This is a genomic window from Intestinibacillus sp. Marseille-P6563 (assembly GCF_900604335.1).
Classification (GTDB): domain Bacteria; phylum Bacillota; class Clostridia; order Oscillospirales; family Butyricicoccaceae; genus Butyricicoccus_B.
In genome coordinates this window covers 397,499-858,871 of sequence record NZ_UWOD01000002.1, presented here as the reverse complement: position 1 = coordinate 858,871, position 461,373 = coordinate 397,499, and the positions used below count along the sequence as shown (strand labels likewise).

The window sequence follows — 461,373 nt, the reverse complement described above, 5'->3', positions numbered from 1 at the left end:
CGTGAGCGGGAGACCGAGCGCGTCATCCAGATTTTAAATCGCCGGCAGAAGAACAATCCCTGCCTGATCGGCGAACCGGGCGTCGGTAAGACGGCCGTGGCCGAAGGCCTGGCGCTGCGCATTGCACAGGGCAAAGTGCCGTATAAGCTGCGCGATAAGGAAATCCATCTGCTGGACCTGACCGCCCTGGTGGCAGGCACCCAGTTCCGCGGTCAGTTTGAAAGCCGCATGAAGGGCCTGATTGATGAAGTCAAGCGACTGGGCAACATCATCCTGGTCATCGACGAGGTACACAACATCGTGGGCGCCGGCGATTCGGAAGGCTCGATGAATGCCGCCAACATTTTGAAGCCCGCCCTGTCGCGCGGTGAGATTCAGGTCATCGGTGCGACCACCTTCAACGAATATCGCAAGTATATCGAAAAGGATTCGGCGCTCGAACGCCGCTTCCAGCCGGTTTCGGTCGAAGAGCCGTCGCTGGCCGATGCTACCGACATCCTCCAGGGTGTCAAAAGCTATTATGAGGATTTCCACTTTGTCACCATCCCGGATGAGATGTGCCGACAGGCGGTGCAGCTGTCCGAACGGTATATCACCGACCGCTTTTTGCCCGATAAGGCCATTGACCTGATCGACGAAGCGTGCTCGGATTTGAACCTCAAAAACGAGATGCTGTCGTTGGCAGCCGACCTTAAGGACGAACTGAAAACGGTCACACAGGAGCGGGAAAACCTCATGTCGGCCGATGCGCCCGAGGGGGAGACCCTAACCAGCGAACAGCTTGACCAGCGGTATGCCCGCATTGCCGAACTGCGTTCGCAGGAGATTCAGCTGGAAAACCGCCTGCACGAAGCCGAATCCACCCCGCGTCCGGTGCTCGATTTGGAAAATCTGGCGTCGGTCATTGAGCTGTGGACCAATATCCCGGCCAGCAAGATTCAGGCACAGGAGATGGAGCGCCTGACCGGTATGGAAGACCGGCTCAAGCAGCGCGTCATCGGGCAGGATGAAGCCATCCACGCAATCGCGGATGCCATCCGCCGCAGCCGGGCCGGCATCAGCCCCAAGAAAAAGCCGGTATCCTTCCTGTTCGTGGGCCCCACCGGCGTGGGAAAGACCGAGCTGGTCAAGACGCTCGCGACCGACCTGTTCGACACCCCGGAATCGCTCATCCGGCTGGATATGTCCGAATACATGGAAAAGCACACCGTGGCGCGCCTGATCGGTTCGCCTCCGGGCTATGTTGGGTACGATGAGGCCGGACAGCTCACCGAAAAGATCCGCCGCCGTCCATATTCGGTCATCCTCATGGACGAGATCGAAAAGGCCCATCCTGATGTGCTCAACATCCTGCTGCAAATTTTGGACGACGGCCGCCTGACCGACGCCCATGGCCGTATGGTCAACTTTGAAAATACGGTCATCATCATGACCTCCAACGCGGGCAGCGGCAGCAAGACCACCTCGCTCGGCTTTGGCAAGACTGCCAGCGAGCAGGGCAAGGACAAGGCGATGAAGGCGCTCGAAGATTTGATGCGGCCGGAGTTCCTCAACCGCATCGACGAGATCATTGCCTTCAACCAGCTGACCGAGGACGATTTTGCCCGTATTGCAGGCATCCTGCTGGGCGATCTGGCAGGCAACCTCGCCGAGCGGAACATCCGCCTGACCTGGGACGACAGCCTGACCAAGTACCTGGTCGACAAGTCGTATTCGATCAAGTTTGGTGCGCGCAACCTGCGCCGCCTGATCGAAAAGGAAGTGGAAAATGCGCTGGCTGCCAAGCTGATCGAATCGTACGATCATGCGATCGTCGGCGCGCATGTATCGGTGCAGGATGGGGCACTGCACGTGGAAACCATCTAAAACAAAAAGCGGAGAGGCAAAACCTCTCCGCTTTTTTTGCAGGAATCCTACGATTCGAGTCATTGTGTATAGAAAAGAAACCGAAAGTTTGGCGATATTTGGCCTGCGAAAAGCCTTATCCTTTCCACAAAAATGCAGTATAATAAAAATAAGGAATTGAGACAAGGGAAGGAACGGGATTGTTATGAAAAAATGGTCAAAATATCAGACTTCGGGGTTGCTTTTGGTCGTATTAGTGTTATGTGTGGCCATGCTCTGTTTTTCATCCGCATTGTAAATGCTCAATTTTCTCAAAAAAGGCGCGCCGTATAAGGCGCGCCTTTTGCGGTCAAGCGCCCAGTGGACGCAGAAGCTGCCTAAGCAGCGGTTCAAACAAAACGCCGCGCATGGGGTCGGCATTTCGGGATACGGTAAACGCGATGCAGGATCGCACAAAGGCAGCCGCCCGTGCCGCGCTGTCGGTCAGCGCCCTGCCGCCCAGCAAGTCGCCCAGCAGGACCGAGGCAAAGATATCGCCCGTGCCGGGGAAGAAGCCGTCGATGCAGTCGTGCTCGACAAATTCGGTCTTGTCGCCCGCGCAGCAGGCGACCGTGAGTTTGCCCGGATGCAGATTGAGCCCGGTAAGCACCACTTGCGCCTGATACCGGCCACCCAGTTCGAGTGCCCAGGCTTCGGCTTCGGCGCGGTCGCGTACAATGGTATCCGGCTGCTTGCCCAGCAGGATGGCCGCTTCGGTCACATTGGGGGTAATAAGATCGGCCAGCGCACACAGTTCGCTCATCCGCGCGGTCATCTCCGGGGTATAGGTCGTATAGACAGCGCCATTGTCGCCCATGACCGGGTCGACCAGAAACAGACCGTCCGGCGTTTTCAGCGAAGCCGCTTCGGCCACCCGATCGATCTGATCGGCAGACCCCAGAAAGCCCGAATACACCGATTCAAAACGCAGGTCCAGCGAGCCGAAATGCGCGAGCATGGGATGCAGGGAATCGGTCAGGTCCCGGCAGACCCAGCCGGGGATGGCGGTATGGGTAGAAAACACAGCGGTCGGCAGCGGCACGCATTGGTGGCCCAGTACGCTGAGGATGGCGGTGATGGGCACCAGCGAGGAGCGGCCGAAACAGGAAAGATCATGGAGCGCCAACACCTTTTTTTGCACGGCAGGCGCGGTATTTTCTGCGAAATCATACATAAGAATCAAAAACCTCCGAACAAAACCATGATACCTTCTTTCTGGAACAGCGTCAATACCCCTTGTCAAGACACAGACAAAATGGTAGGATAAAAAGAAAGGCAAACGATAGTTTGCCCGACGTTTTCCATTTTAACCGAACCGTAGAAAGGGAACCTTATGAAAAAACTTCGCAACATTGTAGCTGCGGCTCTCTCTTTGGCGCTTTTGCTGCCTGCCACTGCCCAGGCTGCGGATACCGAAGAACGGATGCGCGGCGTGTGGGTCTCTTCGGTGTATAATCTGGACTACCCCAGCAAAACCACCACTTCGGCCGACACCCTCAAGCAGGAAGCCGACACCATTCTGGACAATACCGTCAAGGCGGGACTCAATACCGTGTTTTTGCAGGTGCGTCCCACCTCAGACGCCTTGTATGACTCGGACATCTTCCCCTGGAGCCACTGGCTGACCGGCAAACAGGGCACTGCTCCGGAAAACGACTTCGATCCGCTTGAGTATTGGGTCGAAGCCGCACACGAGCGCGGACTGGAACTGCACGCCTGGATCAACCCTTACCGCGTCACACGGGATAAGAACTGGGACGAACTCGACCCGTCCAACCCGGCCAAGGTCCATACCGATTGGACGGTCAAATACTCGGACGGCAACTATTATTATGACCCCGGCATCCCGGAAGTACGCGAACTGGTTGTGGACGGCGCAGCCGAGATCGTAGAAAACTACGATGTCGACGGCATCCACCTGGACGACTATTTCTATCCGGGCACCGACTTCAACGATGCAGCGACCTATCAGAAATACGGCGCAGATTTTGACAACATCGATGACTGGCGCCGTGATAACGTCAATACGCTGGTTGCGATGCTGGATGAAGAACTGCACGACATCGACCCGGACATTGAATTCGGCATCAGCCCGGCGGGCGTCTGGGCCAACCAGTCGACCGACCCGCGCGGCTCTGCGACCAACGGCGGCAACGAAAGCTATGTAAAGGCCTATGCCGACAGCCTGGCCTGGATTGAGGCTGGCACAGTCGATTATATCATCCCGCAGATCTATTGGGAGATCGGTCACCCGTCGGCAAACTTCGCTACTCTGACCGATTGGTGGATCGAGCAGACCAAGGACACCGATGTCAAGCTGTATATCGGTCTGGCGGCATACAAATGCCATGACGCCAATCCGCCGACCTGGCCCACCACCGAACCCATCTTTGAATCGCTGGAATATCTGGCCGCACGGTCCGATGTTGCAGGTGAAGTCTTTTTCCGATATGGCTCGCTGACAACCGTGGATGGCCTGTTGAATGATCTGACCGAGTGGTACAGTCAGGACCATACCCCGGAGAACGCATTCCCCACCCACGAAGAAGTACTCACCTTCGCCGGGGCGTTTACCCTGTTTCTCAATGCCTTGATCCGCTAAGGGAGGCGAACCGGATCATGATTCAGTTTTTAGAAAAGGATTATCCGCTGACATTTGGCCACATCGATAACCACGGCATTGCGCGGCCATCGGCGCTGTTCGACATCATGCAGGACGCGGCGACCGTGCATGCCGATGCGCTGCACCTGGGCCGGGACGATTTGCAGGCGCTTTGGGTGCTCTCGCGCCTGCACTGCCAGATGGCCCGGCCGGTCGATGTACATGAGACCATTCAGGTCAAGACCTGGTGCGCGGGCATCAAGGGCGCGACCTGGCTGCGTGCGTTTGAACTGCGGGTCGATGGTGTGTGCATCGGCCAGGCGCTGTCCAGTTGGGTGGTGCTCGACCCGGTGCATCATCACATCCTGCGGCCTACCCAGATCCCGGCGGCTCAAAATTATCTGGCCCTGGTACCCGGCCAGTGCCCGGCCGTGCCGGGCAAGCTGGCCTGCGGCGTGCTGCATGAGCATCACGTCCACACGGTGCGGTATTCCGATTTGGACATCAACGGCCATATGAACAACGTCAAGATCGTAGACGTGGTATGCGACGGTCTGGAACTTGACCGCCGGGAGAATACGTTTGTAGCCGAGATACAGGTCAATTATACGGCCGAATGTATGCCGGGCGAGGCGATCACGCTGTCGGTCGGCGAACAGGAAGGCGGGCTGACCTGCGTCTTTGGCACGGTCGACGGCAAGAGCCGCTTTGAAGCCGCCGCACGGCTGGCTTCTTTCGCATAAGACACAAAGGAGGGAACGACGATGGACGACAAGGAAAAAAACGAACTGCTCCACGGGCTTTTGGAACTGTGCAGCCCGGAAAAGGTCATTTTGCATGGCGCCAAGCGGGGCTTATCCAGCGGACGGCTCAAAGCCGCTAGCTTGTGCATCGTGGTGCCCGACTGTGATAAATCCGAAGTGCTCCGGCGGCTGTATCTGCATATGCCGCTCGATGTACAGATCAACATCAATCTGTATACCCATGCGGAATGGCAGGAGCTGAGCGAAGACCCGGACAGTTATGCGGCATGGATCGCCGAGAAAGGTACGGTGCTGTATGAGTCGTAGCCGCAAGGGCGGACGGGACAGCATGTACTATTACAAGTGGCTGGACAAAGCACTGTGTGATTTGCAGGCAGCGCGCATCCTGCTGACTTGGGGCGGGGACCCGTCCAATATCGCATTCCATTGCCAGCAGGCCATCGAAAAGGCGCTCAAAGGCTATCTGCTCTTTCGGACGGGCCGCCATTTCGATGGACACAATCTGACATACCTCTGCCGCCAAGCTGTGCAGGCCGATGAACGGTTCACCGAATGGCTGGATGAAAGCGCGGCCCTCAACAATCTGTACATCGAAACGCGGTACCCGACCGACCTGCCGCTCGACCTAAGTGAACGGCAAGTACGGCGCTATCTGCGCATGGCCGAAGATATGTTTGCAGCCATTCGCAAAGAGCTGTACGAAGGCGGGCAGCCGCACCGCATCAAGCGATAAAAAATCCGGACCCATGGGTCCGGATTTTTTTCATTCTTTGAGCGCGGCCTGATAGAGCGCATTCTTTTTGACGCCCAGGTCGGCCGATACCATTTTGACTGCGTCCTTGAGCGTTTCCCCGGCTTCCAGCCGTGCTTGTACGGCGGCCAGCGCGCGTTCCATGCGGTCATCCTCCTGAGGCGGCAGGTCGGGCGCGCCTTCGAGGATGAGCACAAATTCGCCGCGCGGCGCGTTTTCGGCAAAGTAGTCGACCGCTTCGGCCAGCGTCAACCGCAGGGTCTCTTCGTGCAGCTTGGTGATCTCGCGCGAAAGCGAGATGCGGCGCGCATCGCCAAAGGCGGCGCGCAGGTCGTCAAGCGTCTGGCGTAGCTTGTGCGGCGCTTCATAAAAGATCATGGTGCGCTTTTCGTCCTTGAGGGCGTCCAGATGCTCGCGCCGGGCCTTTTTGTTGACCGACAGGAAGCCTTCAAAGCACCAGCGGCCCGTGGGCAGGCCGGAGGCCGCCAGCGCGCACACGGCGGCACAGCAGCCAGGCACTGGGATGACCGGCACATCGTGCTGGGCGCATAGAGCCACCAGGTCTTCGCCGGGATCGGACACCGCCGGGGTGCCGGCATCGGTGACCAGCGCACACGATTCCCCGGCGAGCAGCCGGGCCAGGATCTCTTCGCCGCGTTGGCGGCGGTTGTGTTCAAAATAGCTGACCAGCGGCTTGGATGGAAGCTGCAAAGCGGACAGCAGTTTTTTGGTCACGCGGGTATCTTCCGCGGCGATGAAGTCGACTTCCTCCATCGTCTGGCGGGCACGCGGAGAAAAATCGCCCAGATTGCCGATGGGCGTTGCAACCAGATAAAGTGTGCCAAGCGTCATGATTGGATCTCCTCCCAAGCAAAATAAAAAAAGAACCGCACAGGCGGCTGGTGGGGAAATCCCCTTCTCTTTCCATTATAGGGCCGGGGACACATTTGTCAAGGAAAAAACGCCCTCTGCGGCATGGCAGCAGAGGGCGGAAGGTTAGCTGTGTTCGGCTGTGGATACCAGATAGCGATAGATCTGGGGCTTGAACGGCTCATATAAACCGATGTCGGTATACAGCTGCTTGTAGTAGGGGAAAAGGCTGGTCTTGACCTTGACGGCATTGAGAAAATTGACTTTGGTGGCCGTGATGCTCTTGTTGTTTTTGCGGTAATAGTAGATGGGGGTCTCCAGCGCACAAAACGAGTTCGCATAGCGGATGTATTCCAGATTAAATAGGAAATCTTCGCTCCAGGTCATTTCTTCGTTGCAGCGGATGTGATGGTTTTCGATGATGCTGCGGCGGTAGAGTTTGTTCCACATTACGCCATAATAGAAGCTGGCCGGTTCCTCGAGCAGATAGCGTGCCAAATCTCGCTGGGACAGGCACGGACCTTCGTTGAGAAAACCGTGTACGGTTTGTTTTTCACCGTCTACCCGGCAGTAGCGGGCAATGACCATGTCGCAGTCGGTCTCCAGCGCGCGCTCGACCAGCAGACGGGTCGCGTTGCGGTCCAGCCAGTCGTCGCTGTCGACAAATTGCAGATAGTCGCCATGGGCGTGTTCGATGGCATAATTGCGGGTGGCAGAAACACCGCTGTTGGGACGGTTGATGACTGTGATGCGCGGGTCGATACGAGCATACATGTCGCAGATGGGCAGGCTGACATCTTCGCTGCCGTCGTTGACGAGCAGGATTTCCAGATTTTCATACCGCTGTTTGCGGATGCTCTGGATGCAGCCGGCCAAATTGGGCGCCGCATTGTAGATGGGGACCACGATACTGACAAGCGGTGTGGACATGAATGGACTTCCTCCCTAAAAAAGCAGTTTCCTCCATCTTACTCGGGATATGGCATCGCTGTCAAGGCCTTTTCTGACGGGAAAGGCTTGACAGATGCCAGACCGGACAGTAAGATATTATCTGGCTTTTCAGGCCAGCCGGAAAGGAAGAAAGCCCATGAAGAAGAATCTGCATTTTGAGATCATTCGCGCGGTGTCCTGTATCTTGGTCATTGCCATCCATGTGAGCAATATCTACAACCGCAGTTTCCCCGATTTATCCCAGTTCAGCTATTGGACCGCGTTGCTGGTCAATGCCGTGGCCCGGATTTCGGTGCCGCTCTTTTTTATGATCAGTGGTGCGCTGCTGGCCGGAAGGGAACCGGAACTGAAAAAAAGCCTGTACCGCGTGCGAAAATATTTGCTGGTCACAGCCGTTTGGTTTTTGTTCTATCTGGTGTGGACGACCACCTATTTGCAGACCCCGTATTCGTTCCGCAAGGTGCTGGCTACGCCGCCGAGCACCCATCTGTGGTTTTTATATGCGATTTTGGCCATCTATATGGCGCTGCCGCTGATTCAGGCGCTGGTGCGGCAGCTGACCCCGGCGTTGACTGTCTGGCTGCTTGTGCTGCTGGGCATCGCGGTAGGCGGGGAATACATCCTGTCGTTTACACCGCTGGACGCCAAATACGGCATCCCGCTGGTCAGCGAAGGCCGGTATTTTGCCTCCTTCTTTTTGGGCTATGTGCTGTTCCAGTATCGCGATAAAATCAAACTGCGCACCCGCACCTTGGCAGCCGTGTTGGTCGCCTCGTGCCTGGCCTGCGTATTGCTCACCGGGGGCGCGACGCTGCTCGAAGGCACGCACAACGAACACTTTTTTGAATACCGCAATCCGCTCATTTTTGTGGAATCCGCGGCCGCTTTTTTGCTTTTCCTGCGCATCCCACGCCTGTCCGAAACGCTGACCCGGGTGGTGACACACATTTCGGGCAATTCCTTTGGCATTTACCTGCTGCATGCCGTGTTCCTCAACATCCTGCACAGGGAGTTCCAAATGACCGCCTGGCCGGCTGTTCTGGGCATTCCAGCGTATACGCTTGCGATCTTTCTGGTTACCGATGTCCTCGTCACGCTGCTGCGCAAGGTCAAAGGCGTGCGATATTTCTTTTAAAACACAAAAAGACAGATGCAACAAAATGCATCTGTCTTTTTTTCGATTAGTAGAGCGAAACCCAGGTGTTGCCGTTGCGGTCGGATTCCAGGCAGGCCTGGACAAACCGGATGCCCGCCAGCCCATCGTCCAGGGTGGGATACCGGTAATCGCCCGCGTCGGTGCCTTCCATCTTGGCAATGAGCGTTTTGCAGAAGCTCTTATATACATTGGCAAACGCTTCGTAGAATCCTTCCGGATGACCGGCCGGCAGACGGCACAGCTCGGTGCAGGCATCGTACGAATAGATGCGGTTGGCGGTCAGGGTCTGTACCGGCTGGTTGAGCCGCGCATAGCGGATTTCCATGGGGTTGGTGTGGTTCCATTCGATCGAGCCCTGTTCGCCCAGAACACGGATTTTGACCGCGCAGTCGTAACCGGCTGCGATCTGGGAGGCCCACAGCATACCCGGAATGTGGTTTTCATATTCCAGCAAAATTTGCACATCGTGGTCGAGCGGGGAACCCTTGTAATGGTTCAGGCGCGCCAGGACGCGTTCCAGCTTCAAACCGGTCATCGTATGAATGAGTGCTTCCAGATGGGTGCCGATGTCCGAGCAGCAGGCCGAACCGCCTGCCCGTGCCGGGTTCATGCGCCATTGACCATTGATGCCCGTGCTGTCGAGCGCACTGAGCATGACCCAGTCCTGCGGATATTCGGCAATGATGTTGATGACCGGGCCAATGGCACCCGCTTCGATCATCTCCCGCGCCTGCCGGATGATGGCATACGAAGCATAGGTATAGGTCAGGCCGACCAGCAGACCGCGGCTGTCGGCCAGCTTTTTGAGTTCTTCGCCCTCTTCCAAGGTGTAGCACAACGGCTTGTCACAGACGACGTGAATGTTGTGCTCGAGAAAACATTTTACAATATCGTAATGGGTGTCGGTGGGCGTCACGATAATCACAAAATCAATGCCGTCCTCGCGTTGGGATTCCTTTTCCGCCATCTCGCGGAAGTCGGCATACACGCGCGTCGGGTCGGTGACATCCCACGCCCAGGCAGCCGCGCGGTTCTTTTCCGGATTGCGCGTGAAACAGCCCGCGCACAGGACGGCCATTTCATCCATGGTCGCACCCCGCCGGTGGACGTTGCCGATAAACGCCCCATTGCCGCCGCCGACCATACCAAATCGAAGCTTTCTTTCCATGTCCATTCCTGCCTTTCTGATGCATCAAACGATTTGTGATTTTATTAAAACATGTTCGAATCAAGCTGTCAATACGATCGAACACAAATCAAACAGGATCTGCCGCATTTTCCAGCGAAACCGGCTGGGTCGATTCCCGTTCGATCAGGGAAACCGCAAGGGTGGATTTGACCACCACGTCGTTCGGAATCGTGTGGAGTGCCACCAGACGTTCCACAGCGAGCTCGCCCGAGCGGGCGCGGTTGATGCGCATGGTCGTCAGCGGCGGGGAAACAAAAGTGCTCATGGCGCCGTCATCAAATCCCATGATGGACACATCGCCCGGCACCTGATAGCCCGCCTGCTGCAAGGCGCGCACACAACCGGCTGCAATGATGTCATTGGCAGCCAAAAACGCCGTGGGCAAGGAAGGTTTATCCTGCAAATAGGCCTGCATCTGCCCAACTGCGACCTCATACCGAGGGTCAATGCGCAAGATGTGCTCTTCGGGAACCTTCAGGCCAAAGGCCTGCATTCGGCTGCGGTAGGCAACATAGCGGCTGTACAGACCGCCGATCTCGGTTTCCGCCCGCAGGAAACCGATCGACCGGTGTCCCTGGGCATACAGGTGTTCCAGCGCACGGAAAACGCCGCCCGAGTTGTCGGTATTGATGCCGTTGAGCGGATAATGTTCGAGCAGCAGCGGCATATCCAGCGTCACGATCGGCCGGGAAAAGGCCAACAAATGGGGCATTTGTTCGTCCGAAAGTTCACTCGCCAAAAAAACCACACCCAGCAGGTCGGACTGGGTTTCCAGCGCCTGCAGCAGGCCGGGAAGCTGCTCCGGGGTGGCACTGCTCAGGCTGAATTTGTAGCCCAGTTGGTGGGTGCGCTGCTCGGCGCCATTGAGCAGACCGACAAAGAAATCTTCATTGCGCTCTCGGCTGTGGTTGATGGCAAGATAGCGGATAAATTTAATTTCCCCGTGAGTCAGCGGTTTGCCTGCATTCTCCCGGATGGTATACCCGTTTTCCAGAAGCAGAGCCAGGATTTTTTCCCGGGTCTCTTTGCGTACTCCGGGTTTGTTATTCAGAACCAGCGAAACCGTAGAGGCGGCTACGCCCGCATGCTTTGCAATTTCGCGTACTGTCATCCAATCACCTCGTGGCAAAAAGCCAAAGTCTTTATACCGTTAATGATACTGGAAAGGTGGAAAAATGTCCAGCGCACAACGGCATACGAATACGATTCGTAAAAATCGAACAAATCGAACACATTCTTCTGGGAATATTCCCGAAAAAACGATAAAGAACTAGATATATTTACTATATATAGCCAAAAATGTTTGAATAATTTAACGATATTGACAAGAAAGAACTTCCATGGTTTAATAAGTGCATAAAATTATTCGAACAATTCGAATAAAACAGAAAGGCGAGGAGGAGAAAAAGATGAAACTCTGGAAAAGAATCGCGGCCATGGTATTGGCATCCCTGTTGGCGCTGGGAACGCTGGTAGGCTGCGGCGGAAAAACCGGGGACAACAGTGCTGCATCCGAGGGGGGCAAATACAAAATCGGTGTGGTTCTGAAATCGCTGGCAAACCCGTTTTATGTGACCATGGCAGATGCGATCGAGGCCAAGGGGGAGGAACTTGGCGTAGAGATCGTGTTGCAGGCCCCTGAAAAAGAGACCGATGCCGAAAAACAAATGCAGATCATCGAAAACCTCATCACCCAGCAGGTCGATGCCATTCTTCTGACACCAAACGGATCGACTGAAATGGCACCGGCGGCTAAAAAGTGCAACGACGCCGGTATCCCGATCGTCATCGTCGATACCCGGCTGGACGCTGCTGCTTTGGAAGAAAACGGAGCGACCACAGCGTCGTTCATTGGTTCGGATAACTATTTCGGCGGTCAGCTGGCTGCCGAGGAAATGAAGAAGGCCATTGGCGAAGGAAAGGTCGCTATTCTGGAAGGCATTGGCGGCCAGGAATCGTCGGTCAACCGCGTCAGCGGATTTACCGATAAGGCCGAGGAACTGGGCGGTTTGGACATCGTGGCTTCCCAGCCGGCTGACTGGGACCAGGAAAAGGGCTATACCGTATTCCAGAATATCTTACAGGCCAATCCGGACATCAATGGTCTGTTTGCTGCCAATGATATGATGGCGCTCGGCGCCGTTAAGGCCATTGAGGATGCGGGTCTGGAAGGCAAGATCACGGTCATTGGCTTTGATGCGACCGATGACGCCAAGGAAGCAATCAAGGCGGGCAAGATGCTCGGCTCGATTGCGCAGTCGCCTGCCGATATGGGCACAACCGCGCTGACAACGGCGCTGGATTTCCTGGAAAAGGGTTCGTGTGAGGAGGATATTGCGGTCGAAGTATACATGCTGGCTGCAGATGCGATCGAATAAAGGGCAGAGACAGCCGGGACAAGATCTTGTCCCGGCTGTCATGAAAAAGGAGGGAAGTGCATGGCACCAATCGTGCAAATGGAGCATATCACGGTGGAATTTCCGGGCGTAAAGGCGCTCGATGATGTATCGTTTTCGCTGGAGCCGGGCGAAGTGCACATCCTGCTGGGCGAGAACGGCGCCGGCAAGTCCACCCTGATGAAAGTGCTCTCGGGCGTGTACAAACGCAACGCCGGGACCGTTTGGGTGGACGGACAGGAAGTCCAGTTTTCTGGCACCAAGGACGCCAAAGCCGCAGGTGTCAACATCGTCCACCAGGAACTCAATCTCATTCCCTATTTAACCGTGGCCGAAAATATTTTTTTGGGCCGTGAACCCAAACAGGCGGGGATGATCGCCTGGAAACAGATGTATCAGCAAGCACAGGCTGTGCTCGACCAGTTGGGCGTCGACCTTCCCGCCAAGACGGTTTTGCGCAATCTCAGTGTTGCTCAGCAGCAGATGGTCGAAATCGCCAAGTGTGTTAGTCAAAACTCCAAAGTGATTATTTTCGACGAACCAACTTCGTCGCTGACTGATAAAGAAATCGATGCCCTGTTCCGCATCATCGGCGACTTAAAGGCACATGGTGTGGGAATTGTGTATATTTCGCATCGATTTGAAGAGATCAAGCGCATCGGCGACCGAGCGACCATCATGCGTGATGGCCGCTATATCGATACGGTTGACGTGGCGCAAACGCCGGTCGAGACCATGATTCAGATGATGGTTGGCCGAGAACTCAACGAGATGTTCCCTAAAATAGACGTCCCCATTGGGGAGGTCGTTCTGGAAGCGCGGGACTTTTCCACCAAGGACAAACTGTCCCATTGCTCGCTTTCGGTGCGTCGGGGTGAAATCCTGGGGCTGGCAGGCCTGATGGGGGCTGGACGGACCGAACTGGCGCGCGCGATCATCGGCGCAGACCCCATTACTTCGGGAGAAGTTTACTTAAACGGTGAAAAACTGCGTATTCATTCCCCGCAGGATGCGGTGCGGCAGGGCATCGGCCTGCTGCCCGAGGACCGTAAAAACCATGGCTTGGTGCTGGGGATGAGTGTAGAGGAAAACATCACGCTGGCCAGCCTCAAAAAGACCATGCAAAATGGCATTTTAAATGCGAAAAACGAAAACAAAGCGGCCGAAAAATACCGGGAAGCTTTGAAAATCAAAACGCCGCATTTAAAACAGAAGGTCAAGTTCCTATCGGGCGGCAACCAGCAAAAAGTGGTCATCGGCAAATGGCTCATGACCAGCGGCAAAGTTCTGATCTTTGACGAACCCACACGCGGTATCGATGTCGCCGCCAAGGCCGAAATTTACCGCATTATGGGCGAACTGGCGCGCGACGGCATGGCGATCATCATGATTTCCTCCGAGCTTCCCGAGGTTTTGGGGATGAGCGACCGCATCGCTGTGATGTATGGCGGCACGGTCGTCGGAGAAATGGACCGGGCCGAAGCAACCCAGGAAAAAATCATGCATTTGGCAACAGGGGGATCGTAAGATGAAAAAACTCAGCATCAAAAGCATGTCCAATACCATCGTGGTTCTGGCGGCGCTGGTCGTTTTGTGCATTGCGCTTTCCCTTGCCTCGCCGTATTTTGCCACGAAAAACAATCTTATCAACATTGTATTACAGGCTGCGATCAACGCAACACTGGCCTGCGGCATGACGTTCGTCATTCTAACCGGTGGTATTGACTTGTCGGTCGGTTCCATTGTAGCGTTTGCCGGCATCCTGCTCGGCGTGATGCTCAAAGCCGAAATCCCCTTGGCCATGGCGCTGCTCGGCTGTGTACTTATTGGTGGTATCTGCGGTCTGGTCAATGGTCTGCTCGTCACGCGCATCAATCTGCCGCCCTTTATTTCAACGCTTGGCATGATGTCCATTGCCCGCGGCGGCGCACTTTATATTGCAGACGGCCGCGCGATTTCCGGCTTTTCCGGTAAACTCAATTATATCGGCAGCGGCACGATTTTAGGCATTCCGGTAATGATTCTGATTATGGCGCTGACCTTTTTGATTGGGTTGTTTGTGCTCAAATTCACCCGCGCCGGGCGGTATATTTATGCCATTGGCGGCAATGTGGAAGCAACCCGTTTGTCGGGCATCAACACCAACCGGTATACCACACTCGTTTATGTGATCTGTGGTCTGACGGCTGGTCTGGCGGCCGTGCTGCTCACCTCCCGTCTGGACTCGGCGCAGCCGGTTGCGGGCGAAGGCTATGAACTGGACGCCATTGCGGCAACCGTCATCGGCGGCACCAGCTTGTCGGGTGGCGAAGGCAAACTCTCGGGCACGATCATTGGTGCGCTCATCATCGCTGTGCTCAACAATGGTCTGAACCTGCTCAATGTATCGTCTTATATCCAGCAGATCGTCATTGGTCTGGTCATCATTTTGGCGGTCACGTTTGACCGCATCCGCAGTAAGTAAAAGGAGGAAAGCGTATGAAACAGCCGATTCGTGTAGGCATTCTCGGTTTGGGGCGCATCGGGAAGATGCATGCTGCAAACATTTTGACCATGAAAGAATTTGAAGTGGTCTGCGGGGCTGACCCGTTTTTGACCGAAGAGACCGAGCGCGAGATGCAGGAACTCGGCATCCCCAAATGCACCAAAGACCCCGAAGACGTGTTTGCCGACCCGACGATCGACGCCGTAATTATCTGCTCGATCACCGAAACCCATTCGGATTTCATCATCCGGGCAGCAAAGGCTGGAAAAGATATTTTCTGTGAAAAACCGATCGACCATGATGTAGGGCGTATTCTGGATGCCCTGCGCGCGGTCAAACAGGCGGATGTGATTTTGCAAGTTGGCTTTATGCACCGTTTTGACCGGCATCACAGCGCGCTGCAGCACAAAATTGCCGACGGCACGATCGGTGACATCGAAGTGCTCAAAATCACTTCGCGCGACCCGGCCCCCCCGTCCATGGATTATATCCGGTCGTCGGGCGGCATTTATGTCGACTTTATGATTCACGACTTTGATATGGCTCGCTTCCTGACCGGTAGCGAAGTCACCGAGGTATTTGCCACTGGCACATCGGTCTGTGATCCGGAGATTGCCGCGTGTGGTGACGTGGGCAGCGGCCATGCGGTGTTGCGCTTTGCCAATGGGGCCATCGGAATTTTGGAAACCAGCCGTCGGTCCAGCTTTGGTCACGACCAGCGCATTGAGGCATTGGGTTCCAAAGGTTGCGTCATGAACGACAACGAATACGAAAACAATGTCCGTTTCTTTACCCAGGACGGTTTCCACGGGGCCAAAGTACCCTACCACTTCCCGGAACGGTACAAGGATGCCTATTTTGTCGAACTGCGTGACTTTGCACAGGCCGTGCGTGAACACACAGCGCCGCCTGTCACGGGCTTTGACGGCTTGCAGGCGGTTTTGATCGCTGAAGCGGCAGCCCGTTCGGCGAAGAGCGGTAAGCTGGAAGCGGTGGAAACAATAGAAGTTTGACCTCCTCTGCATGATACACCCTCTTCTCAAAAAAGATCAGCGTTTTTAACGCTGATCTTTTTTTTCTGCACTCATTTTATCCAAAACATCATAAATGGACGCAGTATCGTCCTCGGCATGCCCACAAGCCATCGCTGCCGTATAAATCGGCAGGGTCGAGAAAAAGAGGGGGGCCGGCGTGCCCGAATCCCGCAGGGCATCTCCGATGAGACGCAAATCCTTTTGAAACAGCCGGTTGGTAATGGTCACGGCCTCCCATTTCTGGTCAGCCATCAGCGGGGCGCGTACCTCAAACATGCGCGAAGTCCCGGAACCATGCCCAATCACATCCACAATTTGATGGGCATCCAAACCGCAATGCACGCCCAGTAAAATCGCCTCGGCTGCCGCCAGATTGTGAATGGCCACCAGATGGTTGGCGACAAATTTCATATATGTCCCTTTGCCAAATTCGCCTAAGTCATAATGCAGCCGGGCAAATCCTTCAAAAATCGGCACACAGGCGGCAATCGCAGCCGAGTCGCCGCTGGCATAAACGACAACATCTTTATAGACCGCCTGGGCGCCGGTGCCTGACAGCGGACAATCCAGCAAAACAATGTCCCGCTCAGCCAGCCGGTCCCGGGCTTTTTTCTTGGCGTCCACCGACATGGTACTGCATTCCATGACAATGGTTCCCGCGGCACAAGAGTCATAGAAAGCCTCGATGGTTTCCTGCAGCGCAGGTTCAGAGGGCAGCAGCGTGATAATCGCCCGGCAGCGCTGTCCGACCTCCTGTGCGCTGGCCGCTACGGTACCACCGGCACCGCGTAGCCGCTCCTGTTTCTCCGGCAGAGGGTCAAACCCCACAACCGAAAAGCCTGCCTGCATGAGATTTTGCGAAACAGGAAATCCCATGTTGCCCAGCCCGATAACACCCACGGTTTTACAATTGGTTTCGCTCATTTTGACCGCCTTCTTTCGATGTTTCTTTTATTATACAATATGGCAGACAAGAAAGAAAGCGAAGCACATTTTACGAGGTCAGTTTCGCCGAAAAATCGGCCATTGCATCGGCGATTTTCAGCTGCTGCGGGCAGACGGCTTCGCAGCTGCGGCAGCCGATGCAGGCAGACGGTTGTTTGTCCGCCGGGACGGCGGCAAGCGCCATGGGAGCGATGAATCCGCCGCCGGTAAAGCAGTGCTCGTTATACAGTGCAAGCAGACCGGGAATGTCCAGCCCCTGCGGACAGTGGGACACGCAGTAATGACAAGCCGTGCAGGGCAAGGCGGTTTTCTGCACCATGTCGCGCGCCAGCGCCAGCAAGGTGTCCATCTCCTGTGGCTGCAAGGGCGTGCAGGTTTCAAAGGTGGCAAGATTGTCCTTGAGCTGGTCCAGATTGGACATGCCGGACAAGATCATGGTCACGCTGGGAATGCTTTGTAGGAAGCGGAACGCCCAGGCCGGGATGGATTCCTCTGGCCGCAGCGCACGCAGTGGGGCGGCTTCCTGCTCGGAGAGGTTTGCCAGACGACCGCCGCGCAGCGGCTCCATGACCCAGACCGGGATGTTGTATTTCTGCAAAAGCTCAACCTTGGCGCGGGCGTCCTGGAATTCCCAGTCGATGTAGTTGATCTGAAGCTGGCAGAACTCCATCGCGTCGCCGTAGGCTTCCAAAAAGCGGGTCAGCACCGGCATTCCGCCGTGGCAGGAAAAGCCCAGATGGCGGATGCGGCCCTGCTTCTTCTGCTCCATTAAGTAATCGTAAATGCCGTACGCCGGGTCGAGATAGGCATCAATGTTCATCTCGCAGACATTGTGGAACAGGTAAAAGTCAAAATAATCCACCTGGCACCGCTTAAGTTGCTCTTCAAAAATCTCCTGTATCCGGGTCATATTAGACAGGTCATAGCCCGGGAACTTGGTCGCCAGATAGAACTGGTCGCGCGGATAGGCGTGCAGCGCCTGTCCCAGAGCCGATTCCGAATGGCCATCGTGATAGCCCCAAGCGGTATCGTAATAGTTGATGCCATGCTCCATGGCATACGCGACCATTTCAGTGGTCGCGGCCTGGTCGATGATGGCATCGTTGCCGCCCACAGTGGGCAGGCGCATCGCGCCCAGCCCCAGCGCAGACAGTTTCAAATCCTGAAATTCCCGATAAATCATCCATGTTCCTCCTTCGTTGGTGGGGGTTACGGAAGCTGGTTGTATTGTTCGTCACTCACCGGCTCACACCATTCGTTTTGCGTGTTTTCGCCCGGCACTTCGATGGCCAGATGCACAAACAGACTGTCTTTGGCTGCGCCATGCCAATGCTTGACGCCGGCCGGAATATTGACCACATCGCCAGCATGCAGCGCACGCGCCGGCTTACCTTCCTCCTGATACCAGCCGCGGCCAGCGGTGCACAGGAGAATCTGTCCGCCGCCCTGGGTGGCATGATGTATGTGCCAGTGGTTGCGGCAGCCAGGTTCAAAGGTAACGTTGCCGATGACAACGCCTTGGGTGGACAGCATGTTAAGATAGCTTTGTCCGGTGAAATAAGCCGCATAGGCGGTGTTTTCCGGGCCACGTTCAAAAATTTCGATGATATCCGACATGAAAAACATCCTTTCGAGGTTACTGGGCGCTTTCGGCTGCTTTGCGGATGCAGGAAAGCGTATTCAGGCTGCGGGGATAGCCGATGTAGGGCAGGCACTGGGATACGACCTGGATGAGAAAATCGACGTCATTTCCCAGCCGCAGATTGGCGGATGCGTGGCTGGTCAGCTGCGGCTCACAACCGCCCTGCGCCGCCAGCAGGCAGAAGGTGACCATTTCGCGCTGGGCGTAGTCCAGTCCGTGGCGGGTATAATAATCGCCAAAGCAGTTAGCCGAGAGCCAGCGGTTGATGTGCCGGCTGTCCTCCGGGCCAGACTGGGAAAAGCCGCGCATGCCTTCACCGAAAATATCCACCTGTGCCTGTTCGCCTGCGGTCAGGCGGGTGGAGGCGTCGGTCGTTGCCTGGGGCGCCAGCGGCAGAGCGGCGCCGTTTGCCGCGAGCAGGCGGTTGGTTTCCCGCAGGAAGGGCAAAACCCGGCCAAAGCCGATGTAGGCGGTCGCCTGATAGACGATTTCCTTGACTTCGATTTCGGTCACGCCTTCGGCGAGCGCGGCGGGCAGCAGCATGGCAAAGGCATCCACGCCCTGGCAGCCGAGCAGGGCAGACAAAATCGCCAAGTATCGGGTATGGGCGGAAAGAGCCCCCTGCGCGGGGACTTCTTCCAAAGCAAAGGCAGCAAACCGCTCCATATATTCGGGGTCGGTGTGTTCCAATTCAGTCCAGGCGAGCAGGGCGGTCAAAACCGCCCGCGCACGGTCGGAAAGTTCCATAAAGCAAGCCTCCTCATTTGGTAACAAGTATACCGTATCACTTGGAGCGCGCTCCAAGTCAAGCAGTTTCTGCAATTTCCAAGTGTACTTCGACATTGCCGGCGCCCAGTGCCTGAGCCAGACCTTGCGGGTCATCGACCTTGCCCAGCGGGGTGTAGGAATACGAGGTGGGGAAGTCCTCATAAAACAGCACCAGACAATCCGAGCCATACAGCATCAAATCGCCGGTTTGGATCTGGCCGGGCCGCTCGGCATCGGTCGGCAGGTCCTGGGGCAGGACAGCGTATTTTTCGTTGCCGTTGAGCTCCTGCATATCGAGTGTCAGGGGGAGCAGGTCGAGCAGGGCTTCGGTGGCCGGGATGTCCAGGAGCGTAGCTGAAAACGTGGCATCCGCGACCTGGATCTGCAAAACATACGCCGCCAGGGTGTCGGTGGTTGGGGGTGTGGTCGAACAGGCGGGGACCGAAAGGGAAAAACAAAGCGACCAAAGAATCCAAAACGGCTTGAACACAGGCATTTCCCTCCTTTATTCGGTTGGAACAGTCTTCATCACGCGGGCGGGCACGCCGCCGACGACTGTATTGGCCGGTACATCGCGGGTGACAATCGCGCCTGCGGCGATGATCGCGCCGTCGCCGATGGTCACGCCGGGCACAATGGTGGCATTGGCGCCAATCCAGACATTTTTGCCGATGTGGATGGGCGAGGGCACCAGGATATGCCGCTTTTTCGGGTTTTCTTCATGGTTGAGGGTAGCCAGTACGACATTGTGGCCGATCAAAACGCCGTCTTCGATGGTGATGCCGCCCTGGTCCTGGAAGCGGCAGCCGGTGTTGATGAACACGTTTTTACCGATGCGGATGTTTTGACCGTAATCGGTGTAAAAGGGCGGGAACAGGCAGAAGGTATCGTCCTCCGGCTGGTCGATCAGTTCAAAAAAGAGCTTGCGCACCATGGCAGGTTCGTGATATTGGTTGTTCAGCGCCATGGTTAGTTTCAGCGCACGCTGGCTGGCGGCGCGCATGGCCTGCGGGTCTTCAAAAATCGTCGGGTCGTTCATGGGAAATGCTCCTTGTATTATAGAGTAGTAGTTATTAGAGCCCCTCTCCAAGGGCTGTGCTACACTGTAAGGGATGCTGTGGATTGGTTGGCGGCTCCTACCACAAGATGGTTCACGAAAGGTTCCAACCACAGCCCCTTACAATTTTGTTAATCAGTTAAATACCGCCAGACGGTTTATGTGGAACAAGGCTACAAAAGTAAGGTGTACTGTGGATACAGCATCACATATTTTCTCTGGAGGTATTTGTTATGGTAGTTTCTGTTGGCATTGATGTCTCAAAAAACAAGCATGATTGCTTCATTGTAAGCTCAGAGGGTGAAGTCCTGGCGGATGTTTTTACTATCCCTAACAACATGGACGGTTTTGATGCTCTACTGGAAAAAATTCGAGCTTGTACTACACCGCAGGACAAAATAAAAGTAGGGCTTGAGGCAACCGGGCATTACAGCTACAACATTCTTGGGTTTCTTCTGGACAACGGTCTGGCCACCTATGTCTTGAATCCCCTACGCACGAACCTCTACCGGAAAAGTCTCAGCCTGCGAAAGACCAAGACCGACCGTGTAGATGCTCGAACCATTGCTGCTATGCTGTTATCCGATGTGGGCCTCAAACCCTACACGAATACAGCATATCACAACGAGGAACTAAAGTCACTCACCAGATACCGTTTTGACAAGGTGAAAGAACGAGCAAAGCTGAAAAGCTCAATTTCCAGACTGGTTTGCATTCTCTTCCCTGAACTGGAGAAGCTGGTGTCCTCTCTCCATTTGGCGACTGTCTACGCTCTGCTGGAAGAGTTTCCAGGTTCCAAACAGATTGCCAAGGCACACCTGACAAGGCTCAAAACCCTTTTGGGAAACGCCTCCAAAGGTCGGTACGGTCGGGATATGGCTGTTACTATCCGGAGCGCTGCTCAGAATTCTGTTGGGTCCTGTATGCCTGCCAAATCCCTGGAATTGCAACATACCATCCGGCTTATCCGTGAATTGGATGCTGAGATCGCTGAAATCGAGGCTGAAATTGAGACAATGATGGACAAGATACAGTCTCCCATTATAACTATCCCTGGCATGGGCTTTCGTATGGCTGCCATGATTCTTGCTGAAATCGGCGACTTCTCTCGGTTTGAGTCGCCGGACAAATTATTGGCCTACGCCGGAATGTCGCCTTCTACTTACCAGTCCGGGCAGCTCAAAAATTGCTATCCCCACATGGAGAAGCGTGGCTCTCGATACTTACGCTACGCTCTTTACAACGCAGCCAAGTATGTCTGTCACTGGGACCCAACCTTTGCTGCTTACCTTGCTAAGAAAAGAGATGAAGGCAAACACTACAATGTCGCACTTTCTCATGCCACCAAAAAGTTAGTTCGTCTGCTGTTTGCCCTGGAAAGATCCAGACAGCCTTATTGCAGCTTGGCGGCCTAATTCCATCTTGTTAGCCTACGCCGGGGTCCCTACGGACCTCTGCTTTGCTATACCTTTCTTGAACTATCTCTTTTCACCACCACCATTCATTTTTGGGGTTGACTTTTAATAGTTAATCTTTCGTATTGCTTCTTAACTTTATTATATCGGTCGTCAGTAGGAATATCAAATACCTATCCAGAATGCTTTACTATGCTTGACAAGCATAAATGAACGTGTTATCCTCAAGGAAAAGGAGGTGCCGCGGATGGAACTGCGTGTACTGCGCTATTTTTTGGCGGTGGCACAGGAGGAAAGCATTTCCGGGGCCGCCGAATATCTGCACTTGACCCAGCCCACGCTGTCGCGCCAGCTGATGGATTTGGAGCAGGAAATCGGCAAAAAGCTGTTCCTACGCGGCAAGCGCAAGGTCACCCTGACCGAAGAAGGCATTTTGCTGCGCAAACGGGCCACTGAAATTCTGGAACTGCTCGAAAAGACCGAGCGGGAACTGCACGCGGAAAACAGCGTGTCGGGGGATATCTACATCGGCGGCGGGGAAACCGACGCCATGCGCCTGATCGCGCAGGTCGCCCGGCAGATGCAGCAGGAGCATCCCCGCACCCGCTATCACCTGTACAGCGGCAATGCCGACGATGTGACCGAGCGGCTGGACAAGGGCTTACTCGACTTTGGGGTGCTGATTGAACCGGCCAACATCCAGAAGTATGAGTATCTGAAATTGCCCGCCGTGGATACCTGGGGGGTCTTGATGCGCTCTGACAGCCCCTTGGCGGCGCAGGAGGCCGTCCACCCCGAAGATTTGTGGGATTTGCCGCTGCTCATCTCCCGCCAGTCGCTGGCCAAGGAATCGCTTTCCAAATGGCTGCGTCGCGATTTGGAAAGCCTGAATATCGTTGCCACCTACAATCTGGTCTATAATGCGTCCCTGCTCGTGGAGGAAGGGCTGGGATACGCGCTGTGCCTGGACAAACTGGTCAACACTACCGGTTCCAGTCGACTGTGTTTCCGGCCGCTGACGCCCCGGCTGGAAGTCGGGATGGACATTGTTTGGAAAAAGTATCCGGTCTTTTCCAAGGCAGCCGAACGGTTTTTGCATCACCTCCAGCAAACATTTTGCTGAAAAGGGCTTGACTTGGAGTGCGCTCCAAATGATATGCTGCAAGAAACATTTGATGTCTGCGCCAAAATCTGATAAAATGAAAAAGAACTTTGCGAAAGGATGGTGGGTGCGATGCGCAAACAGCGTGTGCTGGTGCTCGATGGACAGGGCGGCGGCGTAGGCGGCCGGCTGGTCAAGATGCTCAGCGAAAAGCTGCCGGACACGTGGGAGCTCATCGCCGTGGGGACCAATGCACTGGCCACCAGCACCATGCTCAAAGCAGGCGCCAAACAGGGCGCCACCGGGGAAAATGCCGTCATCTACAACGCCGGACGGGCTGATTTGATTTTGGGCCCCATCGGTGTCGTGGTGGCCAACGGCATTTTGGGCGAAGTATCGCCCCAAATGGCAGCTGCGGTATCGGGTGCAGAGGCAGCGAAGATCCTCATTCCGTCGGCGAGCTGCGGCGTGATCGTCGCCGGTGCGGCCAGCCTGCGGCTGGAAGATCTGCTGCAAAATGCAGTCGATTTGGCGCTGCGCCACATGAACCCTTAACTCCCGGATCCGGCAAGAAGCCGGAGCGCTGGCAAGAAGCCGGACGGGATACGTTTTGCCGCTTTTGGGCGGCTTTTTGCAGACCCTAAAAATGATGCCAGGAAGGCGTCCGCTTTCAGAAGAAAGCAGACGTCTTCTTTTTTGTGGAAAGGATGGTTTTTACGACACTCGAAGCATTTTTCAAAGCACATCCCAAGGCTGCTGTGGCTTTTTCTGGTGGGGTGGATTCGGCCTTTTTGCTGTGGGCCGCCCGGCAGTATGGAGCCGATGTGCATGCCTATTATGTCAGCACGGCCTTTCAGCCGGCATTTGAGCACGAAGATGCCAAGCGCCTGGCCGAAGAACTGGGCGTACCCATGACGGTGGTTCATACGCAGATTTTGGCCAATGCGCAGGTGGTGACCAATGGGCCCGACCGCTGCTATCATTGCAAGCGGGCACTGTTTCACCAGCTTTGCCAGCACGCCCGGGCGGACGGCTATGCGCTGCTGCTCGACGGCACCAATGCATCAGACGATGCCGGCGACCGGCCGGGCATGCGCGCGCTGCGCGAACTTGGGGTGCGGTCGCCGCTGCGCGAATGCGGGCTCACCAAGGCCGAAGTGCGTGCCCGTTCCAAGGAAGCCGGATTGTTTACCTGGGAAAAACCGGCCTATGCCTGTCTGGCGACCCGCATTCCGACCGGAATGTCGATCACAGCCGACCTGCTCGAGCGGGTCGAACAGGCTGAAACCGCCCTGCATGGGCTGGGCTTTTACGATTTTCGGGTGCGCGTGACCCAAGAGGGACTGGCCCGTCTGCAAGTGACCGAGCCGCAGATGGCGCGCGCCTTTGCCGAGCGTCAGGCCATCGAACAGGCACTCAAACCGGCCTTTCCGGCGGTGTTACTCGACCTGACCGCCCGGAAAGCGTCCGAATAAGGGGGAAAACAGACTTGGATAACAAACACGATATTTTGGCGCTTTTGCGTCAGGTCGCCGGGGGCGAAGCCACGCCCGAACAGGCGCTGACCGAACTCAAACGCGCGCCCTTTGAGGATTTGGGCTATGCCAAGGTGGATTTTCATCGCAGCGTGCGCCAGGGCACAGCTGAAGTAGTCTATGGCGCGGGTAAAACGCCCGAGCAGATCATCGGCATCGTGAGTGCCATGGGCGCGCGCGGCTGCCGCAACATCATGGTCACCCGTATCGGGGAGGAAGCAGCCCAAGAGGTTGCCCAAGCCGCGCCGCTCGAGTATCACCCCGAAGCACGGTTTGCCCTGGCCTTTCCGGGGGAACAGAAGCGGCTGGGAAAGATCGTGGTCGCCACCGGCGGCACCAGCGACATTCCGGTCGCCGAAGAAGCCGCCCTGACCGCCGAAGCCATGGGCAACCGGGTTGTGCGGCTGTACGATGTGGGAGTAGCTGGGCTGCACCGGCTGCTTTCCCGTCTGGATGAACTGATGGACGCCCGGTGCGTGGTTGCCGTGGCCGGGATGGAGGGCGCGCTCGCGTCGGTCATCGGCGGTCTGGTCGATTGTCCGGTGGTCGCGGTGCCCACCAGCGTGGGCTATGGCGCGAATTTCGGCGGCTTGTCCGCCCTGCTGGCCATGCTCAATTCGTGCGCTTCGGGGTGCAGCGTGGTCAATATCGACAATGGCTTTGGCGCAGGCTATCTGGCCAGCCGCATCAATCAAATGGAAGGGATAAAAGAATGAAAACATTGTATATCGAATGCCATATGGGCGCTGCGGGCGATATGCTCATGGCGGCGCTGTATGAATTATTGGACAACAAAGAAGAATTTCTGCATACCATGAACCGCCTGGGCCTGCCTGGCGTACACGTCGCCGCCGAAGCGGCCAAGACCTGCGGCATCGCGGGCACTCACATGCGTGTGACCGTGCACGGTGAGGAGGAGCACGAGCACCATCATTCTGACCATGAGCACCACGAGCATCATCATCACCATCATCACGCCATCCCCAGTCATATCGCGTCGATTATCGACGAACTGGATTTGCCGGATGCGGTCAAGACACACGCCCGCGCGGTCTATGACGCGATTGCCCAGGCCGAAGCCAAGGCGCACGGCTGCCCGGTAGGCGATGTGCATTACCATGAAGTGGGGGCGCTGGACGCGGTAGCCGATGTGACCGGCGTATGCTATGCGCTGCATCTGCTGAACCCCGACCAGATCGTCGTATCGCCCATCCATGTGGGCAGCGGCACGGTGCGCTGCTCGCACGGTGTGATGCCCGTGCCCGCCCCGGCGACCGCCAACTTGCTGGCTGGTGTGCCGGTGTATGGCGGCGCGGTGCGTGGCGAGCTGTGCACCCCGACCGGGGCCGCGCTGCTGACCCATTTTGCCGGGACATTCGGCGACATGCCGGTGATGTGTACCCGGCAGGTCGGCGTGGGCATTGGCACCAAGGATTTTGGGCAGGCCAACTGTGTGCGCGCCTTTTGGGGCGAGAGTGCCAGTGCTGCAAACGGACAAATCGCCGAACTGGTGTGCAACATCGACGATATGACGCCCGAAGCGCTGGCCTTTGCCTGCGAACAGCTGCTCAAGGTGGGCGCGCTGGACGCCTACACCACGCCGGGCACCATGAAAAAAGGCCGGGCCGGTCAGGTGTTGACCGTGTTGTGCCCGGTCGGCCGCGAAGGGGAGGTTGCTCAGCAGATTCTGGCGCAGACCACGACCAATGGGCTGCGAGTGCGCCATTGTGATAAGTATTTCCTGACCCCGGGCAGCCGGACGGTTTCCACACCCTGGGGTACAGTGCGGGTCAAGACGGCCGAAGGCTACGGTGTGACCCATGAGAAGCCGGAATATGCCGACGTGGCCGCGCTCGCGCAGGAAAACGGCCTGCCGTATCGTACGGTCGAGCGGGAGGTGATTCGCCGCCTGGAGGAGGAACGAGCATGAGAAAACACCGCATTGTAGCCATCTTTACCGCCCTGTGTCTGCTCGCGGGCTGCGGCAGCAGTCCGGCGGCGCAAACGACCCAAACCGACGTGGTTGTCATCGCCCTGGACCCCAACTCCGAACCCGCCGCCGGGTTTGACCCGGCCTATGGCTGGGGCGCGGGTGAGCATGTGCATGAGCCGCTCATCCAAAGCACGCTGACGGTCACCAATCCCGACCTGACCATCGGCTATGACCTTGCGACCGGCTACACAGTCAGCGACGACGGCCTGACCTGGACGGTCACCATCCGGGATGATGTATCCTTTACCGATGGCGAACCGCTCACGGCTTCCGATGTGGCCTTTACCTACAACACGGTCAAACAGGCCAGCTCGGTCAGCGACTTTACCATGCTGGACAATGCCGTGGCTGTGGACGATACGACGGTCGAATTCCATATGACCCGGCCGTTTTCCATTTGGCCGTATACCATGGCGGTGGTGGGCATTGTGCCCGAACATGCCTATGACAGCGCGACCTATGGTCATAACCCCATCGGCTCGGGCCGGTATATCCTCAAGCAGTGGGACCAGGGGCAGCAGGTCATTTTGGAGGCCAACCCGGATTACTATGGCGAAGCACCGAAAATGAAGCAGGTGACCATCCTGTTTTTGGAGGAGGACGCTGCTTTCCTGGCAGCCAAGGCCGGGCAGGTGGATGTCGCCTACACCTCGGCGACCTATTCCGACCAGCAGGTGGATGGCTATGCCCTGACTGCCTATCAGAGCGTGGACAACCGCGGTATCAATCTGCCGTTTATCCCGGCCGGGGTAGACGCGGACGGCAACCCGATCGGCAACGACCTGACCGCCGATGTCTTGGTGCGCCGCGCCATCAATATGGGCATTGACCGGCAGGAGATGATCGACAACGTCTTAAACGGCCACGGCACCCCGGCTTACAGCATTTGTGACCAGATGCCCTGGTACAATCCGGCGTCCGAGGTCGCGTACGACCCCGAAGGCGCAGCCGCGCTGCTTGATCAGGCCGGTTGGACTATGGGCGCAGACGGTGTGCGGGAGAAGGACGGCGTACGTGCCGAACTGAACATATTGTACTCCAGCGACGACTCGGTGCGGCAGGCGCTGGCCGCCGATCTGGCCGGACAGCTGAAAGAACTGGGGATTGACGCTTCCATCGAGGGCGTGGGCTGGGATACCGCCTATGACCGCGCGCAGTCTGACCCGCTGGTCTGGGGATGGGGCGCGCATACGCCGATGGAGCTGTATAACATCTATCATACGACCGCGGGCCAGGATATGGCGCAGTATTCGCCGTATGCCAATCAGACGGTGGATGCCTATATGGACGCCGCGCTTGCCAGCACCGATTTGGAAGCCTCCTATGCCCTGTGGCAGCAGGCCCAGTGGGACGGCACGACTGGCGTGACCCAGGAGGGTGATATTCCATGGGTGTGGCTGGTCAATGTGGACCATCTTTATTGGGTGCGCGATGGCTTGCAGGTCGCCGAACAGAAAATCCATCCGCATGGCCACGGCTGGTCGCTGGTGAACAATGTCGACCAGTGGAGCTGGAACTGATGCACAAAAACCGAAAGGAGGGACGCGCATGAAACATCGCCTGCAATTTGCTGCACGCAAACTGGTGCGCATGGCGCTGCTGCTGCTCGGGGTGAGTCTGGTTGCCTTTTTGCTCATGTCAGCGTCCCCGCTCGACCCGCTGCAAACCAACATCGGACAGACCGCGCTCGGCTCCATGAGCGCCGAACAGATCGAGCGGCTGCAAGCCTACTGGGGTATGGATACGCCCCCGGCCGAACGGTATGGCAATTGGCTTTTGGGCGCGCTGCATGGCGACTTGGGCGATTCGCTGCTGTACCGGCAGCCGGTTCTCACGGTCATCGGGCAGCGGCTGGCCAGTTCGGCCGGACTGATGGCCGTGGCATGGTTGTTGTCCGGCATTCTGGGCGTGATACTCGGCGTGGTAGCGGGCGTATTCCGTGGCCGGTGGCCTGACCGGCTCATCCGCGGGTATTGCCTGCTGTTATCCAGCACGCCGACGTTTTGGGTGGCCATTTTGCTGCTGCTCGTGTTTTCGGTGTGGCTGGGCTGGCTGCCGATTGGGCTGTCCATCCCGATTGGGATGGACTTGGCCGACGTAACGCTGGCCGACCGGTTCCAGCACGCCCTGCTGCCCGCGCTGACGCTCAGCATCACCGGGGTGGCCAACATCGCCCTGCATACGCGCGAAAAGATGGTGGATGCGCTGGCATCCGACGCGATTTTGTTCGCTCGTGCCCGGGGGGAGAGCACCCGTTCCATCGTGCTGCGCCATGGGCTGCGGCAAGTGGCGCTGCCCGCCATGACCCTGCAATTTGCGTCCATCAGTGAAATCATCGGCGGTTCGGTGCTGGTCGAGCAGGTGTTTTCCTATCCCGGTTTGGGACAGGCCGCCGTTCAGGCCGGACTGGGCAGTGACTTGCCGCTGCTGCTCGGCATTACGGTCATCACGGCGGCGTTGGTGTTTGCCGGCAATCTAGCGGCCGACCTGCTGTACGGCGTGATCGACCCGCGCATTCGAAGGGGGGCGGCACGCGGCACATGAAAACCTGGAACAACCGGCAGAAGATCTGCCTTTGGCTCGTTGTAGCCGTCCTGGTGTTGGGGGCGGTGACCGTAGCCGGGATGGCGCTGGCCGACCGGGCGGTCGCGACCAACCTGACCCGGAAAAATGCCGCGCCCTGCGCGGCCTTCCCCTTTGGCACCGACTGGCTGGGACGGGATATGCTGGCGCGTACCCTATGCGGCCTGTCGCTGAGCATCCGCATCGGACTGCTGACCGCCGCGGTCAGCGCGGTCTGCGCCTTGGGACTGGGCGCCGCCGCGGCCACCATGGGGCGGCGGGTGGATGCCGTCATCTCCTGGCTGACCGATCTGGTGCTGGGCATCCCGCATATCCTGCTCGTGCTGCTCATCTCGCTGGCCTGCGGCAAGGGCTTTTGGGGCGTCGTAGCCGGGGTATCGCTCAGCCATTGGCCCAGCTTGGCGCGTGTGCTGCGCGGGGAGATCTTGCAGCTCAAACAGGCGCCGTATGTGCTGGTCGCTGGAAAACTGGGCGCTTCGCGCGGCCAGATCGTGCGGCGGCATATGCTGCCCCATGTGCTGCCGCAATTTGGGGTCGGGCTTATCCTGCAATTCCCCCATGCGATTTTGCACGAGGCGAGCATCACCTTTTTGGGCTTCGGTCTGCCGCCCGAGCAGCCAGCCATTGGCGTCATTTTGTCCGAAAGCATGCGGTATCTGACCACCGGCAAATGGTGGCTGGCCTTGTTTCCGGGGCTGGCGCTCGTGCTGGTCGTGCTGCTGTTTGCGGGCATCGGCGACCGCCTAGCGCGGCTGCTGAACCCGACGGATGCCCAGCAATAGGAGGAAATCATGGAACCGATTTTAACGGTGGATGGCTTGTCCATCTCCTTTACGCAATACGACGGCCTGCTGCACCAGCGCCGCCTGCCGGTTATCCGGGATTTGTCGCTGACCGTGGCCCCGGGGCAGGTCGTGGCCGTGCTGGGGGCGAGCGGGTCGGGCAAAAGCCTGCTGGCGCATGGCATTCTGGGTCTGCTGCCTGCAAACAGCCACCTGGAAGGACAAATTTTGTACGATGGCGAGCCGCTGACACCCGCACGGGCCGCAGCTTTGCGCGGGCATGAGATCAGTCTGGTGCCGCAGGGTGCGGGCTATCTGGACCCGCTGATGCAGGTCGGGCCGCAGCTTTGCAAGGGGCAGCGTACACTGCGGGACAAATGCCGCCGCGTGCTGGCCCGCTATGGCTTGGGGTCGGAAACCGAAAGCCTGTATCCGTTTGAACTGTCGGGCGGTATGAGCCGGCGGGTGATGATTGCCACGGCGGTGCTGGACACGCCGCGCCTGATCGTGGCGGACGAACCCACGCCCGGCCTGGACCGGGCGGCCGCCCAGCGGATTTTGGGACACTTCCGCGCCCTGGCCGAGGAAGGGACAGCGATTTTGTTCATTACGCACGACTTGGATTTGGCGCTGGAAGCGGCCGACCGCATTGTGGTGCTGTATGCCGGGGAAACAGTGGAAGAAGCGGCAGCCGAGGATTTTCAGGAGGTCGGCCGTCTGCGGCATCCCTATACCCGCGCGCTGTGGCACGCCATGCCGCAGCATGGGTTTGTGCCCCTCGCGGGCACGCAGCCCTATCCGGGGGATGGAACGAAGGGGTGCCGGTTTGCGCCGCGCTGTCCCCATGCCCGGCCTGCCTGCCGGGAAAGCATCCCATACCGCACGGTGCGCGGTGGACGGGTGCGCTGTTTGGAGGATTTGCCCGAAGGAGGAAACGTATGACCCTGGAAGCCAAAGACCTGCGGTTTGCCTATCGCCGCAAGGGCAAACCGGTGCTGCAACAGGTCAATTTCTGCATCGAAAGCGGGGAGCGGGCCGGTTTGGCCGCCCCGAGCGGCTTTGGAAAGACCACGCTCTGCAAATTGTTGGCCGGGTATATGCGGCCCGACCAGGGCCAAGTTCTGCTGGACGGACAACCGCTGTCGACTGGCCGGGGCATTTGCCCGGTACAGATGATCTGGCAGCACCCTGAACTGGCGCTCGATCCGCGTTTGCGTCTGCGGGCCTCCCTAGAGGAAGCCGGGGCCGCCGAACCCGAACTGCTGGAAGCTTTGCACATTGAACCCGGTTGGCTGGACCGCTTCCCGACCGAATTGTCGGGCGGGGAATTGCAGCGCTTTTGCCTGATGCGGGCGCTGCGGCCATCGGTTCGGTTTTTGCTGTGCGATGAGATTTCGGCTATGCTCGATCTGGTCACCCAAGCGCAGATTTGGGATTTTCTATTGCGCGAAGCCGACCGGCGCGGGCTGGGACTGCTCATCGTCAGCCACCAGAGTGAGCTGCTCAAACGGATTTGTACCCGGATGCTCGAACTGCCAGGACAATAAAAAAACGCTTGACGAAAGTCAAGCGTTTTTTTATTATACCCGCCGGGGCGGGGCCGATGGTGAAAGTTTGCGTCCCGTATAGGGCGCGACCGACTGCCGTTTGATCAGTTCGGTACCGACGGTGGACTTGATAATGGTGCTTGCCGAATCCGGGTTTTCAATCATTTCGATCAACCGGGCGGTGGCCAGTTTGGCCATGCCGTTGAAGTTCGCTTTCACCGTGGTCAGATACGGTGTCAAAATGGTGCAGATGGTGGAATCATCAAAGCCGATGATGGAAACGTCATCCGGTACCCGGAAGCCCATTTGCTGCAAAGACTGAATGGCCGATACCGCAATGATGTCGTTATCGGCGATAAAAGCCGACGGAATGGTAGGGCAGGATTTTAAGAAATCTTCGACTTCGTGGCGGATGGATTCCGATTCCTGACTGACTTCGATGACAAACTCCGGACGGGGCGGCAGGCCGAGCCGAGCAAGCGAAGAGTAAATGCAGCTGGTGCGGTCGCGTAGGCAGCCAAATTCGATCGAACTTTTGATATAGCCGATTTTAGGGTGACCATTTTCTGCCAGAAGGCAAAGCGCCTGATGCACACCATAGCTGTTGTCAATGTTGATGGTATTGAGCGGATACTCCGGGAAGAAGCCATCGAGCACCACCAGTGGAACCGAAAGCTCAAAAAAGGCCGGTGTGGGTTCCTGATAATACTCAGTGCCTAGTAGAATGACCCCACTATGCGAATCGGCAGAAGCCGACCGCAGGATCTCATCGAGCGTCGCAGGCGAAGCGTGGGTGACCGAAAACGTGAAGCGCTTTTCCGAGCAGACCTCTTCGATGCCGCTTAAAATGGAAGAAACAGTGTCATCTTTTCGCGCTGCCAGATAATCGGTACTTTTATAGTACACAAAGAGCAGATTGCCCTGCTGCGGTTTGGTTTCGCGGATTTGGTATCCGTTTTCGACAAGGACCTGTTGGATCTTTTGACGCAGTTCGCTGCGAACACCGGGGCGGTTATTCAGTACGACTGACACAGTGGACGGTGCTACACCAAAAGATTCTGCGATTTGCCGAATGGTCATAAGGAATCCCCCCTAGATTCAAGGTTTCAAAAATGTGCAGGGATAGAAGCGATACGCGTTGTTTTCATTATAATACAAATTCTCGGTTCAGACAAACTGTAAAATTACATGCAAAATCAGGTGGTTTTGATATTCGCGGAAAAAGAAATCAAAACAAAAACAAAATAAAAACAGAAAACGTTTTTATTTATGTTTTTGATGCAAAAATGTGTCATTCGACAAAATTGCATCAAAAAATTCATGGAATATGCATATTGATTTAGATATATCGACAAAATATAATAGACTTACAAAAACAAATGGCGGAAATATAGAAAACAAATAAAAAATATTTTGCAAATATTTTGCAAATGAAAAGGAGCGAAGAATTATGAAATTGTCGGGGAAAGTTGCCATCGTCACAGGCGCAGCCCAGGGAATCGGCAAAGGCATCGCTTTGGAGTATGCCAAAAACGGCGCCGATCTTGCGGTGATGGACATCAACCGGGATAAGCTGGCAGATACGGTCAAGGAAATCCAGGCCATGGGCCGCAACTGCATCCAGGCCGTCGGGGATGTTTCCGACTCGGACGCAGTGCAGTCCTTTGTACAGGCAACCATTGAGACCTATCAGAAAATCGACATTCTGACCCATGCAGCCGGTATTCTGCGCTCCTGTGCGATTGTCGATCAGGAAGAAAAGGATTGGGATGCTGTCATTGCCGTCAATCTGCGCAGCTCGTTCCTGTTCAGCAAGTATGTAGGCCGCCAGATGAAGAAGCAGGGCAGCGGCGCCATCGTTCTGATTGATTCGTGCGCCTCTAAAACCGCCGAAGCGTTCAATGCCGTCTATTGTGCGTCCAAAGCCGGCGTCCGGCTGCTGGCTCAGTCGCTGGCACTCGAACTGGCCGAATATGGTGTGCGCGTCAACAGCATTGCACCGGGCACCATCAATACCGATATGATTCAGCGCTGCCTGCACGATCGTGCGCCGCTGTATGGGCTGACTTTTGAGCAGTACTTAAAAGAATTTAACGAAGCGACCCCACTCAAGCGTATGGGTGAACCCGAGGAAATAGGCAAGCTTTGTGTCTTCCTGGTCAGCGAGGATTCTGCATTTATTACCGGTTCTTCGTTCAACATCTCGGGCGGCCGCGAATGCCACTGATGCGCCCCGCAGAAAGGAGCGCGGATTATGGACTATAAAATCGGCATTGTCGAATGGGCCTTCCCATTTCCGGGGCCCTATGGTCTGAAAATTGCAGCGGAACTGGGGCTGCAAGGTATGGAACTGGATTTCGGCGAATATGAAACCGGCTACCAACTCTATCAGCCCCGCATCCAGCAAGCATATTTGGAATGCGGCAAGGAATACGGCATCGAATTCCCAGCGATTGCGCTCAATGCCCTCAATACACATGGCATGTCCAAAGATCGCGATACCGCAGACGGAATGATTGCCGTGGAAACCATCCAAAAAGGCATTGAAACGGCGCAGAATATGGGCATTCCCGTCGTACAGCTTCCCAGCTTTGGAAATGGCGACATCCAGACCGAGCAGGATTTCTACAATACCTGTGAAAAGGTACGGTTTGCCTGCGATCTGGTCAAAGGGACCGACATGACCATTGCCGTGGAAAACGTACTGGACGCCGAACAGACCAAGCGCATGTTTCAGGAAGTCGGCAGCCCGCAGCTGAAAGTTTTTTACGACACGCAAAACTATCACCTGGACCGCGGCTATTCCCAGCCAGCGATTTTGGAAGCTATTGCGGAAGATGTCGCACAGATCCATGTCAAAGACGGATACAACAAAACCATCAGTTCGGCGCTGCTCGGCTGCGGGGATGTTTCCTTCTTTAAGACAGCCGAAGTCATCCGGCGCACGCAATGCACCAAATGGCTGTTTTTGGAGAACTATTATAACCGCAAACCGCTCAGTTTGCTGCACCGGGATGCATTTGAACTCATCCGGCGGGATATTCAGACGCTGCGTACCGTCTTTTCTTGAGCCGCCACACGGGTAAGGAGGTCACGATGATCGAAAATCAAAAACAACCCCTACTTGAAATGACCGGCATCAACAAGATCTATCCGGGCGTCCATGCACTCAAAGATGTAGACTTTTCCTTACAGCCCGGCGAAGTGTGTGCGATTTTGGGAGAAAACGGCGCCGGAAAATCCACGCTGATGAATGTGCTCGGCGGCGTTGTGCCGCTCGACACCGGCACCATCAAACTGGAAGGCAAACCGGTCTCGCTGCGCGGAGCCAAAGACGCCGAACGCCTGGGCATTTCCTTTATCCATCAGGAGTTGTCGCTGTTTCCCAAAATGGACATCGCCTCCAATATCTTTGTGCAGGACCTTCCCTCAAAAATGGGGTTTCTTCGCACCAAAAAGATGTTTCAAAGCACCCGGGAGATCCTCAAACGGGTGAAGTTGGAGCATTGCCGCCCCGACCAGCTCGTGGGCGATTTGAAGATCGGCGAGCAGCAGCTGGTCGAGATTGGGCGCACCCTGACACGAGGCATCAAAATCCTGATTTTGGACGAGCCGACCTCATCGCTGACATCGTCCGAAGTCGATATCCTGTTCCAAATCGTGCGCGAACTAAAAGAGCAGGGTACGGCGGTGATTTTCATCACTCACCACATGGATGAGATCTATGAAATCTGCGATACACTCATGATCATGCGTGACGGCGAACGGATCCTCAAATGCGGTACGCAGGATATTTCCCGTGCCGAAGTGGTCAACACCATGCTCGGCCATACGGCCGAAGAGCAATACAGTCACCCCAAGCGCACCTATGGAAAAGAAGTACTGGCGGTGCGCGGCCTGACTCGGAAAGGCAAGCTGGAAAATATCAGTTTCCAGGTGCGCGGGGGTGAAATGGTCGGTCTGTATGGCCTGCTGGGCTCGGGCCGCACCGAAGTGCTGCGCAGCATTTTTGGGCTGGACAAGTACGATGCAGGGGAAATGGAGTATCTGGGGGAAAAGGTCACCATCCGCAATCCACAGGACGCCATTGGCCGGGGCATCGCCATGGTCACCGAGGACCGCCACAAAGAAGGTCTGGTGCTCGATGAATCGGTACGGTTTAATATGACCCTCGCCAATCTGAAAGCGATTAAGGGCAAATTGTTTGTCCGGCCGGGCAAGGAGGCGGAGATCAGCAAAGACAGCGTGAGCAGCCTCAATGTCAAGACCCCGTCCATCCAGCGGGCGGTCAAATATCTGTCGGGCGGCAACCAGCAAAAAGTTGTATTGGCAAAATGGCTCAATACCCATCCCAAACTGCTTTTGCTGGACGAACCCACACGAGGGATCGACATTGGCGCCAAGCAGGAGATCTATGGCATCGTAGAAAACTTGCTGCAGCAAGGCGTTGCAGTCATTATGGTATCGTCCGAAGTGCCCGAGGTGCTGGGCGTGTGCGACCGGGTGGTTGTGCTGCAAAATGGGCGACAGGTATGTGAATTGGAGAATGACGGCCATCTTCAGGCCGGCACGCTTCTCAAAGCCGCGATGGGAGGAGAATAATATGCAGAAACAAACCAAATTTTCCAATTTGAATGGCCGAAGTCTCATGCAAATCGGCATGAAGTACGGCATCTACATTCTGTTTCTGTTTATCGTTTTGGTGCTGGCGATCACCAGCCCCAGCTTCCGCACCGTGGCCAACGCATCCAACGTCCTGCTCCAGGTGACGACCAATGCGGTTTTGGGCATTGGCATGACATTCGTCATCATGACCGGCGGCATTGACGTCTCCATCGGCGGCATTATGGTCTGCTGCGGCAGCGTTTATTCGATTATGGCCCAGTCGGGCGTATCCGAAGGCCCGGCGATTGCCGCCATGTTCCTGGTGGCGCTTCTGGTCGGCACCATTAACGGTGTGTCGGTTGCCTATCTGGGCATGCCTGCCTTCCTGGCAACGCTCGCCACGCAATGTATGTGCCGCGGCCTGTCGCTGGTGCTCACCGGCGGCGCATCCTTCCGCGATTTAGGCGAAAGCTTTACCTTTTTCGGAAAGACCAACTTTTTGACCATCTCCATCCAGATTTGGGTGGTTGCCATCCTGTTTGTGATCGGCTATCTCATTTTACATAAGACCATCTATGGCCGCAAGCTGACGGCCGTAGGCGGCAACCTGAACGCGGCGCGCGTGTCGGGTATTAACGATAAGCTCATCACATGCAGCGCATATATCATGCTGGGCGTTATCAGCGGCATTGCCGGGTATCTCAATATGGCGCGTCTGGGCAGCTACTATGCCGCCATGGGCGACGGTATTGAGTTCATGGTCATCGCAGCGGTCGTCATCGGCGGCACGAGCATGATCGGCGGCGCCGGCAGCATGATCGGTACCTTAGTCGGCACCCTGCTCATTGGTGTCATCAACAATGCACTCAATCTGTTCCGCGTGGACGCGGAATGGCAGGATGTGGCCAAAGGTTTCATTATTTTCCTTGCCGTTTTGTTCGATGCGATCAAGAACCGCATGAAACGAGCAGAATAGGATTACTCCCGCGCAAAAAACCAGAATGGAAAACGAAGGAGGACTCCCCATGAAAAAGCAGGTATCCCGTATTCTAAGCGCATGTCTGGCCGCCACGCTGGCGGGCGCCATGTTTTCCGGTTGCAGCACGACCGACACCACGGGCGGACAGTCGGCCGCTTCGGGCGGTTCGGATGACGGCGAGCGCACCATGGCGATCATGATGCACTCGGTCGCCGATGAATTCATCTATGCGGTGGGCGAGAAGGCGCAGGAATATGCCAAAGAGCAGGGCTATTCGGTCACCTTCTACAACGCAGACAACGTAGCTGACACGCAGGCCTCCCAGATCAATGACGTGCTGGCGACGGGCGTAGATGCCATCGTCTTGGCACCGGTCGACGCGGATGCGTTGGCGAACTCGGTGCTGGCCATCAACGAAGCCAATGTCCCGGTCACGCTGATCGACCGCACCATTGCCGAAGGCAATTTTGTTTCGGTCAACCAGGCGGATAATGTCCAGTGCGGTTATCAGGGTGCAGTGACCCTGGTCGAGCAGGCCAAGGAGCAGGGCATCGATGTCGCAGACCTGAAGGTTTTGGAACTGATGGGCGACCTGTCCAGTACGTCGGGTCTGGAACGTTCGCAGGGCTTCCGGCAGGCAGCTGAAGAATTGGGCTTTGAGATCGTTTCCTCGCTGCCGACCTATTGGCAGTCGGATACCGCCTATAATGCAACTCTGGACGCCTTCCAGGCTTCGCCGGACATCAATGCAATCTACTGTGCATCCGATGGCGTTATGGCAGACTCGGTCATCAATGCGCTCGATCAGATGCAGCTTCTGAAAAAGAAGGGCGAAGATGGCCATATCATCATCACGACCGTAGACGGGACACCGGGTGTCATCCAGTACATCAAGGACGGTTACATTGACGCAGCTTGCTCGCAGCCGGCCTTCCAGATGGCAACCGATGCTGTCGATTATCTGACCAAGGCACTCGATGGCGAAGAAAAGCAGGACGCCTGCATCAACAATGCACTGGCGCCGGTCATCATCACGACAGAGAACGCCGACAGTGCAGATCTGTGGGGCAATAACGTATAAATAGGGAAATGAGGTGCACATATGCCAACGATGCAAGCGGCCGTTTTCAAGGGCAATGGAGTCTTGGAACTGGAGCAGGTCGAGATTCCAAAGATCGAACATCCGGACCAGGTGCTGCTCCAGGTGCGTGCCGCCAGCATTTGCGGCAGTGATATCCATGCGCTGCATGTGCCGCCCGGACAGGTCATCACACCGGGCGTCATCATGGGGCATGAATTCTTTGGCACCATCGTTGAAATGGGCAGCGCAGTCCACGGCTTTTCGGTAGGGGACTGTGTGGTTGTCAATCCGTGCCTGCCGTGTGGGGAATGCTGGGAATGCAAACATGGCATGGGCAATCTGTGTCCAAACCCGCGGCACTATGGCCAGACCTGCGATGGTGGGTTTGCGCAGTATGCCTTGGTAGAAGCCAGCCAGCTTTATCGCTTGCCGGCGGATATCAATCCAGATACCGCGGCGCAGACCGAACCACTGGCCTGTATTTTGAGCGGGATGGGCATGATCCAGCCCGCCCCGTCCGAACATGTTCTGCTCTATGGAGCAGGGCCGATCGGCCTCACATTTATCCAGGTGCTGAAGATTTTTGGAGTGCGGCATCTGGCGGTCGTGGCAAAGGGACAAGCCCGCATCGAGCAGGCCAAAAAGTGCGGGGCCGATCTGGTGATCGACATGCAGCAGGAAAATTTGCAGGATGTGCTGCAAAATGCCTGGGGATGCCTGGCGGACGTGGTCATCGATGCGGTCGGAACCGGTGCTATTTTGACACAGGCAGTGCATCTGGTCAATAGCCATGGACGGCTGTTGCTGTTTGGTCTCAACCACAATGCCATGGCACAGGTTCCACCGGCGATTTTTACCCAAAAGGAATTAAAATTGATGGGTGTTTTGGGCAAGGCATTTTTACCGGCCATTGATATGCAGTCGGATGAACGGTTGCATCTGGATGCGTTGGTCACCCACCGGTTTGGTCTGGATGGCATCCATGAAGCCCTAACGCTTTTGCGGGAAAAGAAGGCCTCTCGGGTGATTTTGTATCCCAACGGCGGCCTCCCGCAATCCGATTGATTTTTTTCCTCTCTTCTTCTCAAGCAGGCGGCGGACAGCCCTTCGGTTGTCCGCCGCTTGGTCGTGCTGGTTGGAATGCCTGAGGAAATATGCTAGAATAAAAATAGAAAATTTTCGCTGCACGAAAAAAATTTTTTTATTTTGTGAATGGATTTGCCGTGTCCAATCGTATACAGAGTGAAGTCGAAAACGACTACCAAAACATACGGGAGGATATGAAGATGAAAAAAGTAATGACTGGGATTTTGGCGGCAGCGTTGGTTTTGACCGTGGGTACGACGAGTGCCTTTGCAGTAGGCCGCAGAGCAAACTATGTAGATGCAAATGGCGACGGCGTTTGCGACAACTACGGCACGGGCCGTGGCCAGGGCATGTACTACGTGGATGCCAACGGCGACGGTGTTTGCGACAACTACGGTACCGGTCGCGGTCAGGGCATGAACTACGTGGATGCCAACGGTGACGGTGTTTGTGACAACTACGGCACGGGTCGTGGCGCCGGCTTTCGGGGAGGACGCGGCCGTTAACGAATGAGGGGATTCCATGCGGAGCGAGCAAGAGGTAAATGCAGCCATCGAACGGTATTCCGATACCGTTCGGCGGCTGTGTATGATCCATTTGAAAAATCATGCCGATACCGAGGACATATTTCAAACTGTGTTTTTGAAATATGTCCTTAGTTCGGTTTGTTTTGAAAGTGAAGAGCATGAAAAGGCATGGTTCATCCGGGTGACACTCAATGCCTGCAAAGATTTACTCAAAAGCTTTTTTCGTAGCCATACCGTATCGATCGAGGAAGTCTTAGAGCAGCCTGCCGCCTTGCCGGAAGACAACCGGGAGGTTTTGCAGGCCGTACTTTCCTTGCCACAAAAGTATAAAGACGTGATTTATCTGCATTACTATGAGGGATATACGGCCCCGCAGATGAGCAAATTGCTTGGGAAGAATGTCAATACGATCTATACGCTTTTAACACGAGCCAGACAGATGCTCAAAGAAAAGCTGGGAGGTGAGGACGATGCGTGACCGGCTTCAACAGGCATTCGATCAAATCCATGCGGAAGAAGAACTCAAGGACAAAACCTGGGAATTTGTAAAGCAGAACATGCAGCACCCAGCACGTCCCCGGGCGGTGACGCACGCCCTTCGTGCGGTGGCCTGTCTGGTTGTCGTCCTGCTCGGCTTTGGCGGCTATCGGTTGTATTTTACCCCGACTTCGGTCATCAGCATTGACATCAATCCATCGGTCGAACTGGGCGTGAACCGGTTTGATAAAGTTGTTTCGGTGGAAGGGTATAACGACGATGGCGATGCCCTGGCACAATCACTCGATGTACGATTTTTAGACTATACCCAGGCGTTGGATGAGATTTTAGCGGCGCCGGTCATTGTCGACTGTCTGGCACAGGACGGCGCCATGTCCATTGCCGTGGTGGGTGAAGAAGAACAGAGCGGACGGCTGCTGACCAACATCCAGGCCTGCACCGCGGGACAAAACAACATTACGTGCTATGCCGCAACGGCACAGGAAGTGCAAGATGCGCACGCAGTTGGACTGTCCTATGGCAAGTACCGTGCCTATTTGGAACTGCAAGCGCTGGACCCGAGCGTAACACCCGATGACATCCGCGATTTGTCCATGCGGGAGATTCGGGATCGAATCGCAGCTTTGTCCGGGGAAGAAGAACAAACCACAACGCCGTCCGGCGGCAACCATGCCGGCGGCCAGGGACAAAGAAACGGTTATCGTGGCGGCCGTGGCAAAGGAAATCCATAAAATAGAGACCCGTCTGCGGTTGGTTTTTGCCGGACTGCGGGCGGGTCTTGTGTTTGGCAGGAAAAATCCAAGCGCTAAAAAAATTACAAAAGAAATCAACAAAAAGGATGGAAATTTTGAATAGATATAGTAAAATAAAAGAAAGAATACTTCGCTCTTTATGTGTGCCCCAAAGGCAATGGGATTGTATTTTTCAAGCATCCAAGACAGGGCTCTAAACTACGGAAGTCTCTGGACGATATACAGATTAGAGTGGTTCTGTAAAACCTAACGTGTTTTTCCAGATGTTTCAAAAAAGAGTGGGTGGCTTGAATGGCATTTACAAATAAATTTTTTTCTTTGTTTCGGGGACAGGATAAAGAGCAGCCAACAGCAGAAGAAGTAGAGCCGGTGCAAGAGCCGGAAAAGGCACCAGAAGTACGGATACCGTCCCCTTTTGATGTGGTGTTTCCGAGCGATCACGCCTTGTGCAAACTGCGAACGCTTTGGTCTGGCGATGCAATGGACGAGGAGCTGTGTGTGAATCTTTTGCCCGAAGAACGAAAGGCATTTCCGATCTCGGTAGAAAAGATCACATTCGAAACCGCGTTGTTCAAAATGGCGCTGACCCGTATCTGTGAACAGCGGTTGCGGCAAGGCCAGGCCAATGCGGCAAGCATTCTGCCGTCCAATTTGGATGCGCTGCCGTTTGTGTATCTGTCTTGTGACCATATGGTTGCATGGTTGATGTTGTTGCCGCCCATCGGACAGGGACGGGAGATCACAACCGAGCAGATTCGGATGGCACTGGAACATTATAGCGTATCCTGCGGTATCAACGAAACCTTGCTCGGTCAGCTGGCGACCCATCCGAAGCGGTATTTTCGGCTGTTTCCCATTGCCTATGGGACCGCGCCGGTACCCGGACGGGATGGTTATATCATCGACCATTTCCCTCGGGTGCAGGAACAACCGCCTGCTCCGGTGAGTGAATTGAGTCAGGCCGACTATATAACACTCAACCTGGTACAGGATGTGGACAAAGGCGATGTCATTTGTGATATTGTGCCGCCAACGCGTGGCATGGCCGGCAAGACGGTGATGGGGAAACCGATTCCGGCCCAGGATGGCAGCGAGGCAACGGTGCCCAAAGGGCGTCATACCAAAATATCGGACGATGGGCAGCATCTGATTGCCACCCATCCAGGCCATGTGGAATTTTCCGGTCGGAATTTCCAGGTCAAACCGGTGTTGGAGATTCAGGAGAATGTAGATGCTTCCACCGGCAGCATCAATTTCCTGGGGGACGTGCATATCCATGGCGATGTGTGCAAAGGGTTTACCGTGCGTGCCATCGGCAATATCCAGATCGATGGCGTAATCGAAGCCTGTACCGTGGAAGCCGGGGAAAATCTCGTGGTGTCCAGCGGCGTGCAGGGACAGGATTGCGCGGTGATTCGTGCCCACAAGAATATTTATGCCAAGTATTTGGAGCATTGCAGCGCCTATGCGCGGGAGAGCGTGCAGGCAGACTGCATCATTGGCTGTAATGTGTTCAGCGATGGGGATGTGCGGGCACGTACCGGCCGGGGGATCATCATTGGTGGGACCATCCGGGCCGCGCGGGAAGTGACTGCCACCACAGTGGGCTCCAAGGCGGAAGCGCTGACTTCGATCATCTTGGGCGGTCTGCCCTGCGAAGGGGAAGAACGCATGCAGATTCAGGAAGATTTGCAGCAGACCGAACAGGAAATCGCCCGGCTGGAGGTACAGCCGGAGGACGCAGCGACGCAGGCGCAGTTATCCAAACTGCGGCTGAATGTATGCGTTGCAAAAATGAAATTGGAAAAAATGGATAAAGAATTCGAAGCCCAGATGCCGGAACAGGCCGACATGGATAAGCTGCGCATGTTTTGCGACGACGCCTATCCGGGCACAGTAGTAACGATTGGTCATGAGGGTTTTCGGATAGACAAAGTAGAACACAACTGCATCATTGGTCTGGTACACGGTTCTCCGAACCGAATCTAATGGAGAAAGGAGATTGCGTTTTGAACTCGCTTACCCCGGAAGAGATCCAAGATGTCTTAGATCAGGTTGTACAAGATATGACCGATCGAATTGCGGGCATTCGGCTTTGCAAACAGGATAAGATTCTTTCGGATGATATTTGTACGGTGCATACAACATTCGAAGGAAATTATCATGCCAGCCTAATATTATGTGTCGAAACGCCCTTGCTAACCCGTTTGACACAACATGTTATGCAGGAAGAAACGGTCAATTCCCAAGACCTTGAGGATTTTGCAAAGGAATACTTTAATGTCATCTGCGGCCAAATCGTTGCCGGATTATTCCGGGCTGCACATATCACATCCCGCTTCCGCATCCCCAGATTCTGCATGGGGCGGTATGTTCCGCAAGACACTTGTGGAACGCGGTATGTGCTCAATTATATCAGCGATTGCAATGAAGGCGCTCAGTTGATACATCAGTTCTGTCAATAAAATTTAGTTTTCGAAAGTAAAAGGAGAGATGTCATATGTCAAAAAGGATTATGGTGGTGGATGACTCCCGTATCGTTCAGTTACAACTGCAAAAGATTTTGTCCGATACCGATTACCAGGTCGTTGCCTGCTGCCAAAATGGCGAAGACGCCCTCGAAATGTATGATAAAATCACACCAGATTTGGTAACCATGGATATTCTGATGCCTGGTATGGATGGGTTGGAAACCGCCCGCCTGCTGCTGCAGGCGCATCCTGATGCTCGTGTGCTTATGGTGTCCTCTCTGGCTTATGATGATACGATCAACGAAGCGAACGACATTGGCGCAAAAGGCTTTGTCTATAAACCCTTTGACCGAGACCAGATCCTCCAATCGATGCAGAAGGCTTTTGCTGACGCTTGAATGTGAGCAATAGTAAGAGTGCGAAGCGTAGATGAATGGGTATCCCATTTTTGCAACAAGCGGCGTGGCCTGCCAGCCACGCCGCTTGTTTTTTTATATGGTTTTAGTCCAGATGCTTGGAGTTTGAAAATCTCGTTATTTGGTGGGGCGATAATCGTTTCGCCAGGAGACCGACGACACCTTGTAAGGAATGGCCTGATAGGAAGAATCGGTAATCGTGCGGGTATCCAGATCAAAGGTGTAATTCTGGCGGAAAATCAGACAATTTTTATCCGAAGGGTTGCGATTGCCGCCAAACACCAGATTACCAAGCGAATAGACGATTGGTTTGCCCTGGTAGACTTCGACTTCCTGCACTACATGCGGGTGGTGGCCGATGACCAGATCGGCGCCCTGCTCGATGCAGTAGTGGGCGATGGCACGCTGGGTGGCGTTGCTGCGGTAGGATTTTTCGGTGCCCCAGTGATAATTGAACACAATCAAATCGGCGCCGCGCGCCCGCAGATTTTGGATGGCCGTGGTGATGAACTGCTTTTGCAGCGCGTCAAACGACCAGCCAACATTGGACACAAAGCCGATGCGTACGCCCTTAACCGTGACGATTGGCTGGAGCCCATAGGCGGAAACATCTACATAAGGGGACAGATACTGCAACGTATCGTCATATCCGCGCTGCAGATAGTCCATGGAGTGATTGTTTGCCAGCGTGACCACATCGATGCTGCCTGCCTCCAGAATCTTGGCGTATACCGGATTGCCTTTGAAAACAAACGTCTTATCTGCGCCAACGTTGGAGGTGGTCAGGGTGCCTTCAAAATTGACCATCGTGAGGTCATCGTTTGCAAACTCGGGGATGCCAGAGAAAAAATAGTCCGGGCCTTTCTGGTCATACATTTGGTCAAAGGAGTTGCTATATGCAGAGCCACGGTTGCGGCCAAAGGTACAATCCCCGCCAAAAGTCAGGGCCAGCTGTACACTGTTGTAACCCGGGGTATCCCGCCAGCCAGGATATACTTCATGGACCGTAAGCGAAGATTGCATCCGCAGGATCGAAAGGATGGACTGCTCCACGGTATACGATTCAAGCGGATGGAACCCATCATTCCAGCCGCCCATGATGGACAGCCCGTTTGCATCGGTACGGCCCGAGATGTATTTGACCGAGGTCACTGCCCAGCACGGGATTTCATAGCTGTCGGAAAATTGTTGCGGCATCTGGTTGGCTTCGGAAAATCCCAGGGTCCCCATGCACCGTTCCATCATCGCAGCAGCTTCCGCACGGGTGACCGGATCGTTGGGACGGAAAAGACCATCCGATCCGCTGACGATTCCAAGCTGCGCCGCGATTTCGATATATACACTTTTGGTATCCGCAAAACTGCCGGAGGCAACAAAGGGCAAACCATTGTCAAGCGGATCGCCCCAGTCAGTCTCTTCCGGTACAGGGGTTTCATCGGGCGGTGTATCTGTGTCGGGAATGTCTTCCGTGGGCAGCGCATCGGAGCTATCTTCGGCGGGTGGCTGTTCCGTGGTTTCTTCTGCGGGTGGCGTATCGGTGGCAGAGTCTTGTTCTTCGGATTCTACCGGCTGCGCCGGTGTCAGCGGTACCGCCTGCAACGGGATGCCAAACTGCGCGGCAAGATCGGTGATCGAAACCTGCCATTGCTGGGCGATCAAATCAACTGTCAGCCGTGCCAATTCCCCGCGGGTGATGGGGCGCGTGTAATCGTTTCCTAAATCGAAATCTGCCGAGACGGCACCGCTTTCATAAGCGGCCTGTATCTGAGTTTCGGCCCAGGCACTCATGTGAACATCGGAGCCATCCCAGGCAGCGTTTGCTGGGACACAAAATAATGTAGCGAAAAGAATTGCGCTCCAAAATCGTTTTTTCATGTGGTTTCCCCCTCTTTTTCCCTCATCGGCAGACCGTGCTTTCCCAGTCGATTTGGATAGGATTGCGCTTCCCCCTGCGCGATCCTGTGGCGCGGTCCTGCACTTTCTTTTATTGTATCATTGGATGCCAGGATTGTACAAGTGCAAGCGTAAAAACGACAAAATCCTAGGAGAAAAGCCGGGAAGTGTGCTTGCGGGAATAGCCGGGGTATCGTATAATATGAGGCAGAAAACGACCCGATGAAGGAGGATGCAATATGTTGGAAGTTGGAACCAAAGCCCCGGATTTTGCGCTCTTGAACCAGGATGGAGAAACCGTTCGCCTGTCCGATTTTCTGGGAAAGCGCGTGGTATTATATTTTTATCCGCGGGACAACACGCCGGGCTGCACCCGGCAAGCCCATGCCTTTGCGGAAAGCTATGAACAGTTCCAGGCATTGGATGTGGTGGTCATCGGCATCAGCAAAGATTCGGTGGCTTCGCACGTGAAATTTGCACAGAAACATGCGTTGCCCTTTGTGCTTCTATCCGACCCGGAATTGCAGGCCATCCAGGCCTATGGGGTTTGGCAGGAGAAAAAACTGTATGGGAAAGTCAGCATGGGAGTCGTGCGGTCGACCTACATCATCGATCCGGAAGGCAAGATTGAGCGCGTCATGCCTAAGGTAAAACCGGACACCAACGCAGCCGAGATTCTCCAATACCTGACGGAGTGAGGGAAAGAAATTCATGCGAATCATCATTTCTCCGGCAAAAAAGATGAGGGAAGATCCAGACAGTCTGGCGTGGCTGGATTTGCCTGCCTTCCTGCCACAGGCCGAGGAACTTTGTAACGCATTGCGGAGCATGTCCGCTGCGGATTTGAAAAAGCTCTGGAAGTGCAGCGACCAAATTGCCAATCAAAACATCGAACGGCTGCAAAGGATGGACTTGCAGCGTCGTCTGACGCCGGCACTTTTGGCATATGAAGGCATCCAGTATCAATATATGGCGCCAGGTGTGTTTTCTAACCAGGAATGGGACTATATTCAGGAGCATTTACGGATTTTATCCGGATTTTATGGCCTGCTGCGTCCCTTGGATGGGGTCACTCCTTACCGGCTGGAAATGCAGGCAAAACTCCGCATGGGAGAAGCGAAAGACCTGTATGCCTACTGGGGCGATCGTCTGGCGCAGGCGTTGCTCCAAGAGGACGATTGCATCTTGAATTTGGCTTCCAAAGAATATAGCGTAAGCATTTCCAAACATCTTCCCTCTACCGTACGGTTTGTCACCTGTGTCTTTGGCGAGGAAAAAGATGGCCGCGTCGTGGAAAAAGGAACGATGTGTAAGATGGCCCGTGGAGAAATGGTACGCTTTCTGGCCGAACAGCAGGCAGATGATCCCGAGCAGGCCAAAGCCTTTGACCGGCTCCATTACCGATGGGACCCGAGCCGGTCGGACCAAAATACGTTGGTGTTTTTGCGAAATCCTGCCCAAGACAAGGGAAGGACAGACGCCTGGTAAATGAATGGACAAAAGGGACAGCAAGGAAAAATCCTTGCTGTCCCTTTGCCGTTGAGTGCTTACCGGACAAAATTTTGGTCTTCATTTTGTGAGCGCATGGAGTCATCCATGACCAAATGATGGAAGCAGCATTGCCCTTTGCCGTTTCGCTTGGCTTGATATAACATACGGTCGGTTTCCATATATACCGTATCATAGGAGACACATGAGGTACAAGCACAGGCCCCCACACTGCAACACACATGAATCGGGTGATCGGCCCAGCAAATGCGGGACAGTTCTTGAATTATCTGCGTACCCAAAGCTAATGATGTTTCTTGCGTAAGGGCTCGGTTGAAAATCACAGCAAATTCATCCCCGCCAATGCGGCCAATTCCAACCGCTTGGGAAAAGACCAGACGCAATCGTTCTGCCGTTTCGACCAGCACCCAGTCTCCACAGGGGTGGCCATATTGATCGTTTACCGATTTAAAATCGTCCAAATCAACAATGAACAAGGTAAAGCCTTTGTTCGGTGCACATTGTAAATATTGCTCCGCATAGAACTCCAGAGTGATCTTATTTAAAAGACCGGTCAAACGATCGGTTTTGGCCAGTTCCTGCAGTTTGACATTGATCTGGCTGATTTGGTTTTGCTGCTGCAAGTTCACAGAGGCATGATGCGCCCGCGTCAGCGATACGGCAAGCGACACAGCAAAGGTAATGGTCAAATTCAGTTCCTGCCCGGAAGAAAGGAACGATGCCACCAACAGCTGATACACAACATATCCAAAACCAAAGCAAATCAGGCTGAACAAGCTGGACATCTGAATAAAGGCAGCGATTCCCAACAGTGCCGTGGTAAAAACAGTCGTCCCTGCGTTGGCATTGCGGTGGAGATCATAGGCGTTTAAACACATATTCCAAAGGAAAATGAGCATAATCACCGTATATTGTGCGCCCCATTGTTTTGAAACCTTCATCTTGCGTAACGGTTTTCGAAGGAGCAGCCATATCACTACAATCGCAAGCAAGGTGCAGTACATCCCGAAATAAATCCGGTTGTTGAGGGTACCAAGCTTGGATTTGGACCACAGAAGCACGCGTGCAATGTTGTATAGTTCGCTTGCTGCAACCACCAGACAGATGACCAGCAAGGAAACGTCGTTCTTTCGGACCGAGTCGTTCAAAAAATCCGAACGGATTGAAGCGGGGATTCGTAGAAAAGCAAGTAATTTGGATTTCATGGCATATCCTCCTGCAACGTGGATTTCTTAACCCAGCTCTTCGGTTTCGACTTTTCGATACTCAAAAAAGGTAAGTGTAACCGTTCCTTTGACGGTTCCGTCGTCTTGTTCGCTCAGTTGTACATCGGTCAGCAAGCTGCGCAGCGGATTGTCGTGCAGCCGCTGCACCAGGGTACGTGCCTGCTCATAATTGGCATAGGTAAAGGGGATGGTGACCTGCCGGTTTAAAACAGAATCATCCGTTTGATTTTCCTGAAAAGACAGGGAATATTCCGGACAGTCCGACAAAACCGTATGCAGTTCGATCATAACCGCCGGCAGGTTATCATACTCCGGCATGGCAGGAAGGGCTTCGGGTGAATCGAGCAGTTGTTTCATTTGCTGCAGATCGGTGAGCTGGGTTTGCAGCTGCTGATACTGTTCTTGACTTTGGGCGATTTGGGCTTGCAGGGACGTGATGCGCTGGGACAAAGGCAGATAGAAGAAAAGCACATACCCACTGACAACAGCAATCACGGCCAGGAAAACCAACAGCACGCGTTCCCGGATGGATAGTTTTCTCATGATTGATTTTCCTCCTCCTGGGCAACTTCAAAATAAACATGAATTTCTACTAAGCCATACGGGTCTTCGGTGGAAGCCGCCGTATCGACACTGGCGTTGGCCACCAGGGGAGATTGCTCCAATTGGGTGACCAGATGGGCCGATTGTTCTAGCGTCACACCGGTGAAGGTCAGCAAAACTTTGTTTTCGGAAATGGAAACCTGTAAAATCCGAGCGGGCGTCTGGATGGTCTGGTCGATCAGGTTTAAAATCTCCAGACAATCCACTTGCGCCTGTTCTTCTGGGGTTGGGTGGATGCGGATATACTGCTTTTGGATTTCCGCATAATCCTGAAGCTGTTCCAGTGCGGATGCGGTTTGTTCCTCCAGCGCAAGGGCCTGGGCTTTTAACTGGTTTGCTGTGCTCCAAGGGTCATAAACCAGCACTTTGGACAGACCAAGAAGAATGGCCAGCACGAACAGGAGATAGAGCGCAACCGTGGCAGGAGCCGAGGTGCGGTCCATCTTGAAATATAGGTTCATCGACCGTTTGGTCGGATAGACCGGTTTTTTGCCCTTCACAAGGTCGCGAATGTCGGTATTGAGCTTCATGGTTTATCCTTCCTTTCCGGTGTCAGTCAGCAATCCCGCAGCGCAAACACAGGCATTCCATGCAGCTTCCCCGGTTGTGTTGGCAAGCAGTTCCTGCACCGAAAGGGCAGGAAGACTGGTGGCCTCCTCCAAAATCCGGCATAACGGTTTGATTTCAGCACCGCCCCCAATCAGATAAATCCCGTTCAGTTGATTCTGCCGATAGGTGAAATGATAAAAATTGACCAGCTTCAAAACTTCCACGGCAATGTGTTCATAAATTTCAATGCAGCGATCGGCTTCCAGAATATTTTGATGGTTGCCGCGCTTGTACGAATCGGCCAAAAAACGATCGACGTTTAAAAGGTCAGCGATGACCTGGTCCAGTTCCCGGCAGCCGGTCGGGATGCGCCGCGTGGCCTGGATGCGGTCGTGATGTACAATAAAAATGCGGGTGGACAGATAGCCCAAGTCGATAAAACAGAATTCTTTCGGAGCATCGGGATGTAGCTGACAATAGGTTTTCACCAGATTGATGAGCGCCATTTCCTGCGGCAAGATCAGGCGGAGGGGAAACCCGCCCGCGGCAAACATCCGGCCATATTCAATCACCTGCTGCTTTTCCACAACGGCCGCCATCATGGTCATTTCCGCATATTCGGGTTCTTCTTCCTGTGGAGGTTCTTCGCACAGGGCATAGTCACAATGATATTGATGTGGCTCGCCGTGGATGAAATCACTGAATTCATGGGGCAAATTGAGCATCAGCTGGTCGATCGACATGCGGGGCATGGTGACCAAACGGCAGATGACCTGACTGGAAGGCAGAAGCAGTCCGGCTGTGCCGCTGGGCAGGCGAAGGTCTTTTTTGACCTTTTTCAAAAAAGAGGAAAAGGCATGCGGCATCGTGACGGTATCCTCTTCGATCAGGTTTTCCGGCAGAGGGCATTCGTGAAACTCCAGACTGCCTCGTCGGTTGGCCGCAATTTTCAGGCTGTTATTGCCGAGATCAAATCCGATTTTGATAGGTTTCAATATATATACACTCCCTTTTATCCCAGTAATGCCAGATACCACTGGACCCATGGTGTTCCGAACAGCGTGACGAGCAGCCACGCCGCCGACAGGAACGGGCCCAGAGCAATCGCTGCATGCGGGCGTTTTTTGCCTGGTCCCAAAGCCCAGACCAGAGCCAGCACGCAGCCAACAAACAGCAGCAATATCATTTCCAGCCAGTTCAGGTATAGGCCCAGCACAAACAGCAGTTTGATGTCTCCGCCGCCCAGGGTATCTTTTTGCAGCAGATGGTCCATCACCAGTGACAGCACCAGCAGCGGCAGCGAAACACTGAACGCGCCCAGCGCCATGTGCGCCAGCGTCGCGCCCAGCGGCTGCCGCAGCAAAAAGACAAACAACAGCCGGTTGAGCGCTGCCGCCAGCAGCAGCTGATCCGGCAGGGTATGGGTGCGCCAGTCGATCAGGCTGAGCAGCAGAAGAAGGCTGCCAAAAATGAGCTGCATCACCAGTTCCAATTGCAAGCCAAAGTGCAGCCCCAGTGCGGCAAATAAGACCGCTCCGGCCAGTTCGAAAACCAGACACCGGGCTGAGATGCGCTCTTTACAGTAGCGGCAGCGGCCGCGACACCGCAGATAACTCACCACGGGCACGAGGTCGCGCGCAGTAAGCACATGCCCGCAGTGGTCGCAGCGCGACCGTCCGGTCGGCAGGCCGCCGCGGTCGGCAGCACAGTTCAGGAAGCTGCCCAGGGCGGCGCCGAGGACGGCCAGCCATACGGCAAGATACAGTTGTAGAATCGGGTCTGTGTCCATGTGCGGCATACTCCTTTTGAGGCGTTGCAAACGGCCTTGGGACGGCGCCGGAAGTTCCGGTACTGTCCCAAAGTCGTTTAGGGGTTTTCCACCGAAGAGGCCATCCCCCTCTTCGGTGGAAAACGGCAGGGAATTTATGCTTTAACCCATTTTGTCTTATCCTTATCAACGATGCCGTCCTTAGTTATAACAACCTGAACATACCCTTTCTTATTGGCCTCACTCTGGCCATAGTCATAGCCCGGGTCACCAGCAGTTTGGGTACCTTCTACAGCGGTACCGTCACTATTATACGAATAAGTTGTTTCTGTGGTTTTTTCGCTTGTCATAAACTGAATCATGGCTGCAGCTTTCGCAGCACGGAAGTTTGCATCATCGGTAGCCTTCTTGGCCTTGTCAAGACTGGAGCTTACCATGGGGATCGAAACGACCACCAAAATCGCGATGATTGCGACCACAATCAGCATTTCGATCAGCGTAAAGCCGCCGGTCTTTTTCATTTTTTTGGATAGCTTTTGTTTCAGATTCATAACATTTCCTCCTTTTATTGCATGTACCTGATGGTATTTTTTGTTCTATGGCATTCAGGAAGCAGGGGTGGCCGCTCCTGAAACACGCAGCTAGATGGCGCCATACATACTGAACATGGGCATATAGATGGATAACAAAATCATCACCACAAAGATCGCCATCACGCAGATAATGATGGGTTCAAGCAGCGACAGCGCACGGGCGGTCAGCGTATCCACTTCGTTGTCATAATATTCCGCCTGGATCTGCAAGGTGGATTCCAGCGAACCAGTCGCTTCGCCCATGGCGGTCATCTGCACCAGCATGGGCGGCAAATCGTGACAGGTGCGCATACACTCGCCCAACGGCTGACCGCTTTCCACGCCCGGAATGACGCTGCGAATCTGTTCGGATAAATGGGCATTGCTGACCGAACGCGAAGCGGTGTCCAGAGCTTTTAAGATGGGCATTCCGGCGGACAGCATCGCGGACATGGTATGTGCAAATTGGCTGGCCGAGGTCATCACGGCAATTTTTCCGAGGATGGGCAGCGCCAGACGCCCCTTGGACATGCGGATGCGTCCACCCGCCGTGCGGCTGTACAGCCGCAGCAAAAACAGCAATGCGGCTGCAATGCCCAGCATCACCCAGATATACCGGCTAAAAAAGTTGGACAACGCAATCACCATGCGGGTGGGGAGCGGCAACTCCATATTCATAGACAGGAACGTCGCGGCAAAGGTCGGCACCGCATAGGTCATAATCACGATGATGACCACCACCGCCACTGCGGTAAGAAATGCGGGGTAAACCAGCGCGCTGGTTGCTTTGGCACGGGTCTTGGTCATGCGGTCATAATAGGTGCTCATACGCTCAAAGGAACGGACCAAGTCACCCGATTCCTCACCAGCCCGGATGGTCTCAATGAAGGCGGCGGGCAACCGCCCTTCGCCGCGCTGCGAAAAGCTGTAAGACAGGCTCCAGCCGTTGGCAATGTCTTCGGATACCTGTGTCAGGATTTTCTTGAGCATTTTATCCGACAGCTGAGAGGACACCAAATCGACCGTCTGCACCAAAGGCAGGCCTGCCTTGAGAATGATGGAGAATTGCTTGCACATCAGGGCAAAGACCTTGAGATTCAGCTTTTGGAATCTTTCCAGAGGGTCGACCCGGGGCGGCGCAATTTCCTCCAAGCGGAGGACGACATCATAGCGCTGACGGATTTGGGCAACCGCTTGCGACCGGTCGGCCGCTTCTACGACCCCTTCGGCCGGCTGTCCGCCGTTGCCTGTCGCCTCATAACGATAGGTTGGCATCGTGTATTTCCTCCTTTATCGGCCAAACCCGCGGGAACGGTTCAGGCCAAGCGAAGAACCGGCAGGAGCCGATGGGGAAAGGGAAGGGGCTCCGCGCAGGGCTTCGTTCAGGGTCTCCTGCGAAATGGCTCCGCTGCGATAGAGGGCTTGCAGGGCACGGTCCATCAGGATATTACCAATTGCGCCGCTGGTCTGGATGGCGTTTTGAATCTGCGGGGTTTTGCCTTCCCGAATCAGATTGCGGATGGCGTCGTCAGTTTTCATGACCTCACAGGCCAGCACCCGTCCTTCCTGCTTGGCGCGCGGGAGCAGTTGCTGCGACAGGACCGCCTTGAGCGTCATGGACAGCTGCAAGCGGATTTGCTGCTGCCGTTCGGCTGGGAAGACATCCACAATACGGTCGATGGAATCGGCCGCGGAATTGGTGTGCACGGTGCCGAACACCAAGTGTCCGGTTTCGGAAGCGGTCAGCGCGGTCTGGATGGTGTCCAGGTCACGCATTTCGCCCACCAGAATGACATCCGGGTCCTCACGCAGCGCGGCGCGCAGCCCGGCAGAAAAGCTCAAGGTATCCCGCCCGATTTCGCGCTGGTTGATGAGGCATTGATCGGGGGTGTAAATGTATTCCACCGGGTCCTCCAAGGTGAGGATGTGCAGCCGCTTGGTGTGATTGATGCGGTTGAGCAGCGCGGCCAGCGTGGTGGATTTGCCCGAACCGGTTTCCCCGGTGACGAGCACCAGACCTTGACTGTAACCGGCAAATTCCTGCACGACTGCGGGCAGTCCCAGGTCTTCCAGTTCGGGGATATGGTCGTTGAGTAGACGGATGGCCGCAGAATAAACGCCCTGCTGCCGGAACAGATTGAGGCGGCAGCGCACGCCGCAAAGCGTGAGCGCCAAATCGAGTTCTCCCACGATTTCCAGATCAGAAAATTGCTCTCCGGCCAGTCCGCGGGCAAAGGTGTCGCATTGCTCCTCGGTCAGAGGTACATCATCCAGATCACGGATTTCTCCGTCTACGCGATATTTGGGCGGCAGGCCGCAAACCAGATGCAGGTCGGACGCTCGGTCCGCCTTGGCTTTTTCAATACAATCGGTGATGTTCATTCCACGTTCCTCCCTAAAATGCGGAGCACTTCATCCAAAGTCGTTACCCCGTCACATACCAGCTGCGCACAGTTTTCCAAAATGGGATGGAAGGTGGACTGCTGGACAGCTTCATGCAATTCTTTTCGGTTCTGCCGGTGAATGGCCCGGCGAATCGCCGGGGTCATGGTCAAAATTTCAAACACCGCCGTTCGGCCGCGATATCCGGTCTGGAAGCAGTCTGAACAGCCCTCGCCCCGATAGAATCGATGGTTGGAACCAGCGGGCAGCCCAAGCAGGGCCACTTCCTCTTCGGTCGGCGTATAGGCCTTGCGGCAGTTGGGACAGATGCACCGCACCAGACGTTGGGAAATGATGCCCCGCACCGCGCCGGCGATCAGGTACGGCTCGACGCCGATGTCCATCAGACGGTCGATGGACGAAAGTGCATCGTTGGTGTGAATGGTGGTAAGAACCAGATGGCCGGTCAAAGCCGAACGCATCGCGATTTCGGCTGTTTCGCCGTCGCGGATTTCGCCCACCGCAATAATATCCGGGTCCTGGCGCAGCACCGCCCGCAGGGCATTGGCAAAGGTCAGGTCGGTCCGGTCGTTGATCTGCACCTGGCAGGCCCCATCGATGTGGTATTCCACCGGGTCTTCGAGGGAAATGAGATTGACCTCTTCGCTCTTTTTATGATCAATCATGGTATACAGCGTCGAAGTTTTGCCCGAACCGGTGGGACCGACCACCAGCAGGACGCCTTCTGTGCTACTGTCGAGCAGCTCCAGAAATTTTCGCTTATTGTCACCGTGCAGACCGATGCCATCGACGGTGACCAGTTTGGCATCCTTGCGCAGCAGACGGATAACGATTTTTTCACCATGGATGGTGGGCAGCGTGGAAACACGCAAATCCAGATTTTCCTGCTGCACGGTCACATTGATGCGGCCATCCTGAGGCAGGTTTTTCTGCGCAATATCCATCTGCGCCATGATTTTGATGCGGGAGATGACCGAGCGTTGCAGCTCACGCGGCACGGTGATGATGTTGCGCAGTGCACCGTCGATGCGCATGCGGATGGATAACTTGGACCCCAGAGGTTCCAGATGGATGTCGCTGGCGTTTTCGGTATAGGCGCGCTGGATGATCGAGTTGACCAGACGGATGGTCGGGGCAGCGGTTTCGTCCCCTTCGTCGGCCGCCAACTGAAGTTCATCGCCGATGTGCACCGCGGCGCCATATTGACTCGTGTCCAAATCCCGGCGCATATCCTCAATGGCTTTCATGGTACCTTGATTGCTGTACAGGTTTTGCAGCGCACGCTCGAGCCCGGCCTCGGTGGAGATGAGCGGGATGACCTGCCGGCGGGTAGCGGCGCTGACCTCTTCAATGGCGGCAAAGTTCAGCGGGTCGGACATCCCCAGATAAAGCTCGGTTCGCGTCGCGCGCACCGGCACGACATGATGCTTTTTGGCGATGCTTTTGGGCAGCAGCTGCGCCATATCCGATGAAATCGAGCAGGCATTCAAATCAATGAATTCCAGGCCGAGCTGGGTCATCAGGGCTTCGATGACCTGGTTTTCGGTGATGATATGGTTATCGCGCAGGACATCGCCCAAGCGTTTGCCGTTTTTCTTTTGAATGGCCAGGGCTTCGGTGAGCTGCTGCTGTGTAATGGTTCCATTGCCCACCAGCAGATCGCCCAGTCTGGTATATTTCATATGGATCCTCCTTAAGCGGCTGCATTCAGGCAGCGGACGGAAAACTCGGTTTGATTGGAAATGTCATGGCCTCCGGCAATGTCCAGCGTGACCGTGAAAAGACCATCCTGATACACGATGCTCCAGGACTGGATTTGGTACGCTCCATTGCCGTAGGCGCCAGAGGACAGCATCAGACGGCTGTTGGCTTCCAACTGCCCTTCGGCATTGAGCGCAAGCGAGGTGTTGCGGCCGTAATTGGCGCTGGTATAACGGACCAGTTCGCCGTCTGCATTGACCTCCACATCGCGGGCGTACCGCAGTTCATTGGAAAGCAAATCGGTCAATGTCGATACCAGCAGCTGACTTTCCGCTTCGCCGGTCATCGTATAATAGCTGTTTTGCGCCATGAGCAGGCCGGTGTTTAAAATCAGGGACAAAAGCGCCAGTACACCAGCGGCTGCTACCATTTCCACCAACGTCAGGCCCTGCCGGTTTTTCAGCTTGTGGATGATACGCTTCATGGCGTCTCACCATCCGTTTTCCGCGCATAGGCATACAGGCCTTCGTCCCCATATACCTGAACCGGCAGGGAAACCAAAGAGCCGCCCTCTGTGACCTGTATTATACCATCCGTGAGTGGGGTCTGCCGGTCTTCCGCGGCTGTCAGGGTTTGATAGAAATACGTGTCCGACTGGTCGGCCTGACGCCCCAGCTGAAAGGAGGCCGTGACACAGCCGATGAGCAGCGCCACAGAGAGAGTGGCAATCAGAACCGAAGCCAGCAGTTCCACCAGCGTTTCGCCCTGGTTGGAGCGCAGTTTGGCTTTGCATCGCTTCATGGTTCTTCCTCCTCTCCGCCTGTGGTGATCCAGCCGATTTTCCATGTCATGGGGGCGGTACTTTGTTTTGTTTCAGACCCTTGATCGACCAGCGATGCTGGCAGCGTGGGCTTGCTGCTTGCCGGGGTCAGTTCGGCCTCGATGGTGTAATCATCCAGCGTGGCGGTCAGCTCCATGGCGTAGGACTCCGGGATGACTTGCAAAGCAATGCGAACCGCACGGTCATCGAGCGCCGTACCCGTCTGCGGCTGAAGCGTTAAGCTGTGATTCCAGGAGACGGTCTGCGGCTGAGTCTGAAAAGTGGAAAAATCCATAGCATCCAGTGTCCGATTGATTTCCGCGGCAAAGATCGCGTCAAAGTTATCCAGCAATATGGAACTCAAATCGCTGGAGTAGGCGCCATCCTCCTGAACAAAATGATAAGAATAGGATGTTTCGCCCGTCTTAGAATCGGTATGTTCCTCGACCCAATACCGATATTGCCCGGTGTATTGGGCTGCGTTCAGCTCGTCACACAACAGGCTGACCGCAGAGGAAAGCGCCAGATAGGTCTGATGTTCTTCCAGATTGCTGCGGTGTTTGCCCGCGTTGGACGCTGCCGCCATCAGGATAGATGCCCCCACCATGGAGCAGATGAGCAGCAACAGCAGCGCCAGTAAGAGGGAGGCGCCTCGCTGGCTTTGCAGCTTGCGCTGGAGTGTACGCCTCATGGCTGGCCACCTCCCGTCTGCTGGATATGAACCACAAGGGTCTGCCATGTGGTGTGCGTGCTGCCCGCATAGTCAAACTGGAACTGCACCTGGACCCAAGTGATGGTCGGATATGGCTGCGGATACGCGGTAACAAGCAGAGTGCCGGGGATTTCATTCCCGTCCGCGTCTTGCGCCCACTTGGCCCAGACGAAATTCTTCTGGCCGTCATCGACCGCAAAATCGACCAGACGCAGGTTGGTCACAGGCTGTTCCACACCCGCGAGCCGCAGGACAAATCCGCTGTTTTGGGCAGCATATTCGACCGTTTCCTCGATCTGTGTGCCAGGGTCAAAGACGAAAGTGAGCGGTGCAATCTCGAATTCGGGCTGCACGACCTGAAAACTCAGCGCACTGGTGGCATGATAGGTCTTTCCCAAATAGGTGAAGTCATAGCCGACCGTCATTTGGGTGGGGCCAGTCGCCGTGCGGCTGGTCGCCGTCAGGCGCAGCGCGTCCTGCTCCGCAATCGACGCCTGGGAGAAATAAGAGGGGTCAAACTCGACCGTGCAGCTCGACAGACGAATATCGTCTTGCAGCGCGGTCAATACGGTTCCGTTGCGGTCGCGTAGTTCCAAATTGGTGTACAGAGTTTCCTCGGTAAAGGTCTGGACCGGGGAGGCCGCATGGGTCGCTAAGCGCAGCTCTGCGGTCACGTTGACCGCAATCGACAGGAAATAGGTCTTTCCGTCTACAGCATAGGAAACCGTCACGACCGTGCTGCCTACCGTCTTGGCGGTGATGGTCAGCGTGCCAGCCTGGTCGATGCCTACCGCGGCAACAGCCGGGTCGGTGCTTTCGGCTTTCCAAGTGCCGTTGCTGCTCACCTGCGAAGTGGAAAGCGTTTCGGTGTATACCGCCCCGCCATTTTCTGCTTTGTAGTCGGCAAACAGGTCGAGATTCACCGGCAAGGCGCCGCTGGGCCGGCGGATGCCTTCCAGTGGCCAGTCGCCATAGTGGACATTGGCCACGCCGCCCTCGGCGACATCGCTCGACTGGGTGAGAATCGTCGGGAATGGATAATCCCGGCCCAGCAAACTGGGGTCAATACCGAAACTGTACCGGCCATCGAGGGAGTCGCCTCCTGCCGTCTCGGTGGTCACGGTGGAAAATTTGGCAGTATCGTCTTCGATGTTCGCGTTGAGTTTTTCCGGCAGACCATTTTCGCCGGTATCTGCCATCTGCGCATAGGTCTGCGCGTGGACATTTTTGTTCCCAATGTCGGTTCGGCCTAAGGAAATGGTCCCGTTATTGTTTTGCAGCACAACAGACGCCAGATAATAGTTGTTGTTGTAATACGTTCCGCCATGGTCGGCGAGACTGCCGCCCGACCAATCCAGTTCACCGCTGCCGCCCACGGCATACAGGCCTTTCAGGAAGCGATTGCTGGACGATGCAGGCAGTTCGGTGTAGGTGTAGCAGTTGTTCAGGGTATTGGTCAAGGCGTCTCCGGCTTGGCCGACCTTGTAGATGTCGCTGCCGCCTACCCGTAGCGGTTTCATATAGATACCGCCCACGATACCGCCAATATAGATGCCATTGGGGGTGGAAGTGGAAGAGGTGATTTGGATGCTGCCGCCGGTATAGCAGCTGTTGATGCTGCCCTGACAGCTGCCTGCCAGACCGCCCACGCGGACATTATCCTGATTGTAGGAATTGAGTTTCACATCCGTCACAGCCGCGCAGCCCACCAAATCCATGTCACATATTCCGATGAGACCGCCGACACCGGTACCGCCCCAACCAATCTGGGAAGCCCCGGATGTGTGATAATCTTGAATGGTATAACCGGCCACCGTGCAGTTGACCACCGCGCTGCCGGTGGAAGAGCCCGCCAGACCTGCCAGACCCCCGATGACATACCACTGGCTGGTTCCGCTGTTGTTGCCAGTTACCGTAGCGATACCATCTTCTGAATAAAGCACGATGTTTTTCAAGGTACCGTTGTATACCGCGCCGAACAGTCCCACACAGGAGGTCGCATAGTCCTCACTCGAAGAGTAGGGGGCGATGTTCACATCGGCGATCATATAGTCATTGCCGTCGTAGGTGCCGCCGAACCAGCCAAACAGGTCGCCGCCTTGCCGTTCGGTATAGCTGGCATCGTAGACGCCGGCGATGGGGGTGTAGGTTTTGCCTTTCTCGCCTGCAAGGTCATGGGTCTGTTCCCAGTAGAAAGGTCGCAGGGTCCAGTTGCCGTAGGTGCCATAACACAAGTAAGGGAATTTATCCATGTTCCAGATATCCATCCGGCGAATGGTGTTCAGAGCATTGCTGTTCCAGTTGATAAATTGCAGCTGGTCGATGGACCGGACCTGATACGGGTTCTTTTCAGTGCCTGGCAGCTCGGTGGGAACGCCTTCCAGCGAGGGCCAGGACAGATAAGCCATCGAATCGGCAAAGAAGGGATTGAGCCGGACCGAGAAAGTCCCATTAAGGGTCCAGGTGCCGTAGGGCGGCTGTTCGTCTTTGCCCGCAGCGGAGAGATACAGACCCTGGTTTTTTGCTCCCCACGTATCATAACAGTGGAAGGTATACTGTCCGTTCATCAAATCGGAAAGCGCGGTATTGGCTTGCGGATTTTCGGTTGCCGTCTGCGTGGAGAACGCCATATCTTTTTGGAATCCAATGCCGCTGCCCGTCAGAATGGGAGCTGAGGTGCCATTGGCATGGAAATAGCCATATCCGTATGCGGTGACCACCCCGCCGTCGCCATGCGCGGTAGACAGGGTGGAGCTTTTATAAATCCCGCCAGCTCCATCCGTCGAAATGACACTAAAATGATAGGAGTCTAACGTGCCGATGGTCAGCTTTTCCCAGTAATAGATGCCCATTTGTCCCAGAGGCATCTGGTCCGGCCATTGGCCGTAATGCACGGCAGTATCTTCTGCGTTGGTCACCACACCAGGATAGGGATATGCTTCCGCAGAATCGGCTGCCACGACAGGACGCGACATGCCAAGGCGGGTGACCGCCGCGCTTGTTTCCTGCCCGGTCAGCTGCGGCCAGGTCACCGAAGTGGCGGACGGGTCATCATATTGGGCAGCATAATTGGTGTTGCGATAGGTAAAGTTGCCTTCATTTAAGTACACGCAATTGGTCGACGCGTCAGCGCTGAAGCCATAGCTGCTGGCACCGCCTTCGCTCGACAGATGGACGGCTGCATAGCTGCGGCGCAGGGTGGCCTCATTCTGGCCGGCAAAACCGCAGGCATATACTGTGCCATGTCGGGCACGGGACGCCGAAACCTTCCCAACGGCATAGCACTGGTCGATCGTACCGCTTGCGGCATTGCGGCCAATAAATCCGCCTGCATAGAGATTGGACATGGAAGCAGAGGCCTCAATCTGTGCGGCTTCGGCCGAGCAGGCGTGAATGGTACCGTGGTTCAGCCCAACCAGACCGCCGACATAGATGGTGCTGTATGAATAGCCGTTGGCTTGGAGCCGTACCCCGGAAACGGCACAATTCTCCACGGTGCCGCCGTTGTATCCCGTCAGACCGCCGGTATACAGAATGGCCGAGTCGCTGCCCGACTGGGTGACCGGCACGGTTTCGGTCATGGCATATACAACGTCGCGCAGCACACCAGTCGTGTAGCCAAACAATCCGATATAAGGATAGTTGTTTTCCTTCTCATCTTGCGCAGAAACCGTTACCCCTCGGATGGTATGATGATTACCATAATAATTGCAGCGGAAGGGGCGGTCCGCATCCAGGCCGATGGGCGATTGTCTCCAATGCTCCCCAAACAGGTCATAGCCGGTATAGGTGGAATAATCCAAATCGAGCTGCTGCAAGAAACGGTACTGATGACCGCTGGTGTAATAGGCCGAGAAGCGGCTGAGTATATACAGATGCCGCGGAGAACGGACTTCCACCTGCCGCTCGTTGGCGAGCTGATTGAGGTCCAACCCCTCTTCATACGGTAGGATGGCGTTGGCAAAGTGCGGATTGTAGTAGTAACTTCGCACAGCATGGTTGCCCGTATCCTCGATGGTGATTTTTTGATACAAATGCGTTGCGGCATAATCGGTATTGACCACCTGCCCCGGTAGGGGAAGCAGATAATAGGTGCTGATTTCGCCGGTCGTGTCCTCAATGCCACCAATTTCATAGTACGAACCTTCCTGCCCATAGAGGAAAGTTTCGGTCTGCTGCCCCTCGCTGGTGCGATAGGTCACATTCAATTTGGCGCCAATGCCGGACGTGAAGGCCGTGCCGCGATACGCCACCGCATAGCCGTCCAAGGTTACCAGATGATCTTCCGACAGATGGCTGACGTCGCCGCCGCTGAACCCATAACTGCCGTCATCGTATTGCTCATAATACACCAGACTGCCGTCCTGGAACTGGGCTCCCCAGTCGCCCCACTGCTCCAAATTCTCCAATCCCGGATAAATGAAGGTGGTCAGCGAAAGGGTGGTCTGCAAATTGTACGGGTGGGACTGCGCGGTGCCCTTGGCGGTAAATGTGCCATCCCCAAAAAGGGCATCCCACTGTGTGGAGTCGGTCAGGTCGGTATACGCTTTGGCGTAGCGCTTATATTGTGGATCAAAACCAAACCGGTCGGAGTCCAAATAGTAGGTCTTGTCGTAGGTCCCAGATGGACAAAGCGGGACATTATGCGCTCCCTGTGTGAACAGCATGGCGCTGTAAGAACGTGCAACGCCGACGTTATCCGTGCCCAGACACAGCCCGGCCGCTTGCGCTCCGGTACCGGTGCTGTAAAGGAACCCGACCGCGTAACAGGCAGAAAGCGTAACCGCGTCGCCGGCATTGCCGATCAGTCCGGCGGCCCAAGGACCTTGCAGGTAGGAAGCCGCATACGAACCCTGAACGGTCAGACCGGAACCCTGTCCCACCAGACCGCCCACAGTACCTGCCGACACCAGCGTGGAAGCCGAACAGTCTGTGATATTGGAATGGGTCAGTGTGCCTGCCAGACCACCGGCGACACCGCGTCCTGTAATTTGATACTGGAATCCTTGCACACTGTCGCCGAGTACCTCCCGCAGGTTGGTGGTTTGCTCGGAGCGGTTCTCCCAGTAAACCTGGCAGTTTGACAGCTGAAGATCCGCGCCTTGCCCCACCAATGCACCCACCGGGCCGGTTTCGGCCGATGCCGTTGTATTGACCAGATGGATATTTTCCAGCGTTTTTTCGTGGGTTGTGGTACCGGAAAACGCACCAAACAGGCCGGAAGGGCTGCTGTCCGTGGCAGCAATATGCAGGCCGTAAATCGCGAAAATATCCCCATCATAGGACTGCAATTGCTCATTTTCAATGGGTTGGAACGAATACCCTTCTACCTCGGGGATATCGCCCTGCTGCACAGCGGCCGTCTTGCCGTCCACGCCGGAAAACTCGCTATCCAGGTTTTGCAAATGGCGCAGGCAGGCAATATAAGCGGTATCCTCGCCGCTGTCCTTGGCAAACAGGCTGTTGTCCGTGGCGGTTTTGCGGGAACCGTTGACCTTTAACTCGCCGGTATAGGACACTTCGGCAAGAAGCGTAAAGTCTTCGCCGTAGGTCAGGCCAGCCACCGAAAACAGATCTTGAAATTTTCGTCCGGTCAAAGAGTCCAGGGTCCACGTATAGCGATAGCCCAGATAGGCAACACTGTGGTCGTCTTCCAGGTCCGCGTCATTTTGCAGTAAGGTGATTTCCTGCTCCTGATAACGCAGTTTGACTTCCAGCGTTACATCATCGGCATCGCCGCTCATCGCCAGTGTGCGGGGGACCCAATAGGTGACCTCGGCCCGCAGGGTATTTTCGTTGTAAATGTTGATGACCGGGGTGCGCAGGGAAAGCGTGGTGCCGCTTTGGGCCGCTTCTCCGCCATAATAGCCGATCATGGGGTCGCTGTTCCGGCGCTCCTTGACAGGGGCCGCACGCCAGGTCTCATAAAAAGCAGGAAAATCCCCATGGACCGGCAGATCACCGTCATCGGTGAAGAACACGTCGGCGACGCTGCCGCTTTCGGGCTCATATACAATGTAGAAATCCCCATCCCATAGCGACGGGTCAATGGTTTCCTCCGGCAGCAGTTCGTGGATGTTTACGTCATCCGAATGGATGTAGTAGACCGTCATCTGGGTGGTTTCGGTCGAGCCCGGAATCACATCGATGTGGTCCATGCGGTTGCTGTCATCTGTGTGAATCACATAGGATTTCAGCTGCTGGTTGCCGCTGAGCAAAATGGCACGATTTTGAGCAGATAGAAAGATCTCTTTGGCTGCGTTGTCAAGTTCAGCCAGTTGCAGCTGCCGCATATAGCTGACGATGCCGACGATGGATACCGACAGAAAGGTGATGGAAATCGCGATCACCAGCAGCAATTCTGGGACCGTAAAGCCACCTTGTCTGGATTTTTTGCGACACTGCATATGATTTCCCCCTACATGCTATCGCGAATGATCGCGCTCGATTATGCCTGCGGACCGTTCGGACCAAGCGGATGCTGATTTCCCACATGCTTCTGCTCGCTGATGAGTTGATACAGGTCACGAACTTCCATGGGCCGATAGTAATAATATCCCTGAATCATATCGCACCCGGTGTTGCGGATGATTTCATTTTGATCGGCATGCTCCACGCCTTCCATGCAAACCGTTTTGCCAAACTGATGGCAGGCAAAAACAATGCTTCGAATGAAATTCATCTTCGCTTCCGATTCGGTGACCTCATGCACCAGCGAGCGGTCCAGCTTGATGATGCTGGATGGATATTGCAGCAGCATGCGCAGCGAAGAATAGCCGCTGCCAAAATCATCGAGTGCAATATAAATCCCCATCTTTTGACACTCTTCGGCAAAGCAGTCCAGCTGTTCGGGTTGCTCATCCAGAGAACTTTCGGTCAGTTCCGCGACCAGATGGAAACCGTTCAGCCGGTATTTTTCCAGCGTTTCTTTCATGAACGGCAAAAGCAGCGGGTCGGACAACTGGTGCAGGCTGACATTAAACGTCAAATAAAAGGTCGGTTTGTACGCATGCAGGCGTGTGCAGGTACATACCGCCTGTTCAAAGACCCACCGGCCAACCGTTTGGATCAAGCCGTCCTTTTCCAAAATGGGAATGAACTGCGCAGGTGAGATGGCTTTCCCTTCAAAGGTCCACCGCAGCAGCACTTCGCCGCCAATGATCGAGCCATCAGCAGCCGATACGACCGGCTGAATCACGATTCGAAAATGCTCCATATTGTTTTCAACATCCTGGCTTAGAGCCAACACCATGTTGGACATTTGCTTGATGCGCTGGATGTTTTGCGTCGAATAATCCACATAGGCAAGCTTGGGTTCTTGCTTGGCGACCCGGATGAGCGAAACCAGTGTTTCCACCAGATCTTCTGGGCCCATGTTTTCGTTCGGATATTCGATCAGTCCAAAGGAGCAAGGCTTTTTGACCAGCACATCCATGCTGGAATAGCATGTTTTTACAATCGTCTGGATTTGCTCGACCAGATGCTCCGGCCCTTCTTCCACGCAGACCGGATGCACGATCGCCATGCAGCGGACGCCTTCCAGACGGTAAAAGGACATTTTCCAAGAGAAGTTTTCCATCAGGGCGTTGGCCATCTTTTTCAAAAGCCGGTCGCCATACTCCCGGCCGTTGGTGCTGTTGACCTCGGTCATGCCGTTGAGACCAAAACCGATCACCCACGTTTTTTCGCCTGTGGTTCGCAGTTGCTCCAGCGATTGGAAAGACGCATGTTCCCGTGGGAATCCGGTGATGGGGTCGACCACAAAATTGGCGTCCTGATGGGTGACACGGCCGGAAAAGAAAATCGGCTTGGTCCGTTCTTGATTCCATTTCAAGATGCCATAGCAGCGGACCCAATGATTGTTTCCCAGAACATCCCGCACCCGATACCGTAAATCGTGGAGCGTGCGTTTTTCACGCAGCATGCCGGAAATGTCCTGCCAATAGATATCCTGAAACTCCGGGGTGCTGATGCGGTCTGCCCATAATCGAAGCAGACCATACACCAGATTGCTTTGAAAGCCAAAATCGTCCCGCATATTATCTGATATGTAGAACAGGTCATTTTGCATATCCCCTAAATAGAAATAGCTGGAGTCATTATCTTGCGAAACCGATTGGAATAAGGCTTCGGTATCACAGTTGGACAACGCCAAAAAGGTTTGAAACGGCGTGTCGGCTTGGGTGTGGGGTTTGGTGTCCGGTGTTTCTTCCAAGCGGGGATGCGGTACCCCAGAAAGGCAGCGGTTTGTATGATAATACTCGCGTTTATCCTGATACATGCCCTGGTCGGCCTGTGCGATGAGTTTTTCCAGGTTGAGTGGCTGGGTATCCGACCAGGCAGAACCAACGGCAATGTGGAATTCATCCTCCCGGATGCGCCGTTGGAGTCCGCGGAGGGTGTTGCGAAAATCCGCCTGTGTCCGGTTGGGGAAGAGGACCACGAACTCATCCCCGCCGGTGCGGTACACCAGGTCGGTATCGGCAGTCTCTTGCAGGAGCTCATAACAGTGGCAGATGAGCTGATCGCCGGCTTCGTGTCCCTGTGTGTCATTGATTTTTTTCAAACCGGAAATGTCACAGTAGAACACACCAAGCGATTCCATCGGCAGATCGCCATAGAGTTCGGTCAGGGCGTGACGATTCAGCGCGCCGGTCAGCTGGTCGTGATAGCTGAGATTGTTCAGATGGAGCAGCAAATCGCGCCGCTGCAAAAGAGTGCAGGTAAAATAGCCAATGACATTTAAAAGCGACTCGATCATGGGCATACTGTTCTTATCCGGATTGTCGACCCCGATAAACCCAATGATTTTGTCTTCTGCCATGATGGGACCAGCTGCTAAACAGTGGATATCCTGCGGCTTTAAGATGGCATAGGATTCTGGATAGGTCATGCGGATGTCTTCCAGATCGGAAATCACCGTGACTTTGTTATCGCTGAAAAGCGAGAGCCACCAGTCGATCGCCGACATTGGGACATTTTGCAGGCAGTCTTTTTGGGGCATCACATTCTCGGCGCACCATTCATAGGTGTTGGTGGCCAGTTTTGTATCCGTGAGTTCAAAGATATACGACCGGTCGCAGGAGAAAGCTTTGCCGAGATAGGCCAGCATTTTATGGATGGATTCTTCGGCGTTGGCCGTCGAAAAAATCTGCTGGATGCATTCATTGAGTAGGGTTTCACTGCGGGCATAGTAGTAGGTGGCTTTGCAGGCCACTTCGGAATCGGCATCAATGGCGATCTCCAGACGGTAATGCCGCCCATTTTCGCAAATCAACGTATCTTTCAGCAGCATACGCTTGTTGAGCACCGGGTTTTTATGTGTCCACGAGACGAATTTCCCCTCTTGCAGTTGGCAGTTCGTACAGAAATGGCAGGGCCGCGAGGAACCTTGCAGAACGGTATAGCACATTTTCCCGACATACTCTTCCGGGGTCTGGTATCCCAAAGATTCCCGCAGATGCCGGTTCATATAAACCAGTTCATGGGTCTCAATATCAGACACATATACCATTTCATCTAAATTTTCAAAAAAACTCCACATCCTACTCACAGATAGGTCTCTCCTTTGATGGCAGCAATGATGAATATATTATAGCGGACATTAAACTATAAAAGCAAGTTAAACTATTAGTTTATTTCAAGCGGCAATCAACCTTGTTAAAGTGTTTGGGGAGGGATGATATTGTGATCGACTATAAGCTGATAGGCGATAGAATTAAAGCGCTGAGACTAGAGCGGGGATTGACGCAGGACCAACTGGCTGAGATGGTTGATATTACCACAATTTATCTGTCTCGCATTGAAAATGGACATGCAAAACCGACATTAGATATTTATGCCTTGCTTTGTGACAAGCTGCAATGTGATTTGGGACATATCTTTTGCGCCGCCTCAACAGAGTCTCCCAATTATCAATGCGACAAAGTGTTGGAACTGTTTCAGTCTTGTGCACCGCATGTCAAGCCGATTGCCCTGAGCATACTGGAACAGTTGATTAAAATTCGATAAATACAGGATTTACGGTTTCCAGTTTAAAGATTTTGATGGATGTTTTCCAGAAGAGGTGCAAATTTTGCGTTTGTCTGTGCAAAATCTGCTTTGGATTGCGTGTCAAAAGAGCAAAAAAATAAAAGAACGCCCCCTCCATAAATGGAGAGAGCGTTCTTTTTGTTTGTATATCGGTCTGTTATAAAACCAGCATCAATCGGAACCAGCCATCTGTTAGTTTAAACTGACAAACGGCGCCGTGCTTGCGGCAAAAGGCCGAGATCGATTGCATTCCAAGGCCGTGGCCTTCCTGGTGGGAAATCGGGAAACCCTCATGATCCAGAGCAATCTCTCCAACATAAGGATTGGAAATGTTCAGCAGCAGCGTGGGGGTTCCGACCATCTTACAACAAATCTGACGTTGCTTGTCGGGCAATTTCATATTGGCGTGAATGGCATTTTCCAAGGCATTTGCCAATACGACGGCCAATTCTGCTTCATCCACCGGCAACGTATCCGGTAGGGAGAGAGTGGCTTCCACACGGATGTTTTGCAGCTGGGCCTGTTCGAAGTAGGACGAAAATACCGCGTCCAGTATCGGCGGACGGCACCAGCGGATTTCTTTCTGTTCATCCAGCCGCCTTTGAGAGGAATCCAGAAAATCGAGTGCGAGGTCTTTCTCCCCGCGGGCAATCAGTTCGGATACGGTTTGCAGCCGATGGCGCAGGTCGTGTCGTTCGGTACGGATGGCGTTTTCGGCGACGTGTACGGCCTCCATCCGGCTTTGCAGAGCAGACAATTGCAGGCCGGACAGCTGGGCGTTGTGCCGGGCTTCGGACTCCTTTTGGATGCTGGAAAATAGAAACATCAAAATCGAGTAAAAGCCTACCATCAGCAACGAAATAGCGGGTTTGAGAATGGTACTGCTCCGAGTAGATCCCACATAGCCGGGGATGAGATAGATGATGATGACATAATACGCCGCCAGCACCAGACACATGAGCCACCAGCCCCGTTGCAATTCCAGTAGTGCCTGAAAAAACAGGGGCCGCAGAAAGCGAGGCAGAAACCAAATCACTGCGGCGGTAAGGCCGACATAGGCCAGAATACATATCCAGACGTTGCCTCCGGACAGATAATAGACCAACCCGGTACCGTGCTGGATCAGTGCACAAAACAGGATGATCGAGAACAGTTGAAAGATCAGCCGCCATCCTCGAAAACGGCTTAGTTTCAAGAGAAGCAGAAAGGCTGGAGTATGGACAATCAAGGGATAGATTCGCACAATGGTTTCCATACCGGCTTCCCAGTATATGATGGCAACTGCTACCATGGCCACAATCATCGTGCCATAGACTGCCGGGATGGTGCGGTGTCGAGGATACTGGCTATCCAAAAAGAGCAGCACCATGGTCATACCGAGTGCTGTCATGTACTCCATGACAAACAGTTCGATCATACGTTTTCATCCTTCAGCCAGTAGTTCCCCCAGGCTTTCTTGAAGTCTGTTGCAACCGTCCGGGGCAGGGCGATGGTCTGCCCGTTGTCTAGCAGGGCGGTCCGCCCATTTACGCCAATTACGTGTTGAAAATTCAGGACAAAACTGGCTCCGCATAGATAAAAGCGCGGGTCTGCCAGAAGGGGAGCGGCCATTTCCCGAAAGGGAACCCGAATGCTCTGAGAATCCACTGTACCGTCGGTGCAGGAATAGTGCATGCAGCGTCCTACCCGCTCCACATACCGGATTTGCTCAAGCAGGATACGCCGGGAGCCGTCTGCTGTACTGACTACAATGGCGCTGTTTCGCCGACGGTTCAGTTTTTCCACCGCTCCATCGAGGATCTGAAATAGCTTGGCTTCCTCCATCGGTTTGAGCAGATAGAAAAAGGCGCGGACATCGTAGCTGTCAGCGGCAAAGTCGTTGGAACTGGTCAGATAGACAATCTCCCCGCCATCCCCCAGGGCCCGCAACTGGCGGCCGGTATCAATGCCGTTGAGTTCGGGCATTAGGATATCCAGGATATACAAATCAAAGCCGCCCTGTTCTTCGGCCTGCGCTAACAGGGCATCACCACTGCAAAAGGTCATCACCTGACCTTGCAGGTCGGAGTGGCTGTCGAGATAGTTTTTTAACAGCGCTGCGATCTGCCTGCATTGATCTTCCTCATCGTCGCATACTGCAAAACGAAGCATGGTGATTCCTCCTCGAAATTTCCGGTAAATTTTGCGCAAATAATAACCGATTTGGTATGATTTTTGATGCTATAAAAAGAACCAGCATATTGAAAATATCATGAAACCGAAAGGGCGTCAAGGGGAAGCGGCAAGCCGCTGGGATAAAAAATGAGCAGCTATCGCATCTAAGCATCCTCTGCGCACAACGCAGAGGATGCTGGATTACGCGGAAATTTATCTCCCAATTCTCTGGAAGAGTGCTATACTAAAAAGAGATATTGTTGTACAGACCGACAGGCTTTTCTCTCTGGTATCGAGAATCCCAACAGGCACTCATCTGAATGAAAAACGCACGTGAAGGAGGAATATCATGGCGATCCATAAAGCAATGCGTGCAGCTTTACAGGCACTTTCGTATCCCGCCAATATTGATGTGGAAAAAACCTATAAGGTGTCCCGTGCATTGGGGAACTTACGGGCGCCCCTGTCACCGCTCTATCATTTTTGGGATCAGCAGATCGAGCGGGATGGCCATCCGGTGCGCGTTCGTTTATATCGGCCGCATAAGCAGCAGCGCAATCGCGTGCTTCTGTTTTTCCATGGCGGCGGATGGGTTTTGGAAAACATCGATACATACAATGCCGTGTGCCGGAATCTGGCAAATCAAACGGGCTGCCTGGTCGCTTCGGTCGAATATGGCCTTGCCCCGGAGCATACATTTCCAGAAGGCTTGGAGGACTGTTATGCCGCGGCCAAAGCACTCCATCAGCATCCGGAACAGCTGGGCATCTCGGCGCAGGAAATCACGTTGGTCGGTGACTCGGCGGGCGGCAATCTGGCGGCAGCGGTTTCGCTACTGGCGCGGGACCGCGGGGAATTTTCCATTACAGAACAAATCTTGCTCTATCCGGCAACGTATAACGATCACAGTCCGACTTCGCGCTTTGCTTCCGTCCATGAAAATGGCCAGGACTATTTGTTGACCTCCAAGCGAGTCAGCGATTATATGCGGCTATATGCCGGAGAGAACGAAAAAAACTGGAATAGTCCTTATTTTGCACCGCTTCTGGCAGAGGACCTGACCCATCAGCCGCGCACTTTGGTGATTACAGCCGAATATGACCCCTTGCGGGACGAGGGCGAGGCATATGCAGAAGCTTTGCGCGCAGCAGGGAATCCGGTCGAGGTCCACCGTATGCCGGATACGCTGCATGGGTATTTCTCTCTGCCGGCACGGTTCCGTGCTGTACGCGATACCTTTACGCTCATCAATCAATTTTTGAATGGAGTGGCATCCCATGACGAAAACACCAAAGAAACTCCTGAAATGGAGTAGGCTGGACAATGCCGCTAAGATTTTCCCGGCGACTTCCCACGGCGCCAATACCGGTGTGTTCCGGCTTTCCTGTGAGTTACAGCAAGCCGTTGACCCAGCTTTGCTGCAGCAGGCATTGGACGAGATTTTGCCCTATTATCCTCATATGTGTACGGTCATGCGGCACGGTATCTTCTGGTATTACTTAGAGCAAACCGACAAGCGTCCCCTGGTAGAGCCCGAACGCTTTCCGCCCTGTGCGGCTTTGTATCGAAACAGTCAGTCACTTTTGTTCCGCGTGAGTTATTGGCGGCATAAAATCAGTTTGGATGTATTCCATGTCTTGGCCGATGGCTCGGGGGCGATCGCGTTTTTTGAAGCACTCATCACACGGTATCTTCTGCTGTGTCATCCAGATTGCGGCATGCAGGAGGTGCCGCAAGTGATGGTCTCCGAACGCAGTTCGGATGGATTTCAGAAATATTATAAGGCCATGAAAGGTGCGCCAAAAGATGACCGCAAAGCGATTTGCCGGGCATATCATCTGCGAGGTTCCAAGCGGCTGGATGGTGGGCTCACCATTTTAGAAGGGGTAGCAGATGTGCGGCAGGTGCTCGACGTGGCGCATCGATACCATACCACGTTGACTGTTTACCTGACAGCTGTTCTGTTTTCGGTCATCCATGAACAGATGTATGTGCGCGACCAAAAGCGTCCGGTCGTGCTGACCATTCCTGTGGATTTACGCAGCTATTTTCCCAGCAAAACCAACCGAAACTTTTTTGGCACCATTCGCATCGTCTATGATTTTCACACGTCCAGTGGGACCTTTGAAGATATTTTGCAGACCACAGCCCAAAGTTTCCGGACCGAGCTGACCCCGGAGCGGCTAGCCAGACGGATGAACCAGCTGGCCGCACTGGAACATAACTTGTTGTTGCGTCCCATCCCGTTATTCTTAAAAAATCTGGTCCTGCGGTTTTCGGGAGATATTTCACATTACGGAGAAACCTCGGCACTCTCCAACATTGGCAAATTCCATCTCCCAGAGCCGTTGCAGCCGTATGTCAAAGGGTTTGGTGTCTTTATGTCCACGCCCGCGACACAGTTATGCACCTGTACCTTTGGAAACAGTTTGCATCTTGGTTTTACCTCTGCGTTGGAAAATACCGAAATACAGCAACGGTTTTTCGCATATTTAGCGCAGGAAGGAATCGACATCGAGATCCGCAGCAACGAATATCATAAGGAGGATGCCCTATGCAACGATGTCCCCATTGCAAAGTGACGATCGCCGGGCATAAAACATGTTGCCCCTTGTGCGGCGGCACATTGATTGGCACCCCGGAACCGGAAACCGAAGTCTTCCCGGTTTTGGAAAAACCTCCGGTGTCCGGCGGGTTTGTGCTGCGGATTTTGGCTCTGCTGGCGATCGTCGTCAGTGTCACCTGCCTATTCATCAATTTTGAACTGTATCCCGAAGTCTGGTGGTCGTTTTTTGTTGTGATGGGTGCAGGCTGTGTTTGGCTTACGGTTGCCATTGGTGTCAAACACCGCCGCGACCCCATGCAGAGCATCGGCTGGCAGGTCGTCGTGATTCCTATTCTGTCCATTTTGTGGGACCATTTGACCGGATGGAACCGGTGGTCGTTGGATTTTGTCCTGCCGTGTGTGTGCGTTGTCGGTATGCTGATGGTTTTGGCACTGGCGCTTTGTATGCGGATGCCGGTGCATGCTTTTGCCGGCGTGTTTGTCGGAGTCTGCCTGGTTGGTCTGGTGCCGTTTCTGTTGCTGGTGTTGGGACAAATGGATTTCCGCATCCCGTCGCTAATTAGCAGCGGTGTCGCGATCATTCTTTTGGCCGGGCTGCTGCTCCTACAATGGAGGACCGTTCGATCCGAAATCAGCCGTCGGCTGCATTTATAGTTTGAAAAGGGAAGCGCCCTGCAAGCCTGCATAGCAGGTCTGCGGGGCGCCGTTTTTCTTTTGCATTTTGTGCGGGGAAGCTGTATTGCATAAAACGAAAAAGCCGTCATTTCTTTCGAAATAACGGCTTAATCTGGTACGCCAGAAGGGACTCGAACCCCCGACCTTTTGGTTCGTAGCCAAACACTCTATCCAGCTGAGCTACTGGCGCGTTTTGCAGTTCTTTTGTTAGCGCCTCAGCGCTGACTGCCTATATATAATATCATGCAAAATCGCGAGTGTCAACACTTTTTCGCAAAAAGTTTTAATTTTTTTTTGGAGGCCTTTTATTGCAGCAAACCAGCATAATAAGCGGGGGATTCGGTCTGTCCAACCGCGCAAAGAGAGATCTGCGAAAAATCAAATAACTGCTGTGCCAAAGCCAAGACCTGGTCGGCAGTCACGGCATCATAGCTGGCAATCAATTCATCGGCTCCAATGGCGCGGCCAAAATACAATTCCCCGCGCCCCAGCTGATGCATCCGGGCGCTGGTGTTCTCCAGGCCCATCAGTACATTGGCTTTCAGCTGTTCCCGGCAGCGGTTCAGTTCATCTCCGACCGGGCCTTGGGCACAGAATTCATGCAGCACCTTGCAGATGAGACCAATGGCCTTTTCTTCGGTGTTTTTGCCAAGCGCAGTATAAATGGACAGCATGCCCGTGTCGTGATGGCTGGCACAAAAAGAATAAATGGCATAACAAAGACCATTCTGTTCACGAACCGTTTGGAACAGGCGGGAAGACATGCCGCCGCCCACAATGGCGCAAAGGATTTGCAGGACATAGCGCTGCTCCGCATGGACCGGCAGGCCGGGGAAACCGATGCAAATGTGATTTTGTTCGATCTCTTTGGGGCGGACAATGGTCTGCGGCCGGTAGATGGCCGGGGTAAGACTGTTTTGGCCTTGCCCGTGCATGGGTTCAAACAGCGAACAAATGTAATCCAGATCGGATTGGTCAAAGCTGCCGGAGATCGCAATCACGGTATCCGCCGGGCGATAGAAATTCTGCATATATTCATGCAGGGTTTCGGTGGTGAATGTGGAAAGGGTTTCTTCGGTCCCCAGAATCGGGCGGCCAAGCGAACTGTCTGCAAAGCAGCTTTCAAACAGCTTCTCGGTGGCGACATCTTCGGGGGTATCCTCATACATATCGATTTCTTCCAAAACAACACCGCGTTCCAGTTCAATATCATTGGCATCGAACCGGGAGTTTAAAAACATGTCGGCTAAAATGGAAATACCGGTTTTGATATGCGTATCCAGGACTTTCATATAGTAACAGGTGCATTCCTTGGTCGTGAATGCATTGAACTGACCGCCTAAGGCATCCATCGCAATGGCGATATGCTGGGCGGAACGTTTTTCAGTGCCCTTAAAGATCATATGCTCGATAAAATGGGAAATGCCATTGAGCGCAGCCGGTTCGTGACGGCTGCCATTGCCGACCCAGATACCGACCGATGCAGACCGTACCGAATCGACCGGCTCGGTTACAATGCGGACACCGTTGGAAAGTGTAATTTTCATGGTTTGATTCCACCATTCTGTTCGTCGATTTCAAAAGGGATTGCCTTCATTATAACACAATCAAACGCCTGTGGAAAGGTTGGAATCTATGGAAGGACACTTACCAGGGCTGCTTGCCGCCAAAGGCTTCGGACAGTTTGTGCAGCGCTTTCTTTTCAATGCGGGATACATAGGACCGTGAAATGCCATGTTTGGCGGCGATCTCCCGTTGCGTCAGCGGCTCGTTTCCGCCCAGGCCATAGCGGAGTTGCAAGATTTGGCGCTCGCGGTCATCCAAGCAGGTGTCCATGTACGCATACATTTGCTGATACCGGTCGCTCAGTTCGACCCGGTGCAGCTGCTCATCTTCACAACTGATGACATCCATCAGCGCCAGGGAATTACCGTCGCCATCGCTGTCCAGTGTTTCGGACAGCGAAATTTCACTCGCGGTCCGCCGCCCGGCGCGAAAGTGCATTAAGATCTCATTTTCAATGCAGCGCGCTGCATAGGTCGCAAGTTTCACATTTTTGTCGGGGCGGTATGTATTAACGGCTTTGATCAGACCAATCGTACCGATGGAAATGAGGTCATCCTGATCGGCCGGATCGGCATAATATTTTTTCACGATATGAGCTACCAAACGCAGGTTGTGCTCAATGAGTAGGGAACGGGCCTGTTCATCCCCTTCCAGCATGCGCTGGACAGCATCCTGTTCTTCTTCGGCCGTCAAGGGACGGGGAAAACAACCGCCCGCGCCCTGTACCCGTAAAATCAAATAAATCGCACTCATCAGCAGCGCAGAGGCACCCGTGAATAACATGCAGACACCAGCCTTTCGCAAAGAATAAAACAAAATTGGAATAAAATATCGTATGCGTTCGGACAAGGAACGTATGTAAAAAAGAATGTTGGAAAACCGCACGGAAAGGACTTGTAATTTGCCGGGAAAACCGATATAATAAATGGTACTATGTGAAAATTTATAAGGAGGTGTATGTAGATGGTGTTGCTTACGCAGATGCCGAGCGCGTCCGATTATGGCTCCATTCTGACCAGTTTTGCGCCACTCATCCTGCTTTTCGTTGTATTCTGGTTTTTCCTGATTCGTCCGCAGCGGAAGCGTGACAAGGCGGAGAAGGAAATGCGTAATTCCATCCAGGTCGGCGACGAGATTTCGACGATCGGTGGTTTTATCGGTAAGGTCGTTAGCATCAAGGATGATGTGATTGTCATTGAATCCTCGGCCGACCGCACCAAGCTCAAGCTGTATCGCTGGGCGATCCGTGGCAAGGAAGCTGCTCCGGTGGAAAAGGTCGAAGAGCCGAAACAGTAATATCATCCCGGACTGCCGAATACTTTGTTTTAGAACATCTTGGGTTTTGGCAGGAGGGAATCTATGAAAAAAGTAGAAAACGCCCCCATCGGCCAGATCTTGGGCTTTCCAGTCCTGTTTGGCCTGGGCGCTACCTTGATCCTCATGGCGGTCGGATCGTTCGCGGTTTTAAGCGGAAAAGCAGAAGCGGGACAGGTGCCCATGCTGACGCTCGTCTGCTTGGCGATCGGTGATCTGTGCGCGTCCATGTTGGCAGCCCGCCGGGCTGCGCGGAGCCGCCTGCTTTGGGGCATGGCGGCAGGCCTTGTGCTCTTTGCCTGCTTGGTTGTACTGAGTTTGGTCTGGCTGGGCCAGGCGATCAGTGTGCCGCGGGTGGGCATCAATTTCGCTGTCACAGCGGTTTCTTCCCTGTGCGGCGGCATGCTCGGCGCGAGCATGAAACGCAAAAAACATCGGAAATCTTAAAATGGGAGGAATGTTCCATGAAACACATTAAGACTTTGACTTCCGCAACTCTGAAGCAGACTGCTATGCACGGCGGCTGCGGCGAATGCCAGACTTCTTGCCAGTCGGCTTGCAAGACCTCCTGCACGGTTGCAAACCAGAAGTGCGAGCACAACAAGTAATCGCAAATCAACTTTGGAATGACTGCGAGGCGTGCCCCGGGCGCGCCTCGCTGTTTTCTGTATAAGGCTTACCTGATTATCTTATGACGGAGAGGATACTTATGATCCATCGATATTCAAAAAAAGGGATTAACTTTCTGCTGGATGTCAACAGCGGTTCGGTCCATGTGCTGGACGATGTGACTTATGCCTTGTCCGGCCTGGTGGACGCCTCCATGGGAGAAACCTGTCCTGCGGAATATGTGGACAAGCTGTCCCAGTTCCCGGCCGATGAGGTCCGCGCCGCCTATGCGGAGCTGTATGAACTGAAAAAAGCCGGCCAGCTGTTTGCCGACGACGATTATATCGACGTCAGCCGCTATATTCCGACCGATGCGCCGGTCAAGGCGCTGTGTCTGCATGTGGCGCACGACTGCAATCTGCGCTGCAAATACTGCTTTGCTTCGACGGGCGACTTCGGCACAGGTCGCAAGATCATGCCAGTCGAAGTCGCGAAGAAGGCAATCGATTTTGTCATTGCCCGTTCGGGTGCACGGCGCAACATCGAACTGGACTTCTTTGGCGGCGAGCCGCTCATGGCCTGGGACACCGTGACCCAGACGGTCGATTATGCCCGTTCGCGCGAAGCGGAAACCGGTAAGAAGTTCCGCTTTACCATCACGACCAACGGCATTCTGCTCGATGCCGACAAGATCGATTACATCAACAAGAACATGGACAATGTGGTCCTGTCGCTTGACGGCCGCGCCGAAGTGAATGACCATTTCCGCAAGACGGTCAATGGCGGCGGCAGCTATGACATCATCGTGCCCAAGTTCCAGAAGCTTGTCGAAGGACGCGGCGATAAGGACTACTATGCCCGCGGTACCTTTACCGGCAAAAACCTGGACTTTGCAAACGATGTATTGTCCATTGCGGACGCCGGTTTCCCGAGCCTGTCGGTTGAGCCGGTTTCGGCCGAGGACGGCTGCGGGTATGAAATCACCGAAAAAGACCTGCCCGCCATCTTTGCCGAGTATGACCGCCTGGCCGATATCATGGAGGAACGCAAGAAGCAGGGCAAGCCGTTTACCTTCTTCCACTTCATGGTCGATCTCAACCAGGGGCCGTGTGTGGTCAAGCGTCTGCGCGGCTGCGGCGCCGGATATGAGTACGTCGCGGTAACACCGGATGGCGACATTTATCCGTGCCACCAGTTTGTCGGCAAGGAAGAATTCAAGCAGGGCAATGTGCTCGAGGGCACGTTCGATCTGGACATCGCGCAGCGTTTTGCGTCCATGAATATTTACACGCGCGAGAAGTGCCGTGACTGCTGGGCGAAGTTCTATTGCAGCGGCGGATGCAGCGCGGCCAATTACAATATGAACGGAGATATGAACATCCCGTACGAATTGGGCTGCGAAATGGAGCGGAAACGCTTAGAATGTGCAATCTATCTCAAAGCTGCGGAGCAGATGGAGGAAGATTTGTAAGACCCAACGAATCTTGGAAAATGCATGAAATAGCGTTGCAAATTTCACTTTTTCGGTCTTATAATAAAACACGGGTAATAATTTCATGATGTAGAGAGGGTGATTTTTGTGGCACATAAGATTCGTGTGGCCTTCCTGGGCGAGGGTGACCTGTTGCCAGCCGCAGTGATCGCTGTTTTGGATAAAAATATCATTCCGCCGGAAAATATCTTTCTGTCCGAAAAAGATAAGAAAGTACATGAAGTGGTCGCTGACCGTGGCGTCGTGTTCTGTTCGGACGATATGAACACGGTCGTCAAGGGCGAAGTGGTGGTCGTGTGCGCTTCGAAGAAAATCGAGCTGAGCTCGGCGCTGGCCCCCATCAGCGGATGCACCGGCGGCCGAATTGTCATTTCGCTTTGTCCGGGCGCGGATTGCGCCTATGTACAGGAGCGCGTTGCCCGCGGCACCACCGTGCTGGCGGCGCAGCCGACCGAGAGCGAAGACGGCGTCCTGATGGCGTCGCTAGAGTTCTCCAATGGCTTCCCGACGTACATGCGTGGACCGTGCACCGACATCGTCGGCAGTGTGTGCGAACTGCTGTAACTCGTTTACCAAGGCATAAAAAGTAAAGACCGGGAATATCTTGTTTTCAGAAAGGCTGTCCATCGGCCCCCTTGCGGGTCCGGAGAAGGAGGAAGCAATGAAAAACAAGAAGATTCCCGGTTCTTTTTTATTTTCGGAATTGTGGGGCGCACCGGCATTCGTGATGCTGGCGGCGCTGTTTGTGTGCGGAGCCATTGCTGGATGTTTCACCGGCCAGATGGCAGCCGGCAGCGGACTGGCGCCCATCGAGCGGCTGGCGGACATGCTGGAAACCGAAGCCCGGCAGACTCCGGGCGCGCGCGAAGCGCTGCTCGCCGCGCTGGGTGCCTTCGGCTGGCAGATGGCCGCTTTGGCAGCCGGTTGGCTGCGCCCGGCCAGTCTTTTTTTGTCTCTGCTCACCTTGGTGCGCGGGTTTTCGCTGTCGTTTTCTGCGTCGGCCCTGCTGCATGCCTTTGGCACCGAGGGCATTTGGCTGAGTTTGGCTTCAGGCGGGGTGACGGCGGTCATCACCGTGCCGTGTCTGCTGGTGACCGCGGCTGCCTGTTTTCTGGCGGCGCAGGACGCCCCACGTGGACGGCGGGGCGGATATTTTTATGCCCTGGGGCGTTACCGTGGGGCGGTGTTTTGCTGCACCGTGGCCGCTATGTGGGCTGGAGCGCTGCGTCTGCCGTTCGCCTGGATGATTGAGCGGTGGGTTTTGTAGAAAATCCCGCCGGAGCGGGCTTATAGTACCACAAGCGTGATGCCGTTGTTGTGGCGGTCGAGGGCCGGGGCGCCGCGCAGTTCGCCGTAGTAGGCCATGGCCTGACGGGTGTCCTCGTCAAAAATGGACAGCTTTTCGCCCGGGATGATGGCCTTGACATAGCCGCGCTTTTGCAGACTTTCCAGCTCGCGGCGGGCGGCCAGACGGATTTTGCCGCCCCGGCCGGTCGAGCCGAAACCGTGGATGCACTTGACCAGGCGGATGCCGTGCCGCTTGGCCAGCCGGATTTCGGTCGTCAACCGGGCCGCTGCGTCCCGCGCGGCGGGCATGTTTTCTTCCAGATTGATGGTACGATATGCTTTCATGGTCCTTCCTTTTTCACTTGAGATTGCAGCCAGGCAAACAGAGCGGTGTGGTCGGCGTCAGTGTCCATACACAGGCCGCGCACCATGCGTTCGGGATGCCATTGAACACCCAGAATGGGCAGAGTATCGTGTTCGACGGCTTCGATGGTTCCATCGGCTGCACGTGCCGTGGTGCGCAGGCCGGCCCCTAAGCGGCCGATGGCCTGATGGTGGTAGCTGTTCACCATGCAGGTTTCTCCGCACAGATGGGAAAGGGCGCTGTCCGGCATGATTTGAACGGAATGGCACGTGCCGTCGTGGCCGTCCATGTGCTGGATGAGGTCGCCGCCAAAGTAGACGTTTAACACTTGGATGCCCCGGCAGATGCCCAAAATGGGTTTGCGCTGTGCACAAAAGGCCGCACACAGGCCAAGCTCCTCCTGGTCGCGTCTGCGGTCGGGTTTGTCGGCGCGCGGGTCGGGCTCCTGGGCAAATAGGAGCGGGGACAAATCGCCGCCGCCCGAAAGCAGCAGGCCGTCGAACTGCGACGCCAGCTGCCCGGCATCGCCGCCAAGCATGGCGGCGGCGAGCAGTCCGGCCTGATGCAGGGCGTCGCCGTACAGCTCGGATACCGTGCGCCGTGTGGACATCGGATGGTCACTTCGTCCGGTACTTACCAGTATAACAGGTTTTTTCACGTTTTTCATCACCCCTTGGTTCATTCTATGACCAGGCGGCCCCGATGCGAGAAAAAAAGGTTTTCTTTTACAAGATACAGTGATAAAATAAAAGAAAAAGCGAAAGGACTGTTCCTCTGTATGCTCAACCAGACCGTGCTCGCGCTGGGCAAGAAACGCTCGACCATCCGCGAGATTTTTGAATATGGCAACCGCCGTGCCGCCGAAGTCGGCCGGGAAAATATTTTTGATTTTTCGCTCGGCAACCCCAATGTGCCCGCGCCCGACGCGGTCCGGCAGGCGATTTTGGACATCGCCGGACAAGACCCGGTCGCCGTGCATGGCTACACCTCGGCGCAGGGCGCACCCGCCTGCCGAAAGGCCATTGCCGACAACTTGAACGTCCGCTTTGGTACCCACTACACGGCCGACCAGCTTTATCTGACCGTGGGTGCGGCCGCATCCATCTCGATCTGCTTCAAGGCGCTGACCGAAACGCCCGACGATGAATTCATCGTCTTTGCGCCCTTTTTCCCCGAATACACGGTGTTTATCGAGCAGGGGGCCGGGGCAAAGTGCGTGATCGTGCCGCCGCAGCCCAAGGACTTCCAGATCGACTTCGCCGCCCTGGAAGAACGCCTGAACGAACACACCAAGGCCGTGGTTATCAACTCCCCGAACAACCCCTGCGGTGTGGTTTATTCGGATGAGACCATCGCCCGGCTGGCCGGCCTGCTCAACAGCAAATCGGCCGAATATGGCCGCCCGATCTATTTGATTTCGGACGAGCCGTACCGTGAGATCGTGTACGATGGCCGCCCGGCACCCTTCATCGCCCGTGCGTATCCGCATACGCTGGTGTGCTATTCGTACTCCAAGTCGCTGTCGCTGCCCGGCGAGCGCATCGGCTATGTACTCGTGCCCGATGTGCCCGGTTTTGATGATCTGTATGCTGCTATCTGCGGTGCCGGACGGGTGCTGGGCTATGTCTGTGCGCCCAGCCTGTTCCAACAGGTGGCCGCCCGCTGCGCTGGGGAAACCGCCGATCTGTCGGTCTATGCCGAAAACCGCAAGCTTTTGTTCGAGGGTCTGATCGCGATGGGCTACTCGTGCGTCAAGCCGGACGGAGCGTTTTATCTGTTCCCACGCACACTCGAGCCGGACGACCGCGCATTCTGCGAGCGGGCTAAGAAATACGACCTGCTTCTGGTGCCGGGCACCGATTTCGGCGCTCCCGGACATATGCGCATTTCCTACTGTGTGCAGACCGACACCATTCGCCGGGCGCTGCCGCTGTTTGAAAAGCTGGCCGCCGAATACAAGTAAAGACCAAAGCCGTCCGCCGTCCGGTGGGCGGCTTTTTTGTAACCAAAATGAGATTGACAAAATTGGGTTACAGATGTAAACTCAAGATACAGACTACAAGTGTAACCTGAAAGGAGGGGAACGCAATGCAGGGACCCTGTGGGAAGATTACCGAATCCGAACTGGAGGTCATGCGCCTGCTGTGGCAGGCCGGGCAACCGCTGCCGCTGAGCGACATCCGGGCGCGGCTGGAGCCTGCGACTGGATGGGAAAGCTCGACCATCAAAACGCTGCTGCGCCGGCTGTGCGAAAAAGGCGCGGTCGAAGCGCGCAAAGACAAGGTATTTTACTATACGCCGCGGGTCAGCGAACAGGAATACGAACGCTACACCGCCGAAAGTCTGGTCGACCGTGTCTTTGGCGGGAGCGCCAAAAACCTAATGGCATCGCTGGCACGCGGCGGCAAGCTGACCGAGCGCGACGTGGCCGAGCTGCTGGAAATGCTGGAACGGGGGGAGTTCGATGGCTGATTGGGCAAAGGTGCTGCTGACCCTCAGTGTGTCAGGCGGCGTGCTGACCTTGCTGCTGCTGGCGTTGCGGCCACTGCTGCGCCGCACCCCGACACTCCGGTATTATCTGTGTCTGGTCGTGCTGCTGCGGCTGATACTGCCGTTTTCGCCCGAGGGGAGCCTGATGCAGCGGCTGTTCGACCGGGAACCCGAAACCGTGCAGACGGCGGCTGTGCCGCTCGACCGCAACCCGGTCGTGGATATGCCCGAGGCCAATCTTCCGGCAACTACACCGGTACAGACCACACAGACGCAAGAGGACATCGGCACTATGACCCCATCCGAGCCGCAAATGCCCGTCGCCGAACCGGCGGTGCCGTTTGCCTGGGTGCGGGAGCATGGTTTGCTGATTTTGGGTATTATCTGGGCGGCAGGGACACTTGGGGTGCTGCTGTCCGCCTGGGTGGGGCTTGGTGCCTTTGCTCGGCGCATGAAGCGCACCGCTCATCCGGCGCGGGAGAGTGAACAGGCCCGTCTGGTTGCCTTATGCGGCAAGCGGCGCATGCCGCGTCTGCGGCGCAGTAGCGCGGTGACTGCACCGGTCACGATGGGACTATTTCGGCCCTGTATCGTGCTGCCCGAGCGGGAGTATGACGCCGCCGAACTGGATTGCATCCTCGCGCATGAGTATACCCATATTCGTCGCCGGGACATTGCCTACAAATGGCTGGCACTGCTGGTGGGAGCGGTGCACTGGTTTAACCCGCTGGTCTGGCTGCTGCGGCGCGAAATCGACCGCGTCTGCGAGCTGTCCTGCGACGCGGCGGTCGCCCGGCGGATGGACCCCGAACAACGCACCGCATATTGCCGTACACTGCTGCGTGCAGCGGTTCCGCAGGCGTTTTCGCTGCCCCGTGTGGGGCTGGGCGGCGGAAAACAGGATATGAAAGAAAGGATGGCGAACATCATGACACAGGGAAAGGCATCCAAATGGAAACGTGCCCTTGGCGGCTTGTGTGCGATGGCAGTCTGCACGGCAGCCGTTGTACTGGGAGCAGCCAGCCTGCCCAAGCAGGCAGAAGCCGAGGAGCAGACATTGGAAAACGCGATCTCGCTTGACATGGCACAGGCCGACCAGAACGAAGTACGGAAAATCTTAGAAGACTGGGTGGAAGCCTATCAGAAGAACACGCCGGAAACCCAGCTGGACCGGATGACCGACCGCATCCGCGAGGAGAACCCGCAGGGCGGCGCGCTGATTGGCGCGCTCCTGGGACAGGACTATACACTTGAACGCTGCTATATCGCGGGCAACGGCACGGTCGAAGGCGGCGTGGAAGTGGTGCTGCATTATCAGCTCAGCGACCCCGAGCCCAGCCTGTTCTATGCGACCGAGCATCTGGGCCTAACCAAGGAGTTGGGCGAGTGGAAGGTCAGCTTGGACACTTGCCTGGACTACACGTCGGTAACTGGTTCGGAGGATCTGCAATCGGCGCTTGCGGGCTTTGGCGAAGATGAAACGGACGGCGCCATCACAGTGCCCCAGATGGATGAAACCCAGATGGACGCGGCGCGCAAGCAGGCCGAGGCAGGCGATACCTGCTACACCGACCGACTGACAGCTGGCGCAAATTTCCTGCACTTGACCGGCGGCGAAGCGTTTGAATTTGGCGGTGAGGTCTATTATATCTGGCCGGCTGGCGGCATGGTGCGGCTGGACATGGCGCAGGTAGGCGACATCTGGATGGTGGAGCGCGTCGCCATCAACCCGCTGCCGTTCAGCCCCCAGGATGCGCAGACGCTGGTCGCCGAAGGCGCACCTTGGGAAGCTGAGATCACCTACGAAGGACTGTGTCCGGACGCGGACGATATCTGGTATTTGTTCTCGGTGAACGACGGCGAGCAGCGGTATGAGGTTTGCGCAGCCAATGGCATGCTGCGTAGCTATCGAGAGGAACGGTGGGTCTATCCGGTGACCAAAGAACGGAAAATAAAACATCAGCACACCGACCAGCCGGTTGCGGGCACCTATGCCTGGGAAGGGTTATATTATGTCAGCCAGTATGAGGCAGCCCCCATTCCGGTGATGCTCGTGCGCGACGAGAGCGACCCGACCCGGCTGTGGTACCAATACGGTGAAGAAGGGACCTTGTATCCGGCGCAGATCTCGGGCAATATAGCGTATGACGAGCAAAATGACATCACGATTTTGTATTATCAGCATGCGCCCGCCATCTGGATTCAGAAAAATTCCGGGGAAAGGGATGCACAGTTTGCTTATCCAGCCTGGACCGAATATTACACCAAGACCGACGATATGTGGAGCCCGCAGATGCAGGATGTCAAGAAGCTGCTGGAAGCCAAGCTGCAAACCCAGCACCAAAATGACGATACCTTCCGCCTGTCGGACGGTGATATCATCGACATCGATGGGATTTCGTACTATCGCATTCAGGAAACCTCGAACTCGACCAACAACACCTATGCGTACAGCCGCGTGAGCGGTGTGTTCTTCCGGTTATCGGATGGCGTACTGCTGTACAATGCGGACGGTGCCGGTTATCGACCTGCCTGATTTCCCAAAACCCCTGCGCGAAAACGACTGCGCAGGGGTTTTTCTTTTGTACAAATTGGGGAAACTGTGCAGGGAAAAGCGAAGGCTCTTTACAGCGCGGGACAATTTGGCTATAATAGAAGGGAACTGCAATCTTACGGAAAAGGAGCATTTTCATGCTGCAATTTGAAGAATATAAGGTCAAACTGAACAATATGAAACCGGCGCTCGAAGAGCTGCGCGGCAACCTGAACCTCGATCAGGCCGCACGCGAAGTCGATGAGCTGGAGATGAAATCGTCCCAGCCCGGTTTCTGGGACAAGCCGGAAGAAAGCCAGAAGGTCGTGTCCCGTCTGGGTGCGCTCAAGGGTAAGATCGAAGGCTTTAACGATCTATACAGCCAGTGGGAAGACCTGCTGACCCTGTGCGAAATGGCCATTGAAGAAAACGACGAATCCATGCTCGAAGAGCTGGAAACCGGCTATGCGCACGTCGAAGAGGAAATGGAAAAGCAGAAGATGAGCACCCTGCTGACCGGGGAATATGACCGCAACAGCGCGCTTGTATCCTTCCATGCCGGTGCAGGCGGCACCGAAGCACAGGACTGGTGCTCGATGCTGTACCGTATGTACACCCGCTGGGCCGAGCGCCACGGCTATACCTATAAGATCATGGACTATCAGGACGGCGAAGAAGCTGGCCTGAAGTCGGCTGATATTGTTATTGAAGGCGAAAATGCGTACGGCTTCCTCAAGGGCGAGTCGGGCGTGCATCGTCTGGTGCGTATCTCGCCGTTTGATGCCTCCGGTCGCCGCCATACCTCGTTCTCGGCCGTGGAAGTCATCCCGGACATCCCGGACGACTCCAACGACATCGAAATCCGTCCCGAGGATTACGAAATGCAGGTATTCCGCTCTTCGGGTGCTGGCGGTCAGCACATCAACAAGACTTCGTCTGCGGTGCGCCTGATTCATAAGGCGACCGGCATCGTCGTTTCCTGCCAGACCGAACGCAGCCAGTTCCAGAACAAGGACAACTGTTTGCGTATGCTGCGCGCCAAGCTGGTGGAAATCAAGGAGCGCGAGCATCTGGACAAGATCTCCGACATCAAGGGTGTACAGAAGAAGATCGAATGGGGCAGCCAGATCCGCTCCTACGTCTTTATGCCCTACACTCTGGCCAAGGACACTCGCACGGCCTATGAAAACACCAACATCAACGCCGTGATGGACGGCGATCTGGATGGGTTCATCAATGCCTATCTGACCGCGCTGGCGACCGGCGAGTGGGCAAGCAAAACCTGATAAAAAAAGCTGTGAAGCATTGCTTCACAGCTTTTTTCTTATTTTAGGAAGGATGCGCAGCACTCTGCGCCCATTTTGATGACTTCTTCGGCGTCCATATCCCAGTACTCAGGGCGGAACAGTTCGAGGCAGGCCGGGCCGTCATAACCCGCGTCCATGACCGCCTTGCTGATTTCGGCAACCGGGATGCAGCCCTTACCGGGCATGATACGGTGGCAGTGATCGAGCACGCCAAACGGCAGATCTTCACAGTCGTTGATGTGATAGACGAACAGCTTTTCTTTGGGTACCTTGCGAATGAAGTCCACGTCGGCGCACTTGTCGTGCATGTAGAAGTTGATACAGTCGACCGTCAGACCTACGCTGTCGCGGTTCACCGCCTGCACGATTTCCAGACCCTGCCGCAGCGAATTGCAGCACCAGCGGCGGTCGCCGATGGGCTCAAACGAGCAGCAGACACCGTAGTCCTCCGCGATGTCGGCCAGGGCATTGAGCACATCGACCGAGTCGTCGAACACTTCCTTTTCGGTCTTGGTGCAGTATTCGTCCGTCATGGTAGGCACCACAATCATGTATTTGTTGCCGATGGCCTGCGCCACTTCGCAGCCGAAGGTGAACAGGTCAACGAGTTCCTTCCACTGCTCGGGCGTGCGGAAGTTGATGTCCTCGATCGAGTTAAAAGCAAAGGGCTTTAAGTGACTCTTTGCAAAAAACGCCTTGAGGTCCTCGATGGTGTGGGTTTTGAAGTATTCCTTGAGCATGTCGAGCCGCAGCTCGATGTAGTCATAGCCATATTTTTCGCAAAGCTCGAGGTCTTTTTCGACCGAGGAATTTTCCTTGCAGGTCGCTTCGTTGAATCCGAGTTTTAACATATGCGTAACCTCCTATGAAATTGAAAACGGCCGGACGGCCTAGTGCCGTCCGGCCGTTCTCTTTGAGATTTGGAGAAGAAAAGATCGATTTAATAGGTCAGTTGAATCGGACGATTTTCGCGGAACGACTGGGTCGCGGTGAGCGCCAGCTTAATGCCCATCATGCCGTCATAAGCGGTAACGGGCGAGGGCTTGCCGGACAGGACATTCTCAACAAAGGCGGCCATTTCCAGTTCATAGGCATCCTTGAAACGTCCCAGGCACCAGTTGGCCATATCAAAGGTGATTTCCTGGCCTCCAACCGTCTTAAACGGCGTGAGCTGTTCCTGGCCAACAAATACACTCTTGGTCAGACCGATGACTTCGGTGCGGGTATCGTAAACATCGTTGGCGTTGCGGCTGATTTCGATCATGCCTAGTCCGCCGTTCTGGAACTTGAGCAGCATCTGGCCGTCGTCGACGTCGTTGAGTTCCTTGAGGAATTCATGCTTGAGCACAGCACCCTGCGCATAGATCTCGGTGATCTCGCAGCCCATCATCCAGCGGGCAACGTCCAGGTCATGGATGCCCATGTCCACAAACAGACCGCCCGACTGCGGAACATAGGCCGGGGGAGGACCATTGGGGTCGCGCTGGCAGTCATGAATATAAATCGGCTTGCCGCAGGCGCCCGATTCGATCATCTTCTTGGCAGCAACATGGCCGGGGTCAAAACGGCGCATGAAGCCGACCTGTAAGTACAGACCTGCTTTTTCCACAGCCTCCATGATCTTTTCGGCTTCTTCCACCGTGAAGGTGATCGGTTTTTCGACAAAGATCGGCTTGCCGGCTGCAATGACATCCATCAGAACATCATAATGGGTCTGGGTAGGTGTTGCAACGACAACGGCTTCCACAGCCGGGTCTTTCAGCATTTCCTTATAATCGGCATAGCCGGTTGCGCCAAAGTCCTCGACCGCGCGGTCCAGTGCGGCCGGTACCGGGTCGGATACGGCGACAAGCCGTGCACCCATGGTGCGGGTAACGTTCATCGTGTGCTGGTAGCCCAGGCGGCCCAGGCCGATCACGCCGATGCCCAGAGTCTTTTTCATAAAAACGACCTCCATAACTTTTGAAGATTACCCGGAAGGCCGGCGCCGCCGGCACCTCGCGGAGCGTGATGTGCTTGTTGAGATAATCGTAACACATAATATTAAAAAGTCAATGTTATTAATATTACAAATATGAAAAAAGAAAATTGTGCAAACCGGCAAAAGGAACGGAAACGGCAAAGTAAATGAAAAAGTTATGAAAATATGAAAAATCGGGGATGAGGGGGGAAATTTTGAATAAAAAGTTATAAAATAAAGATTTTGCGCCTGTTAAACGGCAAATATTCGCACAAAATAAGCTGAAATTACAAAATGGTATTCGTGCAAGTTGCATATTATTTTTAATGATTTATTGGTGGATTTATCGTGATTAATATTATTGACATATGATAAATCGTGAAATATACTAAGGATAACAACTCCGCGGCGCGTTGTTAGAGCAAAATGGCCGACGGGCCATGCTGAAGGAAGAGAGCAAGGAGGAGTGAAGATGTCGGAAAGCAAGCGGTCCGCCCCCGCACAGACCCCGCTGCTGGAAATGCGCGATATTACCAAGATGTTTCCGGGCGTTGTTGCATTGAGTCATGTGAATCTAACCATCAACCAGGGCGAAGTTCATCTGCTGCTCGGCGAGAACGGCGCTGGAAAATCCACCATGATCAAGACCATCATCGGGATCAACAAGCCCGAAGGCGGCGATATGCTGTGGCTGGGCCAGCCGGTCAAGCTGCGTAGCGTTCAGGATGCCTATGACCTCGGGATCGCGGTCATTTATCAGGAGCTGAGCAATATCCCGTGCCTGAGCGTGGTAGAAAATATGTATGTCGGCTGCGAAAAGAAAAAAGGCGGCTTCATCGATTGGAAGGAACAAAAACGCTGCGCCAGAAAAGCACTCGAACGCGTAGGTCTGGCCGACATCGACCTGGATATGCCGATGGAAAAGCTCGGCATGGGCCAGCGGCAGCTCGTCGAGATCGCCCGTGCGATCGACCGCAACGCCAAACTCCTCATCATGGATGAGCCGACTTCCTCGCTCAGCCGCAAAGAGATCGACTTTTTGCTCGATCTGATGCTGGAACTGAACCAGAAGGATGGGGTATCCATCCTCTTTATCACCCACAAGCTGGACGAAGCTAAGAAAGTTGGACAAAAGGTCACGGTACTGCGCAACGGCCAAAACTCCGGGCCGACGATGGATGTCGCAGATGTGACCGAAGACCAGATCATTAAAATGATGGTTGGTCGCTCGCTGGAGGAAAAATTCCCGGCACGGGATGTACCGATCGGCGAGGAGATCTTCCGCTGTGAAGGTCTCAGCTCGGATAAATTTGACGATATTTCTTTTTCGGTGAAAAAAGGCGAAATGCTGGGCGTTTTCGGCCTGGTCGGCGCCGGACGCACCGAAACCATGCGCGCGATCTTTGGCGCAGACCCGCTGGCTGCCGGCGAGATCTACATCGAAGGCCAGCAGGTACATATTAAAAATGCGCGCGACGCCATCAAAAAAGGCGTGGTGCTCATTACCGAAAACCGCAAGGAAGAGGGCCTCATCCTCATCCATGACGTGATCGAAAACGGAACCATTGTCACAATGAAGCAGTTCCGCAACAAATTCGGCCTGATCGACAACAAAAAGCGCCGTAAGATGGTCGAAGAATACGGCAACTACTTAAACCTCCGCCCCATGCAGCCGGAAAAGCAGGCCGTGAATTTTTCGGGCGGCAACCAGCAGAAGATCGTCATTCTGAAATGGCTGTTGTCGGGCGCCAAGGTGTTTATCTTTGACGAACCCACCAAGGGCGTTGACGTAGGCGCCAAGGTCGAAATTTACAATATCATGAACCAACTGCTCGAACAGGGCGCGGCAATTATTATGGTATCTTCGGAAATGGAGGAGATTCTTGGGATGAGCGACCGGGTCATGGTCATGTACGAAGGCCGACAGACCGGTATTGTCCCCAACGATGGAACATATGGCCAGGAAGAAATCCTGACGCTGGCAACGGGAGGTAAACTGGAATGAATAAAACGGCAGCAAAAACAAAAGAACTGATCGGCAAGGCAGGCCCTCTGGTGGCGCTGATCTTGTTGTGTATCTTTCTTGCCTTTAAAAACGAAAATTTCTTTACTGCAACCAACCTGCTGAATGTTGCACGCCAGGCGGCACTCAATGGCTTCCTGTCGCTGGGCATGATGGTTTGCATCCTGACAGCTGGTATCGACCTGTCGATTGGCTACACCATGACGCTGTCCACGATCATCATGGCAAAATGCGCGGTGGAAATGGAACTCAACCCTGTGCTCTGCCTGATCATCTGCATTCTCAGCGGTGCGGTGCTGGGCCTCATCAACGGCCTGCTGCTGACCAAGTGCAAGCTGCCGCATCCCTTTATTTCTACCCTGGGTACGCAGAACATTTATAAGGGCATCGGCCTGGTCATCACAGGTGCGACCCCGATTGCTGGCATGCCGCTGGCCATCAAATGGGCGGGCTCGTCCTTCCTCAGCAGCAACAGCGATTCCATTCTGGGCAAAATCCCGGTATCCTTTGTGCTGATGCTCATCTTCTATGTGCTGTTCAGCGTTTTCCTCAACTACACCACCCTGGGACGTCACATTTACGCGGTTGGTGGCAACATCAATACCGCTGGCCTTTCGGGCATCAATGTAGATTTTGTTCGCACAAGCGTCTATGTGATTTCGGGCGTGATGGCAGCCTTGGGCGGCATCATGCTCACTGGCCGTACCGACTCGGCGTATCCGTTGTCTGGTAACCTGCTGGAAAACGACGCCATCGCAGCCGTTATCATTGGCGGCACCAGCTTCTTTGGCGGCAAAGGTAACGTTTTGGGCACCTTCACCGGCGTTCTGCTGATCGCCGTGCTCCGCAACGGTTTGAACCTGCTCAACGTATCGTCCGATATGCAGACCATTTTCCTGGGCGCGATCATCATCGTGGCCGTATTCATCGACGTCGTTCGTGGCGGCGGCTTCAAGCGCGTTAAGCGCATGAAGAAGGAAGAGCAGCAGGCTGCATGATTTTTCCTGGTAGCGATCCCTCGTAAGGAGGATATTGATACACCCCATTTATAAGGAGGAAGAGAAAATGACACGGAAAAAGAGAATGTTAGCATTGGCGCTGAGTGGTATGATGCTCACCGGCCTGTTTGCAGGCTGCGGCGGCAACGGTGGTGACAGTGCAGGCAGCGGCGCTGCATCGAGCGGTGCGGCGGCTTCGGGCGGCGCAGGCGACGGCAAGTATTCGATTTCGGTCATCTGCATGGCGCTCAACAGCGACTATTGGCATATGGTCGAAGCAGGCGCGAAGCTGGCCGGTAAGGAACTGGGCATCGAAGTCAACGTTGTTGGCCCGAATGCAGAATCCGACTCGGCAACCCAGATCAACATGGTAGAAGACGCTGTCAACAATAAGGCTGATGCAATCGTTTTGGCGCCCAATGAGCCGACTTCTCTGGTATCGGCAGCCCAGACGGTCAAGACGGCTGGCATTCCGCTGGTTGTCATTGACGCAATGCTGAACACCGACGACGAAAGCCTATATTCCTGCTTCATCGGCACCGGTAACGAGGCCGCTGGCCAGCAGGGCGGCGAATTCATCGCCAGCAAGCTGCAAAAGGGCGATAAGGTTGCAATCATCCGTGGTCTGGTTGGCCAGACCCAGCATGACCAGCGCGCAGACGGCGCACAGAAGGCCATGGAAGAAGCGGGTCTGGAAGTTGTTGCGGTACAGCCGGCAGACTCTGACCGCGGCAAGGCTGTAAGCGTTGCGGAAAATATCATCCAGTCCAACCCGGACATCAAGGCATTCTATTGCACCAACGATGATATGGCACTGGGTACCTATCAGGCAGTTGCCGCAGCAGGCCTGAGTGATGTTGTCATCGTCGGTTTTGACGGCACCTTCAACGCAATGGATTCGATCGCCAACGGTGAAATGACCGGTTCGGTCGCCCAGCTGCCCGTAGAAGAAGGTTACCAGGGTGTTATGAACGCGTATAAGATCCTGGAAGGCGAAACGGTAGAAAAGCAGCAGCCGCTGGATGTCGTTGTTCTGAATAAAGATAATGTTGCAGACTTCCGTAAGGATCTGGAAGCGCAGATCGCCGAATCGGGTGTTAAGCTCGGTTAAGCGAGTCCAAGCTCCATGGCGGCAAACGGCGCTGGCAAACGTCAGCGCCGTTTTTTTTCAAAGATAAAGAATGTAAGAAAATCCTAGGATTTTATCAAAGTTGTGCATCATTTATTCTGATTTGAACAATTGATTTTAACGGATAAATGGGTTATGATTTAAGATAGGATTTTTTTATAGAGCTTTGAGAAATTTCCTGCATGGAGGTGTGGGTATGAAGGTCACATTAAAAGATATTGCGCAGCGGTCCGGCGTATCGGTCAATACCGTATCTTTGGCTCTGCGAGATATGCCCAGCGTCAAGCAGGAAACCAAGGAAAACATCATCCGCATCGCCGAAGAATTGGGCTATTTTGGTCAGCGCGGCAAAGTGGAAATGCGCAACATCGGCTTGGTATCCACCGGAGAACGTTTGCGTGACTCTTACTTTTATATGAGTTTCCACCAGTACATCCTCAGCACGGCCCATGACTACAACTACAATCTCATGGTGTTCAAAGGGTCGACCTGTGACATCCCGTTGGAAGAACTGCGGCTCAAGTTTGAAAGCAACTCCATTGCAGGCATCATCATCCTGGGCGATATGGAAGAGCGCATTGCAGCCAAGGTAGCGCAGTGCGGCATCCCGGTCGTGGCGACAGGCACCCGGTATGAAAATTTGCGGGTATGCACCATCATTGAGGATAACCTGGGCGGAGCATTGATGGCGGTCAAATATTTATATGAAAAGGGCTATCGCAAGCTGGGGTTTGTAGGCAATCCCAAGCACAGCACCGGCTTTATGGAGCGGTATCAGGGCTTCCTGGGGGCGCTGGCTGCGTTCGATCTGCCTTTGGAGCCGCGGTATCTCGTGACCGAAATGGATGCTGTCAATGTCTATAATTACAACCAGATCTATGAAGCGTTGCAGGCACGTGACTCGCTGCCCGAAGCCTTTCTGTGTGATAATGACAATGTGGCCATGATCACCACCAAGGCGTTGCTTGCGCTGGGGGTACGGGTCCCGCAGGATGTGGCGCTGGTCGCATTTGACAATACGGTGGTCGGAAAAATGGCCATCCCATCCATCACTTCGGTGGATGTGCATTGCGAAGCGCAGGCGCAGGCCTGTGTCAAGAAGCTGATTTCCTTCATCCAAAGCGGGGAAACCAGCGAGGAACGAATCGTGTTGCCGGTTTCTCTGGCGGTAGGAGAATCGGTGCGGGATTTGCGCGCGTAAAAAACAAAAGAGAGCGTATCTGTCAAGGGATGCGCTTTTTTTGGACCCAAAATACGAAAAATTTCAAGAAAAACAACAAAAAATCTGGAAAATAGTTTTGATAAAAGGAGGCAATCGACATGGTAAAGATCGGTGTCATTGGCGCTGGCGATATTGGATTTTCTCATATCTGCCGCATTACCGACGACCTGTACGGCGGGCAAATCGTGGCGGTGACTGACATCCAAGCAGAGAATGCTGCGCGTGCAGCCGACTACTGCGGGGCAGAGATTTTCCCGGATGGGGAAAGCCTGATCGCGTCTCCCAACGTGGATGCGGTCATTGTTTCGTCGTGGGATGCCACCCATGAACAATATGTTCTGGCTTGCATTGCAGCCGGAAAGCCGGTCTTGTGCGAAAAGCCGCTATCTATTAGTTTGGAGAGCTGTCAGCACATTGTGGACGCCGAGATGGAAGCCGGCCGCCGTCTGGTCAAGGTGGGCTTTATGCGCCGCTATGACGAAGGATACCGTGCCATCCACGATGCCATGTTTGGCGCCATTGGCCAGCCGCTGATCGTACACTGTGCGCACCGCAACAAGTGCGGCTATGCGCAGCACAGCACGGAAAACTCGGTCAAAAATTCCACGGTGCATGAAATCGACCTGATGCGCTGGATGTTGGGCGAGGATTTCCGGACGGCGCAGGTCTTTGCCGGACGGGCCAGCCGCCACGGCGGCGAAGGGCTGAAAGACCCGCTGACCGTGCTGCTGGAAAGCCAAAGCGGCGTACGTATTGACGTCGAAGTGTTTATCAACAGCGGCATTGGGTATGAGGTGCATTGTACGGCCGTGGGCGAAGACGGCGTTGCCGACATGCCCGAACCAGCGCGGCTTTGTGTGCGTCAAAACAACCAAAAATCGGAATTTATCAGCGACGACTGGAAAGTGCGGTTCTATCATGCCTATAACCGCCTGTTCCAGGAATTTATCGACGAAGTGGCCGTCGGACAGTTGACGGCGCCGTCGGCTTGGGATGGATTGATGGCAACCTATACGGCAGAAAACTGTGTCAAAGCGCTGTATAGCGGCGGGATTGAGCCGATTCTGCCCTTGACGCGTCCCTCGTTTTACGAAGCGCCCCGCCATACATAAAACCATGCGCGCTGCGGAAAACTATCCACAAAACGCAAAGGAGGTTTTCTGTGATGCACGACAAAGGCCATCCGCGCTATGATGATTCTGCCCACATCGATTCGGCAGCCATCGACCACACCCGCAAACCGGGGGAGGATTACACGGTACAGTACCTCGCGCCGCTGAACGGCAAAGACGGGGTGCGGCCTAGCCCGAAAAAACCATGAAAAAAGCTCCGCTTAAAAAGCGGAGCTTTTTTATCTTACTTGGTGCCAAAGATGCGGTCGCCAGCATCGCCCAGGCCGGGCACGATGTAGCCGTGCTCATTGAGGCCTTCGTCAATGGCTGCGACAAAGATATCCACATCCGGATGTGCCTTCTGCACAACTTCCAGACCTGTGGGGGTGGACAGCAGGCACATGAGCTTGATGTTCTTAACGCCCTTGTCCTTCAAAATCTGGAGCGCAGCAGCGGCCGAACCGCCCGTTGCAACCATAGGATCGATGACGATGACATCGCGATCTGCGATATCCACCGGCAGCTTGCAGTAATATTCCACCGGCTGGAGGGTTTCCGGGTCGCGGTACAGGCCCAGATGACCAACCTTTGCCGCCGGAATCAGTTCCAGCATGCCGTCTACCATGCCCAGGCCGGCACGCAGGATGGGTACAAATGCGATCTTCTTGCCCGAGATGACACGTGCCTTGGCGTGTGCCAGCGGGGTTTCGATCTGGATGGTCTTGAGCGGCAGATCGCGGGTTGCTTCGTAACACATCAGCATCGCGATCTCGCGGGTCGCCTCACGGAATTCCTTTACGCCGGTCTGGCTATCGCGCATCAAGCTGAGTTTGTGCAGGATGAGCGGGTGATCCATAACATGAACATTTGCCATAATGCATGCTCCTTTTTCTCTTGCTTACTTTTTTTTCGGCTGCGACACATAGGGAGGCCGCAGGTACTGAGCGTCCAAATCTTGCGCGCAAACACCCTGGCCGCTTTCCAAACGGGGCAGGGCAGCCATCGCAACGCCATAGGCCGATGGATACCGCAAATGCGGCGGCGCCAGGCGCAGACCGGGACAAGTTGTGGTAAGTTTAGTATAGCACAGATTGGCCCCATCTCCAACCAAAATTTGCGTGCTTTCTCCGATTTCCGCGGCGAGCTCTTCCAGCCGGATGGCGCGATCTTCGCACAGACGCTCCAGGACGCCATTTTTCCAGCAGAAGAGGGCATTATAGACTTGGCCGCCGCGTGCATCCATAACGCAGCAGACAGGGCCTGACAGCCCTTCCAGGCCGCGTGCCATGGCTTCCAGCGTCGACACCCCGGCGCAGGGCTTACCGGACGGATAGGCAAGGCCCTTGACCGTTGCCACGCCAATGCGCAGGCCGGTGAACGAGCCCGGACCGGCCGCCACGGCAAAGGCATCCACGTCCTGCAAACCGTGTCCGCAGCCCGCCAGAAGCGATTCGGCCATGGGAAGCAGCGTGCGGCTGTGGGTCAGGCCGCAGTTTTGGAACGATTGGGCAATCAGCCGCACGCCATCGGTGAGGGCCACCGAGGCCGACACGGCCGAGGATTCAAAACTTAGGATTTTCACAAAGTCCCCTCCGTAATGATGATGATGCGGTCGTCGGGCTGTTCGCCGTAGCGGATGGAAACCTGTTTGTGCGGCGGCAGCGCGTCCGCAATGTTTTCGCTCCACTCGATCAGCAGGATACGGCGGCCGTCCAGATATTCGTCAAACCCGAGTTCCCAAAGCGCTTCCGGGTCCAAAATGCGGTACATATCAAAATGCGCCACATCGGCCTTGGGGGTATGGTATTCGTTTGCAATGGCAAATGTCGGGCTGGTCACCCGGCCAGTATAGCCCAGGCCACGCAGCACACCGCGGGAAAAAGCCGTCTTCCCCGCGCCCAGATCGCCGGTAAAGGCAACCACATCGCCCGGCCGCAGGGTGGCGGCAAAACGGGCGCCCAGGGATTCGGTATCCTCCGGCCCATGAGAAACATAGCGTATCATACGATTCGATCCTTTGCATCAATTCTCTGTCTATCATACCATGCAGGCCGGAAAATGGCAAGAAAGCGGAAGTATAGCTTTTGTTCGGATGGACATGCTGAAAGGGAGGACCTATCAAAGGAGGAAGACGATGGAACAGCGTTTTTGGTGTGCCGCCTGGCCTGATCTCAAGATGACCGAAAAACGGTTGGCCGATGTGCATGGCGTAGGGGCGGTCGAAGTGGATGCAGACGGACGGGGACTGACCATACACACATACAGCACCGCCAGCGCCGCCGAAGCGGCGGTGCGGCTGCGGGAACTGGGCTGGCGGCCGATCTTTTAGAAAAGGCGGCTCTGCATCACGAAATATTATGCAAAAGATTGTTGAAATCAAACAAATCCTGCAAATAGACCGCGAAAATGTTTGCTTTTCCGAGGATTCTACGGTATTATGGAAATACGACTATGGACAACCAGGTCGGGGAAATGAAAAGAAAGAAGGGAATCCATGGAGGCAATCAACCGTATGATCGACCAAATCAATAATTTGGTCTTGACCCCACTGAATAATTTTATGTATAGCAAACTGCTGATCTTTTTACTGATTCTGGCAGGTGTCTATTTCACCATCCGTACCGGTGCGGTACAGATTCGCCGCATTGGGGATGTACGCAAGATTCTGCGGGAACGCGCCGAGAAAAAAGACGGTCAACGTCAAGTATCGTCTTTTCAGGCTTTGATGATCTCCACCGCATCGCGCGTCGGCACCGGCAATATCGCCGGTATTGCGGCAGCCATTGCCGCCGGTGGTCCGGGTGCTGTTTTCTGGATGTGGCTGATGGCGGTTATTGGCGGTGCATCGGCATTCATCGAATCCACCCTGGCACAGATCTATAAGATTAAGGATGGCAACTCGTTCCGCGGCGGTCCGGCGTATTACATTCAGCGTGGTCTGGGCAAGCGCTGGCTGGGCTGCATCTTCTCGGTGCTGCTGATTTTGTGCTTTGCTTATGGCTTCAATGGCCTGCAATCGTTTAATATCTCGTCTGCGATTAAATATTATGTCCCGCATTATGATCAAACCGCGCTGCCGATGCTGGTCGGCCTACTGCTGGCCGTGCTGACTGGCCTAGTCATTTTTGGCGGCGTACACCGCATCAGTACTATCACATCGGTGATCGTACCGGTGATGGCAGGCGGTTATATCCTGATCGGCCTGGTGATGTTCTTCACCCACCTGTCGGCCGTACCGGGTGTATTTGCGACCATCTTCCGTGAAGCATTTAACATGCAGGCCATCTTTGGCGGCTTTGCCGGCAGCGCTGTCGTCATCGGCATCAAGCGCGGCCTGTTCTCCAACGAAGCTGGTATGGGTTCGGCGCCCAATGCTGCGGCAACCGCGGTGGTATCCCACCCGGTTAAGCAGGGCCTCATCCAGACGCTGTCGGTCTTTTTGGATACATTGGTCATCTGCTCGACAACGGCAATGATCCTGCTGGTATCCGGCGTACCGGCAAGCGAGGATATTTCGTATGTGCAGCGCGCCGTACACACGACCTTCGGGGAACTGGGCATTCATTTTATCACCCTTGCAATTTTCTTCTTTGCCTTTTCCAGCTTGGTGGGCAACTACTATTATACGGAATCCAATCTGCGTTTTATCAAGGATAACAAAGTCCTTCTTAACGCATTCCGTATCACCTGCCTGATTGCGATTTTCCTGGGCGCACAGGCCGACTTCTCGACGGTATGGAACCTGGCGGATATCCTGATGGGCTTTATGTCGATCGTGAATATCTTTGCCATCGTTCTGCTGGGCAATATCGCGCTGCGGGCGCTCCACGATTACGATTTGCAGCGTAAGCGGGGACAAGACCCGGTATTCCGCGCAAAAGATATTGGACTTTACAACACCGACGAATGGAAATAAGAGAAAACGTCCCGCTTGTTTGCGGGACGTTTTTTTGTTTCAGCTTACGGGAAAGCATCCCGCTTGCAAACCCCGAAGGATAATGATAAGATATCCTTGATATCAATTCGGCATGGATACCATGGGAGGAACCACAGTGGCCAGCGATATGAAAGAAGTGATTGCCACCGCGGCAAAAAAACTTTTGATAGAAAAAGGTGTAAAAAAGCTGACGGTAACCGATCTGGTTGATGCGTGTCAGATTACCCGGCAAGCCTTTTATTATCATTTTGAAGATATTCCGGCGTTGTTCCGCTGGATTTTTGAGCAGGATATTGAGCGCACGGTGTTAGAAGCCAAAGCGCTGGACAGCGGAGAGGCAAAATTGCGATGCCTGTTTGTCCTGGGGATCAACTCCATGCCGTATATGAAAAAGGGGATGGAAAGCAATTACCGGGACGAGTTGGAACGCTATTTTACCCAGTATATCCAGCGCCTTTTTGAGCGGGTCTGCGATGAAGAAGGCCTTTATCCGAACTGTACCCGTGCGGAGGTGGGGCTCATCCTGCGCTATCACAGCCAGGCCATTTTAGGGCTGATGAGAAATTGGACAGAGGCAGATACCAAAAATCTGGATCAAATTGTACATATCGCGTATTGCCTGATGACAGAAGGGATCTCGCCCTTGCAATAAAACCGAAAGGATTGGTTTGACAAAAAAACCGGAGTGTAAAGTTTTTTTACACTCCGGTTTTTTTGTCTATACAGCGCCAGATTTGTGATAATTGAGCGCTTCCATGCGGCTGCTTATAATAACAAGTAGGGAGGAGGTGCAGACATGTCCCATGAAATTCTTTCTATGAAATTGTGTCAGCTGGATGAACGGCTGACCAAACTGCACAACCGTGTTCACATCAGCCAGACGGCCGATCACAACCAGTTGCAGCAGCAAATAGAAGCGATGCAACGGGAATATGCTGCGTACGAAGCCACGTTGCGAGAAAACTTATGGCGTTCCAAAGCCGGTTTGGTTTCCGTCTTGAATCGGGGATACCGGCAGATCGAACAGATCATACAGGACACACAGGCGCAAATTCAGACGATTGAAACGGATAGTCCAGAAACAATTGTGGAACAAAAAATCCTGCTGGCAGAGTATGCGTTGGATTTCGCATACCAGGCCGCAGACAGAGCGCTGCTGCTTTCCATGGATGCGATGGATGCGCAGAGGCAAACAGAAGAAAGGAGAACAACATGAAAGAAGTTCAATCCCCCAAAAAGCCCTTAATTTACTATTACTGTATTGTAATGCTGATCATTCTGCTCTTTAACGCGCTGGTCACACCTATGTTGTATCAGAAACAAGCGGTGGAAGTGGACTACGGCACATTTATGGATATGATCGATGAAAAGGATATCGGCACCGTGCAGGTCGAGGATACTCAAATTATCTTCACCGACAAGGAAGAAAACACCGTTTATACAACCGGCCCCATGGAGGACCCCACTCTGACCGAGCGTCTGCATGCTTCGGGCGCCAAGTTTGACCGGGTCATGGAAGAACCCATTTCTCCGATTTGGAGTTTTGTGCTGACGTTTGTGTTGCCGATCCTGATTTTTGTCGGACTGGGGCAGTACATGCGCAAAAAATTGATGGAACAGGCTGGCGGCAAGAACTCCCTTTCTTTTGGAATGGGAAAGAGCAATGCCAAAGTCTATGTACAATCTACCAAGGGCATCCGGTTTGCCGATGTTGCCGGGGAAGATGAAGCAAAAGAAAGCCTCGCAGAAATCGTGGATTATTTGCACAATCCCAACAAATATACCGAAGCAGGCGCTTCCATGCCCAAGGGCATTTTGCTGGTAGGCCCTCCGGGTACCGGTAAAACCATGCTGGCCAAAGCCGTGGCCGGCGAAGCAAACGTCCCCTTTTTCTCGATCTCGGGCTCGGAATTTGTCGAGATGTTTGTTGGCATGGGCGCTTCGAAGGTACGCGACCTGTTCAAGCAGGCCAAGGAAAAAGCGCCGTGTATTGTATTCATCGACGAGATCGATGCCATTGGTCAGAAGCGAAATTCGGGCGGTTATGGCGGTAACGATGAACGCGAGCAGACGCTCAATCAGCTTCTCACCGAGATGGACGGTTTCGAAGAAAACACCGGCGTGATCATCCTGGCAGCGACCAACCGTCCGGAGTCTTTGGATCCGGCGCTGACCCGTCCGGGCCGCTTTGATCGACGAGTCCCGGTAGAATTGCCGGATTTACAGGGCCGAGAAGCGATTTTGAAAGTGCATGCCAAAAAAATCAAGACAGCAGAAGATGTGGATTTTCATACCATCGCCCGCATGGCCTCGGGCGCCTCGGGCGCAGAACTGGCGAATATCATCAATGAAGCAGCGCTGCGGGCCGTACGCAGCGGGCGCACGATGGTAGAGCAAGCCGATTTGGAAGAAAGCATCGAAGTCGTCATTGCTGGGTATCAAAAGAAAAACGCGGTCCTGTCCGACCAGGAAAAGAAATTGGTCGCCTATCATGAAATCGGGCATGCTCTGGTTGCAGCCAAACAGACCAATTCGGCTCCAGTGCAGAAGATTACGATCATTCCCCGCACATCTGGGGCGCTTGGATATACCATGCAGGTGGAGACCGGCGATAAATATCTGATGACGAAACAGGAACTAGAAAACAAAATTGCCGTTTATACCGGCGGACGAGCAGCCGAAGAGATTGTGTTCGGTTCTGTGACGACCGGCGCGTCCAACGATATTGAACAGGCTACCAAATTGGCACGGGCCATGATCAGCCGGTATGGCATGAGCGATACCTTTGATATGGTGGCAATGGAAACGGTAAATAATCAGTATTTGGGTGGCGATGCGTCTTTGAACTGTTCGCCGGATACCCAAAAGGAAATAGATCAGAAGGTCGTCGAATTGGTAAAAACGCAGCATGAAAAGGCCAAAAAGATTTTGCAGGAAAATCGAGCGATGCTGGATGAACTAGCCAGCTTCCTTTATGAGAAAGAAACCATCACCGGCGAAGAGTTTATGCAAATTTTAAAAAGAGGAGAGGATGAACAATGAAAAAGCTTTCCGGCTTTGGATGGCTCGAACTGATTGCCGGTATTGCGTTCGTCGTTTTGGGCATATGGGCATTTATGCATCCTCAAGTTGCGATGACAGGCATGGTTTTGGCCTATGGTATGGCTGCGGTGATCATGGGGATTGCGGATATTATCATGTATATCCAAATTGAGCGCTATACTGGTTTGAGTCCGGTGATTTCCCTGATCTCTGGCATCCTCAGCGTCATGTCTGGCATCATGCTGCTGGTCTATCCTGCGGCAGGAGCGCTGGTGCTGACCTTGCTGTTCCCCATTTGGTTTATTGCGCATTGCATTTCCAAATTGACACATTTGCCCCATATCCGCAGGGTTGCAGGCAATGGGATGTATACCTTCACGCTGGTGATTAGTATAGCCGGTCTGATTTTAGGTTTTATGATGTTGTTCAGTCCATGGCTTACTTTATCCACACTGCGATATTTTGCCAGTGCATATCTCGTTTTGCTGGGAATGGACGGCATTGTGATGGCCATCAGCCCCATCGGAAGGAGACCCTGAGAAATCAGATGAGAGAAAAAGAGGAAACCAACCGGTTTCCTCTTTTTGCTTTACGATGGGAAATTTGCAAGGTAAAACAGATACCAAAGGACGATACAGAATATGAACGCAACAAATCCACTTACGCGCTGCATGAAAAAATAGCCAGGGGAAGGCGTTATACGTGCCTTCCATGCGTCGAATGGTTTCCATAATTTGCTAGGGAATAACAGATTGCCTAGTGCAAGAATCGTAATGAAAACAAGGAAAGCACCCCAGAGAAATGAGAGAAGATATACCATGATAGGACCTCCATATGAAGGTGGATGAATTTACCTACTTTAAATATATCATAAGTTGAAAATATTGGGAAGATTTAGAGCATTAAAAAAAGCCTTCCCTTTTCAGGGAAGGCTTTTGTATTTTTATTAGTCGTCGAAGGTGAGCATAACCTTGCGAGCAACTGCCTTGTTCTGAGCCATCTTCATGGCTTCGTCGAGGTCCTCAAACTTGTAGTAGTGAGAAACCAGAGCCTTGAAGTCATACTTGTCCTTGATCTTGGACATGAAGCGGATGGTGCGCGGGAACCAGTTGGTCGTGCCGCCGGAACCTGCGATGTGCAGAGTCTTCCAGATGGTCTTGCCGATTTCAACCGGAACCTTACGGCCGATGGAGTGGCCAACCACACCAACGCGAGCCGAGTGGCCAGCGATGTCGAACAGCGAAGCGATACCATTGTCGTTACCCGAGCATTCGATGATAACAGACGGGCCACGGCCGCCAGTCAGACGCTTCAGTTCTGCTTCCAGAGCGCCGGGCTCGGTGAACTTGGACGAGTCAACCGTTACATTTGCACCATACTTGAGTGCATTTTCACGACGGGATTCTACCGGGTCGATAACGATTACATTTGCACCAGAGGTTGCGCAAACCATAGCAGCCGAGCAGCCGATCGGGCCGCCGCCGATGATGGCGCAGTCGTCCGAAGCGTCCGGATTGCAGCCATTGCCCCATACGCCCCAGTAACCTACGTTGAAGTTCTCAACGAAGATACCGATTTCATCCGACCAGTCGTCCGGGATGACATGGGTGTAAGCTTCTTCCAGAATCATGTATTCGCCGAAGCCGCCAGGAGAGTCCGGACGGAAACCAACTTCACGCATGTTCAGGCAAGCCGAGGACATTTTGCCGTCCTTGCAGTTTGCACACTGATGGCAGGGCAGTACGCAGTCGCCTACAACCTTGTTGCCAACCTTAACCGAGGTGCAGTCGCTGCCGACTTCTACCGCAGTACCAACCCATTCATGACCCGGGGTGTAGGGGCCCAGGTCGTAACGGCCTTCTGCCGACAGACCTTCGAAGCATTCTACGTCAGACTGGCAGATACCGCAAGCACGGAGCTTAATCAGAACCTGATTGGGCTTGAGCGGCGGCAGTTCGAGTTCTTCAATGCGCAGGTCGAACGGACCATGCATAAATGCAGCTTTGCACTTGGTAGGACGATTGGTCATAACGAGTATCTCCTTTCAAATTTCACAGGTATGTTTTGCCCCGCTTTTCGAAAAAGCGGGCGGGGTGCAGGGGCAGCGCCCCTGCATCCGCCGGAGGCAATATAAAGTCAATCTTAGTAAGCCAGGGTGTAAATATGACGGCCGCCCGGTTCGTTCGGCCCCTTGATGACTGCTTCGATGTCGGCGCGGTCGCGCTGAGTCATCATATCGATCGGCGGCAGCGTGCCAGCCGGATACTTCTCGAGGATGTCGTTGACCAGCTTCTCGAGGTAATCGAGCGTACGCTCTACGCCAGCTTCCGCCTTCTTGCCGTCTGCCATGCGTGCGTCACCGATAACGCCCTGCGGCTGGCAGATGCATTCCATACCACAAGAACCAAATGCATTGTACCACTTGATCGGGCCTGCGCCGTCTTCTGCCGAGGTGTTGATGTGGCCTGCCGGCAGCAGCGGAGCCTTGTCGACCTTGATTGCATCTTCCATGTGGATGAATTCCGGGAACAGTTCCAGGCACCAGGACTGCTCAACTTCATCTGCATGTACAAACGGAGTGTCGTAGGGGCCACCCTTGTCCTTGGTGTACATTTCGTCGCCTGCGCAGTTCCAGAAGTGGGTGTACAGGATGATGCCCGGTACCTGCCACTTCTTACCGAAGGTGTGGATTGCCAGCGGGATAACGTAGTCCTGGCCATGGCCATTGACAACGATCATCTTGCGGAAGCCGGTGTTCCAGAAGCCTGCGAATACGTAAGCCAGGTAGTCAGCCAGGATCTTTTCCGGGATCATGATGGTGCCCTTCTGGCCCAAGTGATGGTACGGATGCGAGCCATACCAAATCGGCATTGCTACGGTGCAGCCGGTCTTTTCGGCAACCAGTTCGCACAGGCGGGTGTCGAGGTATGTATCTTCGCCGTACGGAGCGGACGGACCATGGTTCTCGGTCGAACCAACCGGGATCAGGATAACGTCATTCTTCTTCAGGCGTTCTTCCACCATCTTGGTGGTCATATTCTGGTAGTAAATACCGTCCTGGGCTTCCATGTGGCCGCCCTTTGCAGGCAGATTCCATTTGCTCATTGTTGTTTCCTCCTTTATAAGGTGTGTCGGTTGGGGTTGCTTGAGAGTTCTTTCAAAATACGCGGGATGCGTACGGTCTTACTTATTCAGACGGGGGTAGCTGGTGGATACCAGAACCTTGCCAGCGGTGATCTTCATGCCTTCTTCGATGTCCTCGAGGTTGAAGCGGCCGGTAACCATCTTGCGCATATCGATGCGGCCCGAAGCCATCAGCGCGATAACGTCCGGATAGATGCCCTGACCAGACTGGCCGTTGGAGCCCGAAATCGTGGCTGCGTTCCACTGCCAGTTGAAGATGTCAACTGGGGTGATGCCGACCGTATGGCCAATCTGCACGGTCTTGCCGCCGATCGCCAGTGCCTTGCCCATAACCGGGTAGGTGAACTTGGTAGCGCCTGCGCATTCAGCGAACAGCGAGATGCCAGCGCCGTTGGTCAGGTCCATCAGCAGTTCAGCCTGCTCGTCGGGAGACTTGAAGGACGTGGGATCGTAAACATAGTCAGCACCGCACTTCTTGGCCAGTTCGACGCGCTCTGGAACGCTTTCAAAAGCGATCAACTTAGCAGCGCCGGCGGTCTTCATCAGCGAGATGGCTGCCAGACCGATCGGGCCTGCGCCGAATACGGCAACATGGCCGCCCGGGCGGATACCGCCGCCGCGAACAAACAGACCGTTGTAGGCAACGCCGGTGGGCTCGATCATTGCGCCCAGTTCGAATGCGGTCATCTTGTCGCCGCCGTAGTAATTCATGATATCGTTGAGCGGATAGCAGTACTTGGCATGCACGGTTGCATACTCCGCAAAGCCACCGTCATAGGTCAGGCCGGGTTCTTCCAGGTCTTTGCACTGGTTGAACATGCCGCGGCGGCAAGCATCGCATTCGCCGCACCAGTGCATGGATTCTACCGATACCAAGTCGCCGACTTTTAGCTTCTTAACCTTGGAGCCGACTTCGACGATCTCGCCCGAAAATTCATGGCCGGTGATGATCGGATATTTGGAATGGCCATCGTACATCGAGTAGCCATCAGCGTCTTTCTTCAAAAGGTGAGCGTCGGTGCCGCAGATGCCGGCAGCGCCTACTTTAATAAGGACCTGCTCTTCGCCACATACCGGAATCGGACGATCGGTGACCGATCCGCGGATGTTCCGCCAGATCTGATTGCCGCGCAGTGCACGACCGGTCGTTAATTCGCGTTCGCTCATCTTATAGCCCGGGCGCGGTTCGTGGTCGGCTTCGACATAGAATGCTCGCATGGTATTTGCCATGGCTCGTTCCTCCCTTTTCAGCTTCCATGTATTTATGTTAGTGTCAATTACATTGCTTTCGAAAATTTTCGAAGCAGAAGCATTTGTTTATCATTTCCTACAAATCTCCTTGCTTCGTCTTGCTTGCCTTTGTTCATTTTCGATGGTTTTATTATACGGCACTCCTTTTTTTCTCGCCATACCTTTCTTGTGCTGTCTTTCGCAAAATTCCCCGGATTTTTGCGGCATTTCAAAAAAACATTTCACATTCTTGCGATTTGCACAAGAATGCGAATTTAGCAAGACTGTAATTTCCAAAATTTATCTGGGAAGTTATAGCTATATACGCAAGTTTTCAATATAGCAAAAACTTGCGTATATAGGGGAAACCTTGGCGCAACATCCGTGAAACACCTTATGGAAAGCTGTTTTACAAAGCAGATTCGCAGATTGGATATAAGCGAAATGCATAAAAAACGAGATAAAAATTTGACATATATAAGGATAATGGTTGAAAATTGACCGAAAATTTCGGATTCTTGCGCCAAAACCCTGGGTTTCGCAAGAAGACCAAAGAAAACCACTAAATTCTTGCGGAGAACGAAGAAGAGGAACAAGATGCGCAATAATTGACAAGTCGTTGCAGACATGCTATCAATATAAGTAGGAATAACATTCCGATTGCTACCGCAGGAAAAGGGAAGGAGGGGAAGGCATGCCGCCCACCGAACTTGCAATGTCCTTAGGCAAGAAAATTCGTGCCATTCGTACCGCAAAAGATATGAAAATCACCGAAATGGCCCGTCTGTCCGGGCTGACCACCAGCATGATTAGCCAGATGGAACGCGGCCTGATCTCCCCATCGATCGAAACGCTGAAGAAAATAGGGAATGTTTTGGATGTTCCCTTGAGTTTTCTGTTTGAAACCGAAGGGGAGCGACCGAACTCTGCGCTATCCGCTGAAACGCAATCGACCGTGCAGCTGTTTGGGGCATCGCCGGTAGTACACGCCAGTGAGCGCAAAAAGCTATCGCCCGGAGATGGGATCGAGTTGCAGCTGCTCAATCCCAACCTCAATGGACCGATTGAATTTATTTATAACATTTATCAGCCGCATAGTGGAACAGGCCGGGAACAATACAGCCATCCAGGCAATGAATGTGGTCTGGTGCTGACCGGAGAACTTGTTGTGGAAATAGAAGAAGAAACTTATGTACTGCGCGCCGGGGACAGCATCACATTTGATTCGACCAAGCCCCATGCCAAGCGGAATTTGTCCGACCAGGTTTGTACCTGCGTTTGGGCCAATGTCCCACCTTGGTTTTAAGCCGTAGTTCAGGAAAGGAGCCGTTGTTATGATCCAGTGTTTTGCGTCGTCCCATTTTGAATCCAGTTTTGAACGCGGCAAGCCACCACACCTGCTGTCTGCCAGCAAAATTGATTCCTCGTATTCGATTCATCCGCGTATTCTGCACAAGCATCCGGATTTTTTGGAACTTCTGTATGTACGCAGCGGGTCAGGGGTGTATATCGTCGATGAGCAGCGATACAACATTTCCAAGGGAGATGTTATTATCTGCAATGCAGGCGTGCTGCACGATGAAGACCCTTCGCAGTCCAAAGACCTCAATACCTATTCGCTGGCGATGTCCGAAGTTGCGGTCAAGGGATTGCCTGCTAACTGTCTGATCGCTGCTGAATATTCGCCGGTCTTTCCGGCCGGAGAATGTGCGGACACGATTTCCCAGCTGATGGGCACCATTCACAGTCTGTTGGCAACTGACGCCAAGGGTACGACCGAAACCTGCAACTACTTAGCGGCTGCCCTGGTATCCGAACTGCTGCTGGTCATCCGCAAATACTGCGAAAGCGAAGGCAATACGGTACGCAGCCGGACCGACATCATCGCCGGACAGGTCAAAAGTTATATCGATACCCATTTCGATGAACAGTTCACCTTGCAGGACATCAGCGATGCTATCCGCGTCAGCCCCTATCACCTGGCGCATATGTTCAAGGAAACGACCGGATATTCGCCCATGCAGTATACCGTGCGCCGCCGTTTGGGCGAGGCACAGAGCCTTTTGATTACCACCAACATGTCAGTTACCGAGATCGCGGTATCGGTCGGATTCGGCAACCCCTGTCATTTCAATACCATGTTTTCCAAGTACATCGGCATGTCACCTAGCCGGTATCGCAGCTCCTATGTCGCCCGCGACGAGGAGGGGAGCGAACACCGTACCTCCCGGCGCATTCGCAAACAATCGTAAACAAAAAGAGCCTCCGAAGGTGCCTCCCGATAAGAAAACATCGTGGGGCAAGAGAGAACGGTATAGCTTCGGCTATGCCGTTTTTCTCATTCTTGCCTTGATGAAGTGACTTTGGATACTTCCAGGGCTCCAATGCCCTTATAGTAGATGTCAATTTCCTGGGTGCGGTTCTTGCCCTTCGGATCGCTGGCTGCATGAACAACAATCTTCTCGATAAATTCATGCAAGATACATGGGGTCAATTCGGGGATTTCCGTATACCGTTCTACAACGGAGAGAAACCTTTCCACATTGGCGCTTTTGCGTTCCTCTGCCTCGATTTCATCCCGGAGGGTAATCACTACATCTTGAAGCTGATGCTGCTCTTTCTCATAGTCAGTGGAGAGCTTTTGAAAACGCTCGTCAGAAAGTTTTCCCGAAATGGTATCTTCATAGAGCCGCTTAAAAATGGTGTCCAGTTCGGCAATCCGCTTTTCAGCATCAGCTAATGTTTTCTTCCGCTTTGCCAAACCTCGGTTACGTTGGCGCAAATCCGCATCCATAACCATCTTTACAAAATCGTCTTTGCGCTGTGATGCAAAGGAAACGATCTCACGCAGATTTTGCAGAACCAATTCCTCCAGGATAACAGTTCGAATGGAATGTGTCTGCCCGCATACATCACGGCTTTTCCGATAGCCCGAACACAGGTAATATTCCTGATCGCGCCGGAAATTGGTTGCCCTGCATTGATACATGATGGAGCCGCAGTCGGCGCAGAACATCATGCCGGAGAACATCCCCATTTCTCCCATCTTTGTGGGTCGGCGCCGCGTCTGCCTTGCAAGCCTTGCTGCATCGGCAATCGCCTCCGTCCAGATGGCTTCATGGGTATTCTCAAAAATCTTCCACTCCGTTTCTGGATTGAGAAGGGTCTTTTTACTCTTGTAGGATTTTTTGCGGGTTTTGAAATTAACCGTGTGCCCCAGGTATTCACGCCAGCGGTCCATGATGTCGGCAATCGTAGAAGAATCCCAGGCATAAGGAGAACCTTTCTTTGTGACATTGGTCGTCCTGCCTTTACTCTCATAGTAAGCAGCCGGAGTAAGGATTTTTCTTTCCGTCAGCTTTCTTGCGATCTGCGAGGGTCCCAATCCGTCCATGATATAAAGACCGATTTCATAAACCACCTGGGCTGCTTCTTCATCCTTCACCCATTGCTTTTTATCATCAGACGATTTCATGTATCCATACGGAGGCATGGTAGCCAAATGCTCCCCCGCATTGCCTTTCACTTTCATAACGGCACGGATTTTTTTGCTGGTGTCTTTGGCGTACCATTCATTGATGATATTGCGGAAGGGCGTAAACTCGTTGTCGCCCTGAGTGCTGTCTACACCATCATTCACCGCAATAAAGTGAATATCATGTTCGGGAAACATGATCTCCGTATACATGCCGACTTGCAGATAATCACGTCCGAAACGTGACATATCCTTTAGGCACAAATATTCCACATTACCTGCCTCGACTTCCTTCATCAGAGCCATAAAGCCGGGGCGATCAAAACGGGTTCCGCTGATACCATCGTCTCCTAATGTCAAGATGAAACTAAAAAAATTAAGGGATTATTTACACTTTTCGCTACCTTTCACCCTTAAAGCCCGCTTGTAATCAGCGTTGCGGTTTCAAACACTCCTATATCTGAACGGTTCAGGTCATCAAGGAATCTTCCAACTTGGATGTAATCCCTGCCCAGCCGGGACAGGTCTTTTACCAAAAGTGCATCTACCTTTCTTGCCCTTACGGAATCAAGAAACTGCATGATCCCAGGCCGGTCAAAGGTCAGGCCACTTTGTTCATCCTGCGACTGGCCGACAACATTCAGCTTCCGCTTTTCTGCAAAACGGCGCAGGCTCTCCATCTGGATTTCTAAAGCATGGCTGTCCGGCGAAGCAACGCAGCCATACAGCCAGAAACACTTACGATTCATTCGTCGTGTCCGCCTTCGATTTCAGTTCTGCCAGCAACCGTTTGTACTCATCCTGAAATTTCCAAACGATCTCAATAGAGGTGTCACTGTAAATGTAAATATGCTGAATCAGCAAATCCACCAGTTCTCGTGTCAGTGTTCTTACATTGGTATATGGCAGAACACTTTCGGCCGGGGATTTTTCGTCCAGCAACAGGCGCTTTTCATTCTGCAATTCTCTGATTTTCTGTTCAAGGCGCCGGATATGTTCATCGCACTGATTACATCTGCGTTTGTATTCTGGTTCATCACATAAGCTGGATACCATATTTTCAAACGCACTCATTTTCTCCTGCTGGCGCATTTTAATGGAGTTTTCATGTGCCAGGATTTTTTGCTCAATCCTTTGATTGTACCGATCAGCTTTATCAGATTGCCGCTGCCGTGCTTTCTCTGCTTTTCGGACAAACTGTGCCATCGCACGAATGGAAGCAAGCACGGCCTGTTCCAACTCCTTTTCGCTCATTTTATCCTGCGGACATCCAATGTCCGGTTTCCTTCGGTAAGTCTGGCAGATATAATATGGATTTGTTCCCTCCATGCGTGTCATTGCCAACCGGCAATGACCACAGCGGACCTTTCGGTAAAATATTCGGCTGCTTACTTTAGGCGACGCTGAATGAGATGTGACGGATAGTTCCTTGGCTGTTTCAAAAAGTTCTTTTGAGATAATCGCAGGGATGGCTCCATCAACAACCGTCCACTGGCTTTCCATCACACGCTTTATGTCATGGGACCCTACCTTTTTCCGCATGGTCTTTCCATAGACAGTCTTTCCGGTATACCGTTCATCATTGAGGATTTTCCGTACTGTTCCAGAAGTCCAATAGTTACTGTTCTGATCGACACAATTCCATTTCCGTGTTACAGATTGCATCCGTTTGGTCTGTAAGGGCGTCAGAACCCCTTCCACATTAAACTTCCGGGCAATCTCATGGGTAGACAAACCACTGATGAATAGGGCGAATATCCGCCGGACTGTGGTTGCCGCAGCTTCATCCACAAGCAGGGTGTGCTTATCTTCCGGCGATTTTTGATAGCCAAAGAAAGCAAATGGAGCAAGGTAGTAGCCTTTCTCCGCAAGCTGCTTCTTTGTGGAGCGAACCTTTTCCGAGAGTTCCTTGCTATACAGATCATAAATCACATTGCGGAACGACACATCAATCAACCCTGCGGCGCCGTATTTGTGATCCTTGCTGTCGTAGCCATCATTGATTGCGATAAAGCGGACATCCAGGAAGGGGAAAATCTGTTCCAGATAGTCGCCTACCACGATGTAGTCACGCCCAAAACGGGACATATCCTTGACGATGATGCAGTTGATTTTCCGATCCCTGACCTGCCGCAAAAGGCGCTTGACTGCGGGGCGCTCCATGTTCGTTCCAGAATAGCCATCATCACAAAATTCCAGAATCCGCGCTCCTGAAAATTCGGGGTGCTGTGCGATATACTGATGGATGTATGCCCGCTGGTTGACCACACTGTTGCTCTCATTTTTTTCATCCGACAAGTCGCCATCCTCTGCGGAAAGCCTGATGTAGACAGCAATTACCAATTCCATAGCAGGCTTAAAATCCCTCTCCATATTCACACCCCCTATACAGTAGTTTTTTCATTTCGTCCTGATATTTCAGGATAATATGTACCTGCTTGTCCTCATTCACATAAATTTTCTCAACCAATGCCAGAAGCATTTCCCGGCTCAGTTCCTTTTCCTCTTGGAACCTCGAAAATGCAGCGAACCACTTGTTCTGCTTTGGGTTTGTTTCCGGCAGTTGAGCCTTTTCATCCGCAAGCTGTTCCAAACGGCGTTCGATTAAAGCATACTCATCATCATACCGGCTTTTCCCGAACAGATAGTCAGCCTGTGACACAATACCACTCGCATAGCTCTCAAAAAGATTCTGACGCAGGGTGTCGATCCGCTTTCGGCGGTCTTGGGCAGAACTGATTTCATTATCAATCGACGCTCTGCGGGTTCGGACGGCTGCCGATTTCTCTACCTTTTTGATGATTGACTCCACATCCGCCAGCAGGGAGATTTGCAGCCGGATCACATGGAACACCGCAGCTTTCAGGTCATCCTCCGAAAGCCCTCCGGCATTGGGACAGCCAATATCCAAAAGCGCCGCATGGCGCGGACAGATGAAGTTGAACGAAACATCTCGTCCCTTGTTATAAACACTCTTATAGCGGGTCATGTTACGCTTACAGCAGGCGCAGACAACAAGCCCTTCAAAAATGTTCTCACTGCTGAAATGGGCATATTTCCCCAGACGGCTGTGATATTCGTCCCGTCGTGCCTTCATAATCTCCTGTACGGCATCGAACAATTCCTGTGAGATGATGGCTTTATGCGTATTGGGAACGATGACCCATTCAGACGAAGGGAAACTCTTTTGGCGCTGGCCTGCGTACAGTTTGGAGATCTTCTTGCCCTGTGCCATGTGACCCAGATATACCGGATTTTGAAGGATATTTTTTACCGCCTGCGTCTGCCAGGGGTCATTTTGCGCATACCGCGCCGTGTATATAATTCCCTGTAAATAGCGGTGGTGGTTGGGGTTTGGGATCTGTTCTTCACTCAATATTCGGGCAATCCCTGCATTGCTCATCCCATCCTTTTTCATCTGGAATATCCGCTGGACCACAGGCGCCGCTATCGGATCGACAATCAGCTTGTGCTTATCTTCGGGGGACTTCATATAGCCGTAGGCTGCGTAGTTCCCGATAAATTCGCCGTTCCGTTTCTTGATGTCCAATGCGGAAAAGACCTTATGAGAAATGTCCTTCGCACAAATGTCATTCATCAAATTTTTCAGAGCGACACTCATTGCATCCCCGCTGTCTGCCCGAATGCTGTCGTAGTTGTCATTGATGGAGATAAACCGAACTCCCATGAACGGCAGGACCTTTTCCAAAAAGTTTCCGGTTTCCAGGAAGTCACGGCCAAACCGTGACAGGTCTTTTACGATGATACAGTCCACCCGGCCAGCTTTTACATCATCCATCATCCGTTGAAATCCTGCCCGTTCAAAATTGGTTCCGGTTTCGCCGTTGTCACGGTAACAGTCGTACAATTCAAGGTCAGGATGCCTTGCGATATACTCACACAGATAGTCAATCTGCGTCTGAAGGCTCTCGCTGTCCTTCCGGTCACGAGTGTCCATAATGGACAGCCGCACATAGACAGCGACACGGTATATCCGCAGCGATTTTTTCATTTGGGCGGCCATAGGGGACGGCAGTTGGCCGGTCTGCGCCGCAGCAATTTTGTTTCTCCGGCTCACTCTTGCCATTCATACCGCCTCCTTTTTACCCGGCACATCCCGATTCTTCATGTGCTGTTCGATATAAAGAACCGCTGCCCGGTATTCGTTCTGATGCTTAAAGATAACTTCAATGCGATTTCCTTCATGGACATAAATGCGTTCAATAATCTTCACCAGACTTTTGCGCTCCATCACATCCACATTGCGGAATGATTTGAAATGGGCGATCCATTCGTTTTGCGCAGTCCCGGCATTGTTGATGGCATCCAATTCCTGCTGGCGTCTTGTGATAGCAGCCGCAATCGCTTCGCATTTTTCTGTGTAGACCCGCTGATACTGCTTAAACTCCGCCTCACTCAACAGGTGATCCACAAAGTTCTCGTAAGCCGACATTTTGAAACGCATAGTCTGCTCATAATCTGCTTTCAGCTTATCAAGCTGGCGGTCGATCTTTTGGGCCTCCACATTCTCGGCCGGAAGGGCTGCGATAAACTGCAAGGTTTTCTCAATGCTCAAAACCGTTTCAAGATACGCATGGATGCTGTCCCGAACAGTATCCATCAGCAGTGCCTCACTGATGCTGTGGGTACTGCACATCCTGCGGTCGGCACGGTTTGTGGAACAGGTATAATAGAAATACTTCTTCCCGTTGGCGGGAACCGTTTTGCGAACCATGTTCTGCTTACAGTCTGCACAGAACAATAGGCCCGCAAATGGGTAGACGGTTTTTTGCTGCGTAGCAATTCTGGTATCTGCTTGCAGCAGGCCGTTGACAGTCTTGAAATCCATCTCGCTGATGATCGGCTCATGGGTATCCGTAACGCTGATCCATTCTTCCGGCGGCTTATCCAGTAGCTTTTTGATTTTATAGTTGGGGCGTCCAGTTTTACCTTGCACCATCACCCCAATATACAGGGGATTTTTCAGGATGCGCCCTACGGCCACCGCCGACCATTTCGACTGTGGGTTACGCTTAAATCCAGACACATATTTCATGCCCAGGGAGCGTTTGTATTCCGCAGGGCAGAGAACACCATCAGTATTCAGCTGGTCAGCGATCCCTTGCTGGCTCATTCCGTCCAGCTTCCACCGAAAAATATCCTGCACAACAGCGGCAGCATATTCGTCAATAATTAGCTTATTCTTATTATCCGAGGACTTCAAATAGCCGTAGGCTGCAAACGCGCCCACAAACTCACCTTTGCGTTTCTTGACTTCCAAGTGGCTTCGGATTTTCACCGAAATATCGCGGCTATATGAATCGTTCATCAGATTCTTGATTGGCAGGAGAATCGTGCTGGCCTGCCCTTGTAAATTGGCGGTATCATAGCCGTCGTTGATTGCGATAAAACGCACACCGTGGTCGGCAAACTCCTGTAAGACTTTCCCGGTTTCAATATAGTTTCTGCCCAAACGGGAGAGGTCTTTCACAACTACGCAGTTGACAGCGGCGGAGCGCACATCCTGCAATACTTCCTGAATCCCAGGACGAAAAAAATCAACACCACTAAACCCGTCATCCTTCCTCTCGGCATGGATGCGGATTTCTGGCATTGATTTCAAAAATTCCGTTATGAACTCGCGCTGGTTCTTAATGCTGTTGCTCTCCATCTTATCCCCATCATCATCGGAAAGGCGGAGATAGATGTCAGCAGTATAAACAGCTTCACCGGCGATTTTTTTCATAGCAATACCTCCAATCGTATTCTTGGATTAGACCCAACAACGATTGGAGTGCAAATTTAGTCCGCTTCTATTATACCGCAGGATTGAACCGGCGTCCAGGTACTTTTGCGGTTCCATTCGTGTCGAAGCCCTAAAGGGAACGCAGATAGCTTTCAAACTGTTCTTCCAGAGTGGTATGCTCCGCCGATTCCGAAAAGCCAATTTTGACTACGATCTTCCCGTGACGGAAGCAATACGGGTTATGGACCTGCCGGATAAAGTCAAGAATCCTTTCCTCTTTCGGCAAATCTGTATTGACGGCTACCTCCCGAATATCCACAAGCTGTGCCGGATCAACCGTTTTGATGTCCACCTGAGAAAATGTGTCCAGTTCTGACAAAGTTGGTATCTTCAAACAGGCCCCTCCTTTCTGCCTTTACCATCCTATTCAGAAGGGAACCCGTCCTATGCCTATGGGTTCAAGCCAATGCTGATCGCCAGCGCTGTATCTACCTCCTGCATTTTCTCCTTGCTGATTCGTCCGATATAGCCACGAAGCCGCTTTCGGTCGATTGTCCGTAGCTGCTCCAACAGCAATAGCGAGGTAGGGGCGAGTCCCGACACATTCTCCAGCAGAATATGTGTCGGCAGGCTGCTCTTGGCTTTCCTACTGGTGATGGCCGCCGCAACAATAGTAGGGCTAAAATGGTTCCCCACATCATTCTGGATAATAAGGACAGGACGAATGCCACCCTGTTCGGAGCCGACCACCGGATTCAGGTCTGCATAGAACAGATCGCCGCGCCGGATAGCCTTTCGCATATTTTGACCTCCTGAATATAAGTAAGCCGGAAACAGGGCAGGCCAAAAGACCTGCCCTGTTTCCGGCGAAATACTAAATCCGATTTGTTTTCTTGCTATGTGCCATTTGTCCTTGACACCCCGCACATATTGGGAAGTCATCAGCGACCGGCAGCGAACCGGCCCACGGGAATCTCACCCCTCCGAGGATCTCTCCGAGCTGCCCCCATTGCGTGATCCTGCGGTCAGGCAGGGCTGTGGCTGGACAGGAGTACCATTGTACCCCTTGCCGGTCATGGCCGCACCGGGTGCTGCCCGGTTTTTACAGACTGCCGTTACTCGCTCATACGGGACAGGATTGTACGCAAGACCAATTATGATAATCAGGTGGGATCTGCTCATCTTGTCCGTATATCATGGCGCGGCCCCTGAGTCGGCTTTTGCTCCTCGCACTGACAAGGGGGAAGTTACTGATGAATGAGTATGCGGTTGTCAAGGTCCAGGCGAAAGGAGAACTCTCAAAAAGAATGCCTTTCACCTATCGTCCTGAAAACCGGGGGGTGTCACCCCTGTTCCGCAAAAAATTTTTTTAATTTTCGGATTGCCAGGTTCAGCGATTTTGCAACCACCTGATGACTCCTTCCTTCCAGCCTGCCAATCTGCCGGATGGATAAGCCCTTAAAAACATACAGACAGAACCGCCGCTTTTGAATTTCTGTAAGTACATCTGCCTCAAAGAGTTTTTCAAACGCTCTCCGAGCATACAGACGGTTTTGAAACTCGGTCAGCTTTTCCTCCCATTCCTCGTCCAAAGGGCGGGTGGCGCAAACCTGCGTTTCCTCCAAGCCAGTAAGGGAGTCATCTTTTCGGGTCTGGGCGCTCTCAGCCCGATCCTGCTCATAGTAGATTTGATCGGACAGCGCCTTCAGTTCCGCAAAGTCTTTTTCTGTTTTGTCAGGATTCTCCTTCAGATAATCTTCCAAAGTAATTTCCAAGATCTCATTATGAAAGCGATAAACGATGTTTGGGCTGTTTTTGTTTATCGCATAGTCGCTTTTGCGATAATCATACATTTTCCTACCTCCGATTTGTTTTGCGAAAACAAATCGGAGATGGCGGCCCCCTGTTCCGTTGTTCAGGAAGCCTGAAAAGAAAGCGGCCGACTTTGTACTGGAATACAAAATCAGCCGCTTTCTGGATATGTGCATTGAGAAGTCCAACAGGGTAGGCAGCACCGGCAGGCGGAGGCTTATCCCCGCTGGGGGCAAACTCCCGCGCACAAAAACGCCGACCAACACCTATTGAAATTTGTCCATTGAAAGCCGTGTGTCGTTTGAGTGGGACAAAAAGTAACTTCCCAATGCTGTGGATGGCATCGTCCATAGCACCGCTACTCCTTGCCCGCCATTATGCGGACGGCACACAGGCGGCTGGCATCATCCCCTTTCTTTTCTTTGTGTAGCAGCATCTTGCTGCCGCCTTTGCTGATATTTAGTTATAACTGCGAAAAAATTCGTGTTTTGTCGCTTCCAAATAAAACAGCGGTCTTTATCTAACATTAGACAAAGACCGCTGTTCTATGGACCACTGTTCATCTGCGCTGCGATAGATCATAGGCCTCACCTCACTCAATCTGCTTAACAGGGATATGAGATAAACTGCCACATTATCAATGTATCAGACAAGTTTCTTCCTGATTTCATCAGGAAATGTAAAGTTTCCCATGACGCTCACAGTAGTCACACTGGTTCATCAACAGCCACTATACTTTTAATGTTCGGTTGGTTCGATTTTATATCCCACCCGAAACACAGTCTTGATATAGGTGGGGTGCTTCGGGTCAGGCTCCAGCTTGCTCCGCAGACGCCAGATCGTGTTGTCCACGGTATTGGTGCCTAATTCATAGTCCTCGCCCCAGGCCGCATTGTAAAGCACGCCCAGGGCAGCGGGCCATGCAGTAAAGGATAGAGAACTCTCCATAGTTCAGACAGATCTCCACACCGGCCTTCGTAACTCGCCGCTGCTCCGGGAATATCTCAATATCGCCCAAAATTAGGTGTGAGGGTTCGAGGTTAGCAGCATGAAGGACTTGGATGTTCCTTTCTTGTAAGATGTCTATAATAGCTCGGTAGATACTTTCATCAGGATCAGAAGTTCGTATTACTATGATCTCTCCCATGCTGCTCACCTCCAGAGGGAATAGCGTTTTCGTATTCACATTTTAGAACTGCAAGCGGATCACAATAGACCGTACAATATCTCTTTCATTCTGCCAGCCTAAACCCAGCTACGGAATTATCCTCAAAAAAACTTGCTGTAAAGGTTAGTTTTCCTTTTTCATAATTTGCAATTTGAATAACTCGTACAAATTCGATCCCATCATCGGTCTTGTCAGCTACATACGACACATCGCCATAGCTTTCAAAAGTACCATAGGTTTCAATTATTTCACCGCTTGCTTCAAAGGTCGATGCGTCTACTGTTGGATTGTTATAGATTTCAGCAACGCCGTCATAGTCAAAAGCATTTAGCGTATCAATCATTGTCTGTGCTTTTTGGGTTAGTACATCTGTATCTGCCCATGCTGGAAGATTGTTATTTCCACAAGCGGTTAATGTTGAGATTGCAATAAAGCAGCAACCTAAAAGACTAATTATTTTTTTCATTGGACTGGATACCTCTAACACCTTTTAATGTAAAAAGTAATAAAATTGCAGAGAATAGAAAAAGCCCGATTTCAAATACAAACGGTGAAATGCCATAATCAAGCAGTATGAGAGGAAAATCGTACACAGTATGAAGGCAGATTGCCAATATTAAATAGCGATAAGTTTTTTTCTGATAACTGCAAAAAACAATATAGGAAAATGCAATTTGAGCAAGCAATGTGGAAATCCGTTCTACACCTGCCAAAGCAACATCTGCGCCCATATTGATAAGGGTGTAAGGCGAGCATACGAGCAATATTACACTATTTACCCCAACAGATAGTGCCTCAATGCCTCCGTGCCCTAAACCGAAATATAATGGCGTATTTTGTGCTGGCTGACCTTTTACGAAAAAGCGAAATGCGATATATCGTCCTATTTCTTCTGCAATCGCCGCCGAACCTGCTAAAATTGCGATATGGGCAACTCGGTTTGTCGTTATCAAAATCCTATATGAATCAATGCTTTGTAATAAGGCAAGAAAGGGTTGGCGGAAAAGTATTTGTGCAACTAAATATGTGCATACACCCACAAGAAACACTTTCAGTTCTGCCTTTGCGTTTTTTGATCTGATTAAAATGATTAGTAATATAGCTATCGGAAATACGACACTTACAGTGACATTAAATAGCGCACTCAGCAAACCTACCATGTGATACTCCTTGGCTAAAGGCCTTGATATAACTGCTCTGCTTCGTTGTCAATCCATATCATCATTCCTAAAACGAGCAAAAGATTGGCGCCACAGGCAATCCAACTCCCCATAAATAAAGCACTTGCGAAAAATCTCAACAGCAGATATGCCGTCCCACAGGTAACTACAACCCCGATCAAGGCTGTCAAAATCGCTGGTAGACTTTGCTTGATAATATGGGTGACATTCTCCCATTCAAAATTGGGGAAAATGAGATTTAAGATGTAACCCATCATTCCGATCAGCACCGAACACAGCAAAGGAAAAGCATACCCCAGCATAACTTTGGGGAAAGGCCATTGCAAATACAATGCCATGATGGTATTCAAAACCAAAATGGTCGGTACAGACATTGAGAGATGATGCAGCAGCTTTACTCGAAAGAGGCTCTTTGCCGCAATGGGTAAGGATTTCAGTATTTCAATCTGTTTTCCCTCGATGGAAATGCCGACATAGGTTGTGCAGGAGATTGTTGTCAAGATAGAAAATGCATATATGAACAGCACATCATAATCAGCAAAAGGCACCTGAAAATATGCGGCCAACTGATAAATGTATGGTGTGATCTTATCCGACATTAAAACAACCAGCAGAACAAAGACCGCAGCAAAAAGCAATCCGCAGGCAGTATTGGTCAGATATACCGGAAGCGAAAAATAACGTGTGCGCTCTCTTTCTAAAAGAGCAGATACCGGGCTGTGCTGTTTCGTGGTTTGTTTGTTCCAATCGACGGGCTGACTTTTTGAGCCTTGTATCGCGTCATTGCTATACCAGTTACGAAATATTTTGATTAGACCATAGAGCAGAGTAACGCCTATCAGGAATACCCCACCGAAGTATATGCCTATCAACAGATAGTCCCCGTTAAGCAATCGGTGAATATACTGGCCTACATAGAGTGTAAAAGTCGAGGTAGAAATAACATCCCCAAAATTTCCGGCAGCTATATCTGGGAATTTGCAGAACATGAAAATCATAAACGCAAACAAAATCAGGATAGCCGCCGCTGCCTTTAGTCGGGCAATACGAGCAGAGGAACTTTTCAAGACGCGGTAAATCTGTGTTCCGATCATTGTTCCCAAAAGGACGGGAATGGCAGGAAAGAGGATGGTTATTCCAAGCACAATTAGATAAAACGGAAATTCCATATCTGCGGTCAGGCCAAACAGCACCATCATAGGAAGCAGCAGCGCCACAGTAAGGGCGACCTCTACCATAAACAGGACAGTCAATTTGGAGAGTATCAATGTACGCAACGGAATTGGAAGTGCAAGCACACTGTCAATATTAGTATCGCTAAGGAGCAGGCCACTTCCCCAAAAAATACTAATCGCAATATTAAGGATCGCGCAGATCAGAACCATAGGAACAACCAGTTCTGTCACTACTTCCTCCAACGACCACGCAATAGAGTAAATGATTTTCAAGGAGTAAATCAGGTATGCAAGCAATCCCATTAGGATCGCGGCTATCAGCAGATACAACGTGATCGTTTTTGTGCGGTTCTTTGTATCTGCATATCGAAGCTGATTGGCATGAGATAGCTGCAAAAGATTATTCCTTAGTAGGGGTAACAGAAATTTCATCGCCATTCATCTCCATAAATACTTCTTCCAAACCCTTTGTCCCAACGATTTCTGTCGTCCTGCCGGAATACAGCAATTGTCCATGCTTAATAACGGACACTTTATTGCACACCTTTTCTACCACATCAAGAATATGGCTTGAAAACAGAACGGAATTTCCACTTGCACAGAGTTCTTTCATCTGCTCTTTCAGGATCACAAATGCCTCCGGGTCTAATCCGACGAAAGGTTCATCCAATATCAGCAGTTTAGGCGTGTGTGAAAAGGCGGCAATCAGCGCAAGTTTCTGTTTCATGCCGTGGGAGTAAGCGGAAATCAAGTTATTCAAATGCGGCCCCATCTGAAAAGCTGAGGCCAATTTCTCGAAGTTTTGTTTCCGCATCTTGGACGGTACTTCGTAAATATCACAGATAAAGTTGAGATACTGCAATCCAGTCATATACTCGTCAAGCTGGGGATTATCTGGCACATACGCCATCTTCCGCTTACAAGCCATCGGTTCTTTGAGGACAGAAGTTCCATCCAAAAGGATTTCTCCCTCGTCGATGCCGATGATACCTAAACAGGCTTTCAATGTTGTGGTTTTGCCAGCTCCATTCTTTCCGATGAAGCCCATTATGTCGCCATCTTCCACGACAAAACTAAGGTTGCTTACAGCCTTTTTCGCACCGTAGCTTTTGGATAAGTTCTTGATTTGTAACATAGCATTCCTTGCCTTTATTTAGAAAAATTTCAAAATGACATTCAAAAAAAATAACCGTTCCGCCACCAAAGTTCTTGTTGGGGCAATTCACTTCATCCCCAAATAGATCATGATGCCCGTTGCTACGAATGCAACAACAGCCATGATATAGTACATATACGGCTTTGCATTCTCTTTCTGGCTGACGGTAAAGCCAGAAATGAGGTTCAGCAGGACACAGGCCACGGGAACGCCGAACACTACAACATTGCGGGGCCAGAAAGAATTTGCTACTCCGGCAGAATCAAAATGGATGGGGATAGACTCCGGCAGGCGATTATAGAAAGCGAGAAAGACTACCAGCGTCAACGCACACAAAACGGTGCTGATAACAATATGCTTCGTTGCAGATTTCATAAGTATTACCTCCTTTAGTTGCTTTGTTTCCTCTTAAAAAAGAGGACAAGTGAATAGACCAACGGGACAACGCCAACCAGAAAAATGATTAGCGGAACGGTTACAAAAATAAGATTGTGCAGTGGATGCAGAATGCTGACAATACCAGCCAGTATCCATGTATAACTGCCCAGCCGATGCGTCTTGTACCAGCCTTCTTCATCATTGAATAGCCACGGAAACTTTAGTCCGACATAGGGATTGATGTGGTTTTTGGGAAAATAATTGCCACTGACAATAAACAAAATACCAATAAAAACATACCAATAAGTATCTTGCATGGTCTTGGCAGGAAACAGTACGGAATATACCTGCGGGATCAAATATACAACTCCCGCAATCGGCATAATCCATTTGCCCAAAGACACTAACGCCTTGGCTCCGTTTGTCGAAGCAATTTTGATATTAAGCGCAAGGTTCAGAACAATATTCAGCAAAACGGCAATCACATAGAGCAGAATATAGTTTTCGTTACTGGCCCCGCCCATGTGGGACAGCGCGAATGCTACGATGGACAAAATAATGCAAATTGTACTTGTCAGAAACAAGGTTCGTTTATTTTTGGGGTTCATCTTTATCCTCCTGAAATTGCATAAGCCACATAACAACACTTTCAAATACCGATGTATTGATTTCATAATAGATGTATTTCTGATAGCGCGTTTCAAAAATCAAATCAGCCTTTTTTAGAGTAGAAAGGTGGTATGAAATAGTGGCATTAGTCAAGTCAAATTCTGCGGCAATTTCACCGGCTGACATCTTCCGTTTTTGTTTTAGTTTCAGTAATATCTCCCGTCGGACGGGATCGCTTAATGCTTTGAAAATATTAGGTAAACTCACAGTGCTTTCACCTTTGCCTCTGTTATTTTGAAGAATCTCTAAATGATATTTTCATTGTAGCACAATAGGAAAAAAAGTCAATGTTCATTTTGAAAATTTTCTAAATGGTGCCATCGAATGAAAGAACGCCAAATGTAGTATCGACCTGAGCCGCTACATTTGGCGTTCCCCGTATATTATCGTTCAATTTTATATCCCACCCGGAAAACAGTCTTGATATAGGTGGGGTGCTTCGGGTCAGGCTCCAACTTGCTCCGTAGCCGCCAGATCGTGTTGTCCACAGTGTTGGTGCCTAATTCATAGTCCTCACCCCAGGCCGCATTGTAAAGCTGCTCCCGGCTGAATACACGCCCAGGGCAGCGGGCCATGCAGTAAAGGATCGAGAACTCTCCGTAGTTCAGGCAGATCTCCACACCGGCCTTTGTGACTCGCCGCCGCTCTGGAAATATCTCTATATCGCCCAAAATTAGGCGTGAGGGTTCGAGGCTGGCAGCATGAAGAAATTGGACATCCTTTTCTTGTAGGGCATCTATAATAGCTCGGTAGATACTTTCATCAGGATCAGAAGTTCGTATTACTATGATTTCTCCCATGCTGCTCACCTCCAATGGGAATAAGTTGGGAAAACACTGATTCCTGCTTCACTTGATAAACATACAGGCACAGGTTATAAAAGATGTTATCTGCTACCGCAAAGGGGCATAAAATCCATTCTATCTTTATGTTATCTTCCTCTGTGCTTGGCTTTCTTCTTTTCCTGTCGTATGGCAAACTGGCGGTCTTTCTCCGCTTCTTTCTGCTCACGGCTCTTGGTTTTGCGTTCCAGCTTACATTGCTCATGCTGGAGTTTCAACGCCTGCTGCGCCTTTGTTCCAATACCTTTATCTTGCAGTTGGCTTTGAATTTCGCGCTGCATACGTTTGGGATTGATTTTTCGCTCTATGGCTACTTCGGCTTGGATTGGGGGACTGAATTTCAGCCTGTGCCAATTCTTCAGCAAAAACTCATAGACCTCGTAATCTTTAGGCTCTGAGCCAAAAGTGATTTTGCATACCTCGTACTTGCCATTATCCGTTCTTTCATACAGACCGATCCAAAATGGAGCTTCAAACAGGATGGTCAAACTGCTTTGGGGGCCTGTACTCATTCTTCTAAGAACTGCCCTTCAAAATGATCCAGCCATTCCAGAAGGGTGCGATAGAGAAGCTGCTGCTGCTCAAAAATCGTTCTCCCAACCAAGGGAATGTCTGCAAATTCCCGCTCATAGCCCTCGTTCGATTCAGCCGAGGACTGTATGCTCCGGCGCAAAGTCGAAACCAGCTCCAACGCTTCGGCTTTGTCCATCTTGTTCAAATTGGTAATGACCACATTGAAATCGAATAGCAAGGGTACTGGGCCAGCGGCGCAAGAGGCCATCAATTCCTTGAAATACGCTTTGCCTTGATTGGTAATAGAATAGATGGCCTTATCCGCAAACCTATCACCCTTGACAATATCGCTTTGCAAATAACCCTTCTCACTCAACTGGAGAACCTTACGATAAATAGAAGGTACGCTTATTTTAGTCCAGCGAGAAAAATGGTGGTACTCCACATCCTTCTGAATGTCATAGGCGCTTCGTGGTTTCTCCAATACAATACCAAGTATGACTAAGTCGATTGATGACATAACGACACCTCCAAGGTTTGCTATTAACAATAATACTATTATTGATAGTAAAAGTCAAGAAGGTTCTCTCGAATAAGGTGTCTTTTGAAGTGCAATCAACTATTGTGGCATTATATGAGGAAGTCTCCTTGCGTTTAATATCCATTGTCTTATGTTTGATTGCCGGACGCAGGGCCAGCAGGCCGCCGCGTCCGGCGCTTTCTCATAGGCTGTTCAGGATAACCCGGATCAGCTTATTTTGCAAACGACACTTCATGTACTCGTCCACCCGCACATGGGGCATACCGTCCAGATCGTAGAGCGTCCGGGTACACAGCTTGTTTATATAGTTGTCAAGCGACTCGGTGCTTACAATAAGCCCGAATTGCCAAAAACAAGAACAGCGGAATTTCTAATGCTGCGGAAATCAGGATAATATATGGCGTCCAAAAACTCATATCTCCGATATATAAAAAGTTAAAGCCATAAAGCTGATAAAGAAAATTGTTTTGCAAGCCAATACCAGCAGAGGGCAAAATTGTAGAAACCCAAACAGAGCTGCCCAATGCAGTATAAACAATAGTCGGTAAGAGCATAACAGCAAGTGAAATCAACAGGGCGCTCAATGAATCCTTGCATTTTGCAGATAAGAACAGCGTACAGCTAATACTTGCCAACAAGGATAAAAGGCCCGATAATACTAAAATAATTTGAAGTTGTCCCAAATTGATGTTAGGCAGGTTTATAATTGAGAACAACATCTGGAAAGATGTTTTCAAGCACTCTGTTCCAAAGGCAAGATTGATGATAGATAAATGGATCACCATTCCCACTATGAATACGACTGTAAAAATAGCACCGGCGGCCAGTATCTTAATTACACTAAATTTCACACGGCCATTTTTGGTGCAGCGCATAATGCTATCGCTTCCAGTCTGATATTCATTAGCAAATGTTGGCGCTACCATTGCAATGCACAAAATGGAGAGTATAAAAATATACAGCTCGATATAATCAAACGCATCCCGGCTCAAACCAGAATAAAGCTGGTAAGGCTTATCTACCTCGTCATACTTTTCTGATGCAAATGCTCTGGCTGATGGATGTTCTTTCTGTTCAAGGTTCATTATGTCATTCAAGTGAGATGCAAATTGTCCGTAAAGGTTTTGTTCTACCATATCTGGATCAATCTCCATTAGATCAGCCCCTATGCCCGTTTGAGGGTCAGCAAAGGCTTCCGGCAAGCGATCAAGAAGCGGTCGAATAGCCATTACATTTTCTGTATAAACGTCCAATGGCATATCTTCTACTGTGCCATATTGCTGAACATATTTCTGGTATATTCGTAAAGCATCTGCAATTTTTTGCGGTGTAACATCTCCATAGGTATCTTGTCGATACTCTCGCTTAAATTGAATTGCTTCCATTCCGTTCAGTTCAACAACAGAACCATTGTCACCGGGACGATTGATGGATTCAAAACTAATCGGGAGATATGCCATGATTACCGCCAGAAGCAATGCAGCGGTAAGTAAAATGATGGTGCGCCGGGATTTCATAATTCTTTTTACTTCCAAACAGAATAACCGCATATCAATTTCCCTCCTTTTCATGTTCGGCTTGCGGGAACAGCCAGAGATACAAGTCCTCAAGCCGCGGCGATATTGGAGCAGAGCCTTCGATCTCAGATTTTTCAGACAGATACCGAATGGATACTTGGTTATTATCTTCTCCGCGCTGATTGATAATCCGTAAGTGCATCTCATACTGGCCCAAATCTCTGGCCGGTATCGTACAAGTCCAGACCTTCCCCTCAATTTGCTTTACAAGCTCGTCTGTTGTCCCGACATCAACAATCTTTCCGGCTTTCATAATTGCATTTTGTGTTGCAATATACTCAATGTCAGAAACAATGTGGGTAGAAATGAGTACAATGCGATCATGGGAAAATTCCGAAATAAAATTACGGAAACGCACGCGCTCTCCGGGATCAAGCCCAGCAGTTGGTTCGTCCATGACCAAAATCTTCGGGTCGTTCAGCATAGCTTGGGCAATACCTACACGCCGTTTCATTCCTCCCGATAATTGAGCAATCTTTTTGCGCTTTACATCTGAAAGGGTAAGTATGTCCAGCAGATAATTGATTTTTCTGCTGGTTTCCCTTGTAGGGACGTCCTTTAACGCAGCCACATATTCGAGATAATCCTTAACAGTAAAATCACGGCTATACCCAAAATCTTGCGGTAAAAAGCCAAACAGATCCCGGTAGTCTTTCCCCATTTTGCGAATATCCGTACCATCATAGTAAATGGTTCCGCTGGTCGGTGCCATGATGTCGGCAATCATCCTCATAAGGGTTGTTTTGCCTGCTCCATTTGCACCGAGAAGTCCCCATACGCCATTTGTCAGGGTCAAGCTAACATCATCGACAGCGGTTTTATCTTTGAACTGCTTGCTTAGATGTTCAATTTTTAATTCCATCATCATCACTCCTTTTCCATTTTCAAACAAAAGTAAAGCCTCTGCTCACTACTTATTGTAGCGAACAGAGGCTTTACAATCTCTAATTTTGGTGTGGAATACTCCTAAGAAAATCCTAAGATTTTTAATCTGCAAGTGGTATTGTAACCGTAAATGTTATCATCTCGTTTTGGCTTTGTGCGGTTATTTCTCCACCATGTAGATTTACAATTTCTTTTGCAATCGAAAGACCTAAACCAGCCCCACCTGTATTGGATGTTCTGGCCTCGTCTAAACGGTTGAATTTATCAAAAATTGAATTTAGCTGCTCTGCTGGGATGGTTGGCCCGCAATTCTGAAAAATCACAACAGCATAACGATTTTTCTTTTTTGCAGATATACATATTTTAGTATTGGCATAACAGTATGATACTGCATTTTTCAACAGATTATTAAATACTCTGGCAAGTTTTTCGGGATCGCCCATAACAGTTAAGCCATCGTCCATAGATACTTCCGTTGTATTTCCTTTTGCGGAAAGAGTAGGGTAGAAATCATCAATGACTTGGGAAAGCAAAGCATATAAATCAACTGATTGCTTCTCTATTTGAACGGTATTGGTATGGTAGCGCGTAATCTCAAACAATTCGTTGATTAGGGTTTCCAGTCGCTCTGACTTATCCAGCGCAATGCCAATATATTTGGCTTTTTGCTCTGCTGGCATATCGGTTGCTTCGTTAAGTAGGCTCAAATATCCTATCACTGTTGTCAAAGGTGTACGAATATCGTGTGCCAGATACATTACCATTTCATTTTTCTTTATTTCAGCTTCCTTTGCAGCCTGTTGGCTTAAAAGTACGGACATTTTAATCTGGTTCATCTGGCTTTCAACTGCCCGAAGCGGTTCTGATAATTCGATAGCATGGTTGTTCTGCTCATAGATAATTTCTGTGGCATTTATAACCTCATTCAAATATCTCCACGGTTTTTTCCAGTAAAAATAGAAAATGCCGCAAAAGCCAATGATTAAATACAACGCAAAGAATATATCTAACCGTTGAGAAATCCATGTGCAGATCGGGGACGGGAACAATTCCAAAACATAATTTGACAGCAATAATCCAGCAAAGCCAATCATTGCATATAAGGCCAAAAACAAAAATAGATGCGAACAAAGCCTTTTCTCGATGGCATAACAACTATTCTTCAAAACTTTCACCCCCATTAGTTTACGGCAAGCAAGAATAGCAATCCTCCGCCAACAATTACAGTTACAATAGTGGCAGAAATAATAATTATTTGATCTACTCTTTTCTGATTATGAAACAGCCGGACAATGGTGTTATAGAGAAAGACTCCAATCAAACCGCCTGAAACATTTGTAATAAGGTCTGTAACATCAGATCTTCCTACTGCCAAAACATATTGGCAAAGTTCCAGCAGCACGCTCATTCCAGCAATCAGAAATAGTTTGCCACTAAAACGGAGTTTCTTGAAAATCAGGCAAAGATATATTCCAAACGGTACAAAAATCAATACATTCTCCAAAACTTCTGTCGCATGAAAACTGACTTCTTCTTTGTAGTAGAAAGGAATTAGGTTGATTTCTCGCATCCGATCCAAGTCTGCAATGGAGAATTGCAGCTTAAATAGAATAATCCATACCAATAGTACCAAATACAATAAAAATAGAACTGGTGTAATAAAGTGCGATTTTTTCCTCATATCAATCTCCAACCATAGTTATTTATATCTTATACCCAATACCCCACACTGTTTTTATATATTGCGGCTTCTCTGCGGTGTCCTGCAATTTTTCTCTTAAATGCCGAACATGAACAGTAATTGTGCTGCTGTTTTTACTATAATATTCGTCTTTCCATACCATGTGGAATAAATCTTCAAGGCTTACAACCACACCTTGCTTTTCAAGTAGAATACGCAGGATAGAAAACTCTGTTGGAGTTAGAGAGATAGGAACGCCATTCAACGTACATTCATAAGTCTGCGTGTTAAGTGCCAGTCTCTTATAAGTCAGAATGGAGGCAACACGATTTTCGGTTTGAACCGAACTATATTTCTTATATCTTCGCAACTGTGCCTTTACCCTTGCAATCAATTCAAGGGGACGAAAAGGCTTTGTCACATAATCGTCTGCCCCTAATGTTAGTCCTGTTATCTTGTCTGTTTCTTCATCCTTTGCAGTCAGCATAATTATAGGGTAGGTGTACTTTTCCCGAATCTTCTGGCAAATTGAGAATCCATTTACATCCGGCAACATTATATCAAGTATAGCGAGATCAATTTCTTGTTTTTCAATACAATCTAATGCTTCTCTTGCGGAATAAAACTTGTATACAGTATAATTTTCATTTTGCAAATATACTTCCAGCAAATCTGCTATATCCTGTTCATCGTCAACAACTAAGATTTTTTCTGGCATCTAACCCCTCCATCTATATAACAACACCATTTATTTATAGCATATCAATTTTTGCTAAGCTAATCTCAACGAATTGCATGAAATTTGATTAAGAATTTCCTAAGCTCGTAAATATAACTGTTGGCATCCAGTCCTGATTATCTAACTCCCGTCTTTTTCACAGCCGTGGGTTCTGATAGACTTATTATACTTTGTTCCGTGATGATAGAACAAGCCAGGAAATATAAATTATAGGGTGTAGTAGCGCCACAATTTATATGCTGAACACGAGATATGACGCAGCACTTGATTATGAAGCTGCTGGAAGAATTGCCAAACTTCCCGATAGAACAGGAATAAAAAGAGCGCCGGACGCAGAGGCATACAGCCCCCACGCCAAGCGCAGAGCCAGTAGATCATCATGCTCAATGCTTTTGGCATACTATTTTTCAATTTTGTATCCCACTCGAAATACAGTCTTGATGTAGGTGGGGTGCCTGGGATCAGACTCCAGCTTGTTCCGTAGGCGCCAGATCGTGTTGTCCACGGTATTGGTGCCTAATTCATAGTCCTCGCCCTAGGCCGCATTGTAGAGCTGTTCCCGACTGAACACATGACCAGTGCGGCGAGCCATGCAATAAAGGATACAAGGCACAAAATATGAATTATTGCATAAGTGCTGGTGTGTTAATGCTTGTATTTACAATATAAAAGGCGCCAAATGCAAGCCCAAAGAAGGTCACGCCCGGCGCTCTTGGGTAGCTTACATTGGGTAGGTTATATTGGCTGTGTCTGGGTGAATCAGAACTACCGGAACATTGTTCTTCCTTGCATACCCGACACATTGCATGGTTCCCGAACGCAAATTTCGCTTATCATCATAAACCGCTACCAGGTAGTCAGCCTGATCCACCATGTAGCAATTCCTTTTGATATAACTCTCCCGGCAGTCCTCGTCCCCAATCACTTCTTTTTGGCTGCAATGCCGCAGGATAAACTCCATCCGGCGCTTGCTTCGTTCATCCCACTTGGAATCATGGCCGACAAACGGCAGGGCTACGATCAACTCAATGTCACCATATCCAGGCTGCTCCTTCAAGCGGAGAATTTCTTCCGCCGCCCACATATCCACGCCCAAAGCGCCGCCCACATAAAAGCGCCGGACAGATTCTTCATCATGCAGTTTCTGAAAAACCTCCCGCATGGTTTTTTTAATTTTTTTGCAGAGGGAGTAATCCTCCGCATACTTGAATTTGAAGCGGCTTGGACGATGCCCGGTAACGGCGCAGCTATAAGTGTTTTTCACCAATCTCACCTCGTTCTGCACTTTCACGCATATAAACAGAAAATAACGCAATTAAAACGGCGTAAAGCAGTATATAAACAATATTATAACACATACTATGTTCATTATCCAAGCGTTTCATCTGCTATCCTTGTATGTAGCGAGGTGAGGATATGGATGAAGAATTTATCCGCAATCGGATCACCGAATTGCGTTTGAAAAAGGGTGAGTCAGAGTATCAAATGAGTTTGGCTTTAGGGCAGAACCGGAGTTATATCCAGGGGATTTCATCCGGGCGTTCCCTCCCGTCAATGGCTCAATTCCTGAAAATCTGCGATTACTTTGAGATCACCCCGTTGCAGTTTTTTGATACCGAGGCAGTCAATCCCCAACTGATCCGAAAAGCAATGGACGGAATGAGAAAACTCAAGGACGAAGATCTGATTATGCTGATCGGCTTTATCAACCGGCTGCAATCCGATGACTGACGGCAAGGGGTTACGGCCCCTGTCCGTCTTATTTTTTGCAATTTTGGGCCAGCTATTACTTTTTTCTTCATCCGTAAGTATCTGTTCACCTGTACGGTTCAAGGGGGTATAAAAATGGACTGCCCCCCAGTCCACATACGAATCGGGCGGCAATTCTGCCGCCCGATTTTTGTTTCAAAGCCATCCGCAAAGGAGTAGGAATCCGCTGTCGGCAAAGTGGCAGACTGCTCCCCAGGTGTGGGATCGGGGGCGTTACAGGCATCCGCAGGGGCGCTTTCCGGCTGCACTGCCGGGGATTCATCAGACGCATCATCTTCCAGCACAGGGGCGTTTTCCGGCTCGTCAGGGCAGAGTAAGTCAGAGCATAAAGTATAGAGGTTGCTGGTCTGGCCGCCGTTCTTACGCTCGTCAAACCGGGCCTGCTTGACGATATACCCCGCTTTCACCAACTCATCCAGCGCCCGCTTTACAGTGGACACCCCATAGCCGCACTTGGCGGCTATCATCATCCAGAATGAAAAGGGTGTAGGGCGCCATTGTCGCTGTCATCGGCATATCGCTTCACCTCCTTCCAGACAGGTCGGTTTGCTTAGTTGGCGCCGTGGCGGTTACGATACCAGCCAAAATAGAAAAGGCCGCCAATCATGGCGGCGGCAGCGGATACGCTCAAAATTGCTTTTTTCATATTGGCTCCTTGTATTATAGAGTAGTAGTTATTAGAGCCCCTCTCCAAGGGCTGTGCTACACTGTAAGGGATGCTGTGGATTGGTTGGCGGCTCCTACCACAAGATGGTTCACGAAAGGTTCCAACCACAGCCCCTTACAATTTTGTTAATCAGTTAAATACCGCCAGACGGTTTATGTGGAACAAGGCTACAAAAGTAAGGTGTACTGTGGATACAGCATCACATATTTTCTCTGGAGGTATTTGTTATGGTAGTTTCTGTTGGCATTGATGTCTCAAAAAACAAGCATGATTGCTTCATTGTAAGCTCAGAGGGTGAAGTCCTGGCGGATGTTTTTACTATCCCTAACAACATGGACGGTTTTGATGCTCTACTGGAAAAAATTCGAGCTTGTACTACACCGCAGGACAAAATAAAAGTAGGGCTTGAGGCAACCGGGCATTACAGCTACAACATTCTTGGGTTTCTTCTGGACAACGGTCTGGCCACCTATGTCTTGAATCCCCTACGCACGAACCTCTACCGGAAAAGTCTCAGCCTGCGAAAGACCAAGACCGACCGTGTAGATGCTCGAACCATTGCTGCTATGCTGTTATCCGATGTGGGCCTCAAACCCTACACGAATACAGCATATCACAACGAGGAACTAAAGTCACTCACCAGATACCGTTTTGACAAGGTGAAAGAACGAGCAAAGCTGAAAAGCTCAATTTCCAGACTGGTTTGCATTCTCTTCCCTGAACTGGAGAAGCTGGTGTCCTCTCTCCATTTGGCGACTGTCTACGCTCTGCTGGAAGAGTTTCCAGGTTCCAAACAGATTGCCAAGGCACACCTGACAAGGCTCAAAACCCTTTTGGGAAACGCCTCCAAAGGTCGCTACGGTCGGGATATGGCTGTTACTATCCGGAGCGCTGCTCAGAATTCTGTTGGGTCCTGTATGCCTGCCAAATCCCTGGAATTGCAACATACCATCCGGCTTATCCGTGAATTGGATGCTGAGATCGCTGAAATCGAGGCTGAAATTGAGACAATGATGGACAAGATACAGTCTCCCATTATAACTATCCCTGGCATGGGCTTTCGTATGGCTGCCATGATTCTTGCTGAAATCGGCGACTTCTCTCGGTTTGAGTCGCCGGACAAATTATTGGCCTACGCCGGAATGTCGCCTTCTACTTACCAGTCCGGGCAGCTCAAAAATTGCTATCCCCACATGGAGAAGCGTGGCTCTCGATACTTACGCTACGCTCTTTACAACGCAGCCAAGTATGTCTGTCACTGGGACCCAACCTTTGCTGCTTACCTTGCTAAGAAAAGAGATGAAGGCAAACACTACAATGTCGCACTTTCTCATGCCACCAAAAAGTTAGTTCGTCTGCTGTTTGCCCTGGAAAGATCCAGACAGCCTTATTGCAGCTTGGCGGCCTAATTCCATCTTGTTAGCCTACGCCGGGGTCCCTACGGACCTCTGCTTTGCTATACCTTTCTTGAACTATCTCTTTTCACCACCACCATTCATTTTTGGGGTTGACTTTTAATAGTTAATCTTTCAAAAACCAGATTTATAGTTCCATATCCTGTTCTTCCTCACAGTCCAACACAGGGGTGTCCGGCGGGGATTCCCCGTGTTCTTCAAACTGCTGTCGGGTCTGAATCGCAGCGGACAGTTTGGCAAGCAGGTCAAACATTTTGGTGCTGTCCCGGCTGCCTTTGAAATAGCGGTAGTTCCATTCTCCAATTTGGGGATCGTACCGGATACTGTGAAGCGAATTGATGATCCAGCCCTGTGTTTTGAGAGGAACAGGAATTTCATGCTCACGAAAGAGCTGCATAATGAGAGATTTGCCGTTGATCTCCCGGTTTATCACCTCCTTTCCCGCCATAATATTTCCTTCGGCCTCACGGATGGCGGAATCGTAACGGGCCTGTCGTTCTTGTGCCAACTGCTGTTCACGGGCGTCTTGCTGCGCCCGTCTTTCATCAGCTTGCCGTTGCCGCTCCGCAGCAATGGGGGCATTGTGGGCTTTTGCTTCCTCATACCGTCCAAGCAGATTGGCAAATCCCAGATCAGCCCACCGGTCCGGGGCTTCCATAACCTTGTGTTCCAAAGCAAGCTGTTCATTGCTCCACGCACCCCGCAGGATTTTCAATTCCGTGACCCGGTTTTCCAATTCCATCTTCTGTGCGACCATCGGATTGTCGGTAGCAGCCGCCTTGAACTGTGCGGCAGACAGGACGGTTTCATCCACATCCTCACAAGAGCGGGCAATGTGTTTTCCGGTGAGAATCTGCGTGATATAGCGCAATTTCTGCTCCTGAATCTGCCAGAGATACGCATCAAATGTTCCTTTGGCTACGAATTGCTTTATCATAATTTCCGGGTTTTCGTTGCCCTGCCGTACCCCACGTCCATTTCGCTGTGTAATGTCAGAGGGCTTCCACGGACAGTCCAGATGGTCAATGGAGATTACCTTATTCTGAACATTCACGCCGGTTCCCAGCTTGCTGGTGCTGCCGATTAAGATACGGACTTTTCCTTGGCGGGTACGCTCGAACAGTTCCTGCCGCTGTGCTTCAGAAGTGGCGTCGTGAACAAAGGCTATCTCCGATTCCGGCACACCCTTTGCCAGCAGCACATTTCTTATTTCATCATATACATTGAATTTCCCGGCTTTGGGAGTGCCAACATCACAAAAGACAAGCTGCGTGGAAGCAGAGGCGGCGGTGTCCTTCCAAACCTGATAAACATCCTCAATGCAGACACTCAACTTACTTCCTGTACCATCCGCATCCGGTCGAATCAGGCGCGGGTCAATCGCCATCAGGCGGGCCTCACCGGTCAGCTTCAGCATATTATCTTCTTCCGGCTTCACTCGGCCGGTTCGGATTGCTTCCGCCCGCAGAATAAAATCGGCCATGATCGCCTGCTGTGCGGGTGTGGCTTCCACCGAAACAATCTCCGCTTTACCAGTGCGAACAGTCGGGAGTCCGGGAATATCCAACATATCCGCTGTTTTGATGTCAGCGACCTCACGAAAGACAGCCATCAGTTCAGGGAGATTGTAGAAACGGACGAAGCGATCACGCATCCGATAGCCGCCGCCCTCCGGCTTCAATTCCAGCACAGAGGCTTTCTTTGCAAAATGGGCGATCCAGGTATCGAAGTAGGACCAGCCGAAGCGTTCCAACTCCTGCGGCTGCAAATACCGCTGCATGACGAACAGTTCGGAAATCGAGTTACTGATTGGCGTTCCGGTCGCAAATACTACGCCGCGCCCCTGATTCGTTTCCTGTAAATACTGGCATTTGAGCAGCATATCAAAGGCGCGTTGACTGCTTGAGGTTGTAATACCAGCCACATTCCGCAGCTTCGTAAAGACAAAGCAGTTTTTGAAAAAGTGCGCCTCGTCCACCATCATCATATCTACGCCGAGCTGCTCAAAGGTCAGCAGATCGTCTTTCTTTTCCTCGGCAGACAGCTTTTTCAGCCGCTCATCCAGATTTTTGCGGAAAATGACCATCTGCTTGACAGACCAATTCTCGCCATTTTCGCTCTTGATTTCATGGATTGCATTTTCAATATCGTTGATCTGCCGTTCCAGCATAGCAATCTGCCGCTCTGTGGAGATTGGGATTTTCTCAAATTGGCTGTGCGCCAGAATCACTGCGTCATATTCTCCGGTGGCGATTTTAGAAATGTAGCGGTTGCGGTTTTTGGGAGTAAAATCCTCTGCGGTGGATACCAAAAGGTTTGCGTTGGGGAAAAAGCGGTAGAATTCTGTTGCCCACTGGCCCACCAGGGGATTGGGAACCACAAACACCGCCTTGTGGATCGCTCCCAGGTTTTTGAGGTACATCCCGGCGGCAATTAAAGCAGCGGTCTTTCCGGCGCCTACCTCATGTGCGGCAAGCCCCGTCCCGGTATAGATGACACGGGCAGCAAAATCAAGCTGGTGCTTCCGCAGTTTCATCTCCGTGTTCATGCCGGGAAATACGAGATGGCTCCCATCAAACTCACGGGGGCGAACTGTGTTGAAGGTTTCATTGTAGATGCGCAGAAGCCTATCCCGGCGCTCCGGTTCTTTCCAAACCCAGGACGCAAATGCTTCCTGAATCTGTTGCTGCTTGGCACGGGCAATCATGGTTTCCTGTGCGTTGACTACATATTTAACCGACTTGTTGCCCTTTTCGTTGATGTATTCCTGCCGGTCACGGACAGTAGTGGACTGCATATTAAGGCAATCCTCAAAAATCTCATAAGCATTTTTCCGTTTGGTTCCGAAAGTCTGGTTGACCATTACGGAATCCGGTTCCGCATTTTTATTGGTGACACGCCAGGTCGTGGTATAGGAGAAATACTCAATGTCAATGCGGTGTCGGTTGTCGCCGCCCTCGATGACCTTTTCATATCCGCTGGTCTGGAAGGTTTCATACATGAATTGGCGGTAATACTCAATGGGAACCCAGATGGCACCCATATTCACTTCGATGTCAGCAGGAGTCAGCGGCTCCGGCTGTACTTCCTCCAAAGCCTCTACATTCCGGGCAAAGAGTTCCGGTTCTTCTGCTGCCTTCTGACGTGCGTAGAGCAGTTTATCCCGCACATGACCACTGAGATATTCTTCTGCAAGTTCCCATCCTTCCAGCGGATTACCGTAGTATTTCTGGGGATTGAGATAGATGCGAGTATCCAGCTCTTGCACCAACTCCTGTGGGGCTTTTCCTGTCAGGAAGGACATATAGGGCAGATCCACCCGCAGCTTGTGATTCAGGCAGATTTGAAGGGCGTCCTCGGCGGTGTCTGCATGGTTGACCTGACGGAAAGGACGGATGGTGGCTTTGGTGAAGATCGCTGATTTATCCCAACCGGTCTTGTCTTTCCGCTCATCCTCGATAGAGCGCAGCAAGGGGAATTGGTCATCATCAGAAAAAGCGAGGATGTTTCCTTTGCTGTTGATGGCTCCATACTTTGCAACGAAGCGGTCATATACCTGATTGAGTGTGTCCTGTACTTTCTGGAGATCAACCGGGTCATACTCATGGGACTGGATGTTGATATCGTCTACCACCTAAACGACCACGGCATTCCCAGCCCGACAAGCTACCGAAAAAATAAAGGTCTGCCATATTCGTGCGCTGTATCTGACAATCCCATGTGGGGGGATCGGGTGCTTACAAACATTCTTACCAACCCTATTTATACCGGGGATTTGGTACAGGGCCGCCGCCGTGTGAAAAGCTATAAGGTACATGAAATTGAGGCTGTGCCGGAGGATGAATGGGTGCGGGTGGCCGATACCCACGAGGCGATTATAGACCGGGAAACCTTTGAAAAGGTGCAAGCCCTATTGAAGCGGGATACCCGGACGGCCCCACGGAAAAAGGAGCTACATCTGTTTAGCGGTTTTCTCCGCTGTGCAGATTGCGGAAAATCCATTACACGGAGCCAGAGCGGGAAAAATGTGTATTACGCCTGCTCTACCTACAAATACCGCTCCCGGGCCGCCTGCTCCATGCACTCAATCAAGCATGAGCGGCTGGAGGCCGCCGTCCTGTTTGCCGTCCGTCAACAGGTACATTTGGCTGTTTCCTAATATGAAACATTCATATGTTTGATGCATGCTTTTGGCAGTATATGGCCACAGCACTTTGGCACACACACCCGTTCTTTATGTTTTACCTTTGCAGGGAATACGGTATAAAAGATTCTGTCATACTACTTTTATATCATCAAGTTAGCAGAGGTGAAGCACAATGGACTACAATTACAATGAAATCCTGCGGGAATACCGCACATATTTGGCCGAACATGAAAAATCTCACGCAACTATACAGAAGTATGTCCGTGAGACGGTTTGGTTTCTTCAATTTTTAGAGGGCGAGGAAGTTACCAAAGCAAAGGTGCTGGAATATCGGGAGCAAATGCAACAACGGCACCAGGCTCGTACCGTCAACGTCAAGCTAGTGGTTTGCCACATCCGCCCATGCAGCCCGCCACAAAACAAGCTGCTCGTCGCTGTTCCAGCGTTCCGTGATGGGATTTTACCTGCCATATTTGGTGCTTTTAGGATATTTGGATACCCGTTCATAGCCCTGCGCCTGCGCTGCGGATGGGGCCATATACACCTTCTTTTTGCCCACTTTGTACTGGTACTGTTTCTCCCAACCGTCGGCCTGCGCCTGTTTGAACTCGGCGGCGGTAAAGCCCCGTTCCTCGCCGTCTTTGACGCAGAGATATTCTTTCTCAGTTTTGTACTGCCATTTTCCCTTTTCATCCAGTGGGCGCACCGTCAACAGGATATGGGCATGGGGATTGTGTCCGGGAGGATACGGGTCGTGGATGGCAGCATCGGCGCACATTCCGTCTGCCACGAACTGCTCCTTGATGAAATCTTGCAGGAGCTGGATTTGTTCCTCCCGGCTCAGTTCTATGGGCAGCGCCGCCACAAATTCACGGGCAAGGCGGCTGTCCTTTGCGGTTTCGGTTTCCTCCACGGCGTTCCACAGGGTTTCCCGATCCTGCCACTCTGCGGGGGCGGTGGCTGGCAGAAAAACCTGCCGCCACCCAAGGCCCTGTTTACGGGTGTAGTCGTGCTGCACCCCGTCATACTCATTGAGCATCCGGGAACAGCTCAGATAGGCCGCAGCAGCCACGGCAGAGCGCCCGGCTCCACGGCTGACCATCTTGGCCTCCAAATGATAAATCGCCATTGTCTACCGTCCTTTCCGAAGGGCTCGATTACAACAGGTACGTCGTGAAATGCGACGTACCACCAGCAGGGGTGGAACGATTTGTTCCACCCCTGTATCTGTGTCAAGCTGCCGGTGGCAGGTTGACGCAGGCAGGCGGCGGGATGGGGTGGCAATATACCACCCCATGAACAGGGGCTTCCAAAACGGAAAGCCCTGCGCCGACTGCATGGGCAAGGCTGGCAGTTTGGCAGAAATGCAGCCTTGTCCAGCGGCTCCCGCAGGAGCCGCAATCCTCCTCGGAGAGCGCACGTGTCCGACCAACGGGAGGGCTACCACCGCCTGCTTTAGCAGGTAGTGAGTAAGTGCGCCCTTCGGGCCCTTCGGGATAAAAAGAGGGAGGCCCCCGGTTTCCCGGAGACCTCCCAGCCGTTTTCAATCGTGTCCTGCCAGCTGTCGCCGCAGGCACTCTTCCAGATTATCAAGCCCTACCGCCTGTACTTCCGGCAGCACTTTTTCCAGTACAGCGCCCTCCTGAATGAGCCCCCTTGTCCGGGCTTTTCGCTCCTTCACCCGGTCCCGTGCCTGGGCTTCCTCCAAGCGGTGCTTTGCCTGCAACAGTTTCTTTTCTTCACTTGTCATGGGATTACCTCCGTTTCTGCCTCGTCGTCGCAAGCTGTGCATCCTTCGCTTCCGCACAGGTGCGAAAGCTCACTCGCTCCGCTACTCCTCCTCTCCCCACAAAGGCGTCGCCTTTGCGGGGACCCCAATAAATGTCATATCCCAGCACGTCGGCCAGCTCCACAACCTCCTTGTAGCGGATGGATTCCCGCTGGAGCTTGGCCGACAGGTTGGAAACGCTGTCCGACCAGTCGTATTCCTCGTGGAGCCGGTCAACTACCTCCTGCATGGTGTATCCCGCCCGGACGATCTGTGCCTTAATCTCATTGCGTACCGTCATCATCAAAAATCCTCCTAAATTTACTTGATAAAAAAGCGAAGCCGGTACGCCTTCTGGCATAACCGCTTCGCTGTGTGGTGAAAAATCTCCTTGTCACCAAATCCGTTCAGAATTGCCGGTGTGATGTCCTGCCCATAGGTCGCACCTTCCGACTTTTTCGTTACGTGTGACTTGGCTTGAAACCGTGCATTTCCCCATAATTCCATGCACCCGGTTCACCGGGACGAGAAGCACAGTTTCGTAAAATGATTTCTTCCAACCGTCAACTACTTTTCGATTCTCACTTGCCTTGATTTAGCATGGGGATTTGACCGGTGATTCTGGCTGCCATAGCCGCCGAATTGCTATAAAAGGGAGAACAAGGGTCAATCAAAGCGTACGTACGTACAGCGTCCTCACAAACTCCACATCCTTCGCTTCCGGCTAAAGCCGAAAGCTCACTCGTTCCGCTGCTCGTCCTTTCCCCAACGGAACCGCTTTACAGGGTTCCGCTGGGGGCCCCAGTATTAACGCCGCCATTCCTCCGGCACATCTTCCGGTACGTACGTACGCATCGAATCACCGGAAAACACTGATATATGATTTCTCACCAGTACCTCAATCCCCAAAAAGCCACGAACCCGCCGTCCGGCGGCATTGGTCACATTATTGCAGTATTCCAGATTGTAGCGGCTCTGGCAGGCAATCAGGGCTTCGCTGAAGCTGCGGGGTTTCAGGGCGGGTAGGTTGTTTTCGGTGCAGTAAATCTGGTATGCCTCATACAGCTCTTTGGAGCTGGCAGATAGATCGGCTTTCAGGCGAACATACCCGTCAGAATCCAGAAAATCATATACATTGTTGTTGTCCCGTTTGACTGCCTCCCGGTTTTCTCTGGTGCGGTCACTTTCGGTAAACTTGAAGTTGTTGGCGGCCAGCCGCTGCAATCCCTCAAAAGCCCACAACAGGATGCCCTCCACCTCGGCTTTCATCTTCTCGGCCAGGTCGGGATCATCCACACGGCCAGCCGGTTTTTCTTTCGTGGTTAGCACCAGCTGTCGGCGATAAAATCCATCGCTCCGGTCAAACAGGGCCTGCAAATCTCCATTGGAGAAGGCCAGCAGCCGGGCGCACATCCATCCCTGATAACTCTGCTTGCCCTTGCGCTCCAAATCCATCTTGCCCTGGGCGGTGACGATGGATTTCACATAGTTGGTCTGGCGCAGGGCCTCCATTCGCATATCGTCATCCACGCACAGGAGGATATGTTCCAAATCGGCACGGGCAAACCGGTTCTCGGATATTTTCCCGATGCTGCCATCCTTCATGTTGGAACCGAACAAAGTTCCCAGCACAGCGCCGATCTGCGACTTTCCTTCGCCGCCGTTGCCTTTAATCACCATCATCCGCTGTCCCTTGTTGCTGGGAATCAGACAGTAGCCTATATATTCCTGCAAGGTGGGGATGTCCTCCGGATAGAGCAGGCCATCCAGAAATTGCAGCCAAAGGACAGGCTTCGGAGCGTTAGGGTTATAGTCCACAGGGAAACGGTTGCGGACGATTTTCGGCTTTCCCTCTGCAAAGGTTCCGTCCAGAAAAAGTGTCCCGTTGGAAAGATGAATCCGGTCCGGCTCTGAGGGAAATTCCTCCACCAGCGCCGCCAGCTTCATCAGCTCCACAATGTTGCTGATTTTGCGGGGAATGTTGCTGACCGCACAGCATTTCAGCTCCTCAAAAATTTCTCCCCGCAGGGGCAGTTCATCGGTCACACGGCCTGCGGGCGTGAAAAAAGCCCCGTTTGTGAAGATGATCTTGTGCGTCTGCAAGAACTCCTCACAAAACAGGGCTTCGTTTATGCTTTTGCCATCGAACCAGACGGGCATCCCGTCAAGCTGCGCTTTGCTTTTCATGGGCGCTATCCTCCTTTTTCAGCCTGTCCAGCCGTTCCTCCAAACCGGCGATCAGGCCATCCTTGTTCAGCATTTCCACGAGTTTCACCCGCTGTTCCAGCTCGGCGGCAATCAGCAAATCCGCCAGATACTCCACATAGTCCAGCATCTGGCAGGCTTCCACAAACCGGTCATCCTCGTCCTCACAAGCTGCATATCCCTCGCTCCCGCCTTGCGGCGAGAGCTCGCTCATTCCGCTGCTCGTCCTCTCCCCAACGGAACCGCTTTGCTGGGTTCCGTTGGGGACCCCAGTTTCATCTGGATGGGATGGGGCATAGTTCTGTTTCCAACCTTCCAGAAGATGCAGATAATCGCACAATACCCGCAGACAGCGCACTTCCTCCTGCCGGTATGCTTTCAGCAGAGGACGCTCCAGTTTGGGCAGGGCAGCTGCCGCAGGGGGCTTGTCCGGGTCAATCCCGAAATCCTGTGCCAGCTTCTGCGCTGCCTCGTAACTGCTCAGGTCAAATAACCTCGCCACAAGGTCGATCACATCGCCGGTGGCTCCGCAGCCGAAGCAGTAAAAATACCGTTCGTTCAGCTTCATGCTGGGGTGTTGGTCCTCATGGAACGGACAACTGCACATCCCGTTTCGGCCCACTTGCAGCCCATAGTGTTTCGCTACATCCGGCACACAAATATTCTGTTTTACCAGTTCAAAGAGTGTCATGAAAATCCCTCCGTTTCAGGGCATAAAAAAGCGGCCCGCCCGGTTTGTTGGGGCAGGCCGCAGTCTTTATGCAGTTTGTGATGTTTCCGTTTCTTTGGCTTTCCGCTTTTCCTGCCGGTAGAACTTCTCCCGGCAGGCGGGTTTGCAAAATTTAGCGTTGGGGCGAACAGACTGGAACGGCTCTCCGCAGCACTGGCACACCAGTTGGTACGGTTCACCCGGAACGATCAGTCCCTCGGCAATCTTCTGTTTGCGCTCCTTCTGGCGCAGATATTTTTCATGGTCACGGATGCGCTTCTGGCGGCGCTTTTCCTCCGCAGCCAGTTCTTCCTCGGTGGGTTCGGGCATGGGCACTTCAAACTTCCCGATGAAATTCAGATAAATCTCAATTTCCTGCACCCGTTCCCCGGTGCTTCTGTCCGGGGCATGGACCAGAATTTTCTCCACAAATTCATGGATCATGGGGGCGGTCAGCTCGGTGAAATCCGTATATTTCTGTGCCAGCGCCAGAAAGTGACTGGCACGGTCCGTGTCCTCATGGAACTGATCCAACTGTGCCTGCTCGGAGGCAAGCAGCTGTTCCAGCTCGGCCTGTTCCTTCTCATATTCGGCACACAGCAGCTCGAACCGTTTTTCCTCCAACTTGCCCATTGCATAGGTTTCGTATAGCTTTTTAATCAGCACATCCAGCTCGGCGCTGCGTTTGCGCTCCTTGGCGACCTTGCGTTTCAGCTCCTTGGCCGCTTCCTGCTGGCGAACCTGTGAAATGCTGCGAACTTTCTGAATAAATTCCTCCTTGTTCTGGATGGCATAGCTGGCGGTAGTGCGGATGGTTTCCAGAATCAGAGCGTTCAGAGCCTTAGTGCTGACCGTGTGAGAAGAACACATCTGCGTTTCTCTCTCAAAGGTCAGGGTGTAGGTGGAGCAGTTATAGAAGTCAGTTCCATACTCCCGCCCGTCCTTTTTGCGCTTGCCCCGGTGGTTATACATCTTGGCTCCGCAGTCGGCACAGAACACAAGGCCGGTCAGGGGATTGGCGACGCCAGTGGTATCCGTCCGGCGCACCATCCGTTTCACCTGCTGAGCCAGCTGCCAGGTTTCCGGGTCAACGATGGCCTCGTGGGTGTTCTCAAAAATCAGCCAGTCGGACGGGTCATTTTTTACCCGCTTATCCCGGTAGGACTTTTTGGAGGAACGGAAATTCACGGTGTGCCCCATATACTCCGGCTTGGTCAACATGGCGCTGACCGTGAAGCCGTACCAGTCATAGGGGCGGCTGGTGTCCACGGTGTTCTTCCGGCTGCCTCTGCCGTTGCGAGCCAGATAATAGGCGGGGCACTCCACCTTTTCCTGTGTGAGTATCTTGGCAATCTCATGGGGGCCGTGCCCCTCCACCGCAAGCCGGAAGATCCGCCGCACCACGGCGGCGGCTTCCTCGTCTACCAGCCAGTGGTCCTTGTCCTCCGGGTCTTTTTTGTAGCCATAGATGGCGTTGTTAGTGGTGGGCTTGCCTGCCTTGCCCTTGACACGGTATGCTGCCGAAACCTTTTTGGACTGGTCACGCAGATACCATTCGTTCATGATATTGAGAAAGGGCGCAAACTCGCCGCTCTCTTGTTCCTCGCTGTCAATGTTATTGGCGACAGCAACAAAATGAACCCCATTCTGCCGGAACATTACCTCGGTGTAAAAGCTGGTTTGGAGGTAATTTCTGCCGATCTGACTTAGGTCCTTACACAGCAGATGGGCCACCTTTCCCGCCTCGATGTCCGCTACAAGGCGCTTCCATGCGGGACGGTCAAAGTTGCCGCCGGACCACCCATCGTCTGTGTAGTGGACGATATTGGTGTAGCCCCGCTGTGCTGCATAGCTTTCGAGATACCGTTTTTGGTTCAGAATGGAGTTCGAGTCGCCCGTGAGGTCATCGTCACGGGACAGGCGCTCATAGAGCGCAGTGATTTTTTCTTCCGTCTGTCTGTTTGCCATATCAGGCGCTCCTTTCAGACGGACGGCTCATTTGTGGCAGTTCCATTATACCACATTCCGGCTGGTTTGCCAGCCCGTCGTTGCGGATCAGCCGCAAAATTTTATCTTCCATCGTTTCCTCGGCGGTTTCGCTGAGGTAGATACGAACTTTATAGGTGGTGTTACCAATGTGCCGGGTCAGAAACACGGCGTTTTTATCTGCCATAGAACCTCTCTTTCTTGCGCTTTCGGCGTATCCGGTGTATACTGTTGTTATAGTTCCGTTGTTTGTAACCTGCGATTGTGTTACTTCTTTTTTGTGTCAAGCCTGAACATGGCGAAAGCCCCCTTTCTCCTGCGTGAACGATCCGATGTAACCCAAGTAACTTATTTTTAGATTACTCTTTCACTAATAGGAGAAATCCGGGGTGCAAAACGGAACCATTTTTGAAAAATCGCAAAATTTTTTTTGAAAAGAGGTGGGGTCATGGCGTATCTGTCTGATGACGAGCTTCTGGATACCGAGGATGGCTTCACCGGATGGGACGCTGGGGCGGAAGAAACGCTGGAACAGGCGCTTGCGGAAGAACGTCTGGCCGAGCTGGAAAGTGAGCTGGAGCAGGACGAGCATCCCATCGACTATGAAGCAGAGCTGGAGGACGAGGAAGAAGCTGCCCCGGTCAGTGATAAACGGCTCAAACGGGAGATGCGGGCCGAGGCCATACGGCGGCTGGAGGAAGCAGCACGCACGGAGAAGGATTTCCGGGCCGTGGTGGAGGAATGGAACAAGCTGGACCGGAACCGGGAGCGTCGGGAACGGGACCACGAAAACCTCCGTGGGGATGTGCCGCTGGAATATCAGGCGGTGCCGGAACCGAAGCTCATTCCCCGCTGGATGAACAACCCCACATACCGGCAGCTGATGGCCGGGAACTTTCTGGACATCCTGTTTGACTGCCCCTATGAGATGAACAACCTCACTGCCGACGCCTTTATTTCCCGCATGGTGGAAGAACTGAGCGAGGAACACAAGGAGGTTTTGTATTTCCTCTCTTTGCGGTTGTACAGCACCACCAGGCTTGCCGCTGTGCGTGGGCAGTCTGACCGCAACATCCGCAAGCTGCGAAAGACCATCCACAAGAAATTGCAGCGCCAGATGTATGACCATCTGTGCGGCAAACCGGAACATAGCCTGACCTTGCGGGAACGTCAGTTTTTGGAGGAATACTCGAAAATCGCAAGGAAACAGGGTAAGGACGCCGTGATCCGGCGGGAGAACAAGACCAAGCGCAGAAAAAAGAAAAACCGCCCCTGATAATTGGGACGATTAAGGAGAAAGGGCGTGTATGATGAAAAATTTATTTGAACAGTCCCGTTCCCATTGGGTGCGGTACGATCATTACGAGCTGAAAACAGCGGAAGATGGCAAGCGGTATATCACCCCCGGCAAGAGCGCAAAGCCGGACGTCTACAATCCGCTGAAAGAGGTCCCCAACATTGTGCTGGATGCGCTGAATGTGGGGATGCTGATGATGGGACGCAAGCCGGAAGCAGAAGTGGAAAAGGCGGTAATGGAGTTTATCACCCGGTACGGCCTGCTGGGGCTGATGACCGCCCTGCCCACCACGCCGTCCTTTATGGACTATGAGGCGGTATACCTGCCCAAAAACCACTTCATTAAGGAAGAATCCATGGCGACAGACAAATACCTGTCCCTGTTTTATCCTTTTGACCAGCTGGACTTGGTGAAGAAAGGCATAGAATCCACGTGGAATGTGTCCGGTGACCGGACGATGATTGCCCTGACCATGACCTTCATGGACGAGCCGATGGCGAAAAACATGAGCTTCCAGCGGGAATATGCGGAACCCTACGACTGGGTTGCTCAACAGTTCAAGGACTGGGCCTTTACGCTGACCACCGCCTTTTTCTACTACAATGACTATGATTTCATGGGCGAGGACGAACGGGGGCTGCACCGCAAGGCTATGGCCGCATTTGGCGGGATTGCCCCCACCTACCACATTGAGCTGCTGGATAAGCCCACCATTTACTGGGATTTTCACTCCCTGCTGCTGGGCATCCAGATGATGTTCAGCTTTATGCTGGTGGACGGTGACCAGCCCCTGCGCCTGTGCAAGCACTGCCAGAAAGTGTTCCTGGGCAATCGGTCCAACGCCGCCTTTTGCAGTCCACGGTGCAAGAACCAGTACAATGTCTACAAAAGCCGGGGAAAACAACCTGACAAAAATGTGTGAAGGCTATACACAGCAAAAAGCCGCGGATTTTCACTTTTCTTTCGCTATTGACATAAATGACGCCGCCGCGTATAATACTATTAGAAGGGGAAGGTCCCCCAATAAAATATTGTTCGCTCCCTGATATGCGGCTTATAAATGGTCAGGATCACAAATATTGTTCGCTCCCCGATATGCGGCTTACAAATGTTCGGGATTCAAATGTTTGTGACGCCCTGTCGAAAGGCAGGGCGTCACTTTTGTATAGGAGGACACCTTGATGCCACGGGCGCAGCTCTATTTTCTATCTAACGAGTATTATCAGGACTTTCCGGATGACAAATTGATGCAAAACAAAGATACTATTGACGGCGTTCCGCACAGCCGCCCTTGCTTCTTTGCGTTTCCTGATGCACGGATACCCGAAATTTACTGGATCGTTCCCATTTCGTCCAAATACGAGAAATATAAGCGCATCGAACAGGATAAAATCAAGAAACATGGTCGATGCAATACCATCCGCTTCGGCACAGTTCTTGGCAGAAACACGGCGTTCCTGATTCAAAATATGTGTCCGGCAACTGAAAAGTATCTCACTCCATACATAGACAAGAACAAGCAGCCCATTCAGGTTGATGGCCGTGTGGCAGCTGATGTAGAGAAAAACGCCCGCAGTGTACTGGCTTTGGCTAAACGTGGGGCAAAAGTGATTTTCCCGGACGTATTTGCGATTTTCCAAGGCTTGGAACAGCAGCTCCAACAGGCAGAGGCAGAACGATCCTCCCTGTCGGCAGAGCTGGACAAGCCGAGTGTTCTGGCTCAGCTCCACCTCCTGACAGAGAAGACAGAATATCCGGCCAAGCATCGTACCAGCCTTGACAAGAATATGAATGGTCGTTAAAAAGCGCACCTTTAGGAATGGTAATTCCGATAATCATAGCATACAGAAAGCCCACGCCTCCGGTTCTCTTTCCGGCTGCGTGGGCTTTTTGGCCATCGCTTATTTCTTTTGCAGCTGTTCATGAGCTTCCTGCTGGATGATCAGCTCCGCTGAAAAGCCATACTTGAAGTGGCTCTCGCTTTCCTCGCACTGGGCGATAGCGTTCTGCGCCCGGAGTTCCCCCACCAGAGCATAGTCCTCTTTGCTGAGCCGCTGGGATAACTGCTCCATCAACGCCGCACAGATTTGGATCGCCTTGCGGTATTCCGGGGACGTGGGTACTACCGTTTCACAGGGATGAAACGCCCCGTTATACATGGCTTCCAAAATCATTGTGTTCCCTCCCTCAACAGTAGACCAGCTCAGTTAGGACAATTTCCTCGGCCCTGTTGTGGATGGAGTTCATGGAGCGCACCCATGCCATCTGGTCGGCAGCTTTCAGGACTTCTGTGACGCCCTCTTGCTGCATCATGGCTTTTTCAATGATTTCCAGCCGCTCCTGGCAGGATGTGTCGATTTCCTCCAAGTGTGGAAACAGTTTTTCGGTGACAATGAGATCGACATACAGAATGGGCCGGTGTTCTTTTAAGTAGGCACGGCGCAACCGGCCATATTTCCCGATATGGTACTCTTTGGTGTCCGATAACACAAGGTCGGGAATGAGATAGTCGCCGCATCTGGTGTAAGTCAGTTCCATACAAGGCTCCTTGTATTATAGAGTAGTAGTTATTAGAGCCCCTCTCCAAGGGCTGTGCTACACTGTAAGGGATGCTGTGGATTGGTTGGCGGCTCCTACCACAAGATGGTTCACGAAAGGTTCCAACCACAGCCCCTTACAATTTTGTTAATCAGTTAAATACCGCCAGACGGTTTATGTGGAACAAGGCTACAAAAGTAAGGTGTACTGTGGATACAGCATCACATATTTTCTCTGGAGGTATTTGTTATGGTAGTTTCTGTTGGCATTGATGTCTCAAAAAACAAGCATGATTGCTTCATTGTAAGCTCAGAGGGTGAAGTCCTGGCGGATGTTTTTACTATCCCTAACAACATGGACGGTTTTGATGCTCTACTGGAAAAAATTCGAGCTTGTACTACACCGCAGGACAAAATAAAAGTAGGGCTTGAGGCAACCGGGCATTACAGCTACAACATTCTTGGGTTTCTTCTGGACAACGGTCTGGCCACCTATGTCTTGAATCCCCTACGCACGAACCTCTACCGGAAAAGTCTCAGCCTGCGAAAGACCAAGACCGACCGTGTAGATGCTCGAACCATTGCTGCTATGCTGTTATCCGATGTGGGCCTCAAACCCTACACGAATACAGCATATCACAACGAGGAACTAAAGTCACTCACCAGATACCGTTTTGACAAGGTGAAAGAACGAGCAAAGCTGAAAAGCTCAATTTCCAGACTGGTTTGCATTCTCTTCCCTGAACTGGAGAAGCTGGTGTCCTCTCTCCATTTGGCGACTGTCTACGCTCTGCTGGAAGAGTTTCCAGGTTCCAAACAGATTGCCAAGGCACACCTGACAAGGCTCAAAACCCTTTTGGGAAACGCCTCCAAAGGTCGCTACGGTCGGGATATGGCTGTTACTATCCGGAGCGCTGCTCAGAATTCTGTTGGGTCCTGTATGCCTGCCAAATCCCTGGAATTGCAACATACCATCCGGCTTATCCGTGAATTGGATGCTGAGATCGCTGAAATCGAGGCTGAAATTGAGACAATGATGGACAAGATACAGTCTCCCATTATAACTATCCCTGGCATGGGCTTTCGTATGGCTGCCATGATTCTTGCTGAAATCGGCGACTTCTCTCGGTTTGAGTCGCCGGACAAATTATTGGCCTACGCCGGAATGTCGCCTTCTACTTACCAGTCCGGGCAGCTCAAAAATTGCTATCCCCACATGGAGAAGCGTGGCTCTCGATACTTACGCTACGCTCTTTACAACGCAGCCAAGTATGTCTGTCACTGGGACCCAACCTTTGCTGCTTACCTTGCTAAGAAAAGAGATGAAGGCAAACACTACAATGTCGCACTTTCTCATGCCACCAAAAAGTTAGTTCGTCTGCTGTTTGCCCTGGAAAGATCCAGACAGCCTTATTGCAGCTTGGCGGCCTAATTCCATCTTGTTAGCCTACGCCGGGGTCCCTACGGACCTCTGCTTTGCTATACCTTTCTTGAACTATCTCTTTTCACCACCACCATTCATTTTTGGGGTTGACTTTTAATAGTTAATCTTTCGTGGGAATGTGGTTGACAGTTACGGTAGGTTTGAAGGCATCCCTCCTTTATCATAACTGTCTGTTCATTCGCCACAAATGAGCCGTCAGTCATGATGTAATGTTTTTTGGTGTAATCCACCCTCTATACATTACATCATGGTTCTGTATGCTGTTGCTCTCGCCGCCGTCCCTGTCCTCGTCGCCTACGGAAAGACGGGAGTAAAGGGCTGTGATTTTGTTGTAATCATTCATGTGCATATCCTCCTGTGCGTCCATGTAGAGTTCTCTTACACTTAAGATTATGCACTCCACCGGGCGCTGCCGTACTCAATGCCCTTGCGATATTTCTTTGTATTCTTGCTCCTGGCGTACACCGCCAGCCGGACGATGACCGCCCCGGCGATGCCCGCCAGCAGGTCCAGCGGATGCAGACTTGGCAGCCCAGAAGAAAACGCCTCCGTAAAGCACTGGCTCAAATGCAGGAACTTTTCAGAGGCGTCAAGGCCGGGCGCAAGGCGCACCGCCTGGCAGAGCTTGTCAAAGAGATACACGAACAGCAGATACGGGAGGTTGGGGAGCAGCTTTTTCTTCCAGTCAACCGTCATAATTCCACACCCCGGTCTTTGGTCTTGACCTTCTCCCGCTGGCGGTGCTGTGCTTTGGCCTGCTGCTTTGCCTGCTCCAGTTCCTTGCGGATGGAGGGCTTTTTCTCTTTCTCCAGGTTCTTTGCGGAGAACTCCCGGAAGGCCGCTGTGATAACGTCGGCATCCCGGCCCTTGAAGAACACCAGGTAGCGGGGTATCTCGCCGCTGGTGTCCTTTTTCAGAGCAAAGTCAATGCCGTACTTCTTGGCGGTGGCGGAAAAGGCCCGGATGTTCTGGTCGGTGATCTCGATGTTGGAAACGCCGGTGTTGTGCTTCATCAGCTGCCGGAGGGTCTGTTTTCCGTGGTGCAGCTTGGTCTTGTGGCCGGTCGCGCCTTTCTGCATCTCGTCCAGCACTTTTTTCATGGCCTGTTGCAGCATCCCGGCGGAGAGCTTTGTAGCCTCCACGCAGAGGGCAACGGTGCGCTGGGTGACTTCTTCCTGCATGAGTGATTACCTCCTTTCTCCGCTGCCGTACAGGTCGTGGTTCACCAGGGACGCATAGTAGCTGTCGATGGTGGCCGGGGCGTTATACAGGGCAGCCAGCAGATATTTCTTGATGTTGCGGACATAGGTGGTGTTCTCCCGCATACGGTCCAACACATACTCGATGTGAGAACTGTTCAGCTTCAGGAACCGGGATTTGACCACCTCCGCCGGATAGTCGTCCCCGGCAATGCGGATCGTCTCCCTGCGGGAACAGACGGTATCCACCATGAGCTCCACCAACTCATTCAGCATATCCCGATCCAGCCGGTCATCTCGGCATAGATAGTCATACTCGATATTCTCCAAAATCAGTTCCCGATAGTTCTCTCGCTCCCGCATCCAGTCCCGTCCGGTCCGTTTGGCCTCTGCGGGGGGTTGGGGGCTTGATTGGATAGGATTTGATCCTTCCGTACTTGATGAATCAGTATTTGATATTTGGTTACTTGATCCTTTAGTATTTAATTGTGCGGGGTTTTCCTGTTCAGGTTTTCCCAAGACAGGAGAATCCAAGACTGGTTTTACCTGAACTGGATTTTCCCGTTCAGGTTTTCCCGGTTTAGGTTCCGGTGGCCTGGGCTGCTCCAGGATCGTGTACTCGATGCTGCCGAGCCGCCCGTTGGCGTTACGGACTCTTTCACGGATAATATACCCCGCATCTTCCAGCTCCCGAACCGTAGCACAAATGCTGTCCACTCCATCCCGGCATATCCGGGCAAGGCCTTTGGTGGTGTAGTCCCAATCCTCCGGCAAGGATAGCATGAGGGACAGCAGCCCCTTCGCTTTCAGCGACAGTGCCGTGTTCCGCAGATGATGGTTTGCCATCACCGTGTAGTCGCGGGTTTTCTCAATGCGAAATACCGCCATAATCTCACCTCCCTCCGGCGGTCTGGAAAAGTGTTCGTTTTCGGAAAAAATTCAATTCTGTGCCCATTTGCTTTTCCATGTGGGAAAACCTATGGACACTTGATTTGCATTTCCTACATGAAGAAATACCTTCGATTTCTCACCCCTTTCAATACAGTTTCCGTGTACTTGATGGAAAGTAAAAAACGCCATAGGATTTCCTATGGCGTTTGGGACAGGAAAAGGGTGCTGATATTTCACATCAGCACCCTTTATCCTGCCAGTATTAAAATTTTTGACTTCACATCGTGTTCCTTGCCTCTGAAAACATTGATTTTACTGGACTATCTCATGTTTTCTTATTAGAGGCGGGGGAAGAGGCTCTTTTTTTGATGTTATCATCAGCCATCAAGCAGGCCGTAATGCACCAAAGCGTTCCAGATGCCGTCGTGATCAACGTCATCGGTGATATAATCGGCCGCTTCCCGGACCGAATCGACGGCATTGCCCATCGCTACGCCGATGTGTGCATGCTGCAACATTTCCAGGTCGTTGCCGCCATCGCCAAAGGCCATCACTTCATCCGGCTGGATGCCGAAATGGGCGATCATCTTGTCCATACCGACCGGCTTGCCGCCATCGGCTGGGATGATGTCGGTAAACAGCGAAGTCCAACGGGCCGATTTGCAGCCGGGGACATGCCGCAAAAATTCCTCTTCCTCGGCTTCTGAGATGAAGGGGCTGAGCTGGTAGACCTTGTTGTGCAGCGCGCGCTGCACATCGTCCTGCGGACCGAGGACTTCCTGGCCGCCCAAAAGGGCAACGAGTTCTTCGGTTTCTTTGTTGAGCAGATTGATGTACAGGTAATCCAGTTCGACAAAGTCACAGGGAATCTGCTTTTCTTCCAGATAGGGAAGCAGGGAAGCAATCGAAGAAGCCGGGATGGATTTTTCATAGATCACCTGATTGCCAGCCATGCAGTATTGGCCGTTGAGCATCACAGCGCCGTCGAACTCGAAATCAAACGAACTGCGGAACATAAACGCGGTTTTGGGCGGACGACCGGTTGCTAAAAACAATTTTACACCCTTTTCCCGCAACAGACGAAGAGCCTTTTGCGTCGATGCCGACACGGCATGGGTTTGGAAACTCAAAAGTGTACCATCAATATCAAAAAAAATCGCACGGATCATACTTGTCCTCCTAAATGCTCGAGATGTTTTTAGTATACCATATCCCGGCATATCGGTGGATATTTTTTTTGCCACGCAATACCGCAATCCGGCCGTTAGACATGGCAGGTCATCTGATAGGAATAGGGATGGCGGGTATACCAGGTCGTGTGGATGGTTTTGAGCGACCAGCCGTCCCGTACCAGGTAAGAAACGGGCTGCGCCTGTTCGAATAATCCATTCCCGACAAACTGGACGCCTCCGTTGGTTGGTTCCGCTACCTCATTGAGGATGATATTCGTCCAGGAGGAATCGGTAAGCTCACTTCTGCTTTCGGTACAGAGTACTTGAGGCAGCGAATCGGCATGAGAAACATAAGCGCCATAATGATAGCTTTGTCCGCCCGTTGTGACCGAACCAGAGAGATAGACGACCGCATCGGTGCCAAATGCCTGCAAGGCTTGTGTGGCGGAGAGCGTCTGCGGCGCAACATACTGCGGTGTCAGTGCGGCAAAGTCTTCCACAGTGCGGGGGAGAGCCGGGTAACAGAAAAGTCCTCCCACCATACTGATACAGGTGGTAAGCGCTAAAAAAACGCAAGGAATCAACCGTTTTCGCATGGGGATCCCCTCCTTTCCTGTCTCCAGTGTAACAAAGTGGAAAGAACCCGACAAGAGAAAAAATAGACAAACAATACCGGTAGAATTGGTATACCATACAAAAAAAGGACAGGCACAGAGCCTGTCCTTTTTGTAAGCAAATTACTTTGCCATTGCTGCAACTTCTGCTGCGAAATCGTCAACCTTCTTCTCGATGCCTTCGCCCTTTTCAAAGCGGGTGAACTTGACCAGCTTGATCTCGCCGCCCAGTTCCTTGGCAACTGCTGCAATGTGCTGCTCCACAGAAACCTTGTTTTCCTTAACAAAAGCCTGCTGCAGGAGGCAGTTTTCTTCGTAGTACTTGCCGATACGGCCGTCTACCATCTTGTGGATGATCTGCTCCGGCTTCGGCTTAGCAGCGGTCTTGTTCTCTTCCAGAGCCTGTGCCAGCAGGATTTCCTTCTCCTTGGCCAGGGTTGCTTCGTCTACGTCAGACTTATCCATGAAGGACGGGTTCATTGCAGCTGCCTGCATGCCGATGTCCTTGCCCAGCTCCAGAACGGTTGCATTGCCCTTGAGGTTCTCCGAAACTTCCAGAGCAATCAGAACACCGATAACGCCGCCCATATGGGTGTAGGATACGTTTACGGTGTTTGCGTCGTAGCGCTCGAAACGACGGATCTGGATGTTTTCGCCGATGGTCAGAACCTTCTCCTGCAGAGCAGCTTCAACGGTCATGTCGCCCATCTGGCAAGCCTTCAGAGCGTCAACGTCTGCCGGAGCGTCCTTGATGACAACGTCTGCCAGGTCAGATACAAACTTCTGGAAGTCTGCATTCTTGGCAACGAAGTCGGTCTCCGAGTTTACTTCGATGATGCCGGCAACGCCGCACTCAGCGCAAACCTTTGCACAAACCATGCCTTCTGCCGCGATACGGCCAGCCTTCTTGGCAGCCTTGGCCAGGCCCTTTTCGCGCAGCAGTTCGATTGCCTTGTCAAAATCGCCGTCCGCTTCGGTCAGCGCCTTCTTGCAGTCCATCATGCCTACGCCGGTCATTTCGCGCAGCTTCTTTACGTCAGCAGCAGTAAAAGCCATTTTATATTCCTCCAAACAAAATAAAAAGAGTGGAGAGTGAGGAGTGGAGAGCGAGACTGGCCCGACTCTTTACTCTCAACTCTTCACTCTGAAAAATTTTACAAACTTTTGGGATTACGCCTCAGCCTTAGCCTCAACTTCCAGCTGCTCGCCCTGCTTGCCCTCGATCACAGCGTTTGCCATGGTCTGAGAGATCAGCTTGATCGCACGGATTGCGTCGTCGTTACCCGGGATTACGTAGTCGATTTCGTCCGGATCGCAGTTGGTGTCAACGATAGCAACAACCGGGATACCCAGCTTCTTTGCTTCGGCGATCGCGTTCTTTTCCTTGCGCGGGTCAACCACGAACATAGCGCCCGGCAGCTTCTTCATTTCCTTTACGCCGCCCAGGTACTTTTCCAGCTTTGCGATCTCAAGCTGCAGCTTGATAACTTCCTTCTTCGGAAGCAGATCGAAGGTGCCGTCTTCCTGCATCTTCTTGAGCTGGTTCAGACGAGCGATACGAGTACGCATGGTCTTGAAGTTGGTCAGCATGCCGCCCAGCCAACGAGCGTTTACATAGAACTGGCCAGCGCGCTCAGCCTCTTCCTTGATGGCGTCCTGTGCCTGCTTCTTGGTGCCGACAAACAGGATGGACTCACCAGCTGCAGCGATGTCACGAACGAAGAAGTAAGCTTCCTCGAGCTTCTTGACCGTCTTCTGCAGGTCGATGATGTAGATGCCATTGCGCTCGGTGAAGATGTACGGAGCCATCTTCGGGTTCCAACGACGGGTCTGGTGGCCGAAGTGTACGCCGGCCTCCAGCAGCTGCTTCATAGAAATTACTGCCATGATATTTTCCTCCTTGGTTTTTACCTCCATCCCGGGTCATCTGTCAGCAGCAGCCCCCAAAAAGAAGCCACCCGCTGCTTGCATCACGGGATGTGCGTAATAATTCATGCTCTGATATTTTATCACGTACGCAGGCGATTGTCAAAGGATTTTTCCCATTTTTAGCGAAAAAACTGCGTAAATTTCGGAAAAATCGCAGGCAAAATCTAGGCAAATCGCCATCAGCGGCCAAAGGGCCACCATTTTGCATTTTCCCGACGGGGCGTGGGGCGGTCATGCCGCACCAAAATGATGTCGTCGCCGATCTTGTCGATGCACTCCCAGGGGATGACATAGTCCTCTTCGCGGCCAAACAGCCCGAAAAACCGGCATCGTCCGGGCACGACCAGCGCGACCACACGGCCGCAGACCGTATCGATCTCCACATCCCCGACATAGCCCAGCCGGGCGCCGTCGCACAGGTTGATCACTTCCTTACACCGCAGATCGGTAATCCGGCTGCATTGCGCCATGGTATCCCCTCCCATCAGGCCGCGTCCCGGAGCACTTCGCCCAAAAATCGCTCGGTGGAAATGCCCGATGGACGGTTGAAGCGGCCCAGACGGTATAAGCAGTCCGGGTCGCGCGTGAGGGTATTGACCTGCTTTTCACAGGTCAGCGTGCATGCAAAGCCTAAACTCTGGACGACTTCCTCGGTTTCGCTGTTGTACATGCCAAACGGATAGGTATAGCAGGTGGGTGCGGGCAGACCAGCTTCGATGAGCAGGTTTTGCGTCTTTTCGGTGTCCTCCAGCAGCAGCGCGCGATAGTCCTCCAAATCTTCGCCGCGCATGCGGGTGCAGCCCCGGCGCGGGTCGGTTTCGTGCATGTCAAAGGAATGGTTTTGAATCTCAAATACATCGCTCATTTCCTGCAACCGGCTCAGCGAAAGGTAAGACCAATAGGCATTTTCCTGCCCGTTTGCGGTAAATTTCTCGGTCTGTATACCGATGACCGAAATCACGGCCCGCATGCCGCGCTCTTTGAGCAGGGGATAGGCATAGAGGTAATTGTTGAAATGGCCGTCGTCAAAGGTGATGAGCACCGGCTTTGCGGGCAGGTCCCCCAGGCCGTCGACATAGTTGATAAGGTCCTGAATGGTGACCGTTTCATAGCCTGCCGCTTTGAGATAGTCCAGGTCGGCGGCCAGCACATCGGGGGAAATAATATAATCGCCCGCCCGTGCCGGGTCCTTTAAGATGCTGTGGTACATGATGACCGGCAGTTTGACCGACTCCGGCACTTCAGCCGCCGCGGTTTCGGCCATCCCGTGCTCGACCGCTGCCTGGTTGGCGGTAAAGATGAATCCCAGCACCAGGCAGGTGAGCACCATCTGTAACAGGGTCTTTTTCATGTTCCTCCCCCTCCGAAGCTTTTTGTTTAAGATATGACCGGGGAGAGGGGGATAGAACGGTCAACGCAGCAGATCGAGCAGGTCGATGATGTCGCTTTTCAGTTCGATGACCAGGCTGCCGTCCGCCCCGACCTGGATACGCTCTACGATCAGCCGTAGATCCTGGCGGTCAAACCGCTCTTTTTGCAGGAGCAAGTCAAAGGTGCGCAGCACACCCTGGATGTTGCGGGTTAAACCAGCGCGCTTGTGCGCTTCGCCTTCCAGAAGGGCGCGCTTTTGGGCGAGGTTTTGCAGTTCCAGATGATATTGCTGCTCCAAATGGTCAAAGGTCTGCTGAATGGTCTGCTCCTGTTCGGGACGGGCCAGCATCTGCCGGATGCGTTCGCGTGTGGAGGCTTCCAGCGCGCGACGCAGCTCGGTTTCTTCGGCTTCCAGCTTTTGAAGCCGCCCGGAGAGCGAACCGGCGCGGGCTTGTTCGCGTTCGGCGTCCAAACGGCCGAGGGCATCGGTCATGCTGTCCCGCACGGCAGCGATATAGGCGCGGATGCTTTCGTCGAGTGTGCGTTCATGGATATGGTGGGAGGTGCAGGCCTTGCGGCCGCGTCGGTGATAGGCGCCGCACAGATAACCGGGCGGCCGGTGGGCATAGGACACGCCAAACATCGGGCTGCCGCAGTCGGCGCAGAACAGCAGGCCGGAATAGGGGTGAGGATATTTGCGCTCGCCGCGGTAGGGGGTGTGGGCGCGCTGGCGCGCCTGTTCCTGGGCGGCGGCAAAGGTTTCGGCGTCTATGATAGCCGGATGATGGTTTGGAAAGACTTGATGGGCGGCCGGGTCGGTGCGGCGGTCGGTCTTGTTGATGCCCGGCCGCTGCCAGACCCCTTGCCGCAGGGTGCCGATGTAAAAATCATTGCCGATGATCTTGGCGACCGACCCGGCATTCCACACCGGGCTGGCCCGCTTTTCCACCTTGGAGGCATCCGCGCCGCGGGCGCGGAGCTGCCGGGCGGTCAGCTGCAAACCAGTCGGATACCCCTTTTCGGTCAGATAGGCCGCAATGCGGCGGTAGCCCCAGCCCTCGTTGTACAGCCGGTAGATGAGCCGCACCACGCGCGCGCCCTCCTCGTCCACAAGGATGGTATTTTTCCGCAGCGGGTCGAGATAATATCCATAGGGCGCCGCGCAAATCCATTCGCCTTTCTGCTGGCGGCTTTTAACGACCGCGCGTACCTTTTTGGAGGTGTCGGTGACCGGCATTTCGTTCATGAGGAACCGGAACTGGATGTTCAGCCAGTCGTCCCGGGTGGGGTAGTCCACATGGTCGCCGATCGAGATGATGCGCACCCCTTCGTCGCGCAGGACTTCCAGCTCATACAGCCCGAGCGAGTTGCGGCGGGAGAAACGGGAAAAATCCTTGACGATCAGCACCGAAAACCGTCCGGCCCGCAGGGCGGCGCGCATGGCCTGATAGCCCTCGCGCTGCTCGAAGGTATAGCCCGAGCGGTCGCGGTCGGTGAAAAAGGTGAGCGAAGCGTCCGGGAACTGACGCTCGACAAATTCGGTGATGATGGCCTTTTGGTTTTCGATCGAGGTGTTTTCCTGGTCGAGTTCCTCATCGACCGAAATACGTGCATATCCGGCAATCGAAAGCGCCATTTAAAAGAAGCCCGGCTGCTGCCGGTCGAGCAGCGCGGCCACGCCGGGCAGCAGCGGTGCCTCGCCGCCGACAAAAACACACACACGGTAGCCCTGCGCCCGGGCGCGGCGCACGGCTTCTCGGTATTCGGGTGACTGCGCATAGGTCTCTCGTTCGCCGTGCGCGACCCAAATGTCGCACCGGCGGGCGGCATGGTTATTTTTTACGGTCATAAGACGCCCTCCTTTGTGACATACCATCGGGGGAGCGCCGCACAGCAGAGGGCAAGTCCCGGTCAGGCTGTTTATAGGTTTAATATGCACAGCCTGCCGGCGCTTATACCAAAAAACCGGGATGCTTTCGCATCCCGGTCGGTCTGCCGTTACGGCAGAGCATATTCTTTGAGATATTCGTTGTAGCGTTCGACAAACTCGGCATCCTGACCGCTCTTGATGCGGCTGAGGTATTCGTGCGTGTCGTAGCTGCCGTGCTGCAATTCGATCATGCAGGCAGCGATGTTGGAGCAGTGGTCAGAAACCCGTTCAAAACCGGTCAGCAGATCGGTGAAGATAAAGCCCAGTTCGATCGTACAGTCGCCGTTTTGCAGGCGGGCAATGTGGCGGTTCTTCATCGTGCTGCGCAGATGGTCAACCACCTGTTCGAGCGGCTCGACCTGTTCGGCCAGCGCAATGTTGCCTGTGTTGAAGCTTTCAATAGACATATGCAATACATTGCGTACCGCGGAAGCGATGACCTTGAGTTCTGCATAGGCGTCTTCCGAAAAATGAATCTGCTTGTCGTTCATTTCCTTGGCCGACTTGGCTACGTCGACCGCATGGTCACTGATGCGTTCAAAGTCGCCAATGGTGTGCAGCAGGCGGGAAACTTCCCGGCTGTCCGCCTGGGACAGGCTGCGCGAGGACAGGCTGACCAGATAGGTCCCGATACGGTCTTCGTAGACGTCGATACGGGATTCGGTCTTGCGGACGAATTCGTACACTTCGGGGTCAAAGTTATGGATGAGCGAAAGCGCCTTGTCCATAGCCATTTCCGACTTTTCGGCCATCTTGACCGCCAGCTTGCGGCACTGCTCGATTGCCACCGGCGGGGTGACCATCAGACGTTCGTCCAGCAGGGAAAATTCGTCCTCGACCTGCTGGCCGTCCTTGATGGTGGCACAGGCCAGGCGTTCGAGGACGCCGGCAAACGGCAGCATAACTGCGGTGGTCAAAAGGTTAAAGCAGGTATGCACGATGGCGATACCCAGCTGGTTGATGGGCTGGTTGACAAACTGGAAATCAAAGATCGCCTTGAGCGAATAAAACAGCGCCAAAAAGACAATCGTACCGATGATGTTAAAGTACAGATGCACGATTGCAGTACGGCGAGCGTTCTTGTTCGCGCCAATGGACGAGAGCATCGCGGTCGCACAGGTACCGATATTCTGGCCCATGATGATGGGGATAGCGCTGCCAAACGTGATGCTGCCGGTTGCGGAAAGAGCTTGCAGGATACCAACCGAAGCAGAAGAAGACTGAATGATGGCAGTCAGCGCCGCGCCGGCCAGAACGCCCAGAATCGGGTTGGAGAACAGCAGCAGGATGTTGGTAAATTCGGGTACATCCTTCAGCGGTTCGACCGCGCCGCTCATAGTTTCCATGCCGAACATCAGCACGGCAAAGCCGAGCGGGATGGCGCCGATGTCCTTCTTTTTGCTGTTCTTGACAAACAGGTACAGCACAATACCAATGACGGCCAGAACCGGGGAGAAGGACGAGGGCTTGAGCATCTGCATAAACATGCTGTCGCCTTCGATGCCGGACAAGCTCAGAATCCACGAGGTGACCGTGGTACCCACGTTTGCACCCATGATGATGCCGATGGCTTGCCGCAGGCTCATGATGCCAGAGTTTACAAAGCCGACGACCATAACCGTGGTGGCCGAAGAGGATTGGATGACCGCTGTGACCGCCAGGCCCAGGACAAAGCCTTTGACCGGACTGGAAGTCAGGCGTTCCAAAATGGTTTTGAGTTTGCTGCCCGCGCTCTTCTCCAAGCCGTCGCCCATGACCGACATGCCGAAGAGGAAGAGTGCGAGTCCGCCGAATAGAGTTAGTACATTAAAAATATCCATATCTCTTTCCTTCACTCTTTACATTTTTTACATTTCTTTTATTTTGACGTCATTATTTTTATTATAGCATGTCCGCTGTGTGGCTGGGAGATGAATTTTTGTAAAATCTGCGTAAAGTTTCGCACATCGATTCAGGCAAGACAGAGAGAGCGGAAAATGTCAAGATGAATCAAAAAATTCCCCGCCTGTGGGGCGGGGAATTTTTTTCACATGGTGACATGCTTGGAAAGGAAGTTCGCCGCCGTCTGGCTGAGTTTGGATTCGACCTCGGTGGCGTGTTCCTGTCCGTTTTCCGAAAGGAAAGCAACGCAGCCGGTCACATCGCCTTCCGAAATGATCGGGGCTGCGACCACGACCGCATACGGGTCGTTCGACGAAACATGGATGGCCTGGTCGGTGCCGTCGTGTTCATAAATGTGGCGCTGTTCCATGAGCATTTCCAGGTCGGAAGAAATGGCTTTTTCAAAAATATCTTTTTTTGCGCCGCCTGCTGCCGCAATGACCGCATCCCGGTCACAGATTGCGCAGGACATACCAGCCGTGCGGCTGAGGGCTTCGGCCAGTTCCCCGACAAAGGAACCCAGTTCCCCCATGGGGGAATATTTCTTGAAGATCACCTCACCATCGCGGTCGGTGTAAATCTCCAAGGGGTCACCCCCGGCATACATACGGATATGAAAAAGCGGCTGACCAAACGGTCAGCCGCCAAATTGTGCAGTTATTCGCCCATGACCTGGAACACGACGTCGCGTACCCGATTGCGGGTATCGCATTCGACGAGCGTGAGGTTCTGCCAGGGGCCAATGGTGATCTTGCCGTCCACAAACGGGATGGTGATAAACGGCGAGAGCAGCGCGGCCTTGATGTGGGAAGAACCATTGTCATCGTGCCAGGTTTCGTGATGGCGGTAATGGATGACCCGCCCGGTTTCATCGGTATAGGGAGAAAAGACATCCATGGCCGCCTTGAGGTCATGATGGACCATACCGGGTTCAAATTCCAGGGTGGTCAGGCCCGCCACGCCGCCGGTCGTAAATCCGGTGATGATGCCGGAGGACATGCCGGTCTTGGCGCAAGCGTCGTCCACAGCCGCCTGGAAATCTTCGGTGATATCGATCATGCCCATATGGGCTTTGGTGTGATAGGTTTTCTGATGCGTATAAACTGCCATGCTTACTCCTCCGCAGCCGAAGCGTCCTTGGAAGTCGTCACCGGCTCCCCAACGGTAAAGAACGAACGCAGGGTGTTCTCCCAGTCGACCGTATGGTTGATGGTCAGGTCCTGATAGTCGCGCAGAACGCTGGAGTTCTGGAGCGCTTCGGTGGTGGTGTGATAAGCACCCGTGTTGTCATAGACACCCTGGGCACAAACGACCGGCCAGGTCTTGCTCTGCTCGAGCAGGTAGCTCTGATAGTCGCTCATCTGCAAGCCAGCAGTTTGCAGGACCATGGGCGCCAGATAGTTGATGCTGGTGCGTACATCGGTCTGCTGCTCGATGTCGTAGTTCGCCCAGATGAAGAACGGAACCATGTACTTCTTCATGCGCTCGTTGATGTCGGTCGAGAGATTGGGGTTGACCCATTCATAGAACGTATCGTCGAGGTTGGGCTGATGGTCGCCGAAGAACACGATGATGGTCGGCTCGTCATAGTTTGCAAAGTATGTAACCAGTTCTTCGAGCGCCCGGTCACTTTCGTGCTGTTCGGACAGATACAGCTCGGTCTTGGGGAACTCGCCCTCATGCCCGGTGATGGATACGGTCTGTTCATAGCCGTTGCCATCGCCTTCGTAGCCGCTGTGGTTCTGCATGGTGATGTTCATGATGAACAGCTTTTCGTCCTCTTCCTTGTTTTCAAAGCGGTCGCGGATGAGGCTGAAGGAGTATTCATCCGACGGATAGAGACGGTAATAATCCACATCATCCAAATCTTCCAGGAAGGTGGTCTCATCAAAGCCCATCTTGCTGTAAACCGCCGGACGGTTCCAGCCGGCACGCAACCAGGGATGAATGGCCGCCGTGGTGTAGCCCTGTGCCTTGAGGACCGAAACCATGGAGTCATAGTTGGTGATGTCATCAAAGTAATGCAGATATACGATGGTGTTCGGAATGAACAGCACCGAGTCGCTGGTGAGGAACTCAAATTCCGAGTTTGCGGTCTTGGAACCAAAAATAGACGCATAGGCGTAGCCGGTGATGGCGTTCTCGTCCTCCTTGAGGGAGTCCATGAACGGGGTGACCGGGATATTGGTTTCAAAATCGCCCAGCACACGCAGGTCGCCATACGATTCGCTCATGATGGCGATGATATTGGGCTGTACGCCCGCTTCGGTCTGTTCGGTCTGCTCAGCGCGAGCCGCTGCCGACTGGTCGGCAATGGTCTCGACCGCCTTGGCCGAATAGTATTCCGGGATCTGCGAGCCGCTCTTCTGGCAGAGGGTTGCCAGGTTGCTGGCAAAATACAGATCATAGTTAAAAGCATTGGAGTTTTCCTGATAGTATTCGCCATAGCCGACAAAGGGCAGACAGCCGAACAGCAGGACACAAGCCAGTGCCGAAGCCTGCTTGAACTTGATGCGCCGGCCACGGGTATATTCGTCACCGCCCAGGCGGTACAGCGTGATGGTCCATAGCAAAAGCAGCAGACCGAGCAGGATGATGTACTGGTCCGGGGTGTAATCGTAATTGCTGGCCACGCCGGCAGCCGTGCGGATCGACGAAAGGTCTTCTACACTGATTGCCGTGCCGCGGAACAGCCAAACATAGTGGTTGGCAATACCCAGCACACCGAAGATACCGCTGCCGATGGCGATCGCCTTACGCAGCGAGTCGGTGCCGAAGTACAGCAGGATGTACACCGCGGTATGGAACAGCACGTTGAGCAGGCCGATGAACTTCAGACGGGCATAAAACGCACCCGAAGACATGAGACTCAAATAGAAATGGGTCAAAAAACCGCAGAAGAACAGGGACGTTACCCAACGGATGTGGCGCAGTCCGAGCGTGCCGGTTGAGGGGATCAACCGGCTGACGATCAGCGCCGCGCAGAAGAACACGAACGGTCCAAAGATCTGCGTATTGATGATGCGCTCGACCGACAGGTAATTAAGTAAAACAGCCGTGTAAATGAGGGAGATAAAAAGCATCCCATATTTTTTCCAGAAGCTCTTTGCCATAATCATTCCTGAATTCCTTATCTAAAGATTTTTTTCGTATCCCGTTATACCACAAAAGCGGGGGAAACTCAACAAGTTTTCCCCCGCTTTTATGGTTTTGTCACAATTTTTGTGAAGCTTCACAAATTTACAAATTCTTTACATGACTTTGATTATCACAAACACATCAAATATTGTCCATATAATGTCTGCCCCAATTTCCCCGCCAAACGGTGCAGATCGTCCAAATCAATATACCCCCGTAGAAAAGCGATCTCCTCCAGGCAGGCGATATAACGCCCGGTATGGTCCTGGACCTCCTTGACCGCCTGCGCGGCATACAGCAGATTGTCGGCCGTACCGGCGTCCAGCCAGGTGAAATCGCGGTCCAGCTGGATGACATGCAGCTGGTCACGCCGTAAGTACTCCAGATTGATGTCTGTGATCTCCAATTCGCCGCGCGCCGAAGGCTGGAGCGAGCGGGCAATATCGACCACCTGATTATCATAAAAATACATGCCCGGAATAATGTAGTGGGACTTGGGAAAACGCGGCTTTTCTTCGATCGACAGCGCGTTGCCGTTTTCGTCAAATTCAATCACGCCAAAGGCGCGCGGGTCCTCTACATAATATCCGAAGACGGTTGCGCCTTCTTGCAGTTCGCGCGCGGCACGGGACATGATGCGGTCGTTTTCCAGGCTGTGGAAGATGTTGTCCCCCAGCACCAGGCAGACCGAGTCGCAGCCGATGAAGCGTTCACCCACCAGGAAAGCATCCGCAATGCCCCGCGGCTTTTCCTGCACTTCATAAGAAATATTGATGCCCCACTGGGAGCCGTTGCCAAGCAGTCGGTAAAACGGCCCTTCCTCGCCAGGGGGGATGATCACTAAAATTTCCCGGATGCCAGCTTCCATCAGCACAGCGATGGGATAGTAGATCATGGGTTTGTCATATACCGGCAAAAGCGGTTTGCAGATCGGCCGAGTCATCGGATAGAGGCGGGAGCCTTTACCGGCGGCGAGAACGATACCCTTCATAGATTATATTCTCCTGTCTGGGCGTTATGCCCTACTTCCTTCCCGCAGCAGCGGGACAATCCAAACACCAGCAATATTATATAGTATAGCATGGTTTTCCAGCCTTTGCTAGTCAAAACAAACCAAAAAACAAGGGAGCAATGTAGGCAAATTGCAAGAAAACAAAAAAACGGCCCGCAAAAGGGGCCGTTTTGCTATCGTTTGAGCCAACTTGGCTTTTCACGCATACGCACACCGGCAGCAATGCCGAGCGCGGCATACATGGTGATGACCGACGAACCGCCATACGAAAACAGCGGCAGTGTGATGCCGACGACCGGGAACATACCGATGCACATCAGGATGTTCTCGAACGTCTGGCTGAGGAACATACCCGCGATACCGATGGTCAGCACCGACGAAAACGTGCTGTTTGCCGTAAAGCTGACATAGAACAGACGCAGGATGAGCAAACACAGCAGCGCCAGAATCAGCAGGCAGCCGATCAGGCCAAATTCCTCGCCTGCGACCGAAAAGATAAAGTCGGTATGCTTACCGGGGAAGTTGGAGTGCTGCATCTGGTTGCCCTGCAAAAATCCCGAGCCAAAGATCTGACCGGCGCCAATGGCCAGCTTGCTTTTTTCGGTGTGCCAGGCAACCTCTTCGTTGATCGAAGGGTCAAATAGTACCAAAATGCGGGTCAGACGGAAACCGGAAATCATTTGCCACAGGAAGGGGATGGACGCCAGCAGCACAACCGCCCCACCAACAAACCATTTCAGGCTCAGACCGGCGCCAAACAACATAATAATAAAGATGAATACATACGACAACGCAACACCGGCGTCGTGCGACGGCACGATGACCGCGCCCGCAATGATCATCATATGGATGCCCAGCCCTAAAAGGGTGCGCCAGTGGTTAAGTCGGTCAAATTCGTGCGCCACATGGGCCGCAAAAGTGAAAATAAAAATCACCTTGCCGATTTCGCCCGGCTGGATGCCGACCGGTCCAAAACGCAGCCAGCTGTTGTTGCCGCCTTCGCTCGTACCAAAGGGGAACAGCAAAAGTTGTAGGGCGATGTTGACAAGCACGAACCATTTCCAGTATCGTGACATATCCTCCAGGTCGAACAGACTCATCAGGATGAACATGATGACGCCAATGGCGACCGAGGCCAGCTGGACGATGACATATCGATTGGGGTCATCCATGGTGCGGGTCGCCGAATAGACCAGGACCGCGCCAAAGGCAGAACAGCATAAGGCTACAAACAAAAGATATAGATCGGTGTGCCGAAAATAATGGCCGATCGAGCGAAAAGCGCGCACAGCGTCACCTCCAGAGTGTTTCGGTTTTTATCATACCACAAAACAATCCCGGATGCGACTGGGATTTTGTAAAAATTTCGCCCAAAGCCTACGTTGCGGCCATACAGAATGGACAGCATACCCTACACATACCGACAAAATATAAAAAAACCCGACGCGGAATACCATGTTCGTGGTATAATATATACAATTCCAATGGTCCCAGGATAGGGGAGGGTCATAGAAAGGAGTGTTTCGGAATATGAAAAAGAAAGTGTTGAGTTTTCTTCTGATCGTTGCAATGGCAGCGCTGATGCTGCCAGCCATGCCGCGGGCGAGTGCGGCGGCCACATACAGTGTGGATGCAGCGATCAACTACGCCAAGGCGCACTGGAACGACGGACAAGGGCAGTGTGCGGAGTTCGTATCTCGCTGTGTGCGTGCCGGGGGTCTGGATATGAAAGTCATCACGACCACACGCAGCTGTTTGAATGCAGCGGTTAAGGCCAGCGGGCTGTCGGTCAAAGAGCTCAAACTCAATTCGAGCGGGTATGCGATGTAAGCAGACAACAGCAGTATTCTGGCCAAGGGGGACATTGTCGCGCAGTACTGCAAAACTCACGACCTTTATCCACACATCATGCTGTGCGGCGGCTACAATTCAAAGGGACAGGCGACCTTTTATGCGCACAACGGCGCGAGCAACAACGAGGTTGTGAAGCTGAGCGTCAACACCGCGTATGAGCATACGCTGGCCTGCGACATGCGGGCGCAAGTGCTGCACCTTTCCAGCCTGGACGACGGCATCTATATTGGCCCTCCGGACATCGTATCGGAGCCGGATGTTACCTTTGCTGCGCCGACCGATTCGACCTACAAGGCCAAGGAGAGTGTTTCGAACACCAACGCGGTCGTTGTGTCCAAGGTGGTCAAGCCGTCGGGCGTCAGCGTCAGCAAGATGGGTGTCATTCTGTATAACGGTGCGGCTTCGAACGCAGCGGTACTCAAAAAATATAGTGAGTCGGTCAGCAACGTCAGCAATTCGACCACGACCTATCATTCGTGGTTCGATATCAACAAGGAGTTAGGCGTGACCCTATCGCCGGGCACCAGCTATTCCTACCAGTTCTTCGGCGTGTTTGACGGATTTGAAGTCAAGGGCGATCGGCGCACCCTGCGCACGACCGGCTCCACGACGCCGGCCCACTATCAAATCACTTGCAAACAGTCGGATTGGGCATCGGTTTCTTGGTGGTACGAACCGGGCAAACCGATCGGCTCCATGCCCTCAGGATTTGATAAAGAAGGCTATACCTTTGTCGGCTGGTTTACTTCGCCAACTGGCGGCAAACAGGTCACGGAATCCACAATTTTCAACAACACAACTGACATTATACTGTATCCGCACTACACCAAAAACACAACAGTGACAGAACCCGAGCCGGAGCCCGAACCCGAACCTGAGCCGGAACCGGAGCCGGAGCCCGAACCGGTGGAGGACGAAACCTACACCGTTCTGTTCACCGACCTGCGCACGATGAAGACCTACGGCACGTATGAAGTCCAGAACGGCGATACCTACACAATTCCTTCGCAGTCGCCCACGCGGGATGGCTACTCGTTTGATGGCTGGTACACAGCGAGCACCGGCGGCACCAAGATCACGTCGTCTACGATCGTAAACCTGACGGGCGATACGACCTTTTACGCGCACTGGATCGAAGTGCCCACCCTGTTGTCGACTTCGATCACGTTGCAGATCGGCAAGCCGTATATGTACATTGACGGCCTGAAACGAACCATTGACGAACAGGGGACGGTCCCCATCACCCGCAACGATCGCACCCTGTTGCCGGTACGCGCCGTTGTGGAGGCCATGGGCGGCACGGTCGGCTGGGAACCTCTTGGCGAGATTGTTTCGCTCGACCTGGAAAACAAGACGCTGTATCTGCAAATCGGCCACCGGATGGCATGGGACAGCAACGGAAAATACTACTATATGGATGTTGCGCCGATCACAGTTAACGACCGCACGATGCTGCCCATCCGGTTTATCGTCGAGTACTTCGGCGGTACAGTCGGTTGGGAAGAGAGCACGCAGACGGTCAGCGTCGAGTATACCCCATCTTGAGTTTCAACAAAAAACCGCTTTGAGCGGTTTTTTGTTTTGTGCCGGTGCAAGGGTTTTCAACCCCAGGGTTTTACGATATAATAAGGAATAGAATCGGCAAAGGTGTGTGCAGGGGCGCGCATCAAAAGACAGGAAGGACGGTTTTTTGGAATGCTGACTGATATTGAGATCGCACAGGGCTGTCAGATGAAGCCCATTACCGAAGTGGCAGTCGCCGCAGGGCTGGATGCCGCGGATTTAGAATTATATGGAAACTATAAGGCCAAACTTTCGGCCGAAGTCTGGAAAAAGACCGCTGACAAGGAAAACGGTAAGCTGGTGCTCGTGACCGCCATCAACCCCACGCCCGCAGGTGAGGGCAAGACCACCACGACCGTCGGCCTGGGGCAGGCCATGGCAAAGCTGGGCAAAAACGCCATGATCGCGCTGCGCGAACCGTCGCTCGGGCCGGTGTTCGGCATCAAGGGCGGCGCTGCCGGCGGCGGTTATGCACAGGTGGTGCCTATGGAGGACATCAACCTGCACTTTACCGGCGACATGCACGCCATCACGGCAGCCAATAACCTGCTGTGCGCCATGCTCGACAACCACATGCAGCAGGGCAATACCTTGGGCATCGACCCGCGCCGTGTGATTTTCACCCGTGTGCTGGACATGAACGACCGCGCCCTGCGCAATATCACCATCGGTCTGGGCGGCAAGGTCAACGGCGTGCCGCGCGAAGACCACTTTATGATCACGGTCGCTTCTGAAGTCATGGCCATCCTGTGCCTGGCTTCCGACCTCGAAGACCTTAAAAAGCGCTTTGGCGACATTCTGGTCGCGTACAATTATGCCGGGGAACCGGTCTATGCCCGCGACCTCAAGGCCGAAGGTGCGATGACCGCCCTGATGAAGGATGCCATCAAGCCCAATCTGGTGCAAACGCTCGAAGGAACCCCCTGCCTGATGCACGGCGGCCCGTTCGCCAACATCGCCCACGGCTGCAATAGTGTGCAGGCGACCAAACTTGCGCTCAAATTGTCCGACATCGCCATCACCGAAGCCGGATTCGGCGCCGACCTGGGCGCGGAGAAGTTCATGGACATCAAGTGCCGCAAGGCCGGACTGGCTCCTGACTGCGTGGTACTGGTGGCGACCGTGCGCGCGCTCAAGTACAACGGCGGCGTCGCCAAGGCTGACCTGAACACCCCCAACGTGGAAGCGCTCCAAAAGGGCATTTGCAATCTGGACGCCCATCTGGACAACATCGCGAAGTTCGGTGTGCCGTGCGTGGTGGCTATCAACGCGTTCCCGACCGATACTGAGGAGGAAATGGAGTTCATCCGTCAGCATTGTGCGGCGCGCGGTGTGCGCGTGGCGCTCAGCGAAGTGTTCGCGGGGGGCGGCGAAGGCGGTAAGGCGCTGGCAGAGGAAGTGCTCGCCGTGCTGGACGAAGGCAAGGCAAACTTCCACATGCTATACGAGGACGCGCTGCCGCTGACCGAAAAGATCGAAACCATTGCCAAGACCATCTATGGCGCAGAGGAAGTCAACATTTTGCCGGCTGCTGCCAAGGAACTGGACAACATTACGAAGATGGGCTATGGCCACCTGCCCGTGTGCATGGCCAAGACCCAGTATTCGCTCTCGGACGATGCATCCAAGCTCGGCCGCCCGCAGGGCTTTGCCATCACCGTGCGTTCGGTCCGTCTGGCCGCGGGTGCCGGCTTTGTGGTGTGCGAGACCGGTGCGATTATGACCATGCCCGGCCTGCCCAAGGTGCCGGCCGCCGAGAAGATCGACGTCGACGAAAACGGCAAGATCACCGGCCTGTTCTAAGAAAAAGGGAAACAAAAGGCGCCCGCAACACGCGGGCGCCTTTTTCGTTTTTGTAAGAGGTGCGTCATTCGATACCCATGACGTTGGCAACAGCATATTCCCCGGCGCCACGGTCAGTGCCTTCCGATTTAACAAGTTTGACTTGAAGCGCATAATTGACGTCGACCTCGACATGCTTGGTCTGCATATCACCCGTTAAGCCGATCTGCTGGACAATTTCTCCATCGGCATAGACATAAAGCGTTCCATCGCGGGTATCGACGTTATCGATATGCCCGACATCGAACGATATACGCGAGTAATGACCATTCAGATTATAATAGGCATAATTTCCGGTATAAGTCCCCCAAAAACGAACGCCTTGGGTGTACTTTTCCCCCATCATGGAGAAGGATTTGGCGGCGTCACTCTGATATACACTTGCGTAATTGGTCTGATATGGGTCCAAATACTTGTTGCTGGACTGACCCGGGATGTCGCCCAGATACACGGTCTGGGTTGTGCCGTCCCAACCGACCTCTTTGCCGATCGCGTTGCCGACTGCACGCACGGGCAGATAGGTCGTGCCGTTGTAGACAAAAGGCTCGACCGTGGCGCCGTTGGCATCCTTGGGCGTGACTTCAACCCCGTCCACAACCAGCTTGATGCCCGAATACTCGACCGTGATGGTCTTTTTGATGGTGTTCGCCGCAAAGGCGACCGACGTGGCGACCATGCAGCATAACCCCAGCGCTGCAAGCCGCTTGAACATGGTGCGTTTCATCCTTTTATCCTCCTCTTTTTATTGCTGTTTCCGTCACCAGCGCGGCAGGGGGAGGGTGAAGGCCCCCTGCTCTGCCGGCTTCGGAAAACAAAAAATACCGTGCAGGCGCGGCTGGGATAAGGGTAAGCCGTCCATACACGGTAATCCACACAAGGTCATGCGAAAAAAAGGCTTGCACCGCCGTGAAAACGTGATTTTTGTACAAAAACCTTGTGTCCGGCGGGACAATCCGGTATAATAGGATTGCGGTGCGGCGAATGCCGCTGTGTATGGTGTTGTGGCACCTGCGCAGGCTCAAGGGTGTTGCCGCACTCTTGAGCTGCCGCATCTTTTGTTTTCCTGACCTCATTATACCATAGACTGGATAAAAAGCAAGAAACAAAAAGCTCTCCGTTTGCAAAACGGGGAGCTTTTTCACGTTTATGGATGCAGCGGGATGGGGTCGCCGGTGTTGTACTTGGTGCAAATGCGGATGTCGGTGTACATCAGTTCGCGCTCGGGCGCGCGCTGGTGCACCAGATAGTCGCTCAGCAGCAGGGGCGGGCGGTAGCCCTGTTCGAAGGCGTCCTGGTCGAGCAGAATGCTGATGTGACCGTCGCGCAGCAGTTCGTCGTTGGGCGGCGTCAGGTCAAAGGCGATCACCCGCACCCGGCCGGTCAGGCCGGCGTCTTTTACCGCTTCGCACACACCCTGTTGACCGTTGGACGCGACATAGATGCCCGCGAGATCGGGGTGGGCTTCCAAAATGTGCTGGGTGATTTCATAGGCGAAATCGTCCCGGTCAAAGCAGGGCTGGAAGGGTAGGACGGTCAGGTTGTCGGCGTGCTCGGCCGCCAGCGTGTCGGTAAAACCGGTCAGGCGGTTGTTGTGCGCCGTGTTGTTCAGGTGGCCGGTGAGCGGGAATACCTTGCTGCCGTCGGGCAGCATCTGGTGCATCAGACCGGCGGCCGTCTGTCCGGCGCGGTAGTTGTCCATGCCGATAAAGCACATCCGTTTGCTGCCCGGCACGTCGGAATTTAAGGTGATGACCGGAATGCCCTGTTCGTAAAGGTCGTTGATGCATTCGCGCAGCTCGGTGGTGTTGTTGGGCGAGAGGGCCAGCCCCTGGATGCCCTGTGATGTTAATTCTTCGATGCTTTCGAGCACCAGTTCCTCGTCCAATCCGCGCAGTTCGCGCACGAGGAGTTCGACCCCGGATGCACGCAGTTCGGACGCTGCGCGCTGGAGCCCCTGGCGTACAATCTGCATGGTCGGCGTCTCGACCGACTGCAAAATAGCGCCGATTTTGAAGTCCCGCTTGGACTTTACAAGCGCCTGACCGACCAAATTGGGCTTATATCCCAGGTCAGCCGCGATTTTATGGATGCGTGCAGCAACTTCCGGGTTGATGCGGCCGCGGTTGTGCAGCGCCCGGTCGACCGTGCCGCGGGACACGCCCGCCAACTCGGCGATTTGCTGTGCGGTGACTGCCATGCTCCTACCTCCCAATATTTCTGTTATGAACAGTATAACACACTGCACGCATTTTGCAAGTACCATTTTCCGCGGGAAATCGGCGCTTTTTTGCATTTTTGCAAGGTCGCACAGTTTCGGACGGGCGCTTCTGGCGGAAATACCTACGCAAATGCACGCGAGTGCACGCAGGTATAGACGATTTTCCGTCAATTTTACAAAGGTGCACGCTTGTTTTTGTGTTCATATCACGAAAAACCTGTCTTTGTGTGGTTTTCTGACTTTTGTCACTTGAAAACGATATTTATCCATGTTAAGCTTTATTTACAAAACAAATTCATTCTCTTGTTCGTCCATTTGCATGGCTGCTTGGCGGAGCAGCACGGCCGAACAGGCATTCTCCTCTGTGTTCTCGTGAACACCTGTATGTTCTTCTTCTTCACGGCTTCGGTGCGGCGGCATCCGCCCGGGGCACACATCGATATCCGCAATATCGATATGCAATAAGGGAAATAAAGAAGGAGTGTAGCAAATGAAAGGCGGAATTGCAGAACTTCTGAACTTTAAACAGAAGAAAAAGAACATGGACGAGTTTATTAAAGTCCCTGTATCCGAAAAGTTGGCCTACTGTTTTGGCGACCCGGCGCTGACGCTGATGTACACCATGACGTCCACGCTGCTGATTTACTTTTACACCAACGTGGTCGGTATTTCGGCCGGCGCGGTCGGCATGATTATGCTGGTTTCGCGTATTTTTGACGGTTTTTCCGATGTCGCCATGGGCACCATCATCGACCGCACCCATTCCAAATACGGCAAGGCCCGCATCTGGATTTTACGATTGGTTGTCCCGTACGCGATTGCAGCCGTTCTGCTGTTTACCATGCCGGATGTCGGCAATATGGGCAAGATTCTCTATGCTTTTGTCACCTATAACCTGATGAACACCGTGGTTTACACGGCAATCAGCCAGCCGTTCCACGCGCTGGGCTCGCTGATGACCCGCGACCGCCGCGATCGCGATACCATCAGCAACATCCGTATGATGCTGTCCATCACGGCAAGCATGATTATCACCGCATTCACCCTGCCGCTGATCAACTACGTTTCTGCCGCGACCGGCAAGGAGCAGCTTTCTTGGATTCTGGTCACCGGCGGCTATGCGATTGTTTCGGTGTTCATCCTGCTCAACACGTACGCCACCTGCACCGAGCGCGTTCAGGCCGCGCCGCAGACCAAAAAGGAAAATATCCCCTTCTGGAAGTCGTTTAAAATCACCTTTACCAACCGGTATTTCCTGATCGCCCTGGGCCTGATGATCGCCTACACCGCATATCAGGTCATCATCGGCACCGATCTGACCTACTACTGCCAGTATGTTCTGGGTGACGCAAACCTGGTTATGCCGCTGTCCTCGGCCGAAAAGGTCTGCACCATCATTGGTATTGCCATGCTGCCCAAGCTGCTGCCGCGCTTCGGCAAGCGGAATCTGATCTGCTTTGGCTGCGCAATGGGCATTATCGGTCAGCTTTTGTTCCTGGTCAATGCTACCAGCGTACCGCTCGGCGTGGTTTCCTGCATCATCCGTGGTTTCGGTATTGCACCGTTCTATGGCGTACAGTACTCGCTGCCCGGCGACGCCATCGAGTATGGCCACTGGAAGCATGGCTTGCGTGTAGAAGGCCTGATGTTCTCCTCGATGAGCATGGGCCAGAAGGCCGGTTCGGGCTTCACCCAGGCCATCATGGGCGGCATCCTGTCCATGGCAGCATTTGACGGTCTGAAGGCGACGGCAGCCGAACAGACCGTGGAAGCCATTGCGACCATTGAAGCATTCTATCTGTATGTTCCGATTGCCCTGTGGGCTATTATGTTCATCATTGCCTCGTTCTACAAGCTGGACAAGAGCTATGATAAGATGATGCACGAACTGCTCGAACGCGAAGGAAAAAGCGTCGAAGCGCGCTAAAGCGAAGCGAATATCCGTCCGGAAAACCCACCGGACGGATATTTTTTTGCGTGCTGCGTGCATGTTCCGAAAAATGCACGCAATTTCGTGCGCAGAATCCATAAAAATGAGCGGCGCGCTTGTGGAATAGCATACAAAAGCCGCGCGCGCAACCGACAAATTCGGCAATTTGAATATATTTTTCCGCCGATATTTGTGTATCTATTTGGAGATTTGCTCTTGCGTTCTCGTGAACGCGGTGCTACAATCATTTCGAAGAAGAAAACAAGCAGTGAACGCAAGCACATGCACATGCGGTCCGCCAAACCGCACACCACAAAAGACACCACAAGCTTTATCACTTTATTTTTTATGACGGAGGTTTTTCTTATGTCCCTGAACATCGCACTGATTGGCTGCGGCATGATCGGCCGCGAACACATTGAACGCATCCAGAACCGCATCAAGGATGCCAAGATCGTTGCCGTTTGCGACGTATTCGAAGAAGGCGCCAAGAAGGGCGCTGCAATCGCCGGCGAAGGCACCAAGGTTTACACCGACTTCAACGAAGCTATCAACGACCCGGACGTAAACGCAGTTGTTGTTACCACGCCGGGCGCATTCCACAAGGACCCGGTAATCGCAGCGATCAAGGCCGGAAAGCCGGTGTTCAGCGAAAAGCCGCTGGCTAACACCGCAGCGGACTGCAAGGAAATCGTAGACGCCGAAATGGCATCGGGCAAGCATCTGGTACAGGTTGGCTTTATGCGCCGCTACGACCGCGGTTACAACCAGCTCAAGGCGCTGCTCGATGAGGGTAAATTCGGCGCTCCGATGGTCATTAAGTGCACCCACCGCGCCGACGGCGTGGCTGAGGACTACACCACCGCCATGGCAGTCACCGACACCGCCATTCACGAGATCGACGTACTGCCGTGGCTGGTCGATGACGAGTGGGACGAAGTGCAGTGCATCATGCCCAAGACCTCGTCCAAGGCGCACGAAGGCCTGAAGGACCCGCAGATCATGATCCTCAAGACCAAGGGCGGCATCGTGACCGTTCTGGAAGTCAATGTAAACTGCGGCTTCGGCTATGACATCAACTGCGAAGTGGTTTGCGAAAACGGTGTGATGAATCTGCCGTGCCCGTCGTTCCCGACCGTACGCTTTGACCACAATGTTTCCACCAAGATCGAAGACAACTGGATCCTCCGCTTCATCGATTCTTATGATGTCGAGATTCAGGACTGGGTCAACCACGCGCTCGAAGGCAAGACCGGCGGATCTTCCGCTTGGGACGGCTATGTCGCTTCCATCACGGCCGACGCGCTCGTCAAGAGCCAGACCACCGGTGCAGCCGAGAAGGTCATCACCGGCGGCACCCCGGATTTCTACAAGAAGTAAGGAGAACATACCATGAAGATCGGTTTTAATGAAGGCTGCAACCGCTTTTGCGAAAATCATTCGGTGCTGGAAGACCTCGACCTGTGCGAGAAGTACGGCATTGATTACATCGACATCCAGTCGGAATGCCTGGACCGCGAGATCGCGGCCGGCAAGTACACCATCGACGACCTGGCGGCCTGGTTTGCTGACCCCAAGCACCATTTGAAGATGCTGTCCTATAACGCGCTGGTGTTCTTCAATATGAAGCAGACCCAGGCGGAAAAGGACGAAGTCATGGCCAAGCTCGACCAGATCATTGCCGATTGCCTCAAGCTGCAATGCAAGATGATCGTCGTGGTTCCGTCTATGGACCTGCCGGTTCATGCGACGCTGGACGACATCAAGGCCGACGCCGTAGCAGTCCTCAAGGAAATGGTCAAGAAGGTCGAGCCGCACGGCATCAAGCTGTCGCTCGAGTTCTGCGGCGCACCGACCATGTCCATCAACCGCTTTGAAGATGCGTATGCCATCGTAGAGGAAGTGAACCATCCGCTCGTGGGCATCACGCTCGACCAGTATCATTTCCACGCCATGGCATCGGGCTGGGACGCGCTGGAAAAGGCTGACGGCAAGAAGATTTTCGTTTGGCACCTCAACGGCATGGAGAATATGCCCTGCGGCGCAGCTTACAACAACGATGAGAAGCGTCTGTGGCCGGGCGAGCCGGGCGACTGCCTGGACCACAAGCGTTATGCCGATACGCTCAAGAAGATCGGCTTTGAAGGCGACGTGTGCACCATGGAGGTGTTCCGTCCGGAGTATTACAAGCTGACGAACGAAGAAAATATCAAGAAGGCAGCCGAAGTCACCAAGGCGCATGTCGCCAAGTACTGGTAATCCACGAAAAAAAGGAGGAACTAAGCATGAAAATCGCATTTGACGTCGATGTCCTGGCCAAGCAGATGTCCATTCGGGACTATGTCCACAAGGTAGCCGATTGGGGCTATAAGTACATCGAGCAGTCCCCGCATCCGCGCATCAACCCGTTCTATAAGCATCCGCTGTTCTCCAAGGAGTGCCAGGACGAATACAAGCAGGCGCTCAAGGAAACAGGCGTTGAGATCTCGTCCTTCATCGTGGTATATCGTTGGTCGGGCCCGACCGAGGAGCAGCGCCAGTTTGCGGTTGCCAACTGGAAGCGCATGATCGAGATCGCTGTCGATATGGGCGTACCGGTCATCAACACCGAATTTTCGGGCGACCCCAACCAGCAGGAGATCTGCAACGGCATGTTCTTCCGCTCCATGGAAGAGCTGCTGCCCATCATTGAGCGTGAAGGCCTGCGCGTAGAATTGCAGTCCCATCCGTATGACTTCTGCGAACTCAACGACGAAGCATGCGATATCGTCAAGTCCTTCCGCTCCAAGAACCTTGGCTATGTGTATTCTTCGCCGCATGGCTTCTTCTACGACCAGGGCAAGGGCGATGTGCGTCATATGCTGAAGTATGCGGGCGACGACCTGACCCATGTGCTGCTGGCCGATACCTTCAACCAGACCATGGACTGCCGGTATATCGCCAATCCGCCTTGGCTCAACAGCCGCGGCAAGGCCGATGTGACTATCCACCAGCATCTGGCGATGGGCGAAGGTGATGTCGATTTTCCGGGCATCTTCGAAACCCTGCGCGATATGGATTTTGCCACCAAGCAGCAAAAGGCCGATGCGCCCAAGGCTGGCGGCGATAATATCATCTGTGTATCGTATTTCGGGTTCCCGGAGAAGATGGACCAGCAGGCGCCCGAAGCGCTCGAGCGCATCCAGCGCGAACTCTTATAAAGACCATTCCACCTTATCTCTTTACGGCGAAAAACGCAAGACCTGTCTGGTCTTGCGTTTTTTGCATCAAAAAAGCGCCCATGAAAATGGGCGCTTTGAAATCAAGGGGTTTGCTGCGCTTGCTGCTCGCGCTGGTGCTTGCGGAACTGCACCGGCGTCATACCGGTCATTTGCTTGAACGCTTTGGAGAATACGAGCGGGTCGCGATAACCGACCGACTGGGCGATGGCCGCCACCGTGGCATCGGTCAGGGTGAGCTGCTCTTTGGCGCGCGTCAAGCGGAACGTGGTAAGGAACTCCTGCGGGGAGATGTGCAGCACGCGCTGGAACAGGGTAAATAGATAGCTGCGGTTGAGGGATACGTATTTGGCCATATCCGACACCGTGATGTGGTTGGCGTAATTGTAGTGGACAAATTCGACCGCACGGCGTACATAGAAGTTTTCGCGGTCGTTTTTGGCGACAGCCGACAGCGGGATGGAGAGCGAGCGCGCCAGGCACGCGAAGAACCGGCACAACAGCCCTTGCAGAAGGAAGTCATTCTCCACACCGGCGGTGTTGTAGCGCAGCATTTCCTGCACGATCTCCTTGAGTTTTTCGCCGTCCGGAGAGCGGTAGGTCTGCTGGCCATCGTCCAGACCGATGGCTTTCAGGTATTCGACGCAGCGGGACCCATCAAACCCAATCCAAAGATAGGTCCAGGGGTCGGATTCGTCTGCCTGGAAAAAGGCCTGCTCGTTGGGGCGGATGAGAAAACCCTCGCCCGCGTGCAGCGAAACGCGGTTGCCACCCGACTGGAATTCGCCCTTGCCGTCCATAATATAATAGATCAGATAATTGGGCCGGACAGCAGGGCCAAAATGTTGGAGCGGCTCGCAGGATGCATAACCGCAGTAGCACAGATAAAAATCAGAAAAAATTTGGTGTGCAAGCTGCAAAACATTCGGATTTTCCATACTCACCCTCCTCATATAAAACAAAAGAGATGCACCGCGCTTTTGCGGCGTACAGTGAAAAACTTTTCTGCTTTTATTTTATCAGCATCCGGGAGTATGTGCAAGGGTTTCGCGGGCAGAAGTGAAATTTAAGCCCGTTCTTTTTCAAATTGTAACACTGTTTTTTCAATATAGGAAGGGATCTGGTCGCGGGGGATGTCCAGCGCAGCCGAAAATTCACTGTACAGGATGTCTTCCGCGCGCTTGCGATATTCTTCGTCGATGCGACCAAGAGCATGTCGTGTGCCTGGGTTGCGGTGCTGCTTGGCATAGACGGTCTTGAGAATGCGCACCAAACCGATGCAATCGTGGGTGTGCAGGGCCTCGCCATACGATTCACGCTGCACAAACGGACCGGACGAGACACACGGCAGTGGTTCGATCTCGGGCATTTTTTCAATCAGCCCTTGCGCTTGCTGGCGGGTCATGATCGGGCGCAGATGTTCGGCGTGGTCGACCGGGATATAAATCATCACTTTATGGCCGAGCGGGCACAACGTATAATAAGCGTCTTGGATATCCATTCCCGTCAGGTGGGGCACACCCACATCGATGACCCGGCATACGCCTTCGCCGCCATAGACGACAAGCTGTCCAGTTTGAAACATGCATTTCCCTCCTAATAAAATATTTCCCTTTGAAACAAGGAGACGGCGCGTGGCCATGCGGAAAACCGGGGGCAACATGCCGCCTTTTTTTTATATTTTAGCATATTTTACTGGGGAATGTAAGGGCAAAAATTCGATTTTTCATAGGTTTTGGTTATTTTGTATCAGGCTAAAGCCCAATTTGGGCCGGTGGCATGCGTCAAAATGAATAAAAGCCGGCAGCCAAAGGGAGTCATGCGGCGGACATATACGCGGCATAGGCGATGCAATACAACAGATGGAATGTTCATCGGAGGTTTTCTGGAAGACGAGGTTGGAATTTTAAGAAATATTGTAATATAACACCAAGTGAGTGAGGTATACCAAAACAGAGACAGGAAACAATCCTCATACTAAACAAAAAAGAAAAATATTTCTGTATATATTGCCTGAAACGGAGGATTTCACTGATATTATAAAAATGCGCCGCAGGGTCTGGAAAAATTTTTACCATCCGTTCATAAAAAAGAGGGCGAAATGCTTTGCAAAATAGCCGGGGATACGCTAAAATAAATTAAGACTGTGTGAAAATAGGAGGATACACGATGGACACTCCCAAGTATAAACGTGTACTCATCAAGATCAGCGGCGAAGCGCTGGCGGGCGACAAACATTTCGGCTTAAATTTTGAAGATGTCATCGGCCCGGTGTGCGACGTCATCAAGCGCGTCAGCGAGATCGGCTGCGAGGTTGGCATCGTGGTCGGCGGCGGCAACTTCTGGCGCGGCGTCAAGGATGGCGGCGGCAAGATGGAACGTACCCGTGCCGACTATATGGGTATGCTGGCGACCACCATCAACGCTCTGGCGCTCCAGGATGCGCTCGAGCAGCGCGGCGTCGATGTGCGCGTACAGACGGCCATCGAAATGAACAAGATCGCTGAGCCTTACATCCGTTCCCGTGCCACCCGGCATCTGGAAAAGGGCCGTGTGGTCATCTTTGGCTGCGGTACTGGCTGCCCCTACTTCTCGACCGATACGGCAGCGGTCCTGCGTGCGGCCGAAGTCAATGCCGACGTGATCTTGCTGGCCAAGAACATCGATGGCGTGTATGATTCCGACCCGGCCAAGAACCCCAACGCGAAAAAGTATGACAGCCTGACCTATATGGATGTCTTAAACCAGGGCCTTGGCGTCATGGACACCACGGCGACCAGCTTGTCCATGGACAACCATATCCCGATTCTGGTCTTTGCCCTGAGCGACCCGGAAAACATTTATCGTGTCGTTACCGGAGAAAACATCGGCACGATTGTCAAAGAGGAGGAAGTAAGATGAAAGCAGACCTGAAGACTTATGAACACAAGATGACCAAGACCATCGAGGTGCTCGGTAAGGAACTGGCCGCCATCCGTGCAGGCCGCGCCAATCCGGCAGTCCTCGACAAGATCACCGTGGAATACTATGGTGCGCCGACCCCCCTCAATCAGGTGGCCGCCATTTCTTCGCCCGACCCGCGTTCGCTGGCTATCCAGCCGTGGGATGGTTCGGTGCTGCGTGCGGTCGAAAAGGCCATCCAGACATCGGATCTGGGCATCAACCCGCAGAACGACGGCAAGGTGATCCGCCTGACCTTCCCGCCGCTGACCGAGGAACGCCGTAAGGAACTGATCAAGCAGGTTTCCAAGATCGGTGAAGACAGCAAGGTTGCGGTACGCAATGTGCGCCGGGAAGCGATCGATAAGTGCAAGGCAGCACACAAAAAGAGCGAAATGACCGAGGACGAACTGCATGAGGCAGAAGATCAGATGCAGAAGATGACCGACAAGTTTGTCAAGGAAATCGACGGCATCGTTGCCAAGAAGTCCAAGGAACTGGCAGAAGTTTAAAACAAAAGGGAGAAGTTTGGAATTTCTGCATTCCAACCGCTCTCAATCCAAGAACATGCGGGGGGCGGCGCAAAGTCGCCCCCTTCTACCATATGTGAGGTAAAAATGGGGATTTTGAATCTTTTTCGGGGAAAAGCCCCGGCGAAAATCGTTGGAGAGCGCCCGGTGCCGCGGCATATTGCGGTCATTATGGACGGCAACGGCCGTTGGGCCAAAAAACGGGGCATGCCGCGTTCGGCCGGCCATGCGGTGGGGGCGGAGACCTTCCGTACGATTGCAACCTACTGTAAGGACATCGGGGTACAGTACTTCACCGTGTATGCGTTTTCCACCGAAAATTGGAAGCGTCCCAAGGAAGAAGTGGACGCTTTGATGGACCTGTTCCGCAAGTATCTCAAAGAAGCGGCCGAAACCATGTTTCAGCGCGGCGTCGCCGTGCGGGTGCTGGGCGATTTGACGCCGCTGCCGGCGGACATCCATGCGCAGATCGAAGAAGTGGACGCCATTGCGGACAAGTTGGGGCCGGATGCGGCCACAGCCAGTCTGTGCATCAACTATGGCGGCCGGGACGAGATCAAAAACGCGGTGCGGGCCTTGGCACGTGAGGTGAAAAACGGGACGATTGCGCCCGAGGATATCACCGAGGACAGCATTTCGGCCCATCTCTATACTTCGCATATGCCCGACCCTGATCTCATCATCCGCCCATCGGGCGAGATCCGCACGTCCAATTTCCTGCTGTGGCAGTCGGCATATAGTGAATATTATTTTACCGACGTGCTGTGGCCGGACTTTTCGACCGCGGACATGGATGAGGCGATCGACGCATTCAACCGCCGTTCGCGGCGGTTTGGCGGCGTATAAGGGGAAAAAACGAAGGAAATAGGTAATGTTATGAAAGCTAGAGTTTTGTTTGGCGTGATTGGGTTTGTATTTGTCCTGCTCGCGCTGTATGTGTTCCCGCCTGTGGTGATGGCCATTGCGCTGACTGTGCTGGCCACCCTGGCGACCTATGAGCTGACCGAGCCGACCGGACTGGTCAAAAACCCGATCGTGCTGCGCACGGCATGGTTTTCTTCTCTGCTGTTCGGTGTTTTTGATGCCGTTGGGACGGGCGACGATGTTCTGCTGCTGTACGCCTGTCTGACTATGATAGTGATCGTGGCGCTGTTTGCCGCTCTGCTGCGGCACCATGACACGGTTTCTTTTCCGGAGATCGCGGTCGCGCTGTTTGGCGGCGTCGTGCTGCCCATCATGCTGCTGTCGCTGTGGCGTATCTTCTCGATGGAAGGCGGCCAGTTCCTGGTGCTGCTGCCGCTGGTAGCGGCCTGGGGATCGGATACCTGTGCGCTGTTTGCTGGCATGGCATTCGGCAAGCATAAGCTGGCGCCGGTTGTCAGTCCGAAAAAGACGGTCGAAGGTGCGATTGGCGGCGTAGTTGGCGCAACGCTGCTCATGCTGCTGGTCGTGTATCTGTTCAACCGGTTTGCCAATCTGGAAATCGACTATGCAGCCGCAGCGCTCATGGGCGCCATCGGCGCGGTGATCGGCCAGGTAGGCGACCTGTCGTTTTCCATCATCAAGCGGCAGACCGGCATCAAGGATTATAGCCACATTTTCCCCGGCCATGGCGGCGTACTCGACCGCTTTGACAGCGTGATCTTTGTGGCTCCGGTCGCTGAACTGATTTTGCGGCTGTTTGCCGCATAAGCAGCATATTGGAAGGACGAAGAGACTACAATGATAGAGAAAAAACGCATTTCCATTCTGGGGGCGACCGGTTCGATCGGCACCCAGACCATCGATGTGCTCGATTCCATCGACGCGCAGGCGGTGGCGCTCACGACCAACCGTAATGTAAAGCTGCTTGAGCAGCAGGCGCGGGCGCTGCGTCCCGAACTCGCGGTCGCCTTTGATGAAGCGGCGGCCAAAGAACTGAAAACCGCGCTCGCCGATACCGATATCCGCGTGGCTGCCGGGATGGACGGCCTGATTGAAGCGGCCAGCCTGCCGCAGGCCGATGTGGTCGTGACCGGCGTGGTCGGCATGGTCGGCTTGCTGCCCACCATGGCCGCCATTGAGGCCGGGCACGATATCGCGCTGGCCAATAAGGAAACGCTGGTCTGCGCGGGCGGTCTGGTGACCGAAGCCGCGCGCAAGAAAGGCGTCAAGATTTTGCCGGTGGACTCTGAGCATTCGGCCATCTTTCAGTGCGTGCAGGCCGCGCAGGGCAACCGCCTGGATAAAATTATCCTGACCGCATCGGGCGGCCCGTTTTTCGGCAAATCGGCCGAGGAACTCGAGCATGTGACCCCCGAGCAGGCGCTCCAGCACCCCAACTGGTCGATGGGTGCCAAAATCACCATCGATTCGGCGACCATGATGAACAAGGGTCTGGAACTGATCGAAGCCATGTGGCTGTACGACCTGCCGCCAGAGGACATTGAGGTCATCATCCACCGCGAAAGCATTGTGCATTCGCTGATCGAATTTGAGGACGGCGCGGTTTTGGCGCAGCTCGACGTGCCTGATATGCGCCTGCCGATTCAGTATGCGCTGACCTATCCGGCGCGCGTGCCGTGCAAGATGGAGCGGTTAAATCTGGCTAAAGTCGGGCATCTGTCGTTCTATGCGCCCGATGAAACCGCGTTCCCGGCCCTGCGCATCGCGCGCGAAGTCGCGCGGCAAAAGGGCGGCGCAGGCGCTGTCATGAACGGCGCGAACGAAGCGGCGGTCGATCTGTTCTTAAAGGGCAAGATCGGCTTTAACGACATTCCGCGGCTGGTGCAGCAGGCACTGGACCGCATCCCCCACAACAAAGACATTTGTTTGGATGATGTGCTCATGCTCGACCGCATGGCGCGTGAGCAGGTCTATGAGAGCCAAGAAAGGTTGAGGTAATCGGTTTATGGACTTTCTTTCCAATCTGCCGGGCATTATCCTGGCGCTGATCGCGTTCGGTGTGCTGATTTTGGTGCATGAGGTCGGCCATTTGGTGGCCGCCAAGCGCAGCGGCGTGCTGGTCGAGGAATTTTGGATCGGGATGGGGCCGACCCTTCTCTCGCACCAGTTTGGGGAAACAAAATATTGTCTGCGGCTGCTGCCGATTGGCGGCGCCTGCGTGATGGAAGGGGAGGACGGCGACGATGGTTCGGTGTCCGATCGGGCATTTTCCAAAGTCAGCCGCTGGCGGAGATTCATCATTTTGATCGCCGGTGTCACGATGAACTTTTTGATGGGGTTTGTCATTCTGCTGTTCATCCTGCCGGGAGCGCAGGATGGCCGCATCGTGGTGCCCACGCTGGACGGGTTTTATGAAGGCTTCCAGCATGAGGGCGAGGATGGCCTGATGGTCGGCGACACCATTTTGGAGATCGACGGCTACCGCATCCATCAGCGCAGCGACGTGGATATGGCCATTATGCAGGGTGCAGCAGACGGCAAATTCGACATCACGGTACGCCGTGACGGGGAAAAGGTAGAAATCAAGGATCTGCCCATGCAGCCCAATGTCGAGGTCGATGGACAGATGAAATACGGTCTGCATTTTGCGACCGTGGAAGCCACGCTGCCCGTTCGTATCCAGACCGCGTTCTGGGAATCGGTGAGCCTCGCGCGCGTTATCTGGGATTCGCTCGGCCAACTGGTCAGCGGCCAGGTGGGCGTTGATCAGCTTTCCGGCCCAGTCGGCGTGACCGCAGTGATGAGCCAGACCGCCAAGGTCAGTTTCCAGTCGTTCCTGTATCTGGTGGCGTTCATTTCGATCAACCTCGGCGTGATGAACCTGCTGCCCATTCCGGGGCTGGACGGCGGCCGCCTGCTGTTTTTGCTGGTGGAAGCCATCCGCCGCAAGCCGCTCGGCCCCAAGCTGGAGGGCTATGTCAATGCGGCCGGTTTGGTGCTGCTGTTAGGGCTGATGGTCTATGTGACCGGAAACGATATGATTCGGCTGCTCGGATAAAGGAGAACGGTTATGAAAAGACAGATCAAAGTTGGTTCCGTGCTGGTGGGCGGCGGTGCGCCGGTGTCCATTCAGTCGATGACCAATACGGATACGCGCGATGCCGCCGCGACGCTGGCCCAAATCCGGGCCCTTGCGGACGCGGGCTGCCAGATTGTGCGGTGTGCGGTGCCCGATATGGAGGCCGCCCACGCGCTCGGGGAGATCTGCGAAAAATCGCCCCTGCCCGTGGTGGCCGACATCCATTTTGATTACAAGCTGGCGCTCGAAGCGATTGCCGCAGGGGTGCACAAGGTGCGCATCAATCCGGGCAACATCGGTTCGGACGACCGGGTCAAGGCCGTGGTGCAGGCCGCGCGCGGCCGGAATATCCCGATTCGCATTGGCGTCAATTCGGGCTCGGTCGAAAAAGATATTTTGGCACAGTACGGCGGTCCGACCCCGGAAGCGCTGGTGGCGTCGGCGCTATATCATGCGTCGCTACTTGAAAAATTTGATTTTTACGACATCTGTTTGTCCATGAAATCGTCGTCGGTGCCCGATACCATGAAAGCCTATATGCTGGCCCATGAGAAAGTCGATTATCCGCTCCATCTGGGCGTGACCGAGGCGGGCACAGAATACATGGGCACCATCAAGTCGGCAGCCGGCATCGGCGGTCTGCTGGCGCTCGGCATCGGCGACACCATCCGCGTGTCGCTGACCGATGACCCGGTCAAGGAAATCTATGCCGCCCAAGCCATCTTAAAGGCCGTAGGACTCAACGACGACGGCATCAACGTCGTATCCTGCCCGACCTGCGGGCGCACGCGCATTGACCTGATCGGCATTGCTGCCGAGGTCGAGCGGCGAGTGGCAAACATCCACGGCAAAAAGCTGAAAGTCGCGGTCATGGGCTGCGCGGTCAACGGCCCGGGCGAAGCGCGCGAAGCCGATGTGGGCATCGCGGGCGGCGACGGCGTGGGCCTGATTTTCCGCAAAGGCGAGATCGTGCGCCGGGTGCCGCAGGACAAGCTGGTGGATGAGCTGATGCGTGAGATTGAAACCTTCGAATGATTAAAGGATGGGAGCCTCTATGGCAAGAGCACTGGCTGATCTGTTTGATCGCTGTAAAATAGAAGAATCGGTAAGGGCGTACTTCGACACTGGCGAAGTGCGCTCTTTGGCGGTTAGTTCGGATAAGCGGACGATGATCTGCCATGTGGGGTTTGATGACATCGTGCCGGTCAAGGCGCTGGGCCTTTTGGAGCGTTCGATCGCCAAGGCCTATGGCCTGACCCGTATGCGCATTTCCCCGCGGTATGAACTGGCCGGGCTGACCGAAGGGTATCTGCAAACTTTGCGGGAACGCCTGTGCCTGGAAACCCCGTCGGCCTGCGGACTGCTGGCCGACAGCCAGTGGAAAACCGAGGACGGTGAACTGCACATCGCCATGAGTGAGGCGGCGCGCGAGTATTTGAAGCTGTCGCTGCACGCCATGGCCGACCGTATCCGCACCGAAACCGGGCTGGATGTGCCGGTGGTCGCGGTACCGTTTGACGACCGCACGGCCAAAGACATCATTGACGCGCAGCGCAGCGCGCGCAAGCAGGCGCTCGAACAGGCCGCCGAAGCGCTGCCCGAACCAATCGAAAAGCCCAAGAAGCCGCGTCCGGCGCGGCCGAGTGGGGAAAACCGTTCGTTCCAGCGGCCCAAGGTGGAAAAGGTGGCGGACGAAAACCTTATTTTCGGCAAACTCTATGCTGACGAGCCGCTGTCCATCCGCGACGCGATGGGCGAATATGGCCAGGTGACCATTCGCGGCGAGATTTTCTTTGTTGATCACAAGGAGATTGTTTCGAAAAAGAGCGGCAAGGAATGGCTCAAAGTGTCCTTTGACATCACCGACAACACCAACTCGGTGCGTGTGGCCAAGTTCTTCAGCAAGGAGCAGGCCGAGCCCATCGTGCCGCTGCTCAAGACCGGCGCGTATGTCACCGTGCAGGGCAAAATCACCTTTGACACCTACGAAAAAGAAAGTATTTTGGAGCCGACCGCTATCGTCAAGGCCAAAAAGCACATCCGCATGGATAAGGCCGACAAAAAGCGCGTCGAACTCCATTTACATACCAACATGAGCGCCATGGACGGCATGAGCTCGACCAAGGCCCTCATGCAACGCGCCAAGCTGTGGGAGCATCCGGCCATGGCCATCACCGACCATGGTGTGGCGCAGGCCTTCCCGGAAGCCATGCACGCCATTGAGCGCAACAAGATCGATTTGAAAATCCTCTATGGCGTGGAAGCCTATTATGTCAACGACGCCGCCGGGGTATCGGTCGTGCGCGGCACGGGCGATGCACCGCTGGACGGCGAGATGATCGTCTTTGACCTGGAAACCACGGGCCTCAAGCCCTCCACCGAGGAGATCACCGAGATCGCCGCTGTGCTGGTGCGGGACGGGCAGATCATCGACTCGTTCCAAACCTATGTCAATCCGCACAAGCCCATCCCGGCCGAGATCACCGAACTGACCGGCATTTCGGATGAAACCGTCCGCGATGCGCCCGACTTGGCCGACGCTGTGCCGCGGTTTTTGGAATTTGCCGGGGAGCGGCCGCTCATTGCGCACAATGCGGGCTTTGATATGTCGTTCTTGAACGCCGCGACCAAGCGGCTGGGCATCGAGCGGGCGTTTACGTCCATCGACACGCTGGAGATGAGCCGTATTTTGCTGCCGCATCTGGGTAAGCACAAGCTCAATGTCCTAGCCAAGGAGCTGGCCGTCGGGCCGTTTGAGCATCACCGCGCCAGCGAGGATGCGACCGTGCTCGCGCGCATCTGGATCAAGCTGGTCGATAAAATGCGCGTCGAACTCAACGCCGCCCGTGTGTCGGACATCAATCCGCTGCTGGCCGGCCTGCGCGCCAAAAGCGGTTCGCTCAAAAACCTGAACCGCCACCATTTTATTATCCTGGTCAAGAACCAGACCGGCCTGAAAAACCTCTATAAACTGATTTCGTACAGTTATCTGAATTATTTCTACAAAAAGCCGCTCATGCCGCGCTCGGAACTCATCAAGCACCGCGAAGGGCTGATTTTCGGTTCGGCCTGCGAAGCGGGCGAGGTGTTCCAAGCCATGGTCGGTGGTGCCGATTGGGAGGAACTCAAACGCATCGCGTCGTTCTATGACTATCTGGAGATTCAGCCGATCGACAACAACCGCTTCATGATCGAAAAGGGCGTGGCCCGCGACGAAGAAGAGCTGCGCGACTTTAATCGGAAGATTTTGAAGCTGGCCGACGAGCTGGGCAAGCCCTGCTGTGCGACCGGGGACGTGCATTTCCTCGAACCTGAGGACGAAGCCTTCCGCCGTATCCTGATGGCCGGACAGGGCTTTTCGGACGCCGACAAGCAGGCGCCCCTGTATCTGCGCACGACCGACGAAATGCTGGACGAGTTTGCCTATCTGGGGGCCGACCGCGCGTATGAAGTCGTGGTCGAGAACACCAACAAAATTGCCGATCTGTGTGAAACCATCCGGCCGGTGCCGCGCGAGAACTATCCGCCCAAGATCGAAGGCGCGGAGGATGACTTGCGCAACATGAGTTACGAAAAGGCCAAGCGCATCTACGGCGACCCACTGCCCGAACTGGTGCAGCAGCGGCTGGACCGGGAACTCAATTCCATCATCGGCAACGGCTACGCGGTTATGTACATCATTGCGCAAAAGCTGGTGACCAAATCGCTCGAGGACGGCTATCTGGTCGGTTCGCGTGGTTCGGTCGGCTCATCGTTCGCGGCCTTCACCTCGGACATCACCGAAGTAAATTCGCTACCGCCCCATTACCTGTGCCCGGACGATAAATATGTCGAATGGCATGACGAATACTCGTGCGGCGTGGACCTGCCCGATAAGGTTTGCCCCAACTGCGGAAAACCGCTGACCAAGCAGGGATTCGGCATCCCGTTTGAGACATTTCTGGGGTTTGAGGGCGATAAGGTGCCCGATATTGACCTGAACTTTTCGGGCGAATACCAGAGCCGTATCCACTGGTATACCGGCGAACTGTTTGGACATGACCATGTGTTCCGCGCCGGGACCATCGGCACAGTCGCCGAAAAGACCGCATACGGCTACGTCAAAAAGTACATGGAGGAGCGCGGCATCACCTGTTCGCGCGCCGAGGAAAACCGGCTGACCGCCGGTTGCACGGGGGTGCGCCGTACCTCGGGGCAGCATCCAGGCGGCATCGTCGTGGTCCCCAAGGAAGTCGAGATCTACGATTTTTGTCCGGTACAGCACCCGGCCGATGACCCCAATTCGGACATCATCACCACCCATTTTGAATATCACTCGATCGACGAGAACTTACTCAAGCTCGACGAACTCGGGCACGATGACCCGACCATCATCCGCCACATGCAGGACCTCACGGGCGTAGACGCCCAGCAGATTCCACTCGATGACCCGGACGTCATGAGCCTGTTCACCTCAAACAAGGCGCTCAAATACGTGGACGATACGCCCGACCCAATTTTGGGCGATCTCGGCTGTCTGGCCGTCCCGGAATTTGGCACCAAGTTTGTGCGCGGCATGGTGTCGGAAACCAAACCGACCACCTTCGCCGAATTGGTTTCCATTTCCGGCCTGTCGCACGGTACCGACGTATGGCTGGGCAATGCGCAGGATCTCGTCCATCAGGGCATTGGCCTGGCTGACTGCATCTGTTGCCGCGACGACATTATGAACTATCTCATTTTGAAAGGCGTGCAGCCCAAACTCAGCTTTACCATCATGGAGTCGGTGCGTAAAGGCAAGGGCCTCAAACCCGAGTGGGAGGAAGCCATGCGCGCGCAGGAAGTGCCCGAATGGTACATCGATTCGTGCAAAAAGATCAAGTACATGTTCCCTAAGGCGCATGCAGTCGCCTATGTTATGATGGCGTACCGCATTGCCTGGTTCAAGGTGCATCGGCCGCTGGCGTTTTATTCCGCGTATTTTTCCATCCGTGCCAAGGGCTTTGACGCCTCGTGCATGGTGCGCGGCGATGCAGTCTGCATGGATAAAATCCGGGAACTGCAACAAAAGGAGCGGGAAAAGACCATTTCCGCAGCCGAAAAGGAAACCGCGACCACTTTGGAAGTCGTGCATGAGTTTTATAAGCGTGGGTTCCATTTTGAGCCCATGGACATCTACAAATCGGATGCGACCAGCTTTTTGGTGGCTGAAAACGGACTGATTCCGCCGTTTACCTCTATGCCCGGTGTGGGTGAGCAGGCGGCGCTGAACATCGTAGAAGAACGGGCCAACGGGCCGTTCCTGTCCGCCGAAGAACTGCTGGTGCGCTGCAATAAGGTATCCAAATCGGTTGTGGAAACACTCGATGAAATCGGTGCCTTGGGCGGCATGCCCAAGACCACGCAGATCAGCCTGTTTGCATAAAAAGGAGGGAGCCGGATGGCCAAATATGAAAGACGTCTGACCGGTAATTTTGACCATTTTCTGCACTACTTACACGATGGTATTTTGGGTGGCAGCGCATCGGCCTCCTATGAGGACGGCAGCGACTGGCAGACAGGCGACCTGCGCTGCGCGGTGCGTGTGTTTGAGCGGTACAGCTGGGTGGGCAGCAACCGGGTGAGCCTGAATCTGACCCTTGTGGGGCAGGGGGATACCTTGTTCCTGTCTGCCATCACATCAGGCGGCAGTCAGGCGGTATTTTGGAAACTGAATACCGTGGGCGAAGAAAGCTTTTTGGAAAAGGTTGAAAAGCTAGTCGACGACTACCAAGGGTAAGAAACCATGCGGAAGAATTTGTATCTACGCCAGATCGGTTTGAACCGTGCGCTGCCGGAGAATGCCTATTGGGCAAAGCTGCCGGCCGTGCAGCATTTGGCGGCGCAGCCGCTCACACTGACCCGCCCGGTGACCCTGCTGGTCGGGGAAAACGGGGTCGGCAAATCGACGCTCATCGAAGCCATCGCCGTGCGGCTGGGCTTTAACGCCGAGGGCGGCACAAAGAATTTCAACTTTGCGACACGAGAAACGCATGCGGCTTTGTACGATTACCTGGACCTCGGCCGCGGGCCTTATCGTCCGCGCGACGGCTTTTTCCTGCGTGCCGAGAGCTTTTATAATGTGGCGACCAACATCGACGAGCTGGACGAGGGAGCGCCGGTCAATTTACACGACCTCCCGATTATTGCTCGCTATGGCGGCCGGTCGCTGCACGAGCAGTCGCATGGCGAAAGCTTTCTGGCGCTGGTGCGCAACCGTCTGGGAGGGCAGGGCATGTATGTGTTCGACGAACCCGAAGCCGCCCTGTCACCAACCTCGCTGATGGAACTGCTCGGGCATATCCACCGCCTGGAACAGGCCGATTCCCAGCTGGTTATCGCCACCCATTCACCGGTTTTGATGACCTATCCGGGTGCGCAGGTGCTGTATATCGATGAAACCGGCATCCGGTCGGTCGATTATCGGCAGACCAGCCATTATCAGCTGACTAGGCGTTTTTTGGAAAACCCCGAGCCGATGTATCGGCTTTTGTGGGAACGCGAGAATAAACCTTGACAGAAAAAATTTCTCGTGTTAGTATTTTAACGTGATAAAATCAAACAAGGAGAAATGCTGTCATGAACCGATATAAAATTTCCACCCCCGAGGGGACACGCGATTTGTTGTTTGCATCCTGCCGTGCGCTGCGGCAGACCGAAAGAGCCATCCGCGAGACCCTGGAAGGCAAGGGGTACAGTGAAATCATCACCCCGGCCGTGGAATATTACGACGTCTTTGCGCAGGGCAACCCGGAACTCGACCAGGAAGCCATGCTCAAGATCATCGATAAATCGGGCCGTATCTGCGTCGCCCGGCCGGATAACACGACGCCGATCGCTCGCATCGCGGCCACCCGCCTGGATGATGCTGCGCTGCCGGTGCGGCTGTATTACAGCCAGAAGGTATTCCGCTCGGTGTCGGGCGACCATGGCCACAAAGGCGAATTTTTGCAGATCGGCGCTGAACTGATCGGGGCAGACGGCTTATCGGCCGATTTGGATATTCTGTCGGCCGCTTCGCAGGCGCTCAAAAACGCCGGGGCGGGCAATTTCCGCATCGAACTGGGCCACGCCGAAATTTACAAAGCGCTCATCGAAGCGCTGGACGTGGACGCGCAGACGGCGGAATCCATCCGCCGCCTGATTGAAAACAAATCGTTCGCCGCGCTGGGCGATGTGCTCGAGCCGTACCGCCTGAAACCCGAAGCCAAGGCGCTGTATGCCATGCCGCAGCTGTTCGGTGGCATTTCGGTGCTCGACGAAGTCGAAAACCTGACCGGCAATGTACGTGTGCTGGGTGCGGTCGCCTATCTGCGGCGGCTGTATGCGGCGCTCGACGAGGCCGGATTTGGCGGAGCGGTGATGATCGATCTCGGTTTGGTGCACGAGATGGATTATTACACGGGCATCATGTTCCGCGGCTATGTTGGCGGGGCTGGTGCAGCCATCCTGTCCGGCGGTCGGTACAATGCGCTGTGCGGCCGGTTTGGCCGCGACCTGCCGGCTGGTGGGTTCGGTATCGACGTGGAAAGCCTGGCCGAAAGCCAGGCGGACGATACCCCCAAGGCCAAGGCGCGCGACACCGTACGCATTGCGCTGACCAAGGGCCGGCTGGAGAAAAAGACGCTGGCGCTTCTCAAGGCTTCGGGTTATGACATCTCCGAGCTGGAAGCCGGTTCGCGCAAGCTAATTTTCACCCTGCCGGGCACCAAGGTCGAAATCGTGCTCGCCAAGGCGGCCGACGTCATCACCTATGTCGAGCACGGCGTGTGCGACATGGGCGTGGTCGGCAAGGATACGATCATGGAAAAGGGCGGCTCGTTCTATGAAATGGTCGACCTAGGCTTTGGCAAATGCCGCTTCGCGCTGGCCACCAAAAAGGGCAAGGACGTGTACGGCGGCTATAAGACCCCGGTGATCGCGACCAAATACCCCAACGTGACCAAGGCATTTTTCCACAAGAAGAACATGGACGTGGAAACCATCAAGATCGAAGGCTCGGTCGAACTGGCGCCGCTGCTCGAACTGGCAGACGCCATCGTTGATATTGTGGAAACCGGTTCGACGCTGCGTGAAAATGGGCTGGAGGTCATCGAGGACGTGGCGCCCATCTCGGCGCGGGTGATCGTCAACCTGGCGAGCGCCAAAATGAAGAAAACAGACATCGAAAAGGTGATTGCCGAGCTGGAAGCCGGCTTGGGAAAATAAACGGAGGACTTCTATGTTTTTAAAGACTGTCGTGGCCGACGGGCAGGCCGAGCAGCGCGTCATCCGGGAAATGCAGGAGCGCGCCGCTGAGACCCGCGGCGATATTGAAAACACGGTGCGCGAAATCATGCAGGACGTGCGCCAAAACGGTATGGCAGCGGTCGAAAAATACTCGATGCGCTTTGATAAGACCAAACCCTATGTAATCTCTCCAGCGGTGCTGGAAAAGGCCTATCAGGCGTGCAGCGAAAGCCTGCGAAGCGCACTGGAAAAAGCGGCCGCCAACATCCGCGATTATCACGAACAGATGATGGTCAAGACCTGGGAATACCGGCGTGCGCCTGGCGCTGTGCTCGGACAGACCGTGCGCGGCCTGCACCGGGTGGGGCTGTACGTGCCCGGCGGCACGGCAGCCTATCCGTCGAGCGTGCTCATGAATGCCATCCCGGCCAAGGTCGCCGGGGTCGAGCAGCTCATCATGGTCACGCCCCCGACCGATAACCTGTCCACCGAGGTGCTGACCGCCGCTTATATCGCGGGCGTGGATATGGTCATCGCCGTGGGCGGCACGCAGGCCATCGCTGCGCTGACCTATGGCGCGGGCTTTATCCCGCAGGTGGATAAGATCGTCGGCCCGGGCAATGCCTATGTAGCAGCCGCCAAAAAGATGTCTTTCGGCACTGTGGACATCGATATGATTGCAGGCCCCAGCGAAGTGCTGGTCATCGCCGACCACACGGCCAACCCGACCTATGTGGCCGCTGACCTGCTCAGCCAGGCTGAGCACGACAAGCTGGCGTCGGCTGTGCTGCTCACCGACTCCATGGCGCAGGCGCAGGCCATTTCGTGCGAAATGGAGCGCATGGGCAAGGCCCTGCCGCGCTGGGAGATCATCCGCGAGAGCGTGCAGAACTACGGCTGCGCGGTCGTCTTTGAAGAACTCACCGACGCCTGCAAGATGGCCAACCAGATCGCCCCCGAACATCTGGAAGTGTGCACGGCCGAGCCGCGTCAGTTGCTGCCGCTGCTGACCGACGCTGGTGCCATCTTCCTTGGACAGTATTCGCCCGAACCGCTGGGCGATTATATGGCAGGGCCGTGCCACGTGCTGCCGACTTCGGGCACCGCGCGGTTCTTCTCGCCCCTGTCGACCGATACCTTCCTGAAAAAGACCAGCGTGATCGAATATTCGCGCGATGAACTGCAAAACCTGGCCGACGACATCGTCGCTCTGGCCAATGCCGAAAAGCTGGGCGCACACGCCAATAGCATTGCTGTGCGCTTTGCCGCACCGGAGGAGGACGAATAACGATGCCGAATATCCGCACCGAACTGCGGCAGTGCACCAAGTGCCGCGAGACCAAGGAAACCCAAATCGCCCTGTACCTCAATCTGGACGGGGGCGAGCGCAAGATCGAAACCGGCATCGGTTTTTTCGACCACATGCTCAATTCGTTTGCCGTCCATAGCGGCTTTGGCCTAATCGTAAAATGCACCGGCGACCTGGAGGTGGACGGCCACCACACGGTCGAGGACGTGGGCATCGTGCTCGGCCAGGCGCTGGCCAACATCCTGGGCGACCGCGCGGGTATCGCGCGCTTCGGCTCGGCCTATGTGCCCATGGATGAAGCGCTCGGCTTCTGTGCGCTCGATATCTCCGGGCGGCCCTATCTGGTCTATGACGCGCCCATGCCGCAGCCCATGTGCGGGCAGTATGACACCTGCCTGACCGTGGAATTTATGCGTGCCTTTGCGATGAACGCAGGCATTACGCTGCATATTAAAAGCCTGTACGGCGAGAACGCCCACCACATCACCGAAGCCATCTTCAAGGCGCTGGCGCGTGCGCTCAGGGAAGCGGTGCGCGAGACCGGCGGCGAGGTGCTGAGCGCCAAGGGCGTGCTATAACCGGAGGGACCCATGAGTTATATTGCAATCATCGATTACGGCGCCGGGAACCTGATGAGCGTGCACAATTCGCTCGACTTTCTCGGCTATGAAAATAAAATCGCGGACACGCCTGCTGTCATCGAGCAGGCGGCTGGCGTCATCCTGCCGGGCGTGGGAGCTTTCCCGGACGCCATGCAGGCGCTGGCCGATTCCGGCCTGACCGAAGCCGTGCTGGCCGCGGCCAAGGAAAAGCCCTTTCTCGGTATCTGCCTTGGCATGCAGATGCTGTTCGAGGAATCGGATGAGGTGCGGCTGTGCAAAGGTCTGGGGCTGCTGCCCGGACGCATTGAACGCATCCAGACCGACCTCAAACTGCCGCAGATTGGCTGGAACGCGCTGCACATCGAGCGTCCCAACGCGCTGACCGCAGGGCTCAATGAGGGCGATTATGTCTATTTCGTCCACTCGTTTGCGGCCTGTCCGGCTGACCCGGCTGACCTTGCCTGCACGACCGATTACGGCGTGTCGGTACCGGCCATGGTCGCGCATGGCAACGTGTTCGGCTGCCAGTTCCACCCGGAAAAGAGCGGCCCGGTCGGCCTGACCATTTTGAAAAACTTTGCGAACTTGACGGAGGCGAACGCATGAAGATTTTACCTGCCATTGACCTCAAGGACGGACAGTGCGTCCGCCTGGTAAAGGGCGATTATGAAACCGCACACAAAGTTGCCGAGGACCCGGTCGAAACCGCCAAGCGGTTTCTGGACGCGGGCGCGACCATGATCCACATGGTGGACCTGGACGCGGCCAAGGACGGCTCGCGCGCCAACTACGATGTCGTGGAGCGGGTCATCCGCGAAACCGGCGCTACGGTCGAACTGGGCGGCGGTATCCGCTGCATGGCTGACGTAGACGCCGTGCTCGATTTGGGTGTGTCGCGGGTCATCATCGGCTCAGCGGCGGTCAAGGACCCCGAGTTTGTCCGCGACGCGGTGCTTAAATACGGCGAAAAGATCGCGGTCGGCATCGACGCGCGCGGTGGCACCGTGCGCACTGAGGGCTGGCTCAAGGACTCGGGTGAGGATTTCCTCCAGTTTGCGTCCCTGATGGATTCCTACTGCGTGCAGACCATCATCTTCACCGATATCGATAAGGACGGCATGTTGGCAGGCCCCAATTTCGACCAGCTCAGCCAGCTGCGACAGGCGGTTTCGTGCCAGATCATCGCCTCGGGTGGTGTGACCACTCTGGACGATGTCAAGAAGCTGCATAAGCTGGGCATCGACGGCGCGATTGCTGGCAAGGCGGTCTATACCGGTTCGCTCGACCTGGCGGCCGCCATCCGCGCCGTGGAGGACTGAACCATGCTGGCAAAACGTGTTATCCCCTGCCTGGACGTCAAGGACGGCCGGGTCGTGAAGGGGGTCAATTTCGTCGGCCTGCGCGACGCGGGCGACCCGGTCGAACTGGCCAAGTTTTATTCCCAGGAGGGCGCGGATGAGATTGTCTTTCTGGACATCACGGCAACGAGCGACAACCGTGCGACCATTGCCGACGTGGTGCGCCGCACCTGCCGGGAAGTATTCGTACCCGTGACCGTGGGCGGCGGCATCCGCACGGTCGAGGATTTCAAGGACATCCTGCGCGCGGGCGCGGATAAAATCTCGGTCAATTCGGCGGCGGTCAAAAACCCCGATCTCATCAACGGCGCGGCCGAAAAATATGGCAGCCAGTGCGTGGTCGTGGCCATCGACGCGCGCTGCAGCGATAAGACTCCGTCGGGCTTTGAGGTGTATGTGGCCGGCGGACGCACGCCGACCGGCAAGGACGCCATCGCCTGGGCGCGCGAGGCATACGAGCGCGGTGCGGGCGAAATTTTGCTGACCTCCATGGACAAGGATGGCACCAAGTCGGGTTTTGATTTGGAACTGACCCAGCTCGTGTGCGAGGCGGTGCCCATCCCGGTCATCGCGTCGGGCGGGTGCGGCACCTTGCAGCACTTTGCCGATGCCTTTGAACAGACCGATGTGACTGCCGCGCTGGCGGCCAGCCTGTTTCACTACGGCGAACTGAGCATCCACGAGGTCAAGGAATACCTGCGCGGGCGGAATATCCCGGTGCGGTAAAGGAGAACGTTTATGGATTTATCCAAATTTTTTGTAAAAAGCGAGCTGATTCCGGTCATCTGTCAGGACGAGCGGAACGGCGAAGTGCTCATGCTGGGCTACGCCAACGAAGAAGCGCTCAAGCGGACCATGGAGACCGGCACGGCGTGGTTTTTCTCGCGTTCGCGGCAAAAGCTGTGGAACAAGGGTGAAACCTCGGGCAATTTCATTTTTGTGAGCAAGATTTTGTCCGACTGCGACGACGATACGCTCATCTATGTCGGTACGCCCAAGGGTCCGGTCTGCCATACCGGCAACCGTACCTGTTTCTATACCACGCTTTGGGAAAAATAAACCGGAGGAAAAAGTCATGTATTTCAGTTTGGTGTTCCTGCTGGGCATTGGCGCGGTAGCGTTGGTGGTCATTCTGGCTATTGTGCTGCTGCTCAGCCGTCGGTAAATTTGCAAGGGGCAGGCAGCCTGCCCGGAAAGGGAAGTCTATGAATTCGTTTGAACAGATGGAAGCGGTCATCGCGCAGCGGCGCGCTGAACCGCAGGAAAATTCCTACACCTGCTATTTGTTTGAAAAGGGTCTGGATAAGATCCTTAAGAAGGTGGGCGAGGAGTGCGCGGAAACCATCATTGCCGCCAAGAACGGCGACAAAGAGGAGCTCATTGGGGAGATCAACGACGTATTCTATCACATGATGGTCATGATGAACGAATGCGGCGTGACCATGGCCGACGTGTGTGCCGAGATGGACAAGCGCGCCGAAAAGATCGGCAACCTCAAAAAGTTCCACGTTTCCGACCACAACACCTAAGGAGGCTATTATGCGCAGAAAAGACCGTGAGATTTTCGGGCGCGAACAAATCGAGCCCATTTTGCAGGAGTGCAAGGTGTGCCGCATCGCCATGATTGCGGACGGCAAGCCCTATGTCATCCCCATGAACTTCGGCTATACCTGGGATGACACCGGCCTGACGCTGTATTTCCACAGCGGCCTCAAGGGCAAGAAGATCGATGCCCTCAAGGCGGACCCGCGCATCTGCTTTGAGATGGACACCCAGCATAGCCTGACCGGCGAGGGCGATCTGGCCTGCCGATACAGCTATGCGTTTTCGTCCATCGTGGGCGAGGGCAGCGTCGAGTTCGCTACGAACAATGACCAGAAGCGCGCCGGGTTCGAGCACATCATGCGTCACCAGACCGGTCGCGACGGCTGGACCTATGGAGACTCCCATCTGGCTGTCACCGAGGTGTTCTGGGTGCATGCCGATTCGTTCGAAGCCTCCCGCAAGGAACCCAAAAAAGGATAAGAAAAAGCTGGCCATAGGCCAGCTTTTTTTTCATGCTAAATGATAGATGGCTTTGTATTCTTCGGTCAGTGCGCCGGTGCTGTCCTGCACGAGCAGGGGCGGCTCGACCGTCAGGCCGTCCGGATTGCTCCCCTTGCGGCTCTCAACCAGCACGGCGCTGGGCGGCTTTTCGGCCGTCTGGTGCACAAAGCGCAGCCGCTTGGGCGTCAGGCGCACCCGCTGTAAAGCGGTCATCAGCGTGAGCAGTCGTTCGGGACGGAACACCATTGCGCACTTGCCGCCGCTGCCCAGCACATAGGACGCGGCGACCGCGATGTCCTCAATGGTTGCCTCGCCGTCTGCCCGCGCGAGCGCATGGGCATCCAGCGGCGATATCTTGCCCGCGCTGCGCTTAAAGTAGGGCGGGTTGCACAGCACGTAGTCCATCGACCCGTGCGCAAAGAGCGTGCGTACCTGCCGTAGGTCGCCGGTGACGACTTCCACATTGGAAAGCTGATTGTCCGCGACCGATCGGGCGAACAGGGCAGCCGCTCCGGCCTGCAATTCCAGGCCGGTCATGCGTAAATCCTCCCGCCAGCATAGCAGCGTCAGCGCACCCGTACCGGCGCCCAGGTCGAGCACGCGCGCAAACCGGCGCGGACGCGCAAAGGCGGACAGCAGCACCGAGTCCTGTCCCAGTTTAAAAAACGCATCGTCCTGCAAGAGCCGCAGGCCATTTGGCAATGTTTCGATGGATTCCAAGGTCCTCCCCCTTTGTTTGGCCGTAAAATCTGATATGATGATAGCAAAAAGCCGGGAATCTGTCAAATGCTATCCAAATCCTTTGACAAATGGGGAAGAATACCGTACAATAGAAATGCATACCTCTTTCGTGGGGAATTGGAGCGGCCCGCACCGCCCAGCCCGGCGCACGGGGTATGACGGTTCAAAAAAGGATGCGATCCATGATGTTACTCAAGGAACTGATCGAGGATGCGCGCTCCATTCGGGAGCGTGACCCGGCCGCACGTACTACGGCCGAAGTGTTCCTGTTATATCCAGGCTTTCATGCGGTTATCTATCACAAGCTGACCCATTGGCTCTATTTGCATAAACGATTTTTTCTGGCGCGGATGATCTCCCAGTTTGCCCGCACCATGACCGGCGTGGAGATCCACCCCGGCGCCAAGATCGGCCGCGGCCTGTTCATCGACCACGGTATGGGCATCGTCATTGGTGAAACGGCCGAAGTGGGCGATTACTGCACCATTTACCACGGCGTGACCCTGGGCGGTACCGGTAAGGACACCGGCAAGCGCCATCCGACCATTGGCAACAATGTGCTTATCTCCACGGGCGCCAAGGTGCTCGGCCCGTTTACGGTGGGTGATAATTCGCGCATTGGCGCCAACGCGGTCGTCTTGCAGGAAGTTCCGCCCGATTCTACGGTCGTCGGCGTCAAGGCGCGTGTGGTCAAGATCGGCGGCCACCGCATTCCTTCGTTCGATCTCGACCAGGTCAATGTGCCCGACCCACTGTCCCAGGAACTGTGCCGCTTGGAACACCGTGTGTATGCCAACGAACAGAAGCTGCGCGAGAATGCCCCGGAAATCGGACACAAATCTGGCGAAAACGATCAGAAAGACGCGAAATAATTGCATACGTTGTTGTAAAAAGTGATGGTTTTGTGAAATTCTGTTTGGAGCAGTTTACAAGAGGAAACAAATCCAATATAATATTGATACAAAGAATGATAATTCTTACTATATTGTAATAGGAGGAGAGACCCTTGATCCGCACCAAGCAAAGACAGTTAATTTTGGATGCCGTTATGGCGAGCACAACCCATCCAACGGCGGATGAACTCTTCCAGGATATCCGGAAACAACTTCCGACGATTAGTTTGGCAACCGTTTACCGTAATTTGAATATCCTTTCGGAGGACGGCCGCATCCGCAAGATCGAGATGCCCGGCATGCCCGACCGATTCGACTGGCGTATGACCACCCACGATCATCTGTGGTGTGAAAAATGCGGCCGCGTGTTTGATTTCACGCTTCCGCAGGCGCTCGACCGCCAGATCGAAGAGGTTTCCGGCATGAAAGTCCGGCAGTATACACTGGTCGCCCGCGGCCTGTGTCCAGCATGCCGCCAAAAAGAAAACTGAAATGAGCCCCTGTCCGGTTGGGACAGGGGCTCTCTTTTTTGCATACGCAAAAACGGCGGATGGTTTTTACCATCCGCCGTTTGATTTGTGCAACTGAGAATTAGCCCTCGTTGGAGTACAGAGCGATCAGCTTCTGCAGGTGTGCATAACGCTCGACCGAAGCCTTTTCGGACTTCTGGAACAGAGATTCTGCACGCTCCGGGAAGGAACGGGTCAGAGCCGAGTAACGTGCTTCGTTCATGATGAATGCACGGTAATCCTCGGTCTTCGGGTCCTTGGAATCCAGGGTGAACGGATTCTTGCCCTCTGCCTTGAGTGCCGGGTTGTAACGGAACATATTCCAGTAACCACAGTCGACTGCCTTCTTCATTTCCTTCTGGCAGTTGACCATGCCGCCCTTGATGGAGTGCATCTCACACGGAGCATAGCCGATGATGAGAGACGGTCCCGGATAAGCTTCGGCTTCTGCAATCGCCTTCAGGGTCTGCTGCGGGTTTGCACCCATTGCAACCTGAGCCACGTAAACGTAGCCATAGCTCATTGCGATTTCAGCCAGCGACTTCTTGCCGATTGCCTTACCAGCAGCAGCGAACTGAGCTACAGCACCGATGTTGGTTGCCTTGGAAGCCTGTCCGCCGGTGTTGGAGTAAACTTCGGTATCGAATACCATGACATTGACGTCTTCGCCCGATGCCAGAACGTGGTCCAGACCGCCGAAGCCGATGTCGTATGCCCAGCCGTCGCCACCGAAGATCCAGATGGACTTCTTAGCCAGGTATTCCTTATGCGCCAGAACTTCCTTGCAAGCCGGGCAGCCAGCAGCAGCACCCTTTTCGAGTTCTGCAATCAGAGCCTTCGCCGGAGCTGCATTGTCAGCGCCGTTGTCCTTGGTTTCCATGAAGGAGTTGATGGCATTCTTCATGGTGTCCGGAGTCTCCTGACCGCCAGCCATTTCTTCGAGCTTGGCAATCAGGCGATCACGGATGGCCTTCTGGCCGTAGTACATACCCAGACCATGCTCAGCATTGTCTTCGAACAGGGAGTTCGCCCAAGCCGGACCGTGGCCGTTTGCGTCAACGGTGTACGGGCTGGTAGCAGCCGGGCCGCCCCAGATGGACGAACAGCCGGTCGCATTGGAGATGTACATACGATCGCCGCAAACCTGAGTGATCAGGCGAGCGTAAGAGGTTTCTGCACAGCCTGCGCACGAGCCGGAGAACTCAAGCAGCGGCTTCTTGAACTGGCTGTCCTTGACCGAGTTGGTGGAGATCATGTCTTCCTTCTCGGAAACCTTTTCGACCATGTAGTTGAAAGCATCCTGCTGGGCAGCTTCCTGCTCCTGCGGAACCATGGTCAGAGACTTGGTCGGGCAGACGCCGATACATACGCCACAGCCCATGCAGTCCAGCGGAGAAACAGCCAGGGAGTACTTGTAAACGCCCTTGCCCTTGCCAGCCTTGACGTCTACGATCTTAGCCGAAGCCGGAGCAGCAGCTGCTTCTGCGTCGGTCAGAGCGAACGGACGGATGGTTGCATGCGGGCAGACATATGCACACTGGTTACACTGTACACAGGTATCTGCATTCCAGGACGGAACGGTAACAGCTACGCCGCGCTTCTCGTAAGCGGCAGCGCCGTGCTCGAAGGTACCGTCAACATACTCGGAGAAGGCCGATACCGGCAGGGAATCGCCGTCCATACGAGCGATCGGGTCGAGCAGGTCCTTGACCATCTTGACGGTCTTTTCGCGGCCTTCCAGCTTCGCGTCGTCTGCCTTGTCCGCAGCGTCAGCCCAAGAAGCCGGAACGTCGATCTTCACGAATGCGGTTGCACCAGCGTCGATCGCCTTGTGGTTCATGTCAACGACATCCTGGCCCTTCTTGAGGTAGGACTTGGTTGCAGCTTCCTTCATGAAGCGGATTGCGTCCTCAGACGGCATAACCTTTGCCAGAGCGAAGAATGCCGACTGCAGGATGGTGTTGGTGCGCTTGCCCATGCCGATTTCGATCGCCAGGTCAATTGCATTGATGGTGTACAGCTGGATGTTGTTCTTTGCGATGTAGCGCTTCTCGGAAGCTGCCAGATGGTGATCGAGTTCCTCGGGGGTCCACTGGCAGTTGATGAGGAATACGCCGCCCGGCTTTACGTCACGAACGATCGGGAAGCCCTTGGTGATGTAAGACGGGTTGTGGCAGGCAACAAAGTCAGCCTTATTGATGTAGTACGGGCTCTTGATCGGCTTGTCGCCAAAACGCAGGTGCGAAACGGTAACGCCGCCGGTCTTCTTGGAGTCGTACTGGAAGTATGCCTGTACGTACTTGTCGGTGTGGTCGCCGATGATCTTGATGGAGTTCTTGTTTGCGCCAACCGTACCGTCGCCGCCCAGACCCCAGAACTTGCATTCGGTGGTGCCTTCAGCTGCGGTGTTCGGAGCCGGCTTCTCCTCCAGAGACATGTTGGTTACGTCGTCGACGATACCGATGGTGAACTGATGCTTCGGAGCATCCTTGGCCAGTTCTTCGTATACTGCAAATACCGAAGCCGGCGGGGTGTCCTTGGAGCCCAGACCGTAACGGCCGCCGGTGATAACCTTGTCGGTGATGCCAGCGTTTGCCAGAGCGGTTACAACGTCGAGGTAGAGCGGTTCGCCCTGTGCGCCCGGCTCCTTGGTGCGGTCGAGAACTGCGATCTTCTTAGCCGATGCCGGGATGGCAGCAACCAGCTTGTCTGCCGCGAACGGACGGTACAGACGAACCTTGACAAGGCCGACCTTTTCGCCCTTGGCGGTCAGGTAATCGATAACTTCTTCGGCTACGTCGCAGATGGAGCCCATTGCGATGATGACGCGGTCAGCATCCGGCGCGCCGTAGTAGTTGAAGAGCTTGTAATCGGTGCCCAGCTTAGCGTTAACCTTGTCCATGTACTCCTCTACGATGGCCGGAACGGCTTCGTAGTAGGGGTTGGATGCCTCGCGGTGCTGGAAGAATACGTCACCGTTTTCGTGCGAGCCGCGCATGACCGGATGTTCCGGATTCAGAGCGCGAGCGCGGAACGCTTCGACTGCGTCCATATCGCACATCTCAGCCAGATCCTTGTAATCCCAAACTTCGATCTTCTGGATCTCATGCGAGGTGCGGAAGCCGTCGAAGAAGTTGATGAACGGTACGCGGGACTTGATGGTTGCCAGGTGAGCAACAGCAGCCAGGTCCATAACTTCCTGCGGGTTGGTTTCAGCCAGCATAGCGAAACCGGTCTGACGGCAGGCCATAACGTCGGAATGGTCGCCGAAGATGTTCAGCGCGTGGGAAGCAACCGTACGCGCGGATACGTGGAAAACACAGGGGAGCAGCTCGCCAGCGATCTTGTACATGTTCGGGATCATCAGCAGCAGGCCCTGAGAAGCGGTGTAGGTCGTGGTCAGAGCGCCAGCTGCGAGCGAGCCGTGTACGGTACCAGCTGCGCCTGCCTCAGACTGCATCTCGACAACCTTAACGGTGGTGCCGAAAATGTTCTTCTGACCCTGTGCGGCCCACTGGTCCACACTGTCTGCCATGGGGCTGGACGGGGTGATCGGATAGATACCCGCAACCTCGGTAAACGCATACGACACATGTGCCGCAGCGGTGTTACCGTCCATGGACTTCATCTTTCTTGCCATGTTTCTAATTCCTCCTTCAATCTCTTTGCGTGAGATAATGGTGAGCAAAAAAAGCAAAAAATGAATATTAAATAATTTTGCATCACAAAAGCGACGCTTCTTGCCTTGTCTATTTTATCACAAACATCCCATGGCTGTAAACCAAAATCCCAGAAAACTTTTGCCGCTTCTGCGAAAAATGACAAGTGCGTTGTCAGAAGTTAGGATCTGTATTATAATAGGAAGAAATTGAGTGGAAAAACGCAAGGAGGCATACTATGGTTTCAATCTGCCATTCGGCGGGACTGGCCGGGATCGCGGGATACCCGGTCGCGGTGGAGTGTTCGGCATCCAGCGGCCTGCCGCGTTTGGACATCGTGGGGCTTCCGGGCAAGGCGGTGAGCGAAGCGGCCGAGCGGGTGCGGGCTGCGGTCAAGGCCTGTGCACTCGACTGGCCGGTCAGCCGCCTGACCGTCAATCTGGCCCCGGCAGACACCAAAAAGGAAGGGGCCGTGTATGACCTGCCGATTTTGCTGTCCATCCTGGCCGCATCGGGGCAGATCGATCCTCTGCCGCCCGATGCGGCTTTTTTGGGCGAATTGTCGCTGACCGGACAGCTCCGGCCGGTGTCCGGCGCGCTGTCCATGATTTTTGCCGCGCGCGACGCAGGCAAGCGGGAAGTGTTCGTGCCGCTTGGAAATGTAGAGGAAGCCGCCTATGCGGTCGGTGTGACCGTCTATCCAGCATCCGATCTGCGGGCCGTGCTCGACCACCTGCGGGGACGGGAAAAGCTGGCGCCCTGTCCGCGCCCCACGCCGGTGGAGGAGTTTGCGCCGGGGCTGGATTTCCAGCATGTGCTCGGCCAGCAGGCGGTCAAACGCGCCTTAGAAGTGGCCGCAGCAGGCGGCCATAATGTGTTGCTGGCCGGCCCGCCGGGGTCGGGCAAAAGCCTGATGGCCAAATGCTTTTCGACCATTTTGCCGCCCATGCGGGAGGAGGAACGACTGGAAGTCATCCGCGTCTGGTCGGCGCTCGGCCGGGGGGCCGAGGCCGCCCGCATGCCCGGACGGCCTTTCCGGGCGCCGCACCATACCGCGTCCGCGCCGTCGCTGACGGGCGGCGGCGGAGCCTCCCGCCTGCCGCGACCGGGCGAGATTTCCCTGGCTCACCGGGGCGTGCTGTTTTTGGACGAGCTGCCCGAATTTCATGCCGATGTGCTCGAAACGTTGCGCCAGCCCATGGAGGACGGCGTGGTCACCATTTCGCGCGTGGCGGGCAAGGTATCCTATCCGGCGCGGTTTCAGCTGCTCGCGGCTATGAATCCCTGCAAATGCGGCTGGTATGGCACCTCGCGCTGTACCTGCTCGTCCGACGCGGTCAAAAAATATCTGCGCCGTCTGTCCGGGCCGCTGATGGACCGCATTGACCTGCAAGTCGCCGTCCAGCCGGTGCCTTATGAAGCTCTGGCTGCGCGGGGCAAGACCCAGGAGGAAAGCTCGGCGACCATCCGGGCGCGCGTCCTGGCCGCGCGGGCGCGGCAGCAGGCGCGCTATGAAGGCACCGGCATTGCCTGCAACGCCGAACTTCCGGTCGACCGTATGGCGCGCGACTGTGTGCTCACCGACGCGGCGCAGGCCATGCTCGAAGCGGCCTTTCACCGTCTGGGCATGACCGCCCGCGCCTATGACCGCATCCTGCGCGTGGCGCGCACGGTGGCCGACCTGGCCGGGGCGGAAATTATCGAAAGCGAGCATCTGGCCGAAGCCATTCAGTACCGGCAACTTGACCGGTTGGGCCTTTCCGGGGTATAATACAATCGAATACAGTTGGTTATCGAACCACTTATCCCCAAGGCTGTGCATTGCTGTGGATAAACTTGTGGACGGTGTGCAAAACCGGATATCCGACAAAGTTCCCCTTTTTTCTGCCAGAGAAGCGTAAAAACAGAAGAACGCTTTGTAAAAGGAAAGTCAACTCTTTGTAATTTTTTCGGATGAAGGAGAAGGAAGATATGCGATGGAAACCGTGGTGTAGCGCCATGCTCGCGGCTGTGTTTGCCGCGTCGCTCGCGCCCTCGGCCCAGGCGCTGACCGGTGTATCCGGCTGGGCGCAGGCCGAAGTCGACCAGGCGGAAGCCGTTGGTCTGGTGCCCGATTCATTTGAAGGACTGGCTGCGCGGGAAGATGTTTCGCGCGCGGAATTCTGTGGTGTGGCGCTGCGTTTGTTTGAGCAGTCTACCGGCCGCATGGCTGAACTGACGACCGACAGCCCGTTCACCGACACCGACGACCCCATGGTCGTATCGGCCAGTGCCCTGGGGCTGGTTAGCGGCCGGGGCGACGGCACCTTTGACCCAGATGCCACCATCACCCGCCAGGAACTGTGCGTGATGCTGGGCAATGTGATGCGGGAATGCGATACCCAGCCGGGGGATACCGAATCCGATCCGCTGGCGGCTTATCCGGATGAAAGCGAAGTGGCCGACTGGGCCCGGGATGATATGGCGGCCATGGTCGGCACCGGCGTAATGAGCGGCGTGGTGCAGGACAATGGCGACGTGACCTTATCGCCGCGTACCACGGCAACCCGCGAACAATCGCTGATGATGTCGGTACGCTTTCTGGAAACCTATGGTCCCACCGAAGGGCCGGGCAACGATGCGGGAGAGCCCACGGTACAGCCCGACCAGACGGACAGCGGAAACGGGGGACAGGTCATTCAGCCCGATGAGGCCTATGACCTGACCAAGGAAGAAAAACAGCAGCTGGTGTTTGGCGATGCCGAACCAGGCTATGATACCCCGGAGGAAGCCGAAGCGGCCATGACCGACATCACCGTACCGGTGTGGCGGCTGCTGGACAGCGGCGCCAAGACTGAGGGCACCATGACGCTCACGGTCAATGCCAACCTCGCGGAACTGTATACCGCAGTTTTTGAAGAGATCTTTGCCGGGGACGAGAAATTCCCCATCAAGGATGGCGGCAGCTATTCCTGGCGGTCTAACACCCGTTCGGAGCACCGCTGGGGCACGGCTGTGGACCTGAACTGGAACGAAAATATGGAGTGCTATATCGATGCCAATGGCAACGTGACCCAGATCACGACCGGTTCGCACTGGACGCCGGGCGAGGACCCCTATTCCATTCCGGCCGATGGCGATGTCGTGCGTGCGTTTAAAAAGTACGGCTTTGCCTGGGGCGGGGATGCCTGGAGCAGCAAGCGCGATTATATGCACTTTTCTTACTTTGGCGGCTGATGAAATCGAGGGATGAAGATGGAACCGAGTATTTTCTTTTACGTGGAGCTGGAAGGCGAAGATTTGGACATCCTTCCGCTGTATGAGTTGTTTTCCAAATACAGCTGCTATGGCTCCCATGCAGGCGATACGTACTATACATACGATGCCGATGGCACCAAACATGCGCATACACGGACAAAGCCGTATTTCCAGGCGCGTCTGGAATACCAGAGCCCAACCGAAAACCCGCTCAACGATGTGGCGTGTGCGTTCCTCAACATGTTCTGCTATGAAGGCGCACCGATTCTGCCGCTGATCGAAAAACAGCAGGTCAAGATCTGGTGTTCGGTTTCCAGTCCGGCACCGCAGATGGCCATGGCGCTGACCGCCCGGACGATGAGCCGGTTGGCCGCGCTGGGACTGGACATGGGCGTGACCGTTGTGCAGCAGGGCAAAATCAAGCCCCGTACATAAAGCAAAAAAAGACCCGCACCAACCAAAGTTGGTGCGGGTTCTCTGTTTTTAGGAACGCCGGGGCATATCCAAAATGAAGTTGCACAGCCGTTCGGTCGCGTCCGGATGGGCCACGGCGTGCATGGTCTGCCGGATGCTGGCGATACGCGGCTGGTTGTGGAACAGATGATAGACGGCTTCGTCCACCGAAAAGGTCTTGGTCACCAGCAGGGCGATGCCGTTGTTAAGCAGGAACTCGACGTTGCGCTCCTCGTGTCCGGGGATGGGGTTGACTAGGATCATGGGCAGATTCTTAGCCAGCGCTTCGGATACCGTCAGGCCGCCGGGCTTGGTGATGATGCAGTCGGATGCACTCATCATAACTTCGACGTTGTGGACAAAACCAAAGGGATAGATGGAGCAGGGGCCGTCATAATTGTCGAGTGCCCGTGCCAAGCTGCTGTATTGCCGCTTGTTGTTGCCACATACCACAAGCAGCTGGAAGTCCATGCCGATGAGCGACAGGCTTTGAATGAGTTTACGGTGGTTGGAATAGCCCATGCTGCCGCCCATCATCAGGATGGTGGGACGGTTGGGGTCAATTCCGAGCTGTTCGCAGGCATCCTCCCGGCTGATTTCGTGGTTGAACTTGGGATGGATGGGGATGCCGAAATGCAGCAGGCGATTGGGCTCAATGCCGCGCCGCAGCGCACGATGGTGCAGCAGTTCGCTGGCCGTTACGACATAATCGATATATGGCACATTTTCCCAATAGGGATGGATGGTATAGTCGGTGATGATGCCGATGGTCGTGGTCGAGAGCAAGCCGCGTTTTTTGACTTCATTGATAAGCTGCGCAGCAAAAACATGGGTGCAGACCAGAACATCGGGGTTGAAATCGGTAACGATGCGGGCGATTTTGGAAGCGCCCAGGGCATTGACGATGTTCAAAATGCTGATGGGGGTGGTAAAGTAATTGCTGCCGTGGTTTTCGGCCAGGGCATACACCAGCCGGTAAAGCTCCTTGGTGTGCTTGGAAGAGAACAGATAGCCTTTGTCGATGGTGCCCTTGACCGCGCGGTTGATGTATTCATAGACATCGATCGTGCGCACGGCTGCACCTTGTTCAGCCAGCATGTCGCCCACCGCCTTGGCTGTGGCATGGTGACCGAAGCCGGCCGTGACCGATAAGATCATAACTTTCATAATTAACTCCTTTGTACTGCGGCGCCGCCCGCCGCTGTATTCATCACATTGTCAGCCCTCATTTTACAACATTTCAGGGCAGATTGCAAGGAAATGGACGACTTCCCCTTGCGGAAGGACACAAAAGCTGGTATCCTGAAAGGCAGGAGAAAGAAACTTTACGGGACAACAGGAAAGGGAGAACGGATATCATGAACGCAGCCCAGCGGCGGGAAAAAATCGAACAGCTTTTGCGCCAGGCCGACCATCCTTTGAGCGCCAGCCATATTGCAGCGCAATTTGCGGTCAGCCGGCAGATCATCGTGGGGGATATTGCGCTGCTGCGGGCCGGGGGACTGGGCGTGCTGGCCACGCCGCGCGGCTATGTGCTCGAACCAACGGCAGCCGAACCGGCCGCCTGTCTGGAACGCTCAGTGGCCTGTCTGCACGGCCCCGAACAGGTGACCGACGAATTGTACACCATCATCGACAACGGCGCGGCTGTGCTCGATGTCACGGTTGAACACTCGGTTTATGGCCACATCTGTGCGCCGCTGCACCTGTTTTCCCGCTATGATGTGGATGCGTTCCAGGAAAAGCTGGCGCAGTCCCAGGCACGGCCGCTGTCGGCTTTGACCGATGGCATCCACCTGCACCGCATCCGCTGCGCGGACGAAGCCGTCTTTCAGCGGGTCGTGAACGCGCTGCGGGAAAAAGGGTTCCTCTACGAAAAAGAATAACGAAAAAAGCACAAGCCATACAGGCTTGTGCCTTTTTTTATTCCAAGCGGCTGGATGGGTCGATGTGACCAAAACAGCGGAAGTTCTGCCGGGCTTCGTCCAGACAAAGACCGGCGTTTTTTTCGCTGGGCTGTCCGTCGGTTTGTAAATCGGAATCGACGGCCCAGCCACAGACCGGGCATGCGTCCCCCTCCTGCGGCGGGATGGGATATTCGGCCCCGCAGCAGACGCAGGGCACGGGCTCCAACCCAAACAAAGGGTTCCACAGCGGCTCATCTTCGTCCGCTTCTTCCAGCGGGATGAGGTCCGGTCGCTCGAGCGGGTCAGGCGCCGCTTCTTCGGGCGGCTCGAACTCTAAAAACCAGAGATCATTCAATTTCGATCGCCACCGGGCAATGGTCGGAGCCAAACACATCGGTCAGGATGCGCGCCGACTTGACACGGTCGATAAACCGTTCGGACACCAGAAAATAGTCGATGCGCCACCCGGCGTTCTTTTCGCGCGCCTTGAAACGGTAGCTCCACCAGGAATAGATGCCTTCGGTATCCGGGTAGAAATGCCGCCAGGTGTCCACAAACCCGGCGTCGAGCAGTTCGGTCATCTTTTGTCGCTCTTCGTCGGTAAAGCCGGCGTTTCGGCGGTTGGTCTTGGGGTTTTTTAGGTCGATCTCCTGATGGGCGACGTTCATATCCCCACAGATGATGACCGGCTTTTTCTGGTCGAGCGACTGGACATAGGCACGGAAATCGTCCTCCCACTGCATGCGGTAGTCCAGACGCTTGAGTTCGTTCTGCGAGTTGGGCACATAAACGGTCACCAAATAGAAGTCCGGGTATTCGGCTGTGATGACCCGGCCCTCGTGGTCGTGTTCGTCGATGCCGAGGTTATAGGTCACGCTCAGCGGCTCGGTCTTGGAAAACAGAGCCGTGCCCGAATATCCCTTCTTTTCGGCCGAGCACCAGTATTCCTGATAGCCCTCGACCTGCGGAGCCTGGTCGGGCTGCAATTTGGTTTCCTGCAAGCACATCATGTCGGGCTGTTCGGCTTCTAAAAATTCGAAAAACCCCTTGCCGACACAGGCACGCAGGCCGTTTACATTCCAAGAGATCAGCTTCATCGGCATTGCCTCCTTATTTTTTCAGTATGCCGCTTTCGTCGATGCGGCGCACGGCTTCCTCCATGCGTTCGGGCGGTACGACCAGCGCAAAGCGCACATACCCCTGGCCCATTTCGCCAAAGCTTTCGCCCGGCACACAGATGACGCCGGTCTTGTCCATCAGTTCCAGAACGAACGCGGCCGAGGATGCGAAACCGTCCGGCACCTTGGCCCAGACGAACATGGTGCCGCGGCTGTCGGGCACCTCCCAGCCAATGCGGCGCAAACCGCCGCACAGCGCATCGCGCCGCTGCTGGTAGCCAATGCGGTTTTGGCGCACGATGTCCTGCGGGCCGTTGAGGGCCGCCACCGCACCCGCCTGTGCCGGGAACCACATTCCATAGTCGATTTGCGAACGGAAAGCGTGGAATTTCTGGATAATGTCGCGATTGCCAACCGCAAAGGACACACGCATACCGGTCAGGTTGTAAGTCTTGGACAGGGAGTTGAATTCGATGCCCACCTCCATCGCGCCCGGGATGGACAGGAACGAAATGCCCTTTTTGCCGTCCATGACCAAATCGGAATAGGCGTTGTCGTGCAGGATGATGATATCATGCTGTTTGGCAAACGCCACCAGCTTTTCATAGAATGCCACGTCAGCCACCGCTGTGGTCGGGTTGTTCGGGTAAGATACCACCATCAGCTTGGCGCGGTCGGCAACTTCATCCGGGATGTCGGCAAAGTCGAGTACCCAGTCCTTTTCCGGGTACAGCGGATACAGGCCAATCTCGGCGCCGGTCAGCATGGGGCCAAAGGTGAAGATCGGGTATCCCGGGTCGGGGGCCAGCACCAGATCGCCTTCGCCTACAAAGGGGAAGGCAACATGGGCAATGCCCTCCTGCGAGCCGTCGACGGTCATGATTTGGTCGGGGGACAGCTTGACGCCATAGCGGCGGTCGTACCAGTTCTGCACCGCGCCGACCAGCTCCGGGGTATCGTTGATGGAATATTTATAGTTGTCCGGCAGCATGGCTGCTTCGGCTACCGCACGCATAACATGTTCGTCGGGCTGAAAATCGGGCGTACCGATCGACAGATTGATAACATCCACGCCGCGCGCGGCCAGTTCTTTCTTTTTTTCGTCCAGTTGATTGAAAATATTGGATTCGGTCTCCTGACCGAACTTGATAAAACGCATCGGTGTTACACTTCACTTTCTTTTGTTTCTTTGGCTATTATAGCACGCAGCAGCACGAAAAAACAGACCATTTTCAAAATCCAGAGGACCTGCAAAATTTGGTTTCCATATTGTTGCTTGACTTGCGCCCCCAAAGCCCGTACACTGAATACATCCAAAAGCGCAAAGGATGTGGAACCGATGAAAAGCATCAAGCCCGGCCGCGGCCCTTCGATGATGGGCGGCGTCGGTTCGGTGGTTGCGATCGTATTCGGCATTTTCTGGACCATTCTTGCCGCGAGCATGACGAGCGGCGCCGGGATGGTGGGCATGATTTTTCCGCTGTTTGGCCTTTGCTTTATCGCGATGGGTGTCATCAACGCGGTGTATCATTTTAAAAATGCCACGAGCGAAAACCGATATTCGGAATTTGACATCACCGACGAAGGCGAAGAGCCCGACCCGTTGGAGCCGAAAAAACGGCCGTCGCAACCCAGCCAGGCATCCGAAGCGGGATATTGTCCGTATTGCGGCGCACCGCTGGGCGAAGGCTTTGCCTTTTGCAAGCGCTGTGGACGGGAAGTGCCCAAATAAAAGGAGGCTTTCATGGAGCGTTTGACAAGGCGCACTCCGGATGGGATCGAAGTATCCGATCCGGCGGCAGCTCTGGAACGTCTGGCGCAGCTGGAGGATTTAGCAGAAACTCTTCTGGCCGAGCGGGAACAGTTTGCACAAGAACTGGACACCTTGCGCCTGCAAGGTAAGACCAAGACCGTGCGGTTTCGAGAGCTGCTGACCAAAAAAATGACCAATCGGGAAATGCTTTCTCGGTTTGGGATATCTGTATGAGGTGAATCAACCATGCAACAAGATTCTGATCGTCCGTCAAGGGGGATTTTTTGGGCCAAGGTCACGGGGGGCTATGCCATCTTTACGATGGTTTTACAGGTAACGACCTATTTGGCCGGCGCGGGTTCGCCCGCGTATTTTGGGGGGATTCATCTGGCAGCCACACTTGTCTTTCTGGTGGCGAGTTTGTGGCGTACATTTTATGCTTTGCATACCGGAAATCGTACCATTCTGTTTCTGGATTCCATCTATTGGATTGCGTCGCTGCTGCTAACACTGCCGGCCTTTCTGGCCGCCTTTGGCCTGATGGCGCAAAACTCCAATCTGTTTTACCAGTGGATTTTATTCCCGGTGGTTTCGCAGTTTTTCGGCTTTTTGCCTTGGATGAACGAGATGTCAGTGCTGGGACTGGTGGTCGCATTCGCCTGTCTGCAACTGGGCATCTTATACTGCGGCGCATACCGGCGCAAACTGATTCGGTAAAAGTACACAGGGATCGAGCCGCCAGCGAAAGCATTCGCTGGCGGCTGATTTTCTATCTGCAACCTATTCAAAAGCATGGTATTGACAGCTTGCTTTTGAAATGGTATCATAAAGTCATGCAAAGCGGGAGGTGAAAGGTTGAACACGAATGTGACGATCGGGCAACAGATCAAACAAATCAACGATGCAATCGAGCGGATGGTCAACAATTCGCTGCGCCAAAGCGATCTGACCCTGGTACAAATCTGGGTCTTGATGGCGCTATATGAAAAGGAAGATAAGACCTATTCCCTCAAAGAGTTGGAGCACATTCTGGGCGTAGCGCAGTCTACCTGTGCCGGGATTGTCAACCGGTTGGCCATCAAGAAACTGGTGGACTGTTTCACCGACCCTTCCGATAAACGCATCAAATTGGTACGGATCATGCCGGCCGGGGAGAAGTGCTGTCAGGACGCCCGGGAAAATATGCAGGAAATGGACCAAATCATCGTCCACGGACTGACCGGCGAGGAGCAAGCCACACTCCACGCGCTGCTGCAAAAAATATACGACAATGTAAACCCAAAATAAACGCCCGCATGCTTCCGGGCGCTTCTTTTCCTTAGTTCAATAGCTTGCTATTAAAAACACAAGGAGGAACAATCGATGCAGGAAAAATCCATGGAAGTCTTTGAAAAGATGCCGGTTCCCAGAGCCGTGTTCAAAAATGCCATGCCGGCCATGGTGGCCATGCTGATGGTACTGGTCTATAACCTGGCAGATACCTTTTTTGTCGGACAGACAAAGGATGCTTTACAGGTGGCAGCCGTATCGCTGGCGACCCCGGTTTTTCTGCTGTTTATGGCCGTCGGCACAGCGTTTGGTATTGGCGGAACTTCGGTCATTTCCCGTGCTTTGGGAGAAGGCAAAAAGGAATATGCCCGGAAAGTATGCTCGTTCTGCATGTGGGGATGTGTCGTGATTGGTATCGCCATGACCATACTCTTTTTGGTGTGTATGGACCCACTGCTGTCCTTGATTGGGGCGAGTGCGGATACCTGGGAGCTGGCTAAGACCTATTTGAGTATCGTAGCGTATAGCGGCCCGTTTGTGCTGATTTCGAACTGCTTTGCGAATGTCATCCGTGCCGAAGGTGAATCCAACAAAGCCATGATGGGGCAGCTGATCGGCAATCTGCTTAATGTCATTTTAGACCCCATCATGATTCTGGGTCTGGGATGGAATATTGCGGGCGCCGCGATTGCAACGGTGATCGGCAATTTGTTCGGCGCCGGATATTATATTCTGTATTTTCTGCGCGGAACCTCCAGCCTCAGCATCCATCCGAAGGACTTTACGGTCGGAAACCATGTTTGCAGCCGGGTGCTTGCCATTGGGGTTCCGGCGGCACTGGGCACTATTCTGATGAGCGTATCCCAAATTTTAATCAACAGCCAGATGGCTGAATACGGCGATATGGCCATCGCCGGCATGGGCGTTGCCATGAAGGTCGTTACCATCACCGGTATGGTCTGCATGGGCTTAGGCCAAGGCGTACAGCCGCTGTTGGGATACTGCGTAGGCGCAAGGCTTTGGGAACGTTTTCAGGCGATTTTAAAATTTTCTTTGACGTTTGCTTTGATTCTGGGAGTGGTCCTGACGGCGATTTGCTACCTGTTTGTCGATCAAATTGTAAGCGTATTTTTGACCGATACTGTCGCATTTGACTATGCCGTACAGTTTGCAAAGATTCTGCTCACAACAAGCTGTTTGTTTGGGATTTTCTATGTTTTGATCAATACCCTGCAAGCGATGGGGGCGGCTACCGCTTCGCTGGTCATCAACCTGAGCCGGCAAGGCATTATTTTCATCCCGGCGCTCTTTCTTTTGAAGGCATCGCTTGGCCTGACCGGTCTGCTCTGGGCGCAACCGGTCGCCGATGTCCTTTCCCTCATCTTGGCGGTGACATTGTATCTGGGGACGTATAAAAAAATGCAGGGCATCTCATACCCGGCAGAGCAGGAAGCGAGCACATAACAAAACCCGGCAGAGTTTCTCTGCCGGGTTTTAGCTTGTATCAATGGGCGAGCACTTGGTTTTGCTGCTTGATGTGAGCGGAAAGCTTGCGCATTTCGGGAATGATAAAGATGGCAACGATCACTGCACTGAGCACGTCGGCAATGGGCGCCGAATACAAAATACCATTGAGCCCAAAGAACAGGGGCAGAATGATAATCAGCGGGATGAGCAGCAAAAGCTGCCGCAGCGATGACAGGATGGAAGCCTTGAGCGGCTGTCCGGTAGCCTGGAAGTAGTTGGTCGATACGATCTGGAATCCAGCACAGAAGATGCTGAACAGATAAATACGCAGGCATTTGACTGCAAAATCGGTGAATTTAGCGTTTTCTTTGCCGAAGATGCTGATAATCTGTTCGGGGAAGATCTGACAAACCAACCAGCAGGCAAAGATGAGCAGCGTTGCAAAGGTCACGGCCAGCAAATAGGTTTTGCGGATGCGGTCGTATTTTTCCGCGCCGCGGTTAAAGCCCAGAATCGGCTGGGCGCCGATGCCGATGCCAATGCCGAACGCACCCATGATCATCGCGATTTTCATGACAATGCCCATGGCGCTCAAAGCGACATCACCGCCGGTTGAGCTGAGGTTGCCGTAATACATCAGGGAATTGTTCATGACCACCTGCATAATGCAGCCCACCGACTGGGTGATACCCGACGAAATACCGAGCATGATCATATGGCCGACCAAAGGCCAGCGCATCTTGCGATATTTTTTCTGGATGCGCATATGCTGCGGTTTATTGCGAGCCGGACGAAGAAAATACGTCGTCAAAATCAGGGCCGAGATGATCTGCGAAGTGATGGTAGCGATGGCTGCACCGCGTACGCCCCAATGCAGTACAAAAATGTAGATGGGGTCTAGGATGGTGTTCAGACCTGCGCCGATGAGCATACCGTACATGGACAAACGGGGATGGCCATCGGTACGCGCCAGGTTGGACAATACAATGGACACCAGGTTGAACGGCGTACCGAGCAGGATGATGAAGGTATAATCATAGGAATATCCCATGATGACATCATCTTTAGCGCCAAATAGCCAAAGGATGGGCCGCAAAAAGACGATGCCCACGATCATAATGACAAGCCCTAGCCCAATGATAAACTGGAACGCATTGTTTAAGGCCTTTTTGGCATCCCGGTCTTTGCCTTCGCCCAAGCGGATAGCAGCCAATGCACTGCTGCCCGAGCCCACGGTCGTGCCGAAAGCGGTCAGGATGATCATGAGGGGGAAGGCGACAGTCGTTGCAGCATTGCCTTGATAGCCCACGCCTTGACCGATAAAAATCTGGTCAACAATATTATAAATGGAGTTGACCAGACAAGAAATGATGGCGGGGATAGAAAAGTTAATGAGCAAACGCGGAATGGGCTCATATCCCAATGGATTTTCGGAAAGAGAGGTTTCAGCTTTCATGCGGGGTCTCCTTTTGCTGACATAATTCCTGCAAGCCGGTGCAGGAGTATTCGGACATGGTTTTCAGGGTTTGGAACAGAGCATCCCGCTGTTCTGGGGTCAGATCGGTCATCAGCTGATCGATCCAGCGGTTGCGCAGCGTATAGATTTCTTCAATGACCAGCTTGGCCTGCTCGGTGACGTGCAGATGGCGCACGCGCTTATCCGATGGGTCTACGGTGACTTTGACATACCCTTCTTCGGCCAGCTTTTGCACGGCCTTTGTGACCGTACCTTTATCGAAGTTGCCGATTTGGGATAGGTCATACATGGTGACGCCCGGATTTTCCGAAATACGCAGCAGGAAGAACTGTTGACCGCTGCCAATCCCACGTTGCTCCAGCATAGAGTCGAAATATCGCTGGGTGTTGCGTTGGATGACCGAGATGTACTTGAGGATGGTGATTGTCTGATGAGGCATGGAAAACCTTCTTTCTAAAAGTTGCGTAGTCAACTAACAGTGGAATCATTATATAGCAAGATAGTTGCACGGTCAACAAATGAAATGAAAAAAATGTAGAATTTTGCAGTATGAACAAAAAAGACAGAAAAAGTCGCCAGCCTTTGCAAAAACTGCGCAGCGCTGGCGGCTTTGGAAGTTAGTCCAACTCTGACGGAGACGTATAATCATCGGTCACGGCCCCAAGAAGTACCTGATAGATTTTTTCGGCATGGGCACGGAAATTGCGCTCCAAAAGCGTGGCCTGTCCCTGATTGACCACGTGCATTTGCAGGGAAAACACATCTTCCATGGTCATGGTGACCAGCAGGTCGTGCGGCGCGACTTCCTGCACCTCGGTCGAAATAGCGGCATCGCGCCGGAGCTGCTGCACCACGCGCAGCGCAGACTGCTGCGCTGCTTCGCGCACCGAGTAGGGGAGATTGCGTTCAAACAGCTCCATGGTTTCCCGGCCCTTGTCGGTGATGACAAACCGGTCAGGTTCGGGCTCGGCCATGTGGCCGGTGTGCAGCAGTTCGTCAAAGGCCTCTTTGAGCTCAAAAAAGCCAAATCCTTCGTCGCACCAGGTGCATAAATCGACCATGGTTTCCCAGTCCACCGGGAACGGCAGATAACCTGCCGCATATAAGATCAGGAATTTGATTTCTTCTTTGGTACGGATAAAGCCGTGGCGTGCCATCGCCATCCCCTCCCCACAGGTTTTTTCTTTCAGTATACCACGAAAGGGCCTGCTTTCGCAAAGGCAACTTTGCCCGTTTGGATGCTTGTCCAATGCCGGGGAAGGGCGTATAATAATGATAAAATAGAGAAAATGCCGCCTTTTTCCAGGCGGTACAAAAGGAGTCCGATTGCATGAGCACGATTCAAATCCGCCCGGCGACCTTGGAGGACGCTGCGGCGATGTTGGCGATCTATGCGCCCTATGTAGAACAAACCACCGTTTCTTCGGAATACGAAGCCCCCAGTTTGGAGGAATTTTGCGGCCGTATCCGCACCTTTTCGGAAAAACTGCCCTGGCTGGTGTGCATAATTGACGGTAAAGTAGCCGGATATGGCTATGCGTCGCCCCACCGCACCCGCGCGGCCTACCAGTGGTCGGTCGAAACATCCATCTATGTTTCGGCGGACTTTCACCGCCGCGGCATCGCCAGCGCGCTGTATTCGGCCCTGTTCGAACTGCTGCGCATGCAGGGGTATTATAACATCTATGTCGGCATCACTTCGCCCAATGAGCGCAGCATGAAATTCCATAAAGCGATGGGTTTCATCATTTCGGGCGCGTACCAGAACAGCATGTATAAGTTTGGCCAGTGGCGGGATGTACTCTGGATGGGCAAGGAATTGCGCGAGCACGATGGCCCACCCCAGCCGACCGTGCCGTTCCCGGCGCTGCGGGATACGCCCATGTGTACCCGGGTGCTGGATGAAGCAGCTGCCAAGATCAAAGAATAAGCCCATGGTTGCATCGACAGGATAAGTGTGATAGAATGAAACAAATGTTTGGATTTAACGAGGTGGATGCATGAGTGAATCCATCCACCGTGACCATCGCAGCCGCATGAAAGCGCGGTTTCAGGAGCAGGGACTGGACGGTTTCCACGACCATGAAGCACTGGAACTGTTGCTGTATTTTGCGGTACCCCGTGTGGACACCAACCCGATCGCCCACCGGCTGCTCGACACCTTCGGCAGCCTGCATGGCGTGCTGGATGCTTCGCCCGAGGCGCTCAAAAGCGTGAAAGGCGTGGGCGAGAATTCCGCGCTGCTGATTACGTTATTGCGCGAGATGATGCGCCGTTACTCGATGGACAAGGCCGAAAAGGACCTCAAAGGTGCGGCGCTGACCACGACCGAACTCATTGGCGAATATATTTCGCCGTGGTTTGTGGGCGTGAACGAAGAACGCATGATTGCGCTAGCGACCGATATGAAAGGTAAGGTGCTCGGATCGGCCGAAATGAGCCGGGGAACTACCCGCGCGACCGATGTGAGCATCCGCAAGCTGGTCGAGTTCGCCATCCGGTATCAGGCGGCGAGCATCATCCTGGCGCACAACCATCCGGGCGGTCTGGCGCTGCCCAGTCATGACGATATGCAGACCACCCGCCGCATCCGCGATACGTTGCTGCCGCTGAGCATCGGTCTGCGCGACCACATCATCGTCGCCGGAGATGACTTTGTTTCCATGCGGGACAGCAAACTTATGCAATATTTGGACCCCTAAAAAGGAGGTTTTTCCGTATGCCACAGTTTCAAGTGGTCAGCCCGTACCAGATGGCAGGCGACCAGCCCGAAGCGGTCGACAAACTGGCGACCGGCTTTTTAAACGGTGTGGACGAACAGGTCCTGCTGGGCGTTACCGGTTCGGGCAAGACCTTTACCATGGCCAACATCATTGAGCGGGTGCAAAAGCCCACACTCGTTCTCGCGCACAACAAAACACTGGCCGCTCAGCTCTGTTCCGAGCTGCGTGAGTTTTTCCCGAACAACGCGGTCGAGTATTTTGTGTCCTATTATGACTATTATCAGCCCGAGGCCTATATCGCGTCCACGGACACCTATATCGAAAAGGATTCGGCCATCAACGACGAGATCGACCGCCTGCGCCACTCGGCCACCTCGGCCCTGTCCGAGCGGGACGATGTGATCATCGTCGCATCGGTGTCGTGCATCTATTCGCTCGGCGACCCGATCGACTACAAAAGCATGGTCATCTCGCTGCGTCCGGGCATGGAGGTCAGCCGCGATGACCTCATCCGCCGCCTGATCGACATTCAGTATGAGCGCAACGACATCGCCTTTGAACGCAACCGCTTCCGCGTGCGCGGGGATACGGTCGAGGTCTGGCCAGTATATTCGGATTCCGACTGTGTGCGCATTGAATTTTTTGGCGATGAGATCGACCGCATCAGTCGCATCGACCCCTTGAACGGCAAGGTCGTGGCCGAAGTCAAGCATACGGCCATCTTCCCGGCCAGCCACTATGTCACGAGCAAGGACAAAATGGCGGTCGCCATCCAGGAGCTTGAGCGCGAACTGGACGAGCGCGTGGCCTATTTTAACGCCAACAACAAGCTGGTCGAAGCCCAGCGCATCGCCCAGCGCACTAACTATGACATCGAAATGCTCCAGGAGATCGGTTTCTGTTCGGGCATTGAAAACTATTCGCGCGTGCTGTCCGGCCGCGCGCCCGGTTCGGCACCGTATACGCTTATCGATTATTTTCCCAAGGATTTTCTGCTCATCATCGACGAGAGTCATGTGACCTTGCCGCAGGTGCGCGCCATGTACCACGGCGACCGTGCCCGCAAGGAAAGCCTGATCGACAACGGTTTCCGCCTGCCCTCGGCGCTCGACAACCGGCCTTTAAACTTCGACGAGTTCAACGAACGCTTAAATCAGGTGCTCTATGTGTCGGCCACCCCGGCCGAATATGAACGCGAGCGCGCCGGGCAAATCGTCGAACAGGTCATCCGTCCGACCGGCTTGCTCGACCCGCTCATTTCGGTGCGCCCGGTCGAAGGCCAGATCGACGACCTGGTGGGCGAAATCCACACCCGCACCGAAAAGGGTGAGCGCGTGCTGGTGACCACCCTGACCAAGAAAATGGCTGAGGATTTGACCTCCTATCTGGAAGGTGTGGGCATCAAGGTGCGGTACATGCACCACGACGTTAAGACCATCGAGCGCATGGAGCTCATCCGCGATTTGCGGCTCGGGCTGTACGATGTGCTCGTGGGTATCAACCTGCTGCGTGAGGGCCTGGACCTGCCCGAAGTGTCGCTCGTCGCGATTTTGGACGCCGACAAGGAAGGCTTCCTGCGTTCGGAAACTTCACTCATCCAGACCATCGGCCGCGCGGCGCGCAACGAAAACGGTATGGTCATCATGTATGCGGACAATATCACGCCGTCCATGCACCGGGCCATCTCGGAAACCGAACGTCGCCGCAGTTTGCAGGAGGCATTCAATAAGGAACATGGTATCACCCCGCGCACGGTCAAGAAGAGCGTCAAGGACGTCATCGAAATTTCGAGCGAAAGCAAGCTGCCGCGCGGCAAGACCAAGAAGCTGAGCAAGAACGAGACCGCGCTTGAAATCGCGCGCCTGACCCGGCAGATGAAGGAAGCGGCCAAGCTGCTGGAGTTCGAACTGGCTGCCGAACTGCGCGATAAGATCAAAGAACTGGAAAGCCAGACATCGTAAGGAGGGAACGCACATGCGTTTGTATACCCTGACCGAAAACACCGCGATTTCGCCGGACTTTGGCTGTGAACACGGCCTGAGCCTGTATCTGGATACCGAAAACGAAGGCCCGCTGCTGTTTGACATGGGCCATACCGAATTGTTTTTGCAGAACGCCCGCACCTTGGGGCTGGACATCGGCAAGGTAACGCGCGCCTTTTTGTCCCATGGGCATTACGACCACGGCGGCGGTCTGGCCGCCTTCCTGCGGGAAAACGACCACGCGCCGGTGTATGTCCATCACCGCGCCTTTGAGCCACATTTTTCCCAAAAGCCGAACGGCATTGAGGAGATTGGCCTCGACCGCACCTTACAGCATCATCCGCGTCTGGCGGCAGCCGGTGACGTGCAAGAGGTCAGCCCCAATCTGCTGCTGTTTGCCGATGTGACCGGCACCGAGTGCCAGTCGGCAGGCTGCAAAACGCTGCTGGAACGGGAAGGGGAGCAGTATGTACCCGACTCGTTCGCCCATGAGCAGAGCCTGATCGTCTATGAAAAAGGGAAATGTATTCTCTTTACCGGCTGCGCCCATCGGGGCGTGGTCAATCTGGTGCAGAAAGCCGCCGAGCACGCCGGACGGATGCCCGATGTCGTGGTAGGCGGCATGCACCTGTACAGTCCGAATCGCGGTCAAAGCGAACCAGACGAACTCATTGAGGAAATTGGCCGACGGCTGGAGGCCACGGGCGCGCGTTATCTGACCGGACATTGCACCGGTCCGCACGCCTATACGCTGCTGCATGACATGCTGGGTGACCAGGTCGGCGCACTGTCGGCTGGATGTTGTTGGGATATATCGTGATTGCCGTAATTCATTTTGTAGGAGTATGAAAAACAATGATTGATGTGCAACAAGATTTTCGAAATATACGTTTGCCAAAAACTTGGAAGCATAATGGAAGCACATGGTTTTTTGATCCTATTCGTAAAAAAAGCATACAAATGACACCAGAGGAAGAAGTACGGCAAAAAACGATCTCCTTTTTGATAAAACAAATGCACGTTCCAAAGCAAATGATTCGAACAGAAGAAAGTTTGCGGCATTATCAATGTGAAAGCAAAAGACGCGCAGATATTATTGTGGAAGGTTTCCGAGAAAAATCCAATCAATATATTCCACTAGCGGTGGTTGAATGCAAAGCGCAGAGCGTTTCTTTGCTGAATGAATATATCACATGGCAGGCTATGGATTATGCAGATATGCTGGGTTGTGATTATGTTTTCCTAACGAATGGCTATAACATGCGTGTAGCAAAATGGGATGGCAAGCTCTATCAATGGCTTGCAGATATACCCACTTATGAAGATCTATGCGCGGGAGCCTATACAGCTTTGGAAAAGAATACGGATTTTGCGCGTACAGCATTTGGTAAGTGGAATGATGGTATTCAGGAAAGATATGATTATAATGAGTTCGGAAAAGATACGCCGCAACATTTACTTCCGTTTTTGGTAAATTTCCATGATTGTTTATTGGATACGTCGCACACCTTGCCAAAGAAAAAAATATGAATTGTTTGAATTGAAACAGGATTTAGGCACAATTGAATGGGCATCTGGAGATGCCAGCGGTGGACAATTTAATGGATTATATCGAGCGTTCGAAGTTATCTATAAGAGAAAACATTATGTTGTGAGTTTTGGATTCTCTAGCTATACGACATGGAGTCGTTTGGAGGAAAGCCACACAGCCTTGTGTGTTGGAGTTGAATTAAACGGAAAGCGGCATCGTTCGGCACAGATCGTTATGGATAAGTATCTTCGCTGTACAAATAACCAATTTACCTTAGTGCATGATGGACGTATTGCAGTTGGGAATGTAGGAAGCGGAAAAAAAGACGAGTTGAAACGTGGCATTGCGCGATGCTATCCAAAACTCTTATATAAAGATGAAATATTTTTAGGCAGTTTCAAAAATAATCGATTAATCTATCTTGATGATCCAGATATTGTTTATCTTATGGAAAATTTAATTACATACGCACTAATAAGAGATGATTATCGAAACTTTGTGAAAAAGAAAGCGCAGAAGAAAAAGGGGGAAGAACGATGAAAATCACAGCGATGTATTGGAGCGCGACCGGTACGACACAAAAAGCCGTTCGTGCCATCGCACAGGAACTGGATGCACAGTATGAAACCTTTGATTTCACGCTGCCCGCCGCGCGGGCACAGGGCAAGGCCTTTGGACCGGACGATGTGGTCGTGTTCGGCACTCCGGTCTATGCCGGACGGGTGCCCAACGTGCTGCTCAAATACCTGGCCACCGTCGAGGGACATGGCGCCAAAGCCATCCCGGTCGTGCTGTTTGGCAACCGCAATTTTGACGATGGCCTGATCGAACTGCGCGACATTCTGGAAGCAAACGGATTCCACACCATTGCAGGTGCAGCCTTTGTCGGGGAACACGCATTTTCGCGTACCTTGGCCGCCGGGCGGCCAGATGAAGCCGACATGGCGCTGGCGCGCCAGTTTGCCGCCCAGGTAAAAGATAAATTACAGACCGGCAGCTACACCACCCCGGCCACAGTCGAGGGCTGTACGCCCATCCGCCCCTACTACACCCCGCGTGACCGCAAGGGTACACCGATCAATATTTTGAAGGTTAAGCCCAAGACCGACATGGAAAAATGCGATGGCTGCGGCATCTGCGCCGATGTTTGCCCTATGGGCTCGATCGACCGGGAGCATCCCGAGATCGTTTCCGGCATCTGCATCAAATGCTGCGCCTGTGAGAAAAAATGCCCGAAGGGCGCAAAATATTTTGACGACGCGGGATACTTATACCATAAGGAAGAACTCGAACTCGGGTATGCCCGCCGGGCTGAGCCCAGCCTGTTTGTGTGATGTGGGCACATTATCATATAGAAAGGAAACTGCATGCAAGATCATATTTTTGTCAAGGGTGCGCGCGAGCATAACCTGAAAAATGTGGACATCAAAGTCCCGCGTGACAAGCTGGTGGTGTTCACCGGCCTGTCCGGTTCGGGCAAATCCTCGCTCGCATTCGATACCATTTATGCCGAAGGCCAGCGGCGGTATGTCGAGTCGCTGTCCTCCTATGCCCGCCAGTTTTTGGGGCAGATGGAAAAGCCGGATGTCGATTACATCGAAGGCCTGTCGCCCGCCATCTCCATCGACCAGAAAACCACTTCCAAGAATCCGCGCTCGACTGTGGGCACGGTCACCGAAATTTACGACTATCTGCGTCTTTTGTGGGCACGCATCGGCATCCCGCACTGTCCCAAGTGCGGCAAGGAGATTCACCAGCAGACCATTGACCAGATCATCGACCAGCTGATGGCCCTGCCCGAGCGCACCCGCCTGCAGATTTTGGCGCCCGTGGTGCGCGGCCGCAAGGGCGAACACGTTAAGGTGCTCGAGGATGCCCGCAAATCGGGTTATGTCCGCGTGCGGGTGGATGGGAACATCTATGATTTGTCCGAAGAAATCAAGCTGGAAAAGAACAAGAAGCACAACATTGAAATCGTGGTCGACCGGATCGCGGTCAAGCCCGATGTGCGCGGCCGTCTGACCGATTCGGTCGAGACCGCATCCGCCCTGTCGGGCGGTCTGGTGCTGGCCGACATCGTGGACGGCGAAACGCTCACCTTTTCACAAAATTACGCCTGTGAGGACTGCGGTATCTCCATTGAAGAACTCACGCCGCGGATGTTCTCATTTAACAACCCCTATGGCGCATGTCCGACCTGTACCGGTCTAGGCATCCAGATGAAGATCGACCCCGACCGCATTATCCCCAACCGCAGCCTGTCCATCAAGGAAGGCGCTATCCAGGCGAGCGGGTGGGGCAATGCCGAGCCTGGCACCATATCGCGCATGTATTACGATGCGCTTGGCAAAAAATACGGTTTTACCGTGGAAACACCCCTCAAGGATTTTTCCGAGGAAGCCATGGACGCCCTGCTTTACGGCACCAAGGGCGAAAAGCTGACTCTGTCGGTCAGCAAATTCTCGGGCGGCAAGATGGAGCAGCCGTTTGAAGGCGTAGTAAACAACCTGGAACGCCGCTACCGCGAAACCTCGAGCGAATATGCCCGGGGCGAGATCGAGGAGTGCATGAGCGAAGTGCCCTGCCCGGATTGCAAAGGCCGCCGTTTGAAGAAAGAGGTGCTCGCAGTCACGGTCGGCGGGCTGAACATCATGGAGTTTTCCGAAAAGTCGGTCACCAAGGCGATTGATTTCATGGAAAAGCTGGAACTGACCGAAATGCAGCACAAGATCGGCGATCGGGTCATCAAGGAAATTCTCGACCGGCTGGGCTTCCTGCGCTCGGTCGGTCTGGAATATTTGACCCTGTCGCGCGCATCGGGTACGCTGTCGGGCGGCGAAGCGCAGCGCATTCGTCTGGCGACCCAGATCGGCTCGTCGCTGATGGGCGTGCTGTATATTCTGGATGAGCCGTCGATTGGCCTGCACCAGCGCGACAACGACAAGTTGCTGGCGACCCTGAAACGCCTGCGCGACCTTGGCAATACGCTCATCGTGGTCGAGCACGACGAGGATACCATGTATGCGGCCGATTATATCGTGGACATCGGTCCGGGCGCGGGTGTGCACGGCGGCGAGGTCGTCTACCAGGGCGACGTCCAGGGCTTGCTGACCTGTGAGCGCTCGATGACAGGCGCGTACCTGTCCGGCCGCATGACCATCCCGGTGCCCGAGATTCGGCGCAAGGGCAACGGCAAAAAGCTGATTATCAAGGGTGCGGCGGTCAACAACCTGAAAAATACCGATTTCACTATCCCGCTGGGCACGCTGACCTGCGTGACCGGCGTATCCGGTTCGGGCAAATCGTCGTTTGTCAACGAGATTTTGTACAAGCGGCTGGCGGCCGAACTGAACGGCGCACGGACCCGAGCGGGCGCGCACAAAGAGATGCGAGGTCTGGAAAATCTGGATAAGGTGGTCGGTATCGATCAGTCGCCCATCGGGCGCACGCCGCGCTCCAACCCGGCGACCTATACCGGCCTGTTTAACGACATCCGCGAGCTGTTTGCCCAGACGGCGGACGCCAAGGCGCGCGGCTATGGACCGGGACGGTTCAGCTTCAACATCAAGGGCGGCCGCTGCGAAGCCTGCACGGGCGATGGCCTGTTAAAAATTGAAATGCACTTTTTGCCCGATATTTATGTGCCCTGCGATGTGTGCAAAGGACGGCGCTACAACAAGGAAACGCTCGAAGTGCGCTACAAGGGCAAGAACATCTTTGAAGTGCTCGACATGACCGTGGACGAAGCGGCACAGTTTTTCGAAAACGTGCCCAAGCTTGCGCGGCGGCTGCAAACCATGCAGGAAGTCGGGCTGGGCTATGTCAAGCTGGGACAGTCCTCGACCACGCTGTCGGGCGGCGAAGCCCAGCGCGTCAAGCTCGCGACCGAGCTGTCCAAGCGCTCGACCGGCAAGACCATTTATATTCTGGACGAGCCGACCACCGGTCTGCATGTGGCCGATGTCCACAAGCTGGTGGATGTGCTGCAAAAGCTGGTGGAAAAGGGCAATACGGTGGTTGTCATTGAGCACAACTTGGACGTCATCAAGACCGCCGATTATATCATCGACCTCGGCCCCGAGGGCGGCGACGGCGGCGGCGAAGTGGTCTGCTGCGGCACGCCGGAAACGGTTGCAAAATGCGAAGCTTCCTACACTGGCCATTACCTGGCGAAATATTTAACGAAATAAGAAAAGGGACTGGATGAATCCAGTCCCTTTTTTGATGTACGGATTAAGCCGGTTCGTCATCAGCCGGAGCCTGCTGCGGGGCAACCTGTACGGTTGCATAGGTCAGGCGCTGGCCATCAGTCTCGGTGACCGTGACGGTCAGGTTTTCGTAAACAAAAGATTCGCCCATGCGGGGGATATAGCCGAACGAATCGGAAATCCAGCCGCTGACCGTGGCGATATCTTCGGGCGCGTCGCCCAGGTCAAAGTATTCAAACAATTTATCCAGTCGCATGCCGCAGGCCACGCGGAACGTGTGGTCTTCCAGCGGCGTGATGTCGTTGGTGATGACATCATGCTCGTCCCAGATTTCGCCCACCAGTTCTTCGATGATGTCTTCCATGGTGACAACACCGAGCGTGCCGCCAAAGTCGTCGGTCACGATAGCAATGTGTCTTCTTTTGGTTTGCAACGCGCGCAGCAGTTTGGAAATTTCCATCGAAGGCGGGATGAAATACGGTTCTTGCAGGATGCTGGAAACCGTCTGGCCGCCATAAAGCACCTGATTGTAGAAATCCTTTTCATGAATGACGCCCACAACGGTGTCGATGCTGTCCTGGTAGACCAGCAGGCGGGAGAAGCCGCTTTCGCGGAAAGTTTCCAGGATTTTATCATGAGAAGCATCCAGCGGGACAGCGCACACATCCACACGGGGGGTGCAAATGTCCTCAGCTTCCAGATCGTTAAATTCGATGGCGCTGCGGATGAGCGCGCCTTCTTCGTGGTTGATGCCGCCGCCATCTTGGGCTTCATCCACAATGGTCAGCAGTTCGTCTTCGGTGATGCCCTGGCTTTCCGGGATCTTGAAGATATGGGTCAGCAGACGTTTCCATTGGGTAAAGATGAAGTTGAGCGGCGCAAGGATCTTCAGCAGAACATTGAGGAACGGAGCGGAGAACATCGAAAACTGCTCGGGGGCATCCTTGGCCAGGCTCTTGGGCGAGATTTCGCCAAAGATCAGGATGACCAGCGTCATGACGACCGTGGATACCGTTGCACCGGCATAGGGCAGGAGCTTGAGGAAGAACACGGTTGCCAGCGAGGTGGCGAGGATGTTTACGATGTTGTTGCCAATCAGAATGGTCGAAATCAGCTTGTCGTAGCTTTCCGACTGGCGTAGGACCAGCGAAGCGCGTTTGTTCCCGTCGGCCGCGATGTTTTTCATACGTACACGGTTGAGCGAGGAATAAGCTGTTTCGGTTGCAGAAAAGTAGGCTGACAGGATCACGCATAAAATGATGATACCAAGCGTCACAAAATCAGCCGATGTCAGATTGGCTAAATGACCACTGTCCATAGATTGGAAGTTCCCTCCTAAATATATATTCCCTTATATTATAGCACAAAAGGAGTTAAGAAACTACAAAGAAAAATCCTCTTGACAGATGGAAAGCAAAGTCGTATTATGATGATATCAAATTGATATCGATGACAAAGGAGTGGATTCAAATGACACAGCAAAAAACAACCTATGAGGAAAAGGTCCTCCGGGCGGGCAGCGGCATGGCGGTGCTGGTGCTCAACATTGCGCTGATGCTGGCCGCAGTCGCAGGCATTGTATTCAGTGCCATCCGGCTATCGAATGATGGGGCTAGCGCCGGCATGATCGCCTTGCTGGTGGTGTGCATCTTTTATTGGTGCCTGCCGTGCTGGCTGCTGTTTGCGGGCATCAAGGTACTGGGGCCCAACGAAGCGCTGGTTTTGACCCTGTTCGGCAAGTACATCGGCACACTCAAGGGAGAGGGCATCTTTTTTGTCAACCCGTTTTGCAATTCGGTCAATCCGGCGGCCCAGACCGCAAGCGAAGTGGCGCTGACCAAGCTGTCCAAAGAGGAAAACACATCGAGCGGTAAGATCGTCAAGGCGGCTTCCATGAGCAAAAAGCTGTCGCTCAAGACCATGACGCTCAACAACGACAAGCAGAAGATCAACGATCTGCTCGGCAATCCGATCGTCATTGGCATCGCAGTCATCTGGCACATCGAGGACACGGCCAAGGCCGTATTCGCCGTGGACAATTATCAGGAGTTTTTGTCCATCCAGTCGGATGCTGCGCTGCGCAACACCGTGCGGCTGTATCCCTATGACGTGTCCGAAGGCGGCGATGAAAAGAGCCTGCGCGGTTCGGCTCAGGAGATCGCCGGGGTACTGGCCAAGGAAATTCAGAAGCGCGTCGAATGCGCAGGTCTAAAAATCGAAGAAGCCCGCATCACAACGCTGGCTTATGCACCCGAGATCGCGGCAGCGATGCTGCAACGGCAGCAGGCCAGTGCGGTCGTCGATGCGCGCAAAATGATCGTCGAAGGTGCGGTGGGTATGGTCGAGATGGCGCTCGACGAACTCAGCCGCAAGCAGGTAGTCGATTTGGACGACGAACGCAAGGCACAGATGGTATCCAACCTGATGGTGGTTTTGTGCGCAGGGAAAGATGCACAACCGGTTGTAAATTCCGGCTCGATCTATTAAAATAGAAAGAAAAGAAGGGAGCACGGGTATGCTTCTGGAGATCGTGCTGCAAATAATTTTTACAGGGGTGACGGAAGGCGCGCAATGCCGCCGGGTGCCCTGGCCGCTGCGGATTGTTCTGCTGCTGCTTGTTGTGATCATTTATGGAGGCGTGGGTGCGCTGCTGCTGTTCTGTGCATGGAGTATGCACGGCGAACCGATATGGCTGCGGCTGGTATGTCTTGTCGGCGGTGGGATGTGTCTGTTTTACGTGGGAAACAGTCTGCGCAAAGCAATTCGAAAGTAGGAGGTGAGGCTGTGGCGGACAAATCGAAAAAGCAGGTGCCGCTGCGGCTATCTGCTTCCCTTTATGAGGAGATCGCCCGCTGGGCCGAGGATGAATTCCGGTCGGTCAATGGACAGATCGAATATCTCCTGACCGAGGCGGTGCGCCGCCGCAAAAAAGAGAAAAAAGAAGAATAAAACGCACGCAAAAAACAGAAAAAACTCCCCTCGAATCACCATTCGAGGGGAGTTTTCGATTATTTGAAATACTTCACGCCGTTTGCAAAAATGGGCTGATATTTTTCGCCGTAGATGTTGCGGCCCACATACGGGCTGTAACGCTCGGTATGGCCCATCTTACCCAGCACGCGGCCATCGGGGGAGGTGATGCCTTCGATCGCGCACATCGAACCATTCGGGTTCCAGGCAATGTCCATGGACGGATTGCCGGAAAGGTCGGTGTACTGGAAGGCGATCTGGCCGTTCTTCGCCAAATCCTCGATGACGTGCTGCGGAGCAACAAAGCGGCCTTCGCCGTGCGAAATGGCGATCGAATGCAGGTCGCCCACCTCGCAGGAGGACAGCCACGGGCTCTTGACCGACGCCACGCGCGTGGTCACATAAGAGGACTGATGGCGGCCGATGAGGTTAAAGGTCAAAGTCGGGTCAGCATCGGTCATCTGGTCGCGGATCTCGCCGTAGGGCACCAGACCGAGCTTAATGAGTGCCTGGAAGCCGTTGCAGATGCCGAGCATCAGGCCGTCGCGCTTGCCGAGCAGGTCATGGATGGCATCCTTGATGCCCGGGCCGCGCAGGAAGGAAGCAATGAACTTGCCCGAGCCGTCCGGCTCGTCGCCGCCCGAGAAGCCGCCCGGCAGAATCACCATCTGCGCGCGGCGGATGGCCTGCTCGAGCTGTTCGGCCGACTGGGCCAGCGCATCGGCCGAGAAGTTGCGAACCACAATGATTTCGGCTGCGCCGCCTGCGGTTTCAACTGCCTTGGCGGTGTCGTATTCGCAGTTGGTGCCCGGGAATACCGGGATGACTGCCAGCGGCTTGGCCATCTTGACCGCCGGGGCCTTGGCATTGCGCTCGGTGTAAGACAGGGTGGTCAGGTGCTCGTCCGCTGCCGGAGCCTGGGTCGGGAAGACCGATTCCAGACGGCCTTCAAATGCGGCCTTGAGCTGGTCGAGCGTCACGCGCTCGCCGCCGATGGTAACCGCCGGGTCGGCGATGGTTTCGCCCACCTTCCAGGCGTGCGGCAGTTCTTCGGTAGTTTCGAGCAGGATGCCGCCAAAGTTCTTGAGGAACAGGGCTTCCTGCGGGAAAGCCGGGTCAAAGGCAAAGCCGATGTCGTTGCCCAGCGTCATCTTGCACACGCCCTCGGCCACGCCGCCGACACTCAGCGCCCAGGCCGAAACCGCCTTGCCTTCGGAAATCAGACGGAAAGCGTCGTCCCACATGTCCTTGATCATGTCATAATCGGGTGCGCCGTCGGCCGTGTAAGCCGCGTCGAGCAGGTAGACCGGATGACCAGCTGCCTTGAATTCGGGGGAGATGAGCTGGTCGGCTTCCTGCGGAACGATGGCGAACGATACCAGCGTCGGGGGAACGTCCATATCGTCAAACGAGCCGCTCATGGAGTCCTTGCCGCCGATGGCGCCCAGGCACAGCTCTTCCTGTGCTACATAAGCACCCAGCAGGGCGGACAGCGGCTTGCCGAAGCGCTTCGGGTCCTTGCCCAGACGTTCGAAGTATTCCTGGAAGGTCAGGTACGCGCGGTCATACCGGCAGCCGGCGGCGACCAGCTTAGCGACCGATTCCACGACCGCCGCCGAGGCGCCCAGGAAGGGATTCTGTTCGGTGTAGAAGGGGTCAAAGCCATAGGCCATGACCGACGCGGTCGATGCCTGACCGGACAGGGCGGGCAGGGTGGCCGCCATGACCTGGGTCGGGGTGAGCTGATTCTTGCCGCCAAAGGGCATGAAGACCGAGTTTGCACCGATCGAGCCGTCAAAGCGCTCGACCAGACCGCGCTCCAGGCAGACGTTGAGCGAAGATGCATGATTGAGCAGCTTTTCCGCAACCGTATCGCCGTCCGGCGTGCGCTCGATGGACGGTGCAGCCAGATGCGGCACCGCAGCCGTTGCATGCTTAGCGCAGCCGTTGGTGTTCAGGAAATCGCGGGAAATGTCTACAATGGTCTTGCCGTTCCAGGTCATGCGCAGACGGTTGGTGTCGGTGACGACAGCCACCTTGACCGCTTCCAGGTTTTCGCCCGAAGCCTTGGCAATGAAGGCGTCAGCGTCCTTTGCACGTACGACAACCGCCATACGTTCCTGGGATTCCGAGATGGCCAGTTCGGTGCCGTCCAGACCGTCGTATTTCTTGGGAACCATGTTCAGGTCAATGTCCAGACCGTCGGCCAGTTCGCCGATGGCGACCGAAACACCGCCCGCGCCAAAGTCGTTGCAGCGGCGGATCATGCGGGTGACTTCCGGGTCGCGGAACAGGCGCTGAATCTTGCGCTCCTCGGGCGGGTTGCCCTTCTGGACTTCAGCGCCGCAGGTTTCCAGCGAAGATTCGGTGTGCTTCTTGGACGAACCGGTCGCACCGCCGCAGCCATCGCGGCCGGTCTTGCCGCCGAGCAGGATGACGATGTCGCCCGCTTCGGGTACTTCGCGGATGACGTTTTCGACCGGGGCTGCGCCAACGACCGCGCCGATTTCCATGCGCTTGGCGACATAACCCGGGTGATAGATCTCATGCACCAGGCCGGTCGCCAGACCGATCTGGTTGCCGTAGGACGAATAACCAGCCGCAGCGGTCGTGCACAGCTTGCGCTGGGGCAGCTTGTGCGGCAGGGTTTCAGACAGCGGAACGGTCGGGTCGCCCGCGCCGGTCACACGCATGGCCTGATAAACATAGCTGCGGCCGGACAGCGGGTCGCGGATGGCGCCGCCCAGGCAGGTCGCCGCACCGCCGAACGGCTCGATTTCGGTCGGATGGTTGTGGGTTTCGTTCTTGAACATCAGCAGCCAGTCCTCAAAATGACAGCCGCCGTCTGCGTCGTCCACCTTGACCTTGATCTTGATGGAGCAGGCGTTGATTTCCTCGGACTCGTCCAGGTTTTGCAGATAGCCACGCTTTTTGAGCACCTTAGCGGCCGCGGTCGCGATATCCATCAGGGTGACCGGACGCTTGGACGCCTTTTCTTCGCCGTAGACTTCGACGCGGGCCGCGAGATAGCGGTCAAACGCCGCCTGCACCATCGGGTCGTCGATAGCCGTGTCGTCGATTTCGGTCAGGAAGGTGGTATGGCGGCAGTGGTCCGACCAGTAGGTGTCGATCATGCGCACTTCGGTGATGGTCGGGTCGCGCTTTTCTTCGCCGGCAAAGTAGGCTTGCAGGAACTTGAGGTCATCCAGATCCATGGCAAGGCCCAGGGTCTGGAGCATGTCCGCGAGTGCGGTCTCATCCATGGTCGTAAAGCCTTCGACCGTGTCGACTTCGGTCGGAATGTCGTAGTCGACGCGCAGGGTGGACGGCTTGTCCATAGACGCTTCGCGCGCTTCGACCGGGTTGATGAGGTAATTTTTGACCTTGGCAAGGTCGCTTTCGGTCAGCGTGCCTTCGAACACATAGACCTTGGCGGCTGCGACCGTCGGGCGTTCGCCGCCGGTCAGCAGCTGGATGCACTGGGCGCAGGAGTCGGCGCGCTGGTCAAACTGGCCGGGCAGCGGCTCGACCGCGAGCACGGTGTAGTCGCCCTCGGGCAGGGGGAAGGATTCGTCATAGCATACATCCACCATGGGCTCGGAAAAGACGATGTGCTTGGCTTTTTCATAGGTTTCCGGAGTCAGGCCTTCGGCGTCGTAGCGGCAAAGGTAACGTACGCCCGACAGGGTATGGATCTCAAGCTGATCGGCCAGGCTTTTCAGGAGGCTTTCGGCCTCCACAGCAAAGCCCGGACGCTTTTCAGAATAACAACGGTAAACTGCCATGTGGAACTCCTTTTATCGTACGGTATTTGGTCAAATGGACAAGAAAAAGCAGGCTTTTGGACGCTGCTTTTTGAGTTTGGCCCTATTTTTTCTAACAATATTATCATACCGTATTCCGGCGCGTGCAATCAAGCGATAAACTGCCAAAACCGCATTGAAATTCCCAGGAGATAGTGTATAATTTAATCAAAGGGGGCCGGCCGGACGCTCAGGCCGCAGCCAGCCCCATCTATTCAAAAAGCGGCGCGTGCGGGAAACGGCGCCGTTTCCCCGGCCGCTGTATTTTCAGACTATGCCGCGGCGCACCCGGGGGTTCATCAAACGAGGAGGACTGAAACCCATGACGATCAAACTTTCCCCGTCGATCCTGTCGGCGGATTTTGCCAATCTGGCGCGTGACATCAAGACCGCGGTGGACGCTGGCGCCGAATATGTCCATGTCGACGTGATGGACGGCCATTTTGTGCCCAATATCACCATCGGTGCGCCGGTGGTCAAGGCGCTGCGCAAGGCGACCGACGCTGTGCTCGACGTACACCTGATGATCTCTGACCCGGACAAATATCTGGATGACTTCATCCATGCAGGTTCGGACATCATCACCGTTCACTATGAGTCCAACGGCGATACGCTCGAGCAGCTCAAGAAGATCAAGGCTGCCGGCAAAAAGGCATCCTGCACCATCAAGCCCGGCACCCCGGCCGACGTACTGTTGCCGCTGCTGCCGTACTGCGATATGGTGCTCATCATGACCGTAGAACCCGGCTTTGGCGGCCAGGGCTTTATCCCGGAGTGCATGGACAAGATCAAGTTTATCCGCCGCGCTATTCAGGAAAACGGCTATGCCTGTGAACTGGAGATCGACGGTGGCGCCAAGCTGACCAACACAGCCGACATCGTGGCCGCAGGCGCGGACGTGATCGTGGCCGGTTCGGCCGTTTTCGGCGGCGATATTGCGGAAAACGTCAAGGGCTTCCATCAGGTCTTTGCCGATGGGGTAGCCAAGGCGACCTGGAGCAAGTAAACCAACAGCGGGCGGGCCTGCGGCCCGCCGCTTTTGTCCTTAAAAGCAGCAAAAACGCCCTCCGAGGTTTTCAAGTGTCGGAGGACGTTTTTGTGTGTTCGGGGTTCAGATTCTTTTCCATGACAAAATTCGTCAGATGCTGACCGCGCAGCGGCACCGATTGAGCCCGTAGCAGCACATAGCCGCGGCGCAGAAAAAAGGGTTTGGCGGTGAGGGACGCATGGACGGTCACGCGCAGCAGCCCGCGGGAGTGGGCATATTGTTCGAGCGCATCGCACAGAGCGGTGGCAACATGCCGGCGCTGGAAGTCCTTGTGGACGAATAGGTGGTCCAGATAACCGGTATCGTCCAAATTGGCATAACCGGCCACCTGGTCATCCTCCACAGCGACCAGGGTATAGCGGGAACCAAAGAAAGCATCGGTCAGGGTGTGCCAGCCCGCCGCCCAAGCATCCCGCTCGGCTTGGGAATAATCAGGGCATGTGACACATTGGATGGTTTGTGCAAACAGACGCGCCAAAACGGCGCAGTCGTCTGGCTGATAGGGGCGCAGCAGCATGGGCCTTTCCTCCGGAATCTGGTGTAAACGATATAGTAACAGAAAGAAACGCAGTTTGCAAGCAATCTCATGGCAAAAAGGCGGCAATGGAAGGAGATCGGGTATGGAGATCTTGGTGATTATGGGCATTGGTGTCGCGATTGGGCATTTTATCTTTCCCAAGCGGGCCAAAACGATCAATGAGCGGTTGCAGGTCGCCTGCACCCTGGTGTTGATTTTTTCGATGGGCGTGATGCTGGGGCAGCGGGAAAACTTCCTGGGCGAACTGGCGACCGTAGGGTGGCAGAGCTTTGTTTTTTTCCTGCTCCCGACCGTGTTGTCGGTTGTGTGCGTGTATTTGCTCACCCGTCGCTTTTTGGGGAATAAAAAAGGAGGACCGCAGAAATGATGGTCATTTTGGCACTGGTAGCCCTGCTTGGCGGCGTGGCCTATGGACTAGGGGGCCTGAACTGGCCGGTGGTCGAATGGCTCGCCCAGAACACCGATTATATTTTATATGCCCTGATGCTGCTGGTCGGCATCAGTGTTGGGATGCATGAGGGCATTGTAGACAATATGCGCCAGTATCACATCAAAATCCTGCTGATTCCGTGTGGGATCATTGCCGGTTCGCTGGCTGGCGGCGTGCTGTGTAGCCTACTTTTGCGCACCCCCATGGGCGAGAGCACCGCCATTGCCAGCGGTCTGGGGTGGTACAGCCTGACCGGCGTCGCCATCGGCAATTTGTCGGGCGCACAATACGGCAGCATCGCCTTTTTGAGCAATCTCATGCGCGAGATTTTTTCCTTTTTCAGCATCCCGTTTTTGGCGCGGCATCTGAATGTATATAGTTGCATCGCCGCCGCTGGCGCGACCAGCGAAGATACCACGCTGCCCATGATGATCCGCTACACCGACGGCGATACCGTGGTGCTGTCGGTACTCAATGGCGTGATCTGCTCGGCCTGTGTCCCGGTGCTGCTGTCGATCTGCTATCATCTGTTTTCATAAACACAAAACCCCGTCCATGGACGGGGTTTTGTTGTGTCCGGCAGGGCTGCCCGACACGGTATTTTCTTGCGGGTTTACGCATCCATTTCGCTTAAATCGAAGGCATCGCGTTCATCGAGTAGGGAATCGACCCGGATACGCTTATACATGCGGAAATGCGGTCCGCAGGCGTTGACTGTTTCACCGCACTGCGTAAATTCAAACTTATGATAAAAGCCCTTGGCACGTTCGTTGTGTGCGGCGACGTTCGCACATAAGTATTCCCGGCCCAACCGGCGGTAGACCGAAAACGATTGTCCGATGATTTGTGCCGACAGTCCGCTGCCCCGGTAGTCGGAGGCGATGCAGTAGCCGCCCACCATGCCCACACCCGGTTCGGCCGTATCTGCCGCATCCAGGAATACCAGGGCAACCGGCGTATCGTCCAGCATGCCGAACGAAACCGCATCGGGCAGCACAGCCGATGCCGCAGCGGCCTGTTGCAGCTTGGCTGCTTCATCGAGCAGAGCATCACTGCCATATGCGTTGCGATATTGCTCCCTGACAAAGGAGAGCAAAAGCGCGCGGTCGTCGGCATCCTGCGGGTCATAGGGACGATACCACATTTGCAGGGAGATGGGCAGGCCTTTGTTATCCTTCCAGCCCAGCGCGGCAAAGGTGGACAATTCTTCGGGCAGATGGGAAGCGTCGTTCCAGTATTCGGCGCGCACGCTGCCATCGTCCTCAAACAGAAGCTTAGCGACACAAGTGTTGTCGCCCCAACCGATTTCTCCGACCTGCTCGGGCGCCAGATGCAGCACCCGGCACAGCAGGCTGCGGATGGCAGAGCCGTGGGAGACAACCGCTAAGGTCTGGCCCGGACGCTGGCGGGCAATGCGGTGCAGTTCGGCCAGTACGCGGTCACCAGCCTGCATGACCGTTTCACCGCCCGGCACCGTGCACTCCCACGGGCGGCTGTGCCAGATGGCGAAATCCTCCGGATATTCGCGGGGAAGGATGGCCCAGGTTTTATCTTCCCAGTCGCCCATGTCGATCTCATGCAGCTCCGGCCGGATGATGACCTTCATGCCCTTGGGATCGGCAATGGCCTTGGCCGTATGCCGCGCGCGGTATAAGTTAGATGCGTAGATAGCATCCAGCGCCACCGGCGCAAAGCGTTCGGCCAGATAGGGAAGCTGCCGGTACGCTTTGGGGGTCAACAGAGAATCGTATACACCATGGCAGCGGCGGTAAACATTGCCTTCCGCTTCGGCATGGCGAATGAGATAGATGGTCGTCATACCAATACAGCTCCCGTCAGTTCGGTGACTTTTTCGATTTTATGCGTGCGCATATATTCTTCCAGCTGCTGGAGCGCCTTGACCGGCGCCAGGGGATCGGCAAACATCGCCGTGCCGATGGCAACGGCGTCTGCGCCTGCCAGCATCATTTCCACAATATCGCGTCCGGTGCGAATGCCGCCCATGCCGATGATCGGCACATCGACCGCTTTGCGCACCTGATAGACCATGCGGACCGCCACCGGGAACACCGCCGGACCGGACAGACCGCCCATGATGTTGGACAAAATCGGCCGGCGGGTGTTGATATCGATGCGCATGCCCAGCAGGGTGTTGATGAGGCTGAGAGCATCCGCACCCGCGGCAACGGCGGCGCGGGCGATTTCGGTGATGTCGGTGACATTGGGGCTTAATTTGACGATAAGCGGTTTTTTGGCCTTTTTCTTGGCCGCAGACACCACTTCTTCTACCATCGCCGGCTGGGTTCCAAAGGCCATGCCGCCGCACTTGACGTTCGGACAGGAGATGTTCATTTCAATCAGGTCGACGTCGGCATCCGAGATCTTTTCCACCATGCCTTCGTATTCCTCGACCGTGTTGCCCGATACATTGGCGATGATCTTGGTGTCATACTGTCGCAGGAAGGGGATCTGTTCTTCGATGAACTTGTCGATGCCCGGATTTTGCAGGCCAACACAGTTCAAAATGCCCGACGGGGTTTCCGCGATGCGCGGCGCCGGATTGCCCAGACGCTCGGAGGGAGTCAGGCCCTTGACGCCAATGCCGCCCAGGACCGAGAGGTCAAAAAATTCGCCGTACTCATGGCCAAAGCCAAAGGTGCCGGAAGCCGTTGTGATGGGGTTTTTCAGTTCTACCCCGCAGATGTTTACCCGTAAATCCATTACCAAACGACCTCCTTTGCGTCGAATACCGGTCCGTCCTTGCAGACATGGCCATAGCGTACGCCGTCCTGGCCGTCCTTGAGTTTGAGTTCACATGCGCATACCAGGCAGGCGCCGATGCCGCAGCCCATTCGTTCTTCCAGCGAAACCTGGCACGGCAGGCCGGCTTCGTCTGCGATTTCCGCGATGGCCTTGAGCATGGGCCGGGGACCGCAGGCACAGACGCCAGTATATTCGTGCAGATGCTGGCGCAGCAGGTCGGACACAAAGCCATGGAAGCCGCAGGTGCCGTCGTCGGTGCAGATATGGGTGCGGCCGAGTTCTTCAAAGCGGCTTTGCAGGATGATCACGTTACGGCTGCGGAAGCCCAGAATGGCAGCCGGCTGGGCCGAGCCCTTCTTGGCGGCATGCATGGCATACAGCATGGGCGGCACACCGATGCCGCCGCCGACCATGACCGGACGGTTGCCCAGCGCTTCCAGATCAAAGCCGTGACCGAGCGGGCCGAGCACATCCAGGGGATCGCGGGGATTGCGGCAGGCCAGCCAGGTCGTGCCTTCGCCCTTGACCTGGAAAAAGATTTTGATTAGGTCGCCTTGTACATCGCAAATGGAGATTGGGCGGCGCAGCATGCTGCCTTCGCCGCAGGCAATATGGAGGAACTGGCCGGGTTTGGCAGCGGCCGCAATGCCGGGGGCGCGCAGTGTCAGCGCATAGAGCCCGTTGCCGCGCTCTTCCCGGTAGACCACCATACAGATTTCCTGTTTCACCATCAAAAGGATACCTCCTTGATTTTTTTGCAGTTTCACGCATTTCCGAATGCAAACATTTGGGTACATTATAACATAAAACCGCTTAAATCACAAGATTTCACCCGCCGCTCTTTGGCGGGAGACGAATTGGTTGAATGGTCAAAAAACGAACTTTTTTGGGTGTTTGACCAAACAAAATAGATATTTTTGATGGATTATTGACAAAAATAAAATCTTATCCTATACTTAGACAATAGAGGATCGGCGAAAGAACGAAACAGGTCGCGCGTCCCCAGGCGAGCACAACCCATATTTTGCGGTTTGCTCTTTTTTTGTTGGAATGGGGACAAGGCGCAGAAGGAATGTTTCGACGCCGACGTGTGTAAAAACAGGAGGATATCACATGAAAAGACTGTTAAGCATGGTGCTGGCTGGCGCACTGGCCTGTACGTTGTTGGCGGGCTGCGGCGGTCAGGACACCCCGGCGGCTTCCAACGCAGGCGCAGACGGAAGTTCTGCGGGCACGCAGGGCCTGTTCGACCCCATCCCCAAGGATGAGATCAAGGTCGGCGTCGTGCATATCACCAACCCGGCCGAAGGCACCGGCTACACTTACACCCATGACCTGGGCATCCAGGGCATGCAGGAAAATCTGGGCCTGTCGGATGACCAGATCATCCGCAAGAATGACATCGATGACCAGGACGCAACCAAGATCCAGACAGCTCTAGAAGAACTGGTCGAGGAAGGCTGCAACATCATCTTTGCGACTTCCTGGGGCTACATGGACTATGTTGAGCAGATCGCTGCCGAGTATCCGGAAGTCATCTTCTGCCACGGCACCGGCTACAAGTCCAATGGTTCCAACTTTACCAACTACTTCGGCAAGATCAACCAGGCCCGTTATCTGTCCGGTATCGCGGCTGGTATGAAGACCGAGTCCAACAAGATCGGTTATGTTGCCGCACAGAACAATGAAAACGGCGAAGTTACTTCGGGTATCGACGCATTCGCCATGGGCGTTGAGTCGGTCAATCCGGACGCCAAGGTTTATGTCAAGGTCACTGGTTCCTGGTTTGACCCGGAAGGCGAAGGCCAGGCAGCTAAGGCGCTCATCGACATGGGCTGCGACGTGATTGCACAGCACTGTGATACCGCAAACCCGGCGCTCGAAGCACAGAACGCTGGCGTTTATGCCGTTGGTTACAACTCCGACATGGCCGAAAAGGCTCCGAACTCCACGCTGACTTCGGTTATGTGGGACTGGTCGGTTTACTACACCCAGGCAGTGCAGTCGGTCATCGACGGCACCTGGACGGGTGAAAACTACTTCGGCAATATGAAGGACGGCCTGGTAACGCTGGCGCCGTGCTCCGACCTGTGCGCAGAAGGCACCCAGGAGAAGATCGACGAAGTCAAGGAGCAGATCCTGAACGGTACTTGGGACGTCTTTGACGGCCAGACCGAATATGAAACCAACGACGGCCAGAAGGTTACCCTGAAGGCTGAAGATTACGGCTCCTGCAACTGGTACTACAAGAACGTCGAAGTTGCATAAGCACACAGAAGCTTCCAAAGAGGCGGTCATAGTTGGCCGCCTCTTTTGGCCATTTCGGACGATTGAGGGAAAATTATGAACGAATATGCAATCGAATGCCGGGGGATTACCAAAACGTTCGGCACCGTGGTCGCAAACGACAACATCGACCTGCATGTGCGCTATGGCGAGATTCTGGCGCTGCTGGGCGAGAACGGGTCGGGCAAGACCACGCTGATGAACATGCTGTCCGGCATCTATCACCCGGATAAAGGCACCATTCGGGTCGGTGGCCAGGAGGTCACCATCCGCACGCCCGAAGACTCGATGGCGCTCGGCATCGGCATGATCTATCAGCATTTTAAGCTGGTGGATGTCTTTACTGCCATGGATAACATCGCGCTCGGGACACCGGGCGACCGTCTGCCGGCTAAGGTACTGCGCGAAAAGGTGCGCGAAATTGGCCGCTCGATCGGCCTGGAGGTCGACCCCGACCAGTATGTATATGACATGTCGGTATCGGAAAAGCAGACGGTCGAAATCTTGAAGGTGCTGTACCGCGGGCAGAAAATCCTGATTTTGGATGAGCCCACCGCGGTCCTCACCCCGCAGGAAACCGAGAAGCTGTTCGCTATCCTGCGCAAGATGCGCGAGCAGGGGTGCGCGGTCATCATCATCACCCATAAGCTCAATGAGGTTATGGCCATTTCCGACCGGGTGACCATCCTGCGCAAGGGCAAATACATTGACACGGTCGAAACCGCACAGACCGACGAAAAGAAACTGACCGAACTGATGGTCGGCCGTCCGGTTTCGCTCGCCATCGAGCGCACCGACCCGGTCGACCCACAGACCGTCCTCAAAGCGGTTGACTTGACCATCCGCAAGCCGGACGGCTCGATCGCCATCGACGACGCTTCCTTTGAGGTGCGCTCGGGCGAGATTTTGGGCATTGCCGGCATTGCCGGTTCCGGGCAGAAGGAACTGTGCGAAGCCATTGCTGGCCTGTGCCCGGCCGAAAAGGGCGCGGTGCTCTATCACAAGGAAAACCTGATCGGCAAAACCCCGCGCGAAATTTTCAAGCTGGGCGTGCATCTGGGCTTTGTGCCCGAGGACCGTCTGGGCATGGGCCTGGTCGCTTCCATGGGTATGGTCGGCAATATGATGCTCAAGACCTATGACCAGAACAAGGGTCCGTTCGTCGATACCAGACCGGCGCGCAAGCAGGCCGAACACTTGGTGGAACGGCTGAGCATTGTCACTCCGTCGGTGGATACGCCGGTGCGGCTGATGTCGGGCGGCAACGTGCAGAAGGTGCTGCTCGGCCGCGAGATCGAATCCGAGCCGCAGGTGCTGATTACCGCCTATCCGGTGCGCGGTCTGGACATCAATTCGTCGTATACGGTGTATGAACTGCTGGGCGAACAGAAGAAAAAAGGCGTTGCCATCGTCTACATCGGCGAGGATTTGGACGTCCTGCTCGAGCTGTCCGACCGCATTCTGGTGCTGTGCCATGGCAAGGTGACCGGTGTGGTCGATGCCCGCCAGACCACAAAGGATGAAATTGCTATGCTCATGGTCGGCGGCGGAAAGGAGGCGGGCGCATGATCCGAATCGTCAAAACCAAGGAGAAAAATGCAAAGCAGATGGCCCTCATCCGTTTGGGCGCCTTTCTGCTGGCGCTGTGCGCGGGCGGCCTGTTCGTGCTCGTGCTGGGATACAACCCGTTTGAGATTTACGGCACCATCCTGTCGGGTGCGTTTCGCTCCAAGATGGCCGTCCAGTCGACCATCAAGTTTATGATTCCGCTGCTGATTGCAGCGCTGGGCGTCACCTTGTCCTTTAAAATGAAGTTCTGGAACATCGGCGGCGAAGGACAGATCATCATGGGCGCCGTATTTGCCACGTACTTTGCGCTCTATCATGAAAACTGGCCATTCCCGGTGCTGTTTGTCGTGATGCTGCTGGCTGGTATCGTGGGCGGCGGCCTGTGGGCGCTCATCCCGGCGTTCTTCAAGACCCGGTTCGGCACCAACGAAACCCTGTTCACCCTGATGCTCAACTACATTGCGCTCTATCTGGTGAGCTGGCTCCAGGAAGGCCCCTGGCGTGACCCGAATGCCAACGGCTTCCCCAAGATCCCCAGCTTTTCGCCCGATGTCACGCTGCCCAAGGTCCTGGGCGTGCAGATGGGCTGGATCATTGCACTGATTTTGACCGTTGTGGTCTTTGTATACCTCAAGTACACCAAACACGGCTATGAGATCTCGGTCGTCGGCCAGAGCAAGGCCACCGCGGCGTATGCCGGCATGCGGGTCGACCGCATCGTGCTGCGCACCATGTTCCTGTCCGGCGCGATTGCCGGCATTTGCGGCATGGTGCAGGTCGCGGGTTCGGATAAGACCCTGACCACCGGCGTGGCGGGCGGTATTGGCTTTACGGCAATCATCGTCGCCTGGCTGGCGCAGCTCAATCCGTTCGGAAGCCTAGTGATCGCGTTCCTGTTCGCCGTACTCGAAAAGGGCGCTTCGGTCGTGCAGTCGCAGTTTGGCTTAGCAATCGACTGCGCCGACGTGTTGCAGGGCATTATCCTGTTCTTTGTCTTAGGTTGTGAATTCTTTATCCGGTATCGTTTCGTGCGCGACGCAGGCGCACCCAAGGAAGGGGGAAAGACCGATGCTGCTCATTAAATTCCTGGTCGCGGCCATCGGCGCAAGCACACCGCTGCTGTTCGGCACCGTGGGCGAGATTTGCGCGGAAAAAGTCGGCCACCTCAACCTGGGCGTTGAAGGCATGATGTCCATTGGCGCCTGTGCGGGCTTCATGGTCGGTATGCAGACCGATTCCTTTTTGCTGGCGCTGCTGGCGGCCTTTGTGGCCGGGGTACTCAGTGCGCTGATTTATGCCGTGCTGACCGTTACGTTTCTGGCCGACCAGAACGTATCCGGCCTGACGCTGACCATTTTTGGCGTGGGCCTGGCCAACTTTATCGGCATTTACATGCTCGGCAAGACCGAGGACGGCACGCTCAAGCTGGGCGAGGGCATCACAGCGTCCATGCGCGGCATCCATATCCCAGGCCTGAGCGATCTGCCGGTGGTCGGGGAACTGGTATTCTCGTACAGCCCGTTCGTTTATCTGGGCATCATCATCGCTGTGGCGCTCAGCCTGTTTTTCAGACGCACCAAGGCGGGTCTGAACGTGCAGGCTATTGGCCATAATCCGGCCTCGGCCGATGCGGCGGGCGTCAGCGTGACCCGGTGGAAGTACACCATGATTCTGCTGGGCGGCGGCATCTGCGGCATTGGCGGCGCGTATTGCGCTATGATCATCAACAGCGGTGTCTGGATTTCGGATAACGTCGGCGGTCTGGGCTGGATTGCCGTCGCGCTGGTCATCTTTGCCAAGTGGAATCCGATGTATGCCATTTGGGGCTCGTTTGTCTTTGGCGCCCTGCGCGTACTGAAGTATTACGTACCGCGCACGGTCGTGCCCATCCCGACGGCATTTTATGATATGCTGCCGTTTGCGATGACGGCCATTATTCTGGTCATCAGCTCCATCCGCAAAAAGCGGGACCGTAATCTGCCCGGCAATCTGGGTGTGGGATATTTCCGCGAAGAACGATAAAAAAATGGCGATGGCTCAGCCATCGCCATTTTTTGCTCTTTACAAAGAGATGAAAATCGGGTATCCTGAACACACAACAAGCAAAAAAGGAGAAACGGATGAAAAAAAGAATATTTGCCGTTCTGCTGGTCGTCCTCAGTTTGATGCTGACGGCCTGCGGACAAAAGGAATACGGTAGTTTCGGCCAGAAAGCCGACCAGGTGGTCACGCGGCTGAAAACCAGTCTCGGGGAAGCGGGCTACACCGATATGTTCACCGAAGAACCGGAGGAAGAAAACATGCCGGGGGATGGGGACACGCCGGACAGCATCCGCCGGACATATCTGGCGCCGGGCATGGTGCTGGAAACGTACAGTCTGCAAAGCGACAACCAGCTCTATCAAATGGTGCTGATGGTGGAAAAAAGCGCGCTGGATACCCCACAGCGGGAGCAGAGTCTGGAATATACGCTTGACTGGCTGGTGGATACCTTCGAGCATGATGACCCGGACACCGTGCGGCAGGCGCTGGGGCTGCCCGATACCGCCGAGGGAATCGATGCGCAGACCGAAGGCACCCATGCCAACTGGACCTATTTCAGTGAAGATGGATTTTTATTCCTCAGTGCAACCGCAACGGAGTATGTGGCGTCCCTGGACGCATAAAAAAAGAGGACCCGATGGGGTCCTCTTTTTTGCTGTTTTAAAGACGCAGAAAACGTGCCAGGTCCTTGTTGCTGCCCATGACAAGCAGAGTCTCGTCCGCGCGGAACACATGCTCCGGACCAGGCAGCGGCTCCAGTCGGCCCTGGTATTTGACCGCCAAAATATTGATCTTATGCTCCTGGCGAACGCGCAGATTGATGATGGTTTTTCCCACCCAATCCCGCGGGAGCGGAGTTTCATAGATCGAATAATCGTTGGTAAGCTGGACATAATCGAATACATTGTCGGCGCTGAAACGAACGGCTGCCCAGGATGCCACCTGCCGCTCAGGATAGATGACATGGTCTGCGCCGTTGCGCAGCAGGAATTTGGCATGCACATCCCGGTTGGCGCGCGCGACGACCAGAGAAGCGCCATAATCCTTTAGAAGGGATGCCGTTTCCAGAGAGCTTTGGAAGTTGTCGCCAATGGCGACAATGCACAGGTCGAAATTTCGTACGCCAAGAGAGGCGATAAACTGTTCATTGGTGCTGTCGCCGATCTGTGCACTGGTAACATAAGGCAGCACCTCATTGACACGGTCCTCATCTTTGTCGATCGCCAGCACCTCGTGCCGGAGTTCGTTAAGCTTCAGCGCAACATGCTTACCAAAGCGTCCCAGGCCAATGAGTAAAATCGATTTCATGTATGTTTTCCTCCAAAATGAAATCCCGAAAATGATTTCCGCCGGTGCGGGGATCTGCGCGCCCGACAGGCCCAAAGAGATAACATTCCTACCCCGTTGTGCGTTTGAGATTTAATATCCTTATCATATCATAAAAACGCGGTTTGGAATATACCAACCGAACAAATTTTACAATAAAAAAACAACTCGGTTTAAACAAAGCGGGCAAATACTATTTTTTGCGGCCAAACACTTTCTTTTTCCACACGCCCGAAAAGACAAAAGCAGCCGAAGCGGCAGTGCCGATGACCCAGCCGACCGGCCAGCTCAGCCAGATGCCGGTTTCGGCCCACCATGCGGCAAAAACATAACTCAGGCCGACCCGCAAAATCAGGTCGGAAAAGGTGGAAATCATGAAAGGTGTCATCGCGCCTGCGCCGCGCAGAACTCCGTCGGCGCAGAGTTTGATGGCAATAATCAGATAAAACGGCGCGACAATGCGCAAAAATTCCGCACCGGCCTCAATGATTGCCGTTTCGCTGGCATCGACAAACAGCCCCATAGCCTGCCGGGACAGGAACACATACACCAGCGTAAAGGGGAGTGCGACCCCAAAAGCCAGGCCAAACGAAGCTTTCAGCCCCTGCATGACGCGGTCGGTCTTTCCGGCGCCGATGTTCTGCGCGGAAAAACTGGATACGGCGCTGCCCAGCGCCGTCAGCGCGACAATGGTAAAGGTATTGAGTTTCATGGCCGCTGAAAAGCCGCCGATGACCGCCCAGCCGTAGCCATTGATCAGGCGCTGCACGACCAGATTGCCGACCGAAATAAAGCTTTGCTGCAAAATACTCGGCACCGCCACACCGGTGATGCGGCCAAAGATCTGGAGCTGGAACAGCGGAAACCGTCCGCTGGGCAAAGCCTTGAGTCGCCGGATGAGTGTAAAGAATGCCAGAACCGACGAAGCGCCCTGCGCCAAAAACGTCGCCCAGGCGACACCATCGACGCCCATGCCGCCCGCGGTGACGAACAGAACGTCCAAAATGATATTGGCGATGGACGAGGCGATCAGGAAATAAAGCGGGGTACGGCTGTCACCCAAAGCGGTAAAGATGCCGGTGCAGATATTATAAAGAAACAAAAAGAACAGCCCGGCCGTATAAATCCCCAGATAAACGCCCGCATCGGTCAGGATCTCTGGGTCAGTATTGAGTCCCACAAGCATCTGGCGGCAAAAAAGCAGCCCGCCGACGGTCAAAATCAGACTGATGGCCAGGCTGGACAGGATGGATGTGCTGACCGAAGTTTTCATGCGGGGAAAATCCTTCGCGCCAAAAAGCTGGGACACAACAACTGAGCAGCCCAGATTCATTCCCGTGGCAAAGGCCATGAACAGCATGGTGATGGGATACGATGCCCCAATGGCCGCCAGCGCAGTGCCGCCGACAAACCGTCCGGCGATGACACTGTCGGCAATCTGATAAACCTGCTGAAACGCTACGCTGAGCAAAATGGGCAATGCAAACCGCCACAGGATCTTTCCCGGGCGGCCTTCCGTCATATCGGTGATCATAATTTTCCCCCTATTCTTGTTTCATTATACGCCGCCGGTCATCGGGCGGACAATGGAGGAATTGCCGAAATTCGGTGCCGAAAAAAACAAAAAGTTAGGGAAAGTAAGTTTCATTGGTTTCTTGGATACATGCGATTGAATTTCCAAATGGGCTGTGTTATAATGACAGCGCAATGCGGTATTGGCCGCAAAAAAGGAGAGAATCGAAATGAAGCATTTGCTGTTTGTCAACGGATGTATCCGCGGCGCACAGTCGCGCACGTTGGAACTCGCACATGAATTTCTGCATGCCTATCGAGCGAAGCATCCCGATGTACAGGTGGATACCGTAGATTTGAATGCTTTGCGGCTCCAGCCGTTATATGGCGATACCTTGGCGGCGCGCAACGATGCCATGGGAAAGTGGGATGATCCCATGTTCGATCTGGCGCATCAGTTTATGGAAGCCGATCTGGTGGTTTTGGCGGCTCCGTTCTGGGAAGGCACGTTCCCGGCTGCCATGCACACCTATCTCGAGCATGTTTGCGTAACCGGTCTGGCGTTTGTTTGCACGGATGTCGGCTATATGGGGCAGTGTAAGGCCGATCAGGCGGTCTTTTTCACCACCCGCGGCGGCATCTACGAGCAGGGCGCTGCGGTGGAAGACGACCATGCGGCTCCGTTTTTGAAGAGTGTGCTCCGTATGCTGGGCATTCCCAATCTGCACATGATCGCCGCAGAGGGCTTGGACATTCAGGGATTTGACGCCGAAGGCGCGATGGAAACCGCTCGGCGCAAGGCCGAGCAGCTCGCGCAGGAACTGTAAGACCGATGCTGTTTCGAGGGACGATCTATTCCGCCACACTCGGCATGGAAACCGGGCTGACCGTCGTTGGGCCGGATGGCGGACGGACAGATATACCGTATGCCGCCGCATATGTGCTGCATGGCTTGGGCGGCAATGCGGCCAGCTGGGCGGACAAGACGCGGCTGCCGCTCTATGCGGAACAATATCATACGCTGTTTTTCCTGCCCGAAGTGCAGCGCAGTTTTTATACCGATATGCGGTATGGCGCTCCATTTTTGCAGTACCTCACTGAAGAGCTGCCGCAGATTTGTGAAAACTGGTTTCAGATTTCCCGAAAACGCGAGGATACGGCGGTGATCGGCGGTTCGGTGGGCGGCTATGGGGCGCTCAAATGCGCGTTCCATGCACCGGCACGCTTTGGCGCCTGTGCTGCGCTGGCGCCCGACCGGTTGTTTTTGGGCGAAGAAATGGATGAAATGCGTCAAATGCCACGTGAACAGGCCGAAAGCCGGTGGGATGCCGCCTTGCTGCGTGATTTTACGGCGATTTTTGGCACGGAGTTGGCGCTTTGTCCGCAGGACAATCCGCTGCGCCTGGCCGAGAAAGCGGCACTCCATGGAGATGCGCCGCGGCTGCTGCTGACCTGCGGCAAGCAGGATGTGCGTCTGGACGATTGCCGGCACTATCATGAAGTGCTGGGGATGCTGGGCATTGCGCATACCTACATCGAGCAGGACGGTATGCACGACTGGTATTATTTTGATGCCGCTTTACAGCAAGCCTTGCAGTGGCTGTATGGCACATCGAGCGAAAACAAATAAAGGTTGAGGGCCTGTTGTCCATGCCGGACGGCAGGCCCTTTGGTTTGAAAAAAGAGCGGCTGTTTCAAAACAGCCGCTCTTGGACACTCTTTTAATTGATTTTGGATTCTTGCGAAATATCAGGCCGCTGCCTTCTGGTCAATGCGGACCAGCTTAACATCCGCTGCCCTGTATTCATGCTGCCTTGCGCGGGATTCATATGTACCACGGTTTAGCGAAGCCGAATCGTCGATCAACTGGCAGGAAATGGTGATCTTGTCGCCGTTTGCAACTTCCTGGCCATCAATGGGCAGCGAGATGATGTTCTGCCCTACATGGTGCTCGACTGGGATGGCTTCCTCGAGATTCACCATTCCCATATCGCTGCTCATTTCGAACAGCCAGGCAGATTCCAACCCGATTTGGTCGACCACACTACCAGATAATTCGACAAGCTTCATATAGCGCATCTCAATCGGGCCGGTCACTTCAAACCGGTTGTCCACATAGTAGGCGGGCTTCATTTCCACGGCCGGGGCGGTCGAGCTAAATTCAAATCCATTGATCGTTTCGCTGGTTTCGGTCAAGTCCAAACTATCGATCGTACCGACAACCGTGATCCTTTCATCGACATTGAGGTTCATCAGATCGTCCTTCGAAAGATAGACCTTGATCGAGCCGCTCAGTTCGGCGTAATCCTCTTCGATCGCGGTGACGCATTCCGAATAGGTGTAAACATTGCCGACATAAGTCTCCTGTGCCCGGAGTTTATTTTCCTGAAGCGCGGTCAGCAGTTCGGTAAACGTGATATTTTCCGCCTGTTCGAGCAGCTCTTCCTTGCTCGTGGTGGCTTCGGCAGATGCTCCATCGCTGCTGCCTGCACCATTGCCATTCCCGCCGCAGGCTGTCAAAGAAAGCGGCAGAACAGCCGCAAGCAGGAGCGCCAAGAATCTTTTTTTCATCTTTTTTACCCCCTTTGTTGTTGTATTCAGCATAGCACACCGCCGGGAGAGTGTGAACGCAAAGCTGCGTTTTAGTGGCAAATCATGGTGCGTACAGCCGTATTGACTTCCAGGCAATACTTAATTACATAAGCGGCGCCGTGGGACTTTCCGTCCCACATGACGATCACATAATCGGCGCGTTCCACGATCTGCTGGTCGCGCTTGAGCGGGGCTGCACGGCCAAACCGGGCATAATCAGGCAAAAATTCTTCATAAAACAGGTTGTTTTCCTCGGCGTACCGCTTGGCCAGCATATCGGCGCCTTTGGAGCCGCCCGAAATGATCGTACTGGCACCGATGGGCACTTTGGCGCAAAGTTCCTCATAATGTTCCGGTCCTACGCTGCGCGAACCGACGATTGCCACTTTCATACCGCATCCCTCTTTTCAAATGAAAATTATGGTAATGTAAGTATACCATAGACAAATCGGAAACACAAAAGAAATCGGGCGCAGGTATATCGCCTGCAAGCCTTGGAACTGCACGCGGGTTTTGCAGCATCCCACCAAAAGTTAAACAAGGGTGCAAACAATCCCCCGGTTGTTTGCTGAGATGGTGTGGCATAGTAAACGCAGGAGGTGAATCATTTGAAAAAATTTCAAACAAGGATGACAGCTTGGATTGCCGCTCTGGCGGTTGCCTGGACCCTGGCGGGCGGCGCGGCAGCGGCCGACCTGACCGAGGTCATTCCCATCGGCCGGACCGCAGGCATCAAGATGGAGTCTCAGGGTCTGATGGTGGAATCCATTGATCCGGTCACCACCGCAGTCGGCGAAGTCACACCCGCCAAACAGGCTGGCTTCCAGGAAGGGGACATCCTTTTGCGCGTAGACGGACAGGAGATCGACACAGCCGAAGCGCTGCAAAAGAAAATCTCTTTATCCGCCGGAAAGACCATGGAATTTACCGTGCAGCGGGATGGGAAAGAGGTCAAACTGAGCGGTACCGCCGTGCAGGATAAATCGGGCGTTTATCGGATGGGCCTGACTGTCCGGGACAGCGTCGCCGGTATCGGTACCATCACCTATGTGGACCCGGCTACCGGGCAATACGGTTCGCTGGGCCATGGCATCTGTGATGGCGACAGCGGCGTGCTGGTGCCCCTCAAAGACGGCAGCCTGATGGAGTCATCGGTGAGCGGCGTCGTCAAGGGCGTGTCGGGCACACCGGGTTGCTTGCAGGGTGATTTTAACTTGCAGGAAGACATGGGTTCGGTCGAAGAAAACACCTTGACTGGTATTTTTGGTGTGCTGACCGATGACAGCTATTATGCAGGGAAAGAGCCGGTGCCCATCGCCACAGCGGATGAAATCCAGACCGGTACCGCGACCATCCTGTCCAATGTATCCGGCGAAGAAGTGCGGGAATACACCTGTGAGATCGAGAAAATTTATGGTGAAGGCGGCGAATATGATCGCAGCATGACCATCCGCGTCACCGACAAAGATCTGATTGCCCAGACCGGCGGTATTGTGCAGGGCATGAGCGGCAGCCCCATCCTGCAAAATGGTAAACTGGTGGGTGCTGTGACCCATGTACTGGTCAGTGACCCAACCCGGGGTTATGCGGTACAGATTGAAAAAATGTTGGAAGAAATGGATAAAATCCAATAAATCCATGGAATAACCTTGAAAATCTGGTTGGTTCAGTGGTAGTATAGTAGTAACTCTGTCGAAAATTGTATTGGGAAAAATTTGAAAAAATTTTCCCGAGAGGGGTTGTCAATTCGACGGGAGTATGGTAAATTAAGGTAAGTCAAAAGAACAAAGGCACAAACTACGTTGGAAGGGTGAATATTCATGGAGCAGAAGATCCGAGTGCTGCTGGCAGACGGAGATAAGGAATTTTGTGGCCTTCTGGAAGAAGCGTTCGCAGAAAATGACAACATTGAGGTGGTTGCGGTGGCCTCGACCGGGCGGGAGACGTTGCAGATTGCAGAAACAACGCCCTTTGATCTGCTGCTGATCGACTTGATGCTGCCGGAGATCGACGGGCTGAGCGTTATCCAGACCTTGGGCGAGCGCGGCAAGCGCGTGGGCGTCTTTGTCATCTCGGCGTTTGCAGGCACCGAAGCGGCTACCGAATGTACCAAACTCGGCGTCAGCCATTTTTTGCGCAAGCCACTGGACATCGGCACGCTGATGGCACGCATCATGCAGTGGAACCTGACACGCGGCGCACTCAATCGCGGCGGCACAGTGCCGGCAGGCGATGAGATTGCGCTCGAAGTACGGGTCACCGAAGTGATTCATCAGGTCGGTGTTCCGGCGCATATCAAAGGCTATCAGTACTTGCGCGAAGCGATCATGATGGCCGTCAAGGACATGGAATCGGTGGGTGCGATCACCAAGATCTTGTATCCCGCCATTGCCAAGCGGTTTAAAACCACGTCGTCGCGTGTGGAACGTGCGATTCGGCATGCCATTGAAGTGGCTTGGGACCGCGGCGATCTGGAGACCCTGCAATCGTATTTCGGTTACACGGTGTCCGGACTCAAAGGCAAACCGACCAACTCGGAGTTTATTTCCATGATCGCAGACCGCCTGCGCCTGGAAATGAAGTTTGGATAACCAAACTTAGTGTGCGCGGCCGGCTGTCAAAATATGAACGCCCGGAGGTGGGACAACAATGTCCTGCCTCCGGGAATTTTTTTCAAAAAAACATAGGCCCCCTGCAAGGCAGGGGGCTGATGGGTTACGGCTGCGCGTCCGGGGTAGCCTGCTGTGCGTTTTCTGTTTCGGTAGCCGAAACGACCGTTGCCACCGAACCGTCTTCAAAGGTGTAGCGATAGGTGCCATCGTCCATTTTGATGAGTTTCGAAGCGTCCAGATGGAATTCTGCTGCATCTGTCGCATCCGTGACCGTCACTGCCAGCGAACCGTCGTCCTGTCCTTTCTGCACATCGGCATTGACGAGAACGCTCTGGGTGGAAGCCGTGGTCAGGGTAGCCGCCATGTTGGCGTCTGTACCGTTATCCGAAGCGGCAAAAGCAGAGGTGGTGCCCACAATCAGGGCAGTGGCCAGCGTCAGGCCGGCAATCGATACTTTACGGGAAGTCATCATGACAAGAATCCTTTCTTCGAGTGGTTTTTGTTTCAAATGGCTCGCAAGGAGCGAAGGGGATGCCCAAGAGGCAAAATCCAGAAGGCAATGGGCGTAGGCTGCCCGTTCGGTAGGCAGACACCGCCGCAAAACCTGTTCGTCACAATACATTTCCAGATCGCGGTCCAGCAGGACAAAAAGCAGCCAGACCAACGGGTTGAACCAGTGTACACAGACCGCGCATGCAGCCAGCGTTTTCCAAAGATAGTCCCCATGCCGCACATGGCACAGTTCGTGCAGCAGCGAAAATCGCAGCGCGGCACAGTCGGTCTGTGCCAGCCCATCCGGCAGAATGACCACCGGGCGAATCAGACCATAGGTGACCGGTGCGGACAAACGGTGGTCCGACCGTACCTGTACCCGCCGCCAAAAGGCGAACTGGGACAGCAGCGCTTCCACCGCCGGTGTCTGCACCCGCACTGCCGTGCGCAGCGCCCGCCGGGCAGAGATTTCCCGCGCAAGGAACCAAGTTACGCACAGCAGCATGCCGCCCAGCCAGAGGAAAAAGAGCGGGTCATACCGGTCGGTTTGGGGGGATACTGGAAGCGGAGAAAGCGTATCGGGTGCGGCGGCTGCGGAAGAAGTCCGGCCAAACAGACCGATGGGGGAAACCCAGGTCACTGGGGTCAGCAGGCGCGCCATCGCCGCGCCCCAGAAGAACAGGTATGCTGCACGCGGCAGCCGGTCGCGCAGCGTCAGGCGCAGCAGCGTGGTCACGGCGATCATCGCCCCACCGGCTACTGTCATTTGTGCAAATGTTGTCATAAACGCCTCACTTTGCCTGATCGATCAGGTGGCGCAGCTTGTCGATCTCGTCTGCATCCAGCCGGCCGCCACCCAGCAGGGAAGCAAACAGCATCGAAGGAGAGCCGGAAAACATCTTGTCGACCAGTTCTTCGGCCTGCTGCATCTGCGCCTGCTGCCGCGAAAGCAGGGCATGGCAAACAAAACGGGGTTCCCGGCGTTCGACAAAGCCTTTTTGCACACATTTTTTCACGACCGTGTAGGTGGTGTTTTTGTTCCAGCCAGACTGCTCGGCTAGCAGCAGCGACAGCTGCTTGGCCGACAGGTCGCCGTGCTCCCACAGCAGTTCCATCACCCGCTGCTCGGAATCGAAGAGCTTTTGCTCCATGGGTTTTCCTCCTTTTGGTTGGACCGCGCGGTCGGGTTCCAGCGCTTGAACCCGGCCCGCGTCCGTGGACTATTGCAATAGTATGGATATAGACTATCATGATAGTCTGGCGCTGTCAACCGGCTTCCGCGAGTTTCACAAAACCTACACCAAACGGTCACAATCGTCCGCGTCCGGTGGATTTTCGGAAATGTCCACAAAACCGGGACAGCGGAGGGCTGCACGTTCTCCAAGGGATTTTCTTGTGGAAATCGGCAAATTATGATATGATATGTGGTATATTGAATTATTCTTTGCGTGAAGGAGTTTGAACGTGAAGACACAGGATAAAATCAGAAATTTTTCGATCATTGCCCACATCGACCATGGTAAATCCACCCTGGCCGACCGTCTGCTCGAACAGTGTGAGGCAGTTTCGCAGCGCGAGATGGAGGAGCAGCTTCTCGACAACATGGACCTGGAGCGCGAACGCGGCATTACCATTAAGGCCCGCGCGGTGCGCATGGAGTACAAGGCCGACGATGGGGAAAACTATCACATCAACCTCATCGATACCCCGGGCCATGTGGACTTTAACTATGAGGTGTCCCGCTCGCTGGCGGCGTGCGAAGGCGCGCTGCTGGTCGTGGACGCCGCCCAGGGCATCGAAGCCCAGACGCTCGGCAACACGTATCTGGCCATTGACGCCGGACTGGAAGTGCTGCCGGTTATCAACAAGATCGACCTGCCCGCTGCCGATGCGCCGCGCGTCAAGCAGGAGATCGAGGACATCATCGGTGTGCCTGCCATGGATGCGCCCGAAATTTCGGCCAAAATGGGCATCAACATCCACGCCGTACTCGAGGATATTGTCGCCAATGTCCCCGCGCCCACGGGCGATGCGGATGCACCGCTCAAAGCGCTCATTTTTGATAGCCAGTACGACCCTTATAAAGGTGTCATCGTTTATATGCGCCTGATGGACGGCCACATCGAGCCGGGCATGAAGGTCAAGATGATGGCCACCGGCGCCGAGTTCCAGGTCATCGAATGCGGTTATCTGGAGCCGCTCGGCCTGTCGCCGCAAAAGGGACTGTATGCCGGTGAAGTTGGCTATTTTACGGCTTCCATTAAAAATGTAGCCGATACCCGCGTGGGCGATACAGTCACCGAGGCCGACCGCCCGACTGCCGAAGCCCTGCCCGGTTACCGTCCGGCGCGGCCGATGGTTTTCTGCGGTATCTATACCCAGGACGGTTCCAGGTATCCCGACCTGCGCGATGCGCTCGAAAAGCTGCAATTAAACGATGCTGCCCTGTCCTTCGAGCCCGAAAGCTCGGTGGCGCTCGGCTTCGGTTTCCGCTGCGGCTTCCTCGGCATGCTGCACATGGAGATCATTCAGGAACGTCTGGAACGCGAGTTTGATTTGGATTTGGTCACCACGCTGCCGAGCGTTGTCTATGAGATTGTCAAGGCCGACGGCACGACCGTCTATTGTGATAACCCGCACGACTATCCCGACCCGGCAGTCATTACCGAGGCGCGTGAGCCGTTTGTCAAGGCGTCCATCATGACGCCCAACGAGTTTGTCGGCAATATTATGCCCATGTGTCAGGAGCGCCGCGGTATCTTTAAGGATATGCAGTATCTGGACGCCAATCTGGTCGAACTGCATTATGAAATGCCGATCAATGAGATTATTTACGACTTTTTCGATGCTTTGAAGGCGCGCACCAAGGGCTATGCGTCGCTCGACTACGAGTTCCTCGACTACCGCGCGAGCGACCTGGTCAAGGTGGACATGCTCTTAAACGGCGGCCAGGTGGACGCGCTCTCGTTTATCGTACACCGCGAAAAGGCTTATGGCCGTGCGCGGCGCATCTGCGAAAAACTCAAGGAGAATATCCCGCGCCAGCTGTTTGAAGTGCCGATTCAGGCCGCCATCGGCGGCAAGGTTATCGCCCGCGAAACGGTCAAGGCCATGCGTAAGGACGTGCTGGCCAAGTGCTACGGCGGCGACATCACCCGTAAAAAGAAGCTGCTCGAAAAGCAGAAGGAAGGCAAGAAGAAGATGCGCTCGCTGGGTACCGTTCAGGTGCCGACCGAGGCCTTCATGGCCGTCCTCAAGCTGGACGAAGAATGATAAAGACACTGGGGCTGTATCTGCACGTGCCGTTCTGCGCATCCAAGTGCCGCTACTGCGATTTTTATTCGTTTGCGGCCGGGGACGAGCAGATGGAAGCCTACACCGAGGCCCTGTGCCGCAGCATCCGGGACTGGGGCGCAACGTGCGCGGACTACACGGTCGATACCGTCTATTTTGGCGGCGGCACGCCCTCGCTTTTGGGCGACGCGCGGCTCGTCCGCGTGCTGGATGCCGCGCGAGGGGCGTTTGCCATTGCGCCGGACGCTGAGATTACGGTCGAGTGCAACCCGGACAGCATGGACGAATCCTTGCTGGATGCGCTGCATCGAGCGGGCGTCAACCGCCTGTCGGTCGGTGTGCAGTCGGCCGACGAGGGCGAGCTGCGCCGACTTGGCCGACGGCACAGTTTTGCACAGGCTGTGGATGCTATCCGGCGGGCGCAGGCGGCCGGGTTTTTCAACCTGTCGCTCGATTTGATGTACGGTCTGCCCGGCCAGACCGAAGGGCAGCTTTGGCAGTCGGCCCGGGCGCTGCTGGAGTTAAACCCCGCCCATCTGTCGGTCTATGCCCTCAAACTCGAGGAGGGCACGCCGCTTTTCTTGGAGCATCCTACCCTGCCGGACGAGGATGCGCAGGCGGATATGTACATGTCCCTGTGCCGCCTGCTCGAGCGCGAGGGATTTGAGCATTACGAGATTTCCAACTGGGCCAAACCGGGCTTTCGCGCCCGTCACAATGCCCGGTATTGGGATTTGTCCGAATATTTGGGGATTGGGCCGTCGGCCCATTCACTGCTCAATGGCAAGCGGTTTGCCTATGGCCGCAGCGTGGAGGATTTTGTGCGCGGCGTGCCGCCCACGACCGAGGAGGACGTGGAGGGCTTTTCCCCGGCGCTCGAATATCTGATGCTCACTCTGCGCACGTCGGACGGCGTGTCACCGAAAGAATTTGAAGCCCGCTTTGGGCAGCCCTTTGCGCCCTTTGCGCGCATGCTTGCGCGCTATGAGAAGCCGGGACTTACCAAACGGCAAGCCGGGCGCTGGCGCCTGACCGAGTCCGGATTTTTGGTTTCCAACCCGATTTTGACCGACGTTTTGTCGGCAGAAGAATAGATTTTTTTCAATGCTTTGGAGGTAACATTTATGCGCGCAGTCATCACCGTGGTCGGCAAAGACCGCACCGGGATCATCGCCAAGATTTCCGATACCCTGTACCAGCACGACGTGAACATCGTCGACATCTCGCAGAACGTTATGGAGGACATGTTCGCCATGGTCATGCTGGTGGGCATTGACAAATGTACGGTCGATTTCACCACCCTGGCCGACCTGCTCGACAAGGACGGCGAAGCGCTTGGCATGAAGATCCACACCATGCATGAGGACATCTTCAACGCCATGCATCGAATTTAATGGGGGAACAGAACAGTGGCAATGATTAACACCCGCGACATCCTCGAAACCATCAAAATGATCGAGGAGGAGCATCTGGACATCCGTACCATTACCATGGGCATTTCGCTGCGCGATCTGGCCTCGGATGACATCCATGTGCTCTGCGACAAGATTTACGATAAGATCACCCGCCGCGCCGAAAAGCTGGTGGCAACCGGCGAATCGATCGAGCGCGAACTGGGTATCCCGATCATCAACAAGCGCATTTCGGTCACACCCATCGCCATGGTCGGCGCGACCACCTCGGCGCTCAGCTATGTGCCCATCGCCAAGGCGCTCGACCGTGCGGCAGAGACCACGGGCGTCAACTTTATCGGAGGCTTTTCGGCTCTGGTGCAGAAGGGCTTCGCCAAGGGCGACGAAGTGCTGTTAAACTCCATCCCCGAAGCGCTGGCTGTAACCAACAACGTCTGCTCGTCGGTCAACGTGGCGTCCACCAAGGCAGGCATCAACCTGGATGCCATCAGCCTGATGGGTCACATCATCAAGGCAACCGCGGAGATGACCAAGGATAATCAGTCTATGGGCTGTGCCAAGCTGGTCGTATTTGCCAATGCGGTGGACGACAACCCGTTCATGGCAGGCGCGTTCCACGGCATCGGCGAGCCGGAAACCGTCCTGAACGTCGGCGTATCCGGCCCGGGCGTGGTACAGGCTGCCATCCGCCGCGCGGGCAACTGCTCGATCGGCGAAGTGGCTGAAATCATCAAAAAGACCGCGTTCAAGATCACCCGTATGGGTCAGCTGGTCGGCTCGATCGCGAGCGAACGGCTGGGCGTGCCGTTCGGCATCGTCGATCTGTCGCTGGCCCCGACCCCGGCGGTTGGCGACTCGGTGGCCCGCATTCTGGAGGAAGTCGGTCTGGAGACCTGCGGCTGCTGCGGTACGACCGCGATTTTGGCTATGCTCAACGACGCGGTCAAGAAGGGCGGCGTTATGGCATCCTCCAACGTCGGCGGCCTGTCGGGCGCGTTCATCCCGGTTTCCGAGGACGAAGGCATGATTGCAGCCGTGAACGCAGGCGTTCTGAGCATGGAAAAGCTGGAAGCCATGACCGCTGTTTGCTCGGTTGGTATCGATATGGTCGCTGTGCCGGGCGATACCTCGGCCGAGGTCATCTCGGGTCTGATCGCCGACGAAATCGCCATCGGCGTAGTCAACACCAAGACCACGGCCGTGCGCGTCATCCCGGCCATCGGCAAGAAGGTCGGCGACAGCGTGGAATTCGGCGGCCTGCTGGGTTCGGCGCCCATCATGCCGGTATCCACCCATTCGCCCGCCAAGTTCATCCACCGCGGCGGACGCATCCCGGCGCCTATCCACAGCTTGAAAAACTAAGATTCCTGGACCGGTTTTCCGTCCTTTGGGGCGGGGGACCGGTCTTTTTTTGCGAAAATGGCGCGTCCCATCTCGCGGGCCAGGGTCACGAGCAGCGCCACTCGCACCGCTTCGCACAGGGCGAGTACACAGCCAAACACCACTTCGCCGCGCTGTAAGAAATCCCCGACCGAAAACAGGCCGGCCGCTGAAAAGACCGGGTAGGGCAGCGCCTGGGCGCCTGCGCCGAGCAGCAGCCAGGCGCGCAGCGTCAGTAAGATGAGTCCGGCCCCGCCCAGCAGAATCCCACGCGTACACGCGCGGGTGGAGGGCAAGCGGCGGGTCTGGGTGCACAGCAAAAGCGGCAGCAGTAGGGGAAGGAACTGCCAGGTGGGGGCGCCGGGCAGGGTGATACGCCGCACGGCTTGCACGAGATATGCAGGCGAGCAGTCGGGCAGGGTGACCAGCAGCGACACAGCCAGTGTCAGTGAAATGAGAAACACGGTCGGATAGGCCCACATGGCGACCGCGGTGCGGCCGCGCCGCCCGGCACACCAGCCCACACCGAGCAGTACGGCGGCTGTCACCCAGCGCGGCAGACCGGGGAAGGCGGTCGCCTGCCAGAAGCCGGACAGACGGAGGAGCGATTGCGCGATGGCTGCCAGCGCACAAAGTCCGACGGCGGTAAACAGCACGACCTGCACCGGACGGGGCAGGTGGGCGCGGCACAGGCTTTCAAAGTCCCGCGCATCGCAGTGCAGCAGCCAACGCAGGAACAAAAACACCACAGCCGCCGCCAGCAGCGTCCCCCAGACGAGTGACCAGATAGCTTCCGGGGTGGCCGGGACATAAAAACTGCCCGCCAGCAGGAAAATCGCCAAAAACGCGCCCTGCCAGCGCGGGAAAACGGTATCACGCATGGGCGTCACCTCCTGGGGAGATCTCGATGCTGCCGCCCGGGGCGGTATGCCCGTCCAGATTGGGGGTGAGCACGGGCAGGGAAAAGGCCTGTCCGCTGGCCTGCCAGTCCAGAATGCGGAACAGCGGACTGTCGGCCAGGGTGCCGTCGGTCGCGCGCTCATCGAGCAGCGCGGCCAGAGCCAGACCGGGGATGCCGTCGGTAATGGACTCGGCGCGCAAAATCTGGTCGGGAGTGGCGTTCTGTGCCACCGCGATGCGCAGCGTCAGCCGGGCATCCGGCCGGGCCAGCAGGCTTCCGACCAGGGCGGACAGGTCGTTTTGCGCGAGTGGTTCGCTCACCACGATCACCAGCGCATGACTCAGGTACAGGCGGCTGGCCAGCAGCTTGTCGGCGCGGTCGAACAGCGCGTCAAAATCGGCTGCTTCCACGGTGAAATAGGCCGGCTGGGCGTCGCCGTCTAAGCTGTCCTGCCGGATGCTTTCCACGGTCATCTGATAACCGTTGTCATGCTGGTCGATGGCCAGTGCCGACACGGGCAAAATCTGTCCGGCGTCCTGATTGATCTCCACCCGGTGGTTGCCGTCCGCATAACAGCCGCTGAGCAGACAGAACAGGGGCAGCAAAGCAAGATACCGTCTCATGGCTTCTCCTTTCGCGCCAGAAAGCGGCGGCTGTGCATCTTCCGCCAGCTGACACGCCACCAGCGGTCTTCGGTGTGTGCATGCACGCGCGGCAGCAGATTGAGCAGATACGGCGTGCCGAACGAATGCAGGGCGCACAGGTGCAGCAGCACCAGCGACAAGCCGAATACCAACCCATACAGCCCGAAAAAGGCAGCCGACAGCAGCAGCAAAAAGCGCAGCGTGAGCGCCGCGGCCTGCAATTTGGGCGAAGCTAACCCGGTCACAGCCGCGACCGCCACGATAATGACCGCAGGGGCCGAAATCAGCCGGGCCGTGACCGCCGATTGGCCGAGCACCAGGCCGCCCACGATCGACATGGTCGAGCCGATGACGCCCGGTGTGCGCGTCCCGGCTTCTTTCAAAATTTCAAACACAATCAAAAGGGTGAAAATCTCCCACAGGGGCGGCAGGGGGACGCCTTTCTGCGCCGCCGCAATGGCCAGCAGCATCCGGGTGGGGAACAGTTCGGCGTGGTAGTAGAGCAGCGCCACATAGAGCGCCGGAACGGCAATGGACAGCAAAAACCCGACCGAGCGCAGCACGCGCGCCAGCCCGGCCTGGGGCGTGGGCAGATAGTAGTCATCGTTGGCCTGCAAGCATTCCTGCAAGATGCAGGGCGCGGTCAGCGCGACCGGGGTGCCGTCCACCAGAATGGCCAGCCGCCCTTCGAGCAGGCGGGCCACAACCACATCGGGTCGCTCGGTCGTGCCTAGGGTAGGGAAGGGGGAAAACCGTCCGTCGCGGATGGTTTCTGAGATATAGTTGGCATCCAAAATGCCATCAAGCGACAGGGTATCGAGCCGGCGGCGGGTTTCCTCCACCAGACCGGCTTCGGTCACGCCTTCGAGGTAACATAAGCAGACCACCGTGTTGGTGCGCCCAGCCATGCGGGAAAAGGAAAATTTGAGCCGGGGGTCATTGAGCCGCCGCCGGATGAGGGCTAGATTGGGCATAAACGCTTCGGTGAAGCCCTCGCGCGGGCCGCGTAGCACGCGCTCGTTGTCCGGCTCGGTCGCCGAGCGCACCGAAAAGCCCTTGGTGTTGACCACCACGGGGCGGGCGTCGCCCTCGGTCAAAATGACCGTATCGCCGTAGAGCAGGGCCGAGAGCATCTGCTGTTCGTCGGGCACGACCTTGCTGTCGTTGATTTGGATGACTGTGTGTGCGAGCAGGTCGGCGTCCGCCGTGGGATGCTCATAGGCCACGAGCGGGCGGATGATGCTCTGGTTGATGGCCAGATTGTTGACCATGCCGTCGATAAAAAAGACCGCGCAGCGCAGCCCGGACGGGCTTTCGGTTTCGCGGGTGACAAAGGTATTGTCGCCCTGAAAGAGTGCTTTCATCGCCGCAAGATTTTCACGCAGCGAGCACGTGAGTTTGAGGACAGGCATAAAAAATCGCTCCTTTGGAGGTAGGTTCTCCAAAGGAGCGCGAATTATTCAGGATTTGGGCGCGCCCAGATAGGTGGCCAGCGTATCCCCGAACAGGCGGACGGATGCCAGCGCTTCCTGCAAGGTATTGCCCGACGAGCCGACTTCGAGCAGCATGGAACCGGTGGTCAGATGCAGATTGAAGCGCTGTTTGCGCAGGTTGATCGAGCGCATCAGCCCCGGATGGTCGGCGTTCAGCTGCGACTGCAAGGTGACGGCATAGTTTAGATGCTCGTTCCAGTCGTCGAACTCCAGACCGCTCGCGTTGGTGCCCATGACCAGCATCAGCTGGGCGACCGTCTGGCCGTTCTGCTCGCAGGCAAGCTTGTATTTGGTGCCGTCGTCGGCCAGGATGGCGTCGCGGTGCACATCAATGGTCATTTTGACCGTGGGATATTTTTCGAGCGCCGCCTGTACGTTGCGCAGCGACTCGCCATACGAGCCGTTATAGGAAGGATAGTCGTTAAGGTCGGTCAGGTGGACGGTCTTGATGCCGCGTTCTTCGAGCACCTTGCAAAGTTCGGTGCCCACCCGCACGACGTTCTGGTTGGTGTCCAGTGTGCGCGCATCGCCGGACGCCTCGTAGGTATCCGAGCCCGACGGCGTATAGGCTTCGGTCGCATGGGTATGATAGACCAGAACCTGCGGGCCGTCATCGGTGGCTGTGATGGTCTTGGGGTTTTGCAGCATGGCGTTTAAATCAAAGTCTAGCCCCGATTGATTGTTGACTTTGACTTCGGGGATTTCCTCTGGTTCGGACGACGCCGGAGCCTGTGGTTCCAGTCCGGCGTTTTCCATTGCCATATCCAGTTCGGCCAAATCTTCGTCGGTCGGCTCCTGTTCCAGTCCAGCGGTCGCGGTGCGAGGTGCGTGGACACTGGTTTCTCCGGGATATTGCCCGGTGCCCAGTGCAAAGGCACCCGAAACAAAGGTTTCATTTTGCGCGAGTTCGCCCAGAATTTTCTGGGCAAACGCATCGCCCCCTGCCCGACTGCCCAGCAGCAGGACAGCCGCAAACAGCAGGCATAAGAAAGCGGGGACAGCAATGCCGCTGCGCCGTCTGGATGGATGTCGTTTCATGGCTCTGCCCCCCTCATTTTGTGCTGCTTCTATTGTATGGAAGGGCAGGCGCAGTTATGACAGATATAAGTCGATGTCTTTCGGGCTCAGGTCGGGCTGGAGCGCCAGATTGAGCGCATATCCGATCAGGCGCGACACGTCGGCCACTTCGCGGTCGATGTCGCGGGTGGTGACGATGAGCGGGGCAGCGTCGGGCGGCACCGCCTTGCCGCCGGTCAGCTCGGCGACTAGGGTCGCGCCATCCACCACCGTGGGCACGCCCAGCGCGATGACCGGCACGCCGAGCGTCTGCTCGTTGAGTGCCGCGCGGGCGTTGTGCACGCCCGAACCGGGCACGATGCCGGCATTGGTCAGCTGGACCGTGCGGCTGAGTCGGGTCAAGCTGCCGGCGGCCAGGGCATCGACGGCCAGGATGACCGACGGCTGCACGGCCTTTGCCACGGCGGCGAGCAGTTCGCCGACCTCCACACCGGTCTGTCCCAGCACGCCGGGGGCGAGGGCTGAAACCGGCCGCCAGGAAGCAAAATATTCGGGCGCCTGAGTGGTCAGGTGGCGGGTGGCGATGATATAGTCGGCCGCGCGCGGCCCGACAGCGTCGGGGGTGATTTGGCGATTACCCAAACCGATCACAAGGGCTGGGCCGTCCGCATGTTCGGGCAGCAGCCCACGTGTCAGATCGGCCAGTGCGCGACAGGCGCGCGGGAAGGCATCCTCTTCGCGGCGCATCAGGGCATCCAGACAGAAGGTTTCATAGATCCCGACTGGTTTGCCGATCTGGGCCGCGCCCTGTTCGTCGAGGATCTCGACCGAAGTGACCGAAAATCCTTCGATTTCCCTCTCGCGGCTGCGCACGCCCGAAAGCGCGCCGGCATTCTGCGCCTGACGGCGGCTCATTTCCAGCGATTCCATGGCCAGGTCGGTGCGGTAAGCGTGGTTCATCGTGCATCAGCTCCTTTTTCCGGTAGCCTTTGCGGGGAAAACAAGAATTATTACAAAAAGAGAAAAATAATGCTTGCTTTTTTGCGGAAAAGATGATAGTATTATAAATACTGATGACTCGATAATGATAAGGAGGTGGATCGGAATGCCGAATATTAAGTCTGCAAAGAAGCGTGTCAAGGTCACCAAGGTAAAGGCGATGCAGAACCAGATGGCGAAGAGCGCGCTGAAGACCGTTCTCAAGAAGTTTGACGCGGCGATCGTCAGCGGTGACAAGGCCGCGGCCGAGGCTGCTTACAAGGCTGCCGTTAAGGCGGTGGATAAGGCTGCTGCAAAGCATCTTATGCACAAGAATGCTGCCTCCAACAAGAAGAGCGCAATGACTCTGAAGCTCAACGCGGTTGGCTAATAAAGAAACCAGAAACACCCTGTCCCGCTGGGCAGGGTGTTTTTTGCAATTTTGCCATGAAAAAGAGCTGGCATTTTGCCAGCTCTTTTTGTTTTACTTGGTGTAGTAAACTGCCGTGACCACGCCGTCCACCAGAGATACGGCCGCGCTCTTGTATTCGCCGCCGGTCGATGTCAGACCGCCCGAAATGGAGCCGTACGGATGGACACAGATCGCATCGCAGTCCTCCGCGACCGTGACCGCTTCGCCGTTGATGCTCAGCACCCCGTCGGTCCAGGTGATCTGCTGGTCGAGCGCACGCGCATCGCCCAGCGTCGCGGTGAAGTCCTCACCTTCGCCGGTCATCTCGACACAGGTGTAAAGGCCGGCATAGGTCTGGCCCTCGGTCGCGTTTTCAATGACCACATTGGCGTAGAATGTATCACCGATACATAGGTTGACGACATTGGAACGCGCAACATAGACCGGATTGCCCTCACCGTCGTCTTCCAGCATCATGGCGCGGTACAGCATGACCGCCATTTCGGCACGGGTGACCGACGAAGTGGGGTTCAGTTTGCCGTCCGAGCCGCTGATGATGCCAGCCTTGGCCAGAGCAGCGACATCGGCCTGGGCGTAAGAAGCAACCGAATCGGCATCCGAGAAGGCCGACAGGTCACCATCCGGGAAGGAAAGCCCGGTCTTGTCCAACGTGCGCCGCAGCATGACCATGGCATCCTGCCGGGTCAGCGGCTGGGTGGGATGGAAGTTGCCGTCCTCATCGCCTGCGACAATGCCCAGGTTCTTGGCAGCACTGACCGCATCGCTGTAATAGGCATCTTCCGGGACATCGGCAAAGCTGCCGCCGCCGACATAATCATTCATCGAATAGGCACGGGTGAGCATGGTCACAAAATCGGCGCGGGTCAGTTCCTCTGCCGGGCTGTAAATCAGGTTGTCGGTACCGCTGACCACCTGATGGTTGGCCAGGTAATCGACCGGCTGTACCGCCCAGGTAAAGTGTTCATCGACGTCCGCAAAAAAGACCGAATGGTCCGGGACATATACGAGGCCATCCTTCTGGATGACTTCGGCCGCCGAAGCGTGAAGCATGACCGAACAAAGCGCGATAATGGATACCACGACAATCGCAAGCCGTTTTTTTCGCATGGGATAAACCTCCTTTATTTGGCTTGGGTGGTTTGCGTATAAAAACCGCAAATATTATAACATAAAAAAGTAGATTTGTACACCAAAAATTCGGTTACACTTTAAATTTCATAAATTTTGGAAAACATGCATAAAAAAGCTCCCGCTTTGCACCAAAGCGGGAGGTCAAAATCGGTCGATTATGCGCCAGCGGGCACGATTTCTACCCAGTAGCCATCCGGGTCTGCAATAAAGTAGATGCCCATATCGGCATTTTCAAAGCAGATGCAGTCCATTTCCTTGTGGCGGGCGTGGGCAGCGTCGAAGTCGTCCACAGTCAGTGCCAGATGAAATTCGTTGTCGCCCAGATTATAGGCGCGGTCCCAATCACGCAGCCAGGTCAGTTCCAGCAGATGCTCGGTCGAACCATCGGACAGATACACGATGATAAACGAACCGTCGGGTGCGTTGATACGGCGGGTCTCTGTCAGCCCCAGGGCCTGCTGGTAGAAGGCAAGCGAACGGTCCAGGTCACGGACATTGAAATTGTTGTGCGCAAAACGGAATTGCATGGTTTTTCCTCCTTGTGATTGTGTATCCACCATACCATACCGAGGGCAATTGTGCAAGAGGTTGTAAAGATGGGAGCGAATTTGGGGAAGTTTCACATTCCGCTTGCGTGAAGGGTGGCAAAATGCTATACTGTATCTTGTAAATTTGCCTGTGATAGGAGGTCGCGCCTGGTGGACAAAAAGCTCAAACAGATCATCCAACCGGGATATCACTTCTATTTTGCCATCTTCCTGGTGTTCTCCCTGTCCTGCGCCTATGTTTCCTATGTTATGTCCGGCATTGGCATCGTGGTATGTCTGCTGATGTACTTGGTCTATCGCCATCGGGAAAAACGCCGCCGCAGCGAAATGATGCGGTATTTGCAAAGTGTGACACTGGATGCCGGGCAGACCACCCGGTCGTCGATCATCGATTTTCCGTTGCCGACCGTCATCGTGCGGGCTTCGACCAACGAAACCCTGTGGGCCAACGATGCCTTCTGCGAAGTCACCGGGCGGTGGGACTGTGCGCCCAATGTCAAGTTTTATGATTTGGCGCCGGATTTTAACACCCATTGGCTGGCCGAAGGCAAGCGGCAATATCCAGGGGAATTGCAGATTGATCAGAATTTCTTCTGGGTCTATGGCAGCCTGATGACCGAAAAAGAGGCCGATGAAGTACTGCTCGTGCTGTATTTTGTGCCCTGCACCGAATACATCCACTGCCGGGACCGCTATACGCTCAGCCGACCGGTGGTGTCGATCATCTCGATCGACAACTACGAGGAACTGACCAAAAACGCGACCGACTCGGAAAAGTCCATCATTTTGGCCGAGATCGACCGTAAGATCGCCCAATGGGCCAAGGACAGCCGTTCCCTGCTGCGCAAATATGACCGCGACAAGTATATTTTCGTACTGGAAAACGGCGATTTGACCAAGCTGGCCGGCAAGAAATTTACCGTACTCGATGAAGTGCGCTCCATTCAAAGCCGGTCGGGCGTCATCGCGACGCTGTCCATCGGCATCGGCAAAGACGGCGCGACCTTTGCGGAATGCTTCCATTTTGCCGGGGTGGCGCTGGACATGGCGCTTTCCCGCGGTGGTGACCAGGTGGTCATCAAGACCAAATACAATTTCGAATTTTTTGGCGGTCTGTCCAAGGAACTCGAAAAACGCACCAAGGTCAAATCGCGCGTGGTGGCCAATGCGCTTATGCAGCTCATTCGCGAATCGTCCCGGGTGCTCATCATGGGTCACCAGTCGAGCGATATGGACTCGGTCGGCGCCGCAATCGGTATGGCCTGCGCCGTGCGGGTGCATGGCAAACCGGTCAATATTGTGTTGCGGCGGGACCGTACCTTGGCGCAGGAACTGATCGATAAGATCGAAGCCGTGGAAGGCAATGAAAACCTGTTCATGGAGCCGGGCGAAGCCATGGTGCTGTGCGACTACAATACGCTCTTAATTGTGGTCGATACCAACCGGCCCGATTATGTCGAGTCGCCGCCGCTGCTTGAATCGATCAATAAGGTAGCGGTCATCGACCACCATCGCCGGGCGGCCAGCTATATTGAAAATTTTGCACTCAACTTACACGAACCATATGCCTCTTCGGCGTCCGAACTGGTCTCCGAATTGCTGCAATATATGGTCCAGACCAGCGAAATCCGGCGCGAAGAAGCCGAATGCCTGCTGGCTGGCATTTATCTGGATACCAAGGGCTTTTCGATCAAGACCGGCGTGCGGACCTTTGAAGCAGCCGCCTACCTCAAGCGCGCAGGCGCCGAGATGGTGGCCGTCAAGAAGATGTTCCAGTCGACCTTTGACGAATATATGATGTGTCAGAAGGTCATTTCCACTGCGCATGACTGCGGCGGCGGCATTATTCTGGCCATTTCGGACGAGCCGATCGAAGACCGCGCCCTCGCGGCCAAGGCCGCCGATTCGCTTCTCGGTATCATTGGCGTGCGCGCCAGCATTGTGGCATTCCATTCGGGCGAGGATACGATCGTGTCCGCACGCTCGTTTGGACAGGTCAACGTCCAGATCGTCATGGAAAAGCTGGGCGGCGGCGGCAACATTACCTCCGCCGGGGCGCAGCTGCGCGGAGTTTCGTTGGAAGACGCTGAGCCGCGGCTGCAAGAGGCCATCCAGGAATATCTGGAGGAGGACGACCGGCCGGATAAGACATAAACGGCGGGCTTGCCCGCAGGACGAATTTTAGGAGGAAACTACCATGAAAGTCATTTTAAAAGCAGACGTAAAGGGCAAAGGTAAGAAGGGCGACCTCATTGAGGTCAGCGAAGGCTATGGCCGCAACTTCCTGCTGCCGCGCGGCCTGGCCGATCTGGCAACGGCTGATAACCTCAACTTAAAGCGTCAGGCCGACGAAGCCCAGGCGCGCCGCATTGCGCTCGAGCAGCAGAACGCGCGCGACATCGCGGCAAAGCTCAAGGAACTCAAGGTCGAAGTGCGCGCCAAGGGCGGTGCAGGCGGCCGTCTGTTCGGCGCTGTAACCGCCAAGGAAATCTCCGAGGCGCTCAAGGCGCAGCACGGCATCGAAGTGGCCAAGAATAAGATCGTGCTGGAAGAGCCGATCAAGGCCTTTGGCACATACATGGTCAAGGCCAAGCTGTACACCGAGATCCCGGGCGAAATCCACGTACAAGTTATCGAAGCATAAATTTTGCAAATTTGAGAATGGGCGCACCATAACCGGGCACCCATTCTCCATTTTTAGAGAGGGGGTCAAAGCGCGTGGATGAACTTTTGGCGCGGCAGATGCCGCAAAGTGCGGAAGCCGAACAGGCAGTGATTGGCTCCATGCTCATTGACCCGGAATGTATCCCGCAGGTCATTGAACTGCTGCGGCCGGATGATTTCTATATCGAGGAGAACCGGCGCATTTTTGAAACCATCTATTCGATGTTCAACAACGCCATGCGCATCGACGCCGTAACCGTGCTCGACCAGCTCAAAGGCGCGGGCCTGTATGACGATGCGGGCGGGCGTGCCTATCTGATGCAGCTGATGGACGTAACGCCTACGGCAGCCGGTGTGCGGGAATATGCCGCCATCGTGCGCGACAAAAGCATGCTGCGCGCCATCGCAGCCGCGGGCGCGGAAATCGAAAAGCTGGCGCTCGAGGGCGGCGGCACGGCGGCAGACATCGCCGAGCTGGCCGAGCAGAAAATCTATAATGTGCGCCAGGGGCGCGAGATCAAAGGACTCAGCCCCATTAAATCGGTTATCATGGATTTATACGCCCAGCTCGACGAGCGTAGCCGGTCGGATAGTGACATCCCGGGTATCACGACCGGGTTCCGCGACCTTGACCACGCACTCACCGGCCTGAACAAATCCGATCTTATTCTGGTCGCGGCCCGTCCCGGTATGGGTAAGACGGCGTTTGCGCTCAACATTGCGCTCAATGCCGCCAAGGCCAGCAAAAAGGATGTGGTCGTGTTCCAGCTGGAAATGAGCAAAGACCAGCTGGCCGGACGTTTCCTCGCCAGTGAGGCGCTCATCGAATCGCAAAAACTCAAGACCGGCAATTTGAGCGAGGACGATTGGATCAAAATCGCCCGCGCGACCAATGTGCTGGCAAAAACACGCATCTATGTGGACGATAACCCGGCCATTACGGTCGCGGAGATCAAAGCCAAATGCCGCCGCCTGGGCGATGGGCTGGGGCTCATTGTCATCGACTATTTGCAGCTGATGCAGTCGGGCGGACGGCGCAACGACAACCGTACCCAGGAAGTCGCGGAAATTTCCCGTGCACTCAAGATCATGGCAAAGGAACTGAATGTACCGGTCGTCTGTCTGTCGCAGCTTTCGCGTGCGGCCGAGCAGCGTGCCGACAAAAAGCCCATGCTCAGTGACTTGCGTGAATCGGGCGCCATCGAGCAGGACGCCGACATCGTCCTGTTCATCTACCGCGACGATTATTACAACGACGACAGCGAGAACAAAAACGTAGCCGAAATCCTGATTGCCAAGAACCGTCACGGCGCGACCGGGTCGGTCAACCTGCAATGGATTGGCCAATATACCACGTTCTCGAGCCAGGACCGCGTCCATGGATAAATTTTTAAGGACCATTGCGCAGACGATTGCAGAAAACCACATGCTCGTCCCGGACGAACCGGTGCTGGTCGCCCTGTCGGGCGGCGCCGATTCGGTGGCGCTGACCTTGGCGCTACGGGAACTTGGGTATCCGGTGCATGCCTGCCATGTGCATCATGGTTTGCGCGGCGCCGAAGCCAACCGCGACGCACAGTTTTGCCGCAACTTTTGTCGCGCGTATGGCATCGAACTGGATGTCCAGTACGTGGATGCCGCCGCCTATGCCAAGGCGCACCGGCAGAGCATCGAAACCGCCGCGCGCGAAGTGCGGTATACCGCCCTGGAACGGGCGGCGAGGGGGCATAAGATCGCGACCGCTCACACGGCCAATGATAACCTGGAAACCATGCTGTTCCATCTAGCACGCGGAACCGGCGCAGCCGGCCTGGCCGGTATCCCGCCTGTGCGAGGTACGGTCATCCGGCCGCTGCTCGGCTGTATGCGGCCGCAGGTCGAAGCCTTTTTGGCCGCCCGCGGTCAGGATTTTGTAACCGACAGCACCAATGCTTCCGACGAGCACACCCGCAACCGCATCCGCCATACAGTCATCCCCGCGCTTTTGGAGGTGCATCCGGGAGCGGTGCACAACGCCGGGGCGCTCAGCGCCCGGCTGCGGCAGGACGACGCTTTTTTGGAACAGCAAGCGGCGAAGCTTTTGGCGAAGGCCGCGCAGGGGGACGGCTGGCAGGTTGAGCTCTTGCGGGACGCCCATCCGGCGCTGCGAACTCGCGCCCTGCGGCAGCTTTGCGCCGCCCGCGGTGTGCCGCGGCGGGATTTTACCGCGCGGCATATTCGTGCACTTGAAGCTTTGCTTGAAAACCCTCGGCCATCGGCATGGGTCAATCTACCCGCTGGTTTCGTAGCCCGGCGGGAATATGGGCTTTTGAAGCTGGAAAATAGCGTTTTGGAGCCCAAAATCGTACCCGATGCCGTGCCGGTGCGCGGCTGCGGCACGTTTGAAACCGCGGATTTGCGGGTATCCATTCGGCGGCTTGAAAAAAATCAGGTTTTTTACAAATCATTCAATACTTTTTGCGTTGGTTGTGATACAATAGACATGTCTACCTGCATTCTACGTACCCGGCGCACAGGCGACCGCCTGCGGCTGACCGAGCACGGGGGCAGTAAAACACTAAAAAAGCTGCTGATCGACAAAAAAATTCCAAGCGCCCGGCGGGATCACCTGGCTGTGCTGGCCGACCAAAACGGTCTGATTGCAGTGCAGGGCGTCGGGATAGACATCAGCCGCCGTCCACAGGGCGGCGCCATTTTCGAGATACAGTTTGAGGGGTAAGGAATATGAAAAACGATATCAAGGAAATCTTGTTTACCGAAGAACAGCTTGCCGACAAGGTGGCAGAACTGGGCGCCCGTATTACAGCCGATTACCGCGGTAAAAATCCGCTGGTTGTCAGCGTACTCAAGGGCAGCTATGTGTTCATGGCTGACCTCACCCGCAAGATCGATACGGCTTGCAACGTGGATTTTATGGTCGTGTCCAGCTATGGCCAGGGCACCAAGACCAGCGGCGAGGTGCAGATCATCAAGGATATCGGCCAGAAGATCGAGGGACGCGACCTCATCATCGTGGAAGATATTCTGGACAGTGGCGTGACGCTCAGCTACCTGATGAAGGTATTGCAGGCGCGCGGCGCAAACTCCATCCGCCTGTGTACGCTCCTGTCCAAACCCGAGCGTCATCGGGTGGAAGTTCCCATCGATTATCTTGGCTTTGAAATCCCTGACGAATTTGTTGTGGGGTATGGCCTGGATTATGCGGAAAAATACCGCAATTTGCCGTATATCGGCATTCTAAAGCCCGAAGTCTATGGCGGCTGATTGAAACCGACGCGCAGCCCAAGGGGCGGTGCACGTCGGGATGCATGCCATGGCTGAGAAAAAAAGGAAGGTGTCCCCTATTGAAAGGTAAAATGAAAGGCTTTGGCCTTTACGTTTTGATCCTGTTGGTGCTGCTCGCAGCCGCGACCGCAGCGCTCAGCCGGGAGCAAAAGACCACCCAGGTCGTTTACTCGGATGTCCTCGATTACTTTAACAACGAGGAAGTCACCGAGTTTTCGATCGACGACAACGTACTGCATGCAACGCTCAAAAATGGTCAGAAGATCCAGTATACCATCGCAGACCTCAACTGGTTCTATTATGACCTGGGTGATACCATCCTCGAGCAGCAGCAGGACGGTACCCTCAAAAAGATCGACTACACCACCCGTGAAATCCCGTGGTGGATGGGCATGGTGCCGTATGTCATCATCATCGTGCTCATGGGCTTGTTCTGGTACTTTATGATGAACAAGCAGGAGGGCGGCGGACGCGGACCGATGCAGTTCGGCCGGGCGCGCGCCAAACTCGCACAGGATGACAAACGCAAGGTGACGTTCCAGGACGTGGCCGGTGCCGATGAAGAAAAGGCAGAACTTCAGGAAATCGTTGAGTTCCTCAAGAACCCGCAGAAGTTCGTCCAGATCGGCGCACGTATCCCCAAGGGCGTGCTGCTGGTCGGCCCTCCGGGTACTGGTAAAACGCTGATCGCCAAGGCGGTCGCCGGTGAGGCCGGTGTACCGTTCCTGTCCATCTCTGGTTCGGACTTCGTTGAACTGTATGTCGGTGTCGGTGCATCGCGTGTGCGTGACCTGTTCGAGCAGGCCAAGAAGAATTCGCCGGCGATCGTCTTCATCGATGAGATCGACGCCGTCGGCCGCCAGCGTGGCGCGGGCTTGGGCGGCGGTCATGACGAACGCGAACAAACCCTGAACCAGTTGCTCGTTGAGATGGACGGCTTTGGCGCAAACGAAGGCGTCATCATCATCGCGGCAACCAACCGTCCGGACATCCTCGACCGTGCGCTCCTGCGTCCCGGCCGTTTTGACCGCCAGGTTTACGTCGGCGCACCCGATGTCAAGGGCCGTGAGCAGATCCTGCGTGTGCATGCGCGCAACAAGCAGTTTGACCCGGATGTCAACTTTGACTCGATTGCCAAGGGCACGGTCGGTATGACCGGTGCAGACCTGGAAAACCTCCTCAATGAGGCCGCTCTGCTGGCAGCCCGCCGCAATAAGAAGCTTATCACCAACGACGAGATCGAGGACGCGCTGCTCAAGGTCGAAATGGGCCCGGAAAAGAAGAGCCGCGTGGTCAGCGACAAGAAAAAGCGCATCGTGGCCTATCACGAGGCCGGTCATGCCGTATCCCATCATGCGATGGGTACGCTCGACCCGATCCACTATATCACCATCATCCCGCGCGGCGGCGCAGGTGGCTTTACCATGTGGCGTCCGCAGGAAGAAGGCGGCTTGGAAACCAAGACGTACTTTGAGGACAGCATTGTCACCGCACTGGGCGGCCGTGTGGCCGAAAAGCTGATCTTTGACGAGATCACCACCGGTGCGTCGGGCGACATCCGTCAGGCGACGGCTATGGCCCGGGCGATGGTTGTCAACTACGGTATGAGTGATAAGATCGGTACGGTCGACTATGGCGACAGCGGTGAGGTCTTTATCGGCCGTGATTTCGGTGCGACTCACAGCTATTCGGAAACCAAGGCCGCCGAAATTGATGCCGAAGTACACCGCATCATCCAGGAAGCCTATGACCGCTGCACCAAGATCCTGACCGATCACGACAAGCAGCTGCACGATGTTGCCGAATATCTGCTGCGCAACGAAACCATGGACGGCGAAACCTTTGTCAAGATCTTCAACGGCGAAGAAGTGCCGGATAAGATCGCCTCGGCAGCCACCGAGGAAGAGCTGAATCATGCCCCAGCAGGGGTCAACGATCAGCCGGTTGACCAGCCGCAGTCTGAGTCCACGGCAGATGACACCTCTGCACAGGACGACAAAACCGAATAATCAAAAAAACTCCACGAATTTTCGTGGAGTTTTTTGTGCACCGAAATGTTAAAATAATTTGACATTTTGCAGAGCCGATGTTACAATCAAAATGTAAAAAGTATTTAACATTTCAGGAGATGAGGTGAGGCGGTATGAACGGAAAACTGTATGTTTTGATGGCGCTTCCGTTTGTGGTGCTGTTCGGTGTGATTGGCTTTCTATGCTGGTTGCGGAAGAAAGACACTTCGCCGCGAGCGGCTGCTCTGGCCGAAAAGCTGGGTGTCCGGCAGGTGGATGAGATGGAGCGTATGATCCAGTACAAGGCAGCGACTTTGGCCTATGCTGTTGTCGTATGGCTGTTGGTCCTTTACGGTTTGTACGTGGTCCTCATCCGAAAGGAAGCCATGCCGCTGACCAATTTGGCTGTGCTGGCCGGAGTGTTCACCCAGTGCATCGCCACGCTGGTGCTGCGGCATCGCAGTACGGTAGGGGATGAGGAGTATCATCCCTATCCACTGTGGAAGACCCTGCTGATCGTGGTTGGAATCAGTGCCGTCATTGCAGCGCTGGGCGCAGGGATTGTTATTGTTGTGTTGGCGTGGTGACACGATGCAGAACAATATCAAAGAACTGCGTAAGGCGCGCGGCCTGCGGCAGGAAGATTTCGCAAGGCTGCTCGGCGTCAGCCGTCAGACGGTTGTGGCGATGGAGAACAACAAATATGACCCTACATTGGCGCTGGCCATGCGGGTGGCCCGACTGCTCGAGCAGCCGGTCGAAAGTATCTTCTTTCTGGAGGAATAAAAAAGGAACGGCCGAGCCGTTCCTTTTTTCGTTATGAGCTTGCAGCGTCTGCGTCGGCATCGGAAGCTTCCAACAGACGGAAAATCGCTTTTTCGTCGTTGTCCAGCAGCAGCGCAAGGGTTTGCTCGTCCTGTACTTCAAAACGGTACGCGCTTTGACTGCCCTGGACGGTCGCGGTGAGGATGCCGTCATCGACCGTGTACGTTCCGGCAGCCAGGGTATCATAAAAGAAAATAAATGATTTTTGTTCGCTGTCCAGCGTCAGGAAAGGAGCCATGTTTTGGGTGTCATTGACATCCGACCCTTCCAGAAAGTATGCACCCGCCAGAGGTTCGATATTGTTTTTTTGGCAGCCGGTCAGCAGTAACAGGGCCACCATGAGTACACTAAAAATTCGCTTCATGAAAAACTCCTTTCCAGAAAAGAGGATTTAACCGATCCCGCCCTTGACAATGCCCAGGATGACGACCAGTGCCGCCACAGGAACATAAATATATTTGGCAAAAAAGTCGAAAACCTTACCGATCGGTTTTTGGCGCCCGAGTTGAAGTTCGGGTTTAATGGCTTTCAGTCCCAGCACCCAGAAAATCATGGTCGCGCCCAATACGGCGCCGATGGGCACCACATAAATCGTGATGATGTCCATCCAGCGGCTGAGGCTGGCTTCCTGTTCGATGAAAAGACCGACAGCAAATGCAGCCGCACCAACGAGCAATACGGCGTATTGCCGTTTGAGCTTCAAATGACGCTGGGCAGCTTCGGCACAGACTTCAAACATGTTGGCCAGCGAGGTGATGCCGGCAAACAGCACGGACAGGAAGAACAAAACGGCAAACAACCGGCCGGCCGGCATCTGCTGAAAGACGCGCGGCAGGGTGTGGAACATCAGCGGCGGACCGGACTGCGGGTCGAGCCCAAAAGCGAACACCGCCGGAATGATGGCAAAGCCAGCGATCATGGCCGCGCAGGTGTCCAGCAGAGCGGTCATGCCAGCCGAATGCAGGATGTTTTCCTTTTTGCTCAGGTAAGAGCCGTAAATGATCATGCCCGAACCGGTGACCGACAGCGAGAAGAACGCCTGACCCATGGCCATGATCCAGGTGTCGACATTGGCGAGATATTCCCAGCGCGGCACGAGCAGATACTGATAGCCGTCGAGCGCGCCCGGCAGGAAGGCCACGCGCACAGCAATGACGACAAACAGCACGAAAAAGGTCGGCATCATGATTTTGTTGACCTTTTCGATGCCCGAGGAAATGCCGCCGATGAGCACCAGAATCGTGATCAAAATGACAGCCAGATGCCACGGGATGCTGCCAAACGCGCCGGTCATCTGGGCAAAAAACGTTTCGGGTTCGGTCTGCATCAGAGAACCGGACGCAGCACCGACCAGCGTGCGCAGCACCCAGCCGACAATGACCGAATAACCGATGGCAATGCCAAGCGAGCCGAACAGCGGGATGGCGCCCAGGATCGCGCCGCCTTTTTTGCCGCGCGAACGCAACGCATGGTCGTAAGAGCCGATCGGTCCGGTGCCGGTCAAACGGCCGAAGGCAAATTCACCCGACAGGCCGATGATACCGAATAAAACAACAAACAGGCAGTACGGGATGAGAAACGCCGCGCCCCCATATTGGCCGGTACGATACGGGAACATCCAAATGTTCCCCATGCCGACCGCAGAACCTACGGCGGCCAGGACGAACCCCAGCTTGCTGGAAAAGGTTCCGTTTTGCGGTGAATGGTTCATGATTTCCTCCACATTTTCTTCTTCTGAAACTTTCGGCGCATTGTCCGCGAGGCGGAGAACCCTGTCTTGCAAAGGTGCGCAGGACGGTGTGGAATGGAGCACATCCGTCGGCTGGCAGCCAAAGGGAAAAACAGGGAATTTGTTTTGCGCCATATTTGGTATATTGTATCACACTTCCTGCGGTCCGGCAACCATACTGCCGCGGTTTTCCCCATAGGCTGCACAAAGGCAGCAGGCAAAAAGAGTCAATTTTTCACAAATTCACTCTTGCAAAGCGCGCGGCGCTATGATACGATAATAAAGCTTGAAAGACATCTGTATTTGTCAGGAGGACAGAAGGAACATGGATACAGATACCAAATATTATCTCGTCGAACGCACGCTTCTGCCCGAGGTTTTCCGAAAGGTGGTCAAGGCCAACGCGGCCTTACATACCGGACGGGTCAAAACCGCAAGCGAAGCGGCGCAAAGTGTGGGTCTTTCCCGCAGCGCGTATTACAAATACAAGGACGGCATCCGCCCGTTCTATGAAGCGGCACACAACCGCACGATCAATTTTCATCTGATGCTGGTCGATCGGCCGGGCGTTTTGTCCAACATCCTGGGGCTGTTTGCCCGAGTGGGCGCCAATGTGCTGACCATCAACCAGTCCATCCCGATCGGCGGACAGGCGGCCGTGACCATCGCAGCGCGCACCGCTGAGATGAAATGCACCGTAGAATCTTTGATGGAACGCGCGCAGGCGCTGGACGGCGTGTTCCGGGTTGTGATTTTAGCCAGCGAATAAATTTTCAGGAGGGAAAACAACATGGTGAAAGTAGCAGTTCTGGGGCACGGCACGGTCGGTTCCGGCGTCTATGAAGTTTTTGATATGAACGCAGAGCGCATCGCGCGTGCGGTCGGCGAACCGGTGGAGGTCAAGTATGTGCTCGACCTGCGCGATTTCTCGCATCTGCCGTATGGCCATAAATTTGTATCCGACTTTTCGGTGATCGAAAACGATCCCGAGGTGACCGTGGTCGCTGAGGTCATGGGCGGCGTCGGCGCGGCGTATGAATTTACCAAGCGCTGCCTGCTGGCCGGTAAGAGCGTGTGCACCTCCAACAAGGAACTGGTGGCCACCCGCGGCGAAGAACTGCTGCAAATTGCCAAGGAAAAGAACGTAAATTACCTGTTTGAAGCCTCGGTCGGCGGCGGCATCCCGGTCATCCGTCCCATGCTCCAGTGCCTGGCGGCCAATGAGATCCTGGAGATCCGCGGCATTCTGAACGGTACGACCAACTATATCCTGTCCGAAATGATCCACAAGGGCGTGTCCTTTGAGGATGCCCTCAAGCAGGCACAGGCCAACGGCTACGCCGAAAAGGACCCGACCGCAGACATCGAAGGCCATGACGCCTGCCGCAAGATCAGCATCCTGTCCGACCTGGCGTTTGGCGACAAGTTTGACCCGAATGAAGTTTCGTGCGAAGGCATCACCAAGATCACCCTCCAGGACGTTGAGGAAGCTGGCAAGCTGGGCTATGTGATCAAGCTCATCGGCCGCGCGGTTCGCTGCGACGACGGCACGGCGTACGCTTACGTTGCGCCGCACCTCATCCCGAAGGAGCATCCGCTGGCAGCGGTTGAGGATGTCTTTAATGCCATTATGATCGATGGCAATGCGACCGGCGATGTCATGTTCTACGGCAAGGGCGCGGGCAAGCTCGCGACCGCTTCGGCTGTGGTTGCCGACATGATGGACGCCATGGCGCACCGTGAAAAGCGCCGCCCGGTCGAATGGGGCGACGGTTCCAAGCATCTGCTGCGCCCGCTGGGTACGCTGGAGAGCAAGTGGTATGTCCGCAAGGACGGCCAGGCCGCCGAGATCACCGGTCCGATGACCACCGACGAAGCGCAGACCAAATTTGCCGATGCAGCGGCGATGATGCGCGTTTTATAATCTGGGAGAATAGAATGATTGAAGTAAAGGTCCCTGCGACAAGCGCCAATATGGGCTCGGGTTACGACTCGATCGGCATTGCGCTTGATTTGTATAATGTGATTCAGATGGAAGAGTCCGACCACATCGATATTTCCGATGTGGCGGGCGCATCCATCCCGACCGATGAGAGCAATCTCATCTATCAGTGTGCCAAAAAGGTGTACGACATCTGCGGCAAGCCCCTCAAGGGTCTGAAAATCGTCGAGCAGTGCGACATCCCGCAGACACGCGGTTTAGGTTCGTCCTCGGCCTGCACGGTCGCGGGTATCCTGGGCGCAAACGCCCTTCTGGGCAATCCGCTCGACCGGGAGAACATCATCGATTTGGCCGCCTCCATCGAAGGCCATCCGGACAACTCCACGCCCGCCATTTTGGGCGGCTTCTGCGTGGCGCTGCTCGAATACGGCAAGGTGTGGAGCGTGCGCGTGCCCATGAATGGGCAGGTGGATTTCATCACCTTTATCCCGGACTTTGAACTGTCCACCGAAAAGGCACGTGCGGCCTTGCCGCAGACCATTCACCACCATGACGCGGTCTTTAATCTGGCGCGTGCGGCCCTGCTGGCTGGCTCGCTGACCACCGGCAAGCTGGAAAACCTGGGCGTCGCCATGGGCGACTGCTTGCACCAGCCCTACCGCTTTGATCTCATCCCGGATGGGCGCGAGGTCATGCACGCAGCCAAGGCCATGGGCGCGCTGGGCGCGTTCATCTCGGGCGCCGGGCCGTCCATCATCGCGGTGGTCGCCTCGCACGACAAGACCTACCTGTCCCGGGCGCAGATGTACTGCGAACAGAACTTCCCGCATTGGAAGCCCATCCGGCTGGTGTGCGACGAGGTCGGGGCAGTCGTCCGCACGGTATCATAAGCAAGAGAACACAGCGCGCGCGGCGCGTTTTCCCCGGTGAGGGGATATAAGGAGGAAAACAAGAACCATGAGTCTGATTGTTCAGAAGTTCGGCGGCACCTCGGTTGCCAACACCGAACGCATTTTCAATGTGGCCGATATTGCAACCTCGGCTTACAAGGAAGGCAACCAGGTGGTTGTCGTGGTTTCCGCCCAGGGCGACACGACCGACGACCTCATTGCCAAGGCGGCCGAGATCAACGACCGTCCGTCCAAGCGCGAGATGGATGTGCTGCTGTCCACCGGCGAAATGATCTCCATGTCGCTGTTGGCGATGGCCATCCAGAAGATGGGCTACCCGGTCATCTCGCTGACCGGCTGGCAGGCCGGTGTGGAGACCGACATCAACTATTCGGAAGCGCGCATCCGCAAAGTCACGGCAGAGCGCATCCGCTCGGAACTCGACCGCAACCGTATCGTCATCGTGGCCGGCTTCCAGGGCATCAACAAGCAGGACGACATCACCACCCTGGGACGCGGCGGCTCGGATACCACGGCGGTTGCCATTGCAGCGTCGCTCGATGCCGATCTGTGCCAGATCTACACCGACGTGGACGGCGTATATACGGCCGACCCGCGTCTGGTGCCCGACGCCCACAAGCTGTCGGCGATTACTTACGATGAAATGCTCGAACTGGCCAGCCTGGGCGCCCAGGTGCTGCACAACCGTTCGGTAGAAATGGCCAAGAAGTATAATGTCGATCTGGAGGTCATCTCCAGCTTTACCCGCAATCCGGGTACGAAAGTCAAGGAGGGTTCCAACATGGAGAAAATGAATGTAAGCGGCGTTGCCCGTGACAATAACTGTGCCCGCGTGGCCATCATCAACCTGCCCGATGAGCCGGGCGTCGCATTCCGCGTCTTCTCGCTCTTAAGCAAGCGCAAGATCAACGTGGACATCATTTTGCAGTCGGTCGGCCAGGACCATCACAAGTCCATCACCTTTACCATCCCGGAAAGCTGCGCCGAAGAAGCTGAAAAGGTACTGCGCGAGAATCAGGAAAATCTGGGCTTTGAGGACCTGTCGGTCAACACCGCGGTCGCGAAGGTATCGATCGTCGGCGCAGGCATGGCGTCCAACGCCGGTGTGGCAGCCAAGATGTTCGAAGCCCTGGCTTCGGCGGGCATCAACATCCGCATGATCTCGACCTCGGAGATCAAGATCTCGGTGCTCATCAACGAAGAGGATTCCGACAAGGCGGTCAAGGCCATCCACGCCAAGTTCTTCAACGTCTAAGCGGTCTCTGAAAACGGGATTTTCCGACCAAATATGATTTTTTTGCCGCACTCCATTGTATGGAGTGCGGCCTTTATGTTATAATACATTCTGTATCGGTATTGGAAATGGAAAACGGTATGGAGTTGAACAATGCATGAACGATAGAGAGAAAAAACCAGGCCGCGGCCGGCGTCCGGGCGGGGAAGCCGAAGAGGCGACCCTGGTCGAAGGCCGCAACGCGGTCACCGAACTGCTGCGGTCGGGCCGACCGGTCGATAAACTGTTTGTCGCCGAAGGCACCCATGGCCGGGTCGGAGAAATCCTTGCCCTGGCGCGGACAGCCGGTGTGCCGGTCACCCAGTGCGACCGCCGCAAACTTGACCACATGAGCCAGACCGGCAATCACCAGGGCGTGATTGCCCAGGCAGCGGCACATACCTATGCCAGCCTGGATGATTTGTTCCAGGCCGCAGAGGACAAGGGCGAAGCGCCCCTGTTCGTAGTGTGCGACGGCATCGAGGACCCGCACAATCTGGGCGCGATTTTGCGTTCGGCCGAAGCGGCTGGGGCGCATGGGGTCATCATCCCCAAGCGGCGCGCTGTGGGGCTGACCGGTGTGGTCGCGCGTGCGTCTGCGGGTGCCATCGAGCACATTCTGGTACACAAGGCAGTCAATCTGGCCGCAGCGCTTGAGGAACTCAAAGCGCGCGGCGTGTGGATTTACGGCGCCGAAGCAGACGGCAATGCCGAGCTGTATACGGCCGACTTCGCCGGGCCGACCGCATTGGTCATCGGCTCGGAGGGCAGCGGACTGAGCCGCTTGACGCGGGAGACCTGCGACTTTCTGGTCAGTATCCCCATGCGGGGCAAGGTCAATTCGCTCAATGCGTCCAATGCAGCGGCTGTGCTGCTGTATGAAGCAGTGCGCCGCCGGACCTGTGGCGTGAAAGGAGATAGAACGGAATGAGTGACAAGTTGATGGATACACAGGAACTGTCCGAAATCCGAAAGCTGATCGGCGATGTGTCCGACCAGCCGTCCAAGGAACCGGAAGCTCCTGTTGCAAAGCCTGATCCTGTGGTGCAGCCCCAACGGAGCAAAGTCAGCCAGGACAGCGGCGAATTTAATTTGAACGATATTTTGGCCGAGGTCAGCGGTGCAGTCGACCAGGCGCATGAAGGGCATAGCGCTTCGCCGCGCATGCAGAGCAGCATGCGTATGCCGCAGGGCACGGCCCGTATCCCGCGGGTCAATGCACAGCGCCCGGTCAGCCAGCGCACCGGCTCGATTCCGCGCGTATCGCAGGGCACAGCCCGCATTCCGCGCACGACCGGCCGGGTTTATCAAGGAACGGGCCGTATTCCGCAAGGTACAGGCCGCATCCCACAGGGGACCGGCCGTATCCCGCAGGGCACGGGACGGGTGCCGCAGGTCAGCGGACGCATCCCGCGTGTGCCGGGTGTCGACCCCCGTGCGGTCGAAGAATCGCTGCGCGCCACGGCTGACGAACAGGCGCGCCATCTGGCCGAACTGGCAGCCGAGGAAGACAATGAACCGCGTCTGAGCCGCCGCGAGCGCAAAAAGCGCGAAAAAGAGCGTCGTGCAGAAAACGAACGCGCCCTTGACCGGGAGGACGATATTGAAATTCGCAACCCGCGCGAAGCACAGCGGTTCTGCAAGCGCCGTGCCAAGAATTTGGCCCGCCGCAGCGTGTTTGTGCTGATTTTGGGCCTGCTGGCTATGTATATCACGGTCGCCAGCGGCATGGGTCTGCCGCTGCCTGCGATGCTGCAATATGCCGAGCACGCGTATCTCACCATTATGACGCTCATGATTATGCAGTTCCTGGCCATGTTTGCCGGACTGGATATTGTCGGCAACGGCATTTATAATCTGTTCAAGCTGCGGCCCGACCGCAGCACGCTCGTAGACTTTTCGCTCGTCGCTTCGCTCATCCACGGCATGACCATCATCCTGTTCCAGTGGAGCGGATGGCTGCCGTACTGTGCGGTCAGCATTTTGCTGCTGTTCGCCCAGATGCAGGAGGAAAAGGCACGTATGGCCGGCCGCTATCGGGCCTATAAAGCGGCGACCCTGGGCGACCGTCCGATCGGTGTTTACGCCCATCAGGACAGCCGCGACCATGTTCGTCGGGCTGTTAAGTATCAGATGCCCGACCTGACCGGCTTCTTGCGTGAAATGGAGCGCAGCGACAAGATCGATACCTTTGAACGCATCTATGCGCCGCTGGCTATTCTTGCGTCCATTGTCTTTGCCGCAATTGCTTCCTTTGGGGCCGGCGAACCGACCCGGTTCTGCTGGGCACTGTCCGCGATTTTGTCTATTTCGGCGCCGTTTGGCATTCTGTGTGCCTTTGGCGCGCCGTACCGCAATGTTTCCCGTAAGCTGCTGACCGAAGGCGCAGCCATTGCCAGCGCCCGGCAGGCCGAGCGTCTGCGCGGTGTCAAGCAGGCCATGCTGCGCGACGGTGATCTGTTCCCCACCGGCTCGATCACGATTGATGAGGTGCGCAATTTTGGTAGCTATTCGGCTGAAAAGCTGCTGGCTTATGCTTCGGCCGTCACGGCTGGACAGGGGCTGGAGATCGGCCGCGTACTCAGCGAGGCCCTGCGTGAGCAGTATGGCCGTCCGGTACGCGCGACCAATGTGACCAATTATGAATCGGGCGGCCTGTCGGCTGACATCGGTTCGGACAGCGTTCTGGTCGGCACAGCGGCCTTCCTGAGCAAGCTGGGCATCCGGCTGCGGGATAACCAGGGCATCGAAAACGGTGTCTATGTCGTCATCAACAGCCAGATCGCGGGCGAGATCAAGCTGACCTATCACCCGACTGCACAGACCTATGGTGCCATCCATTCGCTGTGCCGCCTGAAGATTCGCCCGATGATCGCCGCACAGGACTTCAACATCTCCCCGGCGATGGTGGAAGCTATGTTTGAAGTCAAGCATGGTGTGACCGGTGCGGTCGACCCGGCCCGCATCCCGGAACTGAACGACGCGCGATATGTCGCCAAGGACCGCGTGTGCGCTCTGCTGTCCAAGGACGGTGCAATGCCGTACGCGATGGTGCAGCAGGCAGCCGATAAACTGGTCGGCGCAATGCGTTCCAACCTGCTCATCGGCACGATTGCCGGCATTTGCGGCATGCTTTTGATGTTCTATCTGACGTTCAAGGGCGCTGCCGAGGCGGTCGAACCCAAAAATGTGATTCTGTATCTCATCTTGTGGTATGTGCCGGTGCTGCTCATCAACCTGACCACCCGTCGCAATTATTAAAAAATTCCAGACGAATTGGAGGAAATGCTGCAAAAATATGCGGCATTTCCTTTTCTTTTGCCTTTCTTGGCAGGATACACAAAATAGTATTTGCATTATTCGGCTATATAGTGTATAATTACGAACATAAGAGAGACGTAATTTGGCAATCTGCACAAGACGCTCTCAGATCATACAAGCAGGAGAGTGTATAAATATGGCAACGTACCCGGTGAATAAGTTAAGAAATGTCTGCGTCATGGGCCACGGCGGCGACGGTAAGACCTCCCTGGTTGAGAGTTTGCTGTTTACCTCCGGTGCAACCGAGCGCGTAGGCAAGGTGCCGGATGGCAATACAGTTTGTGACTATGACCCCGAAGAAGTCAAGCGCCAGTTCTCCATCTCGACGGCAGTGGCGCCGGTGGTCTGGGGCGATTGCAAGATCAACCTGCTCGATACCCCAGGTTTCTTTGATTTTGAATCTGAAGTTCAGCATGCGCTGCGCGTCGCGGAATCGGCGCTCATCGTAGCGACCGGTAAGGCTGGCCCCGGTGTGGGCACCGAAAAGGCCTGGAAGCGGGCCGCAGAGCGTAACATGCCGCGCATGTTCTATATTTCCAAGATCGACGAGGAAAATTCCGATTACTATACCGCATTACATAAGCTGCAGAAGCAGTTCGGCGTTTCGGTCTGCCCGATCGTAGTGCCGATCTTTGAAGGCAACCGCGATACGGTCGGCGTTGTCGACTGTGTCATCCGCAAGGCCTACAAGATGGAAGGCACCAAGCGTGTTGAAATCCCGATCCCGGACAATATGGTCGAGCGTATCGACCAGCACCGTGCAGCGTTATGCGAAAACGTAGCCGAACTGAGCGAAGACCTGATGGAGCGTTACTTCGCAGGCGAAGAATTCTCGGATGAAGAACTCATCGCCGGCATCCGTCAGGGCGTGCGCGACCTGGTGATTGCCCCGGTATTCTGCGGCACGGCTGCAACCGGCATTGGTTCCTATGCACTGCTCAAGGGCATTGCCGACTACATGCCGTCCCCGGATGAAGCACCGGCCGAAGTATATGAAGACGAAAAGGGCGAACTCGATGAGATCGTTTGCTCGCCCAACGGCTCGACTTGCGCGTATGTCTTTAAGACGGTGGCTGATCAGTATGGCCGCTTCTCCTATTTCAAGGTATTCTCGGGCACGGTCAAGAGCGATATGACGCTGGTCAACAAGCGCGCCGATGCCAATGAAAAAATGGGCCATATCTACACGGTATGCGGCAAGAAGACCACCGAAGTCGAGGAGATCGGCTGCGGCGATATCGGTGCAGTCGCTAAGCTCGTGACCACCAAGACCGACGACACCCTGTCCATGTCGGTTCGTAAGGTGATGCTGGAAGGCGTGCCGATGGCAAAGCCGTGCTATGCACAGGGCATTGAACCCAAGTCCAAGGGCAATGAAGAAAAGATGTCCACCGGTCTGGCTAAGCTGCGCGACGAAGACCCCAGCTTTGAAGTCAACTTCAACCCCGAGACCAAGCAGATGGTCATTGCGGGTGCAGGCGATATCCATCTGGATGTCATCTGCTCCAAGCTTAAGAGCAAATTCGGCGTAGAAGTCACCCTGACGCCGCCGATCGTACCGTACCGCGAGAAGATCCGCAAAAAGGTCTCTGTGGAAGGCAAGCATAAGAAACAGTCGGGCGGCCATGGTCAGTATGGTCACGTCAAGATGGACTTTGAGCCGTACGCAGAAGGCGATTACCTGTTCGAAGAAAAGATCTTCGGCGGTTCGGTTCCGAAGAACTTCCATCCGGCGGTCGATAAGGGCATCCGCGAAGCCATGGAACATGGTGTGCTGGCCGGTTATCCGCTGGTTGGCCTGAAGGCGACCCTGACCGATGGTTCTTACCATGACGTCGACTCCAACGAACTGTCGTTTAAGATGGCAGCACGTCTGGCCTATAAGGCTGGTATCCCGCAGGCGTCTCCGGTACTCCTGGAGCCCATCTGCTCGATGAAGGTCATTGTACCGGACAGCTACATGGGTGATGTCATCGGCGACCTGAACAAGCGCCGTGGCCGTATCATGGGCATGAACCCGGTTGAAGGCGGACAGCAGGAAATCCTGGCCGAAGTGCCGATGGCGGAAACCACCGACTACGCTATCACCCTGCGTTCGATGACCCAGGGACGTGGCTCGTTCGAATCGGACTTTGAACGCTATGACGAAGCTCCTCCGATGGTTCAGGAGAAGGTCATCGCCGAGAACAAGGCACGCATGGAAGCACTGAGCAAAGACTAAATTTCGAAAGGACGGCTTTTGCCGTCCTTTCTTTTGCGAAAAAATTTGGTTCTAAATCGGTCGGCCCGTCCATATCATGCTAGTAAGAGGCCGATATGGGAGGGACCGAATATGATCGTTTACGCGACAAAGCTAACTGTAAAAAAAGCAGCTGTGGGCGTGCTGGCATTGGCAGCCGTGATTTGGGGCGTATCCACGCTGCGTCCGGCATCCGCAGACATCGCCAGCGCATCCGGGGAAGCGAGCTTATCGCAGAAATTAGGCACCAATGAGGAACGGGTGGAATTTTTGCAGTCCTTCGGCTGGGAGGTCGATGAAACCCCGGTCAGCGAAACCGAGGTGCGTATCCCGGACGAATTTGATGAAACCTATGAAGAATACAACGACCTGCAAAAGACCCAGGGATTGGACCTGGAAAAGTATAAGGGCCGCAATGCGACCTTGTATGTGTATTCGGTCCACAACGACCCGAGCGGCGAAGAAGGGGTGACAGCCAACCTGGTGCTATACCGCAACCGGCTGATTGCAGCCGATGTCTGCTCTGCGCAAAAAGACGGCTTTTTGCGAACGATCACCGAACGGCCGGACGAAAACACACAGGAATAATGTTGGATTGTGAAAAGGGCGATTTTTTCGGATTTTGTTTTCGAAAAAATTGCCTTTTTTTACTGAAACCAGGCGATAGGGTAAAGTGACGAAACCGGCAAAGTTTATCTGCAATTTTTTCGTTTTTTTTGCCAGACCTATTGTGCAATTTGCGAAAAAGTGGTACTCTATATTTATCTAGTGTAGACGGGGGGATGCAGATGGCAAAGGAGCGTTTGGACAAAGCGCTGTCTTCGCTGGGCTGCGGCAGTCGAAAAGAAGTGGGTGCCATCATTCGCGCCGGCCGGGTCAGTGTCAATGGGCAAACGATCCGGGACCCAGCCTATCGGGTCACACCGGCAGAAGATTCCCTCGCTTTGGGCGGTCAGCAATTGCGGTGGCGCATTGGCCGCTACTACATGCTCAACAAACCGCCCGATCTGGTTTCTGCGCGGGTGGACAACCTGCATCCGACGGTGCTGTCGGTGTTCCCGGAAAGCGAGCGGCGCGGATTGTTCCCGGTCGGCCGGCTGGACAAGAATACCGAAGGCCTGCTGCTGTTGACCGACGATGGCGGATTCTGCCACGCGCTCATGGCCCCGCGGCGGCATGTGGAAAAGGTCTATGTCGCCTTGGTGTCCGGCCGGATGGATTTGAGTGCCCCCAAGCAGTTTGCAGCCGGGATGACCTTGGCGGATGGCACAGTCTGCCGCCCGGCCCGCCTGACCGTTTTGGGCGAAGAGGATGGCCTGACCAAGATCGAGGTTGCCCTAAAAGAAGGAAAGCATCATCAGGTCAAGCGCATGGTCGCAGCTGTGGGCGGCCATGTGGAGCATCTTAAGCGCATTTCAGTCGGTCCGCTGCGGCTGGATGAGCGATTGCAACCCGGGGAGTACCGGGAATTGACCGAAGACGAAGTGGCTGCCCTGCGGGATGCCGCACGTGGCAAAGCTTCGGCGGACGAATGAAGATCGGTTTGTGGGATTGATAAAAAGTTCACAAAACGATTGAAAAATTTTTGTATGATTCGGCGAAATTCTGTGTTATAATTCTATAAATGATACAGGATCTTCTGTGCTTCTTGTATAATATGTCCGATTGGGCCGCGCCGTCACAACCGGAAGGCGGCAGGGGATATCAGATTGTTTGAAGAGACTTGAAAGGAAAGGTGACGGAAATGGCCTCCAGATTGTTTCAGTCGATTGTTCTCCAGATGAAAGATACGGTGGACCGCACCATCGGCATCGTCGATGCCACCGGTGCCGTAATCGCATGCACCGATCTGCCGCGCATTGGCGAAATGCGGGAGGATGCGGTGACCGAGCTTGGGTATGCGGGGGATATGATCCGCTTTGGCGGATATACGTACCGCTCGGTGGCAGACCGTTCGACACGCTTTGAATATGCGGTTTTTGTACAGGGCGAGGACGAACTGGCGCGTTCGGTATGCTCTCTGGCATCGGTCGCCATCAATAACATCAAGACCTTGTACGACGAAAAGCACGACAAGGCAACCTTTGTGAAAAACATCATCCTGGACAACATCCTGCCGGGTGATATCTATATTAAGTCGCGGGAGCTGCACTTTGGCAACGATGTGCCGCGCGTGGTCTTCCTGGTGCACCAGCTTGAGCGGGTGGACGTGGCTGCGATCGACGTCGTCAACGGCCTGTTCCCGGACAAGCAGAAGGATTTCGTCCTGCACATCAGCGAGAGCGACATCGTTGTGGTCAAGGAAGTCAAGGCCAACAGCGACGTCAAGGAGCTTATCAAGTGCGCTAAGACCATCGAAGACGCGCTCAATTCCGAACTGCTCATCAAGTGCATCATCGGTATCGGCTCGATTTCGACCCAGCTCAAGGACATTGCCAAGTCCTTTAAGGAAGCGCAGGTCTCCATCGAAGTCGGCAGCGTATTCGACAACGAAAAGGCGATCGTCAGCTATGAAAACCTGGGCATCGGCCGTCTGATCTATCAGCTTCCCACCACCCTGTGTGAAATGTTCCTGAACGAAGTGTTCAAGAAGGGCTCGATCGATTCGCTCGATCAGGAAACGCTGTACACCATCCAGAAGTTCTTTGAGAACAATTTGAATGTGTCCGAAACTTCGCGCAAGCTGTTCGTACACCGCAATACGCTGGTGTACCGCCTGGAAAAGATCAAGAAGCTGACCGGTCTGGACCTGCGTGAATTTGACCATGCGATTGTCTTTAAGGTCGCGCTGATGGTTCGCAAGTACCTGGAAAGCCGTGAGGAAGGACGCGTCTGAGGCAACCGTCCAAATCGATAACAAAATGGAAACATTTGTGTAAAAACCGCCTTTAAAACAGAAATTTCGAACTATCTGACCCTGAAAAAAACATTAAATTTTTGAAGATAGGGGAAATACTCTGGAAATTTTCAATCGGATGTGGTATAATAGCCCAAAAGCGGCGATTGTACCACATCTTTTTTTCATCCCGCTTTTCCCAGATTTCAAACGCGGGAGTCATGCCGCTGTGTATGACATCCAGCAGCGCAAGGAGGTTCACTGGGTCGTGATAAGAATGAGCGACGTCAGCATGCAATACGATAACGGTGTGCGCGCCGTCAGACGGGCGACACTGCGTATTGATGAGGGGGAGTTCGTTTTCCTGGTCGGTCCGTCCGGCTCGGGTAAATCTACCCTGATCAAACTGCTGACTGGCGAAGTTCGGCCGACATCTGGCCGCATTGTCGTCAATAACTATAACATGAGCACCATCAAAAAGCGGGAAATCCCCTATCTGCGCCGCACACTCGGCGTTGTGTTCCAGGATTTCCGGCTGATCGAAAAAAAGACGGTCTACGAAAATGTCGCGTTCGCCATGCGTGCCGTGGGCGCCAAAAAACGCGCGATCAAAAAGCGCGTGCCCTATGTGCTGGAACTGGTCGGCCTGAGTGAAAAGGCGGATACCCGTCCGCTGGAGCTGTCGGGCGGTGAACAGCAGCGTGTGGCCATCGCACGGGCGCTGGTTAATAATCCGCGCCTCATTATTGCAGACGAGCCCACCGGCAACTTGGACCCGGCGCGTTCCTACGAACTGATGACCCTGTTTGAAAAGATCAACGAGCTTGGCACGACCATCCTGATCGTTACCCACGAAAAAGAACTGGTCGACGAATTTGAAAAGCGCGTTATCATGATCGACAGCGGCGAGATCGTCAGCGACGCCACGGGCCGTTATTATGCCGACGACGAATTTTACGAAGAAGGCATGTACGAAGAAGAGGGCGAATATCTGGAAGAGCCACCGCAGGCGGAAAACAATATGTTTAACGCACCGCTGGCCATGCTCTTTGACCGCTTCTCGCTCAAGAAAAATGAGCAGGCGGAAGAAGAACAGCAGGCCGAGGGGGAGGAGATCGTTTCCGAGCCAGTCGCCCAAACCGAACCAATGGAGCAACAAGAAGCCGAACCCATCGCGCAGGACGACGGGATACCGGAGCCAGAACCGGAACCAGCGGCCGCTCCCGTTGTGGAACCGCCGGTCGCGGAAGTCGATGAGCCGCAATTAGACCTTGCGTCGCTGGATGAACTGGTAAACCGGTTCCAAGAGCGTCTGGGCATGAGCCATAATCCTGCGGAACCTTTGGAGGCCGCGGAAGAAATCAATCAGAACCAAGCGGATGGGGATACGGAAAATGAGCAACAAAACGAAGAAAACGAAGCGCCGGAACAGCAAGACCGGTCTTAGTTATTTTTGGTCGGAAGGCATTCATAACATTTTCCTCAATGGATTTATGAGCTTTGCGGCCGTGAGCATCATCCTGGCCTGCCTGCTGATTACCGGCAGTATGGCATTGATTTCCTACAACATCGACCTAAATATCGAAAATTTGCAGGCAGATAGCGAAATCATGCTGTACATAGATGAGAACTTCACCTCCAGCGAGGCACGTGCTTTGGAGCAAGACCTGCTGAAGATCGACAACGTCAAGACCGTGGAGTTTCAGTCCAAGGAAGCTTCTTTGGAAGATCTGCGCGATCAGCTTGGCGAGGACGATGATATTTTGGACGGCTATAACGCCGACAACAATTTTATGCGCGATGGTTACCGCATCACGCTCGATGACCTTGCCAAGGCAGACCAGACCGAAGAGGAACTCAAGAAGGTCGCCGGTGTTGCCAAGGTCGTTGTCAACGAGGATACGATGGACATGCTGGTCAGAGCCCAGCGTGTATTCCGGATCGTATCGGTGACCTTGGTCGCAGCCTTGGGCGCCATTTCGATCTTTATTATTTCCAACACAGTCAAACTCGCCATGCTTGCCCGCCGCGAGGAGATCGCCATCGAGAAGATGGTCGGCGCGACCAACTGGTTCATTCGCTGGCCGTTCGTCATCGAAGGTATGCTGCTGGGGCTGGTTGCTGGCGGATTGGCGTCGTTGGCCGAATGGGGCGTTTATGAAAAGCTGCTCAAAACAGTTACAGGCGCGATTCCGGCCTTTACCATGGCAGAATTTCACGAATTCGGGTGGATGCTGGTTGCCATCTTCCTGGGTTCGGGCGTAATTATCGGTGTAGGTGGTTCGATCCTGTCCATGCGCCGGTTCTTGGATGTTTAACATTGGGAAAGGAGAATTTATGCTAAGCAAAAAAGCAGTTCGTACCATTGCGGCTGTGATCGCGATCATTTTGGTGGTCACACTGGCGGCAGGAAGCCTGTTTTCTGCCATCGGCACGGCACAGGCCGCATCGGTTTCTGATTTGAAAACACAGCTTTCTTCGATTGACAAGCAGAAAGAAGAAATTCAGGCGGTTTTGGATGACCTGGAAGGGCAAATGGGCAGCACCACGCAGAAGCTGCAAGCCCTGCAGGACCAGCTCAATCTGACCCAGGAAGATATTACGGCCACCGAAGAGGTGATCGAACGCCTGGAAGATGAGATCGCAACCAAGGAAGAAGAAATCGAGGTTGCTCAGAAGGAATTGGATGAAAAGACCGAGCTGTTCGAAACACGTATGCGCGTGATGTACGAGAACGGTAATGAAATCGGATACTTAGACGTACTCTTTGGCTCGCGCAGCTTTGGCGAAATGCTCTCGCGTATGGAAACGGTCAGCGAGATCATGGACAACGATAAAAAGATCGTCGAGGACTACAAGGAAGCCAAGACCAAGCTGGAAACTGCAAAGGCCGAATACGAGGAAGATAAGCAGGACCAGGAAGAGTACAAGGAATCTCTGGAAAGCAAGTACGACGATCTGGACAGCCAGCGTGAAGAAGTACAGGCTCTGTCCGACGAACTGGAAAGCAATTACGACAAGAGCAAGAGCGAATATGAGGCTCTGACCGCAGAACAGGATGCCATCAACGCTGAGATCGAAGAGATTTCCCGTCGTGAGGCAGAAGCAGCCCGTAAGGCTGCCGAAGAGGCGAAGAAGAATCAGTCTTCGGGCAGCTCTGGCAGCAGCGGCGGTTCTTCGGTGTCCTACACCGGCAACGGGGAACTGTCGGTATGGCCGGCGCCGTCGGGCGTTGCCAATACCAGCAGCTACGGCTGGCGTGTCCATCCGGTCTATGGCACTCGGAAGTTCCATAAGGGCCTGGATATCTCGGCCCCGGGCGGTAGCCCGGTTCTGGCCGCAGCATCGGGCACCGTTGTGCAGAGTTACTATTCTTCGTCTTATGGTAACTACATCGTTGTCAGCCACGGTGGCGGCTTGATGACCGCTTATGCCCATATGAGCACGCGTCTGGTTTCGGCCGGTGAAACAGTATCCGCAGGACAGCAGATCGGTAAGGTTGGTTCCACCGGTGTTTCCACAGGTAACCACCTGCATTTTGAGGTCTATGTCAACGGCTCTACGACCAACCCGCTTAACTACTATTAATTCGCATTTTGGAAAGGCGTGCCTGGCGGCGCGCCTTTCTTTTCTTCAAGGAGGATCTATGGCACATAACATTTCATCCAGCAAGGCGGTGGCCTTGTGTGCGCTGACCGCGGTCACGGTGTTCACTATTTCCTACATTGGAATGGAGCGCCGGCTGGAATCCTTATTGCCCGGCTATCAGGCTGAAGCGGAGATCTATGGCAAGATCGGCGAGATCCGCCGGACGATCGACGCCTATTATGTCGGGGAATACGACGAGCAGGATGCCGTCGATATGGCGGCTGCCGGCTACGTTGCCGGAATAGGCGACCAGTGGAGCACCTACATGTCCAAGGAGAGCTATGACGAGTATAAGCTGAGTTTTTCCGGGCAATCTTTTGGCATTGGGCTGTTTACCTCCTATGTAGCAGACAAAAATGAGCTGCGCATCGTGGAGGTCTTTCCGGGCTCGGACGGCGAAACGCTTGCCCTGCAAAAGGGCGACCTCATCCTGGGCGCCGAAGGCAAAACCGTGGACAAAGACGGCTATACGGAGGTGGTGAATGCCATTGCCGGGGAAGAGGGCACCAAAGCGCAGGTGACCATCTACCGCACCGCGACCGGTGAGACGGAAACGGTCGAAATGGAACGAAAGACGACCGAACAGGTCATGGCGACTGGCTGGATGCTGGAGGATGGCAAAACCGGTATGGTGCGCATTTACAACTTCCGAAAGGGTTCGGAAACCCAGATGATCGACGCAGTCGATGCCCTGATCGAGCAGGGGGCCGAACGGCTGGTGTTCGATGTGCGCAACAATCCGGGCGGCTCGGTCGAGAGCGTGTGCGATGCGCTTGATTACCTGCTGCCCGAGGGCGACATTATGACGCTGCGTACCAAGGGCGGCGATGAAACCATTTACCGCTCGGATGCAGACGAAATCAACCTGCCGATGGCGGTTCTGGTCAACGCCGATTCGATCAGTGCAGCCGAGTTCTTTGCAGCCGCTCTGCAGGAATACGACAAGGCAATCATCGTGGGTGGCCAGACTATGGGCAAGGGTTATTCCCAGCAAAATTATGTACTCAGCGACGGTTCGGCGCTGCATCTGTCCGACCAGGAATACTTCACCCCGCAGGGCAAAAGCCTGATCGGTACCGGCATCACACCCGACGTTCCGACCGACGCGCCCGAGGGCTTTGACCTGTATTTTGCCGCCGAGGAGGATGACCCGCAGCTCCAGGCATCTCTGTCGGCTTTGGACGACTGATTTCATCGATTTTGACAGCAAAATTGTAAAAGTTCGGGAAACGCCGCTTGACATTGGGCTTTTGACTCCATATAATAAGGTAATGTATCGTAAGATTGTTAAAAATTCATTTTTATAGAGAGGGATTTGCAGATGGCTAAGGAAATCAAACTGTCCCAGGAGAGTCTGGACAATTACAAGGAAGAGCTCGAATACCTCAAAACGACCCGCGCGGACGAAGTTGCCGAGCAGCTGAAAGAAGCGCGTTCGTTCGGCGACCTTTCGGAAAACGCCGAGTACGACGAAGCCAAAAACGAACAGGGCAAACTGTACTCCCGCATCGCCGAACTGGAAGAAATCATCAAGCATGCGGTCGTTGTGACCGGCGACACCTACGCGGCAGACGAAGTTTCGCCGGGCTGCTACTTTGTCGTCGAGGACCTGGAATTTGGCGACCGGGAAGAATATCACTTTGTCGGCTCGCAGGAAGCCGACCCGATGGACGGCAAGATTTCGGATGAATCGCCGTTCGGCAAGGCTGTGCTGGGCCACAAGGTGGGCGAGATCGTTGAGGTTGATGCTCCGGTCGGCACGGTGAAGTATAAGATCGTAGATATGAAGAAGTAATACAGAAAGGTTGAACAGCATGGCACACGAGCAGAAGGCCGCGGAACCGACGCAGGCTGAACTAAATGAACTGCTGCGCATCCGCCGTGAAAAGCTGGCGGAACTTCAGTCGGCAGGCAACGACCCCTTTGAGCAGGTGCGTTTTGACCGCACCAACTTTACGACCGATATCAAAGACCACTTCGACGAGATGGAAGGTAAGACCGTCCGTCTGGCCGGCCGCATGATGAGCAAGCGCATCATGGGTAAGGCATCGTTTGCCGATCTGGCTGACCGCTTTGGCCGGCTTCAGATGTACGTCAAGCGCGACGAACTGGGCGACGAACCCTATAAGGCATTTAAGAAAATGGACATCGGCGATTTGGTCGGTATCGAGGGCACCGTATTCCGCACCCAGAAGGGCGAGATTTCGGTCATGGTTTCCCAGATGACCCTGCTGTCCAAGAACCTCATCCCGCTGCCCGAAAAGTGGCACGGCCTGAAGGATACCGACATGCGCTATCGGCAGCGCTATGTGGATTTGATCGTCAATCCCGAGGTGCGCGACACCTTTGAAAAGCGCTCCAAGATCGTGCGCGAGATCCGCAACTTCATGGACTCCCGCGGGTTCATGGAAGTGGAAACCCCCTGCCTGAACACCATTCCGGGCGGCGCGGCAGCCCGTCCGTTCATCACCCATCACAATGCGCTCGACATTGATATGTACATGCGCATTGCGACCGAGCTGCACTTAAAGCGCCTGATCGTCGGCGGTTTGGAGCAGGTCTATGAGATCGGTCGTATCTTCCGCAACGAGGGTATGGACACCCGTCACAACCCGGAATTTACCACCATCGAACTGTATCAGGCCTACACCGATTACCACGGCATGATGGACATCACCGAAGATATGGTGGTTCACGTGTGTGAAAAGGTGCTGGGCACCACCAAGGTGACCTATCAGGGCACCGAACTCGACTTCTCCAAGGGCTGGAAGCGCATGACCATGGCCGACGCGGTCAAGGAATACGCGGGTCTGGACTTCATGAACATGAGCCCCGAAGAGGCGCTTGAGGCCGTCAAGGCCAAGGGCCTGACCCCCGAAAAGGGCAAGGAAAGCTGGGGCGACCTGCTTGCCTTCTGCTATGAGGAGTTCGTCGAGGAAAATCTGATGCAGCCGACCTTCATCACCGACTATCCGGTCGAAGTATCGCCGCTGGCCAAGCGTAAGCCGTCCGACCCGCGTCTGACTGAGCGGTTCGAATGCTTTGTCTATGGCCGTGAATTGTGTAACGCATTTTCCGAGCTCAACGACCCGATCGATCAGCGTGGTCGCTTTGAGCGTCAGGTCGCGCTGCGGGCTGCGGGCGATGACGAGGCGAACATGATGGACGATGATTTCATCACCGCTCTGGAGTACGGCATGCCGCCCACAGGCGGTATGGGCATGGGCATTGACCGTCTGGTCATGTTCCTGACCGATTCGGCATCCATCCGTGACGTCCTCCTGTTCCCGACGATGAAGCCGCTTGGCGACTGAAAATAAAGCCTGGATGCCCACGCATTCAGGCTTTCCGCATATTACATTCGAAATGAGGGGAACCTGCCTATGACGACGGTCATTGAAAGCAAACAGAATACCACGCTGCGCCATTTGGCGCGTCTGGCGCGCGAAAAGAAATACCGCCAGGGCGCCGGGGAAATGGTGTGCGAGGGCGGCAAGATGCTCGGGGAAGCCCTGGGGTCTGGGGTGCGCATCCGCACCGTGCTGCTGCGCTCCGGGGAGGCGTTTCCGGCCGACGTGTGTGCCGACATCGACCGCGCCGCGGCGCAGGGCGCCCGCATTTTTGAAACCAGCGCGTCGCTGTTTGCGCAGGCCTCCGATGTGGAGACCCCGCAAGGTCTGCTCTTTGCCTGCGAACCGCCGCACCGCCTGGCCGATGACCTGCCGCAAACGCTTTCGGGCGCGGTCCTGCTGGATGGCGTGCAGGACCCCGGCAATCTGGGCACCATCCTGCGTACTGCCGATGCCTTTGGACTGGATGCGGTCATCCTGTGCGAAGGCTGCACCGACTGGACGGCCCCGAAGGTCGTGCGTGCGACCATGGGCGCAGCCTTCCGGCAGCCGGTATACCGCATGCCGCTGGGCGAAGCCATGGCGGCTCTGCGGGCGCGTGGACTGCCTATTTATGCGGCGGCACTGGACACCGACAGCGTCCCGGTCACCGAGGTGCCGCTGTCGTCCGCGGCAGTGATCGTCGGCAATGAGGGCCGGGGCGTGACCCAGCAGGCGCTCGAACAGAGCGACCGCAAAGTCATCATCCCCATGGCCGGTCGGGCCGAATCGCTCAACGCCGGTGTGGCGGCTGCCATCCTCATCTGGGAGATGACCAAGGGGGCGCCGCGATGAACCGGGCCGCGTATTGGCTCTGGCTGGCCGCCAAGGACGGCATGACCGCCCTGGCAAAAAACCAGCTGCTGAGCCGTTTCGGCACCCCCGAACACCTTTATGCGATGACGCGCGCCGAATGGGAAGCCCTGCCGGGGCTGACCCGCAAGCAAATCGACGCTTTGAGCGACAAAAGTTTGGAGCGCGCCCGCGCCATTGCATTCGACTGCGAAAAGTTACACATTCAGATCATCACACAGGCCGATTCGGCCTATCCGGATATTCTGCGCAGCATCCCCGACCCGCCGCTCGTGCTGTACGTCAAAGGCACGCTGCCCGATTTGGAGGGCGTGCCCGGCGTGGGCGTGGTAGGCACCCGCAAAGCGTCGCCCTATGGCCTGCTGGCGGCCAACGAATTCGGCAAGGGCTTGGCCCGGGCTGGGTTTACGGTCGTATCCGGCATGGCGCTGGGCGCCGATGCCGCCGCGGCCCGCGGGGCACTCGAAGCAGGCGGCAAGACCATTGCCGTGCTGGCCGGTGGCCTGAATATCTGTTATCCCCCGCAAAACAATTTCTTGATGGGCGATATCCAGCTGTCCGGGGCGGTCATCAGCGAAAATCCGCCCGGCACCCCGCACGACGGCTTCCGGTTCCCCATCCGCAACCGCATCATCAGCGGTTTGTCCCGCGGCGTTTTGATCGTGGAAGCGCCCAAGCGTTCGGGCGCGCTCATCACCGCCCATCTGGCACTTGATCAGGGCCGCGAAGTGTTTGCCATTCCTGGCACCATCCATGCGCCGAATTCGGTGGGCTGCAATCAGCTCATCCGCGACGGCGAAGCCGCGCTGGTCATGCGGCCGGGCGACATCGCCCAGGCACTCGGCCATGTAGCGCGGCGCGCCCCGGCGATCTCCACCCCGCCGGCGCCTCTGCCGGCTCATGATCTGTGGGATAAAATCCAGCAGTACACCGAACAGCCTGAAACGCCCGCAGAGCCCAAACCGGCAGGCCCGCCCAAAATCCCGGATTCGGTGAACGATACCCAGCGCGAAATTTTGCAAGCTGTGCTCGACGGCGCAGAAACGCCCGAAGAGATTTTGGAAAAGACCGACCTGCCCGCCGCCCGGGTCATGACCGAACTGACCATGCTCGAGCTGGACGGTATCCTGGGCCGGAAAAACGGCGCCATTGTGCGCAAATTTTAACAGGAACACAACCCGGAACCCGTTCCGGAGCAGCCAAAGGCTGGTATAGAACCAATTGGAGGAACAGAACATATGTCAAAACTGGTAATCGTGGAATCCCCGGCCAAGGCAAAGACCATTGGCAAATATCTGGGGTCCGATTATGTGGTCAAGGCGTCCATGGGACATCTGCGCGATCTGCCCAAAAAGAAAATGAGCATTGATTTTGACAACAATTTTGCCCCGGAGTATGTTCCGATCGAGGGAAAGGACAAAATCATCAGCGAACTGCGCAAAGCCGCCAAGGAAAGCGACTTCGTCTATCTCGCAACGGACCCGGACCGCGAGGGCGAAGCCATTTCCTGGCACTTAAAAGAACTGCTCAAGCTCAAGGAAGGGCAGTATAAGCGCGTTACTTTCAACGAAATCACCAAAAACGCTGTGCGCTACGGCATTGAACATCCGCGCGACATCGACCTGGATTTGGTGGATGCCCAGCAGGCGCGCCGCATCCTGGACCGTATCGTCGGCTATAAGCTTTCGCCCTTCCTGTGGCGCAAGGTCAAGCGTGGCCTGTCGGCCGGACGTGTGCAGAGCGTCGCGACCCGTCTGGTCGTGGACCGCGAAAACGAAATCCGCGCCTTCAAGCCCGAGGAGTATTGGCAGATCGATGTCCAGCTCCAGACCAACCAGGGCGGCAAACTCGGCGCGCGCTATTACAGCGACGCGGCCGGGAACCGCGACCTTCCCGACGAGCAGAGCGCGAAGGCGGTCGTGGATGCAGTCACCGGCAAGCCGTTCACCGTGGGCACGGTCAAGAAGGGCAAGAAAAAGAAATCCGCGCCCGCACCGTTTACCACGTCCACCTTGCAGCAGGAAGCCAGCCGCAAGCTGAATATGACGCCCCGCCGCACGATGAGCGTGGCGCAGGAATTGTATGAAGGTATCGAAATCGATGGCCTGGGCCTGACCGGTCTGATCACCTATATGCGTACCGACTCGCTGCGTCTGTCCGACGAGGCGACCGCAGCAGCCGCGCAGTTTATCAAGAGCCGCTACGGCGATGCCTATTATCCGGGCAAGCCGCGCGTCTTTAAGACCAAGGGCGGCGCACAGGATGCGCACGAAGCCATCCGCCCGTCCGACGTGACGCTGGAGCCCGATCAGGTGCGTTCCAGCCTGAGCCCGGACCAGTATAAGCTGTATCGCCTGATCTGGCTGCGCTTTGTGGCCTGCCAGATGGCGGACGCGCTGCTTGACACCATTTCGGCCGATATTTTGAGCGAGGGCTATGTCTTCCGTGCTTCCGGCCATACGGTTGCATTCTCGGGCTTTACGGCTGTGTACGAGGAATCGACCGACGACGAAAAGCAGGGCGAATCGGGTAAGCCGCTGCCGCCCTTTGCCGAGGGTGACGCGCTGACCGCGCTTTCCATTGAGCCCAGCCAGCACTTTACCCAGCCCCCGGCGCGCTATACCGAAGCGTCGCTTGTGCGTGCGATGGAGGAGCGCGGCATCGGCCGTCCGTCCACCTATGCGCCGACCATCTCGACCATCGAGAGCCGCAACTATGTCACCAAGGAAAGCCGCAGCCTGCGTCCCACCCCGCTGGGCGAGGGCGTGACCGGTCTGCTGGTCGATAAATTCAAATCGGTCGCCGATTATGAATTCACCGCCAACATGGAAAACGAACTGGACGAAGTCGAAGCCGGCAAGGAAAACTATGTCGACCTGTTGCGCGGCTTCTACGGCGATTTTGAAACCGCGCTCGACGAGGCCGAAACCTCTATGGAAGGCCAGCGGGTCAAGATCAAGGACGAGGAAACCGATATCGTCTGCGACAAGTGCGGTCGCAAAATGGTCATCAAGATTGGCCGGTTTGGCAAATTCCTGGCCTGCCCGGGCTTCCCGGAGTGCACCAACACCAAGGCCATCACCGAGGACACCGGCGCATCCTGCCCGGTGTGCGGCATGAAGGTGGTCAAGAAGAAGTCAGCGCGCGGCTATGTGTATTATTCGTGCGACAAATACCCCGAGTGTTCGTTCATCACCTGGGATAAGCCGCTGAAAACCAAGTGTCCGACCTGTGATTCGTCGCTGTTCCGTCACACCGACCGTGACTCCAAGGAGGTCACCGATGTGTGTCTGCGCGAGGGCTGCGGCTACAAGGAACTGGTCAAGGAAGGCCTGCCGCCCGAGGAAGCCGAAAAGAACCGTCAGCGCCGTGAAGCGCGCGCGGCTAAGGCGGCCGAACGCGAAGCCGCCAAGGCAGCGAAGGCCGCCGAGGAAGCGGCTGCCGCCGAAGCCGGGGAAGAAGAAAAGCCCAAGAAAAAGGCAGCGGCGAAGAAAACCACGGCCCAAAAGACGACCAAAACAACGGCGAAGAAGACTGCAACCAAAAAGACAACCAAGACCACGGCCAAAAAGGCAACGGTCAAGAAGACCACCAAGGCGGCCAAGGCTGCCGCGACCGAGGGCGAGGAGGCGACCGATGCAGAATAAAGTAACCGTCATCGGCGCCGGCCTTGCCGGATGCGAAGCCGCCTGGCAGCTGGCCGAGCGAGGCATCCCGGTCGTGCTGCACGAAATGAAACCGGAAAAGAAGACCCCGGCCCACCATGCGGACGATTTTGCTGAGCTGGTGTGCTCCAACTCGCTGCGCTCGAACGAACTGACCAATGCCGCCGGCCTGCTCAAGGAGGAACTGCGCCGGTTGGGCGGCTTGGTGATCGCCTGCGCCGACCAGACCCAGGTAGAAGCGGGCGGTGCGCTCGCGGTCGACCGCGAAGCGTTCGCACGGCTCGTAACCGAAAAAATCCGAAATCATCCCAACATTGAAATCGTGCCCGGCGAAGTGACCGAACTGCCGGAGGAGGGCCACGTCATCGTGGCCACCGGCCCGCTGACCTCGGACGCGCTGTTTGATGCCATCCATCGCAAGGTGGGCGGGGAGTTCCTGCACTTTTTCGATGCGGCGGCGCCCATCGTCACCTTTGAATCGATCGACATGGACAACGCCTATTTCGCGTCTCGTTACGACAAGGGAACGGCCGATTACATCAACTGTCCGCTTTCGCGCGAGGAGTTTGACCCCTTCTGGGAAGCACTCACTACGGCTGAGGAAGCCGAAGTCCACGGCTTTGAGGATAAACTGGTGTTCGAGGGCTGTATGCCCATTGAGGTCAACGCCCGCCGCGGACATGATACGCTGCTGTTTGGCATCTTAAAGCCCATCGGCCTGCCCGACCCCAAGACCGGGCGCGACCCGTATGCGGTGTTGCAGCTGCGGCGCGACAACGCACAGGGCACGCTCTATAATCTGGTCGGCTGCCAGACCCACCTCAAATGGGGCGAACAAAAGCGCATTTTTTCCATGATTCCGGCGCTCAAAAACGCCGAGTTCGTGCGCTACGGCGTCATGCACCGCAACACCTTCCTGGATTCGCCACGGCTTCTCGACCATAATTTCGCGCTGCGCGCTGACCCGCGCATCCGCTTTGCCGGACAGATGACTGGCGTGGAAGGATATGTCGAGTCCAATGCTTCGGGCTGGCTGGCCGGGGTGGCGACCGCGTGCGAAATTCTGGGCAAGCCTGCGCCCGACCTGCCGTCGACCACGGCCATCGGCGCGCTGGGCAACTACGTTTCCAACGAAACGGTCGTAAAATTCCAGCCAATGAACATCAATTTTGGTATTTTGGAGCCGCTTGGCTATAAAGTCAAGGGCAAGCGGGAGAAAAACAAACAGATTTCCGAGCGTGCGCTCGAGATCATCGACAGCTTGAAGGGGGAGTTTTGAGTGAAGATCGCAATGGATGTCATGGGCGGCGATAATGCGCCCCTCGCACCCATCAAGGGCGGCGTGATGGCGGCCAAGACCTATGGGGAGGAAGTCCTGCTGGTTGGCCCGGAGGATACCATCCGGGGCATCCTCAAGGAACAGGGCGCGGAAAATACGCCCGGCATTACGATCGTTCATGCCCCTGACGTGGTGGACATGCACGACGACCCGGCGACCGTCCTGCGCCAGAAGCCGCAAAGTTCGATGGCCGTAGCGCTCAAGCTGGTTAAGGACGGCCAGGCTGACGCCATCGTGTCGGCCGGTTCGACCGGTGCGCTGCTGTCCGGCGCGACGCTCATCTGTAAGCGCATCAAAGGCATCCGCCGCGGCGCGCTCGCGCCCGTGATGCCGTGCGCCGGCGGGCAGGTCATGCTGGTGGATGCGGGCGCCAACACCGAATGCACGGCTGAATACCTGCTCCAGTTCGCCTTCCTGGGCTCGCTGTATGCCGAGAAGATTCGCGGCATTCAAAAGCCGCGCGTTGGTCTGGTCAACAACGGCACCGAGGATTCCAAGGGCGACCCCATGCGCAAGGAAGCCTATGCGCTGCTCAAGGCTGCGCATGACGCAGGCCGCATCAATTTTGTCGGCAACGTCGAAGGCAGCATGGTGCCTCTGGGCGCGTGTGATGTGGCCGTGTGCGACGGCTTTGCGGGCAATGTCATGCTCAAGACCATTGAGGGCGTGGCCAAGTTCATGGCAGGCGAAATCAAGAAGATGTTCATGCGCTCGACTGGCTCCAAGATCGGCTATCTGCTGTGCAAAAAGGGCGTCGATGAGTTTAAGGAGCTGTTTAACCAGGATATGGTCGGCGGTGCGCCGTTTTTGGGCATTGCCCATCCGGTCATCAAGGCGCACGGCTCGTCCAATGAAGTTGCGTTCATGAACGCCGTACGGCAGGCCATCGCCTACACCAAGAGCGGCATGATCGCCGAGGTCGAGCAAAACATCGGCCACATGACCCTCGACAAGACTTAAGAAAAATTTCCCTTTTCCTCTTGACAGACCCCCAGGGGGCTTATATCATCAAATTGGGAAGCCCCGTTTCGGGGCACAAATCGAAGAGAAGGGATGGACGCATGCATGGTTTTTGAAAAATTGTGTACACTGCTGTCGGGGCAATTCGGCGTCACACCGGATGCGATCACCATGGATACCGCATTGCAGGATGACCTGAATGCCGACTCACTCGATTTGGTCGAACTGATGATGACCATTGAGGAGACGTTTGACGTGGGCCAGATCAGCGAAGACGCGGCGGCGAACATCCATACGGTCGGCGACATCGTGCGCCTGATCGGAGAAGAATAAGCAAAACGGAGAGCCCACCGGTGGGCTCTTCGGTTTTATCGGAAAATGCAGAAAGGTAGGAGCGAATGCTGAAAGAAAAAATCGGATACCGGTTCCGCAATCCGGTGCTGTTCCGCAAGGCGATGACCCATTCGTCGTATGCCAACGAGCAGCGCGCGCGGCACCTGCAAAACAACGAACGGCTTGAGTTTCTTGGCGACTCCGTACTCGGCTTTGTCACGGCCGACTATCTTTACAATCATTTTCCCGACCTGCCGGAAGGGGAACTGACCAAACTGCGCGCAGCCGTGGTCTGCGAGCAGGCATTGTATGAAGTCGCCAAGGAACTTGGCATCGATCAGGAGATCTGTCTGGGACGGGGCGAAGAAGCTGGCGGCGGCCGGCACCGGCCTAGCATTTTGGCTGACGCGGTCGAAGCGCTGCTGGGCGCCATCTACCTCGATGGCGGCATCGAACCGGCGCGCGCGTTTGTGCTCAGCTTCATCCCGCGCAAGGCGGATGAAGCGCGCCAGGGCCGCATGTTCAAGGACTACAAGACCACCTTGCAGGAGATCGTGCAGAAAAACCGCGAGGAAACGTTGGAATACCGTCTGGCAGGCACCCATGGTCCTGACCACGATAAGACGTTTGAAATGGAACTGCTGCTCAACTCCAACGTCTTTGCCAAGGGCATGGGACACAGCAAAAAGGAAGCCGAACAAATGGCAGCCAAGCAGGCGCTTGAGCTGATGGGATACCGGTAAAACAAGCCGGTTGGGCATACGTGCGCCCAACCGGCTTTTTCCTGCTTGGCAAAGCTTCGGGAAAATGGCCGCCATTTGGTTCCAATTTTCTGTCTAAAATGTGAAAATTGGCGGGCGCGCGTTGATTCTAAGCCCCAAAAGTGATACACTGATAACAACATTACTTCTGTCTAAAATGGGGACATTGCATGGTTTTAAAGAGTTTGCTGCTGCAAGGGTTCAAATCGTTTCCCGACAAGACCGAGATCCGCTTTCTGGGCGGTATGACGGCCATTGTCGGCCCAAACGGCAGCGGAAAATCCAATATATCCGACGCCCTGCGCTGGGTGCTGGGCGAGCAGTCCTCGCGGTCGCTGCGCGGTGCCAAAATGGAGGACGTCATCTTCAGCGGCACCCAAAAGCGGGGACCGCTCGGCTTTGCCGAGGTTTCGCTCATCCTGGACAATTCCGAGGGTGTCTTTGCCTCTGAACACACCGAGATTATGGTCACCCGCCGATATTACCGGTCGGGGGAGAGCGAATATTTCCTCAACAAGCGCCATTGCCGCTTAAAAGACATCCATGAACTGTTCATGGACACCGGTCTGGGACGCGATGGCTATTCGATCATCGGCCAGGGCCGCATTGATGAGATTTTATCGCTCAAAAGCGAGGACCGGCGCGAGGTCTTTGAGGAAGCGGCGGGCATCACCAAGTTCCGCTACCGCAAGGAGGAGGCCGAGCGCAAGCTGGCTGCCACCGAGGACAATCTGGTGCGCATCCGCGACTTATACAGCGAACTGGAAAATCAGGCCGGGCCGCTCGGCAAGCAGGCCGAAAAAGCCAAGCAGTTTTTGCTGCTGCGCGACGAACTGCGGGTGATCGAGGTTTCCCTGTGGCTGCAAGAGCTGGAAGGGCTGCACCGCAGCACCGAAAAGGGACAAGCCGACCAAGCGACCTGTCAGGCGCAGCTTGCGCAGGCGCAGCAAGCGCTGAACGACCTATACCAGCGTGCCGACGCGCTCGCGGACGAGATGCGCAAGCTGGACGTCGAGACCGACGGCCTGCGGCGCGAACTGCACGCCTGTGAACAGCGTACCGCCGACCTGCAAAGTCGCTGCGCGGTGTTGCAGGCTAACATCCAAAACGACCGGGACAACATCGCGCGCGCGATGCTGGAGGAGACCCGGCAAAGCGAACAGGCCGCCGCGCTGGCCAGCCAGCAGGCCGAGCGTCAGAAGCACTGCGAACAACTGGACGCCGACCACAACAAATATCAGGACGAACTGCGGCAGGTGCAGCAAGCCATCACGCAGCAGGAACAGGCCAAAGCCCGTTCGGCGGGTCTGCGGGACACGCTGCGCGAGCAGATCGATGTGTGCAAGGGTGCGCATTTTCAGCTCGAACTGGCTCAGACAGCTGCACAGGCCGGTCTGGATGGCATGGACGGCCGGCGCGACACCCTGGGCCGCGATTTGGACGACACCGAACGCCAGCTCGCCGCCGAGGAAGCCGTGCAGGCCGGGTATCAGACCAAGCTGACCGCCTGCCGCGAACAGGCGGCCCGGGTCAAAAACCAGTTGGCTGGCATGGCCCAAAAGGCCGGACACCGCAAGCAGCACGCCGAAGAACAGGCAGCCGCTCTGGCATCTGCGCAGGCGGCCCTGACCGACTGCGACAACCGCATCCGCATGCTGCGCGACATGCAAAAGGAATATGAGGGCTTTTCCCGCGCGGTCAAGCTGACCATGAAGCGGGCCGAGAGCGGCGCGCAGAAGGGCGTCCATGGCCCGGTATCGGCCCTGATTTCGGTCGATGGCCGGTTTGTGACCGCCATTGAGACCGCGCTGGGCGCGGCGTCGTCCCATATCGTCGTCGAAACCGCACAGGACGCCAAAGCGGCCATTGCGTTCTTAAAACGCAGCGACAGCGGCCGCGCGACCTTCCTGCCTATGGATACCATCCGGCCGGCATCGCTCAAGGAGAGCGGTTTTGCCGAGAGGCCGGGCTGCTACGGCGCAGCCGATGCGCTCGTGACCTGTGCGCCGCCGTACCGCGCCATTGTGCAGAACTTGCTGGCGCGTACAGTCGTAGCTGAGGACATGGACGCTGCGCTGGCCATTGCCAAAGCGTATCATCACCGGTTCCGTATCGTCACGCTCGACGGTCAGGTCATCCAGGCGGGCGGCGCGATGACCGGCGGCTCGGTGTCCAAGACTTCGGGCGCGCTGGCGCGCACCGAAACGCTGCACCGCCTGACCGCGCAGCGGGATACCTTACAAGCCAAGGTGGGGCAGGCCGAACTCGACCTCATCCACGCCAAGAAAGCCGCCGCGGCGCTGGAAAACGACCAAAAGGTCTTACAAGCCCAGGCCGCGCAGACCCAGGAGGAAGAAACCCGCCTGACAGCCATGCTGGCCCAGCACGGCGCGCTGCTCGACAGCGTGCGCGCGCGGCGGGATGCGCTCCAGCTCGAGCGGGACAATCTGGCCGAGGCCAAGCAGACCTATGAAGATACCATCGCGCAAAAGCGCGCTGCGCTCGAAGCAGGCAAGCAGCAGATGCAGCGATTGGAAACCGAATGCACCGCGCACGAAGCCGCGCTCGCCAAGGCCGAAGAAGCGCTGACCGCCTATGCGGCGCGGTCGGTCGCGCTGCGTACGGCTGCGGCCGAGAACCGCACCGAAGCAGCAGCCGAGCGGCGCGCGCTGGACGATTTGCGCCGGCTCCAGCAGGAGATGGAGAACGGTCTGCAAAATGCCGCGCAGATGCGCGAAGAATTTGCTGCCAAGATCGAACAAAGCACCAAGGAACTCGAGCAGGCGCGCACCGATGCACAGGCCGATGGCGCTCGTGCGCAGCAGCTGCGCGCCCGCATCACCCAGGCGGCCGGGGAACGGATGCAGTTCGAAGGGCAAAAGACCCAAGCTGACAAACAGGCGCAGGCACAAAATGAGGACATCCGCAACCTGGAGCGCGAAAGCGCCCGGCTGGATGCTCAGCTGGCCCAGTACAAGGAGCGGGAAAATCAAATCCTGACCCGCATGTGGGAAAATTATGAACTAACTCCCACACCGGCGGCTGCCGTAGCGCAGCCGCTTGAGGATACCGCGCAGGCGCAGACGCGCGCGCGGTCGCTGCGCGACCAGATGCGCGCACTCGGCAACGTCAATCTGGATGCCGTGGAAGAATACCAGGCGCTCATGGAGCGGTTTACGTTCCTCGGCGAACAGAAAGACGATCTGGAAACCGCACAGCGTGATTTGTACAAGGTCATTGATCAACTGACCACGCAGATGAAAGAGGTTTTTGCCTCGGAGTTTGCCAAACTTAACACCTACTTTGGACAGACCTTCCGCGAGATTTTCGGCGGTGGCCATGCCGAATTGCAGCTGGCCGATACGTCGGATATCTTAAACTGTGGCATCGATATCCTGGTGTCGCCGCCCGGTAAGGCGGTCAAAACCATTACCCTGCTGTCGGGCGGGGAAAAGGCATTTGTGGCTATTGCGCTCTATTTTGCGATTTTAAAGCTGCGGCCCACGCCGTTTTCGGTGCTCGACGAGATCGAAGCCGCGCTGGATGATGTCAATGTTGCACGCTTCGCGCAGTACGTCAAGCGCCTGAGCGACCGCACGCAGTTTATCGTCATCACCCACCGCCGCGGCACCATGGAAGTGGCCGATATGCTTTACGGCGTGACCATGCAGGAGCGGGGCGTCAGCCGGATGCTCATGCTCAACCTGGCCGAAGCCGAAAAACAGTTTGGAAAAGAAATGAATGAAAATTAGGAAATAGAAGGAGTTCGTATGGGATTTTTTGATAAGATCAAATCCGGCCTGAAGAAAACCACCCAGGCAGTCACCCAGCAGTTTGAGGACATCATGGCGTCGTTCGTCGCCGTGGATGACGACCTGCTCGACGAGTTGGAAGAAGCGATGATTCTGTCCGACCTGGGCGCAGGCGTGGCCGCCAAGGCGCGCGAAGAAGTCAAAACACGCGCCCAGCACCAGAAGGTCGGCACGGCCGCTGAACTGCGCTGCCTGCTCAAGGATGTGCTCACCGACATGATGCTCGAGGACACCGCGCTCGACCTGTCGGGCAGCCCGGCGGTCATTCTGGTCATTGGCGTCAATGGCGTAGGCAAGACCACGTCCATCGGCAAGCTGGCCGCGCGCTATGTGTCCGAAGGAAAGCGGGTCATGCTGGCTGCTGCCGATACCTTCCGTGCCGCCGCTGCCGACCAGCTGGAAGTCTGGGCCGGCCGCGCGGGCGCGGACATCGTGCGCCACGGCGAAGGTGCCGACCCGGCAGCTGTGGTCTTTGACGCGATCGCAGCGGCTAAGGCGCGAGGCTGCGATATCATCATCATCGATACCGCGGGCCGTCTGCACAATAAGGCCAACCTCATGAACGAACTGGCCAAAATCGACCGCATCCTGACCCGTGAACTGCCCGATTCCTCGCGCGAGACGCTGCTCGTACTCGACGCGACCACCGGACAGAATGCCGTGCACCAGGCCGAAGAATTCAACAAGGCCGCCAAACTCACCGGCATCATCCTGACCAAGCTGGACGGCACCGCCAAGGGCGGCATCGTGGTCGCCATCTCGGCGGGACTGGGCGTACCGGTCAAACTGGTCGGCGTGGGCGAGGGCCTGGACGACCTGATGGATTTCAACCGTTCGGATTTTCTGGAGGCGCTGCTGCCGCCGCTGGATGAAAACTAAAGGAGAAACGATTTTATGGCAAGACCTGATTTGCGGCGCAACGACGAGATGCGCAAGGTAAAGATCACCCCAAACTATACGTTGTATGCCGAAGGCTCGGTGCTCATCGAGATGGGCAACACCAAGGTCATCTGCACGGCTTCGGTCGAGGGTAAGGTTCCGCCCTTTCTGGAAGGGCAGGGGCTGGGCTGGGTGACCGCCGAATATGCGATGCTGCCGCGTGCGACCCATACGCGCAAAAAGCGCGACATCAAATCTTTGAAGCTGGACGGTCGTTCGTCCGAGATCCAGCGGCTGATCGGCCGCGCGCTGCGGTCGGTGGTAGACCGTGCGGCTCTCGGGGAACGTCAAATTACCGTTGACTGCGACGTTATCCAGGCCGACGGCGGCACCCGCTGCGCGTCCATCACCGGCGGCTTTGTCGCACTGTGGCTGGCCTGCAAAAAACTGCTCGACGAGGGCAAGATCGAAAAAATGCCGCTGACCAGCCAGGTGGCGGCGGTGTCAGTCGGCATTTATGAAGACGAAGCCATTTTGGACCTCAACTATGCCGAGGACAGCCACGCAATCGTGGACTGTAACGTGGTCATGACCGGCGCGGGCGACTTTGTCGAGATTCAGGGCACGGGCGAGGGCCGTCCGTTCACCAAGGACGAACTCAACCGTCTGCTCTCGCTGGGCAAGAAGGGCACCGCCAAGCTGTGCCGTGAGCAGAAGAAGATCACCGGCGAACTGTAAACAAGGAGGGACACCATGCGATTTGTTTTAGCGTCCCACAATCAGAAAAAACTGCGGGAACTGGGCGACATTCTGGGCGCGCTCGGCATCGAAGTCGTGCCGCTGCCCGAAGGGGCGCCCGAACCCGAAGAAAACGGACAGACCTTTGAAGAAAATGCGTGCATCAAGGCGCGGGCGGCTGCTGCTTTGACCGGCCTGCCGGCAGTGGCTGACGATTCCGGGCTGTGCGTCGATGCCCTGGACGGGGCGCCGGGCATTTATTCGGCCCGCTATTGCGAGGGTACGGACGCGGACCGCAACGCCTTCCTGCTAGCCAACATGGCCGGACAGGAGAACCGTACTTGCCGGTTCGTGTGCGCGATTGCATGCGTCCAGCCGGACGGCACCGCATTTACCGTCCGCGGCGAATGCGAAGGGCAGCTCTTGCGGGAATGTCAGGGTACAGGCGGCTTTGGATACGATCCGCTGTTTTATGTGCCCGCCTACGGCTGTACCTTTGGCGAACTGCCGCAGGAGGTCAAAAATCAGATTTCGCACCGCGCGCAGGCGCTGAAGCGCCTGGCCGAGCGGCTCAAACCGAATAGACAGGAGTAAAAATACATGTTAACGAGCAAACAACGCGCCCAGCTGCGTAAGCTGGCAAACCCGCTGGCTGTGACCCTGCACATCGGCAAGGATGGCGTGACCGACGGGGTGGTCGAACAACTGAAAGTGCTGCTGGAAAACCATGAACTGGTCAAGGGTAAGGTGCTGGAAAGCGCCATGGTGACCCCGAAGACGGTCGCCGAAGCCCTGTGCGAGGAAACCGGCGCCGACGGCGTGCAGGTGATCGGCACTAAGTTCGTGCTGTACCGGCAGTCCTCGGACCCGGATAAGCGCAAGATCGTGCTGGAGAAATAAGCATGCGCACTGGGATCATGGGCGGCACATTCAATCCCCCGCACTACGGGCATCTGTATGCCGCCGAACATGTGCGGGATGCGCTGGGGCTGGATAAAGTTCTGTTCATCCCCACCAATCTGCCGCCGCATAAAAAAATGCCGGCCGGATCGGCCAATACCGAGCAGCGCTGCGAAATGGTGCAGCGAATGCTTAAAGGGCGGTCCTGGGCGGAGCTGAATACCATTGAGATCGACCGAGGTGGGGCGAGTTATACGGTCGACACCCTGCGTGCGCTCAAAAAAGCAGGCAAGTATGGCGACCTGTTCCTCATCATGGGCACCGATATGCTCATGATGCTCGACTACGGCTGGCGTGACCCGGAGGAAATCTGTCGGCTGTGCACCCTCGCCGTCGTCGCGCGGGAACTGGGACAGCAGAAGGACTTGCAGCAAAAAGCACAGCAGCTTCGTGAAAAATATCAGGCAGACATCCGTTTGGTCGATTGTCCGGTGGTCGAGATCTCGTCCACGCAGATCCGGCAGGGGGAATCGCTCATCGAGATGCTGCCGCCCTCGGTTTATCAATACATCGAGCAAAACCGGTTATACACACACGAAAAGGAAAATTTTTAACGTGAAAGGCGGTTTTTTGAATGTTGTATGATGAGAAAATGCGCAAAGATATCCTTTCCCGGCTGAGTGGATACCGGCTGGAGCACACCCTGGGATGCGAACAAGCGGCCATTGAATTGGGGCAGCGGTTCGGTGAGGATACCGAAAAATGCTCCTTTGCAGCAGTCCTCCACGACATTACAAAACGACTTTCTCGCGAAGAACAGTTGTATTTATGCGATAAATACGGTATAATACCGTGTGATGTTGAAAAAATGGAGTGGAAGATGTTGCATGGCAAAACAGCCGCCGCGATTGCAGAAAAAGAGTACCATGTGCCGGCGGATATTGCTCATGCGATTGCTTACCACACAACAGGTTGTGCGGAGATGACAATGCTCGACAAGATCTTGTATCTGGCCGATTTCATTGAGCCCACGCGGGATTTCAAAGGGGTGGAACCGGCGCGGGCGCTGGCCAAAAAAGATCTCGATCAGGCGTTGCTCTACTGCTTCGATTTTTCGCTCAGCGATTTGATCGAGCGGGGGAAACTCATACATAAAGATACGTTTCAGGCGCGTAATTGGCTGATTCAGCAGGGGGCAACGCGCGCTTGACGGTGCATTAGGAGGCAATTAAGCATGAAAATTTTTGGCGGCGGCGGCTCCAGGCGCGCCCAGAAGGTGGACAAACCGGTGAAACCACAACAAGCAGCCAAAAAAGTAAAGAAACCACTTTCCACCGTGAAAAAGGTCCTGATCGGCTTTTTGATCGTGATCCTGGCGATGGTGACAGCTGGCGGCGTTTGGGCGGCTACCAATATCAAGCCCCCCAGTCTGGCCGATGAACACGTCAACGATGCTACCATCAATGACCCGGAAAACGGCGATGATCCGACCGCCAATTTGAACATGGGTGACCGCATCGATGATTTCTTTACCTTCGTCGTGTGCGCAACCGATATCGACGAAACGCGTACCGATAACATCATGGTGGTTGCATTCGATACCAATGCGCATACGGTCAATGTGATGAACATTCCGCGTGATACCATGTCCAACGTCAATAAGACCGGTGCAAACCGCAAGATCAATGCCGCATATGGCACAAAGAACGGCATTGAACAGACCAAAAAACAGATCAAACAGGTCATGGGCTTTACACCCGATAAATATATGGTCGTCAACTTCCAGGGCATTGCTGATATTGTCGATGCCATTGGTGGTGTCGATTATGAAATCCCGTTCCCGATGATGTATTCCGACCCGGCGCAGGATTTGGAAATCTGCTTCCCGGAGCCGGGTATGCAGCATCTGGACGGCGAAGAAGTGGTAGAGTTCCTGCGCTGGCGTAAGAACGGCTCGGGCTATACCCAGTACGTACCGGAAGAATATCTCAACGGCGACGAAACCCGTATTGCCAAGCAGCAGGAATTTCTGATGTATCTGGCCAAGCAGGTCCTGACCCCGAAGAATGCTTTCAAGGTCAAGGACATTGCCAGCGCGGTTTTTGACAATGTCAAGACCGACATTACCGCAGGCGAAATGCTCTGGCTGGCCGGACAGGCTTTCCAGGTGGATACCAGCACGGGCATCCAGATGTTCACACTGCCGGGCTATTCGGCGATGAGCACCGCTGGCAACAGCACCGAGCTTTCGTTCTATTTCGTTTATGAAGATCAGGCGCTAGAACTGATCAACGAATATTTCAACCCCTATGATAAGCCGATCACCGACCTCGATTTGGTATCTGGCCCGACAAAGGGTTCGTCGCGAAGCGATGATGACGATGATGACGACGACCGAGAGTATTCACGTCCATCGTATAGTGACGACGATGACGAGGATACTTCCTCGAGCAGTTCCAACCGCGACGACGAGGATGATGACAGTGGCTCCAGCTCGTCCGGCGGTTCTTCGGGTGGCTCGTCCAGCGGCGACTCGGGTTCGTCCGGTGGTTCTTCGGGCGGTGACTCGGGCAGTTCGGGCGGTTCGTCCGGCGGCGACTCGGGTTCTTCGGGTGGCTCGTCTGGCGGTGACTCGGGTTCTTCGGGCGGTTCGTCCGGTGGCGATTCGGGCTCGTCCGGCGGTTCGTCTGGCGGCGACTCGGGTTCTTCGGGTGGCTCATCCGGCGGTGACTCTGGCAGCTCGGGTGGTTCGTCCGGCGGTTCGTCTGGCGGCGATTCGGGTGCCTCCAGCGGCGACCCCGAAGCTTAAATTTGCAACAAAGGAGTGCGAAGGATGGAAGCAAAAGAACTTCTGAAATATACCTGCGAAGCCTTGCTCGAACGCAAGGGATGCGATATTGAAGTGCTGCATATTGAGGAGCTCACCACGCTGACCGAATATTTCGTCATTTGCTCGGCGACTTCGACCACGCAGGTCAAGGCTCTGGCCGACAGTGTGGAGTTCCATTTGAAAAATGATCACGGCATCATGCCGCACCATGTGGAAGGGTTTGAATCTTCTTCCTGGATTCTGCTTGACTACGGCAGCATGCTTGTGCATATCTTCCTGCCGGAAACCCGCGATTTCTACCGGCTGGAAAACCTGTGGAAGGATGGCGAGAAAGTCCCGCTGTCTGACCTGGGTGTGAAGGAAGCAGAATGAATATGTAATTCGAAATCAGCGATTGGAAATGGAATACAGAAGCCGATGCTGCGCGGGAGAACATCTGCCGCGCAGCATCCGAATTGTCTGACGCCAATGGCCAATTGCATTAGGGGGCAACACCATTGAACAAGTACGAACACAAACAAATTGAGAAGAAGTGGCAGGACGTTTGGGATGCCAAGGAGTGCTTCGTTGCGCCGCAGGACTTTACCAAACCCAAATTCTACGCGCTCGTGGAATTCCCGTATCCGTCCGGCCAGGGCCTGCACGTTGGCCATCCGCGCTCTTATACCGCGCTCGACATCGTTGCGCGTAAAAAGCGCATGCAGGGCTTTAACGTCCTGTATCCGATGGGCTGGGATGCGTTCGGCCTGCCGACCGAAAACTTTGCCATCAAGAATCACGTGCATCCGGCCGAAGTGACCAAGAAGAATGTCGCGCGCTTTAAGAGCCAGCTCAAGGCACTTGGCCTGTCGTTCGACTGGTCGCGTGAGATCAACACGACCGACCCGAACTATTACAAGTGGACCCAGTGGATCTTCTTGCAGCTGTTCAAGAAGGGTCTGGCGTACAAGAAGGAAATGAGCGTCAACTGGTGCACCTCGTGTAAGTGCGTGTTGGCCAACGAAGAAGTGGTCAACGGCGTATGCGAGCGCTGCGGCAGCGAGGTCGTTCACAAGACCAAGAGCCAGTGGATGCTGGCCATCACCAAGTATGCCCAGCGTCTGATCGACGATCTGGACGATCTGGATTATATCGAACGCGTCAAGATCCAGCAGAAGAACTGGATCGGCCGCTCGACGGGCGCCGAGGTCGATTTCAAGACCACCGAGGGCGATACCCTGACCGTTTACACCACTCGTCCGGATACGCTGTTCGGCGCGACCTATATGGTCATTTCGCCCGAGCATCCGTCCATCGAGGCGTGGGCAGACAAGCTGAAGAACATCGACGCGATTCGTGCTTACCGTGAGGAAGCAGCCCGCAAGTCGGACTTTGAACGCACCGAACTGAACAAGGATAAGACCGGTGTGCGTCTGGACGGCGTGGCGGCGATCAATCCGGTGAACGGCCGTGAAATCCCGATTTTCGTTTCCGACTACGTCCTCATGGGCTATGGTACGGGCGCCATCATGGCGGTACCGGCGCACGATGACCGTGACTGGGAATTTGCCAAGAAGTTCGGCTGCGAGATCATCGAAGTCGTATCCGGCGGCGAGGATGTGCAGAAGGCTGCCTTTACCGCCAAGGACGAGACCGGCATTCTGGTCAACTCCGATTTCCTCAATGGCAAGACGGTCAAGGATGCCATCCCGGCGATGATCGCTTGGCTGGAAGAGCAGGGCATTGGCCGTGCCAAGGTGCAGTACAAGCTGCGTGACTGGGTATTCTCCCGTCAGCGTTACTGGGGCGAACCCATTCCGATCGTCTGGTGTGACAAGTGCGGCTGGGTTCCGGTGCCGGAAGATCAGCTCCCGCTGACCCTGCCGGATGTTGAGAGCTACGAGCCGACCGAGAACGGCGAATCGCCGCTTGCCAAGATGACCGATTGGGTCAACACGACCTGCCCGTGCTGCGGCGGTCCGGCCAAGCGCGAGACCGACACCATGCCCCAGTGGGCTGGCTCGTCGTGGTATTTCCTGCGCTATATGGACCCGCATAACGACAAGGAACTGGCTTCCAAGGAAGCGCTCGAATACTGGTCGCCGATCGACTGGTATAACGGCGGCATGGAGCACACCACGCTTCACCTGCTGTACAGCCGCTTCTGGCATAAGTTCCTGTATGACATCGGCGTCGTACCGACCAAGGAGCCGTATGCCAAGCGCACGAGCCATGGCATGATTTTGGGCGAGAACGGCGAAAAGATGTCCAAGTCGCGCGGCAACGTCGTCAACCCGGATGAAATCGTCGATACCTACGGCGCAGACACCATGCGTCTGTACGAGATGTTCATCGGCGACTTTGAAAAGGCAGCGCCGTGGAGCCCGAAGTCGATCAAGGGCTGTCGTCGTTTCCTCGAGCGTATCTGGAACCTGTTTGAGCAGGTACAGGATGGCGACGCCTATTCGGCACAGCATGAAGTGCTCATGCACAAGACCATCAAGAAGGTCGGCGAGGACATCGAAAACCTCAAGGCCAACACGGCAATCGCCGCGCTGATGAGCATGGTCAATGAGTTCTATGACAAGGGCGTCAATAAGGCCGAGTACAAGACCCTCTTGACTCTGGTATCGCCCTTTGCGCCGCACATCACCGAAGAACTGTGGCAGATGCTGGGTGAAACCAGCGTGCTTTCGCTCGAGCCGTGGCCGTCCTATGAGGAGGACAAGACGGTCGAGTCGTCCATTGAGATCGGTGTACAGGTTTGCGGCAAGCTCAAGGCCACCATCCAGTTGCCGGTCGACTGCGAGCAGCAGGTTGCGATCGATACCGCTCTGGCCAACGAAAAGGTCCAAAAGGCCATCGAAGGCAAGAACATCGTCAAGACCATCGTGGTCAAGAATAAGATCGTCAATCTGGTCGTCAAGTAATTTTCAAATTAAACTTGACAACTGCCTGAAAAAAAGATATAATAAGTTTACGGTTTCGTTTGGATGTGTTTTTATGCCGTAAATTGGATAACAACCATCTGGAAGCTGTGCTTTTAAGCGTACTATTTTGGTTCGCGCGGAGGGAGGGAAAACGATGTCGGAAGTCCGCGTAAAGGAAAATGAATCCTTGGACAGCGCGCTGAGAAGATTCAAGCGTTCCTGTGCGAAGGCGGGTGTGCTTTCCGAGCTCCGCAAGCGTGAGCATTATGAAAGCCCGAGCGTGAAGCGCCGCAAGAAGTCTGAGGCAGCTCGCGCTAAGAAGCGTAAGTACAGATAAAAACTGTCAAAGAATCGATCGGATGCCGGAGGAAACTCCGGCATCTGTTTTTTTATTCATGTCCCGTTCATAATTTCTTGAAAAATCCTTCATAAAACCGACACGATTTTGACACAAAAGTCCGGTAAGATAGAATCAGTTCAAACGAGGACTCCCCCTCCTCGAGAGAACACTCCTTTTATCCCCCTATTTTACCCCTCTTTTTCATCCCCTGTCGGACAACTGACAGGGACTCAAAGGAGATTCCCCTCTCCTTTCCTCTTTTTCAACCACTCTTTTTTACCGAAGCAAAAACGCTTGGACTTGTTCCAAGCGTTTTTGTTTTCCCCTAAAAGAGCAGATGCAAAAGCAGCACCAGAAAAAGGCCGGGCACCCCCAGCACAACGGTCAGCCCCACCGAAAGCCAGTTGATTGTAATCGTCAGTCCGACCAGTGCGCCGAAGACCCCGGCGATGACCAGGCCAATCACCCCGAAACAGGCATTGATCGCCAATTTGATGCCCCAGCGGACAGGCGAAAAAAGCGCGCCCAGCGCAAGCAGGGCAATGAGCGCAAGGGCCGCGTAAAACAGTGCCGTGGTAAGATCCATGCTGTCACCTCCCGGTTTTATGTATATGCCGCGCCGGACAGGCGCATGCTGAGAAAAACAGGGCGTTTGAGCGGCCTGATTTGACGAAAAGTCCATTTGTTGGTATAATAATTTTATCTGTAAATTGAATTGGAGAGGAACTGTATGAAAAAAGCCGAATACGGCAATGAAAGTATATCGTCCCTCAAGGGAGCTGACCGCGTCCGCAAACGTCCGGGCGTTATTTTTGGCTCCGATGGGCTGGAAGGCTGCGAACATGCCGTGTTCGAGATCCTGTCCAACTCCATCGATGAGGCACGCGAAGGATATGGCGACGAAATCACCGTCACTCGCTACGCAGACGGCTCGATCGAAGTACTGGATATGGGCCGCGGTATCCCGGTCGAATGGAACGAAGGCGAGCAGCGCTATAACTGGGAACTGGTATTTTGCGAACTGTATGCGGGCGGTAAATATAAGACCAACGAAGGCGAAAACTATGAGTTTTCTCTGGGCCTCAACGGCCTGGGTACCTGTGCGACCCAGTACGCGTCCGAATATATGGACGTCACCATTTTGCGCGATGGGTTTGAGTACAGCCTGCATTTTGAAAAGGGCGAAAATAAAACCGGCACCAAGGAAGGCTTTGTCAAAAAGCCGTCCACTTCGCGCAAGACCGGCAGCCGCATCCGTTGGCGTCCCGATTTGGAGGTTTTCACCGATATTAACATTCCCCTGGAATATTATCGGGATACCCTCAAACGGCAGGCAGTGGTCAACAACCGGCTGAAATTCATCCTGCGCGACCAGCAGGGCAGCAAATTCCAGACCGAGGAATTTTGCTATCAAAACGGCATCGTCGATTATGTGACCGAACTGGCCGGAGAAAATCCACTCACTTCGGTACGTTTTCTGGAAGCCGAGCGCCGCGGTCGTGACCGCGAGGACAAACCTGAATACAAGACCAAGCTGTCCTGTGCGTTTTGTTTTTCTTCGGCGGTCAGCCGCACCGAGTATTATCACAACTCGTCCTGGCTGGAACATGGCGGCGCGCCCGATAAGGCGGTGCGTTCGGCCTTTGTGTCTGCCATTGATGCGTACATCAAACAAATTGGCAAATATCAAAAGAACGAAAGTAAGATTTCCTATCAGGATGTGCTCGATTCGCTCGTGCTGGTGACCAACTGTTTTTCGACCTATACGTCGTATGAGAACCAGACCAAAAAGGCAATCACCAATAAATTCATTCAGGAAGCCATGACCGACTTTCTCAAGCAGGGTCTGGAAGTCTATTTCATCGAAAACAAGGCCGAAGCTGACAAGATCGCCGAGCAGATTCTGATTAACAAGCGCAGCCGTGAACAGGCGGAAAAAGCGCGTCTGAATATCAAAAAGAAGCTGTCCGGCAATTTGGACGTTTCCAACCGGGTGCAGAAGTTTGTGGATTGCCGCACCAAGGATGTGTCGCGTCGTGAACTGTACATCGTCGAGGGCGATTCGGCGCTCGGTTCGGTCAAGCAGGGACGGGATGCTGAATTTCAGGCTGTCATGCCGGTGCGCGGCAAGATTTTGAACTGCTTGAAGGCCGATTACGGCAAGATCTTCAAAAATGATATCATTACCGACCTGCTCAAGGTGCTTGGCTGCGGCGTTGAGGTGCAGACCAAGGCATCCAAGGACATGTCGGCCTTTGATTTGGACAGCCTGCGCTGGAACAAAGTCATCATCTGCACCGATGCCGATGTCGACGGCTTCCAGATTCGCACATTGATTTTGACCATGCTGTACCGGCTCACACCCACGCTCATTGAAAAGGGCTATGTGTATATCGCCGAATCGCCGCTGTATGAGATCACCTATAAGGGTAAGAGCTATTTTGCCTTTGATGAAACCGAAAAGGCGGCTATTTTACAAAAACTTGCGGGTAAGAAAGTGCTGATCCAGCGTTCCAAGGGGCTGGGCGAAAACGAAGCGGATATGATGTGGGAAACCACGATGAATCCGGCGTCCCGCCGTCTGATTCGGGTCGAGCCCGAAGAAGCCAAACGCACCAGTGACATGTTTGACCTGCTGTTAGGGGATAATTTAGCAGGCAGAAAAGAATATATTGCAGAAAACGGTCACGAATACCTGGATTTAGCTGACATCTCGTAAATCAAGAGGGGGAACAGGATATGTTCTGCACCAACTGTGGCGCAAAACTCCAAGAAAACGCGAAATTCTGCATCTACTGTGGCCATCCGGTGGAAATGGACGAAACAGTTCCGCCGCAGGTAGCCCAATCGACACAGCCTATTCCGCAGCCCACGGAGTCGGAACCACCGGTGCAGACCGAGGACGCTCCGGCATCCACCGAGCAACCGGAAGAATCCACGCAGCAACCCGCGGAGTCCGAAGCATCCGAGCAAATCGAAGAAGTCCCGGCGTCCACCGAGCAACCGGAAGCATCCACGCCGCAGCCTGCGGAATCCGCAGCACCGGAGCCGACCGAAGAAACCCCGGCGTCCGCCGGGCAACCGGAAGAATCCATGCCGCAGCCCGCGGAGTCAAAAACAGCGGTGGAGACTCTGGAGGCTCCGCGCGAATCCGATTTGGACTTGGAATGGGAAGAGGAGGATGAACTGGAGGAAGACATCCCCCTGGCGAGACGCCTGCTACCGCTTTGGATTGGCCTGGGTACGGTTGCTCTGACGGCTGTGGCATTTGCGGTGATTCAGTTCGCGCCAATCGGGCAACAGGCACAAGCGGATGGCTCAGCGGTTGCTTCGTCCTCCAGTAGTGTGTCAGAGCCGGGAGAAACAGACAACCAGGAAACGGATGACGATACCCAGACACCAGACGCATCGGAGGAAGTCACACCGCCGGCGGAAGAAGAAGAGCCAACCATCGTGGAAGAATTCCGCGTTTCCTCTGTTATGACCAATGAAATCCGCGAGCAGGGCGGGAAGTACATCAACCACCGGTTTGATTATACCCTTGCGGTGCCGGATGGTTTTGTCGCCAGCAATGAATTCCAAGGCGGGGATGGGCTTCGTCTGTACAGCGCAGAATATGATATGCGCATCACGGTGTACAGCGGATACCAGACCAGTAAAACGACCGAAGAACTGTTTAACCAGGCCTGTGCGGAAATCCCAGGCACCTTGGGATACAATGCCTACGGGGAGGACTGGTATGCCGTTTCGTCGGGGGATGAAGAAGGCATGGTTCATTACCGCAAATACGGCGCATGGGATGACAAATACCGCGTGATGGAACTGATTTATCCCAAGGCCAACGAAGAAGTGTGCGACCCACTGACCGAAGAACTGGAGGATGGTTTTGTCAGTGGTACGCCCGACTGATAATTTAGCAATTTGTTGAGAGGTTGATTGCCGCATGGCAAAGAAAAAAGATACAGCACCCGCGCGTCCGTCCGGGACACCGCTGGAGCCTACGCCCCAGCCGATCACCGACACGCTGCGGAAAAACTATATGCCCTATGCGATGAGCGTCATCGTGTCGCGCGCCATTCCGGAGATCGACGGCTTCAAGCCTTCGCACCGTAAGCTCCTGTACACCATGTACGAGATGGGGCTATTGAGAGGCAACCGCACCAAGTCGGCCAACATCGTCGGCCAGACCATGAAGCTCAACCCGCATGGCGACAGCGCCATCTATGAAACCATGGTGCGCCTGACCCGCGGCAATGAGGCGCTGCTGACGCCGTTCGTCGATTCCAAGGGCAACTTCGGCAAGGTCTATTCGCGTGATATGGCCTATGCAGCTTCGCGTTACACCGAAGCCAAACTGGACAGCATCTGTCAGGAACTGTTCCGCGACATTGACGCAGATGCGGTCGATTTTGTCGATAACTACGACGGCGAACTCAAAGAGCCGACCCTGCTGCCGACCACTTTCCCCAACATCCTGGTGTCGGCCAATACCGGCATCGCGGTCGGTATGGCGTCCAGCTTTTGCGGGTTCAATCTGCATGAGGTGTGCCGCACGGCCATCGCGTGCATCAAGGACCCGGAGCACGATATTCTGTCCACGCTTCCGGCTCCCGATTTCCCGACCGGCGGCGAGATCATTTTTGACGAAGCCGAGATGCGCAAGATTTACGAAACCGGCCGCGGTTCGTTCAAAGTGCGCGCCAAGTGGGAATATATCAAAAAAGAAAACCTGATCGAAATCACCGAAATCCCGTATACTACGACCATTGAAGCGATTATCGATAAGATCGCGGACCTGGTCAAGGGCGGCAAAATCCGCGAGATTGCCGACGTGCGCGATGAAACCGACCTGAAGGGTCTGAAAATCGCGATTGACCTCAAGCGCGGCACCGACCCGGACAAGCTGATGGACCGGTTGTTCCATCAGACGCCGCTCATGGATTCGTGCTCGTGCAATTTCAATGTGCTCATCAGTGGTATGCCGCGCGTGCTGGGCGTGCGCGGGATTTTGGAGGAGTGGACCGCCTGGCGGACCGAATCGGTGCGCCGCCGCGTGTTCTTTGACCTGAACAAGAAAAAAGACAAGCTGCATCTGCTGCTCGGTCTGAAAACCATCCTGCTGGACATCGACCGCGCCATTCGTATCATCCGCGAGACCGAGGAGGACGCCGAAGTTATCCCCAACCTGATGATCGGCTTTGGCATCGATGAAAAGCAGGCTGATTTCATCGCCGAAATCCGTCTGCGCAACATCAACAAGGAATATATCCTCAAGCGGACCCAGGAGACCGAAGAACTTCAAAAGGAGATCGAACGGCTGGAAGGCATCCTGGCTAGCCGCACCAAGCTGCGCGGCCTAATCATCAAGGAGCTGGAAAACGTCATCAAAAAATACCCGGCTCCACGCCGCGCCGAGATCGTTTACGCCGAGGAGGTCAAGACCTTCGACGAGGACGACCACATCGAGGATTACCCGGTGCTCATTTTCCTGACCCAGGAGGGGTATTTCAAGAAGATCACCCCGGCTTCCTGGCGCATGTCCTCCGAGCATAAGCTCAAGGACGGCGACACGGTTTGTTGGGAGACCGAAACGACCAACAAGCAGGAGATCATCTTCTTTACCAACATGCAGCAGGCGTATAAGGCGCATCTGTATGATTTTGATGACACCAAAGCTTCGGTCCTGGGCGATTATCTGCCGCAGAAGCTGGGCATGGATGAGGGCGAAACGTCGGTCTATGCCGTGCTGCCGGGCGATTACAAGGGCTCGATGGTGATTGTCTTCGAAAACGGCAAGGCGGCACGTTTCTCGCTCGAATCGTTTGAAACCAAAACCAACCGCCGCCGTTTGACCGGCGCCTATTCGGACAAGTCGCCTGCGGTTGCGTTCTTCTATCCGGTGGATGAGGACACCGAACTGACCGCTTTCTCCACCTCGTCACAGGGCCGTCGGGCGCTGACTTTCCGAGCGGGTATGCTGGATATCAAGGCCACCCGTTCGACCCAGGGTGTGCAGGTGGTCGTGCTGCGCGGCAAGCATACGGTCACTCGGGCTTGTCTGGCCAGTGAGGCTGGCCTGAGCGACGAAGCCCGCTACCGCTGCCGGAGCATCCCGGCGCTGGGTGCGCTCTTAAAAGACGAAGATCTGCCCGAACAGCAGATGACACTATAAAAAACAGGCTGCCTGCGGGCAGCCTGTTTTTTCTTTAATACAGCAGCATCGAGTCGCCGAAGGAGAAGAAGCGGTATTCCTCCTGTACGGCCTGCTCATAGGCGTTCATGACCTGTTCGCGGGTCGCAAAAGCCGAAATCAGCATCATGAGCGTCGATTCGGGCAGGTGGAAGTTGGTCACCAGATGGTCAACGACCTTGAACCGATAGCCGGGATAGATGAAAATATCGGTCCAGCCCGACTGCGGACGGACCGAGCCGTCCTCGGCGGCGATGGTTTCCAGTGTGCGGGTGGCCGTGGTGCCGACTGCCCAGATCTTGCCGCCTGCGGCACGGGTATCATTGATGAGTTTGGCCGTATCGGCGTCCATGGTGTACCATTCCGAGTGCATGATGTGGTCGGTGATTTCTTCTTCTTTCACCGGACGGAAGGTGCCTAGACCGACATGGAGGGTGACAAAGGCCAACTTGACGCCCTTTTCCTGGATGCGGGCAAGCAGTTCCTTGGTGAAGTGCAGGCCGGCCGTGGGAGCCGCTGCCGAGCCGGGGGTCTTGGAATAGACCGTCTGGTAACGCTCGGGGTCGTCCAGCTTTTCCTTGATGTAGGGGGGCAGGGGCATGGTGCCCAGCTTGTCGAGGGTTTCCAGGAAGATGCCGTCGTAGTGGAAGCGGATGAAGCGGTTGCCATCTTTGGGGTTGACCGATTCGACGGTGGCAGTCAGCAGACCGTCGCCAAAGGTCAGTTCCACGCCTTCGCGGGTCTTTTTGCCCGGACGGGTCAGGCATTCCCAAAGCCCGTCGCCGTGATCGGTGAGTAGCAGGACTTCAATGGGCGTCGTGCGGCCGACCGCATGACCCATCAGGCGGGCCGGGATGACGCGCGAGTTGTTCATCACCAGACAGTCGCCCGGATTCAGATATTCGAGCAAATCAGAAAAATGACGGTGGGTGACCGAGCCGTCGGCGCGGTCGAGCACCAGAAGGCGCGAAGCGTCGCGCTGCTCGAGCGGATGCTGCGCGATCAGGCGCTCGGGAAGGTCAAAGTAAAAGTCGCTTTTTTTCATGCTGTCGTGCGGGCAAACTGCCCGCGTCCTCCTTTGGTATCAATTGGTGGCGATGGTCACGCCGGTAAAGTAAAATTTCACGATTTGGTCATAGGTAAAGCCCTGTTTCGCCATCGCCAGGGCGCCGTATTGGCTCATGCCCACGCTGTGGCCCCAGCCGGTGCCGTCAAAGGTGAAGCTGCCCGCCGGGGTAGGGGGAGAAGGCGTTGTGGTGCCCGAAGAAACCGAAATGGTCTGTTTGCCCGAACCGGTCAGAGCGGTCTTGCCCGACGCCGAGCCGATGGCGCTGCTTTGGCCGCTGCCGCCGACGGCATACAGGCTGCCATCGATCACCTGAGTGCCGTTGACATACAGCCCGCCGCCCGACGAGGACGAAGAACCTTCGCCGTTGATGGTATAGCGGATGCTGTTCAGGCCAAAGACCGACCGCACGGCGCTGTTTTTGATGGTCACAGACTTGCCGGACGTGTCGGTGACCGTAACTTGGTTGACATTATCCATCGCGGTGCGTTTGGTGACCTGCACAGTGGACACCGTGCCGATCGAATACCCAGCCGATTTGAGCTTGGACGCCACCTCAGATGCCGTTAAAGTAACCGACCAGACGCCATTGGACGCCGACGCTGTGTCCTCATAAGGGTCTTTGACGCCGCGCAGGTAGGAAACCGGGTCACCACCCCAGACGTTTTCGTTGTCCTCGGTCGCGCCGCCGTCCGACGCGAAGAAATAGCCGACCGCCAGCTTGCCGTCTGCCATCAGGATCTGTCCAGCCGTCTGGTCGACAGCGGCATCCGAATTGGCGTTGGCGCGGCTGGTGCCGCGATAGACCTGGCAGTTGGTGGTGTTGCACAGGTCAAAACCATAGGATTTGTGCTTGTTGAGATTGCCGAGGGCATAGGAACGTGCGCACAGCGCCTGCGCCTTGAGCGCCTCGATCGGCCAGCTGGCGCTCATCTCATAGGGGAGCACACCTTTCACATAATCGTCGAGCGCAACATAGTTTATAACAGTCAGCGCACCCGAACTGCTGGCACGCAGCACAAAGTCGCCATAGTATGTATAGTCGCCAAGCTTGGTCAGGCCGCTTTGGCCGCGGATGGCGATATGGTCGCCCGAAGCGGTATAGACCGCAGAACCCGAACTGTCCTTGACCATAAACGACGAAGCACCGCTGGCGGTGATGGTCACGCTGGTGGCCGCTGAAGTTTTGGCGCCGGAAAAGGTGGTGCCGCTGACCGTACCAAACGAAAAGCCGCCGGTCGAAGAAAGGGTCACCGACGATACCGCTGACGAGCCGTAGTACAGTCCCACGCGCAGGATGGTGTCAGAATTCGCAGCCTGCGAGGGGGGCGGCGCATACAAAGCGCACAAAACAAAAGCTAAAATCATGCAAAAAAAGCGTTTCATTGGAGAACTCCTTGCTACATCTATTGACAAAAGGTTGGGCTTCCTCTAAAATAAAGGTGCAAGCCGCACCAAAGGGCGGCAAAATAGAATAAGGTTTCATAAGATAGAGGCGCGGTTTACATCAGTATCAGTCCGGAGGGTCCGCAACCCGGCGAACGATTGAGAAAGGGCAAACCGCCGAAGCCGTTCCCCTGACTGCGGCAGGGCCGTGCTGGACGGGTGGGAGAAGATCCGCCGTGTCTGTCATCAGCGTTTTGGAAATGCCGGTGGAGAGCTATCATCGATGGCAGGGGACTTGTCCCTTCCATTATAGTATAGTGCAGACCGGTTTTTCAACCGGCTTTTTTATTGCTCGGCAATAAAAATACTGCCAAATGCGCTTATCCTGTTTATTATAACCGGCGCGGCCGGGTGGGCTGGCCTGCCTGCACCGTGTCCAATTTGAGGAGGCTATATAAAAATGAAACAGTACAAAGTGGGTATCGTCGGCGCGACCGGCATGGTCGGCCAGCGCTTCACGCTGCTGCTGGAAAATCACCCGTGGTTCCAGGTCGTCGCTCTGGCGGCCAGTGCCCGCAACAAGGGCAAGACCTATGCCGAAGCGGTCGAAGGCCGCTGGAAGATGAAAACCGCGATGCCCGAAAAATATAAGGACATGGTTCTGTACGATGCCACCGCAGACGCCGAGGAGATTGCTTCCAAGGTCGATTTCATCTTCTGCGCGGTGGACATGAAGAAGGATGAAATCCGTGCGCTCGAAGAACGCTATGCAAAGCTCGAGTGTCCGGTGTGCTCCAACAACTCGGCGCACCGTATGACCCCGGACGTGCCGATGATCATTCCGGAAATCAACGCCGACCACGCCGAGATTATCCCCATGCAGCGCAAGCGTCTGGGTACCAAGCGCGGTTTCATTGCCGTCAAGTCCAACTGCTCGATTCAGTCTTATGTGCCCGCTCTGTCGGCGCTTATGGACTTTGAGCCGACCGATGTAGCGGTTTGCACCTATCAGGCGATCTCGGGCGCGGGCAAGACTTTTGAAACCTGGCCGGAGATGGTCGATAACGTCATCCCGTACATCGGTGGCGAGGAAGAAAAGAGCGAAAAGGAACCGATGAAGGTTTGGGGCCATATCGAAGGCGACCACATCGAGCCGGCGGTAACCCCGGTCATCACGGCGCAGTGCCTGCGCGTAGCGGCATCCGACGGCCATATGGCAGCTGCTTTCGTCAAGTTCAAGAATAAGCCGTCCAAGGAAACCATGCTCGAGCGCTGGAAGAATTTCAAGGGTGCCGCCCAGGAACTGAACCTGCCGAGCGCTCCCAAACAGTTCCTGACCTATTTTGAAGAAGACAATCGTCCGCAGACCAAGCTGGACCGCGACCTCGAAGGCGGCATGGGCATCTCCATTGGCCGTCTGCGCGAGGACGCACTGTACGATTATAAGTTTGTCAGCCTGTCGCACAATACGCTCCGCGGCGCTGCGGGCGGTGCGGTCCTGATGGCCGAGCTGTTGTGTGCCAAGGGCTACATGGATTAAACGGAGGTTTTACGTATGAAGAAGCCGGTTTTCACAGGTGCAGGCGTTGCAATCGTTACCCCGTTCAACGAAACGGGCATCAACTACGACGAATTTAAGAGGATCATCGATCATCAGATTGAAAACGGCACGGATGCGATCATCATCATGGGTACCACCGGCGAATCCCCGGCCTGCCCGGAAGATGAGCACGAAGAAGCCATCGCATTCTGCTGCGAATACGTCAATGGCCGCATTCCGGTCGTGGCGGGTGCCGGTTCCAACGATACCCGCACGGCGGTTAAGCTAACCAAGAGCGCCAAGGCAAGCGGCGCAGACGCCGTGCTGTCGGTGACGCCGTATTATAACAAGACCACCCAGGTCGGCCTGATCCGCCACTTTACAGCGATTGCCGACTGCGAGTGCCCGGTCATTCTGTATAATGTGCCCAGCCGTACCGGCATCGGGTTCACCGCCCAGACCTATCAGGAGCTTTCCAAGCATCCGTTTATCAACGGCGCCAAGGAAGCAAGCGGCAATTTCTCGCTCCTGGCCGAAGCGATGGCCCTGTGTGGCGACGAGATGAACTTCTGGTCGGGCAACGACGACCAGATCGTGCCGCTGATGAGCATGGGCGGCAAGGGTGTTATCTCGGTGCTGTCCAATGTTGCACCGCGCGCAGCGCATGACATCTGCCAGTTCTGCCTGGACGGCAAGTTTGCCGAAGCCGCCAAGATGCAGAAGGAATACTTAGATCTTATCAACGCGCTGTTCTGCGAAGTCAATCCCATCCCGGTCAAGAAGGCCATGGAACTGTTGGGCTGGAAGGTTGGCCCGGTGCGTCTGCCGCTGGTAGAGCCCACAGCCGAGCACACGGCACAGATTCAGGCAGCGCTCAATAAGATGGGCTGTAAGATCTAAAACACAGTCCCACGGGAAAGATAGAACGGTCAAGGAGTTCAAAACATGCTGAAAATTGCACTTTCGGGATGCAACGGCCGTATGGGTCGAGTCATTACCGATATTTGTTCTAAAAAAGAGAATATGAAGATCGTGGCCGGTTTTGACGTGAACGCTGTCAAGCTGAGCGATTTCCCGGTCTATGCCGACCCGTTCGAGTTTTCGGGCGCGGCCGATGTAGTCATCGATTTTTCCAACCCGGCTTCGACCAGCCATTTACTCGAATACTGCATCCAGAACCGCACGCCGGTCGTCATCTGCACCACCGGGCATTCGCCCGAGCAGCTGGCGCAGATCGGCGCTGCCGCGGGCAAGATTCCGGTGTTCCGGTCGGGCAATATGTCCATCGGCATCAATCTGATGCTCGATTTGCTCAAGAAGTGTGCGTCTGTCCTGGGTGACGGCTATGATGTCGAGATCGTGGAAGCACACCACAACCAGAAGCTGGACGCCCCGAGCGGAACGGCACTCATGCTGGCCGATGCAGTATCGTCGGCGCTGCCGTACGATGCGCAGTATGAATACGATCGCCACGAGCGGCGCGAAAAGCGCCCGCCGCACGAAATTGGTATCCATTCCATCCGCGGCGGCACCATCGTGGGTGAGCATTCGGTGATGTTCTGCGGCCGTGACGAGGTTATTGAGATCAAGCACAGCGCGCATTCGCGCGAGGTGTTCGCGGTTGGCGCCGTGGATGCGGCGGCCTTCCTGGCCGCGCAGACCGCGCCCGGCCTGTACGATATGAGCCACGTCATCGCAGCCAAGTAAAGAAAAAATCCCGTCCAGATTGGACGGGATTTTTTTATGTTGTCGTGAACAACAGGAACATCACAAACAGATACAGCAAAAATAGAATGCCAACTACCGTGCGCGCGATGACGAACCCGTTGTTTTTGCCCAGCTTGGGAGCCGGTTGGGATTCGGCTTCTTCCAGCAGACGTCGGCGGTCTTCGGCGTCGATTTGGCTGCCGCCATGACGGAACCCTTCCACGATCTCGCGGGCTTCCTCCAAGCGGGCCTTTTCGACAAAAATACTGCCGCCGGTCAGACAAAACCCGGTGTACGCCTTTTCTGCACCCATATCCGGCTGGGCAAAGCAGGGGATGGAGAAGCTTTGCAGCAGCGCGACCGTCGCGTCGGCCTCCAGCGTCGAGGGACAGTGCATCAGCATGACCGCTTCGGTCGGGCGGTCTAAGGTTTCCGGCTCCGGTGCTTCGTCTGGCAGGGTCGGGACGAGGTCTGCACCGCAGTCGGCGCAGCGCGTGAAGCCCTCCCGGTATTCGGTTTTGCAGTTTGGACACCAGGGCATGGAAATCCCACCTATTACAATAAATTTGGACAGGAAAGCCGGGCAGCCAGTCCGGCTTTCCCTCCATCTCGTGCCTAAGCTACAATGAGAGGAGCAACTGGCTGACCTATCCCTCCTTGGGCTTCTATGTCCGTTGGAAAGACTGTTAGCCATCCTCTTGTTGTAGCGTTCGATTTAAGCAGGTTGAGCCACCGGATGCCGGAGAGTTCGCGTCACCCAATAGATTGAATCGGCAGCGAGAAAAGATGGACTCCGGTTGCAGATTCTTTGTATTGGAGGAATATGGATGAACTGCGTTGGCATCGATGTTTCCAAAGGGAAAAGCATGATCGCCGTCATGCGGCCTTTCGGAGAAGTGGTGGTTTCACCTTTTGAAGTACGTCATACCGCCAATGAACTGAGCGAGCTGGCAGGGCTACTCAAAAGCTTGGACGGCGAGACCCGTGTGGTGATGGAATCCACGGGTAATTACCACGCGCCGGTGGCTTGGCTGCTCCACGACGCGGGGCTTTATGTTTCCGTAGTCAATGCAATGTTGGTACACGACTATGGGAACAACAGTTTAAGACGGGCCAAGACCGACAAGAAGGACGCTATAAAGCTGGCCAACTACGGCCTTGACCACTGGCTCACGCTGCCGAGATATGTCCCGGAAGAGGACACTCGTCTCATGTTGAAGGCTTGCTACCGGCAATACCAGCAGTATTCAAAAGTACAGACCATGCTGAAGAATAACCTGATCTCCCTGCTGGACACTACTTTTCCAGATGCAAACCGCCTGTTCACCAGTCCGCCCCGCGACGATGGCCGCGAGAAGTGGATAGACTTTGTAGCTACTTTTTGGCATCGCGAGTGCGTTTGTGACCTGTCTGAGAAGGCCTTTGCCGCCAAATACCAGAAGTGGTGCAAGAAGTACGGCTACAATTTCAGTGAAGGCAAGGCGCTGGACATTTATGCCGCCGCCCGTGGGCACTTCGGTGTCATGCCCAAAACGGATACGGCAAAACTTTTGGTGGAACAGGCTATTTCCCAACTCCGGGCAACTTCCTCCGCATTAGCTGCTCTCAAACAGGAGATGCAGTCCCTGGCGGCTTCTCTGCCGGAGTATCCTGTGGTGATGGAGATGTTTGGTGTTGGCCCTACTCTCGGCCCTCAACTCATGGCTGAAATTGGCGATGTGCGCCGTTTTCATTCCAAGAAAGCGCTGGTGGCCTTTGCGGGCATTGACGCCCCACCCTACCAATCCGGCCAAATGGATGTCCGTAGCCGCAGCATTTCCAAACGCGGATCTGCTTCGCTGCGCAGAACGCTCTTTCTGGTGATGAGTGTCATCCTACAGCATGCTCCAATGAATGAGCCGGTCTACCAGTTCATGAACAAGAAACGCTCCGAAGGCAAGCCCTACCGTGTCTACATGATGGCCTCCGCAAATAAGTTCCTGCGTATCTACTACGCTTCTGTGGAATCCTACTTGGATTCCCTGGAACACGACTGATTTTCTTGTGCTATACCATCTGGCTGGCCGCCGTTTTAATTTTGAGATGCTCAGCGGCTTGATTTTGTGTTGCCTTTTTGCCTCCCTAAAAAATCTGAAATTTCTACTTGACTTTTATTAGCAGGTCTTTCGATTTTATTTTGCCCAGTTCAGGCTGCGGCCAACCGCCTTGTTCCATCCGGCGAGCAGGGTTTGCCGGGTGGTTTCTTCCATCTGCGGGGTGTAAACGCGGTCACATTGCCAAAGCTGCCGCAGTTCATCCCGGTCTTTCCATACGCCGGTGGCGAGGCCTGCCAGATAGGCGGCGCCCAGAGCGGTCGTTTCCCGGATGACCGGCCGGTGGATGGGGCAGGCCGAAATGTCGGCCTGGAATTGCATCAGGAAGCTGTCCCGGCTGGCGCCGCCATCCACTTTCAGCGCGCCCAGCGGACGGCCGCAGTCACGCGCCATGGCGGCGAGTAAATCCCCCGACTGATAGGCGATGGACTCCTGCGCGGCACGGATGATGTGCTCGCGCGTGGTGCCGCGCGTCAGACCGACTAAGCATCCGCGGGCATACATGTCCCAATAGGGCGCGCCCAGGCCGGTGAAGGCAGGCACAAAATACACGCCGCCCGTATCGGGCACCTTGGACGCATAATATTCGGCGTCGCGGCTCTCGCTGAAAAAGCGCATCTCATCGCGCAGCCACTGGATGACCGCGCCGCCCACAAAGACGCTGCCTTCCAGGGCATACTGGACTTCGTCCCCAAGCTGGATGGCAATGGTCGTCAGCAGGCCGTTCTGACTGCTGACCGCCTGTGTACCCGTGTTCATCAGCAAAAAGCAGCCGGTGCCATAAGTATTCTTGGCGTCACCCGGATCGAAACAGGTCTGGCCGAACAGAGCCGACTGTTGGTCGCCCGCCATGCCCGCGAGCGGGATTTTGGCCCCCGGCATCGCCACCAAACCATAAATATGGCTGGACGGGCAGACGGTGGGCAGCATGGCGCGCGGGATGTCCAGCGCGCGCAGCAGGGTATCGTCCCAATCGCCCTTGTGAATATCGTAGATCATAGTGCGCGAAGCGTTGGTCGCGTCGGTGACATGCACTTCGCCGCCGGTCAGCTTCCAGGCCAACCAGGTATCGACCGTGCCAAAGAGAATCTCGCCGCGTGCGGCCTTTTCGCGTGCGCCTTCCACATGGTCGAGAATCCATTTGATCTTGGTGCCCGAAAAATAAGCGTCCGGCACCAGACCGGTCACTTGCCGGATGTGGTCGCCCAGCCCCTGTGCGATCAGCTCGTCCACAATGGATGCCGTGCGGCGGCACTGCCAGACGATGGCGTTGTAAATGGGCATACCGGTCGCGCGGTCCCACAGGATAGTCGTTTCGCGCTGGTTGACGATGCCGATGCCCGCCACTTCGCTGGCGGGCACGCCGGCCGCTGCCAGCACTTCCATCATAACAGCATATTGGCTTGAATAAATCTCGACCGGGTTTTGTTCCACCCAGCCTTCGTGGGGGAAGATTTGGGTCAGTTCCCGCTGGGCAACGCCCGCAATATGCTGGTTTTCGTCAAATAAAATGGCGCGGGAACTGGTGGTTCCCTGATCGAGCGCCAGAAGATAACGGCTCATGGAGGTCCCTCTTTTCGGTCTTTTTTCTATCATACCCGCTCGGCTGGGGACTGTCAATCGTTTGCCGCCTGCGTGCCGTTCACAGGCAACTGGCAGGGGCGCACCGGCGCGAAAGAAGTCGGGCGGGGGAGCGTCTGTATTTTGTGCGAGAAGGCGTGAAAAACAACAATTTTATCGGAAAATCGGTCAAAACATTGCATGAATACAAAATTTGTGATAAGATAATGACTAAGTATGGAAACGCATCGAAATGGCGGCTGCGGCCATGCTAGTTTCAGGATCAAAGGAAGTATGAGTGTCATGAGCGATAATCAGAAAAAAACCATCTTTTCCGGCGTGCAACCGTCGGGTAAGCTGACTTTGGGCAACTATCTGGGCGCGATCAAGAACTTTCCGCTGCTCCAGGAAGAATATAACTGCATTTACTGTGTGGTCGATATGCACGCCATCACGGTGCGGCAGGACCCGGCTGCTTTGCGGCGGCAGACCCTCGAAGTACTGGCGCAGTACATCGCCTGCGGTCTGGACCCGGAAAAGAGCGTTTTGTTCATCCAGAGCCATGTACCGGCGCACGCCGAACTGGGCTGGGTGCTCAACTGCTATACGATGTTTGGCGAAGCCTCCCGCATGACCCAGTTTAAGGATAAATCTGCCAAGCATGCGGATAATGTCAATGTAGGCCTGTTCGACTATCCGGTGCTGATGGCGGCCGACATCCTGCTGTATCAGACCGATATGGTGCCGGTGGGCGTCGACCAGCTCCAGCATATCGAACTGGCACGCAACATTGCCCAGCGTTTTAATGGTGTCTATTCGGACACCTTTGTCATGCCGGAACCCTACATCCCCAAGACGGGCGCCAAGATCATGAGCCTGGCCGACCCCACGCGCAAGATGAGCAAGTCGGACGAAAATGCCAATGGCTTTGTTCTGCTGATGGATAAGCCGGAGGATATCATGCGCAAGTTTAAGCGTGCTGTCACCGACTCGGACAGCCGCATCATCGTTTCCGAAGACAAGCCGGGCGTATCCAACCTGATTTCGATTTATGCATTGGCGACAGGCAAGACCATCGAGCAGGTGCAAGAGGAATTCCAAGGCAAGGGCTATGGCGACTTCAAGCCGGCGGTCGGCGAGGCAGTCGTTGAGCTGCTGCGGCCCATCCGCGAAAAGACCGAAGATCTGCTGAAAAACAAGGATTATCTCGAGCAGGTCTATCGCGAAGGCGCGCAGAAGGCGGGTTATCTGGCCCGCAAGACGCTGGATAAGGTCTATCGCAAGGTTGGCTTTGTCAAGCGGTAAGGCGCTTGTTTTGAAATTTACACAGCGCGTTTTCCGGTTGGAAAGCGCGTGATGGAGAGGATTTAAGAATCATGTCGGAATATCAAGTGATCGGAATGATCATTGGCGCGTTTGTGCTGGCAGGCGTGCTTTCCTACGCATTGACCCCTTTTGTCAAGCGGTTTGCCTATAAGATCGGCGCCATCGATGTGCCTAAGGACAGCCGCCGCATGCACAAGCAGCCCATCCCGCGTTTGGGTGGTCTGGCGATCTTCATCGGCTTTTTGGGCGCTATGCTGGTGTTTTACCGGTTTGATATGCAGATGCTCAGCGTGCTGCTCGGCGCGATGATTATTGTCGTGCTCGGTATTTTTGACGATGTGCTGGCATTGGGCGCCAAATTTAAGTTCCTGGTGCAGATCATCGCTGCCGCCATCCCGGTCTGCGTGGGCGGGATGAAGATCGAGTTTTTTACCAGCTTCAACCCGTTTTCGGATGACCCGTATTTTTCGCTCGGCGTATTTGCCATCCCGGTGACCATCGTTTGGATCGTCGGCATCACCAATGCCGTCAACCTGATCGACGGTCTGGACGGTCTGGCGGTCGGCGTGTCGTCGATCGCGTCGCTGACCATGCTGGCCGTTGCTCTGCTCAACTATGAGATCGGCGTCGCGATTGTCATGGCCTGCCTGACCGGCGCTTGCCTGGGCTTTATCCCGTATAACTTCAACCCGGCTGAGATTTTCATGGGCGATACCGGGTCTACATTCCTGGGATACATGCTTGCAACCATGTCCATCAGCGGATTTTTCAAATTTTACGCGGTCATTTCGTTCGCCGTGCCGCTGCTGATTTTGGGTCTGCCGATTTTTGATACGGTTTCGGCCATCACCCGGCGCGTGCTCGAGGGTCGCAGCCCGATGAGCCCTGACCGCGGCCATGTGCACCATCGTCTGGTGGATATGGGCTTTAACGTCAAGCAGGCGGTCGCGATTTTGTATGCCATCAGCGGCACGCTTGGTCTGGCGGCTGTCGTGCTGACCACCAGCGGCGAAGCCAAGGCCATGCTGCTGCTCTTAGCGGCGATTTTGGCCATTGCCGTCGGCGCGTGGATTTTGGTCAACCGCCGCAAGGCATCCAAAGAAAGCATCGAACGCATCTTAAATGAGCCCAGCGAAGAGGCGCAAACATCCGAACAAGAGGAGCAGCAAGATGGAAAAGATTAAAGTCATGACCGTATTCGGCACCCGGCCGGAAGCCATCAAAATGGCGCCGCTGGTGCGTGCGCTGGAACAGTGCGAAAACACCGAGAGCATTGTCTGCGTGACCGCGCAGCATCGGCAGATGCTCGACCAGGTGCTCGAGATTTTCAAAATCAAGCCCGACTATGACCTGGATATTATGGAGCCGCGCCAGACGCTGGCAACCATCACCGAAAAGTCGCTGCGCGGCCTGGACACCGTTCTGGACGAAGCAAAGCCCGACATCGTCCTGGTGCATGGTGATACATCGACCACCTTTGCCGGGGCACTGGCCGCTTTTTACCACAAGATTCCGGTTGGTCACGTGGAAGCCGGCCTACGCACGTTTGACAAATACTCCCCCTTCCCGGAGGAGATGAACCGCAAGCTGACCGGCCAGATCGCCGAACTGCACTTTGCGCCCACGGTGCGCAATGAGTCCAATCTGGCGGCAGAGGGCATCCGCGACGGCGTTTTTGTCTGTGGCAATACGGTCGTAGACGCCATCCATCTGACCGTGCGCGATGATTTTGCTTTCCGTGACCCGGCGCTGCAAAGCCTGGACTTTGCTTCCAACCGCGTGGCACTGGTCACCGCGCACCGCCGCGAAAATTACGGCGAGCCGATGGAAAATATCTGCCGGGCGATTGCGCGTCTGTCGGAAAAGTATCCGGATGTCCACTTTGTCTATCCGGTGCATTTGAGCCCGTATGTCCGTGAGACCGCCGAAAAATTCCTGGGCGGCAACGAGCGGATTCATCTGATTGCGCCTCTGGCTGTCGATGAGATGCACAACCTGATGGCGCGCTGCTATCTGGTCATGACCGACTCGGGTGGCTTGCAGGAGGAAGCGCCCGGTTTGGGCAAGCCGGTGCTCGTTTTGCGCCGCGAAACCGAACGCCCGGAAGCCATCGAAGCCGGGACGGTCAAGCTGGCCGGCGTCGAAGAGGAGAACATCTTTGCCATGGCCTGCGAACTGTTTGACAACGCGGATGCCTATGCGCAGATGGCCCATGCCGTCAACCCCTATGGCGACGGCAAAACATCGCAGCGCATCGTGCAGGCGATTGAGCAGTATTTTGGCCGCCGGGATGACGCCCCCGCGCGGTTTGAACCGTAATATCCCAAAGGAGGGGAAAAGCGATGCCCAAGTTAAAACCACCGCTGATTGCATCGATCGGTGCGCTGCTGCTGGTTGGCGCGCTTTTCCTCAGCCTGTTTTTATCCACCGCTGCATACCGCACCGAAGATGATGTCGTGCTGCCCTCCGAAACCACCAAAGCCCCGGAAAGTGATGCGGTTTTGGGACAGAATTTGGAGATTTTAGGCGATGTACAGGTCACGGCCAGCAATGTGCAGCGTGTGATCGCCAGCCTGTCCCGCGCGGAAAGCTATACGGCGACCATCGTCAGCCGGTTATATTATGGTGAAACCTCGGGCACCGTGGCCTGCCGACAGACGGTCAAAAACGGCGCGTACCGCACCGACTATTTGGACGCTGAAGGTACGATTGCGTACACCGAACTGCTTTGGAATGGCTCCTATTACACTTGGCGCAATGGAGCAGACACCTACTCCCAGGGCAATCAAGGAGCCTTTACGACCGACCAGAGCGCCATGCTGCCGACCTATGAAACCGTGTGTGACCTGCCGAAGGAGCAGATCACCGGCGGCGCTTTGGTGCAGGAAGGCGATGAACTGCTGCTGACGGTTGATACCCAAAACGGCAATCAAATCGGCGTCTATAAGGTATCGGCCCGGACCGGTCTGCTGCGGTCGGCTTCCTTTTCGGAGAACGGCAAGATGACCCGTGCGGTGGACATCCAGGTCAGCACCGAAGAACCGGCCGATTCACTGTTTGTTCTGCCGGGGGAAACGACCCCGGTTTATCAGGAATCCCAAAATCAATCATAGGAAGTTAAAAAGATGGAAAACTATTTAGGTATTTCCGAGCAGACATATGCGCTCGGCCGGGAGGCTGAGCGCAAAATTGCGCCCTATTTTGCTCGGTTGGAAGAAATTTGTGACCGGAACACCGAAAAGATTCTGGGTGCGTTCCGTCGCCATCGCGTGTCGGACACCATGTTTGCCGGTACGACCGGTTATGGCTATGACGATCAGGGCCGCGACACGCTGGACAAGATTTATGCCCACCTATTCGGCGCGGAAGCCGGTCTGGTGCGCATTGGCTTTGTCAATGGCACCCATGCGCTGTCGTGCGCGATGTTCTCGGCCGTGCAGGCAGGCGATGTGATTTTGAGCGTGACCAGCGCGCCTTATGACACTCTGCTCGGTACCATTACCGGCGACTGCGCGGGCAGCATGAAGCGCTATGGCATCGGCTATCGGCAGGTCGATTTGAAGGACGGTCTGCCCGACCTGCCTGCCATTCGGCAGGCGGCCGCGGACCCGAAAATCAAGCTGGTATTCATCCAGCGGTCGCGCGGCTATGCGGTGCGGCAGACGCTCTCGTGCGCACAGATCGGGGAGATTTGTGCAGTCGTACGGGAGGTCAATCCGAACGCTGCCATTCTGGTTGATAACTGCTATGGCGAGTTCACCGAAACGATCGAACCCACTCAGGTGGGCGCCGATTTGTGCGCCGGTTCGCTGATTAAGAATCCGGGCGGCGGTTTGGCGCCGACGGGCGGCTATATCGTCGGCCGGGCCGATTTGGTCGAAAATGCAGCGTATCGCCTGACTGCGCCTGGAATCGGCGGCGAGTGCGGCTGTACGATGGGGCAGAACCGTCTGCTTTATCAGGGCTTGTTCCTCGCGCCGCATGTGACCATGCAGGCCATCAAGACCGCCATTTTCTGTGCACAGGTCATGCAGGACTTGGGCTTTACCGTGGACCCGGCTCCCGAAACCCCGCGGTATGACATTATCCAGACCATTGCCTTTGGCGCACCGGCACCGCTGCGCCGGTTCTGTGAGGGTGTACAGGCCGGGGCTCCGGTCGATTCGTTCGTAACGCCTGAGCCGTGGGCGATGCCCGGTTATGATGACCCGGTCATCATGGCGGCAGGCGCCTTTGTGCAGGGTGCATCGATCGAACTGTCGGCTGACGCGCCCATGCGCGAACCGTATGTGTGCTATATGCAGGGCGGCCTGACCTATTCGTCGGGCAAGGCCGGAATCCTGCTGGCTGCCGAAAAACTCATGCAGGAACTGAACAAAGCCTAAACAGGGTCCGGGGTTGCGCCCCGGCGCGCTCCAGCCGCGTAGGCTGGCCGCTGTCCGCAGACAGCGGAATATTCTTTTCAAAATCCGCAGCGCGGATTTTGAACCATCCCGTAAATGATAAGCGGTCCGCCGAAGCGGACCGCTTTTTTTCATGCACAGAAAAGTTCAAACGCCCGGCTTTGGCCGGGCGTTTGAAGGGGAGTTCCGCCCTTCTTCGGAAGGGCGGCCAGCCTGCGCGGCTGGACTGCGCTGGGGCCGCAGGCCCCAGACCCCATATTACTTGATGGAGTTGATGTCGATCATTTCACAGTTCTCGATCTTCATATTGGATTCCAGACAGCTTAGCAGAGCGTTTGCTGTATCGATCGCCGTCAGACAGGGGATAGCATGCTCTACGGCTGCACGACGAATCTTTACGCTTGCCAGCTCCGGATGACGGCCCTTGGCCGAGGTGGAAATAACATAATCCACTTCACCGTTTTGGATGAGGTCCAGAATGTTTGGATGCTGGTCGGGCTCAAACGCATTGTATACCACGTTGGTTGCAACCATGTGACGGTTCAAGGTGTTAGCCGTACCACGGGTCGCATACAGCTCATAGCCCAGCGATTCAAACCGGCTGCCGATGGAAACTGCTTCCTGTTTGTCTGCCGGACGAACCGAAATCACGACTGCACCCTTATTCTTGCGCATTTCATAGCCTGCACCAATCAGACCCTTGAACAGCGCTTCCTTAAAGGTGGTCGATACGCCCAGAACTTCGCCGGTGGACTTCATTTCCGGCCCCAGCTGGGTATCCAGGTCACGCAGCTTCTGGAAGGAGAAGACCGGAACCTTGACCGCATAGTGGTCGCTTTCCGGATACAGACCGGTACCGTAACCCATGTCCTTCAGCTTTTCGCCGAACATGCAGCGGGTCGCCAGATCCACCATCGGTACGCCAGTCACCTTGGAGATATACGGCACGGTACGCGACGAACGCGGGTTGACCTCAATGACATAAACCTCGTCATTGTACAGCACAAACTGGATATTGACCAGACCCAGGACTGCCAGATTCTTGGCCAGCGCCTCGGTGTAGCGGATGATGGTATCCTTGTGCTTCTGCTCGATGTTGATGGACGGATAGATGGAGATCGAGTCGCCCGAGTGGACACCCGCACGTTCAAAGTGCTCCATGATGCCCGGGATGAGGATGTCGTCGCCGTCGCAGATGGCGTCGACTTCGATCTCGCGGCCCATCATATACTTATCGACCAGTACCGGGTTTTCGACCTTATTGCGGGTGATGACCTGCATATATTCGCGGATATCCTCTTCCGAGAAGGCGATTTCCATGCCCTGGCCGCCCAGAACGTAGCTGGGACGTACCAGAACCGGATAACCCAGACGGTCGGCGACTTCGACGGCTTCTTCCTCGGTCATGACCGTGTCACCCTTCGGGCGCGGGATGCCGCACTTCTCCAGAATGACGTCAAACTTCTCACGGTCCTCGGCTGCATCGATCGACCATGCCGGGGTGCCCAGAATCGGAACGCCCAGCTTTTCGATGTGCTGCGCCAAGTTGATGGCCGTCTGGCCACCAAACTGCACGATGGCTGCATCCGGCTTTTCGGCGTTGACAACACCGGTCACATCTTCCGGGGTGAGGGGTTCAAAGTACAGACGGTCTGCCGTGTCAAAGTCGGTGGATACGGTTTCCGGGTTGTTGTTGATGATAACCGTTTCACAGCCCAGTTCCTTGAGCGCCCAAACCGAGTGTACCGAGCAGTAGTCGAACTCGATACCCTGGCCGATACGAATCGGGCCCGAACCCAGAACCAGGACCTTCTTGCGGCCATCCGACGGCTTGACTTCGTTTTCGTCGTCAAAGGTCGAGTAGTAGTAGGGGGTTTCGGCGTCAAATTCGGCCGCACAGGTGTCAACCGTCTTATAAACCGGCAGACGCTTGAAGTCGCCGATCTGCTTGCCGCTCATCTGCTCGATGGTCTTGTCCAGGAAGCCCATCTTCTTGGCGCGCAGGTAGAGGTCAGCCGTTAGTTCGGTGCAGGAAGCCAGTTCCTTCTCCATGTTTACAATGTTCATGAAGCCATGCAGGAACCAGGTGTCGATCTTGGTGATGTCGAATACTTCCTCAATGGTCATCAGACCACGGCGGAAGGCTTCGCAGATGACGAACAGACGCTGGTCGTCGGTGCGGTGTACACCGGCACGGATTTCGTCGTCGCTCCATTTCTGAAGGCGCGGCATGACGAGCGAATCCAGCTTGATTTCCGCGCCGCGGACGGCCTTCATCATGGCCTGCTCAAACGAGGGCGCAATGGCCATGACTTCGCCAGTGGCCTTCATCTGGGTGCCCAGGGTGTTGTCCGCATAGACGAACTTATCGAACGGCCAGCGCGGGAACTTGGCCACAATATAGTCAATGGTCGGCTCAAAGCAGGCCTTGGTCTTGCCGGTGACTGCGTTGGTGATCTCGTCCAGACCATAACCGACCGCGATCTTAGCGGTCACCTTGGCGATCGGATAACCGGTTGCCTTGGATGCCAGGGCGGACGAACGCGATACACGCGGGTTTACTTCGATGACCGCATATTCAAACGAGGTCGGATGCAGGGCGAACTGCACGTTGCAGCCGCCTTCGATGCCCAGTTCGGTGATGATCTTGAGCGCCGAGGTGCGCAGCATCTGATATTCCTTGTCGCACAGCGTCTGGCTGGGCGCAACAACGACCGAGTCGCCGGTGTGTACGCCGACCGGATCGACGTTTTCCATGTTACAGATGGTAATGGCGTTGCCCTTGGCGTCGCGCATGACTTCGTATTCGATTTCCTTCCAGCCGGTGATGCACTTTTCCACCAGGATTTCATCCACACGGGAGTGCATGATGCCGGACGCCGCGATTTCGCGCAGCTCGTCCCAGGTGTAGGCAATGCCGCCGCCGGTGCCGCCGAGCGTGTACGCCGGACGGATGATGACCGGCAGACCGATTTCCTCGGTGAACGCCACGGCATCTTCGACCGTGTGCACGACCTTGGACGCGATGATCGGCTCGCCGATCTTTTCCATGGTATCCTTAAACATCTGGCGGTCTTCGGCCTTGGCGATGGTGGTCGGGTTTGCACCCAGGAGCTTGACGCCCATCTCGTCGAGGAAGCCTTCCTCGCACAGTTCCATGGCCAGGTTCAGACCGGTCTGACCACCCAGGTTGGGCAGTAGGGAGTCCGGACGTTCTTTTTTGATGATCTCTTTGACAGCAGCCACGGTCATGGGCTCAATGTAGACCTTGTCGGCCATGGCCTTGTCGGTCATGATGGTCGCCGGGTTGGAGTTGACCAGCACGACTTCCAATCCTTCTTCGCGCAGGGCGCGGCAAGCCTGGGTGCCTGCGTAGTCAAATTCGGCCGCCTGACCGATGACAATGGGGCCGGAACCCAGTACCATTACTTTCTTAATATCACTTCTCAAAGGCATTTGGCTGCGTCTCCCTTCGCTTGGTCAATGTTGCTTAAAAAGCGGTCAAACAGGAACGAGGTATCCATGGGGCCCGGGCAGACTTCGGGGTGGAACTGCACGGTGAATACCGGACGGCCGATGTGTTCAATGCCTTCGACCGAACCGTCGTTGAGGTTGACATAGCGCACCCGTGCAATGGACGGGTCTACGCTTTCGCCAACGACTGCATAACCATGGTTCTGGCTGGTGATGTAGGTGCGGTCGGTGTCCAGGTCCTTGACCGGATGGTTGACGCCGCGGTGACCAAAGCGCATTTTGTGCGTCTTGGCGCCAATGGCCAGCGCCATGAGCTGATGGCCCAGGCAGATACCAAACATCGGAATGTTGCTTTCCAGCAGTACCTTGAGGTTTTCGACGATCTGTACGTTTTCAGCCGGGTCGCCGGGGCCGTTGGTCAGCATGATGCCGTCATAACCGCCCGACAGAATGGCTTCGGGCGCGGTATCGCCCGGCAGAACGGTCACTTCACAGCCGCGCGACTGCAGTTCGCGTTCGATGTTGTACTTTACACCAAAGTCCAGCAGGGCGATGTGGTACTTGGTTTCGCCATCGGCCTTGCAGATGGATTCCTGCGCGCTGGTGACCGTCTTGACCGCGTCACGGACCACATAGGCCTTCATGGCCGCAATCGCAGCGGCATCCGGTTCATGGCCCTCGGTGTAGATGATGCCGTTCATAACGCCCGAATTGCGCAGGATGCGGGTCAGGCGGCGGGTGTCGATGCCCGCAAGGCCGACCACCTTCTGGCTCTTGAGATAGTGGTCAAGCGTATGGCGGCAGCGCCAGTTGGACGGATATTCGCAAATCTCACGCATAATGAAGCCGGAAACCCAGCTCTTGTGCGATTCGTAATCTTCAAAGTTGATGCCATAGTTGCCCACCAGGGGATAGGTCATGGTGACGATCTGGCCGTAGTAGGACGGGTCGGTCAGCACTTCCTGATAACCGGCCATACCGGTGTTGAAAACGACCTCGCCGGTGGATTGGCCTTCGTAGCCGCAGGCCGTGCCCTCAAAGAGCGTGCCGTCGGCGAGGAGTAAAAATGCTTTTTTCATAATCGGGCTCCTTTATGTTTACTTGATCGCGCTGACGATATCATCGCGCATGCGGATGGCTTCTGCGCGGGCCGCTTCCTGATAATCGCGGCCGTCGTTCCCGGTCTTTTTCCAGGCGCACATGATGCCGCGCGAGGAATTGACGATCGCACCCAGGCCGTCGTCGTTGAACGCATTGGCAATGTCCTTGGCGGTTGCGCCCTGCGCACCGTAACCCGGCACAAGGAAGTAGGACTTCGGAATCAGCTGGCGGACGATCTTCTGTTCTTCGGGATAGGTCGCACCTACAACGGCGCCGACCTGGTTGTAACCGCACGGGGTATCCAGTCCTTCGCCCCAGGCCTGGATTTTTTCAGCAACCCGGACAAAGAGCGGCTTGCCTTCCATATCGCGGTTCTGGAACTCGCCCGAGGACGGGTTCGAGGTCTTAACGAGCACATAGATACCCTTTTCATGGGCGCGGCATTCCTTGAGGAAGGGCTCGATGCCGTCGGTACCCAGGTATGCGTTCACGGTTGCCGCATCGCAGTCAAACACCGGCAGTTCTTCGCCCCAGACCATCGTGCGGCCCAGATAGGCTTCGGCATACGCCGAGGCAGTCGCGCCGATGTCGTTGCGCTTGATGTCGGCAATGACATACATGCCTTTTTCCTGCGCATAGCGAATGGTCGCGCGCAGCACACGGGTGCCGGTCGGGCCGAGCAGCTCATAATACGCTGCCTGCGGCTTGATAGCAGGCACGATGTCATAAAGCGCATCGATCAGGCCAAAATTAAACCGGAGCATCGCATTGGCGGCACCCTCCAGGGTGTTGCCATATTCCTTGCGGAGGTCTTCGGTCAGACAGTCAGGGATGTATTCCAGGCGGGCATCCAGGCCAGCGACCGTGGGGTTGCCCTTTGCCTTGATGTTTTCTACCAGCTTTTGAATCGACATAGCATTCGCTCCTTCTATTCCGGCGGCCAGCAGGGCTGGCCGAATGGTTACGGCTTTTCTTCTAATATACGGACGGCATCCACGTCATCGATTTCATGCAGACAGACCTGCACCCGTTCGGACTGCGCAGTTGGCAAATTTTTTCCGACATAATCCGGCCGGATGGGCAGTTCCCGGTGGCCGCGGTCAATCATAACAGCCAGTTGGATGCGGCCAGCCCGTCCCATTTGGGAGATGGCATCCATGGCAGCGCGCACGGTGCGCCCGGTGTACAGCACATCATCGACCAAGATGACCGTACTGTTTTCCAGACCCGGCAGGTCAGGGAAGGAGATGGGCGCGCGGCTGTCCCGCGGCACATCGTCGCGCAGAGAGGAAATATCCAGCGCGATCACCGGCGGGCGAAACCCTTCCACCTCGCCGATCTTGTCCGCGATGCGGTCGGCCAGCGGCAGGCCGCGGGTGCGTACTCCGGCCAGCAGGACATCTTTGGCGCCGTGGTTGCGTTCGATGATCTGGTAGGCGATACGGGTCAGCGCCCGGCGCATGGCGCCTTCATCCATGATTTCAGCTTTTTTTCGTTGCAATCGCCCCGCTCCTTTCCAAAAAGTACAAAAAAAGCTTCCCGGGTCAGGTCGGGAAGCATACAGTACACCCATACAGATAGTATGATAGGTGTGATAAAATTTCATTCGCTTTCGACCTTGCAGACTCACGGGTCATGCTTAAAGGAAGAGGACATGTTTTCACATGTTTGCTTTGAAAATATTATACCGTAAAGCGTGCGCGCCTGCCACCGACGAAACCGACAAAATATGCTCCTTTCAGCGTGAAAATTTTCACGGATTGTATGACTGAAAAATTTTCAGCTTCATACAAAATTTATTAGCGGCCGCTATGAAAGTTTTTTGTGCGCCCGGACACAATAAGACCGGAACACGGAACCATCGAGAAAAGGGAAAGGAGGCTGACGAAGATGAGAGTCAGTCCAGTTGTAACGGGTATTGCGGCCGGCATGGCGGCGGGGGCAATCGTTTCTGCAATGGCAGCCGGAGCAATGTCCAATCCAGGTACACGCCGGGCGGTCAAAAACTCGGCCAAAAACGTGACCCATGCAGCCAAAAAGGCAGCCCATGACATCAGCAGCAGCATGATGGGCTAACCAGGGAAAAGCGCGGTTTGAGAAAATGTCAAACCGCGCTTTTTCACTGTTCGGAAAGCCGCTTATGGAGCAAAGGGAAGTTCGATGCCGCTGACCGTGACCTTGGCGACCTGATCGATGTCGAGCGGGCCGGTCAAGGCAGTACCCTCTTTGCTGACCGGGTCACAGAAACTCCAATAGGTCTGGAACGGACGGGAGCCGTCCGGCTGATCCGGGCCGCCGCCGCCACGCGTCAGACCGGGATAGGAATAGACCGCCCCATCTTTCATGGTAATGACCAAATTGCTGAGCGAGGACGGTGTTTCCATAGAACCGGCAACATACAAGCCAAGCGGGGATAGACGGGCATCGGTTACATGGGCCACCCAGATATTGACCGGCTGGCTGAGCGTGCGTTCCGCGGCACGTTCAATGGTCGTCGAAATGGTCCAGGGACCAGCATAAGAAGTGAATTGATCCAAGGACAGCGGCAATCCATCTTCGCCAGGTTGGTCTGCGCCAGGTATGATTTCGTCAATGGTAAATTGTATCACGTCCTCCGGCTGTACCGGGGCATCAGCTGTCGCAGCCATTCCGGTATCGATGGAAAGCTCAAAAAGTGCGGTTTGGGTTTTGGCATCAAAGGAAAGCTGTCGGCAGCCAAAAGTATAGGCAACCCAGTTGTCGTTGAGCGGTTCGGTATCCAGACGCAGATGGGTATAGGCATCCAGCCGTCCGCCCACCGTATCTTCCACAGAGAAAAACACCGTGGTGTTGTAGCTGTCTGACATGGAAGCCAGCGCCTGGACACGAAAGCCCTGGGCTTCAGCCTGGCCATTGGTGACCACCGGCACAACTTGGCTGCCAAACGGCCCCATCTGACTGCGGAGATGTTCGAGCAGCGTCATACCGGCGGCCAGCGCACCGGTGGAAAGCAAAATGGCTGCAATCGCAATGGCAATGGCACGTTTGACCGGATAGGTCAAGCTGCGGCGATGAGTACGCAGGTGCACCCGATGCATCATGGCAGGGGTGAAGGTGATATTCTGCATCATATGGTCGAGCTCCTTTCGCATCCGGTTATTCATCATAGTACCACTCCTTTAGCAAAGGCTTTAACTGTGCGCGGGCACGGGAAAGCCGGGCGGCCGCTGCATCCTCGGAAATATGAAGAATTTCCGAGATTTCACGAAGTTTAAAGCCTTGATAGTAGTATAGCAGGATGATTTCCCGGGATTTGTTTGGCAAGGAAAGGATAGCACGCGGCAGGGTATCATCCATTTGACCGGTGGGATCGACCGTCAGGTTTTCCAGCAAAGCCGAATCGGCGCGCCGTTTGAGCCACGGCGAACGTAGATAGCTTTTGCAGGTATTGATGGCAATGCGTGTTAGCCAGGTTTTCTCCGAGGACTCGCCCCGAAATCCCGATTTCCAGGCTTTGAGAAAGGTATCCTGCACGGCATCTTCGGCCAAAGCGCAGTCCTTGAGATACAGGGCGCAAAGCCGGAGCAATTCGTTGCCATATTCGCGCATCAGCTGGTCAAAATCCAGACTGGATGAATGCCCCATGGTGTCCCCTCCTTTCTGACTATTAGACGCAGAGGGGAGCAAAAACCTGACAGGGCTGTTTAAGATTTTATCGGATTTAAAGATTTGCAGAATATCAAAAGTTCGGCAAACGGTCATGCCCGATACCCGGCGGCCGGGTCGAGCGCGCAGTTTGCAAAGATCTGTGCCACCACGGTCTCATAGTCACGCAGATGCGCGGCCTTGCGCAGCGGCTTGAGATAGGCGTCGCACCCGGCAAACAGAGCGTGCATATAAAACCAAAGTTCCTTCATTTTGTGCAGCACCGGCCGCTCGACCGAAAGCACCTGCTGATACCGGCCAAGTAGTTCGTCGTGGAAGGAGCGTAGGGTGGCTTTGTCCATGCGCGCGCCGCCGCGCAGTTCACCCAACAGGCCGGGATTGGCCAGCAGGCCGCGGCCCAGCATCACGCTTTGCACCTGCGGAAAGCGGGCACGAAACGCATCCACATCGGCCGGGGTGAACAGGTCGCCATTGAAGCAGACCGGATGCCGGCTGTCCGCCAGCGCTGCGGCAAAGGCGTCCAAATTGGCATGGTTCCGGTAAAAATCGGTCTGCACCCGCGGATGGATGATCAGCCGCTTGAGCGGATAGCGGTTGAAAATGGAAAGCAGCGCCGGAAATTCATCGGGGGAATACCGCCCCAGACGGGTCTTGACCGATACCGCACACGGCACCTTTGCACAGACTTCGTCCAAAAAGCGGTCAAGCGCTTCAAGTTCGGTCAAAAAGCCCGACCCCTTCTTTTTGGCGACCACGGTGCCCGACGGACAGCCCAGGTTGAGATTGACTTCGTCATAGCCCATGGTGGCCAGCTCCCCAGCGGCCCACAGGAAATGCTCGGCCTGGTTGGTCAGCAGCTGAGGCACTACGTGCAAACCCTTATTGTGTTCGGGCAGGACATCGTTTTTCTCGCGGGAGGTAAAGCGCCGGTTTTGGTTAGGGGAGAGAAAGGGGGTAAAATATTCGTCGGCCGGAGAAAAATAGGCCGCATGGGTGTTGCGGTAGATATAACCGGTCAGGCCCTCCAGGGGCGCAAACAGATAGGTCATGAAAAACCTCCAAAAGACAGGACAACGCCCCAGGGAAGAAAGCTTCTCCGGGGCGGGATGATTACGGAACCAGACGGGTCATGTCACGCGGGAACATGGACGCATCGCGCACGTTCTGCTGGCCGAGCAGCTGCATGGTCAGGCGCTCCAGACCGATGCCGATGCCGCCGTGCGGGGGCATGCCGTACTTGTGCAGCATGGTGAAGGATTCAAACAGCGTTTCATCCATGCCACGGTCGCGCAGCTTCTGAATCTGCTCGTCGTAGTCGTGGATACGCTGGCCGCCGGTCGTGATTTCCAGACCGCGGAACAGCAGGTCGAACGACAACGCCAGCTTGGGATTCTCTTTGTCATCCATCGCATAGAACGGACGCTTGGCCGACGGGAAGTGGGTGACAAAGCAGAAGTCCGAGCCGTGCTCCTCCTGCGCCCAGCGGCACATGAGGACTTCTTCGTCCGGGTTGAGGTCATAGCGGTTCTTGGACTTGTGACCATACTTCTCCTGCATGATCTCCTTGGCTTCGTGGAAGGTCACGGTCGGGATGGTATCGATCACCGGCAGCTTGACGCCGAGCAGGTCGAGTTCGGGCTTCACATGCTTGGGCAGATAGTCCATCAGATGCTTGAGCATGCCGGTTTCCATGGCCATGACATCGTACATCGAATCGATGTATGCCATTTCGAAGTCCAGACCGATGTATTCATTCAAGTGACGGGAGGTGTTGTGACGCTCGGCACGGTAAACGTTGCCGACCTCAAACACGCGGCCGAATACACCCGCGGTATACTGCTTATAGAACTGCGGTGACTGGGCCAGATAGGCCTGCTGGCCGAAGTAATCAAGCTTGAAGATGTTCGCGCCGCCTTCTGCACCCGCGGAAACGATCTTCGGGGTGTGGATGCGGGTAAAGCCCTGGCTGAGCATATAATCGGAAAAGCCCTCAGCGATGGCAGCCTGGATGCGGAACACCGCACGCTTGCGCGGATGACGCAGGGTGATCGGGCGCAGCGGCAGGTCAACGTCGAGCGACAGACCCATATACTTCTTGCCGAGCGGGATGGGAAGCTGTTCGGCCGGCTTTGCCAGAATCTTAACATCGGTCAGGACCACTTCGAAGCCGTGTTCGGCGCGGGGCTCCTCACGCACATCGCCCGAAACCTCGACGACCATAGCGTCCTTGATGTCGGCCTTGGTCATGCCGCCGATCTCCCCGGCAAACATGCACTGGATCAGGCCGCGGTTGACGCGGATGACAACAAATGCAAAATCCGACATATCGCGCACACGATGCACCGTGCCGCGGAAGGTGACCGACTGGCCGATATGCGCCGCGCAGTCCTCGACTGCGTCGACATACTGCTTGGGTGTACTTACAAATTCCATGAAATACAAACGCCTCTCTATCGTAAAGAATTCTGTTTTTCCTCATCTATTATATCGATTCTACCCATTCTTAGCAAGGGGAAACGGCAAAAAAAGAAACTGGGCGGCATGGAAACCCCATACCGCCGGGAAAATCAGTCTGCAAAAATGACCTTGCCGTCGTGCAGCTCACGGATGATGGCAAGCGATTCCACATGCACGCCGCTGTCGCGCACCAGCTTGCCGCCCACATCGAATCCCTTTTCGATGCAGATGCCTGCGCCTACGATGGTCGCGCCCGATTGCCGCACCAGTTCGATCAGGCCGAGCAGGGCGCTGCCCTTGGCCAGAAAGTCGTCGATGAGAAGTACACGGTCTTCCGGCCCCAGGAAACTCTGGGACACGATCACATCATATTCCCGCTGGTGGGTGAACGAGGTGACTTTGCTGGTATAGACCGGGCCGTCGATGTTGCGCGACTGGGTCTTTTTTGCAAAGACCACCGGTACGCCGAAATGTTGTGCGGTAATGCAGGCGATGCCGATGCCGGAGGCCTCAATGGTCAAAATCTTGTTGACACCCTGGCCCTGATACAACCGGTAGAACTCCTTGCCGATCTCGTTGATGAGCGGAACGTCCATCTGGTGGTTCAAAAACGCGTCAACCTTTAATACATCCCCATCCTTGACACGTCCGCGCGTTAAAATAGCATCTTCTAGAAGCTTCATATATGCCTCCCTGCATTCGTCAATTATCGATATTTTACTAATTATATCACCAAGAACCGCATTTGACAATGTCCTGCACGGCAAAACGATAAGAAAACTTTACAGCCCTACAAAAAACAATTCCTGCCCCCAAAAGGGCAGGAATTGTACGGTTTTATTCACTTAAGAGCATGCGGTCGTTCTCAATGTTGAATTTTTCAAGCAAATCGCGCACCTTGAGATTTTTCTTTTCTTCGCCCTGGATATCCACGACCACCCGGCCAGCCTGCATCATGATCAGACGGTTGCCGTACTGGATGGCATGCTTCATGTTGTGCGTGACCATCAGGGTAGTGAGGTTGTCGCGGGCGACGATCTCCTCGGTCAGCTGCAAAACCTTGTCGGCCGTTTTGGGGTCGAGTGCGGCAGTATGTTCGTCGAGCAGCAGCAAATCGGGCTTTTGCAGGGTCGCCATCAGCAGGGTCAATGCCTGCCGCTGGCCGCCGGACAGCAGACCGACCTTGCTGGTCATACGGTCTTCCAGCCCCAGTCCCAGGGTCGCCAGCTTTTCGCGGTACAGCTTGCGCTCTTCGTTCGTGATGCCCGAACCCAGGCCACGCCGTTTGCCGCGGCGATAGGCGAGCGCCAGATTTTCTTCGATACCCATGGTGGCAGCCGTGCCCATCATCGGGTCCTGGAACACGCGGCCCAGGAAGCGGGCGCGCTTGTGTTCGGGCAGATTGGTCAGGTTATACCCACCCAGGCGGATGATGCCCTCATCCACCGGGAACACCCCGGCGATCAGGTTGAGCATGGTCGACTTGCCGGCGCCGTTGCCGCCGATGACGGTCACGAAATCGCCGTTTTGCAGCGAAAGATCCAGACCGTTGATGGCGACTTTCTCATTGACCGTGCCGGCATTGAAGGTCTTATACAGTCCTTTCAGTTCAAGCATTCTTGGCGCCTCCCTTCTTGGACGGCTTGTTGAAGTATTTGTCTTTCCAGTAGGGGATGGCCAGGAAGATGGCGACGATCACAGCCGTCAAAAGCTTGAGATAGTCGGAATCGATACCGAACCAGAAGATGATCTGCAAGACAACGTAGTAAATGATCGCACCGAGCACGACCGACAGCAGGCGCAGCGCAAAGTTGCGGAAGATGCGGCTAAAGACGACTTCGCCGATGATGACAGCCGCCAGACCGATGACGATCGAGCCAATGCCCATCTTAATATCGGCAAAGCCCTGATACTGGCTCAAAAGACCGCCGGACAGTGCGACCAGACCGTTGGACAGCATCAGACCCAGCACCTTGGTCAGGTTGATGTTGATGCCCTGTGCGCGGCTCATGTGCGGGTTGGCGCCCGTGGCACGGATGCCGCAGCCCAGCGCGGTACCGAAGAACCAATACAGGATCGCAATGATGACCACGACGAAAATGGCGACAATCAAAATCGCCTGGTTGATATAACGGCTGGATACGAGCAGCGGGTACTTATCTACGCTGATCGACTGGTTGGAACCCTCCAAAATTTGCAGGTTGATCGACCAGAGTGAAAACTGGGTGAGAATACCGGCCAGCAGCGCCGGGATACCCATTAAGGTATGTAACAGACCGGTGATGAGTCCGGCAGCCAGACCAGCCGCCAAAGCACCCAGCAGCGCGACCCAGACCGGCAAATCGGCACGCAGCAGCATGATGCAGGCTGCGCCGCCGGTGGCGATCGAACCGTCCACCGTCAGGTCGGCAATGTCAAGCACTTTAAATGTAATGAATACGCCAATTGCCATAATACCCCAGATCAGTCCCTGGCTGACAGCGCCAGGCAGGGCATTGAGCAGGTTGCTCAGTTGCATAGAAATGCGTTCCCCCTTTTATTTACTTAAACGTCCCAAGATAGCAAAACAGCGGAAAAGGCGCGCCCTTTCCGCCGTTTATCATGCCATTCTTTATTCTGCTGCTTCAATGGCTGTATAGCCTTCCGGAGCGGTCAGACCAAGCTGATCGCAAATGTCCGGATTGTACATTTTGGTCTGCGAAGGTGCAAACTGAATGTTCATCGATGCGACATCTTCGCCGCCAACCAGAATGTCATAAGCCATCTGTGCGGTGGTTTCGCCCAGTTCATAGTAATCGATCGACAGGGTCGCCACGCCGCAGCCCGCGCAGATACCCTGTTCGCCTGCGATGACCGGAACCTTGGCCGGGATGACTGCATTGGCGATGATGCCGGTGTTGTCGGCTACGACGTTATCGGTCGGCACATAGATGACATCGCTTTTCTGCGCGGCCTTGGTGACTACCGTCGACAGGTCGTTGGAATCCGAGAAGGTGTATTCGGTGCAGGTATAGCCCAACTTTTCCAGTTCGGGCTGAATGACTTCGATCTGGTACTTGGAGTTCGCTTCGCTCGAGCAGTACAGCAAGCCAACGTTCTTGGCATCCGGGAACCACTCATTGAGCATGGCAGCCTGCTGGTCGAGCGGCGCCAGGTCGGACGTACCCGAAATATTGCGGCCGGTCACTTCGTTCATGGAGTCATCGTCCAGCGCAGCGCCGTAGCTCGAGATCGAGGTGCCGAGGATCGGGATGTCGCTCGTTGCCGATGCAGCAGCCTGCAGCGGCGCGGTCGCATTGGCCAGGATGAGGTCCACATTGCCCGAAACAAATTTATTCATGATGGTGTTGCAGGTCGGCTGGTCGCCGTTGGCGTTTTCGTTCTGGAAGGAAACCTCCAGGCCGTCGGCTTCCATCAGCTCGGTCAGCTTATCCTGGAAGCCCTGGGTCGCTGCATCGAGCGCCGGATGCGGTGCCAACTGGCAAATGCCGATGGTGTAAGCGTCCCCGGAGGCCGAGCCGTCGCCGGACGAGTTGGAGTTATTGCCACATGCCGCCAGGGAAAGGGTCATTACACCGGCCAGCGCTGCGGCAACCAGCTTCTTGGTTTTCATCATAATACCACCTTTTATCCAAGTTATGTCGTGTAAATCGGTACCAAATACCCTTTACAATTTTTCATTTTAGCAGTTAAAAGCAGAATGGTCAAGCATTTTGTGTAGGGCATTTGGAAAATCTTTTTTGCCCTCCGCAAACGGCAAAAAAGAAAATGCTTGGAAATCCCACAAAAAATACAAAAGGCGCGGAAAAAACGCGGCAAAGCGCAAGAAACCGAGGATGGATTTGGGCAAAAGATACGAAAAGACCGGAGCGTGGCCGGGCACAGCAGAAAAAATGCTGAAAAAGAAAAATGTGAGAAAAGGGGGCTTCCCTTTTCCCGAAGCTATGTTATAATGATTTCAAAGAAAGAACGATAGATTTTTTTAGGAGGTTGTATTTGAAATGACTCGAGCAATCAAGGTAAAGAATACGGAAGACATCCAGAAGATCAACCAGATCGTCACCCGTTATGGCTTTGATATCTGGATTCATGGCAAGAGCGGCATGGTTGATGCAAAAAGCCTGCTGGGTATGTTCCTGCTGTCCCTGAACGAGCCGCTGCAGCTGGTTGTAGAAGACGACATCGATGCAAGCGCTCTGCTGAAGGACCTCAGCGAATATCTGGATATCGAAGAATAAATCAATGATTCAAAAAAACAGGCAGTCATTCGACTGCCTGTTTTTTTGTTTGCAAGACAAAAGCGGCGAGCATCGCTCGCCGCTGTGTGGTTTAGCAAACCTTTACGGTCCAGCCCATGTCGTCGGGCATCTTGCCCCACTGGATACCAGTCAGGGTTTCGTACAGCTTGTGCGTTACCGGGCCGATCTCGCCATTGTTGATGAAAGCGACCTGATCTTCATAGCGCAGTTCGCCAACCGGGGAGATGACCGCCGCAGTACCAGTGCCGAAGACTTCTTCCAGCTTGCCAGCCTTGGCAGCTTCCATGACCTTGGCGATGGGCAGACGGTCTTCCGAAACCGTGTAGCCCCACTTCTTGAGCAGCTCGATGCAGCTCATACGGGTGACACCCGGCAGAACCGTGCCAACGCAGGGCGCCGTATAAATAACATCATCGATCTTAAAGAAGCAGTTCATCGAACCGACTTCTTCGACGTACTTATGCTCTACGCCATCGAGCCACAGGGTCTGTTCATAGCCGAGGTCGTGCGCCTTGACCTGAGAAACCAGCGAAGCTGCATAGTTGCCGCCGCACTTGGTAAAGCCAGTGCCGCCCGGGCAAGCGCGGGTGTACTCATCTTCGACGAAGATCTTGACCGGATTGATGCCGGTGGAATAATACGCGCCAACCGGAGAACAGATGATGAGGAACTGATGGGTCTTGGAGGTGCGCACGCCGAGATGGGGTTCGGTGGCGATGATAAACGGACGGATGTACAGGCTGGTACCATCCTGATGCGGTACCCAATCCTTTTCGGTTTCGACCAGAGCCTTGACAGCTTGTACGAAATCTTCGACCGGCAGGCTAGGCAGGCACATACGCTTGTTGGTGTTGATCATGCGCTCTGCGTTCTTTTCGGGACGGAACAGCTGGATGGAACCATCGGGCAGGCGATAGGCCTTCATACCCTCAAACGACTCCATGGCATAGTGCAGCACCATAGCAGCCGGGTCCAGCATCAGCGGGGCATAGGGCACAATGCGCGCGTCGTGCCAACCGATACCCTCGGTGTGGTCGATCACGAACATGTGATCTGTATAGTAAATGCCAAAGCCGAGATTGTTTTCGTCCGGCTTGGGCTTTTTGGTGGTTGCCAGCTCGTACTTGATGTTCAGCATCTTCATTCACTCTTTTCTTATATATAAATCGGAAACTATTTGTATTTTATCCCCATACGCGCCAATTTTCAAGTATTATTATGCGCCCGCCTGAATTTTTTCCAAGTTGCCACAAGAAATGGAAGACCAAACAACCTTCTTTGGCGGATTTTCCGCCGAAAGCGGCGGGATGGGTTTTGCGTTTGCCGAAGGGCTGTGGTATAATCAAAATGGACTATTTTCAGGGTTTGTAAAAGAAAGGAGGCAGTATCCAATGAAACGGATTCGGTTTACAGCCGTGCTGCTGTTGGTCACGTTTTGCTTTTTGCTGCTTCCACTGCATGCGTCAGCGAGTACGATCGTATTAACGGCGGTCAACGATGAATTCCTGCCGCTGTCGACGTCCACCATGCCGACCAAGAAAAGCGGCGAATGGTATGCGCCATATACCGTGTTTGGTTCGTTCCAGATCGCATCCTCGGTGCAGGAGAGTGGGGATGTGCTGGTGCTCCAAGGCGAAAGCAGGACCCTGACCTTTTCGGTATCGCAAGGCTATGTGTACGACCAGAATATGAATGGCTATTCCCAGCCGGCGTATTCGATCAATGGCACCATCTATGTGCCGGTCAAGCTGGTATGCGGCCAATTCGGCCTGTCGTATTCGCTGATCTCGGGGGAAAATCAAATCCTTCGCATCTGCGATGAAAATGCCATGTTGTCCGACAATGATTTCCTTTCGCAGTCCTCCGGCCAGGCCGGGGACATTGTCGACGAATATAAGGAAGAAAGCGTTCCCAAGCCCAAGCCGCCGGTCGAACCCGAAGAACCGGAAGAGGATAACCGGCCCGAACCGGTGCCGCCCGAAGAACCGATTGAGCCTGCGACCATCCGGCCCAATCTGATCTATCTGACGTTCTATGGTACGCCCAACGAATATTCGGCCGACCTGCTGGATACCTTGCAGCAATATGGCCGCACGGCGACCTTTTTCCTGCCGGTGACCGAAGAATGGGATGCCGAATTTATCCGCCGCATTCTGGCGCAGGGCCATACCATTGGGCTGTGGGTGAATGCGGCCGATATCGGACAGCTGCAAAACGCCAACGACCGCCTGTTTGCCCTGACCGGCACCGTGACCCGCCTGGTTTCGGTTCAGGAGGGGAGCGGCCAGCTGACCGAGGAGCAACGCGGCACGCTGCTGGAAAACGGGTATCGCCTGTGGGATGCGACCGTCACGGCAGATGACGAAACACAAAATGCCAGCCAGGTGGCGTCCTGGATGCTGCGTTCCTTTGACGGCACCACCGCGACCACCGTGCTGGCGATGCACCATACCAAGTCCACCAACGCGGCATTGACGCTGATTTTGCGAGACTTACGGGTTAACGACGTCCGCACGCAGGCAGCGACCGTGGCCGACACACCCATCAACCGCTTGGGGTAAGGAGCAAAGCCTTGGATGAAAGCGTCCAAGGCTTTTTGGGTTCCTGACTTGCCCCTGGGTGGGATTGGAAGTATAATAAAGAGAGCAAGAAGGCGGCATCTCAAGTCGCCCGGCTGTGCAAAAGGGAGGGTTCTTAATTTATGCACCAGTATCGGGCCTTTTCACGGATAGAACGAGGATATCGACATATAAAAATGGGTTCGGTGTGCCAGGATGCGGCTTTGGCAAGCGATGCGGCACCCGATTGTTCGGTCATTGTCGTGGCCGACGGCCACGGCGGCGGCGATTATTTCCGCAGCGACCGAGGCTCGAAATTCATCGTCCAGGCGACCATGGCGGGCTTAATGGAATTTGCCTCCAAAACCGCTGCCGTGCAGCTGCGCGACCCGGGCGAGCGAAAAAAACTGCTGCGCGAACTGTTTGCCGGCATCCTCAAGCATTGGAATGAATCGATCGAAGCCGATATGTTCGACGATCCGTTTTCCGAAACGCAGATGGAAAGTGTCAGCCTGCGCTGCCGGGAAGAATATATGGCCGGCAAAGCGGTCGAGCGGGCCTATGGCACCACGCTGGTCGCTGTCTTGGTGACCGAGCGCTATTGGCTGGGCATCCAGCAGGGCGATGGACGGTGTGTCGCCGTGCGGACCGATGGCACCTGCGAACAGCCCATTCCCTGGGATGTGCGCTGTGAGAACAATATCACGACATCCATTTGTGACCCCAATGCCATTGATGAATTTCGGTATAGTTTCAGCGAGCGTATGCCCGCTGCTGTGTTCGTATGCACCGACGGGGTCGATGCCGCGTATTCGGATATGGACGGCACCTATGGCTTTTGCCAGACGCTGGCGTCCATCTATTTAAACGACGGCCGACCGGGGCTGGAAAAGGCGGTGGCCGAATACCTGCCCAATCTGAGTAAACGCGGCACGGGCGACGATGTATCGGTGGCGGGGCTGCTGTGTGTAGACAAGCTGGAACCCATCACCGAGGTCCTCAAATTGGAGGAAAAGCTGCGGAAAGCGGCGGTAGTTTGGGAACGTGCCAGCCGGTCGGTACAGGACCATGAAAGCGAGGAAGCGCAAGCCAAACGCAAGCTGGAATCCTACCGCGCCGAAGTGACCCATCTGGAAAGCCGCATCGCGCAGGATGAAGAAGCGCTCAAGCGGCTGCGGGAAGAGATCCAGCAGATGCAGGAAAGCGCGGATAACAAGCAGGCCGAATTGGATGCGCTGCGTGTTAAGCTGGAAGAAGCTCGTAATCAGGAAGCCGAGGCCGAAGGGCTGGCGAACCGGATGGAGGAAGAGCAGAAGGAACTGCAAACCGCGCTGGAAGAAGCGGCCGGAACGGTGGAATCGCTGATGGATGCCGCCGAAAAGGAGCGCAAGGAAGTCGAACAGAAAAAGCGCGAACGCGGGGACGAGGACGCAGACGAGGAAAGCTATGGCGAGGATTACACCGAACCCTGGGCCTTTGTCAACCGCCGTCCGCCGCATGAAACACCCGAAGAATCATAAAGAACATCCCCCTGGACCATCGGTCCAGGGGGATGTGTGTTTTTCAGGATTCTGCGGATGCGTCGGCCGTGCCAGAGGACGGCGCGACGGTGACGAGCGGGTTGCCGACTTCGGTGTTGGCAGCCACCTCGTCCGGATCGGGCTGGGGTTCCTGCCGTTCATCTTCTTCATCCCAAAGGGAATCGTACTTTTTGGGCTTGTCATTTTCCTTTAGGAATGCCATGTTTTTGGCGGACATGTACAGCTCATGGCTGTACTCCAACAATCGGTTTTCATCGGCCAGCGGGACATGGTCGCCGTTGGAAATGCGCCGGAAAATCTCCAGGATTTTGAGCATATCTTCGGCAGCCTTGGCCAGGGCTTCGCCCTGCTGACGGGCTGCTTCTGCGTTGCGGATGCCCATTTCCAGCTCCGACAGCTGATCGGAGATGTCTTGCATCTGTTCGTATTCGTTTTCGACAGCGGACAACTCCTTGGAAATCTCCACGCGATCGAAGTTCGCGCCATTGGCGCCCGAAGGTCCTTCTTTGAGTAAATCGTTCAGTTCGGTCTTGCGCTGGAACAGCACATCGAGCCGTTCGGATGCGATTTGCCGTACCTCTCCCAGTTTCATATGGCTGCCTCCTTTGCCTTGTATTCCTTATTTTCTATTTCGGCGGAAGGCGCAAAAGAATTAGATGGACCGATGCGAAAAGCCGTGTTTTTCCGAAAAGAAAAACACGGCTTCATTTTGGTGGGAGGTGGTGGATTCGAACCACCGAAGTCATAGACGACAGATTTACAGTCTGTTCCCTTTGGCCACTCGGGAAACCTCCCATATAAAATTGTAATTCCCGAAAAGAAGATGGTGGGAGGTGGTGGATTCGAACCACCGAAGTCATAGACGACAGATTTACAGTCTGTTCCCTTTGGCCACTCGGGAAACCTCCCATATACACTTTTCAGAACTCCCTTTTAAGAAGGGAATGGAGCTGGTGGACGGACTTGAACCCCCGACCTGCTGATTACAAATCAGCTGCTCTACCAACTGAGCTACACCAGCACGGCGTTTGCGAAATCCGTACGACCTCAGCAACGGTATTTATAATACCATATGGCTAGCCGGGTTGTCAACACTTTTCTGCAAAAAATCACAGGATTTATTTGCTGCGTTTTTCGCCGCGCTTGATGTTCTGGTAGGGCTCGATCATATCGGCCACCGATTGCAGCAGGGTGAGCATGGATTGCGACAGACCGGGGAAATTGCGCGCCAGATCGGAAGGCGCAAGCGAAGGCAGGCGCAGTTCTTCGGTCTCCAGACCAAAGCCGCCGGTGCCGAGCGCTGCCGCACGGATGCGAAGCTCGGCCAGCGCCATTTGCGCATTGCAAAGCCCATCGAACTGACCGGACGGGGTGCGGAAAGCCGCTTCCACGCTTTCCGGGTCGGCCAGATACAGATAGCGGAACACTTTATAGATGGCCAGGGATAAATAGGATGCGATCTCGGCCGAAAGCTGGCCCGAGCCAGTTTGCTCGGCGATTTCAAACAGCAGGGCAACCGAATTGACCACCAATTTGCGCTGGAGCGCAAAGGTACTGTTGTCCTCACCGGGGTCGGTGGATACATCGCGCAGGCGGCTGGGCGTGACGGCCGAACCGTCCCGCGCCATACTGCGGCCCAGAAGATAGTCGCAGGAAACGCCATAGTAATCGGCTGCACGCACAACAAAGCCAAGCCCAGGCTCGCGCAGACCATTTTCGTAATGGCTGAGCAGGGCCTGGGAGACTTCCAGGTCGGCAGCGGCAGTGCGCTGACTTATTTTCTTTTCTTTGCGCAAAAGCGCCAAGGTGCGTGAAAAATCGCTCGCCATCTTTGTCAAACTCCGTCATAAAAGTATTTATATTATAGCGAAGATATTACAAATTGTAAAGTATTTGTGCACAAAATGTCCGATTTCGCAGAAAATACCCCTTCCGGGGAAGAAGGGGTACAACATTTTGTATTTGTTACCGGGTGCTGGGCGCAATCGACCGGTGATACACCAGAATAAACTGCAAGGCAAAATACAATAAAATGCATTCCGGCACCAGCAATAGGATGTTTTTCAGCACGCGGAAGGGCAACAAGACCGCCATGGCCTTGCCCGAAGTGAGGGTCAGCCACAGGGTATTGAGTCCAATGTTGCAGACCAGATTGATGCTCGCTTTGGCGCCTACGATGCGCGCAATGCGCTTGGCACGGCTGTCGCGGTACAGGCTGCCGTCCGGCCGGTAAAGCCACAGGCCATAGAGGAGACCACCCACGATCGCGGTCAGGGTGTAGCCGGGGAAGTAACCGCCCATGGTGAAATTCCCGGCAAAGTAACCCAGCACATCGGTGCACACACCGGCAACCATGCCGACACAGGGTCCAAACAGCATGGCGGCGGCTGCATTGCAGAGATACCCAAATCCAATGCGCAGCTCGGGCGAGAGCCGGAGCGTCAGCCCGGTCAGGTCGAGCGTGACATTGAGGGCGACAAACAGCGCCGTGAGTGCCAGACAGCGGGGGTCCCGCAGGCGGCGCGCCGAAGTACGGAACAGATCGATCCATTTTGACATAAAAAAGACACCTCCAAAATGCTTTGTTGCTACACATTTCGAGGTGCCCCTCATCCATATGTAACAGCGGGATGCGGGATCGGTACCGCAGAGGGCAAAACCTCTTTCGTCCGGTGGACAACTCCCCGTTCCACCGGCACTTGACGCACAGATCCCTACTCTGTTGTGAGATAGTTTTATTGTACACCCGTCTTGGGGGAAGTCAAGCGCCAAACCAGAATTTTGGCGAAATTCACAGGCCCAGCACCTGGCGGATGGTGCGTACCACGCCATCTTCATCATTGGAAGGCGCGGTGTAGCGGCAAACGGCTTTCAAATCCGGATGAGCATTGGCCATGGCATAGGAATGCGTGACCGCCTGCATCAGTTCCAGATCGTTCAGATAATCGCCAAAGGCCATACATTCATCGGGCGAGATGCCAAGCTGTTTTTGCAGTTCGCGCATGGCATGTCCTTTGTTGACATCTGGATTCATAATATCTACCCAGTCGCGGCCGGACAGGGCGCGCAGAAACCGGTCGGCACAGGGCTTGAGCAGTTCGTAGCAGTGGCTTTCGGCGCGTTCGTGCTCGAAAAACGCCACCTTACAGATACGGTCGTGCTGAGCGGCCTGCATCACATCGTCCACGATTTCCAGCTTTTCGTAGTACATCCGGGCATTTTTGAGAAACAGCGGGTCGGTGTGTTCACAGTATGCAGTACGCGCTCCGGACAGGATGGGGTAAATCCCGCCTGCGGCGCGGATGATCGAAAGCGGCTGCACCAGATCTTCGAGCGGGATCTCATCGACGAAAATGGTCTTTCCACGGTCGATGAGCATACCGCCATTATCGGCAATGCACAGAAAATCCTCGATGTCATCCGGGAACAGAAGCGCCAGATTATGATATTGCCGGCCACTGGCCGGTGTGAACCGGATGCCCAAACGGCGCAGATCGCGCAGCAGCTGGGGAAGGTGCGGGGACAGTCGTTTCTGGCTGTCAAGCAAGGTGCCGTCCAGATCGGCGGCGATGAGTTTGATCAAAGTAGATTCCTCCTGGGAAGACGCAAAATACGTCCATATTATAACATAGTTTCATGAAAAGTCCAGACAGGCAAAAGCGGCAGGCGCGAAGGCGCCCGCCGCAGGAAAGGCTTATTCGACCCGGCAACCAGCCAGCAGATCGTTTTTGACCTGCCAGAGCTTTTTGGAAAGGTCGACATAATAGGTTTGCGGATATTCAAAACGCTTGACCTGATCCCACAGAGTATCCAGCTGTTCCTGGCAATAGTCGCGGATGGTTTCAATGTCCGGCGACTGATAGACCTTTTCGCCCTGCTTGAACAGCTGCACCAGAAGCGGCTTGGCTACATAATCTTGCAGGGTCTTTTTCTTCCAGGTGTGGATGGGGTCAAAGAGGGTATAGGGCGCCGAATCGTCGATCACTTCGTCGTGGACGCAGAGCACATCGCCCAGCGCCTTACCCGAAGTCTTGCCAAACAGGCGATAGACCTTTTTAAAGTGCGGGGTGGTGATCTTTTCGACGTTTTCGGATACCTTGATCTTGGGGATGATGTTGCCCGCTTCGTCCTCGACCGCAGCCAGCTTGTAAACGCCGCCAAAGACCGGCTCGGACTTGGAGGTGATCAGTCGCTCGCCGATGCCGAAGGAATCGATTTGTGCACCCTGTGCCAGCAGGTCGGTGACCAGATATTCGTCCAGCGAGTTGGACGCCATGATCTGCATATCCGCATAACCGGCATCATCCAGCATCTTGCGCGCCTGAATGGACAGATAGGCAATATCGCCCGAGTCCAGACGGATGCCCTTGGGACGGATGCCCATGGGGGCAAGGACTTCGTTGGCGCAGCGGATAGCGTTGGGCACACCGCTCTTTAATACATTATATGTATCGACCAGGAATACGCAGTTGTTCGGATAGATTTCCGCATAGGCCTTGAAGGCTTCGTATTCGCTGTCGAACATCTGCACCCACGAATGTGCCATGGTGCCGCCGGCCGGAATTTTATAGTCGCGGTCGGCCATGACACAGGCCGTGCCCTGGCAGCCGCCGATATAGGCCGCGCGAGCACCATAGACCGCACCGTCGTAGCCCTGCGCCCGGCGGGAACCGAACTCAAGCACCGTGCGCCCCTTGGCCGCGCGGGAAATGCGGCTGGCCTTGGTGGCGATGAGGGTCTGATGGTTGATGGTGAGCAGGATCATGGTCTCTACAAACTGCGCCTGGATCATCGGCCCGGCAACGGTCACGATCGGTTCGCCCGGGAAGATGGGAGTGCCTTCTGGCACGGCCCATACGTCGCATTCAAATTTGAAGTCTTTTAAATATGCAAGGAATGCATCTGAAAAGCATCCTCGGCCGCGCAGGTATGCAATATCATCGTCGGTAAAATGCAGATTTTCGAAGTATTCGACCAGTTGCTCGACACCGGCCATGATCGCATAGCCGCCGCCATCCGGCACACGGCGATAGAACATGTCAAAATATGCACGGCGGTTGGCCATGCCCTTTTCAAAGTAACCATGCGCCATGGTGAACTCATAAAAGTCGGTCAGCATGGTCATATTTTTCTCAATCATTGTATTCATTCCCCTTTAGCGTCGCGGCACGCAGTCCGCGCGCCGGGTGTCTTTACACCTTTCGGTTAGATTTATCATAGTACGAACGGCGGCAAATTTCAAGCAAAATCGTTGGTATTTCTGCGGAAAGAAGAATTTTCATGCATAAAATGAATATTTATTCATTTTATAAAATATTTATAAAATTTCCTTGCAATTATGAGAGGGCAGAGGTATAATAGGGTCACGACAAAAAAAGAGAACATTTTGGAGGCAATAATCATGGAAAAGAAATATAACAAGGTCGTTCTTGCATACTCCGGCGGCCTGGATACATCGGTCCTCATCCCGTGGCTCAAGGAGCACTATGGCTGTGAAGTCATCGCCGTGTCCGGCAACGTCGGCCAAGCCAGCGAACTGGAAGGCCTGGAGCAGCGCGCACTGAGCACGGGCGCATCCAAGCTGTACATCGAAGACCTCACCAAGGAATTCGTAGACGATTACATCATCCCGACCATGAAGGCGGGCGCATCCTATGAGCAGTATCTGCTGGGCACCTCGTTTGCGCGTCCGATCATCGCAAAGCGCATCGTTGAGATCGCTCTGAAGGAAGGCGCAGACGCCATCTGCCATGGCTGCACCGGTAAGGGCAACGATCAGGTACGTTTTGAACTGGCCATCCATGCGTTTGCCCCGCAGATGGACATTATTGCTCCGTGGCGGTTCTGGGAACTCAACTCCCGTGAAAAGGAGATCGAGTACGCCGAAGCGCACAATATCCCGCTGAAGATCAATAAGGAAACCAACTATTCTAAGGATAAGAACCTGTGGCATCTGTCGCATGAAGGTCTGGATCTGGAAGATCCGGCCAACGAAGCACCGCTCAACAAGCCGGGCTTCCTGGAAATGGGCGTATCGCCTGAGCAGGCACCCGACACGCCGACCTATGTGACCATCCACTTTGAAAAGGGCGTACCCACGGCCATCGACGGCGAGGAGATGGATTCGGTCGCCCTCATCGAAAAGCTCAACAAGCTCGGCGGCGAGAACGGCTGCGGTATCCTCGACATCGTCGAGAACCGTCTGGTCGGCATGAAGAGCCGTGGCGTTTATGAAACCCCGGGCGGCGCTGTACTGTACGCAGCCCATCAGAAGCTCGAGGAAATCACCCTCGATAAGGAAACTGCTCATTATAAGCAGCAGCTGGCTCTCAAGTTTGCTGACCTGGTTTACAATGGCCAGTGGTACACTCCGCTGCGCAAGGCCATGAGCGCGTTTGTCGATTCCACCCAGGAGACCGTAACCGGCGACGTCAAGCTCAAGCTGTACAAGGGCAATATCATCCCGGCATCGGTCACTTCGCCGTACTCGCTCTACTCGGCTGGCATGGCAACCTTCGACGAGGACGACTGCTACGATCAGGCGGATTCGGCTGGCTTCATCAACCTGTTCGGCCTGCCGCTCAAGGTGCGTGCGCTCAACGATCAGGTGCTGTTCGAACAGACCGGCAAGCACTTCCCGAGCGTCGAAAAGTAAAAAAGAACGTTTGAACATAGGGCGGCTCACATCCGCCCTATGTGCGGTTCTGGTCAACCGCGAAATCTGACATAGAGAGGGATTATCATGGCAAAATTATGGGCGGGCCGGTTCCAGAAGGAAACCGACCTGGTAGTAAATGATTTTAACTCCTCCATCCTGTTTGACTGCCGCCTATATAAAGAGGATATCACCGGCTCGATCGCGCATGCGACCATGCTGGGCAAGCAGGGCATCATTGAGGAACACGAGGCCGAAAAGATCGTCGAAGGCCTGAAGGGCATTTTGGAGGACATCGAGGCCGGCAAGGTCGAGTTCTCGCTCGATTACGAGGACATCCACATGAACATCGAGCAGCTGCTCACCGAGCGCATCGGCGACACCGGCAAGCGCCTGCACACCGGCCGCAGCCGTAATGACCAGGTTGCACTCGACATGCGCCTGTACGTCAAAAAGGAGATCGCGGAGATTATCGGCCTGACCCTGGGCTTCATGAAGGCCCTGTGCGACAAGGCTAAGGAAAATCTGGATACGGTCATGCCCGGTTACACTCATTTGCAGCGTGCGCAGCCGACCACGTTTGCTCATTATATGATGGCTTACGCCAACATGCTCAAGCGCGACGTGATGCGTCTGGAAGATTGCCTGGAGCGCATGGACGATATGCCGCTCGGCTCGGGTGCGCTTGCGTCCACGACTTATCCGATCGACCGTGATTTTGTCCGGGAGCAGCTGGGCTTTGCCCGTCTGACTGACAACTCGCTCGACGGCGTATCCGACCGTGACTACTGCGTGGAACTGTGCGCTGATCTGTCCATTTTGATGATGCACCTGTCCCGCCTGTCCGAAGAAATCATCTCCTGGTGCTCATGGGAGTTTAAGTTTGTCGAACTGGACGATGCGTATTCGACCGGTTCGTCCATCATGCCGCAGAAGAAGAACCCGGACGTGTGCGAACTCATCCGTGGTAAGACCGGCCGTGTGTACGGTTCGCTGCAAACCATGCTCACCGTGCTCAAGGGTCTGCCGCTGGCCTACAACAAGGACATGCAGGAAGACAAGGAAGCGGTCTTTGACGCCATCGACACGGTCAAGCAGTGCTTGGAAGTGTTTACCCCCATGTTCTCGACCATGACCCTGCTCAAGAAGAACATGCGCAAGGCGGCGTCCAAGGGCTTTATCAACGCCACCGACTGCGCCGACTACCTGACCAAGAAGGGCGTACCCTTCCGCGATGCGTATAAGACGGTCGGCCGTCTGGTCAATGAGTGCATCAAGGCCGACGAAACGCTGGAAACACTCACGCTCAAGGACTTCGGTGCGATTTCCAAGGTCTTCGGCCCGGATGTATACGAAGCGCTTGACCTCAACACCTGTGTGAAGGAACGCAAGGCCATCGGCGGTCCGGCGCCCGGAGAAGTCATGCGTCAGATCAATAAGATCGAAGCATTCATCGCCAGCGAGGAAGGAGAATAAACGGGGAGAGGGGGAACCTCCCTGTGACCGATTATGAAGCCTAAGATTTACATAGACGGCAAAGAGGGCACGACCGGCCTGCAAATTTATGAGCGTTTGGGCAGCCGGGACGACATCGAACTGCTGCTCATCGACGAAGACAAGCGCAAGGACACCGAAGAGCGCAAAAAGTTCTTGAATGCAGCCGATATCGTCTTTCTTTGCCTGCCCGACGCGGCAGCGCGCGAAGCGGTCACGCTCATCGAAAACGACCGCACGCGGGTGATCGATGCTTCCACCGCCCACCGGACGGCCGAAGGCTGGGACTACGGCTTTGCCGAACTGTCGGCCGAGCGCCGCGCGGCCATCGCGCAGTCTAAGCGAGTGGCCAATCCCGGCTGCCATGCGACCGGCTTGATCGCGTCGGTTTATCCGCTCATTCAGATGGGGCTGATGCCTGCCGACTATCCGCTGACCGTCTTTTCGCTGACCGGATACTCGGGCGGCGGCAAAAAGATGATTGCCGAATACGAGGGCGAGGGGCGCGATACCAAACTCGATTCTCCGCGCATTTACGGCCTGAATCTGCATCACAAGCATCTGCCCGAAATGCAGAAGGTCTGTGGCCTGACCTATCCGCCCGTGTTCTGCCCGGTCGTGGACGACTATTATAAGGGCATGGCGGGCACCATCCAGCTGCACAATGCCCTGCTGACCGGTCATCCGTCGGCGCAGGACATCTGCGACAAGCTGGCGGCCTACTATGAAGGACAAAAGCTGGTGACCGTCGCTCCCTTTGGGGGAGAGGACCCCATGATCGCAGCCAACACCCTGGCCGGCAAGGACAGCCTGCAACTGATCGTCTGCGGCCATGAGGAGCAGACCATCGTGACCGCCCTGTTTGATAATTTGGGCAAGGGTGCATCGGGCGCTGCGGTGCAGAATATGAACATCATGCTCGGCCTGGACGAAACCACCGGCCTGAGCCTTTGAACCGATCAAAGAGAGGGTACAGTATGAAGATTATTTCCGGCGGCGTATGCGCCGCAAAGGGCTTTACAGCGGGTTCGACCCGCTGCGGCATCAAGGAAAGCCGTGAGGCAGACGATCTGGCGATCATCCTGTCCGAGTGCGAATGCACGGCAGCGGCGACTTATACCTTAAACCGCGTCAAGGCAGCCCCGATTTATGTGACCATGGAGCATCTGGAAGACGGCGTAGCACGTGCGATCGTTGCCAATTCGGGCAACGCCAACGCCTGTGCGCCCGACGGCATGGAAAATGCGCTGCGCGAAGCGCAGGCAGCTGCTAAGTTCCTGGGCGTGGAAGAGGACCGCGTGATCGTGGCTTCCACGGGCGTCATCGGCCAGCGCATCAACATCGAATGCATCGAAGAAAACATCGGTAAGGTCAAGCTGTCGGCCAACGGCTCGGAAGCAGCCAACCAGGCCATTATGACCACCGACACCAAGACCAAGACCGCGGCCATCGAATTTGTGGTCGGCGGCAAGGTGTGCCACATCGGCGGCATCTGCAAGGGCAGCGGCATGATTCACCCGAATATGGGCACCATGCTGTCCTTCATTACGACCGACTGCGCCATCACCCATGAAATGCTCCAGGACGCGCTGTCCGAGAGCGTGCGCCGCAGCTACAACCGCGTGACCGTGGACGGCGATACGTCCACCAATGACATGTGCGTGGTTCTGGCCAACGGTCTGGCCGGCAATGAACTGATCGAATGGCAGAACGAAGACTATGAGATCTTCTACCGCGCGCTGCATGAAGTAAATGTCCGTCTGGCACGCCAGATCGCAGCCGATGGCGAGGGCGCAACTAAGCTGATCGCCTGCGAAGTCAATGGCGCGCGCAGCGAGGAAGCCGCTGAGCGTCTGGCCAAGGCGGTCTGCGCATCCAGCCTGGTTAAGGCGGCGATGTTTGGCGCGGATGCCAACTGGGGCCGCGTGCTGTGTGCGATGGGTTATTCCAAGGCGCCGTTCCGTCCGGAGTATGTGACCGTTGGTTTCTCGTCGCCGGCTGGCCGGGTGGTTGTTTGCGACCATGGCCATGGCCTGGACTTTGACGAAGAGCTGGCCAAGAAGGTGCTGCTCGAAAACGAAGTGACCATCACGGTCGATCTGTATGAGGGCGAAAGCTCGGCCACCTGCTGGGGCTGTGACCTAACCTATGATTATGTCAAGATCAACGGCGATTACCGCACCTAAAATCGAGTAAAGAGGCAACCAAACATGAATTTTGATGCAGAAACCAAAGCCAATGTCCTGGTCGAGGCGCTGCCTTACATCCAGGAATATTATGGTCAGACGGTTGTCGTCAAATATGGCGGCAATGCAATGATCAACGAAGAACTCAAGGATGCGGTCATCCATGACATCGTGCTGCTGAACCTGATCGGCGTCCATGTCGTTGTGGTGCATGGCGGCGGCCCCGAGATTTCCGAAATGCTCAAGAAGATCGGCAAGCAGTCGCGGTTTGTCAACGGCCTACGCTACACCGACCGGGAAACCATGGACATCGTGCAGATGATCCTGTGCGGTAAGGTCAACAAGGACCTGGTCACCCTGCTGGAAAAGGCGGGCGGCAATGGCATCGGTCTGGGCGGTATGGACGGCGGTCTGTTCCAGGCCAAGCGCCTGACCGACAACGAAGGCACCGACTACGGCTATGTGGGCGACATTGTAGACGTCAATCCGCAGCCGGTCATCGACACTCTGGAAAAGGGCTACATCCCGGTTGTATCCACAGTGGCCCAGGGTATTGACGACGAAACCAATTACAACATCAACGCCGACACCGCAGCCTGCAAGCTGGCAGTTGCGCTGGGCGCAAAGAAGCTCATTTTGTTGACCGATGTACGCGGCCTGATGCGCGATCTGAGCGACGAAGAAAGTATCATCCACCGCATTAAGGTGTCCGAAGTGCCGGCTCTGGTCAAAGAGGGCATTATTTCGGGCGGCATGATTCCCAAGGTGGAATGCTGTGTGGAAGCCGTGCGTAAGGGCGTGGAACGCGCGACCATTTTGGATGGCCGGGTACCGCATTCCATCCTGATCGAGCTGCTCAGTAAGGTCGGCGAAGGTACGATGTTCTATTAATCCGAAAGAAAGTGATTTTCCGATGAAGTATCAAGAACTCAAAGCGCAGGAACAGCAGTATGTCATGAATACCTATGGCCGGTTCCCGATTGCGCTTGACCACGGCCAGGGCGCGGTGCTGTGGGACGTGGAAGGCAAGAAATACATTGACCTCGCGTCCGGTATCGGCGTATGCAGCGTGGGATATAACAACGAAAAGCTGGTGGCCGCTATCGACGAGCAGGCGCACAAGCTCATGCACGTGTCCAACCTGTTTACCACGGCGCCTATGATTCAGACGGCCAAGACCCTGGTGGAAGCGACCGGCATGGGCAAGGTGTTCTTCTCCAACTCGGGCGCGGAATCCAACGAAGGCGCCATCAAGCTGGCGCGTAAGTATTCGTTTGATAAGTACGGCAAGGGTCGCAGCAAGATTGTAACGCTCATCAACTCATTCCATGGCCGTACGGTCACGACCCTGAACGCGACCGGTCAGGATAAATTCCACAACTACTTTTTCCCGTTTACCGAAGGCTTTGATTATGCGGTAGCCAATGACATCGAAGATGTCAAGGCCAAGGCGGACGACACGACCTGTGCGATCATGATGGAGCTCATCCAGGGCGAAGGCGGCGTATTGCCGCTCGAACCGGCCTTTGTGAAGGCAGTCGAAGCGTTCTGCCGCGAGCGGGATTTGCTGCTCATCATCGACGAAGTGCAGACCGGCATCGGCCGTACCGGCAGCCTGTTCTGCTTCCAGCAGTATGACATCCAGCCCGACGTGGTCACCACGGCCAAGGGCATTGCAGGCGGTCTGCCGATGGGCGCTGTGATTGCGGCCAAGACCTGCTGCGACGTGCTGGGCCCCGGCACCCATGCTACCACCTTTGGCGGTACCCCGACTTGCTGTGCGGCAGCTAACGCCGTGCTGGACATCGTGAACCAGCCGGAATTTTTGCAGGAAGTCAATAAGAAGGGCGAATACCTCAAGCAGGGCATTTTGAATTTGGGCTCGGATCAGATTCAGGGCGTGCGCGGCAAGGGCCTGATGCTGGGCATTATCGTAGACCCCGAGAAGCGTGCCGAACTGGTCAATGCCTGCCTGGACAAGGGCGTTCTGGTGCTGACGGCCGGCACGGCTGCCATCCGTCTGCTGCCGCCGCTGACCATCACCTATGAAGAGATGGACGAAGCTCTGGCGATTTTGAAAACCGTATTTTAAATACATAGGAGGAAACCACCTTGAAGCATTTGCTCAAACTGCTCGATTGCAGCACCGAGGAGATCATCGGCCTGCTTGATTTGGCCGACCAGCTCAAATATGAGAGAAAGAACAATATTTCGCACAAGCTGCTCGAAGGCAAGTCGATCGGCCTGATTTTCCAGAAGTCGTCCACCCGTACCCGTGTTTCGTTTGAAACCGGTATGTATCAGCTGGGCGGTCAGCCGTTGTTCCTGTCCGCGCGCGATTTGCAGATCGGCCGCGGCGAACCGGTACAGGACACCGCACGTGTGCTGTCCCGTTACCTCAACGGCATTATGATTCGTACCTTTGCACAGAAGGAAGTCGAGGACCTGGCCGAATACGGCTCGATTCCGGTCATCAACGGCCTGACCGACTTCTGTCATCCGTGCCAGGTACTGGCCGACTTGATGACCATTCGTGAAAAGTTTGCGGTACTCGAAGGCCTCAAGATGTGCTACATTGGCGACGGCAACAATATGGCGAACTCGCTGATCGTCGGCGGTCTGAAAACCGGTATGAAGGTATCGGTTGCTACCCCGGATGATTACCGTCCGGACCCGCTGGTTATGGACTTTGCGCAGCCCAACCCGAATTTCTCCATCACCAATGACCCGATGAAGGCAGCGGAAAATGCCGATATCGTCATCACGGATACTTGGGCATCCATGGGCATGGAGGAGGAAAAGGAAGCACGCATGAAGGCGTTCCAGGGCTACCAGGTCAATGATGAACTGATGGCAGCTGCCAAGCCGGGTGCGATGGTGCAGCACTGTCTGCCGGCATACCGTGGCCAGGAGATTACCGAAAAGGTATTCGAAGAGCATGCCGACGAGATTTTCGAAGAAGCAGAAAACCGTCTGCATGCACAGAAGGCCGTTATGGTCACGCTGATGCAGGATCGATAAGACACAAAAAGGCAATGCAGCACGGCAAGCAATTTTGCCGTGCTGCATTGCCTTTTGGCGTGCGTCGAAAAAAATGAAAAAAGATCATAAAAAAGGCTTGACTTTTTCTTGGCGCTGTCATATAATAATCAAGGTCGCTTCGGTAAGCGGCTTGAAAAAAGAAATGGAGAGTTGGCTGAGTGGTCGAAGGCGCACGACTGGAAATCGTGTGTGCGTGATGAGCGCACCCAGGGTTCAAATCCCTGACTCTCCGCCAGTAAAAAGCACCGAAACATATTGTTTCGGTGCTTTTTCTTTTTTGCTTTTGATGGGCGAAAAAGTTTTGACAGCAATTCTGACAGCAACGGAAATTTTGAAGTTCCGTGGAACAAGGATGTTTTTCAACCTGCACAAAAAAGTGAGCTGGAAAAATCGATTTTTTATGGTATAGTAATAATAATGAATGATTGCCTGTGTGATGTAAGACGCCGGGAGAAAAGGAAAACACAAGGAGGTATCCTCTGACGACCACAAAGGGAGGTTTTCACATGAAAAAACGATTACTCAGCTTGTTCTGTGTATTTGCGCTGCTGGTGGGACTTATGCCTACCGTGGCGTTTGCAGTGGATGGCACGGGCCAGGCAATCCAGTTTGTGGACAATGGGACGGCCGCAAATATCATTGGCGGGCAGGCAGACAGCATTTATTTTGGCACATACCAGCAGAGCAGTGCTGGAGACACACAACCTTCCGGTGAGGAAGGCGTCTACTGGATTAAATCAGACACAGCGACCAAGAATAATGTGGGTCCGTATTATTTTATAGAACCTGTCAAATGGCTGGTGCTAAAGAATGAAAGTAATGAGCTATTCCTGTTATCCGATCAAATCCTTGATAGAATGGAATATAACAAAGTAGACGGGAAAATAAAATGGCCGCAATCTACCATTTGTTCTTGGCTCAACGGTCTTAACGAGAATAATGGTATAGGCGAGGGTCCGATAGATTATTCGAGCGATAATTTTTTAGACACTGCTTTTTCGGATAAGGAGCAAGCGGTTATTCAGTCTGAAACAATTGAGGAAAAGAACGATAATATTGCTCTTCTGTCATATACGGATTTTAATAATGTGCCGCAGGATAAAAAGGAGCCAACCGTAACAGACTATTCCATAGGTCTCGGGTCAAATGATACTAAGTGGTGGATACGTCCCACCTCGACCTATTATGGTAATGGCACGTATTCGATGTATGTGTTGACGAATTTTCCAGTGGGGAACAGTACAAGGTTGAACTACTTTTACGGGGTTCGTCCTGCCTTCCATTTAGATCTGAATTCTGTTCTCTTCACATCTGCCGCGGTCGGCGGCAAATCTTCCGGCGCCGTAGGCGCCGATGCGTTGAAGCAAGTGGAGCCGTATGACGGAAGCGAATGGAAATTGACGCTGAAAGATGATAGCCGCAACAGCTTCAGTGCAAGTGTAGCTGCCCATTCTGGCAATATCGCTTACATCGATTACAGTGGTGCAGCAGCAGGAGCCAATGAGTATATTTCCGCCATTGTCACAGATTCGAATAACACCATTCAATATTACGGGCGTATCGCAAAATCGACAGCTTCTGACGGATCCACAGGCATCAACGTTTCTTCCGTGCCGTCCGGCGATACACTCTGGGTATTTTCCGAGCAGTACAACGGCGATAAGATGACCGACTATGCCAGCAACTTGGTACGGGTCAATCTACAAGGCTATGAAAATACGCCAGACGCCTATGGCATCACCAATACGTTGGAGAATCTCACCAATAGCAATTCTGCAGGCTATCGCCTACAAAGCGAAGGCAGCGATTATACCGCCACCTTGATACCAGACAGCGGCTACATGCTGCCCGAGACCATCACTGTGACGGTGAACAACACATCGCTTACCCAGGGCACCGACTATACCTACGATAGCGAAACCGGTCAACTGACCATTATGGCAAGCGCCATCACCGGCCCCATCGTCATCACGGCGGCGGGCATTGAAAAGATCTACGGCATTTCCGCGGTGCCGACAGATCTGAACTTTGGCAGCAAAACAGCAGGCTATCCAGAAGCCCCCACCGCCCAGACAGTAACCATCACCAATACAGGCAACCACATATTAACGGTTAACCTACCTGGCAGCACGAACTATACTGTCACAGAGGGAACAGGCTTTGTCAATGGTGTCGCCAGCCTTGCCCCGAACGGTACAGCGACGTTTACGGTCCAGCCTATTACCGGACTTGGCGTGGGAAGTTATCGTGAATCCCTTAACATTTCCGGCAGTGACGGCAGTAAAAGTGTAAGCGCCAAGGTAGATCTTTGTTTTGAGGTAACGCAGCAGACCGGCGGTGGCGGCGGATCGTCGGGCGGCAGCAGTACGTCCACGAAAACTCCCAGCCAGCAGGCGATAGATAAGATTGAGAATGCAAAGAGCGGCGAAGTGGTAGAGATTACTCTCAGCACCAGCAACACCAAGCTGGACCAAGAGGTTTTCGAGAAACTCGCAGGCCGTGATGTGACGCTAAAGATCAGCCTGCCGGACGGAGCATTGTGGACGGTGAACGGGCTGGATATCCCCGAAAACGCTGACCTTTCCGACCTGGATCTGGACGTGGATATGGGTACCAGTAGCATCCCGGACGCTGCGTTCAACGCCATCACCGGTGAGGTAGATACCATCCCGTTCACCCTCAAGCACAACAGCGAGTTCGGCTTTCCCATGACATTGACCGCGTCGCTGGACAAGGAATATGCCGACCTGTGGGCGAATTTGTACTATTACAACACACGCACCGGGGAGCTGGAATTCCAGTCTGCCCATAAAATTGGTGCGAACGGTACGGTAGGCCTGCCGCTTACCCATGGCGACCAGTATGCCATCGTCCTTGACGACCGCGACCACACGCCCAAGGCGTTCCCGTTCGAGACGTCAAGGAAAGCGACTGGTACTACGATGCGGTGGACTTCGTTTATCAGAACGAGTTGATGAGCGGCACGTCGACATCCCGCTTTGACCCGAATGGCACGATGAACCGCGCGATGTTGGTCACCATCCTGCACCGGCAGGCGGGCGAGCCAGTCGTCAACTATGCGTTGCTGTTTGATGATGTGGCAAGCGGCACTTGGTACACCGAGGCTGCCCGCTGGGCGGCAGCCGAGGGCATCGTCAGCGGCATGACCGAAACGGCGTTTGCGCCGGACTCGTCCATCACCCGTGAGCAGTTCGCCACCATCCTGTACCGCTACGCGCAGCAGAGAGGCGTGGATGTGTCGGTAGGGGAGAACACCAACATCCTGTCCTACGTCGACGCACTTGCGATCAGCGAGTACGCTATCCCCGCCATGCAGTGGGCGTGCGGCGCAGGCATCGTTGTGGGGAGCGGCGCGCACCTGAACCCGCAGGGACAGGCGACCCGTGCCGAGGCCGCGACTATGCTGATGCGGTTTATCCAGACTGTTGCATAATGAAGCAAAACAGAAAAGGCAGCGAAATGCTGCCTTTTTTGCTGCCCGACGCAGCCGTAGAAATGGGCGGTTGCGACTATGACATTTACATAGCCACCGAAGACTGAAAAACTGAACTGAACCTCATTTATTAGACAGTATGGTATATTGGATAACAAGTGAGGTGCTTTATTAGGCCCAAAGGAATACCAAACAAATGATACGCACCAGAATTCAAAAAGATAGTGATAGCAATGATACTGAGGAGCATAATCATTTGTGACAGAAATCAGGGGAAGAAGTATGAAAAAACAGGCACAGAACAAATCCAGCAGTGAGATTTTACCGAAGAAGGGGGCAAATGTCCGCACACCATAAGAGCACCAGCGCACAGCAATGCACAATCTTGACCTCATCAATCGAGAAAGGAATTACAGTACATTGATTGTACTGCCAACCGGTGGCGACAAGACCTATACTGCTGCACTTTGGCTGCTCAAAAATGCTATTGATCAAAAGAAAAAATTCTGTGAATTGATCACCGTCAGATGCTGTTGGATCAGGCGGCGCAGTCTTTTCAGCAATACGCCTATGCAGAGAGCATACCGCATATTTCTTCCTTCCACTACCGGATTATCTCAGGTACGACCGAACATGATCGAGCAATCGATATTACACTGGAAGATGATCTGCTGATTGTCGGTAAGGATAGTATTGATCGCAATTTAAGTTGCCTGGATGTATGGTTAAAAAAGCAAAATGAGGTCTATTTGGTTATTGATGAGGCACATCACAGATTTGGGGTCTTAGTTCTATCCCGTTGGCTCAGCTCATTACGTTCCGACCACGGGACGAAAATTTATAATCTATTCTTTCAGAAATGGATGAATGCCTCTTATATTATAGAAAATTTGATTTTTCTTAAAAAAAGATTTCTGGGTGTTCCGGGACCACGGTAGGACCGCTTCCCGGAACACCCAGAAGAAAAGGAAGAGAGAGATTATCTTTATGCACGCTTGGCGTTCTTGCGCATATCGAGAACAACCGAGCCAACGATGATGATGCCCTTGACGATGTTGGTCATGTTATCGTCGACCTTCAGCATAACCAGACCATTGTTGATAACGCCGAGGATCAGGATACCAGCCAGAACACCGGATACACGGCAGATACCGCCGGTATGGGAGGTGCCGCCGACCGTTGCAGCAGCGATGGCGTCCAGTTCGTAGTTCAGGCCCGAGTTTGCCGGGTCAGCCGAACCAGCGCGGCCAGCCAGCAGCATGCCGGCGATGGCTGCACACAGCGAGCACCATACATAAACCAGAATCAGGTTCTTTTCTACGTTGATACCAGCCACGCGTGCGGCCTGGTCGTTGCCGCCGATGGCGTAAACATTTTTGCCGAAGCGGGTCTGGGTCAGCAGGAACGCCGAAATGGCGAACATGACAAAGAATACAAGGATGATGACCGGGAACACGCCGCCGATGCGATAGGAACCGAGGAAACGGAAATCTTCCGACAGGTTGGAAACCGGGCGGTTGGTGTACATTTTCGCACCTGCACGGCAGATGAGCTGTGCACCCAGGGTTGCGATGAACGGCGGGATTTTGGTGTAAGCGATGATCGCACCGTAGATGGCGCCGATGCCAGCGCCGAGTGCCAGACCGATCAGGATAACGACTGGAGCGGGCAGGGGGCCAACGCCCGGCAGGATAGCATTTGCGTAGTCAGCCGGCTGCACAAGCGAAGCGGTGATACAGGCGACGAGCGCCGCGGATGCGCCGATCGTCAGGTCGATGCCCTTGGACAGGATGGCGAACATAACGCCGAAGGCCATGATGCCCTTAACGGCTTCGCCGGAGAGCAGGGTCAAAAGGTTGCCAACCGAGAAGAAGGTAGGCTGCGCGATACTCATGATGATGACCAGCGCGATCAGCACCAGCCAGATCGAGTTCTGCGACAGGAATTTCTTTTTATCAAATGTTTTCTGCATACCGTATACCCCTCTTTCTTATTGCTTTTCGGCAGCGGGCTGATAAGGAACCTCGCTGGTAGCATATTTCAGGATGAGTTCGCTCGAGAAGTCCTTGCGGTCGACGATCGCGGTCATCGTGCCTTCGTGCATGACGACGATGCGGTCGGACATACCCGTGACTTCGGGCAATTCGCTGGAGATCATGATGATGGCTTTGCCTTCGCCCGCCAGCTTGGTGATGAGCGAATGGATTTCAGCCTTTGCGCCTACGTCGATGCCGCGGGTCGGTTCGTCGACGATCAGGATATCCGGATTGGTCAGCAGCCACCGGCCGACCAGCACTTTCTGCTGGTTGCCGCCCGACAGGTTCTGGATGGGCGTGTCGATGGTCGGTGTTTTGGTGTTGAGCTTCTTTACATATTCCTCGGTATCCGCGCGCATCTTCTTGTGGTCGAGCGGGAATCCGTATTTTTTCAGGTTTGCCAGCACGGTATTGTCCTTGACGCTCAGCAGGCCGACAATGCCGTTGCCGCGCCGGTCTTCGGTGAGCAATCCAATCTTGTTGGCGATTGCGTCCTCCGGCGACTTGATATGCAGTTCTTTTCCGTCCTTATAAATCTTACCGCCGGTGATCTGACGCATGCCGAAAATGGCTTCAGCCGTTTCGGTACGGCCCGCGCCGACCAGACCTGCCATACCCAGGATTTCGCCCCGGTGCAGCTCAAACGAGACGTTTTTGACCGCTCGTCCAGCGGACAGATTTTCAACTTTCAAAATGGTATCGCCGATCGGGCAGTCCACCTTGGGGAACATGTCGGTCACTTCGCGGCCGACCATCAGCTGGATGACCTTGTCGACGTTCAGGTTTTCCGCGCGGTCGGTGGCAATGTACTCGCCGTCACGATACACCGTGATGTCGTCCGAAATGCGGAAGATTTCGTCCATCTTGTGGGAGATATAGATGATGGCTACGTTTTTGGATTTGAGTTCTGCGATGATGCGGAACAGATGCTCTACTTCGGCATCGGTCAGCGACGAAGTCGGTTCGTCCATGATAACGATGCGGCTGTCATACGAAACCGCCTTGGCGATTTCGACCATCTGCATTTTGGCAACCGTGAGATTGCCCATCTTTTCGTCCGGGTCCACATCCAGATTCAGCTTCTGGAACAGCTCGATGCTGTCCTGGCGCATCTTCTTGTGGTCGACGATCAGACCCTTGCGGGGCGCGCGGCCCAGCCAGAGATTTTCACATACACTGCGCTCGGGCACCGGTGAAAGTTCCTGATGAATCATAGAAATACCGGAACTCAGTGCTTCCAGCGTGTTTTTAAAATGAATTTCTTTGCCTTCAAAAACGATCTTACCCGAGGTGGGCGGATGAATGCCGATCAGGCATTTCATCAGGGTCGATTTGCCTGCACCGTTTTCGCCCATCAGGGTGTGTACGGTACCGGGACGCACCTTCAGCTGCACGCCCTTCAGCGCACGCACACCGGGGAAATCCTTGACGATATCGGTCATCTCCAGGATATACTCTTGACTCACTGTTCTTCCCCCCAATTTTATTTGAGTTTGGTTTAGGAAAGGGACATCGCTTGCAATGTCCCTTTTCTTGGATTGTCTTACATGTATTCGTCCACATTATCGAGATAAACCGGCTCGAATGGTACCCAAACCAAGCGACCGCTTTCATCGGTCTCAAACTCGGTGCCTTCATTGATTGGCTTACCGGTAATCATGTTGATTGCGGCCATAACTGCACCATAGCCCTGTCCCACTGGGTTCTGAAAAACTGTCATGGCCATTTCGACGTTCTTGACAGCCTCACAGCCGTCTACAGTTGCGTCGATGCCGACGAGCGGAATTTCAGTCGGGTCGACACCCTTGGACTTCATTGCTTCGATTACACCGAGTGCCATAGCATCGTTGTTGCAAATCACACAGTCATAGTCAATCGTGTTAATCAACGGGGAAACCGTATCTTGAGCCGTTGCGCGGTCATAATCTGCAACGAGGTCAGAGGTTGCTGCAATGGGGTTGATACCATTGTCCTTGAGAGCCTTGATCGCGCCTTCTGTGCGTTTCGTAGTATAAACCTGACCTAATGTGCCGCATACCATGATATACTTCACATCAGTTTGTCCCTTTTCCTTTAAAGTAATCGGCCAGGAATTCACCCTGATAGTATCCCGAAGTATCCTCGTCTGACCATACGCCGCAGACATCCTCAGAGAATTTGGAATAAACATCCTCGTCTAACGAACGGTTGACAAATACAACCTTCATATCTCCCGCTGCATCAATGCATTGCTGTGCCGTACCAGGGTCTACGATGTTTACAATCACAGCATCATCGCCGTTGTTGCGTGCCGATTCGATATATTGCAGCATTTTACTGGTATCGAATTGTGCGTCCTGAGTAGTTATTTTGACTCCAAGTTCGTCTGCCGCGTCCTTGCAGGCCTGCTCGAGCGTACTCATGAATTCATCCCGCGAGGCAATGATCATGGTCATGCTGATGCCGCTATCGCTGTCTCCTTGGGTATTGGTGGACGAAGCAGCACCCTCATTGCCGCTGCCGCAACCAGCTAAAAGAGCCAAACACATCGCCGCAGCTATCAAACTAGCGAACAACCTTCTTTTTTTCATAGTCAATACCTCTTTTCTTCTACTCATTGTCCTTTATCTCAAATATTTATTGAGACTTTAATCCATCCGTTCGACTTCTTCTCGAACGATCTGTACCCAGCGATATGCATTTTCTGGATTGCCACCTAGAGTATGGTTGTCCTTCATCATGATTTCCAGATGATTGTTACGGGTCTTTTTGAGTAGGTCGCGGGTATAATTGCGGATGTACTCCTCATCCATCTGCGGCACGGCGAGATAGGTGGGGCTGGGCTTGTGAGAATAGATGTAATCTCGGCCGAGCTGTTCGCTCATGACCTCCAGGTTAGCCCAGGCCGATACCGAAACGCGGCGCAAGTGCGGGATTTTTTTGACGTATTCCCAGCGGGGATTGATCGGTTCGCAGCAGCCGTAGCTGAGCAGGCCGAACGGCTCGGCCAGTTCGATCTGATAGGGCAGAATGAATTCGGCAAACATGGCGGGCGAAACCTCGCCGGTCTCCTGCGATTCGAGGAACAGCCACATATCCTCCATGCGCGCGCCGGTCGATTGGCCCTGCGGGCCGGCGGCCGGCAGCTCGGAGCAGAAGCCATAGCCGCCCGAACCGACATAGGAGCTGTTGCTGTTGTAGCACAGGTAGCCGTTATCCTGTAAATACTTGGCTTTTGCCTTGTATCCGTCGGTGATCTTACGCATGAGCGCGTGGAATTCGTCCGGATAGTCGTAGAAATCGTAAAGCATCTCTTCCAGGCCACGTAGGTTGGCGTAGTCGAGCGTAATGTGCATAGCGTGCCACCACTTGTGGCGGATTTCGACCTCCAAGATGCCATCAAAGACCTCACAGGCCAGTTCATAGGCCATCTTGGTGGCTTCTTCGTCCATGTGGATTTCTGGGCACTTGACCAAGTCGAGCTGGGTTTCCAAATCCTCGATGGGAGGCTTAAAGATATAGGCGCCCCCTTTTTCCACATTCTCCATGCCTTCGGGGGTGGTGTCCACACCCCACTCGGTGTCCACGGCCGTGTAGGGCAGGTAGAACTTGGCTTCCTGGACGCGGTCATCCTTCATTTTTTCACCCCAGATGACCTCTTTGCGCAGCCACATTTCCCAATCCTTGGCCAGTTCACCCTCGCATTCCAGGGTGTTCCAAGGAACGATCTCGTTCCAGCCGTTTTCCGGGCCAATGAAGATCAGTGGGCGGGTATCCTTGAGGTCGTTGTGCGCGGTCCACAGTTTGACCTTTTCCTGTTGGATGGGGAGTTCGGCAAGTTCACGCAGTTTCTTAGCCCATTCCCGCAGGATGCTTTTGTCGTGTTGGCTCATGACAATCTGGCTTTTTTCTGGACCATGCAACATCCAGTTACCGCATTGTGCTTTATCGATACTCATTGGAGATTCCCCTTTCCGTTATCCTGTCTTTCGCTGGATGATGATGCCATTATAGCCGAATTCCCCAACCAATGATATGGTATTCACGTTTCACTTTCGACTGTTTTCCAACCATTTCAAGAAAAATGGCCTCCTAGGTTTTACCAAACCTTGGAGGCCGTTGTCATAAAATCGATATTTTTACGTTAGGAATGCTTATTTTCTTAAAAATAAATTTTTGTATCCGGATTCAAATCGCGCTGGGCTTACACAAAATCAGCTCCACTTCGTTGCTGCCCAGGGTGGTGGTATAGTGGTACTGCCGGGGCACATATTCTTGGCAAGTGGTGTAGCTGGGTATGGACAGACGCTGGATGTAGTCGACCTGCTCGGTGTTCATGGGTTCGGGTGAACCCATTTGCAGCCAAGTATCGTAGGCACTACCGTGGGTGCTGTCGATGCGGTACATCGAAAAGGTGTACACCCCTTCCTTCAGGCCGGTCAGCAGTAGATTGAATTGCCGCGGGCCGCTATCCTGAAAGGCATACTGCCCCTTGGTGCGCAGCGCCTGATAGGTGTCCACATAATGGCCGTAATGGTACAGCAGCACGGCGACCGTGTCCTGGTCGCGCGTGGCGTACCAGCCGTCGCCGCGGCCGATGCAGCCGCCCTTCATGCGCGCGATCAGGCGAAAAGCATGGTAGGCGCTTTTGGGGATGCTGTTGGTGGTGAACATGCCGTAGCCGCCATGAAAGACCTCCATCTGGTGAGTGGTTTCCTCCATGATATCACTGAGCACCCAATAATTGATACCAGCCAGGCGGTGACGGTTTTCCAGTAAGTTTTTGACGATAAATGCTGCCTTGAACCGCATATCGTGGCAGGGATCATTCTGCCAAAGAGAGGAATTCCAGGCTTCTAGCACAATCGGCAACTTGTCCAACCCCAAGCGTTGCAAATATGACTCGGTGTGGTCCAGGCAGTGCTCTAGGTAGTCTGGGTCGGGCGAACATGGAATCGGAAGTGTCTGTTTGTCGGTCACGGTAGCGAACACATCTGCCCCTTGTAAGCTTACCGAATCCACGTGGAAGCACTGCACCGACAGGAAATCGGGCAAACAGTGGTAATAGGCGCTCTCGGATAGGAACCAGCGCAGCAGGGCGCCGTCATCCCGACCCAGGTAGTCCATATCGTTGCCCGGTCCACCGAAGGAAAGTCGCTTGTCCACAGCCTTGACCGTTTGATAGGTTTCGCGGTACAGACGGAGCCATTCCTGCTCAGTCATGCAGCCGTAGCTGACATAGCAATGGGAAATGGTGGTGAATTTCCACTTGCGCACCGAGGCCCGGCCGTACCGGTTAACGCAGTGCAAAATGGTCTCGCTGACCAGCTCGTTCCAGACCACCCAGTCCGAGGGCGGGCAGATCGAACAGCGGTGGGAATAATAGGTCTCCGACCGCACGGCCAGGGCCGACGGCATGTAACTGAATTCCAGATAGGGCAGCAGCCCCTGTGCCAGCACGAAATCATACAGCAGGTCAAAATAATTGAAGTTGAACGAATACTGCTCGCTGATGCCCTGGAAGATCTGCATGCGGTCGTCAAAGATGCCGTGCATGCGCAGGTAGGTAAACCCGATCTCGCGCTGGGCCTGCTGGATTTGCTCCTGCACCGGGGCCAAAATGCCCTCGCGTGCCCAGCCGATGCTCATCATCAGCGGACAGTTGCCCGCGCGGCTGCGCTTCTGGCAGTCGCATACGACCTCCTGCACTTGGTATTCGGTCGCCGCGGGCGGCTGGCTCTCGGCCGGCTCTTGGCAGTATTGTAGCAGCCGCTCCAGCCCGATGGGCGAACCGACATGAGGGATCGGCTTGACCTGACCGCCTTCCTGCCGGCGCATTTGCTTGGGGGTCTGGCCGTACTCGGTGCGGAAGTTCTGGATAAAGGCGGTGGTACTGGCAAAGCCGTTTTCCGAGGCGATCTCGGTGATGCTCTTGGAGGAGTGCAGCACCTCCTGCATGGCCCGCCGCAAGCGGAGCATGCGCAGATATTTCATCACCGAAGTGCCCATGTGCGCCTGGAAAATGCGTGAGAGATACCCGACTGACAGGTGTTGCGCCTCGGCTAAGCGCTGCACCGTCCAATCCTCCTGGTAATGCGCCTAGAAGGTCTGTACAGCACGCTGCACATATTGTAGCGCCGTGCTGTCGCCGCCTTGGTCCTGTGTGGTGTCCGGCTGGGCAAAGTCTCGGCTCAGCAGGGACAGCATCATATGGACATAGCCTTCGGCCAGAGTCTCATCCTGGGCCAGCAGGGCAGAGACGCTGTGCGCCAGCCATTGGCGCAGCTGCTGCACGGCAATCGAGGGCGCCTGCCGGGAATAGAATGCAAACCGGGGCACCATATGCCCCAGCGACTGCAAAAACGTCGGGCTGAGATGCAGCGCCAGCAGATGCCCCTCGCGGGTGGTCACCACATGCAGCTCAAACGGGTTGAGCACCAGCAAATCCCCGGCATACAGCGTGTAGGTCTTGTCGCGTATGGTCATGTCCACCTGTCCGAAAAGCACGAAAGCGATCTTCAGATCTTCGTGCCAGTGCACGATATCCTGTTCGTTTTCCGTATGGACTTGGAACCAGACGCGCTCCTTGTGGTCGTTTCTGTTCATATTCGTCTCCCGCCTTCCCCACATCGGCGTCCAAAGGACAGATTTTGTATTGACAGTTTTCTTTGGTTTCAGCATACCATAAATATGCAGATTATACCAGCGCACCGGAAGAAAAAAGCCACGAGGACTTACTCGTGGCTTTTTGGTTTTGTTTAACCGTATACGCGCTGCACTTCTTCGCGGGCGATCTGTACCCAGCGGGAAGCATTTTTCGGATGGTGCCCCAGCGTGTGGTTGTCCTTCATGAGCAGTTCGACCTTGTTACCACACTGCTTGCAGTAGGTCAGCACTTCGTTTAGGCGCCGGCGGATGTACTCCTCGTCCGGATGGGGCACTGCAATGTCGGTCGGGCTGACCTTGTAGCAGTACACATAATCGCCTTGCAGCAGCTCGCTCATCTTGCGGCTGTCCGCCCACTGGGACACCGAAACACGGCGCAGGCGCGGAATGGCTTCCTTGACGTATTCCCAGCGCCGGTCCAGACCCTCGCAGCAGCCGTAGTAGTTCAGGCCAAACTTTTCGGCCATCTCGTGCTGGTAGGGCAGGATGAATTCCTTGACCATTTCCGGGGAAACCTCGCTGGTCTCCTGCGCTTCGTTAAAGCCCCACATGTCCATCAGCTTGACCTGGCCGGGGGTGCCGTGCAGCTCGGAGGTGTAACCGATACCGCCCGAACCGATGTACATGCTGCCCGCGTTGTTCGGCAGCAGGCCGTTCTTTTCCAGGTAGTCGAATTTCTTGAGGTAGCCGTCGGTAAACAGACGCATCATGGCGTGTACCTGGTCGGGATAGTCGTAAAAATCGCACATCATGTTTTCCATGCCGCGCAGGTTGGAGTACGACAGCGACAGGTCGGGCGACCACCACCACTTGTGGCGGAATTCGACTTCCAGGATGCCGTCGAACACGTCCTTAGCCAGGTCAAAGGCCCGGTTGGACGCTTCCCAGTCCACGTGGATTTCCGGGGTCTTGATGTACTCGGACAGGTCGAGTTCTTCGTACTCGTCCTCCATGTCGGCAAACGGCGCCTTCCACACATAGGCTTCGCCCTTGGTCGGGTCGCCGATGCGCTCCTCCGAGATGCCCCAGGCGGTGTCCTCGGCGTGGTAGGGGATGTAGAACTTGGCCTCTACAACCTTGTCGTCCTTCATCACCTCGGCCCAGTACAGCTCCTTGCGCAGCCACATCTCCCAGTCCTGGGCCATGTCGCCCTCGCACTGGATGGCCTCATGCCAGGGGAAGATCTCGTTCCAGCCGTTTTCCGGGTCGATATAGATGACCGGCTGTTCGGTCTTCAGGTCGTTGTGCGCCGTCCAGAGCTTGGCTTTTTCCTGCTCATACGGGCGCTCGGCAAATTCGCGCAGGCGGGATGCGACCTCCCGCAGCACCTGCCGGTCGTGGTCGGAGACCACGCACTGTTCGAGCGGCCAGCCGTGCACCATCAGGTTGCCGCCTTGGCCTTGGTCAATTCGGTTTACACCTACATGTTCATCGAGTTTCATATTGTTCCGGTCCTTTCTTTATCAATTTTAGCCAGCCAGGCCCAGGGGCGAGAACAGGGCGTATACGCCAAGCATCGCCAGGAAGCAGACCACCGAGGCCGGCTTTGCCAACCGCCACGGCGTCAGGTTGACGACGCCCGCGTCGGTCAATTCGAACGGGGTTTCGCGCGGACGCAGCCGGCCGATCACCAGCATGATGCAGATGTCCAGGATGAACAGCGCGCCGCGGATGTACAGATAGTGGAAATCATAGTCTACAAAGTGGATGAGGCCGTAGAGCACCGCGTGCACGATGAGCGTCACCTTGGGGGCGATGGCGGGCACGCGCTTGGTGTAGAAGCTGACCAGGATCACGGTCAGGATGGATTTAGCGTAGAAGCCAAAGCAATCTTGCAGGAAGTCATACAGGTAGCTTGGGGCGTTGATGACGAATGGCGCCACGCAGATCGAGATAACCGCCAGCACGGTGCCGATCTGGTACGGAACCAGGAAATTACGGCAACCAACACTGTAAACAGAACGAAAGTGCATAGTGTCAGCATAATATCCCTCTTCTAAAGCTTTCTGTTGATTTTTATGCTGCAATTTGGCCGAATTGTGCCCGGATGGGTTTGTGCCATCATCATAGCACAGCTGTTTTTCTTTTTGCAAATTGCTTGTAGACGTTTGGACGCTGTTTTTGTGTATTTTGCTTAAAAGTAGCTTTCTGGATGAATTGGATATATTTTTTTGATTTTTCGTGGTTATATTGTGCATATTGCATGAGTATGCGCATTTTGAAAAGGAATTCAGTTTAAAATAATCATCCGTTTTTTGGAATTTTCGTTCTTTGGCTGCCAATAAATTTTTTGCGCAAAAAAATAGGCGCATTTAAAAAAATATTATGCTAAAAATAAGCATGTTATTTTTTAAAAATTTATGATAAAATCAAAAATTATCATTTTTTTCTGTTCCATAGGGAGGCATTTTCCATGTTGGTTCAAAACGAAAAAGGGGTCCTACCCGGCTCCGAACGCTTTTACAGCAAGCTGTCCAACGATACGCTGCGCATGCTTTATTATGTCACCGGCTGCGGCCATTATTTCTGTGAAAAGGGCTACCGCATCGATCGTAGTGGCATCGAACAGGTCATCCTCATGTACATCGAAAAGGGAAACTTGACCGTCGAATACGACGGCTATCACCAAGTTGCCAAGGAGGGCGATATTGTCCTGCTTGATTGTATCCACTACCACTACTACAGCACCCCTGACTATTCCGAATTTTATTGGATTTTCTTCCAAGGACTCAACTCGTTTGAGTTTTGCGATTACCTTATTGAGAAAAATGGGCCGGTTTTCCGTACGCCCAACAACTCTAAAATCGGCGTATTCTGTCGTCACATGCTATCTAAATTCTCCACAAATCAGCCGCTTATCGATTCCGAGCATTCACGTATTATACATAGCATGCTGTGCTATCTCATGCCAAACACCCCGGCATCTTCGGCTGAGGAGGATTTATCCCCCGCTCGGAGGGCTGTGCAGTACATTCAGGAACATCTGGGAGAGCCGCTTCAGCTCAAGGACATTGCTCAGTATGTCGATTACAGCCCAGCCCATCTGATTCGTTTGTTTCAAAAGGAATTCCAGTGTTCGCCCTATGAATACCTGATCACCATGCGCATGGATCATGCCAAATATCTACTCAAGACCACCTCCATGCCGATCAAATCGATCGCCCTGGAGGTCGGTTATCAGACCGAATCAGGCTTTACCAACGCCTTTTCCGAGCGTATTGGCATCGCTCCGCGGCAGTTCCGCGAGCTGCCGCTCGGATGATCGAAATATTTCTAACGTTCGTGTACGGGATGAGTATAGCAAAAGCGATGGACACAGGATGTCCATCGCTGCTTCTACGATAATGGTGTTGTATCCATATTTCCTAACGGTTGCATACTAACACTTTGCTTCTGTTTCTAGCATATGGGATAAATCGAAATTGCCTGTTCATCAACGGTTCTCAAAATTTCCAATAGGCTAGGCATACACGATGCGTGATGCCCTTTACGTAGAGGAACGGGATTTACTCCAAGCTTCTCGAATTTCTTCAGCAAATCGTCAGTTTGCATATCATGATCTTCCATCCAATGGAATGTAGCATCGATGGTTTGTTTACGCTGCATCTGCTCCAACAGGGTCTGCATCTGTTTTTTTGTTTCTGTATGAAACTTCGACTGCATGATTTTTTTCGCTGCTTCTTCATAGGAATAATACTCTAGGTCTGGATAGCATTTTTCTACCAGTTCTAAAATTCAGTCCTTGTTTTGTTTCATCAGACGTTCCAAAAGAGCGCATGAATCGTCTCTGTTGTGCTTCTTTTCGATGTGGCGTAGCTTGTCCCGGCCGTAATGTATTTCGATTCGCAGTACACCGGAAGGCAATTCTTTATAAGCTACTGTCAAATTGACTGGGATGTCTTGTCGTAGATCACCAACTCCTGCGAACCACAGGCGATGTGGATGTAATGCTTGTTGTACTGATTGGCCTTTTTTATCCGGGTTTTGATAGTGCTTCCGCTCATATTTCTTGGGGGTTGCGGTTTTACGAAGAAGTCGAACCAGTTTCTGAAATACATCCTGTCTGTCACAGTGGATATTCGTGCAAAGATCAACGCGAGTGAGGTAATACCAGCTCATGTTCCTTTCAAATAATGAGTTCACACCCAGAAGAACCTTATAGGGATGGAATGGCTGGAATTGCAGCAGTATACGAACAATATAGCAAAGAAAATAACGCAAAAAGGCGATCTGCTTGCTTTAAATCTCTGACGTTACGCCAGTAAAAGCACCGAAACATATTGTTTCGGTGCTTCTTTTGTTTAGCTTTAGCGCAAAGAACCATCGGTTAGGACAGTGAGAATAAGAATCTTTAGATAAAAGAATTTCTCTTTTTTCGCATATGCCCCGGAGATTCGGAAAATCATATATACGACCAATATCATTGAAGGACTGAACCGTCAGTTTTGGCAGATTACAAAAATGAGCTGTTCTTTGACGAGTATTACGCTCAAAAAAGAGCAGAAGGCAAGCCATATCGTGTATACTAACCCATGTTGCTCAAAAACTCCTTTAAGTTATTTACGCATCGCAGACCAGAATATCCGTTATGATCCGTTAAAGTGCACTCTTTCTTTTTAGCCCTTTGATCGAGGGCTCAATTTTCTGTACCCATTTTATTCTTTTAAAAAATCTTCGTTAATTACTGGACATCTTAATAGTTGGTCATTCCAGTTCCTAGGACATCCGGAAAGGCTAGTTGTACGGCGAAGTCCCAGTCTCTTTTACTGCTGAGAAATCGGCTAAAGTGCTTTGATCTGCTGCAGCTATGGAGTAGTGCTGTAGCCACACAGTTTCCTATAAGCAAGTTTGTAGGATATGAGGAAAGTACCAGTTCCGGTGCCCCAGTGACAAACGTATCAATACGGCGTGCAAAGCCCACAGCGGCAGATACTGCGCTGTGGGCTTTGATGTTTCTGCACTTCCTATACAATAGAGATATAATCCTAACAGGAGGGTCTTTATGAAAAATCATCAATTAACACGACCACAAATCCAAGCATATGCCCATCATCTTCTGACGGAAGAAAAGAGTGGTGCAACCATAGAGAAATATCTTCGTGATGTTCAAGCATTTGCCTGCTGGCTCGATAATCGCAACATTAGCAAGGAGATGACCGCAGCGTGGAAAGCCCACCTGGTGTCGCAGAACTATGCCCCGACTACCATCAATGCCATGCTCTCTGCGCTGAATAGCCTGCTGGAATTTCTCGATTTGCAGGAGTGCCGGGTAAAATTTCTCAAGATCCAGCGCCGCTTGTTTCGGGATGCCAATCGTGAGTTAACCAAGGACGACTACCGGCGTCTTCTGAACACGGCCTACAAATTAGGACGGGAACGGTTGGGACTTCTGGCGGAGACCATCACAGCTACCGGTATCCGGGTCAGTGAAGTACAGTATATCACCGTGGAAGCGGTTCGACAGGGTAAGGCAGAGATCGCCCTCAAAGGCAAGATCCGCACCATCCTGCTCCCCGGAAAACTCTGCCGAAAGCTGATAAAGTACGCAAAAAAACAGAAAACCGCTTCCGGCGCGATCTTTCGCACCAGAAACGGAAAGGAACTTGGCCGCCGACAGATTTGGGCGGAACTGAAAAGGCTATGCAAGTACGCCGGCGTGGAACCGGAAAAAGTATTCCCCCATAACCTTCGACACCTGTTTGCTACAGTCTTTTATCGGACCTGTCGGGATATTGCAAAGCTGGCCGACCTGTTGGGTCACAGCAGTATCGAAACCACACGCATCTACCTAGTTTCCTCCGGCGTGGAGCACCAACGGGAGATTGACAGACTGGGACTTGTGTTATAGTCACAGAATCAACATTCTGTCCTAATATCATCTACATACTGAAATTGTACATTGTCATTATAGCATGCGTGGACACGAAAGACAATGCAATTTCCAGATTTTGAACATAAGAATTAGGCTGCAAGCATAATCTGCATTTGCGGCCTGGCTTTTTACGCCCTTTCGTCCTCTTTCAGAAAGAAAGACGGGCGATTTTTTATACCCATTTTCTCCAATTAGTAGAAAGAAAGGGAAAAATCTATTCAGAATGTTGATTCTGTATAGAAGGAGGGAGGACCCATGCGGGAAAGTCTGCATGACTTCTGCATACGGGAAGGGCGGAAGGAGCTACTGAATGAATGGGTAGTCAACATAAACTTTCCCTTTACCCCTGCAACCATTCCCTACGGCAGCACGAAAAAGGTTTGGTGGCAGTGTGAAAAGGGCCATCGCTGGCAGGTAACGGTGAACAGCCGCACCTCCCACCATACCCATTGTCCCTACTGTTCTGGTCGAGCTGCGTGGACTGGAGAGACCGATTTGGCTAGTTGTTTTCCAGACTTGATCAGAGAATGGCACCCCACCAAAAATCTGCCACTGACTCCGGAGTGTGTATTGCCTGGAAGCGAGAAGAAGGTCTGGTGGCAGTGTAGTCTGGGGCATGAGTGGCAGGCGAAAATCCGTTCACGGGTGGATGGCTGCGGCTGTCCAGTGTGCGCCAACCGTGTTGTAGCTCCGGGCGTCAATGATCTGGCCAGCCGGTTTCCCAAACTGGCCCAGGAGTGGCATCCCACGAAAAACGGAACGTTGAAGCCCTGGGATGTGACCTTCGGCACCAAGCGCAAGGTTTGGTGGCGCTGTACGCAGGGGCATGAGTGGAGCGTTTCTGTCCAGTCCCGCACCTTGGACGGAACCGGATGCCCGGTCTGTGCCGGACGGGTGATCCTGCCAGGAGAAAACGATATGGCTTCTCGGTTTCCAGCGGTGACCCGAGAGTGGCATCCCACCAAAAACGGATCGCTGCTGCCATGCCAGGTCACGCCTGCCTGCAAACGGCGGGTATGGTGGATCTGTCCCTTGGGACACGAATATGCGGCTTCGGTGGGGATGCGAACTATGCGGAACTCCGGTTGTCCCTACTGCGCAGGGAAAAAGGTTCTTGCTGGGTTCAACGACCTGGCTACGACGCAGGCAAAAATCGCGGCGCAGTGGCATCCTACGCTGAATGGCTCATTGACGCCCCAAATGGTAACCGCAGGCTCCCACAAAAAGGTTTGGTGGACCTGCGCCGAAGGCCATGTCTGGAAGACTGCCATATATTCCCGAACCGGAAAGCAGAAGCGTAACTGTCCGGTTTGTGCTGGCGTAGTCAGTAAGCAACCAGGTGCACGCTACGAAAAAATGCTTGCAGAAGCAAAGGAGGTCATGCGGGTATGATCATGAAACAATCTTTGCTGGAGTTGCTCTCCATTCAAATGGGATGCGAAAATCTGTCCGATTTGCGCTATCTAACGATTACTCAAAAGCATTACTTGACACAAAAACTGAAAATGCTCTCGCCCAGGCAGGAAGACCTCCGGGATTGGAACGAGGCCCTGACATATTTGACCGGTGAGCCGGAAGAAAAAACAGCTTTCGCTGCCAAAGCACGGCTCATTGAACTGTGGTCCGACGTCCCAAAAGCAAGTGGGAGTGGTTCCCAGAGCACTTAGAAATCTAAGATGAAAAAAAGAAGGATCTTATATTGGATTTGTGTTCTTTTTTGTACGGGCGGCCTGCTGGTATTTGGATGGCTTTTTTTCCAGCAGTGGCAGGAATACCGTATGGGGGAACTGGCCTATGACAAACTGCAGAAAAGTGTAGTATCAGTCCCACAAAAGACACCGGCTCAGCAGCCCTCCATCCCTTTCCAGGAAGAGATCCAGCTGGAATTGCCCCAAGTGGATTTTGAGGCTCTGGCCGACATCAACCCAGAGGTGGTGGGGTGGCTTTACTGTCCGAACACCGTAATTTCCTATCCTGTCCCCCAGGGGGAGAACAATTCCTATTATCTGAATCATCTCTTCGACGGTACCCGCAATAGCGCGGGCAGCCTCTTTCTGGACAGTCGATGTCAGGGACTGACGGGACAAAACAGCGTGATCTACGGCCACTACATGAAGAACGGAACTCTCTTCGCTTCTTTAAGCAAATATCAGGAGCAGGCATATTACGAGGCACACCCGGAACTGTTTCTGATCACACCTGAGAATACCCTGACCATCCGATTATTTTCTGCCTACATCGCCGGGGAAAACGACGATGCCTGGCAGTTGACTTTTTCCTCTCAGGAGGAATACGGTGCATGGTTAGAGAGGATTCTGGAACGTTCCTGCTTTACAAGCGAGGTTATCCCACAGTCCACGGATCGGGTCATTACCCTTTCTACCTGCAACTATATGTTTCCGGGGGCACGATTTGTGTGTCACGGAGTTGTGGACACATTGAGATAATTTGGTGAAAGGCTGGGAATGTTTCTGCTTATCTCAACAACTTTCCATGGAAAAGGAGATTGTGATAATGAAACGTAGACGGAATATAAAAACCCGTTTATGCAGTATGATGCTCATAGTGTGTATGATGTTTGGTCTGTTTTCTATGCCGACAATTGCCTTTGCCACAGGGACACAGTCCGTCTCGGTGGAATGGACACCGCAGCGACAGACCATCAGCGGACAGCGTCAGGTAAATCTGACGGCCAGCCTGACACAGAGCGACGGGACTCCTGCTGCGGAGCTGATCGACATTCATCTGGAGAAAGCCGAGACAGAAGCGCTCCAGTGGGATGGTGACTTCATTGACGAAAGTGCGCTTGGGCTTACAGAGCCGGAGAGCGGTGACAACGGTTCTGACGAAGGCGATGAGCCGACCTCACCTTCGGAGCCGGAGAGCAGCGACAACGGCGATGGCAGTGCGCCTATCACCGACTTGAATGCCCCCGCAGGAGGAGAGGCTGGGCAGGATGAATCTCCGGCAGCGTCCCAGCCCTCTGCCGCCCCGACAGCACCCACCGGCGGTGCCGACGCAGAGACCTCTGCCGTTCTGATTGCAAAAAACGACGGCGGCGCGGTACTGCGAATTTTGCTGAGTGGGGCGAAATTTTATGAGAAAACCTTAACTTTCATCGATGTAAATAGCAGCAATTTGACTATCAATATTGCTGATGAAGACATTAAAGTCCAGACCTACGAGGATGGTGCTCCCACAAGCATTACGGCAGTTGATCTTTTAGAGGACGGCAATGACGATGCCTTGATTACCACCTCTGCTTTCACCGTTTTTGCGCATATCCCTGAAGAGATCGCGGTCAGTACAACGCTGGAGACCGTTGATCTGGGCAGCGAAGGCAGCAAGGATATTACATACAGCATCAACCTCCAAAAGATCGCCGCGGGAGAAGGTGGGAAGGATTATACCTTTACAGTGAAGTTACCCGTGGGCCTTTCCCTGCCCGCAGGAGAGATCAGCTATGACAATGGTAGCATCACATGTGGTGAAACGGAAATCGCAAAGCTGGAATATCCCAGTGACGCAGCCGGAAGCTTTTCCGTCAGCGAAGGAAGCTTGAACCGAACGAACGATGGATTTGTCTTTACAGTTGCCGCCCCGTATGATACAGACGCCACAGAAAATGAGGTTTACGTCATCACATTGACCCTTCGCGCCGACAAGTTTGCCCGTTCCGCAGAGGCCATCAGCGGCGAGGTGACCCTCGCGGTCAGCGAAGCGGGTGGCAAAACTGCCTCTGATACCGTGACCATCACCGCCGGAGACGCTACCCTGCCCGGGGAGGGCGGCTGGGAAGTGACTGCAACGGAGACCAAGGATCAAAACCAAGCCGTTTTCTGGCGGGACAACGAAGAGCAGAACGCCCGACCGGAAGGATGGAGTGATAGGAATTTCTGGAAGACCCAGGTCAAGCTTTACTATACGCTGACGGATAAAAATGGTGTGACATACGAGCGTACGCTGCTGACGGAGGACGCGCTGGCAAAGGTCGGCCTGGAGACCTACCCCACTTTTGTCCCGTATGGCGCCCATGGCTTTACGGTGAAGGATTTACCCAGCGTGATTCAACAGACGGATCCCAACAATCCCAACAGCGTTGTGAACACCTACGAGGTCTCCTGGTCCCTAGAGCCCCCGGACGGCGTAGACGGCTATGATTTCCGGAACATCACCCAGAGCGAGGTGGGCGAGGATCATACATATCCCTCCATCGACACCCCGGGCTGGTACTATATGCAGCAGGATACCTTCACCTTTACCCTGGATATCCGCCAGGGTGACGAGAACCCTCTGGATGAGAACCGTGAGGACAAGCTCCGGGCTCTGCTGGAAAATTTCCAGTTCAACTGGACCTACAACAGCAGCACCGGCAATGATAGCATCATCGATATGATCGATGCATTCCACGCCACGCCCAGCTATGACGAGGGGAAAATTACCATCACCGGCATGTGGAAGTACAATGTGGACGGCAGCCCCATCCACTACAACGTGACGGAGAGCTCAGGAGAAGGTTCGACTCCTGACAGACAGATTACAGCGGCAGAGCTGGGTGAGACCGATCTGCTGGGGGACAACGAGTGGTATCAGATCCAGTATGTAAACACCGGTGTTCCCGGCGAAGGACAGGACACCGCCGCCCTCCATAGCGGCGGCACCCTTCAGCTGGTGCGCCAGGGAAATACACAATACGAAGCCACCAAGATCTGGCTGGATTCCTATGGGGACGCAGAAAACAGCGGCCGTCCTCATGCCAATTTCACCCTCTACCGTTATCGAAAAGGGGAGGATCCTGGCACCGCTGCCCCAGTGAATGGCTACAATATTACGCTGACAGAAAAAAAGGATGAGGGAGGCGATGAAACCGGCCATTATGATATAAAGGTCATGACGGACGACGAAAACGCTACGTTGGCAGATCTGCCCAAGTATGATACGTTGGATGGCGCGGAGTTTATCTATGTGATACGGGAGACCCTTACTGGCGTCCATGCAGACCAATATGAGCAGGTGTTTGGCACGGTTACCGTGGACACGGAGGGTAACATCAATCAAGAAATCGATTCGCTCCCCAATGGGGCTTTGCCCGACGGCAACACCAATCGTCCCGATGGGAACACCTATCTCTATAACAACGGAACCCTCACCAACTATCAGAAGGACACTATCCCGGTTACCGCCACCAAGACCTGGTCTGCCGCGGCCTACCAGTCTACCTTTGACAATGTGGCCGTGGAGCTGACCCTCCAGTACCGGGAGAAGGATAGCGGCGGCAGCGGAGAATGGAAAACCTATAAAAACAGCGAAGGCGAGCCCGTAGTCCGCTACCTTCATCGTTTTTATGCCGAGAGTCTCAGCGATACGCTGGTGGACCACCCCTCCATGCCCCTCTATCAGACATCGACGCAAGACACCACTAACAAGGAACTGGAGTACCGCTGGCTGGAGACCGCGGTGTATACTGACGCCGCAAACGCCACAGAGACGGACCTGGGCAACGCCACAGGGAAAATTACAATTGATTACCCCGAGGGCGAAAACGCTAACACCGGTAACAACCCCATCGGCTCCTTCGAGATGAACGGCAGCAAGTATACCGTCTCCCAGACGGGCACCAACAACACCCAGATCATCAACTCCGTGTCGGAGTACCTGAACTATAAAGTCATCAAGGAGTGGCACAAAGGTAGCACCCCTGGACAGATCACGATCCAGATCCTCCGGTCCGTGGCCGGCGAGGACTTTACGGATTATCTGGAATTTACCATGAAAGCAGAAGAAGGTGACGAAACCGTCACCGTAACTGGGCCGAAAACTCTTCCGGACAGCGTCAGTGAGGATTTCCAGATCGAGGGTGGACCGGCAACAACCACCGGTAGCGGTGACGATCCGGTTGTGACTTGGAATGCACTGGTATCCGGCTTACCCCGGTTCGATGATCGAGGCAGGCCCTATGAGTACCTGCTGCTGGAAAAGGGCAACTTCCCGGTCTACGAGACAGAGATTGATGAAAGTGGAAACTACACGACCACCGTCATCAACGGCGGCGGAGACAGTGGCTTCAACCTGCTGGCCCGAAAGGTATGGCTGGACGACGGTGACATGGAGCACCGGGACCCGGTGACCCTCACGCTATACAACAAAAACAACAACCAGCCGATCACCAAATCCGGTGGCGGCAACTACACCATCACCCTAGGCGGCCCAGGCGAAGAGAACCTCTGGCACAAGGTGGTGTGGATCGGCACCTCCGAACTGGGGAATACGGATGCGAAAGGTGACGATGGCAAGTTTGATGAGAATGATGTCTACCTGGTGGAGACCGAGGTAGGAGAAAAACTGGTGGACCACCATCTGGAGACGGTTGGAAATGTAAGTAGTCCGCCCTATGAGTATCTCTATCGTGAACGGAAAGATGGAGAGCCCGTCTTCGAAGTCACCACCGACAACCACCGCTATCAGGTGACCTATAAGCGGGAGGATGCGACCAGCAGCGAGGACCCTGCTGCTAAAGGCGTCGGCGTGGCCTTCACCATCACCAACCGTCGTCTGGGTAGCATCGACTTGGGGGTGACCAAAGACTGGGTGGACGGCCGTGCGGGAGATTCCTCCCAGGTTCTGGAGCAGATCAAAGCGGTGCTGGAAGAGTATGCAAATAATGATACGAACCCCACCTACCTGGCTCTAGCCTTCCGTTTGGTGTTCGACGACTCCATGGAAAAGACGGAAGAGGATGACCAGAGCGATGAATGGAACATCACCTACTCCGGACCCAGTGTCCACAGCGACACCGTCTGTGTGGGCGGCGAGGATGTTCAGATTTACAGCACGTACCAGAAGGATAGCCAAAAGAGCGAAGGCTATAAAGATACCGGCTCCTCCGAGTGGATCATCCTAGGGTATGTGAAGGATGACGAAGGAAATTGGAAATTCACGACTGATAACAGCGCCAAATTCCTCGGTTTGCCTAAGTATGACACCAACGGCGAGGTCGTGGCCTACTCCATCGAGGAGGTCTGGTTGGACGTGACCAATGCCGGGATGAATGATGACGGAACAATTACAGCGCCCACGGTGGTGGACTTCACAGAAGATACTGACCGGAACCAGTATTCCGAACTCTACGCCCTGTGGCAGGACTTTTCGGCGGACTACCAATGGGGGGAGTATGATGCTGATGTGGATGGCGCCCACACCCGGGACGAGCAGACTCTGAACGTCACCAACGCCCGCCGCGGCAGCAAAACGGTTCAGTGGACTGTGGAGTGGCAGGACGACTTTACCCACAACAGTAATCTCCGGCCCGACATCTATTTGGATATTTACCAGGTAACCTATACTTATGACGAAAACGATCATGTTACTCCGGTGATCAGCAGGGTAACAGGCCGAACCCTTGACTGGGACATGGAAAAACCCGGAGAATGGACCGCCACCATGAGCGGTGTCCCGGCCTTTGACGCGAAGGGCAACGAGATCTTCTACTACGCCGTGCAGCGCACCGTCATGAATGCCGGCGACTACGATTATCAGGTGGCTCAGTACGAAATCGGTTCTACGGCGCTGGGCACGCGGGACGAGCCGAAGGAAGGGCTTGCGACTCTGAATGCCGAAAACACATCCATCACCGATGCCAATGGTCAGCCCTACAATCTGGTCGTGCTGGGTACACGGGACGGAGACAGAGAGGACACACTGGGCAGCATCCAGTGGGGCAACGGCCAGCCCTCCGGCATCGGTGCCTTCGGCACCAGCAACAACTATCCCAAGTACGCCCTGCTGGAGGGCGGGACCATTATCAACACCTTGGCGGAGACCTATACCATCGAGGGTGTGAAGTACTGGACCAACCTACCCACCGGCTGGGAAGAGACCCGTTTGCCTCAAGTGACCTTTACGGTGTCCCGGCATACGGACAAGGAGGATGACGCGGAGGAAGTTGCCAAAGTCGTCATTTCTTCTGACCAGTGGAAAGAGCTGAAAAGCGGCACCCAGTACCGGTATCTCATTGCGTATGAGGGGATCAATGTGCTGGGGAAAAACGATGCCGGTGAGATCGATGTCGCGGAAGTCTATGACATGGCAACGGGAGAACGCATCGCAATACCCACGCCCCTTCCCCGGTATCAATCGGGAACCGGCGCTCTCTGGACCTACACGGTGGAGGAGACCGTCAACTGGGAGGAGGGAAGCAAGCCGGACGACGGACATCAGATTTTTGATGCCTCTGACGGCACAGGCTTCACCTTCACCAACAACTATAATCCCACCGAGGGCAGCATTCAGGTGAAGAAGTTCCTGTATCTGCCCGGTGAGAAGGCAGCCGATGGCACCTTCATCCCCAGCGCCTACCCCGCAGTGACCTTCCGCTTGGAGCGGTGGCTGCAAAAAGCAGATGGTTCCAACTATGTCAAAGACACTTCTTTCAATTCCAATCAGCAGACCATAACCCTTACATCGGCCCAGGTACAGCGCATTTGGGAGAATACGGATACTTCTGTGGTAGAAGGAGCGATCCTTGACAGCGGCAAGAGTACTTCGGGGGATGCTTACATCTGGGCCACGCTGGAATTTGACGACCTGCCCCTCTATGCCCCTGACGGCACCAGGTATCAGTACAGTGTCTCCGAGGTAAAGACCTGGCTCAACGATTATGATACCTGGGGCGTGAAGGGGGATGTGAGCAACCCGAGCGAATTTACAGAACCAAATAAGAACATCACTAGTATCAATGAGTTGGAGCCTGAGAAAGTGGCGGAGAATGAAACGCCCACAGTAGACGCCACCTTCAAGAACCAGCGGGCGAAGGAACCGCAGGTTTACAATCAATTTATCGCCACCAAGATCTGGGAGGACAACAACTCTTCTTTCCGGCCAACGACCGCGGATTTTGAGAAGCTGCTGATCCTTACCCGCACGGCCAAGGCACAGGGGGGAACCGGTGGCGCAGCTGGCATCGAGGAAACGTTGAAACCAGACGAAGATTACACCATCAGTATTACACCTGTGGCCGAGAACAGCGGCACCTGGACCATCACCATCACACCAGCTGACGGCAAATCCTTTGAGAAATACGCTCCCAACGGTATGGAATGGACCTATACTCTGAAGGAGCGGGTAACGGAAGAAGGACGTCTGCAAATTACGGAGGAAGGTGACAAGGATCAGGATAAGATCTATACGCCCTCTACCCCAAATGGCAAGGCGAACGGAGCGTGGCAGCATACCATTACCAGCAAAACGAAGCCGGTAAGCGGTAATCCCGACACCTATTCCTTCGGCTCTCTCACCAACAGTACCCTGACCCTGGCCAAGTTCGAAAAGGCATGGGTGGACGAGGAAAACGAGCCCATTCCTCAGGATTATCTGGGCTTTGATCTGACCGTGAACCTCCAGCTCCAGGTCCGGGAGATGAACAGCAATGAGCCTTGGGTTGATGCAAACGAGTGGACATCCGATGGAGGAAAGACACTTGGACTTGCGGCAGGGGCAGATGTTCACGCGCTGACCGGACGGGTTGTGGGGGCAGACCACAACTGGACCTATACCTTTGAAAAACTGCCCGGCGTGGTGCAGGATACAGACAACGGCTACATCTTCCTGGAATACCGGGTGGTGGAGACCAAGGTGTCCTGGGGAAACGGGGAAGACCAAAGCCAGACGATCGATCTGCCGGAAGACAGCACAGAAAACTCCTTTCCTTATCAGGTAAATCATAGCAACCGTCTGGTGACCAACGCCACCTTCCTCCGCCGCAGCAATACCAGCACCACCACAAACAAGCTGGCCACGACCTCCGTATCGGTGACCAAGGCGTGGGACGACAACGACAACCGGTACGGTACCCGTCCGGGCGCGGATGGCCCCTGGTCCTGGGCCTCCTGGTTCGTCCTTCAGCGCACTGCTGTGACAAATCCGTCGGAGTCCAATTGGGAGAACGTGGCGGTATTCGAGAAGCTCTACGGCAATAACGCCGAGAGCGGCGGTGCCACCGATCCCGGAAACTGGGAGGACACCATCACTGGCCTACCCATCATGGATTACAGCGGCACTACGGCTCAGCGATATACCTACCGGGTGCGGGAACTGCAGCCCCTGAATGCCGGTGAAAGTTATTCCTTGGTTACCGAGGAAGGTGACGCTGCTGTAACGGCGGCCATCGTTCCGGAAGATGGAACCTACAATCCCAACGGCATCCACTACACAACCATCTATGGCGCCCCCGCTGACGGTAGCACGCTGTGGACGGTGACCAACTCCATGGATACCCCGGATCCGGACGGTGGCGTGCCCCGGAATGTGAGGGTAGAGAAGGCCTGGGTGGGCACGGATGCAAACAGTAATGTTGCAGAAGTGACCTTCTATCTGGAATACAGCTATACCGATACAAACGGTAATACAGTCTGGGACGAGGCCAAGTTTCTGGAAGATAACCAGTGGCAAAAGACCGCAACCAAGGACAACGGCTGGAAGGTGAGCTGGGAGGCGTTGCCCGATACCGACGGCAGCGGCAAACACATCACCGGCTACCAAGTGGTGGAGAAAACGGGCAGCGGCTGGGTACAGCTCGGGGTGCACAACACCCATAACAACGATACCACCATCTACACCTTCACCAACTCCATTTCCACCAGCTACAGCGTGGAGAAGGTGTGGCGGCCCGATACGGCTGCAACTCATGAGGTGACCCTGGGTCTGTACCGGACCACGGATACCAAAAAGGTGGGCTCGACCACCAGCGGTACTCCGGTTCCGCAGGATGAGTTGGACAGCACGAAGGGTGTGCGGAAAGTGACTTTGGGCGAAAGTACTTGGACGCATACTTTCACCAACCTGCCCAAGTACAACACCAGCGGACAGACGTATTACTACTACGTCCTGGAGCTGGACGGCAGCGGTAATCCCATTGCCCAGAATGGGACGATTACCCTGGGCACAGAACCCAACCAGGTAAGCTACGAAGTGTCCTATGATTGGACAACATATGCTACCAAGACCACTGTCACCAACACCACCGCCATCAGTCTCGACGGGACCAAAACCTGGAAGGATAACGGCAACGCATACGGCACCCGTCCTGCTGCCGCTGACATGAAGCTGATTTTGGAGCGAAAGGTGGAAAATGGGACCTGGGTCGATGTCTCCGCCCTCTATACACCTACCTGGGATACAACGACCCATGCGGCTACAAATCAGTGGACCTACCGCTACGACGGTCTGCCTACCCACAACAGTACCGGTCAGGCGTACACCTACCGAGTGCGGGAGTATCCGGTGCCAGACGGGTATGCGTTGGAAAACCAGAAAACCAACGGTACTGCCGGCGAGGTGAACACGACCAATGGCAACTACGACTTCACCAATGTCCTCTCCGGCAAGGTGACGATCACCGGACAGAAGTTCTGGAGCGGAGGGGTGGGAAGCACCATCCCTGCCCTGATGCTGGAGCGGCGGCTGAGTGGCTCCGCCGACACATGGCAATCCGTCACGGTAGACGGCACAACGGTAACGCTGACGTGGAACACAGATGCATCCCCATGGACGTTCACCTATACGGGCCTGGACAAGTACAACAGCAACGGTGTCCTGTACGAGTACCGGGTGCGCGAGAAAGAGCCCGACGGCTATGAGGCAGGTTACAAGACAGAGACCATTGGCGGTCACCCCGGTACCTCTGTGGACGGTCTGATTATCACCAACTACAAGGACGGCAGCCTCAAGGTGAACAAGACGGTCTCCGGTAACCGGAGCGACCCGAAGAAGGACTTCCACTTTACAGTCACCCTTACCGGAACTTCCTCGGCAGGTACCGCGGCGACCTCTATCAGCGGCAACTTTACCATCCATAAAACGGATGCCCAGGGAAACAGCACCCAAAGTACGCTCCAGTTGACAGGTGGTGTGTCCGATGAATTTACCCTCAAGCATAAGGAGAGCCTCACCATTGAGGGCCTGCCTGCTGGCATCGGCTATGAAGTGACCGAGAAGGAGGTCAACCAGGACGGCTACAGCACTTCCGGCACCGGTTGGACTGGGACCATCCCGGCCGGCGACACGGCGAAGGCCGAGTTCAACAACTACAGCCATAGCAGCAGTGGAGGGGACGATGGTCGGACAGACATCACCGGACAGAAAATCTGGGTTGATAAGGGGTCAAACGATCCCAAGCGGCCCAGTAGCATCATCCTGGAACTCTACCGGAAGATCGAGGGCGGCACAGAGGAGCGGGTGTATGCAACCCCCACCTGGATCAAGACAGGCAATACCTGGACCTACACCTTCCATGCCCTACCCAAGGAGGACGAAAACGGGAATACGTACATCTACCGAGTCAGCGAGGTGGTGCCGGAGGGATATGAGTCTTCTCAGAGCGGCAACAAGATCACAAATCACAGTTCTGAGACAGAGTCCGGTTCTCTTCAGGTGAACAAGCAGGTCACCGGCTCCGGGGGCGATCCCACCCGGGAGTTTACTTTTATCGTGACCCTGAGCAACACAAGCCTCACCGGCACCTATGGCCAGATGGTCTTTGTCAACGGCGTGGCTACCTTCACCCTCTGGGACGGCGAGAGCCTTTGGGCGGATAACCTGCCCGAAGGTATCACCTACACAGTGACCGAGAAGGAGTCCAATCAGGACGGTTACACCACCACTGCCACCGGTGATGCCGGAATCATTCTTGCCGACACTACCGCCTTGGTGGACTTCGTAAACAACCGGCCTGGCCCTGAGCCTGTTCCCAACCCCGCTCCCAATCCTGACACCGACACCAACCTGTCCGACACGCTCGGAGGATCGGAGGTCCCGACCGGAGACCAAGGTAATCTGGCACTCTATGGTGTGTTGACCGTTCTGTTTGCAGCGGGCCTGGCAGCAGTACTATATCTGGGAAGATATCCAAGACAACCAAAAGGCAAAAAATGATCAAGCTGATAAGCGAATTTTGTGGAAATCTATCTTACCCGGGCATAGCATGAACCTTCCAGGGTCCAGAGGCATGGAGGAAATTTGTCAGCGTTGGATATCGGGTTCGGTAACCGGCCATGAAAAAGCAGAGGTGGAATGTTTTGATACGTTCCGCCTCTGTTGCCTTATGCCGCAGATTTTCCGGCTGCGATAAAGCTTGCTCACGCTTTTAGCTTAATAGCAGAAAACATATTTTAGGTGGTGCAGCCGTGTGGCAGTTATTCATTCTTATAGCCCTAGGATGCTTGAAATTTTGGTCACAGGAGTTGTAGAACTACGGCGATATTGCGATGTGAAAATGACAGCATTAAGAACAAAGTAGGCTCAACCCCAGAAGGATCTATGGGGACGGAATGGATGGAATGGCCGCAGAACACGAACAATATAGGAAAGAAAATTGATGTAAAAAGGCAATCTACTTGCTTCAAATCTCTGACTCTCCGCCAGTAAAAAGCACTGAAACCTATTGTTTCGGTGCTTTTTCTTTGCCTTTAACCATAAGCCCCCTGGTTCAACGACACGAAAGAGCAAGGAGGCTTTACACAAGTGAAAAATGAGATAAAACGTGTAGTGTACGCAAGCTATCGGTGCGAATACTATGAGAAAAAAGCGCTCGCTGCTGTCCATTACGGAAGGAAGATATGAGGATGGGAAGCTCCAGGAACGATGATGCTATTTCGATTGAAAAAGTTCACAACTTCCTAATATGTAGTCAAAACGGACAATTTATAATATACTAAAATAAAGTAAATATTCGTCGCTTTATGTCCAAAAATATAGAAAAGGTGGATATAATATGGAATATATTTTGCAAACAGATAATCTGTCGAAAGTTTATGGAGCAAAAACGGTTCTGGATCATGTGAGCATTCATGTGCCCAAAAAGTCGATTTATGGTTTGGTGGGAAAAAACGGAGCTGGAAAACCACGCTTATGCGCATTATTTGTGGTTTAACGCAACAAAGTGAAGGCAGTTATACCTTGTTAGGAAAGACAAACGATGATGCAGTACGGAATAACATGGGTATGCTGATTGAAAAACCGGGCATCTATGAGCACATGACAGTGTTAGAAAATTTGCGCTATTTTTCCCTGCTGTTTGGCATCCCATTTCAAGATCATCACAGAATACTGGAAATGGTTGGGTTGCAAAATGCGGAAAAAAAGAAAGCACGCCAATTTTCTTTGGGAATGAAGCAACGATTGGGGATTGCCATTTCGTTGCTGGGAAATCCTGATTTCCTCATTCTCGATGAGCCGATCAATGGCCTTGATCCAGAAGGCGTATATGAGATGCGTAAAATGTTGGAGACGTTAAATCGTCAATATGGTACTACGATTATGATCGCCAGCCATATTCTAAGCGAATTATATAAACTGGCAACGGATTATGCCATTATTGATAGCGGATGCCTGATTGACGAGTTCAGCAAAGAAACGCTGGAAAGTGCATGCAGCAGCGGCGTCCAAGTTACGGTTGAGCCGGGATATTTGCAAGATGCCCAAGCACTTATTGCGTCTCGTTATCCGAATGTTCGATGTGAAGTTCTTTCCAATCAAAGCTTGCGTTTGCATGAGAAAATCAATGCGGCAGATCTGAACCAATTCCTGGTGGAAAACAAAGTACGTGTGTGTGGTTTGGGGGCCAACGACGAAGACATTGAGAAATTTTTTGTCGAAAAACTCTCGGGAGGGCAAGCGGTATGAAAAATTTAATTCGTGGACATATTTATCTGCTGAAAAAAGACAATTTCTTTTTCGGATGCCTTGCTCTCAGTCTTATCTTCCTGGTTGTATCGATCCGACTTTTTTCTTTGGGATCTGAATCAAGTGGTGTAGACAGTCTGATGGGTACCTTTTTAAATGGTGATATCCCTCTTTATGCCTTCATGTTGCTAACATCGAATATGGTTGCAGAAGCTTATCGCTCCGGTGCGATCAAGAATATTGTAGGGCGGGGGATCTCGAAGAAGCAATACTATCTCTCCATTGTTGTTACGATATCCGCTGCATATTTATTGGTCATGCTGATCAGCGGCATTGTTATGGGAGTTGTTGCAGGCAGCAAATTTGGCATGGGGACACTTCTTTATCCTGGTTACTATGCTCTTTCCATTGTGGCACGCATTCTTTTTGTGATGGCGCACATCAGCTTTGCAGTTACAATGACAATCTTCACCAGGAATGCAATTGCAGGCGTTATTTTCGGCCTTGTAATTCCGAATATCCCGAAAATTTTGGAAATGGTTTTGGGATTTTTGCGAATTCATATTAGCCTGGATTTTTTGAAAATCTCTACGCATATGCCGTCTGTTTACGAGGCATCGAATGACTTATCATCATTCTTGCTGTGCTTTATTGTGTTGTGTGGATATCTTATTGTGTCTATTTGCGCTGGTTTCAAACTTTGGAAGCATCAGGATATCAAGTGATTTCAGCTTCGACTTATCGCGGTGCTTTTTGGTTTTGCGAATTTTGAAAAGGCAGGAACGGACTTCCGTTCCTGCCTTTGCCTTTTAAGATTTCATTTATGAGCCTTCCATTGACATTCCGTCATCTCCATATGGCTGAATACGGCACGGAAGCTCGAGTCCTCCGGACTGCAGGCGTAGATCCCAAAGGTGATCTTACCATCACCGTCCCACAGGTGGCAAATGCGTATCTGTCGGAACTGTGTACCATCCTCGCTGCACTCCACGCAGTAGTCACTTTCCCGTCTGCTGAGCCGATACCACATTTCCTTCACTCCGGCAGAAATATCGGTGGTAGCCCAGTCGGAGAATCCATGGTTGGTTACTACGCTGCCCAAACGCTGAAAGCACTTATTTTCATACTCGATGGATGCTTTTAGCCAGTTTTCGCTGTCCAGATAGACGACAATACCGCACTGGTCAAACCGACACTTACTATTAAATTGGGTACGGACTGTGAACGAGAAATACTTCTCGGTTGTCTCAATTTGAAGCAAGGGTGCGTTGTCGTTTTGAAATCCATAGTAGGTTCGCTGCCACAGATCGGTATGAGGCTCGGTTACAATCTCTACCATATCTTGCGAGACAGTCACAGTTTGTGGTTTTCTGGTCCAAAGAAGTTCCTGAGATAAAAAATTTGCCATATCTTTTCCTCCTGAAAATGATAGAATCGGTTTGCTGCCATTGCCACAGATTGTGGAGGGGAGATTTTGCTACTTTTTGTCTGCTTTCCTCGCGGGAAATACCGTTGCAGAGATTGCCGTCTGCCAGTTGAGCAAGACTGCCTACCATAGAAGGGCTTGTTGTAGGCCCCTAGGAATGCGAATATCCCGGCTCTTTGGGTATTTCTGCGAAGAAATACGGATAGAGGCCACTAATGCAAGAGAACAGCTAACATATATTATACCACAGATCACAATGGCCTTTATGAAACACAATAGCAGTTGAGATGCATGTGCCCAATCCTGTCGATACCAGTATAGCTGGATATGCGCCCGAAGTATCCCTCTTGACGGCCGTTTACTTCCATGCTATATTCATGATGCAAAAACAAGAAATAACGCAGTGATTGTGCAATATTTGAAACTATTTGCGCAAAATTTGCACGTGATTACGCGTGAGAGGACAGATGTGCTGCGGCCACCCCATGTGACGATAAAAAATCGATCGGACAGGTGGAGGCGCTTTGGGTTTCCTTTCAAGGGGTGACCACACCTTTGCTGTCCGACTGGTACTTTCGCCTGTGTGGGGCAAGTTTTGGGCTGAACAATGACTAGACTGTGGTCCTTCCCTGGGCGGTGACAACGGAGTGAAAGACAGCCTGGGAAAATTGCTGGAGGAGCGGAACACATGGTAGAATTGTTTATCATGGAATCTTTGACGGTGTTATATATGATTATGGCGTTTCTGTTTATGGACAGCCGATATTCCCGGCGGCGCACCCTTTTCATCGTCTCCTTTGTTGCGATCCTGCTCATGGTGGCAGTAGTCGCCCTATATCGGGCGGTCGATATGGATACCGCCTTTTGGACGTATGCTGTGACTATCCATATCCCGCTGATACTGCTCCTGTTCACGCTTAGTCGGTTCCGGGGATGGCGGCTGATATTTCAGCAGCTTTCTGTCGTTCTGTTCTGTACGCTGATCCACCACATCTCAGGGATGATCTACTACCTGTCTGGCAACCGCTTCTGGGTGCTGGTGCTGTCCTACGCGGTCCTTAGCACCGGGGTTATCTGGTTTCTGATCCGTTTCCTGCGCCCTCTGTTTTTCCAGATACTGTTGGAGCTGCATCGGGGCTGGTGGCTGATATGTCTGGTCATGGCGACCTACTACATCATCGCCGTCTATCTGATCCCTGGATGTGTAGGCTTCCATCGCAGTAGCAGCATCATCAAACCGGCGATCGCCCTGCTGATGTTGGGGGTTTATTCTATTTTGATGTTTCTATTTTCAAACGTTCGAAAGGAATCGGAGGCACGGCACAGTGCACAGATGTCGGCTTTGCGGCTTTCGGCCCTGCGAAGCCGCATGGAAGCGGTGAAAGCAGCAGAAGATGCCATCCGCACCGAGCGCCACGACCTGCGTCACCGGCTCCAGGCCACTGCAGAACTGGTGGCGCGGGGAGACAAAGACGCCGCGCTGGACTTTTTGGATGCCGCTCAAAAGCGGCTGGATGATCAGAAAGAAATCCGCTGGTGTCGCCCACCGGTGCTGGATGCCGTGTTTGCCTCCTACTTTGACCAGGCTCAAAATCAGGGCATTTCGGTGGAATCCAGGATCTCCCTGCCAGACGTACTACCGATAGATGAGGGCGAATTGGCCATCGTTGTGGCCAATGCCTTGGAAAATGCCATTCACGCCAACCTTTTACTGCCCCAGACGCAGCGAAAGATTCGGTGTAAGATGGTGGGGACACCTAGCATCATGCTGGAACTCTCCAATCCATGTGCTTCTAATGTTGTATTTGGAAACAACGGCCTTCCAATGGCGCAAAGGGAAGGGCATGGTCTTGGGATGCAGTCGATATCTGCCTTTTGCCGAAAAAATGGAGCGGTCTGCCAGTGTGACCAGACAGACGGCTGGTTCCGATTGCGATTGGTGCTGTAAGATCATACCGTTTCTAGAATGCATAACACAGCTATGGATTACAGATCTGTTTAAAATGGTATCATTCCAGATGCACTACTATCAGAAGATGCCTAATACGCACATGATGACGTAGATGAATAGCTGCATGGCGTTTGAAGAACGCATCCGGCAGGTATCTATCCTGGACATCAACAATCTGAAACAAGCGAAGCATCGGTGTACAAGGGGTACAAACAAGATTAAAAAGAAATTTTAGATTTGAAAGTAAGTAGAGTGGCAAAATCAAGAGTGTTCAGATTTTCCACTCTACTTGAACGTGGTCGCTGGTTGCGCTGATTGAAATAATCAGGCCGTCAGCGGCTTTTCTTTTGTCGTCAAACTCAATGCTGTCCCAGTGGTCAAGGTAATAAGAAAGTTCCTGTTCCTTCTGGGGTGACATTGTTTCAACGGACAATTCTGCAATCGCCTTTGAAATAGTCTGGCGGCGAGTGTCCAGTTCTTCAATTTTTTTGTTGGCATAAGCAAGCAGTGTCGCATTGGCTCCGGTCAGTGTATCAAGCAGTTTTTCAATTTCAGCCTCGACCTGTGCAAGCTCAATCTGATGGGCGGTCAGTTTCGGATTTACTTTTTCCTCTCTGTCATGGCGGACCTGAAAGTTCTTAAATCTTGTCCGCATGGCATTGAAGATAAATTCCTCAAATTCAGTCTTGCGGATCTTCCCACATCCCGGACAGCCCTTATTCTCTGTCCGTTTTGTACAGCGGAAATATCCCGGACTGTTCGGCACATGGGTTGCTTTCAAAGCATACCCACAGTACCCGCATTTGACTTTCCCGGCAAGCCATGTATTTTTCGGCTTGCGGCCTTGCTGAAAGGTCTTATTCGTCATTAGCTTCTTCCGGCATTTCAACCAGACATCAGACGGTATGAGTGCTTCATGTGGGGCAATCACAAGTATCTGATCTTTCAGGCACCTGTCCTTATCCTCCTTTACGTCACGGCCCTGATAGAGATAGCAACCGTTGGTTCCGGCAAAATCGGAAGCGTCATTGACAATGGCTGCGCCCTGGCTTTTGAAAAACTCGTAGAGTTCCAAGTCTGCCTGTGCATAAACCGGATTTCTCAAAAGCTGGGAAAGAAAACTTCGCACTAAAGATTTTTCGTAAACCTTAATGCCTTGCTTCTCAAAGTAACGGGTAATATCCCCAAAGGACGTTTCCGGCTTGGAATACATCTCAAACATCAGCTTCACATATTGAGCGGTTTCGGGGTCTGCCACCATCTTCTTTGTGCGGATACCTTCAACCACTGTCGGCTCCAACTGATAACCGTATGGGGCCTGCCCGCTCATGTGGAAACCTTTCAGGCACCGGGAGTAATAAGCGTCTGTCACACGCTTCTGGATTGTCTCACGTTCAAGCTGTGCGAATACAATACAAATATTCAGCATGGCCCGGCCCATCGGGGTCGAGGTGTCGAATTTCTCGGTGGAGGAAACAAACTCCACATCGTACTCTTGAAACAGCTCCATCATGTTCGCAAAATCCAGAATGGAGCGGCTGATCCGGTCCAGCTTATAGACGATTACTCGCCGTACCTTGCCCTTTCGGATTTCTCCCAGCAGCTTTTGAAACTCCGGCCTGTCCGTGTTTTTCCCGGAATAACCTTTATCCTTGAATACCTTACAGCTTCCACCTTTCAGTTCGTACTTGCAAAAGTCAATCTGGCTTTCAATGCTGATACTGTCCTTGCGGTCTACCGACTGCCTTGCGTAAATACAATCTTCTCTGATAATGTCCATATTGGGCTCCTTTCCGTATGGAATGGAGCTACCAACCTTACAACTATATTATACTATTAGCAGCCCCGGACAACAATGTTGCGATTGATTAGAGAAATCTGTCCCCGTACTTGCTGAATATGTCGTACAGGTTATTTTCAATTTCCCTTTTCCGCTTCTTCTTTTCCTCCGGGGAGAGTACCGGCGTCAGGTTTTCCAGCACAATGAGCTTGCCTTGAAAATATACAGATTGCTTGTCGCTTTGATATGTAACAGCTTGAACCATTGAAAACCTCCCTTTCCAGTATAGGTTAATGCCGACCAGTCTCCCTCTTGTCCGAATGGGGAAACATCAAAAAACGGCACCCCGGGAGGTGCCGCCCTTTGAGCTTTCCCCAGCTTCGGGCCAACATGGCCCGAGGTCAATAGTCGCCATGATAATATTTCTGCTCGGCCTCATTGATGGTATGGAAGTCAAAGACTTCGTGAAGCTGCCGTACCACACGGCGAATATCCTCATGGGAGAAGCCACAGTCCTGCATTGCCATAATCACATAACCACGGCAGGCGTCGTTGCTCCATGTGTCCGGTTCCAATCCCGGAATAGACGGATAAGTTTTCTTCATAAGGTTCTCCTGTTCATAAAAGTATGGGGCCACGCCGGAAAGGTCGCTCTATCATCAGACAGAATAGCGGCGAGGCCCCACAGGTCAAAAGTGCTTTTCAGATAGACCGGACGGGCGGCTGGCGTTCCGCCCCATAGCATTTCAGCTCTCCCCATTCTGATGGCAAGGCGATCTCATTACCTGCGACGGCTCACGGTTCGCAACACCGCTGCACGCTCGGATTGTGACTAATCGCAAGTATCCGGGATTTTGTGTTTTATCCGGCAGACCTGCCAAGGCCCGCCTGCGGCATAGGCCTTGTCGCTCTCTCTATTCTCTGGCAATAGAGGTCATGGCGGGCCTGTCACTTGACACAAGCACCCTTCGTATCCGGGTATCTTTTTATTCAGTTTTCAAGCTGCGTAAGGCTTGTCCGAACTTCGGGCCAATGTGGCCCGAGGCTTTGACTGCCTCTCATATACCATTTCATTTTTTGGCCTAAATCGGTACGCCTTACAGAACTTTTTTCGAAATTTTTTCCAGGCTCCGCAGACCACGCTCAATGGCAACCCGCACGACTTTTTCATGGACGCCTTCTGCCCGGGCAATATCCTTTTTGGTCATGTCGAGTATGAAATGGGCGTAAATACGTTTCGCCTGTTTATCCGGCAGCCGGGAAATGGCGGCATGGAGTTCCTGCATAGTCACCTTACGCTCATACAGCTCATGCGGAGAAAGCGCAACGAAAAGAGCCTCATGCTCAATGCCGTCATTCCGGTCAAGGGAATAGTACGCCTTGTGCCGGTATGTACGCAGACGGTAAGCCGCTTCTTTGTGGTCGAACTCGGAAAACAGATTGGCCACTTCGTCAGTCACTTCAACAAAACAATACTGTGTATAGTGAGGGTAAATATCCCGCAGATTGATAACTTTCATAAATACCTCCGTTTCGGGTGTTCGGGTTGACAGGTGGCCGAAACGAAGGTGGTGGAGAGCGACACCGGGGTATGACCTCGGGCCAACATGGCCCGAAACAGCACAATAAGAACGCAAAAGCGCCCAAGTAGCACAAGGCCATTCGGACGCATGAAATAGAATAACAGTTAAGGTTCCGAAAAATTTCATGTACATAGCCGGAATACCCTGGAGGTGGGGCTATGATTTTTTTGACAGGTTAGGGGGATGGGAAAAGAACAAGGACACGGCGATACCTCCTGGACACCGCCGTATCCTAAAAAATGGGCGACTTTAATACACCCTCCGCAATCTCATTTTTTGAAAAGAAAACGGCGGCTTGAAATTGTTATTTCAAAACCGCCGCAAGGCTACTGTATTTTGTTTTGGCGCGTGATGACCCAGCCGCCGAAACAACGGTTTTTTTATATGCCGTTGTTTCGGGGCTCATTTGTTCTATTCTAAGAATATCCTTTTTGCAAGAGTAACAACGAAATTGATTTGTCCCTAATTTCTATCCTTCTGATAATGTGCAATATATTTTAATTGCTTCATTAAAAAAATTAGCCAAATTTCCACAGCCAAATCTATTTATATATGAGGAAAACCGTTCATCAGAAATATAGAGTTGGCCTAAATATGAAAGCATTTCTTTGTTACAACTATAAAAGTGTTCTGAAATGTAATCTCGCCATGCTTGCACAATTTGTTGAACCTCTTTGCAAGCGGGAGATTGCGTTTCATATAGCGCAAGTTTTTCGAATATCGTTTGCGCCATCGAAAGGAACCTCTCCATTTCTTCATTTTGAATTTTTTTACTTTTTGTAGAAAACGCAGCTTCAAACTCTTTAAAACTATGAGTTTCTCCCCATTTTTCAAGAATTTCTGCTCTGAAGCTCTCCTGTAATTCAACTATTTTTGAATGTGAAAATGCAGAAAAGGAATTGGCTTGCTCTCCACTGATTTCTGCTTTTACCAGTTTGACTAAAGCATCTATCCGCTCTCTTTGTGCTTCTAAAATTGCAAGTTGCTTTTTTAGCACTTCAGATCGATTGTAATATGGAGAGTTAAGTAACTCTTTTATTTCTTTTAGAGCAAATCCCACTTCACGAAAAAACAATATTTCCTGCAATCGACTTAAATCATCTTCTGTATATAAGCGATACTTCGCATCCGTAAGCATAGTAGGTTTTAGCAAGCCTATTTCGTCATAGTAGTGGAGCGTTCGTATTGTTATCCCGGATAATGTGGCGACTTCATGGACAGTCATAGGCTTATTATTCATTCCAAAAATCCTCCGCAACTTCCAAAATCTCGCTTGCGGGCAATAAGGTTGCTTCAACAATGTTTTTGCCTGTCTTTTTCAAATAATGCTTTACTAAATGATACCCACAAGCATATCCTGCACAATAAGGCAAACCGACAGCCGGATAGCTTTGCAGTTTTGCCATTTCATCTCCATACAAATAGGCATTAAGATTTTCAAGGCCCTGTACATTTAACCCATCATAAATAATCGGTTTGATATATTCGTTTAAGGTTTTTATATCAGTTTTAGTTACCCACGGCCCCGCTTTATCTTCGCCATATAAATAAGTTGCAAAATTTTCAGCAAGTCCTTCGCTAACCATCATTTCGGCCAGTGTAATGTCATTTCTCCATCGAATAAATTGAAATCGAATATTATGATTGACTTCATGTGCAAGAGCAACTGGCAACCGCTCCAAAGTATATTGATTAGGAACAAGCCATGCAAAAATATAGCCGGGAATACCTCCATCGCCACAATACCCTTCATTAAGTGAAATATAGGGACTTTCGGGATCTGCTAACAAAATTGTAAAAAGATATTCCTGTACTGGTACTTCAATACCACTATTTGCAAAGCAATCCAAAGATTTCTGAATAGATTGTTGGCAAGCAGTCCACAGTAAATCAGAAGAAATTTGCTCAATATTTTTCTGCTGGGATTTGTCTACTTTATTTGGCGCAATATGACCAAGCATACTACTTGCCATTATTACATCATATCCATTAGGCGTTGATGCTTTCATTGGGACACTATAACAGTCCCATTTTTTCTTGAAAGGCATCATTAACTCATAACGATAGATGTCATTTTTCTTTTCAATGGACGCATTTGCGATTTTTTGATAAACGCTGTCAGAACGAATATACTTTACTTTCATTTTAATCACCTTTCCTGTTTTCTCTATAATACACTATGACGTTACGTGAAAGTCAAGCGTGTAAAAGTTGTTTTTGTCGTTTGATATGAAATTAAATAGTCAGTAGTATGAAATATATAGAAGTTTTTAAGCATATTGAATTACCACTTCATATAACGGTTTTTTTTATTTCCGTCATGTGAAATGGAAATTAAGGTGTGTCAGAATACTACAAATTTATTTTAACATAATAAATGCTTTGAGCGAGGAACATGATTGATTGAAAAAAGAAAATGTGCCATATCGAAATATGGCACATTCAGAACTAATCTCTATTTTTTTCTTGTCGTATGATACGCTGGATGCTCTTTTCTACCAAAAAATATTTTTTAGCAAGTTTTGAAATTGGGATGCCCGAACAAAACTCAGAATAAATTTTAGCATTTCGTTCTGCAAGTTCCCTTTTAGTTAGCGTATTCTCACCCCAAAAGCACTTGCTATTTTCCTTCTTAGGAATATACAAAACTTCGCCACTGATGTATTGTTGTACTTGTTCTATAACTTCAAGTGGCAAAACATCTTTTGCTTTTATATAGCCCAAAATGGTGCACCTCCTAAAGAATTTCATATTCATTTAGGATTAGCACAGGCTATTACCTTTCAATATTAAATTTTATATTTTGCAATAGCCCATGCTATGCACCAATATCGCCCATAAATCAAAGAGCCACCTTTCTGCAAATCTTATTAACAGTTTAATCTATCAGTTGAACTTTTGCAATGCTTTTTAAGAAATATCCGCAACCATGATATATTCCTCATTGTTTTCACTAACAATTTTAAACCCAACTTTTTGGTACATTTTAACAGCATAATTAGCTTTTTGAACAGACAACGATACCTTAGCGTATTTGCTATGCCTTAATTTGGTAAGCAAACCTTCCAACAAGGCCGTTCCTATTCCATATCCTCTGTATTCTTTATATAGTGACATTGCTAAGGACGGCGTTTTGTTATCAATATGTCCGTAATCATTCATAATTCTGACCCAAGCCGCTCCAACAATTTTATTATCAATCTCTACCACCATTCCTTGGTCTCCATGTTTTTTTCCAAAGTCCTTTATATATACTTGTAATTCTGGCAAGGAAATAATGGTTTTAGGTGGTGGAGTTGAGCCTTCTGGAATAAAAATAGCTTCGTATAGAAATTGGCTTAGCAGCAAATACTCGTGGCTTCTTATCTCTCGTATCTTATAATTCATATGATCCTCCTATTATTATTTTATCATACTTCTTTGTTACGATACATCTTAACACAGTTTCACCTTATAGTGAAATAAAATAATACTTTATATCAAATTTCACTACATTCTCATAATCCGACCCGAAATGTACAATGATATAGGGTGATATGAGAATGAACCAAGATGAAAGAAGGTTTGACTTTCATGGGCTCGGGCTGGCTCTGAAACAGGCCAGAGAGGAAAAGGGCTGGACACAAGCCTATGTGGCGGAGCTGGTTGGCAAGACTGACCGCACCATTATGAACATTGAGAACAAAGGCCAGCACCCCAGCTTCAACCTGTTTTTCAAACTCGTCACTCTGTTCGACATTTCCGTAGATCAGTTTTTCTATGTAGAAGGTCAGCGTGGAGAGAACAGTTGCAGAAAGCATATTGATGTGCTTTTAAGCTCGATGAATGAGAAAGAGCTTGTTGTCATGGAGGCCACAGCCGAAGGGCTCAAGAAAGCCAGAGAAACGGAGGTTCCAGAATAAGGGCCTCCGTTTTTTCGCGCCATTTTCGGGGATTGCACAAAACGGCAAGCAATGCCTTTGTGGCCACAGACCTCAAACGCCGCTTGTTGGGGCCCGCCCCAAACCCGGCAGCTTCGGGCCATGTTGGCCCGAAGTGATCGCGTCGCTTTGCTCCTTATTTCTCATATTCTCAACGCTCCATTTCTTTCTTCTTTGCCTGCTCTGAGCAGCCCAGCAGACAGTCAATGTTCGCCTTGATCGTCAAGATCTCCTGCATATCCCGGCGGGCTTTCTGGTATTCCCCATAGAGCCGCTTTTTCTTTGCGACCAGCTTTCGCCCTTCTTCTTTCTGTGCCTCCATCTTCGGGAGCTTTGCCCCTCCGAGAAGCCGCCTCATATCAGCCTGCGCCGCCCGGTAGAGCTCTATATCCGCCTCATGCTCCGCAAGGAATTTCCGGCTGTACTTTGACGCCTTGTACTTGTCAAAGACAGGGCGGGTCTTTGCATACTGCACCGTAGCCGCTTTCAATTCCATGTTGGCTTTCAGCGCCGTTTCCGTCTGCTTGATCTGGTCGGAAAGGGAATGGAAACGGTCAGAGGCTTCTTCCGCCTTTTTTTCCAACTGACTGTATTCTGTCAGGCCGTTGTCCTGCAAGTAGGCAAGGGCGGCGGCCATTTGTTTGAGATTGAACACTTTCGCCCACCGCTCATAGCCCGGGCCTTTTCCTTCTGCCAGCTTCGCCTGTATATCCACGGCGAGGCTGATTTTTCTTTCCGGCCTACGCCGTCCGGCTCCGCCCTCAATAGCCGCCAGTATATCCTTCCGGTCGTAGCCTTCTCCCAGCGTAGAAGCACGCAGCCGGGTAAAGCGTTCCTGCCCTCCGTCGGTCAGGCGAAAGCTAAGACCGCCGCCCCGAACTTCCTTCACCTCATATCCAGCCTGCTTCATCAGGTCGAGAAATTCTTCCAGACTGGCGGGGCGTTTCGCAAGCGCATTGTCTATGGCAATGCAAAGTCGTTCTTGAAAGTTTGGTGGCCGGTTTCGTTCCTTCTGCCACTCGCCATAGTGCTTGTACTTGCTTTTGCTCCGGGGCTTCGGGTGCTCCACGATGGAGAGGCCGTTTTCCAGACACAGCCTGTCAGAGAGCCGCCGGAGGGCAAAGCTGGAGCCCCAGAAGTTTCGGAACTTCCGGGAACAGTCAAGGGAGGTGGAATTGTAATAGATGTGACAGTGGATATGCTTCTTGTCCGTGTGGGTCGTCACAAGGAAAGCGTGGCGGCCCTTCGTCCAGCGCATAGCCAGTTCATAGCCGATACGGTTTGCCTCCTTCGGCGTGATCTCCCCGGGATAGAAGGCCATGCGTATCTGGTAACAGAGCACGTCCGTTTCTTTTTTCTGTTCCCGCCCTGTTGCGGCCTTATAACTGGCTTTGGCAAGCAAAAATTCTTCCGCCACCGTGGCCGGGTCGCACTCATAGGCAGAGATATATTTGCCTTCGGTTTTCTTCGGGTTCTTTCCATAGTCCAGGCAGTCACGGATGGCCGCCGCTATGGTTTCGCCTTCGCCTGCATGGCGAGGCAGGAGCGTGGTTGTTGCCATATCGTTTCCCTCCCTTCTAAAGAAAACGGCGGCCCTCCTGAGCCGCCGCCTGTACTTCGGGCCAACATGGCCCGAGGTTATATCAGCTCACAAGGAACCGGTACAAAGCAGATTTGCCGTCGTCCAGCACTCCGATCAGCGAGCCAGCCACCGCCTGCAAGCCATACGGAGAAAGCAGGAAAGCGAGGAACAGGAACACAAACCCGCCCAGCGGTGTTGGCGTGAAAAAGAGGCCGATCCCGAGGATCGCAACAATGACTGAGGCAATCGTCAGGAAGAAGGCGCAGAGGTCAAAGAGGAACCAGCATAGGGCAGTCAGCAGGGCAAGGACAAGGGCAAAGGGAGCGGCGATTACTTTCAATATCATCTTCATAATGGAAACCTCCTTCTTATCTTTCTACCTATATTTTACCATGCCTGCCCGGGGACATAAATGTTGCGAATGATTAGTGAAATCTGTCCCTGGGCTTCGGGCAATGTTGGCCCGAAGCTGGTTGACGAACTTCTCATTCTGAATTAGACTTAATAATAAAATTGCAAAGGAGCGTGAAAAGATGGGTTATCAATGTATTGATATGTATCAAGAAATAACCATATCTTCACTGGATGAAATATATCAAATAATCCAGGAATATAAAAAATATTATAATTTACCTCGTCCGGGCTTGAGCAAAGAAAGTCCCTGTTTAAATGGTTTTTATAGGGGACAAAGTGATTGTGAATGGGATATTTCTCCAAGCCTTTTGCGATCTAACATTGAAGAGGCCGATTTAATTTCCACCTTTTCCCCAAAAGAAACTATGTCTCTTTTTGGAACGATTGCTTATATTCAGCATCATTATCAAAGCACACGTTTTATAGACTTCACAAGCAATCCTGATGTAGCAATTTATTTTGCCTGTTCTGGCAATGATGATAAAAATGGTGCTTTATATATTTATGATTATGCTCCGCACAAATCCGAATGGTACACCGCTGCAATACTAAGTGAATTGACACGCATACAAACAAAGGATGAAATTTCAGTGCAAGATTTTTCGTATGAAGTTCTAAAATACCACCCAGATTTTAAAGAACGGTTTTCAACAATAGAGGAACTAAACGGGGCAATCATATCTTTTCTCGATCATGGTTTTATGGTCTTACCGGATAAAGATAGTTATGAAAAAAATATCCGTTTACAAAGACAAGAAGGATGTTTTTATGTCTGTGGAGTTAAGTTTTCCAAAACACTAACATCAACAGACCGTTGGTTTTCCCGGGCAGGAAATAATAAATTTTCTCCCCATTCTGCTGTCGTTCCAGATGATTTAAAAAATGGACATTCCTTAGTAAAGTTAATCATTCCCAAAGAATATAAACCAGATATGCTCCAAAGGCTTGCCTTAAAAGGAATAACACAGGACTACTTACTACCATAGAAAAAACAAAGCGGCAGGCTCCAACTTCGGAACCTGCCGCCCTCGTCTTACTTTGCCACCAGTGCGGAGAGCTCCCGCAGGACCTCCGACACCTGCCCCCACAGCTTTTCATAGTCCCGCCGCAGGCCGTCTATTTCCTCCGGGTACACCCCGTAGGTGTTGGCGTGAACCGCCACCTGATTAAGATTGTTGGAACAGCGGCGCTGCAAGGACACCAACTCCTTGACCGGGGCAAGGTCTACATGGAGAATGTAGCCGTTGAGCGCCATCTTCCGCACATAGGCCCCAGTGTTGGAGATACCGGCCTCGGCCATCCGCGCATGGATGGCGGCCAGCTCGTCCTCCGTAACCATCACATGAAGATGGACATTCCGCTTGCGGCCCGGCATTACCGTTCCAGTTCCCGGCCCTTCCGGCGCTCCTTCGGCTCCTTGACCTTATCCAGCGGCTTCTTGTCCAGCTCCGGCGGCTCCGGGGGAAGGGGCGTGTTGTTCGGCACCCCGTCGATCATATTCTGGTTCTGCTCCGTGGAGAGCTCGGCGGTTTTCAGGTAATTGTCTTTTTCGTGCATGGCAGTCCTCCTATCTGTCCTCATGGGTCTTGTGGTTCCGTTTCTGCCCGGGCTCCTTCGGCGGCTCCTGTCCCTTTACCGCGCCCTCTTTGAGCCGGGCGGTGATAGATCGTTTCCTGTCCGGGTTATCCGGGGCAGGCGTCAGCTCATAGTCCCTGATCTGTTTTCCGGTCAGGGGCTTTTTATAAATGGCTTCGCCCCATGCCTGTATCTTTCCTCCGGCAACGGGCCGCCGCCTGTCGTCCTCATAGTTGACGACTTCCACCAGCGGATTGTCCTTTGTGTCTGGGGTGGCCCCTATGTCAAAGGGGCGCTGGGTGGAATAATAGCGGTAGTACCCGCCCGGCTCCTGTCCCGACTCCTTTTCCTCCACTTTGAACAGGTATTGATAATCGTCGATCCGGTGGGAAAAGTCCCGCTCCGCCCATTCCTTGTCCGTATGGTAGTGGCCCCAGTAGTAGTCTCGGACACCGCCCACATTCTCCGTGAACTGCCACGTTACATAGGGCTGGGGAGCCGCCGGGTTATGCCCCAGGGCAAAGCCTCGGCTGTTCTCAAACAGGACGGATTTCTCGATCTCATAGCCTTGTATGTTCTCCAATGCCTCAAACCTCCTTTCCGGCCTCGGGCCATCATGGCCCGAAGTTCCCTTATGTTACGAAATAAGGGAGCAGGCCGGGGCCGGGAGTATTCTATTATTCCCGCCCCGGCTGCGCCCCTTAAAAAGCCCGGAATATCAAGCCTTCCCGGAAGGCAAATCGTAACAGCCGCCCGGCCTTTTCTCCCGCATTTTCCTCATGCGCTCCCGGCTTTTCCGGCGGTTCTCCTCGGCCTTGCAGGCTTCGGAGCAGTAGGCTTGCCGCCCTTCGGGGAGGAAGGCTTTCCCGCAGACCGCGCAGGCGCGCAGCTCCGGGGCCATGCCTTCGTCCGTCAAGGCGATTTCCAGCGCTGGGTCTAAGGGCAGGACGGCATTTCTGAAATACCGGCAGTAGGCCCCCGTCCAGCACTTGTGGAGCATATAGCAGGAGCAGTCCAGCGGAAGGCACAGGCCGCTTTCCCCGTCATAGTTGGCGCACATTCCCGTGACCAGACGGCGGATTTTCTTCTTCTCGTCACGGGTCAGCTCCCGGGCGGCCATTTATGACTTCGGGCCACGCTGGCCCGAAGTGCGGGGCTTTACCACCAGCGCCCGGAACTTCTTGCGGCACTGGTTCTTTTTCCCTTTGCACTCCTTATGGTAGCGGCACCCGGCACAGGGGTCGTCGCTGCCGCGCCCCGGCCAGGGCACCTCCTTCATCATCCGTTCAAAGGGGCTGCTTGTGAAATTCAATGCTCGTCCTCCTTTCCGTCCTCGTCCCAGGGCGGAGTATCTTCGTCAACGGTTTCCTCGTAATCCTCCACAACTTCCTCCGGGGCTTCTTCCTCATACTCGCAGTAGTCGTCCTCCAAATCCGGGGCCTGATGTTTCGGCTTGTAAATCTTGAAGTAATACCCGGCACCGCCACCGATCAGCACCACAGCCCCCACAAGGAGGATGGCAAGGAGATTGCTGTCCGGGGCTTCTGCCTCGGGTTCCGGTTCGGGCTCTGCGGTTTCCGCCGGGGCCTCCGTGGGCTCGGGCTCCGGTTCCGGCTCGGGAGCAGGCTCCGCCGTTTCTTCCTCGCTCTTTTCTGCCAACGGGAGCAGGTCCGCCTCGGTCACGGCATTGAGGAAATACACGTTGTCCGTGGTTTTCTGTTTGTCGATCACCAGATAAAAGATGTTCTCGTCCGGCGTGGTGATGGTATAAAACTCCTTGCCTTCCTCGTCGGTAGCATTGTCTACCACAGTCCCGGTACCGTTAGTGCTGAATGGGTTCTGCGTTTCCGGCTGGGTTTCGGTTTCCGCCGGAGCCTCCTGCGCCGGAGGCGTTTCTTCCTGCGGCTCGCTGCTCTGGGCGTAGGCCGGAACCGTGAAAATGGAGCAGCACAAAAGGCCGGCAGCCAGAACCGCCAGCCTCATGGATTTAGTTTTCTTCATGGTCGTTTTCCTCCTTCCCGGTATCCTCGGACTTCGGGCCATCCTGACCCGAAGCGGAAAAAGCGTTTCTGGGGTTATTGAGGAAGGCCATCAGCTCGGCGGGCGTCAGTTTCAGGGAGCGCACCGCCTGCACGATCTGGCTGTTTTCCTCCTCCTGTTTCTGCTTCTCTAAGTCCCGGATTTTGGCCTGCCACTCGGCGGCCTTCTCCCGGGCCTTTTCCAGCTCTTTCTCGATCTTGTCAATCTTGTTCATGTATGGACTCCCTTCTTAAAAATTCACGATAACCTGCCGAAAGCGTAAAAGTGCTGCGTCCAATAGGAGCTTGTAATATCGGCGTACTGGATGGGATCGCCGCAGTGCAGCATTTTGTTGTCGCCCACATAAATGCCGACGTGGGAGACAGGCACTCCGCTGTCATAGGTTCCCGTGAAAAAGATAATGTCCCCCGGCTTTGCCTCGGAGGACGGAATAATGGCGCACTGGTTGTAAATGCCCTGCGCCGTGGTACGGGGCAGGTTATGGACGCCGCTTGCGGTATAGACCCAGCAGACGAAGCCGGAGCAGTCAAAGGAAGTGGACGGGCTGGAGCCGCCCCACACATAGGGATAGCCGATATACTTCGTGGCCTCGGCCATTAGCGCCGCAAAGGACGGGTCGGACAGGGCCTCTCCGGGTATCTCATAAGTGGGGCCCGGGTCGCCGCCTCCCGTGTAAATCCCTTCCCACAGGTAGGGCTTGTTGCCTTTGAGCTCCTGCATGATGGTGTAAATCTCTTTCTGCTGTTCGTCCATCCTCGGGAAAATGACCGCCGGAAGGGTGTGGTTTTTGAGCGTCACGTTCAGGATGTAATACTCGTAGGGGACTTCCTCGCTGGTGGTTTCCCCGGTCTCCGGGTCGGTGCTGGTTTCGGTGCGGTAGCGGATCTCCACTTCCTCGGTCAAGGTCAGCTCGTACTGGGCCTCAAAAATCTCCCGCAGTTCCGTCTGCACCTGTTCCCGGGTGTAAACGTGGTACTTTGCCGACAGGTAGGAGGCCAGCTCATAGGGGTTGTGGCCGATCTCGTCCACAGAGTAGCGGTATTCGTCATAGCCCGGGTGGTCCCGTTCAATATTCGCCACGGTCTGGGAAAGCTCCCGTTCCATAGCGGAATAGCCCTCGTCCGCCCCTAACAGGTCGTCGTCCTCGGAGGCGTAGGACGTGCCGGACACGGCGTTGCTGAGGCCGCCGCCAACCGTGGTAAACAGAGAGGTTGCCGAAGCCACCACGGCGAACACCAGAAACAACAGCAGGAGAAGGAGGACGCCTGCCGGGTGACGGGCCGCGAACTGTCCGGCCCGCTTCGCCGCGCTGCCCGTGGAGGCTGCCGCCTTCTTTGCGGCCTTTGCGCTCTGCTTTGCCGCTGCTTTGGCTTCTTTGGCATACTTCCGTTTCAGTTTCCATTTCTGCTGTATCCGGGAAAGGGGAGTACTGGCAAGCTCCGGGTGCTCGGCGGCCATCTTCTGAAAATCCAGATTGGCCCTGGCACTCATTTCTTTGCGTTCCCACTTTGCCACCCGGCGGGCCGGGTGTTCCCGGTAGCGTCGCTTTGCGTAGCGGGTCAGCCTGCGGGCCGCGCCCTCGGCCACTAACTCCGATTTATGGGCTCCCTCCACGCCCACATTTTCCTGTTCCACCTGATGGATTTTGTTGTGGACGTAAAACCATGCCTCGGCCCGGGCTCCCCGGACGGCTTTTCTTGCAAGGCCGGGAGGCTTCTTTGCCGCCTGTTTGGCCTGCGCTTTATCCAGCTTTTCCCGGGCGGTATGCAGCTTTTCCCGGGCCCGGTCTGCCTTTTCCTGTGCCTTATGAACCTTATCTTTCTTTTCACTACCGGGTTTTTCCCGCCCGGTTCGGTCAGTATGGTCTGTCCGGCTGTCCTTTCCGGAGCCCTCCGGTTCCCGGCCAGAAGGTTCCCCGCCGCCCGGTGCGTCCTCCTGCCGCATACGGTCAGAAGGCCGGGGCTGGTCGTCGTCCTGCCGGAATTTCCCGCCCTTTGGCTTCGGGCCATGTTGGCCCGAAGCAGCCCCATTTCCCTCCGGGGCGTCCTCGTCCTCAAAGCGGAGCCGCCGGGAGGGGCCGGAGGTTTCCGGGCCTTCCCGTATCTTCGGGTCAGTCTGGCCCGAAGTTTTCTCTGGCGGTTTCTGTTTCGGTTTCTTACTGATGGTTTACGCCCCCTTTCCCGGCTCCCGTTTCTTGTCCTCGGGGCGTGTGGTCATAATGTCCCCCAAATGTTCCATTTCCGGGAAGTGCCTTTTGGTAATGGAAATAGGGGCCTTCTCGATCTCGCTGGCCCACGCCGGACGGATACCGCACCGGGAGGCCGCAAGCGGAAAGACCCCTATCCCGTCAAAGAGGCTCCCCAGCTTAATATCCGGCACTGTCCGGGGAGCCCTGCCCCTTCACGTTCATAATGCCTTCCAGAGTAGTCGCCGCAATCCCATACCGGGCGGCAACCGCAATGTCGTTTTTCACGTCCTCGTCCACAGTCCCGCCGCAGACAAGAAGCATACGGGAGCGTTTGAGCATATCCCGGCCCATGTCGATACCGTCCTTGTGTTCCTCCGGCACGTTGTCATTGAGGATCAGCGGAAGGTATAACTTCGGGCAGATGGGGGCAAGGCCCGCTTCATAGGCTGCCCGGCAGAACTCCACGGCAAGGTCGGTGTCCACCTCGGGAATACCGCACCATGCGGCGGTAATATATGCTAAAGGTCGCTTCATTTCTGGTTCCCTCCATTTCTCTTATAAAATAAGGTAAAGCAAGGTACGCCCAACCCCTCCGCCCCTTCCCGGGGGAAGGGGGACGGCTCTGGAGAATTTATATCCCCGTCGCTTGACTGTGATAAAGCATAACCGGGAGAAATCCGTCAAGGGTGCCTCCGGCATGAACTGCACCCCAAAAGTTGGACAAGAAAGTCAACGAAAGGGGTGCAGAAATCTATGGGAAAAGAATTGTTCAGTGAGGAATTAAAATTAGCAGTTGTTCAGTATGTACTGGAAGGGCATACACGCAAAGAGGCATCCGAGAAATTTTGCGTATCCTGTACGCCGATTGAAAAATGGGTAAACTTGTATAAGCTGCATGGTGCAAAAGGACTTCTAAGCAGAAATCTGGTTGGCCGACAAAAAGGCTTTGATGGCGAGTTTCGCCTAAAAGTGTTACAATACAAGCAGGAACATCACTTATCCTGTACACAGACAGCTATGCACTTTTGCCTTGATGTTGTAACAGTGTGCCGGTGGGAGAAGAAATTCCAAAAGGAAGGTGCACGGGGACTTATGAAAAAGCAGGCGACAAAAGGTAGCGAAAAACGACAAAAGAAGCAGGAACAGTCGGAGCTGCAACAGGAAAACAAGCGGCTGTCAGAAGAAAATTACCGGTTGAGAATGGAGAATGATTACCTAAAAAAATTAAACGCCTTAATTCAGAAGCGGGAAGAACCCGAATAAGCGATGTTGTGGCTGCTGTTACAGAATTAAGGCGTGATTATCCTCTGGCAGCATTACTTAAACTGGCCGGCATTCCCCGAAGTACATACTACTATCATTCCCGGAAAGCCAATGCTGTGGATAAATACGCAAAAGAAAGGGCGGAAATCATAGCAATTTATCAGGAGAATCAAGGCCGGTACGGGTATCGGCGGATTGGTATGGAATTACGCAACAGAGGCTTTTGTCTGAACCACAAGACGGTACAAAAGCTGATGAAGGAGTCAGGCCTAAAATGTATGGTACGAATGAAAAAGTATCGTTCTTACCGTGGAGAAGTCGGCAAGATTGCACCAAATCTACTGGCTAGAGATTTCCATGCGGAAAGGCCGAATCAGAAATGGGTAACTGATGTGACTGAGTTTTCCCTGTTTGGAAACAAACTTTATCTTTCTCCTGTGCTTGACCTGTATAATGGTGAGATCATCAGCTATGCCATCAGTGAACGGGCTAATTACCGCCAGGTGGATGAGATGCTGGATAAAGCATTCTCCCGGCTCCCGGACAGCAGCGGGCTGATCCTTCATTCGGATCAGGGCTGGCAATATCAGAACGTCAGGTATCAAAAAAGACTGTTAGAAAAAGGCATTCGGCAAAGTATGTCCAGAAAGGGAAACTGTCTGGACAATGCGGTTATGGAAAACTTCTTCGGACTGTTAAAATCGGAACTGCTATACCTGCGGACGTTCCAATCATTAGACGAGTTCTGCCAGGAACTGATCGCTTATCTTGAATACTATAACCATAACCGAATCAAAGAAAAATTGAATGGGTTAAGTCCTGTCCAATACAGAATTCAAAATGGCTTTGCCGCATAACTTTTGTCCAACTTTTGGGGAGCACTTCAGCACCGCCTGCGGCGGCTTTGCCCTTGACTGATTTTCCCGGCTATGCTACGGAATAACTGGCGACGGGGAATCATTTATATCTCCAGAGCTTCGGGGCGTGGGGCAGAGCCCCACAGGTCTTGTGTCCTCGGGCCAGCATGGCCCGAAGTCCCGCTTATTTCTCCTTCTCGGTTTTCTTCTCCGGCTTTTCGTATTCCTTCTGCTGGTCCTTCCAGTCGTCCAGCAGCTTGATGATCTGGTCTTTCATTTCCCTCGGGGTGGTTTCCTTCCCGAAATATTTGCTCAGTTCAGCGCCCGTCAAAATCACTTTGTCTACCTCCTTCTTGTCCTCCATCATAATGCCGTCGATCACGTCCCCATTCAAGAGCTTCTTCTCGTCCAGCTCCCTCATGCGCTTTGCCTGCGCCTGGGACGGGGAGGACTGCTGGCTGTCGATGGCAACAGCGATATAGTTCTGGTTCTTCTTGCTGATATAGGAGAGCTCCACGGCAGTCGTGAAGCCCAGCTTCTTTGCGTCCATGAGGGCCATCAGGTCAGGTACAAGCTCATTGAGCCGGATATACCGCTGTACCTGTTTGACCGCCATCTTGTTCCGCTCGGCCACGATCTCGTTGGAGCGTTTGCCCGCGTCCTTCGGGTCAATCTGACCCGAAGTGCGGGAGCCCTGGTGCTTGATGGCTTCAAGCTGCATTTTCAGCGCCTTTGCCCGCTCACTGGGAAGGATTTCTTCACGCTGATTTAAGTTGTCCTCAACCATCTGCGTGATGGCCTCGTCGTCCGTCAGGTTGCGGACGATACAGGGCATATCCGCAAATCCGGCAAGCTCGCTGGCCTTCTGGCGGCGGTGGCCGGAGACAATCTCATAGCCGCCGTCCTCCCGGGGCCGGACAATAGCGGGCTGGGTGACGCCCTTATCCTTGACGCTGGACACCATTGCCCGCATTTCATCATCGTCCCGCACCTGGAACGGGTGGTTCTTGAAGGCATGGAGCTCGTCCAGCTTGATATAGACGATCTGTTCCTCTCCACGGCGGGGCGCTTCTTTGGGCGGCTCCTGCGGCTTCGGCTGTTCCGGGGCCGGAGGCTTCACAGCGGCAGAACCCTTGTCCGCCGCCTTTTTCGGGGCAGGAGCCTTCGGGGCCTTTTCCTTGTTCCCGGTGGCCTTGTCCAAAGCCTCCTTCCAGATGGAAGTTTTCTTCGGAGCGGCAGGTTCTTTTGCCGGGGCGGTCTTTTTCTTGTCCGCCGGAGTTTTCGCCTGCGTCTCTTTCGGAGGGCGGCCCCTGCGCTTCGGTGGCTCCGCTGTTTTGTCAGGCTCCTTCTTCACAGCCTTCTCCGGCTTTTTGGGTTCCTTTCCCTTATCAGGTGCGGGGGCTGCCTTCTCCGGCGTTTTTTCTTTTTCCGCCGCTTTCTTCTCGGCCATGATTTCCGAAAAGTTGTAGACGGAAACATTCGGGCTTTTCTCTGCGCCTGCCTTCTCGGAAGTGGGAGCCTCCTTATCCTTCGGCGGTGCGGCTTTGTCTGCGGCCTGCTCCGGGGGCTTCTGTTCCGGCGTGGGCGGTTCGGTTTTCACAGGTTCCTTGACGGGAGCCTGTTCCGGGGGCTTGCCCGGCCCGGTGTCCGGCGCTACCGTCTCCGGGGCTTTTGTTGTTTTATCATCTGGCATACACGTTTACCTCCTGATTTTGAGCATGAAAAAAGGGGCCTGACTTTTCATCAGGCCCCGGTGGGGTAGTTCCTCCTTTCTTGCCAAGCTACAAAAATACCGCCCGTAGTCTCGTTTGGGCGGTATCTCTGCGTAAGATTGGCAGTCCATTGTTAATTTTTATAATGTTCCCTTTGTACACCGTTGCAACGATGCCAACATATACCGGTTAGGTGGTGTAGTCGTGTGACAGTTTCTTTGGATTTCTTGGTTTTTACGATCGAAAGGGGAGGAGCACTTGTATGACTCCCCTAATAACACCTATGTCACCGTTTAGGCGGCCCTATGGCGTTATATTTGCAGCAAACATGCCTGAACAGCCAGGAGAAAACCTTTTGTCTCCCGTCCGACTTTGTGGTACAATAGGAAAAACACGGAAAAACGGAGGCAGCCGGTATGTATATTTATAGTCTGGGTCAGAACTTGACGTTGCTGGAAGGGACGCCGGCGCAGGGGACGGCGGCGGTCTATCTGCTTTCCTCCAAGGAACTGGATCGGAATCCCCAGCTACCGGGATTGGAGGGGGTGCTCCATCATACCCCTAGCGCCCGGGATGCGCGGGTGTGCAAGGCGGATGTGCGTCGAGACTGTCTCAGCGGTACGGTGGTGGTTCCACACCGGGGACGGGAGGGGGACTGGGTGGCTTTTGGCTATCTGCTCACCCAAGACCGCGTGGTGTTGTGTGATGACACCAGAACCGCTCACGCTGCCCTCAAGCGTCTGGGAAAGGAAAAGCGGTGGCAGGAGAATAGTCCGGGGCGGTTCTTCTGTGAGTTTCTGGAGCAGCTGTTGGTTCGGGACCTGCATCATCTGGAGGAATTGGAGGACCAGCTGTCCCAGTTAGAGGACGGAGTGCTGGCGGGGAAACTGGAAGGTTTCAACGCCGCGCTTTCTCCTTTGCGCAAGCAGGCCATGAGCTGGTTTCGGTATTACACCCAGCTGGACGGAGTGGCCTGTGAACTGGAGAGCAACGAGATCGGTCTCTTCTCACCGGAGGAGCAGCAGATGTTCCGCATGCTGGAGAAGCGGTTGACCCGTCTGCGAGACGAAGCCCAGCTGCTCCGGGAGTACTGTCTGCAGGTGCGAGAACTCTTTCAGGCCGAGTTGGACATCCGGCAGAACCGCATCATGAAGATCCTCACCATTGTCACCACGGTCTTTCTGCCCCTGTCTTTGGTCGCTGGGTGGTACGGCATGAACTTTACCGACATGCCCGAACTCAGATGGGCCTATGGTTATCCGGCGGTGATCGTGGGCAGTGTGGTTATTGTGCTGCTTACTCTCTGGATTATGAAAAAGAAAAAGTTCTGGTAAAGCAAATGGGCCCCGGACATAGTCCGGGGCCCGCTTCAGGTTGTCAAAAAAGTTTAGCCTAGAATCCCTTTTATCAATCGAACTCGATATTTGGTCTATATTTCAAGTGGACGAAATGAGGAATGACATTGAAACTAGATTCTATATTGCGATCTCACAGACCTTTTTGGGCAGCTTTGTGATTCTTTTGATCGATTTCCGCAAACCAGTTGCCAAGTGGCGGACCCGCTGGATTGTTACCGTGGTGCTGATTGTCGGTGTCAATCTGATTGGGCTACTTTTTCTGGATTTCTGGGATCTTTATCAGCGTATCGGAGTATTTACAGTCACCCTTCCGTATATTTTCGTAACATTCTGGTGTTCGCAGCAGCGGGACTTTCGTGCTGTTTTCAATATTACAACCGGTCTGTTTGTTGGCTGCATCGGAACGGCGAACTCGATGTTGACCACGCTGCTTTTGGGTGACAACGCATATCGCGAATATTATTCCTTGGCCGTGCGTATTCTTTCCTTTTTCCTCATGTTCTTTATCCTGCGACGATTCAGCGTTACATATCAGCAAATGCTGCATCAGCTGCATCGCAGCTGGGGGATTCTCTGTCTCATCCCGTTCACGACATTTATAACCATGCTGTACGTCATCAATCATTCAGCCGATTCTGTCGAGATTCTGGTGTTGGTTTATGGCTTGCTGACGGTATGCAGCGGCGCCTATTACTTGATGTATCTCTTTTTTGATCAGGTACAGAAAGAAAACAGCGCTCGGCATGAGGTTCAGATCTCTAACTTACAGCTATCTGCTTTGCAAAGCCGCATGGAGGCGGTGAAAGCAGCGGAGGACGTCATTCGTACCGAGCGTCATGACCTGCGCCACCGACTCCAGGCCGTCGCGGGGCTTGTGTCAAGAGGGGACAAGGAAACCGCTCTTGACTTTCTGGATGCGACGCAGAAGCGTCTAGATGAGCGGAAGGAAATTCGTTGGTGCCGCCCACCGGTGCTGGATGCGGTGTTTTCCTCCTATTTTGATCAGGCCCACAATCAGGGCATTTCAGTGGAGGCCAGGATCTCCCTGCCCGACAAACTGCCCGTGAATGAAGGCGAATTGGCTATTGTCGTGGCCAATGCCCTGGAAAACGCCATCCACGCCAACCTTTCGTTACCCCGGGAGAAACGGAAGATCCATTGTAAGATGGTGGGAACCCCGAGTATCATGCTGGAGATCTCCAATCCGTGTGCTTCCGATGTCGTTTTTGGCAGCAACGGCCTTCCGGTGTCGCAAAAGGAGGGGCATGGTCTGGGAGTACAGTCGATCTCTGCATTTTGCCGGAAAAATGGAGCCGTCTGCCAGTTTGACCAAGCAGATGGCTGGTTTTGGCTGAGATTGGTGCTGTAAGTGCATACGGCTTACAGAATGCACAGCATATGATTTTTGAAATTTTCAAAAAAATTTTGTTTTTTATAAAACCTGCCGCCCCCTTACGGAATCTTAAGAGTACCACATACAAAGGGGGAATTATCAAAATGAAAGTACAAAGATGGATTTCGGCTGTATTATGTGCTGCATCCCTTGCGGGAAGCATGACCGTTGCCGATGCGGCAGATTATCCAACCGCCGAAACCGGAAAAAGCGAGGAAGGGGTCAGTTATACCCTGCATTATCCCAAGGTATATGGCATGCTCGATGCAAAGATTGCCGTGGTCAATGACTCATGGAGTGGTGACGGACAGCGGAAAGAAGTCGAACTGAAACTACCGGTTGTCGCCAGCGGCGACCCATTTGTGCTGGAATTTACGGGTTGCCTTACCAGTGCGTGTTGTCCGGACTGTGACAAACCGCTTTCCATGCCAAGCGGCAGCAGCGGCAGCAGTCTGGTCAATGGGACCACCTATAATGGACCGTGTATCGTGCCACTCATCGGCGGGGATGTCTACGAGATCAATGCGGAATACGCGGCATATGAGGACACATTTGAATGGCGTGGCCGCACAGACAATCGATTATCTAAAACCGCAAATTGTGTGGAGATGGACTGTGCAGAAGATGCGGTCGGTTTGCGGGCAATGACCGATTTGATGATTGACCCAGACAATCATTTCTCCTATGCGCCGGGTAACCTGCAATACGACCCGAATGGAGACAATTCATTTGCTTCTGCCTTCTTTATGTTTCAGACTGGCTTTTATCTGCGTTTGCCGGAAAGCACCATCCAGCAAATCGATTTCTCCAAATCCTATACCACCAAGGAGTTGGAAGCGCTGATTGCCGGGGAGGTCCAAACCTCCAACCGGCCGGCCTTGCCCACGTATAACCAAAATGCGCCCAGTCAGTTTGCCTCTACGGCGGAGGTCACAGGCTTTGGTGTCGGTATGGCAGATTATGGTGATATGTATGTTACCATCACCAATCGGGCCAAGACCACAGATGCCGGTATCATTGCGCTGGCAGCGATGAATGAGAAGGGAGCATCGGGCAAGGCAGGGATTGCCTTTATCCCCTATGAACTGGCGGCCGGAGCCAGCAAGGAGTATTCTGTGGCAATGACCGGCATTGTTCACGAAGGGATATTCGATGGGGTATGGGAGTCGAGTGGTTCCAGTGCCCTGCTCGAGGAATATGCCGAAGCAAGCATTATCACCTTTGAAGATGACGCCGACCTGCATGCCTTTTATGACACTGTCCCGTATGAGAGTTACGTCAAACCGCAAGGCTTTGCCTCTCAATTTCATACCATCTGCGATGGTGCGCCGGGTGACACTTGGCTGAAGAATACCCTAAACTTTACACGGCCGCAGCGTGATTTATCCTCCATCCCGTATCAGAACGGCATTTATGTGCAGGATACAATCTACGCCGATGAAGTCGACCACAGCGCCTGCCAAGGCAACGCAAAATGAAAAGGAGAAAAGACAATGAACTATTCGATGTTATGGAAACGTACAGTTTGCAGCGTAATGGCAGTATCTATGCTGGCGACTTCGGCTCTGGCATGGACGGCAAATAAACAGGATCTGACCGAGGTGGAAGTGAAATTTGAGGAAGGCGTGAACATAGGCCCAAGCGACTGGGCAAAAGCCGAAGTGGACGCTGCGACGAAAGCCGGTTTGCTCCCTAAGCTGACCGGGAATCCGGCGTATACGGATGCCATCACTCGGGAGCAGTTTGCCGAACTGGTGGTACAGAGCGTAGAAGTCATGCTGGACCACGAACTGGATACAGCACCGGAAGACACGTTCAGCGACAGCAGCAATCCGTCGGTCCGCAAGGCATCGCAGGCTGGTATTGTCAGCGGTGTGGGCGAGGGGAAATTCGAACCCAAAACCACGACAAACCGTGAACAGATTGCAGCGATGATTTTCCGCGCGATCCGATATGTGGAAAAGGAGAGCGGGACCGTGATTGCACCCAATGCCGGTTCGCTGGCAGGCTTTACGGATCAAAGTCAGGTGTCTTCGTGGGCCGTAGAGGGAGTGGGGACATTGGCTGCCAACCATATTATGAGCGGCACATCGGCTACCACACTGTCTCCGTCCAAGGACTGCACGGTGGAGGAAAGCATCCTGCTGTGCTATCGCGTCTATGACCGCTTCGTAAATGCGCAGTAATGGCAGCCATATGGCGAATCCATGTAAGACCGGCGGAAATCCGTCGGTCTTTTATCAATTTTTCAGGCAAGCCGAAACGTAAAATCCAGCAGTTTGCTTGACGTTTTGTTGACCTATCGTATGATGCAGAAGCGGTCTGAGAGACGGTACAGAATCTATACAAAGCGCCCCGTATTCTGGATGAATACGGGGCGCCTTTTTCTTTATTCGCTTGGTTCGTCGTCGGAGGGATTGTCGTCTTTTGGCGGCATCGGGGCACGTTTTTTACGGCGATATACGACACCAGCGGCGCCACCACCCAACAGTCCTACACCTGCCAAGGCAATGGCCACAGTGGGAAGACCAGAACTGGTGGTATCGTCAAAGCCGTCGAAGTGCATTTCAGCAACCGGCGGCTCATACAGCAGCATGAACAGCCGATAGAGCAGTAGCGCTGCTTCACCGCGAGAAATGGATTGCTGCGGCGCCAGTGTGCCGGTACCGCTTATCAGCGTTTCACGTACGGCCAGCGCGGTCGTGTCACGCGCCCAGTCGGAAATTGTATCCGCATCGGTAAAAGTTAAATATGCAGCCACATCGGTCGGGTAGCTGTAGCCCTTTTTGTCGGCCAGCGTACGGCTGCACAGGGCAATGACTTCTTCCCGCAGCACATCGTTTTCACCACGGAAGGTATTGTCCTCAAAGCCTTCGATAATGGCGTCCTGTTCACCGGATGCAACGTACGGATAATAGGGGCTATCCTGCGGCACGTCGGTAAACGACGTCGTCAGGTTGCGGTCGAGTGCAAAGAACATGCGTACAAGCGCTTCGGCAAACATATACCGGTTGAGCGTGCCGTTCGGGTCAAAGTTGCCTGCATCGTCCAGCGAGAAATATCCTTTGGAAACCATGAAGCGGATGGCAGCGGCCGTCTGTTCATCGCAGTCGGCAATGTCGGCAATCTCCGCCGCATTTTCCATCACTTCGTAGGTACCCGAATATGGGGTCGAAAACTCGATCGTCTGGTTGATGGCGTCAAACTGGCCGCCCCAGTTGTCCGAACCGCCTTCGTAGCTGGCCAGAACGGTTGCCGTCTCGCTTTCCGCGGGCAGGGTAAAGGTCAGGCTGCTTTCCAGCTGATCCAGTTGATTTTGCTCGCCATCGAGCAGAGAAATGGTGTATTTACCGTCCTGCAACTGCACTTGAACGATCAATTTTCCATGCTTTTCACACAGCTGCGCCAGTGCATCAGCATCCACCGCAACACTGTGCTGCGCGTCGCCCAGCATGACCTGCACCGCTTGGGCATCGGCCATGGCTTCGATCATAGACGGGTCAAAGGTGACCTGAACCGGTTTGCCATCTTCCAGTCCGGTGCATACCATGCGCAGCAGGATGTTGACCGTCTTGTTGAGCGTAACGCCGTCCAGGGTTTGGTCGAGTGCATCCTTTTGAGCTTGGGCCTGCTCCAGACTTTGGGTGATGACATCGCCGTCGATGGTGGCTGTGTTGCCGCGGCAGGGGACATCGGTTACACTCGATTCGGCAACGGCGTTTTCGATATACGCAGCGATTTCGCCCTTGGCTGCATCGTTGACCGCCGTGCCATCGATGTTTTGCAGTGCTTCAGTCAGATAGGCAGCCTTGTCCTCGCCGGATTCGTTATAATCCAAGGTGATGTTCGAAGTCTGCTGATCCTGCTGCACCAGCGTATGCAGCGCATCTTCGGAAGTCGGTTCGGTATCCTGGGACACCAGCCGGAAGCCTTGCAGGGTCTGCTTGACCGTCGCGTAGCCCGATACCTTTCCGTCCGTATAGAGGATGATGTAATACAGGTCATCGGACAGCTGATAGATTTCACCGATCTCACCGGTGACGGTGTCGGCAAACAAGTCGGTCAGCTGGTTGAGCTGCTCGCTGTCAAACCGATGCGATACCTCGGGGAAGGTGTAGACCGGGCGGCCCTCCGCATCCGCATAGGCACGGAGCAGGGCGACGGAGTCCTCTGCCAGGGTAGAGTCCAGCATATAGTGATATTCGATATCATTAATATGCGCCAATTCCTGGGTTTCTTCAAAGTGTGTAACCGTATCATGGTTCCAGGTCGCCCGCTCGACTTTTTGGGAGATGTTTTCGCCGTTGTCCAGCACCAGCCACCAGGAGGGATCATCGTCAACCCAACCATGCTCCCGCAGGGCCTGTTCGTCGTCGGGCTGATAGTCTGCACCGTCTGGCACATCGCCGTATAGTTTTATTTTGCCATCACCGGATGGCTCTTTTACAATGTCCAGAAATTCCACCGTATGGGCCAGCGTCATCTGTCCGTTTTGAATGGTATAATACTGCGCACGTACATTGTGGCCGGCATCGTGATAAAACTGGATATACCGATATGCTGCCTGCCCATCCATGGTGCCAAATCCGGTGGTATAGTTGGTCACTTCAATATCCATTTTCTGCGCTTTGCTGCCGTCATACTGCCAAAATACAATCGGCTCTATAAAGGTCTCATCCCCGGTTGGGATATAGCCGATCTCGCCATACCGTGTATCCGAACACTCGGATACAGCTTCACTGTTCACGTTTTTGTCCAGGTACGCAGTCAGCAGGATGGGCATACCATCATCGGCCGGATCGGCCAAGGTTGCATAAAGGGAGAATTCCCCTTCCTGCATATTCATGCTGTCAATGGCATCGGCGTAGGCTTGCGCCATTTTAGCATCCATTTTACATTTGCTGCGGTCGCCGAAATAGGCCATGTCCTGCAGCACATCCTGCGCGGAAACGATTTCTTTGGGAAGCTTGATCTGCCAACGGTCTACCAGATCCTCCGCGCTGTGCAGTCCTAAATCGGCATGAACCGAGAAAATCATATCGTCAGAGGAATACTCCGGCAGGCCCAACTGCTCGCGATAAGCGGCAAGCATTGCGTCACTTTCGCCCATCAGACCGCTCTCACGGCCAGCCTCTGCGATTTTCTCCTGTTGTTGCTCACTGAGCTCACCTTGCTCGGATGCACTCTGATATTTGCCGTCACGATAGGTGAACAGATCGATCGGAAAATGCCGGGTGATGCTGGCAGACCAGCAGACCGCGTCGTCCGCCTGATACATCCCAAGGAAGAAGTATCCGCCGGATTCAAACTGCTCTGTCCAGTCTTTTGTGACTTTACCGTCCGCGTAGGTATAAATGGCCAGCGTAAAGTGATAGCCGTTCGCCCATACGCAGGCCAGTTCATCCTCTCCGTCACCGGTCACATCGACGCTGACCGCATCCAACAGACCCGAGATGGTTTGATCCCCCATCATCCAGGCATCGCTTTTTTCGTCGGTGAAAATCCCATACCGATCTACGAGCGACTGCACGAGTGCCTGATACGCTTCCTGGCGGCTGGGTGTTTTCTGTTCGGTCGGTGTTGCTGGGGTGTCCGGTTCCTCTTGCACGACCGTACTTTCTGCGGACGCACTCTGTTCGGGTTTTGTCTGCCCTGCGCAGCCGGTCATACCACATAGCAGTATGGCAGCCAGACAGGCGGAAATCCATCTCTTTTTCATTGTGTATCCCCCTAGTTTGATTGATATGAGTAAGATTCCGGAGTAAGGCAGCAGGTTTTATAAAATCAAAATTTTTTTGAAATTTTCAAAAAATAGAGAAGGCCGACAAAAATCGCCGGTCCTCTAAAAATGGTTTGCTTTTAGGATGTACTCTTTTCGGCCTGACGTTCCTCCTTCCAGATTCGATCGTTTACTGTTTGGGCGATTTCCTGCTGCAAAGCCGTCCCGGTCGGATCGGATGCCGCCTGCGGCGGGGCATTGTAGCCTTGCGGCGCATGCCAGTATTCGAGCGCAGCACAGCCTGCCAGCGGCGATAAATCGACCGGTCCGTTGTTAATTCCAATGTAGCGCAGCTGCTGCAGCGTGCCGAGCGGGGTCAGGTCGAGCGGCATCTGGCTCAGCTGCAAGGTCGATAGATATTCCAAATTGGGTGTTTGCTGCGCAAAGGCGAGAGAATCCAGATTGCCGGTATAGATTTGCAGCATACGCAGATTGGGCAGCGACTGGGTCGCTTGCAGCGAGATGACCGCGGTGGGATCACCGGAAACAGTCTGCGCCAGCGTCAGGGAGATCAGCTCCTGCATCTGGCTCAAATCCAGTGAAAAATCATCCGAAATGGAAAGAAAAGCATCGCGTATGGTGCCATTGCTCGCCAGCGGCGACAGATCAGCACCCGAAGCCAAGTCACAGGAGAACATTTTCAGGTCCGGCAGTTTGTCCAGGAAAGAAAGGTCTTGGATGGACTGCGTGTTCATAAAGCTGGTGTCCAGTGTAGAGATGGAGGTATCTTCCGCCAGCGTGTTGAGCAGGGTCTGCGGCTCGCTGGTATAGAGTTCCAGCGCCTCCAGAGAGGGCAGCAGCTTTAAGTCGGCCAGACCGCTCACGGGCTCTGTGCCCGGGATGGCCGTCAGGTGGTCATAACTCTGTGCATCGGAAACATCTGCAACGCCATCGTCGATCAGTACCATATGATACAGTTCGTCGCAGTCCTCAGCGTAGAGTTTTCCTTCCGGTTTGTCGACCAGTATGCGGATGTTTTGCTCCATCGCCGGATCGGTAAAAACGAGCGGGTCAGGCGTTGAGGATAGGACAATGCCGCCAGTCACGACCGCGACCGCAGCCACACCCACTGCAATCTTGGCTTGAATGGTCGCAAACAGGCCGCCCTTGGCAGCCTCACCGCCGGCGGCAGCCGCTGCGCCTGCCGCTCCCGCTGCACCGGCTGCGCTGACACCGCCTTTGATCGCCTGCCACATCTGTGTAAGCTGTTCCGGGGAGAGCAGATCGACCTCCAGCCGTGCCAGCAGCAGTCCGATCGGTACCGCACTATGCAGCCGGATGCCGTCCCGCTTTTCGATGGCCAGCACGCTTTCGCCGATTTTCTGGCGTGCATAGTTCAAACGGCTTTTGACCGTACCTTCCGAGCAGGTCTGGGTGTCGGCAATCTGCTTGACAGACAAGCCGCCATAATAAAACAGCATGACACATTCACGCTGATTGTCTGGCAGCGCCTCAATGGTCTGGCGGATCAGCGTCCGCTGGGCTTGATCTTCCAGCACGCTTTCCGGCAGCACAGCTTCATCCGCATCGGGGATGTTGCTGAAAAAGTCGGTACTTTCTTCGTCCTCTGTCGGTGCAACAAATCGCTTTTGCTGCCGTAGATGCTTGCGGCATTGGTTCGCAACGATCTGGCAGAGCCAGGAAGAGAACGCATCCGGATCGCGTAGAGAATCCAAATGCTCAAACGCCGAAAGAAAGCCGTCCTGCACGGCATCCATTGCGTTTTCCGGATTTTTGGTCATGCTCAGCGCCAGTCGATAGGTCTTTTCCCAGTATGCCTCATATAACTTGCCCTGTGCGTCGGTATCCCCCTGTTGGGCTTGCAGCACCCATGTTGTTTTTGTGTCGTTCATAAATCCCCCAAGTCGGTGTTTGTGTGCACAATTGTTTGGACTCGTTCGAGAATATTGTACCATATCGGGCAGAAAAAGTATAGGATATACGGTCATTGAGACAGCCCTCGAAAAGGGTGGATTCAACCACCAGTTCAATGACAAGCGAACGTTTTCGGATTATGATAAAGACAGCAAACGACAAGCCTGTATCTGGGTAAAAAATTTGAGCAGCAGGGCGAACCCTGCTGCTCAACGGAATGGATAGGAGAAGTCGATACCAAAATTTCATTCATCGAGATTTGGAACAGTTCACTGAGGGCGTAGAGGTTGTCAATGCTCGGTAGACTTTGTCCCCTTTGCCATTTGTAGATTGCTTGCGGTTCTTCGAAACCAAAAAACTGTTGCAAATCCCGGACGGTCAAACCGCGCGCTTGCCGCAGCCGGGTGATATTCGCGCCGGTTGCGACAGGATCGATCACCGGAAACCGAACGATTGCCATAAAGACAGCCTCCATTCTTGCAAAGACAATGTTGTTGAATACTATATCCGATTGAGCGCGGGGTTGCAACACTCTTGCGGAAACTGTAATGCAGTTGTCATAAAAGGGATCGAAAAGATACAAAACGGAGGGAAAACGATGATACAAATGGTGCCGTTACACAAACAAAGTAAGAAACAACAACGGGAATACCACGCCAAACAGCGTGGCTCCTGGCAAGGACTTTGCCCGGTTACCCGTACTGTACCAAATCGAAAAGCATATGACAGAAATCGAACAAAACAAGCCGATCGCCGAGATTCAAGAACAGATGGAGCATGAAAATCCTCAGCAGGTATCCGGCAGACGAGATAGGCAATACCGTCGCCAGCAGGAGAAAAAGCATATGGACCGGCTGCTTTTTTTGATTCAGCATGTGGGCTATGCGCCGCATATCGGCTATATTCCCGACGGCTTTGACGGTAAGACTTTGCTCTATTCCGGAAAATACATAAAGTATCCCAAGCGCAGCGGCACGCAGAAATACCTCAAAAGAAAAACCAGTCGAGCCGTGCGAAAATATGGAAAGCTTTCCCCGAAAGGAAATCAATACCGCAAACTCGTGGAGTATTGGTGGATCCTTTACTAAACGGTGTATGCACGGAAGGGCTTATGTTTTCCTTTGAATTGGCATTCGAAAAGCTGTCAACAGATCGAAATCACGAAATTAAATTTCTTTCGGAAATAACTGTTATAAATCACAAAAAATATCCGATTCTATAAATAGATTATTGCTGTTATATACAATAATTTGTTTCGCGATGAAAAAAGAGAAAAGGGAGGGAATGATCGTGAAACTAGGGATAGCGCAAAAACTCATGTTGGGGATTCTGATACCACTCATTTTAGTTTTGAGCGGTATTGGAGTGTTACTCGGGATACAGATTTCTGGCACAGTGGAGCAAATGGTCACAAAAAATTTGACTTCACAAGCAGAAGCTGGTACGCATCAGGTAAACGCATTTTTAAAGCAATATTATGGTGTTGTTGATACCATGGTCTGTTCGCCGGAGATTGCCGGTTTGGCAGCCGATCAGGCAAAAACCACGCTGGACAGCTCCGTATATTTCTCCGGTATGCTTACAGAACTGCAGAGAATCCAGCAGAAGTATCAGGATAACGTGCTTGGCGTCTGGTTCGCGGATGTAGGCCTGCAAGAGTTGGTGTACTCCGATAACAGCCGGATTACCTCGGCGGATGTGGACTTTTCGACGCGGGAATGGTACACGCGTAGCGAGCAGGAACAGAAGACGACAGTCACTGGCGCTTATGTGGATACCGGAACAGGGGAAATGGTCATCAGCGTCGTGAGCCCGATTATGAGCAATAGCAGCATGATCGGTGTCGTAGGTGTGGATGTTTCCACCAGTCAGCTGAGTAAGATTCTGGATTCCATCGTGGTTGGTGAAACCGGTTATATCACATTGATCGACTCCTCTGGTATGATTATTTATCATCCGGATTCTACGGTCGTCGGTACGACGATTGAAGAAGCACAGTATTCCTCCAACATGCAGGAGGCGCTGTCCAACCGCAGCGATGTGCAAGGTATGGCGTATACCCGGCAGGGGACTCCGTACTATGGCAGTGTAGCGGCCCTCGATGATATTGGATATGAAACGCTCGGTATTTTACCGGCGGAAGAATTTGAAAGCCATGTGAACGACACAGTACATACCATTGTCATCTGCTTTGTCGTTTGCGCGATCTTGCTGGCGATCATCGTCGTCCTGTTGGCAATTTCGATCATTCGTCCGCTCAAGCGGCTGGATACGGTCGCAAGACAACTGGCCGATGGCGAATTGGATGTAGAGTATCAGGTAAAGGGCCATGACGAAGTGGCGCGTCTGGGTCAGTCCACCTTGCGCATTGTAGAACGCCTCAAAACTTATATTCAATACATTGACGAGCTGGCCGCGGTTCTGGACCAGATTGGACGAGGCAATCTGGTATTCGAATTGCAGTATGATTATCGTGGCGAGTTTGCCAAGCTCAAGGACGCATTGTTGCGGATTCAGAAGAACCTGTCGGAAACGCTGTCCAGCATTGCCACGTCTGCGGCACAGGTCAATATGGGATCGGATCAAATTGCCAGCGGTGCACAAGCATTGGCACAGGGCGCAACCGAACAAGCGTCCGCAGTGCAGGAACTGTCCAGCACCGTGCAGACCCTGAACGAAAAGGTCACCGAAGGGGCACAGCAGGCCGGTCAGATGATCGATCAGCTCAACGAAGTCAAGAACCAGATGAGCACCAGCAATGGACAAATGCAGGATATGCTCGCTGCAATGCAGGATATCAGCCAGCATTCTACGGCGATCAGCAAGATTATCAAGACCATTGATGATATTGCATTCCAGACCAACATTCTGGCACTCAATGCTGCGGTCGAAGCAGCTCGCGCCGGTGCAGCAGGCAAGGGCTTTGCCGTAGTTGCAGATGAAGTGCGCAATCTGGCAGGCAAGAGCGCAGATGCTGCGCAGGAAACCAACGAACTGATTGCCCAGTCGGTGCAAGCGGTCAACAAGGGAGAAAGCATTGCTCGGGCTACCGCCGATGCGCTCAGCATGGTTGCTGTCAGCTCGGATGAAGTGGTTTCTGCAGTTGAACGTGTCACGCACGATTATCAGGATCAGGCTGAGCACCTGAAAGAAGTTTCCATTGGCGTCAATCAGATTTCCGAAGTTGTGCAGACCAACTCTGCAACCGCAGAGGAAAGTGCAGCGGCCAGCGAAGAATTGTCCGGCCAGGCACAGATGCTGAAATCTATGATCAGTCATTTTGTTCTTCCGGATGCGGAAAGCCAGCTGCCAACACCTTCTTTTGAGCAGACGATTCCCTCCGCGCCGCAGCCTTCGGCGCCGGTAGAGTATCCAGACAGCATGGATTATACGGATAAATATTGATTCGGTTATAATACGAAACGGCCGAACTGGTGTACAAAACCAGTTCGGCCGTTTTCTTTGGCTGGATGAAAAAACCGAGGGACTTTCCTTGCCCCAACTGACATGCTATAATAAAAACAAAAAAGGGGAAATCAGGATGGGATGGAGACGGGTATTCCTAGGCCTGTGTGCGGCCGCGCTCGCGGTCTGGCTGTACCTGACCATGCAGCAGCCCGCTGGACAGCAGGACAGCATTCGCATTGGCGCAACCTATATGACCATGAACAATCCATTTTACAGCGTCATCGATGAGGAATTGCGGCTCATGATCGAAAGCCAGGGGGATATTCTGCTGACGCGGGACCCAGCGCTCGACCAGGAGAAACAAAATGCGCAGATTCATGAATTGTTGGCCAGCGATATTGATTTGCTGGTCATCAATCCGGTCGATTTTCAGCAAATTCGTCCGGCTTTGGAGGAAGCCCGCGATGCCGGTGTGCCGGTTGTGATCGTCGATTCGCAGGTGAGTGACCCGTCGCTCGTGACCTGTACAATCGCTTCGGATAATTATGGAGCCGGGGTGCTGTGTGCCGAGCATCTCATGCGCACCCGGGATTCGGCCCATATTGTGCTGCTCGAACATGCTGCGGCGCAGTCGGCAGTCGACCGCATTCAGGGGTTTTGCGATACCTTGGCCGAGCATCCGGCGTATGAAATCGTCGGCCAGGCCGACTGCGAGGGGCAGTTGGAACTGGCCATGCCGGCGCTGCGCAAGCTGCTGGAAGAGCAGCCGGCCATCGATGTAGTCATGGCGCTCAACGACCCGTCTGCGCTGGGAGCCATGGCGGCGTTGGAAGAATACGGAACCCTGGAAAACACGCTGGTGTATGGGGTGGACGGCGCGCCGGAAGCGAAAAATATGATTTATGAAGGGGTCATGACCGCGACCGTGGCGCAGTCGCCCATCCAAATCGGACAGACGACCGCGCAGGTAGCGTATCAGATTTTGGAAGGCGAGCCCTATGACAAGGTGATTACCGTGCCGGTGAAACTCATTACCGAAGAGAATGTCAATCAGTTTGGCTCGGATGGCTGGCAATAAAAAGGGGGGATATGGGATGCAAAAAGGCGATGGCCTGACACTGCTGCGGCAGACCATGGTGCTGATCAACTTGGCGCTGACCCTGTTTTTGTGTGCTGTGTTTATGCTGACGCCCTGGCGGGCCATGCACCGCGCGGAAAGCATTGATTTTTTGCAGGGACTGAGCGATGTTCCGGCGCCGCCCTGGAGTTTTTCGCTGGCAGTCGTCGGGTTTGTGGCCTTTTTGGTGGTGGACTTCCTGTATCGGTATGGACGGCTGGGTAATGGTCGGTCGGCCTTCCTGCTCGAACCGCTGTTTGCTGTGGTAGTCATTTTGACGCTGCACTTGGAAGATACCGGGTTGCTGCTGCTTTGCGTGGTGAACCTGGTCAATGGTCTGCACGGCCGGGGGCGGGTGCTGTTTTTAGCGGCCATGACCGGGCTGTATCTGCTGACCAGTCTGGATGTTTTGCAGGCCATGCTGAGCATGGTGCCCTTGTCCGAATATCTGGCCTATTACGAAGGACAGGCCCAGCAGCTCATGCAGACCGCGATCGGGCTGCTCAGCACGCTCAACTTGATTTTATTTGTGGGATATATGGTATTGCTAGTAGGACAGCGCACCGAAGAAAATGCCGCCATTCGCCGCCTAAACGGCGAACTGGCGCATGCAAACGACCAGTTGTCGGTGCTCAATGGGCAGCTCAAAGCCTATGCGGCGCAGAGTGAACGCATGGCGGAAACCCGGGAACGCAACCGTCTGGCGCGTGAAATCCACGATACCCTGGGCCATGCCCTGACCGGCATCACGGCCGGGGCCGATGCCTGCATCCAGATGATGGACATTTCACCCGAAATGGCGCGCAAACAGATGGAACTCATCGCCGAAACGGCGCGGGCCGGCATCAACGAGGTGCGCCGGTCGGTCAGCGCCCTGCGGCCGGATGCACTCGAACGATTTCAGCTGTCCGAAGCGCTGGTCAAGATGTGTCAGGAGATGCAGCAGACCTCGCACGCCAATATTGAACTTTTTATGCAGCCGACCGATATGCGGCTGTCCTCGGATGAGGAGGATGCGGTGTACCGCATTGTGCAGGAGAGCGTGACCAATGCCATTCGCCACGGACATGCCACCCGGATTGAAGTGAATTTGTTCGGTCAGGACCGGCAGTTGTCCATTGTCGTGCAGGACAACGGCGTCGGATGCGGGCAGATCGAGCCGGGTTTCGGCTTGCGTCACATGCGCGAAAGATTGCGGCTGCTCGGTGGAAGTTTACAGTTCAGCGGCGGGGATGGATTCCGCATTCAGGCAACCATACCGCTTCGATGGGGGGATGAAATATGATTCGTGTGCTGATTGCAGATGACCAGGAACTCATTCGGCAAAGTTTGAGTTTCGTGCTGGACGCACAGCCGGACATTCAGATGGTCGGCGCGGCGGCCAATGGCCGGGAAGCCATCGAAATGGTGCGCAGCCAAAAGCCCGATGTGGTGCTGATGGATGTGCGCATGCCCGAGGTGGATGGGGTGGAGTGTACCCGGCTGATCAAAGCCGCCCATCCGCAGATCAAGGTGATTATCCTGACCACTTTTGATGACGACGACTATGTGTTCGGCGCGCTGCGCTATGGGGCGTCCGGGTATCTGCTCAAAGGCGTGTCGGTGGCCGATTTGGCCAGCGCTGTGCGCGAAGTTATGCGCGGCGGCTCGATCATTACGCCCGGTGTGGCATCCAAAGCCATTGAGATGTTTGGCCGCATGGCGCGCGGCAGCATGCAGGTCAGTGTGGACGAAAAGCAGACCGCCGACTTGCAGGAAAATGAGTGGAAGATCATCCGTGAGGTCGGGTGCGGCCTGTCCAATAAGGAGATTGCCGCTGCTTTGTGCCTGTCCGAAGGCACGGTGCGCAATTACATCAGTTCGATTTTAAGCAAGCTGGCGCTGCGGGACCGCACCCAGCTGGCCATCTGGTCGGTACAGACCGGTACGGCGACCCAGCCGTTTGGAGGCCGGCCATGAGGCGATGGCTGGAACGCATAGCCGCCATGGTGCTGGTGGCAGCTGGGTGCGTCGGACTGTCCGCTTATGCTGCCGCGCAGGAAACCGTGCTGACGGTCGGTTTTTTGGCGGGCAGCTATTGGGATGCTCCGCTGGGCAACTGTTATGCGATTATTGACGCGGCCATCGAGCGGTTTGAGGAAGAACATCCCGGCGTGCGGGTGGAGTATACCAGCGGCATTTTAAAGCGGGACTACTCCGAATGGCTGGCCGGGGAATATCTGATGGGCCAAGAACCCGACGTGTTTTTGGTGCTGCCCGAGGATTTCGGCATGCTGGCCGAACTGGACGCCTTGCAGCCGCTCGACGGGCTGATTGCGAGCGACCCGGATGTGTCCCGCACAGACTTTTACAGTGCCGCCCTGGACAGCGGCGCGGTCGATGGGGTGCAGTATGCGCTGCCGTATGAATGCGTGCCGACGCTGATGTTTGTCAACAAAACGCTGCTCGAGAGCGAAGGCATCCCGGTGCCCGAAAACGACTGGACCTGGGATGATTTTTATACGATCTGTCAGAAAATCACCCGCGACACCGACGGGGATGGCGTCATCGACCAGTTCGGCAGCTACGGTTACACCTGGCGGAACGCGCTGGCGTCCAATGAAGCCGCGCTGTTCGCTGCCGACGGCAGCCGCTCGCGCATCGCTGAACCAGCATCGGTCGAGGCGGTTGCCTTTGCGCAAAAGCTGGAGCAGCTTTATGCGGACTGCGACATTACCGCGCGCAGCTTTGACGAAGGGCACGTGGCCTTTCGGCCCTTCCTGTTTTCCGATTACCGGACTTATCAGCCATATCCCTGGCGCATCAAGCGGTATTCCGACTTTGAGTGGGACTGCATCCAGATGCCCGGCGGGCCGTCCGGCACCGGCCGGTCGGAACTGAGCACCGTGCTCGCGGCCATCAGCAGCCGTTCGCAAAATCCACTGGCGTGGGATTTTCTCAAGGAGCTGACCTGTTCCGAGCAAACCCAGTCCATGCTGTATACCGATTCGCACGGCGTGTCCGCGCTGCGGCGGGTCACCCAGTCGGAAGAAATCCAGCAGATTCTGCGGCATGACACCCCTGGGGAAAGTCAGCTCGGGCTGGAACTGCTGTCCGACGCCATGGAGCAGGCCACCACGGCCCCGCATTTCCGCTCGTATGATCAGGCATTGCTGCTGGCCGAAAGCCTGGTGGATACGGCCATGCAGGACGACCACAACTTGTCGTTGCAGCTGCTGCGGGTGCAGCGCGAACTGGATGAATATTTGCAAAGTTAAAAGGCCCAAAGGCTGGAAAACCGGCCCTGTTTTGGCAAACTGCCAAAATGGGGGCCGGTTTTTTTGATGTTTCCAACAAAGCGGGTGACAATTGTCATGCAAAATAGGATGGGTGTCATCAAACATCCATGACAAAGTGCAGATGAAATGCCCAGAGGAAATTGATAAGATAGTGTCAACAAAAAGAGAAAGGGGTTCACCAACATGCGATATCTGATTCTGGTCAGCCACGGCACCTTTGCGCCGGGCCTTCACAACGCGGTCGGCATGATGGCCGGCGCAGACCGGACCGACATCCGCTCGACCAGCCTGCTGGACGGAATGGATGTAGACACATTCCGCAAGAACTTTGCGGACTTGGTAGCCGATTTGACGCAGGAGGATGAAATCCTGCTGTTTGCCGACATCATTGGCGGCTCGCCGCTGACAACTGCGCTCGAGGTACTCACCGAAAAGGGAATGCTGGAGCACACGGTAGCCATCGGCGGCATGAACCTGCCGCTGATTCTGACGGCTGCATTTGCCGACGCCGAAGCGCCGCTGGCACAGGTAGCCGACGAAGTGATCGAGGAAGGCTGCGGCCAACTCAAAAAGTTTGATCTGGGCAGCAGCGACGAAGACGATATTTAAAAGGGAGGAAATTAAATATGTCCATTTCATTTATCCGCGTCGATGACCGTATGATCCACGGCCAGACCTGCACCCGGTGGGCGCTCGAATATCCCTGCGACGGGTTGATTGCCGTCAACGACAAGGCAGCCAATACCCCGGTGCTCAAGGCGGCCTACAAGAATGCCAGCGACAAGAAAACCTTTGTCTGGACGCTGGACCAGTGGCGGGCCAAGTGCCAGAAGGTGCTGGACAGCAAGGACCGCTACTTCCTGATCACCAAGGACCCTCAGACCATGAAGGCCATTCTGGTCGACGACGGCTTTGATCCCGGCGAAGTCAAGACGGTCATCATCGGGCCGTGCAACGACCGCGAAGGCGCAACCAAGCTGGGCAACAACCAGTCGATCACTCAGGAAGAAGCCGATGCACTCGAAGCGATCATGCAGAAGGGCTACGAGGTCGAGTTTGCACTGATTAAGGAAGCCGCCATCGGCAACTGGAAGAAGTTCCGCGGCCAGTTCGGCTACAAATAAGAACAAGCGCCGCAGCGGCGCTGTGGGTTTGTGAAAAAGACAAAAAAGGGGCTATACAGAAAGGTTAGGTGGATTTTATGGAAATCCAAGTATGGCAAGCCGCGTTATTTGGATTGTTTGCTTGTCTGGCATCCATGCCCGGTTTGGGCGGCACGGTGCTCGGCAACTACACCTTGGGCCGTCCGTTGGTGGCGGGCCTGGTGGTCGGCCTGATTATGGGCGATGTGCAGACCGGTATTTATCTGGGCGCTGCCATTCAGGTCGTTTACATTGCACTCGTTACGCCCGGCGGTACGGTTTCCGCTGATGTGCGTGCGATCTCTTACATTGGTATCCCGCTTTCGATTGTTGCCGTTCATTCCATGGGTCTGGACCCGGCAAGCGCGGAAGGGCAGGCTATGGCAGTGACCCTCGGTTCGGCCGTTGGTACGCTGGGCACGGTTCTGTTCTACGGCACCGCGACCGTCAACCTGGTCTGGCAGCACATGGGCTGGAAGGCCCTGGAGAAAGGCAACCTGCGTAAGCTGTATCTGGTCGATATGGGGTTGCCCTGGATTTCACATATTCTGTGCTCGTTTATCCCGACCTTCATCATCACCAAGGTCGGCGTCAACATGGTCGATCTGATGAAGGCATACCTGCCCATGGACGGCATTGCGATGAAGACCCTCTTTACGGTCGGTTCGCTGCTGCCGGCCGTCGGTATTGCCATCCTGCTCAAGCAGGTAGCGACCAAGCCGGTCGATCTGCTGACCTTCCTGTTTGGTTTTACTCTGGCAGCCTGCATGGGTCTGAACCTCATTGCCGCATCGGTTGTCGGCGGATTCTTTGCCGTCTTTAATTACCGGATTAAGGTACTGAGCATGCAAAAAACCGCGGTCGCAACCACAACTGGTGCGGATGCGTTCGACGATGACGATGAGGAGGAGATTTAACCATGGCTGAAAAGAAACTTTCCAAAAAGGCGCTGGCCAAATCCTTCCGCAACTGGTATTATGGCCATCTGACCTGCTTCTCGCAGGAACACATGCAGACCTTCGGGTATCTGTGCGCCATGCTTCCGCTGGTCGAGGAACTGTATGAAACCAAGGAAGAGCAGAAGGAAGCACTCAAGACCTATTCGGCATTCTTTAACACCGAGCCGCAGCTCGGCACGGTCATCGTCGGTATGACTGCCGGCCTGGAAGAGGCCAAGGCCAACGGCGAAGAAATCGACGGCGAAATGATCAACGGTATCCGCGCCGGCCTGATGGGTCCGGTGGCCGGCATCGGCGACAGCCTGCTGGTCGGTACCCTCATCCCGATTTTGCTCGGCGTTGCGCTGGGCATGTCGTCCGGCGGCTCGCCGCTCGGCGCCATCTTCTACATCGTGGTTTATAACCTTGTGTTGACGCTTGGCATGCGTCTGCTGTACTATAAAGGCTATCAGCTCGGCGGTAAGGCGGTCGAAATGATCGTCGGCGAAAAGGCCAACGCCATTCGTGAATCGGTCATCATGCTCGGTACCATCGTTATCGGTGCGGTTGCCGCGACCTGGATTTCGATTACTACCCCCATGGTGCTGCCCGGCGACATCGCTTTACAAGAGGGCGTACTCGATACGATTTTCCCCAAGATTTTACCGCTGGCAGCCGTGATGTTCTGCTATTGGCTGATGAGTAAGCGCAAAATGGCACCCACGACCGTCATGCTGATTTTGGTTGCCGTAGCGCTGGTGGGTGTCCTGCTCGGATTCTTCGACCCGCAGCTGAGCTACTAATCTGAAAGTCCGTCCGATGGAAAGGAGTTTTGAAATGTCCAAACAACCGAGTAAAATGTTGCTGCTGCGCGAAGCAGAACAGCAGCAGAATGCCTTGAAACGCTTGGCGCGTTGGATGCGCAATGCGATGGTCCTTTCCTCCTGCGCCGTTGTCCTGGCCTGGTGGGGCCTGGCGGGGAGCGGGATGCGCCTGGCTTGCGGCGTGACCGGTATCGTGCTGGCAGTGCTCAGCGCGGTCTGCGCGGCCCTCATCGGGCTGGGTATCCGCAACGGACGGCGGAACGTTTCCCACATCTTGCAAGCGGTGGAACGCACATGAAAGAACAAATCATCTCTTCTATAAACCTGCTGTGCCTCGACATCGACGGCACACTGCTGAACACCTCTCACCAACTGCCGCCCGAAAACCGGGCGGCAGTCCAGTATGCCGCCAAACAAGGAGTCACGGTCTGCCTGATGTCGGCCCGTCCGCCGCAGGCGATTTTCCCCATCCAGCAGGCCCTGGGCGTGCCCGGCCCGGTGGCCAGCTTTGGCGGCGCGCTCATCTGGATGGGAGACAAGCGGGTCTATGACCGGCGGCTTCCCGCTGCCAGTGTCCTGCCGGTGCTCGACGAGGGCGTCCGGCACGGCGTGCACGTCAGCGTATACCGCGATCTGGACTGGTTTGTCGAAACCGAGGACCGTTGGAGCCGAAACGAAAGCGCGATTACCGGTCTGTCCCCCATACCGGGGCCACTCCATGACCGAATACAAAACTGGGACCTAGGGGCGCATAAGCTGCTTTGCATGGGCGAACCCGCGCAGATCGACGCCATGATGGCATCGATTCACAATGGCCATCTGGACTGCCTGCGCTCCAAGGCAGAATACTTGGAGATCGTCCCAGCTGGCACCGGAAAGGCGGATGCCATGCAGGTTTTGTGTGACCGGCTGGGCATCGACGCCGGCCAGACCATGGCCATGGGCGACCATGATATTGACTGCGGTCTGCTGCGGGCCGCTGCGGTGGGGATTGCCATGGGCAATGCGTCCCCGGCTGCCAAACAGGCGGCGCGCTGCGTGACCGGCAGCAACGATCAGGCCGGGGTAGCGCAGGCCATCTATCAATGGATTTAAGGAGGACGCCGTTTTATGAAATATCGTTTGCTGGCGCTCGATTTGGACGGCACGCTGCTCAATTCGAAAAAGGAAATTACCCCCGAGACCCGCAAGGCGCTGGCCTGGGTCAAGGAGCGCGGCATCTATGTGGTGCTGTCCACCGGGCGCATTGTCGGTGAAGCCGCGGAATTTGCGCGCGAGATCGTTTGCGACGACCATATGGTCACCGCGGGCGGCGCAGCCATTGCCACGGCATCCGACGAGCGGATTTTGGAAAGCTGGGCCATGCCCTGCGAGGTGGGGGCGCAAGCCGTTGCCGCCGTGCAGGATTTGCCCGTGCGCGTGATGATCTATGTGGGCGATAAAATCTTTATCAACCCGTTTTCCGACCGGGATTTCGTAGTCAATTACCGGGTCGAGGGATTCCACGCCAACAAGGTCGTGTTGGAGGACATCGCCGGAGCCATCCGGCAGCGCAACTTGGATGTTACCAAGGTCTATGCCATCGGCGCGCAGGAAGACCTCGAGAAGGCACTGCAAACCATTCGGTTGCTGCCGCATGTAACGATCACCAATTCGGGCGCCGATAATTTTGAGGTCATGCCCGAAGGAGTGGACAAGGGCATGGCACTGGTTCGGCTGGGGCAGATGCTGGGCGTTGCCCCGGAGGAAATGGTCGCCATCGGCGACAGCGACAACGACGCTGCCATGCTGCGCGCGGTCGGGATGCCGGTCGCGATGGGCAATGCCGATCCGGCACTCAAAGCGCTCGCCCAGTATGTCACCGCGGACTGCGATCACGATGGCGTCGCCCAAGCAGTATATCATCTTTTCACCTGAGGAACAGGAGGCCGGCAATGGCACAAACCGATTTACACATGCACTCTTCGGCCAGTCTGGATGAGGAGATTTCCCCGCGAGGCTTGGCCGAACGATGCCGGCAAAATGGAATGACCCTGGCAGCGCTCACCGACCACAATTCGGTCGAGGGCGTGGCCGAATTTATGTGGCGCGGCGCCCAGCTTGGCGTGCGGACGATTCCCGGTATTGAGCTCGACTGCATGGAGCATGGACACAATCTGCACATTCTGGGGTATGGCTTGGATATTGCGGACCAGACGCTTAAACAGGCGCTGCATGAAATCCGTGCTTTGCAGACACAGGCCGGCGTGCGGCTGATGGACGCCGTAGAAGCCTTGGGGATTCGGTTTGAGCGGGAGCAGGTGCTCGAACAGGCCAAAGGCGGCATCGTATCCGCCGAAGGGATTGCCGCGTCGGCTTTGCAGCTGGCCGAAAATCAGCAGCATCCGCTGCTGCGTCCCTTGCTTCCTGGCGGTGAACTGTCTGACCGGCCACTGGTGAACTTCTATTGGTCGGTGTGTGCGCCCGGCAAACCGGCCTATCAGCCGGTGGATTTCCCGTCGGCGGGACAGGTGATCGACTGGATTCATGCAGCTGGCGGTATTGCGGTTTTGGCACATCCGGGCGCGAGTTTGAAAAATGGCACGGATGTGGATGCAGTGCTGACGCTTCCATTGGATGGTGTGGAAGTGTTCACCAGATATCACAATGCCGCACAGACGGCATTTTATCTGGAAAAAACGCAGCAAAAGGGATTGCTGGTCACAGGCGGCAGCGATTTTCATGGAAGGATCAAGCCGGATCTCGAAGTGGGCGACATCGATTTTTCGGGCATGGAATCCAAGGCGCGGGAGATGCTGTTGGCTGCGCTGGACTGACATGGCAAATCTATGCGGAGAGCCAAACTTGTGCTATGATAAGGAGTGCAAGTCTGGCTCTCTTTGCTTTTGGGGGAGAGCGTATGAGGAGTGATAGAACGATGATAAAAATCCTTTTCGTGTGCCACGGCAATATTTGCAGGAGCCCAATGGCCGAGTTTGTCATGAAAGATATGGTAAAAAAAGCAGGGTTGGAAGATGACTTCGACATCGAATCGGCTGCGGTGAGTGTTGAGGAACTTGGCAACCCCGTGTATCCGCCGGCTCGTAAGCTGATGGAACGGCATGGGCTTTCTTGCGCTGGCAAGGTGGCGCGTCAGATGAACAAACAAGACTATGATGCATTTGATTTGCTCATTGGCATGGATGCATCGAACTTGCGTGGCATGCGTCGTATCTGCGGTGAAGATGTTTCAGAGAAGATACATCTGCTGCTCGATTATACTGACCGTCCGGGCAATGTTGCAGATCCATGGTATACGCGCGATTTCGAAGCGACTTGGCAGGATGTGCAAGAGGGCTGCGCAGGGCTATTAAAATATCTGGGTCAGAAGGCATAAGCGGAATACAAAAGAACAAACAAAAAATATCCCCAAAGAACGGATCGAAAAGACCGGGCTTTGGGGATATTTTTTCTGCAAATAAAAATTCATTGAAATTTCACAATTTTTTGGAAAATGGATTGACATATTTGTGCATTAAATGTATACTTACATCGATATATAATTATATTATATATAATTGTATACAATATTATAGTTGGGAGGTTCTCTCTATGCAAACTTTTACGTTTCAATTTCCAACACAACTTCATATCGGTGAAGGAATACGCCGACAACTTGGCCAAATTGCAGCTCCCTATGGAAAAAAGGCATTTATTGCTTTGGATCCTTTCCTCAAGGGAACCCAAACAGAGAAAGAGTTGATTGAAGATCTGTCCCAATATGGAATTTCGACGGTGGTTTTTTCCGATATCGTGCCCAATCCACGGCATACTTCCATCGATGAAGGGGCAGAACAATGTCGGCAAGAAGGCTGCGAGCTGGTCATTGCCATTGGTGGCGGCAGTGCGATTGATACCGCCAAGGCAATTGCATTAACCGCAAAATGGGGTGGAAAGTGTTGGGATTATACCGAACGGCAAGGAGAGAATGTACGACGTCCGCAAGGCCCGGGATTGCCGCTGATTGCCATTCCGACCACGGCTGGCACCGGAACCGAAGCCACACAATTTGCGGTGATCAACAATCCGGAGCAGGTACGAAAATGTACGATTATTACGCCGTACTTATATCACAAGATTGCAATGATCGATCCGGAGCTCATGCAGACCATTCCGCCACAGTTAACAGCTCTGACCGGTATCGATACCTTTGCCCATGCCTTTGAAGCCTATATCTGCAAAGGGCATAATAGTTTTTCGGATGCCTTGGCGCTCCACGCGATGGAACTCTTTGCGAGAAGTATTCGACAGGCCGTACACAACGGTAGGGATTTAGGGGCTCGCAGTCAAATGGCGCTTTCTTGCACTTTGGCTGGCGCTGCGTTCTCCAATGCAGGTGTCTGCTTGCCGCATGCTATGGGACAACCCCTGAGTGCCTTTACCGATGCACCGCATGGGGGCACCCTGGCAGCTTGCATTCCGCAAGTGATTGCATGGACCATTCCATATGCAGAGGACCGCTTCGCAAAAGTGGCAGAAATTCTGAATGGTCCGATGGTGTCCCATATGACAACCTCCGAAAAAGCCGCAGCTCTTCCGGAAATTTTGGCAAGCCTTTATCAAGACCTCGATGTGCATGTTTCTTTTTCCGGTTACGGCTTGCAGGAAAAAGATGTGGATGCTTTTGTCGACCTGTGTTTCACGGCTTATAAACAAGATATGGATGCGCATCCCAAGCCGGTCACCCGAGACGATGTATATGCATTGGTGCACCAGTGCATGGCAGATGGGGAAGGAGGAGCCAAATGAACCCGAATGATCGCCTGGCTACGGACGTAAAACTTTCGTTTTTTCAGAAAATTGAATATGCAGTCGATGACTTAGGCTATAACCTGATTTACTTTTGGGTCAGTTCCTATTTGCTGATCTTTTATACGGATGTATTTGGCATCAGTGCTTTTGCGGTCACCACGTTAATGCTAGTGGTCCGTATCTTTGATGATATCAACGATCCCATTATCGGCGCAATGGCAGATCGAACCAAGCAGCGCACAGGTACTTATAAAAAATGGATTCAATGGGGCAGCTTTTTGCTGGGATTATCCACCATTCTCCTGTTCTGGGCGCACCCAAGTTGGCCCAATGCACTGAAACTCGTCTATGTATATGCGACCTATTGTATCGTCGTCTGTTCGTCGACGGCGACAAACATGCCCTACGGCGTGGTCATGGGCGCCATTACAACCGATTCCCACGAACGTTCCAAACTTTCCCGGCTGCGTTTTGCCTGCGTTTTTCTGGGGAATATGGGCGTTATTGCTGTCGCTCCCATGGTACTCGAATGGTTCGAAAGCCGCTCGGGCAGCGCGCAAGTTTCTTATTTAGGTGCTGTGGCACTCTTCTGTGTGATTGCGGTTCCGCTGCTCTGGATTACAGCATTCCGGTGCCGCGAAGTGGTAAAAATTCCGGAATCGCAGCCCAAAGTGACGATGGCACAACGGGTACGCAGTTTCCGGAGCCGTCCGATTTTCATCATTATTTTGGCATTTTTGTTCCATGGATTCGTATATTACGGGCGTGCGGCAATCTATCCGTATTATTTCCGCTATTTCTGTGGAAACTCGGCCATGAGTGTACAGTTTGGTGTGGTCATGGGTGTTGCAAACGTTGTCGGTACATTGATTGCACCGTCCATCCATCGTTGGCTGCGGCATAAAGGACGCGCAATGATGTTGGAAGTTCTGCTCTTTGCGATTCCAACGGTGGCGGTTTTCTGGTTCCCGCCAACCACGCATTTTGCTACGTTTTATGTGCTTAATTTCCTCAGCGGTGTGGGCATGGGCGCTTATATGACCATGTTGTACTCCATGACGCCTGACGCAATCGATTACAGCTATTATGAATCTGGTGTCAGTGCTTCTGGCTTCCTGTATGCGTTTACTTCCTTTATGTGCAAAGTCGGCGGTGCACTGGCTCCGGCCGTGATTTCGATTACCAACGATGCTTTGGGATATGTGCCCAATGCAGTGCAGAATGCAAGTGTTTTAAGTGGCATCAATAGTATGATGTCTTTGGTTCCCGGTTTGGTAGCGCTGATTTATGCTTTGCTGATGATTGCGTATCCGGTCAGTGATGCGCGTTATAATGTAATCAAGCATGAGCTATCCAAACGAGACAGCATTTGTTAATTCCTTAATCCTGTAAATTAGAAAAAGGCGGAGCTTCCTCCGCCTTTTTCTATATGTCCGTATCCAGTGCTTGTCGAAGCGACAATACGCTCTCATCTTCCTGGAGCCCCATTTCTTCCAACTCCGTGATAAGCGTTTTACACGATTTAAAACGATGTTGGGTGAAGTAAAACCACGCCAATTGGATTTTGCCAAAAATAAATGCATTTTCTTGTCCAAGCTTGGCAGACAGGTTGATAAAAAGCTGATAAAAGGTTTCCTGAGAATGTTGGATGGCCCCATTTTGTACGAGGTCTATCATCTTTTCGAGCGCCTCTTTGTAACGCTCTTGCCATACATGCCAATAGATCGCGGGATAATAGCAAGGAAACTGGATATCTTCCATCCATACAAGCATTGGTTTATGGATAGCCAATTTGGAGAGGATTTGCAAGGATAAATCATCGGAAGCATAGAGGGATATCTTCAGTAACTGTTCGGCCAAAGTATCCAGATCATCCAGGAGGAAAGGATCTTGCAGTGCCTTATTTAGAAGCAGTGGCAGCGCTTTCCGTGTTGCTGCGATACTGCATTTGGGACAAAGCCCTTGCACGATAGCTTTAAAATTTTCATTTTCTGTATCGGATGAGAGTTGGAGCACTGTATTGCATGCACAGATCAGAAGAAAACGCCGGCTGTTTGCTATGGCTGGATCCTTCCAACGATATGCTGATACGGTCAGAGGATGCGTAGCAATATGTCGGTATTCGAGCAGTTTTTCTACTGGAGCAAGGGACGAATTTGCTATGACGTTGAGGGTATCTTGGATCGCATTGGCATAAACGATCGTGATAAATTTTCGATTTTTTGATGAAACAGGTCCATAGGACGAGAGAAAATCTACCGCATGATGATAGAGAGTGATATCGGAATCAAAACGAGCGGGATCATAAAGATAAGAAGATGAATTTTTTCGGATCGTATAGTGGTGTAAAATCTGGTTTGTCACTCCCATCCGGGAAGCGGCGCGAAGCCAGAGAAAAGCACAATATGTATCTCCGCCATATTTTATTTGGATATCATCGTAGTGATAACGCTGAAAGATGCAAGTTCGGACAAGTTTACCCCAAATGGTACGATAAAAGGCATGATAATAGGGATAGCTTTCTGCGAACTGTGCGGATGGAAGGATGAGTTTATTCGGAAGATTTCTCTTTCCGAGCAGCTTGCCATCTTCATCCACAAAGTAAGAACCCGTAGCTGCGATATCCAGCTCATTTTCACATACAAAAGTCAGCATGCTTTCCAGAAAATCGGATTCAAACCAATCATCAGAATCGATATTGGTAATGTACTCACCGGTTGCTGTATTTGCAGCAAATTTGACAGCACGATAACCGATTTTATTGTCCTCAAATCGGGTCAGATGAATACGGGGATCTAGATCGCGGTATTCCTCCAAAATATGCTTTGTGTCATCTGTGGAGCCATTGTCAATGATGAGAAACTCAAAATTTTCATAGCTTTGGTGCAGTACACTTTCGATACAGCGGCGCAACATGACAGCGGGAGTATTATAGATCTGTGAAAATACCGTGATTTTCATATTTTTATTCATGATCATGGTTTCTCCGATGTGTCGTTTGCCAAAGGTTTTTCAAGTTGCTCTGCTGGTACATAGCGTGGCCGATCCATACAAAAGCCGTTACAGTAATGACAACTTTCAAAGCTGTCCCGCTCAAAAAAACTTTGCAAGATCTTCTGCTTATCCCGAATGGTCAGTTTGTCATCGGTCAGATCCAAATAATCATGATTAGTTTTCAAGACACCAAGTTCATTCAATCGTCGGCCAACTGCACAGATGTAGATGCGGCCATCTGCAATGATACAGCGTTGAAAATGTTGCGAAAAAATGCAGGAAGCATAGACAGCTGCGTCATCAGCAGGAGTTCGGTGTTTATCCGCTAGATCGGTCATATCCAGCCATCCAGAATAATAGGCATCTTTACCAAAATATTTTCGGGTCTCATAGAAAATACCGTGAGATGCAAATGCACTTTCGGCTTGCGAAACTTGAGTGGATAATTGCGGGCCATAGTTATCAATAATGACTTTTACGTTACCAAATGCTTGCATAGCGTCCAAAAGTACTGCTTTTGGTACAAGTGTTCCGTTTGTAATCAATTCTAACAAGCCGATACGATTCCGGTACTTTTGCAAATAAGTGATTAAAATCTCAAGTTGTGGATGCATAAGCGGCTCTCCGCCACTGAGAGTCAATTTTTGGACTTTGTCTACGACTTCAAAATAGAGATCTAAGTAGTCGGCCAGTTGCTCAAATGACCATTCAGGGGCTGGAACATAAAGTGGAGAATAATTGCCACACAGCTTACATTTTAAAGTGCATCTGTGGGTAATTAGGAGTTCTGTTCGGTCAAGAGTTAGCATAAACTTTTCCTCCTAGTTGCTCAGCAGGGGTATAGCGAGGAGAATCTGGACAAAAGCCATCGCAATAGGCACAAGCCGAAAAATACGAACGCTGGTGAAACGATGCGATTTGCGTTCGCACGTTCTCAAGGTCATAGTCCTCTGCGAGGAAATCAATGTATTCGGATGGGACATCTGGAATGAGTCCATCCGTTACACATTTTTTGTACACACCACAAATATAAGCTTTTCCTCCAAATATAGCCAAGCAATGAAACGGTCCAGGATAGGCGCATTTTGCATAGACTTCCGCGGTTTCTTTGGGCGAGCGGTTTTTCATACCGATACGGGTCAGATCGACCCAGCCTCCACAATGTGCGTCCGACCCATGATATGTTCTATGACGGTAGGCGACCCCATGCTGTTCAAATGCAGCGATGGCATCCGAAACTTTTTTGGATAACTGCGGGCCATAATCATCAATTAAAACATTTGTTTTGTTGGATTTTGCGAGCACATCGATCAATGATTGGGAGGGTGCCAGCGAACCGTTTGTAAGGATTTCCAACATACCGATCCGATCCTGGTACTGCAACAAATAATCCATCAGTTCTGGCAATTGTGGATGGGTGAAAGGTTCGCCTCCATTGATTGTAAATTTTTCTACCGTATCCACAGCCATAAAATATCGGTCAACCGTCTGTTGCAGCATTTCCAGAGAGTAATGCTCCGGATGCTTATAATAGGGGACACTCACTGCGCACAGTTTGCATTTTAAATTACAACGCATGGTTATAACCAAGGTCGTATTGGTCAGATGAAGAGCTTTCTGCATCGCTTTTTCTCCTTTAAAACATATTTCAGGGAAGCTGTTCGGCCGGGGCATAGCGTGGTCCGTCTACACAAAAACCATTGCATCGCGCGCACAGGGTTTGATACTGTTTGTTTCGCAATTCCAAAAGCTGTGCCCGTAGCGCCTCCTGGGAAAGCGATTCATCAAGCATGTCAACATGTTCGTTATCATTTTCCTGCAACTGCGGCAGCAGTTTGTGGTTGACATAGCACATAAAAGCCAAACCATCGATGATGAAAAAGTGATGGGAAAATGTTGTCGAGTATTGGCATTTTTGAAACAGTGCAGCATTTTCTTCCGGTGTGCGATGCTTGTCTGTAAAATCAGAGATATCCAGCCACCCGCCGAGATGGGGATTTTCACTATGATAATCGCGTATACGATAAGCAATGCCATACCGATCGAATGCCGCAGCCAGTGCATGAACTTTGGGAGAAAGGATATCACCATAATGATCGATCATGACATCTACTTTATCCATATGACTGAGTTGCTGCAAAATGGCATCCTGCGGCACAATTGTTCCGTTTGTGATGATTTCAAATTTTTGAACTTGCGGCAGATGTTTTGTCAAGCCCTTTAGGATTTCCAGAAGCTGTGGGTGCAATAATGGCTCACCGCCGCTCAGTGTCAGCAGATTGACACTCTCATGTGACCCCATGCAGGCGAAGAAACGGTCTGCGGCCTGAAGCATTTTGGTCGAGGAGAAATGGCTGGGATGCGGATGGGTGGATGCATAAGTAGCGCACAATTTACACTTGAGGGTGCAATGCGTTGTAAGTAAAATTGTTAAATTATATAAAGTTTCATTCATTCCTTTTGTCCTTTCTCAAAGGGTTATTTTTGACCTTTTGCATGATTTCATGAAAGGGGACACCCTGTTGCACCTGCTGCCAGAAATAAGCCGACTCCGCCGAAGGTGATACACAGCCTTCCAGACATGCATTGGAGGAAAGAGCGTCCGAAATGTTTTTTTCTTCCCGCACAATGCCGGATAAACCGGAAAATGCCTGCTGTCCCTTTTTCGTATGGACCAATACGATCGAAACCCCAAGATCGGGACCACTTTGGGATGACATACCCCAAAAATCGCCCAATGTGAGGTCGGTCGGACGACCAATTCCCTTGAAGCTGCATTGTGTGCAGCTGGGCCGTAAATACAGGTTTAAGTTTTTTCGGATAAAGCCATACATAAAATCATCGGTATAACGATCTCCAAAATAGGTCTGTCCATTTTCGAAATCGATCCTTGTCCCGAATTGCGTCCATCCGTTTTTCTTGTTCTTGAACCAAACACGAGCAATCTTACTACAATATTGTTCTTCCAAGCCGTGAAGGTAGGCTAAATAAGCGACAGGTGCATTAACACCCCGGCAAATAAAATCACATAGCAGCAGCTGCCTGTACTCTTTACGCAGGCCACGCTGAAGCGCTGCACATTGACAAGGTGTGCCAACGAAAAGCACCTGCCGGCCTTCCTGCAATTTTTCTTCTACTTCAAGATAAATCGAACCGCTGCGACTTTGGGTGTATTTGGATTGCTGCAATAAGGGTAAATCGCGAATATGGTCAATCAACACATGTTCGACCAAAAAGTCGGTATCGTATCGAGCGCCCGCCACATAGCCGCCGTTGCGCAGGACATCCTGTGCCAGTTCGGAGAAAATCCCTCCAGACGTACTGACATACCGCAAGTCTTGATTGCTGGACCATGCGGCATAGACCTTGGGGGCGTTGCTTTGCGTTTGCCAGACCGATGCGGCATGCAGGACAGGACAAACATGCGTACATTTACCGCATTGGCAGCAGGTTGTTGCATGGATATATGGATAGAGAAATCCTTTTTGGTCTGCCTGCATTGCAATGCTGCCGGTTGGACAGACGGTCGCGCAGATGCCGCAGCCGGTACAGAGGGTTCGTTCTGTGATTATTTCCATTGTGCTTCCTCACAAATTACCTTCGCCGGATTGCCAACAGCGATACAGTACGGAGGGATGTCATGAGTTACGACCGCCCCAGCACCGATGACACAGCCGGTGCCCAAGGTCACGCCTTTTAAGATGATTGCGCCGAAGCCAATCCAAACATGGTCTTCAATCACAATGGGTGCATCGGAGTTTGTTTGATTTCCAGATGGGTCGATCAGCATATGCATATCGCTGTCATAGATCGCTACATTGCGTGCGATAGCGACGCCATCTCCAATGACAATATGCTTTTTGCAGGAGATCACGCTGCCCGAATTGATATAGCTGTTCCCAAGCTCTAAATGAGCGTTTGCAAAGAGTTCGATGCTGGAAGCAAAAAAAGCCTTGAATGTATGATGGACTGTTAAAACTGCTCCATCATGCAGTTTGAGATATGTTTCGGCATTGGAACCATTCCGCAGATTCCATCCAAGGAAAAAGTCCTCGTGCAATTGAAGGGTGGCAGAGGGGGAGGCATCGATACAAACGCGGCCCTGGCAATGCAGCTTCCCCGTACCATCGCTCAAACGATACGGGGGAGTCTGTGTTTTTAGAATTTCACTCATAGATATGGCATCATCTCCTGCGTGACAGCCAAAGATTGATAGGCAGGGATCTGTTCCTCCAGCTTTTTGCGCAGTGCAGAGCCAGAGGTCAGAAGATCTCGAAAAGCGGATGAAATTTTATCCGCAAAGAAAGAATCTGCACAATCCACAACATAGTCGGACATGTCTAAATCATGGGCGATTCCATGGGCTTTCGTCGAATATCCGATCGCCAAGCAAGGAACACAGCTGGAATATGCAGCAATACACGCATGGGTACGAGCTGCAATACAAAAATCTGCCTGACGGATGACATCCTTATATTGTGCGGCGCGCCAATTCCCTGGTAATTGGATTACCCGGTGAGAGGATATCGAATGCATTGCATGTAACGCTTCTAAGTCATTATCGGTCGGCATGGTCACATGCGGCAGCAATACCACATCCAAATCGGTCGTCTGCAAAATCATGCGGAGCAATGACTGCATCGCTGGCAAAACCGCAGCATTTTCGCGGCAGACAAGAGGACTCAGATTGAGAACGATATAGGGTCGTTTGGCAGAAAAGTTGGCCGGTTCAGCTGGTAAAGTAAAGGCGATATCGCAGACTTTCCGTACATTTTTCAGCCCGTATGCCGTGAGGGCTTGAAAAGTCAATCCTTCGCGGGCTAAAATCAGGTCATGCGCCTGAAGGGCGCGCAATCGATCGGCATCCAGAGTCTCAGGTGTCACAGAACAGCCCCATAAAATACTTGTGCCGCCGCGCGCTTTGACGGCATCGGAAATGAGTGCGTAGCGTTGCCAGTTTTGATAGCAGTAATTGTCACCTCCCACATGGATGGCAATGGTTTCTGATGTAATGGCATCTAGGGTGGCACGATAGACTTCGTCATTGGTGGTACCATGGACATTACGGGTGATAAATGTATCGGGCAGCAAGCCAAATTCCTGATCTTGCTCCGGGAAATGTGTGGAAAGTGCAATCTGACACGCCGGGGAGAGCTGACGAAGCAAATGGATGGTACAGCGTGTAATGGCCTCGGCGCCATGATTGTATGCACCACCATGTCCATATAGCAGATAGCGCTTACTCAATGCTGCTCCTCCTTTTTGTTGCGCTTTATACATACTGTTTCATCCATGTGCGTTCAAAGTCCAGGATTTCTGGGCAAGCCAAGAATTCGGTTCGATGTGCCTGCAATTCCCGCATCATGGCGGCGCGCTGCGTTTCGCAATCGGTGAGCCCCAGCCGTGTGATCTTTTCGATCATGGAAATCATAAATGACCATTCGAAGTATTGAAACGCTTTTGCACTTTTGGGGAATCGTTCGCTGAGCCAGACCGTTCGGGTCCGATAAGCGCATCGATACTCTTCCAAAATTTCGGGGGTTAAAAGGCGGTTGTCGGTTGTCCATGCGGAATGATTTCCCGGGTGCCGATAGAATGTATACTTGGGTAGTCCGTGATAAGCTACTTTTTGGGCATTGGCCAGGAGTTTGTACATCAGAGCAATATCGTCATATTTTCCGTCGGATGGAAAGCGGAGATGGTCCATCAATTCTCTGCGAAACAACTTCGTAGGGAAAGCTACGTTGTATTTTTTTCGCCACATCAGTTCGATGAGAGATTCTTCTGCGGACATGACTTTTTTTTCATCGAAAATGCGGTCTGCCGCCCCACAGATGGCGATATCTGCTTGCGTTTCCTCTAGGAGATGGACTAAAAAATCCAAAAAATCGGGTTCGGCCCAATCATCGTCATCGATAAAGGTCAGGTACTTACCACGGGCTGCATCCAGTGCGGTATTTCGCCCAGCCCCAATGTTGCCTCGCTGCCGGTGAATAACTCGAATTCTCGGATCATGAACAGCAGCGGCATCCGCAATCATACCGCTTTGATCGGTCGAGCCATTGTCTACGATGATGAATTCGAAATCCCGAAATGTCTGCTGCTCGATACTGCGGATGGCCCGACGGATCATGTTTTCCCGGTTATAGGTCAGCATCATTACAGAAACGGTTATACTTCCCAAATTTTCCATGGGGCGTGTCCTCCATTCCACAAGGACTCCAAATGTCCTTTATCCCGCTGGGTGTCCATACATCTCCAAAAATCGTTGTGCTTATAGATGCCCAGCTTTCCTTCTTTTGCTAACGTTTCAAAAGATGTTCGTTCCAGAACACAGTCTTCCTCTGCGCTTAGATAATCAAATAATTTGGGCTGCGCTGCCATGAATCCACCATTGATCCAACCGCCGTCTTCCTTCGCTTTTTCGCGGAAACCAATCACGGTATTGGCTTCTTCGTCCAAATCCAGCACACCAAATCGCCCGCCGGGTTGGATGCCGGTCAGTGTGACGATCTTGCCGGTGTGCTCATGCAGCTTCAACAGTGCATGTAGGTCCACATTGCTTACGCCATCTCCATAGGTGAGCAGGAACGGTTCATCCCCGATGTACTTTTGAATGCGCTTGATGCGTGCCCCTGTCTGCGTATGGAGTCCGGTATCGACCACGGTGACACGCCAGGGTTCTGCGACATTGCTATGGATCGTCATACGGTTTTCCGCAGAAAAATCAAAGGTAATATCCGAACGGTGCAGATAATAGTCCGCAAAATATTCCTTGATGATATAACCTTTATATCCGCAGCAGATGATAAAATCTTCAAATCCAAAACAGGAGTAATACTTCATAATGTGCCAAAGGATCGGCTGATCGCCAATTGCAATCATGGGCTTGGGTTTCAAGTGACTTTCCTCACTGATACGTGTACCAAGCCCGCCCGCCAGGATGACAACTTTCATCGGCAAGATGCTCCTTTCTCGTTATTGCAGCGAATCTGCCCAGACAGGAGTTTCCAAATCTTCGATCAGATACGATACTTTTTGATAGACATCACTCTGCTTTAAAGCGGTTACCGTCGAATCTTCCGGTGGATACTGCAACAGAATTGCACGAACCTGATGGGCGAGCTCCCATAAGGCGGGGGAATCTTTTTTCGTTTTCTCTGCCCGTTCGACCCGTTCCACTTCGGTCAGCAAATATCGAACCATTTCATTGAGAATCGGATACGTATGCAATATGGTGCGCAGCAAGGGAAGACTCTCAGCATAGTCTTGTTTTTT

At 54.3% G+C, this 461,373-nt stretch carries 432 protein-coding genes, 5 tRNA genes, 7 pseudogenes and 2 riboswitches (2 of these 446 only partly in view); of the genes and pseudogenes, 240 read left to right on the top strand and 204 right to left on the bottom strand.

The annotated features are described in order from the left end of the window. Window positions 1–1,866 carry the 3' portion of an ATP-dependent Clp protease ATP-binding subunit gene (locus tag EFB11_RS12325; RefSeq protein ID WP_122790498.1) on the top strand. The gene continues 471 nt to the left of window position 1, outside the view, so the window shows 1,866 of its 2,337 coding nt (coding positions 472–2,337); its start codon lies off the left edge, out of view; the stop codon is at window positions 1,864–1,866. Window positions 1,867–2,194: 328 nt separating this feature from the next. On the opposite strand, the gene EFB11_RS12320 is transcribed toward EFB11_RS12325, so the two are convergent. Next, complete coding sequence (locus EFB11_RS12320; protein ID WP_122790497.1) at window positions 2,195–3,058, bottom strand: pyridoxamine kinase; 864 nt, start codon at window positions 3,056–3,058, stop codon at window positions 2,195–2,197. A 159-nt stretch (window positions 3,059–3,217) separates the two neighbouring features. On the opposite strand from EFB11_RS12320, the gene EFB11_RS12315 reads away from it, so the two are divergent. From EFB11_RS12315 to EFB11_RS12300, 4 genes are read left to right on the top strand one after another with little or no spacing between them, the layout of a single operon-like run. Beyond that, a complete protein-coding gene (locus tag EFB11_RS12315) occupies window positions 3,218–4,486 on the top strand; it encodes a glycoside hydrolase family 10 protein (protein WP_122790496.1) in 1,269 nt (422 codons plus the stop codon). 17 nt (window positions 4,487–4,503) lie between these two features. Beyond that, window positions 4,504–5,229: an acyl-[acyl-carrier-protein] thioesterase gene (locus EFB11_RS12310; protein ID WP_122790495.1), complete on the top strand. Its 726-nt coding sequence runs from the start codon at window positions 4,504–4,506 to the stop codon at window positions 5,227–5,229. A 21-nt stretch (window positions 5,230–5,250) separates the two neighbouring features. Next, the gene (locus tag EFB11_RS12305) at window positions 5,251–5,556 is read left to right on the top strand and encodes a hypothetical protein (RefSeq protein ID WP_122790494.1); all 306 of its coding nucleotides are present in this window, start codon (window positions 5,251–5,253) and stop codon (window positions 5,554–5,556) included. Beyond that, on the top strand, window positions 5,546–5,983 hold the full coding sequence (locus EFB11_RS12300) for a HEPN domain-containing protein (RefSeq protein ID WP_122790493.1): 438 nt from the start codon (window positions 5,546–5,548) through the stop codon (window positions 5,981–5,983). Before EFB11_RS12305 ends, EFB11_RS12300 begins: the two co-directional genes overlap by 11 nt. A 30-nt stretch (window positions 5,984–6,013) precedes the next feature. Here the strand turns inward: EFB11_RS12300 and rsmI are convergent, their stop codons facing one another. After that, window positions 6,014–6,853: a 16S rRNA (cytidine(1402)-2'-O)-methyltransferase gene (gene rsmI / locus EFB11_RS12295; RefSeq protein ID WP_122790492.1), complete on the bottom strand. Its 840-nt coding sequence runs from the start codon at window positions 6,851–6,853 to the stop codon at window positions 6,014–6,016. Window positions 6,854–6,997: 144 nt separating this feature from the next. After that, complete coding sequence (locus tag EFB11_RS12290) at window positions 6,998–7,801, bottom strand: glycosyltransferase family 2 protein (RefSeq protein WP_122790491.1); 804 nt, start codon at window positions 7,799–7,801, stop codon at window positions 6,998–7,000. Between the two features lie 157 nt (window positions 7,802–7,958). Between EFB11_RS12290 and EFB11_RS12285 the strand changes: the two genes are divergently transcribed. Then, on the top strand, window positions 7,959–8,957 hold the full coding sequence (locus EFB11_RS12285) for an acyltransferase (RefSeq protein WP_164706761.1): 999 nt from the start codon (window positions 7,959–7,961) through the stop codon (window positions 8,955–8,957). 46 nt (window positions 8,958–9,003) lie between these two features. Here EFB11_RS12285 and EFB11_RS12280 read toward each other — a convergent pair whose 3' ends face one another. Beyond that, window positions 9,004–10,146, bottom strand: coding sequence for a Gfo/Idh/MocA family protein (locus tag EFB11_RS12280; RefSeq protein ID WP_164706760.1), 1,143 nt, complete (start codon window positions 10,144–10,146; stop codon window positions 9,004–9,006). A gap of 88 nt (window positions 10,147–10,234) precedes the next feature. Next, window positions 10,235–11,278: a LacI family DNA-binding transcriptional regulator gene (locus EFB11_RS12275; RefSeq protein ID WP_122790488.1), complete on the bottom strand. Its 1,044-nt coding sequence runs from the start codon at window positions 11,276–11,278 to the stop codon at window positions 10,235–10,237. A 298-nt stretch (window positions 11,279–11,576) separates the two neighbouring features. Between EFB11_RS12275 and EFB11_RS12270 the strand changes: the two genes are divergently transcribed. From EFB11_RS12270 to iolG, 4 genes are read left to right on the top strand one after another with little or no spacing between them, the layout of a single operon-like run. Further along, window positions 11,577–12,545, top strand: a complete 969-nt coding sequence (locus tag EFB11_RS12270; RefSeq protein ID WP_122790487.1) for a substrate-binding domain-containing protein — start codon at window positions 11,577–11,579, stop codon at window positions 12,543–12,545. A gap of 60 nt (window positions 12,546–12,605) precedes the next feature. Then, window positions 12,606–14,090, top strand: coding sequence for a sugar ABC transporter ATP-binding protein (locus tag EFB11_RS12265; RefSeq protein WP_122790486.1), 1,485 nt, complete (start codon window positions 12,606–12,608; stop codon window positions 14,088–14,090). A gap of 1 nt (window position 14,091) precedes the next feature. Next, the gene (locus EFB11_RS12260) at window positions 14,092–15,027 is read left to right on the top strand and encodes an ABC transporter permease (protein ID WP_122790485.1); all 936 of its coding nucleotides are present in this window, start codon (window positions 14,092–14,094) and stop codon (window positions 15,025–15,027) included. 14 nt (window positions 15,028–15,041) lie between these two features. Continuing rightward, a complete protein-coding gene (gene iolG, locus EFB11_RS12255; protein WP_243115228.1) occupies window positions 15,042–16,061 on the top strand; it encodes an inositol 2-dehydrogenase in 1,020 nt (339 codons plus the stop codon). A gap of 45 nt (window positions 16,062–16,106) precedes the next feature. On the opposite strand, the pseudogene EFB11_RS17565 reads toward iolG, so the two are convergent. The 6 genes and pseudogenes from EFB11_RS17565 to EFB11_RS12225 all read right to left on the bottom strand — a co-directional run. Continuing rightward, window positions 16,107–17,012, bottom strand: a pseudogene (locus tag EFB11_RS17565) (NAD(P)-dependent oxidoreductase); the annotation flags it as partial. Between the two features lie 64 nt (window positions 17,013–17,076). Next, window positions 17,077–18,210, bottom strand: coding sequence for an aldo/keto reductase (locus tag EFB11_RS12245; protein ID WP_122790483.1), 1,134 nt, complete (start codon window positions 18,208–18,210; stop codon window positions 17,077–17,079). 26 nt (window positions 18,211–18,236) lie between these two features. Then, window positions 18,237–18,644, bottom strand: coding sequence for a cupin domain-containing protein (locus tag EFB11_RS12240; RefSeq protein WP_122790482.1), 408 nt, complete (start codon window positions 18,642–18,644; stop codon window positions 18,237–18,239). Window positions 18,645–18,663: 19 nt separating this feature from the next. Next, window positions 18,664–19,416 (bottom strand): carboxymuconolactone decarboxylase family protein, encoded by a 753-nt coding sequence (locus tag EFB11_RS12235; protein ID WP_122790481.1) that lies wholly within the window; start codon window positions 19,414–19,416, stop codon window positions 18,664–18,666. A gap of 58 nt (window positions 19,417–19,474) precedes the next feature. Continuing rightward, entirely contained in the window at window positions 19,475–19,927 is a 453-nt protein-coding gene (locus EFB11_RS12230; RefSeq protein ID WP_243115227.1) for a cyclophilin-like fold protein, read from the bottom strand. Between the two features lie 15 nt (window positions 19,928–19,942). Further along, window positions 19,943–20,476, bottom strand: a complete 534-nt coding sequence (locus tag EFB11_RS12225) for a sugar O-acetyltransferase (RefSeq protein WP_122790480.1) — start codon at window positions 20,474–20,476, stop codon at window positions 19,943–19,945. A gap of 251 nt (window positions 20,477–20,727) precedes the next feature. Here EFB11_RS12225 and EFB11_RS12220 point away from each other — a divergent pair, with 251 nt between their 5' ends. The 11 genes from EFB11_RS12220 to EFB11_RS12170 all read left to right on the top strand — a co-directional run bounded on the left by EFB11_RS12220 (window position 20,728) and on the right by EFB11_RS12170 (window position 31,451). Continuing rightward, entirely contained in the window at window positions 20,728–21,909 is a 1,182-nt protein-coding gene (locus tag EFB11_RS12220) for an IS110 family transposase (RefSeq protein WP_122788747.1), read from the top strand. A gap of 247 nt (window positions 21,910–22,156) precedes the next feature. Then, window positions 22,157–23,032, top strand: a complete 876-nt coding sequence (locus EFB11_RS12215; RefSeq protein ID WP_122790479.1) for a LysR family transcriptional regulator — start codon at window positions 22,157–22,159, stop codon at window positions 23,030–23,032. Window positions 23,033–23,143: 111 nt separating this feature from the next. Beyond that, window positions 23,144–23,566: a DUF3842 family protein gene (locus EFB11_RS12210; protein ID WP_122790478.1), complete on the top strand. Its 423-nt coding sequence runs from the start codon at window positions 23,144–23,146 to the stop codon at window positions 23,564–23,566. A gap of 152 nt (window positions 23,567–23,718) precedes the next feature. After that, the gene (gene larE / locus EFB11_RS12205; protein ID WP_122790477.1) at window positions 23,719–24,486 is read left to right on the top strand and encodes an ATP-dependent sacrificial sulfur transferase LarE; all 768 of its coding nucleotides are present in this window, start codon (window positions 23,719–23,721) and stop codon (window positions 24,484–24,486) included. 14 nt (window positions 24,487–24,500) lie between these two features. Continuing rightward, window positions 24,501–25,262, top strand: coding sequence for a nickel pincer cofactor biosynthesis protein LarB (gene larB, locus EFB11_RS12200; RefSeq protein ID WP_122790476.1), 762 nt, complete (start codon window positions 24,501–24,503; stop codon window positions 25,260–25,262). Then, window positions 25,259–26,476: a nickel pincer cofactor biosynthesis protein LarC gene (gene larC, locus EFB11_RS12195; protein ID WP_122790475.1), complete on the top strand. Its 1,218-nt coding sequence runs from the start codon at window positions 25,259–25,261 to the stop codon at window positions 26,474–26,476. Before larB ends, larC begins: the two co-directional genes overlap by 4 nt. After that, window positions 26,473–28,059 (top strand): ABC transporter substrate-binding protein, encoded by a 1,587-nt coding sequence (locus tag EFB11_RS12190; RefSeq protein WP_122790474.1) that lies wholly within the window; start codon window positions 26,473–26,475, stop codon window positions 28,057–28,059. The genes larC and EFB11_RS12190 overlap by 4 nt, the downstream gene beginning before the upstream one ends. A gap of 28 nt (window positions 28,060–28,087) precedes the next feature. Then, on the top strand, window positions 28,088–29,083 hold the full coding sequence (locus EFB11_RS12185) for an ABC transporter permease (protein ID WP_122790473.1): 996 nt from the start codon (window positions 28,088–28,090) through the stop codon (window positions 29,081–29,083). Further along, window positions 29,080–29,904 (top strand): ABC transporter permease, encoded by an 825-nt coding sequence (locus EFB11_RS12180; protein ID WP_122790472.1) that lies wholly within the window; start codon window positions 29,080–29,082, stop codon window positions 29,902–29,904. The genes EFB11_RS12185 and EFB11_RS12180 overlap by 4 nt, the downstream gene beginning before the upstream one ends. A 9-nt stretch (window positions 29,905–29,913) precedes the next feature. Further along, window positions 29,914–30,846, top strand: a complete 933-nt coding sequence (locus EFB11_RS12175; protein ID WP_122790471.1) for an ABC transporter ATP-binding protein — start codon at window positions 29,914–29,916, stop codon at window positions 30,844–30,846. Further along, on the top strand, window positions 30,843–31,451 hold the full coding sequence (locus EFB11_RS12170; protein ID WP_122790470.1) for an ABC transporter ATP-binding protein: 609 nt from the start codon (window positions 30,843–30,845) through the stop codon (window positions 31,449–31,451). Before EFB11_RS12175 ends, EFB11_RS12170 begins: the two co-directional genes overlap by 4 nt. 33 nt (window positions 31,452–31,484) lie before the next feature. On the opposite strand, the gene EFB11_RS12165 is transcribed toward EFB11_RS12170, so the two are convergent. Beyond that, on the bottom strand, window positions 31,485–32,531 hold the full coding sequence (locus EFB11_RS12165; RefSeq protein WP_122790469.1) for a LacI family DNA-binding transcriptional regulator: 1,047 nt from the start codon (window positions 32,529–32,531) through the stop codon (window positions 31,485–31,487). 370 nt (window positions 32,532–32,901) lie between these two features. Between EFB11_RS12165 and EFB11_RS12160 the strand changes: the two genes are divergently transcribed. The 12 genes from EFB11_RS12160 (at window position 32,902) to EFB11_RS12105 (ending at window position 43,848) form a co-directional block, all read left to right on the top strand. Continuing rightward, on the top strand, window positions 32,902–33,678 hold the full coding sequence (locus tag EFB11_RS12160; protein WP_122790468.1) for an SDR family NAD(P)-dependent oxidoreductase: 777 nt from the start codon (window positions 32,902–32,904) through the stop codon (window positions 33,676–33,678). Window positions 33,679–33,705: 27 nt separating this feature from the next. After that, on the top strand, window positions 33,706–34,521 hold the full coding sequence (locus EFB11_RS12155) for a sugar phosphate isomerase/epimerase family protein (protein WP_122790467.1): 816 nt from the start codon (window positions 33,706–33,708) through the stop codon (window positions 34,519–34,521). Window positions 34,522–34,547: 26 nt separating this feature from the next. Continuing rightward, window positions 34,548–36,053, top strand: a complete 1,506-nt coding sequence (locus EFB11_RS12150; RefSeq protein WP_122790466.1) for a sugar ABC transporter ATP-binding protein — start codon at window positions 34,548–34,550, stop codon at window positions 36,051–36,053. Between the two features lies 1 nt (window position 36,054). Beyond that, window positions 36,055–37,032: an ABC transporter permease gene (locus tag EFB11_RS12145; protein ID WP_164706758.1), complete on the top strand. Its 978-nt coding sequence runs from the start codon at window positions 36,055–36,057 to the stop codon at window positions 37,030–37,032. A 49-nt stretch (window positions 37,033–37,081) separates the two neighbouring features. Next, window positions 37,082–38,116, top strand: a complete 1,035-nt coding sequence (locus EFB11_RS12140) for a sugar ABC transporter substrate-binding protein (RefSeq protein WP_164706757.1) — start codon at window positions 37,082–37,084, stop codon at window positions 38,114–38,116. Window positions 38,117–38,137: 21 nt separating this feature from the next. Further along, window positions 38,138–39,181, top strand: coding sequence for a zinc-dependent alcohol dehydrogenase (locus tag EFB11_RS12135; protein ID WP_122790463.1), 1,044 nt, complete (start codon window positions 38,138–38,140; stop codon window positions 39,179–39,181). A gap of 221 nt (window positions 39,182–39,402) precedes the next feature. After that, window positions 39,403–39,708: a hypothetical protein gene (locus tag EFB11_RS12130; RefSeq protein WP_122790462.1), complete on the top strand. Its 306-nt coding sequence runs from the start codon at window positions 39,403–39,405 to the stop codon at window positions 39,706–39,708. Between the two features lie 16 nt (window positions 39,709–39,724). Continuing rightward, window positions 39,725–40,207, top strand: coding sequence for an RNA polymerase sigma factor (locus tag EFB11_RS12125; RefSeq protein WP_122790461.1), 483 nt, complete (start codon window positions 39,725–39,727; stop codon window positions 40,205–40,207). Then, window positions 40,200–40,958, top strand: coding sequence for an anti-sigma-I factor RsgI family protein (locus tag EFB11_RS12120; protein ID WP_122790460.1), 759 nt, complete (start codon window positions 40,200–40,202; stop codon window positions 40,956–40,958). Before EFB11_RS12125 ends, EFB11_RS12120 begins: the two co-directional genes overlap by 8 nt. 312 nt (window positions 40,959–41,270) lie before the next feature. Then, entirely contained in the window at window positions 41,271–42,968 is a 1,698-nt protein-coding gene (locus EFB11_RS12115) for a DUF342 domain-containing protein (protein ID WP_122790459.1), read from the top strand. 77 nt (window positions 42,969–43,045) lie between these two features. Continuing rightward, a complete protein-coding gene (locus EFB11_RS12110) occupies window positions 43,046–43,444 on the top strand; it encodes a chemotaxis protein CheX (protein ID WP_164706756.1) in 399 nt (132 codons plus the stop codon). A 35-nt stretch (window positions 43,445–43,479) separates the two neighbouring features. Next, the gene (locus tag EFB11_RS12105) at window positions 43,480–43,848 is read left to right on the top strand and encodes a response regulator (RefSeq protein WP_122790457.1); all 369 of its coding nucleotides are present in this window, start codon (window positions 43,480–43,482) and stop codon (window positions 43,846–43,848) included. Between the two features lie 135 nt (window positions 43,849–43,983). On the opposite strand, the gene EFB11_RS12100 is transcribed toward EFB11_RS12105, so the two are convergent. After that, entirely contained in the window at window positions 43,984–45,741 is a 1,758-nt protein-coding gene (locus tag EFB11_RS12100) for a CapA family protein (protein WP_122790456.1), read from the bottom strand. A gap of 257 nt (window positions 45,742–45,998) precedes the next feature. Between EFB11_RS12100 and bcp the strand changes: the two genes are divergently transcribed. Further along, entirely contained in the window at window positions 45,999–46,457 is a 459-nt protein-coding gene (gene bcp, locus EFB11_RS12095; RefSeq protein ID WP_122790455.1) for a thioredoxin-dependent thiol peroxidase, read from the top strand. A 13-nt stretch (window positions 46,458–46,470) separates the two neighbouring features. Beyond that, entirely contained in the window at window positions 46,471–47,247 is a 777-nt protein-coding gene (gene yaaA / locus EFB11_RS12090; RefSeq protein WP_122790454.1) for a peroxide stress protein YaaA, read from the top strand. Between the two features lie 59 nt (window positions 47,248–47,306). On the opposite strand, the gene EFB11_RS12085 is transcribed toward yaaA, so the two are convergent. From EFB11_RS12085 to EFB11_RS12020, 14 genes are all read right to left on the bottom strand, one after another. Continuing rightward, window positions 47,307–48,473: a GGDEF domain-containing protein gene (locus EFB11_RS12085; RefSeq protein ID WP_122790453.1), complete on the bottom strand. Its 1,167-nt coding sequence runs from the start codon at window positions 48,471–48,473 to the stop codon at window positions 47,307–47,309. 27 nt (window positions 48,474–48,500) lie between these two features. Beyond that, window positions 48,501–49,037 carry a type II secretion system protein GspM gene (gene gspM / locus EFB11_RS12080; protein WP_122790452.1) on the bottom strand — a complete coding sequence of 179 codons (537 nt, stop codon included), beginning with the start codon at window positions 49,035–49,037 and terminating at the stop codon, window positions 48,501–48,503. Then, window positions 49,034–49,627, bottom strand: coding sequence for a hypothetical protein (locus EFB11_RS12075; RefSeq protein WP_122790451.1), 594 nt, complete (start codon window positions 49,625–49,627; stop codon window positions 49,034–49,036). The genes gspM and EFB11_RS12075 overlap by 4 nt, the downstream gene beginning before the upstream one ends. A gap of 3 nt (window positions 49,628–49,630) precedes the next feature. Next, entirely contained in the window at window positions 49,631–50,641 is a 1,011-nt protein-coding gene (gene pilM, locus EFB11_RS12070) for a pilus assembly protein PilM (RefSeq protein ID WP_164706755.1), read from the bottom strand. 17 nt (window positions 50,642–50,658) lie between these two features. Beyond that, window positions 50,659–51,435 (bottom strand): prepilin peptidase, encoded by a 777-nt coding sequence (locus EFB11_RS12065; RefSeq protein WP_164706754.1) that lies wholly within the window; start codon window positions 51,433–51,435, stop codon window positions 50,659–50,661. Between the two features lie 134 nt (window positions 51,436–51,569). Continuing rightward, on the bottom strand, window positions 51,570–51,965 hold the full coding sequence (locus EFB11_RS12060; protein WP_122790448.1) for a type II secretion system protein: 396 nt from the start codon (window positions 51,963–51,965) through the stop codon (window positions 51,570–51,572). A 90-nt stretch (window positions 51,966–52,055) separates the two neighbouring features. Then, a complete protein-coding gene (locus EFB11_RS12055; protein WP_122790447.1) occupies window positions 52,056–53,261 on the bottom strand; it encodes a type II secretion system F family protein in 1,206 nt (401 codons plus the stop codon). 15 nt (window positions 53,262–53,276) lie between these two features. Beyond that, a complete protein-coding gene (locus tag EFB11_RS12050) occupies window positions 53,277–54,368 on the bottom strand; it encodes a type IV pilus twitching motility protein PilT (RefSeq protein ID WP_122790446.1) in 1,092 nt (363 codons plus the stop codon). Continuing rightward, window positions 54,365–56,071 carry a GspE/PulE family protein gene (locus EFB11_RS12045; RefSeq protein ID WP_122790445.1) on the bottom strand — a complete coding sequence of 569 codons (1,707 nt, stop codon included), beginning with the start codon at window positions 56,069–56,071 and terminating at the stop codon, window positions 54,365–54,367. The genes EFB11_RS12050 and EFB11_RS12045 overlap by 4 nt, the downstream gene beginning before the upstream one ends. 11 nt (window positions 56,072–56,082) lie before the next feature. Continuing rightward, window positions 56,083–56,574, bottom strand: coding sequence for a prepilin-type N-terminal cleavage/methylation domain-containing protein (locus tag EFB11_RS12040; protein ID WP_122790444.1), 492 nt, complete (start codon window positions 56,572–56,574; stop codon window positions 56,083–56,085). Then, window positions 56,571–56,891 (bottom strand): hypothetical protein, encoded by a 321-nt coding sequence (locus EFB11_RS12035; RefSeq protein WP_122790443.1) that lies wholly within the window; start codon window positions 56,889–56,891, stop codon window positions 56,571–56,573. The genes EFB11_RS12040 and EFB11_RS12035 overlap by 4 nt, the downstream gene beginning before the upstream one ends. Further along, window positions 56,888–57,601, bottom strand: coding sequence for a hypothetical protein (locus EFB11_RS12030; protein WP_122790442.1), 714 nt, complete (start codon window positions 57,599–57,601; stop codon window positions 56,888–56,890). The genes EFB11_RS12035 and EFB11_RS12030 overlap by 4 nt, the downstream gene beginning before the upstream one ends. Then, the gene (locus EFB11_RS12025; protein WP_122790441.1) at window positions 57,598–64,029 is read right to left on the bottom strand and encodes a pilus assembly FimT family protein; all 6,432 of its coding nucleotides are present in this window, start codon (window positions 64,027–64,029) and stop codon (window positions 57,598–57,600) included. The genes EFB11_RS12030 and EFB11_RS12025 overlap by 4 nt, the downstream gene beginning before the upstream one ends. A gap of 41 nt (window positions 64,030–64,070) precedes the next feature. After that, the gene (locus EFB11_RS12020) at window positions 64,071–67,166 is read right to left on the bottom strand and encodes a bifunctional diguanylate cyclase/phosphodiesterase (protein ID WP_122790440.1); all 3,096 of its coding nucleotides are present in this window, start codon (window positions 67,164–67,166) and stop codon (window positions 64,071–64,073) included. A 143-nt stretch (window positions 67,167–67,309) separates the two neighbouring features. On the opposite strand from EFB11_RS12020, the gene EFB11_RS12015 reads away from it, so the two are divergent. Continuing rightward, window positions 67,310–67,633 (top strand): helix-turn-helix domain-containing protein, encoded by a 324-nt coding sequence (locus EFB11_RS12015; RefSeq protein WP_206424187.1) that lies wholly within the window; start codon window positions 67,310–67,312, stop codon window positions 67,631–67,633. 178 nt (window positions 67,634–67,811) lie between these two features. On the opposite strand, the gene EFB11_RS12010 is transcribed toward EFB11_RS12015, so the two are convergent. Continuing rightward, window positions 67,812–69,071, bottom strand: a complete 1,260-nt coding sequence (locus EFB11_RS12010) for a sensor histidine kinase (protein ID WP_122790438.1) — start codon at window positions 69,069–69,071, stop codon at window positions 67,812–67,814. Further along, entirely contained in the window at window positions 69,068–69,805 is a 738-nt protein-coding gene (locus EFB11_RS12005) for a LytR/AlgR family response regulator transcription factor (protein WP_122790437.1), read from the bottom strand. The genes EFB11_RS12010 and EFB11_RS12005 overlap by 4 nt, the downstream gene beginning before the upstream one ends. Window positions 69,806–70,157: 352 nt before the next feature. Between EFB11_RS12005 and EFB11_RS12000 the strand changes: the two genes are divergently transcribed. From EFB11_RS12000 to EFB11_RS11990, 3 genes are read left to right on the top strand one after another with little or no spacing between them, the layout of a single operon-like run. Further along, window positions 70,158–71,123: an alpha/beta hydrolase gene (locus EFB11_RS12000; protein WP_122790436.1), complete on the top strand. Its 966-nt coding sequence runs from the start codon at window positions 70,158–70,160 to the stop codon at window positions 71,121–71,123. Further along, the gene (locus tag EFB11_RS11995; RefSeq protein ID WP_164706752.1) at window positions 71,086–72,390 is read left to right on the top strand and encodes a hypothetical protein; all 1,305 of its coding nucleotides are present in this window, start codon (window positions 71,086–71,088) and stop codon (window positions 72,388–72,390) included. Before EFB11_RS12000 ends, EFB11_RS11995 begins: the two co-directional genes overlap by 38 nt. Then, window positions 72,363–73,028, top strand: coding sequence for a DUF6320 domain-containing protein (locus EFB11_RS11990; protein ID WP_164706751.1), 666 nt, complete (start codon window positions 72,363–72,365; stop codon window positions 73,026–73,028). The genes EFB11_RS11995 and EFB11_RS11990 overlap by 28 nt, the downstream gene beginning before the upstream one ends. Before the next feature lie 134 nt (window positions 73,029–73,162). On the opposite strand, the gene EFB11_RS11985 is transcribed toward EFB11_RS11990, so the two are convergent. The 3 genes from EFB11_RS11985 to sigK all read right to left on the bottom strand — a co-directional run bounded on the left by EFB11_RS11985 (window position 73,163) and on the right by sigK (window position 75,398). Then, window positions 73,163–73,239 (bottom strand) — tRNA-Arg (locus EFB11_RS11985). A 115-nt stretch (window positions 73,240–73,354) separates the two neighbouring features. Beyond that, window positions 73,355–74,596, bottom strand: coding sequence for a M16 family metallopeptidase (locus EFB11_RS11980; RefSeq protein WP_122790433.1), 1,242 nt, complete (start codon window positions 74,594–74,596; stop codon window positions 73,355–73,357). 100 nt (window positions 74,597–74,696) lie between these two features. Continuing rightward, entirely contained in the window at window positions 74,697–75,398 is a 702-nt protein-coding gene (sigK, locus tag EFB11_RS11975) for an RNA polymerase sporulation sigma factor SigK (RefSeq protein WP_122790432.1), read from the bottom strand. A 180-nt stretch (window positions 75,399–75,578) separates the two neighbouring features. Between sigK and yajC the strand changes: the two genes are divergently transcribed. From yajC to EFB11_RS11945, 6 genes are all read left to right on the top strand, one after another. Further along, window positions 75,579–75,911 (top strand): preprotein translocase subunit YajC, encoded by a 333-nt coding sequence (yajC, locus tag EFB11_RS11970; RefSeq protein ID WP_243115226.1) that lies wholly within the window; start codon window positions 75,579–75,581, stop codon window positions 75,909–75,911. 63 nt (window positions 75,912–75,974) lie between these two features. Then, on the top strand, window positions 75,975–76,376 hold the full coding sequence (locus EFB11_RS11965; protein ID WP_122790431.1) for a TIGR04086 family membrane protein: 402 nt from the start codon (window positions 75,975–75,977) through the stop codon (window positions 76,374–76,376). Window positions 76,377–76,393: 17 nt separating this feature from the next. Continuing rightward, window positions 76,394–76,537 (top strand): six-cysteine ranthipeptide SCIFF, encoded by a 144-nt coding sequence (gene scfA, locus EFB11_RS11960; RefSeq protein WP_122790430.1) that lies wholly within the window; start codon window positions 76,394–76,396, stop codon window positions 76,535–76,537. A 101-nt stretch (window positions 76,538–76,638) separates the two neighbouring features. Then, window positions 76,639–78,009, top strand: coding sequence for a thioether cross-link-forming SCIFF peptide maturase (gene scfB, locus EFB11_RS11955; protein WP_122790429.1), 1,371 nt, complete (start codon window positions 76,639–76,641; stop codon window positions 78,007–78,009). 108 nt (window positions 78,010–78,117) lie between these two features. Next, on the top strand, window positions 78,118–78,594 hold the full coding sequence (locus EFB11_RS11950; protein ID WP_164706750.1) for a hypothetical protein: 477 nt from the start codon (window positions 78,118–78,120) through the stop codon (window positions 78,592–78,594). Window positions 78,595–78,691: 97 nt separating this feature from the next. Continuing rightward, the gene (locus tag EFB11_RS11945) at window positions 78,692–79,297 is read left to right on the top strand and encodes a hypothetical protein (protein WP_122790427.1); all 606 of its coding nucleotides are present in this window, start codon (window positions 78,692–78,694) and stop codon (window positions 79,295–79,297) included. Window positions 79,298–79,317: 20 nt separating this feature from the next. Here the strand turns inward: EFB11_RS11945 and EFB11_RS11940 are convergent, their stop codons facing one another. Further along, the gene (locus EFB11_RS11940) at window positions 79,318–79,662 is read right to left on the bottom strand and encodes a hypothetical protein (RefSeq protein WP_122790426.1); all 345 of its coding nucleotides are present in this window, start codon (window positions 79,660–79,662) and stop codon (window positions 79,318–79,320) included. Beyond that, entirely contained in the window at window positions 79,659–80,339 is a 681-nt protein-coding gene (locus tag EFB11_RS11935) for a gamma-glutamyl-gamma-aminobutyrate hydrolase family protein (protein ID WP_206424186.1), read from the bottom strand. Before EFB11_RS11935 ends, EFB11_RS11940 begins: the two co-directional genes overlap by 4 nt. Window positions 80,340–80,459: 120 nt before the next feature. On the opposite strand from EFB11_RS11935, the gene EFB11_RS11930 reads away from it, so the two are divergent. From EFB11_RS11930 to prfB, 4 genes are all read left to right on the top strand, one after another. Continuing rightward, window positions 80,460–81,644: a pyridoxal phosphate-dependent aminotransferase gene (locus tag EFB11_RS11930; protein ID WP_122790424.1), complete on the top strand. Its 1,185-nt coding sequence runs from the start codon at window positions 80,460–80,462 to the stop codon at window positions 81,642–81,644. A gap of 125 nt (window positions 81,645–81,769) precedes the next feature. Beyond that, window positions 81,770–82,153, top strand: a complete 384-nt coding sequence (locus EFB11_RS11925; RefSeq protein WP_122790423.1) for a BlaI/MecI/CopY family transcriptional regulator — start codon at window positions 81,770–81,772, stop codon at window positions 82,151–82,153. Further along, window positions 82,146–84,707: a M56 family metallopeptidase gene (locus tag EFB11_RS11920; RefSeq protein ID WP_122790422.1), complete on the top strand. Its 2,562-nt coding sequence runs from the start codon at window positions 82,146–82,148 to the stop codon at window positions 84,705–84,707. The genes EFB11_RS11925 and EFB11_RS11920 overlap by 8 nt, the downstream gene beginning before the upstream one ends. A 155-nt stretch (window positions 84,708–84,862) precedes the next feature. Further along, window positions 84,863–85,990 (top strand): peptide chain release factor 2, encoded by a 1,128-nt coding sequence (prfB, locus tag EFB11_RS11915; RefSeq protein WP_122790421.1) that lies wholly within the window; start codon window positions 84,863–84,865, stop codon window positions 85,988–85,990. A 38-nt stretch (window positions 85,991–86,028) separates the two neighbouring features. Here prfB and EFB11_RS11910 read toward each other — a convergent pair whose 3' ends face one another. Then, window positions 86,029–86,862, bottom strand: coding sequence for a sugar phosphate isomerase/epimerase family protein (locus tag EFB11_RS11910; RefSeq protein WP_122790420.1), 834 nt, complete (start codon window positions 86,860–86,862; stop codon window positions 86,029–86,031). 89 nt (window positions 86,863–86,951) lie between these two features. Then, window positions 86,952–87,953, bottom strand: a complete 1,002-nt coding sequence (locus tag EFB11_RS11905) for a Gfo/Idh/MocA family oxidoreductase (protein ID WP_164706749.1) — start codon at window positions 87,951–87,953, stop codon at window positions 86,952–86,954. Window positions 87,954–88,443: 490 nt separating this feature from the next. On the opposite strand from EFB11_RS11905, the gene EFB11_RS11900 reads away from it, so the two are divergent. From EFB11_RS11900 to EFB11_RS16910, 6 genes are all read left to right on the top strand, one after another. Further along, entirely contained in the window at window positions 88,444–89,976 is a 1,533-nt protein-coding gene (locus EFB11_RS11900; RefSeq protein WP_122790418.1) for a sugar ABC transporter ATP-binding protein, read from the top strand. Further along, window positions 89,973–90,992: an ABC transporter permease gene (locus tag EFB11_RS11895; protein WP_122790417.1), complete on the top strand. Its 1,020-nt coding sequence runs from the start codon at window positions 89,973–89,975 to the stop codon at window positions 90,990–90,992. Before EFB11_RS11900 ends, EFB11_RS11895 begins: the two co-directional genes overlap by 4 nt. A 67-nt stretch (window positions 90,993–91,059) precedes the next feature. Then, a complete protein-coding gene (locus EFB11_RS11890) occupies window positions 91,060–92,103 on the top strand; it encodes a sugar ABC transporter substrate-binding protein (protein ID WP_122790416.1) in 1,044 nt (347 codons plus the stop codon). Window positions 92,104–92,317: 214 nt separating this feature from the next. Next, window positions 92,318–93,322, top strand: coding sequence for a LacI family DNA-binding transcriptional regulator (locus tag EFB11_RS11885; protein ID WP_122790415.1), 1,005 nt, complete (start codon window positions 92,318–92,320; stop codon window positions 93,320–93,322). A gap of 119 nt (window positions 93,323–93,441) precedes the next feature. Next, window positions 93,442–94,455 carry a Gfo/Idh/MocA family protein gene (locus EFB11_RS11880; protein ID WP_122790414.1) on the top strand — a complete coding sequence of 338 codons (1,014 nt, stop codon included), beginning with the start codon at window positions 93,442–93,444 and terminating at the stop codon, window positions 94,453–94,455. A gap of 50 nt (window positions 94,456–94,505) precedes the next feature. Continuing rightward, complete coding sequence (locus EFB11_RS16910) at window positions 94,506–94,664, top strand: hypothetical protein (protein WP_164706748.1); 159 nt, start codon at window positions 94,506–94,508, stop codon at window positions 94,662–94,664. Between the two features lie 35 nt (window positions 94,665–94,699). Here the strand turns inward: EFB11_RS16910 and upp are convergent, their stop codons facing one another. Genes upp through tsaE form a run of 3 tightly spaced genes read right to left on the bottom strand, consistent with a single transcriptional unit; the run spans window position 94,700 to window position 96,459 of the window. After that, window positions 94,700–95,329 (bottom strand): uracil phosphoribosyltransferase, encoded by a 630-nt coding sequence (gene upp / locus EFB11_RS11875; RefSeq protein ID WP_122791304.1) that lies wholly within the window; start codon window positions 95,327–95,329, stop codon window positions 94,700–94,702. A 24-nt stretch (window positions 95,330–95,353) separates the two neighbouring features. Further along, on the bottom strand, window positions 95,354–96,037 hold the full coding sequence (gene tsaB / locus EFB11_RS11870; RefSeq protein WP_206424185.1) for a tRNA (adenosine(37)-N6)-threonylcarbamoyltransferase complex dimerization subunit type 1 TsaB: 684 nt from the start codon (window positions 96,035–96,037) through the stop codon (window positions 95,354–95,356). Beyond that, a complete protein-coding gene (gene tsaE, locus EFB11_RS11865; protein ID WP_243115225.1) occupies window positions 96,034–96,459 on the bottom strand; it encodes a tRNA (adenosine(37)-N6)-threonylcarbamoyltransferase complex ATPase subunit type 1 TsaE in 426 nt (141 codons plus the stop codon). The genes tsaB and tsaE overlap by 4 nt, the downstream gene beginning before the upstream one ends. 130 nt (window positions 96,460–96,589) lie before the next feature. On the opposite strand from tsaE, the gene EFB11_RS11860 reads away from it, so the two are divergent. The 6 genes from EFB11_RS11860 to EFB11_RS11835 all read left to right on the top strand — a co-directional run bounded on the left by EFB11_RS11860 (window position 96,590) and on the right by EFB11_RS11835 (window position 101,973). Further along, the gene (locus EFB11_RS11860; protein WP_122790413.1) at window positions 96,590–96,784 is read left to right on the top strand and encodes a hypothetical protein; all 195 of its coding nucleotides are present in this window, start codon (window positions 96,590–96,592) and stop codon (window positions 96,782–96,784) included. Window positions 96,785–96,949: 165 nt separating this feature from the next. Beyond that, entirely contained in the window at window positions 96,950–98,371 is a 1,422-nt protein-coding gene (locus EFB11_RS11855) for an alanine/glycine:cation symporter family protein (protein WP_243115224.1), read from the top strand. A gap of 136 nt (window positions 98,372–98,507) precedes the next feature. Continuing rightward, a complete protein-coding gene (locus EFB11_RS11850; RefSeq protein WP_164706747.1) occupies window positions 98,508–99,044 on the top strand; it encodes a TetR family transcriptional regulator in 537 nt (178 codons plus the stop codon). A gap of 144 nt (window positions 99,045–99,188) precedes the next feature. Next, a complete protein-coding gene (locus tag EFB11_RS11845) occupies window positions 99,189–99,608 on the top strand; it encodes a hypothetical protein (protein WP_122790411.1) in 420 nt (139 codons plus the stop codon). Continuing rightward, window positions 99,605–101,434, top strand: a complete 1,830-nt coding sequence (gene ftsH / locus EFB11_RS11840; RefSeq protein WP_122790410.1) for an ATP-dependent zinc metalloprotease FtsH — start codon at window positions 99,605–99,607, stop codon at window positions 101,432–101,434. Before EFB11_RS11845 ends, ftsH (EFB11_RS11840) begins: the two co-directional genes overlap by 4 nt. Further along, window positions 101,431–101,973 carry an HdeD family acid-resistance protein gene (locus EFB11_RS11835; RefSeq protein ID WP_122790409.1) on the top strand — a complete coding sequence of 181 codons (543 nt, stop codon included), beginning with the start codon at window positions 101,431–101,433 and terminating at the stop codon, window positions 101,971–101,973. Before ftsH (EFB11_RS11840) ends, EFB11_RS11835 begins: the two co-directional genes overlap by 4 nt. Before the next feature lie 407 nt (window positions 101,974–102,380). Here EFB11_RS11835 and EFB11_RS11825 read toward each other — a convergent pair whose 3' ends face one another. From EFB11_RS11825 to iolM, 3 genes are all read right to left on the bottom strand, one after another. Next, window positions 102,381–103,463 (bottom strand): zinc-dependent alcohol dehydrogenase, encoded by a 1,083-nt coding sequence (locus EFB11_RS11825; RefSeq protein WP_122790407.1) that lies wholly within the window; start codon window positions 103,461–103,463, stop codon window positions 102,381–102,383. A 113-nt stretch (window positions 103,464–103,576) separates the two neighbouring features. Further along, complete coding sequence (gene iolN / locus EFB11_RS11820) at window positions 103,577–104,539, bottom strand: 3-dehydro-scyllo-inosose hydrolase (RefSeq protein WP_122790406.1); 963 nt, start codon at window positions 104,537–104,539, stop codon at window positions 103,577–103,579. A 78-nt stretch (window positions 104,540–104,617) separates the two neighbouring features. Then, window positions 104,618–105,808 (bottom strand): scyllo-inosose 3-dehydrogenase, encoded by a 1,191-nt coding sequence (gene iolM / locus EFB11_RS11815; protein ID WP_206424184.1) that lies wholly within the window; start codon window positions 105,806–105,808, stop codon window positions 104,618–104,620. A 694-nt stretch (window positions 105,809–106,502) separates the two neighbouring features. Here iolM and EFB11_RS11810 point away from each other — a divergent pair. Together EFB11_RS11810 and EFB11_RS11805 are read left to right on the top strand one after the other, a co-directional pair. Beyond that, window positions 106,503–107,114: a cupin domain-containing protein gene (locus EFB11_RS11810; RefSeq protein ID WP_122790405.1), complete on the top strand. Its 612-nt coding sequence runs from the start codon at window positions 106,503–106,505 to the stop codon at window positions 107,112–107,114. A gap of 28 nt (window positions 107,115–107,142) precedes the next feature. Beyond that, a complete protein-coding gene (locus tag EFB11_RS11805) occupies window positions 107,143–108,060 on the top strand; it encodes an AraC family transcriptional regulator (protein ID WP_122790404.1) in 918 nt (305 codons plus the stop codon). A gap of 86 nt (window positions 108,061–108,146) precedes the next feature. Here the strand turns inward: EFB11_RS11805 and EFB11_RS11800 are convergent, their stop codons facing one another. From EFB11_RS11800 to EFB11_RS11655, 27 genes and pseudogenes are all read right to left on the bottom strand, one after another. Next, window positions 108,147–109,643 carry a DUF4368 domain-containing protein gene (locus tag EFB11_RS11800; RefSeq protein ID WP_206424183.1) on the bottom strand — a complete coding sequence of 499 codons (1,497 nt, stop codon included), beginning with the start codon at window positions 109,641–109,643 and terminating at the stop codon, window positions 108,147–108,149. A 53-nt stretch (window positions 109,644–109,696) separates the two neighbouring features. Then, on the bottom strand, window positions 109,697–110,032 hold the full coding sequence (locus tag EFB11_RS11795; RefSeq protein WP_122790403.1) for a recombinase family protein: 336 nt from the start codon (window positions 110,030–110,032) through the stop codon (window positions 109,697–109,699). Next, entirely contained in the window at window positions 110,022–111,656 is a 1,635-nt protein-coding gene (locus EFB11_RS11790; RefSeq protein WP_122790402.1) for a recombinase family protein, read from the bottom strand. Before EFB11_RS11790 ends, EFB11_RS11795 begins: the two co-directional genes overlap by 11 nt. Further along, window positions 111,640–113,370, bottom strand: a complete 1,731-nt coding sequence (locus tag EFB11_RS11785) for a recombinase family protein (RefSeq protein ID WP_122790401.1) — start codon at window positions 113,368–113,370, stop codon at window positions 111,640–111,642. Before EFB11_RS11785 ends, EFB11_RS11790 begins: the two co-directional genes overlap by 17 nt. After that, window positions 113,371–115,029 (bottom strand): recombinase family protein, encoded by a 1,659-nt coding sequence (locus tag EFB11_RS11780; RefSeq protein ID WP_122790400.1) that lies wholly within the window; start codon window positions 115,027–115,029, stop codon window positions 113,371–113,373. Between the two features lie 130 nt (window positions 115,030–115,159). Then, the gene (locus tag EFB11_RS11775) at window positions 115,160–115,423 is read right to left on the bottom strand and encodes a DUF6870 family protein (protein ID WP_122790399.1); all 264 of its coding nucleotides are present in this window, start codon (window positions 115,421–115,423) and stop codon (window positions 115,160–115,162) included. Window positions 115,424–115,479: 56 nt separating this feature from the next. Further along, window positions 115,480–115,830 (bottom strand): type II toxin-antitoxin system PemK/MazF family toxin, encoded by a 351-nt coding sequence (locus EFB11_RS11770; RefSeq protein WP_122790398.1) that lies wholly within the window; start codon window positions 115,828–115,830, stop codon window positions 115,480–115,482. Window positions 115,831–116,372: 542 nt separating this feature from the next. Further along, window positions 116,373–116,990 (bottom strand): sigma-70 family RNA polymerase sigma factor, encoded by a 618-nt coding sequence (locus tag EFB11_RS11760; protein ID WP_243115223.1) that lies wholly within the window; start codon window positions 116,988–116,990, stop codon window positions 116,373–116,375. Window positions 116,991–117,579: 589 nt separating this feature from the next. Next, window positions 117,580–117,789, bottom strand: coding sequence for a winged helix-turn-helix domain-containing protein (locus EFB11_RS11750; RefSeq protein ID WP_122790394.1), 210 nt, complete (start codon window positions 117,787–117,789; stop codon window positions 117,580–117,582). Between the two features lie 284 nt (window positions 117,790–118,073). Next, on the bottom strand, window positions 118,074–118,475 hold the full coding sequence (locus tag EFB11_RS11745; RefSeq protein WP_122790393.1) for a DUF3887 domain-containing protein: 402 nt from the start codon (window positions 118,473–118,475) through the stop codon (window positions 118,074–118,076). Next, window positions 118,459–119,169: a YhfC family glutamic-type intramembrane protease gene (locus EFB11_RS11740; protein ID WP_122790392.1), complete on the bottom strand. Its 711-nt coding sequence runs from the start codon at window positions 119,167–119,169 to the stop codon at window positions 118,459–118,461. The genes EFB11_RS11745 and EFB11_RS11740 overlap by 17 nt, the downstream gene beginning before the upstream one ends. Window positions 119,170–119,183: 14 nt before the next feature. Next, complete coding sequence (locus EFB11_RS11735; protein ID WP_122790391.1) at window positions 119,184–120,797, bottom strand: hypothetical protein; 1,614 nt, start codon at window positions 120,795–120,797, stop codon at window positions 119,184–119,186. Continuing rightward, window positions 120,766–121,500, bottom strand: a complete 735-nt coding sequence (locus tag EFB11_RS11730; RefSeq protein ID WP_122790390.1) for an ABC transporter ATP-binding protein — start codon at window positions 121,498–121,500, stop codon at window positions 120,766–120,768. The genes EFB11_RS11735 and EFB11_RS11730 overlap by 32 nt, the downstream gene beginning before the upstream one ends. 87 nt (window positions 121,501–121,587) lie before the next feature. Continuing rightward, the gene (locus EFB11_RS11725) at window positions 121,588–121,896 is read right to left on the bottom strand and encodes a DUF1648 domain-containing protein (protein ID WP_122790389.1); all 309 of its coding nucleotides are present in this window, start codon (window positions 121,894–121,896) and stop codon (window positions 121,588–121,590) included. Between the two features lie 14 nt (window positions 121,897–121,910). Continuing rightward, complete coding sequence (locus EFB11_RS11720) at window positions 121,911–122,507, bottom strand: SdpI family protein (RefSeq protein ID WP_015528511.1); 597 nt, start codon at window positions 122,505–122,507, stop codon at window positions 121,911–121,913. Then, the gene (locus tag EFB11_RS11715) at window positions 122,491–122,775 is read right to left on the bottom strand and encodes an autorepressor SdpR family transcription factor (protein ID WP_040342330.1); all 285 of its coding nucleotides are present in this window, start codon (window positions 122,773–122,775) and stop codon (window positions 122,491–122,493) included. The genes EFB11_RS11720 and EFB11_RS11715 overlap by 17 nt, the downstream gene beginning before the upstream one ends. Before the next feature lie 176 nt (window positions 122,776–122,951). After that, a complete protein-coding gene (locus tag EFB11_RS11710) occupies window positions 122,952–123,368 on the bottom strand; it encodes a winged helix-turn-helix domain-containing protein (protein ID WP_122790388.1) in 417 nt (138 codons plus the stop codon). A 131-nt stretch (window positions 123,369–123,499) separates the two neighbouring features. After that, a complete protein-coding gene (locus EFB11_RS11700) occupies window positions 123,500–123,922 on the bottom strand; it encodes a YjdF family protein (protein WP_122790386.1) in 423 nt (140 codons plus the stop codon). Further along, on the bottom strand, window positions 123,919–124,443 hold the full coding sequence (locus EFB11_RS11695) for a PadR family transcriptional regulator (protein WP_122790385.1): 525 nt from the start codon (window positions 124,441–124,443) through the stop codon (window positions 123,919–123,921). Before EFB11_RS11695 ends, EFB11_RS11700 begins: the two co-directional genes overlap by 4 nt. Window positions 124,444–124,645: 202 nt before the next feature. Further along, on the bottom strand, window positions 124,646–124,768 hold the full coding sequence (locus tag EFB11_RS11690; RefSeq protein ID WP_442906884.1) for a helix-turn-helix domain-containing protein: 123 nt from the start codon (window positions 124,766–124,768) through the stop codon (window positions 124,646–124,648). A gap of 7 nt (window positions 124,769–124,775) precedes the next feature. Further along, complete coding sequence (locus EFB11_RS11685; RefSeq protein ID WP_122790383.1) at window positions 124,776–126,014, bottom strand: ABC transporter permease subunit; 1,239 nt, start codon at window positions 126,012–126,014, stop codon at window positions 124,776–124,778. A gap of 1 nt (window position 126,015) precedes the next feature. Further along, window positions 126,016–126,903: an ABC transporter ATP-binding protein gene (locus EFB11_RS11680; protein ID WP_122790382.1), complete on the bottom strand. Its 888-nt coding sequence runs from the start codon at window positions 126,901–126,903 to the stop codon at window positions 126,016–126,018. Window positions 126,904–127,027: 124 nt separating this feature from the next. Next, the gene (locus EFB11_RS11675; RefSeq protein WP_442906866.1) at window positions 127,028–128,092 is read right to left on the bottom strand and encodes a sensor histidine kinase; all 1,065 of its coding nucleotides are present in this window, start codon (window positions 128,090–128,092) and stop codon (window positions 127,028–127,030) included. A 14-nt stretch (window positions 128,093–128,106) separates the two neighbouring features. Further along, window positions 128,107–128,607 carry a VanZ family protein gene (locus tag EFB11_RS11670; protein ID WP_122790380.1) on the bottom strand — a complete coding sequence of 167 codons (501 nt, stop codon included), beginning with the start codon at window positions 128,605–128,607 and terminating at the stop codon, window positions 128,107–128,109. A gap of 22 nt (window positions 128,608–128,629) precedes the next feature. Further along, window positions 128,630–129,325 (bottom strand): VanR-ABDEGLN family response regulator transcription factor, encoded by a 696-nt coding sequence (gene vanR / locus EFB11_RS11665; RefSeq protein ID WP_122790379.1) that lies wholly within the window; start codon window positions 129,323–129,325, stop codon window positions 128,630–128,632. Window positions 129,326–129,746: 421 nt separating this feature from the next. Beyond that, window positions 129,747–129,869: pseudogene (locus EFB11_RS17225) on the bottom strand (winged helix-turn-helix domain-containing protein); the annotation flags it as partial. A gap of 198 nt (window positions 129,870–130,067) precedes the next feature. Continuing rightward, window positions 130,068–130,610 (bottom strand): SLOG family protein, encoded by a 543-nt coding sequence (locus EFB11_RS11655; RefSeq protein WP_330510780.1) that lies wholly within the window; start codon window positions 130,608–130,610, stop codon window positions 130,068–130,070. Window positions 130,611–130,762: 152 nt separating this feature from the next. On the opposite strand from EFB11_RS11655, the gene EFB11_RS11650 reads away from it, so the two are divergent. Further along, on the top strand, window positions 130,763–131,077 hold the full coding sequence (locus EFB11_RS11650) for a helix-turn-helix transcriptional regulator (protein ID WP_122790377.1): 315 nt from the start codon (window positions 130,763–130,765) through the stop codon (window positions 131,075–131,077). A gap of 98 nt (window positions 131,078–131,175) precedes the next feature. On the opposite strand, the gene EFB11_RS11645 is transcribed toward EFB11_RS11650, so the two are convergent. Then, window positions 131,176–131,583, bottom strand: coding sequence for a helix-turn-helix domain-containing protein (locus EFB11_RS11645; protein WP_243115221.1), 408 nt, complete (start codon window positions 131,581–131,583; stop codon window positions 131,176–131,178). A gap of 427 nt (window positions 131,584–132,010) precedes the next feature. Between EFB11_RS11645 and EFB11_RS11640 the strand changes: the two genes are divergently transcribed. Beyond that, a complete protein-coding gene (locus EFB11_RS11640; protein ID WP_122788747.1) occupies window positions 132,011–133,192 on the top strand; it encodes an IS110 family transposase in 1,182 nt (393 codons plus the stop codon). A 133-nt stretch (window positions 133,193–133,325) separates the two neighbouring features. Here the strand turns inward: EFB11_RS11640 and EFB11_RS11635 are convergent, their stop codons facing one another. Beyond that, on the bottom strand, window positions 133,326–136,832 hold the full coding sequence (locus EFB11_RS11635; protein ID WP_243115220.1) for an SNF2-related protein: 3,507 nt from the start codon (window positions 136,830–136,832) through the stop codon (window positions 133,326–133,328). Here EFB11_RS11635 and EFB11_RS11630 point away from each other — a divergent pair. Then, window positions 136,803–137,357, top strand: coding sequence for a recombinase family protein (locus EFB11_RS11630; protein WP_243115219.1), 555 nt, complete (start codon window positions 136,803–136,805; stop codon window positions 137,355–137,357). The genes EFB11_RS11635 and EFB11_RS11630 overlap by 30 nt on opposite strands. 373 nt (window positions 137,358–137,730) lie before the next feature. On the opposite strand, the pseudogene mobQ reads toward EFB11_RS11630, so the two are convergent. The 7 genes and pseudogenes from mobQ to EFB11_RS11580 all read right to left on the bottom strand — a co-directional run. Further along, a pseudogene (mobQ, locus tag EFB11_RS11620) lies at window positions 137,731–138,474 on the bottom strand (MobQ family relaxase); the annotation flags it as partial. Between the two features lie 414 nt (window positions 138,475–138,888). Then, window positions 138,889–139,095: a DUF3847 domain-containing protein gene (locus tag EFB11_RS11615; RefSeq protein ID WP_122790376.1), complete on the bottom strand. Its 207-nt coding sequence runs from the start codon at window positions 139,093–139,095 to the stop codon at window positions 138,889–138,891. 112 nt (window positions 139,096–139,207) lie between these two features. After that, window positions 139,208–139,414 (bottom strand): annotated as a pseudogene (locus EFB11_RS11610) (LLM class flavin-dependent oxidoreductase); the annotation flags it as partial. A 506-nt stretch (window positions 139,415–139,920) separates the two neighbouring features. Continuing rightward, window positions 139,921–141,300 carry a DNA primase family protein gene (locus EFB11_RS11600; protein ID WP_122790374.1) on the bottom strand — a complete coding sequence of 460 codons (1,380 nt, stop codon included), beginning with the start codon at window positions 141,298–141,300 and terminating at the stop codon, window positions 139,921–139,923. Continuing rightward, window positions 141,278–142,009, bottom strand: coding sequence for a CHC2 zinc finger domain-containing protein (locus EFB11_RS17220; protein ID WP_243115218.1), 732 nt, complete (start codon window positions 142,007–142,009; stop codon window positions 141,278–141,280). Before EFB11_RS17220 ends, EFB11_RS11600 begins: the two co-directional genes overlap by 23 nt. 66 nt (window positions 142,010–142,075) lie before the next feature. Then, window positions 142,076–143,995, bottom strand: a complete 1,920-nt coding sequence (locus EFB11_RS11585; protein WP_122790373.1) for a recombinase family protein — start codon at window positions 143,993–143,995, stop codon at window positions 142,076–142,078. Window position 143,996: 1 nt separating this feature from the next. Then, window positions 143,997–144,200 carry a transposon-encoded TnpW family protein gene (locus EFB11_RS11580; protein WP_122790372.1) on the bottom strand — a complete coding sequence of 68 codons (204 nt, stop codon included), beginning with the start codon at window positions 144,198–144,200 and terminating at the stop codon, window positions 143,997–143,999. A gap of 261 nt (window positions 144,201–144,461) precedes the next feature. On the opposite strand from EFB11_RS11580, the gene EFB11_RS11575 reads away from it, so the two are divergent. From EFB11_RS11575 to cptIN, 3 genes are all read left to right on the top strand, one after another. Beyond that, window positions 144,462–145,289 (top strand): sigma-70 family RNA polymerase sigma factor, encoded by an 828-nt coding sequence (locus tag EFB11_RS11575; protein ID WP_122790371.1) that lies wholly within the window; start codon window positions 144,462–144,464, stop codon window positions 145,287–145,289. A 31-nt stretch (window positions 145,290–145,320) separates the two neighbouring features. Next, entirely contained in the window at window positions 145,321–146,232 is a 912-nt protein-coding gene (locus EFB11_RS11570) for a hypothetical protein (RefSeq protein WP_122790370.1), read from the top strand. 259 nt (window positions 146,233–146,491) lie between these two features. Next, window positions 146,492–147,112, top strand: a complete 621-nt coding sequence (cptIN, locus tag EFB11_RS11565; protein WP_122790369.1) for a type III toxin-antitoxin system CptIN family toxin — start codon at window positions 146,492–146,494, stop codon at window positions 147,110–147,112. A gap of 99 nt (window positions 147,113–147,211) precedes the next feature. Here cptIN and EFB11_RS11560 read toward each other — a convergent pair whose 3' ends face one another. Both EFB11_RS11560 and EFB11_RS11555 read right to left on the bottom strand, forming a co-directional pair. After that, a complete protein-coding gene (locus EFB11_RS11560) occupies window positions 147,212–147,484 on the bottom strand; it encodes a DUF6809 family protein (protein ID WP_122790368.1) in 273 nt (90 codons plus the stop codon). A 13-nt stretch (window positions 147,485–147,497) separates the two neighbouring features. Then, window positions 147,498–147,848 carry a TnpV protein gene (locus EFB11_RS11555; RefSeq protein WP_122790367.1) on the bottom strand — a complete coding sequence of 117 codons (351 nt, stop codon included), beginning with the start codon at window positions 147,846–147,848 and terminating at the stop codon, window positions 147,498–147,500. Window positions 147,849–148,097: 249 nt separating this feature from the next. Between EFB11_RS11555 and EFB11_RS11550 the strand changes: the two genes are divergently transcribed. Further along, entirely contained in the window at window positions 148,098–149,279 is a 1,182-nt protein-coding gene (locus EFB11_RS11550; RefSeq protein ID WP_122788747.1) for an IS110 family transposase, read from the top strand. Between the two features lie 211 nt (window positions 149,280–149,490). Here EFB11_RS11550 and EFB11_RS16905 read toward each other — a convergent pair whose 3' ends face one another. From EFB11_RS16905 to EFB11_RS11465, 18 genes and pseudogenes are all read right to left on the bottom strand, one after another. Next, complete coding sequence (locus EFB11_RS16905) at window positions 149,491–149,634, bottom strand: hypothetical protein (protein WP_164706667.1); 144 nt, start codon at window positions 149,632–149,634, stop codon at window positions 149,491–149,493. A gap of 56 nt (window positions 149,635–149,690) precedes the next feature. Next, a pseudogene (locus EFB11_RS11545) lies at window positions 149,691–149,987 on the bottom strand (conjugal transfer protein TraG); the annotation flags it as partial. Beyond that, window positions 149,984–150,472: a PcfB family protein gene (locus EFB11_RS11540; protein WP_122790365.1), complete on the bottom strand. Its 489-nt coding sequence runs from the start codon at window positions 150,470–150,472 to the stop codon at window positions 149,984–149,986. The gene EFB11_RS11540 and the pseudogene EFB11_RS11545, both read right to left, overlap by 4 nt. A gap of 6 nt (window positions 150,473–150,478) precedes the next feature. After that, window positions 150,479–151,378: a DUF6017 domain-containing protein gene (locus EFB11_RS11535; protein ID WP_122790364.1), complete on the bottom strand. Its 900-nt coding sequence runs from the start codon at window positions 151,376–151,378 to the stop codon at window positions 150,479–150,481. Between the two features lie 380 nt (window positions 151,379–151,758). Next, on the bottom strand, window positions 151,759–152,550 hold the full coding sequence (locus EFB11_RS11530) for a Cof-type HAD-IIB family hydrolase (RefSeq protein ID WP_206424182.1): 792 nt from the start codon (window positions 152,548–152,550) through the stop codon (window positions 151,759–151,761). A 95-nt stretch (window positions 152,551–152,645) separates the two neighbouring features. Continuing rightward, entirely contained in the window at window positions 152,646–153,149 is a 504-nt protein-coding gene (locus EFB11_RS11525; RefSeq protein WP_122790363.1) for a hypothetical protein, read from the bottom strand. Between the two features lie 141 nt (window positions 153,150–153,290). Next, on the bottom strand, window positions 153,291–154,223 hold the full coding sequence (gene tsf, locus EFB11_RS11520) for a translation elongation factor Ts (RefSeq protein ID WP_122790362.1): 933 nt from the start codon (window positions 154,221–154,223) through the stop codon (window positions 153,291–153,293). Window positions 154,224–154,337: 114 nt separating this feature from the next. Beyond that, window positions 154,338–155,054, bottom strand: a complete 717-nt coding sequence (gene rpsB / locus EFB11_RS11515) for a 30S ribosomal protein S2 (RefSeq protein WP_122791299.1) — start codon at window positions 155,052–155,054, stop codon at window positions 154,338–154,340. A 221-nt stretch (window positions 155,055–155,275) separates the two neighbouring features. Then, a complete protein-coding gene (locus EFB11_RS11510; RefSeq protein ID WP_122790361.1) occupies window positions 155,276–155,566 on the bottom strand; it encodes a PRC-barrel domain-containing protein in 291 nt (96 codons plus the stop codon). A gap of 14 nt (window positions 155,567–155,580) precedes the next feature. After that, the gene (locus EFB11_RS11505) at window positions 155,581–156,447 is read right to left on the bottom strand and encodes a polysaccharide deacetylase family protein (RefSeq protein ID WP_122790360.1); all 867 of its coding nucleotides are present in this window, start codon (window positions 156,445–156,447) and stop codon (window positions 155,581–155,583) included. Window positions 156,448–156,507: 60 nt separating this feature from the next. Beyond that, window positions 156,508–158,103 (bottom strand): recombinase family protein, encoded by a 1,596-nt coding sequence (locus EFB11_RS11500; RefSeq protein WP_122790359.1) that lies wholly within the window; start codon window positions 158,101–158,103, stop codon window positions 156,508–156,510. After that, entirely contained in the window at window positions 158,104–158,316 is a 213-nt protein-coding gene (locus EFB11_RS11495) for a hypothetical protein (RefSeq protein WP_122790358.1), read from the bottom strand. It abuts the gene before it with no gap. A gap of 149 nt (window positions 158,317–158,465) precedes the next feature. Further along, window positions 158,466–160,217 carry a Na/Pi cotransporter family protein gene (locus tag EFB11_RS11490; protein ID WP_122790357.1) on the bottom strand — a complete coding sequence of 584 codons (1,752 nt, stop codon included), beginning with the start codon at window positions 160,215–160,217 and terminating at the stop codon, window positions 158,466–158,468. A 206-nt stretch (window positions 160,218–160,423) separates the two neighbouring features. Next, a complete protein-coding gene (locus EFB11_RS11485; RefSeq protein WP_243115217.1) occupies window positions 160,424–160,864 on the bottom strand; it encodes a stage V sporulation T C-terminal domain-containing protein in 441 nt (146 codons plus the stop codon). Between the two features lie 71 nt (window positions 160,865–160,935). Further along, window positions 160,936–161,388 carry a YjbQ family protein gene (locus EFB11_RS11480; protein ID WP_122790355.1) on the bottom strand — a complete coding sequence of 151 codons (453 nt, stop codon included), beginning with the start codon at window positions 161,386–161,388 and terminating at the stop codon, window positions 160,936–160,938. Window positions 161,389–161,390: 2 nt separating this feature from the next. Further along, window positions 161,391–163,397: an LTA synthase family protein gene (locus EFB11_RS11475; protein ID WP_122790354.1), complete on the bottom strand. Its 2,007-nt coding sequence runs from the start codon at window positions 163,395–163,397 to the stop codon at window positions 161,391–161,393. Window positions 163,398–163,546: 149 nt separating this feature from the next. Beyond that, window positions 163,547–164,407: a glucose-1-phosphate thymidylyltransferase RfbA gene (rfbA, locus tag EFB11_RS11470; RefSeq protein ID WP_122790353.1), complete on the bottom strand. Its 861-nt coding sequence runs from the start codon at window positions 164,405–164,407 to the stop codon at window positions 163,547–163,549. Between the two features lie 194 nt (window positions 164,408–164,601). Then, window positions 164,602–165,717, bottom strand: coding sequence for an FtsW/RodA/SpoVE family cell cycle protein (locus tag EFB11_RS11465; protein ID WP_122790352.1), 1,116 nt, complete (start codon window positions 165,715–165,717; stop codon window positions 164,602–164,604). A 241-nt stretch (window positions 165,718–165,958) separates the two neighbouring features. On the opposite strand from EFB11_RS11465, the gene EFB11_RS11460 reads away from it, so the two are divergent. The 3 genes from EFB11_RS11460 (at window position 165,959) to EFB11_RS11450 (ending at window position 169,648) form a co-directional block, all read left to right on the top strand. Further along, window positions 165,959–166,258: a hypothetical protein gene (locus tag EFB11_RS11460; RefSeq protein WP_122790351.1), complete on the top strand. Its 300-nt coding sequence runs from the start codon at window positions 165,959–165,961 to the stop codon at window positions 166,256–166,258. Window positions 166,259–166,411: 153 nt separating this feature from the next. Then, window positions 166,412–167,827 (top strand): stalk domain-containing protein, encoded by a 1,416-nt coding sequence (locus tag EFB11_RS11455; RefSeq protein WP_164706746.1) that lies wholly within the window; start codon window positions 166,412–166,414, stop codon window positions 167,825–167,827. 150 nt (window positions 167,828–167,977) lie between these two features. Continuing rightward, window positions 167,978–169,648: a formate--tetrahydrofolate ligase gene (locus EFB11_RS11450; protein WP_122790349.1), complete on the top strand. Its 1,671-nt coding sequence runs from the start codon at window positions 167,978–167,980 to the stop codon at window positions 169,646–169,648. Window positions 169,649–169,712: 64 nt separating this feature from the next. Here the strand turns inward: EFB11_RS11450 and EFB11_RS11445 are convergent, their stop codons facing one another. Next, window positions 169,713–170,411, bottom strand: a complete 699-nt coding sequence (locus tag EFB11_RS11445; RefSeq protein WP_122790348.1) for a stalk domain-containing protein — start codon at window positions 170,409–170,411, stop codon at window positions 169,713–169,715. Between the two features lie 420 nt (window positions 170,412–170,831). Beyond that, window positions 170,832–171,884, bottom strand: coding sequence for a LacI family DNA-binding transcriptional regulator (locus EFB11_RS11435; protein ID WP_122790346.1), 1,053 nt, complete (start codon window positions 171,882–171,884; stop codon window positions 170,832–170,834). Window positions 171,885–172,395: 511 nt separating this feature from the next. Between EFB11_RS11435 and EFB11_RS11430 the strand changes: the two genes are divergently transcribed. The 4 genes from EFB11_RS11430 to EFB11_RS11415 all read left to right on the top strand — a co-directional run bounded on the left by EFB11_RS11430 (window position 172,396) and on the right by EFB11_RS11415 (window position 177,035). Continuing rightward, complete coding sequence (locus EFB11_RS11430; RefSeq protein WP_122790345.1) at window positions 172,396–173,832, top strand: MFS transporter; 1,437 nt, start codon at window positions 172,396–172,398, stop codon at window positions 173,830–173,832. 369 nt (window positions 173,833–174,201) lie between these two features. Further along, entirely contained in the window at window positions 174,202–175,215 is a 1,014-nt protein-coding gene (locus EFB11_RS11425; protein WP_122791298.1) for a Gfo/Idh/MocA family protein, read from the top strand. 12 nt (window positions 175,216–175,227) lie between these two features. Next, window positions 175,228–176,094 (top strand): sugar phosphate isomerase/epimerase family protein, encoded by an 867-nt coding sequence (locus tag EFB11_RS11420; protein WP_122790344.1) that lies wholly within the window; start codon window positions 175,228–175,230, stop codon window positions 176,092–176,094. 26 nt (window positions 176,095–176,120) lie between these two features. Continuing rightward, a complete protein-coding gene (locus EFB11_RS11415; protein WP_122790343.1) occupies window positions 176,121–177,035 on the top strand; it encodes a sugar phosphate isomerase/epimerase family protein in 915 nt (304 codons plus the stop codon). Window positions 177,036–177,136: 101 nt separating this feature from the next. On the opposite strand, the gene EFB11_RS11410 is transcribed toward EFB11_RS11415, so the two are convergent. Together EFB11_RS11410 and EFB11_RS11405 are read right to left on the bottom strand one after the other, a co-directional pair. After that, complete coding sequence (locus tag EFB11_RS11410) at window positions 177,137–177,991, bottom strand: AraC family transcriptional regulator (RefSeq protein ID WP_164706745.1); 855 nt, start codon at window positions 177,989–177,991, stop codon at window positions 177,137–177,139. A gap of 128 nt (window positions 177,992–178,119) precedes the next feature. Next, window positions 178,120–178,638, bottom strand: coding sequence for a CarD family transcriptional regulator (locus EFB11_RS11405; RefSeq protein WP_164706744.1), 519 nt, complete (start codon window positions 178,636–178,638; stop codon window positions 178,120–178,122). 584 nt (window positions 178,639–179,222) lie between these two features. On the opposite strand from EFB11_RS11405, the gene pyrH reads away from it, so the two are divergent. From pyrH to EFB11_RS11310, 19 genes are all read left to right on the top strand, one after another. Then, complete coding sequence (gene pyrH, locus EFB11_RS11400) at window positions 179,223–179,954, top strand: UMP kinase (RefSeq protein WP_122790340.1); 732 nt, start codon at window positions 179,223–179,225, stop codon at window positions 179,952–179,954. Further along, window positions 179,951–180,505, top strand: coding sequence for a ribosome recycling factor (gene frr, locus EFB11_RS11395; RefSeq protein ID WP_122790339.1), 555 nt, complete (start codon window positions 179,951–179,953; stop codon window positions 180,503–180,505). The genes pyrH and frr overlap by 4 nt, the downstream gene beginning before the upstream one ends. 105 nt (window positions 180,506–180,610) lie before the next feature. Next, window positions 180,611–181,369 carry an isoprenyl transferase gene (locus EFB11_RS11390; protein ID WP_122790338.1) on the top strand — a complete coding sequence of 253 codons (759 nt, stop codon included), beginning with the start codon at window positions 180,611–180,613 and terminating at the stop codon, window positions 181,367–181,369. Window positions 181,370–181,399: 30 nt separating this feature from the next. Continuing rightward, entirely contained in the window at window positions 181,400–182,215 is an 816-nt protein-coding gene (locus EFB11_RS11385) for a phosphatidate cytidylyltransferase (RefSeq protein WP_122790337.1), read from the top strand. A gap of 30 nt (window positions 182,216–182,245) precedes the next feature. Further along, window positions 182,246–183,406, top strand: a complete 1,161-nt coding sequence (locus EFB11_RS11380; protein WP_122790336.1) for a 1-deoxy-D-xylulose-5-phosphate reductoisomerase — start codon at window positions 182,246–182,248, stop codon at window positions 183,404–183,406. Between the two features lie 7 nt (window positions 183,407–183,413). Beyond that, window positions 183,414–184,466 carry an RIP metalloprotease RseP gene (gene rseP / locus EFB11_RS11375; RefSeq protein ID WP_122790335.1) on the top strand — a complete coding sequence of 351 codons (1,053 nt, stop codon included), beginning with the start codon at window positions 183,414–183,416 and terminating at the stop codon, window positions 184,464–184,466. Window positions 184,467–184,478: 12 nt separating this feature from the next. Next, window positions 184,479–185,522 (top strand): flavodoxin-dependent (E)-4-hydroxy-3-methylbut-2-enyl-diphosphate synthase, encoded by a 1,044-nt coding sequence (gene ispG / locus EFB11_RS11370; protein WP_122790334.1) that lies wholly within the window; start codon window positions 184,479–184,481, stop codon window positions 185,520–185,522. 19 nt (window positions 185,523–185,541) lie between these two features. Beyond that, the gene (locus tag EFB11_RS11365; RefSeq protein ID WP_243115216.1) at window positions 185,542–189,891 is read left to right on the top strand and encodes a PolC-type DNA polymerase III; all 4,350 of its coding nucleotides are present in this window, start codon (window positions 185,542–185,544) and stop codon (window positions 189,889–189,891) included. Window positions 189,892–189,906: 15 nt separating this feature from the next. After that, the gene (locus EFB11_RS11360; RefSeq protein ID WP_122790332.1) at window positions 189,907–190,245 is read left to right on the top strand and encodes a DUF6054 family protein; all 339 of its coding nucleotides are present in this window, start codon (window positions 189,907–189,909) and stop codon (window positions 190,243–190,245) included. Window positions 190,246–190,251: 6 nt separating this feature from the next. Beyond that, window positions 190,252–191,022 carry an AAA family ATPase gene (locus tag EFB11_RS11355; RefSeq protein ID WP_122790331.1) on the top strand — a complete coding sequence of 257 codons (771 nt, stop codon included), beginning with the start codon at window positions 190,252–190,254 and terminating at the stop codon, window positions 191,020–191,022. Between the two features lie 62 nt (window positions 191,023–191,084). After that, window positions 191,085–192,713 (top strand): ATP phosphoribosyltransferase regulatory subunit, encoded by a 1,629-nt coding sequence (gene hisZ, locus EFB11_RS17560; protein ID WP_164706743.1) that lies wholly within the window; start codon window positions 191,085–191,087, stop codon window positions 192,711–192,713. 13 nt (window positions 192,714–192,726) lie between these two features. Further along, window positions 192,727–194,022, top strand: a complete 1,296-nt coding sequence (gene hisD / locus EFB11_RS11345) for a histidinol dehydrogenase (protein ID WP_122790330.1) — start codon at window positions 192,727–192,729, stop codon at window positions 194,020–194,022. A gap of 2 nt (window positions 194,023–194,024) precedes the next feature. After that, window positions 194,025–194,621 carry an imidazoleglycerol-phosphate dehydratase HisB gene (hisB, locus tag EFB11_RS11340; protein WP_279220544.1) on the top strand — a complete coding sequence of 199 codons (597 nt, stop codon included), beginning with the start codon at window positions 194,025–194,027 and terminating at the stop codon, window positions 194,619–194,621. Window positions 194,622–194,633: 12 nt separating this feature from the next. Further along, window positions 194,634–195,251 carry an imidazole glycerol phosphate synthase subunit HisH gene (gene hisH / locus EFB11_RS11335; RefSeq protein WP_122790329.1) on the top strand — a complete coding sequence of 206 codons (618 nt, stop codon included), beginning with the start codon at window positions 194,634–194,636 and terminating at the stop codon, window positions 195,249–195,251. Further along, the gene (gene hisA / locus EFB11_RS11330) at window positions 195,248–195,964 is read left to right on the top strand and encodes a 1-(5-phosphoribosyl)-5-[(5-phosphoribosylamino)methylideneamino]imidazole-4-carboxamide isomerase (RefSeq protein ID WP_122790328.1); all 717 of its coding nucleotides are present in this window, start codon (window positions 195,248–195,250) and stop codon (window positions 195,962–195,964) included. Before hisH ends, hisA begins: the two co-directional genes overlap by 4 nt. 3 nt (window positions 195,965–195,967) lie before the next feature. Next, window positions 195,968–196,729 (top strand): imidazole glycerol phosphate synthase subunit HisF, encoded by a 762-nt coding sequence (gene hisF, locus EFB11_RS11325; protein ID WP_122790327.1) that lies wholly within the window; start codon window positions 195,968–195,970, stop codon window positions 196,727–196,729. Window positions 196,730–196,741: 12 nt separating this feature from the next. Continuing rightward, the gene (hisI, locus tag EFB11_RS11320) at window positions 196,742–197,062 is read left to right on the top strand and encodes a phosphoribosyl-AMP cyclohydrolase (protein WP_122790326.1); all 321 of its coding nucleotides are present in this window, start codon (window positions 196,742–196,744) and stop codon (window positions 197,060–197,062) included. A gap of 146 nt (window positions 197,063–197,208) precedes the next feature. Continuing rightward, window positions 197,209–197,532, top strand: coding sequence for a phosphoribosyl-ATP diphosphatase (gene hisE, locus EFB11_RS11315; RefSeq protein ID WP_122790325.1), 324 nt, complete (start codon window positions 197,209–197,211; stop codon window positions 197,530–197,532). Between the two features lie 10 nt (window positions 197,533–197,542). Next, window positions 197,543–198,028, top strand: a complete 486-nt coding sequence (locus EFB11_RS11310) for a pyridoxamine 5'-phosphate oxidase family protein (protein ID WP_122790324.1) — start codon at window positions 197,543–197,545, stop codon at window positions 198,026–198,028. A 30-nt stretch (window positions 198,029–198,058) separates the two neighbouring features. On the opposite strand, the gene EFB11_RS11305 is transcribed toward EFB11_RS11310, so the two are convergent. Next, on the bottom strand, window positions 198,059–198,769 hold the full coding sequence (locus EFB11_RS11305) for a tRNA1(Val) (adenine(37)-N6)-methyltransferase (RefSeq protein ID WP_164706742.1): 711 nt from the start codon (window positions 198,767–198,769) through the stop codon (window positions 198,059–198,061). 206 nt (window positions 198,770–198,975) lie between these two features. On the opposite strand from EFB11_RS11305, the gene epsC reads away from it, so the two are divergent. Both epsC and EFB11_RS11295 read left to right on the top strand, forming a co-directional pair. Next, on the top strand, window positions 198,976–199,662 hold the full coding sequence (gene epsC, locus EFB11_RS11300) for a serine O-acetyltransferase EpsC (protein ID WP_243115248.1): 687 nt from the start codon (window positions 198,976–198,978) through the stop codon (window positions 199,660–199,662). 134 nt (window positions 199,663–199,796) lie between these two features. Next, complete coding sequence (locus tag EFB11_RS11295) at window positions 199,797–200,174, top strand: Fur family transcriptional regulator (protein WP_122790322.1); 378 nt, start codon at window positions 199,797–199,799, stop codon at window positions 200,172–200,174. Window positions 200,175–200,274: 100 nt separating this feature from the next. Here EFB11_RS11295 and nifJ read toward each other — a convergent pair whose 3' ends face one another. Next, window positions 200,275–203,832: a pyruvate:ferredoxin (flavodoxin) oxidoreductase gene (nifJ, locus tag EFB11_RS11290; protein WP_122790321.1), complete on the bottom strand. Its 3,558-nt coding sequence runs from the start codon at window positions 203,830–203,832 to the stop codon at window positions 200,275–200,277. 257 nt (window positions 203,833–204,089) lie between these two features. Between nifJ and EFB11_RS11285 the strand changes: the two genes are divergently transcribed. From EFB11_RS11285 to EFB11_RS11275, 3 genes are all read left to right on the top strand, one after another. Then, window positions 204,090–205,622: a YifB family Mg chelatase-like AAA ATPase gene (locus tag EFB11_RS11285; RefSeq protein WP_122790320.1), complete on the top strand. Its 1,533-nt coding sequence runs from the start codon at window positions 204,090–204,092 to the stop codon at window positions 205,620–205,622. 200 nt (window positions 205,623–205,822) lie between these two features. Then, on the top strand, window positions 205,823–207,067 hold the full coding sequence (locus EFB11_RS11280; RefSeq protein WP_164706741.1) for a M15 family metallopeptidase: 1,245 nt from the start codon (window positions 205,823–205,825) through the stop codon (window positions 207,065–207,067). Window positions 207,068–207,085: 18 nt separating this feature from the next. Next, window positions 207,086–207,523 (top strand): hypothetical protein, encoded by a 438-nt coding sequence (locus EFB11_RS11275; protein WP_164706740.1) that lies wholly within the window; start codon window positions 207,086–207,088, stop codon window positions 207,521–207,523. 48 nt (window positions 207,524–207,571) lie between these two features. Here the strand turns inward: EFB11_RS11275 and EFB11_RS11270 are convergent, their stop codons facing one another. After that, a complete protein-coding gene (locus EFB11_RS11270; RefSeq protein ID WP_122790317.1) occupies window positions 207,572–208,708 on the bottom strand; it encodes an MGDG synthase family glycosyltransferase in 1,137 nt (378 codons plus the stop codon). 191 nt (window positions 208,709–208,899) lie between these two features. Here EFB11_RS11270 and EFB11_RS11265 point away from each other — a divergent pair, with 191 nt between their 5' ends. Then, window positions 208,900–209,427, top strand: a complete 528-nt coding sequence (locus tag EFB11_RS11265) for a transcription repressor NadR (RefSeq protein ID WP_122790316.1) — start codon at window positions 208,900–208,902, stop codon at window positions 209,425–209,427. A gap of 37 nt (window positions 209,428–209,464) precedes the next feature. On the opposite strand, the gene EFB11_RS11260 is transcribed toward EFB11_RS11265, so the two are convergent. Genes EFB11_RS11260 through EFB11_RS11250 form a run of 3 tightly spaced genes read right to left on the bottom strand, consistent with a single transcriptional unit; the run spans window position 209,465 to window position 211,725 of the window. Further along, on the bottom strand, window positions 209,465–209,803 hold the full coding sequence (locus tag EFB11_RS11260) for a CPCC family cysteine-rich protein (RefSeq protein ID WP_164706739.1): 339 nt from the start codon (window positions 209,801–209,803) through the stop codon (window positions 209,465–209,467). Then, window positions 209,796–210,545 (bottom strand): exodeoxyribonuclease III, encoded by a 750-nt coding sequence (locus EFB11_RS11255; protein WP_122790315.1) that lies wholly within the window; start codon window positions 210,543–210,545, stop codon window positions 209,796–209,798. Before EFB11_RS11255 ends, EFB11_RS11260 begins: the two co-directional genes overlap by 8 nt. Window positions 210,546–210,558: 13 nt before the next feature. Continuing rightward, on the bottom strand, window positions 210,559–211,725 hold the full coding sequence (locus EFB11_RS11250; RefSeq protein WP_122790314.1) for an aminotransferase class I/II-fold pyridoxal phosphate-dependent enzyme: 1,167 nt from the start codon (window positions 211,723–211,725) through the stop codon (window positions 210,559–210,561). A 180-nt stretch (window positions 211,726–211,905) separates the two neighbouring features. Between EFB11_RS11250 and EFB11_RS11245 the strand changes: the two genes are divergently transcribed. The 5 genes from EFB11_RS11245 to EFB11_RS11225 all read left to right on the top strand — a co-directional run bounded on the left by EFB11_RS11245 (window position 211,906) and on the right by EFB11_RS11225 (window position 215,052). Then, a complete protein-coding gene (locus EFB11_RS11245) occupies window positions 211,906–212,298 on the top strand; it encodes a zinc ribbon domain-containing protein (protein WP_122790313.1) in 393 nt (130 codons plus the stop codon). A gap of 12 nt (window positions 212,299–212,310) precedes the next feature. Further along, the gene (locus EFB11_RS11240) at window positions 212,311–212,553 is read left to right on the top strand and encodes a hypothetical protein (RefSeq protein ID WP_122790312.1); all 243 of its coding nucleotides are present in this window, start codon (window positions 212,311–212,313) and stop codon (window positions 212,551–212,553) included. Between the two features lie 12 nt (window positions 212,554–212,565). After that, window positions 212,566–213,036 carry a hypothetical protein gene (locus EFB11_RS11235; RefSeq protein WP_122790311.1) on the top strand — a complete coding sequence of 157 codons (471 nt, stop codon included), beginning with the start codon at window positions 212,566–212,568 and terminating at the stop codon, window positions 213,034–213,036. Between the two features lie 138 nt (window positions 213,037–213,174). Continuing rightward, window positions 213,175–213,606, top strand: a complete 432-nt coding sequence (locus tag EFB11_RS11230; RefSeq protein ID WP_243115215.1) for a MarR family winged helix-turn-helix transcriptional regulator — start codon at window positions 213,175–213,177, stop codon at window positions 213,604–213,606. A gap of 75 nt (window positions 213,607–213,681) precedes the next feature. Beyond that, on the top strand, window positions 213,682–215,052 hold the full coding sequence (locus EFB11_RS11225; RefSeq protein ID WP_122790310.1) for an MATE family efflux transporter: 1,371 nt from the start codon (window positions 213,682–213,684) through the stop codon (window positions 215,050–215,052). A gap of 40 nt (window positions 215,053–215,092) precedes the next feature. Here the strand turns inward: EFB11_RS11225 and EFB11_RS11220 are convergent, their stop codons facing one another. From EFB11_RS11220 to EFB11_RS11210, 3 genes are all read right to left on the bottom strand, one after another. Then, window positions 215,093–216,511, bottom strand: a complete 1,419-nt coding sequence (locus tag EFB11_RS11220) for an MATE family efflux transporter (RefSeq protein WP_122790309.1) — start codon at window positions 216,509–216,511, stop codon at window positions 215,093–215,095. After that, a complete protein-coding gene (locus EFB11_RS11215) occupies window positions 216,501–216,971 on the bottom strand; it encodes a MarR family winged helix-turn-helix transcriptional regulator (protein WP_122790308.1) in 471 nt (156 codons plus the stop codon). The genes EFB11_RS11220 and EFB11_RS11215 overlap by 11 nt, the downstream gene beginning before the upstream one ends. Window positions 216,972–217,149: 178 nt before the next feature. After that, on the bottom strand, window positions 217,150–217,689 hold the full coding sequence (locus EFB11_RS11210) for a DUF4364 family protein (RefSeq protein ID WP_164706738.1): 540 nt from the start codon (window positions 217,687–217,689) through the stop codon (window positions 217,150–217,152). Window positions 217,690–217,862: 173 nt separating this feature from the next. Between EFB11_RS11210 and EFB11_RS11205 the strand changes: the two genes are divergently transcribed. From EFB11_RS11205 to uvrA, 8 genes are all read left to right on the top strand, one after another. After that, complete coding sequence (locus EFB11_RS11205) at window positions 217,863–218,462, top strand: GNAT family N-acetyltransferase (RefSeq protein WP_122790306.1); 600 nt, start codon at window positions 217,863–217,865, stop codon at window positions 218,460–218,462. A gap of 70 nt (window positions 218,463–218,532) precedes the next feature. Continuing rightward, window positions 218,533–219,234 (top strand): JAB domain-containing protein, encoded by a 702-nt coding sequence (locus EFB11_RS11200; protein ID WP_122790305.1) that lies wholly within the window; start codon window positions 218,533–218,535, stop codon window positions 219,232–219,234. A gap of 17 nt (window positions 219,235–219,251) precedes the next feature. Beyond that, on the top strand, window positions 219,252–221,216 hold the full coding sequence (gene uvrB, locus EFB11_RS11195; protein WP_122790304.1) for an excinuclease ABC subunit UvrB: 1,965 nt from the start codon (window positions 219,252–219,254) through the stop codon (window positions 221,214–221,216). Window positions 221,217–221,229: 13 nt separating this feature from the next. Beyond that, window positions 221,230–222,057 carry an MBL fold metallo-hydrolase gene (locus EFB11_RS11190; RefSeq protein WP_122790303.1) on the top strand — a complete coding sequence of 276 codons (828 nt, stop codon included), beginning with the start codon at window positions 221,230–221,232 and terminating at the stop codon, window positions 222,055–222,057. 35 nt (window positions 222,058–222,092) lie between these two features. Continuing rightward, window positions 222,093–222,767 (top strand): type I restriction enzyme HsdR N-terminal domain-containing protein, encoded by a 675-nt coding sequence (locus tag EFB11_RS11185; RefSeq protein ID WP_122790302.1) that lies wholly within the window; start codon window positions 222,093–222,095, stop codon window positions 222,765–222,767. Next, window positions 222,718–223,308 (top strand): hypothetical protein, encoded by a 591-nt coding sequence (locus EFB11_RS11180; protein WP_164706737.1) that lies wholly within the window; start codon window positions 222,718–222,720, stop codon window positions 223,306–223,308. Before EFB11_RS11185 ends, EFB11_RS11180 begins: the two co-directional genes overlap by 50 nt. After that, the gene (locus EFB11_RS11175) at window positions 223,305–224,102 is read left to right on the top strand and encodes an EFR1 family ferrodoxin (protein ID WP_122790300.1); all 798 of its coding nucleotides are present in this window, start codon (window positions 223,305–223,307) and stop codon (window positions 224,100–224,102) included. The genes EFB11_RS11180 and EFB11_RS11175 overlap by 4 nt, the downstream gene beginning before the upstream one ends. Before the next feature lie 33 nt (window positions 224,103–224,135). Beyond that, window positions 224,136–226,958, top strand: a complete 2,823-nt coding sequence (gene uvrA / locus EFB11_RS11170) for an excinuclease ABC subunit UvrA (RefSeq protein WP_122790299.1) — start codon at window positions 224,136–224,138, stop codon at window positions 226,956–226,958. 43 nt (window positions 226,959–227,001) lie between these two features. On the opposite strand, the gene EFB11_RS11165 is transcribed toward uvrA, so the two are convergent. Further along, entirely contained in the window at window positions 227,002–228,294 is a 1,293-nt protein-coding gene (locus EFB11_RS11165) for an HlyC/CorC family transporter (RefSeq protein WP_122790298.1), read from the bottom strand. Window positions 228,295–228,446: 152 nt separating this feature from the next. On the opposite strand from EFB11_RS11165, the gene EFB11_RS11160 reads away from it, so the two are divergent. From EFB11_RS11160 to EFB11_RS11155, 3 genes are read left to right on the top strand one after another with little or no spacing between them, the layout of a single operon-like run. After that, window positions 228,447–229,463 (top strand): SPFH domain-containing protein, encoded by a 1,017-nt coding sequence (locus EFB11_RS11160; protein WP_122790297.1) that lies wholly within the window; start codon window positions 228,447–228,449, stop codon window positions 229,461–229,463. A 28-nt stretch (window positions 229,464–229,491) separates the two neighbouring features. Next, a complete protein-coding gene (locus EFB11_RS16895; RefSeq protein ID WP_164706666.1) occupies window positions 229,492–229,749 on the top strand; it encodes a hypothetical protein in 258 nt (85 codons plus the stop codon). An 11-nt stretch (window positions 229,750–229,760) separates the two neighbouring features. Next, a complete protein-coding gene (locus tag EFB11_RS11155) occupies window positions 229,761–229,925 on the top strand; it encodes a TA system antitoxin ParD family protein (protein WP_206424181.1) in 165 nt (54 codons plus the stop codon). 59 nt (window positions 229,926–229,984) lie between these two features. Here the strand turns inward: EFB11_RS11155 and EFB11_RS11150 are convergent, their stop codons facing one another. Then, on the bottom strand, window positions 229,985–233,731 hold the full coding sequence (locus EFB11_RS11150; RefSeq protein ID WP_122790296.1) for a phosphoribosylformylglycinamidine synthase: 3,747 nt from the start codon (window positions 233,729–233,731) through the stop codon (window positions 229,985–229,987). Between the two features lie 340 nt (window positions 233,732–234,071). Here EFB11_RS11150 and rpe point away from each other — a divergent pair, with 340 nt between their 5' ends. Beyond that, entirely contained in the window at window positions 234,072–234,755 is a 684-nt protein-coding gene (gene rpe / locus EFB11_RS11145) for a ribulose-phosphate 3-epimerase (protein WP_122790295.1), read from the top strand. 70 nt (window positions 234,756–234,825) lie between these two features. On the opposite strand, the gene EFB11_RS11140 is transcribed toward rpe, so the two are convergent. After that, window positions 234,826–235,314, bottom strand: coding sequence for a GNAT family N-acetyltransferase (locus EFB11_RS11140; RefSeq protein ID WP_122790294.1), 489 nt, complete (start codon window positions 235,312–235,314; stop codon window positions 234,826–234,828). A 103-nt stretch (window positions 235,315–235,417) separates the two neighbouring features. On the opposite strand from EFB11_RS11140, the gene EFB11_RS11135 reads away from it, so the two are divergent. Continuing rightward, the gene (locus EFB11_RS11135) at window positions 235,418–235,702 is read left to right on the top strand and encodes a hypothetical protein (RefSeq protein ID WP_122790293.1); all 285 of its coding nucleotides are present in this window, start codon (window positions 235,418–235,420) and stop codon (window positions 235,700–235,702) included. After that, window positions 235,699–236,304 (top strand): lysine exporter LysO family protein, encoded by a 606-nt coding sequence (locus EFB11_RS11130; protein ID WP_206424180.1) that lies wholly within the window; start codon window positions 235,699–235,701, stop codon window positions 236,302–236,304. The genes EFB11_RS11135 and EFB11_RS11130 overlap by 4 nt, the downstream gene beginning before the upstream one ends. Window positions 236,305–236,378: 74 nt before the next feature. On the opposite strand, the gene EFB11_RS11125 is transcribed toward EFB11_RS11130, so the two are convergent. Genes EFB11_RS11125 through EFB11_RS11115 form a run of 3 tightly spaced genes read right to left on the bottom strand, consistent with a single transcriptional unit; the run spans window position 236,379 to window position 239,259 of the window. Next, complete coding sequence (locus tag EFB11_RS11125) at window positions 236,379–237,584, bottom strand: bifunctional histidine phosphatase family protein/GNAT family N-acetyltransferase (RefSeq protein ID WP_122790292.1); 1,206 nt, start codon at window positions 237,582–237,584, stop codon at window positions 236,379–236,381. Continuing rightward, complete coding sequence (locus EFB11_RS11120) at window positions 237,581–238,486, bottom strand: dihydroorotate dehydrogenase (RefSeq protein WP_122790291.1); 906 nt, start codon at window positions 238,484–238,486, stop codon at window positions 237,581–237,583. Before EFB11_RS11120 ends, EFB11_RS11125 begins: the two co-directional genes overlap by 4 nt. After that, the gene (locus EFB11_RS11115; RefSeq protein ID WP_122790290.1) at window positions 238,486–239,259 is read right to left on the bottom strand and encodes a dihydroorotate dehydrogenase electron transfer subunit; all 774 of its coding nucleotides are present in this window, start codon (window positions 239,257–239,259) and stop codon (window positions 238,486–238,488) included. The genes EFB11_RS11120 and EFB11_RS11115 overlap by 1 nt, the downstream gene beginning before the upstream one ends. Window positions 239,260–239,641: 382 nt before the next feature. Here EFB11_RS11115 and EFB11_RS11110 point away from each other — a divergent pair, with 382 nt between their 5' ends. The 5 genes from EFB11_RS11110 (at window position 239,642) to EFB11_RS11090 (ending at window position 245,049) form a co-directional block, all read left to right on the top strand. Further along, complete coding sequence (locus tag EFB11_RS11110; RefSeq protein WP_122790289.1) at window positions 239,642–240,796, top strand: BMP family ABC transporter substrate-binding protein; 1,155 nt, start codon at window positions 239,642–239,644, stop codon at window positions 240,794–240,796. Window positions 240,797–240,871: 75 nt separating this feature from the next. Further along, window positions 240,872–242,383: an ABC transporter ATP-binding protein gene (locus tag EFB11_RS11105; RefSeq protein WP_164706736.1), complete on the top strand. Its 1,512-nt coding sequence runs from the start codon at window positions 240,872–240,874 to the stop codon at window positions 242,381–242,383. Continuing rightward, the gene (locus EFB11_RS11100; protein ID WP_122790287.1) at window positions 242,380–243,465 is read left to right on the top strand and encodes an ABC transporter permease; all 1,086 of its coding nucleotides are present in this window, start codon (window positions 242,380–242,382) and stop codon (window positions 243,463–243,465) included. Before EFB11_RS11105 ends, EFB11_RS11100 begins: the two co-directional genes overlap by 4 nt. Next, entirely contained in the window at window positions 243,452–244,405 is a 954-nt protein-coding gene (locus EFB11_RS11095; protein ID WP_122790286.1) for an ABC transporter permease, read from the top strand. The genes EFB11_RS11100 and EFB11_RS11095 overlap by 14 nt, the downstream gene beginning before the upstream one ends. A 98-nt stretch (window positions 244,406–244,503) precedes the next feature. Continuing rightward, complete coding sequence (locus tag EFB11_RS11090; RefSeq protein WP_122790285.1) at window positions 244,504–245,049, top strand: hypothetical protein; 546 nt, start codon at window positions 244,504–244,506, stop codon at window positions 245,047–245,049. Window positions 245,050–245,086: 37 nt separating this feature from the next. Here the strand turns inward: EFB11_RS11090 and EFB11_RS11085 are convergent, their stop codons facing one another. Further along, the gene (locus EFB11_RS11085; RefSeq protein ID WP_122790284.1) at window positions 245,087–245,734 is read right to left on the bottom strand and encodes a potassium channel family protein; all 648 of its coding nucleotides are present in this window, start codon (window positions 245,732–245,734) and stop codon (window positions 245,087–245,089) included. Window positions 245,735–245,945: 211 nt separating this feature from the next. Beyond that, window positions 245,946–247,286: an MATE family efflux transporter gene (locus EFB11_RS11080; protein ID WP_122790283.1), complete on the bottom strand. Its 1,341-nt coding sequence runs from the start codon at window positions 247,284–247,286 to the stop codon at window positions 245,946–245,948. Between the two features lie 208 nt (window positions 247,287–247,494). Between EFB11_RS11080 and EFB11_RS11075 the strand changes: the two genes are divergently transcribed. Then, window positions 247,495–248,091, top strand: coding sequence for an FMN-dependent NADH-azoreductase (locus EFB11_RS11075; RefSeq protein WP_122790282.1), 597 nt, complete (start codon window positions 247,495–247,497; stop codon window positions 248,089–248,091). A 5-nt stretch (window positions 248,092–248,096) separates the two neighbouring features. After that, on the top strand, window positions 248,097–248,894 hold the full coding sequence (locus tag EFB11_RS11070; RefSeq protein WP_122790281.1) for an alpha/beta hydrolase: 798 nt from the start codon (window positions 248,097–248,099) through the stop codon (window positions 248,892–248,894). A 119-nt stretch (window positions 248,895–249,013) separates the two neighbouring features. On the opposite strand, the gene EFB11_RS11065 is transcribed toward EFB11_RS11070, so the two are convergent. Both EFB11_RS11065 and EFB11_RS11060 read right to left on the bottom strand, forming a co-directional pair. Further along, window positions 249,014–249,835, bottom strand: coding sequence for a hypothetical protein (locus EFB11_RS11065; RefSeq protein ID WP_122790280.1), 822 nt, complete (start codon window positions 249,833–249,835; stop codon window positions 249,014–249,016). Between the two features lie 71 nt (window positions 249,836–249,906). After that, a complete protein-coding gene (locus tag EFB11_RS11060) occupies window positions 249,907–250,248 on the bottom strand; it encodes an SLOG family protein (protein ID WP_122790279.1) in 342 nt (113 codons plus the stop codon). Window positions 250,249–250,464: 216 nt separating this feature from the next. On the opposite strand from EFB11_RS11060, the gene spoIVB reads away from it, so the two are divergent. Both spoIVB and spo0A read left to right on the top strand, forming a co-directional pair. Then, the gene (spoIVB, locus tag EFB11_RS11055; protein ID WP_164706735.1) at window positions 250,465–251,490 is read left to right on the top strand and encodes a SpoIVB peptidase; all 1,026 of its coding nucleotides are present in this window, start codon (window positions 250,465–250,467) and stop codon (window positions 251,488–251,490) included. A 186-nt stretch (window positions 251,491–251,676) separates the two neighbouring features. After that, window positions 251,677–252,447, top strand: a complete 771-nt coding sequence (gene spo0A / locus EFB11_RS11050) for a sporulation transcription factor Spo0A (protein ID WP_122790277.1) — start codon at window positions 251,677–251,679, stop codon at window positions 252,445–252,447. A gap of 124 nt (window positions 252,448–252,571) precedes the next feature. Here the strand turns inward: spo0A and EFB11_RS11045 are convergent, their stop codons facing one another. After that, on the bottom strand, window positions 252,572–253,744 hold the full coding sequence (locus tag EFB11_RS11045) for a M56 family metallopeptidase (RefSeq protein ID WP_122790276.1): 1,173 nt from the start codon (window positions 253,742–253,744) through the stop codon (window positions 252,572–252,574). A gap of 7 nt (window positions 253,745–253,751) precedes the next feature. Further along, entirely contained in the window at window positions 253,752–254,111 is a 360-nt protein-coding gene (locus tag EFB11_RS11040) for a BlaI/MecI/CopY family transcriptional regulator (protein WP_122790275.1), read from the bottom strand. A gap of 313 nt (window positions 254,112–254,424) precedes the next feature. Between EFB11_RS11040 and lepA the strand changes: the two genes are divergently transcribed. The 4 genes from lepA to EFB11_RS11020 are packed head-to-tail and all read left to right on the top strand — an operon-like array spanning window position 254,425 to window position 259,028. Next, entirely contained in the window at window positions 254,425–256,233 is a 1,809-nt protein-coding gene (gene lepA / locus EFB11_RS11035; protein WP_122790274.1) for a translation elongation factor 4, read from the top strand. Next, a complete protein-coding gene (hemW, locus tag EFB11_RS11030) occupies window positions 256,230–257,348 on the top strand; it encodes a radical SAM family heme chaperone HemW (protein ID WP_122790273.1) in 1,119 nt (372 codons plus the stop codon). Before lepA ends, hemW begins: the two co-directional genes overlap by 4 nt. 30 nt (window positions 257,349–257,378) lie before the next feature. Continuing rightward, a complete protein-coding gene (locus tag EFB11_RS11025) occupies window positions 257,379–257,648 on the top strand; it encodes an ACT domain-containing protein (protein ID WP_122790272.1) in 270 nt (89 codons plus the stop codon). A 21-nt stretch (window positions 257,649–257,669) separates the two neighbouring features. After that, window positions 257,670–259,028, top strand: coding sequence for a PFL family protein (locus EFB11_RS11020; RefSeq protein WP_122790271.1), 1,359 nt, complete (start codon window positions 257,670–257,672; stop codon window positions 259,026–259,028). Here the strand turns inward: EFB11_RS11020 and EFB11_RS11015 are convergent. The 5 genes from EFB11_RS11015 to gpr are packed head-to-tail and all read right to left on the bottom strand — an operon-like array spanning window position 259,025 to window position 264,061. Beyond that, the gene (locus EFB11_RS11015) at window positions 259,025–259,927 is read right to left on the bottom strand and encodes a hypothetical protein (RefSeq protein WP_122790270.1); all 903 of its coding nucleotides are present in this window, start codon (window positions 259,925–259,927) and stop codon (window positions 259,025–259,027) included. The two genes, EFB11_RS11020 and EFB11_RS11015, sit on opposite strands and share 4 nt — an antisense overlap. Beyond that, window positions 259,920–260,570 (bottom strand): Ger(x)C family spore germination protein, encoded by a 651-nt coding sequence (locus EFB11_RS11010; protein WP_122790269.1) that lies wholly within the window; start codon window positions 260,568–260,570, stop codon window positions 259,920–259,922. Before EFB11_RS11010 ends, EFB11_RS11015 begins: the two co-directional genes overlap by 8 nt. After that, entirely contained in the window at window positions 260,567–262,003 is a 1,437-nt protein-coding gene (locus EFB11_RS11005; protein ID WP_122790268.1) for a spore germination protein, read from the bottom strand. Before EFB11_RS11005 ends, EFB11_RS11010 begins: the two co-directional genes overlap by 4 nt. Before the next feature lie 48 nt (window positions 262,004–262,051). Continuing rightward, entirely contained in the window at window positions 262,052–263,122 is a 1,071-nt protein-coding gene (gene spoIIP / locus EFB11_RS11000; protein ID WP_122790267.1) for a stage II sporulation protein P, read from the bottom strand. A 54-nt stretch (window positions 263,123–263,176) separates the two neighbouring features. Next, window positions 263,177–264,061, bottom strand: a complete 885-nt coding sequence (gpr, locus tag EFB11_RS10995; RefSeq protein WP_122790266.1) for a GPR endopeptidase — start codon at window positions 264,059–264,061, stop codon at window positions 263,177–263,179. A 145-nt stretch (window positions 264,062–264,206) separates the two neighbouring features. Here gpr and rpsT point away from each other — a divergent pair, with 145 nt between their 5' ends. After that, window positions 264,207–264,470 carry a 30S ribosomal protein S20 gene (rpsT, locus tag EFB11_RS10990; RefSeq protein ID WP_122790265.1) on the top strand — a complete coding sequence of 88 codons (264 nt, stop codon included), beginning with the start codon at window positions 264,207–264,209 and terminating at the stop codon, window positions 264,468–264,470. Between the two features lie 93 nt (window positions 264,471–264,563). Here rpsT and EFB11_RS10985 read toward each other — a convergent pair whose 3' ends face one another. Continuing rightward, window positions 264,564–265,619 carry an S-layer homology domain-containing protein gene (locus tag EFB11_RS10985; RefSeq protein WP_122790264.1) on the bottom strand — a complete coding sequence of 352 codons (1,056 nt, stop codon included), beginning with the start codon at window positions 265,617–265,619 and terminating at the stop codon, window positions 264,564–264,566. A gap of 179 nt (window positions 265,620–265,798) precedes the next feature. After that, the gene (locus tag EFB11_RS10980; RefSeq protein WP_122790263.1) at window positions 265,799–266,170 is read right to left on the bottom strand and encodes a VOC family protein; all 372 of its coding nucleotides are present in this window, start codon (window positions 266,168–266,170) and stop codon (window positions 265,799–265,801) included. Between the two features lie 171 nt (window positions 266,171–266,341). Here EFB11_RS10980 and EFB11_RS10975 point away from each other — a divergent pair, with 171 nt between their 5' ends. The 8 genes from EFB11_RS10975 to EFB11_RS10940 all read left to right on the top strand — a co-directional run bounded on the left by EFB11_RS10975 (window position 266,342) and on the right by EFB11_RS10940 (window position 274,935). Beyond that, window positions 266,342–268,345, top strand: coding sequence for a DHH family phosphoesterase (locus tag EFB11_RS10975; RefSeq protein WP_122790262.1), 2,004 nt, complete (start codon window positions 266,342–266,344; stop codon window positions 268,343–268,345). 43 nt (window positions 268,346–268,388) lie between these two features. Continuing rightward, window positions 268,389–268,835, top strand: coding sequence for a 50S ribosomal protein L9 (gene rplI, locus EFB11_RS10970; protein WP_122790261.1), 447 nt, complete (start codon window positions 268,389–268,391; stop codon window positions 268,833–268,835). Window positions 268,836–268,933: 98 nt separating this feature from the next. Next, complete coding sequence (dnaB, locus tag EFB11_RS10965; RefSeq protein WP_122791291.1) at window positions 268,934–270,241, top strand: replicative DNA helicase; 1,308 nt, start codon at window positions 268,934–268,936, stop codon at window positions 270,239–270,241. Next, window positions 270,234–271,574, top strand: a complete 1,341-nt coding sequence (gene tilS / locus EFB11_RS10960) for a tRNA lysidine(34) synthetase TilS (protein WP_122790260.1) — start codon at window positions 270,234–270,236, stop codon at window positions 271,572–271,574. Before dnaB ends, tilS begins: the two co-directional genes overlap by 8 nt. Window positions 271,575–271,579: 5 nt before the next feature. After that, complete coding sequence (hpt, locus tag EFB11_RS10955; protein WP_122790259.1) at window positions 271,580–272,119, top strand: hypoxanthine phosphoribosyltransferase; 540 nt, start codon at window positions 271,580–271,582, stop codon at window positions 272,117–272,119. Between the two features lie 92 nt (window positions 272,120–272,211). Further along, window positions 272,212–274,149 carry an ATP-dependent zinc metalloprotease FtsH gene (gene ftsH / locus EFB11_RS10950; protein WP_122790258.1) on the top strand — a complete coding sequence of 646 codons (1,938 nt, stop codon included), beginning with the start codon at window positions 272,212–272,214 and terminating at the stop codon, window positions 274,147–274,149. Between the two features lie 134 nt (window positions 274,150–274,283). Further along, window positions 274,284–274,736, top strand: coding sequence for a hypothetical protein (locus EFB11_RS10945; protein ID WP_122790257.1), 453 nt, complete (start codon window positions 274,284–274,286; stop codon window positions 274,734–274,736). 4 nt (window positions 274,737–274,740) lie between these two features. Continuing rightward, window positions 274,741–274,935 (top strand): helix-turn-helix transcriptional regulator, encoded by a 195-nt coding sequence (locus tag EFB11_RS10940; protein ID WP_122790256.1) that lies wholly within the window; start codon window positions 274,741–274,743, stop codon window positions 274,933–274,935. Between the two features lie 31 nt (window positions 274,936–274,966). Here EFB11_RS10940 and EFB11_RS10935 read toward each other — a convergent pair whose 3' ends face one another. Both EFB11_RS10935 and EFB11_RS10930 read right to left on the bottom strand, forming a co-directional pair. Beyond that, window positions 274,967–275,338, bottom strand: a complete 372-nt coding sequence (locus EFB11_RS10935; RefSeq protein WP_122790255.1) for a hypothetical protein — start codon at window positions 275,336–275,338, stop codon at window positions 274,967–274,969. Between the two features lie 27 nt (window positions 275,339–275,365). Continuing rightward, on the bottom strand, window positions 275,366–276,685 hold the full coding sequence (locus EFB11_RS10930; RefSeq protein ID WP_206424179.1) for a sodium-dependent transporter: 1,320 nt from the start codon (window positions 276,683–276,685) through the stop codon (window positions 275,366–275,368). A 343-nt stretch (window positions 276,686–277,028) separates the two neighbouring features. Here EFB11_RS10930 and EFB11_RS10925 point away from each other — a divergent pair, with 343 nt between their 5' ends. The 34 genes and pseudogenes from EFB11_RS10925 to rpsU all read left to right on the top strand — a co-directional run bounded on the left by EFB11_RS10925 (window position 277,029) and on the right by rpsU (window position 316,538). Further along, window positions 277,029–277,472, top strand: coding sequence for an ACT domain-containing protein (locus EFB11_RS10925; protein WP_122790254.1), 444 nt, complete (start codon window positions 277,029–277,031; stop codon window positions 277,470–277,472). A gap of 21 nt (window positions 277,473–277,493) precedes the next feature. Continuing rightward, entirely contained in the window at window positions 277,494–278,627 is a 1,134-nt protein-coding gene (locus EFB11_RS10920; RefSeq protein ID WP_122790253.1) for a homoserine dehydrogenase, read from the top strand. A gap of 14 nt (window positions 278,628–278,641) precedes the next feature. Beyond that, window positions 278,642–279,535, top strand: a complete 894-nt coding sequence (thrB, locus tag EFB11_RS10915; RefSeq protein WP_122790252.1) for a homoserine kinase — start codon at window positions 278,642–278,644, stop codon at window positions 279,533–279,535. A 67-nt stretch (window positions 279,536–279,602) separates the two neighbouring features. Continuing rightward, window positions 279,603–280,811: an aspartate kinase gene (locus EFB11_RS10910; protein ID WP_122790251.1), complete on the top strand. Its 1,209-nt coding sequence runs from the start codon at window positions 279,603–279,605 to the stop codon at window positions 280,809–280,811. A gap of 136 nt (window positions 280,812–280,947) precedes the next feature. Further along, entirely contained in the window at window positions 280,948–281,760 is an 813-nt protein-coding gene (gene rlmB, locus EFB11_RS10905) for a 23S rRNA (guanosine(2251)-2'-O)-methyltransferase RlmB (RefSeq protein WP_122790250.1), read from the top strand. Next, window positions 281,757–284,090, top strand: a complete 2,334-nt coding sequence (locus EFB11_RS10900; RefSeq protein WP_122790249.1) for a hypothetical protein — start codon at window positions 281,757–281,759, stop codon at window positions 284,088–284,090. The genes rlmB and EFB11_RS10900 overlap by 4 nt, the downstream gene beginning before the upstream one ends. A 196-nt stretch (window positions 284,091–284,286) precedes the next feature. Continuing rightward, on the top strand, window positions 284,287–286,371 hold the full coding sequence (fusA, locus tag EFB11_RS10895) for an elongation factor G (RefSeq protein WP_122790248.1): 2,085 nt from the start codon (window positions 284,287–284,289) through the stop codon (window positions 286,369–286,371). A 111-nt stretch (window positions 286,372–286,482) separates the two neighbouring features. Next, a complete protein-coding gene (locus tag EFB11_RS10890; RefSeq protein ID WP_122790247.1) occupies window positions 286,483–286,977 on the top strand; it encodes a DUF4830 domain-containing protein in 495 nt (164 codons plus the stop codon). Window positions 286,978–287,177: 200 nt separating this feature from the next. Beyond that, window positions 287,178–287,924, top strand: a complete 747-nt coding sequence (locus tag EFB11_RS10885; RefSeq protein ID WP_243115214.1) for a pseudouridine synthase — start codon at window positions 287,178–287,180, stop codon at window positions 287,922–287,924. A gap of 209 nt (window positions 287,925–288,133) precedes the next feature. Further along, window positions 288,134–289,225 (top strand): PucR family transcriptional regulator, encoded by a 1,092-nt coding sequence (locus EFB11_RS10880; protein WP_122790245.1) that lies wholly within the window; start codon window positions 288,134–288,136, stop codon window positions 289,223–289,225. A gap of 268 nt (window positions 289,226–289,493) precedes the next feature. Continuing rightward, window positions 289,494–290,174, top strand: a pseudogene (gene ftsE / locus EFB11_RS17205) (cell division ATP-binding protein FtsE); the annotation flags it as partial. A gap of 445 nt (window positions 290,175–290,619) precedes the next feature. Then, window positions 290,620–291,543, top strand: coding sequence for a permease-like cell division protein FtsX (gene ftsX / locus EFB11_RS10870; protein WP_164706734.1), 924 nt, complete (start codon window positions 290,620–290,622; stop codon window positions 291,541–291,543). A gap of 19 nt (window positions 291,544–291,562) precedes the next feature. Then, window positions 291,563–292,813 carry a murein hydrolase activator EnvC family protein gene (locus EFB11_RS10865; protein WP_164706733.1) on the top strand — a complete coding sequence of 417 codons (1,251 nt, stop codon included), beginning with the start codon at window positions 291,563–291,565 and terminating at the stop codon, window positions 292,811–292,813. Between the two features lie 58 nt (window positions 292,814–292,871). After that, a complete protein-coding gene (locus tag EFB11_RS10860) occupies window positions 292,872–294,062 on the top strand; it encodes a S41 family peptidase (protein WP_164706732.1) in 1,191 nt (396 codons plus the stop codon). Window positions 294,063–294,194: 132 nt separating this feature from the next. Then, complete coding sequence (gene greA, locus EFB11_RS10855; protein WP_122790241.1) at window positions 294,195–294,668, top strand: transcription elongation factor GreA; 474 nt, start codon at window positions 294,195–294,197, stop codon at window positions 294,666–294,668. A 19-nt stretch (window positions 294,669–294,687) separates the two neighbouring features. After that, complete coding sequence (gene lysS, locus EFB11_RS10850) at window positions 294,688–296,187, top strand: lysine--tRNA ligase (RefSeq protein ID WP_122790240.1); 1,500 nt, start codon at window positions 294,688–294,690, stop codon at window positions 296,185–296,187. Between the two features lie 69 nt (window positions 296,188–296,256). After that, window positions 296,257–297,057 carry a TrmH family RNA methyltransferase gene (locus EFB11_RS10845; RefSeq protein ID WP_122790239.1) on the top strand — a complete coding sequence of 267 codons (801 nt, stop codon included), beginning with the start codon at window positions 296,257–296,259 and terminating at the stop codon, window positions 297,055–297,057. Then, window positions 297,054–298,241 carry a DNA-processing protein DprA gene (gene dprA, locus EFB11_RS10840; protein ID WP_122790238.1) on the top strand — a complete coding sequence of 396 codons (1,188 nt, stop codon included), beginning with the start codon at window positions 297,054–297,056 and terminating at the stop codon, window positions 298,239–298,241. Before EFB11_RS10845 ends, dprA begins: the two co-directional genes overlap by 4 nt. A 72-nt stretch (window positions 298,242–298,313) precedes the next feature. After that, a complete protein-coding gene (gene topA, locus EFB11_RS10835) occupies window positions 298,314–300,722 on the top strand; it encodes a type I DNA topoisomerase (protein ID WP_122790237.1) in 2,409 nt (802 codons plus the stop codon). Further along, entirely contained in the window at window positions 300,712–302,019 is a 1,308-nt protein-coding gene (gene trmFO / locus EFB11_RS10830; protein WP_122790236.1) for a methylenetetrahydrofolate--tRNA-(uracil(54)-C(5))-methyltransferase (FADH(2)-oxidizing) TrmFO, read from the top strand. The genes topA and trmFO overlap by 11 nt, the downstream gene beginning before the upstream one ends. Continuing rightward, entirely contained in the window at window positions 302,020–303,039 is a 1,020-nt protein-coding gene (gene plsX / locus EFB11_RS10825; protein ID WP_122790235.1) for a phosphate acyltransferase PlsX, read from the top strand. It abuts the gene before it with no gap. A 105-nt stretch (window positions 303,040–303,144) separates the two neighbouring features. Then, window positions 303,145–303,372, top strand: a complete 228-nt coding sequence (acpP, locus tag EFB11_RS10820; protein ID WP_122790234.1) for an acyl carrier protein — start codon at window positions 303,145–303,147, stop codon at window positions 303,370–303,372. A gap of 65 nt (window positions 303,373–303,437) precedes the next feature. Next, entirely contained in the window at window positions 303,438–304,115 is a 678-nt protein-coding gene (gene rnc, locus EFB11_RS10815; protein WP_122790233.1) for a ribonuclease III, read from the top strand. A gap of 188 nt (window positions 304,116–304,303) precedes the next feature. Beyond that, a complete protein-coding gene (smc, locus tag EFB11_RS10810) occupies window positions 304,304–307,885 on the top strand; it encodes a chromosome segregation protein SMC (protein ID WP_122790232.1) in 3,582 nt (1,193 codons plus the stop codon). A gap of 18 nt (window positions 307,886–307,903) precedes the next feature. Beyond that, window positions 307,904–308,824 carry a signal recognition particle-docking protein FtsY gene (gene ftsY, locus EFB11_RS10805; RefSeq protein WP_122790231.1) on the top strand — a complete coding sequence of 307 codons (921 nt, stop codon included), beginning with the start codon at window positions 307,904–307,906 and terminating at the stop codon, window positions 308,822–308,824. A 15-nt stretch (window positions 308,825–308,839) separates the two neighbouring features. Further along, window positions 308,840–309,562: a ribonuclease PH gene (gene rph / locus EFB11_RS10800; RefSeq protein WP_122790230.1), complete on the top strand. Its 723-nt coding sequence runs from the start codon at window positions 308,840–308,842 to the stop codon at window positions 309,560–309,562. A gap of 15 nt (window positions 309,563–309,577) precedes the next feature. Further along, entirely contained in the window at window positions 309,578–310,156 is a 579-nt protein-coding gene (rdgB, locus tag EFB11_RS10795; RefSeq protein WP_122790229.1) for an RdgB/HAM1 family non-canonical purine NTP pyrophosphatase, read from the top strand. Window positions 310,157–310,162: 6 nt separating this feature from the next. Beyond that, window positions 310,163–310,462: a YhbY family RNA-binding protein gene (locus tag EFB11_RS10790; protein WP_122790228.1), complete on the top strand. Its 300-nt coding sequence runs from the start codon at window positions 310,163–310,165 to the stop codon at window positions 310,460–310,462. A gap of 2 nt (window positions 310,463–310,464) precedes the next feature. Then, window positions 310,465–311,076 carry a nicotinate-nucleotide adenylyltransferase gene (nadD, locus tag EFB11_RS10785; RefSeq protein ID WP_122790227.1) on the top strand — a complete coding sequence of 204 codons (612 nt, stop codon included), beginning with the start codon at window positions 310,465–310,467 and terminating at the stop codon, window positions 311,074–311,076. 20 nt (window positions 311,077–311,096) lie between these two features. After that, window positions 311,097–311,672 (top strand): bis(5'-nucleosyl)-tetraphosphatase (symmetrical) YqeK, encoded by a 576-nt coding sequence (gene yqeK / locus EFB11_RS10780; protein ID WP_122790226.1) that lies wholly within the window; start codon window positions 311,097–311,099, stop codon window positions 311,670–311,672. Window positions 311,673–311,696: 24 nt separating this feature from the next. Beyond that, entirely contained in the window at window positions 311,697–313,271 is a 1,575-nt protein-coding gene (locus EFB11_RS10775; protein ID WP_122790225.1) for an LCP family protein, read from the top strand. Between the two features lie 24 nt (window positions 313,272–313,295). Next, window positions 313,296–313,664, top strand: a complete 369-nt coding sequence (gene rsfS, locus EFB11_RS10770) for a ribosome silencing factor (protein ID WP_122790224.1) — start codon at window positions 313,296–313,298, stop codon at window positions 313,662–313,664. Window positions 313,665–313,789: 125 nt separating this feature from the next. Continuing rightward, complete coding sequence (leuS, locus tag EFB11_RS10765; protein WP_122790223.1) at window positions 313,790–316,201, top strand: leucine--tRNA ligase; 2,412 nt, start codon at window positions 313,790–313,792, stop codon at window positions 316,199–316,201. Window positions 316,202–316,355: 154 nt separating this feature from the next. Beyond that, window positions 316,356–316,538 carry a 30S ribosomal protein S21 gene (gene rpsU, locus EFB11_RS10760; protein ID WP_122790222.1) on the top strand — a complete coding sequence of 61 codons (183 nt, stop codon included), beginning with the start codon at window positions 316,356–316,358 and terminating at the stop codon, window positions 316,536–316,538. 328 nt (window positions 316,539–316,866) lie between these two features. Here the strand turns inward: rpsU and EFB11_RS16890 are convergent, their stop codons facing one another. After that, entirely contained in the window at window positions 316,867–317,127 is a 261-nt protein-coding gene (locus tag EFB11_RS16890) for a pro-sigmaK processing inhibitor BofA family protein (protein WP_164706731.1), read from the bottom strand. Window positions 317,128–317,271: 144 nt separating this feature from the next. Between EFB11_RS16890 and EFB11_RS10750 the strand changes: the two genes are divergently transcribed. Genes EFB11_RS10750 through EFB11_RS10740 form a run of 3 tightly spaced genes read left to right on the top strand, consistent with a single transcriptional unit; the run spans window position 317,272 to window position 322,713 of the window. After that, window positions 317,272–319,260, top strand: coding sequence for a DNA gyrase/topoisomerase IV subunit B (locus tag EFB11_RS10750; protein WP_122790221.1), 1,989 nt, complete (start codon window positions 317,272–317,274; stop codon window positions 319,258–319,260). Window positions 319,261–319,280: 20 nt separating this feature from the next. Beyond that, a complete protein-coding gene (locus EFB11_RS10745; protein ID WP_122790220.1) occupies window positions 319,281–320,450 on the top strand; it encodes a zinc ribbon domain-containing protein in 1,170 nt (389 codons plus the stop codon). Between the two features lie 34 nt (window positions 320,451–320,484). Then, a complete protein-coding gene (locus EFB11_RS10740; protein ID WP_122790219.1) occupies window positions 320,485–322,713 on the top strand; it encodes a DNA gyrase/topoisomerase IV subunit A in 2,229 nt (742 codons plus the stop codon). Window positions 322,714–322,747: 34 nt separating this feature from the next. Here EFB11_RS10740 and queA read toward each other — a convergent pair whose 3' ends face one another. Together queA and EFB11_RS10730 are read right to left on the bottom strand one after the other, a co-directional pair. Next, complete coding sequence (queA, locus tag EFB11_RS10735) at window positions 322,748–323,776, bottom strand: tRNA preQ1(34) S-adenosylmethionine ribosyltransferase-isomerase QueA (RefSeq protein ID WP_122790218.1); 1,029 nt, start codon at window positions 323,774–323,776, stop codon at window positions 322,748–322,750. 39 nt (window positions 323,777–323,815) lie between these two features. Continuing rightward, window positions 323,816–325,183, bottom strand: coding sequence for a SpoIID/LytB domain-containing protein (locus EFB11_RS10730; RefSeq protein WP_122790217.1), 1,368 nt, complete (start codon window positions 325,181–325,183; stop codon window positions 323,816–323,818). A gap of 96 nt (window positions 325,184–325,279) precedes the next feature. Continuing rightward, window positions 325,280–325,468: riboswitch (Lysine riboswitch) on the top strand. A 175-nt stretch (window positions 325,469–325,643) separates the two neighbouring features. Here EFB11_RS10730 and asd point away from each other — a divergent pair. Genes asd through dapB form a run of 3 tightly spaced genes read left to right on the top strand, consistent with a single transcriptional unit; the run spans window position 325,644 to window position 328,430 of the window. Further along, entirely contained in the window at window positions 325,644–326,723 is a 1,080-nt protein-coding gene (gene asd, locus EFB11_RS10725; protein WP_122790216.1) for an aspartate-semialdehyde dehydrogenase, read from the top strand. A 15-nt stretch (window positions 326,724–326,738) separates the two neighbouring features. Further along, window positions 326,739–327,623: a 4-hydroxy-tetrahydrodipicolinate synthase gene (gene dapA, locus EFB11_RS10720; protein WP_122790215.1), complete on the top strand. Its 885-nt coding sequence runs from the start codon at window positions 326,739–326,741 to the stop codon at window positions 327,621–327,623. 45 nt (window positions 327,624–327,668) lie between these two features. Continuing rightward, window positions 327,669–328,430 (top strand): 4-hydroxy-tetrahydrodipicolinate reductase, encoded by a 762-nt coding sequence (gene dapB / locus EFB11_RS10715; protein ID WP_122790214.1) that lies wholly within the window; start codon window positions 327,669–327,671, stop codon window positions 328,428–328,430. 34 nt (window positions 328,431–328,464) lie between these two features. On the opposite strand, the gene EFB11_RS10710 is transcribed toward dapB, so the two are convergent. After that, window positions 328,465–328,971, bottom strand: a complete 507-nt coding sequence (locus EFB11_RS10710) for a hypothetical protein (protein ID WP_122790213.1) — start codon at window positions 328,969–328,971, stop codon at window positions 328,465–328,467. A gap of 286 nt (window positions 328,972–329,257) precedes the next feature. On the opposite strand from EFB11_RS10710, the gene EFB11_RS10705 reads away from it, so the two are divergent. Further along, window positions 329,258–330,466, top strand: a complete 1,209-nt coding sequence (locus EFB11_RS10705; protein ID WP_122788497.1) for an IS110 family transposase — start codon at window positions 329,258–329,260, stop codon at window positions 330,464–330,466. Window positions 330,467–330,601: 135 nt separating this feature from the next. Here EFB11_RS10705 and glpK read toward each other — a convergent pair whose 3' ends face one another. Then, window positions 330,602–332,086 (bottom strand): glycerol kinase GlpK, encoded by a 1,485-nt coding sequence (gene glpK, locus EFB11_RS10700; RefSeq protein WP_122790212.1) that lies wholly within the window; start codon window positions 332,084–332,086, stop codon window positions 330,602–330,604. Window positions 332,087–332,377: 291 nt separating this feature from the next. Between glpK and trpS the strand changes: the two genes are divergently transcribed. The 5 genes from trpS to EFB11_RS10675 all read left to right on the top strand — a co-directional run bounded on the left by trpS (window position 332,378) and on the right by EFB11_RS10675 (window position 337,794). Beyond that, the gene (gene trpS, locus EFB11_RS10695; protein WP_442906861.1) at window positions 332,378–333,388 is read left to right on the top strand and encodes a tryptophan--tRNA ligase; all 1,011 of its coding nucleotides are present in this window, start codon (window positions 332,378–332,380) and stop codon (window positions 333,386–333,388) included. A gap of 71 nt (window positions 333,389–333,459) precedes the next feature. Beyond that, window positions 333,460–334,593 carry an MraY family glycosyltransferase gene (locus EFB11_RS10690; RefSeq protein WP_122790210.1) on the top strand — a complete coding sequence of 378 codons (1,134 nt, stop codon included), beginning with the start codon at window positions 333,460–333,462 and terminating at the stop codon, window positions 334,591–334,593. Further along, window positions 334,580–335,728 (top strand): non-hydrolyzing UDP-N-acetylglucosamine 2-epimerase, encoded by a 1,149-nt coding sequence (wecB, locus tag EFB11_RS10685; RefSeq protein ID WP_122790209.1) that lies wholly within the window; start codon window positions 334,580–334,582, stop codon window positions 335,726–335,728. The genes EFB11_RS10690 and wecB overlap by 14 nt, the downstream gene beginning before the upstream one ends. A 23-nt stretch (window positions 335,729–335,751) precedes the next feature. Then, the gene (locus EFB11_RS10680) at window positions 335,752–336,522 is read left to right on the top strand and encodes a hypothetical protein (RefSeq protein WP_122790208.1); all 771 of its coding nucleotides are present in this window, start codon (window positions 335,752–335,754) and stop codon (window positions 336,520–336,522) included. 12 nt (window positions 336,523–336,534) lie between these two features. After that, window positions 336,535–337,794, top strand: coding sequence for a methionine gamma-lyase family protein (locus EFB11_RS10675; RefSeq protein ID WP_122790207.1), 1,260 nt, complete (start codon window positions 336,535–336,537; stop codon window positions 337,792–337,794). Window positions 337,795–338,070: 276 nt separating this feature from the next. Here the strand turns inward: EFB11_RS10675 and carB are convergent, their stop codons facing one another. From carB to pyrR, 4 genes are read right to left on the bottom strand one after another with little or no spacing between them, the layout of a single operon-like run. Beyond that, the gene (gene carB, locus EFB11_RS10670) at window positions 338,071–341,268 is read right to left on the bottom strand and encodes a carbamoyl-phosphate synthase large subunit (protein ID WP_122790206.1); all 3,198 of its coding nucleotides are present in this window, start codon (window positions 341,266–341,268) and stop codon (window positions 338,071–338,073) included. Beyond that, the gene (locus EFB11_RS10665; protein ID WP_122790205.1) at window positions 341,259–342,365 is read right to left on the bottom strand and encodes a carbamoyl phosphate synthase small subunit; all 1,107 of its coding nucleotides are present in this window, start codon (window positions 342,363–342,365) and stop codon (window positions 341,259–341,261) included. Before EFB11_RS10665 ends, carB begins: the two co-directional genes overlap by 10 nt. An 18-nt stretch (window positions 342,366–342,383) precedes the next feature. After that, a complete protein-coding gene (pyrF, locus tag EFB11_RS10660) occupies window positions 342,384–343,301 on the bottom strand; it encodes an orotidine-5'-phosphate decarboxylase (RefSeq protein WP_122790204.1) in 918 nt (305 codons plus the stop codon). Between the two features lie 47 nt (window positions 343,302–343,348). Beyond that, window positions 343,349–343,888, bottom strand: coding sequence for a bifunctional pyr operon transcriptional regulator/uracil phosphoribosyltransferase PyrR (gene pyrR / locus EFB11_RS10655; protein ID WP_279220543.1), 540 nt, complete (start codon window positions 343,886–343,888; stop codon window positions 343,349–343,351). A gap of 389 nt (window positions 343,889–344,277) precedes the next feature. Between pyrR and EFB11_RS10650 the strand changes: the two genes are divergently transcribed. After that, window positions 344,278–344,463, top strand: a complete 186-nt coding sequence (locus tag EFB11_RS10650) for a hypothetical protein (protein ID WP_122790203.1) — start codon at window positions 344,278–344,280, stop codon at window positions 344,461–344,463. A 62-nt stretch (window positions 344,464–344,525) separates the two neighbouring features. Here the strand turns inward: EFB11_RS10650 and EFB11_RS10645 are convergent, their stop codons facing one another. The 8 genes from EFB11_RS10645 to EFB11_RS10610 form a co-directional block, all read right to left on the bottom strand. Beyond that, window positions 344,526–345,533 (bottom strand): hypothetical protein, encoded by a 1,008-nt coding sequence (locus EFB11_RS10645; protein WP_164706730.1) that lies wholly within the window; start codon window positions 345,531–345,533, stop codon window positions 344,526–344,528. Continuing rightward, entirely contained in the window at window positions 345,523–346,011 is a 489-nt protein-coding gene (locus EFB11_RS10640) for a sigma-70 family RNA polymerase sigma factor (protein ID WP_122790201.1), read from the bottom strand. Before EFB11_RS10640 ends, EFB11_RS10645 begins: the two co-directional genes overlap by 11 nt. A gap of 113 nt (window positions 346,012–346,124) precedes the next feature. After that, the gene (locus EFB11_RS10635) at window positions 346,125–347,081 is read right to left on the bottom strand and encodes a tRNA-dihydrouridine synthase family protein (RefSeq protein WP_122790200.1); all 957 of its coding nucleotides are present in this window, start codon (window positions 347,079–347,081) and stop codon (window positions 346,125–346,127) included. Between the two features lie 61 nt (window positions 347,082–347,142). Next, window positions 347,143–348,465, bottom strand: coding sequence for an aspartate--tRNA(Asn) ligase (aspS, locus tag EFB11_RS10630; RefSeq protein WP_122790199.1), 1,323 nt, complete (start codon window positions 348,463–348,465; stop codon window positions 347,143–347,145). A gap of 134 nt (window positions 348,466–348,599) precedes the next feature. Further along, a complete protein-coding gene (locus EFB11_RS10625) occupies window positions 348,600–349,172 on the bottom strand; it encodes a xanthine phosphoribosyltransferase (protein ID WP_122790198.1) in 573 nt (190 codons plus the stop codon). Window positions 349,173–349,326: 154 nt separating this feature from the next. Continuing rightward, entirely contained in the window at window positions 349,327–350,106 is a 780-nt protein-coding gene (locus EFB11_RS10620) for an ABC transporter ATP-binding protein (protein ID WP_122790197.1), read from the bottom strand. Beyond that, entirely contained in the window at window positions 350,099–351,007 is a 909-nt protein-coding gene (locus EFB11_RS10615) for an ABC transporter permease (protein WP_122790196.1), read from the bottom strand. The genes EFB11_RS10620 and EFB11_RS10615 overlap by 8 nt, the downstream gene beginning before the upstream one ends. A gap of 93 nt (window positions 351,008–351,100) precedes the next feature. Next, window positions 351,101–352,102: an ABC transporter substrate-binding protein gene (locus tag EFB11_RS10610; RefSeq protein WP_122790195.1), complete on the bottom strand. Its 1,002-nt coding sequence runs from the start codon at window positions 352,100–352,102 to the stop codon at window positions 351,101–351,103. Between the two features lie 127 nt (window positions 352,103–352,229). Between EFB11_RS10610 and EFB11_RS10605 the strand changes: the two genes are divergently transcribed. Both EFB11_RS10605 and EFB11_RS10600 read left to right on the top strand, forming a co-directional pair. Continuing rightward, window positions 352,230–352,442, top strand: a complete 213-nt coding sequence (locus tag EFB11_RS10605) for a hypothetical protein (protein WP_122790194.1) — start codon at window positions 352,230–352,232, stop codon at window positions 352,440–352,442. A 48-nt stretch (window positions 352,443–352,490) separates the two neighbouring features. Then, window positions 352,491–352,727 carry an HPr family phosphocarrier protein gene (locus tag EFB11_RS10600; protein ID WP_122790193.1) on the top strand — a complete coding sequence of 79 codons (237 nt, stop codon included), beginning with the start codon at window positions 352,491–352,493 and terminating at the stop codon, window positions 352,725–352,727. Between the two features lie 91 nt (window positions 352,728–352,818). Here EFB11_RS10600 and EFB11_RS10595 read toward each other — a convergent pair whose 3' ends face one another. Beyond that, window positions 352,819–353,886, bottom strand: coding sequence for a branched-chain amino acid aminotransferase (locus EFB11_RS10595; protein ID WP_122791286.1), 1,068 nt, complete (start codon window positions 353,884–353,886; stop codon window positions 352,819–352,821). A 253-nt stretch (window positions 353,887–354,139) separates the two neighbouring features. Here EFB11_RS10595 and EFB11_RS10590 point away from each other — a divergent pair, with 253 nt between their 5' ends. After that, window positions 354,140–355,309, top strand: coding sequence for a polysaccharide deacetylase family protein (locus tag EFB11_RS10590; RefSeq protein ID WP_122790192.1), 1,170 nt, complete (start codon window positions 354,140–354,142; stop codon window positions 355,307–355,309). A gap of 140 nt (window positions 355,310–355,449) precedes the next feature. After that, on the top strand, window positions 355,450–356,826 hold the full coding sequence (locus tag EFB11_RS10585; protein ID WP_122790191.1) for a PP2C family serine/threonine-protein phosphatase: 1,377 nt from the start codon (window positions 355,450–355,452) through the stop codon (window positions 356,824–356,826). A 43-nt stretch (window positions 356,827–356,869) separates the two neighbouring features. Here EFB11_RS10585 and EFB11_RS10580 read toward each other — a convergent pair whose 3' ends face one another. The 8 genes from EFB11_RS10580 to EFB11_RS10545 all read right to left on the bottom strand — a co-directional run bounded on the left by EFB11_RS10580 (window position 356,870) and on the right by EFB11_RS10545 (window position 361,987). Further along, window positions 356,870–357,439 carry a hypothetical protein gene (locus tag EFB11_RS10580; RefSeq protein WP_122790190.1) on the bottom strand — a complete coding sequence of 190 codons (570 nt, stop codon included), beginning with the start codon at window positions 357,437–357,439 and terminating at the stop codon, window positions 356,870–356,872. A 118-nt stretch (window positions 357,440–357,557) separates the two neighbouring features. Beyond that, window positions 357,558–357,642, bottom strand: a tRNA-Tyr gene (locus EFB11_RS10575). A 29-nt stretch (window positions 357,643–357,671) separates the two neighbouring features. Next, a tRNA-Tyr gene (locus EFB11_RS10570) sits at window positions 357,672–357,756 on the bottom strand. Window positions 357,757–357,792: 36 nt separating this feature from the next. Then, window positions 357,793–357,868: transfer RNA gene (locus EFB11_RS10565), tRNA-Thr, on the bottom strand. 97 nt (window positions 357,869–357,965) lie between these two features. Beyond that, window positions 357,966–358,676, bottom strand: coding sequence for a helix-turn-helix domain-containing protein (locus tag EFB11_RS10560; RefSeq protein WP_122790189.1), 711 nt, complete (start codon window positions 358,674–358,676; stop codon window positions 357,966–357,968). A 136-nt stretch (window positions 358,677–358,812) separates the two neighbouring features. Next, a complete protein-coding gene (locus EFB11_RS10555) occupies window positions 358,813–359,406 on the bottom strand; it encodes a folate family ECF transporter S component (protein ID WP_164706729.1) in 594 nt (197 codons plus the stop codon). 62 nt (window positions 359,407–359,468) lie between these two features. Continuing rightward, window positions 359,469–359,571: riboswitch (THF riboswitch) on the bottom strand. Between the two features lie 67 nt (window positions 359,572–359,638). Then, a complete protein-coding gene (locus EFB11_RS10550) occupies window positions 359,639–360,430 on the bottom strand; it encodes an HAD family hydrolase (RefSeq protein WP_122790187.1) in 792 nt (263 codons plus the stop codon). Between the two features lie 111 nt (window positions 360,431–360,541). Next, on the bottom strand, window positions 360,542–361,987 hold the full coding sequence (locus EFB11_RS10545) for a nicotinate phosphoribosyltransferase (protein WP_122790186.1): 1,446 nt from the start codon (window positions 361,985–361,987) through the stop codon (window positions 360,542–360,544). A 261-nt stretch (window positions 361,988–362,248) separates the two neighbouring features. Here EFB11_RS10545 and EFB11_RS10540 point away from each other — a divergent pair, with 261 nt between their 5' ends. The 11 genes from EFB11_RS10540 to EFB11_RS17040 all read left to right on the top strand — a co-directional run bounded on the left by EFB11_RS10540 (window position 362,249) and on the right by EFB11_RS17040 (window position 374,616). Continuing rightward, window positions 362,249–363,502, top strand: coding sequence for an argininosuccinate synthase (locus EFB11_RS10540; protein WP_122790185.1), 1,254 nt, complete (start codon window positions 362,249–362,251; stop codon window positions 363,500–363,502). Window positions 363,503–363,589: 87 nt separating this feature from the next. Beyond that, window positions 363,590–364,978 carry an argininosuccinate lyase gene (gene argH, locus EFB11_RS10535; protein WP_122790184.1) on the top strand — a complete coding sequence of 463 codons (1,389 nt, stop codon included), beginning with the start codon at window positions 363,590–363,592 and terminating at the stop codon, window positions 364,976–364,978. Window positions 364,979–365,011: 33 nt separating this feature from the next. After that, window positions 365,012–365,950, top strand: a complete 939-nt coding sequence (argC, locus tag EFB11_RS10530; RefSeq protein ID WP_206424177.1) for an N-acetyl-gamma-glutamyl-phosphate reductase — start codon at window positions 365,012–365,014, stop codon at window positions 365,948–365,950. Window positions 365,951–365,973: 23 nt separating this feature from the next. Continuing rightward, window positions 365,974–367,182 (top strand): bifunctional glutamate N-acetyltransferase/amino-acid acetyltransferase ArgJ, encoded by a 1,209-nt coding sequence (argJ, locus tag EFB11_RS10525; RefSeq protein WP_122790182.1) that lies wholly within the window; start codon window positions 365,974–365,976, stop codon window positions 367,180–367,182. Between the two features lie 24 nt (window positions 367,183–367,206). Next, window positions 367,207–368,073, top strand: coding sequence for an acetylglutamate kinase (argB, locus tag EFB11_RS10520; RefSeq protein WP_122790181.1), 867 nt, complete (start codon window positions 367,207–367,209; stop codon window positions 368,071–368,073). Window positions 368,074–368,095: 22 nt separating this feature from the next. After that, a complete protein-coding gene (locus EFB11_RS10515; protein WP_122790180.1) occupies window positions 368,096–369,274 on the top strand; it encodes an aspartate aminotransferase family protein in 1,179 nt (392 codons plus the stop codon). Window positions 369,275–369,294: 20 nt separating this feature from the next. Beyond that, complete coding sequence (gene argF / locus EFB11_RS10510) at window positions 369,295–370,203, top strand: ornithine carbamoyltransferase (RefSeq protein ID WP_122790179.1); 909 nt, start codon at window positions 369,295–369,297, stop codon at window positions 370,201–370,203. A gap of 165 nt (window positions 370,204–370,368) precedes the next feature. Beyond that, window positions 370,369–370,459 (top strand) — tRNA-Ser (locus EFB11_RS10505). Window positions 370,460–370,730: 271 nt separating this feature from the next. After that, window positions 370,731–373,199: a DUF6273 domain-containing protein gene (locus EFB11_RS10500; protein ID WP_122790178.1), complete on the top strand. Its 2,469-nt coding sequence runs from the start codon at window positions 370,731–370,733 to the stop codon at window positions 373,197–373,199. Continuing rightward, window positions 373,172–373,678, top strand: coding sequence for an S-layer homology domain-containing protein (locus tag EFB11_RS10495; RefSeq protein ID WP_122790177.1), 507 nt, complete (start codon window positions 373,172–373,174; stop codon window positions 373,676–373,678). Before EFB11_RS10500 ends, EFB11_RS10495 begins: the two co-directional genes overlap by 28 nt. 527 nt (window positions 373,679–374,205) lie before the next feature. Beyond that, the gene (locus EFB11_RS17040) at window positions 374,206–374,616 is read left to right on the top strand and encodes a hypothetical protein (RefSeq protein WP_206424176.1); all 411 of its coding nucleotides are present in this window, start codon (window positions 374,206–374,208) and stop codon (window positions 374,614–374,616) included. A 47-nt stretch (window positions 374,617–374,663) separates the two neighbouring features. On the opposite strand, the gene EFB11_RS10485 is transcribed toward EFB11_RS17040, so the two are convergent. From EFB11_RS10485 to EFB11_RS10445, 10 genes and pseudogenes are all read right to left on the bottom strand, one after another. Further along, window positions 374,664–375,650, bottom strand: coding sequence for an ABC transporter permease subunit (locus EFB11_RS10485; protein WP_122790176.1), 987 nt, complete (start codon window positions 375,648–375,650; stop codon window positions 374,664–374,666). Between the two features lie 18 nt (window positions 375,651–375,668). Beyond that, entirely contained in the window at window positions 375,669–377,156 is a 1,488-nt protein-coding gene (locus tag EFB11_RS10480) for a sugar ABC transporter ATP-binding protein (protein WP_122791285.1), read from the bottom strand. 101 nt (window positions 377,157–377,257) lie between these two features. Then, a complete protein-coding gene (locus EFB11_RS17380) occupies window positions 377,258–377,767 on the bottom strand; it encodes a substrate-binding domain-containing protein (RefSeq protein ID WP_164706728.1) in 510 nt (169 codons plus the stop codon). Window position 377,768: 1 nt separating this feature from the next. After that, complete coding sequence (locus EFB11_RS17375; RefSeq protein WP_164706727.1) at window positions 377,769–378,284, bottom strand: sugar ABC transporter substrate-binding protein; 516 nt, start codon at window positions 378,282–378,284, stop codon at window positions 377,769–377,771. A 57-nt stretch (window positions 378,285–378,341) separates the two neighbouring features. After that, window positions 378,342–379,652 carry a hypothetical protein gene (locus tag EFB11_RS10465; RefSeq protein ID WP_206424175.1) on the bottom strand — a complete coding sequence of 437 codons (1,311 nt, stop codon included), beginning with the start codon at window positions 379,650–379,652 and terminating at the stop codon, window positions 378,342–378,344. 229 nt (window positions 379,653–379,881) lie between these two features. After that, window positions 379,882–381,342 carry a GH39 family glycosyl hydrolase gene (locus EFB11_RS10460; RefSeq protein ID WP_279220563.1) on the bottom strand — a complete coding sequence of 487 codons (1,461 nt, stop codon included), beginning with the start codon at window positions 381,340–381,342 and terminating at the stop codon, window positions 379,882–379,884. A 189-nt stretch (window positions 381,343–381,531) separates the two neighbouring features. Further along, window positions 381,532–381,777, bottom strand: a pseudogene (locus EFB11_RS17370) (helix-turn-helix transcriptional regulator); the annotation flags it as partial. Between the two features lie 15 nt (window positions 381,778–381,792). After that, window positions 381,793–382,299, bottom strand: a complete 507-nt coding sequence (locus tag EFB11_RS10455) for an AraC family ligand binding domain-containing protein (protein ID WP_164706726.1) — start codon at window positions 382,297–382,299, stop codon at window positions 381,793–381,795. Window positions 382,300–382,451: 152 nt separating this feature from the next. Next, entirely contained in the window at window positions 382,452–383,801 is a 1,350-nt protein-coding gene (locus EFB11_RS10450) for a hypothetical protein (RefSeq protein ID WP_206424174.1), read from the bottom strand. A 27-nt stretch (window positions 383,802–383,828) separates the two neighbouring features. Next, window positions 383,829–384,452 (bottom strand): hypothetical protein, encoded by a 624-nt coding sequence (locus EFB11_RS10445; protein ID WP_164706725.1) that lies wholly within the window; start codon window positions 384,450–384,452, stop codon window positions 383,829–383,831. Window positions 384,453–384,772: 320 nt separating this feature from the next. Between EFB11_RS10445 and EFB11_RS10440 the strand changes: the two genes are divergently transcribed. Continuing rightward, window positions 384,773–385,621 (top strand): AraC family transcriptional regulator, encoded by an 849-nt coding sequence (locus EFB11_RS10440; protein WP_122790170.1) that lies wholly within the window; start codon window positions 384,773–384,775, stop codon window positions 385,619–385,621. 137 nt (window positions 385,622–385,758) lie between these two features. Here EFB11_RS10440 and EFB11_RS10435 read toward each other — a convergent pair whose 3' ends face one another. Together EFB11_RS10435 and EFB11_RS10430 are read right to left on the bottom strand one after the other, a co-directional pair. Next, window positions 385,759–386,022, bottom strand: a complete 264-nt coding sequence (locus EFB11_RS10435; protein WP_122790169.1) for a hypothetical protein — start codon at window positions 386,020–386,022, stop codon at window positions 385,759–385,761. 72 nt (window positions 386,023–386,094) lie between these two features. Further along, window positions 386,095–386,580 (bottom strand): hypothetical protein, encoded by a 486-nt coding sequence (locus EFB11_RS10430; RefSeq protein WP_122790168.1) that lies wholly within the window; start codon window positions 386,578–386,580, stop codon window positions 386,095–386,097. Between the two features lie 781 nt (window positions 386,581–387,361). Here EFB11_RS10430 and EFB11_RS10425 point away from each other — a divergent pair. From EFB11_RS10425 to EFB11_RS10395, 8 genes are all read left to right on the top strand, one after another. Continuing rightward, window positions 387,362–388,207: a tyrosine-type recombinase/integrase gene (locus tag EFB11_RS10425; protein WP_122790167.1), complete on the top strand. Its 846-nt coding sequence runs from the start codon at window positions 387,362–387,364 to the stop codon at window positions 388,205–388,207. A 279-nt stretch (window positions 388,208–388,486) separates the two neighbouring features. Further along, complete coding sequence (locus EFB11_RS10420; RefSeq protein ID WP_122790166.1) at window positions 388,487–389,623, top strand: zinc-ribbon domain-containing protein; 1,137 nt, start codon at window positions 388,487–388,489, stop codon at window positions 389,621–389,623. Then, on the top strand, window positions 389,620–389,898 hold the full coding sequence (locus EFB11_RS10415; protein ID WP_122790165.1) for a hypothetical protein: 279 nt from the start codon (window positions 389,620–389,622) through the stop codon (window positions 389,896–389,898). Before EFB11_RS10420 ends, EFB11_RS10415 begins: the two co-directional genes overlap by 4 nt. Before the next feature lie 9 nt (window positions 389,899–389,907). Next, a complete protein-coding gene (srtB, locus tag EFB11_RS10410) occupies window positions 389,908–390,678 on the top strand; it encodes a class B sortase (protein ID WP_122790164.1) in 771 nt (256 codons plus the stop codon). Window positions 390,679–390,745: 67 nt separating this feature from the next. Then, entirely contained in the window at window positions 390,746–401,158 is a 10,413-nt protein-coding gene (locus tag EFB11_RS10405; RefSeq protein ID WP_164706724.1) for a Cna B-type domain-containing protein, read from the top strand. Window positions 401,159–401,996: 838 nt separating this feature from the next. Then, window positions 401,997–402,155: a hypothetical protein gene (locus EFB11_RS16885; RefSeq protein WP_164706723.1), complete on the top strand. Its 159-nt coding sequence runs from the start codon at window positions 401,997–401,999 to the stop codon at window positions 402,153–402,155. Further along, window positions 402,134–402,907: an ATP-binding cassette domain-containing protein gene (locus tag EFB11_RS10400; RefSeq protein WP_122790162.1), complete on the top strand. Its 774-nt coding sequence runs from the start codon at window positions 402,134–402,136 to the stop codon at window positions 402,905–402,907. Before EFB11_RS16885 ends, EFB11_RS10400 begins: the two co-directional genes overlap by 22 nt. Further along, on the top strand, window positions 402,904–403,632 hold the full coding sequence (locus tag EFB11_RS10395; protein ID WP_122790161.1) for a hypothetical protein: 729 nt from the start codon (window positions 402,904–402,906) through the stop codon (window positions 403,630–403,632). Before EFB11_RS10400 ends, EFB11_RS10395 begins: the two co-directional genes overlap by 4 nt. Window positions 403,633–403,724: 92 nt before the next feature. Here EFB11_RS10395 and EFB11_RS10390 read toward each other — a convergent pair whose 3' ends face one another. Beyond that, entirely contained in the window at window positions 403,725–404,315 is a 591-nt protein-coding gene (locus tag EFB11_RS10390; RefSeq protein ID WP_122790160.1) for a DUF1349 domain-containing protein, read from the bottom strand. 706 nt (window positions 404,316–405,021) lie between these two features. Between EFB11_RS10390 and EFB11_RS10385 the strand changes: the two genes are divergently transcribed. Continuing rightward, complete coding sequence (locus EFB11_RS10385) at window positions 405,022–406,281, top strand: GHKL domain-containing protein (protein WP_122790159.1); 1,260 nt, start codon at window positions 405,022–405,024, stop codon at window positions 406,279–406,281. 274 nt (window positions 406,282–406,555) lie between these two features. On the opposite strand, the gene EFB11_RS10380 is transcribed toward EFB11_RS10385, so the two are convergent. The 4 genes from EFB11_RS10380 to EFB11_RS10370 form a co-directional block, all read right to left on the bottom strand. After that, the gene (locus EFB11_RS10380) at window positions 406,556–408,064 is read right to left on the bottom strand and encodes a recombinase family protein (protein ID WP_122790158.1); all 1,509 of its coding nucleotides are present in this window, start codon (window positions 408,062–408,064) and stop codon (window positions 406,556–406,558) included. Between the two features lie 88 nt (window positions 408,065–408,152). Further along, a complete protein-coding gene (locus EFB11_RS16880; protein ID WP_022518867.1) occupies window positions 408,153–408,329 on the bottom strand; it encodes a hypothetical protein in 177 nt (58 codons plus the stop codon). Between the two features lie 136 nt (window positions 408,330–408,465). After that, on the bottom strand, window positions 408,466–408,669 hold the full coding sequence (locus EFB11_RS10375; RefSeq protein WP_122790157.1) for a hypothetical protein: 204 nt from the start codon (window positions 408,667–408,669) through the stop codon (window positions 408,466–408,468). A gap of 492 nt (window positions 408,670–409,161) precedes the next feature. Further along, complete coding sequence (locus EFB11_RS10370; RefSeq protein WP_122790156.1) at window positions 409,162–409,584, bottom strand: RNA polymerase sigma factor; 423 nt, start codon at window positions 409,582–409,584, stop codon at window positions 409,162–409,164. Between the two features lie 246 nt (window positions 409,585–409,830). Between EFB11_RS10370 and EFB11_RS16875 the strand changes: the two genes are divergently transcribed. Continuing rightward, window positions 409,831–410,067, top strand: a complete 237-nt coding sequence (locus EFB11_RS16875; protein WP_140400903.1) for a hypothetical protein — start codon at window positions 409,831–409,833, stop codon at window positions 410,065–410,067. Between the two features lie 49 nt (window positions 410,068–410,116). Here EFB11_RS16875 and EFB11_RS10365 read toward each other — a convergent pair whose 3' ends face one another. The 4 genes from EFB11_RS10365 to EFB11_RS10350 all read right to left on the bottom strand — a co-directional run bounded on the left by EFB11_RS10365 (window position 410,117) and on the right by EFB11_RS10350 (window position 413,034). Further along, a complete protein-coding gene (locus tag EFB11_RS10365) occupies window positions 410,117–410,887 on the bottom strand; it encodes a MerR family transcriptional regulator (RefSeq protein WP_122790155.1) in 771 nt (256 codons plus the stop codon). Beyond that, complete coding sequence (locus EFB11_RS10360) at window positions 410,880–411,791, bottom strand: DUF2268 domain-containing protein (RefSeq protein ID WP_122790154.1); 912 nt, start codon at window positions 411,789–411,791, stop codon at window positions 410,880–410,882. Before EFB11_RS10360 ends, EFB11_RS10365 begins: the two co-directional genes overlap by 8 nt. A 304-nt stretch (window positions 411,792–412,095) precedes the next feature. Then, window positions 412,096–412,371 (bottom strand): CD3324 family protein, encoded by a 276-nt coding sequence (locus tag EFB11_RS10355; protein WP_087303120.1) that lies wholly within the window; start codon window positions 412,369–412,371, stop codon window positions 412,096–412,098. Window positions 412,372–412,557: 186 nt separating this feature from the next. Continuing rightward, window positions 412,558–413,034 (bottom strand): GNAT family N-acetyltransferase, encoded by a 477-nt coding sequence (locus tag EFB11_RS10350; protein ID WP_087303122.1) that lies wholly within the window; start codon window positions 413,032–413,034, stop codon window positions 412,558–412,560. Window positions 413,035–413,183: 149 nt separating this feature from the next. Here EFB11_RS10350 and EFB11_RS10345 point away from each other — a divergent pair, with 149 nt between their 5' ends. Then, window positions 413,184–413,549 (top strand): helix-turn-helix domain-containing protein, encoded by a 366-nt coding sequence (locus EFB11_RS10345; protein ID WP_204245863.1) that lies wholly within the window; start codon window positions 413,184–413,186, stop codon window positions 413,547–413,549. A 169-nt stretch (window positions 413,550–413,718) separates the two neighbouring features. Here EFB11_RS10345 and EFB11_RS10340 read toward each other — a convergent pair whose 3' ends face one another. Both EFB11_RS10340 and EFB11_RS10335 read right to left on the bottom strand, forming a co-directional pair. After that, window positions 413,719–415,128 (bottom strand): relaxase/mobilization nuclease domain-containing protein, encoded by a 1,410-nt coding sequence (locus EFB11_RS10340; protein ID WP_122790153.1) that lies wholly within the window; start codon window positions 415,126–415,128, stop codon window positions 413,719–413,721. 82 nt (window positions 415,129–415,210) lie between these two features. Next, window positions 415,211–415,501 (bottom strand): CD1845 family protein, encoded by a 291-nt coding sequence (locus EFB11_RS10335; protein WP_122790152.1) that lies wholly within the window; start codon window positions 415,499–415,501, stop codon window positions 415,211–415,213. Window positions 415,502–415,682: 181 nt separating this feature from the next. Here EFB11_RS10335 and EFB11_RS10330 point away from each other — a divergent pair, with 181 nt between their 5' ends. Further along, complete coding sequence (locus tag EFB11_RS10330; RefSeq protein WP_122790151.1) at window positions 415,683–416,549, top strand: FRG domain-containing protein; 867 nt, start codon at window positions 415,683–415,685, stop codon at window positions 416,547–416,549. Window positions 416,550–416,596: 47 nt separating this feature from the next. On the opposite strand, the gene EFB11_RS10325 is transcribed toward EFB11_RS10330, so the two are convergent. The 9 genes from EFB11_RS10325 to EFB11_RS10280 form a co-directional block, all read right to left on the bottom strand. Continuing rightward, window positions 416,597–416,938 (bottom strand): plasmid mobilization protein, encoded by a 342-nt coding sequence (locus EFB11_RS10325; RefSeq protein ID WP_087283714.1) that lies wholly within the window; start codon window positions 416,936–416,938, stop codon window positions 416,597–416,599. Further along, window positions 416,938–417,120 carry a DUF4316 domain-containing protein gene (locus EFB11_RS10320; protein ID WP_087283711.1) on the bottom strand — a complete coding sequence of 61 codons (183 nt, stop codon included), beginning with the start codon at window positions 417,118–417,120 and terminating at the stop codon, window positions 416,938–416,940. Before EFB11_RS10320 ends, EFB11_RS10325 begins: the two co-directional genes overlap by 1 nt. A gap of 10 nt (window positions 417,121–417,130) precedes the next feature. Then, window positions 417,131–417,721, bottom strand: coding sequence for a hypothetical protein (locus EFB11_RS10315; RefSeq protein ID WP_122790150.1), 591 nt, complete (start codon window positions 417,719–417,721; stop codon window positions 417,131–417,133). A 135-nt stretch (window positions 417,722–417,856) separates the two neighbouring features. Beyond that, on the bottom strand, window positions 417,857–418,258 hold the full coding sequence (locus EFB11_RS10310) for a cysteine-rich VLP protein (protein WP_122790149.1): 402 nt from the start codon (window positions 418,256–418,258) through the stop codon (window positions 417,857–417,859). Beyond that, window positions 418,259–418,450, bottom strand: a complete 192-nt coding sequence (locus EFB11_RS10305) for a hypothetical protein (RefSeq protein WP_122790148.1) — start codon at window positions 418,448–418,450, stop codon at window positions 418,259–418,261. Beyond that, window positions 418,447–419,139, bottom strand: a complete 693-nt coding sequence (locus EFB11_RS10300; protein ID WP_122790147.1) for a DUF4366 domain-containing protein — start codon at window positions 419,137–419,139, stop codon at window positions 418,447–418,449. Before EFB11_RS10300 ends, EFB11_RS10305 begins: the two co-directional genes overlap by 4 nt. Then, complete coding sequence (locus EFB11_RS10295) at window positions 419,126–419,392, bottom strand: DUF4315 family protein (RefSeq protein ID WP_122790146.1); 267 nt, start codon at window positions 419,390–419,392, stop codon at window positions 419,126–419,128. The genes EFB11_RS10300 and EFB11_RS10295 overlap by 14 nt, the downstream gene beginning before the upstream one ends. A gap of 23 nt (window positions 419,393–419,415) precedes the next feature. Continuing rightward, window positions 419,416–421,122 (bottom strand): C40 family peptidase, encoded by a 1,707-nt coding sequence (locus tag EFB11_RS10290; RefSeq protein ID WP_122790145.1) that lies wholly within the window; start codon window positions 421,120–421,122, stop codon window positions 419,416–419,418. A gap of 421 nt (window positions 421,123–421,543) precedes the next feature. After that, a complete protein-coding gene (locus EFB11_RS10280; RefSeq protein ID WP_122790144.1) occupies window positions 421,544–421,900 on the bottom strand; it encodes a DUF7768 domain-containing protein in 357 nt (118 codons plus the stop codon). Between the two features lie 219 nt (window positions 421,901–422,119). Here EFB11_RS10280 and EFB11_RS10275 point away from each other — a divergent pair. After that, a protein-coding gene (locus tag EFB11_RS10275; RefSeq protein WP_122789290.1) for an IS3 family transposase occupies window positions 422,120–423,486 on the top strand; the annotation gives its coding sequence in 2 pieces (ribosomal slippage) (window positions 422,120–422,621 and window positions 422,621–423,486; 1,368 coding nt in all). A gap of 184 nt (window positions 423,487–423,670) precedes the next feature. On the opposite strand, the gene EFB11_RS10270 is transcribed toward EFB11_RS10275, so the two are convergent. Then, entirely contained in the window at window positions 423,671–425,179 is a 1,509-nt protein-coding gene (locus tag EFB11_RS10270) for a ParB/RepB/Spo0J family partition protein (RefSeq protein WP_122790143.1), read from the bottom strand. Window positions 425,180–425,614: 435 nt separating this feature from the next. Between EFB11_RS10270 and EFB11_RS10265 the strand changes: the two genes are divergently transcribed. The 4 genes from EFB11_RS10265 to EFB11_RS10250 all read left to right on the top strand — a co-directional run bounded on the left by EFB11_RS10265 (window position 425,615) and on the right by EFB11_RS10250 (window position 430,135). Further along, a complete protein-coding gene (locus EFB11_RS10265) occupies window positions 425,615–426,532 on the top strand; it encodes a magnesium transporter CorA family protein (RefSeq protein WP_122790142.1) in 918 nt (305 codons plus the stop codon). Between the two features lie 178 nt (window positions 426,533–426,710). Then, window positions 426,711–427,925: a sensor histidine kinase gene (locus EFB11_RS10260; protein ID WP_164706722.1), complete on the top strand. Its 1,215-nt coding sequence runs from the start codon at window positions 426,711–426,713 to the stop codon at window positions 427,923–427,925. Between the two features lie 128 nt (window positions 427,926–428,053). Then, a complete protein-coding gene (locus EFB11_RS10255; RefSeq protein ID WP_122790140.1) occupies window positions 428,054–429,427 on the top strand; it encodes a hypothetical protein in 1,374 nt (457 codons plus the stop codon). A 15-nt stretch (window positions 429,428–429,442) separates the two neighbouring features. Beyond that, window positions 429,443–430,135 carry an S-layer homology domain-containing protein gene (locus EFB11_RS10250; protein WP_122790139.1) on the top strand — a complete coding sequence of 231 codons (693 nt, stop codon included), beginning with the start codon at window positions 429,443–429,445 and terminating at the stop codon, window positions 430,133–430,135. Window positions 430,136–430,338: 203 nt separating this feature from the next. On the opposite strand, the gene EFB11_RS10245 is transcribed toward EFB11_RS10250, so the two are convergent. The 3 genes from EFB11_RS10245 to EFB11_RS17450 form a co-directional block, all read right to left on the bottom strand. Next, entirely contained in the window at window positions 430,339–433,668 is a 3,330-nt protein-coding gene (locus tag EFB11_RS10245; protein WP_122790138.1) for an S-layer homology domain-containing protein, read from the bottom strand. A gap of 140 nt (window positions 433,669–433,808) precedes the next feature. Continuing rightward, the gene (locus tag EFB11_RS10240; protein ID WP_164706721.1) at window positions 433,809–435,581 is read right to left on the bottom strand and encodes a sigma-70 family RNA polymerase sigma factor; all 1,773 of its coding nucleotides are present in this window, start codon (window positions 435,579–435,581) and stop codon (window positions 433,809–433,811) included. A 134-nt stretch (window positions 435,582–435,715) separates the two neighbouring features. After that, the gene (locus EFB11_RS17450; RefSeq protein ID WP_330510779.1) at window positions 435,716–436,063 is read right to left on the bottom strand and encodes a helix-turn-helix domain-containing protein; all 348 of its coding nucleotides are present in this window, start codon (window positions 436,061–436,063) and stop codon (window positions 435,716–435,718) included. A 262-nt stretch (window positions 436,064–436,325) separates the two neighbouring features. On the opposite strand from EFB11_RS17450, the gene EFB11_RS10230 reads away from it, so the two are divergent. The 17 genes from EFB11_RS10230 (at window position 436,326) to EFB11_RS10150 (ending at window position 452,477) form a co-directional block, all read left to right on the top strand. Then, the gene (locus EFB11_RS10230) at window positions 436,326–436,691 is read left to right on the top strand and encodes a hypothetical protein (RefSeq protein WP_164706720.1); all 366 of its coding nucleotides are present in this window, start codon (window positions 436,326–436,328) and stop codon (window positions 436,689–436,691) included. Window positions 436,692–437,007: 316 nt separating this feature from the next. Further along, entirely contained in the window at window positions 437,008–439,008 is a 2,001-nt protein-coding gene (locus EFB11_RS10225) for a methyl-accepting chemotaxis protein (RefSeq protein WP_164706719.1), read from the top strand. Window positions 439,009–439,144: 136 nt separating this feature from the next. Beyond that, window positions 439,145–440,089, top strand: a complete 945-nt coding sequence (locus EFB11_RS10220) for a sugar ABC transporter substrate-binding protein (protein ID WP_122790134.1) — start codon at window positions 439,145–439,147, stop codon at window positions 440,087–440,089. Between the two features lie 16 nt (window positions 440,090–440,105). Then, a complete protein-coding gene (locus EFB11_RS17185; protein ID WP_164706718.1) occupies window positions 440,106–441,413 on the top strand; it encodes a sensor histidine kinase in 1,308 nt (435 codons plus the stop codon). Then, window positions 441,410–442,087 (top strand): response regulator transcription factor, encoded by a 678-nt coding sequence (locus EFB11_RS10210; protein WP_122790132.1) that lies wholly within the window; start codon window positions 441,410–441,412, stop codon window positions 442,085–442,087. The genes EFB11_RS17185 and EFB11_RS10210 overlap by 4 nt, the downstream gene beginning before the upstream one ends. After that, window positions 442,084–443,385: an ABC transporter substrate-binding protein gene (locus tag EFB11_RS10205; RefSeq protein WP_122790131.1), complete on the top strand. Its 1,302-nt coding sequence runs from the start codon at window positions 442,084–442,086 to the stop codon at window positions 443,383–443,385. Before EFB11_RS10210 ends, EFB11_RS10205 begins: the two co-directional genes overlap by 4 nt. Window positions 443,386–443,589: 204 nt before the next feature. After that, entirely contained in the window at window positions 443,590–444,015 is a 426-nt protein-coding gene (locus EFB11_RS10200) for a PTS sugar transporter subunit IIA (RefSeq protein WP_122790130.1), read from the top strand. A gap of 17 nt (window positions 444,016–444,032) precedes the next feature. After that, complete coding sequence (locus tag EFB11_RS10195) at window positions 444,033–444,530, top strand: PTS system mannose/fructose/N-acetylgalactosamine-transporter subunit IIB (protein WP_122790129.1); 498 nt, start codon at window positions 444,033–444,035, stop codon at window positions 444,528–444,530. 77 nt (window positions 444,531–444,607) lie between these two features. After that, window positions 444,608–445,465, top strand: coding sequence for a PTS mannose/fructose/sorbose/N-acetylgalactosamine transporter subunit IIC (locus tag EFB11_RS10190; RefSeq protein WP_122790128.1), 858 nt, complete (start codon window positions 444,608–444,610; stop codon window positions 445,463–445,465). A gap of 2 nt (window positions 445,466–445,467) precedes the next feature. Then, window positions 445,468–446,289 (top strand): PTS system mannose/fructose/sorbose family transporter subunit IID, encoded by an 822-nt coding sequence (locus EFB11_RS10185; protein ID WP_122790127.1) that lies wholly within the window; start codon window positions 445,468–445,470, stop codon window positions 446,287–446,289. Window positions 446,290–446,323: 34 nt separating this feature from the next. Beyond that, entirely contained in the window at window positions 446,324–446,608 is a 285-nt protein-coding gene (locus tag EFB11_RS10180; RefSeq protein WP_243115212.1) for a hypothetical protein, read from the top strand. Next, the gene (locus EFB11_RS10175; protein ID WP_122790126.1) at window positions 446,605–447,405 is read left to right on the top strand and encodes a Cof-type HAD-IIB family hydrolase; all 801 of its coding nucleotides are present in this window, start codon (window positions 446,605–446,607) and stop codon (window positions 447,403–447,405) included. Before EFB11_RS10180 ends, EFB11_RS10175 begins: the two co-directional genes overlap by 4 nt. Window positions 447,406–447,420: 15 nt before the next feature. Then, window positions 447,421–448,227: a Cof-type HAD-IIB family hydrolase gene (locus EFB11_RS10170; RefSeq protein WP_122790125.1), complete on the top strand. Its 807-nt coding sequence runs from the start codon at window positions 447,421–447,423 to the stop codon at window positions 448,225–448,227. A gap of 17 nt (window positions 448,228–448,244) precedes the next feature. Further along, window positions 448,245–449,126, top strand: coding sequence for a PHP domain-containing protein (locus EFB11_RS10165; protein ID WP_122790124.1), 882 nt, complete (start codon window positions 448,245–448,247; stop codon window positions 449,124–449,126). A 101-nt stretch (window positions 449,127–449,227) separates the two neighbouring features. Beyond that, complete coding sequence (locus EFB11_RS10160; protein WP_122790123.1) at window positions 449,228–449,686, top strand: low molecular weight protein-tyrosine-phosphatase; 459 nt, start codon at window positions 449,228–449,230, stop codon at window positions 449,684–449,686. A 215-nt stretch (window positions 449,687–449,901) separates the two neighbouring features. Further along, the gene (locus EFB11_RS10155) at window positions 449,902–451,098 is read left to right on the top strand and encodes an iron-containing alcohol dehydrogenase (RefSeq protein WP_122790122.1); all 1,197 of its coding nucleotides are present in this window, start codon (window positions 449,902–449,904) and stop codon (window positions 451,096–451,098) included. Continuing rightward, on the top strand, window positions 451,095–452,477 hold the full coding sequence (locus EFB11_RS10150) for an MFS transporter (protein ID WP_122790121.1): 1,383 nt from the start codon (window positions 451,095–451,097) through the stop codon (window positions 452,475–452,477). The genes EFB11_RS10155 and EFB11_RS10150 overlap by 4 nt, the downstream gene beginning before the upstream one ends. Window positions 452,478–452,526: 49 nt before the next feature. Here the strand turns inward: EFB11_RS10150 and EFB11_RS10145 are convergent, their stop codons facing one another. The 10 genes in view from EFB11_RS10145 to EFB11_RS10100 are tightly spaced (at most 25 nt apart) and all read right to left on the bottom strand, a layout consistent with a single transcriptional unit that may run on beyond the window. Further along, window positions 452,527–454,074, bottom strand: a complete 1,548-nt coding sequence (locus tag EFB11_RS10145; protein ID WP_164706717.1) for a glycosyltransferase family 2 protein — start codon at window positions 454,072–454,074, stop codon at window positions 452,527–452,529. Between the two features lie 2 nt (window positions 454,075–454,076). After that, window positions 454,077–454,904: a radical SAM protein gene (locus tag EFB11_RS10140; RefSeq protein ID WP_122790119.1), complete on the bottom strand. Its 828-nt coding sequence runs from the start codon at window positions 454,902–454,904 to the stop codon at window positions 454,077–454,079. Beyond that, window positions 454,891–455,718 carry a radical SAM protein gene (locus EFB11_RS10135; RefSeq protein WP_164706716.1) on the bottom strand — a complete coding sequence of 276 codons (828 nt, stop codon included), beginning with the start codon at window positions 455,716–455,718 and terminating at the stop codon, window positions 454,891–454,893. The genes EFB11_RS10140 and EFB11_RS10135 overlap by 14 nt, the downstream gene beginning before the upstream one ends. A 25-nt stretch (window positions 455,719–455,743) precedes the next feature. After that, on the bottom strand, window positions 455,744–456,550 hold the full coding sequence (locus EFB11_RS10130) for a radical SAM protein (protein WP_122790117.1): 807 nt from the start codon (window positions 456,548–456,550) through the stop codon (window positions 455,744–455,746). Then, entirely contained in the window at window positions 456,543–457,673 is a 1,131-nt protein-coding gene (locus tag EFB11_RS10125) for a Coenzyme F420 hydrogenase/dehydrogenase, beta subunit C-terminal domain (RefSeq protein ID WP_122790116.1), read from the bottom strand. Before EFB11_RS10125 ends, EFB11_RS10130 begins: the two co-directional genes overlap by 8 nt. Beyond that, window positions 457,664–458,269 (bottom strand): acyltransferase, encoded by a 606-nt coding sequence (locus EFB11_RS17180; RefSeq protein WP_122790115.1) that lies wholly within the window; start codon window positions 458,267–458,269, stop codon window positions 457,664–457,666. Before EFB11_RS17180 ends, EFB11_RS10125 begins: the two co-directional genes overlap by 10 nt. Then, window positions 458,266–459,375 (bottom strand): polysaccharide pyruvyl transferase family protein, encoded by a 1,110-nt coding sequence (locus EFB11_RS10115; protein ID WP_243115210.1) that lies wholly within the window; start codon window positions 459,373–459,375, stop codon window positions 458,266–458,268. The genes EFB11_RS17180 and EFB11_RS10115 overlap by 4 nt, the downstream gene beginning before the upstream one ends. Then, complete coding sequence (locus EFB11_RS10110; RefSeq protein ID WP_122790113.1) at window positions 459,368–460,288, bottom strand: glycosyltransferase family 2 protein; 921 nt, start codon at window positions 460,286–460,288, stop codon at window positions 459,368–459,370. Before EFB11_RS10110 ends, EFB11_RS10115 begins: the two co-directional genes overlap by 8 nt. After that, on the bottom strand, window positions 460,267–461,052 hold the full coding sequence (gene rfbF, locus EFB11_RS10105; RefSeq protein ID WP_122790112.1) for a glucose-1-phosphate cytidylyltransferase: 786 nt from the start codon (window positions 461,050–461,052) through the stop codon (window positions 460,267–460,269). Before rfbF ends, EFB11_RS10110 begins: the two co-directional genes overlap by 22 nt. A 21-nt stretch (window positions 461,053–461,073) precedes the next feature. Beyond that, on the bottom strand, window positions 461,074–461,373 hold the 3' end of the coding sequence (locus tag EFB11_RS10100) for a glycosyltransferase (protein ID WP_164706715.1). Its footprint extends 1,842 nt past the window's final position; the window shows 300 of its 2,142 coding nt (coding positions 1,843–2,142); the start codon falls outside the window, past its right edge; it ends in the stop codon at window positions 461,074–461,076.

Coding starts and splice junctions, on each gene's coding strand:
- EFB11_RS12320 (WP_122790497.1), bottom strand. CDS start 3,058: ATGTATGATTTCGCAGAAAATACCGCGCCTGCCGTGCAAAAAAAGGTG.
- EFB11_RS12315 (WP_122790496.1), top strand. CDS start 3,218: ATGAAAAAACTTCGCAACATTGTAGCTGCGGCTCTCTCTTTGGCGCTT.
- EFB11_RS12310 (WP_122790495.1), top strand. CDS start 4,504: ATGATTCAGTTTTTAGAAAAGGATTATCCGCTGACATTTGGCCACATC.
- EFB11_RS12305 (WP_122790494.1), top strand. CDS start 5,251: ATGGACGACAAGGAAAAAAACGAACTGCTCCACGGGCTTTTGGAACTG.
- EFB11_RS12300 (WP_122790493.1), top strand. CDS start 5,546: ATGAGTCGTAGCCGCAAGGGCGGACGGGACAGCATGTACTATTACAAG.
- rsmI (WP_122790492.1), bottom strand. CDS start 6,853: ATGACGCTTGGCACACTTTATCTGGTTGCAACGCCCATCGGCAATCTG.
- EFB11_RS12290 (WP_122790491.1), bottom strand. CDS start 7,801: ATGTCCACACCGCTTGTCAGTATCGTGGTCCCCATCTACAATGCGGCG.
- EFB11_RS12285 (WP_164706761.1), top strand. CDS start 7,959: ATGAAGAAGAATCTGCATTTTGAGATCATTCGCGCGGTGTCCTGTATC.
- EFB11_RS12280 (WP_164706760.1), bottom strand. CDS start 10,146: ATGGAAAGAAAGCTTCGATTTGGTATGGTCGGCGGCGGCAATGGGGCG.
- EFB11_RS12275 (WP_122790488.1), bottom strand. CDS start 11,278: ATGACAGTACGCGAAATTGCAAAGCATGCGGGCGTAGCCGCCTCTACG.
- EFB11_RS12270 (WP_122790487.1), top strand. CDS start 11,577: ATGAAACTCTGGAAAAGAATCGCGGCCATGGTATTGGCATCCCTGTTG.
- EFB11_RS12265 (WP_122790486.1), top strand. CDS start 12,606: ATGGCACCAATCGTGCAAATGGAGCATATCACGGTGGAATTTCCGGGC.
- EFB11_RS12260 (WP_122790485.1), top strand. CDS start 14,092: ATGAAAAAACTCAGCATCAAAAGCATGTCCAATACCATCGTGGTTCTG.
- iolG (WP_243115228.1), top strand. CDS start 15,042: ATGAAACAGCCGATTCGTGTAGGCATTCTCGGTTTGGGGCGCATCGGG.
- EFB11_RS12245 (WP_122790483.1), bottom strand. CDS start 18,210: ATGATTTATCGGGAATTTCAGGATTTGAAACTGTCTGCGCTGGGGCTG.
- EFB11_RS12240 (WP_122790482.1), bottom strand. CDS start 18,644: ATGTCGGATATCATCGAAATTTTTGAACGTGGCCCGGAAAACACCGCC.
- EFB11_RS12235 (WP_122790481.1), bottom strand. CDS start 19,416: ATGGAACTTTCCGACCGTGCGCGGGCGGTTTTGACCGCCCTGCTCGCC.
- EFB11_RS12225 (WP_122790480.1), bottom strand. CDS start 20,476: ATGAACGACCCGACGATTTTTGAAGACCCGCAGGCCATGCGCGCCGCC.
- EFB11_RS12220 (WP_122788747.1), top strand. CDS start 20,728: ATGGTAGTTTCTGTTGGCATTGATGTCTCAAAAAACAAGCATGATTGC.
- EFB11_RS12215 (WP_122790479.1), top strand. CDS start 22,157: ATGGAACTGCGTGTACTGCGCTATTTTTTGGCGGTGGCACAGGAGGAA.
- EFB11_RS12210 (WP_122790478.1), top strand. CDS start 23,144: ATGCGCAAACAGCGTGTGCTGGTGCTCGATGGACAGGGCGGCGGCGTA.
- larE (WP_122790477.1), top strand. CDS start 23,719: ATGGTTTTTACGACACTCGAAGCATTTTTCAAAGCACATCCCAAGGCT.
- larC (WP_122790475.1), top strand. CDS start 25,259: ATGAAAACATTGTATATCGAATGCCATATGGGCGCTGCGGGCGATATG.
- EFB11_RS12190 (WP_122790474.1), top strand. CDS start 26,473: ATGAGAAAACACCGCATTGTAGCCATCTTTACCGCCCTGTGTCTGCTC.
- EFB11_RS12185 (WP_122790473.1), top strand. CDS start 28,088: ATGAAACATCGCCTGCAATTTGCTGCACGCAAACTGGTGCGCATGGCG.
- EFB11_RS12180 (WP_122790472.1), top strand. CDS start 29,080: ATGAAAACCTGGAACAACCGGCAGAAGATCTGCCTTTGGCTCGTTGTA.
- EFB11_RS12175 (WP_122790471.1), top strand. CDS start 29,914: ATGGAACCGATTTTAACGGTGGATGGCTTGTCCATCTCCTTTACGCAA.
- EFB11_RS12170 (WP_122790470.1), top strand. CDS start 30,843: ATGACCCTGGAAGCCAAAGACCTGCGGTTTGCCTATCGCCGCAAGGGC.
- EFB11_RS12165 (WP_122790469.1), bottom strand. CDS start 32,531: ATGACCATTCGGCAAATCGCAGAATCTTTTGGTGTAGCACCGTCCACT.
- EFB11_RS12160 (WP_122790468.1), top strand. CDS start 32,902: ATGAAATTGTCGGGGAAAGTTGCCATCGTCACAGGCGCAGCCCAGGGA.
- EFB11_RS12155 (WP_122790467.1), top strand. CDS start 33,706: ATGGACTATAAAATCGGCATTGTCGAATGGGCCTTCCCATTTCCGGGG.
- EFB11_RS12150 (WP_122790466.1), top strand. CDS start 34,548: ATGATCGAAAATCAAAAACAACCCCTACTTGAAATGACCGGCATCAAC.
- EFB11_RS12145 (WP_164706758.1), top strand. CDS start 36,055: ATGCAGAAACAAACCAAATTTTCCAATTTGAATGGCCGAAGTCTCATG.
- EFB11_RS12140 (WP_164706757.1), top strand. CDS start 37,082: ATGAAAAAGCAGGTATCCCGTATTCTAAGCGCATGTCTGGCCGCCACG.
- EFB11_RS12135 (WP_122790463.1), top strand. CDS start 38,138: ATGCCAACGATGCAAGCGGCCGTTTTCAAGGGCAATGGAGTCTTGGAA.
- EFB11_RS12130 (WP_122790462.1), top strand. CDS start 39,403: ATGAAAAAAGTAATGACTGGGATTTTGGCGGCAGCGTTGGTTTTGACC.
- EFB11_RS12125 (WP_122790461.1), top strand. CDS start 39,725: ATGCGGAGCGAGCAAGAGGTAAATGCAGCCATCGAACGGTATTCCGAT.
- EFB11_RS12120 (WP_122790460.1), top strand. CDS start 40,200: ATGCGTGACCGGCTTCAACAGGCATTCGATCAAATCCATGCGGAAGAA.
- EFB11_RS12115 (WP_122790459.1), top strand. CDS start 41,271: ATGGCATTTACAAATAAATTTTTTTCTTTGTTTCGGGGACAGGATAAA.
- EFB11_RS12110 (WP_164706756.1), top strand. CDS start 43,046: ATGACCGATCGAATTGCGGGCATTCGGCTTTGCAAACAGGATAAGATT.
- EFB11_RS12105 (WP_122790457.1), top strand. CDS start 43,480: ATGTCAAAAAGGATTATGGTGGTGGATGACTCCCGTATCGTTCAGTTA.
- EFB11_RS12100 (WP_122790456.1), bottom strand. CDS start 45,741: ATGAAAAAACGATTTTGGAGCGCAATTCTTTTCGCTACATTATTTTGT.
- bcp (WP_122790455.1), top strand. CDS start 45,999: ATGTTGGAAGTTGGAACCAAAGCCCCGGATTTTGCGCTCTTGAACCAG.
- yaaA (WP_122790454.1), top strand. CDS start 46,471: ATGCGAATCATCATTTCTCCGGCAAAAAAGATGAGGGAAGATCCAGAC.
- EFB11_RS12085 (WP_122790453.1), bottom strand. CDS start 48,473: ATGAAATCCAAATTACTTGCTTTTCTACGAATCCCCGCTTCAATCCGT.
- gspM (WP_122790452.1), bottom strand. CDS start 49,037: ATGAGAAAACTATCCATCCGGGAACGCGTGCTGTTGGTTTTCCTGGCC.
- EFB11_RS12075 (WP_122790451.1), bottom strand. CDS start 49,627: ATGAAGCTCAATACCGACATTCGCGACCTTGTGAAGGGCAAAAAACCG.
- EFB11_RS12065 (WP_164706754.1), bottom strand. CDS start 51,435: ATGGACACAGACCCGATTCTACAACTGTATCTTGCCGTATGGCTGGCC.
- EFB11_RS12060 (WP_122790448.1), bottom strand. CDS start 51,965: ATGAATCTGAAACAAAAGCTATCCAAAAAAATGAAAAAGACCGGCGGC.
- EFB11_RS12055 (WP_122790447.1), bottom strand. CDS start 53,261: ATGCCAACCTATCGTTATGAGGCGACAGGCAACGGCGGACAGCCGGCC.
- EFB11_RS12050 (WP_122790446.1), bottom strand. CDS start 54,368: ATGAACATCACCGATTGTATTGAAAAAGCCAAGGCGGACCGAGCGTCC.
- EFB11_RS12045 (WP_122790445.1), bottom strand. CDS start 56,071: ATGAAATATACCAGACTGGGCGATCTGCTGGTGGGCAATGGAACCATT.
- EFB11_RS12040 (WP_122790444.1), bottom strand. CDS start 56,574: ATGAAGCGTATCATCCACAAGCTGAAAAACCGGCAGGGCCTGACGTTG.
- EFB11_RS12035 (WP_122790443.1), bottom strand. CDS start 56,891: ATGAAGCGATGCAAAGCCAAACTGCGCTCCAACCAGGGCGAAACGCTG.
- EFB11_RS12030 (WP_122790442.1), bottom strand. CDS start 57,601: ATGAGGCGTACACTCCAGCGCAAGCTGCAAAGCCAGCGAGGCGCCTCC.
- EFB11_RS12025 (WP_122790441.1), bottom strand. CDS start 64,029: ATGCAGTGTCGCAAAAAATCCAGACAAGGTGGCTTTACGGTCCCAGAA.
- EFB11_RS12020 (WP_122790440.1), bottom strand. CDS start 67,166: ATGTGGAGTTTTTTTGAAAATTTAGATGAAATGGTATATGTGTCTGAT.
- EFB11_RS12010 (WP_122790438.1), bottom strand. CDS start 69,071: ATGATCGAACTGTTTGTCATGGAGTACATGACAGCACTCGGTATGACC.
- EFB11_RS12005 (WP_122790437.1), bottom strand. CDS start 69,805: ATGCTTCGTTTTGCAGTATGCGACGATGAGGAAGATCAATGCAGGCAG.
- EFB11_RS12000 (WP_122790436.1), top strand. CDS start 70,158: ATGGCGATCCATAAAGCAATGCGTGCAGCTTTACAGGCACTTTCGTAT.
- EFB11_RS11995 (WP_164706752.1), top strand. CDS start 71,086: ATGACGAAAACACCAAAGAAACTCCTGAAATGGAGTAGGCTGGACAAT.
- EFB11_RS11990 (WP_164706751.1), top strand. CDS start 72,363: ATGCAACGATGTCCCCATTGCAAAGTGACGATCGCCGGGCATAAAACA.
- EFB11_RS11980 (WP_122790433.1), bottom strand. CDS start 74,596: ATGAAAATTACACTTTCCAACGGTGTCCGCATTGTAACCGAGCCGGTC.
- sigK (WP_122790432.1), bottom strand. CDS start 75,398: ATGTTATTCACGGGTGCCTCTGCGCTGCTGATGAGTGCGATTTATTTG.
- yajC (WP_243115226.1), top strand. CDS start 75,579: ATGGTGTTGCTTACGCAGATGCCGAGCGCGTCCGATTATGGCTCCATT.
- EFB11_RS11965 (WP_122790431.1), top strand. CDS start 75,975: ATGAAAAAAGTAGAAAACGCCCCCATCGGCCAGATCTTGGGCTTTCCA.
- scfA (WP_122790430.1), top strand. CDS start 76,394: ATGAAACACATTAAGACTTTGACTTCCGCAACTCTGAAGCAGACTGCT.
- scfB (WP_122790429.1), top strand. CDS start 76,639: ATGATCCATCGATATTCAAAAAAAGGGATTAACTTTCTGCTGGATGTC.
- EFB11_RS11945 (WP_122790427.1), top strand. CDS start 78,692: ATGAAAAACAAGAAGATTCCCGGTTCTTTTTTATTTTCGGAATTGTGG.
- EFB11_RS11940 (WP_122790426.1), bottom strand. CDS start 79,662: ATGAAAGCATATCGTACCATCAATCTGGAAGAAAACATGCCCGCCGCG.
- EFB11_RS11930 (WP_122790424.1), top strand. CDS start 80,460: ATGCTCAACCAGACCGTGCTCGCGCTGGGCAAGAAACGCTCGACCATC.
- EFB11_RS11925 (WP_122790423.1), top strand. CDS start 81,770: ATGCAGGGACCCTGTGGGAAGATTACCGAATCCGAACTGGAGGTCATG.
- EFB11_RS11920 (WP_122790422.1), top strand. CDS start 82,146: ATGGCTGATTGGGCAAAGGTGCTGCTGACCCTCAGTGTGTCAGGCGGC.
- prfB (WP_122790421.1), top strand. CDS start 84,863: ATGCTGCAATTTGAAGAATATAAGGTCAAACTGAACAATATGAAACCG.
- EFB11_RS11910 (WP_122790420.1), bottom strand. CDS start 86,862: ATGTTAAAACTCGGATTCAACGAAGCGACCTGCAAGGAAAATTCCTCG.
- EFB11_RS11905 (WP_164706749.1), bottom strand. CDS start 87,953: ATGAAAAAGACTCTGGGCATCGGCGTGATCGGCCTGGGCCGCCTGGGC.
- EFB11_RS11900 (WP_122790418.1), top strand. CDS start 88,444: ATGTCGGAAAGCAAGCGGTCCGCCCCCGCACAGACCCCGCTGCTGGAA.
- EFB11_RS11895 (WP_122790417.1), top strand. CDS start 89,973: ATGAATAAAACGGCAGCAAAAACAAAAGAACTGATCGGCAAGGCAGGC.
- EFB11_RS11890 (WP_122790416.1), top strand. CDS start 91,060: ATGACACGGAAAAAGAGAATGTTAGCATTGGCGCTGAGTGGTATGATG.
- EFB11_RS11885 (WP_122790415.1), top strand. CDS start 92,318: ATGAAGGTCACATTAAAAGATATTGCGCAGCGGTCCGGCGTATCGGTC.
- EFB11_RS11880 (WP_122790414.1), top strand. CDS start 93,442: ATGGTAAAGATCGGTGTCATTGGCGCTGGCGATATTGGATTTTCTCAT.
- upp (WP_122791304.1), bottom strand. CDS start 95,329: ATGGCAAATGTTCATGTTATGGATCACCCGCTCATCCTGCACAAACTC.
- tsaE (WP_243115225.1), bottom strand. CDS start 96,459: ATGATACGCTATGTTTCTCATGGGCCGGAGGATACCGAATCCCTGGGC.
- EFB11_RS11860 (WP_122790413.1), top strand. CDS start 96,590: ATGGAACAGCGTTTTTGGTGTGCCGCCTGGCCTGATCTCAAGATGACC.
- EFB11_RS11855 (WP_243115224.1), top strand. CDS start 96,950: ATGGAGGCAATCAACCGTATGATCGACCAAATCAATAATTTGGTCTTG.
- EFB11_RS11845 (WP_122790411.1), top strand. CDS start 99,189: ATGTCCCATGAAATTCTTTCTATGAAATTGTGTCAGCTGGATGAACGG.
- ftsH (WP_122790410.1), top strand. CDS start 99,605: ATGAAAGAAGTTCAATCCCCCAAAAAGCCCTTAATTTACTATTACTGT.
- EFB11_RS11835 (WP_122790409.1), top strand. CDS start 101,431: ATGAAAAAGCTTTCCGGCTTTGGATGGCTCGAACTGATTGCCGGTATT.
- EFB11_RS11825 (WP_122790407.1), bottom strand. CDS start 103,463: ATGACCAATCGTCCTACCAAGTGCAAAGCTGCATTTATGCATGGTCCG.
- iolN (WP_122790406.1), bottom strand. CDS start 104,539: ATGAGCAAATGGAATCTGCCTGCAAAGGGCGGCCACATGGAAGCCCAG.
- iolM (WP_206424184.1), bottom strand. CDS start 105,808: ATGGCAAATACCATGCGAGCATTCTATGTCGAAGCCGACCACGAACCG.
- EFB11_RS11810 (WP_122790405.1), top strand. CDS start 106,503: ATGCCGCCCACCGAACTTGCAATGTCCTTAGGCAAGAAAATTCGTGCC.
- EFB11_RS11805 (WP_122790404.1), top strand. CDS start 107,143: ATGATCCAGTGTTTTGCGTCGTCCCATTTTGAATCCAGTTTTGAACGC.
- EFB11_RS11795 (WP_122790403.1), bottom strand. CDS start 110,032: ATGAATCGTAAGTGTTTCTGGCTGTATGGCTGCGTTGCTTCGCCGGAC.
- EFB11_RS11790 (WP_122790402.1), bottom strand. CDS start 111,656: ATGGAGAGGGATTTTAAGCCTGCTATGGAATTGGTAATTGCTGTCTAC.
- EFB11_RS11785 (WP_122790401.1), bottom strand. CDS start 113,370: ATGGCAAGAGTGAGCCGGAGAAACAAAATTGCTGCGGCGCAGACCGGC.
- EFB11_RS11780 (WP_122790400.1), bottom strand. CDS start 115,029: ATGAAAAAAATCGCCGGTGAAGCTGTTTATACTGCTGACATCTATCTC.
- EFB11_RS11770 (WP_122790398.1), bottom strand. CDS start 115,830: ATGCGAAAGGCTATCCGGCGCGGCGATCTGTTCTATGCAGACCTGAAT.
- EFB11_RS11750 (WP_122790394.1), bottom strand. CDS start 117,789: ATGGAGAGTTCTCTATCCTTTACTGCATGGCCCGCTGCCCTGGGCGTG.
- EFB11_RS11745 (WP_122790393.1), bottom strand. CDS start 118,475: ATGAAAAAAATAATTAGTCTTTTAGGTTGCTGCTTTATTGCAATCTCA.
- EFB11_RS11740 (WP_122790392.1), bottom strand. CDS start 119,169: ATGGTAGGTTTGCTGAGTGCGCTATTTAATGTCACTGTAAGTGTCGTA.
- EFB11_RS11735 (WP_122790391.1), bottom strand. CDS start 120,797: ATGAAATTTCTGTTACCCCTACTAAGGAATAATCTTTTGCAGCTATCT.
- EFB11_RS11730 (WP_122790390.1), bottom strand. CDS start 121,500: ATGTTACAAATCAAGAACTTATCCAAAAGCTACGGTGCGAAAAAGGCT.
- EFB11_RS11725 (WP_122790389.1), bottom strand. CDS start 121,896: ATGAAATCTGCAACGAAGCATATTGTTATCAGCACCGTTTTGTGTGCG.
- EFB11_RS11720 (WP_015528511.1), bottom strand. CDS start 122,507: ATGAACCCCAAAAATAAACGAACCTTGTTTCTGACAAGTACAATTTGC.
- EFB11_RS11710 (WP_122790388.1), bottom strand. CDS start 123,368: ATGGGAGAAATCATAGTAATACGAACTTCTGATCCTGATGAAAGTATC.
- EFB11_RS11700 (WP_122790386.1), bottom strand. CDS start 123,922: ATGAGTACAGGCCCCCAAAGCAGTTTGACCATCCTGTTTGAAGCTCCA.
- EFB11_RS11695 (WP_122790385.1), bottom strand. CDS start 124,443: ATGTCATCAATCGACTTAGTCATACTTGGTATTGTATTGGAGAAACCA.
- EFB11_RS11685 (WP_122790383.1), bottom strand. CDS start 126,014: ATGCGGTTATTCTGTTTGGAAGTAAAAAGAATTATGAAATCCCGGCGC.
- EFB11_RS11680 (WP_122790382.1), bottom strand. CDS start 126,903: ATGGAATTAAAAATTGAACATCTAAGCAAGCAGTTCAAAGATAAAACC.
- EFB11_RS11670 (WP_122790380.1), bottom strand. CDS start 128,607: ATGAGGAAAAAATCGCACTTTATTACACCAGTTCTATTTTTATTGTAT.
- vanR (WP_122790379.1), bottom strand. CDS start 129,325: ATGCCAGAAAAAATCTTAGTTGTTGACGATGAACAGGATATAGCAGAT.
- EFB11_RS11650 (WP_122790377.1), top strand. CDS start 130,763: ATGGATGAAGAATTTATCCGCAATCGGATCACCGAATTGCGTTTGAAA.
- EFB11_RS11645 (WP_243115221.1), bottom strand. CDS start 131,583: ATGATAGCCGCCAAGTGCGGCTATGGGGTGTCCACTGTAAAGCGGGCG.
- EFB11_RS11640 (WP_122788747.1), top strand. CDS start 132,011: ATGGTAGTTTCTGTTGGCATTGATGTCTCAAAAAACAAGCATGATTGC.
- EFB11_RS11630 (WP_243115219.1), top strand. CDS start 136,803: ATGGGACTGGATGTTGATATCGTCTACCACCTAAACGACCACGGCATT.
- EFB11_RS11615 (WP_122790376.1), bottom strand. CDS start 139,095: ATGACAAGTGAAGAAAAGAAACTGTTGCAGGCAAAGCACCGCTTGGAG.
- EFB11_RS11600 (WP_122790374.1), bottom strand. CDS start 141,300: ATGAAAAGCAAAGCGCAGCTTGACGGGATGCCCGTCTGGTTCGATGGC.
- EFB11_RS17220 (WP_243115218.1), bottom strand. CDS start 142,009: ATGACACTCTTTGAACTGGTAAAACAGAATATTTGTGTGCCGGATGTA.
- EFB11_RS11585 (WP_122790373.1), bottom strand. CDS start 143,995: ATGGCAAACAGACAGACGGAAGAAAAAATCACTGCGCTCTATGAGCGC.
- EFB11_RS11580 (WP_122790372.1), bottom strand. CDS start 144,200: ATGGCAGATAAAAACGCCGTGTTTCTGACCCGGCACATTGGTAACACC.
- EFB11_RS11575 (WP_122790371.1), top strand. CDS start 144,462: ATGGCGTATCTGTCTGATGACGAGCTTCTGGATACCGAGGATGGCTTC.
- EFB11_RS11570 (WP_122790370.1), top strand. CDS start 145,321: ATGATGAAAAATTTATTTGAACAGTCCCGTTCCCATTGGGTGCGGTAC.
- cptIN (WP_122790369.1), top strand. CDS start 146,492: ATGCCACGGGCGCAGCTCTATTTTCTATCTAACGAGTATTATCAGGAC.
- EFB11_RS11560 (WP_122790368.1), bottom strand. CDS start 147,484: ATGATTTTGGAAGCCATGTATAACGGGGCGTTTCATCCCTGTGAAACG.
- EFB11_RS11555 (WP_122790367.1), bottom strand. CDS start 147,848: ATGGAACTGACTTACACCAGATGCGGCGACTATCTCATTCCCGACCTT.
- EFB11_RS11550 (WP_122788747.1), top strand. CDS start 148,098: ATGGTAGTTTCTGTTGGCATTGATGTCTCAAAAAACAAGCATGATTGC.
- EFB11_RS16905 (WP_164706667.1), bottom strand. CDS start 149,634: ATGAATGATTACAACAAAATCACAGCCCTTTACTCCCGTCTTTCCGTA.
- EFB11_RS11540 (WP_122790365.1), bottom strand. CDS start 150,472: ATGCAGGAAGAAGTCACCCAGCGCACCGTTGCCCTCTGCGTGGAGGCT.
- EFB11_RS11535 (WP_122790364.1), bottom strand. CDS start 151,378: ATGGCGGTATTTCGCATTGAGAAAACCCGCGACTACACGGTGATGGCA.
- EFB11_RS11530 (WP_206424182.1), bottom strand. CDS start 152,550: ATGATCCGTGCGATTTTTTTTGATATTGATGGTACACTTTTGAGTTTC.
- EFB11_RS11525 (WP_122790363.1), bottom strand. CDS start 153,149: ATGCGAAAACGGTTGATTCCTTGCGTTTTTTTAGCGCTTACCACCTGT.
- tsf (WP_122790362.1), bottom strand. CDS start 154,223: ATGGCTTTTACTGCTGCTGACGTAAAGAAGCTGCGCGAAATGACCGGC.
- rpsB (WP_122791299.1), bottom strand. CDS start 155,054: ATGGCAGTAATTTCTATGAAGCAGCTGCTGGAGGCCGGCGTACACTTC.
- EFB11_RS11510 (WP_122790361.1), bottom strand. CDS start 155,566: ATGGCGCAATGCAGCCGGATTACCGATCTGCGGTGTAAGGAAGTGATC.
- EFB11_RS11505 (WP_122790360.1), bottom strand. CDS start 156,447: ATGAAAAAGACCCTGTTACAGATGGTGCTCACCTGCCTGGTGCTGGGA.
- EFB11_RS11500 (WP_122790359.1), bottom strand. CDS start 158,103: ATGGCGCTTTCGATTGCCGGATATGCACGTATTTCGGTCGATGAGGAA.
- EFB11_RS11495 (WP_122790358.1), bottom strand. CDS start 158,316: ATGACCGTAAAAAATAACCATGCCGCCCGCCGGTGCGACATTTGGGTC.
- EFB11_RS11490 (WP_122790357.1), bottom strand. CDS start 160,217: ATGGATATTTTTAATGTACTAACTCTATTCGGCGGACTCGCACTCTTC.
- EFB11_RS11480 (WP_122790355.1), bottom strand. CDS start 161,388: ATGGCAGTTTATACGCATCAGAAAACCTATCACACCAAAGCCCATATG.
- EFB11_RS11475 (WP_122790354.1), bottom strand. CDS start 163,397: ATGATTATGGCAAAGAGCTTCTGGAAAAAATATGGGATGCTTTTTATC.
- rfbA (WP_122790353.1), bottom strand. CDS start 164,407: ATGAAGGGTATCGTTCTCGCCGCCGGTAAAGGCTCCCGCCTCTATCCG.
- EFB11_RS11460 (WP_122790351.1), top strand. CDS start 165,959: ATGAAAAAGAAAGTGTTGAGTTTTCTTCTGATCGTTGCAATGGCAGCG.
- EFB11_RS11450 (WP_122790349.1), top strand. CDS start 167,978: ATGCTGACTGATATTGAGATCGCACAGGGCTGTCAGATGAAGCCCATT.
- EFB11_RS11445 (WP_122790348.1), bottom strand. CDS start 170,411: ATGAAACGCACCATGTTCAAGCGGCTTGCAGCGCTGGGGTTATGCTGC.
- EFB11_RS11435 (WP_122790346.1), bottom strand. CDS start 171,884: ATGGCAGTCACCGCACAGCAAATCGCCGAGTTGGCGGGCGTGTCCCGC.
- EFB11_RS11430 (WP_122790345.1), top strand. CDS start 172,396: ATGAAAGGCGGAATTGCAGAACTTCTGAACTTTAAACAGAAGAAAAAG.
- EFB11_RS11425 (WP_122791298.1), top strand. CDS start 174,202: ATGTCCCTGAACATCGCACTGATTGGCTGCGGCATGATCGGCCGCGAA.
- EFB11_RS11420 (WP_122790344.1), top strand. CDS start 175,228: ATGAAGATCGGTTTTAATGAAGGCTGCAACCGCTTTTGCGAAAATCAT.
- EFB11_RS11415 (WP_122790343.1), top strand. CDS start 176,121: ATGAAAATCGCATTTGACGTCGATGTCCTGGCCAAGCAGATGTCCATT.
- EFB11_RS11410 (WP_164706745.1), bottom strand. CDS start 177,991: ATGGAAAATCCGAATGTTTTGCAGCTTGCACACCAAATTTTTTCTGAT.
- EFB11_RS11405 (WP_164706744.1), bottom strand. CDS start 178,638: ATGTTTCAAACTGGACAGCTTGTCGTCTATGGCGGCGAAGGCGTATGC.
- pyrH (WP_122790340.1), top strand. CDS start 179,223: ATGGACACTCCCAAGTATAAACGTGTACTCATCAAGATCAGCGGCGAA.
- frr (WP_122790339.1), top strand. CDS start 179,951: ATGAAAGCAGACCTGAAGACTTATGAACACAAGATGACCAAGACCATC.
- EFB11_RS11390 (WP_122790338.1), top strand. CDS start 180,611: ATGGGGATTTTGAATCTTTTTCGGGGAAAAGCCCCGGCGAAAATCGTT.
- EFB11_RS11385 (WP_122790337.1), top strand. CDS start 181,400: ATGAAAGCTAGAGTTTTGTTTGGCGTGATTGGGTTTGTATTTGTCCTG.
- EFB11_RS11380 (WP_122790336.1), top strand. CDS start 182,246: ATGATAGAGAAAAAACGCATTTCCATTCTGGGGGCGACCGGTTCGATC.
- rseP (WP_122790335.1), top strand. CDS start 183,414: ATGGACTTTCTTTCCAATCTGCCGGGCATTATCCTGGCGCTGATCGCG.
- ispG (WP_122790334.1), top strand. CDS start 184,479: ATGAAAAGACAGATCAAAGTTGGTTCCGTGCTGGTGGGCGGCGGTGCG.
- EFB11_RS11365 (WP_243115216.1), top strand. CDS start 185,542: ATGGCAAGAGCACTGGCTGATCTGTTTGATCGCTGTAAAATAGAAGAA.
- EFB11_RS11360 (WP_122790332.1), top strand. CDS start 189,907: ATGGCCAAATATGAAAGACGTCTGACCGGTAATTTTGACCATTTTCTG.
- EFB11_RS11355 (WP_122790331.1), top strand. CDS start 190,252: ATGCGGAAGAATTTGTATCTACGCCAGATCGGTTTGAACCGTGCGCTG.
- hisZ (WP_164706743.1), top strand. CDS start 191,085: ATGAACCGATATAAAATTTCCACCCCCGAGGGGACACGCGATTTGTTG.
- hisD (WP_122790330.1), top strand. CDS start 192,727: ATGTTTTTAAAGACTGTCGTGGCCGACGGGCAGGCCGAGCAGCGCGTC.
- hisB (WP_279220544.1), top strand. CDS start 194,025: ATGCCGAATATCCGCACCGAACTGCGGCAGTGCACCAAGTGCCGCGAG.
- hisH (WP_122790329.1), top strand. CDS start 194,634: ATGAGTTATATTGCAATCATCGATTACGGCGCCGGGAACCTGATGAGC.
- hisA (WP_122790328.1), top strand. CDS start 195,248: ATGAAGATTTTACCTGCCATTGACCTCAAGGACGGACAGTGCGTCCGC.
- hisF (WP_122790327.1), top strand. CDS start 195,968: ATGCTGGCAAAACGTGTTATCCCCTGCCTGGACGTCAAGGACGGCCGG.
- hisI (WP_122790326.1), top strand. CDS start 196,742: ATGGATTTATCCAAATTTTTTGTAAAAAGCGAGCTGATTCCGGTCATC.
- hisE (WP_122790325.1), top strand. CDS start 197,209: ATGAATTCGTTTGAACAGATGGAAGCGGTCATCGCGCAGCGGCGCGCT.
- EFB11_RS11310 (WP_122790324.1), top strand. CDS start 197,543: ATGCGCAGAAAAGACCGTGAGATTTTCGGGCGCGAACAAATCGAGCCC.
- epsC (WP_243115248.1), top strand. CDS start 198,976: ATGTTACTCAAGGAACTGATCGAGGATGCGCGCTCCATTCGGGAGCGT.
- nifJ (WP_122790321.1), bottom strand. CDS start 203,832: ATGGCAAGAAAGATGAAGTCCATGGACGGTAACACCGCTGCGGCACAT.
- EFB11_RS11285 (WP_122790320.1), top strand. CDS start 204,090: ATGGTTTCAATCTGCCATTCGGCGGGACTGGCCGGGATCGCGGGATAC.
- EFB11_RS11280 (WP_164706741.1), top strand. CDS start 205,823: ATGCGATGGAAACCGTGGTGTAGCGCCATGCTCGCGGCTGTGTTTGCC.
- EFB11_RS11275 (WP_164706740.1), top strand. CDS start 207,086: ATGGAACCGAGTATTTTCTTTTACGTGGAGCTGGAAGGCGAAGATTTG.
- EFB11_RS11270 (WP_122790317.1), bottom strand. CDS start 208,708: ATGAAAGTTATGATCTTATCGGTCACGGCCGGCTTCGGTCACCATGCC.
- EFB11_RS11265 (WP_122790316.1), top strand. CDS start 208,900: ATGAACGCAGCCCAGCGGCGGGAAAAAATCGAACAGCTTTTGCGCCAG.
- EFB11_RS11255 (WP_122790315.1), bottom strand. CDS start 210,545: ATGAAGCTGATCTCTTGGAATGTAAACGGCCTGCGTGCCTGTGTCGGC.
- EFB11_RS11250 (WP_122790314.1), bottom strand. CDS start 211,725: ATGCGTTTTATCAAGTTCGGTCAGGAGACCGAATCCAATATTTTCAAT.
- EFB11_RS11245 (WP_122790313.1), top strand. CDS start 211,906: ATGAAAAGCATCAAGCCCGGCCGCGGCCCTTCGATGATGGGCGGCGTC.
- EFB11_RS11240 (WP_122790312.1), top strand. CDS start 212,311: ATGGAGCGTTTGACAAGGCGCACTCCGGATGGGATCGAAGTATCCGAT.
- EFB11_RS11235 (WP_122790311.1), top strand. CDS start 212,566: ATGCAACAAGATTCTGATCGTCCGTCAAGGGGGATTTTTTGGGCCAAG.
- EFB11_RS11225 (WP_122790310.1), top strand. CDS start 213,682: ATGCAGGAAAAATCCATGGAAGTCTTTGAAAAGATGCCGGTTCCCAGA.
- EFB11_RS11220 (WP_122790309.1), bottom strand. CDS start 216,511: ATGAAAGCTGAAACCTCTCTTTCCGAAAATCCATTGGGATATGAGCCC.
- EFB11_RS11215 (WP_122790308.1), bottom strand. CDS start 216,971: ATGCCTCATCAGACAATCACCATCCTCAAGTACATCTCGGTCATCCAA.
- EFB11_RS11210 (WP_164706738.1), bottom strand. CDS start 217,689: ATGGCACGCCACGGCTTTATCCGTACCAAAGAAGAAATCAAATTCCTG.
- EFB11_RS11205 (WP_122790306.1), top strand. CDS start 217,863: ATGAGCACGATTCAAATCCGCCCGGCGACCTTGGAGGACGCTGCGGCG.
- EFB11_RS11200 (WP_122790305.1), top strand. CDS start 218,533: ATGAGTGAATCCATCCACCGTGACCATCGCAGCCGCATGAAAGCGCGG.
- uvrB (WP_122790304.1), top strand. CDS start 219,252: ATGCCACAGTTTCAAGTGGTCAGCCCGTACCAGATGGCAGGCGACCAG.
- EFB11_RS11190 (WP_122790303.1), top strand. CDS start 221,230: ATGCGTTTGTATACCCTGACCGAAAACACCGCGATTTCGCCGGACTTT.
- EFB11_RS11185 (WP_122790302.1), top strand. CDS start 222,093: ATGATTGATGTGCAACAAGATTTTCGAAATATACGTTTGCCAAAAACT.
- EFB11_RS11180 (WP_164706737.1), top strand. CDS start 222,718: ATGATTGTTTATTGGATACGTCGCACACCTTGCCAAAGAAAAAAATAT.
- EFB11_RS11175 (WP_122790300.1), top strand. CDS start 223,305: ATGAAAATCACAGCGATGTATTGGAGCGCGACCGGTACGACACAAAAA.
- uvrA (WP_122790299.1), top strand. CDS start 224,136: ATGCAAGATCATATTTTTGTCAAGGGTGCGCGCGAGCATAACCTGAAA.
- EFB11_RS11165 (WP_122790298.1), bottom strand. CDS start 228,294: ATGGACAGTGGTCATTTAGCCAATCTGACATCGGCTGATTTTGTGACG.
- EFB11_RS11160 (WP_122790297.1), top strand. CDS start 228,447: ATGACACAGCAAAAAACAACCTATGAGGAAAAGGTCCTCCGGGCGGGC.
- EFB11_RS16895 (WP_164706666.1), top strand. CDS start 229,492: ATGCTTCTGGAGATCGTGCTGCAAATAATTTTTACAGGGGTGACGGAA.
- EFB11_RS11150 (WP_122790296.1), bottom strand. CDS start 233,731: ATGGCAGTTTACCGTTGTTATTCTGAAAAGCGTCCGGGCTTTGCTGTG.
- rpe (WP_122790295.1), top strand. CDS start 234,072: ATGACGATCAAACTTTCCCCGTCGATCCTGTCGGCGGATTTTGCCAAT.
- EFB11_RS11140 (WP_122790294.1), bottom strand. CDS start 235,314: ATGCTGCTGCGCCCCTATCAGCCAGACGACTGCGCCGTTTTGGCGCGT.
- EFB11_RS11135 (WP_122790293.1), top strand. CDS start 235,418: ATGGAGATCTTGGTGATTATGGGCATTGGTGTCGCGATTGGGCATTTT.
- EFB11_RS11130 (WP_206424180.1), top strand. CDS start 235,699: ATGATGGTCATTTTGGCACTGGTAGCCCTGCTTGGCGGCGTGGCCTAT.
- EFB11_RS11125 (WP_122790292.1), bottom strand. CDS start 237,584: ATGACGACCATCTATCTCATTCGCCATGCCGAAGCGGAAGGCAATGTT.
- EFB11_RS11120 (WP_122790291.1), bottom strand. CDS start 238,486: ATGGATTTACGGGTAAACATCTGCGGGGTAGAACTGAAAAACCCCATC.
- EFB11_RS11115 (WP_122790290.1), bottom strand. CDS start 239,259: ATGGTGAAACAGGAAATCTGTATGGTGGTCTACCGGGAAGAGCGCGGC.
- EFB11_RS11110 (WP_122790289.1), top strand. CDS start 239,642: ATGAAAAGACTGTTAAGCATGGTGCTGGCTGGCGCACTGGCCTGTACG.
- EFB11_RS11105 (WP_164706736.1), top strand. CDS start 240,872: ATGAACGAATATGCAATCGAATGCCGGGGGATTACCAAAACGTTCGGC.
- EFB11_RS11100 (WP_122790287.1), top strand. CDS start 242,380: ATGATCCGAATCGTCAAAACCAAGGAGAAAAATGCAAAGCAGATGGCC.
- EFB11_RS11095 (WP_122790286.1), top strand. CDS start 243,452: ATGCTGCTCATTAAATTCCTGGTCGCGGCCATCGGCGCAAGCACACCG.
- EFB11_RS11090 (WP_122790285.1), top strand. CDS start 244,504: ATGAAAAAAAGAATATTTGCCGTTCTGCTGGTCGTCCTCAGTTTGATG.
- EFB11_RS11085 (WP_122790284.1), bottom strand. CDS start 245,734: ATGAAATCGATTTTACTCATTGGCCTGGGACGCTTTGGTAAGCATGTT.
- EFB11_RS11080 (WP_122790283.1), bottom strand. CDS start 247,286: ATGATCACCGATATGACGGAAGGCCGCCCGGGAAAGATCCTGTGGCGG.
- EFB11_RS11075 (WP_122790282.1), top strand. CDS start 247,495: ATGAAGCATTTGCTGTTTGTCAACGGATGTATCCGCGGCGCACAGTCG.
- EFB11_RS11070 (WP_122790281.1), top strand. CDS start 248,097: ATGCTGTTTCGAGGGACGATCTATTCCGCCACACTCGGCATGGAAACC.
- EFB11_RS11065 (WP_122790280.1), bottom strand. CDS start 249,835: ATGAAAAAAAGATTCTTGGCGCTCCTGCTTGCGGCTGTTCTGCCGCTT.
- EFB11_RS11060 (WP_122790279.1), bottom strand. CDS start 250,248: ATGAAAGTGGCAATCGTCGGTTCGCGCAGCGTAGGACCGGAACATTAT.
- spo0A (WP_122790277.1), top strand. CDS start 251,677: ATGGAGCAGAAGATCCGAGTGCTGCTGGCAGACGGAGATAAGGAATTT.
- EFB11_RS11045 (WP_122790276.1), bottom strand. CDS start 253,744: ATGACAACATTTGCACAAATGACAGTAGCCGGTGGGGCGATGATCGCC.
- EFB11_RS11040 (WP_122790275.1), bottom strand. CDS start 254,111: ATGGAGCAAAAGCTCTTCGATTCCGAGCAGCGGGTGATGGAACTGCTG.
- hemW (WP_122790273.1), top strand. CDS start 256,230: ATGATAAAGACACTGGGGCTGTATCTGCACGTGCCGTTCTGCGCATCC.
- EFB11_RS11025 (WP_122790272.1), top strand. CDS start 257,379: ATGCGCGCAGTCATCACCGTGGTCGGCAAAGACCGCACCGGGATCATC.
- EFB11_RS11020 (WP_122790271.1), top strand. CDS start 257,670: ATGATTAACACCCGCGACATCCTCGAAACCATCAAAATGATCGAGGAG.
- EFB11_RS11015 (WP_122790270.1), bottom strand. CDS start 259,927: ATGCGTGATACCGTTTTCCCGCGCTGGCAGGGCGCGTTTTTGGCGATT.
- EFB11_RS11010 (WP_122790269.1), bottom strand. CDS start 260,570: ATGAGACGGTATCTTGCTTTGCTGCCCCTGTTCTGTCTGCTCAGCGGC.
- EFB11_RS11005 (WP_122790268.1), bottom strand. CDS start 262,003: ATGCCTGTCCTCAAACTCACGTGCTCGCTGCGTGAAAATCTTGCGGCG.
- spoIIP (WP_122790267.1), bottom strand. CDS start 263,122: ATGAAACGACATCCATCCAGACGGCGCAGCGGCATTGCTGTCCCCGCT.
- gpr (WP_122790266.1), bottom strand. CDS start 264,061: ATGAACCACGCTTACCGCACCGACCTGGCCATGGAATCGCTGGAAATG.
- rpsT (WP_122790265.1), top strand. CDS start 264,207: ATGCCGAATATTAAGTCTGCAAAGAAGCGTGTCAAGGTCACCAAGGTA.
- EFB11_RS10985 (WP_122790264.1), bottom strand. CDS start 265,619: ATGCGAAAAAAACGGCTTGCGATTGTCGTGGTATCCATTATCGCGCTT.
- EFB11_RS10980 (WP_122790263.1), bottom strand. CDS start 266,170: ATGCAATTCCGTTTTGCGCACAACAATTTCAATGTCCGTGACCTGGAC.
- rplI (WP_122790261.1), top strand. CDS start 268,389: ATGAAAGTCATTTTAAAAGCAGACGTAAAGGGCAAAGGTAAGAAGGGC.
- dnaB (WP_122791291.1), top strand. CDS start 268,934: ATGCCGCAAAGTGCGGAAGCCGAACAGGCAGTGATTGGCTCCATGCTC.
- tilS (WP_122790260.1), top strand. CDS start 270,234: ATGGATAAATTTTTAAGGACCATTGCGCAGACGATTGCAGAAAACCAC.
- hpt (WP_122790259.1), top strand. CDS start 271,580: ATGAAAAACGATATCAAGGAAATCTTGTTTACCGAAGAACAGCTTGCC.
- ftsH (WP_122790258.1), top strand. CDS start 272,212: ATGAAAGGCTTTGGCCTTTACGTTTTGATCCTGTTGGTGCTGCTCGCA.
- EFB11_RS10945 (WP_122790257.1), top strand. CDS start 274,284: ATGAACGGAAAACTGTATGTTTTGATGGCGCTTCCGTTTGTGGTGCTG.
- EFB11_RS10940 (WP_122790256.1), top strand. CDS start 274,741: ATGCAGAACAATATCAAAGAACTGCGTAAGGCGCGCGGCCTGCGGCAG.
- EFB11_RS10935 (WP_122790255.1), bottom strand. CDS start 275,338: ATGAAGCGAATTTTTAGTGTACTCATGGTGGCCCTGTTACTGCTGACC.
- EFB11_RS10930 (WP_206424179.1), bottom strand. CDS start 276,685: ATGAACCATTCACCGCAAAACGGAACCTTTTCCAGCAAGCTGGGGTTC.
- EFB11_RS10925 (WP_122790254.1), top strand. CDS start 277,029: ATGGATACAGATACCAAATATTATCTCGTCGAACGCACGCTTCTGCCC.
- EFB11_RS10920 (WP_122790253.1), top strand. CDS start 277,494: ATGGTGAAAGTAGCAGTTCTGGGGCACGGCACGGTCGGTTCCGGCGTC.
- thrB (WP_122790252.1), top strand. CDS start 278,642: ATGATTGAAGTAAAGGTCCCTGCGACAAGCGCCAATATGGGCTCGGGT.
- EFB11_RS10910 (WP_122790251.1), top strand. CDS start 279,603: ATGAGTCTGATTGTTCAGAAGTTCGGCGGCACCTCGGTTGCCAACACC.
- rlmB (WP_122790250.1), top strand. CDS start 280,948: ATGAACGATAGAGAGAAAAAACCAGGCCGCGGCCGGCGTCCGGGCGGG.
- EFB11_RS10900 (WP_122790249.1), top strand. CDS start 281,757: ATGAGTGACAAGTTGATGGATACACAGGAACTGTCCGAAATCCGAAAG.
- fusA (WP_122790248.1), top strand. CDS start 284,287: ATGGCAACGTACCCGGTGAATAAGTTAAGAAATGTCTGCGTCATGGGC.
- EFB11_RS10890 (WP_122790247.1), top strand. CDS start 286,483: ATGATCGTTTACGCGACAAAGCTAACTGTAAAAAAAGCAGCTGTGGGC.
- EFB11_RS10885 (WP_243115214.1), top strand. CDS start 287,178: ATGGCAAAGGAGCGTTTGGACAAAGCGCTGTCTTCGCTGGGCTGCGGC.
- EFB11_RS10880 (WP_122790245.1), top strand. CDS start 288,134: ATGGCCTCCAGATTGTTTCAGTCGATTGTTCTCCAGATGAAAGATACG.
- ftsX (WP_164706734.1), top strand. CDS start 290,620: ATGAGCAACAAAACGAAGAAAACGAAGCGCCGGAACAGCAAGACCGGT.
- EFB11_RS10865 (WP_164706733.1), top strand. CDS start 291,563: ATGCTAAGCAAAAAAGCAGTTCGTACCATTGCGGCTGTGATCGCGATC.
- EFB11_RS10860 (WP_164706732.1), top strand. CDS start 292,872: ATGGCACATAACATTTCATCCAGCAAGGCGGTGGCCTTGTGTGCGCTG.
- greA (WP_122790241.1), top strand. CDS start 294,195: ATGGCTAAGGAAATCAAACTGTCCCAGGAGAGTCTGGACAATTACAAG.
- lysS (WP_122790240.1), top strand. CDS start 294,688: ATGGCACACGAGCAGAAGGCCGCGGAACCGACGCAGGCTGAACTAAAT.
- EFB11_RS10845 (WP_122790239.1), top strand. CDS start 296,257: ATGACGACGGTCATTGAAAGCAAACAGAATACCACGCTGCGCCATTTG.
- dprA (WP_122790238.1), top strand. CDS start 297,054: ATGAACCGGGCCGCGTATTGGCTCTGGCTGGCCGCCAAGGACGGCATG.
- topA (WP_122790237.1), top strand. CDS start 298,314: ATGTCAAAACTGGTAATCGTGGAATCCCCGGCCAAGGCAAAGACCATT.
- trmFO (WP_122790236.1), top strand. CDS start 300,712: ATGCAGAATAAAGTAACCGTCATCGGCGCCGGCCTTGCCGGATGCGAA.
- acpP (WP_122790234.1), top strand. CDS start 303,145: ATGGTTTTTGAAAAATTGTGTACACTGCTGTCGGGGCAATTCGGCGTC.
- rnc (WP_122790233.1), top strand. CDS start 303,438: ATGCTGAAAGAAAAAATCGGATACCGGTTCCGCAATCCGGTGCTGTTC.
- smc (WP_122790232.1), top strand. CDS start 304,304: ATGGTTTTAAAGAGTTTGCTGCTGCAAGGGTTCAAATCGTTTCCCGAC.
- ftsY (WP_122790231.1), top strand. CDS start 307,904: ATGGGATTTTTTGATAAGATCAAATCCGGCCTGAAGAAAACCACCCAG.
- rph (WP_122790230.1), top strand. CDS start 308,840: ATGGCAAGACCTGATTTGCGGCGCAACGACGAGATGCGCAAGGTAAAG.
- rdgB (WP_122790229.1), top strand. CDS start 309,578: ATGCGATTTGTTTTAGCGTCCCACAATCAGAAAAAACTGCGGGAACTG.
- EFB11_RS10790 (WP_122790228.1), top strand. CDS start 310,163: ATGTTAACGAGCAAACAACGCGCCCAGCTGCGTAAGCTGGCAAACCCG.
- nadD (WP_122790227.1), top strand. CDS start 310,465: ATGCGCACTGGGATCATGGGCGGCACATTCAATCCCCCGCACTACGGG.
- yqeK (WP_122790226.1), top strand. CDS start 311,097: ATGTTGTATGATGAGAAAATGCGCAAAGATATCCTTTCCCGGCTGAGT.
- EFB11_RS10775 (WP_122790225.1), top strand. CDS start 311,697: ATGAAAATTTTTGGCGGCGGCGGCTCCAGGCGCGCCCAGAAGGTGGAC.
- rsfS (WP_122790224.1), top strand. CDS start 313,296: ATGGAAGCAAAAGAACTTCTGAAATATACCTGCGAAGCCTTGCTCGAA.
- rpsU (WP_122790222.1), top strand. CDS start 316,356: ATGTCGGAAGTCCGCGTAAAGGAAAATGAATCCTTGGACAGCGCGCTG.
- EFB11_RS16890 (WP_164706731.1), bottom strand. CDS start 317,127: ATGGATCTTACCACGGCACTGTTTTACGCGGCCCTTGCGCTCATTGCC.
- EFB11_RS10750 (WP_122790221.1), top strand. CDS start 317,272: ATGAAAAAAGCCGAATACGGCAATGAAAGTATATCGTCCCTCAAGGGA.
- EFB11_RS10745 (WP_122790220.1), top strand. CDS start 319,281: ATGTTCTGCACCAACTGTGGCGCAAAACTCCAAGAAAACGCGAAATTC.
- EFB11_RS10740 (WP_122790219.1), top strand. CDS start 320,485: ATGGCAAAGAAAAAAGATACAGCACCCGCGCGTCCGTCCGGGACACCG.
- queA (WP_122790218.1), bottom strand. CDS start 323,776: ATGAAAAAAAGCGACTTTTACTTTGACCTTCCCGAGCGCCTGATCGCG.
- EFB11_RS10730 (WP_122790217.1), bottom strand. CDS start 325,183: ATGAAACGCTTTTTTTGCATGATTTTAGCTTTTGTTTTGTGCGCTTTG.
- asd (WP_122790216.1), top strand. CDS start 325,644: ATGAAACAGTACAAAGTGGGTATCGTCGGCGCGACCGGCATGGTCGGC.
- dapA (WP_122790215.1), top strand. CDS start 326,739: ATGAAGAAGCCGGTTTTCACAGGTGCAGGCGTTGCAATCGTTACCCCG.
- dapB (WP_122790214.1), top strand. CDS start 327,669: ATGCTGAAAATTGCACTTTCGGGATGCAACGGCCGTATGGGTCGAGTC.
- EFB11_RS10710 (WP_122790213.1), bottom strand. CDS start 328,971: ATGCCCTGGTGTCCAAACTGCAAAACCGAATACCGGGAGGGCTTCACG.
- EFB11_RS10705 (WP_122788497.1), top strand. CDS start 329,258: ATGAACTGCGTTGGCATCGATGTTTCCAAAGGGAAAAGCATGATCGCC.
- glpK (WP_122790212.1), bottom strand. CDS start 332,086: ATGAGCCGTTATCTTCTGGCGCTCGATCAGGGAACCACCAGTTCCCGC.
- trpS (WP_442906861.1), top strand. CDS start 332,378: ATGAGTGTCATGAGCGATAATCAGAAAAAAACCATCTTTTCCGGCGTG.
- EFB11_RS10690 (WP_122790210.1), top strand. CDS start 333,460: ATGTCGGAATATCAAGTGATCGGAATGATCATTGGCGCGTTTGTGCTG.
- wecB (WP_122790209.1), top strand. CDS start 334,580: ATGGAAAAGATTAAAGTCATGACCGTATTCGGCACCCGGCCGGAAGCC.
- EFB11_RS10680 (WP_122790208.1), top strand. CDS start 335,752: ATGCCCAAGTTAAAACCACCGCTGATTGCATCGATCGGTGCGCTGCTG.
- EFB11_RS10675 (WP_122790207.1), top strand. CDS start 336,535: ATGGAAAACTATTTAGGTATTTCCGAGCAGACATATGCGCTCGGCCGG.
- carB (WP_122790206.1), bottom strand. CDS start 341,268: ATGCCTTTGAGAAGTGATATTAAGAAAGTAATGGTACTGGGTTCCGGC.
- EFB11_RS10665 (WP_122790205.1), bottom strand. CDS start 342,365: ATGAAAAAAGCATTTTTACTCCTCGCCGACGGCACGCTCTTTGAGGGC.
- pyrF (WP_122790204.1), bottom strand. CDS start 343,301: ATGTCGATTCAAAAGCTGGTAGAAAACATCAAGGCAAAGGGCAACCCC.
- EFB11_RS10650 (WP_122790203.1), top strand. CDS start 344,278: ATGAGAGTCAGTCCAGTTGTAACGGGTATTGCGGCCGGCATGGCGGCG.
- EFB11_RS10645 (WP_164706730.1), bottom strand. CDS start 345,533: ATGATGAATAACCGGATGCGAAAGGAGCTCGACCATATGATGCAGAAT.
- EFB11_RS10640 (WP_122790201.1), bottom strand. CDS start 346,011: ATGGGGCATTCATCCAGTCTGGATTTTGACCAGCTGATGCGCGAATAT.
- EFB11_RS10635 (WP_122790200.1), bottom strand. CDS start 347,081: ATGACCTATCTGTTTGCGCCCCTGGAGGGCCTGACCGGTTATATCTAC.
- aspS (WP_122790199.1), bottom strand. CDS start 348,465: ATGGAATTTGTAAGTACACCCAAGCAGTATGTCGACGCAGTCGAGGAC.
- EFB11_RS10625 (WP_122790198.1), bottom strand. CDS start 349,172: ATGAAGCTTCTAGAAGATGCTATTTTAACGCGCGGACGTGTCAAGGAT.
- EFB11_RS10620 (WP_122790197.1), bottom strand. CDS start 350,106: ATGCTTGAACTGAAAGGACTGTATAAGACCTTCAATGCCGGCACGGTC.
- EFB11_RS10615 (WP_122790196.1), bottom strand. CDS start 351,007: ATGCAACTGAGCAACCTGCTCAATGCCCTGCCTGGCGCTGTCAGCCAG.
- EFB11_RS10610 (WP_122790195.1), bottom strand. CDS start 352,102: ATGAAAACCAAGAAGCTGGTTGCCGCAGCGCTGGCCGGTGTAATGACC.
- EFB11_RS10600 (WP_122790193.1), top strand. CDS start 352,491: ATGACTCGAGCAATCAAGGTAAAGAATACGGAAGACATCCAGAAGATC.
- EFB11_RS10595 (WP_122791286.1), bottom strand. CDS start 353,886: ATGCTGAACATCAAGTACGAGCTGGCAACCACCAAAAAGCCCAAGCCG.
- EFB11_RS10590 (WP_122790192.1), top strand. CDS start 354,140: ATGAAACGGATTCGGTTTACAGCCGTGCTGCTGTTGGTCACGTTTTGC.
- EFB11_RS10585 (WP_122790191.1), top strand. CDS start 355,450: ATGCACCAGTATCGGGCCTTTTCACGGATAGAACGAGGATATCGACAT.
- EFB11_RS10580 (WP_122790190.1), bottom strand. CDS start 357,439: ATGAAACTGGGAGAGGTACGGCAAATCGCATCCGAACGGCTCGATGTG.
- EFB11_RS10560 (WP_122790189.1), bottom strand. CDS start 358,676: ATGGCGAGCGATTTTTCACGCACCTTGGCGCTTTTGCGCAAAGAAAAG.
- EFB11_RS10555 (WP_164706729.1), bottom strand. CDS start 359,406: ATGTCAAAATGGATCGATCTGTTCCGTACTTCGGCGCGCCGCCTGCGG.
- EFB11_RS10545 (WP_122790186.1), bottom strand. CDS start 361,987: ATGATTGAGAAAAATATGACCATGCTGACCGACTTTTATGAGTTCACC.
- EFB11_RS10540 (WP_122790185.1), top strand. CDS start 362,249: ATGGAAAAGAAATATAACAAGGTCGTTCTTGCATACTCCGGCGGCCTG.
- argH (WP_122790184.1), top strand. CDS start 363,590: ATGGCAAAATTATGGGCGGGCCGGTTCCAGAAGGAAACCGACCTGGTA.
- argC (WP_206424177.1), top strand. CDS start 365,012: ATGAAGCCTAAGATTTACATAGACGGCAAAGAGGGCACGACCGGCCTG.
- argJ (WP_122790182.1), top strand. CDS start 365,974: ATGAAGATTATTTCCGGCGGCGTATGCGCCGCAAAGGGCTTTACAGCG.
- argB (WP_122790181.1), top strand. CDS start 367,207: ATGAATTTTGATGCAGAAACCAAAGCCAATGTCCTGGTCGAGGCGCTG.
- EFB11_RS10515 (WP_122790180.1), top strand. CDS start 368,096: ATGAAGTATCAAGAACTCAAAGCGCAGGAACAGCAGTATGTCATGAAT.
- EFB11_RS10500 (WP_122790178.1), top strand. CDS start 370,731: ATGAAAAAACGATTACTCAGCTTGTTCTGTGTATTTGCGCTGCTGGTG.
- EFB11_RS17040 (WP_206424176.1), top strand. CDS start 374,206: ATGCTGTTGGATCAGGCGGCGCAGTCTTTTCAGCAATACGCCTATGCA.
- EFB11_RS10485 (WP_122790176.1), bottom strand. CDS start 375,650: ATGCAGAAAACATTTGATAAAAAGAAATTCCTGTCGCAGAACTCGATC.
- EFB11_RS10480 (WP_122791285.1), bottom strand. CDS start 377,156: ATGACCGATATCGTCAAGGATTTCCCCGGTGTGCGTGCGCTGAAGGGC.
- EFB11_RS17375 (WP_164706727.1), bottom strand. CDS start 378,284: ATGAAAAAAAGAAGGTTGTTCGCTAGTTTGATAGCTGCGGCGATGTGT.
- EFB11_RS10465 (WP_206424175.1), bottom strand. CDS start 379,652: ATGAGTATCGATAAAGCACAATGCGGTAACTGGATGTTGCATGGTCCA.
- EFB11_RS10460 (WP_279220563.1), bottom strand. CDS start 381,342: ATGAGCATCGGCTGGGCACGCGAGGGCATTTTGGCCCCGGTGCAGGAG.
- EFB11_RS10455 (WP_164706726.1), bottom strand. CDS start 382,299: ATGAACAGAAACGACCACAAGGAGCGCGTCTGGTTCCAAGTCCATACG.
- EFB11_RS10450 (WP_206424174.1), bottom strand. CDS start 383,801: ATGAAACTCGATGAACATGTAGGTGTAAACCGAATTGACCAAGGCCAA.
- EFB11_RS10440 (WP_122790170.1), top strand. CDS start 384,773: ATGTTGGTTCAAAACGAAAAAGGGGTCCTACCCGGCTCCGAACGCTTT.
- EFB11_RS10435 (WP_122790169.1), bottom strand. CDS start 386,022: ATGCAGTCGAAGTTTCATACAGAAACAAAAAAACAGATGCAGACCCTG.
- EFB11_RS10425 (WP_122790167.1), top strand. CDS start 387,362: ATGAAAAATCATCAATTAACACGACCACAAATCCAAGCATATGCCCAT.
- EFB11_RS10420 (WP_122790166.1), top strand. CDS start 388,487: ATGCGGGAAAGTCTGCATGACTTCTGCATACGGGAAGGGCGGAAGGAG.
- EFB11_RS10415 (WP_122790165.1), top strand. CDS start 389,620: ATGATCATGAAACAATCTTTGCTGGAGTTGCTCTCCATTCAAATGGGA.
- srtB (WP_122790164.1), top strand. CDS start 389,908: ATGAAAAAAAGAAGGATCTTATATTGGATTTGTGTTCTTTTTTGTACG.
- EFB11_RS10405 (WP_164706724.1), top strand. CDS start 390,746: ATGAAACGTAGACGGAATATAAAAACCCGTTTATGCAGTATGATGCTC.
- EFB11_RS16885 (WP_164706723.1), top strand. CDS start 401,997: ATGGAATATATTTTGCAAACAGATAATCTGTCGAAAGTTTATGGAGCA.
- EFB11_RS10400 (WP_122790162.1), top strand. CDS start 402,134: ATGCGCATTATTTGTGGTTTAACGCAACAAAGTGAAGGCAGTTATACC.
- EFB11_RS10395 (WP_122790161.1), top strand. CDS start 402,904: ATGAAAAATTTAATTCGTGGACATATTTATCTGCTGAAAAAAGACAAT.
- EFB11_RS10390 (WP_122790160.1), bottom strand. CDS start 404,315: ATGGCAAATTTTTTATCTCAGGAACTTCTTTGGACCAGAAAACCACAA.
- EFB11_RS10385 (WP_122790159.1), top strand. CDS start 405,022: ATGGTAGAATTGTTTATCATGGAATCTTTGACGGTGTTATATATGATT.
- EFB11_RS10380 (WP_122790158.1), bottom strand. CDS start 408,064: ATGGACATTATCAGAGAAGATTGTATTTACGCAAGGCAGTCGGTAGAC.
- EFB11_RS16880 (WP_022518867.1), bottom strand. CDS start 408,329: ATGGTTCAAGCTGTTACATATCAAAGCGACAAGCAATCTGTATATTTT.
- EFB11_RS10375 (WP_122790157.1), bottom strand. CDS start 408,669: ATGAAGAAAACTTATCCGTCTATTCCGGGATTGGAACCGGACACATGG.
- EFB11_RS10370 (WP_122790156.1), bottom strand. CDS start 409,584: ATGAAAGTTATCAATCTGCGGGATATTTACCCTCACTATACACAGTAT.
- EFB11_RS16875 (WP_140400903.1), top strand. CDS start 409,831: ATGGGAAAAGAACAAGGACACGGCGATACCTCCTGGACACCGCCGTAT.
- EFB11_RS10365 (WP_122790155.1), bottom strand. CDS start 410,887: ATGAATAATAAGCCTATGACTGTCCATGAAGTCGCCACATTATCCGGG.
- EFB11_RS10360 (WP_122790154.1), bottom strand. CDS start 411,791: ATGAAAGTAAAGTATATTCGTTCTGACAGCGTTTATCAAAAAATCGCA.
- EFB11_RS10350 (WP_087303122.1), bottom strand. CDS start 413,034: ATGAATTATAAGATACGAGAGATAAGAAGCCACGAGTATTTGCTGCTA.
- EFB11_RS10345 (WP_204245863.1), top strand. CDS start 413,184: ATGAGAATGAACCAAGATGAAAGAAGGTTTGACTTTCATGGGCTCGGG.
- EFB11_RS10340 (WP_122790153.1), bottom strand. CDS start 415,128: ATGGCAACAACCACGCTCCTGCCTCGCCATGCAGGCGAAGGCGAAACC.
- EFB11_RS10335 (WP_122790152.1), bottom strand. CDS start 415,501: ATGAAGATGATATTGAAAGTAATCGCCGCTCCCTTTGCCCTTGTCCTT.
- EFB11_RS10330 (WP_122790151.1), top strand. CDS start 415,683: ATGGGTTATCAATGTATTGATATGTATCAAGAAATAACCATATCTTCA.
- EFB11_RS10325 (WP_087283714.1), bottom strand. CDS start 416,938: ATGCCGGGCCGCAAGCGGAATGTCCATCTTCATGTGATGGTTACGGAG.
- EFB11_RS10320 (WP_087283711.1), bottom strand. CDS start 417,120: ATGCACGAAAAAGACAATTACCTGAAAACCGCCGAGCTCTCCACGGAG.
- EFB11_RS10310 (WP_122790149.1), bottom strand. CDS start 418,258: ATGGCCGCCCGGGAGCTGACCCGTGACGAGAAGAAGAAAATCCGCCGT.
- EFB11_RS10300 (WP_122790147.1), bottom strand. CDS start 419,139: ATGAAGAAAACTAAATCCATGAGGCTGGCGGTTCTGGCTGCCGGCCTT.
- EFB11_RS10295 (WP_122790146.1), bottom strand. CDS start 419,392: ATGAACAAGATTGACAAGATCGAGAAAGAGCTGGAAAAGGCCCGGGAG.
- EFB11_RS10290 (WP_122790145.1), bottom strand. CDS start 421,122: ATGCGGCAGGAGGACGCACCGGGCGGCGGGGAACCTTCTGGCCGGGAA.
- EFB11_RS10280 (WP_122790144.1), bottom strand. CDS start 421,900: ATGAAGCGACCTTTAGCATATATTACCGCCGCATGGTGCGGTATTCCC.
- EFB11_RS10270 (WP_122790143.1), bottom strand. CDS start 425,179: ATGCCAGATGATAAAACAACAAAAGCCCCGGAGACGGTAGCGCCGGAC.
- EFB11_RS10265 (WP_122790142.1), top strand. CDS start 425,615: ATGTATATTTATAGTCTGGGTCAGAACTTGACGTTGCTGGAAGGGACG.
- EFB11_RS10255 (WP_122790140.1), top strand. CDS start 428,054: ATGAAAGTACAAAGATGGATTTCGGCTGTATTATGTGCTGCATCCCTT.
- EFB11_RS10250 (WP_122790139.1), top strand. CDS start 429,443: ATGAACTATTCGATGTTATGGAAACGTACAGTTTGCAGCGTAATGGCA.
- EFB11_RS10245 (WP_122790138.1), bottom strand. CDS start 433,668: ATGAAAAAGAGATGGATTTCCGCCTGTCTGGCTGCCATACTGCTATGT.
- EFB11_RS10240 (WP_164706721.1), bottom strand. CDS start 435,581: ATGAACGACACAAAAACAACATGGGTGCTGCAAGCCCAACAGGGGGAT.
- EFB11_RS17450 (WP_330510779.1), bottom strand. CDS start 436,063: ATGGCAATCGTTCGGTTTCCGGTGATCGATCCTGTCGCAACCGGCGCG.
- EFB11_RS10230 (WP_164706720.1), top strand. CDS start 436,326: ATGACAGAAATCGAACAAAACAAGCCGATCGCCGAGATTCAAGAACAG.
- EFB11_RS10225 (WP_164706719.1), top strand. CDS start 437,008: ATGGTCACAAAAAATTTGACTTCACAAGCAGAAGCTGGTACGCATCAG.
- EFB11_RS10220 (WP_122790134.1), top strand. CDS start 439,145: ATGGGATGGAGACGGGTATTCCTAGGCCTGTGTGCGGCCGCGCTCGCG.
- EFB11_RS17185 (WP_164706718.1), top strand. CDS start 440,106: ATGCAAAAAGGCGATGGCCTGACACTGCTGCGGCAGACCATGGTGCTG.
- EFB11_RS10210 (WP_122790132.1), top strand. CDS start 441,410: ATGATTCGTGTGCTGATTGCAGATGACCAGGAACTCATTCGGCAAAGT.
- EFB11_RS10205 (WP_122790131.1), top strand. CDS start 442,084: ATGAGGCGATGGCTGGAACGCATAGCCGCCATGGTGCTGGTGGCAGCT.
- EFB11_RS10200 (WP_122790130.1), top strand. CDS start 443,590: ATGCGATATCTGATTCTGGTCAGCCACGGCACCTTTGCGCCGGGCCTT.
- EFB11_RS10195 (WP_122790129.1), top strand. CDS start 444,033: ATGTCCATTTCATTTATCCGCGTCGATGACCGTATGATCCACGGCCAG.
- EFB11_RS10190 (WP_122790128.1), top strand. CDS start 444,608: ATGGAAATCCAAGTATGGCAAGCCGCGTTATTTGGATTGTTTGCTTGT.
- EFB11_RS10185 (WP_122790127.1), top strand. CDS start 445,468: ATGGCTGAAAAGAAACTTTCCAAAAAGGCGCTGGCCAAATCCTTCCGC.
- EFB11_RS10180 (WP_243115212.1), top strand. CDS start 446,324: ATGTCCAAACAACCGAGTAAAATGTTGCTGCTGCGCGAAGCAGAACAG.
- EFB11_RS10175 (WP_122790126.1), top strand. CDS start 446,605: ATGAAAGAACAAATCATCTCTTCTATAAACCTGCTGTGCCTCGACATC.
- EFB11_RS10170 (WP_122790125.1), top strand. CDS start 447,421: ATGAAATATCGTTTGCTGGCGCTCGATTTGGACGGCACGCTGCTCAAT.
- EFB11_RS10165 (WP_122790124.1), top strand. CDS start 448,245: ATGGCACAAACCGATTTACACATGCACTCTTCGGCCAGTCTGGATGAG.
- EFB11_RS10160 (WP_122790123.1), top strand. CDS start 449,228: ATGATAAAAATCCTTTTCGTGTGCCACGGCAATATTTGCAGGAGCCCA.
- EFB11_RS10155 (WP_122790122.1), top strand. CDS start 449,902: ATGCAAACTTTTACGTTTCAATTTCCAACACAACTTCATATCGGTGAA.
- EFB11_RS10150 (WP_122790121.1), top strand. CDS start 451,095: ATGAACCCGAATGATCGCCTGGCTACGGACGTAAAACTTTCGTTTTTT.
- EFB11_RS10145 (WP_164706717.1), bottom strand. CDS start 454,074: ATGAATAAAAATATGAAAATCACGGTATTTTCACAGATCTATAATACT.
- EFB11_RS10140 (WP_122790119.1), bottom strand. CDS start 454,904: ATGCTAACTCTTGACCGAACAGAACTCCTAATTACCCACAGATGCACT.
- EFB11_RS10135 (WP_164706716.1), bottom strand. CDS start 455,718: ATGCAGAAAGCTCTTCATCTGACCAATACGACCTTGGTTATAACCATG.
- EFB11_RS10130 (WP_122790117.1), bottom strand. CDS start 456,550: ATGAATGAAACTTTATATAATTTAACAATTTTACTTACAACGCATTGC.
- EFB11_RS10125 (WP_122790116.1), bottom strand. CDS start 457,673: ATGGAAATAATCACAGAACGAACCCTCTGTACCGGCTGCGGCATCTGC.
- EFB11_RS17180 (WP_122790115.1), bottom strand. CDS start 458,269: ATGAGTGAAATTCTAAAAACACAGACTCCCCCGTATCGTTTGAGCGAT.
- EFB11_RS10115 (WP_243115210.1), bottom strand. CDS start 459,375: ATGTATAAAGCGCAACAAAAAGGAGGAGCAGCATTGAGTAAGCGCTAT.
- EFB11_RS10110 (WP_122790113.1), bottom strand. CDS start 460,288: ATGGAAAATTTGGGAAGTATAACCGTTTCTGTAATGATGCTGACCTAT.
- rfbF (WP_122790112.1), bottom strand. CDS start 461,052: ATGAAAGTTGTCATCCTGGCGGGCGGGCTTGGTACACGTATCAGTGAG.